The sequence below is a fragment of the Colwellia sp. SU-HH00943 genome (genome assembly GCF_057546125.1).
Genome location: NZ_BAAJLW010000001.1, coordinates 576,714 through 1,038,086 on the forward strand (window position 1 = coordinate 576,714; position 461,373 = coordinate 1,038,086).

At 38.2% G+C, this 461,373-nt stretch carries 425 protein-coding genes, 1 tRNA gene, 1 pseudogene and 2 riboswitches (2 of these 429 running past the window's edge); of the genes and pseudogenes, 186 read left to right on the forward strand and 241 right to left on the reverse strand.

Going from position 1 to position 461,373, the window contains the following annotated elements; genetic code table 11:
• The 9 genes from AC27GZ_RS02455 to AC27GZ_RS02495 form a co-directional block, all read right to left on the reverse strand.
• Positions 1-499 carry the beginning of a DUF2333 family protein gene (locus tag AC27GZ_RS02455; protein WP_487093291.1) on the reverse strand. It extends 503 nt beyond the left edge of the window, so the window shows 499 of its 1,002 coding nt (coding positions 1-499); the start codon lies at positions 497-499; the stop codon falls past the left edge of the window.
• A 20-nt stretch (positions 500-519) separates the two neighbouring features.
• Positions 520-1,014 (reverse strand): copper chaperone PCu(A)C, encoded by a 495-nt coding sequence (locus AC27GZ_RS02460; protein ID WP_487093292.1) that lies wholly within the window; start codon positions 1,012-1,014, stop codon positions 520-522.
• Positions 1,015-1,195: 181 nt separating this feature from the next.
• The gene (locus AC27GZ_RS02465) at positions 1,196-1,540 is read right to left on the reverse strand and encodes a hypothetical protein (protein ID WP_487093293.1); all 345 of its coding nucleotides are present in this window, start codon (positions 1,538-1,540) and stop codon (positions 1,196-1,198) included.
• Positions 1,541-1,573: 33 nt separating this feature from the next.
• Entirely contained in the window at positions 1,574-1,792 is a 219-nt protein-coding gene (locus AC27GZ_RS02470; RefSeq protein ID WP_487093294.1) for a PspC domain-containing protein, read from the reverse strand.
• A gap of 35 nt (positions 1,793-1,827) precedes the next feature.
• A complete protein-coding gene (gene pspA, locus AC27GZ_RS02475) occupies positions 1,828-2,502 on the reverse strand; it encodes a phage shock protein PspA (protein WP_487093295.1) in 675 nt (224 codons plus the stop codon).
• A gap of 54 nt (positions 2,503-2,556) precedes the next feature.
• The gene (locus AC27GZ_RS02480; RefSeq protein WP_487093296.1) at positions 2,557-2,859 is read right to left on the reverse strand and encodes a hypothetical protein; all 303 of its coding nucleotides are present in this window, start codon (positions 2,857-2,859) and stop codon (positions 2,557-2,559) included.
• 900 nt (positions 2,860-3,759) lie between these two features.
• On the reverse strand, positions 3,760-4,749 hold the full coding sequence (gene dusA, locus AC27GZ_RS02485; protein WP_487093297.1) for a tRNA dihydrouridine(20/20a) synthase DusA: 990 nt from the start codon (positions 4,747-4,749) through the stop codon (positions 3,760-3,762).
• A gap of 549 nt (positions 4,750-5,298) precedes the next feature.
• A complete protein-coding gene (locus AC27GZ_RS02490) occupies positions 5,299-6,978 on the reverse strand; it encodes a PepSY-associated TM helix domain-containing protein (protein WP_487093298.1) in 1,680 nt (559 codons plus the stop codon).
• 1 nt (position 6,979) lies between these two features.
• A complete protein-coding gene (locus AC27GZ_RS02495; RefSeq protein ID WP_487093299.1) occupies positions 6,980-7,279 on the reverse strand; it encodes a hypothetical protein in 300 nt (99 codons plus the stop codon).
• Between the two features lie 154 nt (positions 7,280-7,433).
• Between AC27GZ_RS02495 and AC27GZ_RS02500 the strand changes: the two genes are divergently transcribed.
• Together AC27GZ_RS02500 and AC27GZ_RS02505 are read left to right on the forward strand one after the other, a co-directional pair.
• A complete protein-coding gene (locus AC27GZ_RS02500; RefSeq protein WP_487093300.1) occupies positions 7,434-9,563 on the forward strand; it encodes a TonB-dependent siderophore receptor in 2,130 nt (709 codons plus the stop codon).
• A 73-nt stretch (positions 9,564-9,636) separates the two neighbouring features.
• Positions 9,637-10,710, forward strand: a complete 1,074-nt coding sequence (locus tag AC27GZ_RS02505; RefSeq protein ID WP_487093301.1) for a PepSY-associated TM helix domain-containing protein — start codon at positions 9,637-9,639, stop codon at positions 10,708-10,710.
• A gap of 91 nt (positions 10,711-10,801) precedes the next feature.
• On the opposite strand, the gene AC27GZ_RS02510 is transcribed toward AC27GZ_RS02505, so the two are convergent.
• Positions 10,802-11,359 (reverse strand): carboxymuconolactone decarboxylase family protein, encoded by a 558-nt coding sequence (locus tag AC27GZ_RS02510; protein ID WP_487093302.1) that lies wholly within the window; start codon positions 11,357-11,359, stop codon positions 10,802-10,804.
• 220 nt (positions 11,360-11,579) lie between these two features.
• On the opposite strand from AC27GZ_RS02510, the gene AC27GZ_RS02515 reads away from it, so the two are divergent.
• On the forward strand, positions 11,580-12,245 hold the full coding sequence (locus AC27GZ_RS02515) for a haloacid dehalogenase type II (RefSeq protein ID WP_487093823.1): 666 nt from the start codon (positions 11,580-11,582) through the stop codon (positions 12,243-12,245).
• On the opposite strand, the gene AC27GZ_RS02520 is transcribed toward AC27GZ_RS02515, so the two are convergent.
• The 5 genes from AC27GZ_RS02520 to AC27GZ_RS02540 form a co-directional block, all read right to left on the reverse strand.
• Positions 12,237-12,839: a TetR/AcrR family transcriptional regulator gene (locus tag AC27GZ_RS02520; RefSeq protein WP_487093303.1), complete on the reverse strand. Its 603-nt coding sequence runs from the start codon at positions 12,837-12,839 to the stop codon at positions 12,237-12,239. The two genes, AC27GZ_RS02515 and AC27GZ_RS02520, sit on opposite strands and share 9 nt — an antisense overlap.
• 325 nt (positions 12,840-13,164) lie before the next feature.
• Complete coding sequence (locus AC27GZ_RS02525) at positions 13,165-13,698, reverse strand: DUF6436 domain-containing protein (protein WP_487093304.1); 534 nt, start codon at positions 13,696-13,698, stop codon at positions 13,165-13,167.
• Entirely contained in the window at positions 13,682-15,148 is a 1,467-nt protein-coding gene (locus AC27GZ_RS02530; protein ID WP_487093305.1) for a methyl-accepting chemotaxis protein, read from the reverse strand. The genes AC27GZ_RS02525 and AC27GZ_RS02530 overlap by 17 nt, the downstream gene beginning before the upstream one ends.
• A gap of 244 nt (positions 15,149-15,392) precedes the next feature.
• Positions 15,393-16,769 (reverse strand): hypothetical protein, encoded by a 1,377-nt coding sequence (locus tag AC27GZ_RS02535; protein WP_487093306.1) that lies wholly within the window; start codon positions 16,767-16,769, stop codon positions 15,393-15,395.
• Between the two features lie 100 nt (positions 16,770-16,869).
• Positions 16,870-17,946: an acyltransferase family protein gene (locus AC27GZ_RS02540; protein WP_487093307.1), complete on the reverse strand. Its 1,077-nt coding sequence runs from the start codon at positions 17,944-17,946 to the stop codon at positions 16,870-16,872.
• A 193-nt stretch (positions 17,947-18,139) separates the two neighbouring features.
• Here AC27GZ_RS02540 and zur point away from each other — a divergent pair, with 193 nt between their 5' ends.
• The 5 genes from zur to AC27GZ_RS02565 all read left to right on the forward strand — a co-directional run bounded on the left by zur (position 18,140) and on the right by AC27GZ_RS02565 (position 22,737).
• Positions 18,140-18,574, forward strand: a complete 435-nt coding sequence (gene zur / locus AC27GZ_RS02545; RefSeq protein WP_487093308.1) for a zinc uptake transcriptional repressor Zur — start codon at positions 18,140-18,142, stop codon at positions 18,572-18,574.
• Between the two features lie 132 nt (positions 18,575-18,706).
• Positions 18,707-21,070: a M1 family metallopeptidase gene (locus AC27GZ_RS02550; RefSeq protein WP_487093309.1), complete on the forward strand. Its 2,364-nt coding sequence runs from the start codon at positions 18,707-18,709 to the stop codon at positions 21,068-21,070.
• The gene (locus tag AC27GZ_RS02555) at positions 21,071-21,640 is read left to right on the forward strand and encodes a DUF6702 family protein (RefSeq protein ID WP_487093310.1); all 570 of its coding nucleotides are present in this window, start codon (positions 21,071-21,073) and stop codon (positions 21,638-21,640) included.
• Between the two features lie 87 nt (positions 21,641-21,727).
• Positions 21,728-22,192, forward strand: coding sequence for a chemotaxis protein CheX (locus AC27GZ_RS02560; protein ID WP_487093311.1), 465 nt, complete (start codon positions 21,728-21,730; stop codon positions 22,190-22,192).
• Positions 22,193-22,311: 119 nt separating this feature from the next.
• On the forward strand, positions 22,312-22,737 hold the full coding sequence (locus AC27GZ_RS02565) for a secondary thiamine-phosphate synthase enzyme YjbQ (RefSeq protein ID WP_487093312.1): 426 nt from the start codon (positions 22,312-22,314) through the stop codon (positions 22,735-22,737).
• Here the strand turns inward: AC27GZ_RS02565 and dnaB are convergent.
• From dnaB to rpmE, 5 genes are all read right to left on the reverse strand, one after another.
• The gene (dnaB, locus tag AC27GZ_RS02570) at positions 22,734-24,152 is read right to left on the reverse strand and encodes a replicative DNA helicase (protein ID WP_487093313.1); all 1,419 of its coding nucleotides are present in this window, start codon (positions 24,150-24,152) and stop codon (positions 22,734-22,736) included. The two genes, AC27GZ_RS02565 and dnaB, sit on opposite strands and share 4 nt — an antisense overlap.
• A gap of 168 nt (positions 24,153-24,320) precedes the next feature.
• Positions 24,321-25,271, reverse strand: a complete 951-nt coding sequence (locus AC27GZ_RS02575) for a DUF4097 family beta strand repeat-containing protein (protein ID WP_487093314.1) — start codon at positions 25,269-25,271, stop codon at positions 24,321-24,323.
• A 37-nt stretch (positions 25,272-25,308) separates the two neighbouring features.
• Positions 25,309-25,869, reverse strand: a complete 561-nt coding sequence (locus AC27GZ_RS02580; RefSeq protein WP_487093315.1) for a hypothetical protein — start codon at positions 25,867-25,869, stop codon at positions 25,309-25,311.
• Positions 25,862-26,467 carry an RNA polymerase sigma factor gene (locus AC27GZ_RS02585; protein WP_487093316.1) on the reverse strand — a complete coding sequence of 202 codons (606 nt, stop codon included), beginning with the start codon at positions 26,465-26,467 and terminating at the stop codon, positions 25,862-25,864. The genes AC27GZ_RS02580 and AC27GZ_RS02585 overlap by 8 nt, the downstream gene beginning before the upstream one ends.
• Positions 26,468-26,611: 144 nt before the next feature.
• Positions 26,612-26,824, reverse strand: coding sequence for a 50S ribosomal protein L31 (rpmE, locus tag AC27GZ_RS02590; protein WP_487093317.1), 213 nt, complete (start codon positions 26,822-26,824; stop codon positions 26,612-26,614).
• 279 nt (positions 26,825-27,103) lie between these two features.
• Between rpmE and priA the strand changes: the two genes are divergently transcribed.
• From priA to AC27GZ_RS02615, 5 genes are all read left to right on the forward strand, one after another.
• Positions 27,104-29,308, forward strand: coding sequence for a primosomal protein N' (priA, locus tag AC27GZ_RS02595; protein WP_487093318.1), 2,205 nt, complete (start codon positions 27,104-27,106; stop codon positions 29,306-29,308).
• A gap of 43 nt (positions 29,309-29,351) precedes the next feature.
• Entirely contained in the window at positions 29,352-29,915 is a 564-nt protein-coding gene (locus AC27GZ_RS02600) for an SPOR domain-containing protein (RefSeq protein ID WP_487093319.1), read from the forward strand.
• Between the two features lie 115 nt (positions 29,916-30,030).
• Positions 30,031-30,549 carry an ATP-dependent protease subunit HslV gene (hslV, locus tag AC27GZ_RS02605; protein ID WP_487093320.1) on the forward strand — a complete coding sequence of 173 codons (519 nt, stop codon included), beginning with the start codon at positions 30,031-30,033 and terminating at the stop codon, positions 30,547-30,549.
• Between the two features lie 98 nt (positions 30,550-30,647).
• Complete coding sequence (gene hslU / locus AC27GZ_RS02610) at positions 30,648-31,991, forward strand: ATP-dependent protease ATPase subunit HslU (protein ID WP_487093321.1); 1,344 nt, start codon at positions 30,648-30,650, stop codon at positions 31,989-31,991.
• 28 nt (positions 31,992-32,019) lie between these two features.
• On the forward strand, positions 32,020-32,376 hold the full coding sequence (locus tag AC27GZ_RS02615) for a gamma-butyrobetaine hydroxylase-like domain-containing protein (protein ID WP_487093322.1): 357 nt from the start codon (positions 32,020-32,022) through the stop codon (positions 32,374-32,376).
• A gap of 59 nt (positions 32,377-32,435) precedes the next feature.
• Here the strand turns inward: AC27GZ_RS02615 and AC27GZ_RS02620 are convergent, their stop codons facing one another.
• Both AC27GZ_RS02620 and AC27GZ_RS02625 read right to left on the reverse strand, forming a co-directional pair.
• The gene (locus AC27GZ_RS02620; RefSeq protein ID WP_487093323.1) at positions 32,436-34,295 is read right to left on the reverse strand and encodes a methyl-accepting chemotaxis protein; all 1,860 of its coding nucleotides are present in this window, start codon (positions 34,293-34,295) and stop codon (positions 32,436-32,438) included.
• A 116-nt stretch (positions 34,296-34,411) separates the two neighbouring features.
• On the reverse strand, positions 34,412-36,424 hold the full coding sequence (locus tag AC27GZ_RS02625) for a putative bifunctional diguanylate cyclase/phosphodiesterase (protein WP_487093324.1): 2,013 nt from the start codon (positions 36,422-36,424) through the stop codon (positions 34,412-34,414).
• A 138-nt stretch (positions 36,425-36,562) separates the two neighbouring features.
• On the opposite strand from AC27GZ_RS02625, the gene rraA reads away from it, so the two are divergent.
• A complete protein-coding gene (rraA, locus tag AC27GZ_RS02630; RefSeq protein WP_487093325.1) occupies positions 36,563-37,048 on the forward strand; it encodes a ribonuclease E activity regulator RraA in 486 nt (161 codons plus the stop codon).
• Positions 37,049-37,099: 51 nt separating this feature from the next.
• On the opposite strand, the gene AC27GZ_RS02635 is transcribed toward rraA, so the two are convergent.
• The 5 genes from AC27GZ_RS02635 to mpl all read right to left on the reverse strand — a co-directional run bounded on the left by AC27GZ_RS02635 (position 37,100) and on the right by mpl (position 46,034).
• Positions 37,100-38,719 carry an EAL domain-containing protein gene (locus tag AC27GZ_RS02635; protein ID WP_487093326.1) on the reverse strand — a complete coding sequence of 540 codons (1,620 nt, stop codon included), beginning with the start codon at positions 38,717-38,719 and terminating at the stop codon, positions 37,100-37,102.
• A 116-nt stretch (positions 38,720-38,835) separates the two neighbouring features.
• Complete coding sequence (locus tag AC27GZ_RS02640) at positions 38,836-40,443, reverse strand: methyl-accepting chemotaxis protein (RefSeq protein WP_487093327.1); 1,608 nt, start codon at positions 40,441-40,443, stop codon at positions 38,836-38,838.
• Positions 40,444-40,556: 113 nt separating this feature from the next.
• Complete coding sequence (locus AC27GZ_RS02645; RefSeq protein WP_487093328.1) at positions 40,557-43,826, reverse strand: amidohydrolase family protein; 3,270 nt, start codon at positions 43,824-43,826, stop codon at positions 40,557-40,559.
• A 148-nt stretch (positions 43,827-43,974) separates the two neighbouring features.
• Complete coding sequence (locus tag AC27GZ_RS02650; protein WP_487093824.1) at positions 43,975-44,598, reverse strand: flavin prenyltransferase UbiX; 624 nt, start codon at positions 44,596-44,598, stop codon at positions 43,975-43,977.
• 32 nt (positions 44,599-44,630) lie between these two features.
• On the reverse strand, positions 44,631-46,034 hold the full coding sequence (gene mpl, locus AC27GZ_RS02655; protein WP_487093329.1) for a UDP-N-acetylmuramate:L-alanyl-gamma-D-glutamyl-meso-diaminopimelate ligase: 1,404 nt from the start codon (positions 46,032-46,034) through the stop codon (positions 44,631-44,633).
• Positions 46,035-46,153: 119 nt separating this feature from the next.
• Between mpl and AC27GZ_RS02660 the strand changes: the two genes are divergently transcribed.
• Complete coding sequence (locus AC27GZ_RS02660; protein ID WP_487093330.1) at positions 46,154-48,094, forward strand: MOSC N-terminal beta barrel domain-containing protein; 1,941 nt, start codon at positions 46,154-46,156, stop codon at positions 48,092-48,094.
• Here the strand turns inward: AC27GZ_RS02660 and AC27GZ_RS02665 are convergent.
• A complete protein-coding gene (locus tag AC27GZ_RS02665) occupies positions 48,091-49,188 on the reverse strand; it encodes a DUF481 domain-containing protein (RefSeq protein ID WP_487093331.1) in 1,098 nt (365 codons plus the stop codon). The two genes, AC27GZ_RS02660 and AC27GZ_RS02665, sit on opposite strands and share 4 nt — an antisense overlap.
• Positions 49,189-49,227: 39 nt before the next feature.
• On the reverse strand, positions 49,228-50,343 hold the full coding sequence (locus tag AC27GZ_RS02670; RefSeq protein ID WP_487093332.1) for a DUF481 domain-containing protein: 1,116 nt from the start codon (positions 50,341-50,343) through the stop codon (positions 49,228-49,230).
• Positions 50,344-50,595: 252 nt separating this feature from the next.
• On the opposite strand from AC27GZ_RS02670, the gene AC27GZ_RS02675 reads away from it, so the two are divergent.
• The gene (locus AC27GZ_RS02675; RefSeq protein WP_487093333.1) at positions 50,596-52,065 is read left to right on the forward strand and encodes a NarK family nitrate/nitrite MFS transporter; all 1,470 of its coding nucleotides are present in this window, start codon (positions 50,596-50,598) and stop codon (positions 52,063-52,065) included.
• Between the two features lie 14 nt (positions 52,066-52,079).
• Positions 52,080-53,861: a bifunctional protein-serine/threonine kinase/phosphatase gene (locus AC27GZ_RS02680; RefSeq protein ID WP_487093334.1), complete on the forward strand. Its 1,782-nt coding sequence runs from the start codon at positions 52,080-52,082 to the stop codon at positions 53,859-53,861.
• 21 nt (positions 53,862-53,882) lie between these two features.
• Here the strand turns inward: AC27GZ_RS02680 and AC27GZ_RS02685 are convergent, their stop codons facing one another.
• On the reverse strand, positions 53,883-54,113 hold the full coding sequence (locus AC27GZ_RS02685; RefSeq protein WP_487093335.1) for a hypothetical protein: 231 nt from the start codon (positions 54,111-54,113) through the stop codon (positions 53,883-53,885).
• Between the two features lie 338 nt (positions 54,114-54,451).
• On the opposite strand from AC27GZ_RS02685, the gene AC27GZ_RS02690 reads away from it, so the two are divergent.
• From AC27GZ_RS02690 to speD, 10 genes are all read left to right on the forward strand, one after another.
• Complete coding sequence (locus AC27GZ_RS02690; protein WP_487093336.1) at positions 54,452-55,630, forward strand: alginate export family protein; 1,179 nt, start codon at positions 54,452-54,454, stop codon at positions 55,628-55,630.
• Between the two features lie 202 nt (positions 55,631-55,832).
• A complete protein-coding gene (locus tag AC27GZ_RS02695) occupies positions 55,833-56,435 on the forward strand; it encodes an anthranilate synthase component II (protein WP_487093337.1) in 603 nt (200 codons plus the stop codon).
• A gap of 96 nt (positions 56,436-56,531) precedes the next feature.
• The gene (locus tag AC27GZ_RS02700; RefSeq protein WP_487093338.1) at positions 56,532-57,677 is read left to right on the forward strand and encodes an HDOD domain-containing protein; all 1,146 of its coding nucleotides are present in this window, start codon (positions 56,532-56,534) and stop codon (positions 57,675-57,677) included.
• A 346-nt stretch (positions 57,678-58,023) separates the two neighbouring features.
• On the forward strand, positions 58,024-59,238 hold the full coding sequence (locus tag AC27GZ_RS02705) for an aspartate aminotransferase family protein (protein ID WP_487093339.1): 1,215 nt from the start codon (positions 58,024-58,026) through the stop codon (positions 59,236-59,238).
• 39 nt (positions 59,239-59,277) lie between these two features.
• Entirely contained in the window at positions 59,278-60,303 is a 1,026-nt protein-coding gene (astA, locus tag AC27GZ_RS02710) for an arginine N-succinyltransferase (protein WP_487093340.1), read from the forward strand.
• Between the two features lie 26 nt (positions 60,304-60,329).
• Positions 60,330-61,799, forward strand: a complete 1,470-nt coding sequence (gene astD, locus AC27GZ_RS02715; RefSeq protein WP_487093341.1) for a succinylglutamate-semialdehyde dehydrogenase — start codon at positions 60,330-60,332, stop codon at positions 61,797-61,799.
• Positions 61,800-62,023: 224 nt separating this feature from the next.
• Positions 62,024-62,824: a 2-oxoadipate dioxygenase/decarboxylase family protein gene (locus tag AC27GZ_RS02720; protein WP_487093342.1), complete on the forward strand. Its 801-nt coding sequence runs from the start codon at positions 62,024-62,026 to the stop codon at positions 62,822-62,824.
• 129 nt (positions 62,825-62,953) lie between these two features.
• Positions 62,954-63,304, forward strand: a complete 351-nt coding sequence (locus tag AC27GZ_RS02725; RefSeq protein ID WP_487093343.1) for a DUF3802 family protein — start codon at positions 62,954-62,956, stop codon at positions 63,302-63,304.
• Between the two features lie 130 nt (positions 63,305-63,434).
• A complete protein-coding gene (locus AC27GZ_RS02730; RefSeq protein ID WP_487093344.1) occupies positions 63,435-63,839 on the forward strand; it encodes an OsmC family protein in 405 nt (134 codons plus the stop codon).
• A gap of 11 nt (positions 63,840-63,850) precedes the next feature.
• Positions 63,851-64,600, forward strand: coding sequence for an adenosylmethionine decarboxylase (gene speD / locus AC27GZ_RS02735; RefSeq protein WP_487093345.1), 750 nt, complete (start codon positions 63,851-63,853; stop codon positions 64,598-64,600).
• 46 nt (positions 64,601-64,646) lie between these two features.
• Here speD and AC27GZ_RS02740 read toward each other — a convergent pair whose 3' ends face one another.
• The 29 genes from AC27GZ_RS02740 to rpsJ form a co-directional block, all read right to left on the reverse strand.
• Positions 64,647-65,546 (reverse strand): phosphoribulokinase, encoded by a 900-nt coding sequence (locus AC27GZ_RS02740; RefSeq protein WP_487093346.1) that lies wholly within the window; start codon positions 65,544-65,546, stop codon positions 64,647-64,649.
• Positions 65,547-65,696: 150 nt separating this feature from the next.
• Entirely contained in the window at positions 65,697-66,107 is a 411-nt protein-coding gene (rplQ, locus tag AC27GZ_RS02745) for a 50S ribosomal protein L17 (protein ID WP_487093347.1), read from the reverse strand.
• Positions 66,108-66,151: 44 nt separating this feature from the next.
• A complete protein-coding gene (locus AC27GZ_RS02750; RefSeq protein ID WP_487093348.1) occupies positions 66,152-67,141 on the reverse strand; it encodes a DNA-directed RNA polymerase subunit alpha in 990 nt (329 codons plus the stop codon).
• Positions 67,142-67,169: 28 nt separating this feature from the next.
• Positions 67,170-67,790, reverse strand: a complete 621-nt coding sequence (gene rpsD, locus AC27GZ_RS02755) for a 30S ribosomal protein S4 (protein WP_487093349.1) — start codon at positions 67,788-67,790, stop codon at positions 67,170-67,172.
• 31 nt (positions 67,791-67,821) lie between these two features.
• Positions 67,822-68,211 (reverse strand): 30S ribosomal protein S11, encoded by a 390-nt coding sequence (rpsK, locus tag AC27GZ_RS02760; RefSeq protein WP_114325558.1) that lies wholly within the window; start codon positions 68,209-68,211, stop codon positions 67,822-67,824.
• Between the two features lie 13 nt (positions 68,212-68,224).
• Positions 68,225-68,581, reverse strand: coding sequence for a 30S ribosomal protein S13 (gene rpsM, locus AC27GZ_RS02765; RefSeq protein ID WP_159817717.1), 357 nt, complete (start codon positions 68,579-68,581; stop codon positions 68,225-68,227).
• A gap of 196 nt (positions 68,582-68,777) precedes the next feature.
• Positions 68,778-68,891 carry a 50S ribosomal protein L36 gene (rpmJ, locus tag AC27GZ_RS02770; RefSeq protein WP_130603190.1) on the reverse strand — a complete coding sequence of 38 codons (114 nt, stop codon included), beginning with the start codon at positions 68,889-68,891 and terminating at the stop codon, positions 68,778-68,780.
• Between the two features lie 30 nt (positions 68,892-68,921).
• A complete protein-coding gene (gene secY / locus AC27GZ_RS02775; protein WP_487093350.1) occupies positions 68,922-70,247 on the reverse strand; it encodes a preprotein translocase subunit SecY in 1,326 nt (441 codons plus the stop codon).
• An 8-nt stretch (positions 70,248-70,255) separates the two neighbouring features.
• On the reverse strand, positions 70,256-70,690 hold the full coding sequence (gene rplO / locus AC27GZ_RS02780; RefSeq protein WP_487051433.1) for a 50S ribosomal protein L15: 435 nt from the start codon (positions 70,688-70,690) through the stop codon (positions 70,256-70,258).
• Positions 70,691-70,692: 2 nt separating this feature from the next.
• Entirely contained in the window at positions 70,693-70,872 is a 180-nt protein-coding gene (gene rpmD, locus AC27GZ_RS02785; RefSeq protein ID WP_353537953.1) for a 50S ribosomal protein L30, read from the reverse strand.
• Between the two features lie 6 nt (positions 70,873-70,878).
• The gene (rpsE, locus tag AC27GZ_RS02790; RefSeq protein WP_487093351.1) at positions 70,879-71,388 is read right to left on the reverse strand and encodes a 30S ribosomal protein S5; all 510 of its coding nucleotides are present in this window, start codon (positions 71,386-71,388) and stop codon (positions 70,879-70,881) included.
• 9 nt (positions 71,389-71,397) lie between these two features.
• Positions 71,398-71,751: a 50S ribosomal protein L18 gene (rplR, locus tag AC27GZ_RS02795; RefSeq protein WP_487093352.1), complete on the reverse strand. Its 354-nt coding sequence runs from the start codon at positions 71,749-71,751 to the stop codon at positions 71,398-71,400.
• 9 nt (positions 71,752-71,760) lie between these two features.
• On the reverse strand, positions 71,761-72,294 hold the full coding sequence (rplF, locus tag AC27GZ_RS02800; RefSeq protein WP_487093353.1) for a 50S ribosomal protein L6: 534 nt from the start codon (positions 72,292-72,294) through the stop codon (positions 71,761-71,763).
• Positions 72,295-72,304: 10 nt separating this feature from the next.
• Complete coding sequence (gene rpsH / locus AC27GZ_RS02805; RefSeq protein WP_487093354.1) at positions 72,305-72,694, reverse strand: 30S ribosomal protein S8; 390 nt, start codon at positions 72,692-72,694, stop codon at positions 72,305-72,307.
• Positions 72,695-72,713: 19 nt separating this feature from the next.
• On the reverse strand, positions 72,714-73,019 hold the full coding sequence (gene rpsN / locus AC27GZ_RS02810; RefSeq protein ID WP_487093355.1) for a 30S ribosomal protein S14: 306 nt from the start codon (positions 73,017-73,019) through the stop codon (positions 72,714-72,716).
• Between the two features lie 4 nt (positions 73,020-73,023).
• Positions 73,024-73,569, reverse strand: a complete 546-nt coding sequence (gene rplE / locus AC27GZ_RS02815; RefSeq protein WP_487093356.1) for a 50S ribosomal protein L5 — start codon at positions 73,567-73,569, stop codon at positions 73,024-73,026.
• A 12-nt stretch (positions 73,570-73,581) separates the two neighbouring features.
• The gene (rplX, locus tag AC27GZ_RS02820) at positions 73,582-73,896 is read right to left on the reverse strand and encodes a 50S ribosomal protein L24 (RefSeq protein ID WP_487093357.1); all 315 of its coding nucleotides are present in this window, start codon (positions 73,894-73,896) and stop codon (positions 73,582-73,584) included.
• A 12-nt stretch (positions 73,897-73,908) separates the two neighbouring features.
• The gene (gene rplN, locus AC27GZ_RS02825) at positions 73,909-74,277 is read right to left on the reverse strand and encodes a 50S ribosomal protein L14 (RefSeq protein WP_159817695.1); all 369 of its coding nucleotides are present in this window, start codon (positions 74,275-74,277) and stop codon (positions 73,909-73,911) included.
• Positions 74,278-74,717: 440 nt separating this feature from the next.
• A complete protein-coding gene (rpsQ, locus tag AC27GZ_RS02830; protein WP_487093358.1) occupies positions 74,718-74,969 on the reverse strand; it encodes a 30S ribosomal protein S17 in 252 nt (83 codons plus the stop codon).
• A complete protein-coding gene (gene rpmC / locus AC27GZ_RS02835) occupies positions 74,969-75,160 on the reverse strand; it encodes a 50S ribosomal protein L29 (RefSeq protein WP_159821672.1) in 192 nt (63 codons plus the stop codon). The genes rpsQ and rpmC overlap by 1 nt, the downstream gene beginning before the upstream one ends.
• A complete protein-coding gene (rplP, locus tag AC27GZ_RS02840; protein ID WP_118958500.1) occupies positions 75,160-75,573 on the reverse strand; it encodes a 50S ribosomal protein L16 in 414 nt (137 codons plus the stop codon). The genes rpmC and rplP overlap by 1 nt, the downstream gene beginning before the upstream one ends.
• Positions 75,574-75,585: 12 nt before the next feature.
• Positions 75,586-76,284, reverse strand: coding sequence for a 30S ribosomal protein S3 (rpsC, locus tag AC27GZ_RS02845; RefSeq protein WP_487093359.1), 699 nt, complete (start codon positions 76,282-76,284; stop codon positions 75,586-75,588).
• A gap of 12 nt (positions 76,285-76,296) precedes the next feature.
• Positions 76,297-76,629 carry a 50S ribosomal protein L22 gene (gene rplV / locus AC27GZ_RS02850; RefSeq protein WP_487093360.1) on the reverse strand — a complete coding sequence of 111 codons (333 nt, stop codon included), beginning with the start codon at positions 76,627-76,629 and terminating at the stop codon, positions 76,297-76,299.
• An 11-nt stretch (positions 76,630-76,640) separates the two neighbouring features.
• Positions 76,641-76,913, reverse strand: coding sequence for a 30S ribosomal protein S19 (rpsS, locus tag AC27GZ_RS02855; protein ID WP_487093361.1), 273 nt, complete (start codon positions 76,911-76,913; stop codon positions 76,641-76,643).
• A gap of 76 nt (positions 76,914-76,989) precedes the next feature.
• Entirely contained in the window at positions 76,990-77,814 is an 825-nt protein-coding gene (rplB, locus tag AC27GZ_RS02860) for a 50S ribosomal protein L2 (RefSeq protein ID WP_487093362.1), read from the reverse strand.
• A 10-nt stretch (positions 77,815-77,824) separates the two neighbouring features.
• On the reverse strand, positions 77,825-78,127 hold the full coding sequence (gene rplW, locus AC27GZ_RS02865) for a 50S ribosomal protein L23 (RefSeq protein ID WP_487051396.1): 303 nt from the start codon (positions 78,125-78,127) through the stop codon (positions 77,825-77,827).
• Positions 78,124-78,729 carry a 50S ribosomal protein L4 gene (gene rplD, locus AC27GZ_RS02870; protein ID WP_487051394.1) on the reverse strand — a complete coding sequence of 202 codons (606 nt, stop codon included), beginning with the start codon at positions 78,727-78,729 and terminating at the stop codon, positions 78,124-78,126. Before rplD ends, rplW begins: the two co-directional genes overlap by 4 nt.
• Before the next feature lie 16 nt (positions 78,730-78,745).
• The gene (gene rplC / locus AC27GZ_RS02875; RefSeq protein WP_487093363.1) at positions 78,746-79,384 is read right to left on the reverse strand and encodes a 50S ribosomal protein L3; all 639 of its coding nucleotides are present in this window, start codon (positions 79,382-79,384) and stop codon (positions 78,746-78,748) included.
• A gap of 14 nt (positions 79,385-79,398) precedes the next feature.
• On the reverse strand, positions 79,399-79,710 hold the full coding sequence (gene rpsJ / locus AC27GZ_RS02880; RefSeq protein WP_487093364.1) for a 30S ribosomal protein S10: 312 nt from the start codon (positions 79,708-79,710) through the stop codon (positions 79,399-79,401).
• A 368-nt stretch (positions 79,711-80,078) separates the two neighbouring features.
• On the opposite strand from rpsJ, the gene AC27GZ_RS02885 reads away from it, so the two are divergent.
• On the forward strand, positions 80,079-81,707 hold the full coding sequence (locus tag AC27GZ_RS02885) for an AMP-binding protein (protein ID WP_487093365.1): 1,629 nt from the start codon (positions 80,079-80,081) through the stop codon (positions 81,705-81,707).
• 83 nt (positions 81,708-81,790) lie between these two features.
• Here the strand turns inward: AC27GZ_RS02885 and AC27GZ_RS02890 are convergent, their stop codons facing one another.
• A complete protein-coding gene (locus tag AC27GZ_RS02890) occupies positions 81,791-83,260 on the reverse strand; it encodes a carbon starvation CstA family protein (RefSeq protein WP_487093366.1) in 1,470 nt (489 codons plus the stop codon).
• Between the two features lie 479 nt (positions 83,261-83,739).
• Here AC27GZ_RS02890 and fusA point away from each other — a divergent pair, with 479 nt between their 5' ends.
• Positions 83,740-85,827 (forward strand): elongation factor G, encoded by a 2,088-nt coding sequence (gene fusA / locus AC27GZ_RS02895; protein ID WP_487093367.1) that lies wholly within the window; start codon positions 83,740-83,742, stop codon positions 85,825-85,827.
• A gap of 199 nt (positions 85,828-86,026) precedes the next feature.
• Entirely contained in the window at positions 86,027-87,286 is a 1,260-nt protein-coding gene (argJ, locus tag AC27GZ_RS02900) for a bifunctional glutamate N-acetyltransferase/amino-acid acetyltransferase ArgJ (protein ID WP_487093368.1), read from the forward strand.
• A gap of 134 nt (positions 87,287-87,420) precedes the next feature.
• Here the strand turns inward: argJ and purD are convergent, their stop codons facing one another.
• From purD to dusB, 5 genes are all read right to left on the reverse strand, one after another.
• The gene (gene purD / locus AC27GZ_RS02905) at positions 87,421-88,713 is read right to left on the reverse strand and encodes a phosphoribosylamine--glycine ligase (RefSeq protein WP_487093369.1); all 1,293 of its coding nucleotides are present in this window, start codon (positions 88,711-88,713) and stop codon (positions 87,421-87,423) included.
• Between the two features lie 45 nt (positions 88,714-88,758).
• The gene (locus tag AC27GZ_RS02910) at positions 88,759-89,598 is read right to left on the reverse strand and encodes a class I SAM-dependent methyltransferase (RefSeq protein WP_487093370.1); all 840 of its coding nucleotides are present in this window, start codon (positions 89,596-89,598) and stop codon (positions 88,759-88,761) included.
• Between the two features lie 242 nt (positions 89,599-89,840).
• Positions 89,841-91,442 (reverse strand): bifunctional phosphoribosylaminoimidazolecarboxamide formyltransferase/IMP cyclohydrolase, encoded by a 1,602-nt coding sequence (purH, locus tag AC27GZ_RS02915; protein ID WP_487093371.1) that lies wholly within the window; start codon positions 91,440-91,442, stop codon positions 89,841-89,843.
• 103 nt (positions 91,443-91,545) lie between these two features.
• Positions 91,546-91,833 (reverse strand): DNA-binding transcriptional regulator Fis, encoded by a 288-nt coding sequence (gene fis, locus AC27GZ_RS02920; RefSeq protein WP_487093372.1) that lies wholly within the window; start codon positions 91,831-91,833, stop codon positions 91,546-91,548.
• A gap of 52 nt (positions 91,834-91,885) precedes the next feature.
• A complete protein-coding gene (dusB, locus tag AC27GZ_RS02925; RefSeq protein ID WP_487093373.1) occupies positions 91,886-92,905 on the reverse strand; it encodes a tRNA dihydrouridine synthase DusB in 1,020 nt (339 codons plus the stop codon).
• Positions 92,906-93,188: 283 nt separating this feature from the next.
• On the opposite strand from dusB, the gene AC27GZ_RS02930 reads away from it, so the two are divergent.
• Positions 93,189-94,040: an MBL fold metallo-hydrolase gene (locus AC27GZ_RS02930; RefSeq protein ID WP_487093374.1), complete on the forward strand. Its 852-nt coding sequence runs from the start codon at positions 93,189-93,191 to the stop codon at positions 94,038-94,040.
• 114 nt (positions 94,041-94,154) lie between these two features.
• Here AC27GZ_RS02930 and prmA read toward each other — a convergent pair whose 3' ends face one another.
• A complete protein-coding gene (prmA, locus tag AC27GZ_RS02935; RefSeq protein WP_487093375.1) occupies positions 94,155-95,036 on the reverse strand; it encodes a 50S ribosomal protein L11 methyltransferase in 882 nt (293 codons plus the stop codon).
• A 104-nt stretch (positions 95,037-95,140) separates the two neighbouring features.
• Between prmA and AC27GZ_RS02940 the strand changes: the two genes are divergently transcribed.
• Positions 95,141-95,629, forward strand: coding sequence for a putative 4-hydroxy-4-methyl-2-oxoglutarate aldolase (locus AC27GZ_RS02940; protein WP_487093376.1), 489 nt, complete (start codon positions 95,141-95,143; stop codon positions 95,627-95,629).
• Positions 95,630-95,697: 68 nt separating this feature from the next.
• Positions 95,698-96,663, forward strand: a complete 966-nt coding sequence (locus AC27GZ_RS02945) for a precorrin-2 dehydrogenase/sirohydrochlorin ferrochelatase family protein (RefSeq protein ID WP_487093377.1) — start codon at positions 95,698-95,700, stop codon at positions 96,661-96,663.
• A 118-nt stretch (positions 96,664-96,781) separates the two neighbouring features.
• Here AC27GZ_RS02945 and AC27GZ_RS02950 read toward each other — a convergent pair whose 3' ends face one another.
• Positions 96,782-98,800 carry an amidohydrolase family protein gene (locus AC27GZ_RS02950; RefSeq protein WP_487093378.1) on the reverse strand — a complete coding sequence of 673 codons (2,019 nt, stop codon included), beginning with the start codon at positions 98,798-98,800 and terminating at the stop codon, positions 96,782-96,784.
• 362 nt (positions 98,801-99,162) lie between these two features.
• Between AC27GZ_RS02950 and AC27GZ_RS02955 the strand changes: the two genes are divergently transcribed.
• Entirely contained in the window at positions 99,163-99,723 is a 561-nt protein-coding gene (locus AC27GZ_RS02955; protein WP_487093379.1) for a PEP-CTERM sorting domain-containing protein, read from the forward strand.
• Positions 99,724-99,935: 212 nt separating this feature from the next.
• Here the strand turns inward: AC27GZ_RS02955 and AC27GZ_RS02960 are convergent, their stop codons facing one another.
• Complete coding sequence (locus AC27GZ_RS02960) at positions 99,936-101,822, reverse strand: winged helix-turn-helix domain-containing protein (RefSeq protein ID WP_487093380.1); 1,887 nt, start codon at positions 101,820-101,822, stop codon at positions 99,936-99,938.
• A gap of 156 nt (positions 101,823-101,978) precedes the next feature.
• On the opposite strand from AC27GZ_RS02960, the gene AC27GZ_RS02965 reads away from it, so the two are divergent.
• The 5 genes from AC27GZ_RS02965 to AC27GZ_RS02985 all read left to right on the forward strand — a co-directional run bounded on the left by AC27GZ_RS02965 (position 101,979) and on the right by AC27GZ_RS02985 (position 107,792).
• Positions 101,979-102,725, forward strand: coding sequence for a sterol desaturase family protein (locus AC27GZ_RS02965; protein WP_487093381.1), 747 nt, complete (start codon positions 101,979-101,981; stop codon positions 102,723-102,725).
• Positions 102,726-103,070: 345 nt separating this feature from the next.
• Positions 103,071-103,952 (forward strand): kinase, encoded by an 882-nt coding sequence (locus AC27GZ_RS02970; RefSeq protein ID WP_487093382.1) that lies wholly within the window; start codon positions 103,071-103,073, stop codon positions 103,950-103,952.
• Positions 103,949-104,797, forward strand: a complete 849-nt coding sequence (locus AC27GZ_RS02975) for an HAD-IIB family hydrolase (RefSeq protein ID WP_487093383.1) — start codon at positions 103,949-103,951, stop codon at positions 104,795-104,797. Before AC27GZ_RS02970 ends, AC27GZ_RS02975 begins: the two co-directional genes overlap by 4 nt.
• Positions 104,790-106,019, forward strand: coding sequence for a glycosyltransferase family protein (locus AC27GZ_RS02980; protein WP_487093384.1), 1,230 nt, complete (start codon positions 104,790-104,792; stop codon positions 106,017-106,019). The genes AC27GZ_RS02975 and AC27GZ_RS02980 overlap by 8 nt, the downstream gene beginning before the upstream one ends.
• 12 nt (positions 106,020-106,031) lie before the next feature.
• Positions 106,032-107,792 carry a sugar phosphorylase gene (locus AC27GZ_RS02985; protein ID WP_487093385.1) on the forward strand — a complete coding sequence of 587 codons (1,761 nt, stop codon included), beginning with the start codon at positions 106,032-106,034 and terminating at the stop codon, positions 107,790-107,792.
• A 105-nt stretch (positions 107,793-107,897) separates the two neighbouring features.
• On the opposite strand, the gene AC27GZ_RS02990 is transcribed toward AC27GZ_RS02985, so the two are convergent.
• Positions 107,898-109,451, reverse strand: coding sequence for a tetratricopeptide repeat protein (locus tag AC27GZ_RS02990; protein ID WP_487093386.1), 1,554 nt, complete (start codon positions 109,449-109,451; stop codon positions 107,898-107,900).
• Positions 109,452-109,707: 256 nt separating this feature from the next.
• Between AC27GZ_RS02990 and AC27GZ_RS02995 the strand changes: the two genes are divergently transcribed.
• On the forward strand, positions 109,708-110,709 hold the full coding sequence (locus tag AC27GZ_RS02995; RefSeq protein WP_487093387.1) for a Kelch repeat-containing protein: 1,002 nt from the start codon (positions 109,708-109,710) through the stop codon (positions 110,707-110,709).
• 63 nt (positions 110,710-110,772) lie between these two features.
• Here the strand turns inward: AC27GZ_RS02995 and AC27GZ_RS03000 are convergent, their stop codons facing one another.
• Both AC27GZ_RS03000 and AC27GZ_RS03005 read right to left on the reverse strand, forming a co-directional pair.
• On the reverse strand, positions 110,773-111,651 hold the full coding sequence (locus AC27GZ_RS03000; protein ID WP_487093388.1) for an alpha/beta hydrolase fold domain-containing protein: 879 nt from the start codon (positions 111,649-111,651) through the stop codon (positions 110,773-110,775).
• A 60-nt stretch (positions 111,652-111,711) separates the two neighbouring features.
• Positions 111,712-112,503 carry an alpha/beta hydrolase gene (locus tag AC27GZ_RS03005; protein ID WP_487093389.1) on the reverse strand — a complete coding sequence of 264 codons (792 nt, stop codon included), beginning with the start codon at positions 112,501-112,503 and terminating at the stop codon, positions 111,712-111,714.
• 578 nt (positions 112,504-113,081) lie between these two features.
• Here AC27GZ_RS03005 and AC27GZ_RS03010 point away from each other — a divergent pair.
• Both AC27GZ_RS03010 and AC27GZ_RS03015 read left to right on the forward strand, forming a co-directional pair.
• Positions 113,082-113,315 (forward strand): hypothetical protein, encoded by a 234-nt coding sequence (locus AC27GZ_RS03010; RefSeq protein WP_487093390.1) that lies wholly within the window; start codon positions 113,082-113,084, stop codon positions 113,313-113,315.
• 9 nt (positions 113,316-113,324) lie between these two features.
• Positions 113,325-113,861, forward strand: a complete 537-nt coding sequence (locus AC27GZ_RS03015) for a hypothetical protein (protein WP_487093391.1) — start codon at positions 113,325-113,327, stop codon at positions 113,859-113,861.
• A 164-nt stretch (positions 113,862-114,025) separates the two neighbouring features.
• Here AC27GZ_RS03015 and AC27GZ_RS03020 read toward each other — a convergent pair whose 3' ends face one another.
• From AC27GZ_RS03020 to AC27GZ_RS03050, 7 genes are all read right to left on the reverse strand, one after another.
• Entirely contained in the window at positions 114,026-115,012 is a 987-nt protein-coding gene (locus tag AC27GZ_RS03020) for a S41 family peptidase (protein WP_487093392.1), read from the reverse strand.
• A 75-nt stretch (positions 115,013-115,087) separates the two neighbouring features.
• Positions 115,088-115,435 (reverse strand): hypothetical protein, encoded by a 348-nt coding sequence (locus tag AC27GZ_RS03025; RefSeq protein WP_487093393.1) that lies wholly within the window; start codon positions 115,433-115,435, stop codon positions 115,088-115,090.
• An 87-nt stretch (positions 115,436-115,522) separates the two neighbouring features.
• Positions 115,523-115,933: an MmcQ/YjbR family DNA-binding protein gene (locus tag AC27GZ_RS03030; protein WP_487093394.1), complete on the reverse strand. Its 411-nt coding sequence runs from the start codon at positions 115,931-115,933 to the stop codon at positions 115,523-115,525.
• 89 nt (positions 115,934-116,022) lie between these two features.
• Positions 116,023-118,011 carry a flavohemoglobin expression-modulating QEGLA motif protein gene (locus AC27GZ_RS03035; protein ID WP_487093395.1) on the reverse strand — a complete coding sequence of 663 codons (1,989 nt, stop codon included), beginning with the start codon at positions 118,009-118,011 and terminating at the stop codon, positions 116,023-116,025.
• Entirely contained in the window at positions 117,995-119,032 is a 1,038-nt protein-coding gene (gshB, locus tag AC27GZ_RS03040; protein WP_487093396.1) for a glutathione synthase, read from the reverse strand. The genes AC27GZ_RS03035 and gshB overlap by 17 nt, the downstream gene beginning before the upstream one ends.
• A 130-nt stretch (positions 119,033-119,162) precedes the next feature.
• Positions 119,163-119,405 carry a hypothetical protein gene (locus tag AC27GZ_RS03045; RefSeq protein WP_487093397.1) on the reverse strand — a complete coding sequence of 81 codons (243 nt, stop codon included), beginning with the start codon at positions 119,403-119,405 and terminating at the stop codon, positions 119,163-119,165.
• A gap of 133 nt (positions 119,406-119,538) precedes the next feature.
• Positions 119,539-120,411 carry a LysR family transcriptional regulator gene (locus AC27GZ_RS03050; RefSeq protein ID WP_487093398.1) on the reverse strand — a complete coding sequence of 291 codons (873 nt, stop codon included), beginning with the start codon at positions 120,409-120,411 and terminating at the stop codon, positions 119,539-119,541.
• An 84-nt stretch (positions 120,412-120,495) separates the two neighbouring features.
• Between AC27GZ_RS03050 and maoP the strand changes: the two genes are divergently transcribed.
• Positions 120,496-120,831: a DUF413 domain-containing protein gene (gene maoP, locus AC27GZ_RS03055; protein WP_487093399.1), complete on the forward strand. Its 336-nt coding sequence runs from the start codon at positions 120,496-120,498 to the stop codon at positions 120,829-120,831.
• 148 nt (positions 120,832-120,979) lie between these two features.
• On the opposite strand, the gene AC27GZ_RS03060 is transcribed toward maoP, so the two are convergent.
• Complete coding sequence (locus tag AC27GZ_RS03060; RefSeq protein WP_487093400.1) at positions 120,980-123,115, reverse strand: TonB-dependent receptor; 2,136 nt, start codon at positions 123,113-123,115, stop codon at positions 120,980-120,982.
• Positions 123,116-123,262: 147 nt separating this feature from the next.
• Positions 123,263-124,087 carry a penicillin-binding transpeptidase domain-containing protein gene (locus tag AC27GZ_RS03065; protein ID WP_487093401.1) on the reverse strand — a complete coding sequence of 275 codons (825 nt, stop codon included), beginning with the start codon at positions 124,085-124,087 and terminating at the stop codon, positions 123,263-123,265.
• Between the two features lie 176 nt (positions 124,088-124,263).
• Here AC27GZ_RS03065 and AC27GZ_RS03070 point away from each other — a divergent pair, with 176 nt between their 5' ends.
• Positions 124,264-125,520 carry a S1 family peptidase gene (locus AC27GZ_RS03070; protein ID WP_487093402.1) on the forward strand — a complete coding sequence of 419 codons (1,257 nt, stop codon included), beginning with the start codon at positions 124,264-124,266 and terminating at the stop codon, positions 125,518-125,520.
• Entirely contained in the window at positions 125,511-126,563 is a 1,053-nt protein-coding gene (locus AC27GZ_RS03075; RefSeq protein WP_487093403.1) for an FHA domain-containing protein, read from the forward strand. Before AC27GZ_RS03070 ends, AC27GZ_RS03075 begins: the two co-directional genes overlap by 10 nt.
• A gap of 192 nt (positions 126,564-126,755) precedes the next feature.
• Here AC27GZ_RS03075 and trpS read toward each other — a convergent pair whose 3' ends face one another.
• Together trpS and rpe are read right to left on the reverse strand one after the other, a co-directional pair.
• Positions 126,756-127,763 carry a tryptophan--tRNA ligase gene (gene trpS, locus AC27GZ_RS03080; protein WP_487093825.1) on the reverse strand — a complete coding sequence of 336 codons (1,008 nt, stop codon included), beginning with the start codon at positions 127,761-127,763 and terminating at the stop codon, positions 126,756-126,758.
• Between the two features lie 101 nt (positions 127,764-127,864).
• Positions 127,865-128,533 carry a ribulose-phosphate 3-epimerase gene (gene rpe / locus AC27GZ_RS03085; protein WP_487093826.1) on the reverse strand — a complete coding sequence of 223 codons (669 nt, stop codon included), beginning with the start codon at positions 128,531-128,533 and terminating at the stop codon, positions 127,865-127,867.
• Between the two features lie 288 nt (positions 128,534-128,821).
• On the opposite strand from rpe, the gene AC27GZ_RS03090 reads away from it, so the two are divergent.
• The 3 genes from AC27GZ_RS03090 to AC27GZ_RS03100 all read left to right on the forward strand — a co-directional run bounded on the left by AC27GZ_RS03090 (position 128,822) and on the right by AC27GZ_RS03100 (position 130,110).
• The gene (locus AC27GZ_RS03090) at positions 128,822-129,478 is read left to right on the forward strand and encodes a TorF family putative porin (protein WP_487093404.1); all 657 of its coding nucleotides are present in this window, start codon (positions 128,822-128,824) and stop codon (positions 129,476-129,478) included.
• 108 nt (positions 129,479-129,586) lie between these two features.
• Positions 129,587-129,874, forward strand: coding sequence for a hypothetical protein (locus AC27GZ_RS03095; RefSeq protein ID WP_487093405.1), 288 nt, complete (start codon positions 129,587-129,589; stop codon positions 129,872-129,874).
• A 35-nt stretch (positions 129,875-129,909) separates the two neighbouring features.
• Positions 129,910-130,110, forward strand: a complete 201-nt coding sequence (locus AC27GZ_RS03100; RefSeq protein ID WP_487093406.1) for a DUF2970 domain-containing protein — start codon at positions 129,910-129,912, stop codon at positions 130,108-130,110.
• Between the two features lie 215 nt (positions 130,111-130,325).
• Here AC27GZ_RS03100 and AC27GZ_RS03105 read toward each other — a convergent pair whose 3' ends face one another.
• Complete coding sequence (locus AC27GZ_RS03105; RefSeq protein ID WP_487093407.1) at positions 130,326-131,855, reverse strand: response regulator; 1,530 nt, start codon at positions 131,853-131,855, stop codon at positions 130,326-130,328.
• Between the two features lie 95 nt (positions 131,856-131,950).
• On the opposite strand from AC27GZ_RS03105, the gene AC27GZ_RS03110 reads away from it, so the two are divergent.
• Together AC27GZ_RS03110 and AC27GZ_RS03115 are read left to right on the forward strand one after the other, a co-directional pair.
• Complete coding sequence (locus AC27GZ_RS03110) at positions 131,951-137,428, forward strand: response regulator (protein ID WP_487093408.1); 5,478 nt, start codon at positions 131,951-131,953, stop codon at positions 137,426-137,428.
• Positions 137,429-137,443: 15 nt separating this feature from the next.
• The gene (locus tag AC27GZ_RS03115) at positions 137,444-138,490 is read left to right on the forward strand and encodes an HD-GYP domain-containing protein (RefSeq protein WP_487093409.1); all 1,047 of its coding nucleotides are present in this window, start codon (positions 137,444-137,446) and stop codon (positions 138,488-138,490) included.
• A 37-nt stretch (positions 138,491-138,527) separates the two neighbouring features.
• On the opposite strand, the gene AC27GZ_RS03120 is transcribed toward AC27GZ_RS03115, so the two are convergent.
• The 9 genes from AC27GZ_RS03120 to AC27GZ_RS03160 form a co-directional block, all read right to left on the reverse strand.
• Positions 138,528-139,337, reverse strand: a complete 810-nt coding sequence (locus AC27GZ_RS03120; RefSeq protein WP_487093827.1) for a Dam family site-specific DNA-(adenine-N6)-methyltransferase — start codon at positions 139,335-139,337, stop codon at positions 138,528-138,530.
• 260 nt (positions 139,338-139,597) lie between these two features.
• A complete protein-coding gene (locus AC27GZ_RS03125; RefSeq protein ID WP_487093410.1) occupies positions 139,598-140,953 on the reverse strand; it encodes an SPOR domain-containing protein in 1,356 nt (451 codons plus the stop codon).
• 53 nt (positions 140,954-141,006) lie between these two features.
• Positions 141,007-142,071, reverse strand: a complete 1,065-nt coding sequence (gene aroB, locus AC27GZ_RS03130; RefSeq protein ID WP_487093411.1) for a 3-dehydroquinate synthase — start codon at positions 142,069-142,071, stop codon at positions 141,007-141,009.
• Between the two features lie 31 nt (positions 142,072-142,102).
• Positions 142,103-142,621 carry a shikimate kinase AroK gene (gene aroK, locus AC27GZ_RS03135; RefSeq protein ID WP_487093412.1) on the reverse strand — a complete coding sequence of 173 codons (519 nt, stop codon included), beginning with the start codon at positions 142,619-142,621 and terminating at the stop codon, positions 142,103-142,105.
• Positions 142,622-142,826: 205 nt separating this feature from the next.
• Positions 142,827-144,914 carry a type IV pilus secretin PilQ gene (locus AC27GZ_RS03140; RefSeq protein ID WP_487093413.1) on the reverse strand — a complete coding sequence of 696 codons (2,088 nt, stop codon included), beginning with the start codon at positions 144,912-144,914 and terminating at the stop codon, positions 142,827-142,829.
• 11 nt (positions 144,915-144,925) lie between these two features.
• On the reverse strand, positions 144,926-145,450 hold the full coding sequence (locus AC27GZ_RS03145; protein WP_487093414.1) for a pilus assembly protein PilP: 525 nt from the start codon (positions 145,448-145,450) through the stop codon (positions 144,926-144,928).
• Positions 145,447-146,043, reverse strand: coding sequence for a type IV pilus inner membrane component PilO (locus tag AC27GZ_RS03150; protein WP_487093415.1), 597 nt, complete (start codon positions 146,041-146,043; stop codon positions 145,447-145,449). Before AC27GZ_RS03150 ends, AC27GZ_RS03145 begins: the two co-directional genes overlap by 4 nt.
• Entirely contained in the window at positions 146,040-146,633 is a 594-nt protein-coding gene (locus AC27GZ_RS03155; protein WP_487093416.1) for a PilN domain-containing protein, read from the reverse strand. Before AC27GZ_RS03155 ends, AC27GZ_RS03150 begins: the two co-directional genes overlap by 4 nt.
• The gene (locus tag AC27GZ_RS03160) at positions 146,621-147,700 is read right to left on the reverse strand and encodes a pilus assembly protein PilM (RefSeq protein ID WP_487093417.1); all 1,080 of its coding nucleotides are present in this window, start codon (positions 147,698-147,700) and stop codon (positions 146,621-146,623) included. The genes AC27GZ_RS03155 and AC27GZ_RS03160 overlap by 13 nt, the downstream gene beginning before the upstream one ends.
• 127 nt (positions 147,701-147,827) lie before the next feature.
• Here AC27GZ_RS03160 and AC27GZ_RS03165 point away from each other — a divergent pair, with 127 nt between their 5' ends.
• Positions 147,828-150,422, forward strand: coding sequence for a penicillin-binding protein 1A (locus AC27GZ_RS03165; RefSeq protein WP_487093418.1), 2,595 nt, complete (start codon positions 147,828-147,830; stop codon positions 150,420-150,422).
• On the opposite strand, the gene pdxR is transcribed toward AC27GZ_RS03165, so the two are convergent.
• Positions 150,419-151,885: a MocR-like pyridoxine biosynthesis transcription factor PdxR gene (gene pdxR, locus AC27GZ_RS03170; RefSeq protein WP_487093419.1), complete on the reverse strand. Its 1,467-nt coding sequence runs from the start codon at positions 151,883-151,885 to the stop codon at positions 150,419-150,421. The two genes, AC27GZ_RS03165 and pdxR, sit on opposite strands and share 4 nt — an antisense overlap.
• Positions 151,886-151,983: 98 nt before the next feature.
• Here pdxR and AC27GZ_RS03175 point away from each other — a divergent pair, with 98 nt between their 5' ends.
• Complete coding sequence (locus tag AC27GZ_RS03175; RefSeq protein ID WP_487093420.1) at positions 151,984-152,595, forward strand: GNAT family N-acetyltransferase; 612 nt, start codon at positions 151,984-151,986, stop codon at positions 152,593-152,595.
• A complete protein-coding gene (locus tag AC27GZ_RS03180) occupies positions 152,585-153,178 on the forward strand; it encodes an FMN-binding negative transcriptional regulator (RefSeq protein ID WP_487093421.1) in 594 nt (197 codons plus the stop codon). The genes AC27GZ_RS03175 and AC27GZ_RS03180 overlap by 11 nt, the downstream gene beginning before the upstream one ends.
• Before the next feature lie 73 nt (positions 153,179-153,251).
• Here the strand turns inward: AC27GZ_RS03180 and argA are convergent, their stop codons facing one another.
• The 6 genes from argA to argC form a co-directional block, all read right to left on the reverse strand.
• Positions 153,252-154,562 (reverse strand): amino-acid N-acetyltransferase, encoded by a 1,311-nt coding sequence (gene argA / locus AC27GZ_RS03185; RefSeq protein WP_487093422.1) that lies wholly within the window; start codon positions 154,560-154,562, stop codon positions 153,252-153,254.
• 55 nt (positions 154,563-154,617) lie between these two features.
• The gene (argH, locus tag AC27GZ_RS03190; protein WP_487093423.1) at positions 154,618-156,543 is read right to left on the reverse strand and encodes an argininosuccinate lyase; all 1,926 of its coding nucleotides are present in this window, start codon (positions 156,541-156,543) and stop codon (positions 154,618-154,620) included.
• A gap of 94 nt (positions 156,544-156,637) precedes the next feature.
• A complete protein-coding gene (locus AC27GZ_RS03195; RefSeq protein ID WP_487093424.1) occupies positions 156,638-157,873 on the reverse strand; it encodes an argininosuccinate synthase in 1,236 nt (411 codons plus the stop codon).
• A 38-nt stretch (positions 157,874-157,911) separates the two neighbouring features.
• The gene (locus tag AC27GZ_RS03200) at positions 157,912-158,850 is read right to left on the reverse strand and encodes an ornithine carbamoyltransferase (protein ID WP_487093425.1); all 939 of its coding nucleotides are present in this window, start codon (positions 158,848-158,850) and stop codon (positions 157,912-157,914) included.
• Between the two features lie 66 nt (positions 158,851-158,916).
• On the reverse strand, positions 158,917-159,690 hold the full coding sequence (gene argB, locus AC27GZ_RS03205; RefSeq protein ID WP_487093426.1) for an acetylglutamate kinase: 774 nt from the start codon (positions 159,688-159,690) through the stop codon (positions 158,917-158,919).
• A gap of 9 nt (positions 159,691-159,699) precedes the next feature.
• Positions 159,700-160,740, reverse strand: coding sequence for an N-acetyl-gamma-glutamyl-phosphate reductase (gene argC / locus AC27GZ_RS03210; RefSeq protein ID WP_487093428.1), 1,041 nt, complete (start codon positions 160,738-160,740; stop codon positions 159,700-159,702).
• A 323-nt stretch (positions 160,741-161,063) separates the two neighbouring features.
• Here argC and argE point away from each other — a divergent pair, with 323 nt between their 5' ends.
• Positions 161,064-162,239, forward strand: a complete 1,176-nt coding sequence (gene argE, locus AC27GZ_RS03215; RefSeq protein ID WP_487093429.1) for an acetylornithine deacetylase — start codon at positions 161,064-161,066, stop codon at positions 162,237-162,239.
• Between the two features lie 125 nt (positions 162,240-162,364).
• Here argE and AC27GZ_RS03220 read toward each other — a convergent pair whose 3' ends face one another.
• Positions 162,365-164,548: a TonB-dependent hemoglobin/transferrin/lactoferrin family receptor gene (locus AC27GZ_RS03220; RefSeq protein WP_487093430.1), complete on the reverse strand. Its 2,184-nt coding sequence runs from the start codon at positions 164,546-164,548 to the stop codon at positions 162,365-162,367.
• A gap of 188 nt (positions 164,549-164,736) precedes the next feature.
• Here AC27GZ_RS03220 and AC27GZ_RS03225 point away from each other — a divergent pair, with 188 nt between their 5' ends.
• From AC27GZ_RS03225 to cobN, 3 genes are read left to right on the forward strand one after another with little or no spacing between them, the layout of a single operon-like run.
• A complete protein-coding gene (locus tag AC27GZ_RS03225) occupies positions 164,737-165,282 on the forward strand; it encodes a MotA/TolQ/ExbB proton channel family protein (protein WP_487093431.1) in 546 nt (181 codons plus the stop codon).
• Entirely contained in the window at positions 165,282-165,626 is a 345-nt protein-coding gene (locus AC27GZ_RS03230; protein WP_487093432.1) for a DUF2149 domain-containing protein, read from the forward strand. The genes AC27GZ_RS03225 and AC27GZ_RS03230 overlap by 1 nt, the downstream gene beginning before the upstream one ends.
• Positions 165,627-165,628: 2 nt before the next feature.
• Positions 165,629-169,591: a cobaltochelatase subunit CobN gene (cobN, locus tag AC27GZ_RS03235; RefSeq protein ID WP_487093433.1), complete on the forward strand. Its 3,963-nt coding sequence runs from the start codon at positions 165,629-165,631 to the stop codon at positions 169,589-169,591.
• Positions 169,592-169,727: 136 nt separating this feature from the next.
• On the opposite strand, the gene fghA is transcribed toward cobN, so the two are convergent.
• The 7 genes from fghA to metB all read right to left on the reverse strand — a co-directional run bounded on the left by fghA (position 169,728) and on the right by metB (position 179,106).
• Positions 169,728-170,579: an S-formylglutathione hydrolase gene (gene fghA / locus AC27GZ_RS03240; RefSeq protein WP_487093434.1), complete on the reverse strand. Its 852-nt coding sequence runs from the start codon at positions 170,577-170,579 to the stop codon at positions 169,728-169,730.
• A gap of 123 nt (positions 170,580-170,702) precedes the next feature.
• On the reverse strand, positions 170,703-171,827 hold the full coding sequence (locus AC27GZ_RS03245; protein ID WP_487093435.1) for an S-(hydroxymethyl)glutathione dehydrogenase/class III alcohol dehydrogenase: 1,125 nt from the start codon (positions 171,825-171,827) through the stop codon (positions 170,703-170,705).
• 32 nt (positions 171,828-171,859) lie between these two features.
• Positions 171,860-172,978, reverse strand: a complete 1,119-nt coding sequence (locus AC27GZ_RS03250; RefSeq protein ID WP_487093436.1) for an acetyltransferase domain-containing protein — start codon at positions 172,976-172,978, stop codon at positions 171,860-171,862.
• A gap of 20 nt (positions 172,979-172,998) precedes the next feature.
• A complete protein-coding gene (locus tag AC27GZ_RS03255) occupies positions 172,999-174,369 on the reverse strand; it encodes a hypothetical protein (protein ID WP_487093437.1) in 1,371 nt (456 codons plus the stop codon).
• Between the two features lie 124 nt (positions 174,370-174,493).
• Positions 174,494-175,384 (reverse strand): methylenetetrahydrofolate reductase, encoded by an 891-nt coding sequence (metF, locus tag AC27GZ_RS03260; RefSeq protein ID WP_487093438.1) that lies wholly within the window; start codon positions 175,382-175,384, stop codon positions 174,494-174,496.
• Entirely contained in the window at positions 175,384-177,906 is a 2,523-nt protein-coding gene (metL, locus tag AC27GZ_RS03265) for a bifunctional aspartate kinase/homoserine dehydrogenase II (protein WP_487093439.1), read from the reverse strand. The genes metF and metL overlap by 1 nt, the downstream gene beginning before the upstream one ends.
• Before the next feature lie 33 nt (positions 177,907-177,939).
• The gene (gene metB, locus AC27GZ_RS03270; RefSeq protein ID WP_487093440.1) at positions 177,940-179,106 is read right to left on the reverse strand and encodes a cystathionine gamma-synthase; all 1,167 of its coding nucleotides are present in this window, start codon (positions 179,104-179,106) and stop codon (positions 177,940-177,942) included.
• A 224-nt stretch (positions 179,107-179,330) separates the two neighbouring features.
• Here metB and metJ point away from each other — a divergent pair, with 224 nt between their 5' ends.
• Positions 179,331-179,660, forward strand: coding sequence for a met regulon transcriptional regulator MetJ (gene metJ / locus AC27GZ_RS03275; RefSeq protein ID WP_487093441.1), 330 nt, complete (start codon positions 179,331-179,333; stop codon positions 179,658-179,660).
• 172 nt (positions 179,661-179,832) lie between these two features.
• On the opposite strand, the gene hemE is transcribed toward metJ, so the two are convergent.
• From hemE to AC27GZ_RS03290, 3 genes are all read right to left on the reverse strand, one after another.
• Positions 179,833-180,900 carry a uroporphyrinogen decarboxylase gene (gene hemE, locus AC27GZ_RS03280; protein WP_487093442.1) on the reverse strand — a complete coding sequence of 356 codons (1,068 nt, stop codon included), beginning with the start codon at positions 180,898-180,900 and terminating at the stop codon, positions 179,833-179,835.
• Between the two features lie 526 nt (positions 180,901-181,426).
• Entirely contained in the window at positions 181,427-183,637 is a 2,211-nt protein-coding gene (locus AC27GZ_RS03285; RefSeq protein WP_487093443.1) for a YHYH protein, read from the reverse strand.
• Between the two features lie 86 nt (positions 183,638-183,723).
• Complete coding sequence (locus AC27GZ_RS03290; protein WP_487093444.1) at positions 183,724-184,929, reverse strand: GGDEF domain-containing protein; 1,206 nt, start codon at positions 184,927-184,929, stop codon at positions 183,724-183,726.
• Between the two features lie 207 nt (positions 184,930-185,136).
• Between AC27GZ_RS03290 and AC27GZ_RS03295 the strand changes: the two genes are divergently transcribed.
• Positions 185,137-185,613 carry an acyl-CoA thioesterase gene (locus AC27GZ_RS03295; protein WP_487093445.1) on the forward strand — a complete coding sequence of 159 codons (477 nt, stop codon included), beginning with the start codon at positions 185,137-185,139 and terminating at the stop codon, positions 185,611-185,613.
• Positions 185,614-185,623: 10 nt separating this feature from the next.
• A complete protein-coding gene (locus AC27GZ_RS03300; RefSeq protein ID WP_487093446.1) occupies positions 185,624-186,499 on the forward strand; it encodes a S1/P1 nuclease in 876 nt (291 codons plus the stop codon).
• Positions 186,500-186,548: 49 nt separating this feature from the next.
• Here AC27GZ_RS03300 and AC27GZ_RS03305 read toward each other — a convergent pair whose 3' ends face one another.
• Both AC27GZ_RS03305 and fkpA read right to left on the reverse strand, forming a co-directional pair.
• Positions 186,549-187,778, reverse strand: a complete 1,230-nt coding sequence (locus AC27GZ_RS03305; RefSeq protein ID WP_487093447.1) for a glycosyltransferase — start codon at positions 187,776-187,778, stop codon at positions 186,549-186,551.
• Between the two features lie 92 nt (positions 187,779-187,870).
• Complete coding sequence (fkpA, locus tag AC27GZ_RS03310) at positions 187,871-188,656, reverse strand: FKBP-type peptidyl-prolyl cis-trans isomerase (RefSeq protein WP_487093448.1); 786 nt, start codon at positions 188,654-188,656, stop codon at positions 187,871-187,873.
• Positions 188,657-188,803: 147 nt separating this feature from the next.
• On the opposite strand from fkpA, the gene AC27GZ_RS03315 reads away from it, so the two are divergent.
• The gene (locus AC27GZ_RS03315) at positions 188,804-189,835 is read left to right on the forward strand and encodes a WD40 repeat domain-containing protein (protein WP_487093449.1); all 1,032 of its coding nucleotides are present in this window, start codon (positions 188,804-188,806) and stop codon (positions 189,833-189,835) included.
• The gene (locus AC27GZ_RS03320; RefSeq protein ID WP_487093450.1) at positions 189,836-190,078 is read left to right on the forward strand and encodes a SlyX family protein; all 243 of its coding nucleotides are present in this window, start codon (positions 189,836-189,838) and stop codon (positions 190,076-190,078) included.
• A gap of 28 nt (positions 190,079-190,106) precedes the next feature.
• On the opposite strand, the gene AC27GZ_RS03325 is transcribed toward AC27GZ_RS03320, so the two are convergent.
• On the reverse strand, positions 190,107-190,310 hold the full coding sequence (locus AC27GZ_RS03325) for a YheV family putative zinc ribbon protein (protein WP_487093451.1): 204 nt from the start codon (positions 190,308-190,310) through the stop codon (positions 190,107-190,109).
• Positions 190,311-190,428: 118 nt separating this feature from the next.
• Between AC27GZ_RS03325 and AC27GZ_RS03330 the strand changes: the two genes are divergently transcribed.
• The 6 genes from AC27GZ_RS03330 to AC27GZ_RS03355 all read left to right on the forward strand — a co-directional run bounded on the left by AC27GZ_RS03330 (position 190,429) and on the right by AC27GZ_RS03355 (position 195,472).
• Positions 190,429-192,333, forward strand: a complete 1,905-nt coding sequence (locus AC27GZ_RS03330) for an ATP-binding cassette domain-containing protein (protein ID WP_487093452.1) — start codon at positions 190,429-190,431, stop codon at positions 192,331-192,333.
• An 86-nt stretch (positions 192,334-192,419) separates the two neighbouring features.
• Entirely contained in the window at positions 192,420-193,160 is a 741-nt protein-coding gene (locus AC27GZ_RS03335) for a tetratricopeptide repeat protein (RefSeq protein WP_487093453.1), read from the forward strand.
• A gap of 68 nt (positions 193,161-193,228) precedes the next feature.
• On the forward strand, positions 193,229-193,357 hold the full coding sequence (locus tag AC27GZ_RS03340) for a hypothetical protein (RefSeq protein ID WP_487093454.1): 129 nt from the start codon (positions 193,229-193,231) through the stop codon (positions 193,355-193,357).
• 124 nt (positions 193,358-193,481) lie between these two features.
• Positions 193,482-194,171 carry a flagellin gene (locus AC27GZ_RS03345; RefSeq protein WP_487093455.1) on the forward strand — a complete coding sequence of 230 codons (690 nt, stop codon included), beginning with the start codon at positions 193,482-193,484 and terminating at the stop codon, positions 194,169-194,171.
• Between the two features lie 75 nt (positions 194,172-194,246).
• Positions 194,247-195,236 (forward strand): hydrolase, encoded by a 990-nt coding sequence (locus AC27GZ_RS03350; protein ID WP_487093456.1) that lies wholly within the window; start codon positions 194,247-194,249, stop codon positions 195,234-195,236.
• Positions 195,233-195,472, forward strand: coding sequence for a YheU family protein (locus AC27GZ_RS03355; protein ID WP_487093457.1), 240 nt, complete (start codon positions 195,233-195,235; stop codon positions 195,470-195,472). Before AC27GZ_RS03350 ends, AC27GZ_RS03355 begins: the two co-directional genes overlap by 4 nt.
• Positions 195,473-195,500: 28 nt before the next feature.
• On the opposite strand, the gene AC27GZ_RS03360 is transcribed toward AC27GZ_RS03355, so the two are convergent.
• Positions 195,501-195,875 carry a DUF3224 domain-containing protein gene (locus tag AC27GZ_RS03360; protein ID WP_487093458.1) on the reverse strand — a complete coding sequence of 125 codons (375 nt, stop codon included), beginning with the start codon at positions 195,873-195,875 and terminating at the stop codon, positions 195,501-195,503.
• 101 nt (positions 195,876-195,976) lie between these two features.
• Here AC27GZ_RS03360 and AC27GZ_RS03365 point away from each other — a divergent pair, with 101 nt between their 5' ends.
• Positions 195,977-196,777 carry a DUF6597 domain-containing transcriptional factor gene (locus AC27GZ_RS03365; protein WP_487093459.1) on the forward strand — a complete coding sequence of 267 codons (801 nt, stop codon included), beginning with the start codon at positions 195,977-195,979 and terminating at the stop codon, positions 196,775-196,777.
• 20 nt (positions 196,778-196,797) lie between these two features.
• Here the strand turns inward: AC27GZ_RS03365 and AC27GZ_RS03370 are convergent, their stop codons facing one another.
• The 3 genes from AC27GZ_RS03370 to nudE all read right to left on the reverse strand — a co-directional run bounded on the left by AC27GZ_RS03370 (position 196,798) and on the right by nudE (position 198,671).
• Positions 196,798-197,181: an STAS/SEC14 domain-containing protein gene (locus tag AC27GZ_RS03370; protein WP_487093460.1), complete on the reverse strand. Its 384-nt coding sequence runs from the start codon at positions 197,179-197,181 to the stop codon at positions 196,798-196,800.
• 93 nt (positions 197,182-197,274) lie between these two features.
• Positions 197,275-198,111: a 3'(2'),5'-bisphosphate nucleotidase CysQ gene (cysQ, locus tag AC27GZ_RS03375; RefSeq protein ID WP_487093461.1), complete on the reverse strand. Its 837-nt coding sequence runs from the start codon at positions 198,109-198,111 to the stop codon at positions 197,275-197,277.
• Between the two features lie 8 nt (positions 198,112-198,119).
• Positions 198,120-198,671: an ADP compounds hydrolase NudE gene (gene nudE / locus AC27GZ_RS03380; RefSeq protein ID WP_487093462.1), complete on the reverse strand. Its 552-nt coding sequence runs from the start codon at positions 198,669-198,671 to the stop codon at positions 198,120-198,122.
• 67 nt (positions 198,672-198,738) lie between these two features.
• On the opposite strand from nudE, the gene yrfG reads away from it, so the two are divergent.
• Entirely contained in the window at positions 198,739-199,413 is a 675-nt protein-coding gene (yrfG, locus tag AC27GZ_RS03385; RefSeq protein WP_487093463.1) for a GMP/IMP nucleotidase, read from the forward strand.
• Between the two features lie 117 nt (positions 199,414-199,530).
• Here yrfG and AC27GZ_RS03390 read toward each other — a convergent pair whose 3' ends face one another.
• The 13 genes from AC27GZ_RS03390 to gspC all read right to left on the reverse strand — a co-directional run bounded on the left by AC27GZ_RS03390 (position 199,531) and on the right by gspC (position 212,332).
• Positions 199,531-200,121 carry a PEP-CTERM sorting domain-containing protein gene (locus AC27GZ_RS03390; RefSeq protein ID WP_487093464.1) on the reverse strand — a complete coding sequence of 197 codons (591 nt, stop codon included), beginning with the start codon at positions 200,119-200,121 and terminating at the stop codon, positions 199,531-199,533.
• A gap of 206 nt (positions 200,122-200,327) precedes the next feature.
• Positions 200,328-201,077: a type II secretion system protein N gene (locus AC27GZ_RS03395; RefSeq protein WP_487093465.1), complete on the reverse strand. Its 750-nt coding sequence runs from the start codon at positions 201,075-201,077 to the stop codon at positions 200,328-200,330.
• Positions 201,078-201,214: 137 nt separating this feature from the next.
• Positions 201,215-201,700, reverse strand: a complete 486-nt coding sequence (gspM, locus tag AC27GZ_RS03400; protein WP_487093466.1) for a type II secretion system protein GspM — start codon at positions 201,698-201,700, stop codon at positions 201,215-201,217.
• Positions 201,700-202,980, reverse strand: coding sequence for a type II secretion system protein GspL (gene gspL / locus AC27GZ_RS03405; RefSeq protein ID WP_487093467.1), 1,281 nt, complete (start codon positions 202,978-202,980; stop codon positions 201,700-201,702). Before gspL ends, gspM begins: the two co-directional genes overlap by 1 nt.
• On the reverse strand, positions 202,980-204,077 hold the full coding sequence (gspK, locus tag AC27GZ_RS03410) for a type II secretion system minor pseudopilin GspK (RefSeq protein ID WP_487093468.1): 1,098 nt from the start codon (positions 204,075-204,077) through the stop codon (positions 202,980-202,982). Before gspK ends, gspL begins: the two co-directional genes overlap by 1 nt.
• Positions 204,074-204,736 carry a type II secretion system minor pseudopilin GspJ gene (gspJ, locus tag AC27GZ_RS03415; protein ID WP_487093469.1) on the reverse strand — a complete coding sequence of 221 codons (663 nt, stop codon included), beginning with the start codon at positions 204,734-204,736 and terminating at the stop codon, positions 204,074-204,076. The genes gspK and gspJ overlap by 4 nt, the downstream gene beginning before the upstream one ends.
• On the reverse strand, positions 204,736-205,116 hold the full coding sequence (gene gspI / locus AC27GZ_RS03420) for a type II secretion system minor pseudopilin GspI (protein ID WP_487093470.1): 381 nt from the start codon (positions 205,114-205,116) through the stop codon (positions 204,736-204,738). Before gspI ends, gspJ begins: the two co-directional genes overlap by 1 nt.
• Positions 205,109-205,744: a type II secretion system minor pseudopilin GspH gene (gene gspH / locus AC27GZ_RS03425; protein ID WP_487093471.1), complete on the reverse strand. Its 636-nt coding sequence runs from the start codon at positions 205,742-205,744 to the stop codon at positions 205,109-205,111. The genes gspI and gspH overlap by 8 nt, the downstream gene beginning before the upstream one ends.
• A 113-nt stretch (positions 205,745-205,857) precedes the next feature.
• A complete protein-coding gene (gene gspG / locus AC27GZ_RS03430; protein WP_487093472.1) occupies positions 205,858-206,289 on the reverse strand; it encodes a type II secretion system major pseudopilin GspG in 432 nt (143 codons plus the stop codon).
• Positions 206,290-206,361: 72 nt separating this feature from the next.
• Positions 206,362-207,600, reverse strand: coding sequence for a type II secretion system inner membrane protein GspF (gene gspF / locus AC27GZ_RS03435; RefSeq protein ID WP_487093473.1), 1,239 nt, complete (start codon positions 207,598-207,600; stop codon positions 206,362-206,364).
• Positions 207,600-209,165: a type II secretion system ATPase GspE gene (gene gspE, locus AC27GZ_RS03440; protein ID WP_487093474.1), complete on the reverse strand. Its 1,566-nt coding sequence runs from the start codon at positions 209,163-209,165 to the stop codon at positions 207,600-207,602. Before gspE ends, gspF begins: the two co-directional genes overlap by 1 nt.
• Entirely contained in the window at positions 209,165-211,249 is a 2,085-nt protein-coding gene (gspD, locus tag AC27GZ_RS03445) for a type II secretion system secretin GspD (RefSeq protein WP_487093828.1), read from the reverse strand. Before gspD ends, gspE begins: the two co-directional genes overlap by 1 nt.
• Positions 211,250-211,363: 114 nt before the next feature.
• Positions 211,364-212,332 carry a type II secretion system protein GspC gene (gspC, locus tag AC27GZ_RS03450; RefSeq protein ID WP_487093475.1) on the reverse strand — a complete coding sequence of 323 codons (969 nt, stop codon included), beginning with the start codon at positions 212,330-212,332 and terminating at the stop codon, positions 211,364-211,366.
• A gap of 234 nt (positions 212,333-212,566) precedes the next feature.
• Between gspC and hslR the strand changes: the two genes are divergently transcribed.
• The 3 genes from hslR (at position 212,567) to pckA (ending at position 215,901) form a co-directional block, all read left to right on the forward strand.
• A complete protein-coding gene (gene hslR / locus AC27GZ_RS03455) occupies positions 212,567-212,980 on the forward strand; it encodes a ribosome-associated heat shock protein Hsp15 (protein WP_487093476.1) in 414 nt (137 codons plus the stop codon).
• A 125-nt stretch (positions 212,981-213,105) separates the two neighbouring features.
• Positions 213,106-213,981, forward strand: a complete 876-nt coding sequence (gene hslO, locus AC27GZ_RS03460) for an Hsp33 family molecular chaperone HslO (RefSeq protein WP_487093829.1) — start codon at positions 213,106-213,108, stop codon at positions 213,979-213,981.
• A gap of 309 nt (positions 213,982-214,290) precedes the next feature.
• Entirely contained in the window at positions 214,291-215,901 is a 1,611-nt protein-coding gene (gene pckA / locus AC27GZ_RS03465) for a phosphoenolpyruvate carboxykinase (ATP) (RefSeq protein WP_487093477.1), read from the forward strand.
• A gap of 111 nt (positions 215,902-216,012) precedes the next feature.
• On the opposite strand, the gene envZ is transcribed toward pckA, so the two are convergent.
• The 4 genes from envZ to AC27GZ_RS03485 form a co-directional block, all read right to left on the reverse strand.
• Positions 216,013-217,308: a two-component system sensor histidine kinase EnvZ gene (envZ, locus tag AC27GZ_RS03470; RefSeq protein WP_487093478.1), complete on the reverse strand. Its 1,296-nt coding sequence runs from the start codon at positions 217,306-217,308 to the stop codon at positions 216,013-216,015.
• Positions 217,309-217,357: 49 nt separating this feature from the next.
• Positions 217,358-218,080: an osmolarity response regulator transcription factor OmpR gene (gene ompR, locus AC27GZ_RS03475; protein ID WP_487093479.1), complete on the reverse strand. Its 723-nt coding sequence runs from the start codon at positions 218,078-218,080 to the stop codon at positions 217,358-217,360.
• Positions 218,081-218,218: 138 nt separating this feature from the next.
• Positions 218,219-218,716 (reverse strand): hypothetical protein, encoded by a 498-nt coding sequence (locus AC27GZ_RS03480; protein WP_487093480.1) that lies wholly within the window; start codon positions 218,714-218,716, stop codon positions 218,219-218,221.
• A gap of 76 nt (positions 218,717-218,792) precedes the next feature.
• Complete coding sequence (locus AC27GZ_RS03485) at positions 218,793-219,632, reverse strand: mechanosensitive ion channel family protein (protein WP_487093481.1); 840 nt, start codon at positions 219,630-219,632, stop codon at positions 218,793-218,795.
• A 348-nt stretch (positions 219,633-219,980) separates the two neighbouring features.
• Here AC27GZ_RS03485 and AC27GZ_RS03490 point away from each other — a divergent pair, with 348 nt between their 5' ends.
• The 7 genes from AC27GZ_RS03490 (at position 219,981) to ahpF (ending at position 229,677) form a co-directional block, all read left to right on the forward strand.
• Positions 219,981-221,714, forward strand: coding sequence for a DUF4856 domain-containing protein (locus AC27GZ_RS03490; RefSeq protein ID WP_487093482.1), 1,734 nt, complete (start codon positions 219,981-219,983; stop codon positions 221,712-221,714).
• A 144-nt stretch (positions 221,715-221,858) separates the two neighbouring features.
• Positions 221,859-223,040, forward strand: a complete 1,182-nt coding sequence (locus AC27GZ_RS03495) for an imelysin family protein (protein ID WP_487093483.1) — start codon at positions 221,859-221,861, stop codon at positions 223,038-223,040.
• Entirely contained in the window at positions 223,040-225,265 is a 2,226-nt protein-coding gene (locus tag AC27GZ_RS03500; RefSeq protein WP_487093484.1) for a TonB-dependent receptor family protein, read from the forward strand. The genes AC27GZ_RS03495 and AC27GZ_RS03500 overlap by 1 nt, the downstream gene beginning before the upstream one ends.
• Before the next feature lie 76 nt (positions 225,266-225,341).
• Entirely contained in the window at positions 225,342-226,319 is a 978-nt protein-coding gene (locus tag AC27GZ_RS03505; RefSeq protein ID WP_487093485.1) for a sterol desaturase family protein, read from the forward strand.
• 20 nt (positions 226,320-226,339) lie between these two features.
• On the forward strand, positions 226,340-227,242 hold the full coding sequence (gene oxyR / locus AC27GZ_RS03510; RefSeq protein ID WP_487093486.1) for a DNA-binding transcriptional regulator OxyR: 903 nt from the start codon (positions 226,340-226,342) through the stop codon (positions 227,240-227,242).
• Between the two features lie 221 nt (positions 227,243-227,463).
• On the forward strand, positions 227,464-228,033 hold the full coding sequence (gene ahpC, locus AC27GZ_RS03515) for an alkyl hydroperoxide reductase subunit C (protein ID WP_487093487.1): 570 nt from the start codon (positions 227,464-227,466) through the stop codon (positions 228,031-228,033).
• Between the two features lie 84 nt (positions 228,034-228,117).
• On the forward strand, positions 228,118-229,677 hold the full coding sequence (gene ahpF, locus AC27GZ_RS03520) for an alkyl hydroperoxide reductase subunit F (RefSeq protein ID WP_487093488.1): 1,560 nt from the start codon (positions 228,118-228,120) through the stop codon (positions 229,675-229,677).
• Positions 229,678-229,863: 186 nt separating this feature from the next.
• Here the strand turns inward: ahpF and AC27GZ_RS03525 are convergent, their stop codons facing one another.
• From AC27GZ_RS03525 to AC27GZ_RS03535, 3 genes are all read right to left on the reverse strand, one after another.
• Positions 229,864-230,400, reverse strand: a complete 537-nt coding sequence (locus tag AC27GZ_RS03525; RefSeq protein WP_487093489.1) for a peroxiredoxin family protein — start codon at positions 230,398-230,400, stop codon at positions 229,864-229,866.
• Between the two features lie 247 nt (positions 230,401-230,647).
• Positions 230,648-231,217 carry a PEP-CTERM sorting domain-containing protein gene (locus AC27GZ_RS03530; RefSeq protein ID WP_487093490.1) on the reverse strand — a complete coding sequence of 190 codons (570 nt, stop codon included), beginning with the start codon at positions 231,215-231,217 and terminating at the stop codon, positions 230,648-230,650.
• Between the two features lie 18 nt (positions 231,218-231,235).
• Positions 231,236-236,713 carry an Ig-like domain-containing protein gene (locus AC27GZ_RS03535; RefSeq protein ID WP_487093491.1) on the reverse strand — a complete coding sequence of 1,826 codons (5,478 nt, stop codon included), beginning with the start codon at positions 236,711-236,713 and terminating at the stop codon, positions 231,236-231,238.
• Positions 236,714-237,175: 462 nt separating this feature from the next.
• Here AC27GZ_RS03535 and AC27GZ_RS03540 point away from each other — a divergent pair, with 462 nt between their 5' ends.
• Positions 237,176-238,213, forward strand: coding sequence for a LacI family DNA-binding transcriptional regulator (locus AC27GZ_RS03540; protein WP_487093492.1), 1,038 nt, complete (start codon positions 237,176-237,178; stop codon positions 238,211-238,213).
• Positions 238,210-239,223 (forward strand): LacI family DNA-binding transcriptional regulator, encoded by a 1,014-nt coding sequence (locus AC27GZ_RS03545; protein WP_487093493.1) that lies wholly within the window; start codon positions 238,210-238,212, stop codon positions 239,221-239,223. Before AC27GZ_RS03540 ends, AC27GZ_RS03545 begins: the two co-directional genes overlap by 4 nt.
• Before the next feature lie 134 nt (positions 239,224-239,357).
• On the opposite strand, the gene AC27GZ_RS03550 is transcribed toward AC27GZ_RS03545, so the two are convergent.
• The 3 genes from AC27GZ_RS03550 to AC27GZ_RS03560 form a co-directional block, all read right to left on the reverse strand.
• Positions 239,358-239,906 (reverse strand): hypothetical protein, encoded by a 549-nt coding sequence (locus AC27GZ_RS03550; RefSeq protein WP_487093494.1) that lies wholly within the window; start codon positions 239,904-239,906, stop codon positions 239,358-239,360.
• Positions 239,907-240,059: 153 nt separating this feature from the next.
• Positions 240,060-240,135: transfer RNA gene (locus AC27GZ_RS03555), tRNA-His, on the reverse strand.
• Between the two features lie 245 nt (positions 240,136-240,380).
• Entirely contained in the window at positions 240,381-241,085 is a 705-nt protein-coding gene (locus AC27GZ_RS03560; RefSeq protein ID WP_487093495.1) for a PEP-CTERM sorting domain-containing protein, read from the reverse strand.
• Positions 241,086-241,344: 259 nt separating this feature from the next.
• On the opposite strand from AC27GZ_RS03560, the gene prsT reads away from it, so the two are divergent.
• Both prsT and AC27GZ_RS03570 read left to right on the forward strand, forming a co-directional pair.
• Positions 241,345-244,119 carry an XrtA/PEP-CTERM system TPR-repeat protein PrsT gene (gene prsT / locus AC27GZ_RS03565; RefSeq protein WP_487093496.1) on the forward strand — a complete coding sequence of 925 codons (2,775 nt, stop codon included), beginning with the start codon at positions 241,345-241,347 and terminating at the stop codon, positions 244,117-244,119.
• A 78-nt stretch (positions 244,120-244,197) separates the two neighbouring features.
• Entirely contained in the window at positions 244,198-244,731 is a 534-nt protein-coding gene (locus AC27GZ_RS03570) for a DUF1285 domain-containing protein (protein WP_487093497.1), read from the forward strand.
• 60 nt (positions 244,732-244,791) lie between these two features.
• On the opposite strand, the gene hemN is transcribed toward AC27GZ_RS03570, so the two are convergent.
• The 8 genes from hemN to AC27GZ_RS03610 all read right to left on the reverse strand — a co-directional run bounded on the left by hemN (position 244,792) and on the right by AC27GZ_RS03610 (position 250,744).
• Positions 244,792-246,162, reverse strand: a complete 1,371-nt coding sequence (gene hemN, locus AC27GZ_RS03575) for an oxygen-independent coproporphyrinogen III oxidase (protein ID WP_487093498.1) — start codon at positions 246,160-246,162, stop codon at positions 244,792-244,794.
• A gap of 116 nt (positions 246,163-246,278) precedes the next feature.
• Positions 246,279-246,590: a TraR/DksA family transcriptional regulator gene (locus tag AC27GZ_RS03580; RefSeq protein ID WP_487093499.1), complete on the reverse strand. Its 312-nt coding sequence runs from the start codon at positions 246,588-246,590 to the stop codon at positions 246,279-246,281.
• 54 nt (positions 246,591-246,644) lie between these two features.
• Positions 246,645-247,139, reverse strand: coding sequence for a DUF2489 domain-containing protein (locus AC27GZ_RS03585; RefSeq protein ID WP_487093500.1), 495 nt, complete (start codon positions 247,137-247,139; stop codon positions 246,645-246,647).
• 9 nt (positions 247,140-247,148) lie between these two features.
• Positions 247,149-247,748 (reverse strand): Der GTPase-activating protein YihI, encoded by a 600-nt coding sequence (gene yihI, locus AC27GZ_RS03590; RefSeq protein ID WP_487093501.1) that lies wholly within the window; start codon positions 247,746-247,748, stop codon positions 247,149-247,151.
• A gap of 91 nt (positions 247,749-247,839) precedes the next feature.
• A complete protein-coding gene (locus AC27GZ_RS03595; protein WP_487093502.1) occupies positions 247,840-248,370 on the reverse strand; it encodes a VOC family protein in 531 nt (176 codons plus the stop codon).
• A gap of 303 nt (positions 248,371-248,673) precedes the next feature.
• Positions 248,674-249,534, reverse strand: a complete 861-nt coding sequence (purU, locus tag AC27GZ_RS03600) for a formyltetrahydrofolate deformylase (protein WP_487093503.1) — start codon at positions 249,532-249,534, stop codon at positions 248,674-248,676.
• A gap of 102 nt (positions 249,535-249,636) precedes the next feature.
• On the reverse strand, positions 249,637-249,876 hold the full coding sequence (locus AC27GZ_RS03605) for a VF530 family protein (RefSeq protein ID WP_487093505.1): 240 nt from the start codon (positions 249,874-249,876) through the stop codon (positions 249,637-249,639).
• A 130-nt stretch (positions 249,877-250,006) separates the two neighbouring features.
• Positions 250,007-250,744 carry a glutathione peroxidase gene (locus AC27GZ_RS03610; protein WP_487093506.1) on the reverse strand — a complete coding sequence of 246 codons (738 nt, stop codon included), beginning with the start codon at positions 250,742-250,744 and terminating at the stop codon, positions 250,007-250,009.
• Positions 250,745-250,953: 209 nt separating this feature from the next.
• Here AC27GZ_RS03610 and AC27GZ_RS03615 point away from each other — a divergent pair, with 209 nt between their 5' ends.
• The 3 genes from AC27GZ_RS03615 to AC27GZ_RS03625 all read left to right on the forward strand — a co-directional run bounded on the left by AC27GZ_RS03615 (position 250,954) and on the right by AC27GZ_RS03625 (position 254,200).
• The gene (locus AC27GZ_RS03615) at positions 250,954-251,607 is read left to right on the forward strand and encodes a peroxiredoxin-like family protein (protein WP_487093507.1); all 654 of its coding nucleotides are present in this window, start codon (positions 250,954-250,956) and stop codon (positions 251,605-251,607) included.
• Between the two features lie 389 nt (positions 251,608-251,996).
• Positions 251,997-252,785 (forward strand): N-formylglutamate deformylase, encoded by a 789-nt coding sequence (gene hutG / locus AC27GZ_RS03620; protein ID WP_487093508.1) that lies wholly within the window; start codon positions 251,997-251,999, stop codon positions 252,783-252,785.
• A 20-nt stretch (positions 252,786-252,805) separates the two neighbouring features.
• Complete coding sequence (locus tag AC27GZ_RS03625) at positions 252,806-254,200, forward strand: formimidoylglutamate deiminase (RefSeq protein ID WP_487093509.1); 1,395 nt, start codon at positions 252,806-252,808, stop codon at positions 254,198-254,200.
• On the opposite strand, the gene AC27GZ_RS03630 is transcribed toward AC27GZ_RS03625, so the two are convergent.
• Positions 254,197-254,553 carry a hypothetical protein gene (locus AC27GZ_RS03630; protein ID WP_487093510.1) on the reverse strand — a complete coding sequence of 119 codons (357 nt, stop codon included), beginning with the start codon at positions 254,551-254,553 and terminating at the stop codon, positions 254,197-254,199. The two genes, AC27GZ_RS03625 and AC27GZ_RS03630, sit on opposite strands and share 4 nt — an antisense overlap.
• 108 nt (positions 254,554-254,661) lie before the next feature.
• On the opposite strand from AC27GZ_RS03630, the gene ccoG reads away from it, so the two are divergent.
• From ccoG to AC27GZ_RS03645, 3 genes are read left to right on the forward strand one after another with little or no spacing between them, the layout of a single operon-like run.
• Positions 254,662-256,101, forward strand: coding sequence for a cytochrome c oxidase accessory protein CcoG (gene ccoG / locus AC27GZ_RS03635; RefSeq protein WP_487093511.1), 1,440 nt, complete (start codon positions 254,662-254,664; stop codon positions 256,099-256,101).
• Positions 256,102-256,126: 25 nt separating this feature from the next.
• Positions 256,127-257,116: a serine/threonine protein kinase gene (locus AC27GZ_RS03640; protein WP_487093512.1), complete on the forward strand. Its 990-nt coding sequence runs from the start codon at positions 256,127-256,129 to the stop codon at positions 257,114-257,116.
• A 31-nt stretch (positions 257,117-257,147) separates the two neighbouring features.
• A complete protein-coding gene (locus tag AC27GZ_RS03645) occupies positions 257,148-257,795 on the forward strand; it encodes a thiol:disulfide interchange protein DsbA/DsbL (protein WP_487093513.1) in 648 nt (215 codons plus the stop codon).
• A 58-nt stretch (positions 257,796-257,853) separates the two neighbouring features.
• Here the strand turns inward: AC27GZ_RS03645 and AC27GZ_RS03650 are convergent, their stop codons facing one another.
• Both AC27GZ_RS03650 and AC27GZ_RS03655 read right to left on the reverse strand, forming a co-directional pair.
• On the reverse strand, positions 257,854-260,052 hold the full coding sequence (locus AC27GZ_RS03650) for an SHOCT domain-containing protein (protein WP_487093514.1): 2,199 nt from the start codon (positions 260,050-260,052) through the stop codon (positions 257,854-257,856).
• A 142-nt stretch (positions 260,053-260,194) separates the two neighbouring features.
• A complete protein-coding gene (locus tag AC27GZ_RS03655; protein WP_487093515.1) occupies positions 260,195-260,872 on the reverse strand; it encodes a single-stranded DNA-binding protein in 678 nt (225 codons plus the stop codon).
• 173 nt (positions 260,873-261,045) lie between these two features.
• Between AC27GZ_RS03655 and AC27GZ_RS03660 the strand changes: the two genes are divergently transcribed.
• Both AC27GZ_RS03660 and recQ read left to right on the forward strand, forming a co-directional pair.
• Positions 261,046-263,013: a YfiR/HmsC family protein gene (locus AC27GZ_RS03660; protein WP_487093516.1), complete on the forward strand. Its 1,968-nt coding sequence runs from the start codon at positions 261,046-261,048 to the stop codon at positions 263,011-263,013.
• A 178-nt stretch (positions 263,014-263,191) separates the two neighbouring features.
• Complete coding sequence (gene recQ / locus AC27GZ_RS03665; RefSeq protein ID WP_487093517.1) at positions 263,192-265,018, forward strand: DNA helicase RecQ; 1,827 nt, start codon at positions 263,192-263,194, stop codon at positions 265,016-265,018.
• A gap of 63 nt (positions 265,019-265,081) precedes the next feature.
• Here the strand turns inward: recQ and AC27GZ_RS03670 are convergent, their stop codons facing one another.
• The gene (locus AC27GZ_RS03670) at positions 265,082-265,381 is read right to left on the reverse strand and encodes a c-type cytochrome (RefSeq protein WP_487093830.1); all 300 of its coding nucleotides are present in this window, start codon (positions 265,379-265,381) and stop codon (positions 265,082-265,084) included.
• A gap of 129 nt (positions 265,382-265,510) precedes the next feature.
• On the opposite strand from AC27GZ_RS03670, the gene AC27GZ_RS03675 reads away from it, so the two are divergent.
• Together AC27GZ_RS03675 and AC27GZ_RS03680 are read left to right on the forward strand one after the other, a co-directional pair.
• Positions 265,511-265,831: a DUF3630 family protein gene (locus AC27GZ_RS03675; RefSeq protein WP_487093518.1), complete on the forward strand. Its 321-nt coding sequence runs from the start codon at positions 265,511-265,513 to the stop codon at positions 265,829-265,831.
• Entirely contained in the window at positions 265,831-266,292 is a 462-nt protein-coding gene (locus AC27GZ_RS03680) for a 2-thiouracil desulfurase family protein (protein ID WP_487093519.1), read from the forward strand. The genes AC27GZ_RS03675 and AC27GZ_RS03680 overlap by 1 nt, the downstream gene beginning before the upstream one ends.
• A gap of 9 nt (positions 266,293-266,301) precedes the next feature.
• Here AC27GZ_RS03680 and AC27GZ_RS03685 read toward each other — a convergent pair whose 3' ends face one another.
• The gene (locus tag AC27GZ_RS03685) at positions 266,302-267,285 is read right to left on the reverse strand and encodes a GGDEF domain-containing protein (RefSeq protein ID WP_487093520.1); all 984 of its coding nucleotides are present in this window, start codon (positions 267,283-267,285) and stop codon (positions 266,302-266,304) included.
• Positions 267,286-267,480: 195 nt separating this feature from the next.
• On the opposite strand from AC27GZ_RS03685, the gene AC27GZ_RS03690 reads away from it, so the two are divergent.
• The 3 genes from AC27GZ_RS03690 to AC27GZ_RS03700 all read left to right on the forward strand — a co-directional run bounded on the left by AC27GZ_RS03690 (position 267,481) and on the right by AC27GZ_RS03700 (position 272,006).
• Positions 267,481-269,271: a DUF885 domain-containing protein gene (locus AC27GZ_RS03690; RefSeq protein WP_487093521.1), complete on the forward strand. Its 1,791-nt coding sequence runs from the start codon at positions 267,481-267,483 to the stop codon at positions 269,269-269,271.
• 94 nt (positions 269,272-269,365) lie between these two features.
• Positions 269,366-269,448, reverse strand: a riboswitch (cyclic di-GMP riboswitch).
• Between the two features lie 120 nt (positions 269,449-269,568).
• On the forward strand, positions 269,569-271,455 hold the full coding sequence (locus tag AC27GZ_RS03695; RefSeq protein WP_487093522.1) for a hypothetical protein: 1,887 nt from the start codon (positions 269,569-269,571) through the stop codon (positions 271,453-271,455).
• 56 nt (positions 271,456-271,511) lie between these two features.
• Positions 271,512-272,006 carry a hypothetical protein gene (locus AC27GZ_RS03700; RefSeq protein WP_487093523.1) on the forward strand — a complete coding sequence of 165 codons (495 nt, stop codon included), beginning with the start codon at positions 271,512-271,514 and terminating at the stop codon, positions 272,004-272,006.
• Positions 272,007-272,092: 86 nt separating this feature from the next.
• On the opposite strand, the gene AC27GZ_RS03705 is transcribed toward AC27GZ_RS03700, so the two are convergent.
• A complete protein-coding gene (locus tag AC27GZ_RS03705; protein ID WP_487093524.1) occupies positions 272,093-272,347 on the reverse strand; it encodes a hypothetical protein in 255 nt (84 codons plus the stop codon).
• 233 nt (positions 272,348-272,580) lie between these two features.
• Between AC27GZ_RS03705 and tesB the strand changes: the two genes are divergently transcribed.
• Positions 272,581-273,438, forward strand: coding sequence for an acyl-CoA thioesterase II (tesB, locus tag AC27GZ_RS03710; RefSeq protein WP_487093525.1), 858 nt, complete (start codon positions 272,581-272,583; stop codon positions 273,436-273,438).
• Between the two features lie 57 nt (positions 273,439-273,495).
• Here the strand turns inward: tesB and AC27GZ_RS03715 are convergent, their stop codons facing one another.
• Together AC27GZ_RS03715 and AC27GZ_RS03720 are read right to left on the reverse strand one after the other, a co-directional pair.
• Positions 273,496-274,734, reverse strand: coding sequence for a mechanosensitive ion channel family protein (locus tag AC27GZ_RS03715; RefSeq protein ID WP_487093526.1), 1,239 nt, complete (start codon positions 274,732-274,734; stop codon positions 273,496-273,498).
• An 18-nt stretch (positions 274,735-274,752) separates the two neighbouring features.
• Positions 274,753-275,667, reverse strand: a complete 915-nt coding sequence (locus AC27GZ_RS03720; protein WP_487093527.1) for an acyltransferase — start codon at positions 275,665-275,667, stop codon at positions 274,753-274,755.
• A gap of 225 nt (positions 275,668-275,892) precedes the next feature.
• Here AC27GZ_RS03720 and proB point away from each other — a divergent pair, with 225 nt between their 5' ends.
• Together proB and AC27GZ_RS03730 are read left to right on the forward strand one after the other, a co-directional pair.
• Positions 275,893-276,990 (forward strand): glutamate 5-kinase, encoded by a 1,098-nt coding sequence (proB, locus tag AC27GZ_RS03725; RefSeq protein WP_487093528.1) that lies wholly within the window; start codon positions 275,893-275,895, stop codon positions 276,988-276,990.
• Between the two features lie 47 nt (positions 276,991-277,037).
• Positions 277,038-278,303 (forward strand): glutamate-5-semialdehyde dehydrogenase, encoded by a 1,266-nt coding sequence (locus AC27GZ_RS03730; RefSeq protein WP_487093529.1) that lies wholly within the window; start codon positions 277,038-277,040, stop codon positions 278,301-278,303.
• Positions 278,304-278,410: 107 nt separating this feature from the next.
• On the opposite strand, the gene AC27GZ_RS03735 is transcribed toward AC27GZ_RS03730, so the two are convergent.
• Genes AC27GZ_RS03735 through AC27GZ_RS03750 form a run of 4 tightly spaced genes read right to left on the reverse strand, consistent with a single transcriptional unit; the run spans position 278,411 to position 285,536 of the window.
• Positions 278,411-280,981: a glycoside hydrolase family 3 C-terminal domain-containing protein gene (locus tag AC27GZ_RS03735; RefSeq protein WP_487093530.1), complete on the reverse strand. Its 2,571-nt coding sequence runs from the start codon at positions 280,979-280,981 to the stop codon at positions 278,411-278,413.
• Positions 280,982-281,012: 31 nt separating this feature from the next.
• Positions 281,013-281,765: a sugar-binding protein gene (locus AC27GZ_RS03740; protein ID WP_487093831.1), complete on the reverse strand. Its 753-nt coding sequence runs from the start codon at positions 281,763-281,765 to the stop codon at positions 281,013-281,015.
• 5 nt (positions 281,766-281,770) lie between these two features.
• Positions 281,771-284,164, reverse strand: coding sequence for a GH36-type glycosyl hydrolase domain-containing protein (locus AC27GZ_RS03745; protein WP_487093531.1), 2,394 nt, complete (start codon positions 284,162-284,164; stop codon positions 281,771-281,773).
• Positions 284,157-285,536 (reverse strand): MFS transporter, encoded by a 1,380-nt coding sequence (locus AC27GZ_RS03750; RefSeq protein WP_487093532.1) that lies wholly within the window; start codon positions 285,534-285,536, stop codon positions 284,157-284,159. The genes AC27GZ_RS03745 and AC27GZ_RS03750 overlap by 8 nt, the downstream gene beginning before the upstream one ends.
• Positions 285,537-286,001: 465 nt before the next feature.
• Between AC27GZ_RS03750 and AC27GZ_RS03755 the strand changes: the two genes are divergently transcribed.
• The 3 genes from AC27GZ_RS03755 to AC27GZ_RS03765 all read left to right on the forward strand — a co-directional run bounded on the left by AC27GZ_RS03755 (position 286,002) and on the right by AC27GZ_RS03765 (position 292,142).
• Positions 286,002-289,019 (forward strand): TonB-dependent receptor, encoded by a 3,018-nt coding sequence (locus tag AC27GZ_RS03755; protein WP_487093533.1) that lies wholly within the window; start codon positions 286,002-286,004, stop codon positions 289,017-289,019.
• A gap of 90 nt (positions 289,020-289,109) precedes the next feature.
• Entirely contained in the window at positions 289,110-290,624 is a 1,515-nt protein-coding gene (locus AC27GZ_RS03760) for a tryptophan halogenase family protein (RefSeq protein WP_487093534.1), read from the forward strand.
• Between the two features lie 3 nt (positions 290,625-290,627).
• Positions 290,628-292,142 carry a tryptophan halogenase family protein gene (locus tag AC27GZ_RS03765; RefSeq protein ID WP_487093535.1) on the forward strand — a complete coding sequence of 505 codons (1,515 nt, stop codon included), beginning with the start codon at positions 290,628-290,630 and terminating at the stop codon, positions 292,140-292,142.
• A gap of 83 nt (positions 292,143-292,225) precedes the next feature.
• Here the strand turns inward: AC27GZ_RS03765 and AC27GZ_RS03770 are convergent, their stop codons facing one another.
• The gene (locus AC27GZ_RS03770) at positions 292,226-293,737 is read right to left on the reverse strand and encodes a tryptophan halogenase family protein (RefSeq protein ID WP_487093536.1); all 1,512 of its coding nucleotides are present in this window, start codon (positions 293,735-293,737) and stop codon (positions 292,226-292,228) included.
• Positions 293,738-293,767: 30 nt separating this feature from the next.
• Entirely contained in the window at positions 293,768-295,036 is a 1,269-nt protein-coding gene (locus AC27GZ_RS03775) for a sugar MFS transporter (protein ID WP_487093537.1), read from the reverse strand.
• Positions 295,037-295,335: 299 nt separating this feature from the next.
• Here AC27GZ_RS03775 and AC27GZ_RS03780 point away from each other — a divergent pair, with 299 nt between their 5' ends.
• The 4 genes from AC27GZ_RS03780 (at position 295,336) to AC27GZ_RS03795 (ending at position 300,421) form a co-directional block, all read left to right on the forward strand.
• Positions 295,336-296,667, forward strand: coding sequence for a GH1 family beta-glucosidase (locus AC27GZ_RS03780; RefSeq protein WP_487093538.1), 1,332 nt, complete (start codon positions 295,336-295,338; stop codon positions 296,665-296,667).
• Between the two features lie 46 nt (positions 296,668-296,713).
• A complete protein-coding gene (locus tag AC27GZ_RS03785; RefSeq protein WP_487093539.1) occupies positions 296,714-298,246 on the forward strand; it encodes an MFS transporter in 1,533 nt (510 codons plus the stop codon).
• 139 nt (positions 298,247-298,385) lie between these two features.
• Complete coding sequence (locus AC27GZ_RS03790) at positions 298,386-299,393, forward strand: LacI family DNA-binding transcriptional regulator (RefSeq protein ID WP_487093540.1); 1,008 nt, start codon at positions 298,386-298,388, stop codon at positions 299,391-299,393.
• Between the two features lie 200 nt (positions 299,394-299,593).
• The gene (locus tag AC27GZ_RS03795) at positions 299,594-300,421 is read left to right on the forward strand and encodes a hypothetical protein (RefSeq protein WP_487093541.1); all 828 of its coding nucleotides are present in this window, start codon (positions 299,594-299,596) and stop codon (positions 300,419-300,421) included.
• A 3-nt stretch (positions 300,422-300,424) separates the two neighbouring features.
• On the opposite strand, the gene AC27GZ_RS03800 is transcribed toward AC27GZ_RS03795, so the two are convergent.
• The 3 genes from AC27GZ_RS03800 to AC27GZ_RS03810 all read right to left on the reverse strand — a co-directional run bounded on the left by AC27GZ_RS03800 (position 300,425) and on the right by AC27GZ_RS03810 (position 302,763).
• A complete protein-coding gene (locus AC27GZ_RS03800; protein WP_487093542.1) occupies positions 300,425-301,186 on the reverse strand; it encodes a sulfite exporter TauE/SafE family protein in 762 nt (253 codons plus the stop codon).
• Positions 301,187-301,283: 97 nt separating this feature from the next.
• Complete coding sequence (locus tag AC27GZ_RS03805; protein WP_487093543.1) at positions 301,284-301,742, reverse strand: NfeD family protein; 459 nt, start codon at positions 301,740-301,742, stop codon at positions 301,284-301,286.
• A 52-nt stretch (positions 301,743-301,794) separates the two neighbouring features.
• On the reverse strand, positions 301,795-302,763 hold the full coding sequence (locus AC27GZ_RS03810; protein ID WP_487093544.1) for an SPFH domain-containing protein: 969 nt from the start codon (positions 302,761-302,763) through the stop codon (positions 301,795-301,797).
• 159 nt (positions 302,764-302,922) lie between these two features.
• Here AC27GZ_RS03810 and AC27GZ_RS03815 point away from each other — a divergent pair, with 159 nt between their 5' ends.
• Positions 302,923-304,044 (forward strand): PQQ-dependent sugar dehydrogenase, encoded by a 1,122-nt coding sequence (locus AC27GZ_RS03815; protein WP_487093545.1) that lies wholly within the window; start codon positions 302,923-302,925, stop codon positions 304,042-304,044.
• Positions 304,045-304,108: 64 nt separating this feature from the next.
• On the opposite strand, the gene ppnP is transcribed toward AC27GZ_RS03815, so the two are convergent.
• Together ppnP and ilvC are read right to left on the reverse strand one after the other, a co-directional pair.
• The gene (gene ppnP, locus AC27GZ_RS03820) at positions 304,109-304,423 is read right to left on the reverse strand and encodes a pyrimidine/purine nucleoside phosphorylase (protein WP_487093546.1); all 315 of its coding nucleotides are present in this window, start codon (positions 304,421-304,423) and stop codon (positions 304,109-304,111) included.
• A gap of 99 nt (positions 304,424-304,522) precedes the next feature.
• A complete protein-coding gene (ilvC, locus tag AC27GZ_RS03825) occupies positions 304,523-306,004 on the reverse strand; it encodes a ketol-acid reductoisomerase (RefSeq protein ID WP_487093547.1) in 1,482 nt (493 codons plus the stop codon).
• Between the two features lie 201 nt (positions 306,005-306,205).
• Here ilvC and ilvY point away from each other — a divergent pair, with 201 nt between their 5' ends.
• Positions 306,206-307,087, forward strand: a complete 882-nt coding sequence (ilvY, locus tag AC27GZ_RS03830; RefSeq protein ID WP_487093548.1) for an HTH-type transcriptional activator IlvY — start codon at positions 306,206-306,208, stop codon at positions 307,085-307,087.
• A gap of 12 nt (positions 307,088-307,099) precedes the next feature.
• Here ilvY and AC27GZ_RS03835 read toward each other — a convergent pair whose 3' ends face one another.
• Positions 307,100-308,623: a YifB family Mg chelatase-like AAA ATPase gene (locus tag AC27GZ_RS03835; RefSeq protein WP_487093549.1), complete on the reverse strand. Its 1,524-nt coding sequence runs from the start codon at positions 308,621-308,623 to the stop codon at positions 307,100-307,102.
• Between the two features lie 454 nt (positions 308,624-309,077).
• Between AC27GZ_RS03835 and ilvG the strand changes: the two genes are divergently transcribed.
• From ilvG to ilvA, 5 genes are all read left to right on the forward strand, one after another.
• A complete protein-coding gene (gene ilvG, locus AC27GZ_RS03840; RefSeq protein ID WP_487093550.1) occupies positions 309,078-310,742 on the forward strand; it encodes an acetolactate synthase 2 catalytic subunit in 1,665 nt (554 codons plus the stop codon).
• Position 310,743: 1 nt separating this feature from the next.
• A complete protein-coding gene (gene ilvM, locus AC27GZ_RS03845) occupies positions 310,744-311,016 on the forward strand; it encodes an acetolactate synthase 2 small subunit (RefSeq protein ID WP_487093551.1) in 273 nt (90 codons plus the stop codon).
• 100 nt (positions 311,017-311,116) lie between these two features.
• Entirely contained in the window at positions 311,117-312,043 is a 927-nt protein-coding gene (locus tag AC27GZ_RS03850; RefSeq protein ID WP_487093552.1) for a branched-chain amino acid transaminase, read from the forward strand.
• A 133-nt stretch (positions 312,044-312,176) separates the two neighbouring features.
• A complete protein-coding gene (gene ilvD / locus AC27GZ_RS03855; protein ID WP_487093553.1) occupies positions 312,177-314,039 on the forward strand; it encodes a dihydroxy-acid dehydratase in 1,863 nt (620 codons plus the stop codon).
• Positions 314,039-315,595, forward strand: a complete 1,557-nt coding sequence (gene ilvA, locus AC27GZ_RS03860; RefSeq protein WP_487093554.1) for a threonine ammonia-lyase, biosynthetic — start codon at positions 314,039-314,041, stop codon at positions 315,593-315,595. The genes ilvD and ilvA overlap by 1 nt, the downstream gene beginning before the upstream one ends.
• Before the next feature lie 56 nt (positions 315,596-315,651).
• Here ilvA and AC27GZ_RS03865 read toward each other — a convergent pair whose 3' ends face one another.
• Positions 315,652-316,347: a hypothetical protein gene (locus tag AC27GZ_RS03865; RefSeq protein WP_487093555.1), complete on the reverse strand. Its 696-nt coding sequence runs from the start codon at positions 316,345-316,347 to the stop codon at positions 315,652-315,654.
• Positions 316,348-316,489: 142 nt separating this feature from the next.
• Between AC27GZ_RS03865 and AC27GZ_RS03870 the strand changes: the two genes are divergently transcribed.
• The 3 genes from AC27GZ_RS03870 to nrdD all read left to right on the forward strand — a co-directional run bounded on the left by AC27GZ_RS03870 (position 316,490) and on the right by nrdD (position 320,313).
• Positions 316,490-317,797 carry an ATP-binding protein gene (locus AC27GZ_RS03870; RefSeq protein ID WP_487093556.1) on the forward strand — a complete coding sequence of 436 codons (1,308 nt, stop codon included), beginning with the start codon at positions 316,490-316,492 and terminating at the stop codon, positions 317,795-317,797.
• Positions 317,798-318,032: 235 nt separating this feature from the next.
• Positions 318,033-318,530, forward strand: a complete 498-nt coding sequence (nrdG, locus tag AC27GZ_RS03875; RefSeq protein WP_487093557.1) for an anaerobic ribonucleoside-triphosphate reductase activating protein — start codon at positions 318,033-318,035, stop codon at positions 318,528-318,530.
• Complete coding sequence (gene nrdD, locus AC27GZ_RS03880) at positions 318,517-320,313, forward strand: anaerobic ribonucleoside-triphosphate reductase (RefSeq protein WP_487093558.1); 1,797 nt, start codon at positions 318,517-318,519, stop codon at positions 320,311-320,313. Before nrdG ends, nrdD begins: the two co-directional genes overlap by 14 nt.
• A gap of 56 nt (positions 320,314-320,369) precedes the next feature.
• Here nrdD and AC27GZ_RS03885 read toward each other — a convergent pair whose 3' ends face one another.
• Together AC27GZ_RS03885 and AC27GZ_RS03890 are read right to left on the reverse strand one after the other, a co-directional pair.
• On the reverse strand, positions 320,370-321,932 hold the full coding sequence (locus AC27GZ_RS03885) for an FG-GAP repeat domain-containing protein (protein WP_487093559.1): 1,563 nt from the start codon (positions 321,930-321,932) through the stop codon (positions 320,370-320,372).
• A gap of 100 nt (positions 321,933-322,032) precedes the next feature.
• Positions 322,033-322,653, reverse strand: a complete 621-nt coding sequence (locus AC27GZ_RS03890; RefSeq protein ID WP_487093560.1) for a helix-turn-helix transcriptional regulator — start codon at positions 322,651-322,653, stop codon at positions 322,033-322,035.
• A 182-nt stretch (positions 322,654-322,835) separates the two neighbouring features.
• On the opposite strand from AC27GZ_RS03890, the gene AC27GZ_RS03895 reads away from it, so the two are divergent.
• The 3 genes from AC27GZ_RS03895 (at position 322,836) to AC27GZ_RS03905 (ending at position 326,458) form a co-directional block, all read left to right on the forward strand.
• Complete coding sequence (locus tag AC27GZ_RS03895) at positions 322,836-323,456, forward strand: NADPH-dependent FMN reductase (RefSeq protein ID WP_487093561.1); 621 nt, start codon at positions 322,836-322,838, stop codon at positions 323,454-323,456.
• Positions 323,457-323,482: 26 nt separating this feature from the next.
• Complete coding sequence (locus tag AC27GZ_RS03900; RefSeq protein ID WP_487093562.1) at positions 323,483-323,902, forward strand: VOC family protein; 420 nt, start codon at positions 323,483-323,485, stop codon at positions 323,900-323,902.
• 183 nt (positions 323,903-324,085) lie between these two features.
• The gene (locus AC27GZ_RS03905) at positions 324,086-326,458 is read left to right on the forward strand and encodes a fatty acid cis/trans isomerase (RefSeq protein WP_487093563.1); all 2,373 of its coding nucleotides are present in this window, start codon (positions 324,086-324,088) and stop codon (positions 326,456-326,458) included.
• A gap of 289 nt (positions 326,459-326,747) precedes the next feature.
• Here AC27GZ_RS03905 and AC27GZ_RS03910 read toward each other — a convergent pair whose 3' ends face one another.
• Together AC27GZ_RS03910 and AC27GZ_RS03915 are read right to left on the reverse strand one after the other, a co-directional pair.
• A complete protein-coding gene (locus tag AC27GZ_RS03910; protein WP_487093564.1) occupies positions 326,748-327,404 on the reverse strand; it encodes a lysoplasmalogenase in 657 nt (218 codons plus the stop codon).
• Positions 327,404-327,994 carry a HutD/Ves family protein gene (locus AC27GZ_RS03915; RefSeq protein ID WP_487093565.1) on the reverse strand — a complete coding sequence of 197 codons (591 nt, stop codon included), beginning with the start codon at positions 327,992-327,994 and terminating at the stop codon, positions 327,404-327,406. The genes AC27GZ_RS03910 and AC27GZ_RS03915 overlap by 1 nt, the downstream gene beginning before the upstream one ends.
• Positions 327,995-328,158: 164 nt before the next feature.
• A riboswitch (TPP riboswitch) is annotated at positions 328,159-328,256 on the forward strand.
• Positions 328,257-328,339: 83 nt separating this feature from the next.
• On the opposite strand from AC27GZ_RS03915, the gene thiC reads away from it, so the two are divergent.
• From thiC to thiE, 5 genes are read left to right on the forward strand one after another with little or no spacing between them, the layout of a single operon-like run.
• Complete coding sequence (thiC, locus tag AC27GZ_RS03920) at positions 328,340-330,301, forward strand: phosphomethylpyrimidine synthase ThiC (protein WP_487093566.1); 1,962 nt, start codon at positions 328,340-328,342, stop codon at positions 330,299-330,301.
• Positions 330,276-331,496 carry a glycine oxidase ThiO gene (gene thiO / locus AC27GZ_RS03925; protein ID WP_487093567.1) on the forward strand — a complete coding sequence of 407 codons (1,221 nt, stop codon included), beginning with the start codon at positions 330,276-330,278 and terminating at the stop codon, positions 331,494-331,496. The genes thiC and thiO overlap by 26 nt, the downstream gene beginning before the upstream one ends.
• A complete protein-coding gene (thiS, locus tag AC27GZ_RS03930) occupies positions 331,493-331,705 on the forward strand; it encodes a sulfur carrier protein ThiS (protein WP_487093568.1) in 213 nt (70 codons plus the stop codon). The genes thiO and thiS overlap by 4 nt, the downstream gene beginning before the upstream one ends.
• A 4-nt stretch (positions 331,706-331,709) precedes the next feature.
• Positions 331,710-332,507 (forward strand): thiazole synthase, encoded by a 798-nt coding sequence (locus AC27GZ_RS03935; RefSeq protein WP_487093569.1) that lies wholly within the window; start codon positions 331,710-331,712, stop codon positions 332,505-332,507.
• 6 nt (positions 332,508-332,513) lie between these two features.
• Complete coding sequence (thiE, locus tag AC27GZ_RS03940) at positions 332,514-334,094, forward strand: thiamine phosphate synthase (RefSeq protein WP_487093570.1); 1,581 nt, start codon at positions 332,514-332,516, stop codon at positions 334,092-334,094.
• A 30-nt stretch (positions 334,095-334,124) separates the two neighbouring features.
• Here thiE and AC27GZ_RS03945 read toward each other — a convergent pair whose 3' ends face one another.
• From AC27GZ_RS03945 to AC27GZ_RS03965, 5 genes and pseudogenes are all read right to left on the reverse strand, one after another.
• Positions 334,125-337,172: a PqiB family protein gene (locus AC27GZ_RS03945; protein ID WP_487093571.1), complete on the reverse strand. Its 3,048-nt coding sequence runs from the start codon at positions 337,170-337,172 to the stop codon at positions 334,125-334,127.
• Positions 337,173-337,185: 13 nt separating this feature from the next.
• Positions 337,186-337,800, reverse strand: coding sequence for a paraquat-inducible protein A (locus AC27GZ_RS03950; protein ID WP_487093572.1), 615 nt, complete (start codon positions 337,798-337,800; stop codon positions 337,186-337,188).
• Positions 337,797-338,387 (reverse strand): paraquat-inducible protein A, encoded by a 591-nt coding sequence (locus AC27GZ_RS03955; RefSeq protein WP_487093573.1) that lies wholly within the window; start codon positions 338,385-338,387, stop codon positions 337,797-337,799. The genes AC27GZ_RS03950 and AC27GZ_RS03955 overlap by 4 nt, the downstream gene beginning before the upstream one ends.
• 147 nt (positions 338,388-338,534) lie before the next feature.
• Positions 338,535-339,077 carry a c-type cytochrome gene (locus AC27GZ_RS03960; protein WP_487093832.1) on the reverse strand — a complete coding sequence of 181 codons (543 nt, stop codon included), beginning with the start codon at positions 339,075-339,077 and terminating at the stop codon, positions 338,535-338,537.
• Positions 339,078-339,203: 126 nt separating this feature from the next.
• Positions 339,204-339,488: pseudogene (locus AC27GZ_RS03965) on the reverse strand (c-type cytochrome); the annotation flags it as partial.
• 212 nt (positions 339,489-339,700) lie between these two features.
• On the opposite strand from AC27GZ_RS03965, the gene yihA reads away from it, so the two are divergent.
• The 4 genes from yihA to AC27GZ_RS03985 all read left to right on the forward strand — a co-directional run bounded on the left by yihA (position 339,701) and on the right by AC27GZ_RS03985 (position 342,492).
• Positions 339,701-340,327, forward strand: a complete 627-nt coding sequence (gene yihA, locus AC27GZ_RS03970) for a ribosome biogenesis GTP-binding protein YihA/YsxC (RefSeq protein ID WP_487093574.1) — start codon at positions 339,701-339,703, stop codon at positions 340,325-340,327.
• 26 nt (positions 340,328-340,353) lie between these two features.
• Complete coding sequence (locus AC27GZ_RS03975) at positions 340,354-340,632, forward strand: hypothetical protein (RefSeq protein WP_487093575.1); 279 nt, start codon at positions 340,354-340,356, stop codon at positions 340,630-340,632.
• Positions 340,633-341,141: 509 nt separating this feature from the next.
• Positions 341,142-342,029, forward strand: a complete 888-nt coding sequence (locus AC27GZ_RS03980; RefSeq protein ID WP_487093576.1) for a patatin-like phospholipase family protein — start codon at positions 341,142-341,144, stop codon at positions 342,027-342,029.
• Positions 342,030-342,216: 187 nt separating this feature from the next.
• Entirely contained in the window at positions 342,217-342,492 is a 276-nt protein-coding gene (locus AC27GZ_RS03985; RefSeq protein ID WP_487093577.1) for a hypothetical protein, read from the forward strand.
• Positions 342,493-342,607: 115 nt separating this feature from the next.
• On the opposite strand, the gene AC27GZ_RS03990 is transcribed toward AC27GZ_RS03985, so the two are convergent.
• The 5 genes from AC27GZ_RS03990 to AC27GZ_RS04010 all read right to left on the reverse strand — a co-directional run bounded on the left by AC27GZ_RS03990 (position 342,608) and on the right by AC27GZ_RS04010 (position 350,422).
• A complete protein-coding gene (locus AC27GZ_RS03990) occupies positions 342,608-343,732 on the reverse strand; it encodes a PepSY-associated TM helix domain-containing protein (protein WP_487093578.1) in 1,125 nt (374 codons plus the stop codon).
• Between the two features lie 63 nt (positions 343,733-343,795).
• The gene (locus AC27GZ_RS03995; RefSeq protein ID WP_487093579.1) at positions 343,796-345,799 is read right to left on the reverse strand and encodes a TonB-dependent receptor domain-containing protein; all 2,004 of its coding nucleotides are present in this window, start codon (positions 345,797-345,799) and stop codon (positions 343,796-343,798) included.
• Positions 345,800-345,970: 171 nt separating this feature from the next.
• Positions 345,971-347,305 carry a histidine kinase sensor domain-containing protein gene (locus tag AC27GZ_RS04000; RefSeq protein WP_487093580.1) on the reverse strand — a complete coding sequence of 445 codons (1,335 nt, stop codon included), beginning with the start codon at positions 347,303-347,305 and terminating at the stop codon, positions 345,971-345,973.
• The gene (locus tag AC27GZ_RS04005; protein WP_487093581.1) at positions 347,302-347,988 is read right to left on the reverse strand and encodes a response regulator transcription factor; all 687 of its coding nucleotides are present in this window, start codon (positions 347,986-347,988) and stop codon (positions 347,302-347,304) included. Before AC27GZ_RS04005 ends, AC27GZ_RS04000 begins: the two co-directional genes overlap by 4 nt.
• 454 nt (positions 347,989-348,442) lie before the next feature.
• Positions 348,443-350,422 carry a methyl-accepting chemotaxis protein gene (locus AC27GZ_RS04010; protein WP_487093582.1) on the reverse strand — a complete coding sequence of 660 codons (1,980 nt, stop codon included), beginning with the start codon at positions 350,420-350,422 and terminating at the stop codon, positions 348,443-348,445.
• A gap of 731 nt (positions 350,423-351,153) precedes the next feature.
• On the opposite strand from AC27GZ_RS04010, the gene ubiE reads away from it, so the two are divergent.
• The 5 genes from ubiE to AC27GZ_RS04035 all read left to right on the forward strand — a co-directional run bounded on the left by ubiE (position 351,154) and on the right by AC27GZ_RS04035 (position 356,093).
• The gene (ubiE, locus tag AC27GZ_RS04015; protein ID WP_487093583.1) at positions 351,154-351,945 is read left to right on the forward strand and encodes a bifunctional demethylmenaquinone methyltransferase/2-methoxy-6-polyprenyl-1,4-benzoquinol methylase UbiE; all 792 of its coding nucleotides are present in this window, start codon (positions 351,154-351,156) and stop codon (positions 351,943-351,945) included.
• Between the two features lie 5 nt (positions 351,946-351,950).
• The gene (locus AC27GZ_RS04020; RefSeq protein WP_487093584.1) at positions 351,951-352,613 is read left to right on the forward strand and encodes a ubiquinone biosynthesis accessory factor UbiJ; all 663 of its coding nucleotides are present in this window, start codon (positions 351,951-351,953) and stop codon (positions 352,611-352,613) included.
• Between the two features lie 11 nt (positions 352,614-352,624).
• Entirely contained in the window at positions 352,625-354,262 is a 1,638-nt protein-coding gene (gene ubiB / locus AC27GZ_RS04025) for a ubiquinone biosynthesis regulatory protein kinase UbiB (RefSeq protein WP_487093585.1), read from the forward strand.
• A gap of 261 nt (positions 354,263-354,523) precedes the next feature.
• The gene (locus AC27GZ_RS04030; RefSeq protein WP_487093586.1) at positions 354,524-355,207 is read left to right on the forward strand and encodes a 1-acyl-sn-glycerol-3-phosphate acyltransferase; all 684 of its coding nucleotides are present in this window, start codon (positions 354,524-354,526) and stop codon (positions 355,205-355,207) included.
• A gap of 37 nt (positions 355,208-355,244) precedes the next feature.
• Positions 355,245-356,093 carry a sulfurtransferase gene (locus AC27GZ_RS04035; protein WP_487093587.1) on the forward strand — a complete coding sequence of 283 codons (849 nt, stop codon included), beginning with the start codon at positions 355,245-355,247 and terminating at the stop codon, positions 356,091-356,093.
• A gap of 91 nt (positions 356,094-356,184) precedes the next feature.
• Here AC27GZ_RS04035 and AC27GZ_RS04040 read toward each other — a convergent pair whose 3' ends face one another.
• Positions 356,185-358,164, reverse strand: a complete 1,980-nt coding sequence (locus AC27GZ_RS04040) for a TonB-dependent receptor plug domain-containing protein (protein ID WP_487093588.1) — start codon at positions 358,162-358,164, stop codon at positions 356,185-356,187.
• Between the two features lie 700 nt (positions 358,165-358,864).
• Here AC27GZ_RS04040 and AC27GZ_RS04045 point away from each other — a divergent pair.
• Positions 358,865-360,169 (forward strand): DNA sulfur modification protein DndB, encoded by a 1,305-nt coding sequence (locus AC27GZ_RS04045; RefSeq protein ID WP_487093589.1) that lies wholly within the window; start codon positions 358,865-358,867, stop codon positions 360,167-360,169.
• Between the two features lie 225 nt (positions 360,170-360,394).
• Complete coding sequence (locus AC27GZ_RS04050) at positions 360,395-360,832, forward strand: ASCH domain-containing protein (protein ID WP_487093590.1); 438 nt, start codon at positions 360,395-360,397, stop codon at positions 360,830-360,832.
• Between the two features lie 316 nt (positions 360,833-361,148).
• Here the strand turns inward: AC27GZ_RS04050 and AC27GZ_RS04055 are convergent, their stop codons facing one another.
• From AC27GZ_RS04055 to AC27GZ_RS04065, 3 genes are read right to left on the reverse strand one after another with little or no spacing between them, the layout of a single operon-like run.
• Positions 361,149-361,880 (reverse strand): TdeIII family type II restriction endonuclease, encoded by a 732-nt coding sequence (locus AC27GZ_RS04055; RefSeq protein ID WP_487093591.1) that lies wholly within the window; start codon positions 361,878-361,880, stop codon positions 361,149-361,151.
• Between the two features lie 4 nt (positions 361,881-361,884).
• Positions 361,885-362,658: an Eco47II family restriction endonuclease gene (locus tag AC27GZ_RS04060; RefSeq protein ID WP_487093592.1), complete on the reverse strand. Its 774-nt coding sequence runs from the start codon at positions 362,656-362,658 to the stop codon at positions 361,885-361,887.
• Positions 362,658-363,371 (reverse strand): Eco47II family restriction endonuclease, encoded by a 714-nt coding sequence (locus AC27GZ_RS04065; protein WP_487093593.1) that lies wholly within the window; start codon positions 363,369-363,371, stop codon positions 362,658-362,660. The genes AC27GZ_RS04060 and AC27GZ_RS04065 overlap by 1 nt, the downstream gene beginning before the upstream one ends.
• Before the next feature lie 153 nt (positions 363,372-363,524).
• On the opposite strand from AC27GZ_RS04065, the gene AC27GZ_RS04070 reads away from it, so the two are divergent.
• Positions 363,525-364,790 carry a DNA cytosine methyltransferase gene (locus AC27GZ_RS04070; RefSeq protein WP_487093594.1) on the forward strand — a complete coding sequence of 422 codons (1,266 nt, stop codon included), beginning with the start codon at positions 363,525-363,527 and terminating at the stop codon, positions 364,788-364,790.
• On the opposite strand, the gene AC27GZ_RS04075 is transcribed toward AC27GZ_RS04070, so the two are convergent.
• The 6 genes from AC27GZ_RS04075 to AC27GZ_RS04100 all read right to left on the reverse strand — a co-directional run bounded on the left by AC27GZ_RS04075 (position 364,782) and on the right by AC27GZ_RS04100 (position 370,135).
• Positions 364,782-365,111 carry a hypothetical protein gene (locus AC27GZ_RS04075; RefSeq protein ID WP_487093595.1) on the reverse strand — a complete coding sequence of 110 codons (330 nt, stop codon included), beginning with the start codon at positions 365,109-365,111 and terminating at the stop codon, positions 364,782-364,784. The genes AC27GZ_RS04070 and AC27GZ_RS04075 overlap by 9 nt on opposite strands.
• A gap of 107 nt (positions 365,112-365,218) precedes the next feature.
• Positions 365,219-366,082 (reverse strand): YicC/YloC family endoribonuclease, encoded by an 864-nt coding sequence (locus tag AC27GZ_RS04080; RefSeq protein WP_487093596.1) that lies wholly within the window; start codon positions 366,080-366,082, stop codon positions 365,219-365,221.
• A 125-nt stretch (positions 366,083-366,207) separates the two neighbouring features.
• Positions 366,208-367,137 (reverse strand): DM13 domain-containing protein, encoded by a 930-nt coding sequence (locus tag AC27GZ_RS04085; RefSeq protein ID WP_487093597.1) that lies wholly within the window; start codon positions 367,135-367,137, stop codon positions 366,208-366,210.
• 26 nt (positions 367,138-367,163) lie between these two features.
• The gene (locus AC27GZ_RS04090) at positions 367,164-368,903 is read right to left on the reverse strand and encodes a GMC family oxidoreductase (protein WP_487093598.1); all 1,740 of its coding nucleotides are present in this window, start codon (positions 368,901-368,903) and stop codon (positions 367,164-367,166) included.
• A 12-nt stretch (positions 368,904-368,915) separates the two neighbouring features.
• Positions 368,916-369,614, reverse strand: a complete 699-nt coding sequence (locus AC27GZ_RS04095; RefSeq protein ID WP_487093599.1) for a gluconate 2-dehydrogenase subunit 3 family protein — start codon at positions 369,612-369,614, stop codon at positions 368,916-368,918.
• An 11-nt stretch (positions 369,615-369,625) separates the two neighbouring features.
• The gene (locus tag AC27GZ_RS04100) at positions 369,626-370,135 is read right to left on the reverse strand and encodes a thioredoxin family protein (protein WP_487093600.1); all 510 of its coding nucleotides are present in this window, start codon (positions 370,133-370,135) and stop codon (positions 369,626-369,628) included.
• Between the two features lie 144 nt (positions 370,136-370,279).
• Here AC27GZ_RS04100 and rph point away from each other — a divergent pair, with 144 nt between their 5' ends.
• Both rph and pyrE read left to right on the forward strand, forming a co-directional pair.
• Entirely contained in the window at positions 370,280-370,993 is a 714-nt protein-coding gene (gene rph / locus AC27GZ_RS04105) for a ribonuclease PH (protein ID WP_487093601.1), read from the forward strand.
• A 24-nt stretch (positions 370,994-371,017) separates the two neighbouring features.
• Positions 371,018-371,683 (forward strand): orotate phosphoribosyltransferase, encoded by a 666-nt coding sequence (gene pyrE / locus AC27GZ_RS04110; protein ID WP_487093602.1) that lies wholly within the window; start codon positions 371,018-371,020, stop codon positions 371,681-371,683.
• 82 nt (positions 371,684-371,765) lie between these two features.
• On the opposite strand, the gene AC27GZ_RS04115 is transcribed toward pyrE, so the two are convergent.
• The 4 genes from AC27GZ_RS04115 to bioH form a co-directional block, all read right to left on the reverse strand.
• A complete protein-coding gene (locus tag AC27GZ_RS04115; RefSeq protein ID WP_487093603.1) occupies positions 371,766-372,734 on the reverse strand; it encodes a putative metalloprotease CJM1_0395 family protein in 969 nt (322 codons plus the stop codon).
• A 52-nt stretch (positions 372,735-372,786) separates the two neighbouring features.
• Positions 372,787-373,056 (reverse strand): hypothetical protein, encoded by a 270-nt coding sequence (locus AC27GZ_RS04120; protein ID WP_487093604.1) that lies wholly within the window; start codon positions 373,054-373,056, stop codon positions 372,787-372,789.
• A 106-nt stretch (positions 373,057-373,162) separates the two neighbouring features.
• Positions 373,163-374,023, reverse strand: a complete 861-nt coding sequence (locus tag AC27GZ_RS04125; RefSeq protein ID WP_487093605.1) for a DMT family transporter — start codon at positions 374,021-374,023, stop codon at positions 373,163-373,165.
• Positions 374,024-374,083: 60 nt separating this feature from the next.
• On the reverse strand, positions 374,084-374,923 hold the full coding sequence (gene bioH, locus AC27GZ_RS04130) for a pimeloyl-ACP methyl ester esterase BioH (RefSeq protein ID WP_487093606.1): 840 nt from the start codon (positions 374,921-374,923) through the stop codon (positions 374,084-374,086).
• A 56-nt stretch (positions 374,924-374,979) separates the two neighbouring features.
• On the opposite strand from bioH, the gene AC27GZ_RS04135 reads away from it, so the two are divergent.
• Positions 374,980-375,702, forward strand: a complete 723-nt coding sequence (locus AC27GZ_RS04135; RefSeq protein WP_487093607.1) for a ComF family protein — start codon at positions 374,980-374,982, stop codon at positions 375,700-375,702.
• A 3-nt stretch (positions 375,703-375,705) separates the two neighbouring features.
• Here the strand turns inward: AC27GZ_RS04135 and AC27GZ_RS04140 are convergent, their stop codons facing one another.
• Positions 375,706-378,270 (reverse strand): M14 family zinc carboxypeptidase, encoded by a 2,565-nt coding sequence (locus tag AC27GZ_RS04140; RefSeq protein WP_487093608.1) that lies wholly within the window; start codon positions 378,268-378,270, stop codon positions 375,706-375,708.
• A 166-nt stretch (positions 378,271-378,436) separates the two neighbouring features.
• Here AC27GZ_RS04140 and nfuA point away from each other — a divergent pair, with 166 nt between their 5' ends.
• The 5 genes from nfuA (at position 378,437) to AC27GZ_RS04165 (ending at position 381,185) form a co-directional block, all read left to right on the forward strand.
• Positions 378,437-379,015 (forward strand): Fe-S biogenesis protein NfuA, encoded by a 579-nt coding sequence (gene nfuA / locus AC27GZ_RS04145; RefSeq protein ID WP_487093609.1) that lies wholly within the window; start codon positions 378,437-378,439, stop codon positions 379,013-379,015.
• 39 nt (positions 379,016-379,054) lie between these two features.
• Entirely contained in the window at positions 379,055-379,306 is a 252-nt protein-coding gene (locus tag AC27GZ_RS04150; protein ID WP_487093610.1) for a hypothetical protein, read from the forward strand.
• 5 nt (positions 379,307-379,311) lie between these two features.
• Positions 379,312-379,668, forward strand: a complete 357-nt coding sequence (locus AC27GZ_RS04155; protein ID WP_487093611.1) for a VanZ family protein — start codon at positions 379,312-379,314, stop codon at positions 379,666-379,668.
• 78 nt (positions 379,669-379,746) lie between these two features.
• Positions 379,747-379,986: a hypothetical protein gene (locus tag AC27GZ_RS04160; RefSeq protein ID WP_487093612.1), complete on the forward strand. Its 240-nt coding sequence runs from the start codon at positions 379,747-379,749 to the stop codon at positions 379,984-379,986.
• A gap of 134 nt (positions 379,987-380,120) precedes the next feature.
• Positions 380,121-381,185, forward strand: a complete 1,065-nt coding sequence (locus tag AC27GZ_RS04165) for a polysaccharide deacetylase family protein (protein ID WP_487093613.1) — start codon at positions 380,121-380,123, stop codon at positions 381,183-381,185.
• Between the two features lie 20 nt (positions 381,186-381,205).
• On the opposite strand, the gene AC27GZ_RS04170 is transcribed toward AC27GZ_RS04165, so the two are convergent.
• Genes AC27GZ_RS04170 through AC27GZ_RS04190 form a run of 5 tightly spaced genes read right to left on the reverse strand, consistent with a single transcriptional unit; the run spans position 381,206 to position 385,158 of the window.
• Entirely contained in the window at positions 381,206-381,826 is a 621-nt protein-coding gene (locus tag AC27GZ_RS04170; protein ID WP_487093614.1) for an SCO family protein, read from the reverse strand.
• Positions 381,827-381,836: 10 nt separating this feature from the next.
• A complete protein-coding gene (cyoE, locus tag AC27GZ_RS04175) occupies positions 381,837-382,748 on the reverse strand; it encodes a heme o synthase (protein ID WP_487093615.1) in 912 nt (303 codons plus the stop codon).
• A gap of 14 nt (positions 382,749-382,762) precedes the next feature.
• The gene (locus AC27GZ_RS04180; protein ID WP_487093616.1) at positions 382,763-383,770 is read right to left on the reverse strand and encodes a COX15/CtaA family protein; all 1,008 of its coding nucleotides are present in this window, start codon (positions 383,768-383,770) and stop codon (positions 382,763-382,765) included.
• Between the two features lies 1 nt (position 383,771).
• Entirely contained in the window at positions 383,772-384,365 is a 594-nt protein-coding gene (locus AC27GZ_RS04185) for a hypothetical protein (protein ID WP_487093617.1), read from the reverse strand.
• A gap of 1 nt (position 384,366) precedes the next feature.
• Positions 384,367-385,158: an SURF1 family protein gene (locus AC27GZ_RS04190; protein WP_487093618.1), complete on the reverse strand. Its 792-nt coding sequence runs from the start codon at positions 385,156-385,158 to the stop codon at positions 384,367-384,369.
• A gap of 47 nt (positions 385,159-385,205) precedes the next feature.
• Between AC27GZ_RS04190 and AC27GZ_RS04195 the strand changes: the two genes are divergently transcribed.
• Positions 385,206-385,418: a DUF2909 domain-containing protein gene (locus AC27GZ_RS04195; RefSeq protein WP_487093619.1), complete on the forward strand. Its 213-nt coding sequence runs from the start codon at positions 385,206-385,208 to the stop codon at positions 385,416-385,418.
• Between the two features lie 137 nt (positions 385,419-385,555).
• On the opposite strand, the gene AC27GZ_RS04200 is transcribed toward AC27GZ_RS04195, so the two are convergent.
• The 9 genes from AC27GZ_RS04200 to AC27GZ_RS04240 form a co-directional block, all read right to left on the reverse strand.
• Complete coding sequence (locus AC27GZ_RS04200; RefSeq protein WP_487093620.1) at positions 385,556-386,440, reverse strand: cytochrome c oxidase subunit 3; 885 nt, start codon at positions 386,438-386,440, stop codon at positions 385,556-385,558.
• A 49-nt stretch (positions 386,441-386,489) separates the two neighbouring features.
• Entirely contained in the window at positions 386,490-387,059 is a 570-nt protein-coding gene (locus tag AC27GZ_RS04205; RefSeq protein WP_487093621.1) for a cytochrome c oxidase assembly protein, read from the reverse strand.
• Positions 387,060-387,061: 2 nt separating this feature from the next.
• A complete protein-coding gene (gene ctaD, locus AC27GZ_RS04210) occupies positions 387,062-388,663 on the reverse strand; it encodes a cytochrome c oxidase subunit I (protein ID WP_487093622.1) in 1,602 nt (533 codons plus the stop codon).
• A gap of 3 nt (positions 388,664-388,666) precedes the next feature.
• The gene (gene coxB / locus AC27GZ_RS04215) at positions 388,667-389,830 is read right to left on the reverse strand and encodes a cytochrome c oxidase subunit II (protein ID WP_487093623.1); all 1,164 of its coding nucleotides are present in this window, start codon (positions 389,828-389,830) and stop codon (positions 388,667-388,669) included.
• Between the two features lie 593 nt (positions 389,831-390,423).
• Positions 390,424-391,038, reverse strand: a complete 615-nt coding sequence (gene lexA, locus AC27GZ_RS04220; RefSeq protein ID WP_487093833.1) for a transcriptional repressor LexA — start codon at positions 391,036-391,038, stop codon at positions 390,424-390,426.
• Between the two features lie 99 nt (positions 391,039-391,137).
• Complete coding sequence (locus AC27GZ_RS04225; RefSeq protein WP_487093624.1) at positions 391,138-391,845, reverse strand: energy transducer TonB; 708 nt, start codon at positions 391,843-391,845, stop codon at positions 391,138-391,140.
• Entirely contained in the window at positions 391,842-392,405 is a 564-nt protein-coding gene (locus AC27GZ_RS04230; RefSeq protein WP_487093625.1) for an RNA polymerase sigma factor, read from the reverse strand. The genes AC27GZ_RS04225 and AC27GZ_RS04230 overlap by 4 nt, the downstream gene beginning before the upstream one ends.
• A gap of 9 nt (positions 392,406-392,414) precedes the next feature.
• The gene (locus AC27GZ_RS04235) at positions 392,415-393,023 is read right to left on the reverse strand and encodes an energy transducer TonB (RefSeq protein ID WP_487093626.1); all 609 of its coding nucleotides are present in this window, start codon (positions 393,021-393,023) and stop codon (positions 392,415-392,417) included.
• Positions 393,024-393,246: 223 nt separating this feature from the next.
• Positions 393,247-394,431, reverse strand: a complete 1,185-nt coding sequence (locus AC27GZ_RS04240) for an acyl-CoA dehydrogenase (protein WP_487093627.1) — start codon at positions 394,429-394,431, stop codon at positions 393,247-393,249.
• Positions 394,432-394,651: 220 nt separating this feature from the next.
• Between AC27GZ_RS04240 and AC27GZ_RS04245 the strand changes: the two genes are divergently transcribed.
• Positions 394,652-395,041 carry a putative periplasmic lipoprotein gene (locus AC27GZ_RS04245; protein WP_487093628.1) on the forward strand — a complete coding sequence of 130 codons (390 nt, stop codon included), beginning with the start codon at positions 394,652-394,654 and terminating at the stop codon, positions 395,039-395,041.
• On the opposite strand, the gene AC27GZ_RS04250 is transcribed toward AC27GZ_RS04245, so the two are convergent.
• Positions 395,038-395,667, reverse strand: a complete 630-nt coding sequence (locus AC27GZ_RS04250) for a 4'-phosphopantetheinyl transferase family protein (protein WP_487093629.1) — start codon at positions 395,665-395,667, stop codon at positions 395,038-395,040. The genes AC27GZ_RS04245 and AC27GZ_RS04250 overlap by 4 nt on opposite strands.
• A gap of 102 nt (positions 395,668-395,769) precedes the next feature.
• Here AC27GZ_RS04250 and AC27GZ_RS04255 point away from each other — a divergent pair, with 102 nt between their 5' ends.
• The 20 genes from AC27GZ_RS04255 to AC27GZ_RS04350 are packed head-to-tail and all read left to right on the forward strand — an operon-like array spanning position 395,770 to position 413,516.
• Positions 395,770-396,492, forward strand: a complete 723-nt coding sequence (locus AC27GZ_RS04255) for a beta-ketoacyl synthase chain length factor (protein WP_487093630.1) — start codon at positions 395,770-395,772, stop codon at positions 396,490-396,492.
• Positions 396,492-397,262 (forward strand): lysophospholipid acyltransferase family protein, encoded by a 771-nt coding sequence (locus AC27GZ_RS04260; RefSeq protein WP_487093631.1) that lies wholly within the window; start codon positions 396,492-396,494, stop codon positions 397,260-397,262. Before AC27GZ_RS04255 ends, AC27GZ_RS04260 begins: the two co-directional genes overlap by 1 nt.
• Positions 397,255-397,506, forward strand: a complete 252-nt coding sequence (locus AC27GZ_RS04265) for a phosphopantetheine-binding protein (protein WP_487093632.1) — start codon at positions 397,255-397,257, stop codon at positions 397,504-397,506. Before AC27GZ_RS04260 ends, AC27GZ_RS04265 begins: the two co-directional genes overlap by 8 nt.
• A 13-nt stretch (positions 397,507-397,519) precedes the next feature.
• Positions 397,520-397,771, forward strand: coding sequence for an acyl carrier protein (locus AC27GZ_RS04270; RefSeq protein WP_487093633.1), 252 nt, complete (start codon positions 397,520-397,522; stop codon positions 397,769-397,771).
• Positions 397,772-397,799: 28 nt separating this feature from the next.
• Positions 397,800-398,396, forward strand: coding sequence for a COG4648 family protein (locus AC27GZ_RS04275; protein WP_487093634.1), 597 nt, complete (start codon positions 397,800-397,802; stop codon positions 398,394-398,396).
• Entirely contained in the window at positions 398,386-399,759 is a 1,374-nt protein-coding gene (locus AC27GZ_RS04280) for an AMP-binding protein (protein WP_487093635.1), read from the forward strand. The genes AC27GZ_RS04275 and AC27GZ_RS04280 overlap by 11 nt, the downstream gene beginning before the upstream one ends.
• A 13-nt stretch (positions 399,760-399,772) precedes the next feature.
• Positions 399,773-400,126 (forward strand): ApeI family dehydratase, encoded by a 354-nt coding sequence (locus AC27GZ_RS04285; protein WP_487093636.1) that lies wholly within the window; start codon positions 399,773-399,775, stop codon positions 400,124-400,126.
• Positions 400,126-400,941: a glycosyltransferase family 2 protein gene (locus AC27GZ_RS04290; protein ID WP_487093637.1), complete on the forward strand. Its 816-nt coding sequence runs from the start codon at positions 400,126-400,128 to the stop codon at positions 400,939-400,941. Before AC27GZ_RS04285 ends, AC27GZ_RS04290 begins: the two co-directional genes overlap by 1 nt.
• A complete protein-coding gene (locus AC27GZ_RS04295) occupies positions 400,928-401,884 on the forward strand; it encodes a lysophospholipid acyltransferase family protein (protein ID WP_487093638.1) in 957 nt (318 codons plus the stop codon). The genes AC27GZ_RS04290 and AC27GZ_RS04295 overlap by 14 nt, the downstream gene beginning before the upstream one ends.
• A 29-nt stretch (positions 401,885-401,913) precedes the next feature.
• On the forward strand, positions 401,914-403,461 hold the full coding sequence (locus tag AC27GZ_RS04300) for an HAL/PAL/TAL family ammonia-lyase (protein WP_487093639.1): 1,548 nt from the start codon (positions 401,914-401,916) through the stop codon (positions 403,459-403,461).
• Positions 403,454-403,894, forward strand: a complete 441-nt coding sequence (locus AC27GZ_RS04305) for an acyl-CoA thioesterase (protein WP_487093640.1) — start codon at positions 403,454-403,456, stop codon at positions 403,892-403,894. Before AC27GZ_RS04300 ends, AC27GZ_RS04305 begins: the two co-directional genes overlap by 8 nt.
• Before the next feature lie 46 nt (positions 403,895-403,940).
• Positions 403,941-404,534 carry an outer membrane lipoprotein carrier protein LolA gene (locus AC27GZ_RS04310; RefSeq protein ID WP_487093641.1) on the forward strand — a complete coding sequence of 198 codons (594 nt, stop codon included), beginning with the start codon at positions 403,941-403,943 and terminating at the stop codon, positions 404,532-404,534.
• The gene (locus AC27GZ_RS04315) at positions 404,527-406,824 is read left to right on the forward strand and encodes an MMPL family transporter (protein ID WP_487093642.1); all 2,298 of its coding nucleotides are present in this window, start codon (positions 404,527-404,529) and stop codon (positions 406,822-406,824) included. Before AC27GZ_RS04310 ends, AC27GZ_RS04315 begins: the two co-directional genes overlap by 8 nt.
• 4 nt (positions 406,825-406,828) lie before the next feature.
• Positions 406,829-407,929, forward strand: a complete 1,101-nt coding sequence (locus tag AC27GZ_RS04320; protein ID WP_487093643.1) for a methyltransferase — start codon at positions 406,829-406,831, stop codon at positions 407,927-407,929.
• Between the two features lie 5 nt (positions 407,930-407,934).
• On the forward strand, positions 407,935-408,585 hold the full coding sequence (locus AC27GZ_RS04325; RefSeq protein ID WP_487093644.1) for a DUF3261 domain-containing protein: 651 nt from the start codon (positions 407,935-407,937) through the stop codon (positions 408,583-408,585).
• Between the two features lie 2 nt (positions 408,586-408,587).
• Complete coding sequence (locus tag AC27GZ_RS04330) at positions 408,588-409,787, forward strand: beta-ketoacyl-ACP synthase (RefSeq protein WP_487093645.1); 1,200 nt, start codon at positions 408,588-408,590, stop codon at positions 409,785-409,787.
• 19 nt (positions 409,788-409,806) lie between these two features.
• Positions 409,807-410,259 (forward strand): hotdog family protein, encoded by a 453-nt coding sequence (locus tag AC27GZ_RS04335; RefSeq protein ID WP_487093646.1) that lies wholly within the window; start codon positions 409,807-409,809, stop codon positions 410,257-410,259.
• An 11-nt stretch (positions 410,260-410,270) separates the two neighbouring features.
• Positions 410,271-411,002, forward strand: coding sequence for a 3-oxoacyl-ACP reductase FabG (fabG, locus tag AC27GZ_RS04340; RefSeq protein ID WP_487093647.1), 732 nt, complete (start codon positions 410,271-410,273; stop codon positions 411,000-411,002).
• Entirely contained in the window at positions 411,002-412,225 is a 1,224-nt protein-coding gene (locus tag AC27GZ_RS04345; RefSeq protein WP_487093648.1) for a beta-ketoacyl-ACP synthase, read from the forward strand. The genes fabG and AC27GZ_RS04345 overlap by 1 nt, the downstream gene beginning before the upstream one ends.
• 46 nt (positions 412,226-412,271) lie before the next feature.
• A complete protein-coding gene (locus tag AC27GZ_RS04350; RefSeq protein ID WP_487093649.1) occupies positions 412,272-413,516 on the forward strand; it encodes an alpha/beta hydrolase in 1,245 nt (414 codons plus the stop codon).
• Positions 413,517-413,536: 20 nt separating this feature from the next.
• Here AC27GZ_RS04350 and AC27GZ_RS04355 read toward each other — a convergent pair whose 3' ends face one another.
• The 5 genes from AC27GZ_RS04355 to AC27GZ_RS04375 all read right to left on the reverse strand — a co-directional run bounded on the left by AC27GZ_RS04355 (position 413,537) and on the right by AC27GZ_RS04375 (position 420,355).
• Positions 413,537-414,589: a 2-oxoacid:ferredoxin oxidoreductase subunit beta gene (locus AC27GZ_RS04355; protein ID WP_487093650.1), complete on the reverse strand. Its 1,053-nt coding sequence runs from the start codon at positions 414,587-414,589 to the stop codon at positions 413,537-413,539.
• A gap of 13 nt (positions 414,590-414,602) precedes the next feature.
• Complete coding sequence (locus AC27GZ_RS04360) at positions 414,603-416,495, reverse strand: 2-oxoacid:acceptor oxidoreductase subunit alpha (protein WP_487093651.1); 1,893 nt, start codon at positions 416,493-416,495, stop codon at positions 414,603-414,605.
• Positions 416,496-416,520: 25 nt separating this feature from the next.
• The gene (locus tag AC27GZ_RS04365) at positions 416,521-418,329 is read right to left on the reverse strand and encodes an FAD-dependent oxidoreductase (RefSeq protein ID WP_487093652.1); all 1,809 of its coding nucleotides are present in this window, start codon (positions 418,327-418,329) and stop codon (positions 416,521-416,523) included.
• A gap of 152 nt (positions 418,330-418,481) precedes the next feature.
• Positions 418,482-419,855, reverse strand: a complete 1,374-nt coding sequence (locus tag AC27GZ_RS04370; RefSeq protein WP_487093653.1) for an alanine/glycine:cation symporter family protein — start codon at positions 419,853-419,855, stop codon at positions 418,482-418,484.
• A 20-nt stretch (positions 419,856-419,875) separates the two neighbouring features.
• Entirely contained in the window at positions 419,876-420,355 is a 480-nt protein-coding gene (locus AC27GZ_RS04375; protein WP_487093654.1) for an NYN domain-containing protein, read from the reverse strand.
• A 140-nt stretch (positions 420,356-420,495) separates the two neighbouring features.
• Between AC27GZ_RS04375 and AC27GZ_RS04380 the strand changes: the two genes are divergently transcribed.
• Complete coding sequence (locus tag AC27GZ_RS04380) at positions 420,496-421,497, forward strand: GGDEF domain-containing protein (RefSeq protein ID WP_487093656.1); 1,002 nt, start codon at positions 420,496-420,498, stop codon at positions 421,495-421,497.
• Between the two features lie 122 nt (positions 421,498-421,619).
• Positions 421,620-424,055, forward strand: a complete 2,436-nt coding sequence (gene plsB / locus AC27GZ_RS04385) for a glycerol-3-phosphate 1-O-acyltransferase PlsB (RefSeq protein WP_487093657.1) — start codon at positions 421,620-421,622, stop codon at positions 424,053-424,055.
• Here the strand turns inward: plsB and AC27GZ_RS04390 are convergent.
• The 6 genes from AC27GZ_RS04390 to AC27GZ_RS04415 form a co-directional block, all read right to left on the reverse strand.
• On the reverse strand, positions 424,035-424,379 hold the full coding sequence (locus tag AC27GZ_RS04390; protein WP_487093658.1) for a DUF1294 domain-containing protein: 345 nt from the start codon (positions 424,377-424,379) through the stop codon (positions 424,035-424,037). The two genes, plsB and AC27GZ_RS04390, sit on opposite strands and share 21 nt — an antisense overlap.
• A gap of 15 nt (positions 424,380-424,394) precedes the next feature.
• Positions 424,395-425,672: a TRAP transporter large permease gene (locus AC27GZ_RS04395; RefSeq protein ID WP_487093659.1), complete on the reverse strand. Its 1,278-nt coding sequence runs from the start codon at positions 425,670-425,672 to the stop codon at positions 424,395-424,397.
• Positions 425,672-426,190: a TRAP transporter small permease subunit gene (locus AC27GZ_RS04400; RefSeq protein ID WP_487093834.1), complete on the reverse strand. Its 519-nt coding sequence runs from the start codon at positions 426,188-426,190 to the stop codon at positions 425,672-425,674. Before AC27GZ_RS04400 ends, AC27GZ_RS04395 begins: the two co-directional genes overlap by 1 nt.
• Before the next feature lie 94 nt (positions 426,191-426,284).
• Positions 426,285-427,358: a TRAP transporter substrate-binding protein gene (locus AC27GZ_RS04405; protein ID WP_487093660.1), complete on the reverse strand. Its 1,074-nt coding sequence runs from the start codon at positions 427,356-427,358 to the stop codon at positions 426,285-426,287.
• Positions 427,359-427,485: 127 nt separating this feature from the next.
• Positions 427,486-428,349 (reverse strand): 4-hydroxybenzoate octaprenyltransferase, encoded by an 864-nt coding sequence (gene ubiA / locus AC27GZ_RS04410; RefSeq protein ID WP_487093661.1) that lies wholly within the window; start codon positions 428,347-428,349, stop codon positions 427,486-427,488.
• Between the two features lies 1 nt (position 428,350).
• Positions 428,351-428,929 carry a chorismate--pyruvate lyase family protein gene (locus tag AC27GZ_RS04415; protein WP_487093662.1) on the reverse strand — a complete coding sequence of 193 codons (579 nt, stop codon included), beginning with the start codon at positions 428,927-428,929 and terminating at the stop codon, positions 428,351-428,353.
• Positions 428,930-429,139: 210 nt separating this feature from the next.
• On the opposite strand from AC27GZ_RS04415, the gene AC27GZ_RS04420 reads away from it, so the two are divergent.
• Complete coding sequence (locus AC27GZ_RS04420; RefSeq protein WP_487093663.1) at positions 429,140-429,517, forward strand: flagellar basal body-associated protein FliL; 378 nt, start codon at positions 429,140-429,142, stop codon at positions 429,515-429,517.
• Between the two features lie 141 nt (positions 429,518-429,658).
• Here AC27GZ_RS04420 and AC27GZ_RS04425 read toward each other — a convergent pair whose 3' ends face one another.
• The 6 genes from AC27GZ_RS04425 to AC27GZ_RS04450 all read right to left on the reverse strand — a co-directional run bounded on the left by AC27GZ_RS04425 (position 429,659) and on the right by AC27GZ_RS04450 (position 435,515).
• Complete coding sequence (locus AC27GZ_RS04425) at positions 429,659-430,771, reverse strand: OmpA family protein (RefSeq protein ID WP_487093664.1); 1,113 nt, start codon at positions 430,769-430,771, stop codon at positions 429,659-429,661.
• A 316-nt stretch (positions 430,772-431,087) separates the two neighbouring features.
• On the reverse strand, positions 431,088-431,981 hold the full coding sequence (glpG, locus tag AC27GZ_RS04430; RefSeq protein ID WP_487093665.1) for a rhomboid family intramembrane serine protease GlpG: 894 nt from the start codon (positions 431,979-431,981) through the stop codon (positions 431,088-431,090).
• Between the two features lie 8 nt (positions 431,982-431,989).
• Positions 431,990-432,319: a thiosulfate sulfurtransferase GlpE gene (glpE, locus tag AC27GZ_RS04435; RefSeq protein WP_487093666.1), complete on the reverse strand. Its 330-nt coding sequence runs from the start codon at positions 432,317-432,319 to the stop codon at positions 431,990-431,992.
• Between the two features lie 8 nt (positions 432,320-432,327).
• On the reverse strand, positions 432,328-433,353 hold the full coding sequence (gene tdh, locus AC27GZ_RS04440; RefSeq protein WP_487093667.1) for an L-threonine 3-dehydrogenase: 1,026 nt from the start codon (positions 433,351-433,353) through the stop codon (positions 432,328-432,330).
• Positions 433,353-434,558, reverse strand: coding sequence for a glycine C-acetyltransferase (locus AC27GZ_RS04445; protein ID WP_487093668.1), 1,206 nt, complete (start codon positions 434,556-434,558; stop codon positions 433,353-433,355). The genes tdh and AC27GZ_RS04445 overlap by 1 nt, the downstream gene beginning before the upstream one ends.
• Positions 434,559-434,699: 141 nt before the next feature.
• Positions 434,700-435,515 (reverse strand): alpha/beta hydrolase family protein, encoded by an 816-nt coding sequence (locus AC27GZ_RS04450; RefSeq protein WP_487093669.1) that lies wholly within the window; start codon positions 435,513-435,515, stop codon positions 434,700-434,702.
• Positions 435,516-435,598: 83 nt separating this feature from the next.
• Here AC27GZ_RS04450 and waaA point away from each other — a divergent pair, with 83 nt between their 5' ends.
• Positions 435,599-436,897, forward strand: coding sequence for a lipid IV(A) 3-deoxy-D-manno-octulosonic acid transferase (gene waaA / locus AC27GZ_RS04455; protein WP_487093670.1), 1,299 nt, complete (start codon positions 435,599-435,601; stop codon positions 436,895-436,897).
• A complete protein-coding gene (locus AC27GZ_RS04460; protein WP_487093672.1) occupies positions 436,887-437,636 on the forward strand; it encodes a 3-deoxy-D-manno-octulosonic acid kinase in 750 nt (249 codons plus the stop codon). Before waaA ends, AC27GZ_RS04460 begins: the two co-directional genes overlap by 11 nt.
• 4 nt (positions 437,637-437,640) lie before the next feature.
• On the opposite strand, the gene AC27GZ_RS04465 is transcribed toward AC27GZ_RS04460, so the two are convergent.
• Entirely contained in the window at positions 437,641-438,297 is a 657-nt protein-coding gene (locus tag AC27GZ_RS04465) for a TetR/AcrR family transcriptional regulator (protein WP_487093673.1), read from the reverse strand.
• 250 nt (positions 438,298-438,547) lie between these two features.
• Here AC27GZ_RS04465 and coaD point away from each other — a divergent pair, with 250 nt between their 5' ends.
• The gene (gene coaD, locus AC27GZ_RS04470; protein ID WP_487093674.1) at positions 438,548-439,021 is read left to right on the forward strand and encodes a pantetheine-phosphate adenylyltransferase; all 474 of its coding nucleotides are present in this window, start codon (positions 438,548-438,550) and stop codon (positions 439,019-439,021) included.
• On the opposite strand, the gene mutM is transcribed toward coaD, so the two are convergent.
• From mutM to radC, 8 genes are all read right to left on the reverse strand, one after another.
• Entirely contained in the window at positions 439,018-439,833 is an 816-nt protein-coding gene (mutM, locus tag AC27GZ_RS04475; protein WP_487093675.1) for a bifunctional DNA-formamidopyrimidine glycosylase/DNA-(apurinic or apyrimidinic site) lyase, read from the reverse strand. The two genes, coaD and mutM, sit on opposite strands and share 4 nt — an antisense overlap.
• 13 nt (positions 439,834-439,846) lie before the next feature.
• Complete coding sequence (locus AC27GZ_RS04480; protein WP_487093676.1) at positions 439,847-440,338, reverse strand: hypothetical protein; 492 nt, start codon at positions 440,336-440,338, stop codon at positions 439,847-439,849.
• 105 nt (positions 440,339-440,443) lie between these two features.
• Positions 440,444-440,599 (reverse strand): 50S ribosomal protein L33, encoded by a 156-nt coding sequence (gene rpmG / locus AC27GZ_RS04485; protein WP_044834320.1) that lies wholly within the window; start codon positions 440,597-440,599, stop codon positions 440,444-440,446.
• 36 nt (positions 440,600-440,635) lie between these two features.
• The gene (gene rpmB, locus AC27GZ_RS04490; protein WP_159822134.1) at positions 440,636-440,872 is read right to left on the reverse strand and encodes a 50S ribosomal protein L28; all 237 of its coding nucleotides are present in this window, start codon (positions 440,870-440,872) and stop codon (positions 440,636-440,638) included.
• A gap of 287 nt (positions 440,873-441,159) precedes the next feature.
• Positions 441,160-441,546 carry a hypothetical protein gene (locus AC27GZ_RS04495; protein ID WP_487093677.1) on the reverse strand — a complete coding sequence of 129 codons (387 nt, stop codon included), beginning with the start codon at positions 441,544-441,546 and terminating at the stop codon, positions 441,160-441,162.
• The gene (locus tag AC27GZ_RS04500; protein WP_487093678.1) at positions 441,533-442,201 is read right to left on the reverse strand and encodes an AAA family ATPase; all 669 of its coding nucleotides are present in this window, start codon (positions 442,199-442,201) and stop codon (positions 441,533-441,535) included. The genes AC27GZ_RS04495 and AC27GZ_RS04500 overlap by 14 nt, the downstream gene beginning before the upstream one ends.
• A 102-nt stretch (positions 442,202-442,303) precedes the next feature.
• Positions 442,304-442,606: a PilZ domain-containing protein gene (locus AC27GZ_RS04505; protein ID WP_487093679.1), complete on the reverse strand. Its 303-nt coding sequence runs from the start codon at positions 442,604-442,606 to the stop codon at positions 442,304-442,306.
• Between the two features lie 109 nt (positions 442,607-442,715).
• Positions 442,716-443,438, reverse strand: a complete 723-nt coding sequence (gene radC, locus AC27GZ_RS04510; RefSeq protein WP_487093680.1) for a RadC family protein — start codon at positions 443,436-443,438, stop codon at positions 442,716-442,718.
• Between the two features lie 111 nt (positions 443,439-443,549).
• Here radC and coaBC point away from each other — a divergent pair, with 111 nt between their 5' ends.
• The 12 genes from coaBC (at position 443,550) to AC27GZ_RS04570 (ending at position 455,387) form a co-directional block, all read left to right on the forward strand.
• On the forward strand, positions 443,550-444,758 hold the full coding sequence (gene coaBC, locus AC27GZ_RS04515) for a bifunctional phosphopantothenoylcysteine decarboxylase/phosphopantothenate--cysteine ligase CoaBC (protein WP_487093681.1): 1,209 nt from the start codon (positions 443,550-443,552) through the stop codon (positions 444,756-444,758).
• 60 nt (positions 444,759-444,818) lie between these two features.
• Positions 444,819-445,415, forward strand: a complete 597-nt coding sequence (gene slmA, locus AC27GZ_RS04520; protein WP_487093682.1) for a nucleoid occlusion factor SlmA — start codon at positions 444,819-444,821, stop codon at positions 445,413-445,415.
• Positions 445,416-445,429: 14 nt separating this feature from the next.
• Positions 445,430-446,899, forward strand: coding sequence for an aminoacyl-histidine dipeptidase (locus AC27GZ_RS04525; protein WP_487093683.1), 1,470 nt, complete (start codon positions 445,430-445,432; stop codon positions 446,897-446,899).
• Between the two features lie 197 nt (positions 446,900-447,096).
• A complete protein-coding gene (locus AC27GZ_RS04530) occupies positions 447,097-448,128 on the forward strand; it encodes an extracellular solute-binding protein (RefSeq protein ID WP_487093684.1) in 1,032 nt (343 codons plus the stop codon).
• A 72-nt stretch (positions 448,129-448,200) separates the two neighbouring features.
• Positions 448,201-449,781: an ABC transporter permease gene (locus tag AC27GZ_RS04535; protein ID WP_487093685.1), complete on the forward strand. Its 1,581-nt coding sequence runs from the start codon at positions 448,201-448,203 to the stop codon at positions 449,779-449,781.
• Positions 449,778-450,845, forward strand: a complete 1,068-nt coding sequence (locus tag AC27GZ_RS04540; protein ID WP_487093686.1) for an ABC transporter ATP-binding protein — start codon at positions 449,778-449,780, stop codon at positions 450,843-450,845. Before AC27GZ_RS04535 ends, AC27GZ_RS04540 begins: the two co-directional genes overlap by 4 nt.
• Positions 450,846-450,916: 71 nt before the next feature.
• On the forward strand, positions 450,917-451,576 hold the full coding sequence (locus AC27GZ_RS04545) for a response regulator (protein WP_487093687.1): 660 nt from the start codon (positions 450,917-450,919) through the stop codon (positions 451,574-451,576).
• Between the two features lie 189 nt (positions 451,577-451,765).
• A complete protein-coding gene (locus AC27GZ_RS04550; RefSeq protein WP_487093688.1) occupies positions 451,766-453,649 on the forward strand; it encodes a DUF4382 domain-containing protein in 1,884 nt (627 codons plus the stop codon).
• Positions 453,650-453,727: 78 nt separating this feature from the next.
• The gene (locus AC27GZ_RS04555; RefSeq protein ID WP_487093689.1) at positions 453,728-454,261 is read left to right on the forward strand and encodes an RNA polymerase sigma factor; all 534 of its coding nucleotides are present in this window, start codon (positions 453,728-453,730) and stop codon (positions 454,259-454,261) included.
• Entirely contained in the window at positions 454,254-454,637 is a 384-nt protein-coding gene (locus AC27GZ_RS04560; RefSeq protein ID WP_487093690.1) for a hypothetical protein, read from the forward strand. The genes AC27GZ_RS04555 and AC27GZ_RS04560 overlap by 8 nt, the downstream gene beginning before the upstream one ends.
• A 16-nt stretch (positions 454,638-454,653) precedes the next feature.
• The gene (locus AC27GZ_RS04565; RefSeq protein ID WP_487093691.1) at positions 454,654-454,920 is read left to right on the forward strand and encodes a hypothetical protein; all 267 of its coding nucleotides are present in this window, start codon (positions 454,654-454,656) and stop codon (positions 454,918-454,920) included.
• Positions 454,920-455,387 (forward strand): DUF3106 domain-containing protein, encoded by a 468-nt coding sequence (locus AC27GZ_RS04570; RefSeq protein ID WP_487093692.1) that lies wholly within the window; start codon positions 454,920-454,922, stop codon positions 455,385-455,387. Before AC27GZ_RS04565 ends, AC27GZ_RS04570 begins: the two co-directional genes overlap by 1 nt.
• On the opposite strand, the gene AC27GZ_RS04575 is transcribed toward AC27GZ_RS04570, so the two are convergent.
• Entirely contained in the window at positions 455,384-456,310 is a 927-nt protein-coding gene (locus tag AC27GZ_RS04575; protein ID WP_487093693.1) for a hypothetical protein, read from the reverse strand. The two genes, AC27GZ_RS04570 and AC27GZ_RS04575, sit on opposite strands and share 4 nt — an antisense overlap.
• 3 nt (positions 456,311-456,313) lie before the next feature.
• The gene (locus AC27GZ_RS04580; protein WP_487093694.1) at positions 456,314-459,778 is read right to left on the reverse strand and encodes a hybrid sensor histidine kinase/response regulator; all 3,465 of its coding nucleotides are present in this window, start codon (positions 459,776-459,778) and stop codon (positions 456,314-456,316) included.
• A gap of 405 nt (positions 459,779-460,183) precedes the next feature.
• Here AC27GZ_RS04580 and AC27GZ_RS04585 point away from each other — a divergent pair, with 405 nt between their 5' ends.
• Positions 460,184-461,373: the 5' portion of a TonB-dependent receptor gene (locus tag AC27GZ_RS04585; RefSeq protein ID WP_487093695.1), read on the forward strand. The gene runs 925 nt beyond the window's last position; 1,190 of the gene's 2,115 nt are visible here — the first part of the coding sequence; its start codon is at positions 460,184-460,186; its stop codon lies beyond the right edge, outside the window.

Sequence of the window (461,373 nt, forward strand, 5' to 3'; positions counted from 1 at the left end):
TAATACCAACTAAGGCATTTCTATAGTTATAAAGGCTTTCTATAGCTTTTCTATATTCAGACTCTGCACTAGGCATGGCCCAGCTTTTGTTATCAATATTAAACTTAGGTTGGGCAATTTTAATGTGTTTATTGGCTAAAGACTGTGATTGTGAACGGCTTAAATCTTTACGCATTATTAGCGCCATATCACGCACCATTTCAAGCACACCAAACTCCCATGCTGGCATGTTATCTAAAAATACTCCTGGAGGAAGTGCGTCATTAGATAAATAGCCACCTGGCTTATCTAAAAGCGTTTCAGCCACCTTAATTAAGGTGGTAGTCGTAGTATATCCCACCACAGGTGCTACGTTTTCAGCAGTTGCCGCTTCTGTCACTTCTTTTTGAATATCAATGTCATCAGGAATAAAACTCCAGTAAACACCAACAAGATAAAAAAACAAAAATATACCGATGACTGTGTAGCTCACGGTTTTTGCAGAAAAATTAATTTTCATCGCGTTCTCCTAAAATACGTTTAATGGTGATGATGATGTTTATTTATCAACTTCTCATCAGCTTCCCGTGCTGATTTTTCCTGCATTGGACTATATACAGGCACCTGTATCGATATAGACTTTTTATTAGAAAAGCTCAACGTTAGTTCAACATTTTGCTTTGGTTGTAGGGGCTTTTTAACATCAAATAACATTAAATGTAAACCTGATGGTTGTAATACAATTTCTTCATGCGCGTTAATAATAATCTGATCAACTTTGCGCATGCGCATCATTCCTTCCACCATAGTATGGTTATGAATCTCAACGCGTGGGGAGATATTACTGCTAGCGCCGAGTAATGTCACTGTTTTTTCACTATTATTAATAATTTTCATATAGCCCGATGAAATTTCGCTACCAGGGATACTTGCGCGAACATAGCCTTTCTCAACAGTGATATCAGTTTGTGTTTGCTGAGCAAAGCTTACTTGGCTGCAAAATAATATGAGTAATAATAATGCGAAATTTTTCATCTGGTACAGAGTCCTTGTCGAGTAAATTAGAAGCTATAACCATACCATTCAATTACAAATAAAAAAATGACAGACAAAATTATTACTAAAAAATCAAGATGTTTTAGGTTAATCCATCAAAATCCACCTTAACATTCTTGCCTCTACCCCTGATAACTTTAAAGACTAAATATCCTATTGATTAGCTGTATTGTGGTGAATGATTTCTGTTTCTTGTCATTAACCATATAACACCAGCAATTAAAAATACTGGCCAGAAAACTCCAATAGCAACCATAGCTAATGCGCCTACAATTAATAATCCCATAAAAATTAATGAGCCAAATACGCTTAATACAATAGCTAACGCAATTAACACTAAAATAACTGTTGCCACAGCAGACACTCCTATTGCTTTTAATGGTTCAATTAATTCACCATCCATATATACATTAATATCCAGTAACGCTAAAAAACTCGCACCTAAAACATAGGTTAAAAATAGCGTTGCAATAATTGCTAATAATAAAGATTTAAAAAAACTCATGTTCAACTCCTCGCTATACATGCTCCCAAAACATTAACGATAGCTATTTTCGGGTAATAATAAGGTAGCCACCACATACGCAACCCCTGTTGCTACCGGCACCATAATTAATGCTGCAATGGCCGCTATGCGTACTGCCAAACGTGGAAGCTGATAATACTTAGCAATACCAGCACAAACTCCGGTTAATTTTTTATTGACACTGTCTTTGGCCAGTTTACGGCTAATTGAATACTCTTTTTCATATCTCATCTTGCTGTTCCTTTTTGCTATAAGCGCTAGTGCAATTAAGCACTAGCTACTTGTTTTTTCATTGTTTCAAGCTCTTGCTCAATAGTCTCGTTTTGCTCTAACTCTGCGAATTGAGCTTGTAAGCTCTGAGCATTACCATTGCCTTGAGTAAGGTCATAAGCTTCAACTTGCGCTTCTACATTGTCGATTTTTTGCTGATAGCGTTCAAATTTACTCATCGCTTCTTCAATGTTATAGGTAATGGCTTTTTCTCTTACTTTTAAGCGAACGTGTGCCGATTCCTGACGTAGAGTTAATGCCTCTTGACGACGCTTTGCTTCAGATAATTTTTCTTGAAGTTTTGAAGCATCTTCTTGAACCTTCTGTAAAAATTCTTCAATTTGACCAGCTTCTTCTTCAAGTACACTTAAATCATGTTGATATTTATGCTTTTGCGTTAACGCCGACTTCGCTAAGTCTTCACGGTGCTTTGCTAACGCTAATTCTGCTTTACCGTGCCAATGGTCGATACTCGATTGTGCGGCTTTCACTCGCCTTGCGTGTGTTTTTTGTTCGGCAATATTTTTCGCCGCAGTTGCTCTCACATCGACCAATGTTTCTTCCATTTCTTGAATGATCAAACGAATCATTTTCTCTGGTTGCTCGGCCTTATCTAACATGCTGTTAATATTTGCATTCACAATATCGGTAAAACGTGTAAACAATCCCATAACTTTCTCCTATTAATTTAAAATTTGACTAGTTAATTTATTACTTATTCTTAATTATTTGTTTTGCTTTACTTCTACAATTACAGGTGCTTCTTTTTCATTGGTTAACCATGCAATTGATTCATTCAATGACTCATCAAATGAAAAGTTGATGCTAAAACTACTCAGCTCTTCATCAATTGATTTTTGCACCTGTACTGATACGTCGTTCATTAGTTGCTGACTTTGTGCAATAACCATTTCTGTTAATGCATTTTCAATATTATTGGTTGACTCTGCTTGTGCATTAACACTAAAAATAGCGCCTAAAGTAATTAGTAAAGCAGCACTGATATTCTTACGGTTTAATGTGTTCATTTTGAAATTCCTTCTTTGTATATTTACTACTTGTTTAAAATAAAAATTGTTTAAATAACTAACAACATATCAGTTGTTAACATTTGTAGACTTACTATTACAAGTGGCGTGCCAAACACGAAAAAATTAATAAGCACATGATTTTAAACAAATAAATAAACATCCAGCTTTAACATCTTACCTTAGGACATAATATGTCGCACGAAAAGTTAGTCAAATAGACCTACAAAATGGTTAAATTAACCACACTAAAAACATGATGAAATTTAAAGTTCAAGTACAAACATTCGGAGGAGTAAAAAGCGCTGGTTTTTAGAGATGAATAAAGAAAACCACCTAAAATTGCTGAAAATAAATGAAGTTTGCTGAGCTATAAGAAAAATTGAACTAGAGGAAGTACTTGGCTTAAAAGTAAGAAGGATTTATATGGCGCTTAAAAGGTTTCTTTAATCTGTCTAAAGTTAGTAAAGAAGTGTTTGAAGTTCTGCTTTATAACGCAAAATCTCATGACAGTCGTAAATCATGAGATTTCGTTATAAAGATTTTTGCTCGAATATTCCTACCAATAATGATAAAGCAAGCATTGCAATGGCTGGCACTATCATCAGAGCAAATAAAAATGTAGAAGTTAACATAATTGTTCCTTTTATATTTTTATTGCTAGCGTAAATCGCTATCAATAAACATGGTCATATAAGTTAAGTCGCAATAAATGTTACAAAGGTTGTGCCAGTGTTAAATAAAAACACTAATCAATTGATTTAAAAAGAATTAAATATTATTCAATATATAAAAAGTTACAATAAGACTAAAGCCAAAGCTAAAAGTTTGGTTTAAAAAACTAAATTTTAGTAAATTTTGCAATTAGAAAGCTTTAAGCTAGTATGTGAATACCTTAACTTAACCGCCTTTCACCATAGTAAAAGCCTCTTTTAAGGTTTCACCATTAGCGCCAGCCTGCCCTGCACATTCACTCAAATATCGACGAAACTGTCTAGCTCCAGCCAAACCATTACATAGTCCCAACATATGACGTAGTACATGCCAAGCCCTGTTGTTACCGTGCTTTGGAGTTTCTTTCACATAGTCATCAATATATTCAGCCATTAAATTAACCACAGCTTGGCGTGATATCTTAGCCTTTTCTATACCGTAAATATCCTGATCAGCACTTGCTAGCATATATGGGTTATTATAAATTTCTCGGCCGATCATCACACCATCAATATGGGTTAAATGTTCTTGAGCCTCAGCAAAGGTTCTAATACCGCCATTAATGGAAATAGTTAATGGTAAGAAGTCTTGCTTGATCTGGTAAACTCGCGAGTAGTCAAGTGGTGGAATTTCACGATTTTGTTTTGGGCTTAACCCGCTAAGCCAAGCTTTACGAGCATGAATAATAAAGTGCTGGCAGCCAGCTTGAGCCACTTGCTCAATGAAAGTATGCAAAAATTCATAGGAGTCTAAATCATCAATACCAATGCGTGACTTAACCGTAACAGGTATCTTAGTCACAGCTTGCATTTCACTAACACAATCCGCAACTAATTGAGGTTCAGCCATTAAACAAGCGCCAAAGCGACCGTTTTGTACACGATCAGAAGGGCAACCAACATTTATATTAATTTCGTCATAGCCATATTGCTCTGCAATTTTAGCGCATTCCGCCATATCTTTAACATCGCTACCACCAAGCTGTAATACAACAGGGTGTTCCGCATCGTTATAAGATAAGTAATCCCCTTTCCCATACAATATTGCGCCTGTCGTCACCATTTCTGTATAAAGCACAGTGTGTGAAGACATTAACCGATAAAAATAACGACAGTGCCTATCGGTCCAATCGAGCATGGGTGCAACGCTAAGGCGGTGAGAAGTTGAAGATGACATAAAATTCGGTATAACCCTTTGATAAAATTAACTGTAAAATCATCTACAAGCTTTACCTAGGTGATTTTATTTAATCAAACCTCACTTTCTCTATTATTTGCTCTTTTCAAGGAAATAATTATTTAGAGCAAAAAGCGAGAAAATGAGTACAGATTATATCATCAGAAAACACACAAATAAAAATAGAAATACCTATCGCGATAAGTAAGTGTTAAAGGAATAGATGTGATTAGTTGTTTATAGAAATGGCCTCGCAGCCAAAAAATAATAAAAGCTATAATTAATAAAAACAAAAATTATAGCTCATTGATAATTTTACTATTTATCTAATTTATAAATGAGTAACGTAAACGCGGTTCCTATCAAGCTAATAATACCAATGACAATAAACACGCTACGTAAGATACCATAATCGATACTGCATAAAATCACACTCATGATAAGTACAGCTATACTTATCACTCTTCTATATAGGCTTTGAGAAATACTCCCTTTCTCCTGTAGCAAACAAACAGAGCAAAACGCCAAAACAATCGCTATAAAAGTCACTTAAATGCTCTCCTTTATACCACTGATAGGTAATTGTTCATCTGCTTTTTTTGATTGAATAATTTCAAACTTTTTGATGACTTTAAGTAAGTAAATACCTAATGAAAAACAGATAATATCAATACCTAAACTGACTAAATATCCATGTGTCCATTCTGTGAATAAAGCACTGCCCGATACAGCAATATCAATCGGAAAAATAATCATTAATAAAAATGCGGTTAAATATGCTGATTGTTTAGCGACAGTTTTTTCACAGGGAGCAATAGAAGCCCATATGAGTACTAAAAGCCAACTACCAAAAAAAGGCCACCAAAGTGCTTGGCCAATATTGTCTACCTGATAAATATATTTAAAAAACATTTGCGAAGGAAATAATAAAAAAGTGGCTACAACAATTCCGCCACAGCCTCCAACAATAAAGCGATTAAAGCGTTGATAAGTCTTTCTACTATATTTAGGGTTTGGCGAATTGACGCCTCGCTCCATCCATAACATCAAGCCAGTCAGCGGAAGCAATGCTGTGCCAAGACCTAAAATAGCCCAAATGCATTTAACGAAAATACCACCGAAGTTTCCAAAATGCAGTGGAAACATAACATCAAGAACAGGCCCCGTGTATCCCTCAAACCTTTCATAGGTTGCAAAACGCTCAATAAACCTTCCGCCTGCATTATAGCTTGCTGTTTGAAATCCCATTTTATCGCCACCAGACACGCCAAAATACATCATTGCACTTTCGTCTCCGTAGCCCTTTATGGTTAATGTATTGACCGCTAACCCTTCTTCTAAATTAAAAACCGAGCCAAAGGCAGAAGCTACTGATGTAGGTTTGGCAATATTTTGTATGATTGGATCAGGAACCGCTGTAAAGGTTTCTATAAGCTTTTCTTGATCGCCACCAAAGCTAACGAATGCTGCAGCTGGAACAAGTACAACAATAGCTAAGCCTAAAAAAGCACCAGTAAAAGCGATAGCCGAATTAAATAGCAACCCCCAAACGCCAATGGCTTTATGACCATCATTTAACATTAAGCTATAACTTTTTCGGGGTCTAAAAGTAAATAATTGGCTAATAATTTTACGGTGGATAAAAATGCCTGTCACAATTGACAACATCATTGTTAAGCCTAACAAGCCAGTGGTTAACAAGCCAATAGGACGACCCATATGTAAATCTGCATGAAAACCTACAATAAACTCTGACATATCATATTTGCTTGCAGCAAATAATTCTTTGACGAGGCCACGTTCTTCACCTATTAATTCGTAGGTTACAGGATCAAACTCATAGATAGCAGCCACTGGTGGACTATGACTTGGCTTGTTTTGTTTGGCTGTTCCCACTGTCGATAATTGGTTTTCTTCTATCGGTTCACCATGGTGAGATTCAAACATGATAAATAACTTGGTTGATGATCTTATTGCTGGTAAAAACACCATAATTTCTTCTTTATAGTGTTCTGGAACCTTATAAGAATACTCTTCTATAAGCTTTTCAATTTTTACAGTATCGACGGGAGCTAGTGCTCGAATTTCTGGGTTAGCCCATAACTTAATTTCTGGGCGGCCAAAAACCGATATTGCTCCTGTAAAAGCAATAACAAAAAGCAAAACGCCTGTTATAACACCAACCCAGCTATGTAAGGTATAAAGCTTTTTAATCGTTTTACTTCTCATTTTATTTCCCTAATAAAGCTAAGGCAGAAAATGCAATATGAGATGCTGCAAGCAAAGACATAACAATCCATGCATGCAAGACTTTTTCTGATAGGTAGGCATATAAACATAAACCTAACCAGATAAATGGGAATAAGAGAATAGACATTGCAATTTGATCTATTTGGCTAAAAGGTAAATAGCTAGTCATACCGGGAATCATTACCACTGAAGTAATAAACGCCATGACAATACCCGCTGCGTTCCTGCTCGCCAAAGCGGTAAAAACAGTTTTTCTTGTCTTCTCTTGATTTGTAACCATCAATATTCCTTGTCCAACACACAACCTCAACACAAAAACAAATAATAACCATTATCAATTGTATTTACAACGTAAAAGATAATAGTTATCATTTGCACATAAAAATTTAATAAATAGCTGTAATGAGCTTTTCAAATAAAAATAGGAACACAACGTGAAAGAACTAAAATTATCAACACTTGCTATCGCACTTATGCTTGCAACGAATGTAAGTGCTAATAATGAGAAGAATGAAGAAGACATTGAAGTAATTGAAGTTAAAGGCAGTTATTTGAAAGGATATAACGCCCATAGTGCTAGTGGAGCTTCTCGACTAGAGCTAGATATAATTGATATCCCTCAATCAGTTTCAGTTATTACTGATAGCCAAATGAAAGATTATCAATTAAATGATATTGATGCTGTTTTAGATACCGCAACAGGTGTTAATGTTGAACGAATTGAAACAGATCGTACTTATTACACTGCCCGTGGTTTTGATATTACCAACTTTCAAGTAGACGGTGTTGGTTTACCGTTAAGCTCAGGCAACAATCATGCAGATGAAGATACTGCAATTTATGATCGTATTGAAGTTATCCGTGGCGCAAACGGTTTAATGACGGGAGTTGGTAACCCTTCTGCAACCATTAACTTTATCCGAAAGCGCCCTGATAGTGAAAATGGACTCACCATTAATGGCACTTTAGGTAGCTGGAGCCATAAGCGATTAGAGCTTGATGGTACTTACAATTTTACAGAGAACACTGCAGTACGTGGTGTTGTTGTTGCACAAGATGCTGATTCGTATTTAGATCGTTATCAAACAGAAAAGAATATTTATTACGTATTTTTAAAGCATAAGTTTTCTGAAAATACAGAACTTTCATTAAGTCATACTATCAATGACAGTAAAGCGACTGGTAATAACTGGGGAGCAAACCCATTATTTTATACCGATGGCTCAGCAACAGATTATGACGTATCAACAAATACTTCAGCTAACTGGTCTAATTGGGACATTACCAAGCAAAATACAGTTTTAGAATTAAGTCATATTTTTGGTAATGGTTGGCAAGTTCGTGGAACCTATTCTCATAAAAGTACCGATGAAGATACCGAATTACTTTATGTTTACGGCACGCCTGATAAAACAACTGAACTTGGGCTATATGGTTGGGCAAGTGAGTATGACAATGACGACAGTCATGATTTAGTAGATTTATATCTAACGGGTGACTTTGAATTATTTGGTCGTGAACATGAATTTGTTGTTGGTGCGAACCATTCTTCAATGGAAGGTGAAGAAGTTTCATTATATGACTACTCAACGGGTAATGGTTTCCCTGTAATGCCTCCTCTAACTGAATGGGATGGTGATACTCCTAAACCAACTTTTGCTGATGGTGAAATAGGATCGGATGTTACACGTAAACAAAAAGCAGCTTATTTTACTGCACGCTTTAGTATAACTGATGAATTTCATTTAACAGCTGGTGGCCGTTATAACGATTGGCAAATAAAAGGTGATTCATACGGCGTAGCTCAAGACGCTAGTGACACACAATTTATTCCCTATATTGGTGGTGTATACCAAATAGCAGAAAACACTGTTGCTTATGCCAGTTATACAGAAACGTTTGTATCCCAAACAGAGTTAGATATTAATGATAATGTTTTAGATCCAATTACCGGTAAAAGCCAGGAAATAGGGATTAAAAGTAGCTTGTTTGACGACAAGTTCTTAGCAACAGTGACTTACTTCGAAACACAACAAGTAAATGTCGCTAGATACGACGAACGCTCAACACCGCAAGAACCTCGTCATATTGGTACTGACGGCGTTGAAAGCTCAGGTTTTGAGTTTGATTTAGCTGGTGAATTACTTCCAGGCTTACAAACTAGTATTGGTTTTACTAGTTTTGATATTGATGTGGAAGATGAAATAGATGCCAATGTTGCCGATTATACACCTGAAATGTTATTTAAACTTGCTGCCACATATAATATTCCACAAATAGAGGAATTAACTATTGGTATGAACTTGCGCTGGCAAGATGATGTTTCTCGTTTACAAGGTGTTGTCGGTGAAGGTTTCCCTAATGTTGGTGAAGAAATTATTACCAAACAAGATGCTTATGCAGTGCTAGGTTTAATGGCTAGATATGAATTCACCAAAAATTTATCACTTACCGTGAATGCCTATAATGTTACAGATGAAAAGTACTTAACTAGCTTATATTGGGCTCAGGGATACTATGCAGCTCCGGCAAGTTATTCTGCAACGCTTAGCTGGTCACTATAACGTATAAAGTATTTTCAGAAAAATGATAAAAACAAAACATTGCCTTGGCGGTGTTTTGTTTTTTTGAGATCTAATGATGAGAAAAAAACTGTTCAAATGGCATTCAATTACTGCATTAATTGCGTTAATACCTCTTATGCTGATAGCTATTACAGGAAGTATTTTAGTTTTTAAAGTAGAAATTGATACTTGGTTAATGCCAGAGCATATGGTTGTAACGCCAAAATCAGCACAAGATAGGCTAAATTTAAATACCTTAATTAGTAAAGTAGAAGAAGCGCATCCAAACTTCTTACTGGGAAGCTGGGAGCTTTTTGATGATAAACAACGTGCTGATACTGCATATATTATCGAAAAAACAACAGGCTATTGGTACAAGTTATATTTAGATCAATATTCAGGTGAACTGCTTTCTCAACCTGTGACCGTAGAACACGACATTACGGATTGGTTATTATCATTACACTACACCTTTTTACTTGACTTTACGGGCACTGTTTTAGGCTCAGTATTTGCTATCATATTATTGTTTCTTGGCATTAGTGGCATAATTTTACATCGACAATTTTGGAAAAAACTTTTTACCCTCAGGCTTCGCGCGGCAAGAAGAGTTTTCTACAGTGATGTGCATAAACTCTTTGGCATTATCTCGTCCCCAATTCTTATTATTTTAGCTGTCACTGGAGGTTATTATAATATTGCTGCTGTTGTCCATGAAGTCAGTGAGCATATAGAGCCTCACCCGTTATTAACTAAGCCTTTATATAATAAGAATATTGATTTTCAATATTTATTGGATAAATCTGATAAGGATATAGTTGACTTTACCGCCACCTATTTAACTTTCCCGTTTGAGCCTGAATTACATATTACATTTTATGGTGAAGTGCCATCTGGTAACCCCTTAACAAGCGAATATGCAAACACTGTAACTTATGATAGAAATAACGGTGAGCTAATGTCAGCGTATGATATTCGTGAAGCGTCAAGCATTAATGTGATTGTCGATACTTTTAGAAAGCTACATTTTGGCTATTTTGCAGGCTTACCTAGTAAAGTTATATGGTGTGTTTTAGGTTTAACGCCACTGTGGTTGGCACTGACAGGTTTTTACTTTTATTGGTTTAGAAAGAGAAAACGTGCATAAAACTGGAAAAGAAAGTTTATAAAAGGCAAGTACCGTAAAGTATAACCATAACAGTATGGTTATACTTTATATATTCATCTGTATACAAGATTTACTTAGCTGCCTTACTCCAAGCAAAGCTTTCAAACGGCTGGTCTACCGGTGTATTACCAATATGGTTTGTATAATTGCTAATTACTTTCTGAGCTAAACCTAAAATAATTTCTAAAACTTGCTGCTCGCTGTAACCTGCTTGATAAAAACGATCCAACTCTGCTTGAGTCACATTGCCACGATTACGAACAATGATAAGCGTTGTGTCGTATAACGCTTGTAACTTGGCATTTGGCATAGCTTCCTCATTACGAAGTGCTTCTGTCAAACTAGGATCTACTTCCATAGAATGAGCTATGGCAGAGTGAGCGGGTACACAATAATGACATTCGTGTTCTACATTGATAGCTTGCCAAACAACTGTTAGCTCTTCAGCATTAAAAGATGACTGAGAAAACAGACCATGAAGTATTTGATAGGCTTCCAGGGTTTTTGGAGAACTCGCTAAAATACCATGTAAATTAGGCACCATACCAAAAGCTTTTAATGAGCCTTCTAATAATGGCTTACTTTCTTCTGGAGCAGATTCAATTGTATGTACCGTTAATGATGTCATCTTTATTTCCTCTTAATCATTTTATAAAACTGTTGTCTATAATAAACGCTATAATTTATGGCAAAATACATCATCAAGCATAGAGACTATTTGCATATTTCCCTTAAATTTTATACCGATCAGTATAGATTCTAGATTTGCATTGTACCGTTCGGTACAGTAAAGTCAATAGTGTCTGCACGTTTGGTATTTATTAATGAATAATTTTTCAGGGGTTATGATGAACAAAGTATTAGCATTTGATGTTTACGGAACATTAATCGACACTCAAGGGGTGTTATCTCAGCTAAAGGAAGTTGTCGGAAATAACGCACTGTTATTTTCAAATACGTGGCGAGCAAAACAATTAGAATACTCATTTAGAAGGGGGTTGATGGAAAGTTATCAGCACTTTTCAGTATGTACAAAACAAGCCCTTGATTATACCTGTGATAGTTTAAATGCCCCGTTAACATCGCAACAAAAAGTAGCGTTAATGTCGAGCTACTTAACGTTACCTGCTTTTACTGATGTGACACCGACACTAGCCTCTTTAAAAGATAATTACCAACTTGTTGCTTTTTCTAATGGAGAAAAAGAATCCGTGGTTAGCTTGCTAAAAAGTGCTGGTATACTTGAGTATTTTCATGAGGTTGTTACCGCTGATGAAGTAAAAACTTTCAAGCCTAGCCCATTGATTTATCAACATTTATTAACTAGAGCAAAATCAACACCGGAAAATACTTGGCTTATATCTAGCAACCCATTTGATGTTATTGGCGCAAAAGCACAGAAACTTAATGCTGCTTGGGTGAAAAGAAGCAGCCAAACTGTTTATGATCCTTGGGAGGTCGAACCAAATATTATAGTAAGTAGCCTCAATGAGCTTGAGCATACTTTAATGTAAGCCAATACCTGTCAGTAAGCTATCTATAGAATATTCAAGCTCTGCTTTTGGTGTGCCAGCCCTAGCCATTGAAGCAGAGCCTTTCAACAAAGTATATAAACTTAACGCATTAGCTTGAGCATTTTCATTTAAGCCTAGAGAAATTGATTCTTCATCGACATTAAACAATTCAGTATAAAGCTGCTTTGGTAATAGCTCAGCCTCAGCAAGAATTTTTTCCGCCTCTTTCGGTATTTGACCACTAACAAGTTCTGATTGGCATAACACTAAATAACAACCTAAAGCATATTCACCATCACACTGCATAGCCACAATAGACATCATATGCTCTTTCAAGCGTTTTTTCAGGCTCAAATCTTTTTCATTCAATATTGCTAAGTGAGGTGTCATTTTTGTATCTAAATAGCGCTGAGTTGCCTTCACAAATAATGATTCTTTATTGCCAAAAGCACGGTACATACTGGGTTTATTGATCCCCATGTTTTCAATTAAGTCACTCATGGATGTGCCAATATACCCTTTTTGCCAAAAGGTAAGCATTGCCGCCTCTAAAGCTTCATCAAAATCAAACTCTCTTTTACGCCCACTAGTCAATTTACATCACCGCTACTGTTAAATATTTTTTATTTTACCATTCGGTATACATAATACCAAATGAAAAAGTAGTTGGCCAATTCAGTGCAGATCAGGGAAGTTAAAAAATTTAAATTGATACCGTTATAATCGTTATCCACCAATGAAATTAACGCAGTTATCATTTTCCTGCCAAGCCCATAAGGGCGAGTTCACTTACAATAACGATAAAATGTGAAGCAATATGTTACAGCAAAAAATAAAATTATTTACTAATAAATTATATAGTGAGAGGTATTTAATTATGTGGCAGTTATGATAATTGAAAAACGAACAGACAAGCTAACTAGACATTACAATAGCAGCCCTTCACATCATTAATGATTAAGTCTGAATTAAATCCTTGAGCATAATTTTGCAATACCATTTCAACATAGCCATTAGATTCAGAACAAGCTAGCCCTGCCGAATACGGACCAAAATATAATAAATCTTCTTGATGATTAACAATTAAAATCGATGGTGTAGAAGGGATAATTGTCATCAACTCAGCTGGCAAATTAACATTGATCACATCAAAATTATCCTTTGCAGCATTTTCGTTAATTATTGCTTTATGCTCTTCACTGAATTTAGTGCATGAACAACCATCACTGGTGAAGTGAATGATACTATTACTCAAATTGATATTTTGTAAGTCAGATAGTTGCCTTAATTGCTCAACAACAAACTGGCTATCTTTGCCTGTTAACTTCATTTCAGGATCAAATAAAGTTAACCGGCTTGATATAAAATAGCCTGCAGCAACAAATGTTGAGCAAATCCAGATAAAAAACACGATATATTGATATCGTGTTTTATTGTCATCTGAAGCGGGCAATGCTTTCCTCCAGAGAGACAACAGCTTCAGAGATTTGATTAGCTTCATGAGCAAGCATTTCAACTTTAACCGCATCATCTTTACTTAAAACACTCATTTTCTCTGTACTTTGTGCGATACCGTTCGTTGTTACCGATTGCTCTTCCACTGCTGCCGCAACAGAGTTGGCAATATCACTTGAAAGTGCAACCAATTTAGCAGCATTTGAAACTTCTTCATTGGCTTTTTCAGCAACAGAGATCACAGTATCAACCGCTTTTATGCAGTTTTCCATAGACTGAGTTGACGATTTTGAGTAACTAACAAGTTTAGTGAGTGTGTCACCTATCTTATCTGTACTTTCCTTAGTTCTATTCGCCAACGCCCTTACTTCATCAGCAACAACAGCAAAACCACGCCCTTGCTCCCCTGCTCGTGCAGCTTCAATAGCAGCATTAAGCGCGAGTAAATTGGTTTGATCCGCAATACTGGTAATCTCAGATAAAACATTAGTGATAACATCACTAGAACTAGCCAATGCTGCAATTTCAGCACTCGTATTATTCAAGGCGGTGGTTAACTCATTATTTTTAACATTGATTTCTTCAATATAAGTATTCGTTGTCTGAGTTGATGCACTAGCATCTTGCATCTGATCATTTAATTGAGTGGTATCTTGCGCAATAGATGATACCGTCACTGACATTTCCTCAATCGCAGAAGCAATCATTTCAGTTTCTTGCTGCCTTCCAGCAGCCGAAGCCTCAAGCTCTACTTTTGCGGACATTAGATTATTAGAATTTTCAATAAAGTCATTAGTTTGGTTCTTCACACCTAAAACAACATTATCAAGTACAGACAAGAGTTGATTAAAACCATCTAATACTGAGTTGCCATTGGCGTCTGTTCTAATTTTTAGATCTAAAGAATTTTCATCAGCGGTAAGCTCGTGAGTCACTTTAGCTAATTCTTTACCAACCTGGCTATCATCATAAAGTACTTTAGCAATATAACCAGCAATAGAAGCCTCAACAATGGCATAAACGGCGTGAATAAGTACGGTTGAAAAAAACAGCCTATCGATGTCAAATACATAAACACCCATACCACTTGATTGCATAAAGTAGAATGAAAGGTGATGAACAGCAATGACGGCGACAGCTGTAATAAATACTCTCCAGTCACTAAATATAATCAAAATGGCCATGAGAATAAATATCTCAAAATGCACTTCAATTAACCCGTTCATTTGATGAATATGCAAACCAGCAAAAATCATTGCTGCTGCTGCACAAGCATGCCTAGTTATCCCTGAATCTGGTGTAGTTTTCATCATCCATAATGGCACTAGCATAGCCGGTAATCCGATAACAAAAGCCTCTATAAAGGTGCTATAGACAAATGCTAATACTACGGACTCCACAAAAAGCAGTATGAGAACGCTTGAAAAAACCTTATTAATTTGATTCATGGTCTTCCTTCTTAAAGCTAGTTTAAATAAAAATACTTACGTTTATTTATACATAAATATAGTACAGTTAATTATAGAGTGCTAAATTCATAAAAAAAAGTCAGTAACGTCTTATAAACCTTATGTTTTATAAACAAGATGATTTTATAAATAAATATTATTTTGCTCAACAACTATAAACGCTTTTAAAGCTATATATCATGATAAAACAACCGTTTATCTTTTATCGCTCTTGTGATATTAATTATCCTTCACTCATCGCTTCTATATTAACTATTTCACTACGATTCAACGTAATTTTAAATCGTTGTAAATGTTCTCCTTTACTATCTAGATTACGTAAAATGAGGTTAACTTGATATCGGCGCTCAACCGCTTGACTTGAGATCTTTTGTCCATCTAAATTATATAAGCGCCCCGCACCTTTTTTTAAAAAGCGTACAAAAGGGGTCAAATTAAAAAATATTTGCTGTTGAATCTCATCATAACCAGGTAAATATTTTTTCACTAACACCTTGTTATCACAACGAAAGTGCAAAAGGTGAGCAGCTTGTTTGTTCTGTTGCCTTCGCTGTTGAAAGAGTTTATTCACCACAGAGGGTAAATCTTTATTGTTTATATATTCCAACCAAAGCGTTTGGCTTAAAATACGTTTTTGATTGACACTATGACGAAACAAATTTTGCCACTTGGGTCGCCCTTTTTGAATTTTACGCCAAATAAGCCCTGTAAGATCTTCCTTAAAAGTTTCCCTTAAGCCATAAATTAGACCTAAAAAAGCGATCAGTGCTAACGTAACTTCGGTGAAGCTTGAACGGGCATTAAGCACCAATAGCATCACAAAAGCCATAATCACAGCCGTAACACCTCCCCTCACCAAACGCTTCAAATTAACATCTAAATATCGAGTTTGCTTTTGAAAAACTACACCATACTCAATTAACCGCTGTAGCAAGCGCATTTTATTAGTGATTCTGTTCGGATCATCTAAGGTAACCTGTGAATTATATTTGCGAGTTAGGCGATAAGCATTTTCATCTCGACAGAAACTAAGCAAGAACTCGCGCTCTGTAGCAAAATCACTGCTTTTAGGTCCTTTTGATAATAACTTCAAAAAGGATTGCTCAACATGCCAACTTAAATAGTTATCAGCATTATCAAAAAAAGAGCTAAGTTTACTATCTGATGGAGTATAACGACGTAACTTTTTGATTAAAGTTGCAATTTGTTCTGCCAGTTCAATAGCAGCAGGATAAAACTCTTCCGCCTTTTTTAGCTTTAAGGTTTGTTTAATATCCGCATCTAAGGCAATTTTTAGTTGATAAGAAAACAAGTTCAGGTTGAGCCGATAATCACTTTGCTCGCCTTTATCATCCCCTTCAAAGCGTTGACTGATAAATCGACTTCGTACTAGTGGTAGGTGTAACTTATCTGAATAATAAGCACTATGGCTCTTTATATTACTGTAAAAGTAATCTTCAGCGTTTAATGTACTTGGGCTTATGCCCATTTCTACAGGTAACGAGAAGTATAAATCAACTCGTTGCTGTGATTGTGGTAATAATTGATGCGTTATTTTTAACGATAAATTTTCGTCTTGAGACAGCTTGAGCTTCTTCACGCTTAATCCAAACTCCTATCAAAGCATCTGGAACTAAGCATAACAGCAAAACACTGATTTTTCAGCTTTATTTTAATAATAAAGCTGAAATTAATGCTGATTAAATTTTAATAAATATTTTCCGTTGATATAGTTTCAACGATACAAACCAAAATAGCGCTACATGGCTAAAAGCAAATAAAAATGAAGCAAGGGTTGGGTTAGCTATTAAGGTAAATTGCTCATATATCCAACGATATAAACTGCTCTCACCAACAGGAATATTTAAATAAAAAGTCACAATTAAAAATGACAAAACATATACAAATAATGGGTTTGTACCGTAGACCAGTAAAGGCGACACTAATTTCTCCTGACCTTTGATATCAATTAACCAAATAAAGGCGGCCAATAAAAGACATGCAAAACCGGTAGTATAAATAACATAAGAGCTTGTCCATAAAGACTTATTTATAGGAAAAACAAGACTCCATAATGCCCCAAATCCTATTGCCAAACCACCAATTAATATTAATTTAATAACACTATCTTTTTTATCAGAAATACTGGTTAAAAAACGTGTTAATTCAAAACCAAGTAACATACTGACCACTGCAGGAATAGTACTAATTAAACCTTCAGGATCAAAACTGACACCGCGCATGGTATACATATGATTTGCCCCTAATATCGACAAATCAAATTGACGAACAATATTACCCTCAATAGTCAACGCACCATCTCCGACACTAAGTAATAGTCCCCAATATGCTAATAACACTACCGCTGAAAAAATAAAAATACCGCGTTTGTTAAGTAATAAGACTAAGCTCGCTGCCACAATATATGCCAGACCAATTCGTTGAAGTACACCTAGAATGCGCCACTCCTCTACCGGGGTATTAAAAGGGATTACATTGAGCAGAAAACCAATTACAAACATGATGAAACCCCGTTTTAAGATCCGTAAAAATTGTGCGGGGTTTGCAGCAAAGTTAGTTTTTCTAAAAGAGAAAAACATGGCTGAGCCAATAATAAACAAGAAAAAAGGAAATACTAAATCAGTAGGGGTGCAGCCATGCCAATCAGCATGAAGTAAGGGAGCATAAACATGTGACCAAGTACCTGGCGTGTTAACCAAAATCATTAAAGCGATTGTCAAACCTCTAAAGGCATCAAGAGCAAGGTAACGAGTCATAAGCTATCCAACTTTGTCTAATTCTGAAGGTATTAGTACGTGCAACCATCAATAATGATAGCGCTGTCATTTTGTAACCATAACAAAAAAAACATGTAATTAATATCCATTTAAAGCGATAAAAAAACACCACACGTGTGCATTAAATGGCAATGATGTTAAACTGGATAAAAAATTTAATTCACTAATTGCTATGTCTGCTGAAAAACTATTATCTCAAGCTCAACAAGTCTGCCAAAAAAAAGGGGCTCGTTTAACCAAAACACGGGAGCAAGTATTTCTACTACTCGCTAAGCACCAAGGTGCTGTGGGCGCTTATGATCTTTTAGATGAGTTAAAAGAACTCGATCCAGCAGCTAAACCCGCCACAATTTATCGCGCTTTAGATTTTTTATCTAAACAAGGTTTTGTACATAAAATTGAATCCATTAATGCATTTATCATGTGTCATCACTTCGGTGATTGTAATCACCCTGTACAACTGCTCATTTGCGATGAATGTAGTTATGTTGAAGAAATTCAATCAAATAATTTTGATTTAGCGTTGCGCTCTATGGCAGATGCTAATGGTTTTGAAATAACTCATCAAATTGTTGAAGCCCACGGTCTTTGCAAAAACTGTCAATAATAATCTCCATTAGTCTTAATAATTAAACAACTTATCTCAAAACTCCTTTGCGAATTACAACACTAAATAACTCTATGATATAAAGTCCGGCTTAAATACTCTTGTATATACCACTTTGTAAAATGGAATCCTATGAAACACTCTCTTTCGGCCGCGCTAATTTGTTTAACGGTTGCTTTTAGTAGTCAATTTTTCAGCACAACGGTACAAGCTAGACAAACAATAGCTGATGACAAATTCAGACAATTATCGGAGCTTTTGCCAACAGCCAATGTATACCGTACGGCCTCAGGTGCGCCAGGCCATAAATACTGGCAACAACAAGTTGACTATAAAATTGACATCAAAATTGATGACAAAAACCAACAATTATCGGGTTATGAGACATTAAATTATAAAAACAATTCTCCGGATACCTTACGTTATATTTGGTTGCAACTTGATCAAAATAAATTAAAACGTAATTCAGATGCTAAGCTGTCAAAGTCCAGTAAACAACTTGAAAAAGTAACGTACAGCAGTGCTCGCAATATGATTGAAATGCCAAAATTTAATGGTGGTTACTCTATCACCAAAGTTACCGCAAGCAATGGCAAACCATTACCATATACAATTAACGGTACTATGTTACGAATTGATTTACCTAAGCCATTAAAATCAGGTGATGATGTTGAGTTTAACGTTGCTTGGCACTACCAACTGCATGAGCAAAAAGTGTTAGGTGGTCGATCAGGTTACGAATACTTTAAAGAAGATGACAACTACTTATACGAAATTGCCAGCTGGTTCCCTCGTGCTGTTGCCTACTACGATGTTGTGGGCTGGCAGAATAAACAATTCTTAGGACGTGGGGAATTTGCCCTAGAATTTGGTGATTATGATGTAAAAATTACCGTGCCTGCTGACCATATCGTTGCTTCAACAGGGGTATTACAAAACCCTAAGAAAGTGCTCACGAAAACACAACGTATTCGCTTAGCAAAAGCTAAAACTGCAACAAAGCCAGTATTAATTGTTACTCCTGAAGAAGCATTAGCGAATGAAAAGTCACGAGCAACAACAACCAAAACTTGGCACTTTAAAGCGGAAAATGTTCGCGATTTCGCCTTTGCTTCAAGCAGGAAGTTCATTTGGGACGCGCAAGGTTATCAAGAAGGTGGCACTGACACTATGGCAATGTCTTTCTACCCAAATGAAGGTAATCCTCTTTGGGAGAAATACTCTACAGAAGCCATTATTCATACTATGGAGCAATACAACAAGTACACGTTTGACTACCCATATCCTGTTTCGATTTCAGTAAACGGTCCAGTTGGTGGCATGGAATACCCAATGATCACCTTCAATGGACCACGCCCAACTTTAAATAAAGAAACGGGTGAAAAAACCTACTCACGACGCACTAAGTACGGTTTGATCGGTGTAATCATCCATGAAGTAGGTCATAACTACTTCCCGATGATTGTAAACTCTGATGAACGTCAATGGACATGGATGGATGAAGGATTAAACACATTTGTTCAGTATGTTGCTGAACAAGCGTGGGAAGAAGGTTATCCTTCCCGCCGTGGTGATGCCGCAAACATGATCTCTTACATGAAAAGTGATAACCAAGTGCCGATCATGACTAACTCTGAGTCAATTCTACAATTTGGTAATAACGCTTACGGTAAACCTGCAACCGCTCTCAATATTTTACGTGAAACTATTATGGGTCGAGAATTATTCGACTTTGCCTTTAGAGAATATGCTCAACGTTGGAAGTTTAAACGTCCTACACCTGCTGACTTTTTCCGCACCATGGAAGATGCTTCAGCCGTTGACTTAGATTGGTTTTTCCGAGGCTGGTTCTACACCACAGATCATGTTGATATTGCTTTAGGGAATATTCATCTTTACAGCATTGATAGCCAAAATCCAGATACTGAGGAAGCTTGGTTACGTGCATTAGATAACGAAAAACCTGAATTCATCTCAGATATTTTAAACAAAGGCAACCGCGTTAGAACACAAGACAAGCCCGAGTTATTGGACTTTTATAACAAGCACGATAAGTTTACAGCAACAAATGCTGCAAGAAATAAATATAACGCTAACCAGAATAAGCTGGAACAATGGCAAAAAGAGTTATTACTCAATCAAAGCAATTTTTATGTGATTGATTTTGAGAATAAAGGCGGTTTAGTGATGCCTATTTTATTAGATATAACCTATGCTGATGGTAGTACTGAACACGTAAGAATACCTGCTGAAATTTGGCGTTTGAATACTAAAAAAACCTCAAAACTTCTTATTCGTGATAAAGAAATCACTGCTTTAGCAATAGATAAGAACTGGGAAACGGCTGATGTAGATGTTAGTAATAACTACTGGCCTGCACGTCCGATTAAATCTCGTTTTGAGCTTTATAAAAGGAACAAAGACGACATGATGCGTGACTATAATGAAGCACTAAAGCCTATTGATGAAAAAGCTACAAATGATACGAGCAATTAAATGTTTAAAAATCAGCCTTCATTATTAAAAACTTTGCTTTATAAAGCATTATTCAGTGTTTTATTCGTTGGGGTAGCGGCATCTGCTGCTGCCCACACCTACTTTTTTGGTGTCACTGACATTAATGTAAATGAGCGAACGCAACGCATTGAAATTATCCATCAATTTACCGCCCACGATATTGAAAACACTATTGCAGAAATTAAACAAGAACACTTTTCTGCTGAGCATCCAAAATATGAGCAATATATACAAGATTATTTTGAGCAGCACTTTACACTAACAAAAGAGCAGCAGTTAATCGCCCTTACTTGGGTTGGCTTAGAAGTGAAACGTGGAAAACTTTTTGCTTATCAAGAAAGTGTTAATGAAAACTTTTTAGCTAATTTAGTGGTAAAAAACACTATCCTCGTCGATACTTATGCTAAACAAATAAATACTGTGAATTATCAAGATATAACTTTTGCACCAAACGCAAAGTTGCAAGGTAGTTTAACCTTTAAGAGCAACCAGAAAGCGGCAAGAATAAGTACAGTAAATAGTACGGTTAAAGAATCTACTAAAAAATAGTAAAATAATTATCACCATTGATTTACATTTGTAATAGAAGTGTGCAAAATCAAAGTATTGCAAAATAGCTAAGGCTCGGAAGGCTTCATGAAAGTAGAGTTTATCAACCCATTTTTATCATCAATGCTCAATGTCATGTCTACTATGGCTCAAATGGAATTAGCACCTGAAAAACCCAAATTGAAGAAAGATGAACTTGCGATGGGTGACGTTTCAGGATTAATAGGCATGGTTAGCCCTGAAACTAAAGGTTCGCTGTCTATCACATTCGATGGCCCTTTAGCATTAGCAACCATGAAAGGCATGGTAGGGGAAGCTCCCGATGAAGTTAACGATGAAATTACCGATTTAGTCGGTGAAATTACCAATATGGTTACAGGTGGTGCAAAGCGCATGCTTAGTGAAAAAGGTTTTGAGTTTGATATGGCTACCCCAGTGGTAGTATCAGGCCCTAATCATACTATTCACCATAAATCTAAAGGGCCAGTTGTCATCATTGCGCTAAAAGGTGAAGCAGGAAAAGCTTATATTGAATTTAGCTTCGACGAATAGTAAAAAAATTATTCGTTTTTTAGCTAAACAGTTATAAACCCAGAAAAAGCACTATCTTAATATAGTGCTTTTTTATTACTTTTATTTTCTTTTTAGACAATCACTCATCATTAAACATTATGTGGCATCAACTCGAAATAAAATTATCCCCAAAACAACGAGGCTTTCATTTAATAACCGATGAAATTACCCGTAAACTTGGAGAAATTCATCACATTGAATGCGGTATTTTACATTTGTTTATTAAGCATTCATCAGCATCCTTAACCATCAATGAAAATGCCGACCCTACTGTTCGCAGTGATATGGAAAAGCATTTCAATGTGATAGCACCTGAGCGTGCTCCTTATTTTGAGCACACTTATGAAGGTGATGACGACATGCCTGCACATATTAAATCCAGTTTACTGGGTGCCAGTATCACAATCCCTATCTCTCAAGGGCAATTGAACCTAGGCATTTGGCAAGGCATATATTTAGGTGAACACAGAAACCATGCTGGGAGCCGCACTATTGTTGCTACCATCAATGGTGAAGAATATTAATCTTCTTCAAGTACGTGAGGGCCAGCATAATTATCAAAGCGTGAAAATTGGCCTTGGAACGTTAATGGTACACGGCCAATAGGCCCGTTACGCTGTTTACCAATTATAATTTCGGCCATCCCCTTGAACTCACTATCATCATGATAAACTTCATCGCGGTAGATAAACATAATCAAATCCGCATCTTGCTCAATAGAGCCCGATTCACGTAAATCGGAGTTAATAGGTCGTTTATCGGCACGTTGTTCCAAGCCACGGTTAAGCTGGGAAAGCGCCACTACAGGCACTTGTAATTCTTTCGCTAACGCTTTTAATGACCGGGAAATTTCGGCAATTTCCAAAGTACGGTTATCAGAAAATTGTGGGGCTCGCATCAATTGCAAGTAGTCAATCATGATCATAGAAATCCCTCCATGATCACGGTGAATACGTCGTGCACGTGAACGCACTTCTGTAGGTGTTAAACCCGCAGCATCATCAATAAACATTTTCCCGTTTTCAATCAGTAATCCCATAGTCGAAGACATACGAGCCCAATCTTCATCATCTAGCTGACCCGTACGAATTTTAGTTTGATCAATACGACCTAAGGAAGCCAGCATACGCATCATGATTTGCTCAGAAGGCATCTCTAAACTAAAAATTAATGCCGGTTTATCTTCCGTCATGGCTGCATGTTCAGCCAGGTTCATCGCAAAGGTTGTTTTACCCATTGATGGACGAGCGGCAACAATAATCAAATCTGATTTCTGTAAACCTGCTGTCATCTTATCTAAATCAGTAAAACCACTCGAAACACCCGTAACCCCACCCGATGGCGTTGAACAGAGTTTCTCAATTCTATCTACGGTTTTTTCTAATACTGAATGAATGCTTTCAGGACCTTCTGACTTATTTGCGCGTTTTTCAGCAATGGCAAAAACTTTAGTTTCAGCAAAGTCTAATAAATCAGCGCTGGTCCTTCCTTGTGTATCATACCCTGCTTCTGCAACTTCATTAGCAACACTGATCATTTCACGCGTTACTGCACGTTCACGAACGATATCAGCATATGCAGTTATGTTCGCGGCACTTGGCGTGTTTTTCATCATTTCGGCTAAATAAACAAAACCACCGGCATCATCTAGTTTTTGATCGTTTTCTAACGCTTCTGACAAGGTAATAAGATCAACTGGCTCACCCAGCTCAATTAACGCACCAATTGTTTCAAAAATAAGTCGGTGCGAACGGCTATAAAAATCTTCCGCAACAGTTTTCTCGCTAACCCTATCCCACGTTTCATTATCCAGCAATAAACCACCTAATACAGACTGTTCAGCCTCTAATGAGTGCGGCGGTATTTTTAAATCATCAATTTGCTTATCTTTGATAAATTGCTTTTCTTTGGCAAACTTACCGGGTTTTCTATCTGCCATTTACTTGGCCCTTACTTATGGAATAACACGTTGAGAAAGATGTATACATTAACACCGTATAAAGGATGATTACTGTATCAAATATTACGAGAAAAATAGAGCGTTAATAACAGAAAAAGCAGGATAAGATTATCCTGCTTTTTCTTTATACTTACGAACGATAAAAATCTATTTCACAATAACATTACCGCTAACCGTACTCACTCGTATTGAGCCATTGGCATTACCTGTTTGGAAATACAATTTGCTACTAGGGCCATATTTCGCTTCTTGAGCTTTTTGCTTCGTTATCTTATTGATCAAATCACCCCCCGCATTCGCTTTTAAACGAAAATCAGCTTCAACACCTTGTTGAAAGCCCAATTCAACATCACCACTCACGCTTGACGCTTTAACAACGCCGCCTGTTTTCAACACCATAGCCACCTCACAATCTCCACTTACCGTAGAAATTTTTAATTCATCGGTTTGGCTTAATGTTAGCTCGGTATCGCCTGAGACATTATTAACAAAAACTTCCGTTGAATGACTATTCACTTCGATTTCACCGCTCACTGATTGTACTTGTAAACGGCCAGATGAATCTTGGTCTTCTATATCACCACTCACCACAGATAAACTCACTTTTCCCTCTAAGGCACTGGTTTTAATATTGCCACTGACACTACTTAATTCGATATTCTGCGTTAATTTTTTAGCCTTAATATTACCGCTTACAGTTTTAACCGTTACGCCATGAGTAAAATTATCAAGTTCAACATCACTTGAAATACTTTCAACATTAACACGCAAACTCGATGGCATATGAATGGTAAGATACGAGCCTTTAGAATGTCTGAGCGCATGGTGGTCAATATCAACTTTAATGTTAATCGTACTGCCTACTTGCTCAAACACTAATTTCTCGGCGTGTTTATCAAGCTCACCTTTAACATGAACTGTCATTTTATCCCAGCCAATAACCTTCACCTTGCCACTAACATTTTCTATTGCTACCGAACTTGCTTCACTCACTGCTAGTGTTTCATCAACCTTTTCGCCAGCAAGAATGACTGCTGAATATAAAAATGTGCTACACAACATCATGGGAATTAGCACTAAATGCTTAATAGTCTTCATAAAAACCTCTTATCTTTTATTTCTGCTAATCTATTCATTAAATCGTTTGCCATTTAGCTGTATTATTGCCGGTATAAGGCAATATCTTTTGCAATAAATCTAGCTCTTGCTGCTGCGTAAAACGGAGTAAATTCAATAAATCAACATTGTTTTTATCGTTTGCCAGCGCTTGCTCTATGCTCAATCTTGCTTGCGCCAATTGCGTTAATTGCAGCTGAATTTTATCAGGCAATGTGTTCAAATCTGCTTGTCCATAACTGACTAACATCGCCTGTTTTTGCTGTGAAAAATTCTCTTGGATCATCGCCACTAATTGATTATTCGCTGTGAGCACGCCTTCTTCCTCATGCATTGGTGCAAATGATATCCAAGTGACTAACACCGCTGCAATTACTGAGGCAGCCCAAGCAACAGGGATAAATGGTTTATTGCTATTTTTTATCCCATTACGCTCAAAAGCATCTTGTGGTTTGTGCTGGATAGCTCGCTCAATACCTGACCACAAATCACGTTGTGGTGATAATTCAGTTGGCAAGCCACTGACTTTTTCAGCTAACACTTGATCAGAAACTTGTATCACCTTATTTGCTTTATTCATTTTCTTCTCCAATCACGACTTCTTCGCTAAGCGACGCTTTCAACAGTGATTTTGCTCTATGGTACTGTGATTTACTCGAGCCCACCGCCATATTTAACATTTGGGCAATTTCTTCATGGCGATAACCTTCAATAGCAAACAAAACAAAAACTAACCGTGCTCGCTCGGGAAGCCTTGCAATATGTTTGTCTAATTCATCCAGCCCAGATGAATCATCTAATGGCACAGACTCTTCAGCGACTTGGCTGTTTTCCCCTTGATCTTCGAGACTAAATACGCGTTGTATCCAATTTTTTTGCTTTCGTAAGTGTCCTAAAACAACATGACTAGCAACACTATGCAACCAAGTACTAAATTTGCTTTCACCTCTAAAGTTATTAATTTTTTGCCATAAAACAACGAACACTTCTTGGCATACATCTTCAGCGCTATCTTTATCCGCTAACATACGCCAACAAAGTGCGTACACTCTTCGGTGGTGTAATTGATAAAGTTGATGAAAAGCTGCCTGTGAACCTTGCTTTGCGTGAGCAATCCACTCTTCCTCTTGAGAACTGGCAAACCGCTTTTGTGCATCAATAACTTGAGCGTTATTCAAAAAAGTGTCTCGTTTAAAAATAAAGGTTAATAGTAAGTTAGATGCAGTATGACAAAAAAGGGTTTAAACGGTAGGAATATTTTTTACTAGATACAAAAAAAGCGCCAAATGGCGCTTTTTTCACGGTGTACATAAGTAGTAAACTTACTTCTTAGAAAGTGCACCAAAACGTTTGTTGAATTTGTCAACACGACCACCAGTCTCAGCAGCTTTTTGCTTACCAGTGTAGAATGGGTGACAAGCTGAACATACGTCTAAATGGATGTCTTTACCTACTGTAGAACGAGTAGTAATAACATTACCACAAGAACAATTAGCTTTAAATTCTACATAATTAGGATGAATACCGTCTTTCATGGGGACCTCTATCTCTTTCGAGAACTTGGGCGTATCGCCACTTAGCCGTTTATCTTTAAACGCCAAGCACCATACGAGTTAAAAAATAATGGGGGCGAATAATAATGCAAAGCTTATACAACTGCAAGAGAAAACCCGTCAAATTGTTTAAATAAATAGCGCTTTGTTAAGGTGAGATTGAAATCGGTAATTATTTGACAATAATGTAAGCTTGCTACTTGGCAGTAGCCTTTTCTCAGGTCAAAATAGCCAATCAATATCATTAAATAAACGCGTGTAGTGTCAACTCAATTTGTACAAGTTGCTGTACCTGTTCCAATGCGGCAATTATTCACTTATCAAGTGCCTAGCACAATGCAGTCACCTCCCATACAGGTAGGTGAGCGTATCGCTGTACCTTTTGGCGCGAGACAAGTTATCGCTATTATTATTTCGCTTAGTGATACTTGTGATATTGAGGCTAAAAAAATCAAATCAATTAGTAAAAGGCTCGATGATAGTTTTCATTTAACTGACAGTGTCGTAGATTTTTTACAATTATGCGCCAATTACTATCACCACCCTATTGGCGATGTTTTTCAGCAAGCTTTACCTAAACTCCTCAGGCAAATAAAAAAACTTGACCTACAACCACCCATGGTTTGGCATAGTCTCTCTGAGGACAATATTGAACAAGTGAGCAAACTTGCTAGCAAAGCGCCAAAGCAGCACGCACTATTTTCACTGATTGATAACCATCAAGGTATAAGCTGGCCAGAATTACGCACTTTGGGGTATAGCAAAGCCCAGCTGAATGCGCTCGTTGCAAAAGATTTAGTGGTGGAAAAAAAGCAAATACCCAAAACATATGCTTGGCACAAACGAGCTTTAAATGAAGAAAACAAACAACGTTTATCTACCGAACAAGCAGTGATTGTTGCTGCCGTTAACCAAGCAAGTGAACAATTTAGCTGCCACCTCATTGATGGCGTAACCGGAAGCGGAAAAACCGAAGTTTACTTGCAAGCAATGGAAAGAGTGCTTGAAAATAGCAAGCAAGTGCTGGTTATCGTGCCTGAAATTGGTTTAACACCGCAAACATTACTACGATTTGAGCAGCGTTTTAATGTCCCTATTTGCTTACATCATTCTAACTTAAATGATAAAGAGCGCTTAGACACTTGGCTCAATGCTCAACAAAATAGTGCAGCTATTGTAATAGGTACCCGCTCCGCTATTTTTACCCCACTTCGACGTATGGGCATGATCATTGTGGATGAAGAACATGACAGCTCGTTAAAACAACAAGACACTTTTCGTTATCATGGCAGAGATTTAGCGATATTACGCGCTAAACAACTGAATATTCCGGTGTTGTTGGGCAGCGCTACACCGAGCTTTGAATCTTTGCAAAATGCCTTATCCGGGAAGTATCAATACCATCAACTGCATAAACGCGCCGGCAAAAGTAGCCAAGCTAAAATAGCCTTAATTGATGTTGCGAAACAGCAAATGGAACATGGTATTTCTGGCACATTGAAGCAGGAAATACAACAAACTTTATCACGTGGTGAGCAAGTATTGATTTTTTTGAACCGTCGAGGTTATGCGCCTGCTATTCACTGTCAGGAGTGTCATTGGATTGCTGATTGTCAGCGCTGTGATAAACCTTATACTTTCCATCAAAAACAACAATTACTTATTTGCCACCACTGTAGTAGCCAAAAGCGTGTTCTACCACAATGCCCTAATTGTGGCAGTATTAGGATAAATCCAATTGGCCAAGGTACTGAACAATTAGAGCAACGCATAGGCGAACTATTCCCAGATGTCAGCTTAGTGAGAATAGATCGTGACAGTACCCGTAAAAAAGGTGAACTCACCAAATTACTACAAGAAATCAGTGATAAAAAACATCAATTACTCATTGGCACACAAATGCTCGCTAAAGGCCATCACTTCCCCAATGTGACTTTAGTTGCAGTACTTGATGGCGACGGTGCTTTATTTAGTTTTGATTTTCGCGCCAGTGAACAAATGGCACAGTTACTAGTACAAGTAGCAGGACGTGCTGGGCGTGCGAGTAAACCTGGCAAAGTCTTATTGCAAACTAATTACCCAGATCATCCGCTTTTACAAGAAGTACTTCATAATGGCTACCAACACTTTGCCAAACAATCATTAATAGAACGTCAACAGGCCTTGCTACCTCCGTTCAGTTATCAAGCCCTTATTCGGGCAGAATCAAATTATCCGAGTTATCCTGAAAAGTTTTTACGTGCCCTAACAGAGCACCCCATCAATCAATGTGAGTATGCGGGCCCGGTGCCAGCAGCAATGGAAAAAAAGGCCGGTAAGTTTCGATATCATTTAATCATCCAGTCAAGGTCCAGAAAGCATTTGCATCAAGCTGTATCAGAATTGTTGATAATGATTCCAAATGTCGAGTGGCAAAACAAAGTACGCTGGAGTTTAGATATAGACCCTATTGATTTAAATTGGTGAGTAGTTAGAATAAACAAAGTTTTCCGCTATTCTTTTCCCATTCATGTCAAATCAAGATTATATCGCTCGTAGCCCGGCTAAAAAAAAGAAAAATAACCCATATAAAAAAAAGCCCACTCAGCAGCAACCTAACAATAATAAAAAGAAAGCATTTGTATTAATCACACTTATTTTGCTCATTGCTGGCGTAGCTTACGGATTATGGTTTTTAAAAACTGATCCGAGTACAAAAACACCTCATGTCAGTAAAGAAGCTAAAACGATAGAAGAGAAATCAACAGCATTACCTAAACCACCTGAAGAAAAGTGGCAATATGTAGACGACTTAAAGCATAAAGAAGTTGAAGTTGGTCAGTATGAGGTTAAAGAAAGTGGCCCATATAAAATGCAATGTGGCTCTTTTAAAACTCAATCTCAAGCCGAAACATTAAAAGCAAAAATGGCTTTTGTGGGTATTGAAAGCCAAATTCAAACGGCACAAGGCAAAAATAATATGTGGTATAAAGTAGTATTAGGTCCTTATACCCGTAAGCGAGCCGCTGAAGAAGACAAACATAAATTAAGAAATAACCAAATAAATGGATGTCAAATTTGGCTGTGGCGATAAGTCACTCATTATTTATTGTCAATAAACATTAATAAAGTCAATTCTATCCTTGAAAAGTTATTAATAACCCCAATTTAATTACCATCAAAAATGTATTTATTAGATTGGGGTTTACATGACTACTATCGTTTCTGTTCGACGCAATGGCAAAGTGGCTATAGGTGGTGACGGGCAAGTTTCACTGGGCAATACTGTAATGAAAGGTAATGCTCAAAAAGTACGTCGCCTATACAATAATAAAGTACTTGCAGGTTTTGCTGGCGGTACAGCCGATGCCTTTACTTTATTCGAGCGCTTTGAAAGTAAGCTAGAGCAGCATCAAGGTCATTTAACTAAAGCCGCGGTAGAGCTTGCTAAAGACTGGCGTAGCGATCGCGCATTAAGAAAACTAGAAGCATTACTTGCTGTTGCTGATGAAACTGCTTCACTTATTATCACAGGTAATGGCGACGTTATTCAGCCTGAGCATGATCTTATTGCCATTGGTAGTGGTGGTAATTTTGCACAATCAGCCGCTACAGCATTATTAGAAAATACCGAATTATCAGCCAAAGAAATTGTTGAAAAGTCTTTAACTATTGCTGGGAATATTTGCGTATTTACCAACCAATCACAGACTATTGACGAGCTTTAAGTTTTCTTTCAAACACAAAAGCCAAAAGATTATTGCTGTTCATTTATCAATTAACACTTCTTGCCTAAAATAACACTGCAAGAAATGAGGATTTAACCATGTCAAATATGACTCCCAGAGAAATTGTTCACGAATTAGACACCCATATTGTTGGGCAAGGTGATGCTAAGCGAGCAGTGGCTATTGCCTTAAGAAACCGCTGGCGTCGTATGCAACTTGATGAAGCATTGCGTAATGAAGTAACCCCTAAGAATATTTTAATGATAGGCCCAACAGGGGTTGGTAAAACAGAAATTGCACGACGTTTAGCTAAATTAGCCCGTGCGCCTTTTATTAAAGTAGAAGCAACAAAATTTACCGAAGTAGGTTATGTCGGTAAAGAAGTTGAGACCATTATTCGTGATTTAGCTGATATGGCTATCAAGATGGTTAAAGAAGATGAAATGAATCGTGTTAAGCATTTAGCTGAAGAAGCGGCTGAAGAGCGTATTCTCGATGTACTATTACCCCCTGCGCGCGATGGCTTTGGTAATGCAGAAACTCAAACAGATGAAAGTGCCGGCAGCAGTACCCGACAAGTTTTCCGTAAAAAATTGCGTGAAGGCAAGTTAGACGATAAAGAAATTGAGCTGGACTTAGCCGCACCACAAGTGGGAGTTGAAATCATGGCTCCTCCAGGTATGGAAGACATGACCTCGCAACTTCAAAGCATGTTCCAAAATATGTCTAACGATAAAACTAAAAAGCGTAAGTTAAAAATAAAAGACGCTTTTAAAGCACTGCAAGAAGAAGAAGCTGCCAAAATAGTTAATCAAGATGATATTAAGCAAAAAGCCATTGATGCTGTTGAGCAAAATGGCATAGTGTTTATTGATGAGATAGATAAAATTTGTAAACGTGCTGACAGTAACAGTGGTGGTGATGTGTCTCGTGAAGGTGTTCAGCGAGACTTATTACCTTTAGTCGAAGGTTCGACCGTGAGCACTAAACACGGTATGGTGAAAACTGATCATATTTTGTTTGTGGCCTCAGGTGCCTTTCAAATGGCAAAACCTTCTGACTTAATTCCTGAATTACAAGGGCGTTTACCTATTCGTGTTGAGCTTAAAGCATTAACAACTGAAGACTTTGTTAGAATTCTTACTGAGCCATTTGCGTCATTAACTGAGCAATATATCGCTTTATTAGCCACTGAAGGCGTAGATATTGCCTTTAGTGATGATGGTATTCAAGCAATTGCAAATGCAGCGTGGCAAGTAAACGAAACCACTGAAAATATTGGTGCTAGACGTTTACACACTATGATGGAACGTCTAACAGAAGACTTGTCTTTCCATGCAGATCAACGCACTGGAGAAACGATTTTAATTGATAAAGCCTATGTTGAATCGACATTAAATGAAGTGGTTAAAGACGAAGATTTAAGCCGATTTATTTTATAACAACACCTATAATAAGTATGTGAGTTTTATGAAGATTGAGCGTTTTACTATAGATAAACCTGAGAAAAAGTTACTTATTACTGCGGCTAAGAAGAAAAATTTTGACCTTAGTTTTGAGTTCTTACGGGTTTTCACTCCTCAAACGACAAATAACCCGAATCAGGGCATTGAAACTCACAAAAAGGGTGTGATATTAGCGTCAATAGAAGCGGTAGGAAAACACGGCTACCGCTTTATTTTTGATGACAATCATAGTGCGATTTATTCAACTAGCTACCTTGAAATACTCATCAAAGAGCGTGACAAGCGCTGGCAAGATTACTTGAGTCAGCTCAAGTCATCTGGTCACTCAAGGGAAGCAATCATCGACATCAAACAACTTTAATAGTGCCAGTAAGGCACTATTTATTCGTCATATTTTATTCGTCATATAAGCTGTCATGGTTAAACAACAAAGCGACTAACTTCAGTATGTAATACTTTCGCTTGTTGAGATAACTCTTCACTCATTTCTTCATTTTGTTTTGCCGATGTTCCAGAGCGCTCTGCTACATCCCTGATCATCACAACATGCTGATTCACTTCTGAAGCGACAGTCGTTTGCTCTTGAATGGCCGATGCTATAGAACTGTTCATTTCTAAAATTAATGATACATCTTGATTGATTTCTTCCAGCATAGAGCCTGCTGAGCTTGCTTGATCAACACTGTCTTGCCCTTGATCTCGACAAGTCGCCATCAGCTGAACAATTTCTTGTGTGCGTGACTGTAGTAAATTAATGATGGTTTCGATTTCTTGTGTAGATTCCTGTGTTCTACTCGCCAGTGTTCTCACTTCATCTGCCACAACAGCAAAGCCCCTTCCTTGCTCTCCCGCACGTGCAGCTTCGATAGCAGCATTTAATGCAAGTAAGTTTGTTTGCTCGGCAATACCACGAATAACATCAAGTACTGAGGCTATAGTCACACTTTCTTTTTCTAACTCTTTGACAACATCTTCTGAAGCAAGTAATTTCTCCGAAAGGTTCACTATTTGACTGATTGTTTGCTCAACGCCCTGTTTACCTTGATCGGCATTATCATGGGTTGTCTCAGCCTTATGAGCAGCTTCACGCGTATTACTGGCTATTTGCTCAACGGTAGCAACCATCTCTGTCACTGCTGTTGCCACTAGATCTGTTTGCTCCATTTGGGTTTCAACACCTGAATTAGCATGGTGAATATTCTCTGCCAACATGTCAGTAGCACTATTAAGTGTTGTTACTGATTGGTTTACTTCAACAATAAGGTGACGAAAAGAGTGGAGCATTTGATTAAACACAGTCCCCATATCTGCAAGCTCATCATTACCTTTAAATTCAACCCCTTTTGTTAAGTCATTTGTTTGAGCAATGTGCTCCATAGTGCCTTTTAAGTCCATAATTCGGTTAATAATACTTGTACTGATGGTCCAAGCTAATGCTAGAGCTATCACCAAAACAACCAAAAACAAGCTGTAAGCTACGGTGTCAACAAAGCTAATATTATCTTCTACGGCCTGCTGACTCTTACTCAACAACGCTGCCAAAATATCATCAATTTGATGCACGGTTTTACGCATCAAGCCTAATATGCCCATAGTAGAGTTATAACCTAGCTCTTTTTGAGCTGATACTAAGGCTAAAAACGCCTGTTCATAGCTGTTTAGTAAAGTAATGACTTGTGCTTTTTTATCTGAGTCAAAACCACTGTTATCAACATTGCTGATCAGTATAGAAACATTATTTTTCAGGCGGGTGACGTACTTATCGTCTAGGCGTAACATAAAATCTTTTTCGTTACGTCTTAGCTGTAGCATTTCACTCAATAATTGAAAGTCATCTTTACCAATTAACTCTTCAACATTATGAACAGCTTTACGTAGCTCGCCGTATAAAGCATCTTTAGGGTTTAAACCAATTTCTTGCTGCTTCACTACTAAGCTTTTAAAGTGTTTTTCGTACTCTTTGAGAATAACCTTCATATTATTAAACTCAGCCAGCTTCAAATCATTACTAATAAAGTCTTGCTGCAAGCTTTGCACTTGCTTCTGCAGAGCTCCCATATTTTGACTAAATTTATCAGAGTATTTTAAATCCTTACGCGCAAGAAAGTCTTTTTCATTACGTCTTAATTGCAATATTGAACTTTCTATTTTACCTAATGAGGTAGCAATATTAATATCATGTTGTAATGCATTACTGGCATAACGCAATAATATTAGCATCAATAACATTGCCAAAATTAGGGTAACAGTGTTTGCAATTAACTTATGTTTAATGAGCATATGTACAAGCCTTTGACGAATATTGTATGTTTTTATTGGTAAGTGATTACAGTATAGACGTTTTTCAAAATTTTAATAAAAATTATTATGCTAATTTTTGCGCAGAAAATGCTTTATTAAGACTTACTTTTTCCTTTAGATAAAAATTGAGTAAGTGCTTCTTCTGAAAGTGGTTTGTTAATAAAGTAACCTTGCACAGCATCACAACCTAAGTTACGCAGTACATTAAGTTGTTCGACAGTTTCAACACCCTCAGCAAGTACACGTTTTCCTAAACCGTGAGAGAGCTCTATCATAGATTTCACAATCGTCATATCTGAGTCATTAGACGCAACTTCGGTAATAAAACTACGATCTATTTTAATTTTATCTATAGGTAACTTACGTAAATACGCTAAAGAAGAGTAGCCAGTTCCAAAATCATCAATAGATACTTTGATCCCCATATTTTGAAGGCTAACAATAGTATCCATAGCGCTACTAATATCAGTCATCACAACATTTTCTGTTATTTCTAACTCTAAATATTTAGGCTGAATTTTATATTCCAATAATAAGGCTTGTATATTGGCTACTATTTGAGGGTCTTGAAATTCAATGGCGGTAATATTAACAGCAATAGCCACACGTCGCTTATAGTGTTTATACCATCGAGAATTAGCTTCACATGCTTTAACTAAAATATAATTATCAAATTCACTGTTCATTTTAAGGGCATCAATATCATCTAAAAAATGCGCCGGAGACAACAAACCTTTTTCAGGGTGCTGCCAGCGAACTAAGGCTTCAACACCTTCTAACCTATTGGTTAATAAATTTAATTGTGGTTGATAATATAAAATAAACTCATCATTAACTAATGCTGATTTAAGCTCTTTTTCAACAAGTAATAATCTTCGACCCTCAGCCTGCATGCCAGATTCAAAAGCAACTGTACTAATATTATTAGTTTCAGCATGGTGCAATGCCAGGTTGGCATTATGTAATAACTCTTCCGAGTCTTTACCGTCAGCAGGGTAGGTGCAATAGCCTACGCTCGCTTGAATATGTATATCTTGGCTATCAAAGCGGAAAGGCCTATTGATGATTTGATGTAGATGCTCTGGTACACGTTCAATGGCGCCAGTCTGGTTAGATTCAACAACAAACATAAATGAATCACCACTGAGCCTACCAATAGCCTTGGGCAACATAATACTGTTATTTAATCGCTTAGCTATTCCTCCTAAAATATAATCACCCGTTTTCAAACCATAAGTGTCATTAATAAATTTAAATTGCTTAATATCTATAAGAAAAATAGCTAACTGAATATTTTTTTCGTTAGCCATAAGAACAGCTTCGGATAATTTAGCCATAACTTGTTCACGGTTTAAAGCCCCTGTTAACGAGTCATGCTTACCCAAATATTGCACTTTGCTCATGGCGTGAACTGCGATATTTCGCTCAGCTCCTTGCATCCAAATTAGCAAGATAAAACCTAAAGCACTATGGGCGCCAACATCAAAATACAATAAGAAGATTTGCAATTGATTAAACCAAGGTTCGGTTAGCGCAACAATTGAAATAAAAGAATGTAATATGTATCGAGTTCCCAACAATAAACAATACGCTAATAATATTTTGCTGGAAAAGTGAGGTTTTCTATCAATATAAAGATAAAAACTCGTGGCAAGAAAAGCACAGGCAAAAACAAAACTTTTTAAACTAACCGTCAGGTAAAAGCGGTTGAACACGTTTCCTGCATCAAAAGCATAATAAGTTGCCGCAAAAACACCTAAAACAATTGCAGCGGTATATACACTCCTTGCCACTACACGATTTATTGGCTTGTTCTTTTTAGCACTATATAACCCAGCTAATAACAACGCGAGATATAAGTACATACTAGATTGCTGTATTTGCGCATAAAATAATGGCAAATAATCAGTAAAATAATAGTTGTTATATTCTTGCAAAATTGCACTACTGGTATAAAAACAGCTTAGTGCAATTAGGCTAAGCATCCAACATCGAACGTACTCCCGACCAAAAGCCCGAAAATACATAAAAAAGACGAAAGACAGCAGAGCAAAAACGATTGCTTGGGTAGCAAATAAAAAAGCTGTGGCGTTAAGGTTTTCAAGCATTTATTTGCCGTATAATGTTGTTAATAAGTGCTATTTACTATTAAAGAGACTTTTACCTGAAAATACAAGTAGCTATTTAACTTTAGCTAAAAATCGATATACTAATATTACTCTAGCCTTTTCATAAAGAAGATGCATATGGAATACAATACTTCACAATTATGCGATACCTATGCAGGTGTCGTTGATGTCATAGATCCTATTTTTAGTAATTATGGTGGCAGAAACTCATTTGGTGGCAAAGTCGTCACAATCAAATGCTTTGAAAGTTTAGGGATAATTGAGCAAGTTGTTGCCACCGACGGAACGAGTAAAGTATTAGTAATTGACGGTGGTGGTTCTGCCAGACGAGCACTTATAGATATCAATATTGCAGAAACAGCAGCAAACAATGGCTGGGAAGGTATTATTTGCTATGGCAGTGTACGAGACGTTGATGCACTAGAAGAAATAGACATAGGCATACAAGGGATAGTATCTATTCCGGTTGGAGCAAGTGATACTGACGTTGGCGAAAGTGATATCGCCATAAACTTTGGTGGCGTCACCATATTGCCTGATGATCATATTTATGCGGATAATACCGGTATTATTCTTTCACCCGATCCATTAGACATAGAGTAATATTAGCACACTACCGATAAGCACTGTTAATCTGCGTAGCTACAATAAAGGCTAATTTGGCTTTGCATCCGGGTGTTGCGTGAACCACCTTTTCAACCAAATTTCCATCTCATCCGGAACTACACCACGGTTGATAATATCACCTTGAACAAGCTTTCCTCCCATTGCAACATAATGATTAACCGCTTCATGTTTATCAATATGAGTTCCAATCAAAGGTATTTGCATACTGCGAGTTAACGTGATTAACGCATTTATTATCGCTTTATCAGCATTATTAGCACCAGTTTTTCCTAACTGTTGGCAGTTAATTTTAACTTGATGAATAGCCATTTTTCTCAGGTAACGTAAAGATTCATAACTCCCAGAAAAGTTAAAAATAGCAATAGTGATATCTAAGGATTTGAGTTGATCAATAATACCTTTAGCCCGTTGACAGGCCGTAAGCATAATTTTTTCATCAAGCTCTATCATCAAATATTTACCCGCAATATTGAAGTTTTTCATTTGCTGCTCAATGTAATCAACTAAATCTGGTTCGAGTAAATTTTTACTGGAAAGGCTAACAGATACTTTCTGATATACACCCATTTTGTGAAGTGTAAATAAAGTCTTAAAAGCTTGTTTAAACATTTGTTTAGTTAACAAATAAACTTCACCACTATGCTCAGCAATACCGACAAATTCAGGGAGATCTTTTGGCTCTTCATCTTGGTAATACCAATGTACTTTTAATTCAAACCCAACAATAGAATTATCGTCTAAATTCACTTGTGGTTGTAAATACCAGCGCAAATTCTCAGCTAAGATATCTTTTCGCAAGCATTCCATCAAAGCGAGTTGTTGCTCGGTATAAAGTACCGCACTGTTATCAAAGTATTGAATGGGTTGCTCTTTTGATTCCGCTTTTAATAAAGCATCGGTTGCGTGCGCTACAATTTCGTTAGCACTATCACCGTGCTCTTCACTGATCGCCACGCCAAAAGCAAGCTCAAAATTTAATGAAAAACTTTTAAAACTCATTGCATCAGGTACAGCACCAGCAAGCTGCATACATAAATCGTCAATAACATGCTTAGCTTCATGTTTAGCGGTTGATAAATCAAACACCACTAAAAAGTCTAGCCCTTGCATCCGTGCTAAACGAACTGGCTCTGGGTTATTATCAAAGCTAATTAAGCTTTGATTATTCGCCACGGTTTTCTGTATGCAATACGCTAACTGCAGCAGTAAAAGATCGGAGTTATGATGGCCTAATACGGTATTAACTTGTTTAAAATTAATGGGTTTAAAAACAACAGCAGCCATTCGAGTTTGTTGCTTCGTTTTCAGTATATGCTCGAATTGCTTCAATGCATGCTGGGCAGTAGGCAAATTTGTAGTTAAATCATGGGTGTAGTTAAAAAGCTCGTCTTTTGAGATGGTATACTCTTGAGTTGATTTTGACTTTTTAATCAAAAACCGCCAAATGAAAAACAATAAAATAGGGAAAAAGCTGCCTAACCCAAACATGAATATGCTGTGATTTAATGCATTAGATTGTGATTCAGCGCTAGCAGAAAAAGAGGTAAAAATTAAACATAAAAAACTGAGAGATAGGATATTACTTCCCCATGGGTTTTGTATGTTTTTTTTAACAAACACTAAAAAAGCACTCTTATAACATTCCATATCAAACCAACGTAATTTACTAGTAAGCTGGTTAGATAATATATTGTCTTATCTAACCAGAAGTCTAACCCGAATCCTAACCTTAGCTTAATGAAAATGCTTGCTCTTGTACAGAATTACAGTTTGAATTTGTCTAATTGCTCGTTCAATTTGGTCGCTAAAGTCAGTAGATGCTCACTCACCTCTTTACCTCGAATAGCATCTTCACTTGATTTTTCCGCGACGTCACTAATTTTAACCACATTAACGTTTATTTCATCTGCAGCTAAATTTTGCTGCTTAGCTGCATCAGAAATTTGGCAGTTAAGTTGGTCTAACTCTTTTATTTCAGAAGTTATATCAACAAGTAAATTCGCAACGTTTGCCACATCGTCAGCTTTTTCATTTGCCTGCTGACTTGCATCATTCATTGACTCAACAGCACCTTTCGCATCTTGCTGTAGCGCACCAATAGTTAACTGTATTTGATCGATTGAATCTCTTGTTCGTGTAGCTAAAGACCTCACTTCATCAGCCACTACCGCAAAACCACGCCCTTGCTCACCCGCTCGAGCTGCTTCAATTGCAGCATTTAGGGCCAGTAAATTAGTTTGCTCAGCAATTGCTGTTATCACCTCAAGCACAGTGCTCACTTCATTAGTTTTATTACTCAGCTCAGTAATCATATGGGTATTATCAATAACTGTATCACGTAAGTAATCAATACCTAGTTTGGTTTCATTGGCTAGCACCAAACCTTGAGAAGCTCGTTCATTGGCTGAAACTGATTTATCTGCAGCACTTTGTGTGTTTTGCTGAACTTCATTGGCGGAGGCATCAAGTTCATTAATCGCCGCGGCTACTGAGTCTGTGCCATTTTTTTGCTCTAATACAGCCTCTCGCGTTAGTGAAGAAATTTCATCAACCGTTTGTGCTGAAGTAGTGAGATTTCCACTTGCCTCTGCAATGGATAAAAAGCTTTTTTTGAAGGTCGCCATCATTCCATTTAATGCGCTACTTACAGCACCAAGTTCATCATGGTGATTAACTTTTATTTCTTTATTTAAATCTAAATTCTGTTCAACGCTTTTAATGGTTCGAGTCAATCGCTTCAACCTAAAAAAGACCAGTTTCTTTAAGGTATAACTCAGCAAGCCAAAACTAATAATAGTAATAATGAGCTGTAATATAGCTGCTTGGGTTATTGAATCAGCAATATCTTTATCAACACGGGATAAATCATAGGTAATTTTGACTGCACCAAGAATGTCATTATTTTTCACTTGATGACAAGTTAAACAATTAGTACCACGATAATCATCACTTGCTTTAATTGGCATTATGAAGCTGATCATTCGTTTACCATTTTCATCAAATTCGTTGAAGGCTTTTGTACCCGCTAAGCCTTGTCGCTCAAAATCACTTTTAGCACTTTGGTCATCAAAACCATTGCCAAAAACTTTGGTTAATACAGGTGCTCTAATTATCCGTGCTTCAACAATGTCATCTTGGCTAACAATTTTATCTTGAATAATTTTTCGGTTACCAATAGTGCCGGTTAACATCATAGTATTAACAGAATCAAAGTAATTTAGCGCTAAGCTTTCTAGGTTTCGTTCGACAAAATGCTCAGCTAAAACTTTTTCATCTTCATAGAAAAAAAAGATGGTGGTACTTAAAAATATCAAAGCAATGACGACCAGCGCAGCATTGATTTTTTTAGCTAACGATATTTTTTCAAACATATAGTTTCCTTGCACTCACTTTCAACAATAAAAAAGCACTATACCTGCCCAGTATAGTGCTCTATCGACAAACAAATAAAAAGCTTGATAGTTATTGATTCAAATAATAAAAATTATTGCTCAAAGTAAAACTTTTCACGCTTTTTATCATAATTACCAATTTCATTCATTGTTTCAGCATCATATAAACGGCCATTAATCATAGTGAAGTCTACCTTATCGCTAACACGAATATTTTGACTTACATCACCATCAATAACAATTAAGTCTGCTAGTTTGCCCGGTTTGATTGAGCCTAACTGTTTATCTAAGCCTAATGTTTTAGCCGGAGAAATAGTTGCTGTTCGCAATGCTTCTAATGGTGTCATTCCTCCTTGCTCCATCATCCAAATTTCCCAGTGCATCGCCAAACCTTCACGTTGACCATGTCCACCAGCATTGACTTTAATCCCTATCTCTTGCAGCTCATTAGCCACTTTAGCCACCTGAATGTGATTATAATGATGCATTGGCGCTTTTGGTCTACGCATAGATTTAGGTTGTAAAACTTCCGCTGGCACATATTGACTCAAACGAGGGTGTAACCAAACATCCGTTGTATCATACCAATAGTTTTCTCCCCAGATACCACCATAAGCAACCACCAATGTCGGTGTATAAGCCATGTTTGATTGTGACCATAACTGCTTCACATCATCATAAACATTCGCCACTGGAATAGAATGTTCTAAGGTTGTGTGACCATCAACAACCATAGTTAAATTGTGCTGAAATAAAGAGCCACCTTCAGGCACTACAAGCATATCAAGCTCACGCGCTGCTTGAATAAACTGCTGGCGTTGATTTCTACGCGGCTGGTTATAACTCTTAACACTAAACGCCCCCGCCTTCTTTAAACGCTCTACATGGAATTTAGCATCATCTAAACTATCAACATGTGCGGTATAACCGGCATAACTAGCACCATAGAGTATCTTACCTGTGGAGAACAAACGCGCTGCTACGATATCACCTGCTTTTTGCATTTCACTTGCTGCAAAAAATTCCTCAGTATCATTAGATGGATCATGAATACTGGTTACACCAAGTGCAAGGCCGGCATAGTTTTTCCAATTTTGTTGTGGAATAATTTGGTTGCTACCTTGAGGGCCATGCGCATGAGCATCGATTAGACCTGGCATAATACTCTTGCCCGTGATATCGATAACTTTGGCTGAAGAAGGAATATTTACTTGATCTCTTTCCCCTATCGCTTTAATTTTATTACCTTCAACCAGTACCACGCCATTTTCAATAATTTGATCGCCTTCCATCGTGATAACTTTACCACCCACAAAAGCAATTGAGCCTGAAGGTTTATCCACTTTTCTGCTGTACCCAAGATAAGTTTGAGTCACCGCAGATTTTTCCTGTTTGGCTGCGTCTTTTTCCTGCTCAGTTAGGGAAATATCAAATAACGATTTAATACTCGCTTGGTATAAATCAGGCCCTAAACTCCAATACAGTTTGTTTGAGTCTCCATGCCAGTTAACACCTTGCCCTGCTCGTACTGATAATTGCTTAACAGGTAGGTTGCCACCTTTAGGACCAATAGAAATAACATCACCTCGTTCAACAAATGGCGTTACAAACACTTTAAAACGCTCTGCAAAAGCCAAGTATTGACCATCAGGAGAGACTTTATATTCCGTAGCAAACTTACCTTGATAAAGGGTTCTATCTTCTTTACCGTCTAAACTTACGTACGCTAATTTAGGCTTTTCACCTTTGCGTATCACATAAATATTATCGTTATTACGGCCAAAATGAGCTTGTTGACCCTGCTCTGTAATTAACACTGGTTTACTACCTTTACGCTCACCCTTTGCAGAAACGGCATAAATCCCAGTATTTAAATCCCAAGTTGGCGTTGTGATATAACCGCCAGCTACTTTGCGATAAACCACTGTTTTACCATCAGGTGAAAAAGTTGGTTCAATATATTTACCCTTTGCTTTTAATAATGGTTTGCCTTTACCGCCACGGCTGGAAACGATACGAATTTGCCCTTGTTTTTGATCATTCCAAGTTGCATAAACGATGTATTTTCCATCGCGAGAAAAGCTAGGATTTAATTCAACATGAGAGGTTTGTTTGGTTAATCGTGTCGCTTTGCCCTTCGCTTTACCATCAACAATTTTACGTGTGTAAATATGTCCCATTGACTCAAAAACAACTTTTTTACCATCAGGCGATATTTCTACATCTCTTAGCATTTTTGCTGTAAAAGTATCTTGCGGTAACTCTTGCTCAAATTGTAATGCTTGTTGAATTTTTTTAGTGGTTTTTACATGAAAATCAATTACATTTGATTTTTTAGAATCTATATCTAAGCGGTTTATTTTACCATTATCCCAAAAAACTATGCTGTCACTGTCTGGTGTCCAAGCAATATTCGGATATACGCCATGAATCGCCCATGTCTCTTGCATATCACGTTCTAAATTTTCATAAATAAGCGTTTCTTCACCGCTTTGTAAGTTGTATAAATACAAATTAGACGAGAAGTCATCACGACTAATAAAGGCTATAAATTTTCCATCCGGTGAAGGCGTTGGACGAATTGCACCTCCTTTACCACTGATAACAACCTCTATTTCACCGCTAGCCATATCAAGGCGCTTAATTTTATAAATGCCTTTAATTGAGTCTTTTGAATAATGGAATGTTTTTCCGGGTGTCGCATCTTGAGAAAAATAAACATACTTACCATCGGCAGAATAAGCTGGTTCGCCTAAATCTTTTTGCTCATTAGGTCTTTTGGTGAGCATCACGCCACTGCCACCCGTTTTATGGTAAAGCCACACTTCACCTGCCCCTAAAGATCGTGTGCCGGTATAATGTTTACGGCCGATTAAGTAATTACCATCTGGCGACCATGCTGGGCTATTTAATAAACGAAATTGCTCTTTTGAAACTGCTTTAGCATTACTGCCATCTTTGTTCATTATCCATAAATTATCGCCACCATCTTGATCCGAGGTAAAGGCAATATATTGACCATCAGGGCTGAAGCGCGGCTGCATTTGCCAAGCTATATCAGTCATTAATGGTGTAGCCGTACCACCAGTAATGGGCATGGTATAAATATCACCCAATAAATCAAAAACAATAGTTTTACCATCAGGGCTAACATCAACATTCATCCAAGTACCGGAAGTGACATCAATTACAGCATCTTTAAATTTTCCTTGTGGTGCATTGACCGACCATGAAGCGGTCTCAGATGCTTTATCAGAAGCTGCTTCTTTGCTCTCCACAGCATGACTGCTCAGGGTTGCTGGCAAAGTAAACGTGGTAAGCAGCAAAGAAATTGCGGTTATTTTTTTAGTCGCGTGGAACATATCTCAATACCTTAAAGGTGAGTTAAATACGGATTATTCATTTTATTGCATACAATATAATACAATTATATAAGCACGAAAATAGGCGACTAAAAAAACTTAGCGGTTATACGATAACTGGTGGTATATCTTCGATGAATAACTAAAACTAACGTTGATAACCCCAGCGCGGCATTATTTTTTGTTCAATACCTAAGTGATCAAGTACGCGCCCAACCATAAAGTCAATAAGATCATTAATAGATTCAGGTTGATGATAAAAACCTGGTGCAGCAGGCATAATGGTGACACCTTGCTGAGATAGGCTCAGCATATTGGTTAAATGAATAGTAGAAAATGGGGTTTCACGCACCATTAACAGTAATTGCCCACGCTCTTTAATAACTACATCAGCGGCACGTTCAATTAAGTTATCGCTCATCCCTTGGCTAATAGCCGCTAAAGTGCCTGTAGAACAGGGACAAACTACCATTTGTTTCGGCGCTGCCGATCCTGAAGCAACAGGAGAAAACCATTGCTCTTTGCCAAACACTTTTATTTGCTCAGCTTTTGCTTGAAATTTTTTCATCAAAAAGTCGCTCGCTGCATCGGGAGAAGCAGGCAACTTAACATTAAGTTCAGTGTCTAATACCACTCTGCCAGCACTTGAACATAAAAGAAACACTTGGTAATCAGCGGCAACTAAACATGCTAATAACCGTAACGCATAGGCCGAACCAGAAGCGCCGGTAATCGCGAGTGTTATTTTTTTTTCAAACTGTGCTGGGTTAATCTCTGTCACTAAAGTTTCCAATTATTTATCCGTTAAGGGGAAAATTTATCGGTTAAGGCCGTTAAAATTTTGTCATGAATGTTAGCAAAGCCACCATTGCTCATCACAACTATAGTATCACCTGGTTGAGTTTGTTGGCTAATGTTTGCAACTAAGGCGTCAATATTTTTTTCAACAAAACAAGTCGGTTTACATTGTGCCGCTAGATCATCAACAGACCATTTAATTTGCTCATCTTGAAATATAAACACTTGATCAGCCTTTGCTAACGAAAAAGGTAAAGCATTTTTATGCACACCTGATTTCATAGTATTTGAGCGAGGCTCTAATACTGCTATTACTCGCCCCTGAGTATTACTTTGGGTATTTTGATTATCAACTTGCGCCCTAACGCCAGCCAACGTTTTTTCAATAGCGGTTGGATGATGGGCAAAATCATCAAATAAACGAATATTATTCACTTCACCTTTTAGCTCTAATCGACGTTTAGTATTAATAAACTCACTTAACGCTTCGATAGCTATGTGGCTCGGAACGCCCGCATGACGTGCTGAAGCAATGGCCATTAAAGCATTATCAATATTGAAATCACCAATCAGTGACCAGTTAACTGTGCCTTGTTCCACACCATTAAATATCACTTTAAAAACGCTACCATCATTAACCAATTTTTCTGCCTGCCACCCTTGTGGACAGCGGCTATTTTCTGTGGGTGTCCAACAACCCATGGCAATTGTTTCATTCACTGCTTTTTCATTTTCAGGAGATAGAATCAAACCGTTACTCGGTACCATGCGAATAAGATGATGAAACTGACGTTGAATATCAGCTAAATTATTGAAAATATCACCATGGTCAAACTCCATATTGTTAATCACTAACGTTCGAGGGCGATAGTGAACAAACTTAGAGCGCTTATCAAAAAAAGCCGTATCGTATTCATCAGCTTCAATGACAAAAAAAGGTGCATTACCTAATCGCGCTGAGCTATCAAAATTTTGTGGTACACCGCCAATTAAAAAACCCGGTGTAAGTTGAGCATACTCTAACATCCAAGTAAGCATACTACTGGTCGTTGTTTTGCCATGTGTTCCCGATACCGCTAATACCCATCTGTCTTTAAGAACATTGTCTAACAACCACTGTGGACCTGAAGTATAAGGAATATTGCGATCTAAAACATACTCCACCATAACATTACCGCGAGACATGGCATTACCAACAATCACCAAATCTGGCTCATCCTCTAAATGCTCAATGTGATAGCCTTGCTTTAATTCAATACCAAGTTGCTCTAGCTGAGTACTCATTGGCGGATAAACATGAGCATCGCAGCCAGTTACACGAAAACCGAGCTCTTTTGCCAACGCCGCAATGCCACCCATAAAGGTGCCGCAAATTCCCAGAATATGTAGATGTTGAATTTTATTTGCCATAAATAAAAAAATATAGATTAATTAAGGTGAAAGATGATGACGGTTAATATACCTTATAAAACAAAACTTGACCGCAAAACATTTTCTCTGTGATAAAAATAAACCTCAACGGATAGACCATGTCAGAAATTAAACTCACTAGTCTTAACATTTACCCGATCAAATCCACAGCTGGCATTCATTTGTCTAGTGCAGAAGTTACAGAGCTTGGTTTAGAGGCAGATCGACGATTTGTGTTAAGGGACCCTTCTGGGCAATTCATTACCGCCAGAACTGATCCTAAATTATGTTTAGTCCGTAGTATTTTAACCGAGCAAAGACTGACGCTATCAGCTGATCGTATGCCGAATATCACCTTAGATTTCCATAGTTTCAGCAGCCAATATCAACAGGTGGAAGTATGGGGTGATGATATTGCCGGACAAGTTTGCTCTGAGAAAGCTAACAAATGGTTTAGTCAGTATTTGCAGCGCCCTTGCCAGTTATTATATTTCGGTGCTAAATCATATCGCGAGAAAAAACCAAATACCGACCAAGCAAGAAAAGTCGCATTTGCCGATGGCTACCCCTTACTGCTTATTTCTAAAGCTTCTCTGTATGATCTTAATCATCGTTTAACAGAACAGCAACTTTGTGGCGTATCAATGGCACAGTTTAGGCCAAATATTGTCGTTGATGGTTGCCTGCCTTTTGCAGAAGATACTTGGCAACATATTCGAATTGGTGAGATTGAGTTTAAGGTCAGCAAACCATGTGAGCGTTGTGTATTCACAACAGTTAACCCCCAAACAGGTGAGAAAAGCCAACAAGGTCAGCCATTAGCAACACTTAAATCATATCGACAAAGCCCTGAGGGTGAAGTATTTTTTGGTCAAAATTTAATTCCATTAAACTTACCTTTAAATAATGGCCAGCTTAAACTGGGCGATGAATTAACCGTACTGAGCAAACAACCTCCTCCGGTTTTCAAAAAATTGAAAAATAGCCCAGAAGCAACTATAACAACAAAAACAACGAATAATGCATCGAAAAAATATCCAATATTACTCACTTGCCAAGCGATTATTAATGAAACTCACGACGTAAAAACCTTTGTTTTTTCTCATTCAGCAAACAAACAAATATCACATCAGGCGGGACAACATGTTAACTTGCTTATTGATATGTTTGGTATTGAACAGCCTTGTTGCTACACAGTTTCCTCTGCGCCAAGTGATAATAATCAAATTCAATTAACCATCAAGCGCGTCCCCAATGGCAGAGTATCTAGTTTTTTCCATGACCACTTTACTGTAGGTGACACGATCAAAGCGCGTGCACCCAGCGGAAATTTTCATTTACCTGAATCAATACCGCAAAAGGTATTGTTACTCTCGGCGGGAAGTGGCATTACTCCAATGTTATCAATGCTAAGGTATATGGTTGCACAACAAGTGAACAATCAAATTATCTTTTTTCATAGTGCCCATAGTGAAAAAGATTTAATCGCCCAAGAAGAAGTTTCCGTATTAGCTGAGCAGCACGGTAATTGCCAAGTAATTTATACGCTAACTCAACAAGTAAAACCACAATGGCAAGGGTATCAAGGTCACCTTAATGAGAGCATGCTATCAAATATAGATAACTTAACTGATTATGAAGTTTATGTATGTGGCCCCGCAGGCTTTAGAGAAACAGCTCAGCAACATTTACGTTATTTAGGACTTAATAAACAACAATACCACTATGAAAGCTTTGGTGGTAAAAGTAACATCACTCCCTCCCAGTATTCGAAGGAAGATAAACCCGTGAATAAAAAGCTAACAATTAACTTTGAAAAATGGCACAAAGATTATCAAACTAAAACAGCAAAAACGCTTTTAGAGCACGGTGAAGATGCAGGTTTAATATTACCTTACTCATGTCGTGCAGGTATGTGTGGTCGCTGCAAAGCAAAATTAATCAAAGGTGAAGTGAGCCAATCAGCAACGGATGGTTTAACAGATCATGAAAAACAATCAGGCTATATTTTATGTTGTGCAAGTGTTGCCGAAACTGATGTCACGATAAAGCATGATTAAAAGGTATAACCAAAACTCACCGCTAAACGGTAGTCATTAGGCTCAGGAGTGGCTTGTTCAATAGCAGCAACAGGCTTCGAAATTCGATCGAAATAATAGAAAACATCTAACTCTAAGTCTTCAATAAATTCAAACTCAAACCCTGTTTTGAAGTGATGCGTACGCGAACCTGAGTCTTCATCAAGAAACTTCATTTGGTAGTCTACAATAAAATCTATTTTGCTCGATATTTCATAGTCGAACAAGGTACTAATGCTTAATGCAGCGCCGCCACCGGATTTATTTTCAACCTGAGACAGATACTCAGTAGATTGATAACTCGGACCTAGGGTAATATTCCATTCTATCCTTTTAGTATCCAGTGCTTGGTAACCAAAACTTGTACCAATACTATGGCGCACTTTAATATTTTGTTGAGAGTCACTGTAATTTTCATACTCAATAGCACGAAGGAATATATCTGCATTGATAAACCAATCTAAATAGGTAGTAAAGCGTCTTGAGTTTACCGAAACAATATTTTGATCGTCATTTGAAGTTTCGCTGTAGTTAAATACAAAGTCAGCTTTGAGTCGAGAAGTTGGGGTTCTACGTTGCGCTTCAGCGGTAACGATATAGTCTAATTGATTGGAGTTCCCTTGACTCAAATCAACGCCGATACTGATTTTAGCGTCCCATAAGTCCCTTCTGGTATCAGCCGCTGAAGTAATTGATAATAAATCTGTGAGTGGAAATCGCTGCTCTGTACCATCACTAATCACTTTTAAATGACCATCTTTTACAATAAGAAAGCCTTGAACAATACTACTATCGGCTAAGCGAATTTTTTGATCAAAACGGCTTCGAAGTTCACTGACATCTTCCCAGTCAAAAAACTTAACACCAAACTCATCACTATCAAACTCTAGTTCATCATCATACATAGAGATGATGTCACCTTTGAGCCATTCATCAGAAGTTAATTTCAGCCAATCAAAATCCTGAGTAAAAACAGGAGTCGGCTTTTGCCATACTGCTAGCTTATGTTCAATTGTTTGTGCAAAAACCCACTGACTCCAACAAAGTAACAGTGTAACGATGAGATATCTAACCATGAAATGACAATACTGCTCGAATTCTATTTTGATAATAAATTAAAAATCATACCCCAAACTCACCACAAACCGATAATCATTTTTCTCTGGGATCACATTGTTCTCATCTGGGTGTGGTTGTTCTGTACGGTCTACATAAAAACTTAAATCTAGATCAAAATCACTGGCTAATTCTACCTCAAGATTGGTTTTAAATTGATGCAAATATTGGCCTGAAACTTCATTAACAATTTGGATTTGATAAGAAGTTTCAAAGTCAATATCACTGGTGATTTCATAACTAAAATCAGTACCTAATACTAAACCTGGAGAGGTTTCACTAGCTTCCTCGCCAGGAGCCACATTTTTAAATTGGGTTTTTTGGTAGCTTGGACCAGCATTCACATCCCATGAAGTGCGACTTGTATCAATCAGGTGGTAACCAATACCTACACCATAACTTATTCGATAATCAACATTTAAAAATTCATCGCTAAAATATTCAAAATCCATCGCTCTTAAGAATATCTTTTGACTAAAAAACCAGTCATAAAATGAAGTTAAACGACGACTATCTGCCGAAGTAGACTCTACACCAGTATCTTGATCTTCATAGCGACTGAAATTAGCCGTGTAATCAGCTTTAAATCGACTACTAGAGCTTCGTCTTTGCACACCAGCATTTAAGGTATAATCGAATTGAACAGTATTACCACGCCTAAAATTAGCACCAAATTTAGCGTAGCCGTCCCATAAATCAATTTCATTTTTCTCAGAGGATGCAATAGAAATGAGTTGTGATAGTTGATAATTTTTTGCGTCACCATTTGCTTGTGCCAAAGTAAGTTTACCATCTTTCACCACCAAATAACCTTCAGCAATCGTACCATCAGCTAAACGAATACTGAGTACATCCTTACTTCTTAGCTCTGCAACATCTTCCCAATCAATGGTTTGTATATCGAGCTCATCACTATCAAATTCAAGCTCTTCATCGTACATAGAGACAATATCCCCTTTTAACCACTCATCAGAGCTAAGTTTGAGCCAATCAAACTTTTGTTTAAATATCGGGTTCGGCGTTGTCCAATCTGCATTGTTTTTTAGTGTTTGTGCAAATAATAAACTCGGCATTAAAGCTGTTAACAACACGATTAATCTCAATTTACGTTCCATTTATCTATTCCATCAATTGAAGTGAGTAATAATCCGCTGACTATTGTAACAAGATAAAAGTGACAGCAACAACCTTTGCACTTTCACTGTGCAATACTTTAAATTTAGTGCAAAGCTAGATCAACGGAACATTTTAAAAACATCTACACCTTTGAATAACAAGACAAAAATCACTTTTGCGCATTGGCACTTAGCTTGCTCTAGTTCTAGCAATTAAACTTTATTATTTACGATTTGCACATAGGATTTATCATGAGTACTCAAGCTGGCATCAAGCTACTGTCATTTACAGGTAAGATGAAAATTTTACATTTAAGCTGGATGGCATTTTTTATCACATTTGCTGTTTGGTTCAACTTTGCCCCATTAGTTTCTGTTGTAGCAGATAGCTTAGGGTTAACAAAAGCAGAAATAAAAACCTTAATGCTACTTAACGTAGCACTTACTATTCCCGCTCGTATTATCATAGGTATGCTAACAGACAAATATGGTCCTCGCTTAGTTTATGCTTTATTACTTGCGATATGTAGTATTCCTTGTTTCATGTTCGCTATTGCCGATTCATTTGAACAAGCGGCTCTTTCTCGTTTCTTATTAGGCTTTATCGGTGCTGGTTTTGTTATCGGTATTCGTATGGTAAGTGAATGGTTCCCTGCTAACGAGCTAGGTACTGCAGAAGGCATTTATGGTGGCTGGGGTAACTTTGGTTCAGCGGCTGCTGCAATGTCTCTACCAACTATCGCTTTATTATTCGGCGGAGAAGACGGTTGGAGATACGCAGTTGGTATCACAGGTTTACTTAGCTTAGGTTTCAGTTTTATTTGGTATGCCAATGTAAGTGATACACCTAAAGGCTCTACATACTTTAAGCCTAAACAAACAGGTGCAATGGAAATAACCAGTAAAGGTGATTTTTGGTTATTACTATTAATGAAGTTACCTATGTATGGCGCATTAGCACTTTTAACATGGAAACTTTCTCCTGCAGGCGTTAGTTTATTAACTGAACAATCTGCACTTATCGCTTATATTGCATTAATCGTTTTATATTTATTAGAAGTAAAACAAACCTACAAAGTAAATGCACACGTATTTAAAGAGCCTGTTGCTGAAATTCACCGTTACAAATTCAAGCAAGTTGCTGTGTTAAATATTCTTTATTTTGCAACCTTTGGTTCTGAATTAGCGGTAGTTTCAATGTTACCTTTATTCTTCTCTGAAACCTTTGAAATCAACATGGTTTATGCTTCTATGCTAGCTTCTACCTATGCATTCATGAACTTAATGTCTCGTCCTGGTGGCGGTTGGTTAAGTGATAAATTTGGCCGTAAGAAAACCTTATTAATTTTAACGGCTGGTTTAGCAGTTGGTTATTTTGCTATGTCATCAATCACAAGTAGCTGGCCAATCGTTATTGCGGTAATTGCTGCTATGGCATGTTCTTTCTTCGTACAAGCTGGTGAAGGTGCTGTTTTTGCTGCCGTACCATTAATCAAACGTCGCTTAACAGGACAAATTGCCGGTATGACTGGTGCTTATGGTAACGTGGGTGCTGTAGTGTACCTAACCGTATTAACCATGGTTGACTACTCAACATTCTTCTTAGTTATTGCAGCTACTGCTGTGGTTGGCTTTATCACCTTATTATTTATGGAAGAGCCTAAAGGCACCATTACTGAAGTGCGTGAAGATGGTACTGTTGAACTTATTAAGGTACATTAATCTTATAAGTAATTATGACAAATCACGGCGATACATTGCAGCAAGACAACACTAAGAGTTATGTTAATTTAGCGCTTTGCTTTGGCGGATATTCCAGCGCAGGCATCAAAGAAGAAAATCAAGATGCCTTTGCTGCACTAACGCCAAAAATTAGTGAGCTTAGCTCAAAGGGTGCAATTGCTTGTATCGCTGACGGCGTATCTAGTGCGACTAAGGCAGCCGATGCCTCACAGTTAGCAGTAACCCAATTTATCAGTGATTATTACGCCACGCCTGAAACATGGTCAACACATAAGTCTGCCGCTAAAGTGTTGACCAGTATTAACCAATGGCAATATTCTCAAAACACAAGTTTTAGTAGTCACTATGCCAATGCTGAACAGCAATGGCTCACTACTTTTTCAGCACTTATCTTAAAATCAGCCACCGGCTATATATTTCATGTCGGTGATACTCGCATTAGTAAATACCGAGACCAACAATTAGAAGCGATAACCCAAGATCATAACTGTAAACAAGGGGCTAGCTCAGTAGTCTTAACACGAGCGTTAGGTGCTGATTTACGCTTACAAGTTGATGTTCACGAAGTCGATTTAGTGGCGAAAGATGTGTACATGCTCACCTGTGATGGTATTCATGAATTCTTAACACCAAAACAGTTAAAACAAACATTAGCCAGTTTATCATCCTCACCCGACGACAAAGAGTTAGAGCAATTAAGTAAAACTATTGTTGAGCAAGCATTAGCTGCTGGAAGTGATGATAATGTCAGTTGTTTACTGGTTTATATTCACCATGTACCGAATAGACAGCTGGCCGAAATAGAAAGGGAATTAAGAGAGAAAACGATCCCTCCTGCACTCTCAGTTGGGCAATCTATTGATCATTACCAGATTAAAAAAATTATCCATGCGAGTACCCGCTCACATTTATATTTAGTGGAAGATAAAAGCACTGCCAAGCAATTTGCGCTTAAAGTCCCCTCTGAAAACTTTGTTGAAGACGCTATATATCTACAAGCTTTTATACGTGAAGCATGGTTAGGAGAGCGTATTAAGCATGAAAATATCATGGAAGTTTATGGTGTTAACAATGATAGCAATTTCTTGTATTTCACCAGTGAATATATCGAAGGTCATACCTTAGGTCAGTGGATGTATGACAACCCGAAACCTAGCATTGCGCAAGTTCGAGATATAATTAAACAAGTCATTTCAGCCTTACGTGCTTTTCAGCGTCTTGATGTTGTTCATCGGGATTTAAAACCTGATAACATCATGATAGATAAATATGGTCAGGTTAAACTCATCGATTATGGTGCTGTTTTTGTCGCTTCATTAGATGAAAATCAAGAAACTCTGAGTGAGAATATTCCCCAAGGCACCATCAATTATGTTGCGCCTGAAACACTGATCAGTATGAAAGAAAATCATCTGAGTGATTTATTTTCGCTTGGCGTTATTTGTTATGAAATGCTAAGTGGGCAATTACCTTACAAACCGCAATCTAAATCGATAAACTACACCAGTTATCAACAATGGAATTACCGCAGTATCAAGCAGTATCGTCCTGATTTACCATTATGGATTGATGTCACCCTACAACAAGTGACACAAGCAAACCCGGCACTGCGTTCGCAAGCCTTTTCAGAGTTTTATAGTAATTTAAATAAGCCTAATATTGATGCTATCAATGACTATAAAAGCCAGCCTATTTTAGAAAGGAACCCCGTACAATTTTGGAAAGGGGTTTCATTGGTGCTATTGATTAGTTTGATAGCTTCATTAATGACTTAAATAAAGCTATCAAAACATAAACTACTTACGAATTTGAATATCAGCGTTATGATCTATTTCACCTTCTTCATCAATGGTGATAGCACTATCATTCATTTGTACAACGGCTAACTTACCATCTGGCGTTTCTCTAACAAAAGAGAGTGTATAACCATAATGACTTATTTCACTTAATGAACATTGCTGAGCAACACTTAATTCCTTTAACAGTTTCTTTATTTTTGCTTCAACCTTACGCCTTTCTTCTTGCATGCTACGACTCCCTACCTATGCATAAAAAACTTTCCTTAAGCAGCACACTTAAGTAAAAGCTACAAACAAAATACACGCTTATTCTTAAAATAGCAAAGAAGTGCAATTTCACAACAGTATCAGCATTCATGAAAACTCCCCTTTTTAGACTAAAGTCGTAAAAAGGTTGACGTATATCAAGCTTCTCCCGCTATTTACGGACTTAATTTCACAACTTGATTTAAATCAAATTTTGAAATTAATCGAGGTGTAAGATTTACCCCATTCAGTACCACAACAATAAAAAATAAAGTACTACGCAAGTTTTTAATTATGAAACATAACACTAGGATAACATTATGAATAAAAATAAATTCACCCTCTCTTTGCTAGCTACAGCTATTTTATCAGCGCCAGCCGCAATTGCAGCAGATACAGCATACGGAAAAGGCATCACAGAGGCACTTGCCGATAGCCAAGCTAAATTATCTTTTCGTGCACGTTATGAGGGCGTAGATCAAGACGGCATCGATGAAAATGCTAGCGCGTTAACCGTTAAAAGTCGGTTAACAGTGACCACAGGTAATTACCAAAATTTCTCACTTGGTTTAGAAGTTGATAACGTCAGCACCTTAGTTGATGACTATAATAGTTTAACCAACGGTAATACTGACTACCCTGTTGTAGCCGACCCAAAAGGTACCGATGTAAACCAAGGTTATGTGAAATATTCAAACAGTGGCTTTAGTGCTGTAGTTGGTCGCCAACGTATATTACACAATAATCAACGTTTTGTTGGTGGTGTAGGCTGGCGTCAAAATGAGCAAACTTATGATGGCATTCGTGCGCAATATAAAGCGGGCGCGTTATCTGTAGATTACAGTTATATTCACAATGTAAATACAATTGTTGCCAAGAATGATACAGGTGATTTTCACCTCGCCAACCTAGGTTACAAAATCAATAAAGCGCATAAAGTATCGGCTTTCGCTTATCTTTTAGATTACGATGCCAGTGTTGCCAACTCAAGCAGTACTTTTGGTGCACTATACAATGGTAAGTTTGGTCCTGTTTTAGTTAATGCTAGTGCAGCAACACAAAGTGATAATGGTGATAATCCAAATAGTTATACCGCCACATATTTAAATGCTGAAGTAGGCTCTAAATTTGGCGCAATAACCGTATTAGGTGGCTATGAATTACTGGGTAGTGATAACGGTATTGGATTTAATACTCCGCTAGCGACTAAACATAAATTCCAAGGTTGGGCTGATAAGTTCTTAGGCACGCCAGGAGATGGTATTCAAGATATTTACCTAACAGTTAAAGGTGCGGTTTCAGGTATCAAACTTGCTGCTACTTACCACAACCTCACCTCAGATGTGAACAATATTGATTATGGTAATGAATTAGATCTCGTCGCTTCATATAAAGTAAACAAAAACTACGGTGTTTTAGTTAAGTTTGCTAACTACAGTGCTGATGATCATGCCACAGATACCAATAAACTTTGGTTACAGGCTACAGCCAACTTTTAAATCTTAACACTATCAATAACAAGGCGCTGAGAGCCTCTTCAGAGCCTTGTTACTTTTTACCACCTATATATCTTGCGCTATTACCCAGTGCTACTACACAGCTAAATAGTTGTATTTTCTTTCTCATCAAAAAATTCCGATTGTCCTGAGCTTGTCGAAGGATTAGAATAGCCGCGTTTTCATTTTGGTAGGCAGCTCCCCTTTGTTATTAATGATCGACAATTACGATTCATTTACTTTTAATTTAGTGCATTACTTTCAAGCATTAGAGCAAGAGGTGACTGTTTTTCGACATGATGAAATAGACTTAGCGCGTATTGAACAATTAAAACCAGATTACATCGTCATTTCACCAGGCCCAGGAAATCCTGACCAAGCAGGTATTTCCCTAGCGGTAGTGGCACAGTTTTCCGGAAAGATTCCACTACTGGGTGTATGTTTAGGTCACCAATGCATTGCACAACACTTTGGTGGCACCGTAAAGAAAGCACAAAAACTAATGCATGGAAAAACTAGCTTGATCACTCATAATCAGCAAGGTTTATTTCAACAATTAAAACAACCGTTACAAGTAGCTAGGTATCATTCGCTCATAGTTGATGAAGAAAGTTTACCCGAGTGTTTTATTGTCACAGCGTGGAGTAATGAAACACAAGATAACAAAAAAGAGATCATGGCAATGCAGCATAAAAACCTCCCTATTTATAGTGTTCAATTTCATCCTGAGGCTATTTTAACAGAGCAAGGGCATGCGTTATTGCAAAACTTTTTAAACATAAATGCCGTTAGCCATAACAAAAATTAAAATAATGCTATAAAGTTAATGCTTTATTAATATTAGACGATAAACTTAATATAATATTTACATACATAGATTCATCAATATCACTTTCGCCACACTATGCAGATTTTTGACACAAACGACATAATTTCTACCATACATCAACGCTCACTGTGTCTATGTATTAGTAAAGAATTCGCCGAGCAACAACACGGTAAAGTGAATGTAGTTCACTTTCAAGGTAGCGAGCAAGAAAACCGTCGTCGAGAATTATTAGCCGTTGAAATCAAAGCACAACAAGACAAAATTGTTGCCGCTCACGGCGAAGAGCACTTTCGCAATCAAGTGATGGACCTCTTTTATTCCCAAGTACGTAATCAAGTGAATGAAGAGTTTGATAACAAAGTTAATCTTTATACCAATGTTGTCTGCATTGAAGATGCAGCCCCAACGATTCTTGAACTACTTTCACTCAAAGCTACCTCAATTAACCGAATTAAACCACTAGCAACTTCACTGCCATGGTTATCAACCGATTTAGTAAGCTTAGTTAATAAACCTCAATATCGTAAACGAGCTGATGTTCAAGTTAATGACGCCAGTTTAGCGCTAAGTTATATAGGTCTTGATAATTTAAAACTGGTTATGCCAACCTTTATACTTAAACATTGGCTGCCAAACTCTACGGCACCATATGGCTTAATGAAGCGTAAATTATGGAATGACAGCTTATCTATAGCCCTTGCTTCCAGAGCGCTAGCCCAGGCTAAAGATATTGATACTTACACCGCCTTTACTACTGGCATGTTATCAAATATAGGCCAGTTAGCAGTCACCCGCTGCTTTTTAACTACTTATAATGACATGTACAAAGAAGAACTACGCCAAGCATTTGAGGCAAAAGATAAACGTTTACACAATGTTTTAGTGAAAGTAGACAATTCTCCTGAGTTACTGTTAGAACAACTTATAATACGCAGCAGTGTTTTGTCAGCAGATTTGATTGAGTTGATGAAATTTGACCGTTTACAAATAACCGAAGCAATGTTTGACTTAGCTTACAGTGAAACCATCACTAAAATGTCTCCAATCGCACAACTTGTCGCGAAAGCCAAAGCCTATGTTAATTATCGCAGTCTAGCCAAAGCTAATTTAATTAGCGAAGAAGAAACCGCATTATTATTTGACACGGTAAAGCTTACTAAAGCAGAAATATCTTTACTCAATAAAAGTGATATTGACCACATAAAGCTCAAATTCAATTAATTTTTCGTAAAATAATCTCATTTTCAATAAATTTTTTTTGATTATTTATTAAGTTTGTCGTTATTTCGTTAGCGACGCGCGAGCTCATATCCTTGAAGAAATATTGATAACCAGAACAATTTACCCCCTTTCTATAAATATTCACCTTTGCTGAATAAAAAAACCTAACCCTTTATTTTACAAGGCCTACAGAGTGATTAAGCAAGACAAAGCTATGCAAACATGTCATACTTACGTTCTATTTTTAAGCACTAAGTAATAATCTCAACATAATTTTTATTTACCTTATATACTAAAATTTATCATAAATGATACGAGAGCAATCACCCAATTTAAGGAGTTTATAATGTCAGAACAGTTTTCTGTAAACCGCGAGTTATTTGATGATGTAATGGTGCCTAACTACGCACCTTCAGCTGTTATTCCTGTACGCGGCCAAGGCTCTCGAGTTTGGGATCAACAAGATAATGAGTACATTGATTTTGCTGGCGGCATTGCTGTAAGTAGCTTAGGTCACTGCCATCCAGCAACTGTTGCAGCTTTAAAAACTCAAGGTGAAAAAGTTTGGCACTTATCAAATGTCATGACTAATGAGCCTGCGCTACGTTTAGCTAAAAAGTTAGTCGACAGCACCTTTGCAGAGAAAGTGTACTTTGCAAATTCAGGAGCTGAATCCAATGAAGCAGCATTAAAACTAGCTCGTCGCTGGGCATTAAATGAATATGGCGCTGATAAGTCACAAATTATCGCCTTTAAACAAGGCTTCCATGGCCGTACATTTTTTACCGTAACTGTAGGTGGTCAGGAAGCTTATTCTGCTGGTTTTGGTCCTCGCCCAGCTGATATAGAGCACGCTGAATATAATAATCTAGACAGTGTAAAAGCGCTTATCTCTGATAATACATGCGCCATTATGGTAGAGCCTTTACAAGGTGAAGGTGGCATTGTTGCTCCGACAGCTGAGTTTATACAAGGGTTACGTGATTTATGTGATCAACATAATGCACTTTTGATTTTTGATGAAGTACAAACAGGAGCTTGTCGTTTAGGTCCTCTTTATGCCTATATGGATCTGGGGGTTACTCCTGATATTTTAACTTCAGCAAAAGGTTTAGGTGGCGGTATTCCAATTGGCGCTATGTTAACAACGACCGATATTGCTAAGCATTTAGCTATCGGTACCCACGGTAGCACCTACGGCGGTAATCCATTAGCGTGTGCTGTTGCCGAGGCTGTTATTGATGTAATTAATACGCCAGAAGTACAAAACGGCGTTCAAACTAAATCACAGCTGTATGTTGATGGCTTAAATGCAATTAATGCTAAATACAATGTTTTTGAAGAAGTCCGCGGAAAAGGCTTACTCATTGGCGCAGTATTAAACGAGCAGTATCAAGGTAAAGCAAAAGACTTTTTAACAGCCGCTATGGATGAGGGTGTTATGGTTTTAGTTGCTGGTGCCAATGTTGTACGTTTTGCTCCTTCATTAGTTATTCCAGATGAAGATATTATCGAAGGTTTAGCCCGATTTGAAAAAGCTGTTGCTAAATTAGTTAGCTAATTCAAACCTTTATAAGTATCTAATCATCGAGAGCTATATATGATTATTATCCGCCCTATTAATATGACTGATTATGACGATTTGCATCGTATTGCCGTTGAATCGGGTCACGGGTTTACCTCGTTACCCGTTAATGAGCAAATATTGAGACAGCGTATAAATCACTCTGAAGAGTCTTTTAGTGACCAAGTTACAGCCCCTGGCGATCAAGGTTACTTATTTGTGATGGAAGATACTGAAACGGGTCAAGTGGTGGGTACTTCTGGCATAGAGGCTGCTGTAGGTCTTGATAATGCCTTTTACCACTATCATTTAGGCAAAGTTGTCCATAGCTCTCGTGAATTAGGCATATACAATACGGTTGAAACCTTATCTCTGTGTAATGACTATACGGGTGCAACAGAGATTTGTACCTTGTTCTTGCAGGAAAGTCACCGTAAAGATAACAATGGTAGATTTCTGTCACGTTGTCGTTTTTTGTTTATGGCTGAGCATAAAGCACGCTTTTCCAATTGTGTTATCGCTGAAATGCGTGGTGTTAGCGATGCAGAAGGAAGTTCCCCTTTTTACGACTGGTTAGAAAAACATTTTCTTTCTATTGAGTTTACAAAAGCAGATTATTTAACTGGCATTGGCAACAAAGATTTTATTGCCGATTTGATGCCTAAATATCCTATTTACGTCAGTTTATTAAGTGAAGAGGCACAGCAAGTCATCAATAAAGTTCACCATAATACTGTGCCTGCTTTACGCTTACTTGAAACAGAAGGTTTCACTCGTCGAGGTTATGTGGATATTTTTGATGCCGGGCCAACTGTTGAAGCTGAACTTAGCCATATAAGGGCTGTTAGAAATAGTGAAAAATACCAAGTATTAATCAACAATTCATGTGCACAAGAAAGTCATCAAAAATTTATCGTTTGTAATACTAAAGTTGAAAACTTTAGAGCAACACAAGTAAGACTTACCCTTAGAGAAACTGCTAATCAAGTGGTTTTAACCAGTGATGTGGCACACGCCCTACAAGTACAGCAAGGTGACTGGGTTCGTTTACTCAGCAATTAGACGCCTAAATTTCAATAGGAAAAATTATGTCAAATGTTCAATTTATTAATGGTCAATGGCTAGCGGGTCAAGGGCACGATATCACTTCGCTAAATCCTGCTCGAAATGAAGTTATCTGGCAAGGGAAAACAGCCACAGCTGAGCAAGTGGATCAAGCGATAACAAGTGCTAGAAAAGCGTTCGAATCATGGTCAACAATCAATTTTGATGAACGTGTCAGCATAGTGACAAAATTTGCTGAATTACTTGGCGAAAATAAAGATGACTTAGCGACAACTATCGCCCTTGAAACCGGTAAACCTCGTTGGGAAACCTTAGGCGAAGTAGCCGCAATGATCGGTAAAATAAACATTTCCCTCAACGCTTATCACGAGCGTACTGGTACGGTAGAAAACCCAATGCCGGGTGCAAAAGCTTATATTCGCCATAAGCCTCATGGTGTTGTTGCTGTTTTTGGCCCATATAATTTTCCTGGTCACTTACCCAATGGTCATATTGTACCAGCCCTTATTGCAGGTAATACCATAGTATTTAAACCAAGTGAATTAACGCCAAAAGTTGCCGAAGAAGTATTGAAAATTTGGCAAGCTGCAGGGCTTCCTAATGGTGTCATTAACCTTGTTCAAGGTGAAGTCGCAACAGGAAAAGCACTAGCAAGTCATAAAATGATTGATGGTTTGTTCTTTACCGGTAGCTCAACAACAGGCCACTTGCTACATGAACAATTTGGCGGCGAGCCTGGAAAAATTCTTGCGCTTGAAATGGGTGGCAATAACCCACTTATTGTAAAAGATGTAAGCGATATTAATGCTGTAGTTCACGATATAATTCAATCTGCCTTTGTAACTACTGGGCAGCGTTGTACTTGTGCTCGCCGCTTATTTATTGAAAAAGGTCAGCAAGGCGATGCTATTCTAGCGAAATTACTTGCTGCAACAGAAGCATTAGCCATTGGTTATTACGACGATGAAGAACAACCTTTCTTAGGCTCAATGATCTCTGAGAAAGCGGCTTTAGGTTTAGTCTCTGCCCAGCAAAAACTAATTGATTTAGGCGCTAATCCTCTTCTTAAATTAAAGCATTTACAAGAAAACACCGGCTTTGTTTCTCCTGGCATCATAGATGTCAGTCATATTGTTGCCAAGGTGCCTGATGAAGAATATTTTGGTCCACTATTGAAAGTGTACCGCTACACTGACTTTGATGAAGCAATCGATGAAGGTAATAATACCAGCTTTGGTTTGTCAGCAGGTTTATTAAGTGACAACAAAGCCATGTACGATCACTTTTTTACCCGTATACGTGCCGGAATTGTAAATTGGAATAAACCGATAACAGGTGCGAGCAGTGCTGCTCCTTTTGGTGGCATTGGCGCAAGTGGTAACCATAGAGCAAGTGCATTTTATGCCGCCGACTATTGTGCTTACCCTGTTGCTTCTGTTGAAGCTGAGCAAGTGAGCTTGCCTGAAAGTTTAAGCCCAGGAATAAAGTTTTAGAGATGTTTGTTAAAGATACTTATATTTTTGCACACAAAAGGGAAGAAGGTTTTCGCCCTTGTTTTTTTAAGTGTATAGATCAAATTTGATCCTTAGTGAAAACGATGGTGATTGCTGAAATACATAGTAATACATAAACTTATTACTATTTTTTCCCTACCATTCGCTATTTTTATCTTATTAATCTATGTAAGTATTTATCCATTTTACGCTAAGGATTTCTTATGACAGCGCAAGTAAAACAACTTTTTAACAATATATGGCAACACTATATTGCTGTAACACCATCAGCCAATAAAATTCATCAACTGCTGGGTAATGGTAATGATGTAATTAACGATCATGTTGCCTATCGCACTTTTAACCTCGAAAAAGTCAATTTAGCTAAGTTAGCTAGCCATTTATTAGCACTCGGTTACACTGAGTGTGGGCAATATGATTTTGCAGCCAAAAAGTTAACGGCAAAACATTTTGAGCATAGTGATAGCACTATGCCCAAGGTCTTTATCAGTGAATTACGCGTAGAAGAGTTTTCAACTGAAGTGCAGGCAATAATTCATAATCTCGTTAACTCATTACCAGATGATATCAGTCTACAAGAAAACTTTTTATATTCTGGCCGCCCATGGGATATCAGCTTTAGTGACTATCAAACACTAATCGCAGAAAGTGAATACGCTGCTTGGTTAGCCGCTTGGGGTTACCGTGCAAATCATTTTACTGTCAGTATCAATCACCTTAAAAACTATACCACTATCGAAGAAGTCAACAACACACTTAAAAATGCCGGTTTTGCGCTAAATAGTGCTGGTGGAGAAATTAAAGGAAACGAAGACGTAAAATTAGAACAATCATCAACTTTAGCTGATAAGGCCTCGGTTAAATTTAGTGACAAAACAGTAGAAATACCAAGCTGTTTTTATGAGTTTGCTAAACGATATCCACTAGCTAGCGGAGAGTTGTACACTGGTTTTGTGGCTGCTTCTGCCGATAAAATATTTGAGAGTACAAATATAGACAGCTAGCCTCATGATGTATGAAGAAGGATGTGCCACTAAATAACCTTCTTCATAATCTTTAAAAAAACTCCGCAACACTAAAAAAATATCGCTATACTGATAACAAGTTAATCTAAAAGAGCATTACTCCTTGTTATGGTTACAGATACAGAAGGTTATATTCATATCATTGAATACCTAACTGAGCACCTAAGTTTTTTTGAAAACTCAACCGCGCAAGATCCAAATGCGGACAGTATTATTGCGGTGATAGAACAAGAGCTCAGTGAACAGATCATTGCTGTGTGCAGCCAAAACGACAAGCTTACCTATAACCAACGTAACGCTATTATTAGAGAAGTTGATGCCATTGTTTACGACCTTGAGGAAATCCTCTCTGGTGTTATTAATAATCCTGCTACAGCGCAACAAAGCCGATTTATCAAAGAGTTTGCTGGTTTAATTAAAAACTTGTTTGACTCTGAGATTAATAACTTATCCGCTTAACCCTGCAAATTTCACCTTAATAGCGTAAGAGCTGATTTACATTTATGTATTTGTTTTTCGTTTCAATGTCTAGTGATAACCCCCCTATTTAGTTAAACTATTGCCTTGTTATTAATTAGAGTAAATTAAAATGAAAGCACAGGTAAAATGGTTAGGCGAAGAATTATTTCTTGGCACTTCTGAAAGCGGTCATACCCTAGTTTTAGATGCTAATGGTGGTAATTTAGCACCTAGCCCTTTAGAAACTGTTTTAATTTCGTTAGGTGGTTGTTCCTCAGTTGATGTAGTAAGTATTCTTCAAAAAGCACGTCAAGATATTAGTGACTGTACCGTTCATATCAGTGGCACTCGCGTAGATAGTGTTCCAAAACTGTTTTCAGACATTCATTTGCATTTTGTCATTACAGGTAAGAATATAAATAACAAGCACGTTGAGCGCGCTGTTTCATTGTCGGCTGATAAATATTGCTCGGTTGCCTTAATGCTAAATGGCAATGTAAATATTAGCCACGACTTTGCTATCCGCAATGAGTGATATACTAACTAATGTCTAAAATTCACTTGCATGGTTTTAATAATCTAACCAAAAATTTAAGTTTATCGTTATATAAATTGCATTACCTGCATGATGAAGCTAAATATCATGACTACAACAATTATATTAGCCAGCAATATTGTGCAAGTAACTTAACAAACCTACTTGCAGATGTTTGCCATAGTATTGGTGGAAATATTCTCAATATTGCCAAGCAAGATTATCAACCTCAGGGAGCTAGTGCGACATTAATGATCTCAGAAGAAGCTCCGAGAGCGAGCTCTGAAGCAATTGTTGCTCATTTAGATAAAAGTCATTTATGCATTCATACCTATCCAGAAGAGTCACCACACAAAAATATAGCCATTTTCAGAGCTGATATTGAATTATCGACCTGTGGCATCATTTCGCCGTTAAGGGTACTTGATTATGTGATAGAAGCCTTTGAAAGTGATGTTATTGATATAGACTTTCGAGTTCGTGGGATGACGAGAGACAGTCAAGGAAGGAAATTATTTAATATCGATATTATTGACCGGATAAGTGATTTTTTAAGCCACAAAACTAAACAAAACTTTATCATTGAAGATCACAGTTTTAGCGCTCAAAATCTTTTTCATAGCAAGTTATGTCGACACAACGTCGATTTGAAAAATCACTTATATAACTTAAGTGAAAGAGAATTATCCAAACAACAAAAAAATGATATCATTGAACAGTTAAAAATAGAGATAACACAACTAAATTCGAAGGAGTGTTAGCAACCAAGTTTCAAGGCATACAGTTGCAAGCACATAAATATAGATGCTAAAAGTCACTCATCCAATCAAGTTGCTTATTAGCCTGTGTTTTACGTTCAATTAAATCTCGGATCAACGGCGTTAATATCAGCTCCATCGCTAACCCCATTTTACCACCAGGCACTACGAGTGTGCTAACACGCGACATAAATGATCCATCAATCATGCGTAAGTAATATTGGAAATCAACATTTTTAACTTCCCTAAAGCGTATTACTACAAAGCTTTCATCTAAACTCGGTATCGCTTTTGCGCTAAATGGGTTTGAAGTATCAACGGTTGGAACACGCTGAAAATTGATATGTGTTCTAGAAAATTGTGGGGTAATAAATGAAATATAATCTTCCATGCTTCGTACAATACTGGCAGTGACCGCTTCACGGCTATGCCCGCGTTGATTGGTATCTCTTACGATTTTTTGAATCCATTCCAAGTTGACAATTGGAACCATACCAATCAATAAATCAACATGCTTAGCAACATCATTGTCTTCTGTAACGACGCCACCATGTAAACCTTCATAATAAAGTAGATCTGTCCCTTCGCCTAACTCTTCCCAAGGAGTAAATGTACCTGGCATTTGATTATATGGTACAGCCTCGTCAAAAGTATGCAAATACCTTCTCATCATCCCCTTACCGGTTTCACCATAATCACGAAATAATTTTTCTAAAGCGCCGAAATCATTAGCTAAATCGCCAAAATAACTAATATTTGTGTGTGATTCTTTCGCTTTACGCTTTTCAACATCCATCTCTTGACGTGAAAAACGATGAAAGCTGTCCCCTTCTACATTAACAGAACTGATCCCTAAACTTCTGAACATATGTTCAAATGCCGCTGTAGTAGTGGATGTACCTGCACCAGATGAACCAGTTACAGCTATGATAGGATTTCTAGATGACATAAAGCTTGCTCAAGTGATAACAGAAAATAATGGCTATTTTATACGGGGTATTGGCAGGAAGATCAAGTTTTGAACTAAACTACAAGCTGTTTATTTTAAAAACAAAAAACCCAGCCTTAGCTGGGTTTTTTAAATGAAGTTAAGCTTAAATTAAGCTTCTGCTTCTACTGACTCTTCAACTTCTTCAACAGCTTCTTCAACTGCTGGACGGTCTACTAACTCAACATAAGCCATAGGAGCTTTATCACCAGTACGGTAACCGCATTTTAAAATGCGAGTATAACCACCTGGGCGTTCTTGGTAACGTTCACCAAGTTCGCTGAATAAAATACCTACTACTTCTTTATCTTGTGTACGAGCAAATGCTAAACGGCGATTTGCAACACTGTCGGTTTTAGCCAATGTAATCAAAGGCTCTACAACGCGACGTAGTTCCTTAGCTTTAGCAACGGTTGTTTTGATAACGCCGTGCTTAACTAAAGAGCTTGCCATATTGCGGAACATCGCTTGGCGATGACTGCTATTACGGTTTAACTGGCGACCACTGTGACGATGACGCATGTGTTAATCCTTCTTAAAAAACTATTAAAAAAACGATGACCGAACTAGTCGTTGTCAACGATGCTTTCTGGTGGCCAGTTTTCTAGGCGCATACCTAGAGACAAACCACGTGACGCTAATACGTCTTTGATTTCAGTTAATGACTTCTTACCTAAGTTAGGTGTTTTAAGAAGCTCAACTTCAGCACGTTGTACTAAATCACCAATATATTGAATTGCTTCTGCTTTTAAACAGTTAGCTGAACGAACAGTTAGCTCTAGATCATCAACTGGACGAAGCAAGATTGGGTCAAACAATGGTTTTTCTTCCACTTGCTCAACTTCTTTAATATCGCGTAATTCAACAAATGCATCTAGCTGTTCAGCTAAAATAGTTGAAGCACGACGAATAGCTTCTTCCGGATCCAATGTACCATTGGTTTCCATATCTAAAACTAATTTGTCTAAATCTGTACGTTGTTCAACACGTGCAGAGTCAACATCATAAGCAATTCTTACTACTGGGCTGAATGAAGCATCAACTAACAAACGACCAATAGCACGATCTTCTTCCTCGGCATCACGGCGCGCTGAAGCAGGTACATAACCACGACCCATTTCAATTTTAATGCGCATGCTAACAGAGCCTTCACCTGTTAAGGTGCAAATAACATGATCTGGATTTGTAATAGTTACATCTCCGTCATGTTGGATATCAGCTGCCGTTACAGGGCCTTCACCTGACTTAGTTAATGTAAGAATGGCTTCATTTTTGCCTTCTAAAATAACTGCAAGCCCTTTAAGGTTTAGCAATATTTCGATGATGTCTTCTTGAACACCTTCTTTACTACTGTACTCGTGTAATACGCCATCAATTTCAACTTCTGTTACAGCACAACCTGGCATAGAAGATAAAAGAATGCGACGTAAAGCATTACCTAAAGTGTGACCAAAACCACGCTCTAATGGTTCTAAAGTTACCTTAGCACGACGAGCGCTAACGTTTTCAATACCAACCATTCGTGGTCTAAGGAATTCGGTTACAGAACCCTGCATATATGTCCTCTCTTAAAGTGCAACTTTACTACTTAGAGTAAAGTTCAACAATTAACTGTTCATTAATTTCGGCAGATAAATCAGCTCTATCAGGAATACGTTTGAATGTACCTTCTAGTTTTTTGTTATCTACTTCAACCCAAAGCGGTTTTTCACGTTGGTCTGCTAATTCTAAAGCAGCGATAATACGCGCTTGAGTTTTAGACTTCTCACGAACAGAAACCACATCTTCAGCTTTAACAGTGAAAGATGGAATATTCACTACACCGCCATTTACCACGATAGCCTTGTGGCTAACTAATTGACGAGCTTCAGCACGAGTGCTTGCATAGCCCATACGGTAAACTACGTTATCTAAGCGAGTTTCTAAAAGTTGTAACAAGTTCTCACCTGTATTACCTTTTAAACGTGCTGCTTCTTTGTAGTAATTACTGAATTGTTTTTCTAGTACGCCATAAATACGACGAACTTTTTGTTTTTCACGAAGTTGAACACCGTAGTCTGACAAACGACCGCGACGGGCGCCGTGTTGACCTGGTATTGTTTCGATTTTACATTTAGTGTCAATTGCTCTTACACCGCTTTTAAGGAACAAATCTGTACCTTCGCGACGACTAAGCTTTAACTTAGGACCTAAATATCTAGCCATTTTCTTTCTCCAACTTTCCTAAAAAGGGCGATTAAACGCGACGTTTCTTAGGAGGACGACAACCATTATGAGGAATAGGTGTAACGTCTGTAATGTTGGTGATTTTAAAACCAGCAGCATTTAAGGCACGGATAGCAGATTCACGACCTGGACCTGGACCTTTAACGAACACTTCAATATTCTTCAAGCCAAACTCTTTTGCAGTAGCGCCTGCGCGGTCTGCAGCTACTTGCGCAGCAAAAGGGGTAGATTTACGTGAACCACGGAAACCTGAACCACCTGCAGTCGCCCAAGATAATGCATTACCTTGACGGTCTGTAAGAGTCACGATTGTGTTGTTGAAAGAAGCATGGATATGAGCCATGCCATCAGCAACTTGTTTTTTTACGCGTTTACGCGAACGAACGGGTGTTTTAGCCATTGTCTAGTTCCTCTTACTTCTTAATTGGCTTACGAGGACCTTTACGTGTGCGCGCATTTGTTTTAGTGCGTTGACCACGTAGAGGAAGACTGCGACGGTGACGAATGCCACGGAAACAACCTAAATCCATAAGACGTTTAATGTTCATTGAAACTTCACGGCGCAAATCACCTTCAACGGTAAATTTGTCCACTTCAGCGCGAAGCAAGTCAATTTTTGCTTCGTCTAATTCACTGATCTTCGTTGATTCTTCGATACCAGCTGCTGCACAGATTGCTTTCGCACGTGTAGCACCAATACCGTAAATCGCAGTAATGGCGATTACTGCATGCTTACGATCAGGGATGTTAATGCCAGCGATACGGGCCACTAACACATCTCCTATAGTTATTTAAAATTACTTTGATTGGAAAGCCCGTTAGGATACCCAACCATTCTCTTTTTCGCAAATCGAAGCGGCATTATACAGAAAAATCTGCATAATGCCAGTTCAAAAAGATTTATACGTAGGCGTTAGTTTATTCGCACTTTAATGCGAAATTTAAACTTCATCTACAATAAGGTTATTAACCTTGTCTTTGTTTGTGCTTTGGTTCAGAACAAAGAACGCGAATAACGCCTTTACGCTTAACCACTTTACAATTACGACAAATCTTTTTTACGGATGCACGTACTTTCATTTTATACTCCGTTAACTAAATTAGTCCGACCTAGCGGCCGTAACCTTTTAAGTTTGCTTTTTTAAGTACATTATCATATTGATGAGACATCATATGTGTTTGTACTTGTGCCATAAAATCCATAATAACAACAACGATAATTAATAAAGATGTTCCACCGAAATAGAATTGAACATCCCACGCTATCATCATGAATTCAGGAACCAAACAGATAAAGGTAATGTATAACGCACCCGCTAGAGTTAAACGTGTCATTACTTTATCAATGTATTTGGATGTTTGTTCACCCGGACGAATCCCTGGAATGAATGCACCTGATTTTTTCAAATTATCTGCAGTTTCACGCGGATTGAAAACCAATGCCGTATAGAAAAAACAGAAGAATATAATTGCTGCTGCTAACATTAATACATACAAAGGCTGACCTGGCGACATAGCCAGAGAAACGCCTTGTAAGAAATCAGCAACCGCGCCTTCACCTTGGCCAAACCAGCTCGCAAGCGTGCCTGGGAACAAGATAATACTTGAAGCAAAAATAGGTGGGATAACACCCGCCATATTTACTTTCAATGGTAAATGCGTACTTTGAGCAGCAAACACTTTACGTCCTTGCTGACGTTTCGCATAGTTAACAACAATACGTCGTTGACCACGCTCTACAAATACCACTAAGAAAGTTACTGCAAATACCACAACGCCGATAAGCAATAATACTAATAAGTGCAATTCACCTTGACGCGCCATCTCAGCTGTTTGACCAACTGCTGATGGCATGCCAGCAACAATACCCGCAAAGATAATGATTGAGATACCATTACCTATACCACGTTCAGTAATTTGTTCACCTAACCACATTAAAAACATGGTACCAGTGACTAAACTAACTACTGCCGTGAAATAGAAACCAAAGCCAGCATTTATTACTAAGCCTTGCATCATATCCGGTAAGCTTCGAGCAATCGCTATCGATTGTACTGTTGCTAGAACTAATGTGCCGTAGCGTGTGTATTGACTGATTTTACGACGTCCAGCTTCACCTTCTTTCTTAAGCTCTGCAAATTTAGGGCTCATCACCGTAAGCAGTTGCATAATAATTGAAGCCGAAATGTACGGCATAATACCCAAAGCCAATACTGAGGCTCGCTCAAGTGCACCACCAGAGAACATGTTAAACATTTCTACGATGGTGCCCTTTTGTTGTTCAAAGAACTGAGCTAATACAGCGGCGTCAATACCAGGGATTGGTACAAATGATCCTAAACGCAACACAACTAGTGCTACGAATACAAACCATAATCTTTGCTTAAGCTCAGACAATCCGCCTGCGCCCTTATTATCCATTCCTGGTGTAGCCATAATCTGTATTATTCCTCGATGTTACCACCGGCAGCTTCAATAGCTGCACGAGCACCTTTAGTTACGCCTAAACCGCGAACAGTGATCTTGCGAGTAATTTCGCCAGACAGCATAATTTTTGCTGTTTCAATGTTACGGCTGATTAGTCCAGCATCTTTTAACGCGTGAATATCAACAACATCACCTTTGATTAGGTTTAATTCGTGTAAACGAACTTCAGCGCGAACTAAAGATTTACGTGAAGTAAAACCAAATTTAGGTAAACGTTGTTTCAATGGCATTTGACCACCTTCAAAACCTGGACGAACACTACCGCCAGAACGAGACTTCTGACCTTTGTGACCACGACCACCAGTTTTACCGATGCCTGAACCAATACCACGACCACAGCGCTTCTTAGCTTTGTGAGATCCCGGTGCAGGGGATAAAGTATTTAAATGCATAATTAATCCTCCACCTTAACCATATAGTAAACCTTGTTGATCATACCACGTACAGAAGGAGTATCTTCTAACTCAACTGTATGATTGATACGACGTAAACCAAGGCCTTTTAATGTAGCTCTATGTTTCGGTAAACGACCAATAGAACTTTTTACTTGTGTTACTTTAACTGTTTTAGACATGCTGAATTACCCCAGTATTTCATCAACGCTAAGACCACGTTTTGCTGCCATGCCTTCTGGCGAATGCATATTCGCTAGGGCAGAAACAGTAGCGCGAACTACGTTAATTGGGTTAGTAGAACCGTATGCTTTACTTAATACGTTCTGAACGCCTGCAACTTCAAGTACGGCACGCATTGCACCACCGGCAATAATACCTGTACCTTCAGAAGCTGGTTGCATGTAAACTTTAGAACCTGAATGACGACCCTTGATTGGGTGTTGAAGAGTAGTACCCTTCAAGTCAATAGTTACTATGTTACGACGTGCTTTTTCCATTGCTTTTTGGATTGCAGCAGGCACTTCACGTGCTTTACCGTAACCAAAACCAACACGACCATTACCGTCACCAACTACTGTTAATGCGGTGAAACTGAAAATACGACCACCTTTAACCACTTTTGATACGCGGTTAACGGCGATTAGCTTTTCAGCCATATCACTTTGTTGTGAGTTTTCTTGATTATGATTAGCCATTATCAACCCCTAGAATTGAAGACCAGCTTCACGAGCTGCTTCTGCTAACGCTTTTACGCGACCGTGGTAAAGGAAACCAGAGCGATCAAAAGCAACTTTTGAAACGCCTTTGGCTACAGCACGTTCAGCAATGGCTTTACCAACTGCTGTTGCTGCTGCAATGTTACCTGTTTTTTCAACTTGAGCAGCTACTTCTTTGTCTAATGTAGACGCTGAAGCAATTACTTCGCTACCATTTGGCGCGATTAGTTGAGCGTAAATGTGACGAGGAGTACGGTTTATAACTAAACGATTCGCACCCAGCTCGCTGATTTTTGCACGAGCGCGTTTAGCGCGGCGCAAACGAGATGTTTTCTTATCCATAGTATTACCCTACTTCTTCTTAGCTTCTTTACGACGAACGTATTCATCAGCATAACGTACACCTTTACCTTTATAAGGCTCTGGCTTACGGTAAGCACGAATGTTCGCAGCGGTTTGACCAACTAACTGTTTATCAGCACCTGTAAGGGTGATTTCAGTTTGGCTTGGAGTTTCACACTTTACTCCCTCAGGAATAGCGTGTTTGATTGGGTGTGAAAAACCTAAAGATAAATCAAGCGATTTACCAGCAGCTTTAGCACGGTAACCAACACCTTGTAAAACTAATTTCTTTTCAAAACCTTTGCTAACACCTTCAACCATGTTGTTGATTAAAGCGCGAGCAGTACCGGCTTGTGCCCATGCAGTTTTTTCATCACTAGCTACATTCACTTTGATTTCACTTTCTTCTTGAGAAACTGCAACCAAGCTATGAATCGTATGTGATAATTCACCTACTGGACCTTTAACTTTTATGTCTTGACCTGATAACGTAATGGTAACGCCAGCAGGAACAACGACAGGTGCTTTTGCAACACGAGACATAATATTCTCCTTACTCTACGAAACCAATAACTTCACCACCAATACCCGCAGAGCGAGCGGCGCGATCCGTCATCAAACCTTTAGAAGTAGAAACAATCGCAATACCCATACCTGCAAGAACTTTAGGAAGTTCATCACAGCTTTTGTATATACGAAGACCAGGACGTGAAACACGCTTGATCGATTCAATTACTTCTTTACCTTCAAAATACTTCAACTCAACAGAAAGCTCAGGCTTAACTTCGCCAGCCACTGAATAATCTGAAATATAACCTTCTTCTTTAAGTAAGTTAGCAATTGCAACTTTTAACTTTGAAGACGGCATTGTTACTGCAACTTTTGCTGCAGATTGACCGTTGCGGATGCGTGTAAACATGTCCGCGATAGGATCAGTCATCATAACCATTTACTCCCGTGAATTACCAACTAGCTTTCTTAAGACCTGGAACTTCACCACGCATAGTTGCTTCACGCAACTTAATACGGCTTAAGCCGAATTTACGTAAGTAACCATGTGGACGACCAGTAACATTACAGCGGTTACGCTGACGGCTACGTGATGAATCACGAGGTAAACTTTGAAGTTTCAATACCGCATCCCAACGATCTTCTTCCGAAGATTCTGGACTTGAGATGATTTCTTTTAACGCACGACGCTTTTCAGCGTACTGAGCTACTAGTTTAGTACGTTTTGCTTCACGAGCTTTCATTGACGCTTTAGCCATAACTCTACACCTTCTTCTTGAACGGGAAATTAAAGGCAGACAATAAAGCATGTCCTTCTTCGTTATTTTTCGCGCTAGTAGTAATAGTGATATCCATTCCGCGAATTTTATCGATTTTATCGTAATCGATTTCAGGGAAGATAATTTGCTCACGAACGCCCATGCTGTAGTTACCACGACCATCGAATGACTTAGGATTTAAGCCACGGAAGTCACGGATACGAGGAATTGAGATAGAGATTAAACGCTCTAAAAATTCCCACATACGCTCGCCGCGTAGAGTTACTTTTGTACCAATAGGGTAGCCTTCACGAATTTTGAAGCCCGCAACTGATTTGCGTGCTACTGTCGTGACCGGCTTTTGACCTGAGATTGCAGTAAGATCATTCGTGGCGTGCTCTAATACTTTTTTATCAGCAATAGCTTCACCAACACCCATGTTAAGGGTGATCTTTTCAATCCGAGGGACTTGCATGACACTTTTATAACCGAACTCTTTTGAAAGTTCAGCTACAACTGTATCTTTGTAAAAATCATGCAGTTTCGCCATCGTTTACTCCAATTAAATTAATTCGTTATCAGATTTGAAGAAACGAACTTTTTTGCCGTCTTCAACTCTAAAACCAACGCGGTCAGCCTTACCCGATTTAGGGTTAAGGATAGCTACGTTAGAAACATGTAAAGGTGCTTCTTTTTCAATGATGCCACCAGGCTGCTGTAACTGAGGTACAGGCTTAGTGTGTTTTTTGATTAAGTTAACGCCTTCTACGTATACTTTGCTTTCTTCAACAAGAACTTTAGTAACTTTACCAGTTTTGCCCTTGTCTTTACCTGCAAGTACGATTACTTCATCATCACGACGAATCTTAGATGCCATTATCGTGACTCCTTATAGTACTTCTGGTGCTAATGATACGATTTTCATAAATTTTTCATTACGAAGTTCACGTGTCACAGGCCCGAAAATACGAGTACCAATTGGTTGTAAGCTTGCATTAAGCATTACAGCCGCGTTTTCATCAAAACGGATGGCAGAACCATCTGTACGACGAACACCTTTCTTAGTGCGCACCACTACCGCAGTGTGAACATCACCTTTTTTTACTTTACCGCGAGGACTTGCTTCCTTGACGGCAACTTTGATGATATCTCCAATACGTGCATAGCGACGGTGCGAGCCACCAAGAACCTTTATACACTGAACACGCTTAGCGCCACTGTTATCAGCAACATTTAGCTGTGATTGCATTTGGATCATTGATTTTTGCTCCGCTTCATCTTTTTCTCAATACGACTAAAATCATATGTAAAACAAAAAGATATATTATAATTCAAGGCCAGAAATTGACCCGTCACTGCCTTTAAAAAGACCGCCCCCTTTCTTAAAACAACTGAATAAATCAGCCACTCAAAGCGAACGGGCGCGAGATTATAACACCACTAATGCTAAAGTGGTAGTTTAATCTACTAAAAAATGAACACTTCTTTTATGGTGAAACAAAACAAGTTTTATAACTGGCTTAAGCACTTTTTAATGACATTATTTTCCACATGCCAATATTTAAGATTAAGCGCAATTAATTAACATATTCTCAGCGCAATAAAAAACCCTTACCAAATAAATGATAAGGGTTTTCAAATAACATTTTTTGTTAATCGTAAACTTGAATATTTCTCGCTTACGATACTTAAATAAAATTAAGCTTTAACAACAACGTCTACTAATTTCCAGTTCTTAGACTTAGAAATTGGTGCGCATTCAGTGATAGTTACTACATCACCTTCATTACATACGTTAGTTTCATCATGTGCTTTCAACTTAGTTGAACGCGTGATGAATTTACCGTATATAGGGTGCTTAACGCGACGTTCGATCATTACAACAATAGACTTATCCATTTTGTTACTGATAACAACGCCTTGTAGTGTGCGGATTTTTGCTTCGCTCATTACTTACCTGCCTTTTCAGTGATGATAGTCTTTACACGTGCAATGTTGCGACGTACAGTTCTTAGCAAATGAGTTTGTGCTAATTGACCAGTGCTTGCTTGCATGCGGTAGTTAAACTGCTCGCGTAAAAGCTCTAGTAATTCAGCGTTTAGCTCTTCAATGCTTTTTGCTTTAAGTTCGCTAGCTTTCATTACATTACCGTCCTAGTTACGAAGGTAGTTTTAAACGGAAGTTTAGCAGCAGCTAAAGCAAATGCTTCGCGTGCTAATTCTTCAGAAACACCTTCCATTTCATAAAGAACACGACCAGGAAGAATTTGGCAAACCCAATATTCTACTGAACCTTTACCTTTACCCATACGAACCTCAAGAGGCTTCTTAGTAATTGGCTTGTCAGGGAATACACGGATCCAGATTTTACCTTGACGCTTAACGTGACGAGTCATAGCTCGACGTGCGGCTTCAATTTGGCGCGCAGTCATACGACCACGTTCAACCGATTTTAAACCGTAAGTACCGAAGCTAACTGAGCTACCTGTGTGCGATAAGCCACGGTTGCGCAGTTTCATCTGCTTGCGGAATTTAGTACGTTTTGGTTGTAACATTACTTATTCCTCTTACTTACTGTTTTTACGATTGTTTTTTCTTTTAGGCTTAGCAGCTGGTTGCTCTGCTTGCAATGGCATTTTACCAATGATTTCGCCTTTAAAGATCCAAACTTTAATACCAATAACACCATAAGTAGTGTCACCACGCGCAATTGCGTAGTCGATATCAGCACGTAATGTATGTAGAGGTACACGACCTTCACGATACCATTCTGCACGTGCAATATCAGCGCCGCCTAAACGACCACTAACTTGTACTTTGATGCCTTTGGCGCCTAAACGCATAGCGTTTTGAACGGCACGCTTCATAGCGCGACGGAACATAACACGACGCTCTAATTGACTAGCAATGCTGTCTGCAACAAGCTGCGCATCCATTTCTGGCTTACGTACTTCAGCGATGTTGATTTGAGCAGGCACACCAGCAATTTTAGAAACAGCTAAACGTAATTTTTCAACATCTTCGCCTTTCTTACCGATAACAACACCTGGACGAGCCGTGTGAATTGTTACGCGGATAGATTTAGCTGGACGCTCAATAACTACCTTAGACAATGACGCTTTCTTAAGTTTTGCTGTCAAATATTCGCGAACCTTGTGGTCCCCGTCTAAGTTGTTAGCAAAATCAGCGCTGCTTGCAAACCAAGTAGACGCATAAGGTTTTGTGATACCTAAGCGAATACCGTTTGGATGTACTTTTTGACCCATACTAATATACTCCTAGCTATCAGACACAATCACAGTAATGTGACTTGTGCGCTTTATGATGCGATCGGCACGGCCTTTCGCACGTGGTCTAATACGTTTCATTGTAGGACCATCGTCAACCATAATGGTTTTAACGAATAATTCATCAATGTCTGCACCTTCATTGTGCTCTGCATTAGCAATCGCTGAGTTAAGAACTTTTTTAACTAAGTCAGCAGCTGATTTGTTGCTGTAAGTTAAAATTTCAAGTGCTTTCTCAACGTGTACGCCGCGGATTTGATCCGCAACTAAACGTGCTTTTTGTGCAGAACCGCGGGCAAATTTATGTATAGCAATTGCTTCCATCTAATTTCCCCTTATTTCGACTTCTTATCAGCGATATGACCGCGATAAGTACGAGTTGGTGCAAATTCTCCTAATTTGTGACCGATCATTTCTTCGGTAACAAATACAGGAACGTGTTGACGGCCATTATGGACAGCTATGGTCAATCCGATCATCGTAGGGATGATCATTGAACGACGGGACCAAGTTTTAATTGGCTTTTTATTCCCGCTTTCCACCGCTTTCTCTACCTTCGTCAACAAGTGTAGGTCAATAAAAGGACCTTTCTTGAGGGAACGTGGCATGGTGATTCCTTAATTATCAGTACTCTAATTACCGAGGGCTTCTCGATAATTGAGAGTATTTAGTTTAATGCACTAATTACTTAGTACGACGACGTACGATAAACTTATCAGTACGCTTGTTCTTACGAGTCTTGTAACCCTTAGTTGGTACACCCCAAGGTGATACCGGGTGACGACCGCCAGATGTTTTACCTTCACCACCACCGTGTGGATGGTCAACTGGGTTCATAGCAACACCACGAACAGTTGGGCGAACACCGCGCCAGCGTGAAGCACCTGCTTTACCTAAAGAGCGAAGCATGTGTTCAGCATTGCCGATTTCACCTAAAGTAGCACGACAATCTGCTTCAACTTTGCGCATTTCGCCTGAACGAAGACGTAAAGTTACATAAGCACCATCTTTCGCAACTAATTGTGCGTAAGTACCAGCAGCACGTGCAATTTGCGCGCCCTTACCTGGTTTTAGTTCGATTGCGTGAACAACACTACCTAATGGTGTGTTGCGAAGTGGCATTGCATTACCCGCTTTAATAGGAGCATCTACACCAGACTGGATTGAATCACCAGCTGTCAAGCCTTTAGGGGCTAAGATGTAACGACGTTCACCATCTGCGTATAATACTAAAGCAATGTTAGCACTGCGGTTTGGATCATATTCTAAACGCTCAACTTTAGCTGGAATGCCATCTTTGTTGCGTTTAAAGTCAATGATACGATAATGATGCTTATGACCACCGCCAATATGACGAACAGTAATACGACCATTATTGTTACGACCACCAGACTTAGACTGTGTGTCTAATAGTGGTGCATAAGGCTTACCTTTATGAAGCTCTTTGTTTACCACTTTAACTAGGTGACGACGACCCGGAGAAGTAGGTTTACATTTTACTATAGCCATTTTCTCTCTCCTATTGCTCTGCGCCAACGAAGTCGATGTCACTACCTTCTGCAAGAGTTACGTAGGCTTTTTTCCAGTCGTTACGACGACCAAAACGAGCACCAGTACGTTTTGTTTTACCCTTAACATTAAGTGTGTTAACACCTACTACAGAAACTTCAAAAAGCTTCTCAACTGCCGCTTTGATTTCAGCTTTAGTTGCATCAGTAGTTACTTTGAAAACAACAGTGTTGTTTGCTTCAGCAGCTACAGTTGCTTTTTCAGAAATATTTGGTGCTAAAAGCACTTTTAACAAACGTTCTTCGTTTATCATGCTAAAATCCCCTCAATTTCTTTAACTGCATCAGCAGTAATTAAAACTTTCTCGAAACCAACTAAACTTACAGGGTCGATTGCTTGTACATCTACTGCGTCAACTTTGTATAAGTTACGCGCTGATAAGAATAAGTTCTCATCAACTTCTTTAGTTACAATCAATACGTCTTTAAGCTCTAAACCTTTTAACTTAGCAACTAAGTCTTTAGTTTTAGGTGTTTCTACCGCGAAATCATTCACTACAACTAAACGTTCTTGACGAACTAATTCAGAAAGGATGCTAGCAATAGCACCACGATACATTTTACGGTTAACTTTTTGGCTGTGATCTTGAGGTTTAGCAGCGAATGTTACGCCACCTGAACGCCAAATTGGACCACGAGTAGTACCAGCACGTGCACGGCCAGTACCTTTTTGACGCCATGGCTTCTTGCCACCGCCGCTAACTTCTGAGCGAGTTTTTTGAGCACGAGTACCTTGACGAGCACCAGCTGCATAGGCAACTACTACTTGGTGTACTAAAGCTTCATTAAACTCACGTCCAAAAGTTGCTTCAGAAACTTCAAGAGCACCTGATGCGTCTTTTAATGATAATTCCATCACAAAATCTCCTGGACTAAGCTTTAACAGCTGGTTTGATGATTACGTTGCCATTGATAGCACCCGGAACTGCACCTTTAACAAGTAGCAAGTTACGTTCTGCATCAACGCGAACCAATTCAAGGTTTTGTGTAGTAACGCGCACAGCACCCATATGACCAGACATCTTTTTGCCTTTGAAAACGCGACCTGGTGTTTGACACTGACCTAACGAACCGTTAGAGCGGTGAGAAATCGAGTTACCATGCGTTGCATCTTGCATGCTGAAATTCCAGCGCTTGATACCACCTTGGAAACCTTTACCTTTTGAGGTACCAGTTACGTCTACTAATTTAGTGTCATTGAAGATATCAACAGTGATTTCACTGCCAGCTTCAATGTCGCTGCCTTCATTTTCGTTTAAGCGGAATTCCCACAGGCCACGACCTGCTTCGATACCTGCTTTCGCGAAATGACCAGCTGCTGGTTTGTTAACACGGTTCGCTTTTTTGCTGCCCGTAGTAACTTGAAGCGCTGAATAACCATCGTTGTCTACAGTTTTAACCTGAGCAACACGGTTCGCTTCAACTTCTAGAACGGTAACAGGAGTAGAAATACCATCTTCAGTGAAGATGCGAGTCATACCCACTTTACGTCCAACTAGACCTATAGTCATTGTTAAAACTCCTCTTAGCCCAAGCTGATTTGAACATCAACACCAGCTGCAAGATCTAAACGCATAAGTGCGTCAACAGTCTTTTCAGTTGGTTCAACGATATCAATCATGCGTTTGTGAGTACGAATTTCGTACTGATCACGTGCATCTTTGTTAACGTGTGGAGAAATCAAGATTGTAAAACGCTCTTTACGTGTAGGAAGTGGAATAGGACCACGAACCTGAGCACCTGTACGCTTTGCAGTATCAACGATTTCTGCTGTAGATTGATCAATCAAACGATGATCGAACGCTTTCAAACGAATGCGAATTCTTTGATTTGTCATGAAACAAATCCCCTTTTAAAAGAACAAAAAAATACATCCCTCTGCTTCCTTATGTACCGGAAGGGGGTGTATTACTAAATAAACATTCAACGCAAAATTAGCGTTGCTGTAAAAAGAAAGTAACTATAAGTTATATTTATAAATTACCTCTTTTGTTTGCCTTATCTATTTATTAACGATAAAACAAAAACACTCAGCTACCTGAATGTGGTCGCGTATTATACATAAAATTAAGTATTGAGCAAGCACTTATTTCATCGACAATCTTAATTATTCGTTAACATTCATTAACTAAAAGATATTTTGTTTCTTAATTAAAACAGACTACACTCGACGCTATATTTTAATAATGGTAAAAGGGAAAGCAGATGGCTAAAAATTGGCTTACTAATTATCCAAGTAACGTAGCTTATGATGTTGATTTACAACGCTATGCTTCTTTAATCGACTTATTTAAAAGCACTGTGCCAAAATATAAAGACCAAGTTGCTTATAGTAATTTCGGTGCTGATCTAACCTACCAGCAAGTAGATGAATTATCGTTGCACTTTGCTGCTTATTTACAATCAAGTTTACATATCAAAAAAGGTCAACGAATTGCCTTAATGTGTCCCAACACTCTATGCTTTCCTGTTGCCATGTGGGGTATCATTCGCGTGGGCGCAGTACAAGTAAATGTTAACCCGATGTATACGCCAAGAGAGTTACAGCACCAGTTAAAAGATGCCCAAGTTGACACTATTATAATTTTTTCGCCTTCAACGAAAGTGCTAGCTGACATTATTGACAATACCGATGTGAAAAACGTCATCACAGTTAATTTAGATGACTTAGTCAATAAAGGTTTACCGTGTGCACCTGTCGATGAGCGTTTAACGAATACCATTAGCTTTACTGAAGCATTAACACAAGGCAAGTCCCTTAAGTTGACTGAACCAACATTATGCCAAGAAGATCTATTATTCTTACAGTACACTGGCGGCACTACGGGTTTATCAAAAGGCGCAATGTTAAGTCACGGCAACTTAATTGCCAATATTTTGCAATATCAAGAATTTGCTAAAAATCATATAGCCTATGGCAATGAAGTGATTATCACAGCGATCCCCATGTACCACATCTTTGCATTAACGGCGAATACCTTAGCCTATTTTTGCTTTGGTGCTAAAAATATCTTAGTCACCAACCCCCGTGATATGCCAAGTTTTGTTGAGGTTTGGAAAACTGCCAATGCCACTATGTTCACTGGCGTAAACACCCTGTTTAATGGCTTATTACATACCCCAGGTTTTGATCAAATAGACTTTTCATCACTGAAACTTTGTATTGGTGGTGGTGCAGCAGTACAGCAAGCTGTTGCGGATAAATGGCAACAGGTAACTGGTGTGCGTTTACATGAAGGCTATGGCTTATCTGAAACATCACCTATTTTGACGTTAAATTTTGGGAATAGCAATCAAACTGATTATGTCCCGGGCATTGGTGTTCCTTTACCTAATACTGATATTTCAATCCGCGATGATGATGGTAATGAGGTTTCCCAAGGGGAAGCTGGTGAGTTATGTGCTAAAGGTCCACAAGTAATGCCTGGATATTGGCAAAATGAAAAAGCTACTTCAGAATGTATGACTGACGATGGTTATTTCAAAACTGGTGATATTGCCACACTTGATGATAAAGGTTTTTTTCATATCGTAGACAGAAAAAAAGATATGATTAATGTTTCTGGCTTTAATGTCTTTCCTAATGAAATCGAAGCAGAAGTTGCCAAAATGGCGGGTATTCTAGAATCCGCTTGTATTGGTGTAAGTGATCCTAAAACAGGTGAAGCAATTCAATTATTCGTGGTCAAAGAAGATGAAGGTATCTCCGAACAAGATATTATCGACTTCTGCAAGAAAGGACTAACCGCATATAAAGTGCCGAAAAAAATCACCTTCCTTGAAGAGATCCCTAAATCTAGCGTCGGCAAGTTATTGCGAAGAGAATTGAGGTAATCTTATCTGTAAAAATATGCTTTTCAGTAAACACATTGTCATTCATCATGAGTGTGTTTACTGAAATATTTCTCTTATGCTTTTTATGCTTTTACTGGCGCTGTATGCTTAGCATGCAACCAACTTAAAACAACTAATAACAATACCGCTACACCTATGCCGATATATTGGCTATTTTGTGCCGGCAAATTAAAACCTATTGCTGCAGTCATAATATAAGAAACTGTTACACTGGTTCCGATAACGGCAGGAATACTCACTATCCAGTGAAAGGCTTTACGATCAAATAAATATTTTGTTGCCAACCAGAGTACGCTAGTTGAAAGCAGCATATTAGAAAAAGCAAAGTATCGCCAAATTAACGAAAAATCTATTTTAGTCATAAAATACGCAATCACTAGAATAGGTACAGCTAAGAAAATACGGTTTCGAATACTTTGTGAAATATTAAAAGCATCAACTATGGTTAAACGTAATGATCTAAAGGCAGTATCACCCGACGTTATTGGAAACACAGCAACAGCAATAATCGCCATAACGCCGCCTAAAACACCTAAGTAAGTCGTCGCGATATGATTTACCACTAAACCTGGACCTCCTTCTGCTAACATAGATTTAAGCCCTATGTAGCCTTCTGGAAAAGCAGCAATACCCGCCATTGCCCATACACAACCAACAATACCTTCAGACATCATGGCGCCGTAATATACTGGACGAACATATTTTTCATTCGTTAAACAACGCGCCATGATAGGCGCTTGAGTTGAATGAAAACCACTTATCGCACCACAAGTTATTGTGATAAATAATAAAGGCCAAACAGGTAAACCGTCAGGATTTGGCTCGAGGAAATCATGAGCAAAATGGTCATGATTAAAGTATCCCCAGAAATCTCCTATAACAGGTAAATGAGGTGCATTAAATAAAAGCGAAATAGCAATTAACGTTGTCATTACTATCATTAGCAAACCAAACAAGGGATAAAGCTTAGTTATAATTTTATCAATAGGTAATAAGGTAGCGAGAAAATAATAGCCTAATATCATCAACACCCAAAAAGTGTTGTTTGCGAGGAAAGTTCCTTCAAAATAACTTAAGCTACTTAATAACCCGGCAGGGCTCATAATAAAAACCACACCAACAAAAAACAGTAGCATCGCAGTAAAGATCAGCATCAGACCTTTATAGAAAATATTAAAGTAATGACCAGCTATTTCAGGAAGACTCTTACCGTCTTCTTTAATACTCATCACGCCAGAGAAATAATCGTGAACAGCACCACCAAGAATATTACCCAGCACAATCCACACCAAAGCAATTGGTCCATACAAAGCACCAAGAATAGGGCCAAAGATTGGCCCCACCCCTGCAATATTTAAAAACTGAATTAAATAAGCTTTAACAGGGTGAACAGCAACATAATCAACCCCTTCGTCAAAACGTACTTGTGGCGTCTCAATAGTTTTATCAATACCTGCCTGCTTTTCTATAAAAGGACTGTAAAATTTATATCCTAAAATAAGTAGCGTTATACATATAAAAAAGAGAATCATTTAAATTTCATCCTGTGATAAAAAGTGAAGTTACTTTATTATTCTGTCTGTTAGCGTTTGTATTTTGAGTATTCTGGTATAGGTTAAGTTAGTCATTAAATCTACTTACTCAGATTTACGTCGTATTCTTTATTACTGAAATGCTATAAAAGCAAGCAATTGTATAAGTAGCTAACGGATAAATTGACTACCATCAAAAGCTAAATAAAGATAAGCCACATTGTAGTTCAATAACTTGATTACTGCTTAGCACAACAGTTAATACTTACATCTTAAATTGTTTTTACCTATATATAAGCAACACTTTGTAATTTTTTATGCTATTTACAATTTATTTGTCAATCTTCTACCGATCTTTGTCGAGTAATGGTATACTCGCGCGCAAATTTTCAACAGTTCTGCTTTCTTATACTTATAAAGAAGTAAACCGATATAAATATAAGAAAGCAGAATAGACATTAACTAAGTAGAGTAATCTAATGGCAGATTTATCAAAATACAGAAACATTGGTATTTTCGCTCACGTTGATGCGGGTAAAACCACAACAACTGAACGTATCCTTAAACTAACCGGTATGATCCACAAAATCGGTGAAGTACATGACGGTGAGTCAACAACTGACTTCATGGAACAAGAAGCTGAGCGCGGTATTACTATCCAGTCTGCTGCGGTAACTTGTGAGTGGAAAAAACACCGTTTTAACGTAATCGACACTCCTGGTCACGTTGACTTCACAGTTGAAGTATATCGTTCACTTAAAGTTCTTGATGGTGGTATCGGTGTATTCTGTGGTTCTGGTGGTGTTGAGCCGCAATCAGAAACTAACTGGCGTTATGCGAACGAGTCAAAAGTTGCTCGTTTGATTTTCGTTAACAAACTTGACCGTTTAGGTGCAGATTTCTTCCGCGTTAAAGATCAAGTACAAAACGTACTTGGTGCTAACCCACTTGTTATGACTTTACCAATTGGTGAAGAAGATAACTTCGTAGGTGTTGTTGACGTATTAAGCCAAAAAGCTTACGTATGGGATGATTCAGGTCAACCTGAAAACTACGAAGTACAAGATATTCCTGCTGACATGGTAGAGCAAGCTGCTGAATACCGTGAAATGTTAATTGAGACTGCGTTAGAAGCTGACGAAGACTTATTAATGGAATACTTAGAAGGCGAAGTAAACCCAACAGACGAGCAAATCAAAGCATGTATCCGTAAAGGTACTAATGAATTATTGTTCTTCCCAACTTACTGTGGTTCTGCATTTAAGAACAAAGGTATGCAACTTCTTCTTGATGCTGTTGTTGATTACTTACCATCACCAACTGAAGTTCCACCTCAGCCGTTAACTGACGAAGAAGGTGAGCCTACTGGTGAATTCGCATTAGTTGATGCTGAAGAGCCTTTCCGTGCATTAGCATTCAAAATTATGGATGACCGTTTCGGTGCCCTTACTTTCGTACGTGTATACTCAGGTACGTTAAACAAAGGTGATACAGTACTTAACTCATTCACTGGTAAAACAGAACGTATCGGCCGTATGGTTGAGATGCAAGCTGAAGATCGTACTGAATTAACATCTGCTCAAGCAGGTGACATTTTAGCTATCGTTGGTATGAAGAACGTTCAAACTGGTCACACTTTATGTTCAACTAAAGAGCCATGTACTCTTGAAGCGATGGTATTCCCAGAGCCAGTAATCTCAATTGCTGTTGCACCTAAAGATAAAGGTTCTACAGAGAAAATGGGTATTGCTATCGGTAAAATGGTTGCAGAAGATCCAACTTTTAAAGTTGAAACTGACCAAGATTCAGGTGAAACCATCCTTAAAGGTATGGGTGAACTTCACTTAGATATCAAAGTAGATATCCTTAAGCGTACTTACGGCGTTGATTTAGAAGTTGGTAAACCACAAGTTGCTTACCGTGAAACTATTACTCAACCGATTGAAGATTCTTACACGCATAAGAAACAATCTGGTGGTTCTGGTCAATTCGGTAAAATTGATTACCGCATCCGTCCTGGTGAGCCAGGTTCAGGTTTCGTGTTCTCTTCAACAGTTGTTGGTGGTAACGTTCCTAAAGAATTCTTCCCTGCGATTGAAAAAGGCTTCAAGAGCATGATGGATGAAGGTACTTTAGCTGGTTTCCCTGTACTTGACGTTGAAATTGAATTATTCGACGGTGGCTTCCACGCAGTTGATTCATCAGCTGTTGCTTTCGAAATCGCTGCTAAAGGCGCATTCCGTCAATCAATTCCAAAAGCAGGTGCTCAGTTAATCGAACCTATCATGAAGGTTGATGTGTTTACGCCAGAAGATCACGTTGGTGATGTTATTGGTGATTTAAACCGTCGTCGCGGTATGATCAAAGACCAAGAAGCTGGTACTTCTGGTGTTCGCATTAAAGCTGATGTTCCTCTTTCAGAAATGTTCGGTTACATCGGATCTCTACGTACAATGACATCAGGTCGTGGTCAATTCTCTATGGAATTCTCTCACTACATGCCATGTCCACAAAACGTAGCTGAAGAAGTTATCGCTGAAGTTAAAGCAGCTAAAGAAGCTAAGTAATTGCAGTAATTAACTATTGCTAATATAAAAGCCCACTCAGGTGGGCTTTTTTGTGCCCAAAAATTAACCTAAAATAAGCACTATTCCAACTATCAAGTATTTCAACACTTCATCTATGTAAATTAGCGTGATTGCTTTTGCATAAAAATCCATAAAAGCGTAATATCTATCTAATTTTTCCGTTATAGATTGTTCCAAAATGCCTGTTAATTTACCCGAAATAAACCCTGCCTCACTTACCCCTATTAAAGGCATACGCCTAGGTTGGGCAGAATCCAATATCAAACAAGAAAATCGTAAAGACTTACTTGTTATTGAAGTTACAGAAGGTAGCGCTGTATCAGGTGTATTTACCCAAAATCGCTTTTGTGCTGCTCCAGTGACCTTATGTAAAAAGCACTTAGCTGCTGTAAACAGTGGCGAAGTAGCAAGCATTAAAGCCTTAGTAATTAATACCGGTAATGCTAATGCAGGAACAGGCGAGCAAGGCATGTTAGATGCAATAAGTACTTGCGAGCATTTAGCTGAAATTATGTCAATCCCCGTTAAGGCCATATTACCTTTTTCAACTGGGGTAATTTTAGAGCATTTACCAATGGATAAATTGCTAGCAGGCTTACCTCATGCAGTAAGTAACTTAACCAGTAATAATTGGGCTGATGCCGCTTCAGCAATTATGACCACAGACATAGCCCCCAAAGCTTACGCTACCAAAACAACAATAGGGTATGAGCAAGTTAATGTAACTGGCATATCTAAAGGTGCAGGTATGATCCATCCTAATATGGCTACCATGCTAGGGTTTATCGCAACAGACGCCAATATTGCGCAACCATTATTAGATGAAATAACGAAAGAAATTGCCGACTTATCATTTAACTGCATTTCGGTTGATGGTGACACTTCAACTAACGATTCATTTATTGTTATTGCCACAGGTAAAAGTAACACACCAACCATTAATCAACGTGAAGATGAAGGCTTTAACAACATATACCAAGCTTTGCTTGAAACAGCGCAATACCTAGCCAAAGCCATAGTACGCGATGGTGAAGGCGCAACCAAATTTTTAACGGTCACCATTAATGGCGCGCTCAGTATTGAAGAAGCTAAAACCATTGGCTTCTCCATAGGTAAAAGTCCATTAGTAAAAACGGCGATGTTCGCCTCAGATCCTAATTTAGGCAGAGTATTGGCTGCCATTGGTTATGCCTCTCGTGAATGTGAATCACTGGCAGATTTAGACACTGACCAATTAGAGCTTTATTTTGGTGACGTACTGGTGGCCGAAAAGGGTGGCCGTGCCGCAAGTTATCAAGAACAAGAAGGTCAAGCGGTAATGAATCAAGCGGAAATAGACATAACCGTACAATTACATCGAGGCAACGCCAATGCCACTATTTGGACCTGTGATTTTAGTTATGATTACGTGAGAATCAACGCAGAATATCGTACTTAAACCTGCCTTAATACTTCTATTTTTCTCAAATCACTTATTGCCTAAGTAGACATTTTGAAATAAAAAAAGGGCTGATAACATTACTTATCAGCCCTTAAGTCTCTACGCTATAGTGCTTATGCACTCAATAGTAACTAGCTTTTTTGCTCACGTTCAATTGCGCGATAAGCAATATCAGTTCTAAACTCAACACCTTGCCACGTGATTTGATGTAACAACTCATAGGCTGATTGCTGTGCTTCTGTAACTGTATTACCTAGCGCCGTTGCACAAAGTACACGTCCACCATTAGTCACCACTTCACCTTGCTCATTTAACTTAGTGCCTGCATGGAAGGTTTTAGCCGCGTCGTTAGTGTTGGTATCAAGGCCAGAAATAACATCCCCTTTCGGGTAGCTAGCAGGGTAACCATTAGCAGCTAAAACAACACCAACCGCAGCACGACTATCAAAATCAGCCGTTACTTTGTCTAATTCACCACGCGTTGCCGCTAAACATAAATCAACTAAATCAGATTGCAAACGCATCATAATTGGTTGTGTTTCAGGATCACCGAAGCGACAGTTATATTCAATAACATTTGGCGTGCCATCATTAGCAATCATTAAACCTGCGTATAAAAAGCCTAAATAAGGTGCGCCTTCTGCCGCCATACCTTCAACCGTAGGCATGATGACTTCGGCCATAATACGATCGTGTATTTCTTGTGTAACAACAGGTGCTGGAGAATATGCGCCCATACCACCGGTATTTGGCCCTAAATCGCCATTTAAAGCACGTTTGTGATCTTGGCTTGTTGCCATAGGTAATACGTTTTTACCGTCTACCATAACAATAAAACTGGCTTCTTCACCTTCAAGAAACTCTTCAATAACAACGCGATGACCTGCATCACCAAAAGCATTTCCTGCTAACATGTCTTTAATTGCATCTTCAGCTTCAGCTAAAGTAAGCGCAACAATAACACCTTTACCTGCCGCTAAACCATCCGCTTTAACAACAATGGGAGCGCCTTGCTCACGTACATAAGCTAATGCTGACTCTACTTCGGTAAAGTTTGCATAACTGCCTGTTGGAATATTATTGCGAGCTAAGAAGTCTTTGGTGAAAGATTTAGAACCTTCAAGCTGTGCTGCTTTAGCACTTGGCCCAAAAATGGTTAAGCCACTTGCTTGGAAGGCATCAACAACACCGTCAACTAATGGCTGCTCTGGGCCAACAATAGTTAAAGTAATAGCTTCTTTTTGTGCAAAAGCTACTAATGCTTGATTGTCACTTACATCTATCGCGACATTTTCTAATTTATCTTCTGTTGCTGTACCGGCATTTCCCGGAGCAACATATACTTTAGTAACTTGGCTAGACTGCGCTGCTTTCCATGCTAATGCATGCTCACGACCACCTGAGCCGATAACTAAAATTTTCATTTATTTTTCCTATTATTTGGTTTGCTTTTTAAATCGTTAAAACTGCTATTTTTCAGGTTTAACAAACTTCAAAGTCATACGATCACTTTCACCAATGGCTAAATACTTTTCTTTATCAGTGTCGCCTAAACGTAATACTGGAGGTAGTGTCCAAACTCCCTTAGGGTATTCAGTCATATCTTTTGGATTGGCGTTAACCTCACTCGCGCCAGCAAACCTAAAACCAGCCGCTTTTGCTTGATTAATCGTTTTAGTTTCTGAAACATAGCCTCTTGATTTTTCAGGATCTCCACCTGCTGGTAATCTATGTTCTACAACCCCTAAAACACCGCCTGGTTTTAAAGCATTAAAGGCATCTTTAAATACTTGCTCAACACCTTCATCACGCCAGTTATGTAAGTTTCGAAAGGTAACAACTAAATCAGCAGTACCTTGAGGTGCTAATTCACTTTGTTTACGCGGCACAAAATCCGTTAAAACCACTTCACTAAAGACAACATTGGACGCTAATTTTTTTTCTAATCTTTTACGTGAATTAGAGTAATAATTATCTTCGCCTGTATCAGGGTAATGGGCACCATAAAGCTTACCGGTACCTTTTAGCGCTGGCGCTAAAATTTCAGTATACCAACCGCCGCCTGGAGTAATTTCCACCACAGTCATGTCAGGCTTGAAACCAAAAAACTCTAGGGTTGCAACAGGATTACGGTATTTATCACGTGACTTATTTTTAGCTGATCGGTGATCACCATTAACCGCCTGCTCAAGCACATTATTCGCTGCATGGGTTTCATGAGCATGGGCATGTATTTGAGCACTAGCTAGCGCACTTAACGTAAGTGTTGTGGTAAGTAATAATGATTTTAAGCTTTTTAACTGAGTCATAATTTTTCCATTAACTGATTGTAATTAGTATTAGAACACTAGTTATAGCAGATTTTAAATAAACAAGCAGCGTTGATTTTGTTACATAAAATAAACAACCAACACTGCTTAGTTTGTAATTCATAATTAACGAAAAATCTTTAAGCTATATAATTCAAAATCAAGTAATAAGCACGGAGCGTATTACTATACGTGAGTACTTATCGCGAAGAGTTTGCTTTATATAGCAACAAGGTTATTTGTTAATGGCGGAAGTGGCGCATCCCGGTAAACACCATGGCAATGCCATGCTCATCCGCTGCGGCAATCACTTCATCATCGCGCATTGAACCGCCAGGTTGAATCACTGCCGTAATACCCGCTTCAGCGGCAGCATCTAAGCCGTCACGGAATGGGAAGAATGCATCAGACGCCATCACTGAACCTTTTACTTCAAGGTTTTCATCAGCCGCTTTAATACCGGCAACTTTAGCAGAATAAACACGACTCATTTGTCCTGCACCAACACCAATAGTAGTACTGCCTTTGGCATAAACGATGGCATTTGACTTAACAAATTTCGCTACTTTCCATACAAATTTCAAGTCACGTAGTTCATCTTCGCTAGGCTGACGTTTAGTCACAACTTTTAATTCATCGCTCGCTACTTTACCTTGATCTCTATCTTGAACCAATAAGCCACCATTAACGCGTTTGAAATCAAAACCAGACGTTGTTGTATCCCACTGACCACATGCTAATAAACGTACATTTGGTTTAGCCGCAACAATTTGTGCAGCAGCATCAGACACGCTAGGAGCGATAATTACTTCAACAAATTGACGAGACACAATCGCTTCAGCAGTATCGGCATCTAACTCACGGTTAAAGGCAATAATACCGCCAAACGCTGACGTTGGATCAGTTTTATATGCACCTTCGTATGCAGCAAGAATATTGTCACCAATAGCTACACCACATGGGTTTGCATGCTTAACAATCACACAAGCTGCTTCATCAAACTCTTTTACACACTCTAATGCTGCATCGGTATCAGCAATATTGTTGTAAGATAATGCTTTACCTTGAATTTGTGTTGCCGTTGAAATTGACGCTTCTTCTGGATTAGCTTCTTTATAAAAAGCAGCGTCTTGGTGAGAATTCTCACCGTAGCGTAAATCTTGTGTTTTAATAAACTGAGTATTGAAAGTACGAGGGAATTTCGCTTTTTCTTCAAAAGAAGGAGTGGCTTCATTATCACCGTAAGCTGGTAACATTTTACCAAAGTAGTTAGCAATCATACCGTCGTAGCTTGCGGTATGTTCGTAAGCAGCAATAGCTAAATCAAAACGTGTTTGATATGTTAATGAATCATCATTGCTATTCATTTCAGATAATACACGGTCATAGTCACTGGCATTAACAACAATAGTCACATCTTTATGGTTTTTCGCTGCAGCACGAACCATAGTTGGACCACCAATATCAATATTCTCAATAGCATTTTCTAACGTACAATTTTCATCGCTTACTGCATTAGCAAATGGGTACAGGTTAACTACAACCATATCAATCGCGCTAATGTTATTCTCGTCCATTACCGCTTCATCTGTACCACGACGCGCTAAAATACCGCCATGTACTTTAGGGTGTAAGGTTTTAACACGACCGTCCATAATTTCAGGGTGACCTGTGTAATCAGAAACCTCAGTAACCGCAATGCCATTATCAGCAAGTAATTTAGCTGTGCCACCGGTTGAAAGGAGATCAACACCTTTGTTAGCTAATTCACGAGCAAATTCAACAATACCCGTTTTATCAGAAACACTTAATAGTGCACGTTTAATAGGACGAGGAGTATCCATGATAGTTAGTAGACCTTTTAGTAAATAAATTTTAAATAGTGCTTAAAAACATAAAAGCACCCGTGGGTGCTTTTACTTGGCAGGTTGATCCCGCCTAAAAATTTTAGTTCATACCGTATTTTTTTAACTTCTTACGTAAAGTACCACGGTTAATACCAAGTAAGTTTGCAGCTCTTGTTTGATTGCCACGGGTATACATCATTACTTCTTCTAACATAGGCGCTTCAATTTCGCTTAATACAAGGTCGTACATGTCATCAACATCATTACCATTTAATTGCTTTAAGTAATTATTGATAGCTATTTTAGCTTGAGTACGTAACGGAGACGTTTTAGTTTGCGTTTGAATATCACCAGTGATGAATGGAGAAGAAATATTTTGATCGAACATAATGTACAACTCTTTCTATTAATAAATATAAAATAAAACAACCAATCACTCGTTATTGAGCGCATTGGTCAAAACAAAGATCTAACGTCTCAAGCTGTTCGCTTATTGACGATAAACCATTAAAAGTAGCCCTAAAAGCTTTGCCTTGATCACCTGCAAATTTTGCAGAAAATTCTTCACCTAATTCTTCAGCGAGTAAAGCAAGGGAATGAATATACCAAGACACATGTTTACGAGCGATTCTCACGCCCATATAGTCACCATAAAACCGATGTAATTCCTTTACATGTCCAAGCATTATTGAACGTATCTCATTCACTGAGGGGGCGGACATTTTGGTTCCTGTTTTCAAAAAATGATTAATTTCCCGAAAAATCCAAGGTCGCCCTTGGGCACCACGGCCAATCATAATTGCATCGGCTCCGGTATAGCTTAATACCTGCTCGGCTTTTTCTACCGAAGTAATATCGCCATTAGCCACAACAGGAATTGAAACAGCTTGTTTAATTGCTTTAATAGTGTCGTATTCCGCATTGCCTTTATAAAAGTCATTACGGGTTCTACCATGTACTGCTAGCGAAGCAATACCGTTATCTTGAGCAATTTTCGCAATCTCAATGCCATTGCGGCTATTTTCACACCAACCAGTGCGAATTTTTAACGTCACCGGAATATCAACAGCACTCACCACAGATTTCAGTATTTGTTCAACCTGTGCTGGTTCTCTTAATAAAGCCGAACCCGCTAATTTTTTATTTACCTTTTTCGCTGGACAACCCATATTAATATCAATAATTTGAGCGCCATTATCACGATTAACTTTTGCTGCAAAGGCCAACTCATCAGGACAGCTACCAGCAATTTGTACGCTACGAATACCCGCATCATCACTGTGAACCATCCGCAGTTTTGATTTTTCGGTTTTCCACACTTTCGGATTGGAGGATATCATTTCTGATACTGCCAAGCCTGCACCTAAACGACAGCACAACTCTCGAAAGGGTTGATCAGTAATGCCCGCCATAGGGGCCAAAAAAACATTACTATCAAATTGATATGAACCGATTACCAAACCATCACCACATGGAACACTTTAAGCTGACTATTTTTTAAGCATTACTGCAAAAGGGCGCTAAGTTTACGTGTTTTTTCGCCCCTTGAAAAGCATAGTTTTTAAACAAAATTAGCTTTTTTTTATCTTTTATATATTGACTTTTGACAAAGCTTTGATGCGAACAGATTTTGTACAATCAGTTAACAAAAATGTGATAAATATTACGTTTCAGCTTATGGCTCTTTTGAAAGGTTATAATGTGCGATAAAGTAATTGAACCTATTATTCAAAGTGAGAACTTATGAAAACTCTATTACTGGTTATTTCATTCTTTGCTCTTATGAGCAGTCAATCATATGCAAGAAATTTTGACGATGTAAACATAGAAGCGACCAAAGCATCTGGACAGGTTTATATGTTAACAGGCTCTGGTGGTAACATTGGCGTACTGGCAACCAAATCCGGCTTATTGTTAGTTGATGATCAATTTGCGCCATTGGCAGAAAAAATTGAAAAAGCTTTGGCTAATCTTAGTAACAATGAATTGAAGTACGTTGTTAATACGCATTTTCATGGAGATCACACTGGCGGTAATAGTTTTTTTTCTCATAAAGCGCCTATTTTTGCCCACCAAAATGTAAGGGAAAGGCTTAGCAACCAAAAAGAAGCAACGCAAGCTGCCTTACCTGTAGTGACATATGAAGAAGGGGTAAACATTTATTTGTCTGATGAAGTCATACAGCTTAGTCACTTTCCCGCTGCTCATACCGACGGTGACACTGCGGTATATTTTAAGAGCGCCAATGTGCTACATACAGGTGACTTGTTTTTCGAAATGGGCTTTCCCTACGTCGACATAAATAATGGCGGCAGTGTTAAAGGTTATTTAAACGCTGTAAATGCGCTAATTACCCAAATACCTGATGATGTGGTTATTATTCCTGGTCACGGTAAGTTAACAAACAAGAAGCGTTACCAAGAGTTTTCTGACATGATTAACTATAGTATTGATCGCGTAGAGCAATTTTTAAAACAAGGTAAAACCGAACAAGAAATACTTACGCTCGGCATTGGCAAAAACTATCAACAATGGTCTTGGTATTTTATAACCGAAGAAAGATGGCTTAAGACCTTGATAGCCGATTTAAAATAGGCACTCTGACAGTTAAATTAAAGTGATTAGATAAGTAAGTACTTTTTTTAGTAACCCATAAAGTTTTGCAAAAGTATCAACTATAAAATGATACTTTTGCATAGATGGAAAATACTACTTACGCTGCCCATTTAAACGCACCCACTCTTCTTGCACGCTCACGGGTTCCATATCGCACCATTGACCATAAATAGCTTGTAGTGTTTGAGCTTGTTCTTCCAATACCCCAGACAATGCCAATAAACCTTTATCACCAACAAACTCAATAATAGTAGGCGCTAACTCACGTAATGGCCCTGCTAAAATATTAGCAACCACCACATCTGCTTTTAATGTTGGCTGGTCTTTAGGTAAAAATAATTCTAACCTGTCATCAACATTATTACGTTTAGCATTTGCTAAACTGGCTTGTAATGCTTGTGGGTCAATGTCTATGCCTATGACTTTTTTAGCCCCCAGCTTTAAAGCGGCTAAAGATAAAATGCCAGAACCACAGCCAAAGTCTACTACCGTTTTATCCGTTAAATCTAAGCCATCAAGCCAAGTTAAACAAAGCGCTGTTGTTGGGTGAGTGCCTGTACCAAAAGCTAAACCTGGGTCGAGCATAACATTGACGGCTTCAGGCTCTGGTACTTCACGCCAGCTTGGGCATACCCACAAACGTTCACCAAATTTCATCGGGTGAAAGTTATCCATCCACTCTCGCTCCCAATCTTTATCTTCGAGCTGTTCAAGCTTATATTGCATTTGCGCTTTATCAGGGTGAATGCTTTGTAAATAACTCACCACTTTATCCATATCTTGGCTAGCATCAAACAGGCCCATAACAACAGTATTTGACCAATATACGACTTCATCACCCGGTAAAGGCTCATAAATAGGGGTATCTTTAGCATCAATAAAAGTCACTGCTTGTGAGCCGCAAGCCATCAACCAGTCACTGTACTTTTCAGCGGTTTCTTCATTGGCACTTAATCTCAGTTGTATCCAAGGCATGTTTTTGTTCCGATCATATATTCATCATAATATTGCGTGATACTAGTTTATCATTCATTGGTGGTAGAGTAGGAGCAAATTCACATAAATAGTGCGCAAATATCATGTTAGATCTACTTCCTGATTTATTCGACCAATATGAGCAACAGCTACAATTAGCTCAACCCATATTTAATGATTACGGTGGTAATACTATTTTTAGTGGTGAAATAGTGACGGTGTCTTGCTTTAACGATAATTCTAAAGTCAAAGAACTCGTCGCCACCAATGGCGCTGGCAAGGTAATGGTAGTTGATGGAAAAGCCAGTTTTACCAAAGCGCTACTTGGCGATATGCTGGCAGAAAAAGCTGTCAGCAATGGCTGGCAAGCTATAGTGATTAATGGTTGTATCCGAGATGCTGGCACCATAGCGACACTATCACTTGGTGTTAAAGCATTAGGTTGCAACCCCATCAAAACAGAAAAGTTAGGAATTGGCGAAATTAATGAAAACATCAGCTTCGCTGGACTGACTTTTATTGCTGGTCAGTATATATATGGTGATAAAAATGGTTTAGCTATCAGTAAAACACGCTTGCAGGTAAATATTTAAGCTAGCACAAGCTTTTCACTATTTACCTGTGATAAAGTGAAAAAAACAAGCTTATATTAATACCGAAAATGAAATACTTTCCTGTTTTCTTGGACGCAAAAAAACTGTCAGCCATGGTCATTGGTGGTGGTGAAGTAGCCACTCGCAAAATCGAATTACTATTAAAATCGACAACTAAAATTACCGTAATGAGTGAAAGTGTATGCTCAAGTGTTGAACGTTTAATCAAGCAACATCAATTAACTTGGTTAAAACACAATTACCAAGCCGGCCATTTTGACAACATCAACTTAGTTATTGCCGCAACAGATGATATGACGGTAAATAATGCTATTTATCAAGAAGCGACCCCCTTAAACATCTTGACCAATGTGGTAGATCAACCTGATTTATGTACCTATATTACACCAGCAATAATTGATAGAAGCCCAATGATAATTGCTTTATCAAGCTCAGGTAGCTCGCCTATTTTAATTCGTATGTTACGCGAGCAAATAGAAAAGACATTACCACAAGCCTATGGAAAATTAGCCGATTTTTCACATAAGTTTCGAGATCATGTAAAAGCACGAGTTAAAGGCTTACGTAATAGACGAAGTTTCTGGGAAAACACATTGAGAGGACCAATTGGGCAAGCGGTTCTGGATGGCAAACAACAACAAGCGGAACAGCAACTTATTGCCAGTATTAAACAAGAAATTGCGCCGCCGTCAGGTGAAATCATATTTATACATACCAAAGAAGGTAATCCTGACAATCTAACGTTGCGAGCACATCGTGCCATGCAATTTGCTGATGCGGTTTTTTATGATGACGAAGTAAATGTTGAACTGATTGAATATGTTCGCCGTGATGCAGAAAAGTTTTTACAGCCCATTAGTTCAAGCATACTCATTAACTTTCAACACGCCATTGAGTTAGCTAAGCAAGGCCAAAAAATTATTTATTTATTGGCCGGACATGAAGCGCTACCGCAAAATGAAGCACTGCTGTTAAGCGCTATCAGCACACAAGAAATAATTGTCGGCGATTAATCATCCCAATCAAACAGGCAGTAGTGACGAGGGATAAATGCTCCAAGCAATACTCAGCGTGGGGGCAATTATCCACCACGCTTGCTGCCTTTTTAGCTCCTAAAGTTATTTGCTATCATTAATGAAAGCGAGCAGAAACGGTAAAAGGTTTGACGCCGAGCACCTTATATAACTCATCAGGTTTATAAAAATGTTCCCCTTTGACCACTAAAGAGATTTTTCGTATATCACTCATATTCGTTAATGGATCGCCATCAACTAAAATAACATCAGCAAACTTTCCTTCACTGATTGAACCTAATTCATAAGCTGCCCCAACTATTTTAGCTGAGTTAATGGTGGCAATTTTTATCACCTCTATATTAGGAATTCCTGCTTCAGCATAAAGCTCCAATTCACGATGCAACGTAAAGCCAGCAATATTATCAGTACCCGCAACAAGCGGAATACCATGGTCATAGAGCTTTTTAATCAAATTAGACATTGCTTTTGCACCCGCTTGATAGTTATCAATTAAATCAGGTGCCACATCCATTTCTGCGCCTTTAAGTTTCCTGAGCTCATTGGGAGGCAAATGGGCTGCCACAGCAGTAAATTCTGGGTCTATTTTCTTACGCTCTTTGAGTAACAAACTTCTAAAGGTTGATACAGTTGGGTCGATGACAATTTGTTTTTCGGCCAGTAATTTTATTAAGCGATTGAATTCATCACTATCAATATCTAGCTCACCCGCATGTTCACCAATCAAAGTAAAACGTAATTGCTGACGCGTATCTAGCTCTGTTCCGGCCAAAAAGTTGAGGAACAACATATTAATATGTTGAATTTCATCATAACCTGCATCAACAGCCTGTTCCGCTGTCATAAATGCCGGTACATGACCACTTAAGCGCATCCCTCTACGGTGCGTATGCTCAGCAATTGATGGAACCCACTTAGGATCTATCGAGCTGTAGAGTTTAATTTGCAAATAACCATTATCAGCGAACCAGTCTATTTTCTCATGCGCTTCCTCTAGTGACGACACAGATAAGCCAGCCGAGTACTCACTCATTTGATCAAAAAAACCTGCACGAAACACACGGTTGCCAATTAAGGTATTACTGTTAAAAAGCTGCTCAATTTCCATAATATTTTTATGATTATTACCTATATCCCTAACGCTAGTCACACCGGCAGCAATATTAAGTAAGCCATCATTTTTACTCAAATGGCCATGCATATCCCACAGCCCAGGTAACAAGGTTTTCCCTTGACCATCAATCACAGAGGTAGATTTAGCTACCTTGATATTTTTTGCAACCTTGACAACTTTTCCTTCTTGTAACAAAACATCAACATTGTTAATCGCTTTACTTGCCAGCACATCCACTAATCGTACGTTTTTAAATAATAAGCTTTGATAACGATGACTTAGCGAGTTGTTAATGCCTTCGAGATAATCTTGTTCGGCTTTATTTTGAATGGCACGTAATTGCTTAAAGTCCTCTAAAGAATAGCCTTCTCGAATAATACTAAGAAAACCCGAGATATCTTTGGCGAAGAAATTACCATCACTATCATACCAACTAAAGTCAGGCGAAAAGCCTAAACCATTTATGGCATATAAACTCACTTTTTCTGCTTTTGAACCTTTACTCAGTGAAACCGTTTCTAATTGACTTAATTGCGCACTGCCAAGGGGTAGTAATTGCACTGAATTATCGATAGATTTAAGCATGGCTTGCACCATGAGATTATCAACAACAACAGCACTATTGGCAGGCAGATAAAAGCGCTGTTCCGTTAACTTAATTTGACCATCATCTTTATTACTTTCCCATGTAGCAATGCCATCGAGCCATTGAAAGCTTTCCTTTATTGGTGCGCCAAAAGGAGATAAGCCTGTTGATTCATAGCTGATCGGTGCGCCATGTTCATTGACTGTGATAGTTTCATCGATTTTATAGATTCGATTATTCCACCTAACATCGAGAAGTCCTTGATATTGAGTATCAGATATTTGTTTCATAACCTGTTTACCTGCCAACCCTTTTTCAGTGTAGATAAGGTTTGTCACTTCTTGCTGAGCTGCAAAAGCGTATGCTGACGTTATAAAGCTGAAAATAAAAATAACAAAAAGTGAGCTGTTTTTCATGAAGTTAATGTCCATTATTTTTTGTGATGACTTTAGTAAAGATGTAAGTGTAGTTGAATAAATCACAAACACCCATTGAGATTACAAGAAACAAATCAATCGTATATAAAATAGTAAAGCCCTGCTATTCCTTGCCCGCTCAATAAAGAATAGCGTAACTGTAACTTAGTCACCTTAAGATAGACGCCATAGAACTGATTAAAAAACAAACATTTGCTTGTCAGTAAATTTTACATGCTAGTAGACAACAAACCCAAAAACTAATTCAACAAACTGAAAGTAAAGGAGTTTTAATTTTTGGCACAGTTAGTGCTTATTCGTATATAGTTTTATATATTTTATTTAGTTTTTAAAGGACAACCATGAAATCAATTTCTAAATTACTTGTGTCAGCTTTATTATTGTTAAGCGCAAATGCAAATGCTTCATTAATGAACGTAAGCTACATTGAAATCTCAAACGAAATTAATCAGTGGTTACAAGTAGCTGAAGTCGTTGCATTAGACACTGATGGCAATGATGCAGCACTTGCAAGTGCTGGCGCTACTGCTACAGCACCTGATCAATGGAGTGCTATTTCTGGTCCTGAAAAAGCTATCGATGGCATCACAGCTGGTAACTACGGTGCAGGTCAAATTTTCCATGAAGGTAGTGACAATTCAAAGGACACATTAACGATTACTTTCCCTTCAATTTTAACCTTAGAGTCTATTCAAGTATTTGGTCGCACTGATTGTTGTGAAAGCAGAGATATCTTCCGCGTTTCATTCTTTAGCGCAACAGGTAACGAGCTTTTCACTACAGTAATTGATTCACGTGTAAGAGGTATTGACCCTGTAGTTAATGTTGTACCAGAGCCTTCAACTATCGCTATTTTTGCTTTAGGTATTTTAGGTTTAGTTGCACGTCGCACTAGAAAATAATCAAGAATTAAAAAGAGCCCCCACTCTTTTAAAAAGCACCATGTTCGCATGGTGCTTTTTTTCTATCTGAACGTTAATGATTCTGAGCCCTTTAAAGCCTAGTGTAACCAAGAAACTTACGCTGTTATCATCTTCCAATAAGCTTCGCCTCCCAATGGAGAGTTAACTCATCCTCATTGATAATAACTAAGCAAAAAATCAACCGTCATCAATTATTGCGGATAATGGTTAACTGAATCATCATCTAAACCTATACTTTTCAGAATTTTAATGTATTGAGGATCACTTCTTAACTGCTTGAATCTAGGATCATTTCGGGTAAACATCAAGCAGTTAGATTGAAAGGCCACAGCTTGCTCCAACAACGGGAATACTTTTTCTTTCTCGCCTAAAAGTGCATGAATAATAGCCGTTTCATAAGGACACATATATTGCTCAGTCATCTCAGCTTCATCAAGCAAAGGCTGAATTTTATCTAGCTGTCCAGCTGCAGCATATGCTTGTGCCAAAATAACTAAACCAAATGGGTCGCGTTCAGACATTTTTACCCCTTGCTTAGCTAAAGCAATACTATTTTGATAGTTTCCCAAGGTATATTCCGCTACTGACAGGCTTAATGGTAAATAAGGAAAATTAGGATGTTGGTGGCGCTTAGTGGTACCCCACTCTACTGCAGCTTGCACATCTCCTGCCATCATCAAAGCCCAAATACCCCACTCTGCAATTTCTGTATTTAGGGGATCAAGTAAATTAGCTTGATAAAGCGCTGTTTTCACTCCCTCAACATTGCCCATTGCAGAGTAATACAACGCAAAACCTAATTCAGTTAGGGCAATATCTGGAGCACTTTTTTTCGCTTCTGACAGCATCTTCCATGCATCATCCCAAAGCCAAGCATGTACATAAGCTAAGCCTAACGAAGATTTAATTTGTGCTGACTGCGGGTTAATCGCTAATAACTCTATCGCCGAGGAAATTACCTTAGGTAACACCTCTTTAGGTTTATCAAAGACTATCATGATCACACGATATGCATTTGATTTGGCAACATAAGCCCCTTCAAAATATGGATCGAGTTCAATTGCCTGCTCAAATAATGCGATAGAACGTAATACCGATTCATGCGTCATAAGGGAGTATTCATGCTGACCTTTAATATATAACTCATACGCTTGCAAACTTGAGGTAGGCGTTTTCGCTAACTTTTTCTTTTCATTATCAAGCATGATGACTTTCAATGAGGCTGACACTGAAGCAGCTATTTCACTTTGAATGCTAAAAAGATTCTCGTGCTCTTGTTGTATATCAAAGTCGCCATCCCAGAGTAACTTTCCTGAATGAATATCTTCTATTTCTATCGTAATCCTAAGGTTGCCCTGCGGCCCTTCACTAATGAGGCCATCTAAAACATGACTAACATTAGGTAGCTGTGTTTTTATGCCTGTACGAAACTTATTTTCTTTAAAGCTAAATGCAGATGGCGGCGGCACTACCGTTAACCCCGAGATTTTACGTAAATCCTGAATTAATTCTCTTGTCATTTGATCGGCAAATGCGTCCCAATGTTCAGCATTATTACTGGCAATGGAAAAAGGCAGCACTAATACATGGGGTATTGGCTTGTCATTCGGTTGTGTAAACCAATACGCCAATAAAGTGCAGGCCATTGCAATCAGAAAAATGAACGAAGAGATTGATTTACTCAGCTTATTTTTTGCTACATCTACAGAAGGTTTTGCGACATCCTCAATAGCTTTAGTATCTTCGGTGGTGGTGCGGCTTATGTCAGTCACTTCGTCCAGCGATGCTATAAATTGATAGCCTCGAGATCTCACTGTTTTAATAACACATTGTAAGTCACCGTTATCACCCAGCACTTTACGAGCACTCTTAATATGATTACTTAATGTCGTATCTGATACTTCCCGACCATGCCACACTTGAGTTAAAAGTTCATTTCTAGACACCAAGCGAGTTCGATGTTGAATTAAATAAGCAATAACATCAAAAACTTTCGGCTCAACAGCAATGAGTTCACCCCGGTGGCTGATGCTAAATTGGCTTAAATCAATTTCAATATCATTTAACCGGTATTGCATCGTTAATTCCTTTTCAGCAAGTATTAGGGAAGGTCAAAGACACTATATAGCAAAACGTTAGCAAATAATTAGCTAAATATTATGCAATCTTCATGTTATTTATCTGAATTGAATAACAATGAGAATGACTTTAATTATTATAAAAGGATATTTATTATGCCAACGCCAATAGAGGTCTTACTCGACCCCGTCTCATTAATATTACTGGCGATATACGCTAGTTTAATGTTGCTCGAAACTATCAAGCCCGCAGTTGAACTCAAACAAGTAAAACACTGGATACCTAACTCCCTGTTGGTCTTTATTCTCTATTTTTACCTTTCAACTTACTTGCCTATGATATGGGATCAGTATTTACTCCCTTACCAATTGTTTGACTTACAAGGCATAAGTCCACTAACTCAGACCTTTATTGCTTTGTTAATATTTGAATTGTTTATTTATATCTGGCACAGAAGCATACATAGAAATAACTTTTTGTGGCGCACTTTTCATCAAATGCACCATAGCATTGAACGAGTAGATACCTTTGGCGCATTTTATTTTAGTCCATTAGATATGATTGGTTTTACTTTTCTATCAAGCCTAGCATTAAGTGTTATGGTGGGCATATCACCACAAGCAATCACTTGGTTTTTATATATCAACATGTTCTTAGTGGTTTTTGCTCACACTAACATTAAAACACCACAGTGGCTTGGTTATATTGTTCAGCGACCCGAAAGCCACTCTATTCACCATCAACAAGGAGTTCATGCCTATAATTACTCTGACTTACCGCTGTTCGACATAATTTTTGGAACATTCAAAAATCCAAAAGACTTTATCCATGAAATTGGTTTATATGAAGGCTCTACTCATAGGGTAAAAGATTTACTGTTATGTAAAGATATTAGCAAATAACACAAACGGCGCCTCTCTTGTCAAAGGATAGTGATTTATCACGCCCCTTTGACAAGCTAATAACATCTTCTCGACATCTTGTTTATTTTTTCTACATATTAGCTATAACATTTCCTACGATATGTATTTCTATGACACACCCCAACTATTTACCCATTGCACCAATTTTAAGCAACATACTTAATTGAGTGCGACGTTATACTTTTTATGAATAACTATGCATATAAAGAGATAAACAAATTACCCTTTATTAACAGTAGGTTAATAAAAACAAAAACCAGATTTTATAGTTTGGCATAAGAGTTGAACTAAATGAGTAGTTAATATTTATCTAGGGAGAAAATTATGCTTTCAACGTTTATTGAGCAACATAAATTACCAGAAGAATTTGAGGAAACGGTTAAGCAATATTATATACCTCTTGCTGATAAAATATTCACTCAGTATAACCAAGGCAAAAAGCCATTTTTTGTCGGAATAAATGGTTGCCAAGGCAGTGGCAAATCAACGTTAACAGATTTCCTTTCTGAATATCTTATTGAAGAATACAAACTGAATGTGGCTGTTATGTCATTGGATGACTTCTATCTGACAGGTGAAAAGCGTAAAGCATTAGCAGAGAATATTCATCCTTTGCTTGCTACCAGAGGTGTTCCTGGCACTCATGACATTGAAGCACTTAGCTGTGTATTAACGCAGTTGAAGCAGCAAAAAACTGGCTTTACTATTCCTAAATTCAACAAAGCAACCGATGAGCCATTCTCACAAAGTCAATGGAGCTTCATCGAAGAACCAGTCGACATTGTTATATTAGAAGGCTGGTGCTGGGGTGTTAAACCACAAACAAATGAACAATTAAAAGATCCCATTAATGAGCTAGAGCTACAATACGATGACAAAGCTATTTGGCGTCATTATGTTAATGAGCAGCTAGCAACACAGTATCAGCCTTTATACGAGCAAATGGATTTTTGGTTAGCACTGCAAGCCCCATCGTTTGACTGTGTATATAAATGGCGATTAGAGCAAGAGCAAAAGCTAGAAGCAAGAAATGCAGACTTAGCCAACTCTAAAATCATGACACCCGCAGAAATATTAAATTTCACACAATATTTTCAAAGGTTGAGCGTGCAAGGCTGTAACACAATTTCCCACTCAGCAGATACAACTTTCTACTTAGATTATGAACGTAATATTACTGATATCCACGAGATGGAAATGGCATGAACACATTACAAACCATCATTTTCAGTGATTTAGATGGTACTTTATTGGATCATTATACCTATCAGTCTAGCGCTGCCAGTAATACGCTATCTCAACTCAAACAGGCTAATATTCCTGTTGTTTTAAATACCAGCAAAACCTTCGCCGAATTAGAAGTTGTTCTGTCTGAATTAGACTTACAAACCCCTTTCATCATTGAAAACGGTGCGGCTGTTTATATTCCTATTGGTACCTTTGCAAAACAACCAGGTGACACAGAAAAGGTTGGTAACTTTTGGGTTAAATCATTTTGTTCACCGCGCGAATATTGGCTTGCGCTACTTGAAAAGAAAACTCAAGCTTTTAAAGCCTCTTACCAAGGCTTTGCATCATTATCTAATGAAGAGCTTGCGCAGATTACTGGCTTAACTTTAGCAGGGGCGACTCGCGCAAAACAACGGCAATATGGTGAGCCAATTCAGTGGTTAGGTAGTGAAGAAGAAAAAATTAAGTTTATTGACAAACTATTAGACTTAGGTGCCAACGTTGTGCATGGAGGTCGCTTTATGCACGTTGGTGGACATTGCGATAAAGGCCAAGCACTCATCTGGTTAACAGAACAATATCGTGAACATTTTCGCCATAACTCTCTATGTACCATTGCCTTAGGCGACGGTGAGAACGATGTTGCCATGTTGGAAGCAGCAGATATTGCAGTGCAAGTTCGCTCCCCTGTACACGATTTTCCAAAATTACACCGCCAAATCAACATAACCCAAACAAAACGCTTTGGCCCTGAGGGTTGGGCTGAAGCAATAGAAAAACTCCTATCACTTTCAATTAACTCAGAGGTAAATCATGGCTGATTTTTATCAAAACGGAATCGTTACAACACTACATAATTTAGCACAACGTGAACCAGCAGACATGAAAGCTGAGTTATTAGAGTTTTCCAAAACAAGATCATTAGGGCTTATTTTACCTTCATTATTTTCAGAATTAGAAGGTAAAGCACTACCAGACATCATTAATAAAATTAAATCCGTAGAGTATTTATCTGAAATTGTTATTGGTTTAGACAGAGCAGATCTTGATCAATATAAACATGCGTTATCATTTTTTGGGCAGCTACCGCAACATCACAGAGTATTATGGAACGATGGCCCAAGACTACAAGCCATTGATGCCAAATTACAAGCACTGGGTTTAGCACCCAAAGAGCTAGGAAAAGGTCGTAATGTTTGGTATTGCATGGGTTATATATTAGCTTCAGGTAAAGCAGAGTCTATCGCCTTACATGATTGTGATATTTTAACCTATAAGCCTGAACTATTAGATAGATTACTATACCCTGTTGCTAACCCGATGTTTAACTATGAGTTTTCAAAAGGTTATTACGCTCGTGTCGCTGATGGAAAAATTAATGGCCGTGTTTCTCGATTATTGGTAACCCCTTTAATAAAAGCATTAAAGAAAACCGTAGGCCATGGAGATTATCTTGAGTACATGGATAGCTTTTTATACCCGTTAGCAGGTGAATTTTCTTTCCGTCGAGACGTATTAAGTGATATTCGTATTCCAAGTGATTGGGGATTAGAGATTGGTGTTCTGTCAGAAATGTACAGAAACTACTCTCCTAACCGTATCTGCCAAGTGGATATTGCCTCAACTTACGATCACAAGCACCAAGATTTATCACTCGATAATACCGAAGGTGGGCTATCAAAAATGTCAATTGATATTAGTAAAGCGTTTATTCGTAAACTGGCGACTCAAGGTGAAACCTTTACTGCGGAAAAGTTTAGAACATTAAAAGCAACTTACTACCGTATCGCATTAGATTATGTTGAAACGTACCGAAATGACGCCATGATGAATGGTCTTAAACTGGATATTCATAGTGAAGAAAAAGCCGTAGAAATGTTTGCGCAAAACATACTAACTGCAGGTAATACCTTCTTAGAGCAACCTATGGATACGCCTTTCATTCCTTCATGGAACCGAGTAGTAAGTGCGATACCCGACATATTAGAGCAGTTAAAAGAAGCTGTTGAGTTAGATAATAAAGAGTTTAATCAAGACATGTAATAAGGTTCGCATATGACAGTGAAGATTAGCCAACTTAAAAATAAATTAGTGCAACAACTAGATATTATCTATAGAGATGTACCTATATCATCATCTTTAGATGATATTGCACAGGCGTTGATTGACATTATGCGCATGTCGGATACTTACTCGCCACCTCAGCCCTATAGTAATCATTGGTCTGAAGAAGACGTTATCCTGATCACTTACGGTGATAGTGTTATTAATGACAAGCAACACCCATTAAAAACGTTAAAACATTTTTTAGACAACACTATTAAGGACACTATCAACAGTGTTCATATATTGCCGTTTTTTCCTTATAGCTCAGATGATGGCTTTTCGGTTATAGATTACTCGTCTGTCAATGAATCTTTAGGTTCATGGGACGATATTCAAGATATTAGTCACTCGTATCATTTAATGTCTGATTTAGTTATCAACCATTGCTCAAGTCGTAGTGTTTGGTTCGATAACTTTATTAAGGGAGAAGGGGTGGGACATGATTTCTTTTTTACCGCCCTACCCGATGATGATTTATCTGAAGTTGTAAGACCTAGAACCTCACCATTACTACAAGAAATAGAAACAGGCAATGGTAAAAAGTTTGTCTGGTGTACATTTAGTCATGATCAAGTTGATTTTGACTTTAGAAACCCTGAAGTACTTAAAGCCTTTACCTCAATAATCAGACAATACCTTGATATGGGCGTAAATATTTTCCGTTTTGATGCCATTGCCTTTTTATGGAAAATAGTCGGTACAAAAAGTATTAATTTGCCTCAAACCCATGAAATAGTAAGGCTATTGAGAACTCTCATTGAGGCCGCTCAACCTAACGCGATTATCATCACTGAAACCAATATACCAAACACGCAAAACCTAACTTACTTTGGTAATGCTAACGAAGCGCACGGTATTTATAACTTTTCACTACCGCCATTACTGTTAAACACTTTACTGACCGGCAATTGTTTATATTTAAAACGTTGGTTAATGAGTATGCCGCCATCACAAAATGGCACCATGTATTTTAACTTTATTGCCTCTCACGACGGTATTGGACTACGCCCTGCTGAAGGCTTATTGAATGATGAAGAATTAACCAACCTAGTTAAGACAGTAGAAAGTTTTGGTGGCAAAATTTCATGGCGAACCACAGACACCGGCGAGCATAAACCTTATGAAATGAATATATCCCTTTATGATGCCATGCAAGGTACAACCAAGGGTAAAGATGAGTGGAACTTTGAACGTTTCATTTGTGCTCATGCCATTATGCTAGCACTTGAAGGTATTCCAGGTCTTTATATTCATAGCCTTATCGGTACACAAAATGATTATAAAAAACTGGCTGACACCCATCATAACCGTTCGATTAACAGGCACAGATGGCATGAAGATAGACTGGAAAATGCGTTAAATGATGAAAGTCTTCATCATGGCAGGGTGCTTTCAACCCTAACGTCATTGCTCAATATTCGGATTAAGCAAGCAGCCTTTCATCCCAATGCGACTCAGTTCACTTTACATTTAGGTTTAGAGTTATTTGGTTTTTGGCGACAAAGCCAAGATAGAAAGCAAAGTATTTTTTGTATCAGTAATATCACCGATAAAACTTTATCTTTGCCTTTGAGCGAACTTAACTTAATTATTACTGAAAGCTGGGTTGAGTTAATTTCAAATACTGAAATAACAGGTTTAACCGAGGTTATTGAATTAAGCCCGTATCAAACGGTATGGATTTCAAATACTCCTACAATTCTCGATTAATCTTCTCTTCGCTACACACAAAAATTAAATGACCAGAAGGGCTACAGCTCCTTCTTGGTCATTTACACACTCCAATTCAATAATCTATTTCAACTGTATAAACTATCAATTAGTAATCATCATACTTTTAGCTGTTTTCAACCCAGTTAAACTATTTAATCTATTTGGGTTTATTTTCAAACAAGCCTGATAAGCCTCTACGGCTTTTTGAAATTGACCAAGCAACATATACATATCTCCCAACAGCTCTCTCGCAGGCAAAACCGCACCCGGTGTTACAGGGTTTTTATCAACAGAGTCTTCTATATCAGCGGCTAACTTAAGTTGCTCAAGTGCCATTTTCTTATCCCCTTCTGCATAGCTTAACCATGCAGATACAGTCAACTTCTGGGCATTAACCAACTTTGCCCAATAATCAGGGCTGCTCTTTAATGTTTGTTGATAAAGTTTCTCTAATTCGTTAACACTTGCCGCCGCTGTCTCTTTATTATTAATTCGAGCTGCACCGAGGCCACGAGAGAAATGCGTAATCGCTTCCACCTGAGGAAATTTTTCCCACGCTATATAACTAGGCTCTCTTACCGCTAGTTCACTGGCACTTTTCCAATCATGATTTTCTAATGAAATTCGAGCAGGTATCGTTGATAACGCATAAGCTGTTGGAAATACCGGTTGAATGGGGTGATGAAGGGAAATCTCTTTAAATGAATCTTGTGCTTTTAATCCTTGCTTGGATTGCATATAGCTATAGACTAGATAATCTAGTGCATGAACATAATGCAAAGAGGTTCCATTTTTTGCCGGATATTTTAATGCTGCATTTGCCGAGCGAATATTCCACTTAGCGGCATCCTCCCAAAGACCTAACCGAACAAAAATATGGCTAGGCATATGTAATGCGTGTGGCACATCTGGCGCTATTTTATCGTATGCTCTTGCAGCATCAATCGCTAATTCAGCCAAAACAGGGTTATCGTAAGCGTGAATAGTATAATGAATGGCGCCTGGGTGAGTGGGTGAAGTATCTAAAACCTTAGCTAATAATTTCCCTACTTGCTTTTGTTTAGTAAACAGAGTGTCTGATTTAGATGCAATCACTAACTGTGACAGCCCATAAAAAGCAATAGCATCAATATCATTTGGGTAAGCTTTATAAAGCTTTTCTTGAGCATTGGCCCATAAAGTAATTCGCTGCTTTTCAGGCTTATTTTGCCAATACTGATAATAAGCTAACACGGCTTTAATATAACTTTTTTCTCTGTTATCACTGGTTAATTTTAAAGCTTGATTGATACTAGCCTCACCCTTTGCTAAAGCCTTTTCAGTAATTTTATCAGGCCATAAAGGATGGAATAAGGACATTGAATAGCCCCAATAAAACATAGCGCATTGAGGTGATTTCTTTTTCCAAGCAGTAAAATGTTTTTCTGCTTGTGCGTACATCATATGGTGCAGTAATGCGACACCAATATTCATGGCTTCTTTTTGTTCATCATTACACGCGACGGGAAAGTTAACTTCGCCTAACTTGCTAAGATCAGCAAGCATAGCATCTTGTGTGTCATGACCTTCATGCGTTAAAGCTTGTTGACTAAAAACTAAGATGAATGAAAAAAGCGTTAAATGACATAACGATACTAGGTATCTTGTTAAAAACATGATCTTCTCCAAAAAGGTTGCAAATAACTGATGAAATACATTTGGAGATCGAACATATAAGGAGAACAACTTACGCGGTGAATGTAAAAGTCCTTTCAAATTTCACAGGTTGTTTTTCATCAGCCATGACAATAGCACATTTTTATTTATTGTCTTAGTTATTGATGTTTTCGAATGAAAACAAGGCCAAGATAGACAACAACCAATGTAAGCGCTTACAATGTTATTTAAGCATCAAATAATATGAATTTTACTTATGTTTAATCCTTTAATAGTTAACCTACTTTTTACTGCTACAGTTTACATAATAACAAGCTTATCGATATCTCACGCGAGTGAATGGCAGTGGCAACAAGTGGTTGTTAAAGGCCAACCTATAGCAAGGCATGAAGCAGGCCTTGTTGGACTTGGCAATAAAATATACCTAATGGGTGGAAGACGAATCAATTCAACTAGTATTTTTGATACCAAAACTAATACTTGGTCAAAAGCTTCTATGACGCCTATAGAAGTACATCATTTTCAGCCAGTAGCATATCAGAATAAAATTTACATTATCGGCGCACTCACAGGTAAATGGCCACATGAAAAGCCAATTGATAAGGTGATAATTTATACCCCTGAAACAGACAGTTACGAGTTTGGTGACCCGATTCCTAAACAAAGACGTCGAGGAGGTGCTGGTGTTTTAATACATAATAATAAGTTTTATATAGTGGGTGGCATCACCAACGGCCACATGGATGGATACGTGCCTTGGTTTGATGAATATGACCCTGCAACAGGTCAATGGAAAGTACTCGCTGATGCTCCCGATGCGAGAGATCATTTTCAATTAGCGAAAGCTCGCAATAAGCTGTATGCATTTGCAGGCAGAAAAACTTCGAAAGCAACCCAACAGGATATGTCACTAACCCTTGAATATGGAAACGTTTTCGATTTTTCTTCACAGCAATGGCAAAAAGAAAGCCCTGCGTTAAAAATCCCCACCCAGAGAGCAGGCAATAGTGCCATTGCATGGAAGAATCTAATATTAATAGGCGGTGGAGAAAGTGCTAATCAAATCCCAGCTCATAATGAAGTAGAAGCATTTAATATTAACACACAGCAATGGTCAGCATGGCCAAGCTTGATTCAAGGACGACATGGGACAGGTTTTGTCATAATCGATGATTACCTTTATACCGCCTCTGGTGCAGGAAATAGAGGTGGTGGACCAGAATTAATAACGATAGAAAAATTAAAACTACCTAAATAACAGAACTTGCGCTTCGGTAAATGCCCATGTAATTATCTTATTATTTGCTGTCTAGTTCAGTACTTACTTTGACCATTTTTCTATAAAATTCATATAAGCGGAAAATACAATTTTTGATTGCTTAGGGACAGAGCGACTAAAACTATGAGTTCCCCCATTGACTTCGTGGTATTCAAATTCATGGTTAATACTTTCAAGTTTACTGACAAATTCGCGGCTCAATTCAACAGGAACAATAGGATCTTTATCGCCATGAGATAAAAAAAATGGAGGATCCTTTTTATCAAGATAAGTTATAGGAGTCATTGCTGATAAGGTTGCTTGTTTATCAGTATAATTTTCAGGCATTAAACGTGTTATGGTTTTATGTTCAGCGTACTTAGGTTGGGTAAAATCTCCTATTGGAGCTGATTGCGCAGTAACCGCACGAACGGAAGAATCAAATTCAGGATACAGACCATAATCAGAAAATGTAGTTGAATTTCCTGTGACACCAACCATTACTGCCAAATAACTTCCTGCAGAAGAGCCGCTGACAATAATACGCTCAGGATCTAAATGATACTTTGCAGCGTTCGCTTTTAAAAACCGAACAGCAAGTTTGATATCATCAATTGCAGCTGGAAATCTATATTCGGGTGATAATCTATACATAGCACTAGCGGATACGAAACCTCTTTTTGAGAAATTTACAATTTGCTTGTTTTTAGTGCTTTTGTCTCCTGAGATAAAGCCTCCACCGTGAATTAATAACAAAACAGGTCGAGGCTCTAATGATGTTTGCTCTGGAAAGGCAATATTAATAGACAGTTCAACGCCATCAATTTTACCCATTGGAATATTCTCATAAAGCCCTTTTAAAGAAGGCGAATTTGTTTGATAGCCATGTGCCAGAGTACTTAAACACAGTAAAACAATAAGGAGGGGCTTTGAGAGGTTCATGAATCTTCCTTAACACACATAACGATTTACTAAGTGAATTGGTAAAACCTGAAGGAGCGGTTACTCTTCGACAGCTTTATCGATGGCAAAAAAGGTTTTTAAAACATCAGGCAACAGTGGCCTCCAGTTTTTCCAATTATGTCCATGGTGGTTTTGTTTGTAGGTTAAATCATAACCCTTTTCTGTTAATAATGATTTAAATGAACTCACGGCCCTTCTATTGTCGTCATGATTACCTACAGACATAAATATCTTTAGGTTTTTTTTACCTAACTTCTCATATTGTGATTGAAGGTATTTTACGAATTGGCTATGCGCTGGTGAATTCATGGCAATTCCGCCAAAAAAAGGCGTCGCCATGAGCCCGAAACAACCACTATTAAAACCACCAAAAGACACTCCCAAAATCACCCGATCAGTACGTAAAGGGCTAGTAGCATAAGTTTGGTCAATTTGGGGCAAAAGCTCATTGGTAAAGAACTCAACATAATCTTTTTTGCAAAAAAACTGTTCATTTCTGCGATTAATTTTCAAATTATCAGGATCCCGAGCATCTACAAAGATAGCGATAACAGGCTTTATTTCACCAGCAGCTATTCCTTTATCTAACGCTTTAACCATGCGGCCCTTTTTTGCGTAAGATTCACCATCCGTAATATAGATAGTTGGCAGTTTGTCCTCTGCCTTTACACCACTTGGTAGATAGACACGATATTGTAAATCATAACCCAAGGCTTTGCTTTTAATACGGATATTGTCGGATAGAGTTCCTTTGTCAGAGGCAAAAGAGAGAGACGACGCCATAAGTACACACGTCACGAAAATAGTACTGAAATAATTTTTGTTTTTCATAAAAGCTCTCAATGTAATTCCTTTTTCTATTTCTTAAGTTTCTATGTCATCTTTATAACTATCAGATTCTTTACTAATAATTAGCTTCACATTGCGCTAATAACAGTTTTTGCACTTTCTATGCGCTTTCCTCTATCAAAGTGCGCTTTGTAAATTGGATGATTCATAAAAACCTAACAGCTTATTATGAAAACTCATCAGTAATGTCAGTCCCATAATTTTTCATTAATTTGTATTAATATCTCATAATTTAAAAGCATTAGATACGAAAAATATCGTATTTCATATCTAACTGATAAATAGCAGCAACATGACAACACCTTTAAAATTAATCTACAAAAATTGTTTGTTACGATTTAACCATAACAACCACTACCGCGATTGATATCAAGTAGCAAAACAGTCGTTCTAAGAATTGCTATGTTGACTTAACATAAGATCGATTTTAGAATCTCTTTCAGGTTGCAGAGACACCTATTCCGCCAAAGATGAATTCACTCTGATATCTAATATTAAACAGTTCAATATGAACTAAGTAGGCTTTGCGGAGTGCCATTTATACTTAGAGGAATTGAATTGTGACTTCACAAGAACACCTTCAAAACAGTACTAAACTCGATATTTCTAATACCCCAATTACTATACCTGCACATAAGTTAATACAGCTTTGGCTTTGCCAAATAGCTTTGTTTTTCATGTTTTTTTCTAGCGGTAGTTCAGAAAATTTATTACCACCAGTAACTTTTACCGCAAGCAGTGATTTTACCTTTGGTGAAAGCTTTTCTTGTCATATAAACATTCAATTGAATTAGGCTGACATCATGGAACTTGCATTAAATGAAGTAAAAACACAGGCTAAAAAATTATTTAAAGCCATTAAAACGGATAGCAACTTGTTACCAAGTATGAAGCTTCCATTAACAAAGTTAGGCGTACCAACACCTGCTGAAATAAAATTAAAGCACTGCTTAGCCATAATTGCTTACCAACTAGGTTTTGAAAATTGGCATCATGCACAAGACGTTTTATCGGGCAGTAAAACAAACGTACAGGCGTTAGATATGGGCACTTTCTTTTATCCACAAGGTGCTGATGCTTTTATTAATGAGTGGTTTGTAAACTACCAAGAAGCTGAAACCGTCTTGTCTGAAAAAACAGTAGAAAAATGGCTACTTCCTTATAAAAATCAATTCATCGTTGTTAAAAAAGACTATATATCAGCATTTCGTATTAATAGTAAATTAATGCTTTTGTGGTCAGATAACCATCACAATATGGTAGATAGTTATCAAAGTGTAGCGTGGGATAAAATAGCTTGTGAAATTATTAAAAGTAGACACAAAAACTATTCATGCTAGTCAATTAAAAATGACCAAGATTAACGCTTGATCTTTCTTGGTCATTTTACTGTCCACTAACCTATATGAATTATCTATCATGAACTCAATCTCATCATATGAGATTGAGTCTTCAAGGATAACGGTATTCCACTGTGCTTTAAGCTTGTAGATATTTACGCTAGTTAAAAAATACCTAAATATTGTTTTGCCATCTTATGAGCTACATCTAAGCTTGAATTGGCAGCAACATCTATGTCTGGTATCACACCTATTCCCTCCCAATTCGATTGGGTAGTTGGGTGTGAATGAATAGCTATCGGAATAGTTAAGCTTATATGATTGTTGATTTTTTTCTTTTGGATCACATGAGCAATCCCCATAGTTTTTTCACCGACGATTATTGCTTTTTTCAAATGCTGAAGAGTGTAGCTAAAAAACTCACTTGAGCCTGAAAGGTGTGACGATGTAAGTATATAAATAGGAAAGTCATGCTTAAACCTATCATTACCACTATTTTCAAACGCTCTTAATCGCTTACGTTTTTCTTGTTTGTCATAATGAATATCACTTAATATCGTGTTTTCTTCTATAAAAAAACTCATGAAATATTGCGCTAGCGGTATCGAATCACCTTCCGTACTTCGTAAATCTATGATTAAGGCGTCCACCTTATACAACTCTTTTAATGCGCGAAAAATTTCTGTTTGTGCATTTGGGTTTTGATAAAAGTAATTCACCTTTAAATACCCTACATTACCTGCAAGAATGTCTACACTACCAACTCCATAGCTATCCTTAATGTTAAATGCACTTTTTTGAGGGGCTTTTTCAAGCATAAGTGAAGGATGGGTTTCAACAATATCAATATACATATCACCACTAACACCTCGCATAACGGTATTTAGACTGCTAATAAAAGAATACCAATCATTAATTTTATCAAACTCTTTATTGGCCAATTTACCTCTTAACTCTGATATTACTAACTGTGCTTTTTCTGGATAAATATACTCTTTGTCCAGAAGTAGTATGATGCTCGAAATCGCTTTCTCGATATTTTCTTTAGACAAAGTATCGTTTAGGCTTTCTCTTTTTAAGTCTGATGCATGTGAAAAAGCTATGCTCAACCAGAGCAGAACAGGCATCAATATAGTGTTAATTTTTTTCATTTTACTTACGCTCATGTATAACTAAATTTACCGCTAAACATTATTTAGCAGCTATTAACGAAATAGAAAATGAAACTAATATAGGTAAGTTAACTGCTCTTTATACTGCGAGTTACTGGTTTTCCAGCCTGAGAGGTTTACACGTGAACCATACCTCAAAACTATATACCAAGGTGGTGGTGATGTGGTTGGTTTAGACCATTTATAATTTACAGCACAGACCAAAAATAAAGCTAAAAAACTAACCAACAAATAATCAATAGTAATTTGATTTAAATGATTAAATTTTGCCGCTTGATTTATATTGACAAAAACGCCAAGGCTATTAACGAGGTTATCAATTTCAACTACAGAAAACTTATGATCAACTGAATGATGAACTTCACTAGAAGAGGTCATGCCACCTAGCGTTATAATTAGCAATAGAAATGCTAAAAAACAAAGTGATTTTTTAAATAAAAGCACGTATTGAATCATTTGGTTGAATTGATTTTAACAGTGTAGCATTGGTTAATTGTGAAGAGAAATCGACTGTTGCTCTTTCTTAGTCATTTTACTGACTACCAGCATAAACGAATTATCGATCATGCGTTCAATCTCACCTTGGGGAATTGAGCCATCAAGAATCACACTATTCCACTGCGATTTATTCATATGATAACCAGGGATAACCGCAGGAAAAATATCACGCAGCATTACCGCTTCATCAGGATCACACTTTAAGTTTATCCAATAATGGTTTTTAGCTTCTTCAGGTACATTGGCACTTTTTGCTTTTGAGCCATGTGAAAGCGTAGCGAACATTTTATTTTTCACTTTAAACACTTTAACATCATCACCAAAAGGATAATAAAGCGAAGTTTCAGGTTTAGATAACAGGTAGTTTTCAACTTGTTGCTCATTACAACTCTCGACCATCATATTTCCTTCCACTAAGACTATATTTACTTATTGTAACACCTCAAGATCAGCTATTAGCTATGGGTATTGAACTGAGTTAATGATAAAAGTTATTTAATTGATTTAACAATAAAGTCTAGAACATTATCACCTGACGACTTATAGGTTAAATTAAATAAAGGCTTTGGTTTAGTGATCATGCCACGCGCTACTAGTTCAGAAACAACGTTGAAATCGAGCAGCCCTGTTTTGCCAACCAATAAATTATCTATAGAGCCTTCTTTAGCAAGATTTATGATATCTCTAAAACCTTTCAAATATAAATAATCTTTTGTGAAACCACCGCCCCTATAAACTCTTGTTGTTAACGTAAAAGCAATTTCCTTATTTAAATTAAATTCATTCATCAAGGTATGATAAGTTTTAACAAAATCATTGTGTTCTAGCATGTATTTAACGGCAATAACTCTCAATGCAATTGTTTTTAAACGCCTAATAGTTAAACTTCCGGAACAATACTCACTATATAATGCAACTCCTTCTTGAGTATGTGTATTACCTGTTAAGCCTAAGCTAAAAACTTTAAGTGGGTGTTTTTTAGCATTAATTGTGGTTAACATGTGAATACCCAATTCATGGTATGCATACGCGTGCAATTCTTTTTGAGTGAAAATGGCTTCCTTATTAATGAGTAACAATGCTTTTTCGTTATTCACCATTGCTTTAGCTACGATTTTCCCTGACTTTTCTACCTTACAGTTCAGTCGCCATTCTTTTGCTTGAAACCTAAAATAATCAACGGCTTCATCGGCATTTAACAGTTTCTCATTTTGATCAAAATCATCACTTAAATGAAGAATAAACCGAGCATTGGCAATATCATTAGGGCTAGGTTCTCCATAATACTTTAATGAATTATAAATAAAGTCATCTGTTCCTATAGTGGCTAATAAGTCTATTTTACTTGCTAAGTTATCGATGACATGGCGATATAACTGCTGAATATCAGCATCACTTACATCACTGACCGGTAGCTTATACAAGTTTTCTCTAAATTTATAAGGATCAATATTAAGTGGCTTGTAATTAAAATTCGGTGATATATAGCTATTTTTTTTCAGGAACTTATTTCGTTGAGCGTTCAAATTAATCGGATTAATAAAATTTAAGGTTTCAATACTTTTGCACAATGAAAATAGCTTTTTATCTAAAGATAAAACTTCATGACTTATGGTGGAAGATAAAATATCAGCCTTTTGGGTTCTTTTTCTTTTGCCATACCTACGAACAAAAAAAGCCGCAGTTTCACTGATAGCATTTTTAAATCTAGCTTTTAAATCTTCTAATACTAGCGGATATACTTCACCCGACTCCTCATTCATAAATACTTTTTTAACTTCAGTAGGGAGCACCAAAGTGTTATCAAAATGAGCATTTATATGTGTTATTAAATAGCCTCTACCTTGAAATATTTCATCGGTTGCCGCTCTGACATGTAAATTTGGCAATTCAATTTTATTCAGCTGCTTTTCAAATTGATTTACCACATTTCCCCAACGCTCAACATCAATTTGGCCGCTACCAATATTAAATGTAGGAGAGTCTTTTTCTATACTTTTATGGTTATAGGAGTGAATATCAAAAACAATCGCATTGTTAAATTGTTTTTCAATCACAGTGACAATCACTTCAAGTACGTTATAAAACGCTTGATGTTTACTGTGGCTTTTCGCTCTCTGTCTTTGTGTTAAAGGTTTTTGCCAAACTTGTTTATTTCGTGCTGTTTTAAAGTTGGTTGATAACGCCTTTGCTCGGTTTAGGTCATACTCAAATCGTGAGTCATTAGCTATAACTTGAATAGGAAAAGAGGATATAAGTTCATCCGTGTAGGGATCCTCTTCATAAAACCGTTCTTCTTGTGACAAAAGGAAGTTTTTTTTTAAATCATCACGAAGTCGATGACCATTATGTATTGCTGTACAAATGATAGGGGCATATTCATCTATTTTGACAATAAAAGCGCCATCTTCCACTTCTGCATGAAAACATTTTCCATTTTTAATTAGAGCAATACACTCTTTCTCAGACAACATGAGCATCGTTTATTGCCTTTCTAAATTCGTTCTTACGTTGCGCTAATGCTTCCTTTGCATTAACAACGCTTTCGACAAAATCGATCACCTTTTTTTGTAGTTTAGTATTATTCAATTTATTAATACGCATAATGCCGCCAGGGCTTTGCACATTTACTTCAATCAATTTTTCATTAATCACATCAATGCCAACAAAATATAAACCGTCACGCACAAGTTTTGGTCCTATATGTTTACAAAGAGCTTTTTCATTTTTGGTTAACGTATGTTTTACTACTGTGCCGCCTGCATGAACATTTGAGCGTACTTCATGAGATGCCGGAACACGTTTCATCGCACCAATAGGCTCGCCATTTAACATTAAAATGCGAACATCTCCTGTATCAGCACCTTCGACATATTCCTGTAAAATAACGTAATTTCCGCCTTTACCGCTGTTAATATAAAACTCTAACAGTGAATGAAAGCTTTTTTGTGCGTGCTTCTCAACTAAAATAACACCTTGCCCGCCATACCCATCTAATGGTTTCATGATCATTTTTCCGGACTCAGAGTCGTTCAATACGTCAACTAAGTATTCCGGTGTTTTAGATACATGAGTCACAGGTATAAAATGATTAGCAGGATCATCAAACGATGCTGTGTATAATTTGGTATTAGCAATGCGTAAGCCATCAATATCGTTCATGATAAAAACGTCTTCACGCACTGAATCCAAAAAATTTAAAGTGATGGGATCTAGTGGTGGATTTGCTCGCATAATGATGGTGTCAAAACCAGCGAGAGGGAGTCGAGATTTTTTAAATTCAGCCTTTTTATAAAAAGACATAACATTCGCTGAAATAGTTACCCCTTTTTTGAAAACCTGACAAAAAGCACTAGATACGGAATCTCGCATTGTAAGGTTATGTGGAGTAGCAATAGCAACCGTATGGTTACGGGATACACATTCATGTATTAACCTTAATGTAGAGTCTGTTTCAGGATCAATTTTATCCCAAGGATACATTAAAAAAAGAATATTCATTGAGTAGCCTTTTGGTTATAACATCCAAAACTTTAGTCATGAATATTAAGTTAAAATAATGGAGAGAATTCTCATTTATCAAGTAGGTGATTTACATTAATTACTGATTTTCTCTAGTTCTGAAAATAAATTAATCCCAATCGCCATAATAATCTTCTTCAAATTTTTTAAGCCGCCTTTCTTCTTGAAGCTGTTCAATTCTTTTCTTAGCTAAGTACTTACGTTTATGCCTTTCCTTACTATTTCGAAGGTTATTAGCACTAGAGTTCAAATCAAGTTCAGTAATATCATTATTCAATTCACTTGAAGATTCCCCATCAACAATTTCAAGCTCTTCAGAATAATGCTCGTCGTAAGTAGGATCCATGGCCATTTTTTATCACCCAAAAAAAGTCATTTTGAAAATCGGATAATCTACGTTTTTTTCATACAAGAAAAGTAAAATATTTTTAAGCTAACGATAAAAATATTTTACTTTGAAAATGGTTGGATAATAAAAGGAGGTGCTAAGGGGTCATTATTGCAGGCGCTTCTGGATCATCTTTTCTTAATAGTTTCTTAATTTCAATAATACGCTCTTCATTTTCATTCTCTTTATGAAACGCACTAAAAATTTCCCGTTCAAATACCGGTAGGTTTTCCACATCAAATAATGTCCCTTGCTCAATAAATGGTCTAGCAAGGTTATCCGGGAGATATGCACTACCACCACATTGCAACATCAGATCTAGTGCTATTCTTGCTGTGCTTGTTCTAATTGCAGGAATAGATATGCCACTGACTTCTTTTGCATGCCAGTTGATAAAGCTAGTTCCCCAATCAATCATGATGTAACGTTGAACCTCCGAAGGGGCCGATATTTTATTTTTAAACGTTGTTACAGGAATTAATTTAAACATGTGCAAGGGTTCAATTTTGAGTTCTTCCACTTTGGGAGGATCGAACAAAATGGCAACATCTAATGTACGCTCTAGTAATTGCCTCGTGAGTTGTTCACGCGATAAAATTTCAGCAATTAAACTAACCTGAGGCTGATCGATATATATTTTTGATATTGCATCATGAATATACACATCCCAAGTATTAGGCGTGCCTGCAATAGATATTTGCGCTACTTGCTCTGACGCCAACGCTACATCTTGTTTAGCCATTCGTAATGTATTTAGCAAATTTTCAGCATGCGGAACTAATCTTTCGCCTGCTAACGTTAGTTGAATATTATTACGGGCACGATGAAACAATGGCACACCAAAGTATCTTTCTAACTGGCGAACTCTAGTGCTAATTGCTGCTTGAGTAAGGTAAAGGTTTTCAGCCGCCTTACCAAAGTGACGACAATCTTTAACCTCTAAAAATGTTTTAATTAATTCTACATCCATTATGTTATCTCTTATCGTAACGATAATTATTATTTGTTTTACAGCTAATGCAGATAGCCGCATAATCCGCCAAAAGATATAGTCATGTCAACAGAGATACCTATGAAGTTAATACACGGCTTTATTGCTGAAGCCCCCTTTTACGATGATGCTCATTTTCCGAAGGGGTTCAGTAAATCAGGAAATTTTACCATCGTTGAATCTGAATTATTAACTCAACTTGGGAAACGATTATTTATGTTGGAACAAGGTTTTAGTAAACCAGAAAATGCCGTTGAAGAGCAATTTGTTCAATTCTGTAAAGCACGAATTGATGGTGAGCTTGAAGGACAAACCAAAGTAGAGTTGCTGTGGACAAAGTATAAAAATCTAACTAAATTTAAACCATTCCATAGTCTGAATGGAAGTACAGTTAGCTAACGCTTGTTGCTTGTTACAGCGTGTAGCCATCATATTTCTCTTTTCATAAAGGCTTATTCCCTATTAAATATTGATATGGTTTAATTTCACACTTAAACGGCAAATAAAAAAAACCTGAAAATTCAGGTTTTTTTTATAAACAAATTAATTAAAAGCTGTAGGTAACTTCTGCCCAAGCACTTATCCCTTCATTAGGTAAGCGTGACATCACCGGAATATCAGTGCCTTTAACGCGGTTATAACCTCCTAAATGATTTTGATAATTTTTGTCTAAAATATTATCTACACCTAAACGGAGGGTAATATCATTATTGACAAAATATTGCGCATCAACATTAACGATGCCATAGCCAGCGGTTTTTTGTTCGGTGTTGGTTACTGAAACATCGCTTTGTTTTGCCGCCATCACTAAACTCGCTTTCACCATCCAGCTATCGGCATTGTAGTGTAAGTTCACTTGACCATTTAAAGGCGCGATACGGTATAAGTTATCATCAATATCACGACGTTCACCTTTAACATAACTCACAATTGTTGAAAGTTGTACTTCATCAGTAAGGTTGAAATAACCGTTTAGATCAAAACCATATAGCTTGGCATCAACATTGGTAAATTTAAGCGGGTTAGTATCCCCCGCCATCATATTCGCCATCATTCGTGCTGACATATCTTCCATGGCTAACGGTGTACCCTGGATGTAGTCATCAATAGATTGATAGAAGACATGTGGGGCAATCATAAAGTCTTCATCTTGATAATTTAGCCCTAAATCTAACTGATATGCTGTTTCAGACTTTAAGTTAATATCGCCAATATACGTATGACCATCAGCTAAACCGCCGGTTGCTTCCATTGGTGTCCATAAATAACGCTCTTGATAGGATGGCGCACGATTTTTTAAACCTAAGCCCGCTGAAAAAGATAAATTGGTGGTTAATGTGGTTTGGGTATTTAAGGCAATGTCTACATTATTGTCAGAAACTTTTCGGTTGGCTTTATTAAAGTCATCTTGCAAATCACCAGCAAGCATTCCCATCATATTTGCCATCATCGCCATTGATGAGCTCACTTCACCTGCATTCGCTTCAGCGCGTTTAAGTCGTACACCAAGTTGAACATTAGTATCGCTAAATTGATTCTGCCACTGAGTAAAAATACCATAACGATTATCTTCTACGTCGTTAAAATTCACTACTTCAAACATCATATTGTTTGGGTTAGTAATAACGGAATCATGAACAGCAAAATAACCGTCAATGCCAAAAGCAAGTTCGCCAAAACTAAAGTTTTTTGCCAGCTTTACTTTAAAGTCTGATGTTTCCGCAGTGGCATTATTGCGACGATATTTATCTAAATTGCTATTCTCACGCATTAAAAAATTAGTCATACCGTGATCAGCATCGATATAACCTAATTGCCACTCACCTTGCCAACCACTGATATTAAAAGCGCCATCGATGGCAATTCTATGACTTTCAATATATTCAATATCCATGGGTAAAGCAGGCGTACCTGATGCCCCAGTATCAGTGTAGTGATACGTTAATCCAATTTCGTTTTCATTACTGCTATAACGAATATCCCCGCCAAATTGTACTTTATCAAAATCTGTTGGGCTTATTACTATACCGTCACCACTTTCCATACTATCGCCGGTTTGGCTATTGCCGTAAAACAATGCTGCTACGTCACCATGAGCAATATTCGCTACGGCTGATAAAGTTTTGGCGCTATTGTTACTCCGGTATCCCGCCTGTACATCGCCATTAACCTCGGTATTTTCATTATTCATGGTTTCCGCTTTACGCATCTTAACTTCAATAGCGCCACCTATAGTATTCATGCCAGCAGAGACAGGTGCTACACCACGATACACTGTCATAGAGTCAACAATTAAAGGCGTTGAATAACTTAACGGGGTATCCATCGCATTAGGCCCAGCGCCTATGACGGGATGTCCATCAAGTGATGTTGCAACTCTGTCACCATATAAGCCACGGTATTGAGCAATACCGGTAATTGGGCCATTTCTATTGATATTCGCGCCAGGCACAGAGGCTAACCAACCCGCTAAGTCAGGCGTACTTGTTTGCCCTTCTGCATAATCTTTCATGTTTTCATGATCGTGATGACGTTGATTAGTGATGGTGATAACTTCTAAGTCATCGATAATATCAGGCGCTTCATCAGCTAATACTTGTCCAGAAAAAGCAATAGAGGATCCCATTGCTGATAATAAAACCATTTTTACAGCGATAGCTGATGGGGTAAGAAAAATGCGCATAGTTTTCACTTCTTTTGTTTTTTAAATTATAAGTATTCTGTCGACTTAACTTATTTAAAACAAAAGGAAATGTGAAATGCGCGACAATTTGTCACACCTAAAAACCAGCTTTTTTGCACTAGATCAATAAAGCTAGTTTATAGCGTGTTAATAAATTACCCCTAATCGTTTAAGGTGATTTTTCGCAATTTTCTCTCGTTTAGCTTTCATTTGCGGGTAACTTGGGCTATCAAAATTAAAGGCGAAAAAGTGCACACCTAATGGGTTCTCTACAAAACCGATATACCAACCCAGCATGTCACCACTATCTACCTTTCCTGCTCCTGTTTTAGCAAATAAACGATAGTTCTTTGTGGTCTCAACCAACATCACTTCTTTTAAGCTATTAACAGCTTCCGCCTTAAATGCCCATTGGTTGTGGTAAATTTTCTGTAATAACTCAACTTGCTCGACAGCAGAAATTTTAATACTGCCATTAAGCCAAAACTCATCTAAGCCGGAGGAAATATCCTTATTACCGTAATCCATTTTTTGCAAATAACTATGCATAGCTTCAGCACCAATATCCGTTGCTAATTGACGATAAATAGCCACCATAGAATATTTAAAAGCGGTAGTTAGTGTATAACTAGGTAACTTCCATACTGACGGCCACCAAGGTTGTACAGGGTACTTTTCCTTGTCATAGGTTAACGTTTGTTGATTACTTTTGATAATGCCTATCTCTAACCCGATTAAACTATTAACCACTTTGAAAGTTGAAAATGGAGACAGCTCTTTATTGGCACGGTTGCTATTGATTATCCGCATCTTCTGTTTAGCTTTATCACCTGCGTTACTTCGATCCGTTAATAAAACAAACGTGCATGAATCGTTACCACTTAAGCAAAACTCATTTTCATCACTTGCTAGTGCAATCTGACTGTAATAACCTAGCAAGCTTGTGGTTATTAATATTTTGATTAATTTCATAAATTCATCCCTTTGGTTTCAATGCGTAGGCAGAGTAAGTTAGAAATAATAATACACAAAATAATAAGTGACTAATACGCAAACAGTGGCACAATAGTTAATCTCAACAGCATCTTAATCAAAGTTTTTGTTATTAAGGTGATTGAGTTGATGACAATATTTTTGTAGGAACATAAATGAAAGTTTTTTTTTCCTTAGTATTAATTTTACTAAGCGCAAGCAGTTATGCTGCTGAACAGGCCGAACAGTTATTTAATCAATTAAAACCTTCCCTTTATCAAATAAAATTAATCGATAAAGCCAGTGGTGAAAAGTCGTCGATTGGCTCAGGTTTTCAAATAAGTAAAGATGGTATTATCGCCACCAACTATCATGTAATTTCAAGCTATGCGCTTCACCCTCAAAAATACTATATTGAATACCTAGACAGCGATGGAAATACTGGCCAGTTAGCCTTACAAAGTGTTGATGTCATTAATGATTTAGCGCTCGTTAAACGCGATATCAGTCAAGACATGGAGTTTTTCCAGCTTTCTACAACAACGCCTCAGAAAGGCGAGCAACTATACTCGTTAGGTAACCCCCATGATTTAGGGATGATTGTAGTTCCAGGTACTTACAATGGTTTAAAAAAAGAATCGTTTAATGAAAAAATTCATTTTACCGGTTCAATTAACTCAGGCATGAGTGGTGGTCCTGTTGTCAATAAAGACGCTGAAGTAGTCGGTATTAATGTTGCCACATCGGGGAACTCTATTGGTTTTTTAGTACCACACGATAAACTCGTTAATTTATATCAAGCATTTCAACAAGCCGCGCCTGAGTCTATTGAAGCCCAAATGGCTGAACAGCTCACCGCTAATCAAGACAAATTAATCACTGAAATATTAAATAGTCATTGGGAAGCAAAGAGCTTAGGTAAAGAAGGTATCATTCCTATTATTGATGTGCCTTTTATTCGCTGCTGGGGAGATTCTAATGCCGATAAAACTGACGCTTTGATTCTCACTGCTGTCGCTAATTGCTCATTAGATGAGAATACTTACCTATCTTCACGTTTTTTCACCGGCTCGATGGAAGTAGAATTTCGTTATATGCAAGCAAAAGATATTGGTGCCAATAAATTTTATCAGTTATATCAGCAACAAATTTCTCGCGCCGGAGCGGGCAACAGAGCTGGTAAAGATAATGTGACAGAATATCAGTGCCATCATGATCTCGTTATGCCAGACAACCAAGCAATTAATAATAAAAGTATTTTTTGTACCCGTGCTTACAAAAAGTTTCCTGACTTATATGATGTACTTTATTTAAGTGCTTCTATTGATAAAGAAAAGCAAGCCTTGGTTAGTCACTTCACTATCGCTGGAGTCAGTCAAAAAAATGCGCTCGCCTTCACTCGCAAGTTTATGGGGGCAGTATCATGGAAATAAGTAATATCGAAATGGAACATTTAGACACTGAGCAAGTAGCTACTGAGTTAACCCCTACTGAGATACCAGCTGAACTAATCATTGAAGAAGTGAGCAAGGGTCATAAACTACTTCACCGTCATAAACTGAGTAAAAATAAAGTACATATTGGCCGTGATTATCATAACGATATTATTTTATCTGATCCTCATGTTTGCCCAAGTCATATCAGTATTGAGCTTATTGATGGTCATTGGCATGTGATTGATCATCAAACCGTCAACGGCACCTTTGTCGAAAATCCAAAACAAAAAAAGCACTGTGCTAATCAACATAAAATAAATGATGGCGATATTATCAGTTTAGGTAAGAGCCAATTACGGATTTTATTTAGCGATCATAAGGTTGCTCCTACCGTTGCATTTAGTCCTTTTGAAAGCTTTATCGACTTAATGCGTCACCCGGTAATGCTTATATTAGCTGTCAGCATATTTACCTTAGCTGCAGCGGGTATTTTCTATCTAAACAAACCCATTGAAGTAAATTTCAGCCAATTATTAGTACCTGCTCTGGGCATGACACTTGGCTTTGCTTTATGGCCTGCTGGGGTTGCACTGGTATCTCATTTAACTAAGCATGACGCTAGGGTCATGGCACAGTTAGGGGTGAGCTTCGCTTTCTTTAATTTAATGTGGTTAAGCGATGGCATAGAGAATATTGCCATATTTAATAGTGCTAGTAATTCAATATTACCATTTTTTACTATGGCCATATCTATCGCCTTAACCTTTAGTTTATTTTGGTTAAATGGCTATATCGGCTTTCACATGACGGCCAAACGCCGAAATATTGTCGCCGCAAGTATTACTATATTGTTATTCGGTGGCAGTTATCTTGTTCAATATAGTAATAAGCCTGAATTCAATCCTAGACCCAAATACGATGCTACCTTAATGATGCCTAGCTTTTTAATTGCACCAAGTAGCAGCGTTGATGAGTTCATTGATGATGCAAGCAAACTTTTTGATAAGACAACTAAAGCCGCTTCAACAGAAACAGAGTAATCTGCACCGATAAAACTCGTGATTTATCATGAAGTGAGTGTGGTCGAAGGAAGAAAACTGTCCTTCGACAAGCTCAGGGCGAACAGAGCCAAACACAGTTACCCTATCGCTATCTGCTCATGCTGAGCGTGAGGCACGAGCAGTCGAAATACGATTGCTTAGTGTGCCCGAAGACTCAGTGTGACCAAAAGGTTATGGGCGAGGGATAAAGCCAATAGCGTCATAAACTGACGTTAATACTTTGCTGGCGCGTGCTGAGGCTTTTTCAGCACCACTTTTCATTACTTGCTCAAGAAACGCCTGATCTTCACGATATTGATGATACTTTGTTTGAATTGGCTCAAGCATAGCAACAACAGCATCAGCAACATCACCTTTAAGATGACCATACATTTTATCTTCATAATCAGGCACTAAGCTTTCAACTGACTTGCCTGTAGCACATGAAAGTAGTGAGAGTAGATTTGAGACACCCGGCTTCTCTTCGAGATTATAATAAATATTTGCTTGCTCATCAGAGTCCGTAACCGCACGCTTAATTTTCTTAGCGATTTTTTTAGGCTCTTCCAATAAACCGATAAAGTTACCTGGGTTAGTATCCGACTTTGACATTTTCTTGGTCGGCTCTAATAAACTCATAACACGAGCACCATGTTGGGGAATAAAAGGATCTGGTACCGTAAAAATATCACCATATAAATTATTAAAACGGGTTGCAATATCACGAGATAACTCTAAATGCTGCTTTTGATCATCCCCAACAGGCACAGTATCAGCACGATACAGTAAAATATCAGCAGCCATTAATACCGGATAAGTAAACAAGCCTGAATTCATATTAGCTTCAGATTTTTGTGATTTATCCTTATATTGAGTCATGCGATTTAACTCACCCATTTGGGTATAACAATTGAGCACCCAGCTTAACTGCGCATGCTCAGGTACATGAGATTGAATAAATATAGTACTTTGCTCAGGATCGACCCCACAAGCCAAATAGAGAGCTAATCCATCCAATGTCGCTTTACGTAAATCCGCTGCTTTAGGACGCACTGTAATAGCATGTTGATCCACCAACATGTAGTAGCATTCATGGCTAGATTGCATATTGACCCATTGCTTTAATGCGCCTAAATAATTACCAATAGTTAATTCACCTGATGGCTGACAGCCACTTAATACAATAGGTTTACTCATGATTTTCCTTTAAATCAAGCCAAGGTATTTTACCTTGGCTATGGTTTTTCTTTTAAACAGTTTATGACTGCTTAACGGTTATATTTTCTAAATAGAGGCACAATTTACAAGTTTGCTAATTCTGCCCGCATTTCATCAATAGCAACTTTGTAATCTGGCTGTGAGAAAATGGCGCTGCCTGCAACAAACATATCAGCACCCGCTGCGGCTATCTCAGCAATATTACTTGCTTTAACACCACCATCCACTTCTAGACGAATGTCACGGCCACTTTCAATAATCTTCTCTTTCACTAAACGTAATTTGTCTAACGTAGTGGGGATAAATGATTGCCCGCCAAACCCTGGGTTCACTGACATCAGTAAAATAACATCAAGCTTATCCATCACAAAATCTAAACAATGTAATGGCGTTGCGGGGTTAAGAACCAGCCCTGCTTTACAGCCATTGTCTTTAATTAGCTGTAAAGTACGATCAATATGATCACTCGCTTCTGGGTGGAATGTAATAATATCTGCACCCGCTTTGGCAAACTCAGGAATTAAGCTATCCACCGGTTTAACCATTAAATGCACATCAATAGGCGCGGTAATACCGTAATCCCTAAGTGACTGACACACCATAGGTCCAAAGGTTAAATTAGGGACAAAATGATTATCCATAACGTCAAAGTGTACTACATCTGCACCAGCAGCTAGCACCTTAGCAACATCGTCGCCCAAACGAGCGAAATCAGCAGATAAAATAGACGGTGCAATTAAAAAAGATGACATCATTTATGCTCATAAAAAAAGTATGCGCGTATTATACCCAAGCCATCATGAATTGCGAATATTGCCTAACCATTCATCAAAGCCAAACAATGCACCCATTTCGAACAATTAAAAACCAGCCGCACCAAGGTGGCGCAAAGCCCCATAAGAAATCAAATAACAAACAACAAAAGAATACAAACTAAACCATTGTTTATTATCAATAAAGTTTACATTCAACATCTTTGGGCACTATCTTTGCTAGTTATAAAGCAGTTTTAATAATTAATAAAAAATAAAGAGGGATTCATGAAAAAATCACTATTAACCATTGCACTTACCTCAGCTTTAGCAACTAGCGCTTTCGTTTCAACATCTGCTTCTGCAGTTGAAGGTCTTAGCGCCAACGCAGCCGTAACTTCTAACTACTTATGGCGTGGTATTACACAGTCTAACGACAGCGCTTCAGTATCTGGCGGTATTGATTATGAAACTGAGTCAGGTTTCTATGCTGGTACTTGGTTAGGAAGTTTAGACAGTGCTACAGAAGTTGACTTCTATGCAGGTTATGCCGGAGAAGCTGGTTCATTTACCTATGACGTAGGTTACATTTTCTATGGTTACCCTAGCACTACTGGCGCGACTAACGACTCTGACTTCTCTGAAGTTTACTTAAATGTTGGCTTCGATGCATTATCATTAGGTGTTGCCGTTTTAGCTGATGCTGATTGGGATGCTGACTTCGGTGATGATATCTATTACTCAGCTGGCTATACAATTGATGCAGACGGTATCGAAATTGGTTTAAATGCTGGTTACTATGATACTGATGACTCTGAAAGCATTTATAACGGTTATGATCTTGGTATTAGTATTTCAAAAAGTGGTTTCACATTTGGTGTGAGCGATCATGAGAACACTGATACAACAGTTTATGTTTCATATGCTGTAGATTTCGATTTATAATCGCGATTAGTTGCTCAGCATTTATTTGAGCTATTAATGACAAAAAGGTGTTAATGAGATAGCATATTTCTCATTAACACCTTTTTTTTGTCTTTAAATGGAGCTTTTATGTCAAAACGGATGATGACAAAACTAACCACCTTCTCGCTCGCATTAACGCTTACCTTAATCTTATCCATTAACTTTATCCGTACTTCAAGCGCTAACACACAAGCAAACTTATTAGCGTCATGTATGGCTGTTGAATCGAACCTACCGATGAATCATAGTCAACACCCCTGTAGTGCGACATATATGCAAAACAAAAGCTGGTTATCTTGGCTTTCCAATGACAAAAAATCAGCACACTTTCACTTCTTAGACTTAGTTGAGCTACTGCATTATAGTTTTCATTAACGCTTCACTCTATCATTCAAATTAAGTGAGTACTGATGCCCAATAAATCCTCATCTCTGATCAACACTATCAAAAGTGTTGCCGCCGCGTTTTTTGGTGTGCAAAGTAATAAGAATCGCGAAAAAGATTTCTCTCAAGGAAAGTTAAGTCAGTTTATTGTCGTCGGCATTTTAGGGGTCATCGTCTTTATTGCTTGTTTAATTGTGGTTGTTAACTTAGTTATCCCAAACCAATAAATAACTCCAAAAAACTATTTAACCTGATGTTTGTATAAGAAATTGTGCAACGCCAATTAAATCAATTACTTAGGGTTGTGAGACAATTCTAGCGAGGAATTTTTGCTGTATTCAGGACAAATTTGCGCGTCAATAGCTGGTCTATTGCAAGTAAATTTAACGAAGAAGACAGTAAAAATAACCGCTTGAAACGCTTTGCTTATGCAAATCTCAGGTTATTTACAGGGCACTTTGATATAAAACGTTGTGCCATATTTTTTGCTGGAATGAAAATAGAGCTCTCCAGCCAACCTTTCAATAATTAAATAGGCTAAATAGACGCCAATACCAGGGCTATTTTTTTCACTTGAACTTACAAACAATTGATCAAATGAATCGACTATTTCACTATCAATCTCGTTAATGTTATGTATTTTCATTAAATAAAAATCAGCATATTGATTTAATTCTACCGATACTTTTGAGCCACGTGGTGCTGCTTCTACCGCATTTCTATATAAGCACATAAACAAGGTTTCAAATAAATGAACATCACAGGTGATCATATTGTTATAAGGAATGGTTTCATAGCGCTCAATATTTTTATCCTTCATCACAAAACTGAAAATATCGATTAGTGGCGAGACAATACTACTCACCTCTTTTCTTGTTTTTCTGACGTGATAAAAATTACTTTCTAAACTTTTCAGAAGCTCTATTTCATTAAGCAAAAAATCATTGATTCCAAGACTATATTTCAATTCAGTAATAGGCATACTCACTTGTTTACTTCTTGAAACTTGTTCTATTTGAGATAAGGCATTAGCGCTTTCCTGAGAAACTTCCTGCAACTCCTTTAAGATAGCGTTTCGATACTTGTTATATGATTCATTTTGCTTAAGTAAATTGTCAACTTGAGTTTGTATTGCTCTTTGATTCAGAATAAGTTTTGTATGCACATCAAGACGTGCCAGTAAAATTGAAGGGGTTATGGGTTTAGTAATATAGTCAACAGCACCAAGCGATAACCCTTTTACCACATCACTATCTTCAGAAAGCGCTGTCAAAAAGATAACAACAATATTTTGAGTCATCGGATTTTCTTTAAGTTTTTTACATAAAGTCAATCCATCAACCTCTGGCATCATGATATCCAAAAGAATTAAATCTGGCGGTGAATCTGACAAACAAATTTTCATGGCTGTTTTGGCGTTTATGGCTGCCTTAACATGATATTTATCCTTGATCAGACTTCGAATTAATTCAATATTATCCGCCACATCATCAACAATTAGCACATCTAAATCTTGAACATTTTTTATCGTTTTGAATCGATTAGCATTGAGTTTACGAGTCACTTTGCTTGCCGATGATTTAACAGGGATTTTAAGTGCCCGATTTATTCTTTCTTCAAAAATTTGCTTATTAAACGGCGGCACTAAATACTCAGAAACGCCATTCATCACTGCATCTTTAATACTGTCTTGCTCAATTATAGAAGAGACAATAATGAAAGGAATTTTTATCGTTTTATCTGATTGTCGTAGCTTTTTCAAAATAGATAAGGCATTTAATTTTGGAGGTGCCCAGCCACTAATAATGAGGTTAATACTTTCAGTTGCCACTAAGTCCAAACATTGCTTTTCACTGTTTGCAGAAACAATATTACGTATACCCATCACTCGGAGCATAGAAACCATAATTTGTCGCATGCTACTGTTATTATCAATAACCAAGGTATTTATATTGCTAAAATCGATACTCACACTGTAATCCTTTATAGACTTAATTTTCATCTAGTTATAGTCTAGACTAAGTTAAAACGAATTATCGTTAATAATCAACTAAGTCATTAACCATTATGAAAAAAACTGCATCACTATTGGGTAAATTTTTTATACTTTTCATTATTTGGATTCAAAGCTCTTATGCCCAAGAGTTACCTGAACATATCATGAAATGGGCCCACAAGAACCCGGTAATTACCGTAGGCGTTGATTCAACCTTCCCGCCTTTTGATTATGTTGATGAAAATGGCGATCCCGCTGGTGTTGGGAAAATTATTCGACAACAGCTTTCTGATATCTTACCAATAAATTTACAAGCTACATCCATTTCTAACTTTACCAATGAATACAATAAGTTATTAGACAATAAACTTGATGCCATTGCGGTGTGCGGCAACACAGAATCAAGACAAGGTGAAGTGCTATTTTCAAAACCCTTTTTACAAATGACCCCCATACTTGTCGTCAATTCAAATAGTGATATCAAACATGAAAGTGACATTAAATCATCAAGCAGAATAGCGTCAATTAAAGGCTATGCTGATGCTGAATTTGTGAAAGAACTATCAGCCCAAAATATTGAAGTTGATAGTAATATTTCAGGCTATGAACAAGTTGAGCGAGGTGTGGTAGATGGCTTTATTACCTATTTATATTTATACAAGTATATGACCAATAAATATGATTTCCCCAACACCTCACCGGTAGCAATAAGTAGATTTAATAGTTTAAATATAGGTTTTTGTATTAACAAAAATAAGCCCGAACTTGTTGAGTTAATCAATTGGGGAATTGACAAACTTGGTAAAGATTATATGACTGAGCATCAGTCGCAATGGACTGACCCCATAAAAATCGAGAAAGATCTTTCTATTATAAAAGACAAAGCATTAGACCTAGACACCTTACTTCTTTACGCCATTATTATTGCCACTAGTGTTATTTTATTTATTATTTTTATCGCCAAGCGGTTTGATAACATTATTGCGATGAAGTTCGACACGACAAGTTTTAGGCTAAGTTTTTATACGCTATTAGTGTTAATTATTTTGGCTTTATTCAGTGTAATAAAAGTATTTTTAGACGACTTCAGAAAGCAAGTTATTCTCGATCAACAAGAAACTTTTGATATTACTCGTGATGTCACTGAAAAAGCCCTTAAAGGCTGGTACAAAGAACGTAACGAATTTGCTCGAAATATTACTAAGAATAATGAATTTATAGAATTAGCAACAACACTCACTATTGCTGATAAAAATAATGACCAAGAGCTTTTAAAACAAACTAAGCAGCAATTGCGTGATTTTTTCACAGAGCGCCCGTTCACCACCCTAAACCGAAGAGCTTATACCTTAAGTGATTTAAACGGTAAATATTTATTAAACTACATACAAGCCGCGGAAGGTCAAACATCGACAATCAAATCTCAACGACCTGAATTATTTGATAAAGTCATCAATGGCTATTCAAATTTTATCCCGCCAGTATGGGCTAATGTCGATATTGACGGAAATAAAGCGCCGAACGACAACGATGCTGAAATATTTGTCGCCAGCCCAGTAAAAGATAAACAAGGAAACGTGATTGCTGTGATGGCATTACGCTATGACCCTAATATTGAATTTTCAAAATTGTTTATAGATGGCCGCTTAGGAGAAACCTTTGAAACTTATGCTGTTGATGATCAAGGCTACATGTTATCAGAAAGCCGATTCAATGATGCTTTGCAACAAGAGGGGGTTATCCCTTTTGGGGAAAATACAATTCTAAATTTACGTCTACCTGATGTTGAAAACAACCCAATAGTACACGCAGCCAGATTTAAGTTAGATGGTCAAAACTTAGATGGCTATACCGACTACCGTGGTAATTTTGTTGTAGGGCAATGGCTGTCCTTTAATCATTTTAATTTTACTATCGTCAGTGAAATAGATTATGACGAGCTTTTTGGTGACTACTACCGATTTAGAAATATTTTATATATTGGTTTACTCATCTTAAGTACACTTATTTTTTCATTAGCTTTTTTCATGATTTCAATTTCAAGAAGAGCAAATGAAATAAGTCGTCGTTCTCGCGATGAATTAGCAGAACAAGTAAATGAAAGAACAAAAGAACTTGCCGCGTCAGAATTAAAAAGTAATTTAATTAACAGCTCAGTTGCTGATGGTATTTTAGGTGTCGATCAACAAGGTAACTTTTCATTTGCCAATGAATCAGCCACAAGAATACTCGGCTACTCTGAACAATACATAATAGAACACAGTATTATCTCCCTTTTTGCACGAGGAAAAGCTTCAGGCACACGCTTTGAAGACACAAATATTTATAAAGCCATCCAAAAGCAAGAAGTCATTAGAATTCCTCGTGATGATGTCATTATTAACGACGATAAAATCATACCGCTTGAGATTAGTATATCCCCTGTCAATGATCCTGAATCAGAATTAGCTGCGGTTATTGCCTTTCAAGATATTACACAACGAATACAAGAAAATGAACGCGTTGAAAAAATACTGGAAAACCTACCCGTTTGCATGGTGATAATGAACCGTGATAACAAAGTAGATAAAATTAATCAAACGGGTGTTGAATTACTTGGTTATGACAAAGAAGATATTATTGGAAAATCCGTTAATTTGTTTATTCCTGATGAGCAGGCTGAAAGCCATGAAAACCTGTTAGAAAAATTTTTTACTGAAGAAATAACTATTGATACTAAAACGCTAGATAGAGACTTTAGAGTAAAAAACAAAGCAGGACACTTAGTTGATATACAAGCGGTTTATACACCAGTATATTTCTATGATGGCTTATATGCCGTTGTCATGGTGCGAGATATTACAATAGAAAAACAAGCAGAAGATGCCTTGTTGTTAGCCAAAGAATTAGCTGATGAGTCTGCTTATCGTACTGAGCAATTATTAGAATCGGCTCCTACAGCATTAGTCATTTTTAATAAAGAAGAAGTGATTATTCAGGTGAACGAGGCTGCTTGTATTTTATTTAAAGCAACTAAGGAAGAATTAGTTCAACAAAACTTATCCATCATGGTGCCTGAAGATAGACTAGAGGATCATTTGAGAGAAATAAAAAACTATATTAACGATCCTTCATCAATTCCTGTTGGTGAGATTATAGAAACCACCATAGTGACAAGTGAACAAGAAACGTTAACAGCAGAAACACTATTTACGCCAATTAATATCAATAACGAAGAGCTTTTCATTCTCGGCATAAGAGACATAAGCAAAGAGAATGAAGCTAAGCTTGCCTTAATTGAAGCGAAACAATTAGCTGATGATGCCAGTAAAGCAAAGTCGGACTTTTTAGCGAATATGAGTCATGAAATTAGAACCCCAATGAATGCCATTATGGGCATGTCGCATTTAGCTTTAGGCTGTGGCTTAGACAGAAAGCCGAAAAACTATGTTTCTAAAGTTTATAACGCGGCAGAATCTTTATTAGGCATCATCAATGACATTTTAGATTTTTCTAAAATTGAAGCTGGCAAGTTAGACCTAGAGCATATCGATTTTAACCTTCACGACGTATTAGATGATTTGTCCAATATCATCGGTTTAAAAACTTATGAAAAGAATTTAGAGCTATTATTTGATATTGATAAAGATGTACCTTTAATGCTCAAAGGTGATCCGCTTAGAATGAATCAAATATTGATTAATATCGCCGGCAATGCGGTTAAATTTACCGAGCATGGCGAAATAGTGATATCAGCGAAATTAATTAAAAAACCAGAGCCTAAAAATTCCGATGACATCATTGTTCAGTTTGAAGTGAAAGATTCTGGTATAGGCATGAATGACGAACAAAAAAGCAAGTTATTCCAATCTTTCAGTCAAGCAGACAGCTCTACTACCCGAAAATATGGTGGCACAGGGTTAGGACTAACCATCTCCAAAAAACTAGTTGAACTGATGGAAGGTGAAATTTGGCTAGAAAGTGAAGAAGGTAAAGGCAGTAGCTTCTTTTTTACCGCTAAATTTAAGGCTTCAGATTTAAGTAATAGTCAGTTCATCGAAGAACAAAAATCATTCTTGAATAACAAACGGATCTTAATTGTTGACGATAATGCCATTGCACTCGATGTTTTAAAATCTATTTTAGAGTCTTTTGATTGTAAAGTAGTTAGCGCAAATAGCGGTACTCAAGCAATAGAAATAGCCAAACAAGCTACTAGTCCTTTTGATTTTATTATGGTTGATTGGAAAATGCCTGGCATAGACGGTATTGAAACTTGTAACACCATAAAAGAACAAAACAATTATACGAGTAAAAACTTTATATTAGTGACTTCAAAAGCACATGATGAAGTTGCACTCGAAGAAATAAAATCATCAATAGACAGCGTTATAGTAAAACCTGTAACTGCCTCAAGTGTATTTGATCAAATGATGCATCTTCATGGGGATATAGCGTTACGTGCCAGTAGAGAAGTCAAACGTGATGATACCCTGATTGAAAATCAACAACGCTTAGCTGGTAGCAAAATTTTATTGGTTGAAGATAATGAGCTCAATCAAGAGTTAGCACTAGAGCTACTCAATCAGGCTGGCATTATCACTGATTTAGCCGAAAATGGTGAACTGGCTGTCGAGATGGTGGCTAACCATGATTATGATGGTGTATTAATGGACCTTCAAATGCCTGTAATGGATGGATTAACGGCTACAAGTATTATTCGAAAAGATTATCCAGAACTCCCTATCATCGCCATGACCGCGAATGCTATGGCAGGTGATAAAGAACGTGTTTTAGCTGCAGGTATGAATGACCATATCACTAAACCTATAAACGTAAGCGATATGTTCAACACTATTGTTAAATGGGTTAAACCCTCATCACCCATCGTTGCGTCAACAACACCTAAGGTTGCAACCATTGAAGAAGCATTACCTGAATTTGAACATATTAATGTAGAGGCGGGTTTAGCCGTGACTAATGGTAATAGTAAACTGTACATTAAACTGCTTAATAAATTTATTATTGGTCAAGAAAACTTTAATGAAATATTTGTTCAAGCACAGCAGGAAAAAGACTTTGAATCAGCAACCCGTTTTGCTCACACACTCAAAGGCAGTGCAGGTAATATTGGCGCTAGCACATTACAAGAAATTGCCGGAAAGTTAGAGCATGCTTGTGCAGACGTTAAGGCAACTGATAGTGAAAACGCACCAGAGCACACAGAGGTTAGTGAATACCTTAAGCGAACTAATGAGCAATTAGCGTTAGTATTAACTGAGTTAAGGGCTTTCTGTCAGGAACATCAATCTCATAAAAATGAAGACAAAGACTTAACACATTTTGCTTTTGATGAAAGTATGTTTGAAAAGTTAGCACAATTACTTGAATTAGTAGAAGATTTCGAAACTGATGCTATTGAAGTTGCAGAGCAAATTTTGACGCAATTATCAGGCACTCAAGAGGAAGAAACATTCTCGACAATAATCGCTCAAATCGAAGGTTATGAGTTTAGCGAAGCAGAGCAAACGTTAACCGAGTTTATCGCTAACGTAAAAGCACAACAATAAGTTATAGGAGCATACATGGCTATATCAACAGACAATATCAACAAAGCAACAATCTTAATTGTTGATGATAATTCAGATAACTTAGATGTGTTAAGTGGTATTTTAAGACCTTTCTATAAAGTTAAAGCCGCTATTAATGGTGAGCTGGCTTTAAAAATAGTAGCAGCTAAAAACAAACCTGATATTATTCTACTTGATATTATGATGCCCGGCATGGACGGTTATGAAGTATGTCGACGTTTAAAAGCTGACCCTGTCACAGCTAATATTCCTGTCATCTTTGTCACCGCCAAAACAGAAGTCAAAGATGAGCAAGCAGGTTTTGAGCTAGGTGCAGTTGATTACATTACCAAACCCATCAGCGTACCTATTGTGTTAGCCAGAGTAAAAACACAACTCGCCCTATACAATCAGCAACGCGAACTAGAAATTCTGGTTAAAGAAAGAACAAAAGAGCTTGATGATACCCGTTTAGAAATTGTACAACGTCTAGGTTGTGCCGCGGAATATAAAGATAATGAAACAGGCTTACATGTAGTTAGAATGAGTTGGTATTCAAAGTTTCTTGCTGAAGAAATAAAGGCTAACGATACATGGGTTGAGTTAGTTTACACCGCAGCACCCATGCATGATATTGGCAAAATTGCCATTCCAGATCGCGTGTTATTAAAACCAGGTAAGCTAGATGAAGAAGAATGGGCAATAATGCAAAAGCATGTTGAATATGGTGTCGACATTCTCGGTACCCATGACTCTGATTTATTGTCAATGGCACGCGAAATCGCGTTAAATCATCATGAAAAATATGATGGTAGTGGTTACCCTAATGGTGTATCAGGAAAAGATATTCCTCTCAGTGCCCGTATTGTTGCTATTGCTGATGTATTTGATGCACTTACCTCAGAACGTCCCTATAAAAAAGCTTGGCCTGTAGAAAAAGCCATCGCCCTATTAGAAGAAGAAAGTGGTAAACACTTCGACCCTGAGTTAGTACCAGCATTTATCAACTGCTTAGATCGAGTGGTTGAAGTAAAAGATAAATTCCAAGACTCTTTTGACTAAGAGAGCCATCAAACTTTATAAGTAAACTAAACTCAGTTTACTTATAAAGCGCTAATACCTCTTTCACTTTCACTCTACCGTTACCTTTTTGGCTTATTGAACGTTGAACTTGAAAGAGCTTCTTTTTAGTCGCCCCTTGATATAAATCACGAGTAAAATCCACATAGTGATTAGATATTAAAGTAGGAATACCCTTTGATTTCGCTTGTTCAGCACAAGCAACTAAACGTTTTTGATCTTCATCAGTAAAAGAGTTTCCCGCATAAGCAGTAAAATTGGACGTTGGGTTTATGGGTGAATACGGCGGATCGCAATAAACAACATCTTGCGCATTTAATTGAGTAAATGCCGTTTCGAAGTCCCCTTGAATAAACGTTGCATTCTGAGCTTTTTCAGAAAAATATTCTAATTCTGCCTTTGGGAAGTAAGGATGTTTATATCGGCCAAAAGGCACATTATAACCACCACTTTTATTATAACGACATAAGCCATTATATCCGTGCCGATTTAAATACAGAAACAATAACGAACGCTCATACGGATCAGTAGAGTGATTGAATTGACTTCGCAAGCTATAGTATCTTTCCGCTTGGTTATTATTACTTTGGAAAAAACTTTGTGCATCGGTAATAAATGCTTGAGGCTGTTTCTTGATGATATTAAACAAAGCAATTAAGTCTTTATTCATATCAACTAACAGGTATTCATCGAAGTCTAAATTAAGAAAGACTGAGCCACCGCCTACAAAAGGCTCAACAAGCCTTTTCTTGCCTTTAACAGGTAAAAGGTTAGCAATTTCATTAACAACTTTTTTTTTCCCGCCAGCCCATTTTAAGGCAGATCTCATACCAGCTTGTGATTTAGCTTTAGTCACAAAAAGAACCTATAAGTTAATAGTAGCTATAGCTAACATAGAAAATGGACGTGGGTAAGATAATAACGCAGTTCTAAGTACTTTAAAAAGTATAAATTTACAGGGGTAAATAACCCATTTTATTAAGGCACAAAATTGCTTGTTCATACTACTGCGTTAAACCCGTGATGATTATATGGACAAATAATACTTTGTATTTGCCATTTCCTTTTCACGGGTGATTGTAGCTTGAATTAAGGTTTAACGGTATTGATTTCCTGTTTAATTGTTGAAACTGACTTTAAGAAAGCGCCAAGCCCCTGCAAGGATTCAGGTAATTCGGTGAGTGCATCTCTAGCGGCTGCTTTATCCTTATATATTTGTGTAGTCAAAACAATAAAAGCTTTATCGTTTAACAATCGTTGATAACGATAAAATTCAATTTCACTGTGCTGCTGAATAAATTGCGCTAATCTTGATGAATCAGTAAAGCCCGTTATTTGCACTACATAACCTTGTTCTGTATTCAAGTAATAGGCATTATCAATAAATGCTTCAGGAGTACTAATAAGTTCAGATTTAACTATTGGTTGTGCTTTTTCAGGTAACTGCTCGGTAACTACTGATACATTAATCGGAGTTTCTACCACCTTTGCTTGCATACTTGCCTTAGATTCGGACAAAGCTAACGCTTGTAAAATATCAGAGCTTTCAGCTGATGCTAGTTGCTTAACTTCTATACTTTCCTGCTCGAACAGTGCCAATTGAATATCGTTAATACTTGCTAACTCAACTGATTGTATCGGGGTGTTCTTAACTGGTTGAACGATTGCAACTTGCTCGGTTACGGGCTCTTTTATAAAGGGAGTTAAACTAATGTTTTTATAATCGATAAAAATTAGCGTAACAAAAACGATTGCTAATACACTGAGAAGTGAAATAACAGTTATCTTGATCCAAGGTTCATTCTTGAACATTGCCGCTTTATTTTTAAACCTAGCATGATCTATCGCTAATACCTGACCGTTATTAGCATCAACTATACTGACTTTTTTATCAAATATAGCTTTGTTTTTTGCAATGTCTTGTGCCACTTGTTCTAAACCAAAAAGTACTACATTGATATTGCTTTGAGTCTTCTTAGCAACATCTACAAGCTGGCATAATTCATACTTCATTTGTAATGATAAAGAATGGGCGTGCTCAATAATAATAGTAATGGCATCATTATTTTTACTGGCTAGACGAGAAAGGCTGACAGCTAGTGATTGTTCTGGGTCAAATAACGTATTAGCAAATAGCTGTTCAATCAAACGACAGCGCATTTGAATATCATTCAATTTGTTTGATGCTGCCAGGAAAGCTACATTTATTTCTTGTTGTTCATTTTCTTGACTAATATTCGCTAAATATTGACGAGATAATTGCGAGTAAACAGCAGGGTTGTTATCGATTACTACAGCCATATGCTGAGAGAAACGCTGAATATAATCTATGCGAGCAGTAACACTGATGGTCGTTGTAGGCTTGTCTACAGCAGAAAGTTTAACACTGCTAAAAGCTGATTGGTTATTATTTTGATTTGCTCGCGTATTGACTAATGCGGACATATTCAACCCTTTCTATAAGAATGACTTCCTAGTGAAGTTAGGAAGCCTAATGTTTATAGAATTTGTTGAAGCATCTCCACAGTGACATCATCGCGAATTTCAGATTGACCAATACTGGTAGGAACAATAAAGCGAAGTTTTCCACCAATATTTTTTTTGTCTCGCTGCATATGACGAACAAAGTCTTCTAAGCTCATATTTTCTGGCGCAACCAGAGGTAAATCAAAAGCCTTAATAAGTGACTCAATTCGACAAAGTTCTGACACTTCAAGCAAATTCATTGCTACTGCTAACTTAGCAGCAAGTACCATGCCAGTGGCAACAGCTTCGCCGTGTAACCAGTTTCCGTAGCCTTGCTCTGCTTCTATTGCATGCCCAAAAGTATGGCCTAAGTTTAATAATGCTCGAACACCTGCTTCAGTTTCATCACAAGCAACAATATCAGCTTTACATTGACAACATTTTTCAATCATCAATGATAAAGCTTGTTTGTCGCTCGCTTTTATCGCATCAATATTTTGCTCTAGCCAATCGAAAAAGTCCTTATCGCCTAGTATGCCGTACTTGATCACTTCGGCCATACCTGCATTAAATTCTCTAATAGGTAAGGTAGACAAGCTGTTGATGTCTATAACCACAGCTTTTGGCTGATAAAAAGCACCAATCATGTTCTTACCTAAGACATGATTTACTGCAGTTTTACCGCCAACAGAAGAGTCAACTTGAGAAAGTAATGTTGTTGGCACTTGAATAAAGTCAACACCACGTTGGTAACATGCTGCTGCAAATCCGGTAATATCACCAATTACACCGCCACCTAAAGCGATTAATGTACTATCACGCCCATGACCATTGGCCAATAAATGTGACATGATAACTTCAAAGTTTGCGAGGTTCTTTTCAGCTTCACCATCAGGGAGGATAACCTCATCAAGGGTAAAGTTTGTGAGCTTATTTTTGAGGCTTTCTAAATACAATGGCGCTACAACGGTATTTGTGACAATACAAACTCGTTTACTGCGAATATGCTTAGCAAATAGCTCTGCATCTTCAAATAGGCCTGTATCGATATAAATAGGGTAGCTTCGAGCGCCTAAATCAAGTTGAAGTGTTGACATAAGTGATTACTAATCGATGAGTATAGTGAGTTTAAAAGTCTAAACGTTCAATGATTTTATGTGCTACAACTTTGGCACTTTGATCATCAGTTTTTATCACTACATCAGCAATTTCTTCGTAAAGTGGATTGCGTTCTAATGCTAGATTTTCTAACACTGTGCGAGGCTCTTCTTTTGTTTGTAAAAGAGGACGACGACGATCGCGTTGAGTACGCGCAACTTGCTTGTCGATAGTCGTTTCAAGGTAAACCACGATACCACGTGCAGATAAACGGTTACGAACTTGAACACTAATAACTGACCCACCGCCAGTCGCTAAAACAATACCTTGCTTTTCGGTTAAGTCTTCAATAACAGTTTCTTCTCTCTTACGAAAACCTTCTTCACCTTCAAGATCAAAAACCCAAGCTATATCAGCTCCTGTACGGCGCTCAATTTCCTGATCAGAATCAAAAAACTCAAGATGTAGTCTGTCAGCTAACTCACGACCAATTGTGCTTTTACCTGCGCCCATAGGGCCAACTAGGAAGATATTTCTTTTTTCTGCCATTAGATTTACTTAATACTCGTTTGTTACGGATCCTATCAAAGATAGTCTATTTACAGCTGTTGCTATAATTCTTTGACGTTTTAGAGGTCTCCCTCGGGAATTTCAAGGGCGTAATTATCGCAATTGTTAGGGTAAGAATGCAAGCAACATTGTCAGTAAGTAAGGTAAAATCCTCACTTACTGACTAACATATTAATAATTAATGTTAAAAATGTTCGGTTACTACTCGAGGAGTTACGAAAATAAGTAGCTCTTTTTTCTCATTGAATTGATTTGTATTTCTAAATAACCAACCAAAATATGGAATATCGCCTAGGACAGGTACTTTCGAAACCGTACTTATGATTGATTGTTGATAAATACCACCTAAAACAATAGTTTCACCGTTATTTACCAGAACTTGAGTGCCGATACGCTGAGTATCTATCGCAGGTGCTTGACCACTTTGTACATCAGAAACAGTATCTTGTGTTACGACTAAATCTAAAATGATTTTATCATCAGGCGTAATATGTGGTGTAACAGTTAAACTTAATACCGCCTTTTTAAATTGTGTGGCGGTTGCACCACTAGAAGCTGCTTCTTGGTATGGAATTTCAACACCTTGCTCAATATAAGCTTCTTTTTGGTTAGCTGTGGTTATACGCGGACTAGCAATTATCTCACCTTTATTTTCTTTTTCCATCGCGCTTAGCTCAAGATCAAGAATGGTACCATCAGCTAAACGTGCCACCTGAAACGCTAGAGCACCAGCTGGGCTTGCTACAGGTAAATTAACATTCAAGCGATCGCTTAGTGCTGGGACAATACCTGCCGCAGCTGAATCAGCTCCTTCTAAAGAGCCTGAAGTTGCATATTCACCATTAGTATCAGTTACACCCCAACGAATGCCTAGTTCTTCGTTGATATTATCTTTTACCGTTACCATACGTGCTTCAATAACAACTTGTCGTACTGGAATATCTAAAATATTAACCATACGTTTAATATCTTCAATACTCTTGGCGGTATCGCGAATTAACAAAGTATTAGTTCGTTCATCAACAGAAACACTACCTCGTGCTGATAAAATACTGGTATCTTCATTTTTAATTAGCTCAGCAAATTCATTAGCTTTGGCATAATTAATTTGTACATATTCAGAATACAATGGTGCTAACTCTTCTACTTGTTGCTGAGCTTGTAGGTTTTTAGCTTCACGAGCAGCCAATTCATCACTTGGCGCTACCATCAAAATATTACCTTGCATGCGTTTATCAAGGCCTTTAACTTTTAAAATAATATCAAGCGCTTGGTCCCAAGGAACACCATCAAGACGCAAGGTAATATTACCAGTCACTGTATCACTGGTAATGAGGTTAAACTCATTATAATCAGCAATAATTTGTAGAACTGTTCTTACAGGAATATCTTGGAAATTTAGAGAAATGGTACGACCGGTAAAGTCATCACTGTCACCTAAATACCCCGGTGCTTGCTTCTCTTTTTCTCTAACCGTCAACACAAACAAGTTATCATGCTGTTTATGAGAAAACTCAAAATGTGAGTTAACATCAATAACTAAGCGAGCATTGCGACCCTCTTTGAAAGTTTCAATACCAGTAACAATAGTACCAAAATCAGTTACATCTAATTTATAAAGTAAGTCTTCAATTATTTCAGTGTTGTGAAACTCAACATTCACTTTTCCTAATTTATCATTTACATCAACAGCAACCATACTGTCTTCTAAATAAACTAATACTTCGGCGGCATTGCCTTCTCCTAGACGGAAGTCTAAAGATTTAACATGATTAATAAACTGCTCACCTGCAGGGCTTAATTCTTCAACAATCTGCGCTGATTGACCGTAGTTAAAGGTAATTGAAAACTGGTTTTCGTTTAGAGCAACATCAAATACAGAGAGTTTTTCAAGGTTAATTAATGCGACTACTTTTCCTGAGCTATCATCTAATACAACATTCGTTATGCCAGCATGGTTTACTAAAGTTTCTCTGATATTTTCATTGTATGAGTTAGCATCAAAACTTACTTCCACAAAAGCAGGATTCATAGATGTTTGTACAGCAGGTAATGCTGATATATCTGATGAAAACTCAAAGACTAATTCAATTTGATCATCCTGAATCGTATTGTATGAAAGACCTAATAGTTTACTATTATTAGTTTGCTCGGCTTTAGCCGTAAACGCTGTGGCAGCTAGCGCAAACATTGTTAAACATATCAACCAAAATAGTTGCCTGTGGGCAACACCAGTAAAGATTTTATAATTTTTCATTTTATTAAATAGCATTATTATTTCCTTTACCCTTGAGATTCTGTTTGAGCAATTTTCATCATGGTTTCTCGCTCCACCCAACAACCTGCACCATCAGGTGTTAATTCTATAACTTTCACGCTTTTAGCACTCACTTCCGAAATTTTTCCATTAAACAAACCCAGGTAACTGCCCTTAGACACTCTATGTAATGTAAAGTCTGAAGCTTCAACTAAGGCCCACAAAACACCATCATCTCCCATAGTGCCACGCATAGTTAAGTCACTTAAGGCAAATTTTTCTAACGGTTGCTTGCGACGACGAGGATCTGGGCTTAAACATCCTGACATTTGCTGTATCTTTTGCTGAATAACTTCTGGCTTAGGTAACACAAACGGACTACGTAAATCATGAGCAGAATAATCATAATGATTAAATGGATGAACTTCAGGCATAGGATCTATCTGACTAGTAGTAGTTGCTTTCACATTATCCATATGAGCAACAAGGTCGCTAGTATCATCAAAACAACCGCTTATAAAAAGCAGGGGCAATAAAACTAATATCCTCATTTTATTTCAGCTCCTTGATAACGGTAGGTTTTTGCTTCAAGTTTTAAATTCAACACTTCAGCACCAACATCCGTTATATTGATGGTGAAATCATGTAAGGTAACAATACGAGGTAAACCTGCGATTTTACTTACAAAATTACCAAACGAATGGTAAGAGCCATTGACTTCAATATCAATAGGCAATTCAATATATATCTCTTTGCTAATTTCGGGCTGCCATTGTAATTTTACAAAATCAAGACCACTAGTCGTACCGATAAAGGTAATATCATCAAGCAAGCCTGGTGTTTCGTGACTGTTTGGCAGGCTGCGTAATTGGTTGGCAAAAATATCCTCTGCTTCAATCATTTGCGCTCTAAATAACTCTAAATTTGCCGCAACATGATATTTAGTACGGTATGAAGACTTCAACGTAACTTCTTCTGCAGAAACACGTTCAAGTTGTTCTATTTTGCCACTCACTAAACCAACGTAACCTAACGCCATCACTACAATAGCTAAAAAGATAGTTAATACTAACTTTGCAGCAGGAGGCCACTGGCCAATATTATCTAGCTCAAGATTTTCAAATTGCGAAGCATCAAATTTCATTTTCCAGCTCCCTGAGGTACATCTGCAAGCCCTGCATCAGGGTCATTAACTAAACCTTTAATTTTTACTTTCATCCTAAAGTTACTTAGTAATTTAGGTGAACCATCATCTGAGGTAATTGATTCTGGTGTTGCATCAGTGAATAAATCTGACAACTCAATCGCACGAATCATGTTGGCTAAATGGTTATTAGATTCACTTTTACCCGTAATTTCTATGGTATTACCCTGCTTATCAAGCTGAGTAATATAAATACCATTTGGGATAATTTTCGCAATTTCATCTAATACTTGTGTACCAACATTTCGACTACGCTGGAGCTGTTCAACAACATCTATTCTTTTTTGTAATTCTTCTTTTTTCTTATTTAATGTTTTAATTTCAGCAATCTGAATATCAAGTTTTTGAATTTCATTTTTCAAAAATTGATTACGTGCAACTTGGCCATCAACACGTGCCTGAAAATATAAATTGACAGAAAAAACTAGCGCAAAAGCCAGCAAACATACAGCGATTAAAATAGTAAAAAATTCTTTTTGTTTGGCTTTTAGTGCTTCTTCGCGCCAAGGAAGCAGGTTTATATATGCCATGGCGTGAAACTCCTTAATGCTAACCCTGTTGCAACCATGAGTTGTGGAGCAACTTTCGCTAACTCCTCTTCATTTATTGTCTTTGCAACTTCCATATCATTAAATGGGTTTGCAATAACAGTATGTATACCAAGCTCGTCTGTTAAAAGTTTTTCTACTCCTTCGATAGAGGCAGAACCACCTGAAATAACTAAATAGTCTACTTTATCTATACCACTGGAAGTTAAAAACATTTGAATTGCACGACGTATTTGTTGCATTAAAATAGTATGGAAAGGGGCTAGTACTTCGAAGGTGTAATTAGGGGGCAAGTCATTCGTAATTTTAGCAACTTCGGCTTCTTCAAATGTTTTATTATAATAAGAAACAATTGAACGAGTATATTGTTCGCCACCGAACATTTGATCTCGGCTATAAATATGTTTCCCAGCTTTCGTAGCCGAAAACAAGGTCATTGTTGCGCCAATATCGACAATAGCAACAACTTTTTCCTGTGCATCTTCAGGTAGTTGAGATAAACATAAATCGTGGGAGCGACTAACGGCATACGATTCTACATCGATAACTTTAGTACTAAAATCACCGGCTTCTAATGCCGCCACTCTTGCTTCTATGGACTCTGTACGCGCGGCACTCAATAAAACATTGACCTTAGTTGGATCTGATTCATTCACATCTAATGTTTCAAAATCTAAACTTACTTCATCCAGTGGATAAGGAATCAAGCTATCTGCTTCAATTTCTATTTGGCTTGCAAGTTCATCTTCGCTAAGCGATACATCCATATAGATGATTTTGGTAATAACTGTTTGACCTGACACAGCTGCTGCGGCATCTTTAGCTTTCATAGAAATGTTTTGACGAATTTTAGCAATGACATTGCCCACAGCTTCAATATCTTGAATTTCACGATCAATAACTGCACCGCGTGTCATTGGTTCTATAGCATAGTCTTCTAAAATATAGCCATTATTACCTTGGCTGAGTAAAACCGCTTTGGCAGCGTGGGAGCCAATATCGATCCCTACCATCATGGTGGTTTTCTTTTTCCATAGATTATCTAGCATAACAACCCACTAAATTTAATTTTATAATTATTTTAGACATGTTTTTCACATAAATACATTTATTACATGGTTTTACAAGATATACTAGTATTATCTTACATATTTTTCCATAAATAGGGTTATTGTAGTGTTTTCCGTTAAAAAAGTATTCAAATTTGCCCTAGTCGCAGTTTTTTTCATCATAATTAGTACATTTGTTTTATATTTATATTTACGCGATGAATTGCCAAATATTGAATCTTTACAGGATGTAAAGTGGCAAACACCGATGCAAATATACAGTAATGATGGCTTACTCATTTCTCAATTTGGTGAAAAAAAGCGTATTCCCCTTACCTATGATGAAATTCCTCAACAATTAATAGACGCATTGCTAGCGACTGAAGATGATCGCTTTTACTTTCACTTCGGTGTTGACCCTATTGGTATGGCGCGAGCGATAATAGGGCAAATCACTGGTAACCATAGTGGTGGAGCCAGTACTATAACCATGCAAGTGGCTAGGAACTTTTTTTTAACACGAGAAGTTACTTATATTCGAAAAATTAGAGAGATTTTCTTATCTTTCCATATTGAAAGTTTGTTAACCAAAAATGAAATTTTAGCCTTATACATCAATAAAATACCGCTAGGTCATCGAGCCTTTGGGTTTGGTGCTGCAGCGCAAGTCTATTACGGTAAAAACTTAAACGAGTTAACTCTGGCTCAAATAGCCGTATTGGCAGGGTTACCTAAAGCTCCTTCTACCTATAATCCAATTAGCCGACCTGATCGCGCGCAAATACGTCGAACAACTGTTTTGCAGCGGATGTTAGTCAGTGGTTATATCACCGAGCAAGAATATCAAGCAGCTAAAAATGCCCCTATCACAGGTAAGCGTCACGGCGCTAAAATTGCCTTGGATGCACCCTATGTTGCTGAAATGGCTCATCAGAAAATGATTGAAATGTACGGCAAAGAAACCGCATACACAGGTGGTTACAAGGTTTTCACTACAGTCAAAAGTCATCTGCAAACGGCTGCACATCAGGCAGTTACGAGTAACCTACTTCGATATGATCAACGTCATGGCTATCGTGGTGCCGCATTGAATTTACGCCCAGCACAGGCAGAGTCAGAACTAGCACAAAGCTCAAGTAATATTAATAATATTGCTCCAGATAACATAGAAACCATGCCCATCACCGAGGCTGAAATAGCCTCTGCTTTAGCCAGTGTGCAATATTATCAGATGCTAGAACCAGCCGTTGTGACACAAGTTGACGAGCGTTCAGTGAACATAACTTTACGCGCTAACAAGCAATCTATCATTCCGTGGACTGGTTTAGCTTGGGCTCGTGAATATATCAATGACAGAAAACAAGGACCGGCACCTAAGCTGGCGAGTGAAATACTTAAGGTTGGCGATGTTATTCTCGTAAGCCAAACAGAAGACGGTGAATATCGCCTTAGTCAGTTACCCCTTGCAAGTGCCGCTATGATTTCAATTTCTCCTGATAATGGTGCGATTAAAGCGGCTATCGGTGGCTTTAGTTTTAAGCAAAGTCAGTTTAATCGTGTTACCCAAGCAAAACGTCAAGTTGGTTCAAATATAAAACCATTTATTTATTCTGCAGCACTAGAGCATGGATATACCTTAGCGTCACTCGTCAATGATGCTCCTATCAATCAGTGGGATAAAAGCTCTGGGCAAGTGTGGCGTCCCAAAAATTCTCCCCCTGTGTATGTAGGCCCTCTTAGAGTCCGTTTAGCCTTAGCGCAATCAAAAAATGTAATTGCTGTCAGGTTACTCAAAAGTATTGGTTTAGATAATGCGGTGAACTATTTATCCAATTTTGGTTTTGCGCCCGATGAATTACCACGCAACGAGTCCTTAGCTTTAGGCTCAGCCTCATTAACTCCCTTAGAGGTGGTTACTGGTTTCGCAGCCTTTGCTAACAGTGGCTTTTTAATAGAGCCTTATCTAATAGAGCGCATTGAAAACGCAGAAGGTGAAGTTATTTATCAAGCAAACCCAGTCTTAGCCTGCGACCCTTGTGAAGTAGCTACCAGTAATCAAAATAGTAATGAAATTGATGAGACTGAGATAGCGGGGCAAAATCAACAGCAAGTTGATGATTCAGTATCACTCCCCAAAATTGTCTCTGCACCAAGGGTAATTACCGAACAGAATGCATTTTTAATCACCCAAGCACTTAATAGTGCGATTTGGGGAGCAGACTGGTCAGCTGAAAATGGCTGGCAGGGTACAGGTTGGCGCGGTAGAACATTAAAACGTCGAGATATTGCTGGTAAAACAGGTACTACAAATGAAGCAAAAGATGCTTGGTTTTCTGGTTTTTCTAGACGCTTAGTGACTACGTCATGGATAGGGTTCGATGATCCAAGCCGAAATCTAGGTCAAACCGTTTATAATAATAATTTAGGTAGAAACCAAATCACAGGCAATGAGTTTGGTGCAAAATCAGCCCAACCTGCTTGGATAGACTTTATGAAAGTTGCTTTAGCTGATTTACCTGAAGAGCCTTTTATTCTGCCCGCAGATATAGTGTCGGTACGTATTGATAAAGCAACAGGCAAACTCAGCAGCAGCACCAATAAGAGTAGCGAATTTGAGTACTTCCAATTAGGAACAGCGCCTACTGAATACTTACGACAAGATAATAGCTCAGATATATTTCAAAGCGAAGATCAAAGTAATTCGGAAGAAGAGCTGTTTTAAAAAGCCTGTTTATTTTGTGTCAGCAAGGGTTTAAGTAATAATAACCCTTGTTTGATCTTTTCTTCACTTTGTCCTGCAAACCCCAAACGAATAAATTTATTTTGGTTACTGCTTGCTCTTAAATGAAAAGCATTTTCCGCCAATAAAAATATACCTTGTTTTTTTGCTAGCAGCGCTATTTCTTCGGCGTTACCGCCTACATTTACCCATAGCGCCATGCCACCTTTTGGCACAGTGAAAGCTATATTTACCCCTTCATCAATAAAACCATTAAGTATATTTACCATGCAAGCTCTGCGTTTTTGATAGCAACGTGTTAACTTACGTAAATGGCGCTCAAATCCCCCGTCCTTCATCCACCTTGCAACCGCATCTTGTAGTAAAACACTGGCTTTATGATTTATTAAGGTTCGATAGCTAATAATATGTGGAACTAATGTTTGATCAGCAGCAATCACCCCAAGGCGTATGCTCGGAAACATGATTTTAGAGAAGCTTGAAATGTAAATCACTAATCCTGCAGGATCATTAGCTGCCATCGGAGGCAGTGGCTGACTGTAATAATGAAATTCATGGTCGTAATCATCTTCAATAATCGGAATTTGATGTTGCCGAGCTAAGCGGTAAACATGTGTCCGATTAGCCGCCGATAACGTCGTTGTTGTTGGATACTGATGCAATGGCGTTAAATATAGCAATTTAATTTCATGCTTTTTAATCGCTGCTTCAAGATCTTCTATATCAATTCCTTGCTCTGTTTGTTTAATACCGACGAGCTTGGCACCGGCGTTTTGCATAGCTTTCCATGCAGGACTGTAACCTAATGCCTCTACAGCCACTTTGTCACCCGTTTTTAATAACACTTGCGAGAGTATATATAAGGCTTCTTGTGTGCCATTAACCACAGCAATTTCTTTATCGGTAATTGATCTTACCCTGCGTAAATACGTGGCAACTTCCTCGATAAAGCATTTAAAACCAGCATTTTCACCATAGTTTAATTCTTTAATGGCTGGACGAGTTAACGCTTCATTGATAAAGCTTCTAAATTCATTAAACGGGAATAAATCAATATCTGGATTGCCACCAGCAAAGTTATATTGATAGTCGTGAGCTGGACGAGCAAAAGCTTCTTGTTGTGGTTTTATTATTCGCCATTGATGTTTTTCACTACTCAATTCCTGCTGCGTTTGCCCATTAACAGCTGAATGTATTGGCAACATTTGTGCAACTGCATAACCTTGCCTTTGATTTGCTTCAACCCAACCCTGCGCCACCAACTCATTGTAAGCAGCCATCACTGTATGGCGGTTAACAGATAACTGTTCAGCCAAAGCCCGTGCTGAAGGTAATTTTTCAGAAGGCTTAACAGCACCATGTTCAATGGCATGACGAATTGCCACCGCAATTTTTAAATACAATTTTGTTTGTTGATTATCTAGCGCAAGGTTCAAAGTTTTCATCAATAACTATCTGGTATAGACACAAAATAAAATCTGGTTGTTTTATTTATACCATAAATACGCAAAATACTTAGAACAAATTTCAAGGAGATTGTTATATGTTTGAAACAACTGACATTACATTGAAAACCAATAAGGTAACACTGCGCCCTTTAACTATGGGACACGCTTCAGATTTTTTTAATGCTGGCGCTTTCCCGGAAATATGGACTTGGTCACTGCCCAATAAATGCACCTCAATTGAAGTGACTAAAAACTGGTTGCAATACTCAGAGCAAATGGCAAATAAAAAAGAACACATTCCTTTTGCCATTTTTGACAATGCTAGCGGTAAATTTGTGGGTAGTAGCCGTTATTGTTCAATCAATGAGGGTGATAAAAATTTAGAAATTGGTTTTACGTTTATTACCCCTGAATTTCAACGTAGCTATATTAATACCCACGCTAAATACTGTTTACTTCAATATGCTTTCGAAGTTCTTAAGGTGATACGTGTGGAGTTTAAAGTTCATGAGCAAAACCACAAGTCACGCACTGCTGTAGCGAGGTTAGGGGCCACATTTGAAGGACTATTACGCAATCATCGTATTTTATCAGATGGCAGCTATCGCAATACCGCAATTTTTTCCATCATCGATACCGATTGGCCAAGGGTGAAAAAAAACCTACAAATAAAAATGGAGCATAAAGGCGGACATAATGATGACTGAGTTAAGTGAACAAGAGAAATTGATTATTAGGCAAAATGCCTTTGCTCAGTTACAAGCGCCACAAGTATCACAAACTTATAATGGAGACTTTGCAGAAGTTGTTTATTGCCCATTACAGCTTTTAGATAATAAAACCTTATTAGGGCATTTAGCTAAAAACAATTCACTGTTTAAAGCGCTAGAGAATAATACCAAAGTGAAAGTAATATTTACGGGTCCTCATGGCTATATTTCACCTCGTTGGCATAAAGAGCAACAGGTGCCAACATGGAACTACGCTAGCGTATCTTTACAGTGTCGTTTAAACATGATTGAACATAGTGGTGAAAAATTAGCAGCAATGAAAACAATCAGTCATTACTTTGATCCCCAATGGGACTTTAATGAATTTAATCAGGATAAAAACAACAAGTTTGTACAACAAATGTTATCTGCTATCACAGTATTTACTCTGAACATTACTAACGTAGACAGTAAATTCAAACTATCACAAAATCGTTCAAACAACTGCAGAGCAGCATTTCAAGACGCTTTGAGATTAACAGGTAATAATGCGCTAGCTGAGCTTCATTACAAGAGTTGATATAAGATTTAACAGCGAGATAAAATGATAACGGCGAGTAAACGCTCGCCAATTACCACAGAAATACTAATGGTTAAATTTCTTTAACAAATACCTTAGATTTACGCTGAAAGTTATACATTTCCTGTTTACCTTCAGGTAATTTGTCCATGGGTTGTTCAATGAAGCCACGCTCTTGGAACCAATGTCCGCTGACCGTAGTCAGAACAAATATCGAAGTTAATTGTTGTTGTTTAGCTTCCTCTTCTAATGCCAACATTAAGCGTCCGCCTCGATTACCTTTGCGATAATCAGGGTGAATAGCAACACAAGCAACTTCACCCGTTTTAGCATCCGGATAAGGATAAAGTGCTGCACAGGCAATAATAACGTCTTCTTTTTTCAGCACAATAAACTGATCAATTTCAACTTCAAGCAGCTCACGTGAACGCTTTACCAGAATACCTTCAGCTTCCAGAGGCGCAAGTAACTCCAAAATACCAGCAACATCATCAATAGTCGCGGTAGACAATTCTTCTTTATGATCTTTGGCAATTAGCGTACCTGCACCATCACGAGTAAATAACTCTTGTAATAAAGCCGTTTCACTTTGATAGCTAACACAATGACAACGCTCTACGCCATTTTCACCACTTTGAATAATAGCGCGAAGCAACAACTGGCGCACGTGACAGTCTTTTTCATCGAGTAAGGTTTTTACTCTACGCACACTACAGCTTTTAATTAGCTGGCCTGACTCATCAAGTAAACCATCATCATCAGTTAAAGTGATTAACTTATCGGCCTTTAACGCGATAGCCGTTTGAGCCGCAACATCTTCAAGGGCTAAATTAAACACTTCACCTGTAGGTGAGTAACCAATTGGTGAAAGCAATACAATGGAGCCATAATCTAGCTGCATATTAATGCCGTCAGAGTCAATTCTACGTACTATACCTGTGTATTTAAAATCAACTCCATCACGCACGCCCATAGGTTTAGCAATAACAAAATTACCTGTACCTACTCTAATTTGTGAGCCGTGCATTGGAGAGTTTGCCAACCCTGTAGTTAATAACGCTTCAATATGCAAACGCAATGAGCCCGTAGCATCTTTCACCGCCACTAAAGTATCTGCATCGGTAACGCGCACGTTTTTCTCAACATTAGTGTTGATATTACGCTGAGCTATACGCTCTTCTATTTGTGGCCGTGCGCCATGCACAACAACTAGTTTTACACCTAGGCTACGCAATAAAGAAATATCATGAATAATATTGGCAAAGTTTGGGTGTAAAACCGCTTCACCACCAAACATTAACACCACAGTTTTACCTCGGTGCGCGTTGATATAAGGGGCGGCATTTCTAAACCATTTAACGTAATTTTGATCGCTATTATTCATGTTTTTTATTCTTTATTTATTACTGCTAGCGCATAATAAGGGGGGTTAACCCGGCTTACTTTTGACCCACTATATATTCCATTGCCACTTCATCAGCAGGATCTTTATGTGGGCTAGGCTCACTATCTTCAATGATATTTTCAGCTAATGAGCTTTTCTCAATCGGATTAAAACCTAGCTTAGCGAAATACTCAGGAATATAAGTTAAAACAATGATTTGTTCTAATTCCATTTGATGCGCAAACTCAAGTAAATATTGTACTAGTGCTTGTCCTTGCTCTTGACCTTGCGCCTGCTCATCAACAACCACAGAGCGAATTTCTGCCAGACCTGTTTGATAAATATAAAGTGACGCGCAACCAACCACTTTGCCATCAAGTTCAGCCACAACAAAGTTTTGTACATCGTGAATAATATTATCTAAAGTACGTGGTAATATTTCACCTTTGTCTGCTTGTACATTCACAAGTTGATGTATTTTCTCAACATCAGACATACGTGCTCTGCGTACAGACATAGCCGCTGCACGTTGCGCGTTCAAACGTTGTTTCACTTGCTTCAAGGCAACTTCTGTTTGCTGTATACCCGGCGCACCCACAACTTGTTCGTTAAGAATTTCTTCATTACCCGTCGCTAACGCTTTTTCAACTTGTGTGCGTGATGTACCGCCAAGCGCTTCACGTTTATCGAGTGTTGATTCAATCGATAAGTGTTGATAAACATCTTGCTCTATTTTGTCACTAAATTCTTGTAACTGAGAAATGGTCAAGTCTTCTAAAGGTAAACCTTTAGCGATAGCTGCAAGTACCACTTCACCGACAATATGATGTGCTTCACGGAACGGAATATCTTTACCCACTAAATAATCAGCAAGCTCAGTAGCATTAGCATAACCTTGTTGTGCCGCTGCTAAGGTACGGCTACGGTTTACTTTCAAGCCATCAGCAACTAGAACTGCCATTTCCATACACTCTTGCCATGTATCAAGGGCATCAAATAAGCCTTCTTTGTCTTCTTGCATATCTTTATTGTAAGCAAGTGCCAAAGCTTTCATAGTGGTTAACATGCCAGTTAACGAACCAAAAACACGTCCTGCTTTACCGCGAATTAACTCACAAGCGTCAGGGTTTTTCTTCTGTGGCATTAATGATGAACCTGAGCTCACTAAGTCACTCATTTCAACAAAGCCTGCTTCACCTGAATTGTAGAAGATTAAATCTTCTGCAAAACGCGATAAATGCATCATAGAAATACTCGCACTTGCCAGTAATTCAATCACATGATCTCTATCTGAAACAGCATCTAAGCTATTCATAGTGGCCGTTCTAAACCCTAAACGATTAGCCAGTGCATTTCTGTCAATCGGGTAAGCTGTACCGGCTAAAGCACCTGAGCCTAATGGTGAAACATCAAGGCGATATAAAGCGTCTTTTAAACGACCAATATCACGGTTAAACATTTCAACATACGCTAAACACCAATGCCCAAAAGTAACCGGCTGTGCACGTTGTAAATGGGTATAACCCGGTAATACGGTATCTTTCTCACGCTCAGCCAAAGCCATCATAGCTTGTTGTAAGCTAACCAAAGCGAACAAGAGTTCACCGCCCGTTTCTTTACACCAAAGTTTTAAATCAGTCGCTACTTGGTCATTACGGCTACGACCTGTATGGAGCTTCTTACCTAAGTCACCTGTTTTTTCAATCAGTTGAATTTCAACCCAGCTGTGAATATCTTCAGCATCAGATAATAATATCTGCTTTGGGTTTTCTTCTACTGACACTTTTAATTCATTTAAGGCATCTGTTAAGCGAGCTAATTCTTCATCTGTGATAACGCCCACTTCATGTATTGCTTGTGCCCAAGCAATCGAGCCAACAATGTCTTGTACCGCCATGCGATAATCAACAGGTAGCGAGTCATTGAACTTTTTAAATTGTACACTCGCTTTTTCTTTAAAGCGTCCACCCCATAAGGCCATGGCTATTTACTCCAAGTTTTTCGATATTTCTATGTTTACTTATCAGGCAAGGGAGACACTAAAAAGTCACCTTACCTGAAAAGCAAAGTCATGCTTATTTTTCAGCGTTTTCATCAAGCGCTTTTAACGCTTCAATACGACTTGAAAGGCTGAATAAACGGATAAAGCCTTCAGCATGTTTTTGGTCATAAACATCATCTGCGCCAAAGGTAGCAAATTCTTCTGAATATAAGCTATTTGGTGAACGACGCTGAGTTGCCGTTGCTTGACCTTTAAATAATTTAACAACCACATCACCTGTTACTTTTTCAGCAAGTGAAGCTGCAGCAGCTAGCTGTGCTTTAGCTAATGGTGTAAACCAACGACCATCGTAAATGACATGAGAAAACTCTAAACCAATTGACTCACGGAATTTTAGCGACTCTTTATCATGAATAAGGGTTTCTAAGCCTTTATACGCCGCCATTAATACGGTACCACCCGGCGTTTCATAACAACCACGCGACTTCATGCCCACTAAACGGTTTTCAACAATATCAATACGACCAACACCATGTGCTGCCGCTTTTTCATTTAAGTACATTAACGCTTGATAAGGTGATAATTCTTTACCATCAACAGACACTAACTCACCTTCAACAAAGCTTAATGCTACTGTTTCAGGTGCATCTGGAGCATCCATTGGGTCAACTGTCATTGTCCAAACTTCTTTAGACGGCTCACACCATGGGTCTTCTAATTCACCACCTTCGTGTGAAATATGCCAAGCATTAGCGTCACGGCTATAAATTTTAGTTAATGAAGCAGAACATGGAATGTTACGCTCTGCTAAGTAGTCTAATAAATCTTCACGAGAAACCATGTCCCACTCACGCCATGGAGCAATAACAGTAAGTTGCGGTGCAAGTGCAGCAAAACAAGCTTCAAAACGTACTTGGTCATTACCTTTACCCGTACAACCATGACAAACCGCATCAGCACCAACTTTAAGTGCTACTTCAATATGTGCCTTTGCAATAATAGGACGCGCCATTGACGTACCTAATAAATATTGACCTTCATAAACTGAACCAGTTTTTAAAATGGGGTAAATATAATCTTTAACATATTCTTCTTTTAGATCAGCAACGTAGCATTCTGAAGCGCCCGATGCGATAGCTTTTTCTTTGATACCTTCTAGCTCTTCTTCGCCCTGACCTACATCAGCACAAAAAGCAACAACTTCACAGTTATCATAGTTTTCTTTCAACCATGGAATGATAGCTGAAGTATCTAAACCACCTGAATAAGCTAATACCACTTTTTTAATTTGTTTCTTTGCAATACTCATAATCTTTCTCTAAATTTATAAATTTGGTTATTAAATCTTTACTTGAATAGGCTTACTAAAACAGCGTTTTGTGCCCACATTCTATTCTCTGCTTGTTGAAAAACAACCGACATGTCGCTATCAAAAAGCTCTGTAGTAATCTCTTCTTCCAGGTGCGCTGGCTGACAGTGCATCACCACACTAGCATCAGCATTTTGCATAATATTATGATTCACTTGATAAGGTGCAAAATGCGCTAACAAAGCTGCTTTTTTACTGTCGTCTTCATCACCCATTGAAATCCATGTATCAGTATAGATAACATCTTGGCTACCCATGGCATTAATATCCGTGGTAATCGTTAATGTTGCCCCAGATTCATTAGCTAGCACTTGCGCCTTTTCAATAATATTTTGCTCTGCTTCATACCCTGTTGGTGTTACTAAAGTGAAATCAACACCAAGTGTAGCAGCCATAATCATTAATGAATTAGAAACATTATTACCATCACCAATGTAGGCTAACTTCACTTGCGCTATATCCGTTTTATTTAACTTAGGAAGTAGCTCAGTTAAGGTGACAAAATCAGCTAAGCCTTGGCACGGGTGGTAAAGATCACACAGTGCATTAATCACAGGCACACTGGCATGCTCAGCTAAACCTTGAATCGAATCATGGCTAAAAACTCGAGCTACAATTGCATCGGCAAAACATGATAAGTTTTTGGCATAATCACTTACCCGTTCACGCTCACCTAATTTACCGTTTTGCTGCCCTAAATAAAGCGCATGACCACCTAGTTTATTAATGCCCATATCAAAACTAACATGGGTTCTAAGTGAGGGTTTTTCAAAAATCATCGCAACTGATTTACCCGCTAATACCTGATTGTATTCAGCAGGGTTGCTTTTAATGGTAATGGCGAGTTCAATTAGCGCTAAAAGTTGTTGTTTGTTTAGCTCGTCATCGGCTAAAAAATTATTTAATGATAGTGACATAAGTATCTTCTTTAAAATGCGTTTTTGTCATTACTTTAACCCAGTAATATGACAGTTTATCTGCGACTAGTCAGGTTGAATTTGTGTGCCCACACCATTCCCAGCTAGTAGCTCGGTAATTTGCTCCGGCGATTGCCAACTAGCAACCGCGATACTTCGTCGTAATTGATTTGCCGCTTGCAATGCCGCATTCACTTTCGCTGTCATACCGCCAGCAATAACACCTTGCTCGATAAGATTCTTTGCCTGCTCACTATTTAGTGCTGATAAGTATTCGCCATCAGCACCTTTTACGCCGTTAACGTCTGTTAATAGTAGTAATTCAGCATTAAGCAACTGACAAATAGCTACCGCAGCATCATCAGCATTAACATTAACTAAATCACCGTTAGACAATGCGCCTATTGATGAAATAACAGGTAAAAAGTGGCTATTGAGTAATGCATCTAACAATTGACTTGATTTTGGGCTGGGAACACCAACCTCACCTAAATCTAGATCAGATTTAACACAAGCAATCATATCACCATCAGCTAATGATAAACCAACCGCTGGCAAGTTAATGCTATTGGCAGTCGAGACAATTGACTTATTAACGGTACCTGCAAGTGCACCACTAATTAACGCAATTTGCTCTTTTGGTGTTACACGCAGACCATGTTTTTTAACCGTCGTAAAATTCGCTTGTGCTAGCATTTCATCAACAACACAACCACCACCATGCACTAAGACCACTTTCGCATCGCTTTTAAGCTCAGCAATCACCACAAGTAACTTATGTAGTGCATCTTGCTTTTCTAAAATAGCGCCGCCAATTTTTATCACTAATGGTTTTGTCATCACTAGTTCCTAATTACTTTTATTTGTTGCTAACAGGCTGTATTCACTCGGTAAACCCAGTGAAATATTAAAACACTGTAGAGCTTGTGACGAGGCACCTTTAAGTAGATTATCTATAGCACAACTAACCACAACCACTTGCTTTTCTTCATCAACTTGCCAATGAACATCAGCAAATGGCGTATGGGCTACGTTACCAATTTGTGGCCAAGCATTAACGATACGTACAAGTGGCTTGTCGTGATAGGCTTGTTCAAATGCTAAGTCAACTTGCTTAGCAGTAACGCCTGCTTTTAACTGCATAGTTACCGTGGCGAGCAAGCCTCTTTTATAGGGTGCCAAGTGAGGATTAAAAATTACTTGTGCATTAGCTTCTTGAGAAATTTCAGGCTGGTGTCTATGTTGTAAAATATTGTATGGCTTCAAGCTCACTTCATTAAAGTTTGTGGCTAATGAAGCATTTCTGCCTGCACCACTCACACCACTAATACCGTTTACAACAATTAAAGAGTTTTCAATGTGTAAGTTATTACTGGTAATAGGTTTTAATGACAATAAACTTGCGGTTGGGTAGCAACCAGGCACTGCAATTAAATCAGTATTAGCAATATCGGTTTGTTGCCATTCTGCTAAACCGTATTTAGCTTGAGTTAAGGCATCAATATTGGCGTGTTCAAAACCGTAGAATGTTGGATAATCTTCGGCATTTTTTAATCTAAAACCGCCCGAAAGATCAAACACCTTAACACCAGCGTTAACAAAAGCTTGCGCCCAGTCAGCACTGAACTCGTGTGGAGTAGCAAAGAAAACAACATCTAAATCTTTAACAGCATTGTCGAACCACTCTTGAGAAAAAGATTGCAGGGGTACATCACAAACACCCTGCCAGCGGCCATGTAATTCGCTGAAAAGTTTTCCACAGGAAGTAGAGTTTTCCGACACAACAAGATGTTGTATTGAAACTTTATCGTGTTGGCATAATAAACCAACTAATTCGGCACCGGCGTAACCACTTGCACCAATTACGGCAACTTTTTTAACTTCTGACACAACATAAACCTTATTATTCAAATTCTTAAAACGATATAACCAATCTCTTATAACTAAAGCATCCAAGAGATAAGAAAATAATTATCTATCGTCGTCGTATTCCTTGAACAATTAGCATTACAATGTCCTCACATACATAAGTCAACTCAACATGCGATAAATGAGATATAAGACATGTTGAAAAGCCTTAAGTATAAAAAAGTAGCCTTAAAAAAACAGGTTATTTACACTATTATGCGCAATTTACCAGTTAATGGGTAATTATGCAACTAATAAGCATAACTATTTAAGTTTTTGTTCGATTTCTTTTTTGGATGGTATATATGTCACAATTGCCTAACTTCTCTCAATCCTTAACGCAATTAATTGCTTGCCCTTCTATAAGTTCAACTCAATCAAGTTGGGATCAAGGGAATTTAAAAGTCATTCAATTATTAGCGACATGGTTTGAACAACTTGGCTTTAGCATTGATATTCAAAAAGTACCTTTGCCCCATAAAGGTGGTGAAAATAAATATAATTTATTAGCTAAATTGGGAAGTGGTGAAGGAGGCTTATTGCTTGCTGGTCACAGTGATACCGTGCCTTTTGACGAAAAGCGCTGGCAAAGTGATCCCTTGAAAGTAATCGATAAAGATGACAAGTTTTATGGTTTAGGCACTTGTGATATGAAAGGTTTTTTCGCGTTTATTTTACAAGCTTGTAAAAACCTTGATGCTAAAAATTTAAAGAAACCACTATACATACTAGCCACCGCAGATGAAGAAACAACCATGGCAGGTGCACGCTTTTTTGCTAAAAGCCAAGCGGTTAAACCTGATGTTGCCATCATAGGTGAGCCAACGAATTTAGTACCTGTTGTGATGCATAAAGGGCACATGTCACATCGCATAAGTGTGCAAGGGCAATCAGGTCACTCAAGTAAGCCAAGCTTAGGTGTTAATGCCATTGAAATTATGTACCAAGTCATTGGTGAATTAATTAATTTACAAGAAAAATTCAACCTCAATTACAAAAATGAAGCATTTGACGTACCTGCGCCAACATTGAATATGGGCGCCATTAAAGGCGGGGATAATGCGAATCGTATCTGTGGTTATTGCGAACTAGATCTAGACTTACGTTCACTGCCGAGTATGAGTGATGATGAATTATTGCATTGGCTAAGTGAATCTTTAAAACCCCTTGCTGAAAAATACCCCGGACGAATAAGTTTTGAAGAGTTACACCCTAGTTCACCAAGTTTTGAACAAACTAAACATGAGCATGATGAAAATTGCTTTGTCAGTATCGCCGAGGAAATTAGTGGTCATCAATGTTGTGCGGTTAATTACGCTACCGAAGCACCTTATATTCAACAACTAGGCTGTCAAACCATAGTGCTAGGGCCAGGTTCAATTAATCAAGCGCATCAACCTAATGAATTTTTAGCTCACAGTGAAATTGAAAAAACCAATACTCTATTAGTCGCTATGATCCAGCGCTATTGTTTAACTTAAACCAGCTTAGATAAACTTAGTTGTAATAATCGTTAACTGTTTCTATATCTTTAGACAAATACGAACACAAAAAAAGCAGCTCACCTTAAAAAAGGTTGAGCTGCTTTTTTGATACTTACCTTTAATTAAAAAGAGTATTTAATTGAAGCAGCAAACACTCTACCTGGTTCAGTAGAAAAATCTAATGACTCGCCTACTTCATGGCCTGCTACATTGTTATAACGAACAAACTCTTTATCCAGCAAATTAGTTACTGATAAGTTAAAGCGTAAATCGTCAGTGATTTGCATATTAAACATCCAATCAACACTGCCGTAACCGGCAACTTCTGCATCGCCGTCATTCACTTTATCCATTCTGTCAGCCCAGTTTACAATTAACTCTGTTGACCAGCTTTCACCTTCGTAATTAATACCCACATTACCTGATAATGGGCTTATGCTCTGAATATAGTCTCCGGTTTCATCATTAGTACCATCTTGATATGCCGCATTAACAAAGATGCTGGTACTGTCACCTAATAAATACTCTACCCCAATCTCTGCCCCTTTAATGGTAACAGCATCAATGTTTTGATATTGATAAAGGTAAATATCAACTTCTTGACCAGTGTATGGGTTAGTGTACTTTTCAGTGCCAATAAAAGCGGTTTCTAAGAAGTTATCGTATTGAGAATAGAAAACTGCTGCATTGTAAATGAAATCTCCTTGATGACCACGAAGACCTAACTCTAAGCTATCACTCTCTTCTGGTGCTAAATCATCACCTGCTGGAACAAGTTTATAACCATACAAAGAGTTGTCATGGTCAATATAGGCTAAATCATAAGCAGGTACTTTAAAGCCCTGACCATATTGCGCAAACACTACCGCCATATCATTAAACTTATAAAGAGCACCCAAATTTACTGAAACGTGACTTTCATCATAGCTTTTATAAAGAGAGCCATCTTCTTTTGTCGCACCGTTTGGATCCATTTCATACATATCAAAACGAGCACCCGGTGTGATGACTAAATCACCATCAAGTAGGCTAATTTCGTCATTAATAAAGAGACCTGCACGAAACACTTCAGTTTCAGGGAATTTATCATCAGATTGTGGATAACCAGGTTTAGGCGTTCCTTCAACTGAATAGAGTTTTTCTAATTGACGAGTAGAAGTAGACTTTTCGATATCTAACCCGTAGCCCAAGGTATTCATGTCATTTAATTTAATACTAGCGTTAGATAGCAAACCAATAGTATCTTGCTCATAAACGCCAGTATTCCACATATCTCTTAATTCAATCAGCGGAAAACCGAAATTGGCATTGATATCTATTTGGCCATATTCAACGTCTGTTTGTTTTGAGTTATTGGCGTAAATTGATACATTAGCCACGTCAAAAATAGCGGTACCACTACTATTGTGATAGCGAAGCTGGAAAGACTCGTTCGTTTTTTCACTCGTGCTATTTTCAGTAACTATGTCATAGCCTGGTAAGCCACGGAAATATTCCAATAAGCCATTAGCACTGTCGCCATCAACGTCTTGCTGCCATAAATCAGCACTAAAACTTAAGAAATCGTCGTCATTAATATTGTACTTAGTTTTGAATAAAACACTGGTTGAGGCTATATCAAGCGCAGGCTTAGTACCGTAGTAATTTTGTTGCTCTTCACCGTCACGTACATTGAGATTAAGCAAATGCTCAAAGTCACCTGTTTCCAGTGCTAGTGTAGCGCCAATATTTGCTTGCTCACCGTCACTGTTGAAACCTAGCTTTACATCACCAGCAAACTGCTCACCCTCTTCTAAATAGTCACTCGCATCTTTTGTAGTAAATACCACAATACCTGCTAAAGCATCTGAGCCATATAACGATGATGCGGCACCTTTAGCAATTTCTACTTGCTTTAAGGTATCAGTTTCAACAAAGCCACGACCCACAATATCGTTTTGGCCGTTAGCACCATAACCTTCATTCATACGCATGCCATCTTTGATCATTAAAACACGATCACCACCCATACCACGTACAGTAAAGTTTTGTGCGCCGCCTACTGAGCCTGTCACAGTCACGCTTGGATCATATTTAAACAGCTGATTCATATCAGTAATAACTTGCTGTTCAAGATCTTCTGAAGTCACCACTGAAATACTACCAGCAACATCTTTAAGTTGTTTTTCAGTACGAGATGAACTGATCACAATCACTTCTAAATCTTCAACAATATCATCTGGAACATCTGCGTAAACGTTATTAGGTAAGGCAATAAATGATGTCGAAATAGCAAGTGCTAATGCGGATTTTTTTATAGATTTCATGTTTTTATTCCTGTTTAGGTACTTAAATACAAATCTCAGACAAACAGGACAATTTAGACTGAGACTATTGAATGCGGCGATCATACATAACCCGTACAAATTATACAAATGATAATTATTATTATTTGCATTACTATTTAAATAATATAAAATGCGCACCATTGAAGTACTAATGAGATGTAATAAACATGAATATCCAAACCCTTGAAGGCTTAATGGCCGAAATTTCCACGTTTTTAATGGCGCCTGTCATTATTGCCATCGTATTGCTATTAATTTATGCAATTTTCATCATGGGGAGATTTGCTTCTCAATATACAGTACGTAAAAAGAATGCTTTGCGTTATACCAGACTAATAAGTCAGCAAGATGCCCGCCATTTACCGGGTTACCCTGTACATAACTATTTCATTGCTAATCCACAAGCTTGTGAAGATGAGCTTGAAGTTTTTGCACTGAAAAAGTTAGAAACATTACGTATTGTTACGCGTATTGCGCCAATGCTTGGTTTGATCGCTACTATGATCCCGATGGGACCTGCCCTACAAGCAATGGCTGATGGTAACATTCAAGGTATTAGTGAAAATCTCATTATCGCTTTTGCCGCGGTTATTTGGGGTTTAACAATTTCTACTCTAACGTTTTGGCCTGCATCAGTTAAAAAGCGCTGGTGTGCTCAAGAATTAATCAACATTCGAAAATTGAAAGGGCAACAATCTGGAGAGGCTATCTAATGCGCTTTCTTGATGAAGATGAAGATCTAAACCCAATAGTCAGTGCCGTCAACTTAGTTGATGTTTTTCTGGTCATTATTGCCGCCTTATTAATTGCCTTAGCGCAAAGCCCTATGAATATTTATTCGTCTGATGATGTCACCGTCATAAAAAATGCTGGCAAACCCAATATGGAAATGATCGTTAAAAAAGGCAAAGAAATTAAACAATATAAATCTAATGGTGCTATTGGCAGTGGCGAAGGCTCTCGAGCTGGCGTCGCTTATAAAATGGCAGACGGAAGTTTTGTTTATGTTCCTGAAGGTAACAAAGCAGCAACCAATGCTGAACAAGGAAACAATTAATCGTGCGTATTCTTATTTTACTACTATCCCTATTCACTTTTATTGCTAATGCTGCTGATAAGCCGCAAGTACTTATCATGCTGTCAAGCCATGTCTCAAAGCCTAAAGGGGATTTACTGCAAGCGTTAGCAAAAGATCAACCCTTTGAGTTAGTTAACTTTGATACTAAGGGCAAATCTGAAGAAGAAATTAACGCTAGTTGGTCTCAAGCCAGTTTGATACTACTTGATGGTATTAATCCAGCATTATCAAAATTTATGTTTGCTAAGTATCAAGGGCATCTTACCCAGTTCTCACAGGTGCCTGTTGTTTCATTAGGTGATATTGATAATCCATCAATGAACCAAGGTTTGTCAGACGATCAAAGAATCATGGTTGGAAAATATTACAACAATGCTGGTCGAAATAACTACGCTAACTTAATGAATTACATTGCCGTTGACGTGCTATCGTTAACTGATGATGTGAAAGTTGAGCCGCCCTTTATTGTGCCAACCGTCGGCTTATTTCATGATAACTTCCCGGGTGGTGTTAGTGATGACGAACAGGCATTTTTCAGCTGGCTAAGCCCAGAAAAAAATCAGCCAGTTGTGGCGGTAGGTATTCATAGAAGTACAATAGATTACGAGCAAAAACAAATCGTTAATGCCATTATTGAAGGGTTAGAAGGTAAAGGCGCTAAAGCATTTGCTTTCTTTTTTGAGGGTGAAGATCAACCTCTTGATTACACAGACTTACTACTCGACAAAGAAAATAAACCTCGTGCAGATGTGCTGATTAACTACCGTTCATTACACTATGTTAGCAAGCGTCGAGCAGAGTTTGAAAAAATCGGCGTACCTGTCATTCACGCCTTAAATTATAACGATGGCGATGAAGCCGCATTTGAACAAGATCATGCTGGCATTTCTCCCTCTTTAACGCCATTTTTCTTAGTCATGCCTGAAGATACCGGTAGTACAGATCCAACCATTATTGCCGCCAAGAAAGATGGCACAAAAGTGGTGATGTCTGCTCAACTTGACGCCTTAGTCGAACGTGCCTATAACCATGCATCCCTAGCTAAAATTGAAAACGCCAACAAAAAAGTGGCGACATTTATTTGGAACTATCCTCCAGGTGAGAAAAACATCGGAGCAGCATTTTTAGATGTACCTTCTTCTATCGAGCAAATAGTGAAAGCTATGAAAAAAGAAGGCTATAACGTTGATGTTAAAGAAGCTGAGTACCTTATAGAATCAGCGGGCAAGTTGTTACGTCCTTTTTATCGTGGTGAAGAGGTGAGTAACTTAATTGAGCAAGGTTTAGCCGATTATTTACCCCTTTCAACCTATCAGCAATGGTTTTCAAAATTACCTGAGCATGTACAAAAGCCGATTAATGAGCGCTGGGGTACACCAGAAGAAAACAACTTATTAACCGATCATAATGGTGAGCAAGCGTTTGTAATCCCTCGCATGAAATTAGGTAACTTAATTGTGCTACCGCAAGGTATGCGTGGTAAAGATGCCAAAGAACATGGCGCCCTTTATCACAGCACTAAAACCCCAATAAATCATGCCTACATGGCTTTTTATCTTTACGCTCGAGAAGTATTTGGCGCCAATGCCTTTATTCACTTAGGAACACACGGCTCGCAAGAGTGGCTAAGTGGTAAAGAGCGTGGGTTATCAGTTTATGATGCACCTAATTTAGCTATTGGGAACTTGCCAGTATTTTACCCTTACATTATTGATAATGTCGGTGAAGCAATGCAGGCAAAACGCCGTGGTCGAGCTACTATGTTAAGTCATTTAACGCCAGGTTTCGCTAAAGCAGGTTTGTATACAGAAGTAGCAAAACTGAATGAGCTAATTAGTAATTACTTAATGCTTGAACAAGGGCAAACCAAACAAAACACCCAAGACAATATTGTTACCTTAGCCGATGAATTAAACATTTTAACCGACTTACAGTTAACACAAGAGCAGTTAAGTAACGACTTTGAAAATGGCATTATTAATATTCAAGATCATCTAAATGAACTTGCGCAACAAAGCCAGCCGCTTGGTGTACATACCTTTGGCTTGTTACCTGAAACCGCGCATTTATACACAACGATTTTACAAATGTTAGGTAATGAATTTACCGACTTAGCTGGTGAATATGAACAACAGCATGGTTTATCATTACCCAGTGAAGCTCAACTTGATGAGCGTAGTGTTCGAAACCTTGAAGCTTTATCTGGTTTTCAGTTATTAAAAAGCTACTTAGCTGGAAACAATACTCTACCTGACTTATCAGAGCAGTTAACAAAAGATCTGGCGCAAGCTAAAATTTACTGGCAGAACTTTCAAAATATTGCCGAAACTCAAAACTTAATCCGTGCGCTCAATGGTGAATATATTAAAGTGAGCCACGGTGGTGATCCTATTAGAAACCCCGCAGCTGTTCCAACAGGACGTAACCTAATTGGTTTTAACCCAGCTAAAGTGCCAAGCAAAGAAGCATACCAAGCTGGCGTTACCTTAATGGATCAAACCATTGCTGATTACTTCGAAAAACACGGCCGCTATCCTGAAAAACTCTCATTCTCACTATGGTCACTTGAAACCATGCGACATCAAGGCGCTCTTGAAGCGCAAGTGTTACACGCCCTTGGTTTAAAACCTAAATGGAACCAACAAGGTAATGTCGTTGGTACTGAGGTTATTGAATATAAAGATCTTGGCAGACCAAGGATTGATGTCACCATTACTGCAACGGGTCTTTATCGTGATGCTTTCCCTAATGTGATGTTATGGTTAGCAAAAGCCATTGATAAAGTGGCGAAAATGAAAGAAGAAAACAACTTTGTTTATCGCCATGCCAATGCTTTAAAAGCAGAATTATTGGCAAAAGGTAAATCAGAAGAAGATGCTGACTATTTATCTTCTATTCGCATTTTCTCTAATGAAACTGGTAATTATGGTACGGGTTTAGCGGGTGCCAGTTTAGCTTCTGATACTTGGGAAGATGACAGCAAATTAGCTGATTTATACTTGAAACGTATGGGCTATGCCTTTGGTAGTGATGAAAAACGATGGAGTGAAAATGTTGCCGACACTGAGCTTTACTCAAAAGTGCTTTCTGGTACTGATGCGGTGATCTTTTCTCGTTCAACAAACCTTTATGCCTTAATGACCAATGATGATCCGTTTCAATACTTTGGCGGTATAGGTTTAGCTGTACGTCATTTAGATGGTAAAACGCCTGAAATGTATGTCTCTAACTTACGTAAAAAAGACAATATTAAAGCACAAACCATGGAGCACTTTTTAAATCAAGAAATGCGCAGCCGTTACTTCCACCCTCGTTGGATTCAAGCGATGCAAGATTCTGGTTATGCCGGTGCAACAGCTATTCTTGATCGTATGAATAACATGTGGGGTTGGGAAGTGATGACTCCTGAAGCCGTGCGAGATGATCAGTGGCAAGAGTTCTTTGAAGTATACGTAGAAGATAAGTATCAATTGGATATGCGTGAATTTTTTGAGCAAAGCAATGCTCATGCCCTCGCGCAAATTATTGAGCGTATGCTAGAAGCAGAGCGTAAAGGTTATTGGAAAACTGACGAGAAAACCATTGAAACCATGGTGAAAACCTACGCCGAACTTGCTAAAGAGTTCGATGTAGTTACCGACAACGAAAAGTTTAACGACAATCTTAAAGCGCAAGCAGCCGGTTTTGGTTTAACCGCGTTATTACCTGATAGTATGCAAGCTGAGCCACAAGCAGCGCCAGAGCAACCAAGTTCAGCTCAAGCACAAACTGAGCAAATATCAGGACAGAAACTGGAAGAGCAAGCCAATCAAGTTGATGAAATTGAGGAAGATTATACTTGGCTATATATCTTGCTACTGATCTTTATCGCAGGTTTTATCAGTAATTTTATAAAGCCAACGCCTAAAAAGAGCCAAGTTATAGAACTTAAAAAAGCGGCTTAGTATTTAACATGATTAGTTATTTAAGACGCTATTCTAACTAAGCTTAACTCATGAAACTGATGCCAGTAAATCGCCATTAAGCGTTTTACTGGCATATTCATACGCTAACAATCAGTATTGCCCAAACTTCCAACCATCAAAGCATATGTTGTTTATGAAACGATAAATGCTGTTCGATAAAACTGGCAATAAAATAATAACTATGATCATAACCCTGCTCTTGCACAAAATGTAGCGGGTACGCTGAACTTTCAGCAGCACTTACTAACGCACTTGGCATTAATTGCTCAGCAAGAAAATCATCATCACTGCCTTGGTGCACTAAAGCAGGTATTCTTTGTTGTGCTTTCGCCATTAATATACTGGCATCATAAGCTTGCCAACTTACTTCATTATCACCTAAATACTGACTAAAGGCTTTTTTCCCCCATGGCACATTGATTGGGTTACAGATTGGGCTAAAAGCAGAGACAGATACATATTTGTCAGGATTTCTTAGCGCTAAAACTAAGGCGCCATGTCCCCCCATAGAATGACCGCTGATTGCCTTTTTATCAGTGACCGGAAATTGCGACTCAATCAATGCCGGTAACTCAGTTAACACATAGTCATACATTTGATAATGCTTATCCCAAGGTGCTTGTGTGGCATTAAGGTAAAAGCCCGCACCATGACCAAAGTCATAAGCACTGTTTTCATCATCAGGCACATCGTCGCCTCGTGGGCTGGTATCAGGTGCAACTATCGCCATCCCCAACTCCGCTGCCATTTTTAAGGCGCCAGCTTTTTGCATAAAATTTTCATCAGTGCAGGTTAACCCAGACAACCAATACAGTACCGGCACTTTATGATTTTCATTGGCCTGTGGCGGTAAGAAAATTGCAAAACGCATTGCACAATTTGTACTACTCGCTTGATGGCTATATTGATAATGCCAACCATCAAAAGCTTTAGTTTTACTGATTAGGTTAATGGTTTTTTGATTCATAAAAATGTTTACTTACACGTTTAGGCGACAGCCGCAAGACTTTCGCCTAGTAATAAAAAGTTAAAAACTAAAAGGATTAATTAGTCATTGTTGAATGAGTAATGGCTAACTTAAAAGCGCTCACTAAAAGTGAATAACAGAGCGAATACTCTTACCTTCATGCATTAAATCAAAGGCTTCATTAATGCTTTCTAAATCCATAGTGTGAGTAATGAAGTCATTTAATTTAAATTCACCCGCCAAATAGCGTTCGACATAATCGGGGAGTTCACTGCGGCCTTTCACACCGCCAAACGCTGTGCCTCGCCATACTCGCCCAGTAACGAGTTGGAAAGGCCTTGTTGATATTTCTTGCCCTGCACCAGCAACACCAATAATAATCGACTCTCCCCAGCCTTTATGACAACATTCTAATGCTGAGCGCATCACATCAACATTACCAATACACTCAAAAGAGTAATCAACGCCACCATCGGTCATTTCAACAATCACTTCCTGAATAGGCTTATCAAAGTGCTTAGGGTTTATACAGTCTGTGGCGCCAAGCTTTTTAGCTAAGGAGAATTTAGATTCGTTAATATCAATGGCAATTATACGGCTGGCTTTCGCCATTGCTGCGCCAATAACCGCTGACAAGCCAATACCACCTAAACCGAATATAGCAACAGTATCTCCCGCATTTACTTTAGCGGTATTCATTACCGCCCCCATACCTGTAGTTACACCACAACCCAGTAGACAGACTTCTTCAAGCGGCGCTTGTGGATTCACCTTAGCTAAGGATATTTCTGGTAATACAGTATATTCAGAGAAGGTTGAGCAGCCCATATAATGATAAATAGGTTTACCATTTTGATAAAAACGTGTCGTGCCATCGGGCATTAAACCTTTACCTTGAGTTTCACGTATTTTTTGACACAGGTTAGTTTTCCCCGACAGGCAAAACTTACATTCACCACACTCAGGCGTATATAAAGGAATAACATGATCGCCAACACTGACACTCGTAACCCCTTCACCAACTTGCTCAACTATACCACCACCTTCATGCCCTAAAATAGCCGGAAAAATACCTTCAGGATCTTCACCTGACAAGGTAAAAGCATCGGTATGGCAAACCCCTGAAGCTATTATTTTAACCAATACTTCACCTGCTTTAGGGAGCATAACATCCACTTCTTCAATAGATAATGGCTTATTTGGCCCCCATGCAATGGCAGCTTTTGACTTAATAAATTGTGTGGTCATCAGAGTTCCTGTGTTAGTCGTCAATTATCGCGCTATAAATATTTTAGCCAAATTGAATCTGGGTGCTTTGCTTTAAAACCTCTATACCATAAACAAAACGGATAAAGCAGTAACAGCATAATAAAAGTAATTAAGTAGGTTGTGGGTAAATCAGTGAATTTTTTCATATCTGCAAAATTTGCAGTGCCAGTTAAAAATAAGCGATGCACTAAATAAAACATCATTGAGGTTTGGCCAAAAACTAACAACACGCCATTTGCTCGTGTGCCTATGAATTTTTCTACCTGTATCATCATCGCTAAAATAACCGCCATCAAACCGAGTTCAAGAAACATAAAACTTGCTGAAGGTGGGTACTTACTTACATGAAGCCATTGTTGCCAACTAAAGTCCCCTCGATATAAGTGCATGTTGCCATAACCATTTAAATAACGGATAACAACAAAAGCGATCAAAGCTGCACTACCGGTAATAAATAATAATTTTGCCGGTGATATTGTTGTTTTTCCTTGACCATAATCCAAAATATAGCGACCGAACACCCAGCCTATGATCATGACCGACAACCAAGGAACAAACGCATAGGAAATACTTAATTCGGATGTATAGTATTTGGCAAAAAATAACGCTGATAGTGCAGACTGACTAGCGACATCAAAATTCCAAAATAGACTAGTTACCCACTCGCCACCTAAAATCCAAGCAAAAGCTATTACTAATAAAGTTGAACTGGAAAAGCGACGAAAAAGTGCCATACACATCATAGCAATGCCTATGGCATACAGTACTTGAAAGGTGAACTTTCCACCAAAAATAGAAATTAAAGTGGGATCTAATATCGCAATAAACGCACCACGAAATAAAATATCTTTATCGATGGCCTTGCCATCAAAGCCTTTACTCACTTTTCGCTCAACACTAATGGCCAGTGCTGTACCGGCTAAAAAAACAAAAACCGGGGCACAAATATGACTTATCCAGCGGGTGAAAAACTCAAATGCGGGTAATGGCGTACCAACTACATAGTTTGCTGCAGAATCTTTCGCTAAATGATCAACATTATAGGCCATGGAAACATGGTCTAAGACCATAATAATCATCACAAATCCGCGCATCCAATCGATAGATGCAATACGTTTTGATCCTGCCATTTTATACTCCCTAATAAAATTTATTGTTCTTCTTTATTCCACAGTTTTTGGTTTGTTTTTACTGAAAAGAACTCATTAGCATGCCAACAGCGAGGTAATAGATCTAATTGTTGTCGCTCTTGATAATTAGACGATAGTAACTCAAGAATTTCATTTAAGCGCTCTTTACTTAATCTAGCGACTTTTTTAGCCATATGTGGGAAATATAAATTATTTTTCTTTTTCACTTCAATATTATGCCCATAACCAATAAAGGTTAGTTTTCTGGTAGCAATACGACACAAAGGCTGTTCAGGAACAGGTGGGTAAAGCCTATTTACAATAGCGTACTCATAACAGTCACCCTGCATGCCTGCTTCATCTTCAGGCATATAAATAACCCCGTACCCTTGAGGGAACATGCCCGTAATTTGATACAATGCATCAACAACCTTTTGGCTACAGGCGCCTAGTTCAGCATTTTTATTGACCACCTGAAAAACTTTAGGGAGTACTTTATAGTTATAGCTCTCTTTTGTTGAAAAGATAATAGAAGTGTAAATTTGAGGGACTTTTAATAAATTGCCAAGCCCTTGTTTTGGCTGAATACTCGATTTCAATAACGTTTGAGCAAACAGCAACTTAGCCCGTTCATCAATAACAAATTGATCTCTCTCTTCTCGAGAATTACCCACATACTGCATAACACCTAGGCCTTCAGTCAGGTAATTTAACGTTTGCTTATAATTTAATTGTAATAGTTTTTTACGCTGTTCAACGTCAAGGGTTCGATAGGGGTTTTGACTTTTATCTGCACCTAATAATATTGCTTGTGCTTGAGGATGATAATTACCAATATCTTGTAATAATGCAGCCATTATCAATGGAATTTTAACTTGCTCATTAAAGCGTTGTCTCGCGCCACTATCAAAGTCTGTATACGCAATATCAGGATATTCATCCAGTATACGGGCAATATTGCTATCATTGACTTCATTATCAAGCAGTAATCTATCAAGCAATCGAAGTGATAAAACGGCTTTATACAGGCTTTTACATTGTTCGTTATTATCCGCAACTTTACTGCCTTCTGTCGGACTAATAAGTTGAATAGTTCCTAATAACTGTGCTGACTTTCGATTGGTATCTTCAAAGTCATCACCTTCACAAAGCTCTAGAATTTCATAACATATTGCCTTTAAGTGACCAGTACGTTCCGTCTGTTCTAACCCCTGTAACGTCGATTTTTCTTCGCTTTCTTGCGTACTATTTTCAGTGAATTCTTGAGCATCAAAGTAAGCAATAGCGCGTTCAAGTATTGAGTCTTTTAATTTACTGCGACCGTAAATTTTAGCCAATAATACTTGGACTTGATAGGTATAGTGAGTTTGAAATGCAGAACTTTTAGCCATTAATTCGAAAAGTTATTTTAGGATAAAGGCTAATAATGCTAAAAAAAATAGCACTTGGCAACAAGGAAACTAAGGTAAGTATTAAGCAGAGAATCGTCAGCTTGATACTTACCTGTGATGGTCATTATTTTTGTGGACGAATACCTAGTGTATGACAAAGCGCATAGGTAAGCTCTGCTCTGTTTAAGGTATAAAAATGGAAGTTCTTCACCCCTTCACGGTTAAGTACTTTCACTTGCTCCATGGCAATGTTGGCACCTACCATACGACGCGTCATTTCATCATCTTCTAGGCCTTCATACATTTTTGTCATCCAGCCTGGAACATGAACATTAGTTAAACCGGCAAAACGTTCTAAGGTTTTATAGTTAGTAACCGGTAAAATGCCCGGAATAATTTCAACATCGATACCAATAGTGACACAACGATCTCTAAATCGTAAATATGATTCAATATCGAAGAAAAACTGGCTGATAGCACGGTTAGCGCCGGCATCAATTTTGCGTTTTAGGTTTAATAAATCAAACTGTGGGTTTGGCGCTTCTGGGTGCCCTTCAGGGTAAGCAGCAACAGAAATATCAAAATCAGCTACATCACGTAATAATTCCACTAAGTCAGAAGCATACATGTTTGGCTTTTCATCACTGTTAGGTAAATCACCACGTAAAGCAACAATATGACGAACACCACTAGCCCAGTAATCTTTTGCAATTTGAATTAATTCTTCACGACCCGCATCAATACAGGTTAAATGTGGCGCGGCAAGTAAAGCGGTATCTTTTTGAATACGCTTAATAATTTCATGTGTTCTATCACGTGTACCTGATCCAGCACCATAAGTAACAGAAACAAAGCTTGGCTTTAATGGCTCTAAACGTTCAATAGAATTCCATAAAGTCGTTTCCATTTCAGGAGTATTTGGCGGGAAAAACTCAAATGAAACTTGAATATCTTTACTGATTTCACTCAAACTACGGTTTAGTGACTCCACTTGTCTGGCATGACTATAACTCATTAATTTATCCCCTTTATTTTTACCTGTTGTTGCTTGTGAGCTAATTGCTGACAAATGTTGACTAAATCTGAATGTAATCCACCGGCAGTAACATCACGCCCTGCACCTGGTCCACGTATAATTAATGGGTTTTCTTGATACCACCCACTAGTTATTTGAAAAATGTTATCGCAAGGCGTCAAACTAGCAAAAGCATCATTTTTCGCTAACACCTCTAAACTGACTTTTGCGCTAATTTTTGCTGCTTCATCAACAGAAAATCGAGCGACATAACGGATACAGCAATCCTTGGCATTAGCCTCGGCTAAAGCCGTTTCAAAAAATTCATCTAACTCATTAGCTCGGGCTAAAAAGGCTTCTGTACTTAACCCTTGTAATGCTTCTGGTACCAAGTTTTTACAATCAATATCTTCTAAAGATAATTCAAAGCCAGCCATACGCGCTAAAATTAACAATTTTCGTTGTACGTCTCGTCCAGACAAATCTTCACGAGGATCAGGCTCTGTAATACCCTGCTTTAACGCATCAAGAAGTAACTCAGAGAAAGCAGTAGAGCCATCATAGGTTTCAAATAACCACGACAAAGTACCGGAGAATATACCCGCAATAGCGGTAATATTATCGCCACTATTATTCAAATCATTAATGGCGTAATTTATAGGTAAACCTGCTCCAACCGTAGTGTTACCTAGCCATAAACTCTTATTTTCATCGGCAGTATTTATTAGCTGATTATACTGTTCAGTGCTTGATGATGCAGCCCATTTGTTGGCACCTATAATATGAATTCCTTGAGCAAGGAAATCTTGATATAACAAGCTAAACTCTTCGCTTGGGGTGATATCTACCACAATTAATTCATCATAAGGGTGGTTTGTTAACCAAGACAGTAATTGTTGATAATCGTAATCTTGTGCATCTTCTGCAAATAAGTTCAAAGCCTGATTAACATCGATGCCGTCATTATTAATTAAAGCTTTTTTAGACGATAATAAGCCAACTAAATGAATATTTTCTAAGGCATAAACTCTGTTTAGCTGCGCGGGTAACAACTCAATAAAACGCTGACCTATGTTACCTAATCCCGCGACAACTACGCCTATATGACGGGCATCTTTGGTCATATCATGGTGAACATTATTTAATAATTCAGTGCTACAAGGCTGCGGTAAAATAGCAATAAAACTATGGTTATTTTCACTGGCTAAAATAGACAGCGGTTGGGCACTTTTTAATGCACGATTAAAACGAGCTTTAATATCACCACGCTGAGCGACTTTATGACCAACAGTCGCGATAATAGCTACTGGTTGAAATTTCACTTGAATATGTTGACCAGCGACATATTGTGTTAATAGCTTTTGTTGCGCTTGATGAATAACAAACTGAGCCTGTTGCTCATTCATACAAATAGGCTCAAACACTTGTTGAATTTTTTGCAGCACTTCCGCCGAGAAACTTTCCGACTCAACAAGTAATAAGTCATTTAAATAGGTAACAGACAGTTCTTGTTTTGCGATTTGACCAAACTTACCAATTTCTGTCCCAACAACCTGTGCGTCAAAGCTGCTTGCCACGTGCAAATGACAGTGATGATTAATGCTTTCATTCACTAACGGTGTCAAGGTTTTAGCATGTAAAACAGGGTTACCTAGTCTACCTAATTCTTTCGCCACACCATTGGGTAAACGATGTAATTTTCTTGCCGTTGGCACAATGCGAGGATCCGCACTGTATATGCCATCAACATCTGTCCACAAAGTGACATTTAATGCTGCTACTAAAGAAGCCATTATAGTGGCTGAATAATCACTGCCATTACGACCTAAAGTGCAGGTTCGCCCTTGAGCATCACGACAAATATAGCCCGTAATTACCGCCAGCTTACCAAATTGTAGTCGTTGCTTAAGTTGTGCAGTACTGAGTGACTGATCAACACAACAGCTTTGTTCGTTATCAATCACTAAAAAATCACGAGAGTCAATGCTATTGCTCGGGCATACTTTTTCATTCAGCAATGCTGATAGTAAACGTGCCGACCAAATTTCACCGAAACTTAAAATGTCATTATGATGACTGGCTAAATCACCCGTTAACCAAGTCGTTAAGTGTTCAAAGTCATAACTTAATGCTGAAATTAACTGTTGTGCATAACTTGGCTTTAATAGTTGAGTTATTAACTCCGTTTGTGCGGTTTTCAAATCAGCAATAGCTTGCATTAATGCTTGATTATCATTATTTGTAGCTGCGCTACTTTCTTCACTTAAAACTTCACTCGCTAATGAATATAAAGCAAACAACTGATCAGTTGTTTTACCATTAGCAGAAACCACAATAATATCGTTTAACTGACAATGCTGTTGAATAATGTCAACTACACGCACAATGCACTCAGGTGTAGCTAATGAACTACCGCCAAATTTATGTACATGAATAGCATGTTTTGCTAATTGATTTTCAGCTTGTTCATCGGCACTAAATTCAAATTGCCAATTACCCGCTTTTGTCACTATTTGGGTCATTTATTTCTCAATTAATTTATTATCTATGCAAGTCTATTGCTGACTCTTAGCTAGGCCATGTGCTAAGTCTGCCAATATATCGTTTATATCTTCGATGCCAACTGAAATTCTAACTAAAGAATTGGTAATGCCAGCGGCAAGGCGAGCGCTTTCTTCCATACCAGCATGTGTCATAGTTGGTGGATGACATATTAGACTTTCTACACCACCTAACGACTGCGCTAAGGTAAATAGTTCTAAATTAGCGAACAATTTTTTCACGGCTTCAACACCGCCTTTAAGATCAAAACTTAACATGGCACCAAAGCCCGCTTGTTGTTTTTTGGCAATCTCATGACCTGGATGATCTTCAAAGCCAGGAAAATAAACTGATTCTATAGCGCTATGGTTTTTCAAAAAACTCGCCACTTGTGCGGCATTTTCTTGATGTTGCTTTATTCTGATCGGTAATGTTTTTAAACCACGTAACGCCATAAAACTATCAAAAGGGCTACCCGTGATACCAATGCAGTTAGCCCACCAAGCCAGCTCTTCACCAAGTTCAGGATCTTTAGTCACCAGTACGCCACCCACAACGTCACTATGGCCATTAATATATTTAGTGGTAGAGTGAAAAACTATATCGGCACCTAGCGCTAATGGCTGCTGTAATGCGGGCGAGAGAAAAGTATTATCAACCGCAACCAAGGCACCTACTTCATGACTTGCTTTAGTGACTTTTTCAATATCAACCAAGCGTAATAAAGGGTTACTCGGGCTTTCTAACAATACTAATTTAGGTTTTTGTGCTAGCGCATCGCTGAGTTGCTGCTGATCATTTTGATCGACCACAATGACCTTAAATTGGCCGCGTTTAGCTAAATGGGTGAACAGACGAAAGCTGCCGCCATAACAGTCATGAGGAATGACAACCGAATCTTCTGTCGATAACAACTGACAGATTAAATGTACCGCTGACATGCCAGTACTAGTTACTATGCCAGTACTTCCCTGCTCTAAATCAGCGATTGCCTGAGCAAATGTGGCTCTGGTTGGATTACCTGTACGAGAATAATCGAACTGACGCTTTTCATTAAAACCTTTTAATGAAAACGTGCTAGATAAATGAATTGCTGGAATCACAGCACCGTGATGCTGATCAGTATTAATGCCTGCTCTTACCGCCTTGGTGGTGATATTTTTTATATTAGCATTCGACATGTTCTTCCTCGTATACATCACCGTAAGTGATCACTGTATTCAATAAAACTGTTTAGATGTTTGGACGTCTATAACTCTAAACGCTTTACCTATTTAGGTCAAGATCTTTTAGACATCTAAACTTCTACTTGACTGAATTTCAGCATCCAGTAAAATCTATTTTATAACTATATAAAATAGTACTGCATCTTTGTACGCATTAATAATTAAACAGAGGAATTTACATGGCTCAGTGGAATGACGAATACATTAATCCCTACGCCGAACACGGTAAAAAAAGTGAACAAGTAAAAAAAATCACAGTGTCAATTCCTTTGCGCGTATTAAAAGTATTAACGGATGAGCGAACAAGACGTCAAGTAAATAACTTACGCCATGCAACTAACAGTGAATTACTGTGCGAAGCTTTTTTACATGCATTTACGGGTCAGCCATTACCTAATGATGAAGACTTGGCTAAAGATAACGATGAAAAACTTCCAGCAAGCGTTCGTCGTATACTAGAAGAAAAAGGTATCACTGACTTTAGTGCTTATGAGATGGATGAAGACTAGTTAAACCATAAAAGCCAAGTATATTTAAATTATTCTGATTGATATTAATCACTACATATCAATCACAAAAAAGCCGTTAGCATATTCTTATGCTAACGGCTTTTTAGTAATTTTTATTTATTTACCTTGAATACCCATTGAATTAACTATTTAGCTCAATGGGTAACAAAGCTTACACATGGTAGGGTTTACTCAACCTATGTACCGACTCAATAAAGTGTCCAGCGTGCTCTGGATTCACATCAGGGTGAATACCATGTCCTAAGTTAAATACATGCCCAGTACCACCTTCACCAAAGCCTGCTAATATTTTTGCAACTTCTTGCTCAATACGCGGTAAAGGTGCATATAACATTGATGGATCCATATTCCCTTGTAAAGCCACCTTATCACCAACACGAGCTTTAGCATTTTCAATATCAATGGTCCAATCAAGACCAACTGCATCACAACCTGTTGCGGCAATATCTTCTAACCACATACCACCATTTTTAGTGAATAAAGTCACAGGTACCTGACGGCCATCAGCATGGCGAGTTAATCCATCAACAATTTTAGCCATATACTGTAAAGAGAATTCTTTATAATCACGCGGTGATAACACACCACCCCATGTATCGAAGACCATTACCGATTGTGCACCAGCGGCAATTTGACCATTAAGATAAGTAATCACAGACTCTGCTAATTTGTCTAACAATAAATGCAAACTTTGTGGATCTGAATACATCATCTTTTTGATTTTAGTGAACGCTTTAGAGCTTCCACCTTCCACCATGTAGGTAGCAAGTGTCCACGGGCTTCCTGAAAAACCAATTAAAGGCACTTCACCTTTTAACTCTTTACGAATAGTGCGCACGGCATTCATTACATATCCCAATTCATCTTCTGGATCAGGAATAGCAATTTTTTCAATGTCTGCTTTACAGGTAATTGGGTTAGTAAATTTAGGGCCTTCACCTGTTTCAAAATATAAGCCTAAGCCCATAGCATCAGGAATGGTTAAAATATCACTAAATAAAATAGCAGCATCTAATTTAAAGCGACGTAAGGGTTGAATAGTTACTTCACAAGCAAACTCAGCATTACGACACAGTGACATGAAATCACCTGCAGTTGCTCTTAATTCACGATATTCTGGTAAATAGCGTCCAGCTTGTCTCATCATCCACACTGGCGTGTAATCTACAGGCTGCTTCAATAACGCACGTAAATAATTATCATTTTTTAATTCTGTCACCAATAAATCCTCTAAAATAGTGGTCAGTACGATTGAAGTTTCGCCTACCTTTTATGCTGTAAGTTCGTTTCTCTAAGTTAACTTTTCGATAACGAACAAAATATGACGGCCATTCTAGCATTAGCCGTATTTTGAATCTATGCGCCAAATCAATTCAATTGACAGTATTGAGCAAGTCAATACAAAATTTGTACACAACTACAAAAAAAAATCATCGCATTACACTTCTGTAACAAAAAAGATTTTTCAGAAGGAATCAGCTACTTAGTCAAGAGATAGAGAAATAAAGGCTTTGTACGAAAAAACTCGTCGAGTTTATACTCTATTAAAGTTGTTGCAGGCGTGAAAATGCTTTGCTATAAAATAGCTGCGCTAACAAAGAAGCAACGATTAATAATAAAAATACTTCTAAAAAATAACTAATAAGAATCTTGATCAACAAGACCATAAAGCGAGCATTTCAGGCCTTTCTCATTGAGAAAGGCTTTTTTATTTCTAGAAAAACATTTATTAAACTGAGCTCAGGTTACTTATTAAAAGAAGCATCTGGCGTTCCTTTAAAGCAACTCAAAATATAAGGAAAGCCATCAGTAATATAATAACCATAGACACCATCAACAGTCATGCCATTACACTCATCTAAGTCACCTTGATTGGCAATATATTCATAATCATCGCGATAAGTACCATCATAATTTCCACCAGGGCTTGTTGAATCACTTGGTCGAGCACCATTTCTAATCGAGTAACTGGAATGTACTTTCCTTATCGTGCCATTGTCATCAATATAAGGGCCGAAAATAGGATAACCATCGGCAGCAAAGCCTACCACTGGCGATTCAGCACTATTATCACTTTCTGAATAAAAAGCATTTGGGGTTCCATGATAATGATAGCTTCCATTAGGTTGGGCATGCGCATTATGCGAATCTACACGAAAGCCATTTTCTGCAAACATAGGATCATAACGCCACGGTTGATTAATATCGTTACAGCCAACTTTACCATCACCTACACCAAAACAAGCAGCAGCTAACAAATCTACTTTCACACCATTGAGTAAAATAGCATTGTCCATGGTTAAGCTAATATCCGTAACCGAATTTGCATGAGTTGGGTTATTCGTGATTTCAACAGTCACATTTTGCGCACTCACATCATTAGGAAAAGCTTGCTCACCATCATTGAAATCGTGATTAGGGATATTATTAGTGTGGAAAATACATTTATCATTCACCAATGAAATAGATAACTCGCCACTAAACAAAGCACTATTGTTAACATCCAATACCGTAGATTGGTAATTCTCCACATATTCAGCACAGTTAGCACTTCGATTTACAAAAGTTGCATTCGTTATATCAATAGCATCACCGCTAAGTTCACCTCGAATTTCCATACCGTAAGTTAATAGCTCATTAGCTATCGATGCATTATTTACCATAAAACCATTACTTTCAGCCACTGAATTACTGATATCAAATAATGTTTGACTGCCATCATCAAGCACTATCAATTTATACTGTTCGTTTCGAACAGCCCAACCAGTCATATCATCACTAGTGTGTTCGCTATAATTGAATTGACGTAAGCCATCAACGGCACGGTCAAACAAACGTATAAAATCATAACTATCATTAAGCTGACTTAAACTGCTACCGGTAATATTCGCTATTGAAACAAAAAAATCAGTAGTATTAATCAAGGCACTTTCTCGTTCATTTTGCCGCTCAACACCATGGCCAGACGCAATCATAGGTACTCGAATGCCACCTTCATACAAACTCCCTTTGTTGTGTCCTTGTTCAAAGACTAAACGATCAATAACGGCTGCCGATGTGCCATTATCGCCAACATAAAGAATAAGGGTGTTTTCCCGTTCTTCTGCAGTCATCGAGTCGAGTAAGCGACCTATTTCAGTGTCCATCGCTTCGATCATTGCTAAAAAATACTCGCGTTTATTGGCATTAATATCTGCATCAGTCCCTGATAAGTCATCCCTAGTATGCAAATGCTCTGGTGGTAAATGATAAGGGGAATGAGGAGCAACGTAAGAAAGCCACAAAAACCAAGGATTACTTTGCTGACTTTGTTCACTTACCCAATCAACAGCTAAATCTGTAATTTTTGAGGTATGGTATTCATAACTTGTACTGTTAACCCCATTCTCTGTTAGCGTCCACTCGTTATAGTCGTCCACTGTTCCTGAGAGTGTCCCAGCAAAGTAATCAATACCACTGTCTGTTGGGTGCGTTAATTCAGCATTAGCTCCACCTAAGTGCCACTTACCTATGACCGCAGTTTGATATTCACTGCTCGTCGCTTGCTGCTTAATATATCGCTGTATTGTAAGTGTATCGTTTGACATTTTAGCGGGCACATAATCTATGCCACTGTTGACACCATGTTGACCCGTGATCATAGTGCCGCGAGTCGTAGTGCATGCAGGTGTTGCCCAGACATTATCAAAGACAATGCCTTGCTCAGCTAAGGTATTTAACCTGGGAGTATTGGGTACATCGCTTGAATAAGCATATTGTGCTGAAGCATCAACACCTTGATCGTCTGCAATAATTAACAGAATGTTAGGTTTACTTGAATCAGACTCAACAGGCACATCATCAGTTTCTGTCTCTGTCTCTGTCTCCGTAAAATCATTTGAAGTTGATTCACCAGAACCACCTCCACAAGAAATTAATATCAATGCAGAAAATACAATCGTTACAACTTTCAACATAACACCCTTCATTTTATAATTTATTTTCGGTTGATTATAAAACAAAGCTAGCAAGAGAACTGTAAAGGATAGGTAAAGATTTAAAATTAATGATGTACCTTTATGTTCGACATAGTATGCACATCCGCACTATGTAATTTAACACAATTTCGACCACTTTCTTTAGCGTGATATAACGCTTGATCAGCAAATGAAATCAAATGTTGCCAATTAATATGTTCACCTTGATTTGTCGCTACACCAAAACTTGCCGTAACAGAAAGCTCCGTATTATCAGCTAAACAAAAGACTGGCTGAGCAATTTTATCACGCAACTTTTCAGCTATCAGCAAAGCCGTGTTGGCATTCGTATCAGGTAATAATAAGGTAAATTCTTCACCGCCATAACGGGCCAAAATATCATACTCGCGTAAACAGCTTTTCAATCTTAGGGAAAACTCCTGCAATACTTTGTCACCAACTTGATGGCCAAATTTATCATTGACCTGCTTAAACAAATCAATGTCCATCATAATGACAGAAATTGGGGTTTTCTCACGTTGAGCACGCAAAACATTTTTTTTAGCAAGCTCATCAAATGCACGGCGATTATAGACGTTGGTTAACGAATCAACCGTAGCTTGTACCGCTAACTTTTTCGCTAACTGCTGACTTGCACAAACCGTAAGGGTAAAAAAGCTAGTTATAGCAACAAACTGCAATGCAATAAGTGATAAAGCATGAATTAAACCGGCATTCATAAAATCATTTAACTTAGGCTCGCCTAACGTTAAAAAAATGCGTAACGTAAAAATAAAGGCTGCATATAAAAAAGAAAAGCCTAACAAACGAGTAAGCGTTAATATCAAGCGTTCTTTGATAGCAAAAACCTTAAAACCTGAAAACACTGAAAAACCAGCAACAACAACACTAATCATCATCATTCGAGCATTAACATTTTCTTTAAAATAGGTGAAGTAAATAAAAGCTAATGTCATGGCCGATAGTAAGGCTAACGAAACCATTGCAAAGCTTTGCTTGTCTTTTTTGAAAAAAGCCAAAATGCCTATAATTAACAAACTGACGCTAGCTACAATGGCAACATTCGCCACAATGATAGATAAGAAATCAGGAATATATTGGCGTAAGGTTAATAATATAAAGCCAAACGAAAAAAGAAAGTAACTAAAGGCTAATGATTTAAAGCCCTGAAAAGACGTATGTATACGTGCAAAAATTAACGAACCTATCCCCAAAAACAAACCTAATAATAGGTTTATGAATGCTAAGGTTCTTATATCCAATCCTTCCATTTATACATCAAACTGTTAATACGAGGTATATTAACTATAGCTCATTTTATCTACAATTTAACCTATAGCTTGCAGAAGAATCATTGCTAATCCTTCTTGTTTGCATGCTATATAGCTAAAGCATGGCTCTGTTGACTTTAAATTATTTGCTAATCAAACAGCAAAGAGATAAATTCCTCTTATCTACACAAACCCGAGAAAAAAATAATGAGCAATCCTCAACGTGATATCACCCTACGATTTTTAGCAGAGCCTCAAGATGTAAACTTTGGTGGCAAAGTACACGGTGGCGCGGTAATGAAATGGATCGATTTAGCAGCATACGCCTGTGCAGCAGGTTGGAGTGGTCGCTATTGCGTGACCGCCTACGCTGGTGGTATTCGCTTCGTTGCCCCAATCCATGTAGGCAGCTTAGTTGAGGTAGAAGCAAAAGTGATTTATACCGGAAACTCATCAATGCATATTGCCCTTGAAGTAAATGCTTGCGATCCTAAATCACTGAACCGACGTACAACTACACACTGTATTGTTATCATGGTTGCCGTTGACCAAAATGGTCAGTCAGAACGTGTACCTCAGTGGGTACCAGAAACAGAAGCGGATAAAAAACAACATGAAACCGCTATAAAACTCATGGAAATGCGCAAACAAATTGGCGAAGAAATGCAAATATTTGTTGATTAAGGAACAAAAAATGAAGGCTTACTTTTTGTGTTTTACATTATTAACCAGTTTGCTTTTCATTAGCTTACCAAGCTTTGCCTTAGGCAAGCTTGGTCACCAAGTTGTTTGCCAGCTAGCGTTTGAACATTTAACCTCAACGCAACAAAATAAGCTGAAACAACTACTCTTAACCATTCCGGAAAACCATCAAGACTTAATAAATCATTACACTTACGCCAAAAAAGGTTCACCAGTTTCTTTCGCAAATGCCTGTACTTGGGCTGATGCAATAAAACGTGTTGAAGAATTTAAAAGTTTTTCTAGCTGGCATTATATGAATGTCCCTAGAAATCACGCTAGCATAGAAGCTAATGACTGTACTGAAAACTGTCTACCACAAGCTATTTTAGCCCATCAACAACAACTAAAGCTCAAGACTGATAGCTGGCAACGAGCGCAAGCGCTCATGTTTTTAAGTCATTGGCTTGGTGATATTCATCAACCCTTGCATATTAGTTTTGCCAGTGACTTAGGTGGGAATAAAGTCAAACTCAAACACTTATCAACAAAATGTAGCAACTTACATTGGTACTGGGACGATTGTATTTTATATTTGGGCAGACAAAGTAGAAGTAAATGGTTAACCTCACTTGAGCAAAAGTGGTCCCAGCAAACAGTACCAAATTGGCAGCTAGCGCAAGTATGGTTATGGGCTGATGAATCATTTCAATTAGCCAAAACGCCAAGCTTAAAGTATTGTCAAATGGATAAGAATGGTAGTTGCCAAGAGCCTGATGACAAAATCAGCCTACCTGAAGATTACATGAGCCAACACCAAGCTATCATGGAAAATCGCTTACTGCTTGCAGCTCATCGGCTTACAAAAATATTAGCGGCCTCTTTATAATTGGGTTTTCTTCGCTAGTGAATTAAGCACTTATTTCTAAACACAGATCTTAAAGCTTGTTTTTTGCTTCAATCCATTGTGCCATATATTTTGTGCTTTTATGGTGATGATGATTCAGCATAGCACCAATAAAATTTTTCTCTCTATGCTCATTTAAGTTTAATAATAATGCCGTTAATCGCGTTGAGAAAGCACTAAAATGCTGACGGGATTCAAATAATAAATGCGCGCTTTTAGGCCCTAAGTTACTCATTGTTTGCCAAGTATTTTGATCTTGATACAAACTTACCGCAGCATCAGCAATAGCTTGGCTATCATTAGCGACTAAACCCGGCCAAGGTAATTCAGTCGTCATGCCTTCAATACCAATATCAGTTGTGACAGAAGGCGTTGCACACATCATTGCTTCTGCTAGTTTACCTTTAATTCCTGCTCCAAAACGAAGTGGCGCTAAACAAACTCGCGCCGATTGCATAGCGTGTATGGCGTCATCCACCCAACCTTTAACTATAAAGCCTGATTTTTCATCATGTAAATCCGTCGCTTTAGGAGGCGGATAGGCGCCACAAATCGCTATTTCAGCCTGAGGTAATTGCTTACGAATTAATGGCCAAATTTGTTGTTTTAACCAAAGCACTGAATCCCAATTAGGTGGATGCCTAAAATTACCGATAGAAATAAAGCCTTCTCGCTGCTCAAATTGAGGCGTATTTGTCGGCAATTGTTCTGTCGTAAACGCAAAGGGTAAATACATCAATAAACTTTTATCCACGCCAAATAACTGCGTTAATATGTCTATTTCTTTCGGTGAAATCATAATGCTGATGTCACAACGGAAAATAGCCGCGACTTCCCGCTTGGCTAGATCAGAATTTAATAAATCACTCTCTGAAATAGTCACGTGCTTTTTATGGGCATCATGCCTCGCATGGCGTAAACAAAATAAATCTTCAGTATCTAAAATTCTTAAAGCTTGCGGGCATTGCTCACTGATACGCCAACCAAATTGCTCTTCCATCATAAAACGATCGAACATCACCACATCGGGATTTAATTGCACAACAAATTCATCGAAACTAGCACAATTAAGTTTGATATCAATACAGTCAACATCAAGGCCGGTTAAATCAACCATATGTTCTGTGCGTACTGCGGTGCACGCAAAGGTCACTTGATAGCCTTGCTGTTGGAAAAAACCAATTAATTGCAGCATGCGACTTCCAGCAGCCGATGAGTTTGGCTCAGGCCAAACCCAACCAATGATAAGCAATTTTTTCATGATTCAAAATATCCCATTTACAACACATAAAAAAACCATCAACAAAGTCGTTGATGGTTTTTAAAGGGCTACTAATTAAAGTAACCTAACGTTTATTTAGTAACTTCAGGCTCATCACCTACTTGTGGCGCTGGCTCAGGTTTTTGAATTTCTAACAACTCAATTTCAAACTCTAATACTGAGTTACCAGGAATGCGAGGCGGATTACCATTTGGACCATAAGCTAAATCTGATGGAATAGTAAATTTATACTTTGAACCCACAGACATAAGTTGTACGCCTTCAGTCCAACCTTTAATGACGCGATTTAATGGAAATACTGCTGGTTCTCCACGATCATATGAGCTATCAAAAGTATCCCCGTTTAAAAAAGTACCTTTATAGTGAACTTTAACAGTATCAGTCGCAACGGGTTTTTCACCTTCAGCGTCAGTTATAACAACGTATTGAATACCTGATTCGGTAACCTGAACACCTTCTTTCTTAGCATTTTCATCTAAAAACTTTTGCCCTTCCGCTAAGCTTTCTTCAGACTCTTTCACTAATGCTTCTTGCTGCTTAGTTTTCATGGTTTGCTCTAAATTCATCAGCAAGGTTTGAATTTCTTCTTGTTCAATGGCTGATTTTTCATTAATGCTATCAATAAAACCACGTACAACTAGCTCTTTATCTAAAGCAACACCCAATTTTGCTTGTTCAACTAAATTGCGTTGCATATTCATACCGATATAGGCACCTAAACCATAGGCTTGCTTTTGAATTTCGGCATCAAATACAGGTGCTTCACTGTTTGCATTCGCTGTATTTTCAGTGCTTTCTTGACAAGCTGCAACACTAAGTAAAGCAACAGCCACTAAAGTGGGTTTAAAAAACTTCATTTATATCTCCGTTAATAAATCTCAATTGGAGCCTTCCCCAATCTACTAGCTTAAACTTTGTCGAGCATAAAATTTTACTAAACAAAATAAAAAAACGCCTTATACTAACTAGAACTAACCAGAAATGCCAAGATAAAAAGTATAAATATGTTGCTGAATAATACAAACTCGAAAAAAAGCCACTTACGCGCCTTAAAGTTAACAGTAACACTACTTGTGGCTGCTTTATTTATCACGGCTTGTAGTCCAGCGTCAGAAAAACCCATCAAGCGTTTTCAACATGCTGTTGAGGGAAGTTATGCTGGCGATATTTCTCATGATGGTAAATGGAGTGTAATTTCGTCTATTCATCATGGTATTAGTGTTTGGGATCTGGAAAAGAACGCCTTAACTTTCCAATGGGCTCAAAAGCAAAACAGTAGTGACAACTTGGTGTTAGCTATCGATATTAGCAACAACAATAGCCATGCATTAACCGCTAGCCGTGAAAATTTTGCGTTATGGAATATGCAAACTGGTCAGTCAGAAGGCTATTGGAAAGTTCGTGAATCAAACATTCGAGACATTGCTGTTAGCAATAATGGCGATTATTTACTGATCGGCAAAGGTAACGGCACTGTCGTTCATGTAGCTGTAGACACAGGTCGTAGGCTAGAATTTTTGGGTCATCAAGAAAAGATTAATAGTGTTGATATGATGCCCAATGGCAGAGTTGCCATGTCTGGCGGTAATGATTTTATTGCCTACGTTTGGGACACAGTTTCTGGGCAAGTTATCTATCAATTTAATCATACTAGCCGAGTGTCAAAAGTAGCATTAGATCATTTAGGTCGTTATGCCTTTTCAGCTGATAGTATGAAATCAGCGCACATTTGGGACTTAAAAACAGGCAAGCTTATCACCACATTGAAAGGCACGAAACGACACGAAGTATTCAGTACAGCACGCTTTTCACCAGACGGTAAAATTTTAGTGACCGGGGCTGCTAGTAGCAAAGTGAGTGTATGGGATATTGCCACAGGTAAACGTATTGCCAATTGGCATGTTACTCCAAAAGAAGTTAAAAGACCCACGGGTGCTGTTGTATATAGCCTCGCATTTAGCGATAATAACACCCTGATAACTGAAAGCTCTTCTGGTTATGCTGAATTATGGCAACTACCGAGTAACAAAAATTAAATGACCGACAATAACAAAGACGTAAAATCTATCAATATCTTCGAGGAGCGTATTAATGCGCTGGAGTCGCGTAATCTTTTTCAAGATGATGTTATTGAACAACTTAGTGAAGAGCTAGCCGTACACCAAGCACAAATTGCTGAGCTAAAAGAACAAATTCAACTTGTAGCTAGTCGTTTAAAAGATGCCGGCGCGCTATCTTCAACTAAGGAAGAAGTAGAGCCACCGCCACCACATTATTAAGTAACACTTACCAGTAAACGACTAACAGCTATTGCTTAAATACGCCAATCACTTGCTCATGTTGTCTAACAACTTCTTCAACTTGAGGCTCACTTTGTGTCATTTGCTCGCCACAGCTAACACACGTTACTTTTTCTACGCCATCTTCTTTCGTTAACGCCATAGTATCTTGTGATTTACATTGCGGACATATAGCGCCGGCAATAAACCTTTTTTTCACGTTCTGTTTCACTGTTGTTGTCTCAATCAAGAAAAATAATCTATTTGTGGTATTTTACCTTGAACTCCGCCCATAGGAAAAGCGACAATACGGCGTTAATTTTTCAAACACCACTTTTAGGATAATTTTTTTGATCACTGCAACCGATTTAAGCTTAGATAGAGGCGCCAAAAACCTTATTAAAGCATCAAGCTTTACCATTCATCCTAACCATAAAGTAGGGTTAGTGGGCAGTAATGGTTGCGGGAAATCATCATTGTTCGCTGCTTTATTAGGCGACTTAAGTCCTGATGCGGGTGATTTAAACATGCCAAGTAGCTGGGCAATAGCAACAGTTAAGCAAGAAACACCATCATTAACACAATCTGCATTAGACTATGTTATGGATGGAGATAAAGAATTTCGTCAACTTGAACAACAACTTGAACAAGCCAGACTCAAGGAAGATGGTAACCAAGAAGCCATTATCATTAACAAAATAGATGCCATTCATGGCTATAGCTTGGCGGCTCGTGCCGGTGAATTACTGCATGGTTTAGGTTTTCTACAGTCTCAGCTCAACAATGCTGTCAAAGACTTCTCTGGTGGCTGGCGTATGCGTTTAAACCTTGCACAAGCGCTGATAAGCCGTGCGGATTTATTATTACTCGATGAGCCCACCAACCATTTAGATCTAGATGCGGTGATTTGGTTACAACGTTGGTTAAAGCGTTTTACCGGTACCTTGGTATTAATTTCACATGACAGAGACTTTCTCGATACCATTGTTGGGCAAATATTGCATATTGAACACCAGCGCGCCAAATTATACAGTGGCAACTACACTGCCTTTGAACGACAAAGAGCAGAGCATTTAGCGCAGCAAGAAGTACAGTACCAAAAACAACAAAAAGAAGCGGCACATTTAACCGCCTTTGTTGATAGATTTCGTGCAAAAGCGAGTAAAGCAAAACAAGCACAAAGTCGCTTAAAACGTTTAGAAAAATTACCCGATCTTGCACCAGCGCATGTTGATAGCCAATTTACTTTCAGTTTTGAAGAACCTGACAGCTTACCCTATCCATTACTTTCTTTAACTGACAGTCAATGTGGTTATGGTGCTGACACCATCATTCTTGAACAGGTTAATTTAACCCTAGTCCCTGGTAGCCGAATTGGTTTACTTGGCCGAAATGGTGCAGGTAAATCAACCTTAATTAAATCATTAGCGGGTGATATAACACTACTTAATGGTGAACGGTACTGTGCACAAGAGCTGAAGGTAGGTTACTTTTCCCAACATCAACTTGAGCAATTACACTTTGGTTCAAGCCCCGTTGAACATATTATTCGCGCCCAACCTAGCATTGGTGAACCACAAGCACGCAGCTTTTTAGGTCGATTCGGTTTTAGCGGCGATCAAGCGCTAGCTCAAGTTGATACTATGTCTGGTGGTGAAAAGGCACGTTTAGTGTTAGCGCTTATTGTGTTAGAAAAGCCTCAACTCCTACTACTTGATGAGCCAACAAACCATTTAGATTTAGAAATGCGTCAAGCTTTAGTACTCGCGCTACAAGACTTTAATGGCGCGATAATTCTCATTGCGCATGATAGGTTTTTACTTGAATCATGTGTTGATGAGTTTTACTTAGTTGCTAATGGTAAAGTAAGTGACTTTAGCGGCGATATTGATGATTACCAGCAGTGGCTAAATGATGATAAAAAGCAATCTATAAGTGGCAATAAAACAGCTACTAGCACTGATAAAGGCTTAGATAAAAAGCAGTTGCGCCAGCAACAAGCAGAACTTAGAAAAAAAGCAGCACCGCTACGTAAACAAGTGGATAAGTTAGACAAAAGCATTACGCAATGGTCAACTGAATTAAGCGAAATTGAAGCATTGCTAAGTGACAGCGACATTTATCAAAGTGATAGAAAAGTTGAGTTAACAAAGCTATTAAAACAACAAGCTAGCTTAAAAGAAAATTTAGCTGAAAGTGAGATGTTATGGCTAGAACTAGAAGAGCAAATAGAAGAAATTATGTCTTCAAGTTAAATCGCTTCACACATAACATAAAAAAAGATTTTAAAAATTTAAGCTACACTATAAAGGATGTTAATCGAAACTAAATGAGAAATATTATGCCTACAAAAATAACCCTATTAGTTTTTTTATTATTAAGTAATTTTTCATTGTTAAGTCAAGCTGCAGACTTAGAGCAAGGTATTTATGAATTAAATAGAGGCGAATTTAACGCTGCTATTGAACAATTTAGACCTTTAGTTGCCGAAGGTTATGCACCTGCTCAGTATCAAATGGCCATTGTTTATCAAAATGGCTATGGCGTTCCTAAAAACGGCATGAAAGCGCTAGAGTTGTTTGAGCTAGCAGCCGCACAAAACTACTCTGACGCCCAATTCGAATTGGCGTTAATTTACACTGAAGGCAAGCTTGTTAAACAAGACCTTAACAAGGCTTATGAGTTAACCTATAAAGCTGCTAAGAAAGGCCTAGCAAGTGCACAATTTAATTTAGCGGTAATGTTTGCCAACGGGACGGGAATCAAACAAGATTATTATAAAGCTGCTCGCTGGTATCAAACCGCTGCAGATCAAAATTATGCTTTAGCGCAATATAACTTAGCACTGCTTTATAGCGAAGGTAAAGGCATTGAAAAGAGTGTTGAGATGTCATACGTATGGAATACTATCGCGTCATGGAATGGATATCCTAATGCTGAAGCAAGCCGAATACTTGATGAACGCCAACTTTCTACAGCCGCCAAAGAAAATGGCTATGAAAAAGCCAATTCAATTTACAAAAAGATCATTGAACAAATAAAATTAAAAGCAAAAATGGCTGAAAATAAAAATTTCTATTGATCTACATCACACAAAGCCTGCCCCTAACTCCTTATAATAACTTTGTATTAAGTAATAAGGAGTTAAAAATGAACCTTTTATCAATGCTAGCTAACGATCCTGTTGTCATGTTTTCTTTTGGAGGATTAGCAATCGTTTTAGCTATTTGTGCTTACTATATTTATTATTTCGTCAAGCACATTCAAGAAGACAAATAATAACGCTAGTTTTTAAGCAAACGACAGATGCCTTTGCTATACTTTTTTATAGATTAACTTTCAATGCCAATAAGAAGAGTCTGTTGGCTGGTTAATTCTAAGTCGTGAAATAGAGGTATAGGTTATGGCTCTGTCAGTCAATCAAACATCTTCAACACTGAATTTTATTGAGCAACGTGCTCAAAAACGTGATGAGCAAGAAGAAAAGCTTGCTGCTGCCAAAAAAGTTAATAGCGCCGCCGACGATGCTGCTGGCTTACAAATTTCTAGCCGCTTAACTGCTAACATTAATCAAAACCAACAATTAAGTCTTAATAGCCAAGATCAGATAAATAGTAATAGTGAAGTCTCCGGTGGTTTATCCGCTATTAGTGACAATTTGCAACGCGCAAGCGTTTTATCTATCCAATCAGCCAATCCATTAAACGATAGTAATGCTATACAAGGTGAATTAGATCAGCTTACAGAGCAAGTAAATACCCTTGCCAAAGAAGTACTCGGACAAGATGACTTTCTTACGAATATTGATGCCAGTGATCCTGCCGCCACACAAGCTGTGCTTGAAAATGCATTTTCTCAAATAAATGAAGCTGCAGCCGCACTAGGCGCCGAATCAAATGCCCTTACTAGCCAAGTGAATACCTATGAAACCAGTGTGGTCAATGTGAGTGCTTCACGTTCTCGCATTGAAGATACTGATTTTGCGAGCACCACCGCAAAACAGCAAGAAACTGAAGTCGTATTACAAGCTGCGATTATTAGTAAAAAAGATGAAGATGCTCGCAAAGGTTTATTAATTAACGAAGTAATTTGACTATCTTCAGCGCTAGCGTATGCGCGCTCTTTATCATACAATTTAGCTTTTATGATCTAAATTCTACTGTTTTACATGTATTCCGTTAGTAAATTTAAACCTGCTTGGTGGCTAACCAATGCTCATTTTCAAACCTTAGCTGCTAAATTTTTTCGCCGTGAGCAACAGTTAATAACCAATAATGAAACCTTAGAATTGCCTGATGGTGATTTTATTGATTTAGCTTGGAGCGAGCAACCTAAAGAGAACAACACTAAACCGATTGTAGTGATGTTACACGGCCTTGAAGGCTCTATTAATAGTCACTACGTGAAAGGCATGCTTACCGCCATTAAGGAACGCGGTTGGATAGCTGTACTCATGCATTTTAGAGGCTGCAGCGGTAAACCGAATAGACAAGCTAGCTCATATCATTCCGGCGATACACGTGATATTAGCTATTTAACAGAGCATCTTATTGCAAGATATCAAGAGTGCGTGTTTTCTGTGTTAGGTTTTTCACTTGGCGGCAATGTGTTAACGCAATATCTAGCACAAGCGCCAAATAACCCCTATAAAGCTGCGGCTGTGATTTGTGCGCCATTAGATTTAGCCAGTTGTAGCGCACGTATCAATCAAGGTTTTTCTCGTATTTATCAAAAGTACTTATTACAAATGCTCAAAGACAGCACGCTAGAAAAAATAGCAAAACAATTAATTAACCATATCAAGCCTGCACAATTAAGCGAGATTAAAACTATAATAGATTTTGATGAACAAGTGACTGCGCCACTTAACGGTTTTAAAAGCGCTAAACATTACTACCAACAAGCAAGTGGTAAGCAAGTCATACAGAAGATAAAGCAGCCTTGTTTGTTTGTGCACTCGGCTGATGATCCCTTTTTAAATCATCAACGAACATTGCCAAAAGAAGCGCTTCCCGAGCATGTGACTTTTGAAGTGTCCAAGCATGGCGGCCATGTTGGTTTCATTTATGGTAAAAACCCTTTTAAACCAAAATTTTGGTTAGAAAGGCGTGTACCTGATTTTTTAGCCACTTTTTTAACTAATAAAAATAACCAATGATCATTCCTATAGAACAACTTAACAGCGAAACATTAAACACCATTATCGAAGAATTTATTTTAAGAGAAGGTACTGATTACGGCGCCATTGATGCTAGTAAAGCTGAAAAAATAGCACAGGTAAAACAACAGCTTGAGCAAGGTAGCGTAGTACTCGTTTATTCTGAACTCCATGAAAGCGTTAATATTTTACCTAAAGAGCAATTCATTCAGCAAAGTTATGAGAATCAAGACTGACCTTAATCTTGGGTGATGTTAGTTGTATTTAATCAATGATATACTTTGCTTGCCCACCTTCGGTTGATTCGAAGTAGCCCATTTTTTGTCTAAGTGCTTCATGACTTGGACTATCAATTATGCAAAAGTGACTTTTCGCAAGGCCTTTTTCAAACTTACCATCATGTTTTAAGGTAAGTTTACACGGCTCATTATCAATACTGCCTTCAATAAATTCATAACCAACAAACGACACATCACCATTAGCTTGATAATTTATTTGATAGTGCACTTTACTGCTACCGATAATGTCACCACGGTATTCTTGGCACACTTTTGCGTTTGTTAATTTACTTTTTTCATCAAATAAAGTTTCGACTGACTCTTGCCAATCAGTAATGTTAAATATTCCCTGTAATTTCATAACGAGCTCATGTTGTTAAATATCATTGAAAACTTGATGCTAGCCTATCATGGGCAGTAAACTGCGTATTGTAAAAACACGTCACTGCATTGAGTATTATATTGAAAACTAACAATAGCAAGCTAACAGGAGTTCTCCATGAGCGTCATAGTGCAATGCAGTATCAATTACGACGTTATTTCCCCAATAAGGCTTTAGAAGGACTCATTGAGCAATTTTGGCTAGTTAATTGGGAACTTGATGACAAAAAACACCATAACCAACAAAACTTACCGGATCCAAACTTTCACTTAATCATCACTAACCAAACTATTAAATTAATAGGCCCTGTTAGTAAAGTATATACCTATAAAATGTCTGGGGTTGGCAGCATTATCGGGGTAAAGTTTGCCCTTGGTGCCATAGAGAAATACTTACCAGATCCCTTATCAAGCTATGTAGATAGAGAGCTAGATATACAACAATTAATTGATTTTGATATTAAGCTTTTATTTGCCAAACTTTCGAAGCTAAATAGTGACAAAGAAGTAATTAGGCTATTACAACGCTACCTAACGCCATTGATGTTAACGCCTTCACCTGAGCTAATCAGAGTGAGAAAATTAGTCGCCTTAATCAAAAGTAATATTGATTTAAGTAAAGTAGAGCAATTATCTGACATTTCTCAGCAATCAATTCGCACTATTCAACGCGCCTTTCAGCACTATATAGGATTAAGTCCGAAATGGTTAATTAGAAAATATCGTCTGCAACAAGCACTTGAGCTACTTGAGAACCAACAGGCAAGTACATTAGATATAGCCAGCTGGCTAGGATATACAGATCAATCACATTTAATTCGTGATTTTAAGCAGATTATTGGTGCCACACTCAAACAGCACATAACCGCCTCAAATAGGTGAATTAACTAGCAAGAAATTAGTCAGGCTCCACGAGACTTTAACCAAACTATTGCATCATCAAGCGTTTGAAAATATTTACTTTCTTGTTTTGAAATAGATGGCGACAGTTTATCAATCAAGCCTTTAGCTACATCTGAGTGAGTCACTATGGCCTTGGCAATTAAATTTTGTTGCAGTAACCATTCATTATAACTTTCCAAAACGCGATATGCTTCAGGTGTGCCGCCCTCTAAATCAAGGTTATCAACTAACACAGCAAAAGCTTTCCCTTCTAGAGATTCAATTAACTTTCGTACTTTTTCAATATACTGTTTAGCGCCCTCTTCATTATATGATCCTTCAAGTTTTGCCATGATAATCCGGCCTTGTAAATAAACATGTGAATGTCCATGAAATCTATTCATATCTCCTCCAGTATTATCTGATCAATGAAAACTGCAGAATGCGCTATCACTCAAAGTAACTTTCAATAAAAGTTAAAACTCTACTACCAATAATTAATCACTATATATTTTTTTATGAGGTTTAATCACTTGCTGCCAAGGAATATTTTGATTGCCTAAGCTAACAAAATCAGGATTAAGTAAACTCTCCCGTTTATTATAGCTTAACGGGTTAAATTCGCTGTCGATAATCGTGCCACCTGCTTGCTCTAAAATACATTGGCTTGCTCCAGTATCCCACTCTCCTGTAACACCAACACGCAGATAACAATCTGCACCACCTTCAGCAATTAAACAATTTTTTAAAGAACAACTTCCTAAGGCAACATGGTCAAAATCAAAATTGTTATTTAGATACTGACCCATTAATTCTATACGCTGACGTTTACTGATCGCGACTTTAATGGGGCGCTGTTGATCATAGTCAGCAACGTAAATTTGATGACTGGAATTATTATGACTGAGTGAGCACTCCTTAAAAGCACCCAGCTGATTTTGCGCATAGTAAGTTAAATGATGGTCGGGAGCATGAATAACGCCAATACTTGGCCAGCCATTTTCCACTAAAGCAATATTTACCGCAAAATCACCACTACCAATGATAAACTCTCCTGTACCATCAATTGGATCAAGCAACCAATATTTTGACCAGCCTTGGCGTTTAGCAAGCGGTAAAGCCCCTACCTCCTCAGAAATAATAGGGATATCGGGGGTCAGTGTTTGCAAGCAATCCATTAACACATCATTAGCAGCAATGTCGGCACTCGTTACAGGACTTTCATCTTCTTTCAGTTCAGCAGTAAAACTTTTGTCTCGATAATATTTCATTACCTCAACACCCGCTTTTTTGGCACTTTCTAAAGCTATAGTTAATAACTTTTCGTCATTCATAATATTCCTTACGATCTAAAGTAATCTACAACTAACATTAAAGCAGCAATACTGCGCGCTTCTTTAAAATCACTTTTGTTCAATAACTGCTGATAATCTGCAAGTGGCCAAGCAACAACTTCTAAGGGCTCTGGCTCATCACCGACCAATGATGCTGAATATAAATTACTTGCAATAAAAATATCCATCTTAGCGTTAAAAAAGGCCGGCGCCATCATCACTTGTGAAAGGTGTTGTAATTGCTCACTCCCGTAAGATATTTCTTCCTTTAGCTCTCTGTTAGCCGCTTGTTCTGGCGTTTCACCTGGGTCAATTAATCCTTTAGGAAAACCAAGTTCATAACTATGCGTGCCTGCACAATACTCTCGAACCAATAAGAGTGTTTTTTCATCAAGCATAGGTACTATCATGACCGCGCCACGACTCGTGCCAAGCATACGCTCATATTGACGCTGCTCACCATTGCTAAAGGTTAAATCAAGTTGTTCAATGGTGAATAAGCGACTATTGGCAACTTGTTTTTGTGCATTAATTTGAGGTAATTGGTTTTTCCCTGACATAAGCTTGAGTAATTCATTCTACATAGCGTTATAATGACACGATAAATAGCTACGATGGAACCTCTAAATGCTCAATTGGTCAGAAATTTCTACTGTTTTGCTCGACATGGACGGTACAATTTTAGATTTACACTATGACAGTCATTTTTGGCTGGAGCATTTTCCTGTTCGATACGCACAGCAGCACAAAATAAGCGTAGAAGAAGCTAAAAATAAGCTTATTGGACACTACCATGAACTCAGCGGCACCATAGAATGGTATTGTTTAGATTACTGGTCTGAGTTTACCCAAATGCCCATCCCGCAAATCAAACGAGAAGTACAGCATTTGATCCAGTTGCGTGAAGATGCTGATGAATTTTTAACAACGCTAAAACAAAGTGGTCGCGAAGTGATTTTAGTGACGAATGCCCACCCTGATGCGCTGTCATTGAAAATTGAACGAACTCAACTTGATAAATACTTTGATGTACTTTATTCCACACACGAATTTGGTGCTGTAAAAGAGTCACAATTACTTTGGCAAAAGCTACAAGCCAAACAAGGATTTAAATTAAATAGCACCTTATTTGTTGATGATAGCCTGCCTGTTTTAACATCCGCTAAAAAGTACGGTATAAAACATATATTGGCCGTGGAAAATCCAGATAGTCAAAAACCTGCTAACATCATCAATGACTTCACTTCTATTTCCGATTATCGATATTTAACTAAAGATATTTTAGCTAACCCTATCGGCTAAGCCATCATCTTTTTTAAGTCATAAAAAACAAAAAAGCATCAAACGTTACGAATGATGCTTTTAGGTTCGTGCGGTTATCAGTAAATAAAACTGACACCTTACTATTATTTTATAACTTTACTTACTAGCTTTGCTTTTAACTTGGCGAGAAACTAATCCCATCATAGCTAATGCAAACATAGCCAAAGTTGATGGCTCTGGTACTTCAATAGATTCGCCAATTAGCACAACATTAAAGGTTAATTGGTAATCTTGGCTGTCTTGAAACTCTCTTAGCTCAACTCTAAACTGCTGAGTGTCCTCAGTAGCTGCAATAGGCGTAATAATATTATTACCAATATCAGCAATGCCAAAACTAATTGAATCCACTGTATCACCCGATGGTAATTCAAATAAGTTAAACCCTGTAGTATTACCTGCTGGACCATATGAATTAACAATAACAGAGGCTAAGCTTTGGTTATTGCCAAGCTCAAAAGAAAAAACATCCCAACCTAAACCACCTTGCCCAGCACCATCACCACCAATAGTACCAGTGATAGTATTGGCACCCAGTGTAAAGCTTAATGCTGTTGGCGCCTCTGCATAAGCAGATAATTCACCATCAATTGATTCATCATAAATTAATCCCGCATGAGCAAAATTAGTTAAACAACTAACAGTTAATAGTAAACATGCTACAGCAGTGCTTAAAAATTTAGTTTTCATTTCTATTCCTCTACCTGTCAAGACCAGTCAATGACAGTAAAACAGTTTTATATTGCATTATATAATACAAGAATCGAGCCACATAAATAAAACCCAATAAATTCAACAAACTAAAAGCGAACGGATGAGTTGAACTTTATGCTTTGTAAAATAAATAGACACTGATATTGGCTCTATTATTTACTCTATAATTCGCTCACACTTAATCAAAATGATAAACGATAACGACCTTGATTATCTTTCTTTCCTAAAAAGGGCAATGTGGCGTTCAATGTACTCGGAAATTTAGCCCCAGGTGTTAAGTATCCAGTCCCAGATATTGCCCCACCTTGGCGAACATAAGCACTAAAAGTTAAACCAAGATCATTTTCTGGAGAAAGTAATAGCGCTAGGGTACCATTTTCACACTGAATATCAGCATTAAACTCACCCAATTTTATATTTTGCTCAAGCGCAATAACGCCTGCCTTTAACCAGTTCACTTTACCTTGCGCGACTAGACATTTATTATTTTCCAGGCTAATACTCGCCTCTGCCACTTTAATATCAATATTTCCTTGAGCAGATAACGGTAAAGGTAAGGTAAGTTGCTGAGCAACTTCATTGGCTTTAACAAGTATAGACGCCTCGCTAATCACAAGCTTATCAGTAGCAGCAACGAGTGACAATTTACCTTCTGCGCCTGCTAATAATGGGTCGCCAAAGTTAATAGTTAATTTAGGTGTTAAGCTAAATAACGACCAAAAGCTTAAATTAGCCTCTACTTTTGATAAAGCCATTTTACCCACAATAAGCTGATCAATACGTGTTTGCCACACTGTCCCTGTAACGCCAGATAAAGCGACATATTTAGGTAATGTAATTTGTTTTAATACAACTGTACTCGGTAGCGTTGCGATTAAAAAAGCTACGTAAGTTAATAAAAAAATTGCCGCTGTAGCAAACTTCTTCTTCATTGATTTCTCTGCTTTAGTTTGTTTCGTTTAGAGTTATTTTCACTCGTCGATTGCGATCGCGCTTAGCGTTAACCAACAAATTAAATTAACCACTGCCACAATAGTGATAGACATTTACTGTTATCTACTCGATAGTATTATTGCTTGGTTAATTGTAATCTGCGTACACGCACCTCGCCCAATTTATCACCTTTAGCTAAATCTATCGCTTGTACTTGTAAGCCTTCTTTATTAGCTAAATGCTCTAACCAAAATAACAATTCAGTAAAAGGTGCAGTATCAAGCCAAACCTGTAAGTGGCCTCCTTGAGGCTGCATGCGAGTAATCGTTAACTGATATTGGTTTGCAGTGCGATTAATAATACTGGATAAACTGCCTGATGATCTTTTAGTAGCGGTATTAGGTTTTATGCTTTGATAGCGCGCAGTATTTTCATCTACCCACAATAATAGCTCTTGTCTACTTGCTAGCTTCTTTTCAGTATTTACTAGGTTTTGGTTAAGTGGTTGCCAAAGAAACGTATAAACTAGCAACACTATTACTGCTGAAGCCATGGCTAACACTAAACGCTGCTCACGTAAGTTAAGTTGCTGCCACCATTGCTTAATTGATGCTGCATTCATTATGAGCGCTCCTTACTACTTTGCGCATAACTAATACTATATGAGCCAGTTATTTTCTCACCTTGATTATTTTGCGCACCTTGTTTTACTTGAAACTTAGCAGCATTGAGAGCATTTTTAAACTGCTCAAAATGCTGATAATCATCGGCAACTGCTTGTAAACGTAATTCTTGACGTTTACCGTCAAACTTTAAAGATTCTGGTTTTAATGCCGGTACTTTAGCAAAGGCCGGTTGCACTTTAGAGAGCATTGCCAAAAAACCTTCGCTATCGCCTGTACCCCCCAATTGAATTATCTTTCTATTTAATTGAGACTTTATTGTACCAATACGTACCCTTTTAGACGCAGGAAAAGCTTCTTTATATCGAGCAATAATTTGTTCTTCAACACGCTCTTGTTGCGCTGTTAATTGCCATAATTGCGCGCTTTTATAACCAAAATTTAATAATATTGCACAGGCTGCGATACCCGCCGCCCACAGCCAATTAGTCAATTCTTTTGAATGTTGTTCTTTAACCTTGTATTGATCTTGTAATAGGTTGAATTTACTTTCATGAGCATGTTGAGCCAACAAAGCCAACGGCAATTCATCATCAATGCGTTCTACTGAAAGATTTTCGCTGTAAGGTAATTCGGAGAAACTAGCAAATGTAGGCTGCTCTACCAATTGTCCATCATCGGAATCCTGCTCACCCTCTTGCAAAGCATAAATATTCTCTGCAGCAAACTGCCAAGCATCTGCATCAACCACAAAGCCTTGCCATTGCCCTTGCCTGACGATAACTTGCGTATGGCCAGTTCTTGGATTAGCAATTGCACTCCACTTATTAGCCATTAATGGCATCGCTAAAACATCAACTTGCAAGGTTTTAGCTTTGATATCGACATCACTTAGCCAAGTTAACCACTGCTGCATTTGTGTATGGGCAACAAGAGCAACAAAACAGTTATTTCCTTCTTTATTTTCAGCAAGATCCGCATACGCAAAAAACAGCTCTTCAACATCTTGTGCTAACTCATCTTCTAGCATAAATGGTACGGCTGACCGCATCGCTCGCTGTGATTTTGTTGGCACGGTTAATTGCTTTAAAATAACATCACAGCCAGGTACAAAAACCTTTACCAAACGTTGAGCAGCTTTTTCAGTCAGCGCTGTTAATTGTTGAGCACTAGTGAGAACGCCGCTGGCAATGATTTCTTGCTCAGCAGTACTAAAGATTAGCCAAGTTATCTCATCATCTTCTTTACTACCTAGGCGTATATATAAAGTTTCGGCCATTAATTGCGTCCTATGGTGCGACTGATCACATCAATATATTTATTATTTGTTATTTTCATTACCGAGTTAAAAGCAAAATAGCTGTTATTAAAATTTGCGCTAGCTTTTAGTTTAAAGTATTCGCTATCAACTACAAACTGATCTTTTTTATCGTTACTATTTTGTAACTTTGTCACTTCAGGAAGGTTATAAAACTCTTGAATTGATTCAAAACCTTTTTCACCCCGAGCATCTAAAATATCTTGAGCTTCTTCGAGGGTTGAATCCAAAAGTGCCTTTAACAATTCCGGCTGCTCAGCACTAATAGTATTAATATTTATTCTATGCATATCCGTATCAGGAAGTACACAAACATACGGAGCTAAAGCATTAATAATTGCTGGTGTAAAGTGCTCAACGATACGCAGTTCATTAACGCTGACAAGGTAATTATTGGCAGCTAAATAAGGAAACTCACGCGAAGCATAATCACTATCTTCAGCGCCACCTGCGCTGCTAATACTATCATCTTTATCAAGCCAATCCGTTAAAGCATCAGCCATATACTCCGCTTCAAATTGTGAAATCCCTTCAATATTTAAGTTCATAATCAAAAGCTCTAACGCTTCTCTTGCTGGAACCTTTTTATTAGTGGTATTGATATTACTCGTGCCACTAGCGTTATTATCTTCATTGTTATCCGCTTCGTTTTCATCATCATCTGAATTAGTTGCTGATGAAGTATCATCTGAATTTCTCCTACCTAACGGTGCACGTAACGCATTAAGATTTAAACAGCTTTGTAAATCAGTAATTTCACCGGTAATTGAACCCAAATCTACAGGGTAGGTTGTTTCACCCTGCGCCCAAATTTGTCCTAAATGGGTGACGTTTTCATCGGTTTTAAACGCCGTAATTAATACTCTTTTTGTGAAAGCTTCTGCACCCATCGCATACCAAAATGCTTGTTGGTTAAAGTTGATATTGGCACTTCGCTGCATTTGCATTTGTAATCTACTGGTCATTTGACTTGCAATAATTACACACAAAGCAACAATGAGCATCACGGTAATCAAGGCGACACCTTGCTGTTTTTTATAGCCGAGAGTCTTCGTCATCCACTTATTCCTGAATCATTTTCATTAGTGGAGCTATCAACACCCGGCACTAAAAACTGACGACGAATAAGTCCATAATCGCTGGTTTCAATTTCAATAGCGATGGCAAGTGGTAAGTCTTTTTTAACCCATTTATCCTGCCATTTTTTGCCATCAAAATACTCAAAAGTAAGAGCTGTTACATCAGAAATAAGTGGCCTCACTTTTGGCTCTTCACCACCTACAGCATCAACAAAATTAAAATGTAATCGTTGTAATGTTTCTTCACTGACTTGATAGGCTACTGCTTGAACGTCACTTCTTGGGATCAACAAACCTGGGTTTGTCCACCCCAACTTAACAAAGCCTAATGCTTGTTCACCGTCGGCAACATTACTATCAGCTCTAATAAAGTACTCATACGGTTCCTCACCATTTAATCGTGCACTACGGCGTGCAATTTGAATAAAGTCACGCTCAATAATTAAAAAGGCGCGTTGTAATTCATTTTGGCGATGACTGCGGGTTTTTGAGGTTTCATCACCTCTAATTACCGAATCAAAGATAGAAAAGCTTGTTAAACTAATAATAGAAAAAATAGCGATAGCTATCAGTAACTCTAATAAAGTAAACCCTCTATTCGTTAGGTTACAATGGACACGTTTACAATAACAGTTCATTATTGCTCAACCTTAGAAACATAGGTGGTTAAGCTAGTTAGTGGCAGTTTTTCATCTTCATTTAACCGTACTTCTATAACGATAGCTCGCATATCTTTGTCGGTGGTTTCAATCACTTTCTGATGCCAAAACCACTGACGTCCCGCCAGTTCAACATCACCTTTATCATTATTTTTTGGTGGCCATTTTTTTGTTAAATTTGCCTCCACCAATTGATTTGAAGCAACCCAGTCAGCAAACATTTTATCTTCTAAGTAGCCCATGTTTTGCGCGTTATTACTCGCTGCAGTGAGCAAAGCTAATCCAGCGATAGCAAATACTGCCATAGCTAGCATAACCTCAATCAATGTAAAACCGCGTAAAACACTTAGCCTAATCATCCGTTAACACCGGCCCTTCAATACTGAGTGGAATAGTGTATAAACCTGTAACACGATAAGCTAAGTCGTATAAATCTTCATAAAGAGAGGCTTCATCAGAGAAATGAAAGGTTAAACTAAAGGGAGTTATATCCCCGCTAGATAAAATATAAACCTGTGGAATCAGTTGCTTTTCTTTTTCAGCTTCAATGTCATCAAAAGACAAATATTCATTAGATTGCTCTGTAAAGGCGGAGGAGTCAAAAAGCATAGGCTCTTCAATAGGAAGATCATCCAATGCTAAGGTAAGCTCAATGCCTTCTGGCATATTTTGTATAACTAGCCATTCATGCTCTGAGATCTCAACCCATTTTTCACCATCAAAACCAAGAAATTGATAGCTGTTATCTTTTACGTATAGACCTAGTTCAACATTGTTGAGTAAGCCATAATCAACAGCGCTTTCAAAAATACCTGTAAAGCGAAAACTAACTTCTTTTAGGGCATCTTCTGGTCGTTTACCACTTAAATTGAATTGAACCATGGTGGCTATAATGCCAATTAATGCAATAACCACCATCACTTCAATTAAAGTGAAACCTTTAGTTTTTGTGATGGCTTGAGAGGGTAATATATCGATATCTGGCATGGCGAATTTACGCTTACTATCAACCTAAAGTGAGCTGGAAGAAGGCATTTAATATAACGTTTAGACTATAAAACGAAAAATTCACAACACCACATTAGAGTTTTTGTAAAAGACTATTGGAAGTCACCTAAATTCCAATTGCCAATATCATCATCAGTACCTACTTCACCATCTGGCCCTGCAGAGAATACATCCATTTTGCCGTGCTCACCGGGATTCAATATGAGGTAATCACCACCCCAAGGATCTTTAGGTAAACGGTTAACATAGCCACCTTCTTGAAAACGACGCGGTAAAGGCTCTACATCAGTTTCTTCCACTAACGCTTCTAAACCTTGTTCAGTGGTTGGGTAGTCGTAATTATCTAGCTTATACATATTTAACGAGTTTTCTAACGCAGTTATATCTGACACCGCTTTTTGCATATTAGCTCGTTCTTGGCTTCCCATTAAGTTAGGGACAACCATGCTGGCTAAAATACCTAAGATAACTATAACAACCATAACTTCTAATAAGGTAAAGCCTTGAGCTTTTTTTGTATTCATTTCTTTATTCCTAATTCTCTATTTACTTAATTGCTTGTGCCAAAATTAACTAGCTATTGTGATTTAAATTGTTTAACCACTCACTAAGGTATTTAATTGTAAAATAGGCTCTAAAATTGCTACTACTATAAAGAGTACAATACAGGCCATAACAACCATTAAAGTCGGTTCAAAGGCTTTTAATGAAACATTAACAAGTGCTTCAAACTCGCGATCTTGGTTATCTGCTGAGCGGCCAAGCATATGCTCAAGTTGACCACTTTTTTCACCGCTAGCTATCATATGTATCATCATCGGAGGAAACAGTTTTGTTTGCTCAAGTGACATACGTAGGCTAGCGCCTTCCCTTACTTTATCAGCTGCAGCTTTAATTTGCTGTTTAATATAAAGGTTATCTAAAACTTCACCTGAGATTTTCATACTTTCAAGCAAAGGTACGGCGCTGGCCGTTAAAATACTTAATGTACGGGCAAAGCGTGCTGTGCTTATGCCTTTAGCTACTTTTCCTATACCCGGTAATGCAATCACCCGCTGATGGTATGCTAACTGAAATTTTGGTTTTTTCATTAACTGTGAAAAAGCCAATATAATGCCTGCTAAAACAAGCACCAACACTAAGCCATAAGCTTGTAAAAATTCACTACTCGCAATTAAAAACTGCGTGGTATTCGGTAAATTTTCGCCCATATGTTCAAACTGACCGACTATCTGCGGAACAACTTTCGTCAGCAATATTGCAATAACGCCAACCGCGACTATGGTCATAATAATCGGGTATACCATAGCCTGAATAATTTGAGAGCGCATTTGTTCACGTTGCTCAGTATAATCAGCCAAGCGGTTTAACACTTTATCTAAATGGCCAGATTTCTCACCTGCCGCAACCATAGCACGATATAAACGATTAAAAACTTTCGGGTATTCCGCCATACTTTCAGCGAGACCATAACCTTCCGTTACTTTCGTTCGAACCCCCATGATCATGCTTTTAATACGGTCTTTTTCACCTTGTTCTGCGACCGCCATTAAAGATTCTTCAAGCGGTAAACCTGATTCTACTAACGTCGCTAACTGGCGAGTAAGTAAGGCGAGTTCGCTGGCAGAAACTTTTCCTTTACTCCCTTGAGAACCCCCTTTGGCTTTTGACTTACCTGATAAAGTCTTATTATTTGACAGTGTTGCCACCACTTCAATAGGCATTAGACCTTGATCGCGTAATAAGCCACGCACTTGTCTGGGCGTATCACCTTCAATAACGCCTTTTTTGGTTTTGCCTTTACTGTCAACGGCTTGATAATCAAATGCTGCCATTAGTCTTCTCGCGTTACTCGTAAGACTTCTTCGAGGGTTGTTTGCCCTGTCATGACTTTATCAAAACCATCCTGACGAATTGAAGCGGTTGTTTGGCGAATGTATTTTTCTATCACCTGCTCGCCATGACCATTGTGAATAATTTCTCTAACTTTATCGTCAACCACTAACAGCTCATGAATACCTGTTCGACCTTTATAGCCTTTAAAATTACACTCGCTACAACCAACGGCGCGGTAAATAACACGTGTATTGTCATTTGGTAAAGCCATTAAGGCGCGCTCTTCTTCATCAGGTAAATGACTTTCACGACAATGTGGACATAAGGTGCGTACTAAACGTTGAGCCAGTACACCTAATAAACTTGACGATAATAAAAAGGGCTCAACACCCATATCTTCCATACGGGTAATCGCACCGGCAGCAGTATTAGTATGTAGCGTGGATAAGACTAAATGACCAGTTAAACTTGCTTGCACACCAATTTGTGCCGTTTCTAAATCACGAATTTCACCCACCATCACCACATCAGGATCTTGACGTAATATAGCACGTAAACCACGGGCAAAAGTCATATCAACTTTAGTGTTTACTTGCGTTTGTCCAATACCTTCGATTGCATATTCAATGGGGTCTTCTACCGTTAAAATATTGCGCTCTTTTGCATCGATTTGCGTTAAGCCTGCATACAAAGTGGTACTTTTACCTGAGCCTGTTGGTCCAGTAACTAAGATAATACCGTGCGGTTTATCGATTAGCTGGCTAAACATTTGACGATTTTTGTCTGTCATGCCGAGATCTTCTAGATCTAATCGGGCGGAGTTTTTATCTAATAAACGTAACACAACTCGCTCACCATGCCCTGTCGGCATGGTTGATACACGAACATCAACCGCACGGCCGCCAATACGTAATGAAATACGTCCATCCTGTGGTATACGTTTTTCGGCAATATCTAATTTCGCCATAACCTTGATACGTGAAACCAGTAATGAGGCTAGTTTACGGTTGGGTTTAAGAACCTCTCGTAAAACACCATCAACCCGAAATCGTATTTGTAATGCGCTCTCAAACGTTTCAATATGAATATCACTGGCACTTTCTTTAATGGCTTCACTGAGCATGGCATTAATTAATTTGATGATAGGTGCATCATCTTCATTTTCGAGTAAGTCTTCACTTTCAACCATTTCATCCGCAAGCGAGTATAAGTCAACTTCATTACCTATATCTTCCATCATTTGCTGTGCTTCTGATGAGTCTCGCTGATAAGCTTCTGTCAGCATTAACTCAAATGCTGCTGCATCTTGAACGTCTAAGCTAAAGGGCGCTTTAATAATTCGACGCACTTCCACCATAGTATCCATACTAAGCTCGTTAACACAATGTAGTACAAAGCCGCTCTCTTGTTCGGTAACTAATACGCTGTAACGTTTAGCAAAAGAAAACGGTAAACGCCAAGCGGTATTCGTCGCCTCCTGTTCGTCAACCTCTAGTGCAGGCTCAAACTCTGAGACATTCTTTTTTTCATCTGCTGTTATTTGTTCATGCTCTAACTCTGTCATTAGTTGTTCTCATCGAGCAATAACTGTTGTGATTTACTTTGTTTTTCTTTTTGAATCGACTCTTGGTATTCATCAAATGAAGGCGGTAATGATAAATCATCTTGCCACTCTGGTAAGATAGGCAACACTTCATCGCTCATTAGTGATAAACCTTCATCTTTTTTACGTAATTCATCAGCACGAATATAATTATATTTCTCTTTTGCCATGGTATTCATGACTTCAGCATCAGTGATAATAGTCGGCTTTAAAAACACCATCAGATTACGTTTTCGTGTACTACTTGAGGTTGACTTAAATAAGTGCCCTAAAATTGGAATGTCACCGAGTAGAGGCACTTTCTGTACACTCTCTTGAACGTCATCATCAATCAATCCACCTAAAATGACTGTTGCGCCATCTTCCACCATCACAGTGGTTTTAATTTCACGCTTATTAATTGAAATATCAACCCCGGTAGCACCACTTACTGAAGACACTTCTTGCTCTATGGTTAATTGAACGCCATTCCCTTCATTTATTTGTGGTGTTACTAATAATTTAATACCCACTTCTTGGCGATCAACGGTTTGAAATGGATTTGAATTGTTACTTCCAGTCGATGAGCCAGTAATAACTGGGACTTCTTGACCCACTAAGAAATACGCTTCTTCGTTATCTAAGGTTGTAATACTTGGCGTAGCAAGAATATTAGAGTTGGTATCCGTACTTACCGCATTGACTATAGCCCCCCAGTCATTCTGCATAATGCCGAACATACCACCACTAACACTCCCTAACACTTGCGCTAATAAAGTGTAATCACCATCTGTAGCAGGATTTTCGGTCACAACAGGGTTACCATTTGAATCGATAGTCGTGACTTTTGTGCCCTCTTCACCTTCTGCTGCAACTGCACCTGCAGCAACTGCAGAAATACTAGCAGAGCTATTAGTAAACTGGGTGAAGCCACCTGATTCTGTGTACCATTGCACACCTAAGCTGACCCCATCGGTTTCATACACTTCAACAATAATCGCTTCGATATGTACTTGAGCACGTGGCACATCTAACTGACGAATAACCGATTCAAGTGAGCGCAGCATATCCGGTTGACCAGTAATGACAAGAGTGTTTGTTGATTCATGAGCTTCTATGCTAGTTTCTGTTTTTGCGCGATTTGTCGTTTTCGCTTTCGCTGACTTTTCTTCTGAAGAGATGGTTTTACTTACCCCTTGCAATACGTTAACTAAATCTTCTGCTTTTGCGTATTTCAAATAATAAATACGGGTATTACCACTCGTCTCTAATTCGCTGTCTAAACGCTTAACTAGTCGACTAACACGCTCTCTTGCTTGTACTTCACCACTGACAATCACGCTATTTGAGCGTTCATCCGCAACGATTTTAGGAATAAGGAAGGTTGGCTGACCCGCTTTACCACCACTGGGTTTGTTCATTGCTTCAATAATACGGACAATTTCACCCGCCGAAGCATAACTTAATTTAATAATTTCAACATCTTGATCACCTGCTCTATCAACACGTTCAATAATTTTAACTAGTCGGTTAACTGTTGCAGCTGTGCCCGTTAACATTATCACGTTCGCAGGGTCATAGTTCGTTACGTTACCACCGCCAGCTTGATCTGATAATTGTCGTAGTAACGGTACTAATTCACGAACAGTGACATTTTTTACTTCCACAATGCGGGTAACCATTTCATCACCAAGTAGGTTACTTTCGTCGCCAACTACAGGAATAGAAGAAGTTTTAGCATCTTTGTCTCGTACTATTTTAATGACATTGTTGTCCATTTTTACTGCAGAAAAGCCATTGACTTGTAGGACATTTAAAAAGAATTGATAATATTGTTCTTCTGATAATAAGTCATAACTACGGGCATTAATTTTACCTCGTACATTAGTGTCAACTATCATGGTTTTCTTCAGGTTTTTACCAACAATATTGATAAACTCAGATATTTCAGTGTTCTTAAAATTTGGAGAAAACTGTGCAGCACTAGACTGACCTACTGCAAAAATGCCACTGAAAACAATAGCTACAGTAAGTGTCTTACAAAATTGCTTGAGTTGCTTAAACATGTGGTTAAACGGCTTAGCCACTGAAACGTTTAAGTTGGTGCCCATGAAGAATTCCTTATTGCTTTATTTAATTTTTTAACGACTTTATCGTTTTATAAGTATTTAATATGACTACTAGTTAATGCTAAATAATATTTCTACTAAATCATTATTACGATCAACTAATAATGAAATATCTTGTTCTGTTTTCAACGCCGACATGGCTTGTGCTGCTTCTAATGGTAACAACAAATCATAGCCATTCATTTGTACAGCAATATCACCCGCTTTCAAGCCTGATGATTTAAAAAACTCAGGGTTTTTGCCTGGCGATAAACGGTAACCAACAATTTGCCCACCTTTACGTGATGGCGATATGCGTAAATAGTCAGTTATTTTTCCAGGATCATCATTCAAATCTTTTCGTAATTGTAACGCGGCTTTACTTAGATCTTTATTTGAGCGCTGATCAATAACACCAACTTGTTGAGCATTCGCAGTTGCTGTTTTTTCCTTATCTTTAGCACTCGCTTTAGCCTGTTGTTGACTACGACTTTTAGTCGTAACCGCTTTTGCCGGTTGATTATAATCAGCCCCATCTAACATTAAGGTTTCTAAACGGCCTGATTGCTTGATAATAACTCTATCAATTAGCACCTTTTCAAGGCTTGCACGGGTGCCAATGATAATATCACCAATGCCGTAAGTTTCTTGTTTACCTTTATGTTCAATAATCGCAGCAGCGGTTTCAGCATTATTACTTGCAACAGCGGCAGATAAAGTTAACTTCAATCGAGTCTGTGGAGCGTTCTGCACTTGCTCAACAACTTCTTTTATTTCATCCGCTTCTTTATTGTATTGGCCAAACAAATTAAGTGATTGTAAAGCTGACAAGTTGTATTGACTCTCAGACTGTTTTTTATAAATAACCTTACTAACAACAGAGTTGACTGCATGTTGCTGCGGCACCATCAACCAAGTGATTTTTGCAGCAATAAAAGCGATATATATTAGTAGTAACAAACTCACCGCTTGCGCTATTTTTTGCTGCGGTAGTTTTGACCACAAGGTAGAAAAAAAGGTTAAATGATTAGGTAAAGCCATTAAATTTTCAGCTATTTCTGTTTAAATTATTTACTGCGACAACACGTCATAGCAAGCTAAATTTAGAGTTAAATTACTTTAACATTAAATACACAAGTGACCGATAATACTTGACCCCAAGCTTAGCAACAAGCGATAGGCTGAAATTTTACCTATTAATTACAAATTAATGGCTAAACGTAGATAGATTATGGTATTTTCATTGCTAGTTTATACTCGCTAAATTACCCTTTTATGGCAACTGAAAATAAAGAAAGTTCAACGGAGTTACTAACAACACGCCTTGATAAATGGCTATGGGCGGCGCGATTTTATAAAACCCGTGCCATTGCTAAGCAAATGATAGATGGCGGAAAAGTTTTTTATAATGGTCAACGCACTAAATCGGGTAAGGCTGTCATTGTTGGCGATGTAATAAAACTTAGACAAGGTTTTGATGAAAAAGAGGTTGAAATTATTGCTGTAGCCGATAAACGCCGCGATGCTAGTTTTGCGCAAACCTTATATAAAGAAACAAATAAGAGTGTTGAAATAAGAGAAAAAAACAGCCTAGCGCGTCAGCAAGGTATTCTACTCAGCCCTGCTTCAGCAACCAAACCCGATAAGAAGCAACGCCGAAAATTACGGGAATTTAAAGCACGTATTTAATTGCCTTTGTGCCTACATCTTCAAATAGTTTGCGTATATAATATCCCCATAAAAATTTAGCTATCATTTAGACAATAACCACTATACCCAAAATACAGGATAGAACTTTTATGTCGAACATTGACATGACCAAGATAGATCAATTAAATCGCTACTTATTTGATGACATGCATGCTCGTGGGGAATTAGTACAATTAAGTACAAGCTACCAAAGCATCATTAAAAATCATAACTACCCTTTAGCTGTTCGCACATTACTCGGGGAATTACTCGCAGCAACTTGCTTACTAACCGCCACATTAAAATTTGAAGGTGAAATTACCGTACAATTACAAGGTGACGGCCCACTTGGCTATATGTCGGTTAATGGGGATAACAATCAACAAATGCGTGGTATTGCCAAAGTAGCAACAACGATAACTAATGAAGAAAATTTACTTGAACTCATTGGTAAAGGCACTATGGTCATTACGATCAGGCCAACACAAGGTGAACCATACCAGGGTGTTGTCGCGCTAGAGCAAGAAACGCTCGCGCAATGTTTAGCTCACTACTTTGAAGTGTCTGAACAAATAGCGACTAAGATTTGGTTGTTTTGTGATGATGAAAAACAACAAGTAGCAGGCAGCCTAGTCCAATTATTGCCGGATGGTGATGGCAGTGCAGATAACAAAGCACAGCATGAAAGTGACTTTGAACATTTAGCTCAACTTACCAATACTATAAAAGCTGAAGAAATTTTTACTCTTGAAGCACAAGCTTTACTTTATCGCTTATATCATCAAGAAAAAGTCAGTATTTTTGAACCACAGCAAGTGAGTTACCATTGCGGTTGTTCAACAGATAAATGTTTAGCGGCGATTTCACAAGTTGAACCGGATGAAATTGAAGCAATACTCACTGAACACGGAAAAATTTCGATGACTTGTGAGTATTGTTTAACAAGTTATGACTTTTATCAGGAAGATTTAAAAAGTTTCATTTCGAAACAAAACCACTAATCACTAACTTTCAACTCGCTCATAAATTTTCTTTTTGGCATGCTTTTGGATGATTATTACTTAAAAGCATGCCAAACCACTCCTCCTACACAGCCCTTACCACCATTATTGTTGAAAAATTACACCACAATAATAGCCATTCAATTCCATCATTCATGTTGCTTATAATGAAAACTTTTAAATTAGCTATTTTTTTACTTTCGTTTTGCTCGTTATTACCATAGAATGGCGCCATGAAAACTTTTACACCTAGTTTCATAAAACCAAACACTATTTTAAAATTTGTCATACCTTAGGAGTGAATTTGCTATGACCGCCCAAGAAAGCTCAATTGATTTGTCACAATACGGCATTAACGATGTATCTGAAATTGTTTACAACCCATCATATGAGTTACTTTTTACTGAAGAGACTAAAGCTGGCCTTGAAGGTTTTGATAAAGGTGTAGTCACAGAGCTTGGTGCTGTTAATGTTAACACGGGTATATTTACCGGACGTTCACCTAAAGATAAGTACATTGTTCGTGATGACACTACACGTGATACTGTCTGGTGGTCTGATCAAGGTAAAAATGATAACAAACCAATGACACCAGAAACTTGGTCTGAGCTTAAAGGTTTGGTAACAACTCAGCTTTCTGGCAAACGTTTATTTGTCGTTGACACCTTTTGTGGTGCCAACGAAGACACTCGCTTAAAAGTACGCTTTATCACTGAAGTTGCTTGGCAAGCTCATTTCGTTAAAAATATGTTTATTCGTCCAAGCGATGAAGAGCTGAAAACTTACCAACCTGATTTCGTTGTAATGAATGGTGCTAAAACCACAAATCCAAATTGGCAAGAGCAAGGGTTAAATTCTGAAAACTTTGTCGCATTTAACTTAACCGAACGTATTCAGTTAATTGGTGGAACTTGGTACGGCGGCGAAATGAAAAAAGGTATGTTCTCGATGATGAACTACCTACTACCGTTAAAGGGCATAGCTTCTATGCACTGTAGTGCTAACGTTTGTAAAGACGGTAATGTAGCGGTATTTTTCGGCTTGTCTGGCACAGGAAAAACAACGCTTTCTACCGACCCGAAACGTCAATTAATAGGTGATGATGAGCACGGCTGGGATGACAACGGTGTATTTAACTTTGAAGGGGGTTGTTACGCTAAAACCATCAAGTTAAGCAAAGAGAATGAGCCTGACATTTACAATGCCATTCGACGAGATGCTTTATTAGAAAACGTGACTGTAGCAGAAGATGGTACTATAGATTTTGATGATAATTCACGTACAGAAAACACTCGTGTTTCTTACCCAATTCATCACATTGATAATATTGTTAAGCCAATTTCTCGTGCAGGCCATGCCAATAAAGTTATCTTCTTAACAGCTGATGCGTTTGGAGTACTACCACCAGTAGCGAAGTTAACACCTGAGCAAACTGAGTATTACTTCTTATCTGGGTTTACAGCAAAATTAGCAGGTACTGAGCGTGGTATTACAGAGCCAACACCTACTTTCTCAAGTTGTTTTGGTGCAGCTTTCTTAAGCTTACACCCAACACAATATGCTGAAGTATTACGTAAACGCATGACCAATGCAGGTGCTGAAGCTTACCTAGTCAATACCGGCTGGAATGGCACAGGAAAGCGAATTTCAATTAAAGCAACCCGCGCTATTATCGATGCGATTTTAGATGGTTCAATTGACGATGCAGAAACGACTGTAATACCAATGTTTAACCTTGAGGTACCTAATGCAGTTGATGGTGTTGAAGACGGTATTCTTGATCCAAGAAATACCTATCAAGATGCTAGCGAATGGCATAATAAAGCGGTTGATTTAGCGAAAAGCTTTGTAAGTAACTTTGATAAATTCACCGATACTGACAACGGTAAAGCATTAGTTGCCGCAGGCCCACAGGTTTAATAAAGCCACTAATTTTAATTAATGAAACTAAAGCCGTATGTGTTATCTACATACGGCTTTATTGCATTTAATAGTCACTCAATATTATCTGTTCGACACTAAAGCTAGCATTTAAAACTTCAATGGCAAACTCACTTTCGCTTGTAAGCCACCAGAGACTTTATTTGAAAGTTCTACACTGCCACCATGCGTATCAACAATACGCTTAATTATTGCAAGCCCTAAACCACTCCCTTCAGTACCTCGCGCTTTATCTCCTTGGGTAAAAGGTTGGAATAAACGCTCAATCTCTGCATCAGGAATACCTGAGCCATGATCACTAACAATAATATAAGCACTGTCACTTGCTTTATCGACACCCGTCAATACTTCAATATCACCGTCTGTGTAGCGGATAGCATTTTGTATTAAATTAGCTAAAGCGCGCTTAATCGCTACATGACGTAATGGAATTTTAGGGCAGTCACCAGTATTTAGCTGGATATTCCGATCACTTGGTGTTTCTACATGTATGACTTCTTCGACTAATAAATTTAAATCGCCTAATTCCGCTTTATCTTTAGAGTCATGACGAATGTAATCAATAAATTGATCAATGATATTATTCATATCATCAATATCATTCTCAATGCCTTCTTTTAAAAACTCATCTGCCTCTGACATCATTTCACTTGCCAAACGAATACGTGTTAATGGGGTGCGTAAATCATGAGAAATACCTGCCATCAATAAATTTCTATCATCCTCTAACTGTTTGATACCTTTAGACATATGATTGAAAGCTTGCGTTACCGCCATAATTTCAGAGGTGCCATGTTCGGTTAACGGATCAGGAAAGTCACCACGGCCCACATCTTCAGCTGCACGTTGTAGTGATTTTAATGGCCTATTTAATTGTCTTACAAATAACCAGCCACCAACAACACTCAGTATGCCAATAATCCCTAAAAAGAAAATAAGCGGTGAAAAGTTAGCTTCCTCTAAACCAAGTAAAGGAATTTTAACCCATAAGTTGGGTGCTTGCGGAGGGCGAATCCAAAAGAGATACTCATCTCCCTGCGATATTCTTACTTCTGCTGGCCCACCAAGTAATGCTGACATTTGCTCACTTCGATACGGGTAGTAACCCGCTGAAGCTAAACCCAGCTTTAATGCGTCTCGTTCACGATACACACCAATACCTGTTTCCCGATGAAAAGCTTCCGCCATTTTAGGGCTTAAACGAGCGTCCTTAATATCAATAAAAACAACACGTACTTGCTTTGCTAATAATTGGTTAATTTGCTGTTGATTAGGTTCAATAACATACAAGGCAAAAGAGATATACGAAACAACTTGATTCACAAATAGCAAGAAGCCAATCAGTAATACAGTTTGCCCAAAGGCACTACGGGGCACTATTTTCATATAAACAACCTAAAGTACGCGACGAAAGTCCCAGCTACAACCACGCATACTAAACTGCAGCACCGTCTGGCACAAAAACATAACCTAAGCCCCAAACTGTTTGTAAATAACGAGGCTTCGCAGGATCTTTCTCTAGCATACGGCGTAATCGTGACACTTGTACATCAATACTTCGTTCCAGCGCTGAATAATCACGACCACGGGCGAGGTTCATCAACTTATCACGAGATAATGGCTCACGAGGATGAGTCACCAAAGCCTTTAACACGGCAAATTCACCACTGGTTAATGGCATACTGATATCTCCTTTAACCATTTCACGGGTGGCAAGGTTTAATTGGTATTCACCAAAGCTGATATTATTCTCTTCTAGTGACGGTGCACCCGGAGCCTCTTGAACGCGACGACGTAGTACTGCTTTAATGCGTGCTAATAACTCTCTCGGATTAAACGGTTTTGGCATGTAATCATCGGCACCAATTTCTAAACCAATAATACGATCAACCTCATCACCTTTAGCTGTCAACATCACAATAGGTAAGTTATTATTTTGCTGACGTAAACGACGACAAATAGAAAGTCCATCTTCGCCTGGCAACATTAAATCGAGCACAAGTAAATGAAAGTTTTCACGCTCTAGTAACCTGTCCATTTGCTCTGAGTTTGCTGCGCTACGAACCGCAAACCCTTGTTCAACTAAATAACGCTCGAGTAATGAGCGTAAACGCATATCATCATCAACGACTAAGATCTTTTGTGTTTCTTGGGTCATAATAAGCCCTTAATATGTTTAGAATTTGGCTGTTAAGTTAAAACAACTATAAGCGATATCACAACACTTTAAAAAGCACGAGACGTAAATATCTCGGGCTATTTGTTACAATTTATGAATAGATACGAATTATGTTACTTATTCTAGATATTGAATAGCTTGTTCGGTGACACATTGCGTAAAACTTTTTTTGCGTTCACTGCGAGATAAAGACAAAATAGCTTTTTTAACCAAGGCCATTTTTTGTTGTTGTTCGGCTTTAGGTAAATGCGCTAATTGGTCATGAAAACAACCTAACAAACCAAAATTGAGTGCTACCTCAGATTGCATATTATCATCCCCAAGACACAGAGATAACTTCTCAGCTAACAGGTTTTTATCCATTTTTGTAATCAGATCATTGAGTTGATAGTTAACGGGATCAACTTTACGCTTTTTATTACAGGCATAGAATATATCAGCCACAGCAACAACAGGAATTAATTCCTCATGCTGATGACTAAACTTTTTCTTTAACCACGCATTATGTTCAGGTGTCGGCTGAGGCGCTTTAGCATTAGTCGAAAAGGCTGTTACGGGTAAAGAGGTTACCAGTAAAAAAAGTACGACAATGAAAGGGGTTGGAAATATTTTCATTAACAAACCTTAGCTTACTTTTCCTAAATTTAGTAATCAGTAAGCTAAGTATAACCTTTATAACTAAAGATTCTAGCTACTTGCTACTTGCTACTTGATGTAAGTGAACATCACGTTGAGGGTAAGGAATGCTAATACCCTCTTTATCAAATGCTGCTTTCACTTTTTCCATCATGCCAAAGTAATATGGCCAATAATCATCAGCATTTACCCATGGGCGTAAGTATAAATTAATAGAGCTGTCACCGTGCTCACCAAGCCAAACATCAGCAGGTTGATCAGTTAAGGTTCTTTCATCAGCTTCTACTAAAGACATTAAAATAGCTTTTGCTTTAACTACATCGTCATCGTAACCAATACCGAAAACGAAATCGACACGTCGTGTACCTTCAATATTAATGTTTTTAATACAACCATTAGATAGAGGGCCATTTGGAATAATAATACGTTGATTATCTGGCGTTTTTAAAATGGTATTAAAGATTTGAATCTCTTCAACCCCACCAAGGTAACCTTGAGCTTCAATCACATCACCCTTTTTGAAAGGGCGGAATAATAAGATTAAAACACCGCCAGCGAAATTCGCCAAGCTTCCTTGCAATGCTAAGCCAATCGCTAAACCAGCAGCACCTAACATAGCAATAAGTGATGTAGTCTCAATGCCTATCATTGACGCAAAGATGATAATTTGAATGGCTTTTAATACTGTCGTTAAAATACTCAACAAAAAGCGATGAAGGGTTACTTCAACAGCTTTCTTTTTAAGCCCTAACTCAACCAAACCAACAATTTTACCAATTAGCCACTTACCAATAAAATATACAACAACCGCTAAAATAAACTTGATACCGAACTGCAAGCTCATTTCACCAACCATTTGTGCATAACTTTCTATTTTTTCTATATCAACTTCCATATACATACCTTAAGGGTTAACATTTTTTTTACGATTGTAACGACTTTTTTTAAACCTGTAAATTTAAACTAAAAAGGTGAACACTATTATTTTTCGAAGACACCAAGCCATCATTTTCATTTCCTTAGGCTAAAAAAACCAATACAAAAACAAAATAAATAGCTACCTAAACTTCATTTTTCACATCGAAAAAAAATTTTAATCTATATTTGTTTAATCTATATCAAAAAATAATACAAATAAGAACCGATATCATTTACATTTACAATTTCTGCGTTTAAAATACCGCCATTCTATATAGACAAAAAAATAATAAAATTTTCATTTCTACAAGGTGATGGTGAAAAAATGACTTTTAAGAAAAATGCTCTAGTTCTAGCAATAATAACAACTTTAACAGCATGTGGTGGATCTGGTGGTAGTGATAAACCACCCGTAGAAGAAACGCCAAATACAGCGCCAACCGATATTAGCTTAAGCAATACAAGTGTTGACGAGAATAGTGTTGCTGCCGTAATCGGCACACTTTCTGCGACTGACGCCGATAGCGGAGATACGTTTACTTACACGGTTGATGATGAGAGATTCGTTGTATCAGGCAGTGAATTATCACTTGCTGCAGAGACGAGCCTTGATTATGAAGCCGAGCAAACAATTGATGTCAGCGTAACAGTTACAGATAGCAGCTCAAATACTTTCTCAAAAACACTAACGATTGAAGTTAATGATTTACTAGACACCTACACTTTTGCCAGCAAATTTATCGAAGGTGATTCATCTGTTTCATATACTGGTCAAACAGCGCGTCATGTACTAATCGCTGAATTAAACCACTATATTGGCAATCAATTAAAAGCCGACTTAGATGACGGCACGTTAACAACACGTGATGCTGTAATTGCTCAACTAGATAAATACTTCCGTACCACAGAGCTACAATACGATAACTTCCCAATTACCTTTATCGACGATGCTAAACAAGGTTTTATTACCGATATTTCAGGTTCTCACAAAAACCTCGTAGGCAAGTTAGCCGGTAATGATACTGGCGGTCAGGAAAAAGATTGGAATAACGGAGATTTCGCTGGTTGGGGCGCTACAGGTTCAATCACTCCTACTGAATTAGTCGACCTGTTTTTTGGTCAATTAGCTGATAATGCTGAGCAACACTTAAATGGTGTAGTACGTCAATCAGTTACCGGCGATGACATTACCGAAGTTTACCTTAATGAAGACGGTACCGATCTTAAACAATTAATCCAGAAATTCTTATTGATGGGTATTACCTACTCACAAGCAACGGCCGATTACTTAGGCGAAGATACTGACGGTAAAGGTTTAACTACCGATAACATTTCACAAAGCGGTGGTACTAATCCTTACTCAACTTTAGAACATCAATTTGATGAAGGCTTTGGTTACCTAGGTGCAACAGTCGATTACCTAGCGTATAACGACTATGAAATTGGCGCTAAAGTAACCTCTGACGAAGAAGGTCGCAGTGACTGGAACGGTATGCATGACACTGATGGTGACGGACTATATGACCTGACTTCTGAAGTGATTTTAGGTAATGCTGCTAATGCTGCAAAGCGTGACTTAAATACTGCAAGCAATACTATGCCAACAGACTTCACTACCGATATTATGGAAGCATTTTTAGCCGGCCGTAATATTATCAATGAAAATGCAGGCATGGCGTTAACTGAAGCACAAATGACTTCATTGATAGAACAACGTGATATTGCCGTAGATGCATGGGAAAGAACCATAGCATCAACTGTTATACACTATATCAATGATACGCATGCTGATTTAGATGATTTTGGTACAAGTGACTTTAACTATGTTGATTTAGCGAAACATTATTCTGAATTAAAAGGTTTTGCATTAGGGTTACAATTTAATCCTTATTCAAGCATTTCAGATGCAGACTTTGAGCAGATTCATACATTAATTGGTAATATGCCAGTACTTGATACCGCAGATAATGTCGCGGCTTATCAAGCTGATTTAATTACTGCTAGAGATATTATTCAAGCAGCTTTATCTTTTGATGCAGAGAATGTACAAAACTGGTAATGTATCAATAGCTTAAAAATATTGATACAAGTATTAAGCTTGAACTAGCAATAGTTCAAGCTTTCGTCGTCTTAAGGGTTTATTTTTGTGTTCTATTTAAGAAAAAAATTACTGTCAGTTATGACTTCAAGTTGTCTGTTGCTTATGGCTTGTAACCAAGACACTAGCTCAACAGCTGGTGATGGTTATGATCAAAAGAAAGATACAGACACAGAGTTTAACCAACTCGCTATGATCACAGCATTAACAGACAATGTTGTCACGCCAACGTTTGAGAGCTTTTCAGTACAAGCTGTACAACAGTCTAGTGCGGTTACTGATTATTGTACTGCTGAGCAAGCATTTCAAAATCTAGAAATAACACAAGCTGAATTAACACTAGCCCATGAAGCCGCCCAAACTCAATGGCGAAATACCATGGATATTTGGCAGCAAGCTGAATTAATGCTACTTGGGCCTCTACAAGACGACGATGGCTCACTGCGCAATAAAATATATTCTTGGCCAACGATTAATAACTGTGGTGTTGATTACGATGTTGTTTATTTTCGTGAAGGTATTGTTAATGGCAAACCATACGATATAACACTGAGAACGCCTTCAAGAAAAGGTTTAATCGCATTAGAATATTTATTATTTAACCCTAATCTTGCCCACAGCTGTGAAGCAAGTTCAGCGCCTCCTATCTGGGATACCCTCACTGAATCTGAACAAAAACTTGCTCGTTGTAATTTTGCTAGCGAAGTAGCCAATGACATCAGTAATAATGCTAACCACCTGCTTGACTTATGGTTAGCTGATGATGGCTATGCTGCTAAATTAAAACAAGCCGGCGGTGTTGATAGTGAATTTACCACAGAGCATGATGCGGTTAACCGTCTTAGTGATGTTATGTTTTACTTAGATTCATCCACTAAAGATGGCAAATTAGCTGAGCCATTAGGTTTAGTTGCCAATGAATGTGGCTCACAAGCCTGCCCTGATGCAGTAGAGTCCAAACATAGTAATCACTCGCTCACTAATATCCTTAACAATTTACTGGGTTTTGAGAAACTATTTACCGGTGAGACTGGGCTAGGTTTTGAAGAGTATTTAATTGATGTTGGCGATGAAGAAACCGCCAATACCATGAGTAATGATATTACTAATGCAATTGCAGATCTTAACGCCTACGAACAATCTTTAGCAGAAACCCTCGCCAATAACCCTGAGCAAGTAGAGCAAACTCACGCTGAAATAAAAAAGGTAACCGATAAACTTAAAGTAGACTTTATTAACAGCCTTGCGCTTGAACTGCCACAAACTTCAGCGGGAGACAATGACTAATGATTACTAAAAAACAATACCTTAGTGCGATCATTACCATGAGTTTGTTTCATACCGCTATTGCCAATGAATCAACATCAGATGATGAAAAAAATAATGCAGCAGCAGCTTTAACAGAAAGAATTCAAATTATTGGTCACAGCAATAAATTAAGAAAGGAATCAGGCTCAGCGACATTAATCAGTGAAGTTGAATTAGAAAAGTTTAAATTTGATGATATCAATCGGGTGCTTTATAACGTCCCCGGCGTAAATATTCGCGAAGAAGATGGCTACGGCTTACGACCCAATATAGGGTTTCGTGGCGTCACACCTGAGCGAAGCAAGAAGATTTCTGTGATGGAAGATGGTGTCTTAATTGGCCCAGCGCCTTACTCTGCACCTGCCGCCTATTACTTTCCTATGATGAGTAAAATGACTGCCATAGAAGTATTTAAAGGGCCTTCAGCGATCAAATATGGCCCTAATACGGTTGCAGGCGCATTAAACATGACAACACGGGCAATCCCTGAGTCAGGTGAAGGTGCTATCGACTTATCCGCTGGTAGTGATGGTTTTGCAAAAATCAGTGCTCATTACGGTAATACTAATGGTAATTTTGGTTATTTAATCGAAGCAAACCATTTAGAAGCTGATGGTTTTAAAGAACTTGATGGTGGTGGTAAAACCGGCTTCAACAAAGATGATGTTATGGTGAAACTACAATATGACTTGAGTAGCCAAGACGTCATGCAATTAGTGGAATTAAAATACGGTTATTCAGATGAGCTATCCGATGAAACCTATTTAGGGTTAACCGATGATGATTTTGCCAATAATCCCAACCGTCGTTATGTAGCTAGTCAAAATGATTTAATGGATTGGGAGCATCAACAATTACAATTAAGTCATTATATTAGCTTTGATAACACAGATATAACCACCCGTATTTATCGTAATGATTTTGAACGCTCATGGTATAAAATCAACGGTTTTAAAAATGGTATTGTGCACCGTGATCTACAAGAAATTTTAGCTAATCCTTATGATGAAGTTAATGCTCAGTTTTATCAGGTGCTGACAGGTCAACGTGACACTCAAAGAGAGTATGAAAAAATTATCTTAGGTGATAATCACCGAGAGTATTACTCACAAGGTATTCAAAGTGAGCTTAATACTTCATTGGCCTTATTTGGTTTGAAGCACAAATTTAATCTTGGTGTTCGTTTTCATCAAGATCAAATTCAACGTTTTCATACTGAAGATGCTTACTTAATGCAATCAGCAACGTTAGTAAGTGATGGTTCTGAAACAGTTGCCACCACAACCAACCTTGAGAAAACAGATGCGCTAGCGGTATTTTTACAAGATACCATAAGCTTAGATAAGCTCGATTTAACCTTTGGTATCCGCGGCGAATATTTTGACTCGTTATATCAAAACAAAGCACCAGATAAAAACGATGATTGGCTGAAAAAAGAAAACAGTATTTGGTTACCTAGTGTCAGTGGTTTTTATACCATCACTGATAATGCTGGCTTATTTTTTGGTATTCATGAGGGTTTTATTCCAACCAGTCCTAAAGAAAGCCCAGAAATTAAGATAGAAAATAGTATTAATTATGAACTTGGTGGTCGTTACAATAACGGCAATAGCCAACTTGAAATAGTAGGCTTTTTCAATGACATTAAAAACCTAAAAGAAAGTTGTACTTTTTCGGCAGCTGCCAGTTGCTCTGATAATTTAGATGAAGAGTTTAATGGTGGTAAAGTAGCTGTTATAGGGCTAGAGCTTAGTGCCAAGCATAATATCTCTCTGGATAATGGTTTAGAAGTGCCACTATCACTCGTTTACACCTATACAAATTCTGAATTTAAAACTAGCTTTGAATCTGACTTTCCTATGTGGGGAACAATTACCAAAGGTGATGAGTTGCCTTATTTGCCTGAAAATCAGCTAACATTTAATGCAGGTTTACTGGGTAATTCATGGGAAGTTAATCTCATTGCTCGCTACATTGATAGCATGTTAGAAGCCTCTGGCGACGATGTAGTATTATCAGGAGTAACGACTGATGCTTATATTGTGCTAGATATAGCCGCAAGTTATGACTTCAACAGCTTCGGTTTAGTCTACGTCAAAGTTGATAATGTACTTGATGAACAAGAAATTATTAGTCGTCGCCCCTATGGCGCTAGACCTAGCAAGCCTCAACAGTTACAAGTAGGATACAAATACAACTTTTAGTGTCGGTTTTATTACTTAACAATGAAGGCAGTATAATAACGTGTACTGCCTTATTATCATAAGATGAACCCCGTTTATGCTCGATTTTTTATCCATTAATCTAACCGAACTATTAAGCTACTTTACCGATGCTAATAAACGTATTTTTTGGATTTACATCGCTTCAGCTATTGTTTTAGCACTCCCCGTATATTGGCACGCATTTCCCAACCATTCAGTCGTCGGTTTTTTCGCTTACCTTTTCCCTAAAAAAGTTTATACCTCTCGCTCCGCTAGACATGACTATGCATTACTGATTATTAATAAATTAATAAAAGCAGCGCTATTCCCATTTATCATTTTAACCATGGCTCCGCTCGCACTTGGGATCACTTCTATTCTAGAATTTGCTTTTGGCCCTGCTAATTTTATTGCATTACCGGCAGCTACTATCACGATAATTTTTACGGTATTTTTATTTTTAGTTGATGATTTTACTCGTTTTGGCTTGCATTATTTACTGCATAGAATTCCTTATTTATGGGAATTTCATAAAGTGCATCACTCAGCAACAGTATTAACACCCTTTACTATTTATCGCTCTCACCCAGTAGAGAGTTATCTCTATGCTTGTCGCATGGCTTTAACGCAAGGCATAGTGGTTGGTGTGTGTTATTATTTTTTCGGACCAACCTTAAAAATGATGGATATTTTAGGGGCAAATCTCTTTGTATTTTTATTTAACTTTTTTGGCTCTAATCTAAGGCATAGTCATATTCGCTTAAGCTTTGGCGATACTATTGAGAAATGGTGGTTAAGCCCTGCACAGCACCAGCTGCACCATAGTAATCAGCCAAAATACCACCATTCAAATTTTGGTACGGCCTTAGCAATTTGGGATAGAATATTTAACTGTCATAATCTCGCATCATCGGTCAAAGAAGTTACCTTTGGTCTTAAACACCAAGATTTAGATCACTCCACATTGCGTAATATATACGTTCAACCCTTTGTGTTATGTACTAAAAGAATACGTAATAAAATGGCGAATACAATGCAAGCTAAAACTAAGTAAGTTTATGGGAAACTAAAAACATGATTAAACTCCGTGATTTAGAATACCTAGACGCTATTGATACCCACAAGCATTTTGGTAAAGCGGCCGATGCATGCTTTGTCAGCCAACCGACTTTAAGTGGCCAACTAATGAAGCTAGAAGATCAACTTGGCTTGCAACTGGTTGAGCGTCATAGAAAAAATGTCATGTTAACGCCAGCGGGCAATCAGCTAGTTAAAGATGCACGCAAGGTATTATTAGCGGCGAAAGACTTTGAATTGTCAGCCAAAGCCTTATTAGATCCCTTATCCGGTGATTTACACATTGGCTTAATCCCAACCCTAGCGCCCTATTTATTGCCTCATATCATGTCTTCATTGAATCAGGCACTACCCAATATTAATTTTTTCTTGCATGAGAACCAAACTAAGGTTTTGTTAGAAGAATTAGACGAAGGTAAGCTTGATATTCTGATACTGCCTTATCTAGAAGATATGCACAGTTTTGAAAGCTATCACTTATTTAATGAACCCTTGATATTAGCTACGCCTATGAATCACCCTTTAGCGCATAAAGAAACATTAGAGCTAGGTGACTTGCAAGGGGAAAAAATTCTTACCCTCGCTGATGGGCATTGCCTAAAAGATCAAGCTATGGGTTATTGTTTTGCTGCCGGCGCTCGTGAAGATAATAGTTTTCAAGCTACCAGTTTAGAAACTTTACGCTATATGGTTGCCAGTAATTTAGGTATCACCTTATTACCTGCATTAGCTATCGAAAACCACGCAGAAAATGACAATATTAAATACCGCACCTTTAAAGTTCCACAGCCCACTCGTGAAGTGTCTTTGCTAATTCGCCCCAATTACTCTCGCCTAGAATGCGTCAATACCATTATTAACAATATAAAAGCCTCCATCAATAAAGTTTATCCTGCATAGCTTTTATCAATGTAGTTTTATCTATTTAATTCTACCTTTTATAAGTAACTGATAAATAACGATTTATTTGTGAATGTTTAGACTGAATAGTATTACTCACACATAACGATAGAAAAAATCTATCAAAATGATAAAAACAATCGATTATACAAATCAAACTCCTCGATTTATTATTACCTCGACTTAAACAAATACACTTTAAAACTAAATAGGAGTTCATTATGAACCAATCAATTATCAACACGACAATTAAGCCTTTTAACGCAACTGCTTTTCACAATGGTGATTTCATTGACGTAAGCGAAAAAGATCTTGAAGGTAAATGGTCTGTATTTTTCTTCTACCCTGCTGACTTCACTTTCGTATGTCCAACTGAATTAGGTGACATGGCTGACCATTACGAAGAGTTACAAAAAATGGGCGTTGAAGTTTACTCAGTATCAACTGACACACACTTCACTCATAAAGCTTGGCATGATGCTTCTGACACAATTAACAAAATCAAATACCCAATGATTGGCGACCCTACAGGTGCTATTACTCGTAACTTTGGTGTAATGATTGAAGAAGACGGTTTAGCTTTACGCGGTACATTCGTTGTTAACCCAGAAGGCGAAATCAAAGTAGCTGAAGTACACGACCTAGGTATTGGCCGTAGCGCATCAGAATTACTACGCAAAATCAAAGCTGCTCAATACGTAGCTGAGCACGATGGTGAAGTATGTCCTGCTGCATGGCAGCCAGGCGCTGACACACTAGCTCCATCATTAGACTTAGTAGGTAAAATCTAAGACTAAAAATTAAGAGTACGTATTAAATGGCCACAATCAGGTGGCCATTCCACTCTCCAATTTTTTCATCGTTTAGAGGTCATTATGTTAGACACAAATTTACAAGCACAATTAAAGAACTATTTACAAAATTTAAAAACACCTGTTGAGCTAATCACCTTTACCGATGACAGCCCAAAAGGCAAAGAATTAAGCACATTAGTAGCACAAATAGCGCAATTATCTCCTCTAGTTTCAGTTGTTGAAGGTGAAGATGACAGTGAGCGTGTACCTTCAATGTTAGTACGTGGTACAGCAACGAATAGTGAAATGCGTTTTGCTGGTATTCCAATGGGACACGAATTTACCTCATTAGTAATGGCATTACTTCACAGTGGCTCTCACCCGTTAAAAATTGAGAAAGAGGTGATTGAGCAAGTTCGTAACCTTGAAGGGGAATACCTATTTGAAACTTACATCTCACTTAGCTGCCAAAACTGCCCTGAAGTAGTACAAGCGTTAAATATGATGGCGGCTATTAACCCGCAAATTAAACACGTAATGATAGACGGCTCGTTATTTCAAACTGAAGTATTTGATCGCGATATTATGGCTGTACCAACTGTATACCTTAACGGTGCACAATTCAGCCAAGGCCGTATCTCATTAACCGAAATTTTAAACAAAGTAGACAAAGGTGCTAGCCAACGTCAAGCAAACGCCATAGCTGAAAAAGATAACTTCGACTTCTTAGTCGTTGGTGGTGGCCCTGCAGGTGCCGCAGCAGCTATTTATGCAGCACGGAAAGGTATTAATACTGGCTTAGTTGCCGATAGGTTTGGCGGACAAGTCAGTGACACTATGGCCATTGAAAACTTTATATCTGTTAAAGCCACGGAAGGCCCTAAGTTAGTGGCAAGTTTAGAAGAACATGTGCGTGATTACGATGTTGATATTATGAATAACAACAAAGCGAGTAAAATCTCACGCAATGAAGAAACAGGCTTAGTTGAAATCTCGCTAGAAAATGGTGCGCTACTTAAAAGTAAATCGGTTGTATTAGCCACAGGTGCGCGCTGGCGTGAAATGAATGTACCTGGCGAGCAAGAGTATCGTGGCAAAGGTGTTGCTTACTGCCCACACTGTGATGGCCCTTTATTTAAAGGTAAACCCGTTGCCGTAATCGGTGGTGGTAACTCAGGTATTGAAGCTGCAATTGATTTAGCAGGCATTGTTGAACATGTTACTGTTTTAGAATTTGCTGACACCTTACGTGCAGACGAAGTACTAGTTAAAAAAGCACAATCATTAAGCAACATTACTATTATTACTGAAGCACAAACTACAGAGGTTGTAGGCGACAGTAAACGTGTTACTAGCTTAAGTTACCTTGACCGTAAAACAGGTGAAAACCATAGTATTTCGTTAGCTGGGATTTTCGTTCAAATTGGCCTAATGCCAAACAGTGAATTCCTACAAGGTAGCATTGAATTAACTAACAGAGGCGAGATCATCACCTCAAACAAAGGTGAAACGTCAATGGAAGGTGTATTCGCTGCAGGTGATGTTACTGACAGCCCGTATAAGCAAATTATCATTGCCATGGGCAGTGGCGCAACTTCAGCGTTAGGTGCTTTCGATTACTTGATTCGTCAAGATAGCTAAACCTTTTCAAACGGCTAAACTGGCTTTATTCCCGTAGTGCTAGTTTAGTCGCTCCCTAACTCTTTTCTTTAAAAGCTCTTTCTCCCTAATTACTGTTAAGTGGGTAATTTTCGATAACTGCTCAATTGTCATTAAATCAGCATTTCGAGCATAAATACTTTACAAATCAACCTTAAATTCAGGCTATTAATTCTTTGACGTAGCTTTCTTAACACCAAGCTGAGCTAAATTATTTGCCATATCTTCTGCCGCAGTTTTAGGTGAAATATCTTCATCAATTTTAATAATTTTACCTTCTTTAGAGATATAAAAAGTCACTCGACTGGCAACATTCATAAAATTTAAAACATCATAAGCTTTTGCTGTCTTTCTTGTGGGATCACTTAACATTGGAAAGTCGGCACCTGTTTTTTTGGCAAAGTCACGATTATCATCTAACGGATCAACACTAGCCATAAAATAGCTAACATCAAATGCTCTAATTAAATGGCCTTGTTCGACTAATGACTTACATTCAATAGTACAACCTCTAGTATTTGCCATAGGGTACCAAGCAATAACCACCGCTTGTTTATTGAGGTAATCACTAAGTTGATAAAACTCACCTGTTGTTGCTTGTAGTTTAAAGTTAGGCGCTATATCCCCTACTTTTAAATCAGTCGCGTGAGCTGAACTGGTGATAAAACAAAGTGTGCATAAAACGATTTTTAATAACTTTATCATAAAGAAATAACCTATAGTTGAGAGAATAAGGAGCTACTTATCAGTATGTGTAGTTTATACGCTCTTTTAATTAAGTGCTTTGATAATTGATACAAAAAAGTGCGAAGTAAACAGCTCAAACAGTAACAGCAAGCATACGGTCTATGGCTAAAGTATCAATCTTATTCATGACGAGTCACATTTTAAGCATAAAAAAAAGGAGCCTGAATTAAGGCTCCTTTTTATTGTCTTTTACTTAATAAACCTATTAAGCTTTTTGACGAGACCTTGCTAAGCCAGCCAAAGCTAAGCCAAATATAGCCAGTGTTGAAGGCTCAGGTATTTCAGCTTCTACAATATTAATTGAATGACTAATACCATAATCTGCATCATAAAAGCCAACATAGTCAGACAAACCAAACTCAGAAACATTAAAAGCAAAGTTACCAAGATCATTGGCAATAAAACTTAGTTTGCCTAAATCAAGTACAGTATCCGTTGCTGCAAAAGGTGCTTCAAAGCCCCAAGTGCTTAAACTGTATGTCCATTCATCAAACAACACATCATAGTCAACCAGTGTAAATGGATCTGCATTGGCGTATTGTGCAGGAAGTGATTCCATATCAAAGCTTGCTTTATCTTCTGAGAAACTAAAATAAGCATATGCATCAAAATTCATATCCAGTAAGCCACCCAAAGGTGCGCCGGCATCATAACTTAGATTGATGTTAATGGTGTCGCCAATTTCATAAGTGTTGGCATCGGCATCTATTATCAGCCCAGCATTACTTTGAAAACTCATCAGGCATAACATTGATAACATATATAATTTTTTCATTTTACTACTCCTAATCTATTATTCAGCACAACGAGTACGTGTACATAAATTTCTTAATTGACTAACATCGCTTTGGTGTACTTTACCGTCACCATTAAAATCAAATTCTGGTCTGTGCAATTCAGGGTTACGCATTGCACGAACGAAGTAAGAAATATCTTTTCTATCAACGTCATTGTCACCATCAAAATCACCTAATACGCCATATACTGGATCATTTGGAAAGTCATCAATAGCGTCATCAACACCGTCATTATCATCATCAGGGTCTAATGAATCAGCAATCCCGTCTAAGTCAAAATCACCTTCAATGCTTATTGGAGAAATGGCTTCTAGGTTTTGTACACCATTAGCTGTCGTACCAAAACGCGCTGTCAGTAGGTAATAATTACCGTTAGTAAGTTGTTCTGATGCGGTTAACCCAGCTAATGATATGACAGCTGTCGATACGCCATTTTGCAATTCAATAATGCTAATATCGTTAGCCGTTACCTCATTAACGCTCTGACCTTCTGGCGTCATTTCAACAAGCTTGTATTGCATACCTAAGAATTGATCAGTCACAAAGTTATCAGTGCCAGCTTCAAAGTAAGTGATTACTTCTATTTGACCACCAACAATGTAAGTTTCTGATGTATACAAGCTGGCATCATTAAGCGTTAATGATGGTGGAATAACCTCCACCGGCTCGTCTGCGATTAAGGCGGTGAACGTTACGGTATCACCAAACCACATCCAACCATTACCACCGGCTGAGGTTGCTTCAATACGAACTGTATGAGTACCTGCGGTTATATATGTCGCCTCCGTTAACACGAAGTTATCAAATATTCCTTGGTTACCTGTAAATACCGGCACTTCTTGAATAGCTTCACCATCAACATATAACGCTGCTTGTGAATTGGTGTTTTGACTAGAAGCCACCATTTCTATGCGATAAAACCCATCCATTGGGAAGTCGATATAATAATCAACCCAATCGCCATTTTGATTACTATCGGTTACCGTACGACGGTCAGTTGGGATACCTCTCTCGCCAATAGTAACACCGGCAACACGACCACCTGTTGCATCGAACGATTCTGCTTCAATGGTAAATGACTCACCATCAAGTAGTTCACCCGGCTCAGTAGGCTCTTCTGGTATAACTGGCTCTTCTGGTTCCGTTGGCTCTTCAGGCTCTATAGTGACTTCACCAATCATAATTGGCGAAACATTCGGTAGTATTTGTGTGCTGCCGTCTGACGATTTAAAGCGTGCGGTTAAGTTATAATAATGACCCGAATTTAATGCGTCACTGGTTGCTAGTTGCCCTTGGCTAGGGTGTACTAAAGGCAAACTAACATTCACTGTACCGTTTTGAAGATCAATAATACTCGATTCACCGACAACAACTCGCTTAACTTGCGAGCCATCAGCACGTAATTCTTGTAAAACAACAATTAAACCACTGGTTACACCGCCAAATGAACTCTGAGCGACGGTATTACCTGTACCCGCATTAAACGACACGGTTAGATCGATATCAGTACCTTTACCGTAAACGGTATTTAAATATTTACTTACGTTGTCTAAGGTAATTGATGGATCACCTGGTACTTCTGGATCTGTCGGCTCTTCCGGAGTGGCTGTGCTAACAATACTAATTGGGTGTACGCCGGCAATTTTGTAAATTTCACCGTCAGTTGAATTAAATGACGCAAATAAGAAGTAAAAATTGCCCGCAGGTAACTCTTCTGATGGTGTTAAACCAACCAGTGGGAGCGTTGCAGTTGCCGTACCTGATGTTTTACCTATGGCACTGGCATCAAACCCGATTACATCATTCACTAAGTCCCAGTTTGAGGTCATTTCGCGTAAGAAAAACTTAACGCCACCTTGTGCTGAGGTTACCGTTTGGTTATCACCGGCATCATAGTTTACAGATACGCTAATACTTTCACCAACCACATAATCTGTGGCTAAATATTGGCTGCTATTTTCTAACGTCAATGAACCTGTTGCCGGTATTTCAGGGTCAATAGGCTCTTCTGGCTCAGTTGGTTGCTCAATAACTGGCGCAAGATCTGGTGATAAACTGCTTAGTAAAATAAAACTCATTTTATCGGCATTCCACTGCCATTTAGCATCAACACCAATACTCTGAATACGAATGGTGTGAGTGCCTGGTGAAGCAATTACTAAGTTATTACTAATAACGTTACTTTGCATTACATCCCAGTCGCCGGTTGTTGCTATGTCAGCACTACCTGCTGATTGACCATTAACAAATACCTCAACACCATTGCTTGGTGCGGTTGGTGTACCAGCATCTAAGATTAAGCGATATACACCAGCATTAGTGAAATCAACTTGATATTCAGCCCAATCGCCAGATTGGTTATTGTTAATACCTACAGCGCTAACATCGAAGCCACCATAGGAACCACCCGTATTAGCCATTGATTCAGCTTCAATGATAAAACCTGATGCAGGAATTGACTGAGATTCAATAACATTAACAATGATATTACTTTGGAAACCGCCATCACTAGATGTTGCCGTGATAGTCGTGGCTCCAGCAGATACCCCTGTGATTAAACCATTATCATCCACAGTCGCAATAGTGTAGTTATCTGTTTTCCAGTTAATGTTTTTATCTGAGGCATTCGCTGGGATTAAGTTAACTTGGGCTTGAAAACTGCCAGGTAACACAATAACCGCATTGGTTGGTGTTTCAATTGACGAAACTGGAATACTAGTAACTTCAATGCTTGCTACATCGCTGATACCACCATCAACTGTGGTTACAGTAATATCAGTTACACCAGCACTAATAGCGGTAACAACACCGTTACTATTAACCGTTGCTACAGCCTCATTTGATGAAGACCAAGTAACGCTTTTAATTGTAGTATTAAGTGGTTCAATATTGACACTTAAGGCAAGTGTTTCATTAAGCGCTAACGTAGCATCGTTAATACTTAGTTCAACATGCGTTGCTTGAACGGTAGTGACATCCACAACATGAGTAGCAACTAATACCCCTTCTTGGGTACTAACACTAATTGTTGCTGTACCAGGCCCTGTACCTGTTACTAGGCCGTTTTGGTCAACTGCAGCAATTTTCACATCAGAACTAGTCCAATGTACGGCTTTATTATCGGTATCTAGTGGGAACAGATCTACGCTCAAGGCAATAGTGTTTTTATATAAAACGTTATCTTCGCCTGAGATAGAAATGTCGCTAGCCGTTATACAAGGATCACATGCTTGCGGCTGACTTCTTGATAATGCTTGCTCAGTTTCCCATGTAGATAAACTGATCGCCGTAAATGTTCGAGCCGACGCAACCGATGCGGTAATAACATTATTTTCTTGTAAAATTTCTAACGGCACAGGAATTTCAATTAAGTTTAATGAAACACTGCTCTCATCAACTTCTGGTCCCATATAATCATAATGCTCCGTCATAACGCCACTGGCATTCGGGTTAATTTGGGTTGGAACAGCTAATGTATGTCCGTTGAAAGTAAAGGTGTTGTTATTGGGTTTAGCAGCATGGAAAGGATAAAACTCAGCAGCGATTCTTAATGTCGCTTCACCATTGGTTGGTACAACAACATTATTAATTTCACCTGTCATGGTGTTACCAGTAATTCTATGTACTTGGCCTTTTGCAGCTAACCCTTTACCAGCACCAGCTAAACTTTCACCATAGTATTTTTTCTCTTGCATGGTAGAAGTGATTGAAACATCGGCATTATATTCAACATCTAAGATGATGGTAGAACCTGGCTCTAACGTTACTGACTCCGGTAAGTTTGTTAATGTTGTTTGAGCTAAAACTGGGCGACCTAAATTCGTAGGACTTAAGCCTTCAGCCAAGTATGAGTGCTTAATTTTAACACTTTTAACGGTATTACCATTAGCCCCCATAAATGCTAAATCAACAGGAATATCGTACCATTCCAAGTTATTTAGAATCAGATAAGTGTGATTACCATCAACATAAGCATCAACTTGCACATCCGGATCACTTGAATGGGTATCAATACGCGTACCTTTTACATCCGACCATAATTCATACCACTGTATTTTATCGGTTACGTACCACTGGGCATCATCATAATTGGCAGAGAGTGCTTCATCAGTGTGCATTAATGCGGCTTCATAGCGAATAGCTTCGCCATCAGGACCAGTGAGTAGACCCCATTTTCCTTTAATTGGCGCAAATGGCATTGATTTTACCACTTGAGCTGGGCGTCTTAAAATTTGCATAAACATTTGGTTAAAGGTTCTTAAATGTAACCAATCTGAATAGCGATAATCGTTTGCTAAAAATTCTAGCTTGCCATGTTTTGAGGCAATAGCACCGTATTCTGAAATAACCCATGGTTTTATATTTTCAGCACCATTGACTTGTGCATCATACCATTCAACCATATCTAAGATGGCTTCGGTTTTCATACCACGACGGAAGGTACTTCCTTGACGTGGATTGTCACCTAATTGTGCCCAGTCATATAAATGCAGAGAGTAAAAATCCATGTTTTCACCCGAAGCATCCATAAAACCTTTCCAAATAGCATCCCACTGGAAATAGGCATCATCTTGCGTTGCCCAGTATTGTGAACTGGTGATTGCTTGTAAAAAGTCTTCTAGTTCACCGGGTTCATAAGAGTAACGATTACGAACAGCTTTTTCTTGTGTTGGAAAGCGCTCTGATAGATCAGGCTTTTCTAAATCGTGTAAACCCCAAGTCATACCGCCAATTAAAGGGCGTTGATCTTCAGGGAGCTTACTTTTAATTTCGGCAGCGACTAAATTATGATATTCAAATAGCTGCTCAAAGCTTGACATAACAAAGGTTCGGCCAACGTTAATGTCCATATCAGGTTCGTTTATTACTTCCCAATATTTTGGCATTAAAACACCGCTTGTTTCGCCATCTTTGCGGAAGAATTGATCAAGATATTCACCCACCCATTCGGCGCCATCGGCAATATCGCGAAGTATATATTTTCCGGCTTCATCGTCTTTACCCGCGAGATCTTTGGGCCAATATGACTGCGTTGGAAATGGGCCATGAGGAGTAATACCCATAATCATTTCATCACTACGGGTTTCATATGCACGAACAGATTCAGCTAAATTATCGTACATGTTATCTTTGTGCCATTGACCAAAGTTAGTTAGGTCAGCAATATGAGGTTTACCCGGATTTTCAGGATCTTGTCCTGTGGCTTTAAATATCCATGAGGCCATACCGTTATCACGACCAAAATAGACATCGAGATCGTTCATTAGGTAATTCATGGTGTCAGCTTCACCATGCCAATCGGTTTCAGTAAGGGCTGAATGAACGGTGATATGTTTTTTACGATTGAAGTCAGATACACCTTTAACTTCATGTTTTGTGTCTAAGTTAATATCAACTTTTACTTGAGCTGCTATTGTCGATGTTGAGCTAATACTCAACGCGGCCAATAGTGCCACCCCTCTATATAAATTCATAACTCTACCTCTTATCTTTTTTATTACTGCGTTATGTCTGTACGTTACAACTAATAACTTTATTTTGATTACAGTTTATTGTTAACAATATAATGTAATCGTTATACACCAACAAAACAAGTCTACAGCGAAATTATTAGACTTATTTTTATACAATTTTATTTAGGAGAAACATAAACCCCTTGAAATACAATGAACTGAAACAAGACCTTTAATTGGGCATTAATACCATTTTAGAAATGCCACTTTAAAAATAACAACACCACAAGATGTAATCACAATACAGATGTAAACGGTTTACATAATTGCAGTACTATAATAAACAAGGGTTACTGTGTTGTTCTAACAGGGAAAAGGGCATTTTATTTGCCAATGAAATTGGGTAACGAGATATAGTCTTTTGCTATTTTTGATTTTTCACATAGAATAATTGCTCCTATTAAGTGATCTGAATTTTTATTCATGCCAACCATAAAAGATGTTGCCAATCTGGCTAATGTTTCTGTTGCAACAGTTTCAAGAGCATTAAACACACCTGATAAGGTCGCTATTGCTACTAAAAAACAAGTGGAAATAGCGGTCAACCAACTTGGTTTTGTGCTGAATGCAAACGCCCGCGATCTGGTCACTAACGCATCGCAAACAATAGGTGTTGTACTTCCCTATTTATCCGATCCATTTTTCGCCGTTATTGCACATACCATAGAACAAACAGCGAGTGATTTGGGGTTTAAGGTGTTAATCAATACCGGCTCACAAAATGGGGAGAAAGAGTTAGAAGCTATCAATCGGTTACGGGCAGAGCGTTGTAGTACCATCATTGTTCACAGCCGATCACTTTCAAATGAAAAGCTCATCGAATTAACCTATGCAGTTAAAGGCTTAATTTTACTTAATCGCCATATTCCAGAGATTAGCTCACACTGTGTTTGGTTTGATAACCATGCCGGTGGATATTTAATGGCAAAACATCTATTTGACTTAGGTCATCGAAATTTTGCCATGCTAGCCAGTAGCAAAGAATCAGACAATGAAGCAAAACGTCTTGCGGGTATACAACAGTTTTTATTGGAAAAGGATGTTTCGTTAGCAACAGAAAACATCATCACCACAGACAATGATTTTGACGGTGGCCAAAAAGCTATCACCGAGTTAGTGAGTCGAAAAATAGCCTGTACTGGACTATTTTGTTTTAATGATCAAATCGCCATTGGGGCTATCGCCAAGCTTAATGAATTAGGTTATCTTGTGCCTGAAGCGATATCAGTGATAGGTTTTGATGATTTACATTTTGCCCAGTTTTCTTCACCTAAACTCACCACAATAAAATATCCGATTGCGATTATGGCCGAAAAAGCCACTTTATTAGCCTTGTCGTTTAGTAAAGATCAACATTATTTTGCTAATCCAAACCGTGGTTATAAGTACCCCGCGATACTCGTAAAGCGGGATAGCACCTCAACGCCAGCAAAAATAACTAATCACATTAAAACACTATGACAACCATAAAAGATATCGCCTTAGCCGCGGGAGTATCCACCGCTTTAGTCTCAAGAGTGATCAATAATAAATCCGGGGTAAGTACTGAGAAACGAAAGAAAATTCAGCAAATTATGCTGGATATGAGCTACTTTCCCAATACTAATGCCCGCTCCATTAAGTATGTTGCTAAATCAGCTATTGGGGTGATTTTACCGGATCTGATCACGCCCTACTTTGCTTGTATGGTGCAAGGGATTGAAAAGGTCGCCTTAGCCCATGATGTGCAGCTGGTATTAAGTTCATCGTCGTTTGATCGCGATAAAGAGCTGGCAGCATTAGCAACACTCGTTGAGCACAGATATCAATCCATTGTTTTATTTAGCCCAACCATTAGTGACGATCAACTAATTTACTATGCAAAGAAAGTACCTGGCTTAACCTTAATAGATCGTTATATACCCGAAATTGCAGAGCGCTGCGTTTGGCTAGATGACTACTTCGCAGGTACCATGATGGCAAATTATTTGTTGCAACATCAGCATGAAAAAATTGCCATCATTGATTTGCCCCCCTCACGTTTAAATTCTTGTCAACGAATTAAGGGAGCGCTAGATAGCTTATCTGCCGCGAATATCATGCTCTCGCCAAGTATGGTAGAACTAAGTGATGGCTCTTTTGAAGGTGGCAAAGCGGCGGCATATAATTTATTGGCCTCTGGCCAAGAATTTACAGCGATTATCTGTCTCAATGATGCTACAGCCTATGGCGCAATAACCTTTTTACAAGAGCAAGGTATGCAGATACCTGAGGATATTTCGATTATTGGTTTTAACGGCTCTCTCTATAGTAAAATTTGCCGCCCAACCTTCGCCACGATTAATTCACCTGTAGCGAATATCGCCACAAGAGCAACAGAGTTAGCATTGTTATTAGCGAAAAAACCGCAAGCATTTATCGAGGTAGCTGAAAATAAATTTCAGCCAACATTAGTTAAAAATCAATCCGTACAGTGTGTGAAAAAACAGTAACTGCTAATATTCTCCGCAGCAATCATCAAAAAGAGCAAATTGATCAGCAAAACTCCTGCTAGCTAGCAACATACAATTATAATCAAATCACCTAAATAGCTATCTAACCTATGCCCAACTAACTGATAGTAATCTTAACTATCATTTAATTGCGACACTTTCATACCGATAAGACTATATTTGATCGTTGAAAACACATCGCTGGCATAAGCATTCGAGTAACACACTTCGTTAAATTCTCTTTCTGCCTCGCCAACATCACGAATTAAACTGTTGAGATAATCTTCTGTATTACTTACGACTTGGCGCTGACAAAACCGTTTATCTACAATTAAATATAAGGCGTTACTTACCGCAGTGGTGTTATCTTCATTTAAAGACTGTTGTTTCATCACAATATCGGTGAGTACGTCATGCAAGCTTATTGCAAATGGACTATCCGCTAGTTGATATTGTTTTTTGATTTTCTCCAAAATGACACTTCGTTGATGTAGGTGTAGGTGTTGGTGTTTTATCTCGGCTTCTCGTTGCTCGCTTTTCAACTGATGATCGTCTGAAAGTGACGAGCCTTCAGCTTCCTCCTCAACACAAGGCACCTCTACACCATCAAGACGCTTGCCGTTACATTTTACTTGCGTGCTAGGCCCTAACAATAAATTACAAACCCAATCGAACAAACTCATGTGGTATTCCCCTAAAAACAATGGCTCACCAACATAAATACAAGAAATCAGCTGAATGATTTATAAAGGTAGAACACCTTGTGCTTTATAGCAAAGCTATTAACTTACCTAGGGAGTTGATTTTAAAGGGGAGAAAATAAAAATGAAGAAAAATGGGGTGGCTAATGGGACTTGAACCCACGACAACCGGAATCACAATCCGGGGCTCTACCAACTGAGCTATAGCCACCACTGAGTATACTTAGGACGCCTGTTTATAAGGCGCGGTGAGTATATTGCATTTGAGCCTAGAATGACAAGAAAAACTTCATCTTTTGCTTAAATTTATATGTTGTACCTATCTACTGTTTTTGCGAACCAGTTTCGGTTAACTCTTCATTTAATTATGTAAGAGTATATCTTTAGAAGATAAGTAGACTTTAAAAATGTAGTTCAAGGATTGTTTATGAACTACATCTTAAAATAACAACTAAATTATGAATTGAATTGTTTACGTCGAACTAAAATCCCCATTATAGCTAAAGCAAATAATGAAATAGTTGACGGCTCCGGAATTTTAGTAGAATCACAATTCTCTCTACATTCATTTCCGTAAAAGGTTATGTGGGATAAAGCTCTTGGTGAGCCTTGATTATTACCATTAACCGTTAAAGGTGTAGTCCATGTACCCGTTGTTACGCTAACGGCCAAACTTAAACAATTAACAGAAAATTCACCCGATGATGTGCAGGTGTTTCTATTATCTGTGTTATCAGCAATCATCCAATTTAATATAAAATCATTAGAAGCTTTTGCGACCCAAAAAGAAACGCCTGGATATGTTGTTCCCGTATAATTCCAGGTTCCAGTACCATTTGTACCAGGTGTAGCATCATTTGTAACATAAAAATTCCAATCAGAGGCTAGAGAAGGCCCTGCTAACTCTATACTTCCATTGTCTTCAAACTTACTCATTACTTTGGCAAAAGACTCTGTACCACCAGAGGGTACATGTGTTATTTCACAATTATCGAATGTACCAAAATAGCCACTGCAATCATTATTATCTTCAGTAATTAATACAGAAACTTGAATCAAATCACCTACTGAAGTTAATGATGCATTAGCAAAAAAGCTACTACTACTAATAAGAGCCAGTCCAAATATTGCTGTTTTTTTAATATTTCTAAATAAAAACATTATCATCACCCAAATAATATCGTTTAACTATACTTATAGTATGTTTAATCCTAATTATAAAGCAAAAACTAAGCCTTGATTTTAAGCTATTGTTATTTTAGAAATTAAATGTAAAGTCAAAAGTTTTTGCATAAATAAAAGTAAGATGTGTAAAATTTTTGGACAGTAAATAATCATGATTGACGCAAAATTATCTTTATACGAATAATTTTGACATAATCATTTCCTCTACACTGAATAGTTAATGTTGGATAGATATTTGAGAGCTTATTTCTTATTATTTTTAATTGCTACCTCCTTTTCAATAAAAGCTTCACAAGAAGATGAGCTATATGAATTATCTCGTAGTGCATTGAATAACAACAATTATAACGAAGCACTAATTCATGTAAGAAACATTCTGAAGATATCACCGGAGCATTTAGCTTCACACATCCTGATGGCCGAAATTTTACTCGCTAATGGCAGTGCATCCATGGCAGAAGTAGCATTAACCAAAGCCGCCTCTTTAGGAGCCAATAAAAAACAATTACAGCTATTATTTGCTGAATCTTACATTATGCAAGGCATGTATAATAAAACGTTAGCCTACCTTCCTGAACATACAGATGACAATAAGTTAGCCGCTCAAATATATGTACTTCGAGGAGATGCTCATTTAGGGTTGCGACAGTTAGAACTATCACAAAAGAATTATCGAACAGCGTTGGATTTTGATGAAAATAATATCTATGCAAAATTAGGTCTAGTGCAAATATTGGTAAATTATTTCAAGTATCGTGAAGCAGACCAGCTTGTCGATGAGGTATTAGCTGGGTATATACCGCCAATAAAGGCTTGGAATTTAAAGTCGAGTATTCAGCAAAGCTTAGGAAATAACGAGCTTGCACTTAATGCGGTTAATAAAGCTTTATTAATAGATAAAAATAATATTCAATCCTTAATCTTCGCCAGTACTATTAATATAGAACTGCAACAATATGATTTAGCAGAACAGTATGCTGATAAGGTGTTAGAACAAATTCCAAACGAACCTAAAGCTGAATTTCTTAAAGCAATGGTTCAAGTTAGAAAGAATAACGATACCGAACTTGAAAGTTCAATCAAAAAAGTAACTGACGTTTTAGATCATTTAAGTGAAGAGGTACTCAGATCTAACCCTTCTTATTATTATCTCGCCAGCATTATTTTATTCCATCAACAAAATTATGAAGCTGCAAGGCAGTATATAGATTCCTATTTATTTATAGATAATAATAATATTAATGCGTTAACCTTGGCTGCCACTATTGAATTAGTAGAAGAAAAACCACTGCAAGCGAAAGTGCTATTAAGCCGAGCAAATTTTTTGGAGCCAGATAACCCCAAAATTTTATCAATGCTTGGCATGACCTACTTAAAATTACAGCAGTATGACAAAGCCCACTTTCATCTAGAACAAGTAAAAAAACTCAAACCCGATTTACCCATAGCAGATACTCAACTTGCAAAAAGCTATTTAGCAAAGGGTAACCCCGAAAAAGCAATTGAACATTTGTTAACCGCTTCTGCTTCAGACTATGATCCTACAGTAGTTGGTTTATTGTTGGTGGAGTCATACATCAGATCAGGAGAAATGGATAAAGGTATTATTGTCGCTAAAAGCTTAGCTGAAAATATAAAAACGGATGCCAATATACAACATCACCTTGGTTATATTTATCAAATATCTGGCGATATCGAAAAGGCTAAACAACAATTTCATTTGGCACTAGAATTGGAGCCAAACCATGCAAAATCTATTGTTAGTTTAGCCAACATAGAATTTGAAAATGGGCAAGTAGAAACGGCTATTAATCGTCTAAAAAAAGCCTTGATGATATCTGAAAATAATATCTATTTAATTACTACGTTAACGACAATATATAATAGGACAGATAATTCAGCTGCTAGTGTTGCTATTTTGGAAGAAAGGTTTAAGGAAAATAATGATAACGAAACGGTATTAAAAAATTTAATCATAAGCTATGTAATTAATAATCAAATACTTACTGCTATAGAAACATTAAATACTTATTTGATAAATCATACTAAAACAGTTGAGCTTTATTTATTATTGGCAAACTTACATTCCCAGAATTCAGATTTATCTTCTGCTGTTGATGCCTATAAAACCGCGATAAAACAAGGAGGGGATAAAGGCAAAATATATTTATCGATAGCTCATGTTTATCAAAAGTTTTCCAATATACCTGAAGCAATATCGGCCTACAAAAAAGCAATGGCTTGGGATGAAAACAACGAAAATGTAATTATCGGATTAGCTGGGCTATATAATGCAGAAAATGAAATTGATAGCGCGATAAAGCTGATTAAAGCTTTTGAAGTTAATCATGAGCTATCTGCACAACTTATAGAAATACTGGCTAATGTTTATTTACGTAACAAAGACTATAGTTTGGCTGAAAAGTATTATAAAAAGCGCATTAAAATAGAAACAAACGACAGTAGTATCGTTGGTTTAAGCATAGTCTATAGAGCAACCAAACGAACCAACAATGCTATAACCACTTTAAAAAAAGCAATAAAGAATAAACCCAAAAGTTTATTATTAAATTCAGCACTAGCTGAGATCTATGTGGAGCAATCACACTGGGCAAAAGCTGATGAGATATATCAAACATTAATTACACTAACCCCTAATCATCCTGCATTGTTAAATAACGCCAGTTATATCGCTTTAAACTTATCGGAATACGATCGGGCGAAAACTCTTGTTAACAAGTCATTAGAGCTTATTGATAATCAACCAGACTCATTAGATACCTTAGGGTGGATTTATTACCATACTAAAGAATTTAACAAGGCCTTACCTCTTTTTAGAAAAGCATTGGCCATCAATAATTCAAATTCAACGGTGAAATATCATTTATCGTTAACATTAAAAGCACTTAATAGAGATAAAGAGGCAATCAAATTAATGGTTGATGTGGTCAACTCTAATTTTGCACAGAAAGAAGAAGCTAGTGCACTTCTTGATCAATGGCTGAAGTAAGGTGGTTATACGAGTTAAGTCTCCCAAAATTCCGTCTCGGTTATTTTTACCACTTATCAAGAATCTTAAGGTGTTATTGTGTCTTTAGATAAAATATCCACGCAAATAAAACAGCAAGGCAATAAAATCCCGCCGGTAGAGCTGTGGGATCCGCCTTATTGTGGTGAAATGGACTTACAGATCAAAGCCAATGGTGACTGGTTTTATCAGGGCACCCCATTTAAACGTTTGTCTTTAGTGAAGTTGCTCGCCTCTGTATTAAAAAAAGAAGCGGATGAATATTTTCTAGTAACCCCTGTGGAAAAAATAAAAATCACCGTAGAAGACGCACCTTTAGTGCTTACTCAATGGCATTGGCATCAAGATAAAAACAACACTTTAGTGGTTTGTACTAATTTAGATGATGAATTTATTTTGGATGCTGATCATGCTCTACACATTAACGAGCAAGGAAACTTGTATGTGACAGTTCGTCGTAATTTATGCGCGAAGGTACATCGAAATGTTTATTATCAGTGGGTTGATCTTGCTAAAGAAGTCAAAACCCAACTAGGCACTGAATTAATATTCTCCAGCGCAGGTTGTAATTTCAGTTTAGGCGTCATCGATTAACCCTGATAAGTTAATTGCATACCAATAAATAATAGAGCTACTTTAGAACAAAAGGCGAAGTTAAATCACCCGTGAAAAGCGCTGCTGATTAATATGTTTTTTCATATAAGCATCAAAGCTCATACAAATAATACGAATTAACAAACGTGCTTTTTGATCTACCTGAATACTATCTGAGCTATTAACAACTAGACCATCTTCAATAAAGGTATCGAGTAACGGTAAATCTTCACTGAAGTATTCATCAAAGTCGATATTATATTTGTCATTAATTTTAGTTTTATCTAAATACAAATTGCACATTAACTCACGGATAACTTCACCACGAATCACATCGTCTGATGTTAAACTTACGCCACGTTCTTGCGCATGTTGCTGACTATCTATAGCCTGATAATACTCTCTCAATTCTTTAATGTTTTGGCTAAAACTATTGCCTATGGCACTTATAGAAGAAACCCCTAAACCTAATAGATCACAGCCACCTTTGGTGGTGTAGCCTTGAAAGTTTCGATGTAAGCTGCCATTGCCTTGCGCGATAGAAAGCTCATCATTTGGCTTGGCAAAATGATCCATACCAATAAAGTCGTAACCATAGCCACATAAGGTTTCTATGGCTAACTTCATCAAGGCAAATTTTTGTTTAACATCTGGGAGCCACTCGTCACGTAGCTTACGTTGCGCGGCAAAGCGGCTTGGTAAATGTGCGTAGCTAAATAATGAAATACGATCAACATCCCACTCATGAGCTTTATCTAAGGTTTTAGTAAAAGTTTCTGTGGTTTGATGCGGCAACCCATAAATCAAATCAATATTAATGGATTGAAAACCAACTTCTTTAGCATGACCAATAAAATCGCCGATAAATTGAGTTGATTGTACACGGTTAATCGCTTCTTGAACTTTCAAATCTAAATCTTGTACGCCAAGGCTTAAACGATTAAAGCCTAAAGAATATAAGTGCTCAGCTAAATCCATTTCAATTTCACGAGGATCTATTTCAATACTCATTTCTAAATCATCAGCAAAATCAAACTTCTCTTTTAATAAGCCGACTAAGGTAGTGATTTGCTTGTGCGTTAAAAAGCTGGGTGTGCCGCCGCCCCAATGTAATTGCTTTACTTTATAGTCGCTAAAATGCGGTGCTTGCAAAGAGATTTCTTGTGCTAAATAATCGAGGTAAATATCGGCTTTATGGCGATGGCGGGTGATAACTTTATTACAACCGCAGTAATAGCAAAGGGTATGACAAAAAGGAATATGTACATATAAAGACAATTCACGATTAGGTGACTTTTCTACCGCCTGTATAAAATCATGATGTTTAAAGTCGTCATGAAACTCTAATGCCGTTGGGTACGAAGTATACCTTGGGCCACTAGTATTATATTTACTGAGTAATTGAGGATCAAAAAACTGACTAACTTGCATGATGTTTACCATTAATTTAATAATTACCGATAATTATACACAATTATCTTTTATGGATATTGATCAAACTCAAGCTCGGTTAGTTTATTCAGTAATTAATTTTCTAGTGGCTAAGACTAATCAGCACATTCAATGCATTTTTCAGCAGCTGGTTGTACTTCTAACCGTTGATGGCTAATTTCTTCACCGCAAGTTTGGCATATGCCGTAATTACCATTTTCCATGCGTGTCAGGGCATTAGACAAATGTTGAATTTCAATTTTTGCTTCTGATTCAAGCGCATTGAGCACTTCATCGTTTTCACGCTCACCCGCTTGCTCTGCCCAGTCGGCATCACGACCGTTTGCAAAATCTTTGTGGATAGAACTAATGCGGTTTTGCAGCTCAACAATACGTTGGGTAAATTTTAATTTTAGTTGCTCAGTCATAGTTATTACCTCAAAAGCAGGTTGCCACCTTGAGGACATAATCGTCAAGGTGAGCTAAGAAGATGTACTCAGTATACTCATTCTTTCGGTAGTATATTGTTGAAGTAGATCAAGATCTTTGACTATTTCTTCACGCAGTTGTGATTCAGCAGTTAAACGTTGGTAATCTTCTTTCATACGCTGCTGTTTTGACAATTTTTTACGCTCATCAAGAATCGTTAAATGTCTTATTTCATCGTATAACTTAAATATAGCAGGAAATTGCTGTTCTAATTCGCTCATGGTTTTAAGAGAGCTTAACAAAACCGATAAACGCCAGCAGCCTTCACCATATTCACATTGTTCTTCTTTCATCGCCCGTGTTATTAATAACACGCTGGCTAATACTTTATGATCATGGCGTTCTAGCGCTTGCTTATGCGCCAATTCAGCTTGCTGTTGTGCTTGTTTTTGCTGAGAAAGTTGACGTAATAAACTGCCTGCATAAAAAGCAAGTGCAGCAATAATAACCACCGCGACTAGTATGGCGAAAAGCCAAGAATTACTCATTACCCTATCCTACTCAAATTGAGATAAATCATCACTCGCATTATCGAGTTTATCCCATAAATCATCTTCTGAACTTTTGGTTGTAGCAGCTAAGTTATCTTCCTCTTCATCGTCCTCTAAACCTAATTTTTCACTTAAGATTTGATGACGTTCCATCATGCTATTAAAGTAATCAACCTCTTCCTCTGATAAGGCCACTTCTTCATCTTGTTTAGCCATAATAGCCTGTAACTTTTCATCCGCTTCAATATCAGCAAGCTCTTGAGCAAAATCATGTTCAGGCTCGGCGTAACGAATAGCTGCAATAGCTGCCTGTTCAGTAGTTTTACTTTGTTTTGGTTTGGCACTTTTGTTAGCTGTATTTTGATTGTCTGCGGTACTAGCACCACCGAGTGCGATTGGCTTTTTACTGCCAATACGTGGATCTTTTTTCTGTTGATGGCTGCTGTTTTCCGATTTACTGACGAATGCTTCCTGTTGACGATTACCCGGTTTTTTTCCTGTTTTCTTACGGACACGCTTTTCAACATTCGCAAGCGCTTCTTTGCTAAGTTTTGGCTTTGCTTTAGGTGCCGAGGCCGGTTTTCTAGATTTTTTAGTGCGAGACATGAGTTTGATACTTTTTGGCGATTAATACCGCTATTTTACGCCATTAATCACCAAAAAGTAACGAAAGTTTCTCTGTTTGTTCTGAAAGGTTTTAAGCTTGCTCATGTAGCCAAGCGGCATGACGGGGTGCGCGTTTAGTTTCAGACCACTCTTCAATCATCGCCTGAGCAACGTCATTTAATTGCTTATACTGCTCAGCCGTACCTGTATTTGCAGCAAGTTCTAAACGATGTCCGTTTGGATCAAAGAAATAGATAGACTTAAAGACACCATGATTAACCGGCCCTAATACTTCTACACCTTTGCTTTCTAATGTTGCTTTAGCTGACACTAATGCTGCAACACTTTCAACGCGCAAGGCTAAGTGCTGAACCCACGCGGGTGTGTTTTCATCACGCCCCATTGCCGGAGAGTTTGGAATTTCAAAAAACGCCAACACATTTTCATTACCAGCATCGAGAAAAATATGCATGTAAGGATCTGGCGCTTTTGTCGAAGGTACTTCATTTTCAGCAATCGCTAAAACTAAAGCCATGTTGAGTTTATCTTGATACCAATCGGCAGTTTCTTTGGCGTCAATACAGCGATAGGCAACATGGTGAATTTTCTCAATATTTATCATACTCAAGTAACTCTGTGCTTAGGGAGATATGCATTAATATTACTCGTACTTTGGCACAGTTCACTAATTTTAAGCGCATTTAACCTCAAAATTAACGTCAGCAATTCACTACGCTAGATTGTATAGAAATTTATACAGGAAAATCATTCGAGGACAAAGCCCTAGCTAAGACCCTAAATGAGATACTAACTATATCCTAAGAAACTAGCGTTAAAATAAGAAGGAGTATTGAAAAAGTAGCCACCTACCGATTAACAATTGCTATAACAATAGTGCGGCTACTTTAAATGATTGTGACGTTAGTTAGGCAAGAATAACGGTTTTATCGCCATTTAAACATACGCGCTGCTCGGCATGAAAACGTACTGCGTGGCTTAATGCAGTAGCTTCTAAATCATGCCCCATATGCACCATTTGTTCGATAGTAAAAGTATGATTGATGGGCTTTACTTCTTGAACAATAATAGGTCCTTCATCAAGATCAGCCGTTACATAGTGTGCCGTCGCACCAATAACTTTTACACCTCGCGCATGTGCCTGATGGTAAGGGCGTGCGCCCTTAAAGCTTGGTAAAAATGAATGGTGAATGTTTATAGCACGGCCTGACAACTGCTTACATAAATCATCTGACAATATTTGCATATAACGGGCAAGTACTAATAAGTCAGCATCAACCTCGTCCATTAATGCGATAATTTGTGCTTCTTGCTGGCTTTTGGTTTCTGCCGTTATCGGTAAATGGTGAAATGGTACGCCATGCCAATCAGCTAAAGATTGACAGTCTTGATGATTTGAAATGACAGCAACAATATTTATAGGTAATACGCCTGACTTCCATTTTGTCAGTAAAGACACTAAGCAATGATCATCTTTAGATACCGCCACCACCACATTAGGCACATCTTCTTTATTACGTAGTTGATACTCCATATGCAAGGGTGCTGCTAGTTCATCTAATGCTTCAATAAACTCATTCGCTGATACCGTTAAGTTCCTGTCATCAAAGGCGATACGTGAAAAGAAAGTTTCAGTATAAGGATCACTATATTGTGAAGTTTCAGTGATAAAAGCGCCATGCTCAAATAAACTTTGTGACACTTTGGCTAATACGCCAGTATTGTCAGGACATTGCCAAGTAAGGATATAGTGGTTAGGTGTAGTCATTTATTACGTTCCGATAAATTTGAAACATCATCATTGGCGATATTTCCTTTTAATGCCAGTGTTTTAATAGCTTTTATGGCTATATAACAGTTATTTTTGTACTTACTCTTTTGCAGCGGTAGCAATACGATGTTTATTTTTGATATAAAACTGCTCAACTTTTTCTCTTGCCCAAGGTGTTTTCCTGAGAAATTTTAGACTTGAATTAATGCTAGGGTCTTTTTTGAAGCAATTAATATTAATTTGCTGACTTAGCGCTTCAAAACCAAAGTATGCTTCTAACTCAGTTACTATGGTTTTTAAGGTAATACCATGCAGGGGATTGTAAGGTTGGTTGTCCATCAGCTAATTTCGGTGAAAAAAATATAGCCTAATTATAACCAAAATGGCACTGCACCTTCAAAAATAAAAGGTGAGTGCCATAAATTAAAAACCATTAAAAGCATTAATGGTTCATGTCATCTAATATTTACTAAGCAAAATACTTTTCTAAATCATCTGCAGTACCAATATGTTTGCCATCAATAAACACTTGCGGAACGGTATCAGCACTAGTAATTGACCTCATAGCTGTCAACGTAATTTCATCGCCAAGCGTTAACTCTTCGTACTGCAAGCCTTGCTTAGCCAATAATGCTTTTGCGCGTGCGCAGTGTGGACAGCCTGTCTTGGTAAAAATCGACACTTTAGTTTTTTGAACTGCATCAGGATTAATATAAGACAGCATAGTATCTGCATCAGACACTTCAAAAGGGTCACCCGGCAGATCAGGCTCAATGAACATTTTGTCAATTATGCCATCTTTTACTAGCATAGAATAACGCCAGCTTCGCTTACCAAAACCTAGATCAAGCTTTTCAACTAACAGCCCCATAGCGTCGGTAAATTCACCATTACCATCTGGAATAAAGCTCACATTCTCAGTACCTTGATCCGCTGACCAAGCATTCATCACGAAAGTATCATTCACTGACATACAAATAATTTCATCTACCCCATTTTCAGCAAACTTACCTGCTAACTCGTCGTATCGAGGTAAATGTGATGATGAGCACGTTGGCGTAAAGGCGCCGGGTAAAGAAAAAACTATTACTGTTTTTCCTGAAAAGATTTCTTGGCTGTCACGCTTACTCCACTCATCATTAACACGCATAGGAAAAGTAACCGACGGTACTTTTTGACCTTCTTTATTTTTAAATGTTATAGACATAGCAAATCCTTAAAATAAACAGTTGTTGAGTCAAAATATATAGTAATAATATTAGCACTATATATTAGTAAACGATTAACCTCATCATTACACTAAAAAAATCTGAATTTACTTAATTAATTTCTTTTTGAAATTATTTTAGCCAAATCAGGTCTTTTCTATTTATTCGTTATATTCTTAATTTTATTTATCAAGGAAACCATAAATCCATGCTTACTAGAAAATTATTACTGACACTCATAGTTTTATTCACCAGCTCACAAGCACTTGCAAATAATAAAGCTTTTATGACAAAAGCTATTGCTGAGTCCGCTGAGCAAGTAACACCATTAATGAATGGGCAAAATATTCCCGCAGTTGAAGTAACCACAACCTCAGGGAAAAAATTACCCTTATCAGAAGTATTAAATAATAAAAAAACTATTTTATTTTTTTACCGTGGCGGCTGGTGTCCATTCTGTAACACACAAATGGGGCAACTAAAGAAAATTGAACCAAAATTAAAAGACTTAGGTTTTCAATTAATCGGTATTTCAACTGACAGTGTCGCAGATTTGAAAAAAAGTATCGCTAAGCAAGAATTAAGCTATCAACTACTTTCCGACTATAATTCAAAAACAAGTCAAGCGTTTGGTTTAGCCTTTTTTACTAGCCAATCGGTTACTGATAGGTATCTTGCCAGATTTAAATTACAAAACGCACTTCAAGCAAATGCAGCTGGAGAAAAGCGACTTGTAATGCCAGTGCCTGCAGTTTATGTAATTGATAGTAAAGGTCTTGTTCAATTTAACTATGTGAATCCTAACTATAAAGTGCGTTTACATGAAGATATTTTATTAACTGCAGCTCAATTAGTTAAATAGTTATACCAATTTGATTAAATTTCTTCCCTACTCAGAGCCATGCTCGATGTTCAATAACAAGGCAAATTTGTTTAGATTTAGTCATTCTAAATCAAATAAATTTAACGAAGTTAGTGGGCATCGAGCAAGCTCCCAAAGGGCGAGTTTAAAAGGCTTACATGCTGCGTTATTGATTTTGACAAGGGAATAACCATTCTCTTCAATCAATGCCTTGCCTCTAAGCCTTTTAATTCTCGCTGAGTGGGAAAGAACTTAATCAACTTGGTATTAACAGCTCAAAAATTTGCTAAACGCTAGCTTGGCGTGATAAATTAAACACTCAACTTGTATATACAATTAAAGTATCAAGTTGAGTTTCATTATTTAATTTAATCAATAAAGAGCTACCGATGGACTCGAGTTACCACTTATCTACAGGAAATATAGGTTTGCTGATCAGCATGCCTCATAATGGTCAGCATATCCCTAAAAATATTGCTAACACCATGACAGATTACGCCTTAACTATCGCTGACACTGACTGGTATATGGATCAACTGTATGATTTTGCCAGTGAGCTTGGAGCCTATATATTAACGCCAAAATACAGCAGATACGTTATTGATCTGAATAGAAACCCACACGGCGAATCATTATATGCTGGTGCCGATAATACCGAGCTTTGCCCAACAACGGCTTTTAATTCATCGCCCCTTTATCGCCCTGGGCAGCAGCCTTCAAAAGAAGAAATTCAAGGGAGAATTGAAGACTATTGGCAGCCATACCACCAAGCGATAGCAACAACATTACAACAACTCAAACGTCAATATGGTAAAGCCGTGCTACTAGATGCTCATTCTATACTGTCACAAGTACCTCGTTTTTTTAGTGGTAAATTGCCCGATTTTAATTTTGGCAGTGCTAGTGCTAGCAGTTGTGATGAACAGTTACTAGAAAATATAGCTAAGATCGACTTAACACCATATACAAGTGTTTTCGATGGTCGATTTAAGGGAGGCTATATCACTCGTGCCTATGGCGACCCTGAGAATGATATACATGCTATACAACTTGAGTTATCACAAAGCACCTATATGGATGAACCAAGTCACCATTACAACAAGCAAGAAGCTGAAAAAGTAAAACCCTACCTTAAAAAATTTGTGCAATGCTTAATTGAATTCACCCAAACAACATAAGGCAAAAATAAGTAAATATCATGAAATATTATATTAACAACATATTGCTAAGTGATGGCTGGGCAACGAATCAAACTATTACTATTGAATCTGGCATCATTACCGCTATTAACGCAGGTAAAGATAATGATGCTGAGATTATTTCTGGTACGGTAATACCAGGTATGGTTAATTGCCATTCTCACGCTTTTCAACGTGCATTTGCCGGTTTTAGTGAACAAAGCAGCGAAGGACAAGATAGCTTTTGGACATGGCGAAAAGTTATGTATCAATTCTTAGCTAAATTAACCAGTGCCGATGCACAAGTTATTGCCAAACAACTTTACATAGAAATGCTCAAAATGGGTTACACCCGTGTAGCTGAATTTCATTATTTACACCATGATATTGATGGTTCAAACTATACTCAAAATTCGCCAACAACGGCTAATAATGAAGGTTTAGCTACCATGGCACATGCTGTTTTTTCTGCTGCCAAAGAAGCTGGTATCGGTTTAACTATGCTGCCTGTTTTGTATCAATATGCTGGGTTTGGCCAACAAGCAGCTAATGAAGGGCAAAAACGCTTTATTAACTCCACAGCACAATTTAATCAATTAGTCAGTGACTGTTTCAAGTTATCAAAAGACTTTGCCAATACCAATGTAGGTATCGCACCCCATTCTCTTCGTGCCGTCGATAAAACCTCGATAGAGCAAGCCGTCACTCATGTGCGTGCATTAGACAAAAATGCACCTGTGCATATTCATATAAGTGAGCAACAGAAAGAAGTAGATGATTGCCTAGAGCACTATAACAAACGTCCAGTACAATGGCTTTTAGATAACATCAAACTAGATAAACATTGGTGTTTAATTCACGCAACTCACATTGACCAACAAGAGTTACAAGGCATTGTGGATAGTGAAGCCATTGCGGGCATATGCCCAACCACCGAAGCAAACTTAGGTGATGGTATTTTTCCAACCACAGAGTTTTTAGCATCAAATGGGACAATAGCTATCGGCTCAGACAGCCATATTTCAATTAACCCAATTGAAGAGTTACGTTGGTTAGAATACACGCAGCGATTAAGTCGTCAACAAAGGGCGGTACTTGCTTCACCTCAAACACAATCGGTTGGACAGAACCTATGGCAAAAAGCAGCGCTAGGAGGCGCACAAAGTACAAATTCCAATACAGGAAGTTTAGCTATTGGCAAGCAAGCTGATTTATTAGTACTTGATAACAAGTCGATGAGTCTATACGCAAATAATAACCAATATTTACTTGATAGTCTTATCTTTGCTAGCAGAGCAAATACCATCAAAGATGTTATGGTTAATGGTGTTTGGGTGGTTCAAGAGGGTAAACATGCACTAGAGCATGAGAGTGCCAATAATTTTGCACAGTTATTGGCAGCACTGTCGAGCTAAAGCATACTTTGATATTGACGAATAGTCTCACAAACAGCATTTTCGTTATCAGGATGAAAAATAATGCTATTTTCATTACTATTGCAATAACTTAGATAAAACTCTTTAACATTAGATCTTGAAGAAGAGATCTCTTTTAAATACTCCACTTCCTCAGCAGAGAAACTATCTAATTTCGATTCTAAATCGATAAATATTTTCTCTGCCTTTAATCTAACTTTAGTATCACTGAACTCACTAAAAGCATCCAACGCCGCTTCTTTTTGTTCTTCATAAAACTTAGTGACTTCAGGTTGAGGGTAAAAGTGTAAAAATAGTGCTATAGCCACGATTAAGATCAATAAATTTTTCATATTATGCCGTATATTAGTATGCGCTAATCTATGTTATTCTTTGCTAAAGACAATAGCATAAACCATTTTCGTATACTAATTAGATATTTTGTCTTCTAAGGATTTCTCGTGAAAGTCGATGAAAAAGCACCTGTAGCACAAAAAAGCAAAATTCCCGTAAAAAATGTAAAAATTCATCCCGCTAAAAACAAGAATGAGCGCTATAAACCAGGCGATCAAATATATGTCCGGAAAAACTCTGGTTTTTTCCAAAAACTCAGACAGCGCATGAATTTAGTTTATTTTGCCTTTTTCGCACTATTACCCTGGTTACAATACGAAGGCCACCAAGCAGTTTTATTTGATATCACTGAACAACGCTTTACCCTGTGGAGCTTAACCTTATGGCCACAAGACTTAACGTTACTGGCTTGGTTTTTTATCTTCGGTGCTTTTTTGCTGTTTTTTGTTACTACATTTTTAGGCCGTGTTTGGTGTGGTTACATGTGCCCTCAAACTGTATGGACATTTATTTTCATTTGGTTTGAAGAAAAAATTGAAGGTACGGCCAACCAACGTAGAAAATTAGATCAACAAAAAATGAATGCTAACAAGTTGTGGAAAAAAACCTTAAAGCACATGAGTTGGTTGTTATTCTCTCTCTTCACCGCAATGACCTTTGCTGGTTATTTTTCACCGATGAATGAATTATTTATTAATGTCATCACCCTAGACACAAGCGTTACAATGGCAATAGTTTTGGCTTTCTTTACTTTTGCCACCTATGGCAATGCCGGCTGGATGCGTGAAACCGTTTGTTTACACATGTGTCCTTATGCACGATTCCAATCAGCTATGTTTGATAAGGATACGTTAACCGTTGCCTACGATGCTACTCGAGGTGAAAACCGAGGTGCTCGAGGAAGAAAGCAAGACCCAAAAGCGTTAAATTTAGGCGACTGTATCGATTGCAACTTATGCGTTGAAGTCTGCCCAACAGGTATCGATATTCGTAACGGCTTGCAATATGAGTGTATTAATTGTGGCTCCTGCGTAGATGCCTGCTCAGGCGTTATGACTAAAATGAAGTATGAACAAGGTTTAATTCGCTATACCACAGAGCACGAACTTGAGGGTAAAAAAGTCCACTTAGTTCGCTCAAAATTAATTGGCTATGCCGTGGTTTTACTTATTATGAGCACCATGCTTATATTAGAAATTGTTAATCGTGTGCCATTATCATTAGATATTATTCGAGACAGAACCGAGTTAGCCAAAGAAAATTTTAATGGTGAAATTGAAAATGTTTACACCTTAAAAATATTGAACATGTCCCAAACAGATAACACCTATAAAATAGGGGTTAAAGGGATTGAAAATACGCAATGGCACGGCAAGCAAGAGATATTAGTCAAAGCCGCAACAGTGTATACTTTACCCATCAGCATTTCTGTCGATCCATACGAGCTTAAGGGTTATATGACCGACATCACCTTTAGTGTTGAGCAAATATCACCAGAGGCGGATGTGAAAATTGAGCAAGAAAGTCGATTCTTCAATAAACGCTAATGAATACAATAAAAAGTAACTATTAATGGCTAATTTTGATTTTAACGCACTCTCACCCGACACTATAATCGACGGTTTGGAGAGTGCAGGTTTTATTGTAGACAGTGGCCTATTACCACTTAACAGTTATGAGAATCGTGTTTATCAATTTCATGATGAAAGTCTCACTAAATATGTGACTAAGTTTTATAGACCACAACGCTGGCAATTGGCTCAAATTCACGAAGAACATGACTTTTCCTTTGAACTAGACGAACAAGAGTTGCCTATTGTTGCGCCATTAAAAAAAGATGGGCAAAGCTTATTCGAACATGAAGGCTATCATTTTGCTGTATTCCCTTGTCGAGGTGGTCGTATATTTGAAGTAGACAACTTAGATCAACTAGAGTGGATGGGCCGTTTTATTGGTAGAATTCATGCCGTATCAGCAACAAAGTCGTTTCAACATAGACCTAGTTTCAATGTGAATGAATTTCTCTATCAAGCGCAAGAAACCATAGCCGACAGTAATTTTGTACCGCCAACACTAAATAAAGCTTTTTTTACTATTTTAGAGCAAGTGATTGAAGTTGCCGAGCAACAGTACAATACGAACAACAAAGCTCAACAGCAAATTAGACTACACGGCGATTGCCATGCAGGTAACATATTATGGCGCGACGAAGGGCCTCATTTTGTTGACCTTGACGATTGTCGCTCTGGTCCTGCCATTCAAGATTTATGGATGATGCTCTCAGGCGACAGGCAACAACAATTGTTACAAATTGACACCCTACTAATGGGTTATGAAGAGTTCTTTTCATTTGAACCAAGTCAACTTAATTTGATAGAATCACTAAGAACCATGCGCGTAGTCAACTACATGGCTTGGTTAAGTAAGCGCTGGCAAGATCCAGCATTCCCACAAAACTTTCCGTGGTTCAATACGGAAAAATACTGGGAACAGCAAATACTGACACTTAAAGAACAAATGTCGGCCTTACAGCAACCACCGTTAAGTTTATTACCGGTTTAACCTACTACCCAAGTGAATATAGGAAAATATAATGAGAAAAATACAACAGCACTTTATGGTGTTATTTATGCTTTTAACGGCATTTTCCGCTAGCGCTTATGCTGCAAGCTATACCGAAGGAACGCATTACACCAAAGTGAGTGAAAACGTATCAAGTAAGCCAGAAGTACGTGAATACTTCTCTTTTTACTGCGGTCACTGTTTTCGTTTTGAACCTTTTATGGAAACGTTAAAAACAAGTTTACCAGAAGGTGTTAGCTTCAAACGTAATCATGTTGATTTTCTTCGTGCCGCATCACCTAAAATACAAGGAATGTTATCGAAATCAGTGGTCGTTGCAGAGCAATTAGGTATGGACAAAAAGCTGATTGGTGCTGTATTTAATTATATTCACGTTCAGCGTGCGGTTATCACTTCAGAAAAAGACATTCGTAATATTTTTGTTTTAAATGGCGCCGATGGTGAAAAGTTTGATAAGTTAATGAAAAGCTTTAGTGTAAAAAGCCAAGCTAAGTCAATGAAAAAGCACCAAGATACTATGAGCAAGAAAAGAGCTTTAACTGGTGTTCCTACTGTTATTATCAATGGTAAATATCGTATTAACAATCAGGCATTGGACGGCAAAAACTTCGAGCAAGACTATCAAAATTTAGTCGCGTATTTATTAACGTTAAAATAATAAGATTGCTAACTTATAAAAAACCGTCGTTCATCTGACGGTTTTTTTTATTTTAGAATTATGACTTATTAAATAAACTCTTCAATAGTTTAGCTTTTGCTTGTACAAACTCATCTGTAGTTAAAAAACCCTGTTGTTTCAAACTAACAAGTTTTTCTAACGCATTTACCAATTCAGTATCAATCGTGCTTTTATCACTTGCGTTATTATCAATAGTACTATCACTATCAGCTTTTGGTGGATTAACCTTAACAGAGTCATCCTCAGAGGCCTTTTCAGCTGCAGTATTTATTTCTTCAAGCTCTGGCTCCGCCACTGATTTTTTCTGAACCGCAGGGCGTATTGCTGCCGCTTGGTTATGTAGTGGCGTGACATTATTATCTTTTTCAAGCCTTTGTTTTTCATCAGTTGTGGGGGAAACAACTGGCTTTTCTTTTCTTTCACCCGTTTGTGTTGGATTAATGTGCTGACTCACCAACCAACACCAATCAAGTAAGTCATCAACCACTTTAAAGTAACTTTTCTTCGTAATTCGGTTACTGCCTTTTCGCATATATAAACAAATAATATAACTTTGCTTTTGCTTCACCGTTAACTTCAGGCTAACTTGTCTAATTTTACCATCAACCATTTTATCAACTTGCTCTTTGGTAAATATAGTTCGCAAGTCTTGTTCTTTATCATTATTAAAGCCATGCCCATAGGTGTCATTAATTACACTAATAGTATTATCATTTAACTGTACTTCACTACTCACTATATCTACCATATCTAGCACAGTTTCAGCGCTGGTAGCATGTCGGTGATATAAACCTATTTGTTGTTTTGATTGACTCACTTCTATGTGAGCATATTGTTGCCTAACCAATGCTTTAGCGGAAAACTTATTGCGTTTCATCAAAATATAAAAAGCACCGGCAATCAACGCAAAAATAAATAGCATTAAAAAACTACCGCTAGAAGAAGTCGATTCCTGCGCAGGTTCACCACTTAAAGCGCCTGAATTATCTTGCGATAATTGATAAAAAAGGTTTTTATCTTTATCTAGTATTAACACTTCTCCAGATAAACTTGTTATCAAACTAGGATCACTATGAGTAGTTAGTTGATTTGAAAATTGCCACTCCACTTGTGGCGTACTCACTTCACTATTTTTTGCTGAAACAGAACGGTTAAAGACCAGAGAAGCTAATTGCCAGCTACTTTCTTTTTGCTGCAATAATAATAACTTATTTCTCAAATAAGGCAGATTACGACCTCGATACATTAACACATCATTTATAACGGTATCACTTTGGTGGAGTACCTTTTTAGGTGCTTTTGAACGCCAATCATCTTTACCTTCAGTTAAAGAGAGTTGCTCTTTTTGGTTATATTGATGAACTAATAATAACTGTTCACTGTTTTTATCAGGCCAAATAAATTGATGAATTTCTTGTCCACCTAGCACATAGATATCATCTTTAATTTGACTGTCTTTCAAGAAAGGATTGCTGCTAGGTATTGTATAGCTACGTAAACCAAATTTGGCCGGATTAATACGTAAAACAACGCCAGAATATAGCGATTTTTGCCACTTTTTATCGCCGGGCATACTAATATAAAGCAAACCAAAATCATCATTCCACGACTTAATCGCTGGATTAAATGACATTTGAGTTATCGCAAAGCTTTCATCTGGCACCCCTATTCGTAACACCTCTCGTTTGCTGCTAGGGTCTATTTTCCTGTGGTTTACTGAATTAAATTGCCACTCTGTAATAACGGCATCAAATTCAAGTGAGAGCTCAGGAGCGCGCTCTTGTATGCGTTTAGTGCGACTTTTTTTATTAATCGCTTCTATATGAGCGGTATAAAAAGTAGCGTATCCATCTTGATCACGCAAAGAGAAGTTAGGGTGTAATGCGATTGTGGTTAACGTAATTGTTGGAGGCTTACCTTGTTGCTCTCCCTTAAACAAGACTTCGGGTAAGTCTAATAATGGTGTCGCTGAAATAGTGTCATCCAGTAAAAAAAACTGCCCTGCATCATTAATAATAAAAAATTGCTCTTTATTACTTGGGTTAGCAATGATTTGCTGCCAGTTTTTATTGTTAATTTCATGATGATCTAACTGAGAAATTTCAGCCAAGTTATAACTGTTGCTATCGGCAATTAGGTAAGCTGAAGGGAGCATCAACATCACCACTAACCAATATATAAATAGTGAGCGTTTTTGTCGTTTCTGATAGTGTTGATTAATAATAGTTGTTATCACAAGATATTTTGTCCATGAAATATGTCTAACACCTTAGTTTATAAACTAAATAATACTTTATTTACAAATATACTCAAGCGGCTTTAAATACCTTATCGCACTAACCTGAAGCGCATGAATATAAAAAAAGCATGCAAAACCACTAACTTTTTAGCAAGTGAAGAGTATTACCTTCTATAAATTGTGTTTTAGCCGCTGTAGCCATATAACTCAGTTTCCCTTCTACAACGATATTATCACCTACGACTCCCTTTTCTAGTAAAATATTAGCCTGCTTTCCCCACACATGTAACTCACGCTCTAATAAAACAGTTTGCCAATGCTGCTTTTCTGCCACAAATACCCGTTGATTAATGGTGATATTCACCTGCGCCATGTGCTTATTATTTGCTGTTGTAATTAATTTTGGTGCTGACACTATCAAACCACTACAACAAATTTGATTAATACTTTGCGTATAACCTTTAGGGTACTTTTGAATAAAATTAGCATGAACAATAGCTGGGTGCTCATTTTCAGTGCTATTACTTGGTTTAATATGACTTAAAAAACCTTGCACTAAAATAACATCCCCTTTATCAGCATGTATCAGGGCCTGTTCAACAAGTTCACCTTCCACTTTGATATGATGAAAACTTGTCCATTCTTTATATTGGTTACTTTTTTTATCTAGCCATTTGCTTGTTGTTGCCAAAACAATCTCCGTTATGGCGGATACTGGATTAGCTCGATATCGAATGTCTGGCTTAGCAACTAAGTTACCTAACAGAGTGACCGTACATAATTGTGGCGATTGCACTGGCTGACTTATTTGTTGCATAACTTAACTCTTAAATAAAATTCTAAAAAACAATCATATAAAATATATACTAATAGCAGCAATATACCCTTGAAGCTTTTAGGAGGTTTTTGGGATAATGATTGACTATTTAGCATATTGATGTTTTAAATACTAGAATATAAGGTAATTTTTGGGCAAAGGGGTAAGCGTTAATGAAGAGAGTAGGCTATAAGTTTTCAGCAATTGTGTTCTTAATATCTGCTGCATTACTTTTCATCAACTCTACTTCTGCGCAGCAATTAAGCAAAGAACAGATAAAAGCTGCCTACCTTTATAATTTTTTAAAACACATTACTTGGCCAGAAGAAGCGAATAAAAAACAATTTGTTATTGCCGTATACAAAGATACAAACTTCAATGCTCTACTCACACGAGCCTTAAATAATAAAAAAGTTAAAAACAAAGCAATAAAAACCTTATTTATTGATAACATATCTAATGGGAAAGCGGCTGACTTACTTTATATTCCAAATCAATTTAATCAAAACCTAGCACAATTAGCCACTCAAGTACGTAGCTCCGAAACACTGCTGGTTACCTATAACAGTGCCGACAAACATAATGCTATGGTCAACCTCATTGATAGTGATGATGCTAATGCCATTTCTTTTGAAATAAACAAATCTAATATTGTCTATGAAAAACTAAAAATTTCTGCACAGTTATTACTGTTAGGGGGCACTGAGTTAGATATAGCCTCATTATATAGAGAAACTGAACAGGCAATGCAACTGACCCGAGAACGAGAAGCCACGTTAAATATAGAATTAGCTAATCAACAAGAAAAAATTAACATCAGCAACCAAAAGCTCATCGAACTTAATCGTAACTTGCAAGCTAATATCAAAGATATTCAAGAACAACAGCAAGCGATAGAAGTACTAAAAGAAAATGAGAAAAAGCAAGTACAGCTTTTGAAAAGTAAAGAGCAAGCCCTACAGAAAAAAGAGCAAGAACTCAGCCATATTCTTGAACAACTTAGCGACGCCAATAAGAATTACAGTAAACAAACGCAAGCAATTTCGGAGAAAAAGCAGCAAGTTGAAGAGAAAATTCAAGAAAACCAAAAAATGGCAGACTTAATTAAGCAAAACAAATTAATACTACGGGAGCAGCAACAAAGCATCACACAGCAGCAAAAAGAGCTTAATGTTCAAGGTGATGAGCTAGCAGAGCAGCAAGAAACCATAGTGCAACAAAAAGCCACTATCACTATTACCACCATTTTAGTTGTTATTGTCGCTTTCGCCTTAATGTTAGTTGCAGGCTTATTTTTAAAAAATAGAAAAACGACCAAGAAACTCAGTATAACTTTAGCGCATTTAGAAGAAACACAAAATCAGTTAATCCATTCAGAAAAAATGGCTTCTCTGGGTAAACTCATTGCGGGTGTTGCTCACGAAATTAATACGCCGCTGGGTATAGCGGTAACATCAACCAGCCTAATTCAAGAAAATACTCAAGATATTTCTAAAAAATTGAAAGAAAAAACCTTGAGCCAAAAACAATTGCAGTCTTTTATCGATGTCATTACTGAATCGTCACATATATCGAATAAAGGGTTAGAGCGAGTTATCCAGCTAATGCATAACTTTAAAGAAGTAGCAGCCGATCAAATTATAGAAGAAGAGAGAGAAATTAATTTAGCGCACTATATTGAAGAAGTCATGACTACACTCGCAAATGAAATGAAAAAAGCGAAAGTGCAATATCAATTTAGCGGCGACAACGACATCCAAATAAAAACAATTCCAGGCGCTTTAGCCCAAGTGATTACAAACTTAGTGAACAACTCGATTCGTCATGGCTTCGATTACGATAATAACAGCCAACAAAGAAACGACACATCGAATATATTCATTAATTTAGAACAAAATAATCATGATGAAATTTGTCTTATTTATAAAGATAACGGCAAAGGTATGGATGAAAAAACCTTGGCACAAGTCTTTGATCCTTTCTTTACGACAAAACGAAACAAAGGTGGTACAGGCTTAGGCATGAATATTGTCTTTAATATTATTGAGCAAAAACTTTGTGGTCATATTGATATACAAAGTAGCATTGGAGAAGGTGTCACTTGTACTATTACCTTGCCTTTACTGATCAAAAGTGAGTAAGCGAATCAAGCAAAAGACCTAAGCAAAATCGCCTGAATATAAATTTCCATTATTTGCTACTTTTCGGATAAACGAGTCATTTAAACACTCGCTACCCATAAAATAGCACAAAAATAATAACCACTCTGTATCAAGACTAGGGTAAAATAGTCACTATTGCTCTTTATCGAAGAATACCTTGTTGAACGCGAACACCCCCTTTCCTATCTCAGAAGAAAACCGCCAGATTTTGCTAAATACCTTAAAGCACTATTTTGGCTACGATAGTTTTCGCTCAGGACAATTAGAAATTATTGATAACCTGATGCAAGGGAGAGACTCATTAGTATTAATGCCAACGGGGGGCGGTAAATCACTTTGTTATCAATTGCCCGCAATTTTACTTTCAGGTATCACTATTGTGATATCGCCTTTAATTGCATTAATGAAAGATCAGGTAGATAACTTAACCAGACAAGGTATTACTGCTGCTTTTATTAACTCTTCGTTAGAGCCAAGCGCTATCAATGATATTTTCTCCCGTTTAAATAAAGGAGAAATTAAACTGCTTTATGTGGCACCAGAACGTCTAACTAGCCGTTACTTCTTAGAAAAACTCAATGAGTTACCCTTGGGGTTATTTGCCATTGACGAAGCTCATTGTATCTCTCAATGGGGGCATGACTTTCGCCCCGCGTACACACAGTTACAATGCTTAAAGCAATATTTCCCCACTGTGCCTGTCATGGCACTTACTGCTACTGCAGATGTAACAACACGCAAAGATATATTAACTCAGCTCGCTTTACACAACCCATATATTCATTTAGATAGTTTTGACCGAGCCAATATTCGTTTTACCTTAGCGCAAAAATATGACGGGGAAAAACAGGTATTGGGCTACATCCGAAAACAAGGTGAAGATAGCGGTATCATATATTGTAATAGCCGCTGGCAAGTTGAAAAATTAAGTAAATATTTAGCGGCTTGCGGAATTAATTGCGCGGCTTATCATGCTGGTTTAGAGAATGACATTCGTGCCATGGTGCAAGAGGGGTTCACTAAAGATAATATCCAGATAGTCATCGCAACGGTCGCATTTGGTTTAGGTATCAATAAACCCAATGTGCGTTATGTTATTCATTTTGAGCCACCACGCACGCTAGAATCTTACTATCAAGAGATAGGGCGCGCCGGTCGAGACGGATTACCTGCTGAAGCATTATTCTTGGTTGCAGATAAAGATATAAGCCGTATAAAAAAACGCATCAGCGAAGGTGATAATCCAGCTAGAGTTAAAGTCGAGTTACAGCGTTTTGCTGCCATGACTGCCTTTGTTGAAGCGCAAACATGCCGTCGACAAGTAGTACTAAATTACTTTGCTGAATATACAGAACAAGGCTGCGGTAACTGTGATATTTGTCTAGATCCTCCCAGCCAATTTGACGCAACTATTCCTGCTCAAAAAGTACTTTCTTGTGTTTTTCGTATCAAAGAGCAAGGAGATATCAACCATGTAATTGATGTCCTGCGCGGCGAGAAAACCGACAAAGTTAAAGCACTTGAACATGATCAAGTATCAACCTTTGCCATAGGACAAGGAAAAACACCTGGCTATTGGTTTGCATTAATTGCTCAATTAATTCATTTAGGCTACTTACAACAAGATATTGAGCAAGAATCAAGCTTATGTTTAACGCAAGCTTCAGGAATTGTACTTAAAGCATCAGAGCCGTTAATGCTAGCAACACCTCGACTGCAAAAAGCCAGTTATTGGCAACATAAAACCCAACAAAAATCCTACGATAGACAGTTATTCATTAAGTTACGATCGTTACGCAAAAGTATTGCTGATAGTGAAGATATTGCCCCTTTCATAGTATTTAATGACGCAACCTTATCAGAGCTAGCCCGAGAACAGCCGTTAACATCAGCACAAATGTTGGCAATTAGCGGTATTGGTGATGTAAAACTTGCCCGCTATGGTCAAGCTTTTTTGGCTTTAATAAAAGAGCACAATCAATAAAAACCAAAAAAGCGCCAAAGGGCGCTTTTAATCATCAATAACTCAATTATGTTACTGCAATAATTACTTAAGGCTAGCGTAATAAGCCGCTAAGTTTTCAATATCTGCATCAGTTAATGTTGCAACCATACCCGTCATTGAAGGGTCGTTACGTTTACCTGATTTAAAGTCTCTTAATTGTTTAGCTGTATAAGCAGCTTTTTGACCAGCTAAATTAGGATACATAGGAAGAGCAGAAATACCAGCAGTGCCGTGACAAGCACCACATACACCAGCTTTAGCTTTACCAGCTTCAACATCTCCTGCAAAAGCAGGACTAGCCATCATTACGGTTGCAGTAAGTGCAAGAGTAAGTTTTTTCATCATTGTTATCTCTCTTTGTGGTTCAGAACTATATATTGTCATCCACAGTATATGTAAAATAAATATTGCTGTCGTGTTATTTTTTTTAATAGCATGATTAACATCAAGTAAACTGTCATTGGAGAGATAATGAGTTTAAAACAGCCTAGCATTCACCTTATTAACCTGGTTGAAAATCAAATTAACATTACCTTTTCTCAGCCTTGGTACCAAGAAGATATTGAGTGGCTCAGTCAAAAAATACTGTCTGTAATTTCAGATAGCACAGTGAAAGAAAAAATTATAGGCGCTGATAGAGAAAACTGGCGCTTTAGCTGGCAAACACATGAGTTCATATTAAATTTTGAATGCTACAGTCAGTCTTGTTGGTTACAGGCTAATGATGATGCAAGTCTGCAGTCTATACCCCATATTCATAAGTTATTAACAACGCTAAAAAGTCAGCAATAATGTTCGATAAAATATTAATTAGTCAGTGTTTTTTAGGAGATAAAGTTCGCTACAATGGTGAACAGAAATACTTACAACACCCGCTTATTGAATTATGGAAAAAACAGCATCGGCTAATTGCTATTTGTCCAGAAGTTGCTGGTGGGTTGCCTGTACCACGTGAGCCAGCAGAGCAAACCTCTTTACAAGGTGAAATAGTTACTCAAAGTGGTATCAATGTAACGAAGCAATTTAATGATGGTGCACAACAAAGCTTACAGTTATGCCAAAAACACAACATTCGGTTTGCATTACTTAAAGAGTCAAGCCCATCGTGTGGCAGCACATTAATTTATGATGGCTCATTTTCTAATCAAAAAGTTGCGGGGCAAGGGGTTACTTGTCGCTTGTTAACCCAAGCAGGAATTCAAGTTTTTTCAGAGAATAATCTAGAGACGTTAGTAGCATTACTTGATAAGTAGATAACAGCGTTATTTTCGACTTTCACTCATCATCGATTTTCGACTACGACTTAAGAATTGGGTTAAGCCTTCTTTTGGCTGTTTTTCACCTACACCGAAAGAAACACTCATTTTAGGTAATCGAACACCTGACTGTACACTTACAAAACGAAGCTTTTCAACTCCCTGCTTAATTTTTTCAGCAATTTCTGTGGCGATACCACCATCAACATCAGGTAATAAAACGATAAATTCATCATTAGCAGAGCGCACAGGCAAACCACTATCGTCAACGTAACTAGCTACTTTCTTAGCTATTTTCGATAAAATCACATCACCGATGAGGCCGCCAAACTTCTCACTAAATTGAGCAAAATGATCAACACTCACGACGATGGCGGCAACCGATCTATTAGCATCTGCAACCAACCATGTCTCTACATGCTTTGACATGGCTTTGCGATTATATAAGCCTGTAACTGGGTCTAAATAAACCTCTTGGCGAACCTCTTCCAGCTCATCTTCTAGCGCTTGTGTATGTTGTTGTGATTGTTGTAACTGTTCAACTAATTGTTGTTGCTGCTTTTTAAAAGACATTGAAGCTTTATGCAATTGAGCGATAGCGGCTTTAACTTCAGATTTGTCGCGGGACATTAAGGCTGGAATATTGTCGTCAATTTTCTCGATTAGGCCTTGCGCACTTGAGGTTGACTGTTGGCAACTATCTTGTACTTGGTCAAATAACTGTGCTAAATCAGAAACAATATCATGGCGAAATTTACTTTGTTCAAGGCAATGTTCTTTATAAAGTTGCTCCATAAAAAATCCATCTAATGCCTTTCCAGACAATAGTAAACGTTTAATACTGGCAACAAGTATCGGATCACTTTTTTTGCAGTACTCATAAGTTACTGCATAATTTATTGGATTCACAGCCAACTGCCACTGTTTCAGTTGTTTTACTGCCAGCGCCATTGTTTTATCAGCTTGCTTTATCGAATCGTGATATTTCACCGATTCACCTCTTACGTTGTGGCGCTCCTTGCCTTCCTTAGTACTCTTTGGTACCTCATAAGCTATATTCTCTAGTATCTAAAGATAAATATCTACAAAATTTATACTATTTATCTATTCTCTTCCTTTATAACTTTGTTAAAGTACTGAAACCTTCACTATTGAGTTATTTTAATGAGATTTATTTTCCCTTTTATGGCTATATTTTTTTTAGCTAGTTGTAACCTTTTACCAAAATCAACGGAATACTCCTCTGCAGAAGCACTCAGTAAAAGCGATCAACAATTACAACAATTAATCCATACTCATCAACAGTTTTTTCAACAATCGAGTCCTTTTAATGATCCACAAGAAGGTGGAAATAACGCTAAACTTCCAGATTTATCTCCTAAAAATCTAGCTAAACAAAATAAGAAGTTAACCAGCATTTATCAAGCCCTTATCAAAATTGAGAGCGAGAAGCTTACCAAAGAAAATCAAATCAATAGTGCTGTACTTATTTATTCCATCAAAAACACCTTAGACAGCTATAAAAACAAAGAGCATTACATGCCATTAACGGCTGAATCAGGCTTTCATGTTTGGATTACCAATATCACTCAGCAAGTTAATTTAAAGAGCGAACAAGATTATCGTGATTATTTATCCAAGCTAAATGCCCTGCCCAGGTATTTTGAACAACAAACCGCTTGGATGAAGCTAGGTATTAAAGAAGGAATCACTCAACCCAAAGTCGTATTGGAAGGTTTTGAAAATTCAATCAAAGCCTATATTGTTAACGATGTGACTGAAAGTGAATATTACCAACCTTTTAAAAACATCTCAGAGCAAGTTAGCCCTGAAACAAAAAAAACTATTCAACAAGAAGCACAAACAGCAATTCGCGAAAAAGTTATCCCTGCCTATGAAAAGTATTATGACTTTATGGTTAATCAGTACAAGCCAAATGCACGGGAAAATATAGCTGCCACCTCACTACCGCAGGGTAATTCCTATTATCAAAATAGAGTGGATTACTACACAACATTACAACTGAGTGCTGATGAAATTCATCAAATAGGCTTAACTGAAGTTCAGCGTATTCGTAAAGAAATGGACACGATTATTGAGAAAGTGGGCTTTGACGGTGACTTTGCAAACTTTATTGAATTTTTGCGTAGCGATGAACAATTTTATGCTAAAACCCCAAGGGAGTTATTAAGAGAAGCTTCCTATATCGCCAAACAAATGGATGCAAAACTTCCTGCATTATTTAAAACACTACCAAGAACGCCGTATGGTGTTGTTGAGGTACCGGCTAGTATTGCACCTAAATATACTACAGGGCGTTATTCTGGACCTGCTCGTGATGATCAAGCTGGAAATTACTGGGTAAATACTTATCGATTAGATAGACGCCCTTTATATGTGTTACCTGCACTCACATTGCATGAAGCAGTACCAGGACATCATTTGCAAGGCTCCATTGCCAAAGAAATGAAAAATGTGCCGCAATTTCGTAACCGCATATATATTTCAGCATTTGGTGAAGGCTGGGGATTATATGCGGAATATTTAGGTGTTGAAGCAGGCATATATAAAAATCCTTATCATGACTTTGGTCGCTTAACGTATGAAATGTGGCGAGCCTGTAGACTTGTGGTTGATACTGGCATGCATGCAAAAGGTTGGTCTAGACAGCAGGCCATGGATTATTTAGCAAATAATACGGCATTATCTTTACACAACGTACAAACAGAAATAGATCGTTATATTTCATGGCCAGGGCAAGCGTTATCATACAAAATTGGTGAGCTTAAAATTAAGAGCTTGCGATCAAAAGCAGAAAGCACATTAGCGAATCACTTTGACTTGCGTGACTTTCATGATCAGCTACTAAAAAACGGTGCTATGCCATTAAGCATGTTAGAAAAAGTTATTAATGAATATATTAGTGATGAAAAGAAAAAGTTAATTAAAGCGACTAAGTCTACAGATAACACATAAAAGGGATGAAGAGTTGGGCAAGGAAGCCACGCAAAGTAAACCGGGGAAACAGACAGAAAGCTGTTAAAATAGAAGAGCCCCCACTACATCTAAATTTGGCAGTCCCGCTGTCATAGGTTTCCCGTTAGACCGGTTACTTTGCGTCTCTAACTTTCGTTAGATTTGCCCTTGTCGAGCTTTAGAAGCTCAAGGGCATTATAAAACATGATTTAGAATTGTAAACAAAAAAAACTAACAACGAAGGAATAATCACGTTAATATAATAGCTACATTTAAACAGAGGCTTTGTTTTTATTGATGTTAACTATAAAAAAAATATTTTTTTTATTTGTACTTTCAACCACTTTTTCGGTTAATTTTTCCACAATAGCCAGTGAACGAAATTTAGATCCAAAAGAACGGACAATAAAAACAATAGATCATTTATTTAAACAGCCTGCTGAGAGCTTAAATAGTGACACAGTGATAGCACTCAGCAACACTGTCTTCCCTAAAAGTAATCAATTTACTAATGAAAGTATTGCCAAACTCTACTACTTACTTGCCAGCATCGCCCTGAACAAAGGAGAGATTGAAACGGCTTTACAATTTACTCAAGATGGCCTCACATACTCAAGCACTGAGCAAGCTACTTACCCTTGCTTACAAATAAAACTAGCTGAAATTTTAGCCGCAAAAAGAAACTATAGTGAGCTACTAACGGTAGCTAACAGAACCATAAAAGTACTCAAAACAGCTGAAAGTCAACGATTTTTAGTACTAGCGTTAAGTTATAGAAGTGTTGCCTTTGCCATGTTGTCACAACACGATAAAGCCTTAGAAGATCTACAACAGGTGCATACCATTATTGATGAACAACCCGCTTTTAACGAACACGTTTCATTATTATCTATTTTAGCTAATGCATATTATCACTTAGGTGAATATCAAACGGCATTAACAATACAATTAAAAATACTGAAGCTACGCTTTAATCTCAACAAACTGGCTAATGTTGATCAAACATATTACCAGTTAGGTAATGCTTATTATAATTTACAGCGTTATAACGATGCTTATAATGCTTATTGGGAAGCAAAGCAATATTCAGAAAAAAAGCAAGCACCTATTTTTACCGCTTATGCTAGACAGGGCCTAGGGCTAACATTAAAAAAGCAACAACAATATCAACAAGCAATTTCTGAAATACAACAGGCGAATACAGCTTTCTATCAGTACAACTTAACTACACCCTATTTGGAAACATTGATCACGCTCGCTCAACTTAGCGATAAAACCAAGCAAACCTCAGCAGCTATAGATTACTTAACTCAAGCTGAAAAAATCTCTGAAAATATTACGTTAAGTAAACATTACCTCATTTTTTATCAACTTTTAGCGCAAATGTATGTGGATAAAGAAGATTTTAATAAAGCATTTTTTTGGCAAAAAAAATATAGCCAACTGCTATACAAAAATGACCCTGCTGTATTAAATGCCAACCGAGACAAAACACTACAAAAAAGTATTACCGATAGTATACAAACTAAAGAGTTAACGCTGAAACTCGCTGAACAAAGTGAATTAACCAGTAGCTTTAATAAAAAATATCAGCAACAACAAGTCATTATTTTTATTTTAGCATTTATAATCGTGGCAATTTTACTCAACTACCTTGTCATCTGGTTGATGCGCAGAAGTAAGCGCACAAGAGAAGCTTATGATAAACAAGAGAGCCCTAATAATACCTTGGCAAATCCCCTTGACACAAAACAGCTTTATCAAACACATTTCAATATGGCGAAAAAATACTCCTACACATTAACATTAGGGTACATTTCAATTAGCAATTGGCAAGAGCTCAGTTTTAAATTTAATAAAAGTGTTGTTCAAGAAGTAAATGATGGAATTGCCAATTTAATCAATGAACATATTAGTGAATTTGAAAATGCAGGTTTGATTAATGATGGAGAGTATTTACTTATTTTCCCGCACCAATCTAAAGAAGAGGCCAGTGATATCTTAAAAACAATATTACGCGCCATACAATTAAGATTTTTTGCCAATTTAGGAGAGTTTTCAGTTACACTATCATATTCAGTAGAAAGCCCTGACTTTCAAGATATTGATCCTTATATATTTCTCTCACAACTCAGTAGTGCAGCGAAGTCTATAAACAATGATATACATACCCAAGCCACTTAACACAGTTAGTGCAAATAAAGGTGGCATATTTAGATAAATTAACTTGTAGGTGAAAAATGCTTGCTGTTTTACTTGTTACCGCTCTTTTCATAATCATTAGCGTCTACCTTCATTTTCGAGCAGAAAAATTACAACGAGAATTACTGTTATTAAAACGAGAAATGGTTAATACACAAAAAGACAATGCGGCCTTATCAAAATCAATTGAGTTACTCGCTAGCAGTCATGAAGGCTTTGTTAAGCATAGATTAGAGTTAATAGACACTAAAGCAGAACAGCAAACTGAACTTGATAGTGAGTTATTAAAACCGCTTATTAATAACTATGCCGCTATTTTGCGTGAATGCCTAACAAATAAGGCAAGAATGCAGGTTATTATAAAAAGGTGCTTTGATAGCCAAAACAATGCAGATTATAAAGAATTTACTAACAAGGTAATTCAAAATGATACTAAGCTTAAGCGCTTGTGGGGGAGTAATAATCTAGTAGGGTTTATTTCATTAGTAGAAACACTACTTTTGAAATTGAACACCAGCAACAAAAAAGATTAATTTTACTGTTTAAACTTTTATTTTTTACTTATGCAGCTTTACTTATACGGTTTTTCAACGAAGTATAAAACCAAAATCTGCTGAGACTAGCTTCTAATAATGATATCAGGTGAAGTGTTTATCTCACCCTCACTTGATATAGTCGCCGCATTATCATTACACAACAAAATGGCCAAGCTTCCTTCATTGCTGTTTCGGATAAAGCTCAAATCGTAACCAAATTGCGTTAAACTACTTGCTGCAAACTTTTGCGCTAAAGATAATTTATTCCACAAGGTTTCAGGCGCAGCATTTCGCTGTCGTCTTTCTAAAAGTGCTTCTCTTTCTGCTAGTGCTTGCATGATGAACCTCTGTAGTTTGAATATTATATTCCGTTTACATCTGCTTTGATTAGCTCAACTTATCAGACTAAAAACTGAACATATATTTCGCTAAATTAACGTACTTTTTTCTAGACATCAACACTTATTTTTTATAAAAACCAGTTATCATTACTGGTAATACCTGATACCCTTAAAATCTTTAATTTTGTGTTAAAAAATCGCTTAAACTTTGTAAAAAATTGAGAGTCAAGATGAGTGTCGTTTTAGATGAATTATTAGCCTTGTTAAGATTAGAAACCATAGAGCAAGGAATTTATCGAGGCCAAAGCCAAGATTTAGGTTTTAAAGCATTATTTGGCGGTCAAGTCATGGGGCAAGCGTTATCTGCCGCACAAGAAACTGTTGCCAGTGACCGTTTCGTTCACTCTTTACACTCATACTTTTTACGTGCCGGAGACGCCTCTAAACCCGTCGTTTATGAAGTAGAAAATATCCGTGACGGTAATAGCTTTAGCACCCGTAGAGTTCAAGCAATACAGAATGGCAAAGCTATTTTTTATATGACGGCTTCTTTTCAGTTACCTGAGCAAGGCTTTGAACATCAAGACACTATGCCCGAAGCACCTGATCCTGATAGTGTTCCTTCTTATGACGATTTCATTAGAAAGCATCAAGCAGTTATACCCAGTGCATTACGTGAAAAATTTCTCGCTGAAAAGCCAATTAAAATACATCCAATCCAACAATATAATTGGCTCAAACCCGAAAAAACAGATTCAAAAAGCCAAATGTGGTTAAAGACCAATGGCAATTTACCAAACGATTTACGTATTCATAGTTGCATGCTGGCTTATGCATCCGACTTTCAATTTTTGCCTACTGCACTATTACCCCACGGTGCTAGCCACTGGATGCCAAACTTTCAGATAGCCACGGTTGATCATGCCATGTGGTTTCATCAACCTTTTCGTTTTGATGATTGGTTACTTTACTGTATGGATAGCCCTTCTGCGAGTAATGGTAGAGGCTTGGTGCGTGGGCAAATATATAATCGCCAAGGTGAATTAGTTGCCTCAACCATGCAAGAAGGGGTTATCAGACAAAGGTAACTCGATCTAGCACTCAAACGAATATGTATAATTACCAAAAAGTAAGTATGTATTCACTTACTTTTGCCAATCAAACCCTGTTGGGTGTTGAAATACCCTTAAATCAAACTGAGGGGCAATGGCGAATAAGTGATCAAAAATATCCGCTTGAATGGCTTCATATTCCCCCCAAACTGTCGTATTAGCAAAACAATAAAGCTCTAAAGGTAAACCACTTGAGGTTGCTGGTAGCTGCCTTACCATACAGGTCAAGTCATTACGAATATGCGGATTTTGATGTAGATACATCTCAATATAAGCGCGAAATGTGCCGATATTGGTTAACTGGCGGGTATCTATTTTATGTAAGCTAGCTTGTTGCACTTGTGTTTTATTATCCACTTCAAGCTGCTGCTTCTTATCGGTTAAATATTCTTTCAATAAACTTGTGTTAGCTAAAAAATCTACTTTTTCTAAAGAATAAAAATCAATACTGGCAATATCGATAATCAAAGTACGCTTAATTCGCCTAGCGCCTGTATGATACATATTGCGCCAATTTTTGAATGAATCACTAATCAGTGCATACGTTGGCACAGTCGTTATTGTTTTATCAAAGTTTTCAACTTTAACGGTATTTAACCCTATTTCAATCACATCACCGTCAGCTCCATACTTGGGCAATTCAATCCAATCGCCGGCTACTACCATTTTATTAGCTGATATCTGAATACTCGCTACCAAGCCTTTAATAGTGTCTTGAAAAACTAAGATCAACACAGCCGTTAATGCACCTAAACCACTGAGTAAATAAATAGGTGATCGGTTTAAAATTAACGAAATAATTATAATGGTCGTCACTAAGTAAATAGCTAATTTAATAACTTGAATAATCGCGTTTAAAGGTAAATATTTTTGCTTTGCCGTTTCACGGTAAAGACTTTTACTGACATTAAGAACAGCACTTAGGGTTCGCGCCACTTGAATAGTTAAGGCAACTTTAGCCGATAAAATGAGTAATTCAGCTAGCCACAAATCATGTGTAAAAATTAATGGGGTTAAAAATAAAACGATGACAAAGGGCAGCAACAAGACTAATCGCGTTAAGACATTATGCTCAATTAACACATCATCCCATGTGTTCTTAGTTTTAATAATGACTTTATGCGCTATAGCAAGCAGCTGGTTTTTAGCAATATAATAACTGACAGTGGCAATGAGAAAAATAATCAATAAACCAACAGTCATAGTTACTATTTCAAGGTGTTTATTTGCTACACCTTGCGCTAACAACCAGTTTACAATTAGCTCATTCATCTTCTCTCCTATTTCTACTTAGCTTTTATCCATATTTTTCATGGCATCTTGTTTCATACTTTCTAGCCTAACATCTTTTTCACGCCAAAATTGTGTCAGCCATTTTTGAAAAGCAATTTTATGATTACGATCGTTCATGTAATCACCACTGAGCTCTTCAGTGATCTTTTGTGTATGAATTTCAATATGCACACGCTTTACTCGACCAGACAGAAAATCCACAAACGTTGGAATACCTTCAGGGTAATAAATGGTTACATCAACTAACGTGGTTAAATGCTTACCCATAGCATCAAGCACAAAAGCGATACCGCCTGCTTTAGGTTTCAATAAATGCTGATAAGATGAATTTTGTTTATCGTGCTTAGCTTGAGTAAATCGCGTACCCTCAATAAAGCTCATTACACTCACCGGCTTATATTTAAATTTATCACAAGCTTTTCGCGTGGTTTCCAAGTCTTTACCACGTAAATGAGGATTCTTTTTCAAAAAAGATTGTGTGTAGCGCTGCATGAATGGGAAATCTAATGCCCACCAAGCCAAACCTAAAATAGGAACATACAATAACTCTTTCTTTAAAAAGAATTTAAGGAAAGGTATTTCACCATGTAAAGCACGCTGTAAAACCACAATATCAACCCAGCTTTGATGGTTTGCTAAAACCAAATACCAGTCTTTCGAATTCAGCTCTTCTAAGCCCGTAATTTTTAGCTCCATTTTAGTAAAAAGTTTTTGGTTTATGGTATTAACTGCCACCCAATTACTCGCCATTAAGTCCAATAAATAACTGAATATTTTTTGAGAGAAGTTTAACGGTATTATCGCTTTCATGAACGAAAACACTAAAATAGGGATTAACCAAAACAGGGTGTTAATAGCGTAAAAACAAAAAGAAAGAATTAAAATGAGCGGCGCTGGTAGAAAATGTAACATGCGATAAATAGTTGGATAAAAGATTAATAAAATTTACTTAGTGCTATTTAACCATGCTTTGCACTGAATTTATATTGTTATTCGTAATCAATACTTATATGTATTCCTAAAAGCTATTGATGTGCATAAATTGCTCTAGCAACCAAGCTTCATATTTACTTATAACAGTTGAATGACTATTCAGTATTTAGCATACTTTAACTGTAAATTATTTTAGGAGTAATAATGGATTTTAATCGAGCTGTGATCAAAGTTGGTAGTGCTTTGGTTGCACCAACAAAAACAGGTTGCAGTGGTCAATACACGTTAGCAATTGCGCAGTTTATTACCAAATGCCAACAACAAGGCAAAGAAATTATTCTTGTATCCTCAGGAGGAGTCGCGGCTGGACGTAGCATTATTCATCATGGCAGTACCAAAGTCTCTGTCTCGGTAAAAAAGGCGATGTCTAGTGTGGGACAAATGAAGATGATGGCCAATTGGCAGCGCTTTTTTGATATTCCTTGCAGCCAAATATTAATTAACCAAAGTGACCTTGATAACAGAAGACGTTTTATCTCTATTAAAGAAACTATTCAAATTCAGCTGGAAAATGGCGTACTACCTATAGTTAATGAAAATGACACCCTAACTTCTGAAGACTTAACGGTAGGTGACAATGACAATCTAGCAGCCTTGGTTGCACAAGTATGTGAAGCGGATAGTTTATTTATTTTAAGTGATATTGATGGTGTATTTACCAAAGACCCTAAAATCAATAAAGATGCTGTGCTAATACCTGATATTGAACATATCACAGATGAAATATATGCCATGGCAGGTACTAGCCGTAATCACCTGGCAACAGGTGGTATGAAAACAAAAATTCAAGCGGCTGAAAAAGCCGTAGAACATGGCATCAATACCTATATCATCAACGGCACCAAAAGCGAGGTGTTTACGGCATTATTAGACAAGCGAAACCCAGGTACACGCTTTGCTGCCGATAAAGATATTATTACCGCCAAAAAACATTGGTTAAAACATACCTTAAAAAGTCAGGGCTCAATTTCTCTTGATAGTGGTGCCGTTAATGCCTTAGTGAATAAAGGCGCTTCCCTACTACCCGCGGGGGTGAAGTCTGTTGATAAGCAATTTAAAGCCGGTGATTGTGTCAATGTTCTCGATCACCAAAATAATACCATCATAGCCAAAGGCATTTGTTTGTTTAGCCATAGTGATTTAAAACGCATTATGGGAAAACACAGTGATGATATTAGTGAGATTTTAGGGGACAACCAAAGTAATGTCGTTGTTCACCGTGATGATATGGTTATCTTGTAGCCTTTAAATAGCAAGATAACGTTTGATAGTTAAAGGTTAAAACCAATATGAGTAACTCAACCTCCTTCTGCATGACGCAGATGGCAAGCAATGCCAAAATAGCGAGTCGCGTCGCCGCGCAATTAACTAGCGCTGAAAAGAATACCCTGTTAAATGCGATTGCCGATGCCATCGAAGCTAACAGTACAAAGATTATTAATGAAAACAGCAAAGATATCGAAGCCGGCCGAGAAAAAGGCTTAAGCCAAGCCATGCTAGACAGGTTAATACTAACAGAGCAAGGCGTTAAAGATATTAGCTCAGCTATTAGAGAAATTGTCGCATTAACCGACCCTGTTGGTGATGTCAGTAATCTCGCTTTACGTCCTAACGGTATCCAAGTGGGCAAGATGCGTATTCCTTTGGGCGTTATTGCGATGATTTATGAAGCTCGCCCAAATGTCACTGCCGAAGCGGCGGCTCTGTGCATCAAATCAGGAAATGCTGTTATTTTACGTGGTGGCTCAGAAGCCATTCATTCAAACCTAGCAATAGCCAACTGCTTGCATCATGTTTTAACAGAACATGGCTGTGATAAAAATGTGGTGAGTGTTATTCCAGATACTAGCCGTAGCGTTATTGAAGCACTATTAAAACAAAGTGACAGTATAGACTTAGTAATTCCACGCGGGGGCGAAGGTCTTATTCGTTACGTAAGTGAAAACAGCCGCATACCTGTAATTCAACACTTCAAAGGTGTTTGTCACTTATATGTTGATAAATACGCAGACCTAACAAAAGCCACTCAAATATTGGTTAACGGCAAAACCCAAAAGCCAAGTGCTTGCAACGCTTTTGAAACCTTTTTAGTGCATCAAGATATTGCTGAGACATTTTTACCTCTAGCCGCTAAAGCGCTATTTGAAGCAGCACAGGTGAAAGTTCACGCTTGTGAAAAAAGCCTAAATTACTTTTCAGATGGGCAATTAGCAACCACTGAGGATTACCACGCTGAATATTTAGCGCAAGAAATTGCTGTTAAAATGGTCAGTAGTTTTGATGAAGCCATTAGCCATATCAATGACTACACATCAGATCACACCGAAGTGATTATCAGCCAAGATATTTCACGCAGCCAAGCTTTTATTCGTCAAATTAATTCATCGGTTGTGATGGTAAATGCTTCTTCACGTTTTTCAGATGGCAACCAGTTAGGCTTAGGATCTGAAATTGGTATTTCTACTAGTAAGTTACACGCCTATGGGCCTATGGGGCTAGAAGCTTTAACGACAGAGAAATTTGTTGTTTATGGTGACGGACAAGTTAGAGAATAACTGAGAATATTGAAAGAGCTTAAGCTTCATTTAAGCTCTTTCATCAGCATTTGTTATTTTAACAGTAATAGCCCGCTCTAAAACGGGCCATTAGTTACACTACACTTTTATTTCGCTAGCAAAGTAAACTTGGCTGTTTGGCTAATATTATCCAGTGAATTACCAAGCATAACTTCAAACTCCCCGTCCTCAGCAAGCCAGTCGTTAGTCTTTTCATCCCAAAAAGAAAAGTCTCTTTGATTCAAGTTAATGGTTACCGTTTTGCTTTCTCCCGGTTGTAACATCACTTTAGCAAAGCCTTTAAGTTCTTTGTGTGGACGTTCAACACTGGCTTCTACATCATGTAAATAAAGTTGCACTACCTCTGCACCAGCGCGTTTACCTGTATTTTTCACAGTCGCTGTCACCACTAGTTCATCACCATGACTTAGTTGTGTGTTCGACAAAGCAACATTTGATATTTCAAATTGTGTGTATGAAAGGCCATGACCAAAGCTAAATAACGGCTTGATATTTTGTTGTTCAAACCAGCGATAACCTATGAAAACTCCTTCAGTGTATAAGCTCTCAACTGCATTATAATCATTTAATGCTATCGGTGCGGTATGCTCCAATTTCTCAGGTAAGGTAATTGGCATTTTACCGCTTGGGTTCACTTCACCAGTTAAAATATCAGCGAAAGCATGACCGGCTTCCATACCACCGTACCAGCCCCAAACAACGGCATTAGCTTGCTCAGCCCATGGCATTTCCACCGCAGAGCCAGCCACTAAAAAAACAATAGTTTTATTATTTGCTTGTAATAGCTTGGAAATAATTTCATCTTGCGAATTAGGCAACTTCATATCAGGGCGATCAATTGACTCTCTATCATCACCGTGACTTAAACCACCGAAATAAATAACCGCATCCGCCTGCTTAGCAGCCGTTAGGTATTCCTCTTCACTCGCAAATAAGGCGCCCGGTGCATTCCAACCTAAGGTAAAGTGAGCTTGCCCATCATATTGGATTTCAAAGCTGTACTCTTCATCTTTATTGAGATTAATACTGTGATTCATTGACGCTTGCTTTATCTCAGCATCATGAGTGTGATTAATGACAACTTCATCATTAATCTTCAGCTGAAAATCACCTAATGTTTCTACTTTTAATAAGTGTTCACCCGCGGTTAAAGGTTTGATTTTAGCCGTCATAGTAATGTATTGCGTGACTTCTGGCTTAGTTGATTTAAATTGCGAATCAACAATCCAAGACTCTTCAAGTAATGTTTTACGTGCGTTATCTGAAAAGTAAGAAATATTCCATGCAGGAGTTCCCGTCCAATGACGGCTGGCAACATAATCACTGGCTATAGGAGACAATTTGCTGCTTCTAGCGCGCATGACTTGAATATTTACCTTGTCACCAAATTTTGCCTTTAAACCAGCTAAAGGCGTAATTTCATATAGCGATTTAACCTCAGATGAACCGCCACCCGTACCATGTTTTTTATCAGCATTAGGACCCAGCACTAAAATATTTTTAATATCCGCCTGATTAAGTGGTAATACCGGTTTTGAATCTACCGCATCATTTTTCAGAAGCACTACGCCTTCTGCAGCTATTTTGCGTGCGGCAGCTTGATGTTCTTTCGTATTTCGTGAACCTGGTTTACGGTTTTCATCATACATACCTATGGTGTGTTGCACTCTTAGTATACGTCTTGCTTTATCATCAGCTACTGACTCAGGAATTTTTCCTTCTTCAATCATGGTTAAAAAAGGCTTAGCTAAAAAGTAATCTTGGTAATCATCTACTTTTGTACCCATTTCCAAATCTAAACCATTCATTGCTGCATCATAGGTATTGATATCAACATTCCAGTCAGTCAATAAAACACCCTGATAGCCCCATTCACCTTTCAGAATATCCATCACTAAATGCTTACTTTGATTCGCATTAGTACCATAGTATTCATTATAAGCGCCCATCATACCTAGTACGCCAGCTTCTTTAACCGATGCCTCAAATGCAGGTAAATATACTTCACGTAAAGTTCGTTCAGTCGGTTTGGCATTAACGCCTGTGCGGTTTAATTCTTGAGTATTCAAAGCGTAATGCTTAACTGTTGCAGCAACGTCATTTTCTTGAATGGCTTTGATCTGTGGAACCACCAATTTTGCCGCCAATATAGGATCTTCACCCATGTATTCGAAATTACGCCCATAAAGTGGCAAACGCGCTAAATTAACACCCGGCCCTAAAATAAAATCCTTTTTGCGCTCTCTTGCCTCAGCGCCTAAAACTTGGCCATGCAAATAGGCCATTTCTAAATCCCAACTAGCAGCTACCGATGTAAGGTGCGGCAAATAGGTTGCATGATCATCAGTCCAGCCCGCCGATGCCCAACTGTGCCTTTCAATTTGATGTCGAACACCATGAGGGCCGTCAGACAGCCACATTTCTGGAATTCCTAATCGTTCTATGGCATTAATGTGAAATTTACCGCTAGCATGAGCTAGTGATACTTTTTCAGGCAAGGTCATTTTCGCTAACAGCGCTTCGACATCTTTCTCTACATTGGCTAAACGATTCACTTCAGTTTTTGGTGAATCAGCTTGTACATTGGCTTGCTCATCTTTTTGGCATGCGCTCAAAGAAAGTATCATTAAGCTACTGGATAATATGGTTTTATTCATAAATAAATCTTCTATCTTGCGAGTAATTTGACTACTCTATTAATATTAATTTTTGAAATACATCAGCGGTGATATAGCCTAAGTTTTTATCGCCATTCACTGCTTTTATATCTGTTGATCCGATAAAATGTTCTCTTTCTTTAGAGCCATCGTTATCACAATAAGCCAACATAAAGCCTAGTGATTTATTTAACGTTAACTCTACGGGTTGTTGATGACTTTTTTCCAGTGAAAAACTGTCATCAAATACTGAAATCGCGACTTCCCATATCACTTTATTTGGCTTTTTATCACTGCGTTTCCAAACACTGTTAATGTGATCATTGAGTAAGACAAAATTTGTCGAGCCGTCTTGATTGTTAGGGCCAATATCTACGGCTTGGTTATCTAAGGCAACGTGATAAGCAAAGGCATTGAAATTAAACTGATGATTTCCTCCCGAGCCATCTTCATCAATAAATATTTCTAAACAATCATCATCCCAATAAAAATGTAGGGGATCTGCATGTTGATCAAACAATACATCATCGGTTATTTCCGCGAGTAAATATAAGTACTGCTTGTCCCACAGTAACTTAAATTGTCCGCTAAAATCTTCTTTGCTTGGCGCTTGTCCTAAAATCAAATGATTTAAAGGTTGCCAGCTAGCTTGCTGCCAACTACTGTCATTAGCTTTACCATCTATAGTAATTTTTGCTTGGGCTTTATGCGCCATTAAAGTGTTACTAGCTACAGCAGTGCCATGAAGTAAAAACAATAGTAATAAATAACCTTGGATTTTCATCACATTCATTCCTCACTTAAGGACTTATCAGCATGTTGTGGTATCACAATACTGAGCTGGTATTCTTGCCCTGCATTTAAGCCTGACAATTGATTATTGGCTACTCTCATTTCATTTAAGTAACTTTCAATCTTCACAACGCGTGCGGACTTTTCAATAGAGAAATGAATATTAGCTCCACGAAAAACCCGCGTACCTGAAATCTTAGTTAATTGGGTAGGTAGTTTAGGCGCAATATGTAAAACACCATTACCGCCTTTTAACCCACATAACTCCTCAACTAAACAACGATATACCCATGCTAATGTGCCGGTATTGAATAATTGGCTAGATACACCTGCTTGTTCAGGAAGTTGATGGTAAGCGCCTCGGTAATAATTAGGGATAAATACTGCTAATTGGCCCGTTTTATCAGCACGCTCTGCCATAGGTAAAATTTTATTTAATACCTCAAAGGCTAAGTCATTTTCACCTACTTGATACAGACTATAGGCATAAAAAACTGCAGCATGATTATAGACAGAGCCATTTTCAGAAACCCCAGGATGCTTTTGAGTCAACCTGCCGATATCTTCCACCATATGGGTATAGCTAGGCGCTAACATCATCACGCCATGAGGCGTCATCAAGTGCTCAGTTACCGCGTCTATCATTAACTTTTGTTGCGATGCACTTGCCGCACCACTTAACATAGCCCAACTTTGTGGGTTTAAATAAATTTTCCCTTCTTCATCTTCAGCAGTGCCAAAAACTCTATTGTCATCAGTAATGCCACGTGCAAACCAGTGGTTATGCCAGAAGTGAGTATTCACCGCTTGATTAAGCTCGTTTGCCGCATCACGATATTGATTAATTTTGTTAAGCGTCGTATTTAAGCCGTATTGCTCACATAAATCACTCCAAGTATTTAAGGCATAAGCCGTAGCAAGCGACAACCAACTAGAGACCCCTTTACCTTTATATCCCACCATATTCATGGGATCACACCAATCTCCTTGCTCAATCAAGCTTAAGCCTCGATGATCTGTAGCCTTGATTAACCATGCTAATGCCAACTCAACATGCTCAGTAAAGGTTTTGCTAGTTTTTGAATCTGCAAAGGGAATTTGCTGTGAAAACAAGTCAATATCGCCCGTTTCATTTAAATACACCGAAATACATATAGGTAACCAAACACAGTGATCAGCATGAGGAACTTGATTGATATATTTCAGCTGCGCTTGCTCATGCAATAAAATACCATCTGGCATGGCACCATTACTTTGTTGCTGAGAAAGGGCTAAAACAAATGCTTCACGTGCAATACTCGGATTGATATAGCACATGCCCATATTATCTTGAATATAATTGCGCGTTTGCGGATCAGTACTTAAGCGGTTTACATCACCATGATAGAACATTTGTCTGGGTAACCAATGATTTAAAAAATCATCAAGTTCGTTATTACCTGTTTTAACTTCTAAACACGCCTGCCCTTTGGCAATATAATCATCATAGTCTTGTTGTGCTTGTTGGGCTTTTTCCTCACCAAAATATTGGTTAGCAAGTTGTGCTATGTCAGCACTATCTTTGGCAGGGCCAAATAAAAATTGGTAATCAATACTTTCATTAGCTGCTAGTGACTCGCGATATTGTAAAACCGCTACAGGCGTTTCATACCTCGCATCTTTATTATTCAGCCCAGTTAGTTTTATTGCATCAGGACTATGTAATCCCCCCTCACCTTCAAAAGAAGCCTGTTGTGCATGCCAAGCGACGGGTTTCTTATCGGCAATAAAAAACGTCTTTTCTTTTAAATCTTTGTTTTTAAAATATTGTTCAACTTTTTGATAGGGGGTAATACTACTGGCAACTATAGCATTCAGTTGTTCATCAAAGGTTGCACTTTGATTCATCCAAGACATATAGCCAATAGTAAAATAGGGGTAAATACTAATATTTCTTTGCCTGTCGCCAAGATTGTTAATAGATAATGACCAGCGTTCTACTGCGTCTTTGGCTGTCAAACTGACTGTTATGTTAATTTCAAGATCAAGGTGCTTAATTAACCATGAGATGTCACTCGCACTTTGCTGAAAACTAAAGCTATCTAGCGCAACACGCATTGGCTCGAAAGGGACAGAAAAACATTGCTGACTATCTTCATCAGTAATGTAAAAAAAGCGCCCTGGATGATGAGCAAAATAACTATGCTCAGGTTGAATAAATGTTTTTTCTTCTAAATTGGGCGCATAAGAGTATTTACTAGGCTCGGGCTGCATAAATTGTCCATTAACATAACCACGACAATTTACTTGTAGAACCATGCTCTTATTCCATAAAAAACCGCTGGCTTTAGGTGAACAGGTGGGACTATCAAGCTTAGCCACTATCGACTTTTGCTTAGAGCAATTAATCATTGATCGCAGCCTCCTGACGAGTATTCACTTGCTGTGCATCATGCCTTTTTTGCAAATCATTTTGCACCTCAGTTAATTTTTCATTACTGAGAGGGTAAAACCAGATCAATGGTACCGCTATGCCAGCAAAAATTGCTGGAATAATACTTATTAGTAATACAATGCCTTGCTCTGAAGCCCCTGTTTGTACTTGGTTAGCAACATAACCCATTGATGCTAATAACCAACCAATCATGGCACCAGCTAAAGCTCCACCCAATTTTTGTGAAAAGGCTGCAGCAGAAAAAATCATCGCTGTTGCCCGTCTTCCCGTTTGCCATTGAGAAAAATCTGCCGTATCAGCATACATTGAAAAAACTAAAGGGGACTTAGGACCCAATGCTAAACCAATCATAATTTGGATAACAAACATCATGGTGACGTTATCACTAGGAATAAAATAAAAAAGCACAGACAGCACTGTCACTATACTCATTAAGATCATCAATAATCGACGCTTATCAATAAATCGGGTTAATAAAGGTGTTGATGCTGCCCCTATTGCCAGCGCTATCATATACACCATGGCAAAACTACCAATTAAGTCTGGTCGCTGCGCGTAATATTTAAAGTAAAAGGTACCTGAACTTGCTCTGAGGGAAATAGTCACCATGATGATCAGTGCTAAAGCAAACAGTACTAACCATGGTTTATTACTGCCCAAATCTTTTATATCTTGTAGCACAGGTGTTTTTTGTCCAGGAGGTGGAGAAATTCGCTCTTTAGTCGAGTAGAAGGTAAACGCAAATAGCAAGCCTGCGGCACAACCATATAACCCCATAGTAAGCTGCCAGCCTAGGGCTTCATTACCTTGTCCTAAATACTTCACTAATTCAGGTGTAAGATAAGCAACTAAGCTGCCCCCTGAAAAAGCACCAATAAATCTAAAACTTGTTAAGCTAGTTCGTTGTTGAGTATCACTGGTAATCACACCAAGTAATGCACCATAGGGTACATTAATGAAGGTATAAGCCAGCATCATAAAAATGTAAGTGCAATATGCCCAAATTAACTTACCGCCTTCATCTAGATCAGGCACAGTAAAAGTCAGTACGCCTGCGGCAGCAATAGGAATTATTCCCCACAGTAGATAGGGTCTAAATTTACCAAAGCGTGTTTTTGTTCTATCGGCCAAAGCCCCCATAAGAGGATCAGAAAAGGCATCAATCAAACGAGTCACCAGCATTAACGTCCCAACTGCCGCGGCAGGAATACCAAAAACATCGGTATAGAATATAAATAAAAACACATCGATTACGCGCCAATAAAAATTAGATGCCACATCACCACTGGCATAAGCTACTTTTTCTTTTAGTGATAAATTATTATTCACGTGTAAACACCTTTGTTTATGATTTATTTAGTAAATTTAGCTGTTTTTTTACTTAAAACTTGAATTCTGGTCAATTTGTTAATGCTTATTCTTTGTTCATTTTAATCAAAGCAAACCAAAAATGTAAGCGCTTACAAAATAATTCAATTTTTTTATAAAGACAATAGAAACTTCCTAAAACAAATCCAACAATCATATAACCACATGTTTTTAAACAAATAAATATTTAATTAATTCTGACTACATCGAGGATATCTAATTTTTTTTTAAATCTAAATGTAAAAAATTGTACAAAATTATTAAAAAATTTATTGACCTTGTTCACTTAATACACTAATTTAAATGTAAGCGCTTTCATTTGTTGACAGACTATCCCTTACACACGGACCTTGATAATAGGTGGAAGCGCTTATCAAAATAAAACAAGATAACTAAAAAGATGATTCAATTGGGTGGGAGATAAACATGGCTCAGAAAAAGTTCGCTAAAAGCAAAGTGGCAACAAGCCTGTCACTTATATTGGGGGCAACAACATTGCCTGCAATATCTGCAGAAGAAGTAAACAATCAAGCAGCTGAACAAGATATTGAAGTAATACAAGTCACTGGTATCAGAGGCAGCTCTAAAGCAAGCATCAACGCAAAACGTTTTGCTTCATCACAAGTAGACGGTATTGCCGCCGAAGATATTGGTAAATTACCGGATGTAACAATCACAGATTCACTACAGCGTATTTCAGGTGTTCAAGTTGAACGTGTTGCCGGTGAAGGTGGTCCAGTACAAATTCGTGGTCTACCTCAAGTTGCCACCACAATGAATGGTGAAGTATTCCTCAGTGCTACAACAATCGACTCTTCGGGTGCCGACTTAGGTGATTTACCTGCACAGTTATTCTCGGGCGTTGATGTTTATAAATCATCAACAACTAAAGATACAGCTGCCGGTATTGCTGGTGCAATCGACTTAAAAACTCGTCGTCCATTTGATATGGATGAAGGTTTTACCTTCTCAGGTGCAGCAGAAGTAACTCAAGGCTCTATCAGCCAAGAAACAGACCCAACCATTAATGGCCTAGTTAGCTATAACGCTGAAAAGTGGGGTCTTTTAGTTTCTGCGATAACCTCTGAAGTTAACCTAGCTACCGATTACAATGGTCATAATGACACCTCTGAAAATGGTGGTATTGGCTGGACTCAAAACAACCATGCATGGGGCAGTCCTGGTGACGGTTCATCGACTCACAATATTGTTCCTCACGGTCTAACCGCTTTTAATAAACAAGAAGAGCGTAAACGTGATGCATTCCAAGTATCTTTCCAAGCAGAATTAGCGGAAGGTTATGAGTTAACGGCTGATTATTTCTACACAAATCAAGAGCGTTTTAATGCCCGTCGTGGTTTTAACCACAATAACCGCTGGCAAAACTTCAACAATTACGGTTTTGCAACTAACTTTACGGGTGATACATACACCGATGCTGACGGTAATGAGTGGCGAGGTGTTAATGCCTTTAATTTAAACCCTTACCGTATGCAAACCTTTACTCAAGTTAATGTGAATGAAGAAATCTCGCATAACTTTAACCTAGAGTTAAATATTGATACCGGTGGTCCTTTAACAGGTCAAGTTCGTGCTACTTTTGCACGTGCAACTGCTAAAATGCGTCATGCTTATGGTGAAGGTGATATCTTAAGTATTGATGAAGGTACACTAGTAACAGGCCCAGGTGGCTTCTTACCTGCTGAATACTGTGATGGTGATGATGATATCGTCGGTGACTTAGGTGGTTGTTACGGCAGCTTCTCTGATGGCATTCAAGATGACTCATTCTTGATCTCTCATGATGCTTCTGGTGAGTTCCCTGTTTTTGGTGGCTTCGATCAGATGGTTGACGGCGGCAAAGGCATGATGACTGTTGCTGATTATATGGCTGATATTGATTCATACCATATTGGTGCTTTCTCATCAGAAGGTAACACTGATGATAAAGGTGAAATGAATACCTTTAGCACAAAATGGAATTATGAATTTGACGATGGTTTTATTACCAGTGTTGATTTTGGTTTAAGACTAAGTGAGCGTAAAGTAGATCATGACCAATTTACTTACACTTCTGAGTTTGGTAATGGCTGTGATATCGCACAATGGAAAGCGGTTGACCAAACATATAATGGTGCTGCAGATGGCGATCCTTGTTACGAAGTAGCTGGCACAGGTGAACATATTGGTGGTGTATGGACACCATATACATTATTACCACCAACGTCTTTAGATCAACACACTAGCGTTTCATGGCAAACTGACTTTGGTAATGTTAGTGGTATTCCAGGTGTTTGGTCTATCGACCCTGAAAACTTCCGCAATCCACGCCAATGGCATGAAGATACATTTGGTAACGTACAACGTACCGAAAATGGTGGTGCCACATACGATGTTAACTTAAATGAAACCATCTATTTCGCCCAAGCAAACTTTGAATGGGAAGCCCTAACCGGTAACTTCGGTATCAAAGTGGTTGAAACTGATCTTTATGTTAAGCAAAACTTAGTAGGCCCTAACTTACCTCACTCAGGTTTAGGTCCAGATATTGGTGACAATGTAACAGAGCGTAGTTATACCGACTATTTACCATCATTAAACCTTGCCTATGCAGTAACAGAAGATGTTGTGTTACGTGCCGCTTGGTCTAAAAACATGCAAGCTCTTGATTTAGCACAATGGGGCGCAGGTAAGCGTGTAGGTCAAACCTTCAATAATGATTGTAACTGTATGCGTGTTAACGGTGGTGATTTACTCGGTAACCCTGAATTAAATCCATGGCGCTCAGATAACTACTCACTTTCTGCTGAGTGGTATACAGGCGATGCATCAATGGTTTACTTAGCAACTTACGGTATCTCTATTGATGAGTTCACTGAATCTGCCGTTGTTATGATAGATGAGCCAGATTCAGATGGTGTACATCGTGGTCCATGGCCGTTTAATGCAACTATCCAAGGTGAAGGTGGTGAGGTTGCTGGTTATGAAATAGGTACTAAATTAGCACTTAGCGACTTCTTAGATGTAGCCGTGTTAAATAACATGGGTCTTGATGCTAACTATACCTACAGTGATAGCTCGCAAGAGAAAAAAGACGTACATGGTAAAGATTTACCTTTTGCCGGAATGTCTGAAGATACCTACAACCTTGTTGTTTGGTATGAGCAAGAAAGCTTCTCTATGCGTTTAGCCTACAATGCTCGTAGCCCACGTTTAATCACAGCAGGTAACAGTGCTACAGGTGGCCAATCACTTTATCAAGATGATTATGCCCAGTTAGATTTCAACGCAACATATAACCTAAACGAAGAGATTAGTTTTTATGTTAACGGCTCTAACATCACTGAAGAGTACCAACAAACTTACATAGAATTCCCGGATCAAAAAGCGTTCCAGAATATTTATGAAGCACGTTGGACTGTGGGTGCACGCGTAATTTTCTAAATTTGATTCATAGAAAAATTCGTGTAATCTAGAGTAACCGCCGTAGAGTCTTCTGCGGCGGATTTTTCATTTAATGGGCTGTATAATTATATGAATAACCAAAAGAAAAAAATAAAAAATATCGTCATCGTTGGTGGTGGCACATCAGGCTGGATGACAGCAGCAACACTCGGTCAGCAATTTCAGCACTCCCCTGTAAACATCACATTAATTGAATCAACAGCAATGGGCACCATTGGTGTGGGCGAAGCAACAATCCCCACCTTGCGACGCTTTTATACTAAATTAGGTTTCACTGACCAAGAGGTACTCACTGCAACTAATGCTACTTGTAAATTAGGTATAGAATTTAAAGGCTGGGCTGGTGATAACAGTTCATTTATTCATCCCTTTGGTTTATATGGCCAAGAAGTGAATCACGTTCCCTTTCATCACTACTTTAATAAACTTGCACAAAGTGGCGATGAAACAGCTTTCGCCGATTATTCACTAGGCGTTAATCTCGCTAAAGAAAATAAATTTTTCCAGCCAAGCACTAGCCCAAAAAACCAATTAGAAGTATTTGATTGGGCACTTCATTTTGATGCTAGCTTATTTGCTAAGTTGATGAGCGACTATTCCTTAAATAAAGGTGTAAAGCATATAGATGATAAAATTGAACAAGTCAGTCTCAACAGCAATTCCGGCGATATTGAAAAGCTGACATTAGCAAGTGGTCAAACAGTTTCAGGTGATTTATTTATTGATTGTTCTGGCTTTAGCGCGCTATTAATAGAAAAAGCATTGAAAACGGGCTATGAAGATTGGAGCCAATATTTAGTCTGCGATACAGCCGTAGCGGTTCAAAGCAAATTAGTTGGCGAGCCTATTGCTCGTACTATTGCTCACGCTCAAAAAGCAGGCTGGCAATGGCAAATCCCACTTCAAACACGTATGGGCAATGGTATTGTTTTTAGTAGTCAATTTATCAATAAAGATGAAGCCATTACGGCAATGTTATCTAATATACAAGGTGAAATTACTCAAGAACCTCGTTCATTTTCATTTACTCCTGGTCGACGTAAAAAAGCATGGCAGAAAAACTGTATTGCGGTTGGGTTAGCCTCTGGCTTTTTAGAACCCCTTGAAAGTACCAGTATTGCACTGGTAGAAACCGCTATTGAAAAAATTTCCGATTTTCTGAAAGAGCCTGAGTACAATCAAGAAGAAAGTGATAAGTTCAATTACGCCATGGCAGAGGAATACGAACGAGTTCGAGACTTCATTATTTTGCATTACAAATTAAATGGCCGAACTGACTCGCCAATGTGGCAACATTGCCGTGATTTAGCCATACCGCAAAAACTCGCCGATAAAATGGCGGCATTTAAAGCCAAAGGCGATGTTTTACGTTACCCATGGGAGATTTTTGGTAAAGATAGTTGGCTAGCCATATTTGATGGTCTTAACTTTCAACCACAAAGCTATGATAAAACCATAGACAAGTTTTCAAATGAATTACTTACCACTGAGCTGGCTAAAATGAGTGATGGCATTAAACAAACTGTAACCAATGCGCAAAGCCATGCGGATTTCCTAAGACAATATTGCGGATTTAAAGGATAAACCATGAAACCTCTTGAAAATGCGATAGAAAAAATAGTCATAGTAGGTGGTGGTACAGCTGGCTGGCTGGCTGCTGCAACCATGAGCAATATATTCAAAAACACTGATCTACAAATAGAGTTGGTTGAATCTGACGATATAGGTGTAATTGGCGTCGGTGAAGCAACTATTCCACCATTAATAAATATCTTAGAAAGCTTAGGCATTGATCTAGTTGATTTTATCAAAAAAACGCAAGCCAGCTTTAAGCTAGGGATAAACTTCGAAGATTGGAAAAATATCGGTGAATCTTACTTCCACCCCTTTGGAACGGTAGGCCGTAGCATTAATGGCTACAACTTTTATCAGTGTTGGTTAAAATGCCAAGCAGCAGGTGATAACACGCCATTAATGGCACATTCTCCTGAAGCCATTTTAGCTCAGAAAAATAAATTTTTCTTACCGCATAAAGCACAAAATACACCACTAGCCCGCGCATTTTATGCTTTGCATTTAGATTCAACTTTAGTAGGAAAATATTTAAGAGAGTACGCAGAAAACTTAGGCGTAACTCGCACAGAAGGTATGGTTGAAAGTGTTAATCAACATGACAATGGCAATATAGCCAGCGTGACGCTAAAAAGCGGCCAAACATTAACTGCTGATTTTTTCATTGACTGTTCAGGTTTCAAAGGCTTGCTAATTGAGCAAACTCTTAACACAGGTTATGAATCATGGGCACATTACCTGCCCTGCAACAAAGCCGTGACAGTGCAAACCAAAAACGTGGGAGATATTGCCCCTTATACGGTTTCAAAAGCTCAAGAAGCTGGCTGGATGTGGAAAATACCACTACAGCATAGAACAGGTAACGGTTATGTGTATTGCGATAAATACATTAGCGATGAGCAAGCTAAGCAAACACTCCTAGATAACATAGCCGGTGAGCCGCTGACCGAGCCTAGAGTCATTCCTTTTACAACAGGCATGCGTAATAAATCATGGGTAAACAATTGTTTGTCTTTAGGATTAGCGCAAGGTTTTATTGAACCGCTAGAATCAACAGCCATTCATTTAGTCTCAAAAACTATCGCTTTCTTTATTCGTATGTTTCCCACAAAAGAAAATAATCAAGTGCTTATCGATGAATACAATCGTGCCGTGAGAGCTGATTATGAAGAAATAAGAGATTTCCTCGTTCTGCATTATTGTAAAACTTCGCGCACAGACAGTGAATTTTGGCGTTGGTGTAAAGACATGGACATTCCAACAACACTGCAAGCGAAAATTGATTTTTTCAAAGTAGCCGGTGGTCTCACCGTAAAAGACGAAGAGCTATTTCAACCAACCAGTTGGTATGCGGTATTCGATGGTTTAGGAGTTAAACCAGACAATTATAATCCAACGTTAGATACCTGGGATGCCGATAAACTAAAAGACATATTAGCACAAGGTAAACAAGGGCTTATGGAAGTTATAGAACAGCAACCATCACATGATGAGTTTATCGCAGAGTACTGTAAGGCGCCGAAAATATAACCGTGAAAAAACAATATAATTAAGTATTTGACCATTTAGCATGTGTTGGTCAAATACTTATAATACATGGCTCATTACATTTTTTAAATATCGCACTCAGCTCGACAATGCTTTTCAATAAATTGTTGATGAGTCATCGCTTGCTCAGCTGCCGTGATCATTGACTTTTTCATTTCAGCTAAATTTCTTTCTATCACTTCTAACGGTGGGTTTTTAGCTCGGATATCAAAACGCTGTGGATTGACATCAAAACCAGTATACATACTTAACCAGCTGGCTTCTTCAAATGACTCATTGTCATACATAACCACTTGCCCCTGACTTTTAAAGACTTCAATTTTATGCTGTAAAGCATCGGTTATTGGCATTTCCTGACAATGGCGCCAAAAAGCCGTGTCATCACGTTTCGTTAATTTGTAATGTATTGCGAGGAAATCGACAATGCGATCTAATTCCGCATTATGTATTCTATTCACTTCAGCAATATCATACTGATTGAAAGATTTGTCCGGGAAAAAAGTATAAAGCTTAGATAATGCCGTTTGAATTAAGGACAAACCAAGCGACTCGAGCGGCTCAAGAAACCCTGCAGCCAAACCTAAGGCAAAACAATTCTTCTCCCAAATAACTTTTCTTTTCCCTAAAGGCAAATCAAAGTGTCTTATTTCATTAATAGCTTCACCTTGAACATTGGCTAATAGCTCTTGTTCTGCACCCTGTTTATCTAAAAATTGGCTGCTATAGATATAACCATTCCCCATTCTGTGCTGCAATGGGATACACCATTGCCAACCGGCACTATTGGCAATAGCACGTGTATAGGGTGTTGGTTCACCGGTCAGTTTTGTTTGAATTGCAACCGCTTTATCGCAAGGTAACCACTGGCTGAGATCATCAAGGCCAACATTCATCGCACCATCAATTAATAACGCTTTAAACCCTGAACAATCAATAAATAAATCACCCTCAATATGGCGACCATCTTCTAAAGCAACCGATTCAATAAAGCCAGTTTGAGCATTTAATTTCACATCACAAACATTAGCTGAAATATGCTCAACACCTTTATTTACCGAGAATTTTTGTAAAAACTTAGCATAAAGTACCGCATCAAAATGATAAGCATAGGAGTAATCTGCAAGCGGTGATTGCGGATCAGAATTAGCTTGGGCGAATTTTCCCTGCTTCGCTAAAGCTATAGCGAAGCTATAATCTTGAAGGTTGAGATCACATCCTGATAATTTTGCTCGGTTGACATAATGATGAAAATCAACATTATCTATTTTTAAGCCATAGTCCGCAAAAGGGTGGAAAAAATTCTCACCGAGCTTATGCCAGTTTTCAAATTCAATACCTAATTTGAATGTTGCCTGAGTCGCTTTAATGAGTTCAACTTCATCAATACCTAGGGCTTTATTAAAACCAACCATATTAGGAATTGTAGCTTCACCGACACCAATCGTACCTACATCAGGCGACTCGATTAAGGTCACTGACATGTCTTTATCTGCAATATAACGAGACAAGCTAGCGGCAGCCATCCAACCGGTAGTACCGCCACCAACAATAACTATTTTCTTAATGCTATCAGCCATTTAAAACTCCTAAAGGTAATATTATAATTTTTATGAATGATAGCTGCTTGGCTTGCTGCCACGTAATCCATAGTAAGCAATAAAAACATAACAAATTATAGGTAAAAAGAAAGCCATTTGTACGCCAATCGCGTCAGCCAACATCCCTTGAACTAAAGGAATGATTGCACCACCAACAATTGCTAAACACAATATCCCAGAGCCTTGACTTGTATGCTTACCTAGGCCATTTATTGCTAATGAAAAAATAGTTGGAAACATAATTGAATTAAATAAACCTACCAACAAAATAGCCCACATCGCGAGTGAGCCTGAAGTAAATATAGCGACAAAAATTAACACGATAGAAAAAGCAGCATTGAAACAAAGTGCTTTACCCGCATCAATTTTTTGTAGCGCAACTGCACCAATAAAACGACCCACCATAGCGCCGCCCCAATAATAAGCAATATACTTTGCTGCTTCCGATTCTGCTAAATTGGCTATTGTTGGCTCAGCTAAAAAATTCACTAAAAAGCTGCCGATAGATACTTCAGCACCCACATAGACGAAAATCCCTACCGCCCCTAAAACTAAATGGCGATATTCCCAAGCGCTGCCATCAAGCTGTGCTTCATTAGACTCTTCATCTGCTTCTGCCGCTGACAAGTCAGGTAACTTAATATAAGCAAATATCGCTGCAAGCCCGAGTAGCATTGCCGCTAATAATATATAAGGCATTTGTACTGATTCAGCACTTTGTTGTGCTGAAATACCATGTGCTGCTTCATTTAGAATTAACAAGGCACCAAAGAAAGGCGCGATTGTGGTACCTAAAGAATTAAATGCTTGTGTCATGGTTAAACGCGCTGATGCCGTTTTAGGATCCCCTAACATACTCACATAAGGGTTGGCTGAAACTTGCAGTAATGTAATGCCGCTAGCTAGTACGAATAACGCCATTAAAAATACGGGATAACTATGTAACGATGCGGCAGGATAAAAACATAAACAACCAAGTGCAGCAATCACTAAACCTACCACTATGCCTTTTTGATATCCTAATTTTTTTACAATCAACCCGGAAGGTAAAGACACCAAAAAATAAGCGCCAAAGAAACAAAACTGCACGAGCATTGCTTGAGTATAGGATAAATCAAAAACCGCCTTTAAGTGCGGGATTAAGATATCATTTAAGCAGGTAATAAAGCCCCACATAAAAAATAACGATGTTAAGGAGACTAACGCAAACTGATAGTTGTTGCCTTGTTGATTACCTAGTGTTTTCTCAGCAGCTACTGAGTTTAATGACATAGCCATTACCGCCCCTTAATTAGACTTTTATTATTTTAATAATCAACAACATAAACCCTATCCCAATTTACTAAAGTAAAGCTAAAACAACTATTTAAAGCCCTACTTATTAAGGTTAATAAAGATAATAATTAATAAAGATGTTGACCTGAGTAAAAGAAAGCACTAACCTAAATGTAAGCGCTTTCATTTTTAATTAAAAACCATTAGCGTTTTTTTTTCAAGTGCTTTATTTGTGCATACAGATATTAATCAATTTTTAAACGAGTTTATGTAATAAACTTGATGAACAGGTATATTGTAAAATGACAGTTAAACTTTCTCTGCCCAGTAACTCAGCTATGTTATCTAAGGATTTCCTATATGGCGTAGCAACAGCTTCATTTCAGATAGAAGGCGGAGCAAACACTCGACTACCCTGCATTTGGGATACTTTTTGTGCCACACCTGGCAAAGTAGCTGATAGCTCAGACGGTTTGACTGCCTGTGATCACTTTAACTTATGGCAACAAGATATTGACTTGATTGACTCACTAGGTGTTGATGCCTATCGTTTATCTATTTCTTGGCCGAGAGTGATGACTGAATCAGGTGAATTGAACCCTGAAGGGGTGCAATTTTATATTAATATTTTAGATGAGCTGAAACGCAAAAATATTAAGGCTTTTGTCACACTATATCATTGGGATCTTCCTCAGCACTTGGAAGATAACGGTGGTTGGTTAAATAGAGACACCGCTTATAAATTCCGTGATTATGCCAACCTAATTACTCAGGCGTTTGGCGATCGTGTTCATTCTTATGCAACACTAAATGAACCATTTTGCAGCTCATTTTTAGGCTATGAAATTGGTGTCCACGCCCCAGGCATTGTGGGTAAAGAATATGGCAGAAAAGCAGCACACCACCTACTGCTTGCCCATGGCTTAGCCATGGAAGTTATAGCAAAAAATAGTCCTAATACCTTAAATGGTATAGTGCTAAACTTTACGCCTTGTTACTCAGAGTCAGAAAGCGAAGCCGATAGAAAAGCTACCGCCTTTGCCGATGATTACTTTAACCAGTGGTATATCAAACCTATTTTTGATGCTGAATACCCAGCAATAATGGCGCAACTTCCCGCTGAACACCAACCAGATATTCAAGCTGGCGATATGGAGATTATTTCTCATCCTGTTGATTATTTAGGTATTAATTTTTATACCCGAGCAATTTATCGTGCTGATGATGAGGAGCACTTTTTCCAAATTGATCCTCCTGAGCCTAGAACCGATATTGGTTGGGAAATTTATCCACAGGCCTTTACCGAGCTACTTACCTCATTAAATGACAAATACACTTTGCCACCTGTATATATCACAGAAAATGGTGCAGCAATGGCTGACCAGCTGAGTGAAGGTAGCGTGAATGATTTAGATCGCGTAGATTACTATCAAAAACACCTCAATGCCGTCAACGACGCCATAGTGCAAGGTGTCGATATACAAGGCTACTTTGCTTGGAGCTTAATGGATAACTTTGAGTGGGCTGAGGGGTACTTGAAACGCTTTGGTATTGTTTATGTCGATTACGACACTCAAGTAAGAACCATAAAAGACAGTGGTTTAGCTTATAAGGCACTGATAACTAATAGATAATAAAAACAAACCAGTAAGCCTAAAAACAAAGTAGTTTGGAAGAAGCATGACAAAATTAGCATATTCAGAAAAAATCGGTTACGCCATGGGCGATGCTGCTGCCAACTTAGTATGGCGGGGAGCTTTGGCCTATTTAGCGGTATTTTATACTGATACTTTTGGCTTAACTGCAGCTGCGGCTGCCATGCTATTTTTAGTCGTGCGATTATCCGATGGTGTGACAGACATCATCATGGGCATGATTGGCGATAGAACCAAGACTAAATGGGGGAAATTTCGCCCATGGATTCTATGGTCAACGCCTTTCCTCGCTTTATTTATGGTGCTGTGTTTTACCACACCCGATATCAGCTATACCAATAAACTTATCTACGCTTACATCACTTATATTGGTTTAACTCTAGCTTACACCGTCAATAATGTTCCTTACTCCGCATTGATGGGTGTGATGACTCCCAGTGATACTGAGCGTACTAGTTTATCTGGTTTCCGCTTTGCCGGCGCTTTTGCTGGCGGATTACTCGTTATGGGATTTTTACCTGATTTAGTTGCTTATTTTGGTGAAGGTGATGACTCCATTGGCTATCAATACACCATGTATTTATTCGCCGCATTACTGGTTATTTTGATGCTAATCACCTTTATGACCACGAAAGAACGCATCACACCAGCCGTTGATGAATCTAGCAGTTTAAAGTCAGAACTTGGTGATTTATTTAAAAACTTACCTTTCATCATTTTGCCTTTACTTGCCATGACTTTATTTTTCTATTACCGAGAAATATACAGCGGTACTTTTTTTGTCATAGTGATGGCGGCCATGTGGTTCGCCATTAAGCGCTTAACCAGCCAAGATACGGATAAAATGAGTAGTACTCAACGAGATATGGTTGACTTATTAACCAATAAACCCTGGTTAATTTTATTAGGTATGGGCTTTTTAACTATGATGTTTAACGGCATTAAATATGGGGTGATTGCCTACTACTTTAAATATTATGTCGGTGACGAACTGTTAGCTGGTAAGTATTTTATAGCGTTATTGATTGTGTCTATTTTTGGTGCTTTATCTACCGGGTATTTATCGAAAATATTTGGTAAACAAAAATTATTTATAATTGCCCTTATCTTAAGTGGTCTGTTAACGGCAGGGTTTTATTGGGTCCCTCAAGGTAACATTAGCGCTATCTTCATCTTAGGTTGTAGTGCTGAGTTTTTTGCCGCTATCATGCCAACATTATTTTTCACTATGTTAGGTGATTCTGCGGATTATTCAGAGTGGAAAAACGGCCGTCGAGCTACTGGGCTCATCTATTCAGCGGGCACCTTTGTTCAAAAAACTGGCGGTGGTTTTGCGGGCGCTCTAGTCTTAGTGGTACTGGCCAGTTATGGCTACAATGGCATGGACAAAACCACCATTGCTTCTTCATTACCTGGCATGCAACTACTGATGAGCTGGATACCTGCCGCCTTTGCTTTTGCCGGCGCCGCTTTAATGATGCTTTATCCACTATCGAGTAAACAAAATCAGATAATTGGTGATGAATTAGTTGAAAGGCGAGGTTTAGCAAGCTCTTAGCAGCTTCAATTTAGTATTAATAAGTTTAAACACTAATTAATTCATTAATACACAGAGGTTCAGCTAGGGGCTGCAATTAAAACTATGGTAGAATTTATTTTTTAAAATTGGACGAATAGGCACGTGGCATAGGGATCACATGGCAACAATTTACGAAGTATCAAAACTAGCTGGCGTTTCACTAGCAACAGTATCACGTGTTATCAATAACAATACCCGTGTGAGTGAAAAAACTCGTCAAAAAGTTGAAGATGCCATGCGTGAGCTAGGCTATAGACCCAACTCAATCGCTCAATCGCTCGCTTCAAACTGCACCAACAGCGTTGGTATCATGGTATCTGAGCTTCATGGCCCATTCTTTGGTCAAATGATGGCAGGTATTGAAGCTGAATTAAGAGCAGCGGGTAAACATGTCATCATCACAACAGGTCACAGTGAGGAAGATAAAGAAAAAGCAGGTATTGAATTTCTTATTTCTCGAAATTGTGACGCCATAATTGTCCACGTTGAAGCCTTATCTGATGACTACTTAATAGAGTTAACCAAAGGTAAAACGCCCGTTTACTTCATGAGCCGTGTGGTTGAAGGAATTGAAGATAACTGCATACAGCTAAATAATGAGCTTGGCGGCTACTTAGCAACAAAAACTATGCTAGAACACGGTCACAAAGACATTGCCTATATTGCTGGACCACTATTTAAAGCGGATCCACTGAATAGACTCGCGGGTCACAAACGAGCACTGGCTGAATATAATATCCCTTTCAACGAAGATTTATTTTTTGTCGGTGACTTTAAGGAGTCTGGCGGTAAAGAAGGAATAAAACAATTTATTAGTTGTAAGAGCCCTTTTACGGCCTTGGTGTGCGCCAATGATGAAATGGCCTCTGGTGCCATGACTTATGCACGTGAACACAACTTTAATTTACCCGAAGATTTATCCATTATCGGCTTTGATAACATTATTTTTTCACGCCACATTTACCCAAAACTAACCACTATTGATAACCCAGTCAATAAGATGGGTCATATGGCGGCAAAGCTCGTTTTAAAAAATGTCTATCAACAAAAAGATATCACTGTTCAGCATTCATTTGAGCCCACATTAATCTCTCGTGATTCTATCGCCACCTTAACCGCTAACTAATATCCCAAACATTAGCGTTTAACGGCCAACATTAACCTAGGCGGTTAACTGGATTTTTGGGTATTAGCGTTGACTTAGCGCTAAGGTCGAGAAAATATACAAATAATTTTATTGAACTATACTTTGGGTAAATACAGCTAATAAATTTACTTTTTTCGATGACATTGTCCTTTCTTCGTTTAGTCATACTATTGTTATGCATGATCACCAACTTCACCCATGCAACTGATATTGTTCGCTATGTCGAGTCTAAGCAACATCCCGATCCTAAACAAAGCTATTTTGTTGATTTATTAACGCTTATCTTAGAAGAAACTATTGAGCAATTTGGTCCTTATCAGTTACAACCTGTCAACGTTGAAATGGCGCAGGGCAGAACATCAATGATGTTACAGCATGGTAGTTATGTTGATTTAACCTGGCGCATGACATCACAAGAATCTGAAAAGAAGTTACAAGCAATCTATTTTCCTATTTTAAAAGGGCTTATGGGTTATAGAATATTCATCATTCGTAAAAATGAACAAAACAAATTTAGCACTTCAACTTCATTAGATTATTTAAAATCAATCAGTTTGGGGCAAGGACGTAACTGGCCGGACTCGACAATACTCAAAAGCAATGGCTTTAACGTTATAGGAGGAAATGATATTTATCTTATAGAGATGTTGAAGAAAAAACGCTTTGATTATTTTCCCAGAGCATTACACGAGCCTTGGCATGAAATACTCAATGAGCCTGAATTAACCGTTGAGAAACATCTAATGCTTAAATACCCAGCTCCTATATTCTTTTTCGTCAAAAAGGAAAATATACGTTTAAGAAAAAGATTAGAGCTTGGTTTAACCAAATTACTGGCATCAGGAGAATTCGAAAAATTCTTTAATAGCCATGCAATCACTTCGGGGATATTGACCAAAGCCAACGCAAGTCAAAGAAAGGTGTTTACCTTAGAAAATCCTTTACTTACAAAAGAAACAAGAAAGCTCTTATCTGATAAACATTGGTGGATAAAACTGTCGCAATAAATGTTATTGAAGCAATGCCGCGGCACTGGCAAACACTGTCATCACTAGCACTAATATTTTTAACGTTGTTGCTTTCACTTCAATAGCAAATTTAACAGCAACTTGAGCACCAAAAATACTACCCACAGCCAATAATAATCCTGGCAGCCATGCTACTTGATCTCTAAAAACAAACACCAAAAGCGCGATACTGGTAAAAATAAGTGTAGCTACAACCTTCATTGCATTAGCGCGTAATAAATCATAATTTAATACACCAACGAAAGTGGCAATTAATACAAAGCCAACGCCGGCTTGTACAAAGCCACCATAAAACCCTGCGGCAAAGGTGGTTAAAAGCGTTAGTTTATTTTCATAACAACTTTTTACTGGCGTGTGTTCTTCTTTTTGAGTATCACTTTTAAGCACAACCCATAAAGATATAGCGACCATTGTCCCCAATAATAAAGGTTTCAATAACTCCACATCTAAATATGATGCAGTAACGGCACCAACCAAACCACCAACTAGAAGCGGAAAAAAACTATCTTTAACTGAAGTAACTTCAATTTTATCGTGCTGATAAAAAGCGCGGGTTGCAGTGATAGACTGTAACAACACACTTACTCGGTTTGTTGCATTAGCAATATCTGCTGGTAATCCATACATCATTAACGCTGGCAGTGATAGATTTGAACCACCACCAGCTAAAGTGTTCACAACGCCCGCTATCAAGCCAATGATTATCAAAACAATGGCTTGGGATACATCAATTGCATTAAACACAGAAACTCACTTTAATTCATTTAAAAACATTAATAACCTATAAGCGAGATAACTTGCTTGTATGTATCGCTAACGTATCGTGCAAGGTTGCAATTGCTTATACAGGTTTCACCAACATGGTGGTGCCCATTACACCCACTATAGTACATTGACTATCAGCACTTATGAGCTCAACGTCACAGTCTTGAGCAAGTCTCGCCTGCCAATTAATACCTGAATAACGAAGACTCCCTGACGTCGCAGTAACTTCTTCAACGATTGGGACGATTAAACCGATCATATCACTTGAATCGTCGGTCTTATTTGCTGGATTTTGAATTTGCTTTAAAGGCTTCCAAAGTAATGCTGCTATAACGGCACTACATAAGCCAACAACAAGTATTTCTATTTGCCAACCATCAATAATTCCAACGTTAACGAGAATACCTGTGATAATACTCGCTAGCGCAAAAAATAACAGTGGCCCACTTAAGCCCATTATGCCTAATTCAATCACTAAACTTAACCCTGCAATGGCATACCAAATTAGGTGGTGGTTATCTAAAAAAGTTTGCATTATTTTCCTTAAAACTTCATTGAAACGCTGTTTAATTCACACTAGATCTTCATTACAGTTTTAAACTGCTTGAAACCGCAATAGCTTGTGCAACTGTGTTAGCAATGTTGTCACCTGTTTTACCATCTGTGAGGACAACAGTACTTTCATTTGCAATAGCTTGGTGAGCATTTATAGCATCTTGTGCTAAGGTCAACGTAACCGCGGCTTGTCCTTGTTCTGTATTTGCAGCACTACCTACTACTTCTAATGCATTGGCATCCGCGTCTGCTACTAAACGTATCGCCTCAGCTTTACCCGTAGCCTCTAATATTTGTGACTCCTTAGTCGCTTCTGCCGCTAAAACTTGCTCAGCTTTCGCAGCTTCTGCATCTAAAACTCGAGCACGCTTTTGCCCTTCAGCTTCCGTAATAGCCGCAGTTTTCACCCCTTCTGCCGTTAAAATAACTGAGCGTTTTTCTCGCTCGGCGGTCATTTGTTTTTCCATATCCTCACGGATACTTTGAGGTGGTGTTATATCTCTAATTTCATAACGAGTAACCATTACCCCCCAAGGTGCAGTTGCCTCTGCCATTGCAGATAATATCTGTGCATTTATCGTATCTCGGTTTTGAAAACATTCATCTAGCTCCATAGAGCCAATGGCGTTACGCATTGTGGTCATGGCTAATTGTGTCACCGACATTTTGTAATCAGTGATATTATTGGTGGCAGCAGCGGCATCTGTGACTTTCATAAATAATATGCCATCAATTTCAAGGCTGATATTATCTTTGGTGATTGCTAATTGTGAAATAATATCTAACGATTGTTCTTTTAAATTACGATCAGCAGCAACAGACTGTACGAAAGGAATGATAAAGTTTAAACCTGCAGATAACGTTTTACTGTATTTACCTAATGTGTAAATTACGTAACCTCTATTTTGTGGCACAAAGTAAATGCCTTTTTTTAGGGTGTACAAGATAACGATGGTGATCCAAAGCGATGGGCTTGAGATAAGTTCTTCCAGTATTGGCATAGTGATTATTCCTTATTTAAATTATTTTCCTTATAGGTGATTCAAATTAAAGGGGTCATGGACGTAAAGCAAGTTTTTTCTCATTACGGAAAATATTAATGCCTAGCTTTTACTTGCTTAATATATACTGTTTTTAAGACAAATTAGGAAATAAAGCTGATGAATATTTCACAAAAAATACTTTTGATTGGCATAAGTTTTTTTAGCTTAGTAAGCGCTCATGCAAAGCACTCCATTGTTATGCATGAAGATAAAACTCATTATAAAACGCAGCTAGTATGGCCAGATATTAATATTCCTTGGGGTATGGTTCAGCTTCCTGATGGCCGTATGTTGGCAACAGAGCGATCAGGTACTTTGTGGTTACTCTCTGACAAAAAAACAGCTATTAAAATCACAAACTTGCCTGATATTCATGCCAACCGACAAGGTGGCTTGCTTGATATTGCATTACATCCAGAGTTCTCAAATAACAGGCTGCTATTCTTAACCTTTTCAAGTAAAGAGGGCAAAGGCTCTGGCAGTAACACAGCATTAATGCGCGCTGAATTAGACCTCAAAAACCTGCAACTCATTAATAAACAAATTCTCTATAAAGGGGAGAAGAACACCTCAAAAGGTAGCCATTACGGTAGTAGAATTGCTATTTCTGGTAATTATATTTATTTTTCCATTGGCGATCGTGGTAATCGTAACCGAAACCCACAAGACGTTAGTGTCGATGGCGGCAAAATTTATCGCTTACATCTTGATGGTACTTTCCCTAAAAGTAACCCCTTTTACCATGATGGCACTGCGAAAAAGGCGATATATTCATACGGACATCGAAACCCTCAAGGGCTAATTGCTTTAGAAAATGGACAAATATGGTCACATGAACATGGGCCACAAGGGGGTGATGAAGTTAATCTAATTGAGTCAGGTAAAAACTATGGCTGGCCTATTATCAGTTATGGCGTCAATTATGGTGGTAGTATATTGACCGAATTCACAGAAAAACCCGGAATGGAGCAACCTAAATTATATTGGGATCCCTCCATAGCTCCCTCAGGCATGGCCTATATCACTAGTGACAAATATCCACAGTGGCAAGGTAAAATATTGCTTGGTTCAATGAAGTTTACCCATGTTGTTGCTCTCGAACTTTATCATGAAGATGTGACCAAACAAACAAAGCTGTTAGCCGATGTTGGCGGTAGAGTCAGAAATGTTTTTCAAGGGCGAGATGGTTACATCTACCTTGGTATTGATGGTATTGGTATTTTACGCATATTACCCTAAGCCAAAACCAACAACACTAAACACAATTTAGCATCATTAAATTGTGTTTAGTCGTTAGTGTTAATTAGTCAATATAAGTACAGCAGTAATCAATAATAGTTTTCGCTTTGATATCAAAGGCGCTATTAGCTGCAACTTTAAAAGATTGGCCACCGACAATAGTTTGCCACTGGGTTTCACCAGCTAATAGTATTTCACACTCACCTGTAGTAATTTCCATTAACTCAGCGTGTGTAGTGCCAAAGTGATATTCACCTGCTTGCATAATACCCAATGTTTTGAAGCTGCCATCAGCAAAAGTAATAGTGCGACTAGTCACTTTACCATCAAAGTATACATTCGCGGCTCTGTTAATATTTACATTTTTAAAATCAGACATTTATAATTTCCTTCTAACAGTAGTAAACACCTATTTTAGGCAATAAAAAACGGCATTGAAGAATATTCGAATACCGTTTTATTTACTCAAACAAAAAGATTAAGATGCGCTAGCAATCTTCTTCATGTCTGTCATGTAGCCACGAAGCTCTTTACCTATGGTTTCAACACCATGGCTACGAATCGCTTCATTTACTTCAATTAAACGCGCGTTATCAACGTTAGTTGAGGCATTTTGTAAACCTTCACCTAATTGCTCTAATGATAAGTTTGAAGCATATTCTTCTAAAAGAGGAACGGCTGCGTGAGTGAATAAGTAGTTACCGTACTCAGCAGTATCTGAAATTACAACGTTCATTTCGTATAATTTGTTACGTGCAATACAGTTAGCAATTAACGGTGTTTCATGAAGTGACTCATAGTAAGCTGACTCTTCGATGATACCTGAATCAACCATAGCTTCAAATGCTAATTCAACACCAGCTTTGATCATAGCAACAACAAAGATACCTTTATCGTAGTACTCTTGTTCAGTGATTTCAGTGTCACAGTCTGGTGCTTTCTCGAAAGAAGTTTCAGCTGTTTCTGCACGCCACTTAAGTAAGTTTGCGTCATCATTTTTCCAGTCTTCCATCATAGTTGCAGAGAAACGACCTTCAATGATGTCATCCATATGCTTTTGGAATAAAGGACGTAAAATCTCTTTCAACTCAACAGACATATCATATGCTTTGATTTTTGCAGGGTTAGATAAACGATCCATCATGTTGGTAATACCACCATGCTTCAAACCTTCCGTTGTCGTTTCTAAACCGTATTGTAATAACTTACGTGCATAACCTGCATCAATACCTTGTGCCACTAGGCGCTTGTGACCTAATACCGCAGCAGTTTGTAACATACCACAAAGGATAGTTTGCTCACCCATAAGGTCAGACTTAACTTCAGCAATGAATGATGACTCAAGAACACCTGCTCTGTCACCACCAGTAGCACTTGCATACGCTTTAGCAATGGCTAAGCCGTTACCTTGTGGATCATTTTCTGGATGAACAGCGATAAGAGTCGGAACACCAAAACCACGCTTGTATTCTTCACGTACTTCAGTTCCAGGACACTTAGGTGCAACCATAACAACCGTGATATCTTCACGAATTTGCATGCCTTCTTCAACAATGTTGAAACCATGAGAATACGCTAATGTTGAACCTTGCTTCATGTGAGGCATTACTGCAGTAACAGCTGAAGTATGTTGCTTATCTGGTGTTAAGTTTAATACTAAATCAGCTTGTGGAATTAATTCTTCATAAGTACCAACAGTAAAACCATTTTCTGTAGCCCACTGCCATGATTGACGTTTAGAGCTGATAGCTGCTTCACGTAAAGCGTAAGAAATGTTTAAGCCAGAATCGCGCATGTTTAAACCTTGGTTTAAACCTTGTGCACCACAACCAACGATAACAATGTTCCAGTCTTTGATGAAGTTACAGCCATCGCTGAATTCTTCACGCTTCATAAAACGACATTTGCCTAATTGGCCAAGCTTCTCACGTAAGCTTAGAGTATTAAAATAATTGCTCATGTTCTTTCCTACTTTAATTTGGGTAAATAACGAAAGGTTAAATATGTCAGTCATTCTGACGATGGCAGCATAATAACCTAGCCATAACGTTGCAAAAAGTGATATATTCGCATCACTACATTGCATTTTTTGCAACAAATTGAGTTTAGCATGATGCTAATCATGCTATTTTTTCATTAACTACAGCACTTCGATGACAATATGGATCAAAAATCATTAAAGATGTTTGTACATCTTAGTCAAACATTACATTTTGGTAAAACCGCGCAAGCATTTCACATGAGCCCGTCTACCTTAAGTCGAGCTATTCAGCGAATTGAGCAAAGTGTCGGTTCTGAATTATTATTGCGCGATAACCGTAGTGTGATACTGACTGAAGCGGGTAAGAAATTTCAGCACTATGCACAACAACAAGTTGAACAGTGGCAACTATTTAAAAATTCCCTAGACGAAAACCAGCAAGTACTTACAGGTAAATTAAGCATATATTGCTCGGTAACTGCCGCCTATAGTCATTTACCTCCTTTGTTAGAACGGTTTCGCCAGCAACACCCTTTAGTTGAAATAATGCTTACCACAGGTGATGCCAGTGACGCCTTAGAGCAAGTACAAAACAAATCGGTAGATTTTGCCATAGCAGCAAACCCTGAAAGCTTACCTCGCAGTGTTTACTTTCAACACTTAGCGACCATCCCCCTTGCAGTTATAGCGCCTACCATGTCGTGTAAAGTGCAACAGCAACTACAAACAGAAGTGTTAAGCTGGGCTGAAATTCCAATCATTTTGCCTGAGCATGGTCCAGCGCGAAAACGTTTTGAGCTTTGGTACCGAAAAAAACAGCAAGGTAAACCAAATATTTATGCCACCGTTTCAGGTCACGAAGCACTAGTTAGTATGGTTGCTTTAGGGTGTGGTGTCGGCATAGTTCCACAAGTGGTGGTAGAAAATAGTCCAGTAAAAGATCGTGTCCAGTACTTAGCCGACGTTGGTGAAATTGCACCATTTGAATTAGGCGTATGTTGTTTAAATCAAAATAAAAGCCAGCCATTAATCAAAGCATTTTTTGACGCTATCGATGAATAACAAACTGACAGTCTACACAGCGACCGCTTGTGTTAAGTGACGAAGTAATCTATCCATAGCGCGATATGACAAAGCTTCAACAAGGTGTTGATGATCAATAAACTCTTCCCCTTCCATATCTGCTAATGTGCGAGCTATTTTCAAAATCTTGTGATGGGCACGCGTCGACAAACCTAGTTTCTCTACTGCCAGTTCTAAGAACTCATTATCATCAACTGATAATCGACAATAATTTTTCAACTCACTCGTGCCAAGGTGAGCATTAGCTTTTCCTTGTCGTTGTAATTGCTTCGCTCGACACAGCTGCACACGTTGTTGCACTTGTTCACTCGTTTCATTGCTTTGTGTATCAGCCGCCCATGTACCTCGTGGCAACCTTGCCACTTCAATTTGAATATCAATACGATCAAGAAAAGGCCCAGATAAACGATTTAGGTAGCGCAATACTTGCTCAGGCGTACTGCGATTATCATTGTAAAACCCTGTAGGACTAGGATTCATCGCAGCAATGAGTTGAAAGCGCGCGGGAAAACTTTGTTTGTGCATAGCACGAGAAATAGTGACCTCACCTGATTCCATCGGCTCTCTTAGCACATCCAGTACTTTGCGCTCAAACTCAGGCAGCTCATCCAAAAACAATACACCATTATGCGCTAGCGAGACTTCACCTGGCTTAGGTTGACTGCCGCCCCCCACCAAAGCAGCTGATGAAGCAGTGTGATGTGGCGCCCTAAAGGGTCGTGTTAACCATGATTTTGCATTAATATTTTGGTTGCTAATTGACTGAATGGCTGCAACATCTAAGGCTTCAGTTTCTGTCATTTGCGGTAAAATTCCCGCTAACCGACTCGCTAGCATAGTTTTTCCAGTTCCCGGCGGGCCAATAAGTAAAAGGTTATGATTGCCACTGGCAGCAATTTCCAAGGCGCGCTTTGCCAGTGGCTGACCAATCACATCACTAATATCGAGCCCGTTAACTTCAAACACCTGCTCTACTGCTTTTTCAGCGACCAAAGGCAACAGTGTTTGCCTAGCAAAATGCGGGTAAAGCTGACTTAAATGCTCAATAGCATGAATATTAGCTTGCTTCACCCAACTGGCTTGTTCACTATTTTGCGCTGGAATAACAAGGGTTCTCTGACTTTGGCTACAAGCCATTGTCATCGGTATTTCCCCAATAATACCCCTAAGCTCTCCCGATAAAGCGAGCTCTCCCGCAAACTCATATTGTGCCAAATCTACTTGAGGTAGCTGCTCTGAAGCGGCTAAGATGCCAACGGCAATGGGTAAGTCAAAACGTCCACCCTCTTTGGGCAAATCAGCAGGCGCTAAATTTATCGTGATGCGTTTTGCAGGAAATTCATAGCCACAATTGAGTATTGCACTACGAACGCGATCTTTCGACTCTTTAACAGAAGCTTCAGGCAAGCCAACAATATGAAAGGCGGGTAGACCATTAGCAAGGTGAACTTCCACCGTTACAAGCGGAGACTCTAAACCAACACGAGCACGACTAAAAACACAGGCAAGCGACATAATAATTCCATTTATTTGATTCCTATGTCCAGTGTAGGAAAAGATCTTTTATTATTCGAATTTTAAACTTAAAAAATATCCCATCGCCCAACCGTTATAACTTTTACTTTTTAGTAGTAAGCAAAAAACTCTAAATAAAAGCTTGCTCAATATATAGATGCCGTGATACTAATTAAAAAAAGGGGCTAATATTGACCATAAAATACTAATAACTAAAACAGTCAACATCAGTCAGAATAAATTTTAGAAAATGATACAAACAACAATGCAACGCTTTAACTCAATTATTATTAACATTCTCGTCGTCGTGGTTATTAAGTCACCTCGAGGGTTTTCGTTGAGCTAAAGAAAAGCAAACAGAAATACAAACCCTCGCTTCGAAAGAACCGAGGGTTTTGTTTTTTCTAAAGCGAGTTTTAAAAAAGCCAAACAACACAACTATTTTGGAATTATCATGACTGACAACAAGCCGTTAACGGGCGGCGGATTATTATTTAAAGTACTTGAACAACATGGCGTTAAACATGTTTTTGGATACCCGGGCGGTGCAATCATGCCTATTTATGATGCGCTGGTAGAGAGCAATATTCAGCACTTCCTTTGCCGACATGAACAAGGTGCTTCATTCTCTGCAGTTGGGTATGCACGTGCAGTTGGTCAAGTGGGGGTTTGTATGGCCACTTCTGGCCCAGGTGCCACCAACCTGATTACAGGCCTTGCTGATGCGTTAGCAGATTCTATTCCTGTTGTTGCAATCACAGGTCAAGTTCCAACGGCTGCTATGGGTAGTGATGCTTTCCAAGAAGTTGATATTTTTGGTTTATCTCTCGCTTGTACTAAGCACTCGTTCCAAGTGAGTCATGTTGATGAATTAGAAAAAGTTTTACATCAAGCCTTTGAAATTGCACTAGAAGGTCGTCAAGGCCCTGTGCTAGTTGATATTCCAAAAGATGTACAAATAGCCGCTGTTGAACAAACGTTTAAAGCTGCACCGCCACTGAAGAATAAAGTAAAATTACCACTTGCTGACATTAGCAAAGCCATTGAGTTAATTACTCATGCTAAACGACCTATTCTTTATGTAGGTGGTGGTGTTGGCATGGCAAATGCCATCGATGAAGTAAGAGCGTTTGCACGTGAAACAGGTATGCCATCTGTATCAACACTTAAAGGTTTAGGTGCATTAGATACAACGGATGAAAACTATTTAGGTATGCTAGGTATGCACGGCACTAAAGCCGCGAATTTAGCCGTTCACGATTGTGACTTGTTAATTGCTGTTGGTGCGCGTTTTGATGATAGAGTGACAGGCAAACTCGATCAGTTTGCCCCTGAAGCTAAGGTTATTCATTTTGATATTGATACCGCTGAAATTAATAAGCGCAGAAAGGCAGACGCTCCAATTTTAGGTGATTTAAAAGAGAACTTACCTTTACTGACAATGTCTTTAAACATTGAACAATGGCAAACAAAAATTCAACAAATGAAAGCTGATTGGGCATGGCGTTATGATCACCCAGGTGAAAATATATATGCGCCTGCTGTGCTAAAAGAAGTCAGTGATTTAATGCCAAAAAATACTTGTGTTACGACTGATGTTGGTCAGCACCAAATGTGGGCTGCACAACATATGTCTTTTGATGATCCTAGTAACTTTTTAACCAGTGGTAGTATGGGTACTATGGGCTTTGGTTTGCCTGCTGCAATTGGCGCCCAAATTAGTCGCCCTCATGATACGGTAATTACTGTCTCAGGTGACGGCTCTATCATGATGAATGTACAAGAGTTAGCGACCATCAAACGTTATCAAATTCCTGTCAAAGTATTACTAATTGATAATGCAAAATTGGGCATGGTTCGCCAATGGCAAGATTTATTTTTTGAAGGCCGTTTGAGCGAGACTGATTTAGCAGATAATCCAGATTTTTGTATGTTAGCTGAGTCATTCGATATTAAATCCAAACAAATCACTAAAAAGAGTGAAGTAACTGAGGCGATTAACGAAATGCTTGATCACAAAGGTCCTTACTTCTTACAAGTGAAAATTGATGCCAAAGACAATGTTTGGCCATTAGTTCCACCTAATAGCGCCAACAATGAAATGATGGAGAGTGCATAGTATGAATAATTACACATTAATCATCATGGCTGATGACAAACAAGTGGTACTTGAAAGAATTTTACAAGTCACTCGATATCGTGGTTTTTTGATCAACGGCATAACAGCAAAAGTAAATACCGGTAATAATATTGCCACTATAGAACTATTTGTTAGCAGTAATCGCGCTATTTCACTTTTAATTGACCAAATCAATAAACTGGTCGACATCAAGAGTGTCAAGGTAGACAATAGCGTATCACAGCAGCCTAGTGCTAAAGAGTGTAGTGCATAGTTACCATTAACCCATTACACAAAAAACAGATTTAATTATTCCGTCTTCGACTATTATTTTAAAAGATGTCAGACGGCAGCAACAAATTTAGGAAAAGAAAATGGCAAAAGTAAATGCAGATTTAATTTGGTTCAACGGAGAACTCATGCCGTGGAAAAATGCCACCGTTCATGTAATGAGTCACGCGCTTCACTACGGCTCTTCAGTTTTTGAAGGCATCCGAGCATACGAAACTCACAAAGGTACTTGTATTTTTCGTCTTGAAGAACATATTGAGCGCCTCTTTAATTCAGCAAAAATTTATCGTATGAATATTCCTTATAGCCAAGAGGAAATTATTCAAGCATGTAAAGACTCTGTTATGAAGAACAATTTAAAATCCGCTTATTTACGCCCTTTATTCTTCTTAGGTGATATCGGTATGGGTCTTCGTCCACCAACAGATGCCGTTGCAGATGCAATGATAGCCTCGTTTAGTTGGGAAGCTTATTTAGGTGCTGACGCAATTGAAAATGGTGTAGACGTAGGTGTTTCAAGTTGGAACCGTTTAGCGCCGAACACTATGCCTACTGCAGCAAAAGCGGGCGGTAATTATTTGTCATCACAATTAATTTCAACGGAAGCAGCTCGCCATGGCTACACAGAGGGTATTGCTTTAGACGTGAATAACATGGTTAGTGAAGGTGCTGGACAGAACTTATTCTTAGTGCGCAACAACATTATTTATACGCCACCTAGCACCGCATCTATTTTAACGGGCTTAACACGTGATGTAGTTATGACCTTAGCCAAAGATTTAGGTTATGAAGTACGTGAAGAACCTATTGCTCGTGATGCTCTTTATGTTGCGGATGAATTCTTCATGACAGGTACTGCTACTGAAATTGTACCGGTAAAAACTGTTGATGCATTACCAGTTGGTACAGGCACTCGAGGGCCTGTGACAAAAGCACTACAAGAAGCTTTCTTCGGCATTTTTGATGGTAGCACAGAAGATAAATGGGGTTGGTTAGAGCCGGTTGAATAACCACCAAAAAACTACCTCAGCTCAAAGTTCTTCAACCAATAGTAACTTAGGCTATAAAAAATACAGGTGAATAATAACGCGATTATTATTCACCTTTTAATATCACTCAATAGGTAAATCGGAAAATATCATCATGGCAAAACTACGTTCAGCAACCTCTACTCAAGGCCGTAATATGGCCGGTGCTCGTGCCTTATGGCGCGCAACAGGCATGACAGATGGCGACTTCGGCAAACCAATCGTTGCGGTTGTAAATTCCTTTACTCAATTTGTACCAGGACATGTTCATTTAAAAGACATGGGACAATTAGTAGCCGGGGCGATTGAAGAAGCTGGCGGCGTGGCTAAAGAATTTAATACCATTGCCGTAGATGATGGTATTGCGATGGGTCACTCAGGCATGCTTTACAGCTTACCTTCACGTGACTTAATTGCCGATTCTGTTGAGTATATGGTAAATGCTCACTGCGCAGATGCCATGGTATGTATTTCTAACTGTGACAAAATCACTCCGGGCATGTTAATGGCAGCAATGCGCTTAAACATTCCTGTTATTTTTGTCTCTGGTGGACCAATGGAAGCGGGTAAAACTAAGCTTTCCGACCAAATCATCAAGCTTGATTTAGTAGACGCCATGATCCAAGGTGCTGATCCAACAGTATCTGATGAACAAAGTGATCAAGTTGAACGCTCTGCATGTCCTACTTGTGGTTCATGTTCAGGTATGTTCACTGCTAACTCAATGAACTGTTTAGCTGAAGCATTAGGTTTAGCCTTACCGGGTAACGGCTCTATGTTAGCAACACATGCTGACCGCGAAGCGTTATTTTTAAAAGCAGGTAAGCAAATTGTTGAACTAACGAAACGTTACTACCAAGACGATGACGAAAGTGCATTACCACGTAACATTGCTAACCGCGATGCTATGCACAATGCCATGTGTTTAGACATTGCTATGGGTGGTTCAACCAACACCATTTTACATTTATTAGCCGTTGCTCAAGAAGCAGGTATTGATTACACCATGACTGACATGGATAAATTATCTCGCGAAGTACCTCAGCTTTGTAAAGTAGCACCGTCAACCCAGAAATATCACATGGAAGATGTACACCGCGCCGGTGGTGTTATCGGTATTTTAGGAGAATTAGCCCGAGCTAATTTATTAAAAACTGACGTCACCAATATTTTAGGGACGAGTCTGACCGAGCATTTAGCGAAATACGATATAACCGTGACAGAAGACGAGGACGTGAAAAAATTCTACCGCGCAGGCCCTGCTGGTATTCGCACTACCAAAGCGTTCAGCCAAGATTGTCGTTGGGATACCTTAGATGATGACCGCAGTGAAGGTTGTATTCGTTCACTTGAGAATGCTTTCTCTACTGAAGGTGGTTTAGCGGTATTAACAGGTAATATTGCTGCCGACGGTTGCGTAGTTAAAACAGCCGGTGTTAGTGATGACAACTTAACATTCACCGGCCCAGCACATATTTTTGAAAGCCAAGACGATGCCGTTGAAGGTATTTTAGCGGGTAAAGTAGTTGCAGGTGAAGTTGTGGTCATTCGCTACGAAGGCCCTAAAGGTGGTCCAGGTATGCAAGAAATGTTATACCCAACGACTTACTTAAAATCGATGGGCTTAGGTAAAGCCTGTGCGTTATTAACTGACGGTCGTTTCTCCGGTGGTACTTCAGGTTTATCTATTGGTCATGTATCACCAGAAGCTGCTAGCGGTGGTGTAATCGGTCTAGTAGAACAAGGGGATATTATCGAAATTGATATTCCAAGTCGTAGCATTAAATTAGCCATTAGTGATGAAGAGTTAGCTACTCGCCGTAGTGCCATGAATGCTAAGGGTAAAAACGCATGGCAACCAAAAGACAGAGTACGTCCAATCAGTTATGCCCTTAAAAACTATGCCTTGTTAGCAACTAGTGCTGATAAAGGTGCAGTGCGTAACCGTGATTTACTTGATGGATTAACTGACAAGTAATGACCAAGACCCAAAGCCAAGCGTTAATAGCCCAGCAGGCCGAGCAACTCGATTATTTAAGGCGCATATTACTTGCGCCTATATATGACACTGCCGTTGAAACTGAACTCACTCATTTAACCAAGCTATCCTCGCGACTAAATAATCAAATTTATTTAAAGCGTGAAGATCAACAGCCTGTGCACTCATTCAAATTGCGTGGCGCCTGTAATAAGTTAGCCAATTTAAGTGAAGCTGAATGTATTCACGGTGTGATTGCCGCTTCAGCGGGTAATCATGCTCAAGGTTTAGCATTAGCGGCTAATAAACTAGGTATTAAGGCCACAATTGTCATGCCTAAAACTACACCTGATATTAAAGTGGATAATGTTAGGCGTTTTGGTGGTGAAGTGCGCTTAGTGGGTCACAGTTTCAACGAAGCACAAGCAGCCTCAATTGAGTACGCTAAAGCCGAAAACAAAACCTTAATTCATCCATTTGACGATGAAGATGTGATTGTTGGCCAAGGTACAGTGGCAAAGGAGTTACTACAGCAACAACCCAATGCTGATGTTGTCTTTGTGCCTGTTGGCGGTGGTGGCTTATTAGCCGGTATGGCGGTGTACTTAAAGCAATTAAGCCCGAACACCAAAGTAATTGGTGTAGAAGCGGAAGACTCTGCGTGTTTAAAGGCGGCATTATCCGCTGGTAAACCTGTTGATTTACAACAAGTGGGTTTATTTGCCGATGGCGTTGCCGTTAAACGTATTGGCGAGCAAACGTTCAATTTAATTCAACGATACTGTGATGATGTGATTACCGTTAGCACGGATGAAATTTGCGCCTCAATAAAGGATATTTTTGAACAAACCCGTGTTATTGCAGAGCCTGCAGGAGCGCTTTCTTTAGCTGGCTTGCAAAAATATTGCGCCATTGAACAAATCAATGACCAATCGCTAGTGGCAATATTATCTGGTGCCAACATGAATTTTCACAGTCTACGTTATGTGTCTGAGCGCTGTGAACTTGGTGAGAAAAAAGAAGCGGTACTTGCCGTCACAATTCCTGAAGAAAAAGGTAGCTTTAAGCGCTTTTGCCAAACTATCGGTAACCGTGCGGTGACTGAATTCAACTATAGATATACTGGCGAAGAAAGCGCTAATGTCTTTGTGGGTATACGCTTAGGCGGCAGTGTTGAAGAAAGAGAGCAGCTGCTTAATGAGTTAGCCTCAGCGAATTATCAAGCCATTGATTTCACCGATAATGAGCTCGCTAAATTACATGTAAGATATATGGTTGGCGGTAAAAACAGCCTTGATAAAAAACATGAGCGTATCTTCAGCTTTGAATTTCCAGAGCACCCAGGAGCATTAGAAAAGTTCCTTGATGCTATGGGTGAGCTATTTAATATCACCCTGTTTCATTATCGAAATCATGGCGCCGCATTTGGGCAAGTTTTAGCTGGCTTTGAAGTCAGTGATACTAAAGAAAATGAATTTTTTCAGCACCTTAATGCACTGGGTTATCAGTTTCAAGAAGCGACGGAAAACCTTGCTTACCAAGCATTTTTAAATTAATTTTTCGAGAGTTAAACTAACCGCCCATAGCGATTAGCATCATTTGTTAATCGCGGTTAAAAATTTCCAAGCTCTTGAATAGCTAACTCTAGCGCTTGTGTTAATTCAGGTATCATATGCTGATGTTTTTTATTCACATAGTGATACCCTTCTGAACGCGCAACCTCAAACTTTTGAAAATGACTTTCATCAAAATCAGCCGCATGGCCCACTTGATCTGTTTTCACCACCAAAATATATTGCAAACGCTTTTTAGTGAGCATTTCTATTAATATCTCTTCACCTTTAATCGCATAAGCTGAAGCTTGTTGATTTTGCATTATGCCTGAAGCAATATTATTTCCCGTCAAAACACCAATAACATTATTGGCATCATTCAATGCCGACTTATGACAAACAACATCTTTTGCACAATATAACACCAGCGTACCCTTGGCTAACACCACTGGAACACGTAATACGTTTTGATAGGAATTTTCAATTTCTTTTTCTGCAATTAATAAACCATCAAGCCGTCCAGCGTCCACCATTTCTCTCGCTCTTGCGGCTAAAACTCTTTCAAAGATAACTCGATACCCCAATTGTCGATAAGCAAACAATAAGTGCTTTTCATAAGGCAGAGTAAATCGATCAGATAGCGGAATGGTGATATGAACAGTTTTAATACTCGTCTCTTGAGCATTAACATAGCTAATCAAAGAAATGTTGATGCTAATGAAAAGTAAAAAGTAGTATTTATGTAAATAGCTCATATTTTATTGCTTTGAATCCATTCCAGCTTAATCAAAAATTCGTTTATTTCATTAAAATAGTTTGTCTAAGTTCACAAAAATAAGCACTTGTGCCATAGTTACATTAATCAATGTGGTAATTATAGATTACTAGGAATATACCATGCAAAGTGATATTCAAAAAGTAATTGAAGCTGTATCAAATACTTATGGTGATGACTTTTTCAATGCTATAACTTTGGCACTGCATTCAATCATTAAATCAGATTACACCTTTATCGCATTACTTGATAAAGAAGCATACACATCTAAAACTATCGCTTTAGTTGCCAAAGGTCAGCTCGTCGATAATTTTACTTATTCCCTCGAAGATACCCCTTGTGCTAACGTTGCTGATAACTCTGTTTGTTATTACCCCAAAGGTGTTTGCACCAAATTTCCCAAAGATCAGTTATTAATTGATATGAAAATTGATGGTTATTTAGGCGCTCCTTTGCATGACTCCAAGCAGCATGTCATGGGGTTGATAGTCGCGCTTTACGAACACGAAACTTATAACGATGAAGATGTGATCACTTTATTCAAAATATTTTCTGGTCGTATTGCTGCAGAATTAGAACGTCGAGACTATGAAGCGAGTCTAGAAGAAAAAGTACTAAAGCGTACTTTAGAACTATCGAGTACTGTCGAAAAATTACAACAAGCACAGCAACAACTTGTTGAATCAGAAAAAATGGCGGCTTTAGGCGGCTTAGTTGCCGGCATTGCTCACGAAGTCAATACGCCACTGGGTATAGCCATAACGACACACAGCATAATTACTGACGAGCATAAGCAGCTTACTGACAAAATAGTTAATGCCAACCTTAGTATGAAGGATATGGATCATTATCGCCAAGCGGTGCATGACTCACTGACTATGCAAGGGGAGAATTTAAGACGCGCTAAAGAGTTAATCGAAAACTTCAAAAAAACTGCTGTCGATCAACACCAACTAGAAGTTGAAACCATTAATATTAAAAGTTATTACGCTAAAATTACTTCAACATTAAATTCAATATTAAAAACCAAAAGTGCCTCATTAGAGATTACAGGTGATGAGAATATAACCTTAGCAACCTACCCTGGGGTACATGCGCAAATATTAACAAACTTGATCACCAACAGTGTTCGACATGGCTTTGCTAATAATGAAAACAACAAGATTTTAATCAATATTGTCGCCAAAAAAGATTTAATAGAAGTGTATTATAAAGATAACGGCATTGGCTTATCTGATGAAGCCAAAGAGCATGTATTTGAGCCATTTTTTACTACCGCTAGACAAAGTGGTGGCGTTGGGCTTGGTATGTCGATTGTTTATAACTTAATTACCCAAAAACTCAACGGCAAAATATTTATTGATAAAAATAACGACGGTGCTTGTTTTATTTATCAGTTCAAAGCCAGCCCAGAAAGCCAAAAAGCATAAGCATCGAATAGATTCAAAACAGTAAATCCTCTTTAAAGGTAATTTCCTTTATCTACCTAAACCGCCCTGCTACTCACTCAGCAAAAAAACACTATATATGGTGTTTTTTACCACACGTAAATACCACATATAGGCACCTCTTCACTAAAAGTTGATCTCGATCAACTATTCAAAACCAAAAACTACTATATATTGTGCTTAACAAAAATAAAAAACACCATATATAGGTCAAATCATGAAATTTAACTGCCTTGCTCCTAGCATTGTTTTTCAAGAAGTACCTGGTGAAATAAGCTTATGCTTTAGTATTACCGGCTGCAAAATAGGCTGTAAAGGCTGTCATAGCACAGAGTTATGGCAGGAAAATTATGGTAGCCCTTTAACCAATGCGGTTTTTATCCATTGGCTAAAACAATATCAACACCTCATCAGTTGTGTCGTTTTTTTTGGTGGCGAATGGAACACCAGCGCCTTAATCGACAAGTTACTTATCGCTAAAAATATCGGTTTAAAAACATGCCTCTATTCTGGTGAAAAGCATATCGACATTAATATTTCTCAACATTTAACTTTTCTAAAGACAGGCTCATGGCAAGCTGAATTGGGTGGCCTAGAAAGTCCAATATCGAATCAAATTTTTCGCAACCTTGCGACAGGTGAAAAACTAAACCACTTATTCATAAAAAATCATTCAAATTATTCTTCAAAAGGAGTTAACAATGTTGCCGCTTAGTGAACAACAAATTAATAATAAAAAAGATTTCATCCAGCAATATTTTCTAGCAAAAAATGCTGCTGACGGCTCCAAAATGGATGCTAATGCCAACGTCAGTCATAAAAACATTGCCACCTTAGAAGCCGAGTTAATGAAAGATTGCTTTGTGCAAATTAACCGCGCCTTAGTTCAAGATAAAATTCGCAGCGAATTTGGTGATGAACTGGCTAGTGAGTACATACGACAAATAGAAGCTCATGAAATTTATGTGCACGATGAAACCAGTTTAAAACCCTATTGCACATCAATTAGTATGTATCCTTTTTTACTGGACGGTTTAACTAAACTCGGTGGGGAATCTAAAGCGCCTAAACATCTCGAATCTTTTTGTGGCTCGTTTGTTAATTTAATTTTTGCCATTTCAGCGCAATTTGCGGGTGCAGTAGCCACCGTTGAATTTATTACCTATTTTGACTATTTTGCCCGCCTTGAATACGGAGAAGACTATTTAACCACACACACCAAAGCAATTGAAAACCATCTGCAACATGTAGTTTATGCGATTAATCAACCGGCTGCTGCACGTGGTTACCAAAGTGTCTTTTGGAATATTTCACTGTTTGATCAGCACTATTTCTCAGCCATGTTTGAAGAGTTTGTTTTTCCAGACTTTTCCAAACCTAACTGGCAAACTGTTGACCAGCTCCAACACTTTTTTCTTACTTGGTTAAATAAAGAGCGTGAAAAGTCAGTATTAACTTTTCCTGTCGTCACGGCTGCCATGTTGACAGAAAATGGAGAATGTAAAGATAAAGCCTTTGCATTAAAACTTGCCAAGCAAAAAGCTGAGGGAAATTCATTCTTCATCTATTTATCAGACAGTGCTGATTCCCTTGCTTCCTGTTGCCGTTTACGTAACGAAATTTCTGATAATACTTTTTCTTATACCTTAGGCGCAGGAGGTGTAGCAACCGGATCTATTAACGTCATAACCTTAAATATGAATCGTCTTGTTCAAGACGGCCGTGATTTACAAGACGAGATTGAGAAAATACAAAAATACCAAGTAGCCTACCGACAATTGATGGAAGACTATAAAGCGCAAGGGGCACTATCAGTTTATGACGCCGGTTTTATCTCACTTGATAAACAGTTCCTTACTATTGGTATTAACGGCATGGCAGAAGCCGCAGAGTATTCTGGTATTAATGTTGGCAATAATCAGATTTATAAAGATTTTGTCAGCAGTAAGCTTAAAGTGATTTACCAAGCAAACCAATTGGCGAAAAAAACCTACGGTTATATGTTCAATACTGAATTTGTACCTGCTGAAAATTTAGGGGTGAAAAACGCTAAATGGGATCGTAAAGATGGTTATCATGTTCAACGCGATTGTTATAACTCGTACTTTTATTTAGTAGAGGATGAAAACACCAATCATCTAGATAAATTCATTTTACACGGGCAAGAAATCACGCAATATTTAGATGGCGGCTCAGCGCTGCACTTAAACCTTGATGAATCATTATCTAGTGACGCGTATTTAAAACTCTTTAACGTCGCAGCCAAAACAGGGTGCAATTATTTTTGTATCAACGTAAAAATCACTATTTGTAATTGCTGTGAAGCCATTGATAAACGCACATTAGATCAATGCGCCCATTGTGGTAGTTTAAATATTGATCACGGCACCCGCGTGATTGGCTATTTAAAAAGAGTGACGGCATTTAGTCAGGGCAGACAAAAAGAGCACGCCTTACGTCATTACCATAAACATAATCACACTGGTAATGCGGCTTAAGCGACCATATTACTTAACTATTGAGCTTTGAGGCATTAAGCTATTGGACGAATGTTCTATTGAACTAAGAGTATGGTGACTTTATTCGCCATACTCTTATCATCTAAACGGCCATAGCGCATTATAAAGTCTTGTTTGCCATCATTATTAATATCATGATGGGCAAATAAAGCGCCGTTTTTAGGTAGCTGTAAAGTATGTTTACTTGCTTTACGATTAAAAAGGCGTGAGCCAGGTTGGCCTAGAAAAATGTCCAACTCATCGTCATCAGACGATAACATTAGATCTTGTATTTCATCACCATTCACATCGGCTAACTGCACAATAGGCTGGCCACTTTTTCCTGAAGTTAAACTAAAACTTAATTCCACTTCTTTACTGATAACAGGATCAGCTTTATAAATATCATTGTCATCAAGCGCAAATAACAGCACATTTTGATCTATCCCGCCGGCTAGCAAGGCACCAATAATATTACTGACACTGAGCTCGAACGAAGAAAGCAACACTTCAAACTTATTGTCGTAATTGACATCAATAATTTTTAAGCCAGTTAAGGTACCATCCGCTTCAATTGATGAGTGTGGTTTGTTAGGAAAAACCAAGCGGCCTTTTTCATTAGTTTGACCTAAATAAAACTCATAATTATTTACTCTATCTAATACACCTGAGCTCTGAGTAAAGCGTACAACAACATCAGTTAAGCCGTCACCATTGATATCTTTAATCTCTTCAACAACACGATGCACCAAATTACTCTGATCTAAATTCTGACCATCAGACTCTTTTATTTGCCACCAATTTAAACCATGTATGTCGTCAGCTAAGGCTATCGATGTTAGTTCAGAGGAATACCCTCCTAGAGGAAGTTGACGATAGTAATTCACTTTACCGGTAGATATCCAAGCAACATCTTGTAAACCATCAACATCAAAATCGGCAAAAAATAATTTGGTTGATTTGAAATAAACACTACTTCTTTCTAACTCAGCTTGTGCTGCGATTGGCAGTGAAACAGGGATAAAACCTTGCTGATTTTTGTTAGCAAGCCATAAATTTGTTTGTTGAAAATCCGCTAAAATAATATCGTCGAGTTCATCATTATTAACGTCCTGAATAAAATCTTTTTCTACGATAAAACTAGAGCTTTCAAGTAAAAAAATCGAATTTATATTCTGTTGATGCTGAAAATATAAACCCGACTCAGCTTCTTCTGCATGATTTAAATGACTTTTATAGCTCAGTGAAACGACATGGTTCTTTGATAAAAAATATAAGCCTTCATTATTTTCACCGACATCAAAGGCAAAATAGTTATCTGAAATCGGTAATTTATCTAGTAAGATAAATCGATTGGTTTTTTCATGAAAAACATAAGCAGCTAACCAAATTTGATTGTGTTCATCTTCTCCGATAACCACTAACTCATCGGCAGGAAATTGCTCTGATGAAACAATATCAACAGCAATCACTGGCAAACTAACCTTAAAGGGGGCTGTAATTTCGTAAGTTTGAAAAGTAACTTTAGTGCCAACTAACTTAGCACTACTGGCAAATATTGGTGAGCTTACCGCTGTGAGTAGACATATCAAAAAACACCACAATGACCGATCCCGCATAACTATCCTTTTTTAAATAGACTAAAACTAAGCTTACCTTGTTTTAAATGATAACTAACCACCTGAAATTGTAAGTAGATATTTACATATTAAGTTTTCTTTAATGTAAAGGCATCACTTTGTAAGCACAGCGTCTTGCTCCTTCAACAATGTGTTCTTCTCGTGTAACGGTAGCCACTTCGTTTAATAACGTTTGAAACAAGTGCAATTCACTTCGACAAAAATTTCTGCATTTAGTTGCAGCAGCGCAAATTGGGCAATGATTTTCTAGCAACCAAAAAACATCCCCATCTTGTGTGATTGTAGCCATATACCCTTCATCACTACGAAGTTTTGCTAACATAATAAGCTTTTCTTCAACCCCAAATTTATCTGCTAACGCTAAACGATAGCTACGTAGTGAAGTTTCTTCTCTATTTTCTATCAATTTATCTAAACCGTCGTCACCAAATACCGCAATCACAGAATCAATTAATTGCAACGAGAGTTCATCATGACTGTCAGTAAAATAACTATTACTTTTTTCGGTGAGTGACCAATAGCGTGTTGGCCTTCCGCGCGCGGCTTTTTCATCTTTAAAAGTCACTTCTTCTGATTCTTCTAGTGCCAACATGTGCTGACGAATTCCCATGGTAGTTAAACCCAATGCTGACGCTAACACTTTTGCTGTTGATGGCCCCTGTGTCTTTAACAATTCAATAATTTTATCGTGGGTTTTCATCGTCAATCCTATTAAAAACATTTACCTATACCGCCATTATCACCTAAAACGGCCTTAAGTAAACTTTTTAATTTATTTTATATTGCCTTTATGGTTGACACGATTATATAAATAATTTACTTTACTTAATATTAAATAAACAAAAATATTTACATAATACGTATAGGAATAAGGATAAAAGAATGAAGTTAGTTATTGTCAGTGCCAGTCAAAGGCAAGAATCACAAAGTAAAAAAGTCGCCAACTATTTAGCTGAAACAGCCACAGGCTATAACAGCATTGAACATTTAGAGCTTTGCCAATTTAATTTACCCTTATGGGATGGAAATTATGATAGTAAATATTCACCATCAAGTGACTGGTTAACTATCAGTGAGCACCTACAAAGCGCCGATGCCTTCATCGTTATCACGCCTGAGTGGGGTGGTATGGCTTCACCATTATTAAAAAATTTCTTATTGATGTGCTCAAGTGAAGATACTGCACATAAACCTGTACTCATTACCGCTATTTCTAGTGGTATAAGTGGTGCTTACCCTGTTGCAGAGCTGCGAATGAATGCCTTTAAAAATAATAAGTTAGTGGCTATTCCTGATCACCTTATTATCAGAAATGTCGAAGCGGTTTTAAATCTTCATGAAAATAATGCATCAACGACTGATAAGCGCGATACACAAATACGTCACCGCATAGGCTACAGCCTTCATACATTACACAACTACGCAAAAGCGCTTAAAAGTTTACGCGCAGAGCTAAACCATCTGCCATATGAAAACCAAGCACAATATGCGTATGGCATGTAATTAACATTCAATTTTAGGAGAACAACATGATTACCTTAGAGCATATAAATTTAGTCGTCACTGATATCAAACAATCATTAGCGTTTTACCAAGCAGCTTTTCCACACTGGCATGTTCGAGGCGGTGGCGAAAGTAAATGGTATGGCAAAACGCGCCACTGGCTTCATTTTGGTGATGATTACCAATACATTGCCTTTAATGATAATGGTGAAGGTAATAACCGAGATTTAACAGGACACCAAGTTGGCCTTGCACACTTTGCTTTCGTTACCAGTGATATACAAGGTGTCATAGAACGTTTAACGCATGCTGGTTTTCCAGTTGATAAATACGGACCAGAAGATAACTACCGACGTAATGTTTACTTTATTGATCCAAGTGGTTATGAAGTGGAGTTTGTCCAATATTTTAGTGACGTGCCAGCACAGAGAAATACATACCCATAATAAGGCAATTTGCCAGTGTAGTTCACTTTATCCATTGTGGTTAAATCTTAGCTAAAGACACACTAGCTAGGTCGAGCTCAGCTTAATTTATATCACCTTTACACTAACAGCTAAGCAGATTAAAATTTGTTTAGTTACTTCAATTAGATGAATACTCTCTTCACTACCGCTTAATGGATTTATATGCGTAAATTTTATTACCTGTTATTGCTACTGCTTTTTTCTGGTTGTGCCACGTTAGGTGTTATGGAGTTTGATAAACGCTACGGCATGGCTAATGTCGAAAATCGTTTAAATGCTGACTCCATAACTCAACAGCAAAGCACCCACTTTAGTGAAGAAATTCAACCTATCATTGAAAATCGCTGTGTTGTTTGTCATGGCTGTTACGATGCACCATGCCAGTTGAAACTAGAAAGCCGAGCTGGATTAGAACGTGGTGCAAGTAAAGAAACAGTCTACAATGGTGAGCGCTTACTTACAGCAAAAAATAATAAAAGCTTAAGTGCATTAACCAAGTTAACCCATGACGATTTAACTAATTTTCGCCAAGAAGGTTTTTTCAGTGTGCTAAATGAGCGCCAGCAAAACAGCATAGCAAATAAAAATGCTGGCCTTATGTATCAAATGTTACAGTTAAAACAGCAACATCCATTACCTGAGAGTACATTACTGGATGAAAGCTTCGATGTTTCTTTAAGTCGTGATCAGCAATGCCCCACCATTGAAGAATTTGAGCGATATAAAGCCAAATACCCACTCGCGGGTATGCCGTTTGGGCTACCGGGGTTGTCTGATGAGGAATACACTAACATCACAAGCTGGATAGAAGATGGCGCAAAACTGCCTATTCCTGAGCCAGCAACTGCCAGTGAATTAGCCATTATAGAAAAGTGGGAGGCATGGCTAAACAAAGCCTCAAACAAACAACAACTCGTGTCCCGTTATTTATATGAGCACTTATATCTTGCCAATTTATATTTCGATCAAAACCAAGACCACTATTTTAGGTTAGTACGTTCAAGCACACCTCCGGGTGAAGCTGTGAGCATGATAAATAGTCGCCGTCCTTTCGATAATCCTTTTGAAAATGCATCTTCGGCCAATGAGAGCCCCCAAGTTTATTATCGATTAATGAAGAATAACGACACCATCATTGCCAAGAGACATATGCCCTACCGTTTTGATTTAGCCAAGCTGACTCATTTAGATAAGCTGTTTATGGCACCAAAATATCAAGTGGAACAACTACCCGATTATCAATTAAAAACGGCTTCTAACCCCTTTGTTACCTTTAAAGCATTGCCGGCAAAATCTCGCTACCTGTTTTTACTAGAGCAAGCGCAATTCTCTATCATGAACTTTATTAAAGGACCTGTTTGTCGAGGTCAAATTGCTCTTAATGTCATTGAAGACCATTTCTGGGTAATGTTTGTTAACCCTGATTATTTGGATAAATTCCATAGTGAAGGTTTTATTGATGATAATAGCGAATTACTACAACTACCTGCGGGCACCAGTGACAAAGCCCTATCGCTACTTTATTGGAACTCATATGCAAAACGTCAACAAAATTACCTAAAAAACAAACTGCACTTCTTAAAACAAATAGGCTTCAATCAATATGACATAGATCTAGATTTACTTTGGTCTGGCGATGGCAACCCAAATGCTACACTGACGGTATTCCGCCATTTTGACAGCGCCTCAGTAGAACAAGGCTTCGTGGGCGAAACACCTAAAACGGCTTGGGTCATTTCTTACCCACTGTTAGAGCGTATTCATTATTTATTGGTGGCGGGGTTTGATGTCTATGGCAATGTTAGTCATCAATTGAAGACACGCTTATATATGGACTTTCTCCGTATGGAAGCAGAGAGTAACTTTATTGCTTTTCTGCCCAAAGAAGATCGCCGTAGTATTCATGAATATTGGTATCGAAATACTAGCGACTCCATCAAAGACTATATTTTTTCAGATGACTTTGATCAACTGCCACAAACCAATATTCGTTATAAAACCAAACAGCCACAACAAGAATTTTTACAATTAGTTTCGCAGTATACAAACAACGAAAAAGCTAATCGCTTCAAATTGTCTCAAAGTCAACGTAATTACAAACTGCAACGCTTAACGAATAAAAAAGGGGACAGTGTTGCACTATTACCCCAAGTAAGCTATTTGATGGTTACGGGCAGTCAAGGTGACTCTGTCTACACTCTGATTAATAACAGCGCCCACACCAATGTGGCACACTTGTTTTCTGAAAATGAGCGCCGCATACCTGCTGAAGACACCTTAACTGTGGTTGCGGGCATTATTGGTACCTATCCAAATGCTTTTTTCACCGTCACAGAACAAGAACTCGGCGACTTTGTTAGCGCACTGGAGTTAGTCAAAACAGAGGACGACTATAGTGAATTAAAGGACAGATTCGCCATTCGCCGAACCAGCCCTAACTTCTGGCAGTTTGCCGATAAACTTCATGCTTGGTATCAGAAAAATCAACCTAATTCTGCCGGTTTATTAGACTTTAATCGTTTGGAGAATCGTTGATTCAACGGCTATAACAGCAAGTTTATTACTTCACTTGAGAGAAGGCTGATCTTGATCAAGTAACCGAGTAATTTACTCAGGTATTATTCTGTTAATTATTTTTATACATTATCGGAGATTTATCATGGGTTGTTGTGGCGGATGCGGTGGTGAAAACCATCAAGAGAAAAAAGAGCAAGATCAAGAGCAAGTTGTCGAAAATAAATCAGAACAAGATAAAGAATAATTTTTGAGACTTCCTTAATAAAAAACGCCAAATTTCAATTTGGCGTTTTTTTTCAGTTAACCTTTAATGATTTTGACTTTGGGTGACTAACATACCTTTTAATAAGGAAAACTGCGCAAAATAATAAGTTATCATAATGAAAAAATGGCTATGCTCCATAGGCAAATAAAACTTATCAATACCAATCAAAGAATCCGATAACACAAAACTTATTCCCCCTATGACTAACCAAAGGTTAGATTGTTGACTAATTACGGTTGCCAAGGCCATCAACAATAAAATAATCATATAAGCAACGACGGGGATAAATAACTGTTCCAAGCCATCAACGAACAGCCATAACATTGCAATGCCGAACAAAGCATACAGAGCAAAAACAATTTGATAGTTGAGTTGTTTCAGCTTTTCAAAGCGGGGCTTTAAGGCCATCAAGTAACACAAATGGGCAATAAAAAAAGCAGCTAAACCAAAAATAAACCAATTTTGCCGATCGTAATCAAGAATAAAATCACCGCAAGCAGAAAACATCAAACCTAAGACAAAATATTTACCACTTTGGCTAAAACTAACATATTTAATTGCCAACCCAATCAGTAATAACATAGGCAACAGTTTTACCCCCCAACTCAAGGGATAGGGTTTCATTAAAGTAGAGATGACAAAAATACTGGCAAACAGTAGAAAACTTAAAGAGGCCGTTTTATTGATATTTTCACTCATTATCCGATCATTTCTAGTTGGACAATTATCATGTTTTTACCTGTTAATAATTGCTTATCAGTTAATGCGTTATTTTGCGCAGATATTTTCACTAAATGACCGACAGGTACTGAAGTACTTTTTTGTTCAAAAGTTTCAACAACAATATCATCAGTTAGACTATAACCAAAACAAAGGCTGTTTTTCGATAACTTCACCATAACTTGTTGTGTTTCATCATAGCAATTCACACTAGCTGAAACTTTGCCAGTACGGGTAATAATATTAAAATCTTTGATCGACCCTTTGTTTAACTTACCATAAGTTTTACAACCACCCGAAAAGCTTGCAATACTGAGTAGTTCATCTAATTGATCTATTTTTTTATTATCATGAGTAAGACTCAGACCTGCTCCAGAAATCAACACCAGATTACGATCATAACCATCAAAATTAGAAAAAACACCATCATTAACAACGCTAGCAATACTTAAACGCCAATCAAAATTGTCCAAATCACCATTATCATTAATGGCCAATTCTGTTGTTTCTCCTTGACCATTTTTCCACGGAATAGTGTTGAACTGAGAGGGTTTAATAATTGTGAGCATAATGCAACCTAATAATAATTTTCCTTATTATCAACTTAAGATAACAATACAGGCAAGCTTTTTAAGCTAGGCTAGTGTGAAAGTACATCTCATAATAATTGCTACTTGCTAAATAGCGAATCTCTAAGTTAGAATCCCCTCGCATTTTAGTTAACTTAAAAAATGCAAACTTGTCGGAGTGCCAAAGGCTGAGATCGCGTAAGCGGGATCCGTAATACCTGAACAGATTAGTATCTGCGTAGGGAACAAGAGTAAATAGTTGCTATATAATGCTATTTTCTTCATTACTCACCTTTATTGTTGTCATTCCGCTTCTTTTTTAGTGATTTAAAATAGGTAGCGACCATGAGCGAACAACCCCAAAACAAAGCAAGCAGACGTGAAAAACGCGAAACTGCCCAAGCTTTTTTACAAAACGTATCAGATCAATCTTTCCCAAATTCCAAAAAAATCTATGTAAAAGGTAATATTCACGACATTCAAGTTGGTATGCGTGAAATCACCTTGTCTGACACTTTAGTGGGCGGCAGTAAAGAAAAGCCTATTTATGAGAAAAATGAACCACTTTGTGTTTACGACACGTCTGGCTTTTATACCGATGACAATGTTGAAATTGACGTACACAAAGGTATTCCGCGCTTACGTGAAACATGGATTGATGCCCGAGACGATGTTGACTTCTTAGCGTCAAACACCTCGCAATATGCGCAACAACGTTTAGCCGATGAAGGTATCGACCATATCCGTTTTGAGCATTTACCTAAAGTGCGTAGAGCAAAAAAAGGCAAAAATGTCTCGCAAATGCATTACGCCAAACAAGGTATTATTACCCCAGAAATGGAATACATAGCCATTCGTGAAAACTTAAAACGCCAAGAAGTTAAAGATGAGATTTTACTACAGCAGCACAAAGGTCAATCATTTGGTGCCAGCATTCCTAAGCAAATCACCCCTGAATTTGTGCGAGATGAAGTAGCTCGTGGCCGCGCCATTATTCCAGTAAACATCAATCACCCTGAGTGTGAGCCAATGATTATCGGTCGTAACTTTTTGATAAAAGTAAATGCCAATATTGGTAATTCTGCAGTAACCTCTTCAATTGAAGAAGAAGTTGAAAAATTAGTTTGGTCAGCCAAATGGGGGGCTGACACCGTTATGGATTTATCAACAGGTCGAAATATTCATGAAACACGTGAATGGATTCTACGTAACTCGCCTGTGCCTATTGGTACTGTGCCAATTTATCAAGCATTAGAAAAGGTTAATGGTGTTGCTGAAAATCTAACTTGGGAAATATTTCGCGACACGCTAATAGAACAAGCCGAACAAGGTGTTGATTACTTCACCATTCACGCTGGCGTGTTATTACGTTATGTGCCAATGACGGCTAAACGTGTTACTGGTATTGTCTCGCGTGGTGGTTCTATCATGGCTAAATGGTGTTTAGCGCATCATAAAGAAAACTTTCTATACACGCATTTTGAAGATATTTGTGAAATATTAAAACAATACGATGTTTCATTTTCATTAGGCGATGGCTTGCGCCCAGGCTCAGTTGCCGATGCCAACGATGAAGCACAATTTTCTGAATTACGCACATTAGGCGAGCTTACTAAAATCGCTTGGAAACATGACGTGCAAACCATCATTGAAGGCCCAGGTCACGTACCGCTTCACATGATCAAAGAAAACATGGAAGAGCAATTAGAGCACTGCGGTGAAGCGCCATTTTATACTTTAGGGCCATTAACCACAGATATTGCGCCGGGTTATGATCACATCACTTCAGGCATTGGTGCTGCTAATATTGGTTGGTACGGCTGTGCCATGCTTTGCTATGTAACACCAAAAGAACACTTGGGTTTACCAAACAAAGAAGACGTAAAAGAAGGTTTAATAACTTACAAAATCGCTGCTCATGCAGGCGATTTAGCGAAAGGCCATCCGGGTGCGCAAATTCGCGACAATGCAATGAGTAAAGCGCGTTTTGAGTTTCGTTGGTATGATCAATTTAATATCGGATTAGACCCTGAAACGGCTAAAGCCTACCACGATGAAACTCTGCCGCAAGAGTCAGGCAAAGTGGCACATTTTTGCTCTATGTGTGGACCAAAATTCTGTTCAATGAAAATATCCCAAGAAGTTCGTGACTATGCTGACGATCTTGAAAAAGGGGAAATTAGTATCAAACTCCTTGATGAAACGCTGACATTAAGCTCTTCAGATGCTGCTATCGAACAAGCTATGCAAGAAAAATCTGCCGAGTTTAAAGCCACTGGTAGTGAAATCTACCATACAGCCAAATAGTTACGACGGAACACTGATGAATATTGCCATTATTGGCGCAGGTTTAGTTGGGCGATTACTCGCCCTAGCTTTGCTTCGCAAAGGGGACAAAGTTACCCTGCTCGATAAAGATACTAAACAAGGGCATAACAGTGCGGCTTATGCCGCGGCTGGCTTATTGACGCCATTAGGGGAGTCACTGCATTGTGAAGACAATATTGTTGCCATGGGCTTTGAATCATTACGTTTGTGGCCACAATTACTTGCCAGTTTAGATGAGCACACTATTTTTCAGCAAACTGGCGCAATAATGGTAAGTCACGAGCAAGACAAAGGGGATTACCAACGTTTTGTTCGTCATTTACAAGATAACTATCCACAGCACAGTGCACAGCATTTATGTAGAACGGAGTTGCTGAGGCTTGAGCCAGAAATCGGCCGTAGCTTTAATCAAGGTTTATATTTACCGCAAGAAGGACAACTAGGCAATCGCCGTTTGTTAATTGCCTTACGTAAACAACTTGAAAATGAAGGTAGCAATATCTGTCAGTTTAACTGGTTAAGTGAAGCGAATGTTATTGCTATTGATCACCAAGCAAATAATAGTAAGCTCAGCTACCAACATCTAGGCTCAGTTCATCAACAAACTTTTGATTTAGTGATTGATTGCCGAGGTACAGGTGCCACCACTAAAAACAGTCATAAGTTGTGTAAACCTTTGCATGATTTACGTGCTGTACGTGGTGAGCTTTTTCAACTATTCGCCCCAGAAGTCAACATCTCTCGTCCTGTGAGACTTATGCACCCAAGGTATCAGCTTTATATCGCACCAAAAGGAAAAGGTTTTTATGTGGTTGGTGCTACTGAAATTGAAAGTGATGACAACGCCCCGATGACAGTTCGATCAGCCATGGAGTTATTAAGTGCAGCTTACAGTGTTCACCCTGGTTTTGGCGAAGCAAATATTCGCCAGCATATCAGCCAATGTCGGCCAGCGTTTAATGACAATCAGCCTAAGGTAAGTTGCCAAGGTTCACTTATTCAAGTCAATGGCTTATTCAGGCACGGTTTTTTAGTTGCCCCTGTTGTATTAGAGCAAACACTTGCGTTAATTAGTCAAATAGAAAATGATCACCAACACGCCCTCCCATATCAGCATTTATTACCGATAACTCACCTGAGCAGTGAAGCAAACATAGCAGAGTATATTTCATGAATATTCATATTAATGGTAAGCCATACACATTTACTCAAGTGCAAAAAGTCACGGTTTCAGCAGCTCTTGAACGCTACTTTATTGAGCCTCAAGAAAGCACCTTTGCTGTAGCCTTAAATGGTGATTTTGTTGGTAAAACAGATTATCAGCAAACCCTCTTAAATAATGGTGATAGCTTAGATGTGCTACAACCTATTCAAGGAGGATAATGTCATGTCATTAACAATTTATGGACAACAGCTTGATAGCCGTTTACTGATTGGTAGTGCACTTTATCCTTCGCCTGAAATCATGAAGCAGGCCATTTTAGCCAGTGGCTCACAAGTAGTGACTTTGTCATTAAAAAGGCAGAACCCTAGTGAAAAATCAGGGCAACAGATCTGGCAATATTTACAAGAGGTAGTCAAAACAGTAAACGGACATTTATTGCCAAATACAGCGGGATGTAAAACGGCAAAAGAAGCAGTCACACTCGCTAAAATGAGTCGCGAAATATTTCAAACCAACTGGTTGAAACTAGAAGTTATTGGTGATGACTACAATTTACAGCCTGATCCCATTGAGTTACTCAGTGCCACAGAGCAGTTAATCAAAGACGGTTTTAACGTACTGCCTTATTGCACTGATGACTTAGTGCTGTGCCAACGTTTATATGATTTAGGCTGTGAAGTAATTATGCCTTGGGCTTCACCTATTGGTACAGGTAAAGGCTTGATGAACCCATATAACCTTGAAACCATTCGATTACGCTTACCGCAAGCAACACTTATTTTAGATGCCGGAATAGGTAAGCCTTCAGACGCTTGTTTAGCGATGGAGATGGGCTATGACGGTATTTTACTCAATTCTGCTGTTGCCTTAGCTGATAACCCTGTGCTGATGGCAAAAGCCTTTGGGCAGGCATTACAAGCTGGTGAACAGGCTTACGTTGCAGGTACCATGGAACAAAGGCAAACTGCACACCCAAGTACGCCAACATTAGACACGCCTTTTTGGCACCAAAGTAGCTAACTCAAAATGAAAAAATTACAGCAAAAGCCAATTATTTGGAGCATATCAGGCAGTGATTGCTCAGGGGGTGCTGGTATTGCCGCTGATATAAAAACCGGTCATGCCTTAGGTGTTGAAGTGTGCCATTTAATCACCGCTAATACCGTTCAAAATTCTCAAGAGCTTATTGCCGTAAACGCCATACCGACCGAAGTTTTACAGCAACAAGTTGGAGTATTACAAGATGATAAAACGCCTAAGGTTATCAAAATTGGCTTACTCGCCAATATCGAGCAAGTTAGCTGGTTAGCCACATGCTTGTCAGAGCTAAAGCAATCGAATCCTTTATTAATCTGCGTTTATGATCCTGTTGGTCAAGCCAGTGTTGGTGGCGCATTATCGAATTTAACGATTAATGATCTAACACCACTATTAAAACAGATTGACATTATCACCCCGAATTTTCATGAAGCCCAATCTCTAGCTCAGTTATCAGATACTACTGATGCTAAGATTCTAGCAACTGCAATTCATCAAGCTTTTGCTATTGGCTCTATCATTATTAAAGGCGGGCATAATCAGCAAACAAATGATGAGCAAGAACATGAAGCGACAGTGACTGATCTCTGTTTTCATCAGCTCAATAAATTAAGGCAAGATAGCCAAGACAAAACTCAGAGCAGTATTTGTTATCAACTCAGTTCGCCACACAAAAGCACTCATTATACTCACGGTGGCGGTTGTTGCTTTACTAGCGCCATGGCTGCATTTTTAGCACAAGGTTATTTAGTACGTGATGCGTTTACTTTAACCAAAGCCTTTATCAACCAAGGGCTATCAGCAAGTTCAATATTAAGTGCTAGCAAGCATCATCAGTATTATGGCGCGTTTGAAGTATTATCTTGGCCTAATAACGCGGTACATTTCCCTGATGTTATGAGTAATAATCTATATGAGCAAGGGAAAAACACTGGTTTTCCTTCTTTAGCACTTAGTGAGGAAAAATTAGGTATTTACCCTGTTATTGATTCTCTGTACTGGCTAAAACGTTTATTACCTTTAGGTTTGAAAATCATTCAACTGAGGGTAAAAAATGTTGAGCACGAAGAGCTAGAACAAATTATTAGCGAAGCAGTTACACTAACCAAAAACTCATCTACACGCTTATTTATCAATGACTATTGGCAATTAGCTATCAAACATGGCGCCTACGGAGTGCATATTGGTCAAGAAGATTTAGCTGACGCAGACTTACTGAAAATAAAACAAGCAGGATTGCGATTAGGCATTAGTACACATGGCTGTTATGAGTTTTTGCTGGCTCAGCAGCTACAACCTTCATACTTAGCTGTTGGGGCTATTTTCCCCACTACAACCAAAGACATGACAGGGCAAATTCAAGGCATTGAAAACTTAGAGCATTTATTGACATTACGTGACAAAAATAAGGATAAGCACATCCCTGTCGTCGCCATTGGAGGCATCAATTTATCTAGAGCACCAACCGTATTACAAACGGGTGTAGAAAGTATAGCCGTCGTCACAGCAATAACACAGGCCGAGCAGCCAGAGCTAGCGTTGCAGCAACTTCAACAGCTAGTTAACTAATAACCGCTACCTAGCTGTTTAAATTATATATTATTGCTCAATGGCAATTTTCGTTTGCCATTCGAGCCAATCACTATCAACATCTTGATGAAGGATATACTCAGTTGCTGGCGTAGCGCTTTCCCCCTCTTCTAATTCAGGTGTCGCAAAAGCAACGCCGCCAGCTATTAAAGTTTCAATTGATTCTGAGTCGATATTGATCCCTGAGAAAATCCCCGCTTCAATATTAACACCACTCGTGTTCCAAAACTTACTACCGCTACTGACCAAAGGCGCATATCGCTTAGCAATATTAATGTATACATCAACGGTATCGGCATTAGCAGATAGGTCGACCCCTATCACTTTCCCCACTTTAATTTGACGATAAAGTACAGGATTACCAACTCGCACTGACCCTAAACGCTTTGTGGTTAACTTTAAGTTAAGCCCAAACGGCAGTTGTTTAACCGTAGGGGGTAACTCTAACGCTTCAAATGAGGTTTGCTGTTCATTACTGATTGCGCTAGGCAAAACCCCAATAAAAGCCCCTTCAAAAATTGAAGTCACATGTTTAGAGCCAACCAAGCCAATTTCAGGCTCAATCAACCAAAACTTACTACCTTGTGTTGCATACCTCACCCCTAAGTCATTTAATAACACTAACGCAGTAACACCAACACTGTCATCGTTAAAAATTAACTTAGTCACTGAGCCAATTTCTTGCTCTTGATAAATCACTTTGGTATTTATCTTCAATCCTGAATAGTCATTAAAGTGAATACGAATAGCTAAACCAGCATCTTTCGCGTGTTCAGCATGAGCGAATAATTCAAAATGATCGAGCTCTTTTACTTCAACCTTTGATTTTACTTGGCTGTCTGGGTTATAAAAACTGATACCACCACGCAATATCGCATCAAGTGATTCGGTTTTTACCACCAAGTCACCTAAACCACCACTGATGGTTACACCACTGGCGTTATAAAAACGAGTATCTACATTGACTAGCGATCTATGTTCTTCATCAATAGTAATATTGACATGCACTTTGTCGGTTTGTTTATCTAAAGAAACATTGTCTACTTGACCGACAACAACACCTCGATAACTAACACTGCTACCTGCAGTAGCTACATTGGCACTATCTGTAATCAAGGTTAGCTGTAAGCCTGAAGCGCTAGCATGTTTCGCCGGTGGCGAAGTAAGAAGCACAAAATCAGTTTTAGTCTTGGTATTTTCTTTACCTAGGTTAAAGGTTATATATGCCCCGCCTAATAAAGCATCGGTGTCGGTTGCACCTGATAAACTCAAATTAGGTTTAGCTAACCAAAATTTGGTTCCTTCTCTTAAAATGGTTTCATATTCCGGTAGTATGCCTAGGTATAGCTTGCTTTGCTCACCCTGCACCTCAATATGATGAATAGCGCCAATTTCCACACCGCGGTGTAAAATACGCGTATTAACATTAATTTGTTCTCTTGCTGAGATGACCAAGCTAAAGCTTGTTCGTTGTTTGGCGAGTTTTTCATTAGCGAATAAAGAGAATTTATCACCATTAACCACTACCTTTTCAGACTTTTCTTGTTCGAAGTTAACAAACGAAATACCGCCTGTTAAGATGCTTTGTAAAGACTGTGCTTCTATGTCAACACCTTGCAAATTTGCTTTTATTTTCAAGCCAGAGTTGTTGTAAAAATGACTGGTATTATTGACATAATGTTGAAACTCTTGCTCAACATGAATATGAATTAAATGCTGCTCAGCACCTACGGTTTCAACGGCTTGCACGCTACCGACAATTTGCTGCTTATAGTAAACATTACTGCCCACTTGCAGCGAGTGACGATCATTGGCTTCTATAATTAAGTGTAAGCCAGGCTCTGTATAACGATAGGGCGGCTTACTGTTATAAACCGTAAATTTATTCTGAGGTTCACCCTCTAATGAAGGGCGAATACTGATATAAGTACCTGTTAACAAGGTTTTCGCATTAGAAATTCCTGTCAAATCAATATGCGGAGAGACAATATAAAATTGAGATTGATCAGTTAAATAAGGCACAAGGCGCGGGTTAACTTTTGCTTTCGCGGTGATTTTACGTGTTTTAGGATCAATCTTACTAAAAGACTCTATCGTACCTATAGTTAAACCCTGAAATAAAATAGTTGCGTTTCGATCTATGCCTGAATTCCAATCTAAAGTGAGTTCAACTTCATGTCCCATCTCAGCAGATTGAAAATCAGGATGTAAGGCAAAGGTGTGACCATTTTTTGCTGGTGCTAACTTTTCTTGATAACTCAAAGTATCTACCGCGATACCACCGCCAATAATGGAAGCGATTGAATCAGTATTTACTTTTAAGCCTCCGGCAATAGACGCAGTGACTTGTACACCACTAGTATTCCAAAATAGTGAGTTTTCTTTAACTAAATGCGCATATTCTTGTTCAATAAAAACATTAATATCAATCCCTTGATTATCTTCAATATATTGATAACCCGTTACATGCCCAATAGGGATTTGTTTAAAAGTAATTGGTGAGTTTTCACTGATTGAGCCGAGCACATTGGTTTTCAACGTTAAGTGTAAACCTGGTGTCGACATATCAAGTTGCGGCGCTTCATTAAGCGCAATAAAGTGATCTTGGCTATCACCTTCTTTGGTTCGATCCGGCAAAATATTAATATAGCTTCCCGAAATAAGTGTATCTAGCCCCGAAACACCTTGAAGTGAAATATCTGCACTCACTAACCAGAAAAGGGTATTTTCAGTTAAGTAATCCGAAAATGTTTTTGATATTTCTACTTCTGCAATCACATGTTGTAAGTCATCAGAAGGCTCAACACTTTGAACTAAACCTGCAGTCAATCCTTTATAACGTACTTGAGTTTTTTTCGGCACAATACCCGCACCATTTTCAAACTCAATAGTTACAAAAACGCCTTGTTCTGAGATAACTTTAACCGCTAACCATAAGCCAAACACAAGGGCAATAAACGGCACAAACCAAACAATTGAAATCCCTTGTCTTGGCACAACTTCAACCGAAAAATTTTCTTCTGACGCCTTGTCATTTAATGATTTATCAGTACTCATTCTATTCCTTAAACTAACTCACTTTATCGTGTTTTTTATCCCACAAAATACGAGGGTCAAAACTGTTGGCCGCTATCATGGTAAAAATAACTGTCATTGTGAAAAAATTAATAGCAGGACCTGCTGCTACAGAGGTTACAAAGCCTAATTCCACCACGGCAATTAATAATGCGACAACAAAAACATCTAACATAGACCAAGGGCCTAAAAACTCAAGAATATGGTAAATTTTACTGTGTCTATCAGGCTTTAAACGTACACCTGTATGTGCTTTATACACTAACACAAACAAGCCGAGAATTTTAATTAAAGGTACAATAATACTGGCTGTAAATATAATCGCGGCAATAGGATACAAGCCTTCTGAGATAAATTTACCTATCCCTGACAATATGGTCGATTCATCAGGTACTTCTAACGAATAAATGATCATAATTGGATATAAATTGGCGGGAATAAACGCTAATAAAGCCGCTAAATTCCATGCCAGCGTATATTGTAAACTATTTCGATTACGTTGATAAAAGTGACCATGACAACGAATGCAGCGCATTGGCTCTTCGGTGATTTCATTGACCTTATGACATTTTGGGCAAACGCCAAGCCCCATTTGTTTCGCTGTTTTCATGTATCACCAAAACGTGCTTCTAAGGACTGCCAAATTTCATCTTGGTCTAAGTACTCTACCGCTAAGGTTGAGCAAATCAGCCAACAGATAAAAGCAACCAAACCCAAGTTGACCGACAATTCAGTGTCATCAACGAGCTTATACATAGCAACCACAATACCCAGCATGAAAACATTTAACATCGCCCAATTATCTAGATGATGAAATGCTCTAAAGAATTGTAATAATGACGAGCGCAAGCGTTTATATTTGAAGCTAGCAGCAATGTAAAAAACACCAACTAATCGAACCGTAGGAACAGCTATTGCAAATAGAAACAATAGAATAGCAATCATAAAAAAACCACGGTCTATGAGTGCAAGCACACACTCAATCAACGAAGCATTATCATATTGCCCACCTAACATTACCCCCATCATAGGCAATGTAACCGCTGGAAATAACATAAGTAAACCAGCAATTGACCAATAGAAACTTCTATTTATCCAATCAACTTTGCGCTCAATTAATGTGCTGCCACAGCGAGTGCATTTAGCATTTTGCCCTTGTTTTAATTTAGGACGATCATACAAAGCATCACATTGCATACAAGCAATTAACTGTTGGTCCTTGGTACTAATAGTGAAACCACCTTTCCTTTATTCCTGCTACTTCGTATATATTAGGGTATATAAACAAAAAAAGCAGCGATAAACGCTGCTTTCAATCAAGTTATTTGTAAAAGTTTGTCCGCATTATTTAAGCGAAGACATATACTTAACTAACTCTTCAACATCACTGTCTGATAATCTAATGGCGATATCAGTCATCATGTTATTTTTATCATTATTACGGCTACCATCACGGAAGCTAGCAAGTTGCTTTTTCAAGTAATCGGCATTTTGACCAGCAAGTGCAGGGAAGCCAGCATGTGCCATACCTTTACCTGCTACACCGTGACAAGATACACACGCAGCAATACCTTTTTTCGCATCACCACCAAAGTATAACTTCTGACCCAATTCACTTGCTTCACCTGTACCGGCGGTAGAAGTTTGAACGGCAAAGAAAGCACCTAAATCTTGCATATCTTGCTCAGATAAAGCGGCAACAATTCCTGCCATCAAAGGGTCATTACGAACACCTGATTTAAAATCGGCAAGTTGTTTAGCTATATAACTAGCACTCTGACCAGCAATCTTAGGGTACAAAGGTATTGAACTATTACCATCAGCACCATGACAAGCAATACAGCTCGCTGATTTTTCTTGTCCAGCTTTAACATCTCCCGCATAAATTGCTTTTGCCGTAGTTGAAGTAACAACTTTAACATCACCAGCGGCGGCAGCTACTGGGCTAGCACCACCTTCAGTTGCTGCGGCTGACTCGGTTTGTTCACCAGCACGTTTTTGACTTGAAAAGAAAGCAGCTAAGTCGGCCATATCTTGCTCTGATAAATTAGCCGCCATAGGCGCCATCATCACATCAGTACGATCACCTGTTTTAAAAGCAACTAATTGCTTTACAAGATAAGCGGCGTGTTGGCCGGCTAAGTCAGGGTAAGTTTCAATAGCACTAATACCTGTAGCACCATGACAAGCACTACACACGCCAGCTTTTGCTTTACCTGCTTCGGCATCACCTTCTACAGCAGCCGCTGTACTCATAGCGGTCACGGTTAACAATAGTGAAAGAATAATTTTTTTCATTAAGTTGCTCTCTGCTTGTCAAAAAATAAACTAATTCAATAAATAAGTCGGCATTTTACACTAATATCAGCAATGTGTAACAGCATGAAATAAAAAAATTCACTGAAAACGAGATAATTTCACGCAATTGTGAGTTTTTTTAAATCAATAATAGCGAGAAAACGTTATAATGCGACTTTATTTAATCTATTTACTTACATCGAGCAAAGCCCTTGTCTTCAACAATAGTACATTTAACTAAAGCCACTTTTACCATAAGTGCCCCAGATATTCGTAAACTGCCTTTAGATTCAGGTATTGAAGTTGCCTTTGCTGGCCGTTCAAATGCGGGCAAGTCAAGCGCATTAAATACATTAACTAAACAGAAAAACTTAGCCCGAACCAGTAAAACACCTGGTCGCACTCAATTAATTAACGTTTTTGAAATTGATGAAGATAAACGCTTAATTGATTTACCGGGTTACGGCTTTGCCAAAGTACCACTTGAGATGAAGAAAAAATGGCAAAAAGCACTGGGAGAATACCTAGAAAAACGTGAGAGCTTACAAGGCTTAGTCGTTTTAATGGATATTAGGCACCCTTTAAAAGATTTAGATAAAGATCTTATTGAGTGGGCGGTAGACAGTGAACTGCCCGTTTTAGCACTACTCACTAAAGCTGACAAATTATCTCAAGGTAAACGCAGTGCTGAAGTTCTGAAAGTAAAAAAGGCTTTAGCTCCTCTAAACGGTGACATAAAAGTACAAGCCTTTTCCTCATTAAAAAGAACAGGTGCTGAACAAGCAGAAGCGGTAATTTGTCATTGGTTTGGACAAACTAGTGAAGATGAAGAGCAGTAACCTAAAAACATTAGCGAGTTATTGTCATGTCTAAAAAGCTAAAGCCCAACTTCAAACTTTCTACAATATGGGGGTTAATAGGCATGATAATTGGTCTGTTAGCCTTCTTATTCAATTATTATTTTGTGCCTGTTTCTTTACCTGGTTATACTGTGCTTACTGCACCAGCCATGTTTATGCTGAGCTTTTTCAGCGAAGAAACTTACTTTACCCCCAAAATGATCCTTTTTCTTTTTGGGCAATTTATCGGTTATTTTTCTTTGGCTTGTATTATTCAGATACTGCACAGAACACGTTCATCATAAACTTACTTAATATACATGTACTGTTTTTCGGGCATAAAAAAGCCGATGACAAATAAATCACCGGCGTGTATTAGCCTATGGGGAAAGCTAGAATAAAAATTATTACAATAAGTGTTCGCTAAGAACAAAGTAATTATAGAGTAAGCACTCTAAATATGCAACAAGAAATAGTATAAAAACTCTATTAATTTTAATCTGAGTAAACTGTATAAACTCTATTAGTATCTGAAAACTTCATAAACAATATAAAATGCATCGCTTGATGGAAGATTTAACATGTGTTCTCCATTCATCGATACACATAATCACAAATTCATATAATATTTGAGGTTACCAATTAATGACTGTAAATCAGCCCACATAACATTATCTTTGGTACGAATGAGAGCGTTCATCTTCATAGTAAACAAACAGTGCTAAAATATTAATATTTCCAATAGCTTGAGTTAATTAATTCACAATAGTAGTGTATGAATTAATAATTACCTGATTTAAATTGGATAATATGCATGGAATTAGAAGGAAAATCTGTTTCTCTTGTTTTAGGGAGTGGTGGAGCTAGAGGCTTGGCTCATATTGGAGTAATTCGAGAGCTAGAAAATAGTGGATGCATTATTAAATCTATTTCAGGTTGTTCTGCTGGAGCGCTAATTGGCGCTGTGTATGCTGCAGGAAAACTAGATGCCTTTGAGAAGTGGGTTTGTGAATTAACCAAAGTTGATATTATGACTTTATTAGATATTTCTTGGCAATCAGGGGGGATTGTTAAGGGGGATAAGGTAATCAATAAACTCATTGATATTGTAGGTGATATTTTGGTTGAAGATCTGCCTATTTCTTTTACAGCTGTTGCGGCAGATGTTAACAATGAAAAAGAAGTTTGGTTAAATTCTGGCAGGCTATTTGATGCCGTAAGAGCATCAATATCTTTACCTTTATTTTTTACTCCTGTCTCTTATAAAGAGAGCTATTTAATTGATGGGGGTGTATTAAATCCTGTCCCGATTGCTCCAACTTTTAAGGATGGTACGGATCTAACCATTGCAGTAAATTTAGCTGGCAGTATTGAACACGACAATACTTACTCTCATTCAAGTGAGAGTAAGGCTAAAGTAACAAGCACAATAGAAAAAATTCGAATTGAAATTAAAAACTTCATCCGTGATTTATCTGATAACAAGACCAAACATAAATCGAAGGACTGGGGAGCTTACAATATTGCTAACCAAGCTTTTGATGCCATGCAATCAACAATCGCAAGACAAAAATTAGCCGCATATCCACCTGATATTGAAATAAAAATAGCTCGTAATGCTTGTGATACGTTAGAATTTTATCGTGCGAAAGAGATGATAGCCTTGGGGCACACAAAGGCTAAAGCCTATTTAAAAATTTAAATAATGACTTCAAGTTTAAAAACTTGTCGTCATTTACTAAAAAGCCAATATCAATCTATGTGGCTTAATCGAATACTTGAGCAAATTGTCAAAGTAAGACCAATTACAGTTAGCTTTGCGCCTGCTTCGCTTTTTTATCAAACTATCAACAGCCTCTGATTTAGGCTTTTTACTACAAGGAACTTTAATGTTATTTCTCATAATTAAACTTTTGATGTTAGCTCTTTCCTATAAATTATATTTAGTGAAAAAAGAGCCTTACTTTTCTGCTTTATTGTTTAGTATCCCACTAGCTATTTTCGGTTTAATTATGGGGCATGAATTAATAGGTGTATTCATAGGTAGTTCTATTCTATTTGCATTAGCGTTTGTTTGTTTTCTTGTTATGTCTAAAGTACCACGTGGCACACCTGAGTACAGCGTACTGGCAGTAACCGCAATTATCGTCGCATTTGTGATATAGCAAAGCAATTAAACAAAATTGATTATCGATTTTAATGTGCTATTCAACACAAACAGGGTGGGAAAGAAAGCTATGTTGCAGTTACTTAACATTGTTTACATAGCTTCCTATAGGGCTAATTTTTCCTTTTAATTAATGGTCGAATTAACCGACGCCAAGATAAAACAAAGCCTGTAAAGACTAAAAAGCAGGCCGCAAGCGATGCTAACCCGGCAATCGTTTGACCAAGGATACCGTAATACTCACCCGTGTGAAGAAATCGTGCTACACCCCAAGCCTGATCGCCTTTCGACCAATCTTCACCACGCTTTGTTTTCACAACATCCCCCGTATCATTATCGAGAAAAAGTGCGTAGGCACGCTCATAGCTATTACCAAGGCTTGGATCAATCCAAAAACGGGTATTACCCTTTTCTCGGCCAAACTCTAACCACATAGAATGCCAGTCTGCTACACCATTTTCCGCCGCATGTTGCTGGGCTTTAACAAACAAGTCTTCATATCGTTGAGAGCCATCAATCAAATCCACAGGCACTCGTTTTTGGCGTGGCCCTGGCGCCTCTTCATTATATAAACCATACAATGCCTGATTCGCCCAATGAAAATGAAAAACTGTTGCTGTGGTTGCTATTACAAACAGGGGGATCACAGCCCATGCGCTAAATACATGATGCCAATTAAAATACTTTGCGTGCGGACTTTTATATTGACCTTTAAATAATAAGTGCTGTTTAACTGATGACCAGCGAATACGGCGCGGTAGCCATAAATAGGCTCCGGTAATCATCAAGAACACAAAAACAAGATTACTATAAGCTGTGATTGCTTTACCTATTTTTTGCGCTTCGCCTTCAAAGGCTAACCAACGATGTAAATCTTCAATTACATGAATCGATTTGACTATCCAACTCGACTCTGTTTGTATGATTTCACCACTATAAGGCGATATTAAATACCCCTGTGAACCTACCCATAAAGGAATTGGTCGCCCTTCTTCATTAACCCAACGAATGTAAAAATGTTTTTCATCAGGATGTTTGCTTCTAGCAATATTGAGTACTTCATCTGTTGTGATTCTTTGCTCTCCAGGCATTGGAGTAACTGAGTGACGAGACTCATCCCAGTCAAGAATCTGTGCTTCATAAGTGAGTAATACCCCTGTCGCTGACATAATAAAGACGATAACGCCAGCAGAGATACCCAAAGATAAATGTGTCCAAAAAAGAAATTTTCTTAACATCTTTTGCTCTCATAAAAAAAACGGCAATCAACAAAGTGATTGCCGTTTTGTTAGGTGGATTGCTTAAAAGTTATAGGTAAGCGACACACGAATGTCACGACCTGCTTCATGTAACCCTGATACACCTTCCCAACCAGGAACATTGTTATAATCACCAACACTTGAGTGATCAATGTAATACTCATTGAATAAGTTAGTCACAGTTAAATTCACTAAGAAAGTTTCATTTGGCTCCCATTGCACATACACGTCATGCACGTTGTAGCCTGCTTTATCAATTTCAGTGGTTGCATCAGCCCAGCCAATATCAACCATTCGGTGGAATACTTCAATGTTATTCAAATCTTCAACATATTCTAGGTTCCAACCCATCTCAATGGTGTCACTTAGCGTGTAGTTAATATTAACACCCCATGTATCACCTCTAACATTAGCTAAACCTATATATTCATAACCTTCAACTTTATTACCATTTAACTCGGCATCGCTACTGCTATAGTTAGCGACAATTTGGAAGTCGTCAATCCAGTAACCAACTTTCAATTCAAAACCATCGGTTTCTAAAGTACCAACATTTTCATACCATGTGCCGCGGCCAAGTTGATCTAAAATGACATTGTCGATATCACTTTGATAGTATGATGCGACGATATTCCAATGATCATCATGATAAGTTACACCAATCTCAGTATTATCAACTTCTTCAGCCTTTAATTCTGGATCAACCGTTAAGTAACCTGCTTCGATAGTAAATGAGTCACCCACTTCTTTACCACGCATAGCTTCAGCATAACCTAAGTTTAATTTCCAATTGTCATTAAACATATACTCAAGACCAAGGTTTGGACTAAAACCATCACTGTCAACACTACCATCATACGTCACTAAATCTAATTCATAAGAATCGTATCTAGCACCAAAGCTTACTAATAGTGATGAGGTTAAGCTCCAATGATCTTGGAAATAAATACCTGCAACTGTGCCTTCTTCTTTAGCACCGCTTTCACCTAACGCGCCTGCTTTTACTTCATCGTCGCGATATTCAATACCATAAGTTAACGTGTGATCTGATACTTGACTGGTATTGCGAATGTCAAAGCCATTAGTTGCAACTTCACCCTTGTAAATACCCCATCTATTATAAACATCTTGCTCAACGCTTGCTTTTGTTGAGTAAATGGTAGTTTCTAAATTAAGTAATTCATTTACGGCAAGTAAGTGATTTAACACAAAGGTATCACGCTCTACGGTAATCGGATAAATTGGATTCCAGCTAGATTCAGGCCAATTAGGGCGCTGTACAAACTCCCCTTCTTCAACGCGACTTTCATAGCTGAAAGTAAGTGATTGGCTATCGCTTAGCTCACCACTGACTTTAACAAAACCTAAGCTTTGCTCAGGGTTAGTGCCAGAAATTTCATTACCTTCACCATCTTCCATGTTGTCGCGGTCGGTATAAACATAAGAAGCGAGTACGCCCCAATCATCATTAAATCGACCATAAAGCGACACATTGCCTTTATAACCGCTATTTGTAAAATAGCCGGCCTTTACCGTGCCACCAAAATCTTTATCATCTTCAAGAACATCGTTAACACTTTTGGTTTTAAAGCGAATAGCACCACCGACAGCACCAGCACCTGCAGTTGCTTCACCAGCACCCGCTTGAACATCGACTTCCTTCAACAAATCAGGGTCAATCGAAAGTCGACCAATGTGGTGGAATAATGTACTTGTTTGAGGTGCACCGTCTACAGTCACGTTTAATAAGGTATCTTCCATTCCACGAATATATACTTTTTGGGCAATACCCAGAGAGCCACCCACAGAAACAGATGGAACTAAACGGAAAATATCAGCTAAGTCATTAGCTTGATACTTCTCTAACTCTTCAGGGGTAATTAGTGTGTTAGTTGTTTGACCAACAACAACAATAGTTTCCATCGTTTCTTCTTCAACTGATTGCTCAGATGAAGCTTGCTCTGCAAATACTTGCTGACTACCCAAAGCGAAAAGAATGGCGAGTGATAGTGGTTTTATACCCTTAGTTAATTGATATGCTTTCATAAAAGGCCTTTAGTGTTTTAATAATTTTTTAGTATTTAAAAATAGAGAATAAGTTAACATTTATTAAATACGAATTATTATCATTTAACTAATGGAATGATAGCAAATTTACAATCTTTACATTTAGCAGGTAAAAATAGCGTACTGATATAAATATATGATTGCTAGTGACTAATTTTTTGGAATAGTAATAACCATAGCTAAGCCGCCATTCTCAATATTTTTGGCACTAACCTTTGCCCTAATCGTTGCTAATTGACGTTTAGCAAGAGCGAGACCTAAACCAAAACTACTACCTTTACGCTCCCGTGACTTATCAACCCGAAAGAAAGGTTTGAATATAGTGTTAAGCAAATCGTTAGGCACACCAGGGCCTTGATCTAGAATTGCAATTTGGTACATATCCTCTTTATCAGACAACTTAACCTTCACAATCTTACCTGCTGGTGTATAGCGTAAGGCATTGCGAAGAATATTTTCAATCGCCTGACCTGCAGCTCTATGGCTTGAGTTTTCAATCACTGCGCTTTCAGGCAAATCAGTAATGAGCTGTCGATCTGGAAATTCAAACTTAGCATCCGCAACCAGCACATCAATCAAGTCAATTAAATCAAGTGACTCTTGTTTTAATTGAGGCTTTTCGTTATCTAACCAAGCTAAAGACAAGGTATCTTCAACCAGCCTTCTAATATGTATGGATTCACGCTCAATACGTTCTATATTCTCGTCTTTTTGGCCTTTTAATGACGCGAGAGAAATATCAAGCCGTGTTAATGGTGTTCGTAATTCATGTGATAAATCTGCGATAAGTTGCCGTTGGCTTATTATTTGTTCACCAATACGAATTGCCATATCGTCGAAGGTTTGCGCTAAATAAGAAAACTCATCATTTCTAGTGCCCATTAACTTACTAGCTCTTACATCAAAATTCCCTGCACTGAAGTGTTTCGTTGCCGATTGCAATTGTAATAGTGGCTTCATTATGTAGCGATATAGCAAGAATGATAATAACGCAAGTAACAGAGTAGGCATCACTATTTGCATGGTGATTTGAGTATAACGCCAGTATTCACCCGGTCGCATTCTTTTTGGTAGCTGAATAAGAAAGCTAGCATTTACATCATTGAAAGGCACTTCCATAACCGGGTTATAATCGAGATATAAATGTATTTTCCAATCAACACTACGACCAAAGATTGGCTCACCGTGATAAACTTGCTCAAAAGGCTCACCTGCAACTTCTTTATAATCAAAGCTAAGCACAGATAACCAAGTGTTTTCTTGCTTTTTCAGGCTTGATATAAATTTTTCTAAACCTACTTTATCATCCGATTTATATAGCCCTTCTGCCGTTTTTCCCCATTGAGTTATTTGCTCCCTATCCTCTAGCGCTAGCATACTCATACCTTCCTCTGTGTGGGAAGTGAGTAAATTAATCACATAAAAAAGCGCCACAATACCTGTGGCCAAGATTAAGCACATTTTCCAGAATAATTGCCGACTCATGTGTAGCTATATCCTTTACCATGACTGGTTATTAATCGTTCGCCAGGGCCTGAAGCGGCATTCAATTTTTTCCTTATGCGGCTTAAATGCATATCTAAACTTCTGTCATATGCCCCCATATTGCGATTAAGTACCCTTTGATAAAGATATGCTTTACTGAGTACATCTCCCTGATTTAGCAATAGCTCCCATATAAGCTTAAACTCTACAGGCGTAAATTCTATCGGCTGTTTATCAATAGTCACCTGGGATTCTTTTGCATTAAGCAAAAGGTTGTCTGATGAAAGCGAGTGCAATTTATTATCTTGCCCCTTAGGCTGGCTTCGTCTTAACATCGCTTTAATTCGTAGCAACAGCTCCGTGATATTAAACGGCTTAGATACATAATCATCTGCACCTTCACTCAAACCAATAATCTTTTCTTGTTCGGCATCTTTTGCCGTTACCATAATTACAGGGGTTTCACAGGTTTTTCTCAAGATTTTCAATAATGAAAAGCCATCACGTTTTGGCAACATGACATCAAGTAATATTAACTGGAATTGATTACTTGTCGCTTTAATTAGCCCCAACTCACCATCAAAGCACTGCTCTATTTGATAGCCATTTTGTGCTAATAATTGGGATAGCTGATTGTTTAATTCTTTATCATCTTCAATGATAAGAATTTTGTCATCACGCATTTGTTAACTCCTTGCTGATGAAGCTGAATAAATTAAGCGATTAAAACTATGAAAAAAGTCTATTACACACTGATATTTCGACGTTAAATTTCAATGTGGCATTCATTATTTGAATAAAAAATCCGAATATTTTTTATTCAAATATCACACAGATAATGATAATCATTTTTATTTGCATTGTAAATGAAAGCTGTAATTAAGGTGTAAAGGTATACACTAATCCTCTTTGTAGAAATGATTGCGAGAGAATTAGTGTTGAAGATGAAGTTTAAGAAAAAGATGCTTATCGGAACCAAATATTGGCGAGCTTTAGCATGGTATAAAGAGTATTTAATAAGGTTAAAATCGTTACATATAATTCTCGAGATAAAAGGATAGCAGCTTTTACTTCCCTGCTACCGCTTCACCTTACCAAGTATAATCCTCTATAATTAAAGCGCTCAAGAATCTAAACTTAAACCTTAAACGTGCTAGCAATATCTTGTAATGAGCTCGCTAATTTCGCTTGTTCTTTAGCGGTTACAAAAATTTGCTCTGCGCCTGCGGTCGTTTCAATTGACTTCTCTTCAACAGAAACTACGTTTTGTGCTACATCCTGTGTCACAACCGATTGCTCTTCAATTGCAGTTGCAATTTGTTCTGTCATTGCAAAAATATCACCAACAGAAGAGGTTATTTCTTCTAAGACTACTTCGACATTCTTCGAGCTTTCTACTGCTTGTACCGCTTTTTTCTGGCTCATTTCAATAACACTGTAAGCAGCATTAGCATCCGTTTGCAGTGACAAAATGAAGTTTTCAATCTCTGAGGTTGACTCTTGAGTACGTTGAGCCAGTGTTCTGACTTCATCAGCCACAACCGCAAAGCCTCGCCCTTGTTCTCCAGCTCTAGCCGCTTCAATGGCCGCATTTAAAGCAAGTAAATTAGTTTGCTCTGCTACAGATTTGATCACATCTACAACACTGGTAATATTTTGGCTACTTTCATGCAAGCTATTAATTTGCGTAGCTAAGCCATCAATTTCCGTAGCTAGCTCTTCTATTGAGTGATATGAATTTTGTACTGTTTTCAAACCATTATTCGCTTTTTCATCAGCATCTTTGGCTGAGGTTGCAGTATTTTGTGTACTTTCAGCCACTTCTTTCACCGTTGCAGAAAGCTCTTCTATAGCCGTTGCAATTAAGCTAATACCACTTTGTTGATCAAATAATGACTTTGAGTTCAGCTCACAAGTTTGTGAAGTTTCTTCTGCGGCAGAAGCTAAGGTAATGCTCGAAGTAGATATATCTTTAATCAGATTAGAAAACTGTAACAATGTTTTATTTAATGCGGTCGATATTTGCCCAAGCTCAGAGCTTCCTTCAAAAGGGCTTTGTACAGTTAAATCATTCTCTTCCCTAACTTTTGCCATCACAGAAGTCAGACTTGAAACTCGTGAAGCCAGATCTTTGATAATATAAAAGCTAATAGCTAACGCTAAGGTAATCAGTACAATGCTACTTAGTAAGTTTATCGTTAACGTAGTCAAAGCTGATGTTTGTTTTTCATCAACCAGTGCTAGCATTGATTTACCTAAACTATTTTCTATTTTCTTTAATTGCCCTATTCGCCCAGTTGACTGAGCAAACCAATACTCTGCCTTAACATCGAAGTCTGTACTTTTACTTTGCGCAATAGCTCTTATTCTGTGAACTTCATTCACAGAGTCATTAGTTAATTGCTGCTTAAAGTATGCTTTATTTTGATCGTTGGTAAATTGATTGAAACTATCAAAGTAGCTATTTTGTTCGCTAGTCAACGTAATAAACTTCGCAAACATACCTGGACCAAATTCATTTTTCGCGAAGGTATTACTCAATACAGCTCTTTCTATACCGGCACGTTCTTTCCCTTGCAAAAAGTTGTAGTAAGCAACAGTTTCTCTAGTGATTAATGCATCGGTACTTATTTCAGCGTTTAGCGTTGCAACACTTAGTAGCTTTTTATTTATTTGTGTGTAATAAGTGAGGGCTTCTGAAAGGGGAATATTTAATGAATCAACTTGTTGGCGGATATCCGCTAGGCGCTTAAATTCAGTATTTATCGAAGTATTTAACGCTATGATTTCACTCAATTGAAAATCATTTTGCTGCCAGAAGTTTACTTGCTTTTGTCTTTTATCATCTGTGCTTTTACGTTGAGCCTGAAGCTTTTGTGCAAAATTAGCTCCTTTTGAACCAATATAACCTGCGGTCATACCTCGTTCTTTTTGTACTTCATGCACTAATTCACTGTAAATAACCGATAACTCAGTAAGAGAGGCTATAGTTGCCATCTCTTTTTTAACTTGCAAACTGCCTAAGATATTTTGAATACTGAGCCACAAAAACCCCAACATTGGTAGCGCCAACAATAATAAAATTTTCTTCCTGAATGAAAGATTAGAAAAAATCATAAATCCCCTTTATTTTTTATTATGAATTCACAACTCTGGGCTATAAATTCACTTCTTCCCATCGATAAAACTACAGTATAGTAATAAAGCTAAATTCGTCCACTTTATGTAATTAAATTATAAAAAAATTAACCCATAACGAATCAAACAAATAGTTAAACATACATTATTAGATAAATAAATTAGATATTGAGCACAATATCACCATAAACAGTTTGAAAATGGCATCTATATTAGACCATCATCTTAAGTTGTACACCTGTATAATTACAACAGATAATACAGGAGCAACTGTAAAGTTAAACGCAAAGAACAGCTATCAGGCTATAGGCGAGAGAAAATTATGTGTATCTTTATATTTCAGGCAAAAAAAAGCCGGTAGTAAAACTACCGGCACATTAGCTATGAGGAGAGCTAAAATATTCAATTATTACAACAAGTGTTCACATAAGGGGGAACAAGAGCGATTATAGAGTAGATACTCTAACAACGCAAGCACAAAATGTAATTAAATTACATTTTTGTTATTTTATTTCTTGAATGAGCTTCAAGATAACGAAACAAATAGTGTTTAGGTCTGACTTTGAAAGTTACCATCATTAATTACGTAAGTAATTCTTCAGCAATCACCTGTTTTGAATCAACAAAAAATTCGCTTATGTTTGGCGATCCTTCATACATACAGTAAACTATCGACAACTTTTACATTATTTATCATTAGCGAATTTAAGATGTCAGTTTCAGATAACAATCAAACCACAGACACAACGCAAACTTCGACCAATAACACCACCCATTTTGGTTATCAAACAATCAATAAAGAAGATAAAGTCTCTATGGTTGCTGGCGTTTTTCATTCTGTCGCTAAACAATACGATATTATGAATGACTTGATGTCATTCGGTATTCACCGTTTATGGAAACGCTTTACTATTGATGCAAGTGGTGTACGCCCAGGTAATAAAGTACTCGATTTAGCCGGTGGTACGGGTGATTTAACAGCTAAATTTTCACAACTTGTCGGTAAACAAGGTAAGGTTGTGTTGGCTGATATTAATAGTTCTATGCTAAATGTTGGTCGCGATAAGCTTCGTGATAAAGGTTTAGTACAAAATATTGAATACGTTCAAGCTAACGCACAATACTTACCTTTTGAAGATAACACCTTTGATATTGTCACCATTGCGTTTGGCTTACGCAATGTTACTGATAAAGACATGGCTTTACGCTCAATCTATCGCGTTTTAAAACCCGGTGGCCGACTATTAGTATTAGAATTCTCAAAGCCTGAGCATGAGCTGGTCAATAAAGCATACGACTTTTATTCATTTAATATTCTTCCTAAAATGGGAGAGTTAGTCGCTAAAGACGGTGAAAGTTATCAGTACCTTGCTGAATCTATTCGTATGCACCCCGATCAGGAAACATTAAAAACCATGCTAGATAATGCGGGCTTTGAGCAAACCAGCTTTAAAAACTTAACCGGTGGCGTAGTTGCCTTACATAAAGGCTATAAGTTTTAATCGCAATGACTTCCCCTTTCACTAAATTAACAGACCAATTGATGTTGCCCCAAACTCTCGCGGCAAGCATAGAAGCTATTGTTAATAAGGTTTTATCACTTGAGTCAGCGAATAACAGTTCACTCGACAAATTAGTTAATAAAACCTTAACTGTCACTCTTACTGAACTTGGCTTTCCGTTAAGCTTTACCGTTATTTCTAGTGTAGATTCTAAAGGCTCTCAACTACTGGTCACCTCTTTAATTGAAGCGGCTGATTGCACGATCAACACCAGTATACAAACCTTAAGAGAGTTAGAAGAAAATCAGCAATTAACTGAGCTGATCAAGCAAGACAAGTTAGACGTTATAGGTGATGTTAAAATTGCTCAACAGTTTGCTCACGTTGCTCAACACCTTAATATTGACTGGCAAAGTGAATTAGCCAATCACATTGGTGAAGTACCAACTTACAAACTCGCCCAACTGGGTAAAAAGCTAACAAAAAAACTCAGCTTTGCTGCAACACAAATTCAAGCTGATGCCAGTGAATACCTAGTGCATGAACAAGGTTTAGTGGTAACAAAAAGTCAGATAGATACTTTTAATCAAGATGTTAACCACATTAATGAGCAAGTTTCGGCGCTAGAAGCACGTATAACGCGACTAATTGAGCAAGCAACTACTTAAGGAATTAAAACGTGAGCAGCATTCGCTTATACCAAATAATTAAAACATTTCTTCACTATGGGCTTGATGACATTGTGCCGCCTGAAATGTTGCCTTGGTATATAAAAGCAGGGCGAAATTCACTGTTTTGGCTACGAAACAAACATAAAGATAAATCAGCAGCGTTACGCTTTCGATTAGCCATCGAATCGCTCGGACCAGTATTTATTAAATTTGGGCAAATGTTATCCACTCGTCGTGATTTACTTCCCGCTGATTTTGCGAATGAATTAGCCTTATTACAAGATCAAGTAGCGCCCTTTGATGGTGAATCAGCAAAGCAATTAATCATTGCTTCCATAGGGTTAGAAACCTTTGAGCAACACTTTAGTGATTTTGACTTAACACCACTTGCCAGTGCTTCTATCGCACAAGTACATACCGCAACTTTTGTTGCTGACGAAGCGCACAAAAATGTTGTCATTAAAGTATTACGCCCAGACATAGACAAAATTATATTAGCGGATGTCAAAGTGATGTCGCGCTTTGCCAGTATTCTTGCCCGTTGGTTACCTGATGGAAAGCGCTTAAGACCCAAAGAAGTGGTAGCAGAATACAAAAAAACCATTTTAGATGAACTTGATCTAAACCGTGAAGCCGCAAATGCCATTCAGCTTAAACGAAATTTTGAACAAGGTAGAGAATACGACAAAGTACTTTATGTGCCTGAAGTATATAGTGAATACTGCCACAAAAATGTACTCGTTATGGAGCGTATTTACGGTATTGGCGTTGCTGAAATTGATACCCTAAATGCACTAGGGGTTGATATGAAATTACTCGCAGAACGTGGCGTAGAAGTATTTTTCACGCAAGTATTTCGCGACAGTTTTTTTCATGCTGATATGCACCCTGGCAATGTGTTTGTTGACGCCAACAACCCTGCTGATCCAACGTGGATAGCCATAGACTGTGGTATTGTCGGCACACTTAATAGAGAAGATAAACGTTACTTAGCAGAAAACTTTGTCGCCTTTTTCAACCGAGATTACCGTAAAGTTGCACAGCTACATGTCGACTCTGGCTGGGTACCCGCTAATACCAGTGTTGATGAATTTGAGTTTGCTATTCGCACCGTTTGCGAACCAATTTTTAACAAGCCACTGGCAGAAATATCGTTTGGGCAAGTGTTAGTCAACCTCTTTAACACAGCACGCCGATTTAATATGGAAGTTCAGCCGCAATTAGTGCTGTTACAAAAAACGTTACTGTATATAGAAGGTTTAGGCCGCCAGCTATATCCACAACTCGACTTATGGCAAACCGCTAAACCCTTTTTAGAAAACTGGGTACAAGAGCAAATGGGCGTAAAAGCGGTCTTTACTAAAATTAAAGAAAATTTACCTTTTTGGAATGAAAAACTACCCGAAATCCCTGATCTGGTTTATGACTATTTAAAAGCAGGAAAAGAGAGCCATTATCAGCAAACTCAACTGATAGAACAATTAGCTCAACAGCAAAAAGCCAACAGCAAACAATTGATATTCAGTGTTTTAGCTGCAGGCTTTATTGTTAGCTCAGCCATATTGGCCAACCAAAACAACATGATACTCACTGCGCTATCAGCAGCGGCAGCGGTTATGTTTTGCTTGTTATCCTTTAAAAAATAACTGTTTATATCATTGTATTAGCTAGTGTGAATACGCCATACGCACGCCATACCTACACCAAAAATACTACGGGTTAAAGTTAGCCTTGAGTATAATTTTATCGCCAGCTGTAAATACAACAATAGTGATAATTAAGCACAAGTATTTGCTAGCAAAGACTACTATGGCAACATTGTAGCTGGTGCGAACCTCCTTGACACAGCTCTGAATTGGTCAAATACTTATTTCACATAGTGTAATAAACTGCTCAACAAAATTGCCATGATATTACCTTTCATAAAATTCTCTGTGCTGGTCAGCTTTAAACTCACTATCATGCTGTTTTATCGGTTTGAGCAACAATGGTTATCCACTTTTTCTAAAGAACAATGGCGGGAAATTAACTTTATTATTTTTCTCAACCATACCAGCTTATTTGAACCACTATTCATTAGATTAGCTCCCTATAAATTTTTATGGCGCATTGCCAACGACTTAGTTGTACCAGGCGCCGACATCACGATGGCTCGACCCATCACAGGTAAAATTTACAAAACCTTAGTACCTGGCTGTATTCCCATTACTCGTAAAAAAGATGAGTCATGGCAGTATTTTTTAAGCCATGTAAACCATGAAAAACTCACGGCTATTTTACCCGAAGGGAGAATGATGCGTAAAAATGGCTTAGATAAATATGGGCAACCAATGAGTATTCGCAGTGGCTTCGTTGATATTTTACAAAAATTAGATCAAGGTAAAATTCTATTTGTTTATAGCGGCGGCTTACATCACATTCAAGCCCCAGGTGATAAGTTTCCAAAACTCTTTAAAAAGATAAAAGTCAATATGGAAGTCATCGATTTAGCGAGTTACAAACAACAATTCAACACATCAGACAAAGCTCAATTCAAAGCGCAAGTAATGCATGATGTGAGTAAAAAACTGCACGATAATGTGCCAAAATAACACACGAAAACTAAAAACAGCCAAGGTACTAATAACAATGAAAACACCGATAGTAACAACCGAATGGCTTAATAATAACTTAGACAACGACAAGCTTATTATTCTCGATGCAAGCATGCAAAAAGTCGTTGGAAAAACACCGATTGAGTACGATAAAAAAAGTTATATTCCAAAAGCTAAACACTTTGATTTAGAAAAAGTATTCTGCAATTTAGCCTCTTCGCAAAGCAATGCTTTCCCAACTGAAGCGCAATTTACTCAAGCTACACAAGCGCTAGGTATAAACTCTAACAGCCTAGTGGTCATTTACGATAATCAAGGTATTTACTCATCACCAAGAGCTTGGTGGATATTTCAGGCAATGGGCTTTAAAAATGCTTTTGTACTTGATGGCGGTCTGCCTCAGTGGCTACTAGAAAATAGAGCAACTGTAGCTTCACCATCAAACCACACTAGCACGTTAGGGAACATTCAAGGGGAGTATCAAGATAAATTAGTATGCGATGCAAACTACATTCTAAACACTTACCTTGATAAACAAACCGTTATCATTGATGCTCGGTCATCCGTAAGGTTTGAGGGCATCAAAGATGAGCCAAGAGCAGGCGTTCGTAGTGGCCATATTCCAAACTCAACGAATTTACCTTTTGCCGAAATATTAGCAGGTCACTGTTTTAAAGAGCCTGCGCAATTAAATACTATATTTGCAAAGCTGTCAGCCCATAAAAATAATGAATTGATCTTTACCTGTGGCTCAGGCATTACCGCCTGCATAATTATGTTAGCCGCAACCATAGCAGGTTATGACAATACCGTTTTATATGATGGTTCATGGTCTGATTGGGGCAGTAACAAGCAACTGCCCATAGCTAAAGGGGAGAGTTAAGTACTTTGCTTGGTACTCAACACTTTACAACTTTCAAGAAAAAACAACTTAGAATCCATAACAAATCCGGTAACTTGATTTCTAAAAACCTTTAGTGACCAAACTGAACACGAATACCAGCATTAACCGTAAAGCCGTCATTGCGTGACCAGATATCTGTAGTCCAACGCCCGCTTGGAGCTTGCTCTGGTAACAATAACGACTCACCTTTGGTTTGACGTACATTGAGGAGGTTTTCTGCATTTAAGAAATAACTCACTTTACCAAAGGTAATTTGACCAAGTAAGCCTAAATGCCAATAGGCGTCACTTTTGTTACGGTATGGGTTACCTTCAAGATGTTGTGTGCCTGTATAGTAAGCTTCAAATCCAACTAAATGACTACCATGCTCTTCCCACATAATAACCGCACCAGCCGAATGCTTTGGTGTGAGCGTTAAAGGTTCTCGACCAATACCTGACTGACTTCTTTTGCTGGCATCCGTGTACAAATAACTTCCCGTGAGTTTAAGATCACGCCAGCGATAGCGAAGTAGCAATTCAGCCCCCCGAATTTCACTTTTGCCAAAGGCATTTACAATACGTACATGTTTATCAGACATTAGGTCACTTTGCGGAATCACTTCAAGTTCCGTAACATTAGCAACGTCAGATGCAAACAAGGTTACACTTGTTTCAACACTGTCAATAAGATAACTAATATCAATAGATGCCGTAGTTGCCTGCTCTTCTTCAAGGTTTTTAAGTGGTGCTAGACGTGATAAACCAGCATCTTCAATGTCTTCAATAAAGGGTGTTGGGGCAAAGAACCCTTGACCATATGAGCCACGAACAGTCCAGTTTTCAGGACTATATAACATAGAAATACGCGGACTAACTTGTGTGCCATATTCGCTGTGCCAGTCAGCACGAGCACTAAGTGACAATGAAACATCATCGCTTGCATCATAATCAACTTGTGAGAATAGCCCGGGCACTTGGTAATTGTAGTTAAACTCTGAAAAATCCTCTGAATCAAAGCGATCTGATTGATAAGCAATACCTACAAGCCAAGCTGTAGCGTCACTATAACCCGACACGCTAGATTCAATTAAGTAACTTTCATGAATATCTTTTTCTTCTACTAAGCCATACACATGGTCGTGCTCTTGGCGCATTGCAGAGCCACGCACATTGAGATTAAGCACTTCCCCTAGTGGTTGATCAAAAATAAAACCACTATCAAGCCTAAGTGAATCTTGACTTTGCTCAAATGGATTACCATCAGGAACAGTTGCCCCTGCCACTGTTCCACCTTTACGTTCTTCCATCATAGCGCCAAAAGTAAGATACAGGTTAGCACCACCTTCGCTTTCCCAATAAATACGCGGACGAATAGTAGCGCGCTGGTACTCGGCCATATCTATCCAGCCATCACTATCTAAATCTTGTTGCGCTTGATTGTGCAGGCCAGCGGTTACAGACGCACTAGCAGCGTCATTAATCGGCGAGGCAAAATATGTGGTGATGTCTTGGCCATTTTTCGATGTCGCATTCAAAAGCACTTCACCTTCCGCTTCATCTGATGGCGTTCGAGAAATTAAGTTAATCACCCCGCCAAGTGCTGAGCCACCATACAATGATGATGCTGATCCTTTAATGATTTCAACATTAGCAAGATCTGTTGGAGGAATTTGTAATAAGCCAATAGATGCAGTTTGACCGCCATATAGCGGTAAACCATCGCTGAGTAACTGCGTATATCGACCATACATACTTTGTAATCGAATATTGGCACTGCCAAGAGCAGGTGAAGTATTTTGCACCCGCACTCCACCGGTTTCAGCAACCAACATAGAAATGTTGCCGGGTCTCATTAAAGCTTTTTCTTGAATTTCTTCGCCGTTAATTATCTCTGTACGGGTTGCTGACTCAGTAACAATTCGGCCTAGTCTTGATGCCGTTACCTGAATCTTTTCAATTTTATTTTCATCGTGCTCATGATGGTCGTCATGATGCTCACCTTCACTAGCATAAGATATTAAAGGTGCTAACAGCACAACGAGTGCTATTTTAGAATATTTGATCAGCATTTTTACCTCTTACAATGCTATGAATTGAGAATATCTCAAACCTCTCAAGCTCAATACGCTACTTCTTATGATTTAGGATATCATCTAAAGTAAATCTTGAAATTAAGAGTTTAAAAAACCCTCAAATTAAGGGCTTTTGGATATATTTGAAATGCCTCTAAGATTTACTCGATATTCTGGATCTGATTATTTAAAGTGTCATTTATAACCAATAATTTCAACACTTTAACAGCAAAACCCATCACAAAACAAAACATCTGCCACCATATCTGCCACCACACATGTAACTATCTCCCCGCTAAAGACGGAGAATGCAAACACAAGTGAACGTAACAATTGCTACGTTAAAAAATCAATACCGACAACCAAGCACCAAAAATCGCTCAATAAACAAACAAAAGGTGATTTGCAACTACAATCAATAAACAACCCAAACTTGATAACGTGAAAATCACCACGTTTTTCAAGTTTCAAAGGCAAATATCGAAAAAAAAACGCAAACACCGTTGCTTTTTCAACTTAATAAACGCAAAAAAAACAAATTAAAACCAAAAAAAAGCACATTGCAACACAGGGAAATATAAATTATTATACTTCTGACTGCATTGAATGTGCGGTCCATAACTACTGTATAAATGAAAATCCGACTAGACATTTATACAGTTCAACTAAAGTACATAGAAATTATGGAACCATAATTATGACACAAATAGAAACTGAAACCAAAAATACGATTAATATCATTACGTGCTCAACTCCCGCTGAAGCTAAAGGCGCTGCTGTTGATCTAGCTGCTGATACAGCAGGTCAAGTGATTCCGATTGTATTATTCTCACAAGGTAACAGAACCTGTGCCTCAACGGCTATCAATGTTGGCCTTGCTCTAAAGTTACTAAGTTCAGATGAAACGCCTAATAAAGCATCTCTTGAATTGGTCAAAGAGTCTAGAAATAGACCCTTGGATAAGAAACATGTAAAAAGTGTTTCAAATTATATTACTAATGCCATTAAAAATAATGAGAAATACATCCTCCCTTCAATAACCGTAAACGCATTGGGAGAACAGGTTATTTTCACTTCTGATAGACCAAACAGTAAAACTAAAGTTGGCTATATAGTTCTCAGCCTTGAGGATGACTCTTTGTGTATTGCAGATGGCCAACATCGAATAGAAGGCATTAGAGATGCTACTGAAACCAATCTCACAGCAGAAGAGTTATTAAAATTAAAAGCCGATAGCTTGTCGATTATGTTTTCTTTTGAAGATGATATAAATCAAGTACATCAAGACTTTGCTGATTGTGCAAAAACCAAAGCACTTCCAAAATCCATGTTAGCGGTATATGACCGAAGGGTTCCGGCAAATGGCCTTATTTTAGATCTACTTGAAAGCTCCCAACTTTTAAATGACGGAAGAACGGATTCAACAAGCGTATCACTGAGTAAAAAATCTAACTGTTTAGTTTTAACTAACAGTGTTAGATCTATGCTAAAGGCTTTAATTAAAGGCAACCATTCTATTTCAGATTCAACTTTTGATAAATATACTAACCAACTTTTACAAAATAAAAGTGATTACGCTAAATACCTCGCCCATACAAAAAATGTTATTGATTTATTTACTGAACATAATCCAGTTTTAAATGCTATAGCTAATTTACCGCAAGGACCGCAAAGACAAAGAATTGCTGAATATCGTTCAACTTATCTTATTGCCAATCCGTTTGGGTTATCTTTAGCATGCATTGCAATTAACAGACTACAAATGCTTTACCCACAAGAATCGCTTGAGAATTTTATCATGCGACTAATGATTGAGATAGACTGGAAAAAAACAGCTTCGACTTGGGAAGGTAATGTAATTACTCGTCGCAATATGAATGGTGTTGAAACCTTAGCCATTAATAGTCAAAACAAGCCAACCGAAAATGCTGTTTTGGCTATTGGGGAGTCACTAGGCTTCGCTTTTGAAAGACATGTAATTATTGACAGCGAGGAGGGATAAGATGCCTTCTATTTTACTTTCTAAATGCCCTCAGTGTGGTGTTTCCGTTGAAGGTGATTTAAAAGCTATTGAAAGCGTTTTTGGATTTCGAAAAATGAAAAACGGTAAGACAATAAGCCAATCCTACTGTCGAAGTTGTAGGAAAAAACATCTATCCATAAGCCGTTTAGGTAAATGATTTTCTGGGCGCAACTATTGCGCCCTTATTCTTTAAAGGTAATCAAGTTGAAAAAAAACATACTTTTATCAATTCAACCACGAATTATTGAGGAAATAATAGAAGGCAGTAAAACGTTCGAGTTTAGAAAAAAACTACCTGATATAAACTCAGAACAAATTAGCTCAACGATAGTTATCTACCGTTCATCGCCTGTGATGGCGATTTTTGGAAGCTTTAAAGTAGGTAGATACTTTCATTCCGACTTTGAAACTCTGATGTCTGACGTAAAAGCCACGTCGGAATATAAGGCTAGAATTGAAAAATATTTTAAGGATAAATCTAGCTGTCACGCCATGGAAATAACGGATCTAAATATATATAAAAATCCAATTCCTTTATCAGAATTAAGAAGTAAATTTCCCGGTTTCGTGCCCGGTCAAAGTTATAGGTATCTCGATGAAAAAGTTGCCAGTTTAATCATCGAGAAAAACGGATGCCTTTAGTAGGCCGTTATAAAAAATAATTATTAACTCTGCTATAAAACACTTCCACACGTGGGGCAAATGTACTCTTCAGAATCCAATAGCTTATTTAGTCTTTCATTGAACTGACAATTATCTCCATGTGTCCAAGAGAATTTTTTGCGCAGATTCAAAGGATATTCGGCATTAATAAGCTCCGCAGAAAATTTATCTTTAATTCTTTGCAGTCTCACTTCTTCAGAAAAGTTAACTAGGCCATCTCTATTTTTAACCTCAAACGCTTTATTGTATAAACCTTTAAAATCATCGTCTTGGTTTAGTTCATCTATAGCGTCGATTATTTTTTTAGCGCATTGGAATTATCAGTTAAGAATGACCAATATTCATTACCAACAAATACATCTTTTTTAGTTAAAGGAGAAATACGCCCACCAAAATCGTTCCACCATGCAGCATCATCATTTTCATTAGCAGAATTATATGGAAAGACTAACATTGCTTTAATGTTATTAGCGTCGTAGCCATTCATGTATTTATAAAAAGCAGTCCATAAAATCACAGTTTCATTAAATGAATTGCCACTGTTAGCATTTACTTGGACAGTTTTGATATCAAAAAGGTAATATGTACCCCCTTTTTTAAGTATTACATCTGCGCCTTTTCCTTTTATCATTGCCTCTGACTTGCAGGTTTGCTTCATACCTAAACCAAACGTCTTATTTAAATCGTCCTTAAATGTATCAAGTTCGCCGCCATTACTTTCTCTATCAGCCTTTATATCATTTATTAACCTTTTTAAATTATCAGGCAAAGTAGCTGGCTTAACTAGCGAACTATTTTTGATTATTGAAATCTTATTAGCCTCTGCTAATTTTATAGACAGCTTCTCCCAGAATGTACCTAAGCTTGTTTGCAACCCAGTCATGGTAGAAGTGATACGCCTTTCCTGAGGAAAAAAACGATCTAAAACTATATGCTTAGTTTCTTTTTGAGCAGATTTAAAATAATTGTAAAAGCTCTCTTGTAAAAGTCCCTTTGTTATTTCTTTTATTTGACTATCAGTAATCATTCATTTATCCAACTAACATCTTTTCAAAAATTTGAGATTTAATTAACTCTAGTCTTGGTAATGCTACTTCCATTATTTCACTTGAAACATCTCTTAAATTCTGAGTTCCATCTGGAATATTTAAATTCTCAGTTTCTAAGTACTCATATAGTCGAGACAGGTTTTCTCGGTCGCCTGTAACTAACTTGTATACTTCTGAACCCCAAACCTTATAAAGTCTATCATGTCTTTTGGGAGCGGCTTTTCCTTGCCCACTTCGCCAAAAATCACAACCAAATTTTTGTTTTACGCCCGGAACGATATAAGCCCAATAACCTTTAGCTTCAGGGTAAGCTTCCAAAACACTAATCAGCTTTTCTTGTACTTTCTTTAATGAATCTCCGTTACATGTATTGTGTTTGTTCTTAAGTTCAATAAATATAGTGCTATCTTCATTCCTAAGGTCTATTTGTGTTTTGTCACCGATACCTAAATCAACCCACCCCTCAACAGAACCCAAAATGAGCTGATGAAATTCCCCTATTTTCTGCTCAAAAGTTTTATAGAGCTGACGACTAATTTCCGCTTCTAGCCATTTATCTTCGCCATAGAGTGACATCCCAAATTTCATTGCAAATGGATCTATAGAATTTGAAAAGAGTTTGGATCCAAAAATATCATCATTTTCAAATGATTGGATAATCGCATTCTTATCATTTTGTAAGTTACCTAATGCGCTTGTAACGTGGTTAATAGCTTTGTCTAAATTTAAATCACTTATAAAGGGCAGTTTTGACATTACTTTTCTCCATAAGCTTTTAAAAAGTTAGTATTAAATAATTGTGAATCAACAACTTTTTGTGGTTCCAGCACAACGTTAAATTTCTCTTGTATTATCTCATTTACAATCGAAGGTAGGTTTTCATATAACTCTTTCAAAGCGTTGTCTTCACCTGTTAACTTCGCATAAAACGATTTTCCGTCAATTACTCGAATATCCTCACGCTTTGGAAGCTTCTTTTTTGCTTGGTTATCTGAAGGGGTAAAAGGTGCATCATAAGACTTAGCACCTTTAGGTAGAACTTCAACGTAGTAGCCAGTATAGCCACCGCCTAGCTCATCAATTTTCTGTGCTAAATCTCGGTAAATTTGGACTTTATGATTACCTTTAGTCGTATTATGTTTATTTTTTACCTCAGCAATAATTTTTTTGTCTTCGCAAACAATATCTACAAGGTTACCAACAGGAAGGCTTTCAACCCCTTCAATAGAGCCCATAATATCTTCATGTAACGAGCCAATTGCATTTTGTTTAGTCTTTTGAACTTGCCTTTCTTTTTCCTGCTTAAGCCAATCATCCATGCTAATACCTTGCATCAATGCGTCAATTGATGCAGAAAAACAATCAAGCGTATTTCTATATAAATCTAAATCGGATGTTTGAGCTTCGTACATTCTGATAACACTATTTTCTATAGCTTGCTTTAAATTTTCTCTATTAAAAGAATCCATTTTAACTCCTTGAGATCAAAAGAAATCATTATTGATCAGGCCATACCAGATGTGAATTTATTTAAAAAATAATTAGAAAATTGCTGGACCTAGGGGAAAGTTGTCTGTATACTTGATCAGTAGTTTAGGAGTTAAATAGTTCAAGTGAATCAAATGTTAGATATTATCGAGCCAGAACAAAGACATAATTTCTTTAGCCTAGAAGTATTGGCTGATGTACTTTCTTTATCTAAGCGCTCTATTGAATCAAAGATTAAAAAGGGTGAAATCACCCCATGTTCAAAAACTGGCTTAATTGAAAAGGCTCAGGTTATTCATCACCCTGCTGTGAAAAGTATTGATGAATCAAAATGGAAAACAGAGCTTAAAATAAAGCCTAACCGCCCTTATAATTTAGTTGAGTTATTCGCTGGTGGTGGCGGATTAGCTCTAGGTATGGAAGAAGCAGGCTTTAACAGCGTACTTCTCAATGAGCTAGATAAACATGCCTGTAATACTCTTACAACAAACCGACCTGATTGGAATGTAGTGCCCGGTGATATATCTAAGATAGATTTTAAAAAGGAAGTAAAAGAAGACATTGATGTACTTACCGGTGGATTCCCATGCCAAGCATTTTCATATGCTGGGAAGAGTTTAGGTTTTGAGGACACTAGAGGGACGTTGTTTTTTGAAATGGCAAGAGCAATTAAAGAATTACAGCCTAAAGTGTTTCTTGCTGAAAATGTTCGAGCGCTTCTGACTCATGACAATGGAAAAACCCTTGAGACTATTAAAGAAATTGTTACTGAAGAACTGGGATATGTACTAATTGAACCCAAAGTATTAAAGGCTATTTTTTATAAAGTACCTCAAAAAAGAGAACGATTAATTATTGTTGGCATCCGAAAAGATCTTATAGATGGTATTGCACCAGAAGAGTTATTTAAATGGCCTTCACCATATAGTCGAGTAATGACCTTGCAAGATGCTTTCTATGAAGGTGAGTTATTTGACAATGATGTGCCTAAATCAGAAGGTCAAAAATATCCTAAGCGTAAAGCAGAAATTATGGCCGAGGTCCCTCAAGGCGGTTATTGGCGAAATCTTAGTGATGATTTGCAACGTGAGTATATGCAAGGTAGCTATTTCCTTGGTGGGGGCAAAACAGGTATGGCACGAAGATTATCTTTAAATGAACCCAGTTTAACTCTCACAACATCCCCTGCTCAAAAACAAACGGAAAGATGCCACCCTCTTGAAACTAGGCCTTTACAGATAAGGGAATATGCACGCATCCAAACATTTCCTGACAATTGGGAGTTTCAAGGACCTCAATCAGCAGTATATCGTCAAATAGGGAATGCTGTGCCTGTTAATATGGCAGCAGCATTAGGTCGCTCTTTAATTAGGCTTCTAAACAAACTAGAGTCAAGATAACTCTAGTTCACCAAGATGCCGTTCTTTAACTTTAGATAAAGCTTTCTCATCGATATATTCGACTGCTAAAGCTTTATCAGCATCTCTTTCCATTAACCTACTTAAAGCAGCGATTTTTTCTTGCTCTGATAACGTACCATTATTCTGATTCCCAATTTCAGCTTCACTAACAAATACCTTGCAATCGTCAGTATGCCTAGAACATGCAACATAACTATTGGCTCTGTCCATGCCATTGGTATAGTACACAAAAGTATCACCTTTGATAGTTAACCCTTGTGCTGAATAGACAGGCTGAACTTCCCATAGTTTACTAGACACCAAAATAAAAACCATAAATGAAGTCTAATGAATAACAATGACAACTACGATACACCTAAGTAGCTGTTAACTGCTGATTTTAATATCGAATGGTTGCGAGTAAAAACCTACTCAATATTCTGGATCTGCTCACGCATTTGCTCAATCAGTACTTTTAGCTCCACCGCGCTGGCAGTGACGTCGGTATTGATAGATTTAGAGCCTAGAGTATTCGCTTCACGGTTGAATTCTTGCATCATGAAGTCTAAGCGACGCCCTTGTGCGCCTCCTTTTTTGAGGATTTTTTTTGTTTCACTAACGTGACTATGAAGACGATCTAGCTCTTCGGCTACATCCATTTTTTGAGCTAATAATACTAACTCTTGTTCAACACGTGTTGAGTCTAAATCAATGCTTGCATCAGCGAATTTATCGACGATACGTTGTCGCTGCCATTCAATGACTTCTGGCATATACGCTTGCACTTTATCGGCTTCAAGGCTGATAGCATCTAAACGTTGTTCTATCATAGCTTTTAGGTTTTCGCCTTCGCTAGCACGTGCTTTGATAAAATCCTTTAATGCGCTATCAAAACCCGTTAATAATTGTGCTTGAATAACAGACATGTCTTCTTCTGCGGCTTCCATGACACCTGGCCAACGCATCACCTCTAATGGGTTTACTTGGCTATTGAGGGTTTGTTCATTAACCCAATTGGCATGTTTAATTAGTTGTAATGCTAATTTCTCATTGAGCGTTAAATCACTTTTTGCATTTGGGCTTGGATTAAAGCGTAAGTGACATTCAACTTTACCTCGGTTTAGTTGCTTGCGAAAACGCTCTCGTAATACAGGTTCAATACCTCGAAATTGCTCGGGTAAACGGAAATAAGTTTCTAAAAAACGTTGATTAACACTACGTATTTCCCAAACTGCATTTCCCCAGTCACCTTTTATTTCAAAACGAGAAAATGCTGTCATGCTGTGGATCATATGAGAATTCCAAAATCACTAATTAATAAATAAGTGATGATTATACCCAAGCGTGCTTTAAATGCGAAGTTGACAATCAAAAGACTTCGCATTTAGTACAAACTTTATCAACCACTACTTATGGATTAATCCGAAAAGGTCAATTCACCAAAATTTGCATCAAAGTCAACACACCAAACACTAAGCCCCGTTAAGTCATCTAATGTTTTGCCATCTGGAAGTTTTAAGCTAAGTACGCCATTGTCGTATACTTGACCATTAATTTGACCGCTGATAGCAAAGGCGTCATTACCAGCATACTGGTGATCTATAGCTGCATAGATGTGTACATCTGGGCCACCACCATCATAATAAAATTCGGTAATTTCAATGGTACAGTCATCAACAATAGTCGCTTTTCCTGAAACGTTATGGGCAATCGTACTGAAATAACCTGTTTGACCCACTTTAGCATGTGTCATTTCACAGCTACTCATTTCTTGATCTCTTAAGGTTTGTTCAAAATGATAAATAGCTTCATCAGCAGAAATAAGTTGAAGATTTAACGCGCCACTCATGGCGATTAAGTCTGCCACTTTATCTTCAAAATCTACATCAGAAAAGTCGATCGTTAATGCGCTAGCTAAATTATGCGCAGTATCAGATATCTCTATACCATTACTGGCATCTCCATCTACATCTAAGCTTTGTAATAGCCTAAGCATGTTAACCACTTCAGTGGTACTAGTGTCATCGGTATCAAAAAGCGTTAATGGCGTGATTACTAACGAGGCAGTGACGGCAGGAAATGTTATATTGCCAATAGAAAAAGTTATTTCTTCGTCTAACTGATACGTGAACTCACCTTGTTCATTAGTTACACCTGAACCACTATCAGTTGAATAATTTAGGTTTTCAACCGGTGAATCTAAAAACACGCCTGTATAGGTTTCAGGAGTTACCTCTTCTTCAGGAGAGCTGCTATCTCCCGGTGCCTCTTCACTACCTGAGCCACCACCGCCACAGGCGATCAAAAACATAGGTATTAAAATATATAATAGTTTTCTAATCTTCATAGGTACTCCTAGTGTCACTGAAGTGATTATATGTTGTTTGTTTTCCATTGTGCTTTGAGATGATCTGCCACGCGAAAAGCGTTGGCATAAATGGTGAAAGTATATGGCACACTGCCACCTGTTGGCATAAATGAGCCGTCTGTCACGTAAAGGTTATCAACCTCATGTGCCTGACAATATTTATTCAAAACGGAAGTGTTCGGATCATCACCAAACCGGCACCCTCCAGCCATTAAGTTTGTTGCTGGATAACCACTAACAGATGAGTGAATATTTTTAGCGCCTAATGCTACCATTAGCTTTTCAGCTTTTTCAGCCAAGTAAGCACCTACTTCCAAATCATGATTGTGATAACCAATACGTACTTTCGCTACAGGGTCTCCCCATTGATCTGTTACGCCCTTATCTAAAGCAACAAAACAATCATCAGTAGGAAGCCAATCATTAAATACTTCAAAGCGTAAGGTTTTATAACTGGTAAACTCTTGTTTGATACTCGCTTTTAATGCTTCGCCCCACAGTAATTTATCATTCCCCTGATCATCAATGCCCCACTGCGTACCTCTTGCTCTGGCAATAGGGTTTTGATGAAATAAAAAATCAATCGTGCCACCTTTTGCTTGCCCGTTAGAATTAGCGCCATTAAAGGTTTTATCGTCAATTTGATACCAGTCTTGTAGTGCTCTATTTACAAAGGGGCCAACCTGTTTTAAATCACTCACTTGTTGTTCAGTTAAGTCATTAAAATAAAAGTCGCCACTGCCAGTACCTCCACCACTAAATAGTAAGTTTTTACCCACTTGACCGTTATTATTTGCTAAGCCCTGTGGAAACTTTTTCCCTGTAGAGGCAAGTAAAAGTCTTGAGGTTTCTACAGCCTGACAAGCTACAACATAAATTTTGGCTGTCACTTTTTGCTTTTTGCCAATGCGGTCATAGTAGTGAATACCACTAATTTCACCTTGGTCATCGGTAGCAATTTTATATACTTTAGCATTAGCTCGAATAGTGCAATTGCCGCTGGCAACGGCGTGGTTTAATAAAGCGGCTCTACCGCTACCTTTCGCGCCAGAAGAGCAACCATAGCTACTACAGTAGCCCGAATATTCACAGCTTCGACGCCCCATGGCAGGTTGTGATAAAACCGCTCTAGGCACAGGAATGGCATGATAACCAATTTTATCTGCCGCTTTATCTATCCATGAAGATATGGGTGTTTCGGCCACAGGAGGATATGGAAAGTCACTAGATCTTGGCTCTTGATGAGGGTGATCAACTACACACCCAGACACACCTACTTCACGCTCAACCTGTGCATAATACGGTTCTAATTCATCATAGCTTATTGGCCAATCTTCAATATTAGCGCCTTCTATCTCACCAAACTCAGTTTTCAAGCGAAAGTCGACAGGTTTTAAGCGATGAAAATAACCGCTCATAAAGTTAGAAGAACCGCCTACAACCGAGCCATTCCACCACGACCAACCTGAGTCGCTGGTTTTCTCCCCTTGCCAAAAGCTATTACCATCACTATCTTCATATTCTTCTTCAATCACATGTTGTTCATCAGTCAACTTGGGGTTGTATGCATCGTGAATACTAATGGCAAGTTCATCTTTGAAGAATTCTTTTTCAGTTAGCCATGGTCCTTTTTCTAGTACTAACACTTTCGCGCCAGCTTTAGCCAAGGTATAAGCTACAGGAGAGGCGCCAGCGCCACTACCAACAATACAAATATCAAAATCCACCTTCTTTAACTCACTCATGCTTTAGGTCACTCATGCTTTTCTGCTTTTTTTGATGGTTACTTTGCTGCTTTCAACAACATTGACCGCTATATGACTGTTCGCCTGAGCTCTCGTAGGCAGTTCAAAATAACGTTGACCTTTATCTGGCAGAGGAAAACCAGCTTGATGCTCAAGCCATTGCCAACCAACCCCTTGAGGATTACCGCCATAAGCTGGTGGTGTTAACATGGCTTCAAAAATATAATGCAGTAGAGTGTTTAGCCAATTATTGCCTGCACGAGATGTACTTATTTTGCGTAATAATATTTCTTTTTCAGGTAGGGACAACTCACTGAATGTGCTTTTATACTCACTGTTGGCAAAGTTATTTAACCAACCAACACCTTTTAAAATGAAATCTTTTTCATCTTGCTCAGTCGGTTGTACTGTCATAACTTGATACAAATAAGCTAAGGCATTGATATCAACAGCGCTTGGGCTACCTTTATCTGTAGGTGATTTAGGTAATAAATGTTTTAGCGTAGCATCAAGCGTTAACCAAGGGTCTTTTTTTACCTGCTCATTAAGTACTACTTGCTGACTAGTAGACCATGAAAATGTAGAAACCAAACTTAACACGCCAGCACCCGCTGCCGATTTTAACAAACCGCGCTTAGAGATTTCAGGGTTGAGCACCTTCTCTTTTAGCCAAGTTGGCGTTTGATAATGTTTATCAAAAAAAGATTTCAATTAAAAATACCTTACAATTGTGTAAGTGGCTTTTGCTGCCACTTTTCAAGAAAAGCTAACCAGTATTCTTTTGAGTAGTTGTTGTCATCAAGCAATTCCGCGGTATCTTTAGATAACAGCATTTTGCCTGATGAAGCCGAAACATACATATGGGGATAACCAAGTACAGGAGGCAGGCCTTTCATAAAGTCCTCATTTTCGTTGCTATCACTAACATTCACTTTTAATAGCACATATTTACTGTGTAACGATTGATAAACCTCAGGGTTATTGAGTAAAAAAGCATCCATCTTATGACACCATGTGCACCAGTTACCGCCAATTTCTATCAAAACATGTCGATTGGTTTCCTTCGCTAATGCCAAAGCCGCCTTTGCATCTTGAAAAGGGTCTCGAGTATCATCGTATACTTTGCTGTATTCAGGTAACTCTTCGGGTAAATGTACTTTCAAAGCTGTGGCATTAACTTCGCCAACATATAAGAAAAAGACATTTATCATCACTATCAAAACCAATTTCATTAAAACTCTCATATGCTTTTTTACGATTAATTTTTATCTTACCGACAAGATGACCTTTATTGTGCCAACTATATTTCAAAAAAAGTGTTGAAGCATTATAATAGCGACAATTATTTTTGAGATCTCACCAAGTAGGAATACACCATGCGTCCAAGCGGCAGAACATTAGGGCAAATACGCCCAGTAACCATTACTCGTCAATTTACAGCTCATGCTGAAGGCTCTGTGCTTATTGAATTTGGTGATACTAAAGTCATTTGTACAGCGTCTGTTGAAGAAGGTGTTCCGCGCTTTTTGAAAGGCCAAGGTAAAGGTTGGGTAACAGCTGAATATGGCATGTTGCCTCGCTCTACGCATACTCGCATGCGCCGTGAAGCTGCTGCTGGCAAACAAAGCGGCAGAACTTTAGAAATTTCACGATTAATTGCACGAGCTTTACGTGCAGCTGTGGATTTGAAAGCATTAGGTGAAAATACTATTTCTGTAGATTGTGATGTCATTCAAGCCGATGGCGGTACACGTACTGCTTCAATTACTGGTGCTTGTGTCGCCTTAGTAGATGCACTTAATTACATGCGCACCAAAGAGATCATTAAAACTAACCCACTTAAGCATATGATTGCAGCGATTTCTGTGGGTGTTTATAAGGGTGAACCTGTTGCAGATTTAGATTACGCAGAAGATTCGAATGCTGAAACGGATATGAATGTTGTGATGACAGACACTGGAAAGCTCATCGAGGTACAAGGTACCGCTGAAGAAGAGCCATTTAGCTTTGAAGAGATGCAAGCCATGATGCAACTATCAAAAGATGCCATCAATGAGTTATTCGATCACCAAAAAGCAGCATTAAGCTAATCTAGTAAAAACTTGGAGAAAGAAATGAAAGATTATCAACGCGAATTCATTGAATTTGCTTTATCAAAACAAGTTTTACGCTTTGGTGAGTTTACTTTAAAGTCAGGTCGTACAAGTCCATATTTCTTTAATGCTGGATTATTCAAAACAGGTGGCGATTTAGCCCGTTTAGGGCGTTTTTACGCTGCCGCATTAGTGGATGCCAATATTGATTTTGATTTAGTGTTTGGCCCAGCTTACAAGGGTATTCCTATTGCCACCACCACAACAGTCGCACTTTTTGATCAACACCAACTTGATGTGCCCTACTGCTTTAATCGAAAAGAAGCTAAAACGCATGGTGAGGGTGGTAGCTTAGTGGGTGCAGAGCTAAGCGGAAAAGTGATGTTAGTAGATGATGTTATTACCGCTGGCACCGCAATCCGTGAGTCGATGGAAATTATTAAAGCCCATAATGCTGAACTTTCAGGGGTTTTAATCGCACTTGATCGCCAAGAAAAAGGTCAAGGTGAATTATCAGCCATTCAAGAAGTTGAGCGTGATTTTGCCACTCGAGTTATCTCTATTGTGACGTTAAAAGATGTAGTCACCTATTTAGAAGAACAAGTTGCAAACGAGCAAGGCGATGTAGCAGAGCTAAGTGCAAGCCTAGCCAGTATTAACCAATACCGACAAGACTACGGTATTTAGACAATATAATCGTTTTACGATTGTAAAAAAGCCTGCATTGTTGCAGGCTTTTTTAATGTGTATTTACCTTATAGCAATTGAATTAAGCGGTGAGTTCAAATTGATACCTGGCCGGTTTTTCATAAGCTTGGCTGATGTCGCTATAAAAACTCTCAATCCTAATTGCTCGCTGAATGACGTCATCAGAGCGACTGGGTGAAATTTCCTCTTGTGCCGCAAGGGTTTGATTAATCAAAGTATCAAAGTCTTGCTCAACCGCTACATCATTATTTTGTTCTTGCGCCAGCGTATTGTTAGGATTTACATACGATGAATTACTTGATGTTTCTCGTGCAAATTCATTACCTTGAGCAGCTAACAACTGTGATTGTGCTTGTAGAATAATTTGTGCCGCTGTGGCAGCTATACGCGTATCTTGTACTGAAGGATTTGCTGGTGCTAATGCCGCAGCATGTACTTTCTGCATTTTAGCAATTGTCGCTCTCGGATCTCCTTCCACAACAGAAAGATCAACAGACACTTCACCTTCCACTGCATACTTTTTGCCATCTGGGCCAGTTTCAAAAGAGTAACTAGGTGCACCTGTAAAAGCACCGCCCACAGAAGCATGAGCCAATTCATGAGAACGTACTTCTTGATCCCTGCGCTTTAATTCACTAATTTCTCGGGCTTGCTGAAACTCTTCAGCGTGATTATCACTGTCATCACCGTGCTGATTATTAACTGCAGAGTTTTCTTGCTCTTCAGTATCATGATCATGCTCTTGATGGGCATGATGTTCACTGTTCTGCTCTTGGTTTTGTTCTGAAATCGCATTGTTTGCCAACTCTGCTTTTTCTTTTAAGCTAGCAAAATCGATGTTTTCATTATTTTGTGCTGGCGTTCTACCACGCTCTTTATCTGAAGCAACACCTTTTTCAGCAGCCGATTGACTCATTGCCGCTGGTTGCGAGATCATTTCTCTATTGGTGTTTTCACGACGCAAGGTTTCTGTGTGCGGATTTAGCACAGTAGGGATAGAAAGGTTAGGCGCTTGCGGTGTTATATTCATGTCAGTATTACATATTGCTAATGTCTAGGCAGCTATGCCTAAGCAGTAATGCCTAAGCAGTTACATCAAGGAGTGTGCCTAAGCTCTCATCAGCACTTTGGATCACTTGTGCAGACGCTTTAGCTTGATACTCTGCAACTTTTAAATCCACTATAGACTGATTTAAATCCGGTAGCTCGTTACCCGTAGCACTGGCTTCGGTTGACGTTGACTCATCAGTTGTTAGCGTATTGGCAACAATATTTACAGCTGCTTCATTGGCTTCTTCTGTGGCTTTTTGAAAGCCTTGAACACCTGAATTAAATGCTGATTGTATTTCCATCACACATACCTCAATTTAGCCTTTACTTACTGATTAATTATTAACCAAAACAGCAAAAAAGTAAACCTTTGGGCAAACTTAAGCTGATTCAATTAATTATGCGCTGTCACTCGGCTGTATTGGCTTTCTCTACGTATTTTTTACCTAGGATAACCAATAATATACCGCTAAGAATAATGCAGGAAGAAATTAGTAAACGCATTGAAATAATTTCATGAGAAAATATCACGCCACCAACAGTTGCAATAACAGGCACAAGTAATTGCAATACAGCCGCTTGAGTGCCCGAAAGCTCTTTCAATGCGGCATACCAAATAACATAACCAATACCTGAAGTGATGCCGCCAGAAACAATGGCAAGTATGACTCCTTGTTGCGTATAAAAAGAGACATCTACACTCACCACAAGTAACGCAACTACCCAAGGTAATGTACGCAAAAAATTGAAAGCCGTGTTAGTTAAAGGATCGGTTGCCCCAGTTCCTGCTAGGGTATACATCCCCCAGGCAATACCCGCAATAGCCATCAAAATAAAACCTGTAAACGATGGGCTACTTAAGTTAGGAAATATTAAATAAACCAAGCCTAAAAAAGCAAAGAGGATACCAGTCCACTCGGTAAAATGAAGTTTATTACCAGAAAGTAGACCTTTCAAAATCATACTAATTTGCACGAAACCAAATAAGATTAACGCACCTATGCCGGTATCTAGTGAGATATATGCATATGAAAAAGCAATAGCATAAACAAAAAGGTAGAAAGATGCTGCCCAACTTCCTTTAGACGCGGCAGATTTTCCCTGATTAACCACTGACCAAATAATGAATAATACTAAGATGCCAGAAAATAAACGTATGCTAGTAAAGCTTGCTGCATCTATTGTATTTCCATCTAAGGCTAGCCGACAAAGTACTGAATTTCCTGCCAGTGCAATTAAGGCAAGCAAGGTACATAAAGTATGCTTCATAGGTTAAAGGCCTTTTTAACTTTGTGCAGGCAGGTGCGCAGGCAAATGTGTAAATTAGCTTTACACATGCAAAATTTTCTCATTTAGCCAGTTTATAAGTACCTTAGTAAATTCATCAAGGTGTGAAATAAACGGTGCGTGAGAGGCCTGCTCAAAAATATATTGCTCACTGTGTGGTGCGAGCTCTTTAATAGACTGCACCACCTTTTTCGGCACTAAGCTATCGTTATGACCATACAAACGTAAAAATGGCTGTTCAATAGTAAGCAATTGGTCTCTGTAATCGCTGCTTTCAAGTAAGGATAATGATTTATCTAAAGTATCTTTACTTGGCATAGCTTGCGATAAAACTAATTGGCTTATTTGTTTAATATCATCACGAATATGTGGGCTACCCATGGCTTGAATTTTTAAAAAGCCACTGATAGTTTTTTTAGTATCAACTTCTAATTGCTGATGAAAGCTCTTTAGCACATTTGGCTTTATACCGGGCCAAAACGCAGTTTCATCACTATCTTCTACAAAGTAAGGAGAACTCGCAACTGTGATTAAAGCAAGGACTTTTTCAGGGAAAGTCAACGCCATCTCTGTGGCAACAAGTCCTCCTAATGACCAGCCCAGAAAGATAGCTGGCTGCTCAATAACCGCATTGATTTGCTTCACAATTTCAGATATCGAATAAGGTTCAACTTCATACTGATTATTTTCACCAAACCCTGGTAAATCAAGGGTGACAAGATGAAAATCATCTGCCACAAGATCCTTTAATTGATTAATAAGTGGCTGCCATATAGCTGAATTAACGCCCCAACCATGAATCATAACAATAGCAGTACTATTTGCTTTAACGGGGTTATTTTCAGCGGAGTAATAAGTGGAAAAATGTAATGTATCTGCCATGCTTATGTCTTTAGGATTAAGTATTCAATGATTATTTTACAAAATGGATGGTAACAATGGAATGGCAAGAAAGGATTCTGCACTATTATCGGCAATTATTGCTGCGGCTCGGGCAATGTGATTTATGTGGCAATAATACTGAAAAGTACCCACTGTTGTGCTCATCATGTTTACATGATTTACCACTTTTTCAGCATGAAATAGTACAAAATGATTTACTTAATTGGCCAGCCATTAACCGAGCTTTACCGAAAGTCAGTTTCGATCGTTTATTTTGCTTAGCGCCTTATTTACCGCCCTTTAATCATTGGTTAGTTCAATTCAAATATAATAATAGGTTCGAACTCGCCAACATTTTATCAACCCTGCTTACTGAGCAATGGCAAACTGTACACCAACATCAAACACAACCAAAAGTAGATCTGGTGTTAAGTGTGCCTTTACATCATCAAAAGTGGCAAAGCAGAGGTTACAACCAAGCACATTTACTGGCGAAGTATTTTGCCAAAAATCTACAGCTACCTTATCACGCATCGGCTTTAAAACGCCTGAAGAAGAATGCTAGCCAAGTTGGGAAAACCGGTACTCAACGGCGTAAAAGTTTAGCTAACACCTTTGCATTAAACCAAGCGATGCCAGATCATGTAAAGCATGTGATTTTAATTGACGACGTAGTTACAACAGGTAGTACAGCCAGTGCAATCAGTGAGGTGTTAAAACAAACAGGTATTGAAACCGTTACTTTAGTTACGGTTTGCTTAACCTTACCTAACAGTTAATAACTAATTCGTTGGTGAAGCACTAAAAGCTTTCGCAAAAAATACACTGTTTGCTAATAACTTAACACTACCTAACCAGAAACCTCGAAATGCCAACACATCACTACTCGCGATCACTCGACCTTTTCCGTAATTATGAGCAACAATTGCAGCGTTGTGCGCTAAACGGTTCACTAAGTTTTTATCGGTATAGCCGCTTAATAAAGGCTTAGCATGATATTTAGCTAAGGTGATAAAGGGCTGCTGCTCTGTTTCCATAATTAAAGTACTATTACGAAATAACGGCAACGTATTGTTTTGATAGCCAAATGCTAACGGGTGAGAGGTATCAAGATCTGTTTTGAATATTGCTCCTGCAATACGCTTTCTAGCAGCAAAACTTTCTTTATCTTTATACGCTAATTGCTCGCTATCAAACAATTGCTCAATTTGCTCTTTACTGACAAAATTTACTGATAGAATATCTTCCTGAGAGAGCCACTTAGCCGCTCGTTTTTGCGCGATAACCACACCACCTTGCTTCACCCAAGCTTTAAATTTTTCAGTATTTTTATCACTGATATAGGTGTAATTTCCATCAACAAGTATTACATGGCTGTATTCATTTAAATCAATTTTTGCGAGACGACTATGCTCTATAACACTGATAGGGATTGACAAGGTGCCATCAAAATAATGTCTAATTTCACCTGCTTCATACTGGGAAATTCCTAAACCGCCAACCAGTAAAATTTTAGGTTGAGTTAATAATTTAAACGAACTACTCCCTAAATCAATACCTTGAGCGGTTAAACCTGTTGTTAATGGAAATAATGGCAATGCATTATTATTACTGAGCTCATACAACTTCTTTTGCCAATCTGGTTCAGTTTGAATACCAGCTGGGATCATTATAGTGCCCGCGGCAAAGGTGCGTTTTTCACCATTAACTTGCGTTACAAAGCCACCTGTTGCTACCTTGGCTTTGATATCATTGGCCAACAACTGGTTTAGCAATTTAGGCGCTAAAAAGTGATGCCATTCAAACGCATATGCATAATGCGATTGCTCTGGTTTCTTATTAACTACGCCAGTGGCTTCACTGGCAGACCATGCAATATCAGAGACTTTTAATCCCCATGAGCTATCAAGTGCTTTAAAGTGAATATTCATCGCTAGTGGCATTGTCCAGCCAGAAACATCATAAAAAGTATTATCTTTAAAATTGGTTTCTTGGTTAAACAACGCTTGGATTAACGTGTATTGTGTCTGTACTAACGGGATAAAATAGCTATGCTGCTCAGGGTAAGTCTTACCTTTAAACTTAAAGTCTTCTGTCAGTGGGTAAGCTTTAATTTGATGTTGAGATAATTTACTCAATAAGGCATTTAAACGATATTGATCTTTACGCTCAGTAATCAGGTAACCTTCAATTTTTTGTTTTTTTGCTTGTTTTAATGCCTGTTGATAAAAATCATGTCGATGGTTTTTCAACATATCTCTATTTTGCCATGCGCCTTCAATGGTAGAGAGTGAAGTAAGCACATGATTTTGAATACCAAACTCTAAGGTAATTACACCGTTAGTTGCTTTAACTTGCATCCCTCTTGAGCTAGCTTGCTCAAATAAAATGCCTACGCTGCCGTTAATATCAGGATAGGTAGATCCTTTCCCATAAAAGAAGTCATCAAAATGCTCTTGGCTGTAATACAAGCGTTGAGCCTGATCTAAAGCACTAGCATGAAACTTGGCCATCTTGTTCGTTAAGACAATATTTTGTTTCGGCGTTAACGGGTGAGTTCTGCTCGGAACACCTGGTTGGAAAAAATAACTGCTGTTAGAGCCCATCTCATGGTAATCACCTAAGATATTAGGTTGATATTGATGAAAGTAAGGTAACCTATTACGCGTTTCTTGTTGTGAAAGTAGTAGCCAATCACGATTTAAATCGAACCAATAATGGTTAGTTCTTCCCGTTACCCATGATTGATGATGTTCTATATGGTTAGGATCGATGTTGTCGGCTGCATTACGATACGTGCTAGCCCAGTTCGCAAACCTATCCATACCATCGGGGTTAATAATAGGCTCTAATACTATGATGGTATCTTCGAGCATGGTTTTAATTGCGGTTTCTTCACTCGCCGCTAAATAATAAGCGACAACCATTGCCGCATTAGCACCGGTGATTTCATCACCATGAACACTGTAACCAAGCCAAATAACTAAAGGCTCTTCCTTGCTCTTATTCGCTAATGGAATATGTCTTTTTTTCAGTAAGCTATCTAAATTAGCTAAATTGTCTGGGCTAGAAATTGTAACTAAGAATTGATCCCGTTGCTGCTCTGTTTTGCCAATAGTGGTGAGTTTAACCCGCGCAGCTTCTTGCTCTAAGCGCTTAAAATATTGCTGTAATTGGTCATAACGTATATGCCGCTGCCCTATTTCAAAGCCTAGGGTTTTTTCCGGCACAGAAATAGTTTGATCAAAACTAGCCTCCTTAGGAAGGTAATCTTGTACTGGCAGGGCTTGAATAAAAAACGAGGTAATAAAAACACAAAAAATAATTAAACTACGAATAGCAAACATGAAGCTTTCCTTATATTAAGCTTGTTTAAAATAGCAAATAAAAGCATAAAAATCATTAGCACATCGTAAGATTGCAGAGTAAAATACCCATACTTGAGTAAATCACTCAAGTATATCATGTCCTATTTCGGAAAAATGCGTTAACCAGTAAGAGAGTTTTAATATTATGATCACTATATCACCAACCGCCCAAGAACATTTTGTTAAACTCCTTTCACAGCAAGCAGAAGGCACACACATTCGTGTATTTGTCGTTAATCCTGGAACCCCTAAAGCTGAGTGCGGTGTTTCTTATTGTCCAGCCGATGCTGTAGAGCCAGGCGATATTGAATTACCTTTTGAAGGTTTTTCTGCCATGGTCGATGAAGACAGCAAAAGCTTTTTAGAAGAAGCCGAAATTGACTTTGTAACGGATCAAATGGGCTCGCAATTAACGCTAAAAGCGCCAAACGCAAAATTACGTAAAGTCGCGGATGATGCACCTTTATTTGAACGAGTGCATTACTTCTTACAAACAGAAGTGAACCCACAATTAGCAGGTCATGGTGGTGAATGTACATTGGTTGAAATTACTGACGATGGCTATGCTGTACTTCAGTTTGGTGGCGGCTGTAATGGTTGTAGTCAAATTGATGTGACCGTAAAAGACGGTATTGAAAGACAGCTAACAGAAATCATGGGTGATGAAATTAAAGGCGTGAAAGATGCTACCGAACATCAACGCGGCGAACACTCTTACTATTAAACCTAAGCTCAATAAGTATTAGCGTAGTAAATAACCGCTATGAACACATTACTTGCTAAATTAGGACAAGATCCCAAGCGTAGTTTATCTATCTTCTTACGAGGTCTTGCCCTTTTTGTATTGGGAGTAACGTTTATATGCTTAGGTTATTTTTATCATCACCTATGGCAAGTTGCTGGCTTACTCATACTTGGTGTAGGTTGTATCACGGCAGCTTGGGGTTACATAGGTATTTTTTCAAACCGCTGGTTTAATATTCTCAATAATCATAAACCGAATAACTTACCCTAAATTACATGATACTTTTCATTCAAAAATATTGGTTGCAGATCACTTTATTGATACTGTTAAGTATAGCAACATTATCGCTTTGGCCTGCTGCGCAGCTACCTAAAGTCCCTGGTACAGATAAAACTCATCACTTTATTGCATACGCTGCATTGGCACTGCCAACCGTGTTAAGAAAGCCAAAACATTACTACACAATACTTGCTGGATTTATTGTTTTTAGTGGTGCCATCGAGCTTATACAACCCTATGTCAATCGTTATGGTGAGTGGCTTGATATGGCAGCCAATATTATAGGGCTTTTATGTGGCTGGATAATTGCCGAGTTATTATTAAGGTTTAAATTAAGATTCAGAAAAAACTAAGCTAAGTTTGACACCTATCAAAGCAAACAACTTTTCAGCAGCTATACTGGTGCTACATTTTTAAAATTGGCAATTGTTATGGAAGCACCTAAACACCACCCTAAACATCGTTGGCAGAAAATTATTGCCGTATTGGCTAAATTTAGCTTCGTTTGTGCTGCAATAGGCGTAATTATTACCCTTATTTACAGTGGCGATGTCACGGAAGAATATAAAGCCGCGATGGGCGCTATTACCTTTATCTGCTTTGCAATCGGTATCGTATTGAGCACCTTAGGTAATGCAAGTATTCCTAATTTAAAGCCCGATCAAGATTAATTTTTGTGACTTTAGTTCATCAAGAACGTGAGTCATTGATCTATATCGGTTATTTTTCGTAAATTTGCTTCTTATTGCTAGGCAATTTATAAAAAAAGCGCTATTTTAAATCATTCAATTTCCAACGAGCAACCATGATGAAACAAGCTTTACTAGTTTTACTACTTTATTTCGTTCAAATAACGGGTTTTGCAGCAGTCATTCTACAGTATCATCATGTCAGTGATAGCACGCCTAAAAGCACCAGCATCACCCCAAAACAATTTGAAGTGCATTTACAGTACTTAAAAGATAATCAATTTAATGTTGTCCCGTTATCCAACATTATTGACGATATCAAATCACAGCAACCCCTCAAAAGTAAAACCGTTGCTATCACGTTTGATGACGCCTATATAGATGTGCTCACTCAAGCAAAGCCAATTCTTGATAAGTTCAACTACCCGTACACTATTTACGTTAACCCCGGAATCATTGATAGAAATGAGTCAAGAAAGAACTCCCATTACCTATCTTGGGCTCAGTTAAAAGCGATGGCAGATGAAGGGGTAATTATTGCCAATCATGGCTTTGAGCATGACTCTATGACTCGAATCACTGATGGCTTAACACAGGAACAATGGCTATCGAAACAAACCGAACTATTGTTAAAAGCTGAATCGATAATCAAAGAAAAAACTGGCCAGACTTGGCGTTATTATGCATACCCTTACGGCGAATATGATCCAAGAATACAAGAGTGGGTAAAAGCTAATAATTTTATCGGCTTTTCTCAGCAATCAGGGGCGGTTGGCCCTCAAACCGATTTAAGCAGTATTCCTCGCTTCCCAGCTTCAATGCCCTACGATAAAATTTCCAGTTTGAGAGATAAACTCAATTCGCTGCCTTTCAATATCCAATTGCATGGCGAGCAAGCCGAAACAATTTTTGAGCATAAACAAGCTAAAAAAGTGACTTTCACCGTGGAAACAGGTGACTTTTATAAATCACAACTTAACTGTTATATCTCAGGCCTTGGTAAGCAAAAAATACAATGGCAAGGAGAAGATACTTTTACAATAACCTTCAGTGATGATTTACCGTTAGGTCGTGTTCGCTGTAACTGTACCGCCGCTAGTATTAGCCAACCTGGACACTACTATTGGTACTCTAAGCCTTGGTTTATTTTAAAAGAAGGTGGAGAGTGGTATCCCTTGTAACTAAAGTTCTAAATAAAAAACTAATATAGAGCGACTATTTTTTGATAGTCGCTCACCAATTTATCACTATCAATACTAGGCACTTGACCAACTTCCTGTTCAGGTTTGAAAATAGCAGCTATATCTCCATTAGGATTAATTAAAACTAACGATGCGCTATGATCAACCAAATAGCCTTCTTCTTCTGAGCTAATGGCGTACATTAAACCTAAATTACGTGCAAAAGGAAAAAGAGCCCCATGCTCACCGCGTAAAGCAATAAACTCTTTATTAAAGTAAGCAATATACTGACTGAGCTTTTCAACACTATCTCGCTTAGGATCAACGCTCACTAACAGCACTTGGCTATTATCAGTTATATCTTTCAAGTCATCATAAATAAAGCCAAGATTTTGTAATGTAGTAGGGCAAACATCAGGACAAGAAGTGTAGCCAAAAAAGACTATTGACCACTTACCTTTAAGTTGTTGATTGGTAAATGCCTGACTGTTGTGCTGTGTTAGTTCAAACGGTTTTATCTTTCTGGGCTCTTGATAGTAAAGTGCATAGTCTGGTGTAGGCAGTTTAGTGACATGTTGAAAAGTCACCGCGCCAATGATGGCAGCAAGAGCTCCACCAATATATATAAAGTACTTCTTCATAAACTTTATTTTATCCTACAGGTAACAAGTAATGGTCGAGTAATAATATAATAAATAACAACATCAAATGGATAATTGAAAACTTAAAGGTATCCATAGCGGTATTTTCATCCGCATTAAACTTTAACTTCCACGCATAAGCAAAGAACATTAAATTCAGCGCAATAGCGCCAATTAAATAAAGCCAGTTACTCATACCTACGAGGTAAGGTAATAAGCCAACAACAAACAACAAAACTGTATACAGCAAAATTTGTGTTTTAGTAAAATTCACGCCATGAGTGACGGGCAACATAGGTATATTAACTTTGGCATAATCATTTTTACGATGGATTGCTAACGCCCAAAAATGAGGAGGAGTCCAAGTAAATATTAACAGTACCAGCAATAGCGCATGAGGGTGGATTTCATTAGTCATGGCGGTCCAGCCAAGTAACGGCGGAATAGCTCCCGCTAAGCCACCGATAGTAATATTTTGTGGCGTCGCGCGCTTCAAATATAACGTATAAATAAAGCTATAACCTACGAGACCTGACAGAGTTAAATAAGCGGTGAGTGGGTTGACTAAGGTAAATAAAATAACAAAGCCCAAAAGCGCAATAGTAGTAGCAAAAACTATGGCATTATTAGCTGAAATTCGCCCTTCTGGTAATGGCCTTTGATGAGTTCTGCCCATAATAGCGTCAATTTTTTCATCAACGATATGGTTAATGGCTGCAGCGGCCGACGATAACAAAGCAATGCCTAACATTGCTGGAATAAATACTTGCCATGGTAAGCCTCCAGGTACCGACAAACTCATACCTACCACAGCAGTAAGTACTAACAAAGCTACCACTCTTGGTTTCGTTATATCGTAATAAGCCTTCCATTTAGAAAAACTGATAGCAGACGTTTTAGTATCGACAATTACTTTACTCATATTCATTATTCCTACTAAATTTTACGACGTAGTCGGTAAGTTAGCGCAATTAACGTCAGCATTAAACAAGCTGCGACAATGTTATGCCCTACCGCAACAGACAAGGGCAGTGAAAACCAAATATTACTAATGCCTAAAATAACCTGCGTTACCAGTGCAAAAGCAACAATAAGTGCTGAGGTTCTAAAGATTTTAGTTTGTGCTTTTATATAAATCATTACCAACAGCCAGGCTAAATACAAAGTAGTAATGATGGCGCCAAATCTATGTACAACATGAATTGTCACCCTTTCATAATGGGTTAAATGACCATATTCATAGGTTTCACGTTCAGGTGGCACTAGATCAAACGATCGCTCAAAAGTTAATTGCTCTTGCCAGCCAGATTGGCAAATTGGTAACTCAACACAGCTTAACGCGGCATAATTAGCCGACGTCCAGCCACCTAGCGCGATTTGAATGCTCAATATCACAATACCAATCAAGCCATATCGACCATATTTTTTGACATGCCAATCGCCTTGATTGATTCGATGTGGTTTTAGTCGTAAATGCAATAAAAACAATAACGATAAAGTGGTAAAACCACCAATTAGGTGTGCCATAACAACAATAGGCATCAGTTTCATGGTAACAGTCCACATACCTAGTATTGCTTGAAATATTACAACCGCTAAAATCAGTAAGGGCAGTCGTAAAGGAGTCCCTTGACTACGTTGTTTAAAAGACAAAATAGCAATGGCCAAAATGAGTAAACCAAGTGCACCGGCAAAATAGCGGTGGATCATTTCATTCCACGCTTTTTCTGGCTCTACTTTACTGTCAGGGTATGCTTGCTCTGCAATCGCTATTTGCTCTGCGGTTTCAGGAACATCTATTAAACCATAACAAGTGGGCCAATCTGGGCAACCTAATCCCGCATGCGTTAACCGTGTGTAAGCCCCTAAGCTGACAACGACCAAAGCCAATAAAATACTGACAAAAACCAGTCTTCTAATGGTGTAATTACTATGCTCAATCATATTATCCCACCTTAGAGTATTTTAATAACTTCTTCATATCAGTCATAATTTGCTTACCAAAAAGCGATAGTTGCTCATTATCTTCTGGGACAGTATGACTTAAGAAAATGTTACCAAGTGGGTCAACAATATATACCTGAGAAGCTTCTAATAGTTGCGAATTAGCTAACGACATAGTCACTAACTGCCATTGGCTTTTAGCTAATTGTTGGCTTTGCTCTTCAGAAAATGGACTTTGATAGATTGCTACAGGGGTGATTCGGGGCATTTCTTTACCCAAAGCAACATAAGTATTATGCACAACCTCCATGGTCTTTTCGCACTCAAGATCACATGTTATTGGCAAGTGGTAAAGTATCAGCCACTGTTGATTAAATTCCGGTTTGTCGATCCCTAACTTAGTTAAGGTTAATTCATTGTTTAATAAGGTACCTTTGTTCGTAACGCCAGTTGCCAACCACTGTCCATCTAATGCAAATTTAGCCAACAAAATAGGTAAGGCAAAAACAATAATTATTAATAATAAACTTCGACGATTTTTTTTCTGTGTTATCGGGGGCGCTTCAATAAGATTTTCATCAGGTACTGAACTCATACTAGGTTACCTTACTTCTATTTTTATTATGTTTTAACTTTGAGCCAAACTTTGCCCAAAGCATCAGTATTAACCACGCTAACGCTAAGCTGAACCATTGAAAAGCATAGCCGCGATGTTTCTCGGGAGGCATTACTATTGGTTGCCAGTTTTTTTCAAAACCCAGTGCTTCATTTTTATCTAAATAAACAACAAAGGGCAATAGCTTGCGACCAATTAATGTTGAAAATTTATCCAATTCAATTTGCTGAACTCTTAAAGGCCAAGTTACTTGCTCAAACACTTGTTCTTGTAATAGCACGCCAGACTCAATAATACGCACATGACCATTAAATGCATTATCACCTTTTAAAGCCACTATATCGGGTAATTCCTGACGATTTACTGAGCCTTTTACCCAGCCTAGGTTAACCAAAACGGCATTACTCTCTGTTTCAGCTACCTGATAAACCCGATACCCTAAACGCCCGTTATTCACTTGGTTGTCTAATAAAAACACTTGTTCTTGGTTAAAACGACCCTTGATATAAACCGGATAGTCATTTACGGCTGCGTAGCTACTTTGTTTATTGGCCAGTGTTACCACCTGCGCTAATGATAAAGCTTGCTGTGAAGCTAATTTTTCAATTTGTAAAAGTCGCTGCTCTTTTTCTACTGCGCGAGCACTTTGCCAAAGTCCAAGCTTTACTAATGCTGAAAAAACAAGCACAGTGAGTAAAAACCAAAATATTGTGTACTTATTGAATAAACTTTTGCCCTGCTTTTGAGCAGTCGGTGATTGGCAATTTGGCATGAAGAAGAAAATCCTTACAACAAGTTAACACTTAGGATATTGAATATATGCTTTTTAAAATAGTTATTGTGACGCTACTATTCTTTATGATTTACAACCTATTTCGTGCTTTATGGCTAATGAATAAAAAGCCCGAGCCAGAGCAGCCGCCCATGAGTAAATATATTGGGCGCCGATTAATCTTCTCTGTCGCCATTGTCGTTTTATTATTAATAGGTATATTAACCGGCTTAATCACCCCAAACCCACGACCTTATTAATTTAGTTATAAATATTTCTCACTTTAATATGTTTTTGCAAAGATAAACTTACTAGAGCAAAGAGAAGGCACGGAGTTGACGCTAGTCAATGAGTACCTTCGATGAAGCTATAGTGTGTTTACCGAAGCAAGAAACTATTAAAGGATGTAGACGAAGACAAATAGTAAAACCCACACCACATCAACAAAATGCCAGTACCAACTTGCCGCTTGAAAGGCAAAGTGATTATCTGGGGTAAAATGCCCCTTCAACACCCTAAAAAACATCACAATCAGCATAATACAGCCGAGTGTTACATGCATACCGTGAAAACCCGTCAACATATAAAACGTATTACCGTAAATACCACTGGTTAAATACAGCTGCATTTCTTCAGAATAGCCATGCGCATACTCTTGTACTTGAAAGTACATAAAAGTAACACCTAGAAGTATCGTAATACCTAACCAAACTTTTAGTTGCGGTCGTTTATTTTGCTCTAACGCTACATGAGCAAAATGCGCGGTAATTGATGACGTTAATAATAAAATGGTATTAAGTAATGGTAGACCATACCAACCCATAGCAGTTGTTTCAGTTCCATCAGGTGTCTTAATCAATGGCCAACTCGCGGTAAACTCTGGCCATAAAACTGCCGCCGTTTCAGCATTATTTCCAGCACCATCTAACCAAGGCACCGCAAAAACACGCGCATAAAAAAGCGCACCAAAGAAAGCCGCAAAAAACATCACTTCAGAAAAAATAAACCAACTCATGCCTTGTCTGAATGAGTTATCCATCTGGTGGCTATACTTACCAGACATAGATTCATTGATTACATTACTAAACCAACCAACAACCATATAAATAATCAGTGCAATACCCGCCAGTAATAAATAACCACCAAAACCACTGACATTATTTTTTATATCACTAACATAGTTTGCTGCGCCAACAGCAATCATAAAGAGTGCAATGGCACCAACAATTGGCCAGTGACTTTGCGCCGGCACATAATAACTTTCGTATTCTTTTGTTGTCATTCTTGTTTCCTCTTTCTTATCAAGAGATTTATTAAGCGTTAGGCTTTAACTACGAATCAACTTTTTCGCTAATGTCATACAAAGTATATGACAAAGTTAGTGTAGTAATTTCAGGTGGTAACTCTCTGTCCACATAAAATTGCAGCCCCATTTCAACGTCTTCACCAGCTTGCAATGGTTGTTGGGTAAAACAAAAACATTCTATTTTTTGAAAATAATTTGCAGCTAACCCTGGTGACACTGATGGTACTGCTTGCCCAACAATTTCACGCTTCGATTCATTTTTTGCATAAAAATTAACAAATTTCATTTCTCCCGGATGAACCTCAATCTCATTTATTGTCGGTTCAAATTGCCAAGGAACTCCCTTAGCATTACGGGTAATAAACTGCACTTTAACGGTACGAGACATATCTATGCCATCATCATTATAAGTGGCAGCTGAAGTATTTGTTTTACCATTCAAGCCAGTAATATCACAAAACACGTCATATAAAGGTACTAAAGCAAAACCAAATCCAAACATAGCAAAGACTACAAGCACGAGTTTTTTCGTCACGCGTGTGTTGTCTTGTGCTTTCACTACTTGATTAGTCTCTTGCTCTGTACCTTTTTCCATGATTAATCAACCTTCGGTGGTGTACTAAACGTGTGATACGGTGCTGGACTTGCTACAGTCCACTCTAAACCTTCAGCACCTTCCCATGGTTTAGCAGGTGCTTTCTCTCCACCTTTAATACACTTGATAACCACCGCTAAGAAAATTAACTGTGATAAACCAAAAGCAAAACCACCAATACTGACCCATTTATTAAAGTCTGCGAACTGTAAAGCATAGTCAGGAATACGACGTGGCATACCGGCTAGCCCTAAGAAATGCATAGGGAAGAACAATAAATTCACTGAAATTAACGAACACCAAAAGTGCCATTTTGACAATGTTTCACTGTACATGTGACCTGTCCATTTTGGCAGCCAATAGTATGCACCCGCATAAATAGAGAATAGCGAGCCTGTTACCAGTACATAGTGAAAATGCGCTACAACAAAGTAAGTATCGTGATATTGAAAATCAACCGGTGTTAACGCCAACATCAATCCAGAAAAACCACCAATAGTGAATAAGATGACAAAAGCTATAGAGAACATCATCGGCATTTCAAAGGTCATTGAACCACGCCACATCGTTGCAACCCAGTTAAAAACCTTCACGCCAGTTGGCACCGCAATGAGCATAGTGCAATACATGAAGAATAACTCCCCAAATAGCGGCATACCTGTGGTAAACATATGGTGCGCCCAAACAATAAACGATAATAATGCAATAGACGCTGTGGCATACACCATCGAGCTATAACCAAATAGCTTTTTACGTGCAAATGCCGGAATGATTGTTGAAACAATGCCAAAAGCCGGCAATATCATAATGTAAACTTCGGGGTGACCAAAGAACCAAAATATATGTTGGAACATCACTGGATCACCACCACCTGCGGCATCGAAAAAGCTGGTACCGAAATAAGTATCAGTTAAAAGCATGGTGACCACACCGGCTAGCACCGGCATTACGGCAATCAATAAATAAGCTGTGATGAAAAAGGTCCACACAAACAAAGGCATCTTCATGTAGGTCATGCCAGGAGCACGTAAATTCATGATAGTAACAACAATGTTGATAGCCCCCATGATTGAAGAAATACCCATGATATGCACTGCAAAAACAAAGAATGCGGTACTACCATTAGAATAGGTGGTTGATAACGGTGCGTAAAATGTCCAACCATAGTTTGGTGCACCACTTTCCATAAAGAAAGAAGAAAGTAGGATGGCAAATGCAAACGGAAGTATCCAAAAACTCCAGTTATTCATACGTGGTAATGCCATATCTGGAGCACCTATCATCATAGGTAGCATCCAGTTTGCAAAACCAGTGAACGCTGGCATTATCGCGCCAAAGACCATGATCAAACCATGAACTGTAGTTAACTGATTAAAAAAGTCAGGCTCAACTATTTGTAAACCAGGCTGAAATAGCTCAGCACGGATCACCATAGCTAGTGCACCGCCTACTAAGAGCATAATAAAAGAGAACCATAAATATAACGTACCTATATCTTTATGGTTGGTGGTATATAACCAACGTTTTAAACCTGTCATTTTGTGGTCATGATGATCATCGTTATGCGCGTCATCAAGCGATTCATTTATCGTATCTGTTGTCATGTTTTACTCCCCGCTTGCCGCTTTAACATCTGAACTTTGAACTAAATCACCCGTATCATTTCCCCAAGCATTACGCTCGTAGGTAACAACAGCAGCGACTTCAGCTAAACTCAACTGTTTACCAAATGGTGGCATCATGCCTTTACCATCTTGTATTAACTTAATATGCTCAGCGATACTGCCTTGCGTAGCAACAGGGCTTCCTTTAAGTGCAGGGAATGTTGGTGGTAATCCTAAACCTGTCGGTTGATGACATGCCGCACAATGAGCCATATAGATTGACTCTCCAAGTTCCATCAATTCTTCTTTTGACATTGATGCGCTTAACGAGGCTTTCTCTGCATCAGCTGCTTGTGCAACTAACGCTTTTTGCTCATTAATCCATAGTGCGTAATCTTCTTCAGATTTAACTTCAACAACAATAGGCATGTAGCCGTGATCTTTACCACATAGCTCAGCACATTGACCGCGATAAATGCCTGGCACATCAACTTTAGTCCATGCTTCATTTATAAAGCCTGGGTTAGCATCTTGTTTCACTGCAAAAGCAGGAACCCACCAAGAGTGAATAACATCATCAGAAGTAATTAAAAAACGTACTTTTTTGTTCACTGGAATAACGAGCGGTTTATCTACTTCAAGTAAGTAATTTTCATTCTTACTTGAGCCCGTACCACCAAAGGTACCGTTTTGATTTTCATATTCTTCACGTGGTGTTGATAATACTGAAAAATACTCAATATCTTGATCAAAGTACTTATAATGCCACTTCCATTGAGAACCCGTTACTTGCACGGTAATATCAGAATTGTCATTATTTTCCATATCAATCAATGTACTGGTAGCCGGAACGGCCATGGCTATAAGAATAATGATAGGAATTGCGGTCCAAAGTATTTCAACTTTTGTACTTTCATGAAAATCTGCAGCTTTAGCGCCTTTTGATTTACGATGAAACACCATTGACCAGAACATGGCACCAAACACTATGACACCAATAGCAGTACAAATATAAAGTGCAAGCATGTGTAAGTCATACACTTCTTTACTAACTGCTGTAACCCCTTTAGTCAGATTTAACTGTGAATCTGCCCAAGCTGTACAAGAAAGCAGACTACCAAACCAAAGTCCCCCTCCCAACAACCAACGTTGGATACTTCTTTTCACTCAACCTCTCCTCTATTATTACCCATTCAAGGTGAAGAACAGTGTCAGGACTTTTCCTCGCTTAAAACAGGATATAAAAAATAGAAAACAGAAATGCAGTTTTGTACATCACAACTCATCAAACTGATTATCTGTTAATTTTGTTATTATATTTTTAGTAAATTAACTGACGCCGAGCTGTAATTTCTTTAGCTAAAGATAGACTTACTATGAAATTTAGTTACCGAAAGCACGCTAACGTCTTATTGTTTTTATACAGTTATTTTTTGTTCGATTACTGCTCTAGAATCACTCAAAACTTGATCTAGGTCAAACAATATTTTGCGTATAAAAAAATAAACACTAGTAATTTCAATAGAGTAAGAACTCTAAGCTTAAGCTTAAGCCCTACAGGGATAGGATGTGACAATTTGACACAGGTAAAATAATAAATTTTCACTTTTGATCAAATAACAACCAAACTATGGTTATTTGTTATACAGAGAAGAGATGAGATTTAACAAAGGAAAGTTAAGCGACGAATTATTTTATCACCGTCGCTCATTTATAGACTTGTTGTAAAAAGATAAACTTTAACGCAATATTTCTAATAATTACATCCAGCTACCGTTACGGATAATGCCAACAGCGATGCCTTCAATATTGAATTCTTGGCAAGTAAGATCAACTTTTATCGGAGAGAATGCTTCATTTTCAGCATGTAAATAAACAACATTCCCTTCACGTTTAAAACGTTTCACCGTCACATCATTTTCAACACGGGCAACCACAACTTGGCCATTTTGCACATCAGTCGTTTGGTGAACGGCTAATAAGTCACCATCTAATATACCGATATCCTGCATACTTTCACCATTAACTCGCAGTAAATAATCCGCTGCAGGATGGAATAAATTACCATCCATTTGATAATGATCTTCAACATGTTCTTCCGCTAAAATTGGCTCACCCGCAGCAACTCGACCAATCAAAGGCAAGCCCTCTTCTTCGATCAATTCCTCAGCTAATCGAATGCCTCGCGACGTGCCTGGCAGCATTTCAATATAACCTTTTTTAGCTAAAGCTTTTAAATGCTCTTCAGCAGCATTAGCTGATTTAAAACCAAAAAATTCTGCAATTTCAGCACGTGTAGGCGGCATACCCGTATCATTAATCGCTTCTTTGATCAGATCAAAAATCTGTTGTTGGCGATTCGTTAAAGGCTTCAGTTCGTTTATAGCTGACATATGCTTTTCCTTTCTCGGCAAAGTCCTGTATTTATTTACAACTGTTAGTATATACAGCCTTTTAAGAAACGCAAGAGTTTACTAGTAAGTATTAAAATCAAAAATTATTTCATAATATGCTTCATAATGATCACTTGGCGAATAACGCCATTGAGAAAGAGCTTTTACTGCCGAACTTTTCAACTCACGTCCAACGTTACTAGAAACCACATTAATTCCCTGAACTTCTCCACTAGGCGATACTCGATAACGTAATCGAATCTCACCTGCTTCATTTTCTCTCCTCGCTTTTACTGAAAACTTAGGCATAACTTTAAACATCGGTTCAAGTAATAGCTTTGGCTCTTTTATTTTAGCAATGCTAATAAACTGAATTTCCGGCCTGCTTATTTGTAATGTTGTATTCTCATTTGTAAAACTGGGTATTCGAGGAGGTGTTGCTTGAGGCGTTTCCTTGTCTAGAGGTTGAGGTGTCGGTGGTAAAGGTTTTCTTACATGGATAACTTCTTCAGTAGTTTCATCTTGTTTATCTTTCTTTACATTTACGGTATGAGTTGTGTTTACTTGATTACGGTATGACTGAGGCTCAGTTGCAAGTTGGCCGATTATAGCCAAAATACCAAAGGAAGCACTACCACCTAAAAGAATAATAGATATCCACTTTGTAAAACTAAATTTCTGATCTCGACTTTTAGTATTTAAGTGCATACTCACAGAAGGAGCACTAATTTCACTTTTTCTTTGTTGATAAAGCTGTGAAACTTCTTTATCAAACTTCTCTTCGCTCATAACTTAGATCCTAAAGCGGCTTTTATATGTTTACGTGCATAACGCAATCGGCTTTTAACCGTTTCGAAATTTTCATCCACTAATTGGCATATCTCTATTACTGAAAACCCTTCCTGCTGAAAAATAAAGGCTTCCTTTTGATAAAAAGGTAATTGTTTTATTGCCTCATTAAAACTGCTAAGTCGATCTTGCTCCGAGAGTGAATGTTCTAATTGTTCAATTTCCAACAATTCATCCGTTAACTCTTGCCATTGCCACTTCTGTTGCCGACGAAGTTCATCAATTAAGGTATTTCGCGCAATGGTAAATAGCCAACTTTTCACATTAGTATATTGACTTGCCTTATTAGCATTCATAACCTTAAGCCAAGTTGATTGCAGAACATCTTCAGCAACCTCTTTATCAGATAATGACAATAAATAATGATAAATTGATACATTAAATTGCTCTACTAGCAAGGTTAGAAAGTGGCTATTACCAGTAGAGTAATATTGACTCAATAATTTTTCAGGGCTAATAGTAGGGTTTAACCAGCCCTTAATCATTGACGGTAACTTCAAATACACACCTTAAATACTTTTCGACATATTAAAGTCTAGTTGTACGGTAAAGTTATACTGTGCTACTTGTTTACCATCAACTGATTTAGCACGATATTTCCATTTTTTTAGAGCTCGCTTTGCTTCTTTATCAAAAATACGCTTAGGTTCAGAGTCTAAAACTTTAATATTCACAACTTCACCAATGGCACTAATATCAAAAGCCAAAACCACCCAACCTTCAATTCCATTACGAACAGCGTCGATTGGATATTTTGGGTTAACCCTTACTATTGGCCTAGCTTCTCCATTAGATATATTATTCATTGGTGAAATTACAGTGTCTGTTTCTTCCATTTCAAAACCTGTAGATTGATAGTTTAAAACATTATCAAGTGTCGCCTCACTCAATTCCACCTTATTGCTAGGCATAACAGGAGGAGGTTTAGGTGGTTCTAATTGAGGCTTTGGCTTCTCTTCCACTTTTGAATCTTCTGGTGTTTGAAAAACTTCAACAACAGGAACTGCATCAGGTTCAATAAGATTTACCTGATCACTCGAAATTAAAAATGCCATAAAAGCGAATAATCCAAAAGTCGTTGTACTTGCTAACAAAATAATCGAAATTAATCTCTTCATAAATACCCCTCATTCGTAAGAATTAAACCGTACTCAAACAGCAAATTTTTAACTTGCTTATACAGTAAACGTAGACAAGATTAATTTGGGGTTAAATTTTTTATGAAATTTTTGCTTATTCAAGGCAGAAATAATAAGCCTAAAAAGTTTGAATACATTTCTAAACAATTTGAGTTATAAAAAGCACCTTAAATAAGTATTTTTTGTAGTAAGCTCTTTGCTTCTAGAAAAACGCCTGCAGTCCTGTTTGAGCACGCCCTAATATTAAGCCGTGAATATCATAAGTGCCTTCATAGGTGTTGACCGTTTCCAAATTTATCATATGTCGAATAACATGAAATTCATCCGCGATACCGTTACCACCATGCATATCACGAGACATGCGGGCAATATCTAAAGACTTGCCGCAGTTATTACGTTTTACTAATGAAATCATGGCCGGATCCCAAACACCAGTGTCAATAATACGGCCAACACGAAGTGATGCTTGTAAACCTAAAGCGATTTCAGTTTGCATATTGGCGAGTTTTGTTTGAAACAACTGTGTTTGCGCTAAAGGCCGCTTAAATTGCTTTCGATCTAAACCATACTGGCGAGCAGCATGCCAGCAGTATTCCGCAGCACCTAAAGCCCCCCAAGAGATACCATAACGTGCCATATTCAAACAACTAAATGGGCCTTTTAAGCCTCTCACATCTGGGAACATATTCTCTTCAGGCACAAAAACATTGTCCATCACTATTTCACCGGTGATCGATGAACGAAGAGACATTTTCCCTTCAATTTTAGGCGCAGTTAGCCCTGCCAAGCCTTTTTCTAAGATAAAACCACAAATTTGGTTATTTTCCGCTTCATTTTTTGCCCAAACTACAAACACATCAGCAATAGGCGAGTTGGTAATCCACATTTTAGTACCGTTTAATTGATACCCCCCCGATACTTTTTTCGCGCTTGTTTTCATACTTGCGGGATCTGAGCCTGAATCCGGCTCAGTTAAACCGAAACACCCTATGTATTCTCCTGTGGCAAGTTTGGGTAAATATTTCTCTTTTTGCTCATCAGTACCAAACTTATGAATAGGGTGCATTACTAACGAAGATTGCACACTCATGGCACTACGATAACCACTATCAACTCGCTCTACTTCACGAGCAACTAGCCCATAACTGACATAATTTATACCTGAACAATTATAACCATCAATGGTTGCGCCCAATAAGCCTACTTCACCAAACTTTCGCATAATATTGGCGTCGAAATGCTCTTCACGATTTGCCATTAGAATACCGGGCATCAGCTCTTCTTGGCAAAATGAATGCGCCATATCTTTAATCATTCGTTCATCTTCAGTTAACTGATCATGTAATAAAAGAATGTCATCCCAATTGCTTAATACTGAATTCGTCACGATTTACCCCTTATCTGCAATGTCACCTTTACTGACTTATTGAACCTAATGATAGCTCAAGCTGACATTTGACAATTTGATTGAAATTATGAAAATAGCCATTCATGAAATTATGATACTGAATACTGGTGTGCAACTAATAAAACTAGTAGTTAAATTATAAATAAGCTTATAATCCTGCCTGATTAAATTAACAATGTTTTCACAAGCAAGGATACACATGAAAAAAATATTATTTGTTTTACTTTCTATTTTTACGCTAGCAGCCTGTAAATCAACCCCAGTTTATAATGTGGAAAGTTCAACTGTTCCTGCTGGCATTTCTACAAAACAAGTAGAGAAGATAATTGTAAAAGCCCTAGTTCAAAAGGGTTGGAAAGTTCAAGATAAAAAAGAAGGTCATATTTTAGCTGAGCTAGTAATACGTACTCATACTGCAAAAATTGAGATAAATTTTGATACTAACCAGTACTCAATTCATTATATCGACAGTACAAACCTAAAATATAATATGCAAAAGAATACTATTCACAGAAACTACAATAATTGGATAATTAATATTGATAGATTAATCCAATCAGGCTTAATTGAAGAAAGTTATAAAGACTAACAATCTTTATCAGTGGCGATTGAAACCACGTAATCATCCCTGAATATAGTTTTGAGGCAATACTTCTCATGCAATCTCGCGGAAGATATAGCCAGTGAATTAAAAACTGAGGCGTTTACTAATTTAGTAACCGCCTCTTTTTCTGTCCATAACTGGTAGAAAGTTTCTTTGGGATGTTCCGCTTCATCAATGCGTAGTTGATCACTTTGACTAAAAAACGCTTCTGTTAGCCGCTTAACATTTCTTTGATTAACCAACTCTATATCAACACCAATAACTTCATCTAAGGCACAAAAACTAAACGCCACATACTGACCGCTATGGCTTAAAGAAAGTTTTTGAATAAGCTTGTTTTCTAGAAAAATGCCCGCGCTATTATGCTCTTGACAATATTTTACCGTGTAACACTTTGCTTCGTCCTCACTAAGACCTGCTACTTTCTTAATAATAAATCGAGAAAAAAAGAATTCGGCGTGTTTGTGCTTCCGCTTTGCAAATATTACGAGCTCTTCAGTACTTAAATAGTCTTCATATACAAGCTCAGCTTTATCAAGTGCGATAAGCTCAGCAACATAGAGTTGTCGATTCAACCTAGAAAATCTATTTAAATTGTACTTGATCATCATTACGCTAATCTATGGGCATTAGTTTGTAGAATAATAGGTACTTTGTTAAAGTATTGTAAAAAATAGCCTGACAAATTACGCTCCACACAATACCGAATAACAATGAAAGTTTATATAGATAATTTTAATGTCTGGCTACAAGGATTAGACACCCAACAAGAACTGACCTTATGGGCACAAGGCGATAAAAATCTGCCAGTAGAGTTTACTCCGCCAAAACCGCTATATTACCCCAAAGGTCAGCTAAGAAGACTGAGCCCATTTAGCAAAGTTGCTTTACATTGTTTGGATATCCCGCAAGCACTTACAATGAATTTACCGCTAATATTTGCATCACAGCATGGTGATTTAGCAAAAACGGTACAGCTGATAAAAGCCGCTGCCTTAGACGAAGATTTATCACCTACTCAATTTGCTTTATCTGTACACAATGCCACTTCAGGCTTATTTAGCATCAACACTGAAAATACAGCTGCTACCACTACCATTAGTGCCGGTAGCAATACCTTTTTAGAAGGCCTTGTGGAAGCCTCTATGCAATGCCAGAACAGCAACACACCTGTTATATATACCTTTTGTGACTTTGATGTTCCCAATGAATATCGTGAATTTGAACCACCTATGCCTGCGCGTTGTATCACCTTAATACTGACGAGTGAGCACACACATAATAGTTTAGCTGAAATCAACCTTTCTTTAGTGCCTTCCCAACGGACTAACAATCAACAAACCGACATTAGTGTTGAGTTTATTCGTCTACTTTATTTGCAAAATGATAGCTTGTTACAAAGTAAAAACTACCAAGTATCATTAGGCTTTAAGTAATGCACAAGATGAATTATTTATGGCGCGTGTTTGCCACAGGCCTTTGTTTTACAACATTTGGTATTGGGGCACTTGTTATTTCATCCATTATTTTTCCTTTACAAACGTTATTTATTCGCAATAAAACACAACGAAAAAAAGTCGCGAGATACACCATTCATCGTTCTTTCTTTATGTTTATTAGCTTGATGAAACTGCTTGGCGTCATGAATGTAAAGTTAAATAACATTGAAAAGCTCAAACATATACAAAGCCATATTGTCATTGCCAATCACCCTTCACTCATTGATGTAGTATTAATCATTGCCTACTTACCCAATGCTGATTGTGTAGTGAAATCTGAACTATTTAAGAACCCATTCCTAAGAGGCGTGGTAAAACGCGTAGGCTATATAGATAATACCAACGCCGAGCAATTATTTGAAGATTGCAATCAAAGCCTAGCATCTGGCTGCAACATTGTTGTTTTTCCAGAAGGAACCCGTAGTGTTGCTGGTAAACCACTCACATTTAAACGAGGTGCTGCAAATATTGCCGTACGCTGCCAAGCCAATTATCTTCCGATATTTATTTCTGTTGAACCAAGTACATTAACTAAAAAAGAATCATGGTATAATGTGCCAAATAAAAAATTTGTTATTACCCTCACACCACATGCTGAGATTGATAACAGCCACTATTTTAATCAAGCCAACCCATCATTGGCCGTGCGAGCATTAACTCGTGATACACAAGAGTATTTTAGTAAGGAACTAGGATTAAATGACTGATACAAAAACAGTGTTAAAAACGTTGATTATAGAAACACTAGATTTAGAAGATATATCTCCAGAAGATATTATTGATGACGAGCCTTTATTCGGAGAAGGCTTAGGTTTAGACTCTATAGATGCGCTAGAGCTAGGTTTGGCAATAAAGAAAACTTTCGATGTAAAAATTGAAGCAAACTCAGAAAAAACCAAAGAACACTTTTATTCTATAAACAACCTAGTTCAATTTATCGAACAACATTAGTATTGAGAACACCATGCAAAGTAAAGAAGAAATATTATCAATGTTAACCGAATTATTGGTTGATGAATTTGAAATTCCAGCGGAAGATATCACCTTAGAAGCGGAAATATATCAAGAATTAGATTTAGATAGTATTGATGCTGTTGATTTGGTCGTTCGATTACGTGAAATCACAGGTAAAAAAATAGCCCCTGAATCTTTCAAACAAGTACGTACCGTTGAAGATATTGTTAACGCGTTAGTTGCACTTTCTAAAGCAGCATAATTTAGTAAAGCTGCAATCATAATTAATAATGCGAAACGTTTTTGTTATAAAAGCCATGGTAGCGATAGTGACGCTACTCTATCCTGTTGTAGTGTTCTATGGCTTAACTGAATTTTCAGTACGTTGGGTTAGTTTCGTATTATTATTACTCTTTTCAGCGCGACTTTTCATATTGCAAAAAAGCATCTTAGTAAATGATAAGAATAAAGACTTATTAAGCTCAAGCGCGAATAAAATTATCTCTTTCATTGTAATATTACTGTTACTCTTTAGTTTTATTTTTGCTGAAAATATCGGTCTATTGTTTTACCCGGTGATCATAAATAGCGCGCTAGCGTTGATTTTTGCCTACTCATTATTTACTCCTCCTCCTGTGATAGAACGCCTTGCACGATTAACACAAGCTGAGTTACCGCCACATGCCGTGCTATATACCCGTCAAGTCACTAAAGTTTGGTTAGGATTTTTCATTATTAATGGCTTAATCTCGTGCTATACAGCGCTCTATACCAGCTTGCAAACTTGGACACTGTATAATGGTTTAATAGCGTATATGTTAATTGCAATATTATTTGTTGGGGAGTATTTGGTCAGATTGAAGGTACAAAAGCGCAATGACAATTAATGCTTACACATTTCCGATAAACAACCAAAGTGAGTTTTTGTCAGGAAATGAAAAAATTTCAGGACAAACATGGGCCAACACTTGCCTGACGTTAGCAAATGAAATCAACCAATATAGTGAAACTAACTGGCTACTTTACGAAGACGACTTTTATCAGTTTAGTATTTATTTCTTTGCCTTATTACTGGCAAACAAAAATATCGTTTTAGCACAAAGTAATCAGCATGAACGTATTCAACAAGCTGCGCATTTTGCTGATATCAGTATTGGCAGTATTGGCAGTATTGAGCAGAGTGAGCAGAGTGAGCAGACTGAACAGAAAAAAATTATTCCTCACTTTAAACAGCAGCACAGCCAAGCAAGTGATGTCGCCAATGCCCCTTTAGCCATTAACGCCGAGACCTGTATTACCTTGTTCACCTCAGGCTCAACAGGTGAAGCAAAAGCCATTAAAAAATATTGGTATCAACTTGCTAATGAAGTAGAAAGTTTGCAAGCCATGTTCCCCTTTCACCATAGCTGCATACTCTCTACAGTGACCCATAAACACATCTACGGCTTGTTGTTTAAATTGATATGGCCTGTACTGAGTAACAAAAAAATCATTTGTGAAACCATTGAATACCCAGAGCAAGTAGAGCATTACTGCCAAACTAATAGCAAACTGGTACTAGTTTCAAGCCCTAGCTATTTAGCACGCACGAGTAAACAACTTTCAAAACATGCTTCCCAAGAAATCGTAGAGATATTTTCATCCGGCGGACCTTTAGCGACTCAAATTGCCCAAGACTACGCTGATCACAATCAGCAAACCATTACTGAAATTTATGGCAGTACAGAAACAGGTGGCATTGGTTGGCGTCAACAAGTTAACAATGCACAATGGCAATTATTTCCGGGACATAATGCAAAGGTAGCGACGGACGACACCCTAGTGCTTGAATCATCTTTTCTGGCTAAAGGTGAAAACTACAAAACGGATGATAGGGTTGAGCTTAACGGGCGATTTTTCAACTTACTTGGACGTGTAGATCGCATTATTAAATTACACGAAAAACGGTTATCCTTAGATGAAATGGAAACGCTATTAATAAGCTTACCGCAAATCAGTGCTTGTCATTGTTTTACCTTAAATAAGGAAGACAAAAAGCCCGCTTTAGTGGCCGTTATCGCTTTAGCAAACCAACAGTTATTACCTACAAATGTCACAGAAAAAAAACGGTTAATACAGGAGTGTAAACAAGTATTAACAAAAACATTTGAAGCGTCATTATTTCCAAGAAAGTGGCGCTTTGAGCGACAACTTCCTTATAATAGCCAAGGTAAGTTAATAAAAGCCTCTTTAGTCAATCTTTTTAATTAGAGCAACAAATTGAATGAATAGCACAACGCTGGGGATACTCCCGCAAATAAACTCAATTGAACAAAGCAATGACGGCGTCATTTTGCATTTAACCATCAATGCTAATTTACGTTGCTTTAAAGGACATTTTGACGATACGCCTATTGCTCCAGGCGTGGTGCAATTAGATTGGGCGGTAACGTTTGCACGTGAATATTTAAACCTTCAAGGAAATGTGACTAATGTCAGCGTGTTAAAGTTTCAAAAACTACTTTTACCAGACATGAATGTGCAATTAGAAATCATCAAAAAGTCACCAGACAAGTTTACCTTTAGTTATAGCGACGCTGATGAAAAGTACTCTTCTGCAAGAGTTGAACTTGCCTAATGAAAGCAAACCAACGCACTTGTGCTGTCATTCCTAGCTACAATCATAGCGATAAAATAGCCCAAATAGTCGACAGTTTATTGGCAAAAGGGCTCAGCGTTATTTTAGTCGATGATGCAAGTACAATAACTCATCGCCAAGTATTACAGCAATTAAGTCACAGTAATGACAAAATTCACTTAGTCACTCATGATATTAACCAAGGTAAAGGTGGTGCGGTTATTTCAGGCTTATTAACCGCAGAGCAGCTTGGTTATAGTCACGCACTACAAGTAGACGCTGATGGCCAACACGATCTCAATGATATTGATGCTTTACTCCAATTATCAGCTCAACATCCCAATGCCTTAATTAGCGGTCAACCTATTTATGACGACACTATTCCTAAGGGGCGATTATGGGGTCGCTCAATCACACATTTTTGGGTGCATATTGAAACCCTATCCCTGCAAGTAAAAGACACCATGTGCGGCTTTCGTGTTTACCCATTAACAGCAACTTGCCAATTATTAACACAAGTTAATTTAGGGAAGCGTATGGACTTTGATATTGAAGTCATGGTGCGCTTATTTTGGCGTAATATTGCCATTAAATTTGTCCCTACAAAAGTTAACTACCCTGAAGATGGTCAATCTCACTTTAGAGCTTTGCACGACAATATACTTATCAGCTGGCTACATACCCGTTTAGTTTTTGGAATGTTACTACGTTCACCCTATTTACTTGCGCAACGTTTAGTGAATAAAAATGTTGATGAAGCACGAGAAAACACAACAAAACCAGCCCAGTCAGGAAATACTCATGACGACAAATAATCATTGGTCATCAATGCGTGAGCGCGGCTCCTTACTTGGCTTGAAAACGCTATTCACTTGCTATAAGTTCGGTGGGCGATACCTCGCTATTATCTTGCTGTATCCGATCATTTTTTATTTTTTTGTCACCGGAAAAACCAGTCGCTTAGCCTCACAAAAGTACCTTAATAAAATGCATCAAGCGGGTTATTTACCACAAAAACCTTCGTTATGGATGAGCTATAAACACTTTTTAATGATGGGTTTTGCCGCGTTAGACAAGGTAGATGTTTGGTTAGGAAAAATTACCATGTCATCAATTAATCATGTTAATTATGATGCTTTTGAACCGTTATTAGCGCAAAAAAAAGGCGCGCTAATCATCGGCTCTCATTTAGGTAATTTAGAAGTATGCAGAGCACTTGCCCAAGCTAACGCCGCCGCTTGCTTCAATGTTATAGTATTTACCGAACATGCTGAAAAGTTTAATGACTTTATTAACAGTTTACATAGTGATGTTAAAGTAAATTTAATTGAAGTCACTGCATTAGGACCAGATCTTGCTATTATGCTACAAGAAAAAATAGCACAAGGTGAATATGTTGTTATTGCCGGTGATAGAACCTCAACCACAGTCGCTGGCCGTGTTATTCATAGTGATTTTTTAGGCGAAAAAGCACCTTTTTCCCAAGGGCCTTTTATTTTGGCGGGCATTTTACAGTGCCCTGTTTTAATGATGTTTTGCTTAAAAACCAAAACAGCAGAAGGGCAGGCATATAACTTAATTTTTGAAGAGTTATCTGCTGGCATTAAATGGACAAGAAAATCACGTGAAGAGACTTTAAACACCTTAGTAAGTCGTTATTCAAAAACCTTAGAAAAATATTGTGCACAATACCCATTACAATGGTTTAATTTTTTTGATTTTTGGCAACAAGACAATATTAGTAGAGAAAAACACTAGCGCGCAGTCGTAATAAGTAGGATTTAAATATGTTAGAAAATAATGCCACCACTATCTTTGGTGCCTCCGCATTAACGATCGAAGATATAGTGGCCATTGCTAAAAATAAGCAGCAAGTTGCACTAAGTGATGATAAAGAATTTGTAGAAAAAATTAATGCTGGCGTTACCTTCTTAGATACATTACTAGAAGAAGATGGCGTAATTTATGGTGTTACTACAGGATACGGCGAATCTTGCACTGTAGAGATTCCTGCTAAATTAGCCAATGAGTTACCACTACATTTAACCCGATTTCATGGTTGTGGTTTGGGCGATTATTTTACCCCAGAGCAAGGGCGCGCTATTTTAGCCACCAGACTGGCGTCATTAAGCCGAGGTTATTCCGGCGTCAGTTGGCCACTACTCAAGCAAATTACCACTTTTTTGAATCGAAATATTATTCCTGTCATTCCTCAAGAAGGCTCTGTGGGTGCCAGTGGTGACTTAACACCATTATCCTACGTGGCAGCAACACTTTGTGGTGAGCGAGAGGTATATTATCAAGACCAAAAAGTCGCTGCGAACACGGCATTGACCAAAGAAAAACTTAATCCTATTTCATTACGCCCTAAAGAAGGTCTTGCCATCATGAATGGTACCGCAGTAATGACTGCCCTGGCGTGCCAAGCTTTTGATCGCGCCGCCTACCTAACGAAACTAAGCGCCCGCATAACCGCATTGAGCAGCCTAGCGCTGAAGGGGAATAGTAATCATTTTGATGATATTTTATTTTCAGTTAAACCACACCAAGGTCAAGCTGATGTAGCGGCTTGGATACAAAACGACTTACATCATCATCATCACCCAAGAAATTCTCATCGTTTACAAGACAGATATTCAATACGCTGTGCGCCACATGTGATTGGTGTACTGGCTGACTCATTACCTTGGCTTAGGCAATTTATTGAAAATGAACTCAACAGCGCCAACGACAACCCTATAATTGATGGTATTGGTGAGCATGTATTACACGGTGGCCACTTTTATGGTGGTCATATTGCGATGGCAATGGACAGCATGAAAACCGCAATAGCGAATATTTCTGATTTACTTGATCGTCAAATGGCAAGTTTAGTCGATGTTAAGTATAACAATGGTTTACCAGCTAACTTATCTGCTGCTGAGCCAGATCGTATAGCCATAAACCACGGTTTTAAAGCGGTACAAATAGGCACTTCAGCATGGACAGCAGAAGCCCTTAAACTCACCATGCCAGCCAGCGTATTTTCTCGCTCTACCGAGTGTCACAATCAAGACAAAGTTAGTATGGGTACAATCGCCGCAAGAGATTGCTTACGTGTTTTACAATTAACCGAACAAGTGGTTGCTGCAACACTACTAGCAAGCTATCAAGCGCTAACATTACGTATTAAACAAGGTGAGCTAAACCGTGATACCTTATCTAAGCCTATTATCGAAATGCTCGATGATATTGGCAGTTTTTTTGAGCTGGTTACTGAAGATAGACCACTCGAAGGCGTCTTAAGAGCAACCGTTGACTATATTCAAGAACAGCGTTGGTCACTGTATGAGTAAACAAAAACACATCACCACAGCCGTTGATATCGAAATACCGTTTCACGACTGTGATCCAATGAATATTGTCTGGCATGGCAACTACCCTAGATATTTCGAAGTAGCTCGCTGTCAATTACTGCGTTTATTCAATTATGATTACCTAGATATGGAAGAATCAGGCTATTTATGGCCTATCGTTGATATGCGCTTGAAATATGTCGGCTCAGCGAAGTTTTCACAAGTGATAACGGTTACAGCTTCGCTAGTGGAGTTTGAGCACAGAATTAAAATTAATTACCTCATTACAGACAAGGCAACAGGTGCCAAATTGACTAAAGGCTATACAGTGCAAGCCGCTGTGTGTACAACAACGGAAGAGTTACAACTGGAGTCTCCGGCTATTTTGCTTGAAAAGTTACAACCTTTACTCAATGAATTAAAAGAAGCATAAGATGAAATTAGCCGTGATAAGCCTAGCCAAAATCAAGCAAATTTTAATGAGTATCTTTACGGTGGTTTTATGCTCGACAACGTCGTTAATACACGCGGCAAATGGAGAGTTAGATACGGCTAAGGTTGTTGATTTACAACCTTTAAAAGGCGAGTTTAGCCAAAACAAAAGTATAAAGCCGTTAAAGCGCCCTTTTAACTCTGAAGGTAGCTTTGTTTATGTGCCCAATAAAGGGTTACTTTGGCACACCCAAAAGCCAGTAAACTCATTGAAATTCTTCTCACAAAACGGCGTTTATAAAATAGATGAACAGGGTACAAAACAGCAAGAAGCACAACTCGACAATGACTTCTTTTTAGCGCTATTTACTGCAGATGAACAAAAACTGGCTAGTTTTTTTATCAGTGAAAAATTAATTGCCTCGAACAATAGCAATGAAACTTGTTTAGCATTAACGCCAAAAAGCGACACTTTGGCCAGCTTGTTTAAGCAAATCAACCTTTGTACAGACACAGTGGAGCAGAAGCATAACATCCCCACCAATATCACATTAATTGAAGCAAACGGTAATAAAACTGACATCCAACTACGTTTATCCTCTGATAAAGTAAGCCCAGAGGAGTTGGCTTATTTTGACTAGAAGCCTAAGGCAGTTAAGCCCCAAAATATCCATTATGTTATGGCTATTATTAGTCGCCGTATGTATCTCAATGTTGTTGGTAAAATTCACTAATAGTGAGCAAGAATACAATGCCGGATTACTCGCGGCCCTTGAAATTAATTCTCCTAAAAATCAAGCCGCCATTGCCTTGAGCCAGCATTATCAAAACAAACTGCTTTTGCTTGTTGGTCACCAAGATATTTCACAAGCTGCCATTATAGCGAGCGATATCAGAGCACAACTAACACAGCAGCCTTGGTTGGCAAGTATGTATAGCAATCCAATACATTCAGCTCAATTACAACAGTTGATCAACTATTATGGCACCTCACCTTATAGTTACTTATCAAGCAAACAAAAAAACACTTTAGAGCAGGCCTTAACGAACAATGACTCTCAAACACTCTCTGATGAATATTTTGCTCTACTAAATCAATGGGCAGATCCTATTGTTAGCCAGTCATTACCAAAAGATACCACTTTAACTCTGGCGACTTTTTTAAAAGAGCGATTGTTAGATAAACAACAAAATACTGCTAACTGGCAGTTTAACCAGCAAGAATTCATGCTAAAAGGCGACAAACTAAGCTATATCCCGATTTTTATTAGTATTAAAGCCAGTCATCTCAATATTCGTGATTCAGTAAGTATTTACCAGCAATTGCAAACCATTAAGCTAAAATACCACGCTAGTAACAAACAGGAAAACACAAGCCAAGTGCTCATGACAGGCATGGTGTTACATTCAGCGGCGGCAAGTTTACAAGCACAATCTGAAATAAGCAGCTTTGGCTTACTTTCTTTGGTTGCGGTCATTGTCATTATTTTACTGGCATTTAGAGCAATAGCCCCCTTAATAGCTTGCTTGCTGGTTATTGGCACAGCATTACTGGTAGGTATAACAGCACTCACGTTGTGGTTTAATTCAATACATTTATTAGCATTAGTGTTTGCTGTCAGTATTTTAGGGATAGCGATAGATTACGGCTTTCATGTCTTAGTGCTCAAGCAGTACACAACAGACTCTGCAAACCATATTCGACAAAAAGTTTTCCTGCCACTCACCATAGCGTTAGTATCAAGCATTGCAGGCTATAGTCTATTTTTCACCACACCAATTAGCTTATTACATCAAGTTGTTATTTTTGTTGGCTTTGGCTTATTTGGCGCTTATTTAAGTGCCTTATTACTCTTACCCAATATTCACTGTAAACGCGAAGGAAGCTCTTTTGCTGTGTTACCTAAACAGCATTTCATCTATCTTTGCGTTGCAACCTTAGCGTTTGCCTTTAGCTTATCCGCAATCAATTTTGACGATAATATTACCCACTTGAATACCAAGTCCGCGGCCTTAATAAACGAGGAGCAAAAAGTCGCTCGCTTAACGGGTGATAATGTTTATCCGCATATGGTGCTAGTAACAGGGGAAAATCAAGAAACATTGCTGGATAATAGCCAGCAATTAACCACAGCATTGCGCTCACAAGGCGCCATCGTAAAAAGTATTGCTGACTGGCAACTGTCTCAAGCAGAGCAGCAAAAAAATATTGATTTAGTTAAAGCAAATTGGCAAACCAATAATTACCATGGTATTACTTCTTATATTGATGCTAACACCATTGAAGCATCAATAAAAAATGCTCAACCACTGACATTAATGCCTGAATTTTTACGTGAAAATACAGGCGTAGACATTCAAAAAATTAACAGCCAATACTGGAGCGCTTTACTACTGAATGCGCCTTTATCAACACAACAAAAAGACATAGTTGAACAAGATCCACATGCTGAATATATCAACTTGCCACGAGCTTTATCGAAACAGTTAAGTGAGGTCAGAGAAAATATTTTACACATAGCATTACCCGCACTGGCAATAATATTAATTGTACTAACAATGTACTTTGGTTTAGCAAGTGCAGCCGTAATGTTATTGGTTCCTACTGTATCTGCAGGGCTTGCGCTGTTTATTAGTCAATCAATGCAAGGCAGTTTGAATATTTTTAATCTACTAGCCTGCTTACTTATTATCACCTTAGCTATTGATTATGTGGTATTTTTTAAGGCACATGGTGTCAATAAAATCATCAGTCATACCATCAGTTTATCCGCACTTTCATCGGCTTTAACCTTTGGTGTTATGTCATACAGTACAACACCTGCCGTGAGTAGCTTTGGCTTAACATTATTAATTGGTATTTCTTTAGCATGGCTACTGAGCCACTTAACCCCTTTAACCTTCACAAAAATAAATCAACAACGGAAGTAATCAAATGATACAACGGCCAGAACAAGCTGAATTATCAGCAGTAGACGCTAAGTCTATGGCACAGCATATCGCTTTTTCCCCTTATATTTTCCAAGCAACGGTTGCGCTGAAAGAATTAGGCATTTTACAGTTTATTGATAAAAATAGACGTAACGGTGTATCACTAAACGCTATCGTTGAAGCGGTAAAGGTCAGCGAATATGGTGTCAGCGTTTTATTAGATTTTGCGTTAACGTGCGGTTTAGTCACTTTAACAAAGCAAGACGATAAATCAGAAGCCGCACGCTATAGCTTAACTAAAGTCGCATTTTTTCTATTACACGATGAAATGTCTATCGTTAATTTTGACTTCACTCAGCACTTTGGTTACCAGGGTTTAGCTAACCTTACTGAGTCTATTAAAACAGGTAAACCAGAAGGATTAAAAGTCTTTGGCGACTGGCCAACCCTATACCCTCACCTGCCTGAATTACCAGATAAAACTAGAGCAAGTTGGTTTGCCTTTGATCATTTCTATTCTGATCATGCTTTTGATGAAATTTTACCTTTAGTCTTTGTTAATAAGCCTAAACATATTGTTGATATCGGGGGTAATACAGGTCGATTTGCCACTAAGTGTCTACAACATGATAGTAGCGTAGAAGTGACGATTATGGACTTACCTCCACAATTAGCGAAAGCGCAAGAAAACATTACTGAAGCAGGTTTGGCGGATCGCTTTCACCCATTTCCTTGTGACATGCTAGATCCAACACAAACACTCGCTGAAAACGCGGATGTTTATTGGATGAGCCAATTTTTAGACTGTTTTTCTGAGCCTCAAATAAAGACAATTTTAACCAATGTAGCTAAGGGGATTTCCGGTGAACAACGGGTATTAATTTTAGAAACCTTTTGGGACGCACAAAAGTTTGATGCTGCTGCCTTTAGCTTAAATGCTACGTCGCTCTATTTTACCTGTTTTGCCAATGGTAACAGTCGTATGTATGCCGCTGATAAATTTATCGCTCTCGTTGAAAACAGCGGTTTACAAATAGAACAGCAAATAGATGATATTGGTTTAGGCCACAGTTTATTAGTGTGCCGCAAAGCTAATCAAGACTAATACCCATGATGGATACTATATTGTTTCATATTAAACAATTAGCTTTATTATTTTGTTTTGCATGCATACTTTCCGCCTGCGCCACTAAAACAAGTAATGTTCAACAAGTTGTGCTTGCTGAACATGTTAATTATCGCTTACAACCAATCCCTGCGAGTTTAACCCATACTGGTATCCTAGCCTTATGCAAAGTTAAAGAGCGAGATAAACAGCATGAATTTTTAATCCAAGTGGAAATGTCACCTGAAAATATACTGATTTCAGGGATGACAGTTGAAGGCTTATCCTTGTTTAACCTGAACTGGCACACTGAATTAGGTACACTCAAGAGCAGTAAAAAAATAGCCATTGAGCCAGAAAGAGTATTGGCTGAATTACAACTGGTGCTTTGGCCAACACAGCAAGCTTCTCAAGGGTTAGTTAATGCTAAGCTCAAGCAAGTAGCTGACAATAAAAAAGCCATCATTAGTGACGGTGAAGCTGTTTATCATATTAAACAACAAAACAACATCAGCGAGTTAATCAATCTTAAGCAAGATTATACTATTACCATTGAAGAACTTGAGCGCTGGCAAATAACCCAGAACGTGCCTGACAGTAGCAGTAGTAATGCAAAACCGGCACAAAATACAACACTGGACATAGTGGGACATTAGCCATGACAATTTATTTAAATGATCTCGGTATCGCCTGCTCTCTTGGCGCTGACAAAAAAACCGTGTTAGCTAATTTTCTTGCGGGCAAACAAGATATGATGCAACAAGATAATCGTTTTGGTGTCGATACTGTTATTGGTGAAGTACAACAACCAATGCCTGATTTAAGTCAATATGGCGATTTTCAAAACAGTCGCAATAATCAATTAGCCCTATTAGCGTTCGAGCAAATAGCTAAAACACTCGCTCAACTAAAATCCAGCCTTAGCAAAAAAAATGACACTATCAATATCGCTGTTGTTGTAGGTACCAGCACTTCAGGTATTGCCAGTGGCGAACAATCGATGAAAGCGTACCTGTCTAGCGAAAGGCATCATGAAGATTACCATTACAGTATGCAAGAAATGGGAGCCACAGCAGATTTTATTGCCAAATTAGCCGGTGCCAATGCCAGCGTTTATGCTATTTCTACCGCCTGTACTTCTAGCGCCAAAGCATTAATTAGTGCTCAACGATTATTGCGTAATGGCTTAGCCGATATAGTCATTGCCGGTGGTGTTGATAGTTTATGTCATATGACTATCAAGGGCTTTAATGCCTTAGAATCTATTTCTAAGTCGCCTACACAACCCTTTCAGTCACAACGTTGTGGCATCAATATCGGCGAAGGCTCTGCATTATTTATCATGAGCAAAGTAGCAAGCAATGTTGCATTAACAGGCTTCGGCGAAAGTAGTGATGCTCATCATATTTCAGCACCACACCCTGAAGGAAAAGGTGCTATACAAGCAATGAAATCGGCATTAACAAACGCAAATCTTCCTCCTAAAGCCATTAGTTATATAAATTTACATGGCACAGGTACAGTACAAAACGATGCTATGGAAGCAAAAGCTGTTGCACAAGTATTTACCAACGCAACGCCTTGTAGTGCTAGTAAACAACTACACGGCCATTGTTTGGGCGCAGCTGGTGCCATTGAAGCAGGATTGTGTTGGTTATTATTAAGTGAATATAATAGCGCCAATCGTTACCCTGAGATGACAATATCAGGTGATATAGATACAAATATTGCTAAAATAAACTTACTAGCAAGCAATAATCAACCTAGCAAAACCATCCAGCACTGCATGTCAAATTCGTATGCTTTTGGTGGCAACAATGCTAGCTTGATATTATCAAGCAGTATCGGCTTAAACTGAATTGAAAGAGTTACCATGTATGTATGATATTGAAGAAGTCATTAAGCATAGAATGCCAATGCGCTTAGTGGATAAATTAATTTCATTTGATAAGGATAGTGCCAGCGTCTTAGTAAATATTACCAAAGAGAGTGAATTTTACTGCGCTAAGCAACAAGGAGTGCCCAGCTATATTGGTATTGAGTATATGGCACAGTGCATTGCAGCAAAAGCGGGCGCAAATGAGTTAGCTGCAAATGAAGAAATCAAATTAGGCTTTTTATTGGGAACTCGAAAATACCAACCTAACCTTGCCTATTTTTCTCATGGTGACTCATTACAAGTGCATGCCACACAATTGCTACAAGATGCGGCTGGCTTATCGGTTTTTGACTGTAAAATCGTGAATATACTTCAGCCAGAGACCATTTTAGCGCAAGCAAAAATCAATGTTTATCAGCCTCAAAACGCTGCAGAATATGTTAATCAATGACAGGAATAACAATGAATAACACAGTATTAGTAACAGGCTCTAGTAAAGGTATTGGTAGAGCAATCGCCATTGAATTAGCCAAAAGCGGTTTTGATATTGTTGTCCATTATCATAGCGACAAGCAAGGGGCTGAAGAAACATTAGCACAGGTTAAGTTACACCAACAAGATGGCAATAGTCGCATTATTCAGTTCAATATTGCAGACAGCGAACAAAGTAGAAGCGTATTAACACACGATATCGACGCATTTGGCGCCTATTATGGAGTTGTGTGTAATGCTGGTGTCCACAGCGATAATGCCTTCCCAGCCATGACTGAAGAAGAATGGTATAAGGTCGTACATACCAACCTCGATGGCTTTTACCATGTTGTGCACCCATTAATCATGCCGATGATCCAATTGCGAAAAGGCGGAAGAATTGTCGCCATTTCTTCCGTCTCAGGTATTTTAGGTAACCGCGGACAAGTAAACTATAGTGCGTCAAAGGCTGGCCTTATTGGCGCCGTTAAAGCACTGGCTTTAGAATTAGCAAAACGAAAAATCACCGTTAATTGTGTTGCCCCGGGTATCATTCAAACAGACATGACAGAAGATATGCCCAAAGAAATCATTAAACAAGTAGTACCCATGCGCAGAGCGGGGAGTGATCAAGAAGTCGCTGCAACAGTCAACTTCCTTTTCTCTCAAGGAGCCAGCTATATTACTCGCCAAGTGATCAGTGTTGACGGAGGGTTGAGCTAATGCATCGCGTTGTTGTTACAGGAATGTCAGCCATTACAGCATTAGGAGATAACTGGCCTGACTTTTCAAAAAAATTGAAACAAGGTGAAAATGCGATTCAATACCATGCCCCATGGGATGGTTATGAAGAGTTAAATACCCGCTTAGCAGCACCCGTGTTAGATTTTAATAAGCCTAAACATTATACCCGAAAGCAATGCCGCTCTATGGGTCGTGTATCTCTGATGGCAACGACTGCAACCGAGCAAGCGTTAGCACAGGCAAATCTACTAGACAGTGAATTACTAACGCAAGGTGATATGGGCATTGCCTATGGTTCAAGTACGGGTTCAACGGCTCCTTTTGTGGATTTTGCTAACTTACTGAGCGAAAAAAGCATGACAGGTATCACCTCTACCAGTTATATCAAAATGATGGCACACACCACCGCCGTCAATGTCGGTGTATTTTTTGGTGTAAAAGGGCGTGTGCATACCACCAGTTCGGCCTGTACCTCTGGCTCACAAGCGCTAGGTTACGCCTACGAAGCAATAAAATACGGCAAACAAACCGCCATGATCGCAGGTGGCGCGGAAGAATTATGTGTCACTATCGCTGCCGTTTTTGATACGCTATTCGCCACCAGCACTCAAAATGAAACGCCTAAAAAGACACCAAGACCTTACGATAAAAATCGTGATGGTTTGGTGATTGGCGAAGGTGCTTGTACTTTTATCTTAGAGAGTTATGAATCAGCTAAAGCACGTGGTGCTACCATTCTTGCTGAACTTGTTGGTTATGGTACTAACTCTGACGGACAACATGTAACACAACCGTCAGCCGATACCATGCAAATAGCCATGGAAATGGCCATTGAAGATGCTGGTATTCAAGCGAGCGATATTGGCTATGTTAATGGCCATGGCACAGCAACAGATAAAGGCGATGTTGCCGAAACGCAAGCAACAGAGAAAGCCTTAGGTAAAAATATCCCTATCAGTTCACTAAAAAGTTATCTTGGTCATACTTTAGGTGCCTGTGGCAGCATTGAAGCTTGGGCGAGTATTAATATGATGAAAGATAACTGGTTTGCTCCGACAACCAATTTACAAACCCTTGATCCGCAATGTGGAGATCTTGACTACATTCAAGATGAAGGACGAAACTTAAAAACCGACTTCATCATGACAAACAACTTTGCATTTGGTGGAATTAATACCTCATTAATTTTCAAGAGATATTAATACTTTTATCCCGTACAAATGTCTTTAAAGATGGAGTTTGTAGACAATGAGAGTAATTAAGCTACTTATTTTCTTAAGTTTTATATTTTTTTCTCTGAGTTCGTGTTCGCTGTTCAAAATACAAAAACAATCAGAACAGTTAGCTGATCTAGCCTTTATTTCAGGAACAGTAAGTACGGAATATTCCGAATATCCAATCTATGTTGTGTTACTAAAAAAACATGAAAATCATCTAGAAAAACAACAACAAATTTTACTGAATAATAACAATGCCTATCAGTTTAGCGTCCTGCCTGGCAACTATATTGTCGGTGCTTATATTGATGAAAATAGAAATGAAACCAGAGAAAAAAATGAAAAGTCAGCTGTGTATAGCTCAGCCGGAAATCTATTTGATGTAATAGAAGTAAATGTAGATGAACATCGAATGCTACCTGAGATCACCATCACAGGTTTATTAGATATCAACAATAATAAAGTTAAAATGCGTATTGAGAAATCACAGCTTAATATGGGCAAAGTGACGACACTCGATGATCCGATATTTTCAGCAGAAAATGCCGACTTAGGCCTATGGCAACCTATCACGTTTATCAATGAACTTGGTAGTGGTTTGTTTATGCTACAAAATTTTCAGAAAGGCAAAATACCCGTGGTATTTGTTCATGGCATGCTAGGTAACCCAACCGAATTTAAAGGCATGATTGAGCAACTAGATAAAGACAAATTTCAACCTTGGGTACTCTATTACCCAAGTGGTGTGCAATTAGAGCTGGTTAGTCAATATTTACTCGAGGCATTAAGCCAACTAGAAGCTGAGTATAACTTCAAAGATATCTATTTAGTGACTCACAGTATGGGTGGGCTTATGTCTCGATCCTTTTTAATGAAACATCAACAGCAAAAAGCGAGTTTTAATGTTTCATTTTATATGACAATAAATAGCCCTTTATATGGCATGAATAGCGCAAAATCAGGCGTAGAAGTATCACCCGTTGTCATCGCTTCATGGCGAGATTTAGCAACCAACAGTGACTACATCAAAAAAGTCCATCAATGGCAAATCCCTAACGATACAAAATATCATTTAGTATTCTCATATTTACCAGAAGAAGAAGGTGATGGCGTTGTGCCGTTAAATAGTCAACTATCTTTATCACTTCAAGATGAAGCAACAAAAGTCTATGGTTTTAATGCTCAACATGCTGAGTTACTAAATAATGACGACTTTATCGCTCGATTCAATAAACTATTAACAACACACGCTAGAATCAATAATAAAACAGATTAACTAACCTGAGCACGGCTTAATTATCTAAAACTATCGTTAATCCCAGTTAATACTCTGTTTCCTGGGCAAAGAACATCTTGACTTAACTGGTTTAATGGCGTGTCGTTGGTATCATTAATTTCGTGAAAATCACTGGCTGTTGGCTCTAAATAGAAAAGTCCGGTTAAAATTTTCCCTGCCTGTTTATGCTTTTCTATATCCATAATGGCTTGGCTCGCATTACGACTATCGTAATTATCATCTAGTTTTTGAATGCGCATAATTGAGCCATCATGCAAACACACATCTTCACATTCCCCATTAGCACTACTACTCGTTATTTCTGTTTTAATTGGCACAAAATCTGTAACAGCACCTGTAGTGACATGATCATGAACATAATCATAAGAACGTGTTGAGCCAGCATGGTTGTTAAAGGTGACACATGGAGAAATAATATCAATAAACGCAAAGCCTTTGTGACTCATCGCCGCTTTTAATAAAGGCACCAGCTGCTGTTTATCTCCTGAAAAGCTTCGCGCAACAAAACTAGCTCCCAACTGTAACGCCATAACACATAAGTCAATATCAGAAAATAAGCTTAACTCACCGGCTTTGTTTTTCACGCCCTTATCCGCAGTCGCTGCTAACTGACCTTTTGTGAGGCCATAAACGCCATTATTTGCCACAACGTAAACCATATTCAATTGCCTGCGCACTACGTGAGCAAATTGGCCAAAGCCGATTGAAGCACTGTCACCATCGCCTGACATGGCTAGGTATAATAAATCTTGATTCGCTAAATTCGCTCCCGTAGCAACAGAAGGCATTCGTCCATGTACCGAGTTAAAGCCATGTGCTTTATTCAAATAATAGTTTGGTGCTTTTGATGAACAACCAATGCCTGACAATTTAGCCACTTCATGCGGAGGAATAGAAAGTTCATAGCATGCCTGAACTAATGCTGAAGTTATAGCATCATGGCCACAACCAGCACATAGCGTCGATAATGCCCCTTCGTAATCGCGATAGGTTAAACCTAAGTCATTAACAGGTAGACGTGGGTGGCGAAATGTTGATTTTATAAAACTCATCAGTATCTACTCCTTAACCTGTTTTTTGATTAACTTGGTTTGCTGATAGTTGCGCTAAAACCGCTTCAACGATGAAACAACTGGTTATTGGCAAGCCATCAAAATTCAAAATGCTCGCCAATTTATTTGGATCAATTTGCAGCTCATTCACTAACAAACTCTTCATCTGTGCATCCCTATTTTGTTCAATGACAAATACTTGTTTATTATTGAGGGAGTGCTCTTCAATAAAATCTTCTATGCTCTGGTGAAATGGAAAAGCTTTGATACGTAAACTGTCTGCAATTAATCCCTGTTCTTTTAATTGCTCTGTCGCTTCGACAATTGCATGGCTTGTCGTACCAAAAAAAATAAGCCCTAACTGTGCTTTTTTCTGACCTTGTTTGACTTCAGGCTCAGGAACATACTGAACAGCCGTGGCAAACTTTTTTGACAACCTTTCCATATTATCAACATAGTCAGCCGACTTTTCGGTATAACCCGCAAATTGATTTCGCGAAGTGCCACGCGTAAAGTAAGCGCCTTTATCAGGGTGAGTTCCCGGTAAAGTACGATAACAAATGCCGTCATCATCAACATCTAAATAGCGACCAAAAACTTCAACCTCATCAAGCTGCTCTGCTGATAACACCTTACCTTTTTGATAGGTTTTATCATCTTGCCAAGAAAACGCTTCCGAGAGGTGATCATTCATCCCTAAATCCAAGTCACTCATAATAATAACGGGTGTTTGTAATTGGTCTGCAATATCAAAAGCTTGTGCGCTTAACTCAAAGCATTCACTCGGGCTATCAGGAAATAACAATACTTGCTTAGTATCACCATGTGACGCATAAGCACAGGCAAGAATATCTGATTGCTGGGTTCTGGTAGGCATGCCAGTAGACGGACCCGAACGCTGAACATTGACTAAAACCATGGGTGTTTCGGTAAAATAGGCAAGGCCTAAAAATTCAGTCATTAACGACACACCAGGGCCAGAGGTGGCGGTAAAAGCTCTAGCGCCATTCCAACCTGCACCAATAGCAACACCTATTGCAGCTAATTCATCTTCAACTTGTACTATGGCGAAATTCTTTTTACCGCTCGCTGGGTCAATACGTAATCTATGACAATAACTGGCGAACTTTTCAATCACTGAGGTGGAAGGGGTGATGGGATACCAACCTGTCACCGTTGCGCCACCAAAAACAGCGCCGAGTGCTGTGGCAGTATTACCATCAACCAAAATACGATTATTGACTAAATCTCGAGTGGCAACATTGATATCAAGAGGACATATAAAATGCTCATTGGCATATTGATGCCCAAGCTCTAAGGCATAAATATTAGGCGTTATTAGCTTTTCTTTGCCTTTAAACTGATCTCTGACTAAGCCCTTTAATAAGGTAAAATCCATCGACAATAATGCTGCCAATGCCCCTACGTAAATCACATTTTTAAATAGCTGTCGCTGCCTTGGGTCGTTGTATTCTTTTAAACAGATATTCGATATGGGTATACCTAAATAATTAATATCAGCTCGAATTTGCTTATCCAATAAAGCTCGACTTGAATCATACAGTAAATAGCCACCCGATTTGACACTATCAATGTCATCATTGAGACTTTGAGCATTCATGGCAACCACCATTTCTGATTTGCCACCACGCCGGCCTAAATAATTTTTTTCAGAAATTCTGACTTCATACCAAGTAGGCATGCCTTGAATATTTGATGGAAAAATGTTCTTAGCACTAACAGGAATGCCCATTCTTAATATCGCTTTAGCAAACATATTGTTGGCACTGGCAGAGCCGGTACCATTAGTATTAGCAAAACGTACTACAAACTCGTTAAGTAAAGGACTATCAACCGAATCATTACTCGCCGCTTCTACGTCTTTATTCATTACACTATTCGTCATAAGTATTGACCTTGCTGATTAAGTACTACTTTATTGTGGCATTAACATTATTAAGCATAAGCTTTTTCATATCCCAAGCACCTGTTGGGCAGCGCTCTGCACATAGGCCGCAATGCAAACAAACATCCTCATCTTTCACCATGATGTGACCTGTTTTCAGTGGCGCTGAAACTAATAAACTTTGCTCTGTGTTTAACTCAGAAACCCGAAATTGCTTAACCATGTCGTTATCATCGGTAGTTTCTTCAACAAAGTTGATGCAATCCATCGGACAAACATCTTCACAGGCCGAGCATTCTATACAGGTATTTTCAGTAAAAACCGTATGCACATCACAATTTAAACAGCGACTAGCTTCTTGTAGAGCAAGCTTCTCGTCATAGCCTAATTCCACTTCCGTATTTAAGGTTTTAACAGCCTCTTCCCAAGAAATATGTGGCACTAAATTACGGGCTTGATGATCAATACCGCTTTGATAGCTCCACTCATGAATACCCATTTTTTGGCTGACTAAATTGAAGCTAGTGTCAGATCTATCTTCGATGGGATCGGCATTTTGACAAAATAAATCGATAGAAATTGCGGCTTGATGACCATTGGCAACAGCGGAGATAATATTTTTAGGACCAAAAGCCGCATCGCCACCAAAAAATACATTAGGCAAACTCGATTGTAGTGATTGGCTATTTACCTTGGGACTATCCCATTGATTAAATTTAATGCCGATATCACGTTCAATCCAATCAAAAGCGGTATCTTGACCAACGGCAACCAACACTTGATCACATTCAACCAACAAAGTTTCACCTGTCGCTTGTAAACTACGGTTACCTACTTTGTCGTAAACAGATTCAACCTGCTCAAATAACACAGCCACCAACTTGCCGTTTTCTATCTTATATTCCAGCGGATTATAATTTGGCTTGATGGTGATGCCTTCTGCCGCCGCATCTTCTTTTTCCCACGGAGAAGCTTTCATTGCTTCAAAGCTTGAGCGTACGAGTACAGTAACTTCTGCCGCACCTAAGCGTTTCGCTGTTCGGCAACAATCCATAGCAGTATTACCACCGCCTAATACCACAACTTTTTTCGGTGATGGGTTTTCTTCGTCATATTTCAAGTGCTCAAAAGACACTTTGGCAAGCCAATTAATACCGGTATCTATTTGTGGATGCGTTGCTTTTGGGTCAAGTTGGTCATGACCAGGTATTTTCAGCCACCTGCCATTGGGTGCGCCTGTGCCGACAAAAATAGCATCAAAGTGCGCCTGTAATAATTTATCCAATGAAGTAATTTCTTCGCCAAAATGGCATTCAAGCCCCATATTGATGATGTAGTTCAACTCTTCATCAAGTACGGTTTCAGGTAAGCGGAAAGCCGGAATTTGGCTGCGCATCATGCCACCGGCTTTCGCGTCACGCTCAAACATTACAACATCATAGCCAAGTGGCAATAAATCTCTGGCAACCGTCATAGACGCGGGTCCAGCGCCAATTAGCGCAATACGTTTGCCATTTTTTTTACGAGGAATTTTCGGTAGATAAGCACTGATATCTTCTTTATTATCCGCCGCAACGCGTTTTAATCGACAAATAGCAACGGGCGTTTCTTCAACACGACCGCGACGACAAGCAGGCTCACAAGGGCGATCACACACTCTACCTAACACACCAGGAAAGACATTAGACTCCCAATTAATCAAGTAGGCATCGGTATAGCGCTTTTCAGCAATTAATCGAATATATTCTGGAACGGGTGTATGAGCAGGGCAGGCTTGCTGACAATCAACCACTTTAAGAAAGTGTTGGTAATTACTGGTATCAGTTTTCTTCAAAGTTTACTCCTTTTACAAAAAGTACTTACTTGAAACGGTCACTGTATATTTTATAACCTAATTTTTATAGTTTAGCTTGTTAATTTTTAAATTGATTTAATACCTTAGTACCATGGTTAATTTTAAGCGCATTGTAAACCTGAGTAATTGTATTACTTTGATGGTTGCTGGTTTTTTTCGAAATACGCTTTTGCTTGTTCTGTGACTTTAGGGGCTAATAATACCGTTGAAATCATTGTGGGAATTGCCATAAGCGCATACATAATATCAATTAAATTAATGACTAACGCTAAAGACGATACGGCTCCGACAATAATTAAACATAAATAAAACCAAACATAGGCTTGCTCAAAACGCTTCCCTAATAAAAACTCCGCACATTTACTACCATAATACCAAAAGGTTAACACTGTACTGGTACTCAGAAAAAACACCACAACAGTTAGCAAGTAACCGCCAACATTAGGGAAAGCTTGTTCAAAGGCTTGCGCTGTTAAACTAACGCCCGTTAATTTTAAATCGCCAACATCGGTGACCAAAATGGCTAACGCTGTGCATGTACATACTATTAAGGTATCAACGACAGGTCCTAAGGTTGCCACTAAACCCTCTCGCGTTGGCTCATTAGTTTTTGCCGCGCCATGTGCCATTGACTCGGTACCTATACCTGCTTCATTTGAAAATGCCCCGCGTTGCACGCCCACTAATACAACCGAACCTATAAAACCTCCAGCCACAGAGCTGCCACTAAATGCACCTATAAATATCGAAGAAAAAGCGGCAGGAATAGCGGCAAAGTTTTGCAAAAGCACTCCTAAGGTTAAGAGAAAATAACAAATAACCATGATAGGAATAACACGACTGGTAATTTTCGCTAAACGCTCAAGCTTACCCATAACAATATATGTAATAAGTAAACACAATAATAAGCCAGCGATAAAATCAAAGTTAAAGTGCTCATTCGCGGTTGCTAAGCCATGAGGAATAGCAACAAAGTCCCGTAAGACTTGTACTAACTGATTAATTTGAAAAATAGGTAAAGCACCAAACATACCGCCAAGACAAAAGAGCCAAGCCAAAGGTAGCCACTTTTTACCTAACCCTTCTCGAATCACATACATAGGACCACCTTGTATGCGGCCACTACGATCTAAACCGCGGTATTTTACTGCCAAAGTTGCGGTATAAAATTTAGTGGCAATGCCTACAAGTGCTGTTATCCACATCCAAAAAATAGCCCCTGCGCCACCAATAGTTATGGCAACTGCCACGCCCGCTATATTGCCTAGCCCTAACGTACCCGATAACGCCACCATTAAAGCTTGAAAATGCGTTAAATCCCCCTGAGCTTTATCTTCTTTAGAAAACTTGCCTAATGTAATATCAACAGCATGTTTTAAATAGCGATAAGGAAGAAAACGACTGTGAAAAACGAAAAATAGCCCACCACCAACCAATAAGATAACCAGCGGTAACCCCCACATAAAACCAGCAATTTTTCCAAGAGTAGTTGTTAATTCATTCATATAAATAGTTTCTATTGCGGTTAAAGTAAAAGGCTTTGATCTATCTGATGATATTCATCAGCAGCATTGATCAGAGAATTAGCAGTTAAATTAGCAACGCCATAAACAATGGTTTTTACCTGATGCTCTGCTTTCACGTGAGTTAATAACAAGTCAAAATCACCATCTCCAGATAGTAATACTATGGTATCTATCTGCTTGCTAGCTGCGGCAGCCATCACATCAATCGTTATACCCACATCCCAGTCACCTTTAGCGGAACCATCAGCACGTTGAATAAAAGGCTTTAACTTAATATTAAAACCAATGTGCTTTAAAGCTTGCTGAAATTTGTGCTGCTGATCATCACTCCGTTGAATAGCATAGGCATTGGCTAAAACAATATCACCTTGCGCCATTAACTCTTGCCATAAAAGTCGATAATTGAATTGTCGTTGGAAACTATCTCTGGTGGTGTAATAGATATTTTGTACATCAACAAATACTGCAATTTTCTGCAAAATATTCCCTTCCTAAGATATTAGTCTAAATTGTTCGAACAATAGCCATTTTTTCTGTACAAAGCCTTGTAGCTACTGAAATAAACCGTTAAAATATTAACAAAATAATAACAAGTTAACCGTGTGCTTAGGGATAACCTATGTCTTTTGAAGATAACTATCAAGTCACTTCTAAATTCAGTGAACATACTCACGATTTTTTATCTAGTCATCATATCGCGCCAACCCCAGCAAATTATGCCGTTGTTTACTTATACATCAGTAATGAAAATGAGTTGTTAACCGCTGCAATTGACAGACAGCTACATAAAGGCGAAACCATTAACGCCGATTTTCTTGCCGATTTATTCTCACGTTATGTGTCTTTTAGTCAACAAGTAGAAAATACTGTTTTAGCGCCGTTTGAAGAGACATTAAGCAAAACTATTGCCACATTAAGCACGCAAATTACTAAAGAAAATAAAGCCGCGGATAGCTTACAAAAATTAGATAAAATTCTTACAAACACGGACCATCATGCCTCGCTAGAAAGTATCGTAACCTACTTATTTAACACCATAAGTAAAACAAAGTCTCAGCATCAAAGTTTTTCTCAAGATTTAACCTCTACACAAAAAGAAATAAATCAGCTTAAAGAACAACTGGCAGCATCTCGCGAAGAAGCCTTGGTTGACTCATTAACAGGCTTACTAAACAGACGCGGCTGCGATGAGAAATTACAAGCCTTAAGTCTTACAGATACCCACTCTTCCTTAGCCATCGACATTGATCATTTTAAAGCCATTAATGACAAGTTTGGTCACTTTATTGGTGATAAAGTCATTCAACGTATTGCCAAAACCATCAAAGATCATACTGAAGAACAAGACATTGCCGTTCGTTTTGGCGGTGAAGAGTTTGTTGTAGTTATGACCAATAAAGATTTATATGCCGCTAAAGTCGTTGCTGAAAAAATTCGTGATAGTGTTGCTAAAATGAAGTTAATTCAACGTGAAACCAACACCTATCTGCCACCAATATCTGTTTCTATTGGTGTTGCCCAAAATAATAAAGCCAAAAATTGGGTCTCTTTATTCGAACAAGCTGATACCGCTTTATACAAAGCAAAAAATACCGGTAGAAACCGCTGTATTTGTGCTTAATTTAGTAAAACACGCCACGAGTTCGTCTTATAAGATAGCTTAATCATCAGGCAATTTTGAAGTCATTCAGCGAAGATGTTAAACTTCGCGCTTTGATACATTCGAACCACTATTTTAGCCATATGATGACTTTTCTGCGCTCGTTCTTCTATTTTATTTTAAAGCTTCCTTTACGATTATTGACTCGAAGTAATATTGTTGTCGATGCTAAAACACCGGCAGAAACTTCCGAAAAACCTATTTTCTACGTCATCAGTCATCAATCTGCCAGTGACCTGCTAACTTTACAATTAGCCTGTAAAAAGCAAAACTTGCCCGATCCATTAGAGCAAGTTGTTATTAACAATCAAAGTTTTAATCGCACTTTATGTATAGCAAAGTCACCTTCTGTATTAAGTTTCAAACGCGGCGAAACCAATGCGTTAAGTCAAGGTTTAGCCATACTTAATCAACACAATACTAATAGCCAGCTAGATGCACAGTTAATACCAGTCAACCTCATTTGGGGCAGAACACCTACTCAAGAAAAAAACAATGCCAATATTGCATCACTACTTTCTGAACAAGCTTCACCAACTTGGTTAAGAAAGTTTTTCATCATCTTATTTTTAGGACGCGACAGTTTAATACGTTTTAGTGAAGCGGTGTCATTAAGGTATATGTCTGATCATCACGGCAATGACGAATCAACCGCACATAAATTATTGCGTGTTGCTCGCTTTCACTTTCACCGTCAAAATATTGCAGCGAAAGGACCTCGCTTAATTCATCGCCAGCAAATGTTTACAGCACTTTTTGCTAACCCTTCCGTTAAACGCATTATTCAAGACGAGGCCAAAAGCAAGAACATCAGCGAAGAGAAAGTTAAAAAACAAGCGCAAGCTATGATGAAAGAAATTGCCGGTGACTATAGTGTCTCGTTAATTCATCTTGGTGAGCGCGTGCTCTCTTGGCTCTGGGGGAGACTATATAGCGACATTAAGGTACACAATTCACAAGTGTTAAGAGAATTAGCGCAAGACGGCCACGAAATAATTTATGTTCCCTGTCATCGCAGCCATATGGATTACCTACTGCTTACTTACATTATTTTAAAAGAAGGCTTAGTCATCCCACGTATTGCAGCCGGCATCAACTTAAACTTCTGGCCAGCAGGTCCTATCTTCAGAAAAGCAGGGGCATTTTTTATTCGCCGAAGTTTCGCTGGCAATCGTTTGTACTCAACGATTTTTAGAGAATACTTAGGCTTATTATTTGAACGCGGTTATCCCGTTAAATATTATACTGAAGGTGGGCGTAGCCGCACAGGACGTTTACTCGCCCCTAAAACAGGCATGTTAGCCATGACCATTCAAAGTTTACTACGCGGCATAGACAGACCCCTTACGCTTGTGCCTGTTTACCTAGGCTATGAACACGTGATGGAAGTGGGCACTTACCATAAAGAATTGAGTGGCAGCGAAAAGAAAAACGAGTCAATGTTTGGCATATTAAAAGCCATTAAAAATTTACGTAACTACGGTAATGGTTATGTTAATTTTGGTCAGCCAATCAACATTAATAATTACCTCAATACACAAGTGCCAGAGTGGAAAGAGGCGATCAACCCAGTCAACCCACAAAAGCCAAATTGGTTAACACCCACAGTAAATGACATGGCGCATCAGCTTATGTTACATATAAACCAGTGTACTGCTCTCAATGGTGTAGCACTTGTGGCTTTAGCGCTTCATGCCTCTGAAAACAAAGCGTTAAGCAAAGCAGATTTAGAAAAGCAACTAGACTTTATGTTGGACATTCAGCGCCAAGCCCCGTTTAGTGAACAAATGACCATTCCAACTGACTCTGGCGCCAATATACTTGCCCATGTAATTTCACTTAATAAAGTTACAGTGTGCGATGACAGTTTTGGCACAATCATTTCACTTGATGATTCTGCTAGCCTAGAAATGCGTTATTATCGCAATAATATATTGCATACTTATGCCTTAATTGCTTTAGTCTGCAAATTATTAACACATCATGGAAAATTAGCTCACCAAGAGCTTTTAGCACAAGTGAGCAGCTTATTAGGCACGCTAAAAGATGACTTATTCTTATGGCAAGCGCCTGAACAAATTACACAACAAGCGGAGCAAGTACTAAACTTTCTTGCTGAGAGTGATATTGCCAAACAAAGCAAAGCGCAGTTTTGGTCACTCACTGACAACACAGAGCAACGCAGTAAAGTTAACTTATTAGCTGAATGTATGGATGAAAGCTTGCAACGACTCGCCATTATTAGCTTTTTAACCACACAATTAGCGCCAACATCTAAGCGTAATTTAGAAGAAAAAGTTGTTGCTATAGCCAAGCGTTTGTCGGTATTAAACAATATCACTGCACCAGAGTTTATCGACAAAAAAGCGCAAGCAACGCTTATTAATACCATGAAAGACTTAGGCTACATAGTTGTTGATGATGATGGCTTGCTCAACGCCACTGAAGCAATGGATGAATTAAAAGCGTCAGTAACGCCGCTAGTATCTATTGAGGTGCTACAAAGTATTGCTCGCTAGCCACATAAAAGCCGCCAAATTAATCATAATGGTTATCCAAAGCACTACCTTAAAAGGCTTTTTTTGGGACTTATGCCTCAACGTTTGCTGTGCGATAACTGCGCCGGGCCAGCCACCGAAAAGTGAAAACATATGCAATGTTTTCTCAGGTATTCGCCACGTTCCTTGTCGAGCTTTAGCCTTATCTAAAGCATAAAGAATAAAGGTGACAAAGCTAAGCGAAATATAAAACCAGCTAACACCTTGAGGTAGGTGACCAAGGTATATAGCAAGCACGACCGAAACTAAAAAGATCAGCGAAAAGTACATACTTGCATATTTCATTTGGAATAATTATCCCTAGAAAATTAACTGCTCAGGAAAGAAAAGCACCAAGAGCAATACCGCGACCTGTATCAATATAAAAGGAATAACGCCTTTATAAATGGTGGTGGTTTTTAAGTATGATGGCGCCACCCCTTTAAGGTAAAACAAACTAAAACCAAAAGGAGGTGTTAAAAATGAGGTTTGCAGATTCATAGAAATCAGTATTGCAAACCAAACCAGATCAATATCTAACGCAATGGCCACAGGCATTAAAATAGGTACCACCAAAAAGGCAATTTCTATAAAGTCGATAAAGAAGCCTAAAATGAGAATGGCTACCATAGCAATAATAATGAAAGTCCACTTCTCCCCAGGTAATTCCATAAAGAAGTCTTCAATAATGTATTCACTACCTGAATAGCTAAACACCATTGAAAAAGCCGTTGCTCCAATTAATACCGCAAATACCATCGAGGTAACTTTAACCGTTTCTTTAGAAATTTCATGCGTTTTAGCCAGCGAGAAATTGCCGTAAAGAATGGATAACAAGACAGCACCCACAGCACCTATAGCTGAAGACTCAGTAGGAGTTGCAACCCCTGAAAAAATAGAGCCGAGAACGGTAATAATAAGTATCAAAGGTGGCACTATATCTTTTAGTGCTTGTACTAAAAGCTCGCGCTTGTTTTCGTTAACCTTTATTGGCGGACAAAATTCAGGTTTTACCTTGCCTAAAATTAAAATATACAAGGCATAGGCAACAATCAGTAACATGCCTGGAATAACTGCAGCTTTAAACAAGTCACCAACAGGTACTCCCATTACATCGCCTAAAATTATTAAAATAATGGACGGAGGAATAATTTGCCCTAACGTGCCTGACGCACAAATAACACCGGTAGCAGTAGGTTGATGATAATTATTTTTAAGCATCACTGGCAAAGAAATAACACCCATAGCCACAACACTAGCGCCAACCACACCAGTAGATGCAGCCAATAAAGCACCCACCACAATGGTTGAAATAGCAACGCCCCCGGGCATTCCACCAAACAATTTAGCAGCTGACTCTAATAAACGCTCAGCTAAACCCGTTTTTTGTAACACTATCCCCATAAAAATAAACATGGGAACGGCCATCAAAATGGTATTTTCCATGATGCTCATTATGCGATAAGGCATAAATTCAAATAAATCAACGCCAAGGGTTAAAGCACCAACAATTAAAGAGATACCTGCAAAGGTAAAAGCAACAGAGTAGCCTAAAAATAAGCAGACTAACGCAATGGCAAAAAGTATTATGCCTGTCATTATTCAAGCCCTTCTTTGGCGGTAGAGTTTAGTAAAACCTTAATTTGTGTCAGCACCACATATACAATTGCCAACATTAAAAAGACGGAAGAAAATGGAATGACAGAGCGAACAATCCAGCGGTGAGGTAGTCCTCCAGGATCACCACTGCCTTCCCCCATGGTATAAGCTTCTAACGTGTAATCAATACTGTAATAACAAATCAGTATGGTGATAGGCAGGGCAAAAACAATCGCGCCAAAAATATTCACGCATGCTTGTATACGAGGCGACATACTTTCATAAAATATATCAACACGAACATGGCTATCTTCTTTGAGGGTATAAGCAATGCCAAACATAAACATTGCCGCAAAAAGGTGCCACTCTAGCTCTTGCATTGCGATACTCACGTCATTAAAAAAGTAACGCATGACAACATCGTAAAAAACATTAATAACCATTAATAGCATTAAAATACTGCAAAAATTGCCTAAAGCATCCAGTATTTTGGCGATTACTTTTATAGAAAAATTCATTGAGGTATCAGATCCGATTGCATTTTGCAGCATAAAAACAGCTTATGCTCAATGGTAATGAGCATAAGCTTACTTCATAGAGAAAAGATATCAATTAATGTTTATCGCTTGTGTCCAAATAAGCGCGATCAGACAAATTAGTCCATGCACGTGCTTTAGTTTGATAATCAGTAATTGAATTTAAGATTTCTGCAGTCATTGGATCTTTAGCCGCAAACTCTTTTAAAAGCGCACTATTAGTTTCTTTAATGGCTTTCATTACTGGCTCTGGGAATGAGCGCACTTTTACATTGGGGTAATCTTTCTCTAGCGCAGCTAAATTCATCGCACTTTCATGATAAGACTGTGCATACATATCATAAGCTGCAGCTTTCATCGCTACCTTCAGAATTTCTTGTAAGTCTTTAGGCAATTTATTATAGGCTTTTTCATTAATCATAAACTGCATTTCAGAAGCAGGTTCATGCCAACCTGTATAATAGTATGGCGCTATTTTATGAAAACCCATGCGTAAGTCTAATGATGGTCCCACCCACTCAAGTGCATCAATAGTATTTCTCTCTAGCGCCGTATACAGTTCGCCTGATGGAATGTTTGTCGGTTTAGCGCCTAATTTTGCAAGTACTTCGCCTGCAAAACCAGGAATTCGCATTTTTAAACCTTTTAGGTCATCAACAGAATTAATTTCTTTTTGGAACCAACCACCCATTTGGTTACCTGTATTCCCCCCTGGAAAAGATAAAATGCCATATTGACTATACACTTTTGCCATCAATTCCATGCCGCCACCATAATAGAACCAAGCGTATTGCTCAGGAGCAGTCATGCCAAAAGGAATACTGGTAAAAAATAAGGTATTGAAATTTTTACCTTTCCAATAATAAGAGCCTGAATGCCCCATTTGATAACGACCGGTTTTAACAAAATCAAAAATACCTAATGGCGATTTATGTTTATTTGAAGAGTCTATTCGAATGATCAAGCGTCCATTCGACATTTCCTTAACCATTTTAGCCATGTTCTTTGTAGCATCACCAAAAATGGGAAAGTTTGGTCCCCAAGTTTCCGCAAGCTTCCACCGATAGACCTTACCATCTGCAGCATTAGCTGCCCCCGATAAGCCAAACGACAATAACAAAGTAAGTAGTAAACCAACTGATTTTTTCATTCCTTTATCCTTGTTTTAATTTATGTTTTATTTTTAGCCATCTATCTTTAACAATAAGTTCCGTAAAAGTAAATCATACTTCTGTCGTAATTTGATCATTCAGCGAGAACACTTATAGCACTTGTTATTAAAGGTACTCGACAAAAATACCAATAAATACCACCATGCCAACCCAATGGTTATGTAAAAAAGCTTGAAAACATTTTTCACGTTCACGGTTAACGATTAACATTTGTTGATAAGCAAACATACCTCCAGCAATCACAATACTGAGTTGATAAGGCCAACCAAACGCTAAGAGATCACCCACAGTAAACAAGAGTCCAATCACCAATAACTGTAATAGCCCTATAATACGTTTATCATGATTACCAAATAAAATAGCCGTAGATTTCACCCCTATCTTTACATCATCATTTCTATCAACCATGGCATATATAGTATCGTAAGCCACAGTCCACAGTAGATTGGCGAAAAAAAGTAGCCATGCATAGGTAGGCACTTCACCCTGAGCTTCTGAAAATGCCATAATCATTCCCCAACTAAACGCAGCACCGAGTACTACCTGAGGCAATTGCGTATAACGTTTCATAAACGGGTAAGAAGCCGCTAAAAGCAGGGCAATAACGGATAAATAAATGGTTGGCCAACTAAGGGTTAACACTAACCCTAACGCAATACCAATAAGCAAACCAAAAAGATTGATAGCTTCATCTTTAGTCATGATCCCTGACACTAACGGCCTGTTTTTAGTCCGCTCAACTTTGCCATCAACTTTCATATCCGCTATGTCATTAATAACGCAACCCGCGCTGCGCATGACAAAAACACCTAAACTAAATACCAAAAATAAATGGATATTTGGCCAACCATCGCAAGCAATCCAAAGTGCCCAGTAAGTTGGCCATAACAATAAATACGTCCCTATAGGTTTATCCATACGGGTAATTAGTTTTATTGCTAACCATTTTTCCTTTAAGCTATTCATCATTTTAATACTCTATTTGATGATCTTTTTGATAGGCAAAAGCACCGGGTAAAAATACTTCGGCAACCATAAGTGGCTTGTTTTTCAAAACAAAGACTGAACGACGTCCCCATAAACTCTTACTTTCTTCTAGGTGTAATTTCTGTGCTAAGGTCGTCACTGAACTGCCTCCCTTAAACTCAGCCACTTCAATAATGCGGCGCTCAAGTGAAGGATTATTAAAGAGTACCTGCCCCAATGACTGAGTGCCTAAATGGGCTAAGGCTTGTTCTTCTCCTGTCAAACTTGATAAAGGCAATAAACTACGAGCAAAAACTTGCGGCACGTCATCACAATATAACAACACTTCTCGTACCAACACCTCTTCACCTGCGACAATGTCCGCAAACGTTTCATGACTTGAACATGGTTCAACTTGCTGGCCAAGTAACTCAACACGAAAATGCTGGCAATGCTCTTTTAACCGAGCAGTCAAAGAGTTACGGTCAAGCAACCAGGTTTGCAAATATGCTGATAATTGATAATGAGCGGCCTCTTGCCAATGGCCTGCTAAGGTAACGGGAAATAACGACTGTAAGTTCATAAATGGTTAAGGTCTATAGATCTTCACTAAATAATAGCTAGCATGAGTAAATCAACCGCTATCATAACAGGGCTACACCTAGATGCACACGTTAGCGATGTAGAGTGTCAAAAATAATTAAACTTTTTCAGGAAAAAAATTAATTTGCAGGTTATGATAAGAACAATACGCAAGCTTTGCGCCGCTGATTAAATTCAAGAAATAACACTTATGTTTAAATATTTATTAGTTTTATCGTTACTATTCATACCACTATCAAGTAAAAGTGCTGATTACGCTTATTTTGGTTTTGAGCCCGATATTGTTACTAACTATGTCGCCGTGAAAAAGAAAATGGGTTACGTACGCTTAACTGTTGAGTTAATGGTTGCCGGTGAAAATTTAGAAATTGTTGAACATCATTCGCCTTTATTGCGTGATGCCATCATTACCATTATCGGCAAACAACCTGAAGCGAAAGTAAAATCGATCAAAGGCCGCTCTGAAATTCAATTGTTATGTGAAGAACAAGTCAAAGAATTATTAACCCAAGAAACAGGTAAGCCACTGATCAAAAAATTATTATTCACACAATGGTTAGATAATTAATTAAAGTGCACCTTTAGCTTTTGCTATTCAAAGCTTGGGTTCCCAAAAGTACAGAAATACACACAAAAAAGCCAAAGAGTAAACTTTGGCTTTTTTGTATGTCAATCCATACTATGATGAGATTGACAGATAACTGAAAATTTATCGTTTTGTGGCTACGTCTTCAGTTACTTCAACTTTTGCATCAATACGACGGTTTTTAGCATGAATTTCCGCGCTATCACCATCATCTAATAAACGCTCTTCACCATAGCCAACCGCTGATAAACGCTCGCGACTAATTGAGAATTTGTTTACAAGCACATCGACAACGGCATCAGCACGTTGCTGAGAAATTTTCTTATTGTATGCTGCACTACCTGTTTTTGACGTGTGTCCTTCAATCACTAATGAGACTTGTGGGTAGGTCGTCATGAAATCAGCCATTCTTTTAATTTCAGGTAAATACTCATCTTTCACTATCGCTTTACTGGTATCAAAGTTAACTAAAAGATGCATAGTACGTTGTGCTTTGGTAAAAATAGTACAACCGTTTTCATCTACTTTATCGACAGCTGGCGTTTCAGGGCAATTGTCTTTACTATCAATCACACCATCTTTGTCTGCATCTTTTACCGCAGCAACAGGCGCTACTACAGGTACTGGCTTAGGTGCTGACTCTGCTTTTACTGGTGCTATTTGTTTCTTTTTAGCTGGCTTTGATTTACTTTCATCACCAAAAAAGTAGATAAAACCTAATTTTACACTGGCATCTTTAAAGCTATCTGAAAATTGATAGTGGCCTTTACCTTCAAAATACATTGCCGTTTTTTTGCTAAAATAATGGCGATAACCTGCGCCTAGATCTAACGATGTTTTACCATCAACAATATCTAAATAATCAACACCACCAACCACATAAAAATTTTGCTTAGTTGGGAAATATAAAGCATCAACCACAGCAGATGAGGCATCTGGCTCACTAAAGCCAACATTTTCTCTTACTAAATTAATGTGACTATAAGAGAATCTAAATTCTGTTGACTCGTTTAAACGATAGCCGACTTCACCACCAAAACCACTACCATGATCTACATTAGAGTTAGGGTTTGCCGTCATTAAACGATCATTGTCTGTATCTATATGAAGTAAATGTGCACCACCATATATTTTACCAACCAACTCTTCGGCTGTAGGTTGTTCGTTAGCAAAAGCGGGTGAGAAAAATACAGGAGCGACTACCAGTGCAGCCAGTAAATTATAAGATTTTTTCATAGGGGCTAATTCCATTTTAAAGTATTAAAGTGTCGTTATAAAATTTGCCGGCAATTTTAACAGTTTTTTTACACTTAAATAGACTTTATCGCGAATTTAGCGACATTTTTTGCAACTATCTTAACCTGAACTGGGTTTAAGAGATAATTTACCGATTGAAAGCTATGTATGAATTAAGTAAAACTCTCTAGCTTGACAGTTTTACTTAATTCAAAGCAAATTTCGCGTCAATAGCAGGCCTATTTCAAGTAAATTTAACACTGAAGTAAGAAGAATAGCTGATAGAGAAATATTTATTAAGCTGGGCTCAGGTTAACTATTTTTTGAGAGTTTTCACCATAAAAACAGCGAATAAACATCCTGAAATTAAGCCTAGCAAATGCGCTGTATTGGCCATACTCACAGGCAATAAGTCAGCATAGCCTAATAACAGCCAGAATAATAAAAAGCCGACGATAGGCTTAGACAAAGATAGACCTTTTTCGGGTGCTAAATAGCCATACCACCACACAAAGCCCATTAAGGCATAAACTACCCCAGATAAACCACCAAAGTTAGCCCCTGAAACAAGGAATTGCCCAAGATTAGAAAAAATAGCAGAGATAAGCAGCAGATTAATTAAAGTAGATTTTCCTAATACTTTTTCAATACTACCGCCGAGCTGCCACCACCACATAGTATTGAAAACAATATGTAGCCAAGAAAAGTGAAAAAATGCCGGACCGATAATACGCCATGGTTCGCTAAAAAAGGCCTCTAATGATAGACGAGAGAAAAACCTCAGCTGCGAAAAAATACTTTGCGCCCAACCTAAATCACTGGCTAAAAAGACCAGCCAACAAAAGAAAAAAACGGTGAGTGTAACAATGCCCGCATGGGCTAAAAAGTTTTCCTTAAAACTTGCCAATAAAGATAAATCGTTGCTATCAACATCTACAGTTTCACCATGCTGCCAAGCGGCTTGTTGGTATTTACTATGATAAGGTTGCTTGATAAATTGCTCAAACTCGACTTTAGCTTGTTCAAGCTGATGGGGTGAACAAAAAACAATATAAGCGTGTTCAGATTGTGCTACTAAACCTTGGCTTTCTTCCTTCTCCACTATAGCGTCAATATTTAATGTCACTAAATAATTAGCAAATAAGTGTGCAAGATTTTTTTGCTCAACTCTCACTAAAGGTGACAAATCATCCATAACGTCTTTCGTCATCCGATAAACTAGCGAGAGATATGATCAGGGTATTGCAATTGCCACTGCGTAAAGCCGCCATCTAGCGAATACACTTGGGTGAAATCTTGACTCACTAGAAACTGTGCAGCTTGCTGGCTAGAGTGACCATGGTAACAACAGACAACAACAGGCACATCAAAATCTGCTTCACGCAAGAAATCAGCTAAATTATCATTGGTTAAATGAATTGCGCCAGTAATACGGCCACTAGCAAAAGCATTAGCATCACGAATATCCACCACCACGTGGTTATCATCACCAAGTAACTTGGCCATTTCATCTACTTGCATATGCTTAAAGGTTTGCTCATTCGCCATATTACTACTTACTCCCAATCTAAAATAACTTTACCTGATAGGCCAGAGCGCATGACATCGAAGCCTTGTTGAAAATCATCAACATTATAATGATGAGTAATAATAGGCGTTAAGTCTAAACCTGACTGTATTAGGCTTGCCATTTTATACCAAGTTTCAAACATTTCGCGACCATAAATGCCTTTTATAGTTAATCCTTTAAAAATAATCTGACTCCAATCAATCGCCATATCTTTACCGGGAATACCTAGCATGGCGATTTTACCACCATTATTCATGTTATCTAGCATACTAGTAAATGCCATCGGAACCCCTGACATTTCTAGGCCAACATCAAAGCCCTCTGTCATACCCAGCTCTTGCATAACATCAGTTAAGTTTTCTTTTGAAACATCAACAGCACGAGTTGCACCCATTTTTCTTGCTAACTCAAGGCGATATTCATTAATATCCGTGATAACGACATGGCGAGCACCAACATGCTTTGCCACCGCAGCCGCCATAATACCGATGGGGCCAGCACCCGTAATGAGTACATCTTCACCCACTAGATCAAAAGACAAGGCAGTATGTACTGCATTACCAAAGGGGTCGAAAATGGCGGCTAAATCATCAGAAATTTCATCTGGCAGTTTAAAAGCATTGTAGGCAGGGATCACTAAATATTCCGCAAAGGCACCGGCACGGTTTACCCCAACACCAACAGTATTGCGACACAAGTGTGTACGTCCACCTCGACAGTTTCGACAATGGCCACATGTGATATGCCCTTCGCCTGAAACTCTATCGCCAATAGAAAATCCTTTCACTTCTTGACCAATGCCAACAACTTCGCCAGCATACTCATGGCCAACAACCATAGGAACAGGAATCGTATTTTGTGACCATTCATCCCAATTATAAATATGGATATCTGTACCACAAATCGCCGTTTTTTTAATTTTAATCAACAGATCGTTATGACCCACTTCTGGTTTATCAGTATCCGTTAACCAAATGCCTTGCTCTGGTTTTAATTTTGATAGAGATTTCATTAAATAACCCCCATCTCTTTGCCAATACTGGTAAACGCTGAAATCGCTTGGTCAAGTTGCTCTTTGGTATGAGCCGCTGATATTTGAGTACGAATTCGCGCTTGGCCTTTAGGCACAACAGGAAATGAAAAACCAATAACGTAAATACCTTTCGCCAATAGCTTATTAGCCATTTCACTTGCCACTTTCGCGTCGCCTATCATCACAGGCACAATTGCGTGGTCAGCACCTGCACAGGTAAAGCCTGCAGCTTCCATATTAGTTCGGAAATAGTTGGCATTATCTTTCAAGGTTTGACGCAAACCTCCACCATCTGCTAATAACTTCAACACCTGCAATGAGGCGTTAACAATGGCTGGCGCTAGAGAATTAGAAAATAAATAAGGACGCGAACGTTGACGAAGCCACTCAACCACTTCTTTCTTCGCTGAGGTATAACCGCCAGAAGCACCGCCCATAGCTTTACCTAAAGTACCGGTAATAATATCAACGCGCCCCATAACATCACAATATTCGTGGCTACCACGACCGTTTTCACCAACAAAGCCAACAGCATGAGAATCATCAACCATCACCATAGCATTGTATTTATCAGCTAAATCACAAACACCTTTTAGGTTAGCAATCACGCCATCCATCGAGAAAACACCATCGGTAGCTATAAGCTTAAACCTTGCTCCAGCTTCATCCGCTTCAATTAAGCACTGCTCTAATGCCGCCATATCATTATTAGCATAACGAAAACGCTTTGCTTTACATAATCGGACACCGTCAATAATTGAGGCATGATTTAATGCATCACTAATTATGGCATCTTCAGCAGTTAATAGCGTTTCAAACAAGCCTGCATTGGCATCAAAACATGATGAATACAGAATAGTATCTTCCATCCCTAAAAATTGGCTAATTTCTTGTTCAAGGCTTTTGTGAATATCTTGAGTTCCACAAATAAAGCGTACAGAGGCCATCCCAAAACCATGCTCATCTAAACCTGCTTTAGCTGCAGCTATTAACTGAGGATGATTTGCCAAACCTAAATAATTGTTGGCACAAAAATTAATGACTTGTTCACCAGTATTCACTGCTATTTCTGCCTGCTGTGCAGTCGTAATAACACGTTCAGCTTTATACAGGCCTTCACTTTTAACCTGAGCAATTTGTGTTTGAATATGGTTATAGAAATTTGTTGGCTGATTGTTTGACATATAGGAGCCTCAACGATAAAAAAACATCACTTTAATTAACGGTATTGTACCCAAAAAATTCAACGAATGCAGCACCAAACCGAATAGTATTTTGCAAAAACCTATTTTTACTCGGAATTATTCCCTTCAACAGTTTTATACTCACTTTTTAATGCCGCTGTTCATCGTAAACATAATCCATTGTGCTGCATCTTCAATTAAATGTTTCCTGCGATTAATTAGCTGATAAGCATAACTATCACCTTTAAATATCTGCATTTTTGAACGTTTGTCTCCGTTCCAAGAAAATAATTCTTGAGCTACTTGGTAGCTTTCTTGATGATGAGAAGAAGCAACAAAATAACTCGGAATATCAATCAGGTTCTTATAACGTTCTTTATCGCTATAGGTCATTTTAGGGGTAATGATAACCATAGAGTTGAGTAATATTTTCTCCGCTAGGGCAACGGCATATGTGCCACTACAGCCACTGGTGACTATAGACACAGCTTTATTGTCAGCAAGTTTAGTGCGTAAAAACTTATACGCGGCTAACAAGTCATCTTGCCAATATGTCGTTAATAAGGCCATTTCACTTTGATAGCTAACAATATCAACTGAATTTTTTTTGATATCTTCGCGTGAAAAGCCTTGCCCAACACTATCACCATAACCTCTTAAATCAACCAACAAAGTATTTAATCCTTGCGCAGCTAAACCACTGGCGACTTTCTTATATGACTGGCGATTGTTATTGCAATCATGCAACACGATCACACCGCCACTCAATGCTTCACCGGCATAATAATCTGCCGCTAATAAAAACTCATGATCAGCGCGTGCTTTAATGGTTACGGTTTCTACCGTAATCTCCCCATTATCTTGTGCTGCCTGAGCAGCTTGTGCTATCAAGCCACAGCTAAAAACAGCAGCTAACACAATCAAATGTGTCATCATAAAGTCGATTTTAGCTTTCAAGTAAAATGCTATATTCATCAGTATTTATAGGTATTTAATTAAAGTTAGGTATAATCTACCACAAACTAACTATAGAACAATTTATGTTTACTTTGTTGATATATCGCCTGTTATTATTGTTATTGCTACCCGTATTACTATTAGCTTTATTGATACGTTCTCTTAGCAATAAGCAATATAGACAAAGACTCAATGAACGTTTAGGTTTTTTTCCTAAAGCGTGCAAACAATCAGGCATCGTTGTGCATGCAGCAAGTGTAGGTGAAGTTATCGCCATTGCGCCATTTATTGAGCATCTTTTAGCGACATACCCTGACGACACCGTAACCGTAACAACTTTTACACCAACAGGTTCCGCACAAGTTAAAAAGCTTTTTCAAGATAGGGTTCAGCATGGTTTCTTGCCTTTAGACGTATTGCCCTGTACGCAGCTATTTTTGTCGCGCTTAAAGCCTCGACTGGTAATTGTTATGGAAACAGAGATATGGCCTAATTTAATTGCGCAATGTGCACAAAAAAATATAAAACTAATGCTCATTAATGGCCGGCTGTCTGAAAATTCAATGAAAAGTTATCAAAAGATTAGCAAACTGATCACGCCTGCAATTAATCACTTTGATAAAATACTCTGCCAAAGTCACGACAATTATGACAACTTCCTAAAACTAGGTGCAAATCCAAATAATTGTATGGTTTCTGGCAACTTAAAGTTCGACCTAAGCATTGATAAATCAACTACTGACAAAGCATCTCAGTTACAGCAATTATTACCTAATAATCGCCCCGTTTGGCTAGTTGCCAGTACACATGAAGGTGATGAAGAAATCACCCTCGCTGCATACAAACAAATAAAACAACAACACCCAACGTTACTATTAATACTTGTTCCAAGACACCCTGAGCGTTTCAAGCACGTGGCGAGCTTATGTTTGAAGCAGCATTTTAGCCTTGCTAAACGCAGTGAAGAAACTCAGGTGAATGACCAAGATATTTGGTTACTTGATACGTTAGGTGAACTCATGGCAGCATTTTCACTCGCCAATATTGTCACCATGGGTGGAAGTTTCAGCGCAGTTGGTGGCCATAACCCGCTTGAACCGGCGTTATTTAAAAAAGCAATTATTGTCGGTAATAATATGAGTAATTTTACTGAGATAATGCAACAGTTACAAAGCAAGAACGCGATTGTTCAATTATCAAAACCAAATAGTAATGTGGAAAATTGGCAAAGTGGTGAGTTAGCGAATGCAGTCATGACCTTGTTAACCGATCAGACACAAGCTGACAGCTTAGGTGAAAATGCACATCAAGTTGTCATGGAAAACCAAGGAGCCAGCCAGCGCACTTTAGCCGCAGTTAGAGAGTTACTTGATGACAAATAACGAACAAATAGCCACCTTTCATGATAGCAATATTTATTGCCAATATGATGATAATGAAATAACCCAATTTCAACCAAGCATGCTTGATGCACAATACTGGCAGGAGCGTGGGTTAATTACAGGCTCTGCTCAAGGTCGTGGTACAACATGGTTTGTAAAATACCCTCATGAGGCCATGATAGAGAAGCACTGGGTATTACGCCATTATTATCGAGGGGGCTTAATCGGTAAACTGATCAAAGACGGTTACTGGTTTACTTCACTACAAAATACACGTGCTGCTAAGGAGTTTGCTTTATTATCAACAATGCAAAACCTCGCATTACCTGCTCCTAAGCCAATTGCTTATCGCATCATAAGAAATAGCTTATTTTATCGAGCGGATTTACTGAGCAGTCGTATTGAAAATGCGCAAGATTTAGTAGCCTATTTATCAAGAGAGGCTTTATCAGAGGCTTTATGGGCGAAGATTGGTGCAACCATTAAACGCTTTCATGATCATAATATTTACCACCACGATTTGAATGCTCACAATATTTTAATCAACAACAATCAAGATATTTTTATTATTGATTTCGATCGTGGTGAGGTTCGGCGCAATAATAACACGCAATGGCAACAAGCCAACATAGCGAGATTAGAACGTTCTTTTCTGAAGGAGCTTACGAAATTACCGCAATTTCATTTTCAACCAAGTAATTGGCAAGCATTAATCACTGGTTATTCAAACCAACAGTAACTTATTACTTCTCTTCTAGCGCGTCTTGATAACGTTGTTCATACATATCACGAGCTTTGATTAACTCAGGTAACGCTTTCTCTGTTGTATAAGGGCGCAGTATTACTAATATTTTCAATACACCTTGATAAAACACCGAGTCATTAATTTCATTAGCGATATTTTGTGTTTGATAAAAACTCAGCCAAAAGGTGTTGATGATACGTAAAATACTGACAATATCGCTAAGCTCTTCATCTTGAAAATCAATAATTTCCGCTGCACGTAAAGAGATTAATAATTGGCTAACCCGATCAGCGATAGAGTATTGAACTTCTACATATTTTTCACGCAAGCTTGGGTTTTTATCCAATAAAACAGGTAGGTTGCTATAGAAAAAGCGAAATTTCATCATCATTTGAAAAACCGCATCCATATAAAGAATAATGGCGTCTAGTGGTTCAACTTTATTGGTCACTTGTGGAAAGGTATCTAATAGTAGATTTCGCGCATATTCTTCATAAATAGAAAGAATTATGTCTTCTTTATTGCGAAAGTGATAATACAAATTACCAGGACTAATACCTAAATGAGCTGCAATATGATTAGTGGTAACATTACGCTCTCCGTGCTCATTGAATAATGTTATGCTGGCCTGAATGATCTTATCGCGGGTCTTCATACAGTTACTTCTTTCCGTTAATTTAGTTAAACCAAAGACTAATTTAATTTTTAGTCTGCCTATCATACTACCAAATTTCAGTAGATTTAAAGGCTTTTTGAGTAAATACTTTAACATAAAATATGATTATTTATGCATTATCTCCATTGAATTAACGATTTGAACACTGCTTTTCATGTTTATGCTTGTCATAAACTGAACTAAACCATTACAATACTTTGGCCTTAACCATCAACATAAACTGCACATTATGACCATCAAAGCAATTTACCCAGGTACTTTCGATCCCGTAACAAATGGACACTCTGATTTAATATATCGAGCAAGCCATTTGTTCTCTGAAGTCATAATTGGCGTTGCCGCCAGCCCAAGTAAAAAGCCCCGTTTCTCGCTAGAGCAACGTGTTGAGATGATAGAAAAAATAACGGCTGATTTAACTAATGTCACTGTGGTGGGCTTTAGTGGTTTACTCGTTGATTTTGCCAAGGAACATCAGGCTAAAGTACTGATTCGAGGTTTACGTGCTGTTTCAGATTTTGAATACGAATTTCAATTAGCTAACATGAATAGACGCTTATCCCCTGAGCTAGAAAGTGTTTTTTTAACACCATCAGAAGGAAACTCTTTTATTTCTTCAACTTTAGTAAAAGAGGTTTCTTTGCACAAAGGTGATGTCAGCCAGTTTGTGGACCCCATTGTTAAAGCCGCATTAGAAAATAGCTAAAGCTGCTGACAAGTAGGACAATACACAGAGCTTCGATTGGACTGCCTTACTTCCAACAGAGTATCTTCACAAACAAGACAAGCTTCGCCCGCTCGACCATAAACATATAATGATTGAGCAAAATAACCAGGGCGACCATCCGTTTGGGTAAAGTCTTTTAACGTTGTGCCACCTTGCTTAATCGCTGCACTCAACACCTGCTTTATAATATCGGTTAACTTATCATAGTCATGCGCTTTAATATCGCCTGCTTTGGTAGTTGGCATAATCCCCGCCTGAAAGAGCGCTTCGTTTGCATAAATATTCCCAACCCCCACAACAACATGATTATTCATTAGAAAAGTTTTTATCGGTAATTTTTTATTTTTTGCTTTGGCAAATAAATAACCATGACAAAACTCATCACTTAATGGCTCAGGGCCCAACTTAGATAATAACCCTTGTTCATCTTGATGCTCTGGCAGCCAAAGTACAGCGCCAAAGCGGCGAGGATCATTAAGACGCAAAACCTTGCCATGGGTAAAAACTAAATCAAAATGATCATGTTTAGCAACAGGTGTTGACTCTTCAACCACGCGAATAGTACCCGACATTCCCAAGTGCAATAATAATGTACCGTTTGTAAAACGCACCAATATATACTTAGCTCGCCTGTCGACAGCCAACACTTCCTGCTCACTAAGCAATTGAACTTCATCTGGAATAGGCCACCTTAACTGAGCAACACGAACAGCAACATGCTTCACTTGCTTGCCAAGTATATGGGGCGTAATGCCTAAGCGGCATACTTCAACTTCGGGTAATTCAGGCATAATAAATTATTTTCTATATCGATGGCATGAGTTGGCGGCTTAATGCCGAAGGTAAGGATAACCATAGTTGCTTTTGATGATTAAAAAGTAATAATTGATCAGTCAGTAAATACAGAGTGAACATTTGCTCTTGCTCAATACCGGCTAGGCTTATCGCCACCCGCACGCCATTTTCCTGATCAATAATAATTTCATCAGCCTGAAGCAAGCCTTCACTTTGCTGCCAAGCAAACATCACTTGTTCTATTTGCTGATTATTTAAATCAACCAATCGACCTTGACTGGTCATTTTCCAAGCTCGGCCAACACGCTCAAATGTAAGACTAGATTGATCAGGAAAGTTAATGCCTAACGCCAAAATAACACTGTGCTCAGGTAAAACTCGACTATTGTTTTTGCTGTTATCTTCAGGAAACAAGCGATCATTAGTCGTATTAATCAATAATATAATAATCATTACTGAAAAAATAATGACATTATTCCATGCTGTTCTAGAAAGCTTCATAGTAACCTTTTATAAAATAACACTAGCCATATCATACTGAAATTTTGACATAAAAAAACCCAGCAAAAACTGGGCTTTTTATTAATATACTTAAAACAAAATTAATTACTTAATTTTAGCTTCTTTGTACATTACGTGTTTACGTGCTTTAGGATCAAATTTTTTGATTTCCATTTTTTCAGGCATAGTCTTTTTATTCTTATCAGTAGTATAAAAATGACCAGTACCAGCACTAGAAACTAAACGAATTTTATCGCGCATAATAATTCCTTACTTTTTTAAAAAGTTAACCTAAGGTTAAACTTTTTCGCCGCGGGCACGGATATCAGTTAATACTGCATCAATACCTTTTTTATCGATAATACGCATTCCTTTCGGAGTTAAACGTAATTTAACGAAACGATTTTCACTCTCAACCCAAAAACGGTGAGATTGAAGGTTTGGTAAGAAACGACGACGTGTCGCGTTTCTTGCGTGAGAACGGTTGTTCCCTACGACTGGCTTCTTGCCTGTTACTTGGCAAACTTTAGACATTTGAGTCACTCCAAAAATTAATATTAGCTCGAGCTTATTTTTCTGAGGATTCGCCCAAGACCGTCGCCTCAGGATCCTGAAAAAGGTGGCATATTATAGAGAAACTGTTTTATGAATGCCACCCCTAATAACAAAAAGCGGCAAATTTTGTTTTATTAATTGAAAATCAAAAACTTACAAGCAACCCAAAAGAAAAAATCCAGCCAAAAGGTGGATTTTAAATCAAAATTCAACGAACTCAGTAGCAAATTTACCTAAAAAAACCATCAAACTAACTTAGCACTGAGTTAACTCACCTTAGATTTGAATAACTTTTTAATTTGCTCATCTTGCTCTTTATTTGATAATTCATCAATGAGTATACGAATGATGTGTGACTTCGCTAAATCAGTACCTTCAGACAAGACCTGCAACTGTTCGATAGTGTTTTCACTTAAGGTGAAAGTAGCCCGGCGAAATGGCTTACTTTGCTCATTTGCCGCTTTCTTTTGTTGAATTAAACGCTTTGCATCATGAATTGCTTGTTTCAAATTCATTTTACCGCGTTCTTCACTACTGACTATCTGCGGCGCACCTTTGGCATAATTATCCGCATCAGCAATAAAGTCATCTACCGTAAACTGTTCCTTAGTTGCTTTACTGTCCTTGCCTTTTTTTAAATCAGTTAAACTCATGGGCATTGTCCGGTTTCATGGCTAATAACTCTTCAGCAATAGCTATCATTTCACCCGCAGCTTTACCTTCAGGATCAATTTCTATTACTGAGGAGCCTTGCTCTTCGCTGTCATCATAAACATTACGATTAAACGTAACAGCATTTAGTACGTTTATACCAAACGAACTACAAACTTCTTTAGCTTCAAGGATACGATTTGCCTGATTAGGTAATGATGGGCATTGGGTAATAACGAAAGAGGCCATCATTTTAGGGTTAACCATTTTACAGGTACTTAACATATCTTCCATATGAGGCACGGTTTTCAAATCACGGCGCTTAGGACGTAGCGGAATAATAACATGATCAGCAACAGACATAGCAGCACGTAGCGCTAAGTTATCTTGGCCACCACAGTCAACAATAACATAATCATAATGCTGCCCTAAACTGAGCAAATCGTTACGAATTTTACCATAAAGTTGAATACAATTGATTGCTGGTAGCGATGGATCACTGTTTCTTGCTTGTATCCAATCAGAGGTTGTTCTTTGAGGATCACAGTCCACCATAAGCACTATCGCTTTTTTATTTTTGGCGAAATATACTGCTAAATTCTGCGCTAAACAGCTCTTGCCGCTGCCACCTTTTTCGCCACCCACTAATATCATCATATTCTTTTCTTCCTAAACACTACCTAGTTATTAATATAACTCTAAAAACTGAGGTTCAGAGTTAATTATAGTCCAATTTGTTTATCTTGCTTATGTCGTCAATTAATCTAAAGTCAATACAACTTCAAACCAGCCATTATCTTGTTTAGTACAGCGTAACACTTTGCCGTATAACTTTTGATTGTTAGCATTCGCTGACTTAAAGCAAACAGTGACCTGTTGTTGTGTTGGCAAAGCAATATCACAATCAAGTTTTAAACCGCCTCGGGCAAAGTCTAAACAGGCGATTTTTTTCGCTCTTTCTTGCCCTTGATCATCTGTCCATAGGATATCTACTAGTTCTTTTTCCATATCAAGACGGAATGATTTACGGCGCTCCAACTCATTTGTACTACTATCGGTCATAAGAGGGTCCTTACTTATATATGCACTCGGGGGCTAATTATCTACTATATATACAAACTACCTAAAAGTAACGAGCATTGGTAGTTTTTTCAAGCTATCTTTATGGTATCTATGATATTTCCCCATTTTCAGCAAAAGAATAGCATTGATTTCCTGCCACAATCATATGATCTAACACCTTTACATCTATTAATTGCAGCGCTTGTACTAGCCTTTGGGTTATTTGTTTGTCGGCAATACTCGCTTCAGCCACACCTGATGGATGATTGTGACTCAAAATAACCGCTGCAGCGTTATGTTTCAACGCATGTTCTACTACTACCCTTGGATACACAGCGGCTGCATCAAGTGTGCCCCAAAATAATCGCTCAAACTTTACAATTTGGTGCTGGCTATCTAAAAACAATACGGCAAATACTTCTCGGTTTTCATGGCGCAACTCACTTATAAGATAGTCACGTGTAGCCTGCGAAGAAGTTAAGGCACTACCTTGCTGCACCAATTGTTCAGCCAGATATCGTTTAGACATCTCTAAACAAGCCTGCAATTGCACATATTTCGCTTGCCCTAAGCCATGTTGTAAACAAAACTCTTGCTCACTCGCCCGGTAAATATTCGCTAAACTACCAAAGTGATTTAACAAACCTCTCGATAAATCAACAACATTACACCCTTTTATTCCTGTTCTTAAAAATATAGCGAGTAATTCTGCATCACTCAAACTTTGCGCACCTAAATGCAAAAGCTTTTCTCTTGGCCTTTCCCTTTTTGGCCAACTTTTCAAAACAGTACCTTGCTGCTCTCTATTAACCAATAAACTACTTGGTAACATATCTTGCCTCCTAGCATACTTTTAAATTGAGATTTCCATTCACTATGTTTTTCAAAAATATCAATAAGTGTTATCTTACTGCCATAATTGATAGTTTAAGATTAGCAGCTTATGCAAATTCTACAGGATAAAAAAATTGTTCTTGGTATTAGTGGTGGAATCGCAGCTTACAAAGCGCCTGAATTAGTACGCCGTTTAAAAGAGCAAGGTGCTGATGTACGCGTAGTAATGACCGAGGGTGCTAAAGCCTTTATTACCCCGCTAACGTTACAAGCCGTTTCCGCGAATCCAGTTTCTGACAGCTTACTCGATACCCAAGCCGAACTTGCGATGGGACACATTGAGTTAGCTAAGTGGGCTGATATTATTGTAATTGCGCCTGCAACAGCTGATGTCATTGCGCGTATTGCCTGTGGTATGGCTAACGACTTACTATCAACCCTATGTCTAGCCACCTCAGCGCCTATTGCCATAGCGCCCGCCATGAACCAACAAATGTGGCATGCTCAAGCTACCCAAGACAATATAACCACATTAAGCAAGCGTGATTGTCATATTTGGGGGCCAGGAAGCGGTGAACAAGCCTGTGGCGATATCGGTTTAGGGCGTATGCTTGATGTCGATGATTTGGTAACCTTAAGTATTGATTTCTTTGCAGATAAATACTTGGCAGATCAACACTGGCTTATTACCGCTGGACCTACGCGTGAAGCAATTGATCCTGTGCGTTACATTTCCAATCATAGTTCAGGGAAAATGGGCTATGCAATAGCCCATGCCGCAATGCGTGCTGGTGCAAAAGTGACGTTAATTTCTGGTCCAGTTGCTATCTCACCGCCAGCAGGCTGTGAAGTAATTCAGGTGAATAGTGCTGAAGAAATGCATCAACAAGCCTTGGCACTGGCACCAAGTAGCACCACCTTTGTTGCCTGTGCCGCTGTTGCAGACTACCGTGTAGCCAATATTGCAGAACAAAAAATTAAAAAAAGTAATGAAGCGATGCAGCTTGAATTAGTAAGAAATCATGACATTGTTGCAGATATTGCTAATTTAGCAGATAAACCATTTATTGTTGGCTTTGCCGCAGAAACACAAAATGTTGAGCATTATGCTCGAGGTAAGTTAATGCGTAAAAACTTAGATCTTATAGCCGCTAATGATGTGGCAAAAGCTGGACAAGGATTTAACAGTGACAATAATGCAATTACCTTATTTAGCGCTATTGATAAAACAGATATTCCACTCGCCAGTAAGCAAATTGTCGCTAACCACCTTGTGTCACTCATCAATCAACATTACTTAGCCAAAAAAAATCACTAAACGTATCAAACTTTCAACCTTAAAAGTAAAAAGAACAATAACCAAAGAGTAAGAAAAACTATGACTACAGCTTCAAAAACTAACACTAAACCTAGTCGTAAAGAGCAAATTTTACAATGTTTAGCGTTAATGCTTCAAGACTGCCCCGGCCAACGTATAACTACCGCAAAATTAGCCGGTGAAGTGGGTGTTTCTGAAGCCGCTTTGTATCGTCACTTCCCTTCAAAAGCGCGTATGTTTGAAGGATTAATCGACTTTATTGAAGAATCCATTTTCACAAGAGTTAATCTGATTTTAAGTGATCATAAAGAAACCTTAGTCCGCTGCCATCATATTCTGCATGTATTACTGGTTTTTGCTGAGCGTAATCCGGGCATGTGCCGAATTTTATCTGGTGATGCCTTAATGGGTGAGAATGAACGTTTACGCACACGCGTGCACCAATTTTTTGAAAAGCTTGAGTCACAATTTAAACAGGTTTTGCGTGAGCGTAAATTACGTGAAGGCAAAGCATTCACTATTAGTGAACAAGCATTAGCAAATATTCTAGTCTCTTTTGCTGAAGGAAAAATTAGCCAATATGTCCGCTCTGGATTTGAGAAAAAACCTAGCGATGATTTTAACGAGCAATGGCAATTTTTAATGGCTAGCAAATAAACACAGGAAAAATCATGGGTAAATTATCACACTTAACGCCAACGAGTTTATGGCAACTATTCGAAAAAATTTGCAGCATCCCCCATCCATCAAAGCACGAACAAAAAATTTCACTTTGGATTCAATCGTGGGCAAAAGATTTAGGGTTAACCGTTAAAGAAGACGCTATCGGAAACTTAGCAATTACAAAGCCTGCAACCCAAGGTATGGAAAACAAAAAAGGCGTTATCCTACAAGCGCATATGGACATGGTTCCCCAAAAAAATAACGATACTGAGCACGACTTTTTAACCGATCCTATTCGCCCTTATATTATCACAGAAGCCGATGGCGACTGGGTAACAGCAGAAGGCACAACACTAGGTGCCGATAACGGCGTTGGCTTAGCGTCAGCTTTAGCAGTATTAGCCAGTGATGATATTGCCCATGGTCCACTGGAAGTTCTGGTGACTATTGATGAAGAAGCAGGTATGAGTGGAGCCTTTGAACTACAACCAAATTGGCTTGATGGCGATATACTCATTAATACTGACTCTGAACAAGAGGGTGAAGTATACATGGGCTGTGCGGGCGGCATTGACGGCTCGGCAACCTTCAACTTAGCCTTTGATGATGTACCTGAAAACACTCAAGCATTTAATTTGTCTATTTCTGGTTTAAAAGGCGGACATTCAGGGGTTGATATTCATACTGGCCGTGCCAATGCCAATAAATTACTGGTTCGTTTTTTACTTGATGCCAGTAATGATTTTGATATTCGTTTGACAGAATTAAATGGCGGCAGTTTACGTAACGCTATTCCTCGCGAAGCATTTGCGAGTTTTGTTGTTGCCAAGGAAAACGTAGAACCGCTTAAAGCCGCTTTAGCGTCATACTTAGCCACCATTAAAGGTAATTTAAAAGCCATTGAAACAGACATAGATATGCTACTTATCTCACCTGAAGATTTTGAGCAATGTTGGGACAGGGCTAGTCAAAGTAGAATTTTGCGTGCCTTAAACGCCTGTCCTAATGGTGTTATGCGTATGAGTGATGATATCGAAGGCATAGTTGAAACATCATTAAACTTAGGGGTTATTCAAACCCGAGGTAAAAAATTCAATGCCTTAGTGCTTATTCGCAGTTTGCATGATGATGGTCGCTTAGAAACACAGCGTTCTGTAAAGTCTGTGTTTGAATTAGCTGGTGCAGATATTAAATTCAGCGGTGCCTATCCAGGTTGGAAACCTGATACAGACTCGGCCATTATGAAAACCGTTAGTGATACCTATCAACAATTGTTTAATAAAGTACCCGCTATTATGGTTATCCACGCTGGATTAGAGTGTGGCTTATTTAAAACCGCTTACCCTCACTGGGATATGGTTTCTATAGGACCAACAATTAAATTCCCACATTCACCGGATGAAAAAATAAATATTGCCACAGTTGAACAATATTGGCAGCTACTTACTAGCGTGTTAGCAAACGTGCCAACAAAGTAATATAGGTCGCGATCACTCAGAGGTATAAATCCCTGAAGTGGTCGCTTATACTCATTGGCCAATGATTATGTATAAAACACACAAAACGCAAATAATAACTATTCTCATTATTGACAGTGGTAGTAAAATTGACTACCCTCACTGGCAATTTTAATTGATGTTGTACAATGCTTTATAGAAAGTATAGGAAGGCGCTTATGTTACAAAAACTATCTAAAATCTTCACCCAATTAACCATTACTGCGACAGTAATATGTTCAGCGTTAACTTCATTTGTAGCGAGTGCAGCAGAAGAGGTTAACGTCTATTCATACCGTCAGCCTTTTTTAGTTCAACCACTTTTTGATAAGTTTACTGAACAAACTAACATTAAAGTGAATGTTGTTTTTGCTAAAAACGGCATGGCTGAAAGAGTTGCACGTGAAGGTAAATATAGTCCTGCCGATATACTATTAACAACAGATATCAGCCGCTTAATAGAGCTTCATGACAAAGGTTTATTGCAAGCCAACAACGACAAGGCGCTTACCGACGCAATTCCAAGCCAGTACCGCGCTACAGACAACACCTGGTTTGCGTTAACCACACGCGTACGTAATATCTATTCTGCTAAACGTTTAGGTGAAGTCAATATCAGCTATGAAGACTTAGCCGATAGCAAATATAAAGGGCGTATTTGTACACGCAGCGGTAAACACCCGTACAATGTTGCTTTAGTTGCCTCTATGATTGCACACCACGGTGAAGCAGCTACGTTAACATGGCTAGAAAAAGTAAAAAGTAACTTAGCGCGTAAACCACAAGGTAATGATCGCGGCCAAGTGCAAGCTATTCACCAAAATCTTTGTGATATATCTCTTGGCAACAGCTATTACTTTGGCAAAATGTTACAAGACGAAAAACAAAAAATTTGGGCTGATGCAGTTAACATTAACTTTCCTAACCAAGATAACCGTGGTGCTCACGTGAATGTTTCTGGTGCGGCTATTGCGAAATACTCACCTAATCTTGATAACGCCAAAGCACTTATGGCTTTCTTAGTCTCTAAGCCAGCTCAACAACTTTATGCGGAAACAAATATGGAATATCCTGTTCGCACCGATGTTGCTCCTTCAAAACTTGTTGCCTCATGGGGAAGTTTTAAAGCCGATGAGCTTTCTTTAGAAACCATCGCCAAAAACAGAAACTTAGCATTGAAACTTATTGATCAAGCTCGTTTTGATCTTTAAAGGGAAACTGTGATCAACAAAACAAATAATTTATGTTGGCGCCTTAGTTGTTACTTACTAGCACTGCTGCTCATGCTACCAGTGCTAGTCATGCTAAGTGCAGGTATCAAGGCCTCTACTGATTTATTTAGCCACCTCTGGCAAACCGTACTACCAGACTATATTGCAAACACCTTAATTTTAGGTGTTTTTGTCGTTTTATTATCCCTCGTTTTTGGCGTCATTAGCGCCACCCTTATTGTGCACACTAACGTTGTTGGTAAGAAAATTCTGCGTTGGTTATTAATGCTACCGTTAGCAATGCCAGCTTACTTAGTGGCATATTTATATACAGATCTGTTCGATTATGCAGGACCTGTGCAACGATTTTTACGCGCTACTTTCAACTGGCAATCTCCAAATGACTACTGGTTTTTTGATATTCGCAGTTTAACCGGCGCCAGTATTATCATCGCCTTAGTATTGTTCCCTTATGTTTACTTATTAACGCGCACAGCCTTTGAACAGCAAGATCAAAACTTATTACGAGCCGGTAGACTATTAGGACTTTCCGCTAAACAAAGCTTTTACAAAATAGCGTTACCCTTAGCACGCCCCGCCATTGCCGTAGCCGCTAGCTTAGTGTTAATGGAAACCTTAGCTGATTTTGCTACCGTTCAATATTTTGCAGTCAATACTTTAACAACGGCCATCTACGATACTTGGCTAGGTTATAGTGATTTAGCCGCAGCGAATGCTTTAGCGAGTATCTTAATGTTATTGATATTATGTGCTGTGGTTGCCGAGCAGCGTGCCCGTGCTGGTCAGTTACATCAATCAAACCGTATCAATAAAACACAGCAACCTATTATACTTTCTAAAATGGCGCAAATAGCGGCGAGTGTTTTTTGTTGGTCACTGGCCATTGCAGGCTTTTTACTGCCGTTTTCTTTATTACTTATCATGGCGTGGCAATACAGCAGTAGTGAAGAGTTCTTTACCTTGTTACCTACAGGCTTAAACAGTATCGAAGTCGCTTTCTGGGCCGCTACGCTAGCCACGGTTTTCGCCTTAATTTTCGGCTTATTCAAACGCTTAAGTGCTGACAGAAAGAGAAACTTACCCTTACAAATTTCAGGTTTTGGTTATGCTATACCAGGTACAGTACTCGCCATGGCTATGATGTCTACGTTTGCACCTATCGATCATGCCATTAATGATGTCGCTATTTGGCTAGGTTATAACCCACCAGGGTTAATATTATCCGGTTCAATTTTTGCCGTTGTGTTTGCTTTTATTGTGCGTTTTGCGGCAATCGCTAATGGCACTATTACCAGTGGTTGTGAACAGATACCTAAATCACTCGATCTCGCTCCAGCTAGTTTAGGGGTAGGATTAGGAAAAATGTTAGCTAAAGTGCATTTACCTTTGCTAAAGCCTTCAATTTATTTAGCATGGTTACTGGTTTTTGTAGAAGCAATGAAAGAGTTACCTGCCGTTTTATTGTTAAGACCTTTTAACTTTGAAACCTTAAGCACACATATTTATCAGCTTATTTCTGATGAGATGTTAGAGCAAGGTGCAATTGGGGCTATAGTCATCGTACTGTTAGGTTTATTACCTATTATTTGGCTCAATCAAAATAAACAAGCGATCAAAAAGGACCAAACGTGAGTAACTTATTAGCCATCACCCAAATATCGGTTGAGCTTCAGAATAAAACCATTTTATCTGACGTTGATTTAACTTTAGAAGCTGGTGACATTCTCGGTCTAGTAGGCCCTAGTGGTTGTGGTAAAACAACCTTGTTAAATACACTCGCTGGCTTTATTGAACAAACACAGGGGCAAATAACCTTAGCAGATAAACCTTCAATAACGCCCAACCATCAAGTACCTCCTGAGCATCGCCATATTGGTATGATCTTCCAAGACTATGCACTTTTCCCACATTTAACGGTAGAAGAAAACATTTGTTTTGGTATTGCCACGTTAAGCAAAAACGAACAGAGTTCTCGATTACAGCAACTACTTGCGCTCTTATCATTAACTGATCTAGAAAAGCGCTTTCCACATCAATTATCTGGCGGACAACAACAGCGAGTTGCTATAGCAAGAGCCCTAGCTCCACAACCTCAACTATTATTACTCGACGAACCTTTTTCTAATATTGATGCTCGCCTGCGAAATGAGTTGATGCTAGAAATGCGTCAATTACTAAAACAATTAAACATCACAGCTATTTTTGTTACCCATAACAAAGATGAAGTGTTTACTTTTGCTGACAAAATAGCCGTCATGCACCAAGGCAAAGTATTGCAAACGGGAACACCACTACAGGTTTGCCAACAGCCAATAAGCTGGCAAGTAGCTGATTTTCTACAACTAGGAAACTGGATTAAGGTAAACATTACTCAAAAAGGTGAGCACCAAATCACCTGCACAACGCCTTTTGGCCCTATTACCCTAGCAGCGTCAACTGATACCGTTTTAGGTCAATCACAAATGTTATTAAGAAATAAACATATAACATTATGTGAACAAGGTCAGGTGAATGCTAAAGTAAGCCAAATAAGGTTAACAGAACAGGGCTTTCTCTATCATATAAACAGCCTAATTGAAAATGATGATGCTACACCTAATACCCTTAATTTTTATAGCGAAGTGCAACTAAAATTAGATCAGGAAATTTGCATTCAGTTAACCCCACATCAAGCGTTAATTTTTCCTCAACAATGACTTACGTATAAAATTTGTCATCTATGATTTTTCAGTTAGAATAGAAGGCTAATCAACTGAGGAAGTTTTCTATGATTCAGCCAGAAAAAATTATAATAGCTGATGACCACCCTTTATTTAGACAAGCATTACTAGGGACTTTAAAAGCCAAACTAAGCAGCACTACTTGGTTAGAAGCCGAAACCATTGACGAGTTAGAGCAGCAATTACAGTCACATAACAATAGTGACTTGTTGTTACTTGATTTAAACATTCCAGGTGCTCATGGTTTTAATACCTTAATCCATGTTCGAAATCACTTTCCTCAAATTCCAGTTGTGGTGGTATCAGCCCACGAAGATCACAGCACCATTAGTCAAGCAATGAGTTATGGTGCCTCTGGTTTCGTACCAAAATCCACACCGGTAGACGATATTTTCACAGCCATTATGACGGTGTTATCTGGTGATGTCTGGCTTCCTGAATCCTTTCAAGGGGTTCAAACGGAAAAAAGTCATGACGATATAGCTGAACGTGTTGCTAGTTTAACGCAACAGCAATACCGCATTTTAATGATGTTTGCGCAAGGCTTGCTAAATAAACAAATCGCTTACGACTTAAATGTATCTGAAGCAACCATAAAAGCCCATGCTACCGCTATATTTAGAAAACTCGATGTCCGTAATCGAACGCAAGCGGTAATAGTGATCAGCCAACTTGATTTAAATGAATCAGGCTTCGGCGAACAATAATCGCCCCGACAGTTTACCTAGCCTATTATCCAAAAACCTATCAAAACATCACAAAAACTTCGCTAAATGTTTTGGTAGGCCATTGAAAAATAACTCTTTTAAAATTTATTTGTTTTTGTTGTCAACCATTTGCTTGCCGAAGCGTTTTAATTACTGCATGTGAAAATTCGTAGTAATCAGGAGAACACAATGATAAATAAAAAAGTGAAAGATTATTTCAACCTTTATAAGAAAAATCTTAATAAATACTCAGAAAAACACTTATCAACCGCTACAGTAAATATTAGTTTATCAGCCATAATACTCGGACTAAGTTTAACCCTCAGTGGTTGTGGTGGTGGCAGTGATGAAACGGAAATAGTTGAAGAATTACCGGAGGCTACAGGCCAAGTAATGATTGTCATTCGTGATGATGAAGATGACTTTTTATCGTACGATGTTGATGTTACTGCTATTAATTTAGTAAAAGTAGATGGCACTCAGGTTAGCGTAACGCCTGCATCTTCACGTGTTGATTTCATTCAATATACAGATTTATCAGAATTATTTTCTATCAATACCATTCCTGCTGGCCGATATAACCAAATATCATTCACCTTAGATTATTCAAGCGCCAATATTATCATTCAAGACGAGGAAGGCGACAGTTACCAAGCCACAGTGCAGGATGTGGATGGCGAGCCTATTACCACCTTTGAGTTAACGTTAATGCTAACAGACGATTCAGAGCTTGAAATTAACCAAGGAAAGCTTGCAGCACTTACGTTAGATTTAGATCTCAGTGCAAGTAACCAAGTGCTTTCTTTTTCACCCGCCATTGTACAAGTAGAGCCTTTTATTAATGTAGCGGTATCTCTCGATGAAGAACGAGAGCATAGAGCGAGAGGTTTATTACAAGCCGTTGATTCTGATAACAATACCCTAAGCATTGCCGTCAAGCCATTTAGAAAAAAACAAGGGCAGTTTGGTGAAGTCATCATCAATGTAGATGAGCAAACCCTTTTTGAAATTGATGGTAGTGATATTGACAATAGTGATGCTCTGGCAGTGTTAGCAGGCATGACTGTAGATAGTCCAATTATAGCTTTAGGTTTCATCGATACAGAAGGGAAATTCACAGCACAAACGATTCAAGCTGGTAGCAGTGTCGCATGGTCAGGTAAAGACATCTTCAAAGGGGTTGTCACAGCACGTATTGATGATGATATTACCGTTAGCGGTGTTATATTTGCCCCTGAAAATCGCAAAGCTAGTCATGGAAAAACCATTACCTTATCATTTAATGATACCACCAGCTTCACAACTTTTGGGGAACAAGAAGCCACTGCCGATAGTTTAAGTGTTGGTCAAAAAATCAAAGCCCTAGGTTTGTTTGACGATGAACTACTATTTAACAGTAATGATGAAACCATCCACCTAAAAATGTCCAAGTTAACCGGGCAAGTAGTACAAGCATCGCCACTAACCCTTGATATCAATACATTAAATAGAAGACCTGTAGAGCAATATGACTTCACTGGTACTGGCTCTACAACAGAGCAAGATGCAGTTCCTCAAATGTATGAAGTAAGTCATGGCAATTTAGTTATTAGTGATTTAGCGACCGATGACTGGTTAACCGTTAAAGGCTATGTCACTGATTTTGGTCAAGCACCTGACGATTTTGTTGCTCAAAGTTTAATCCAACAAGATATTAGCCAGAAAAATGTTACCTTTGTTGCCAACTTCCGTGATGCAACTGCTAGTTTATTGATTGATAGTGAAACCATGCAAATTAGTTGGCAACCAGATGAAGCTAAACAAAGTATGTCGCATCGTGGTATTCGCAAAAAATTTGCGCAAGCGCAGGCTGAATCAGTTCAGGCAATCAATAGTGAAGCAGAACAAGGTCGCTTTGCCATTAAAGAACGTGGTGTAAGTATTAACTACTTTACTGATTATGCAGACTTCATTGATGCATTAAGTGCTGATTTAAATGAAGGGAAACTTGTTAATAAAATTACCAGTAAAGGTACATACTCTGAAGAGTTTCAAGGCATAAAAGCAGTAGCTGTCAGTATCATTTTACAGTAAGCTGATCAAAAGGCATTCAAGCGCCCTAACGCCTTGAATGCCATATTTTATGTCTAACCATTATCATTGGAGGTATGCTTGACCAGTTCACTTGCTCAGTTTCTGGCTAGCGTCGAAAAGAAGGCATATAAAATGGCAAATTTCGCAACCTTAAATACTCATGATGCCCTTGATATTGTGCAAGATACCATGGAGAAAATGGTGCGCAAGTATAGCGATAATCCGCATCAGGAATGGCCTGCGTTGTTTTATCGTATTTTACACAACAATATAATGGACTTTCATCGTAAGCGAAAATTTAGAAATTTATTCTTTTTTTGGCAGCAGCATGATCAAGAAGAGCAAACAGATTATAGCGCTAATGACTACTTAACAACTGATGAAGATAATCCAAAAGAGATACTGGTAAAATCTGAAAAAGTTGATCATATGCTTATCGCTATTGAGGCGTTACCCACTAAACAACAACAATGCTTTTTATTACGTTGCTGGCAAGGGCTTTCTGTAGCAAAAACTGCACAAATCATGCAGTGTAGCGAAGGAACAGTAAAAACCCATTACTCACGCGCGGTCAGTAAGCTAAAAATACACTTGGAGAATTTAGATGCCTAAATCAATCGAGACACATGCTAAAAACTCTCTTGATAATAGTATTGAGCAACTCGACAGTAGCATTACCGCAGAGTTAACGAGTATCAGACAAAAAGCGCTCAGCCAAGCTAAAACAACTAATAAACGCGCAGCTCTATTTCAACATAATGGCCTTGTTAGTGCTTTTTCTGTAGCAGCTTTCGCCTTGTTATTAAGCTTTTATTGGCTAGAAACAGACACAAGTTCACACTTACCTGCAATAATAGCTCAGCACGATGTTGATGAAGACCCAGAGCTTTTAGCTGAATTAGAATTTATTTATTGGTTATCTGAACAAGACTATGAACAAGGCAATGAACAAGGCAATGAACAAGGCAATGAACAAACTTTATTATAGTGGAGTGGCAATACTCATGTGTACTAGTACTTGGGTAAATGCAACTGAAAAAAAAGCTGAAAAAGAGCAAGCACTTACTGCTGAATTTCTGCTTTATATTGCCGAAATGGATAAAGTAGAACAGCAATGGTTAGATCCTTTAATGATGGAAAAAATTGATAGCTCGCTGATTGATAAAAAACCAATAGACACTGACACAGATACAGATACAGATACAAAAATGAAAACAACATCCCCCACACAGAAAACTGGCAATAACATAACAAAGGAAGGAGTAGAATAATGTTCAAATACTGTATTTTATATTTTACTTTGTTTGTCAGTACTCATGCTTTTAGCGCGCAAGGCAATATTGTAACTTGGCAATCACTAAACAATGAACAAAAACAAGTGCTAGCCGCTTTTGAGAATGATTGGGCGCAATTAGACACCAGCAAACAAAATAAATTAATTAGAGGCGCAAATAACTGGCTGAAAATGAGTGCTGATGAGCGCCAACAAACCTCTTCAAAATATAAAAAATGGCAACAACTCACTCCAGAAAGGCAAGCTGCATTAAGAGAGAATTATGCGGCCTTCAAAGCACTACCTGAAGCTAAGCAAAAACAACTACGCAACACTTATAAAAACTATAAGTCACTTTCGCCTGAGAAAAAGCAACAGTTAAAAAACAAATGGCAGAAGCTATCACCTGAACAGCGTCAGCAATTAAAAAATAAAATGAGACTAAAAAGAAAAATTAGAAACTAAAACTCCCAACCTAGGCCAAGAGAGAAATAATTAGCCTGCGTTGATTGAGCATAAAAACGATTAATACTAGCATCAATGGCAAGGTTGTCAGTTAAAATCATGGTGATTGTTGCACCTAAGGTTGTGACTGTATCTCCTGTCAGTGGCTCCCTGAACTGCTCATCAGTTTTTAACTCTCGGTTTGTGCGTGATGATCCTGACACTGAATTAAGCAAATAAATATCATCACCGGCAATAACATGATTTACGCTAAGTTGTAACGAGGGAATAAAAGCGAATGCTTGCCATGTCCAAATAGTTGAGTACGACATCATACTCGTTAACAGCCAACTATGACTATCTTGTATTGTGGTTTGTTTAGAATAGCGCTCGTTAATAGGGTTAACAGTAGTAATAGAGCTTTCATAACTGGCTTGTTGGCTAACACTGGCCAGCCCAAAATCAACGGTAAGCCATGAATTCTCAAAGTCAATATCTCGACCAATACTTAATGAAAAAGCATTAGAATTTATGGCTTCAGAGTAGTCAAAACTCTCAATAACCCTATTTCGTTCAGTATCTAAATTCTCTGAGCTAGCAAGTTCAAAATCAATGTACTGATAGGCAAGTGAAATTGTATATTGCTCAAAAAAATAATTAAGATTTCCGCTATATTCTTGCTGCTTTGAGTCAATGCTAAATTGCGGATCATGACTCGATTTATGTCCATCACTACCTTGCCCGCCAAAGCTAATAGACCAAGTATCATTAAACAGGTGAGAGAAATCTAAACCATACCCTGTCATTTGTATGGTTTCTTGGCTGTTATACAAAGGAGCATTATACTCCTGACTATCAAAGAGCAGCCGCACTGTCGCTGAAAAAGCAACATTAGGAATGGTAAAACTACCCAATATAAACACTAGGGTAAACAAATACTTCATTTATTAATCAACATAATCAGCTTGTAATTTTTGTGCTAGTTTAGCACTCATCATTGCCCTTAATGCTGCAGGTTTTACTAACTTACGCATATAGCCCACATCAGCAGCATGTGCTTTTTCTTCAATACCGCTTTCCGTCGTTGCTGTGATCAAAATTGCCGGTATATAGTGGTTGCACTGTTGGCGAATATCAGCGATTAAGGTTAAGCCATCAGCTTGAACACCAACAGGAAGGTCTGCTTGATAACCTAATTGATAATCAACTAATAAAATATCAATGTCACTTTCATGATTAGCAAATTCCTGTAGCGCGCTATCACGAGAATCAGCGGCAAGGATATTACACTGCCAAGCAGACAATAACTCCACCATACCACTTAAGACATCAGGGTCGTTATCAATGCATAATACCGTAATATCTTTCAAACCCATACCTTTTACGGGTGATAGTTGCTTAGGCGCTTGAGTTAACTGACTAGCTTTCTCAACCGTGATGGAAAATTTACAGCCCTGATTTTCTCGAGATTGCAAACTCAAAGAGTGCCCTAATAACTTGGTTAACGACTGAGTAATATTAAGCCCTAAACCTAGTCCTCTACCAGCTTGACTACTTGGCGTATCTAACTGGGTAAATTGCTCAAAAACCAACACCTGTTTTTCTAATGGAATACCGGGGCCGTTATCTAATACTTGAATCGTAACTTTATTATCAAACACACGTGCACCAAGGAGTACCTTGCCAGGGCTTGCATAACGAAAAGCATTTCCCACCAAGTTTTGAATAATACGCCTTAATAGGTGCTGATCTGATTTAACCCACACTTTAGTGTCAACAAGCCTGAATTCAACCCGCTGTTCAACCGCTAAAGCAGCAAATTCTTGGGCCAAATCATCAAATAAATCATTCAGGGCAAAAACTTCAATATGAGGTTTGATATTGCCACTTTCTAAGCGAGCAATTTCTGCCAAGTCGGCTAATAAATTATTTGCCGCTTTTAGCGATCTATCAATACTATCAACTTGTCGCTGCTGAGCATGCGTTAAGCTACCTTGTTCTGATAACGCCGACGTGAATAATCGAGCAGCTTCTAATGGCTGCATTAAATCATGACTACAAGCTTTTAAATACTGGCTTTTAGCAATGTTAGCTTGCTCTGCTTTTTCATGGGCTTTCGCCAATGCTTCATTGGTTTTCGCTAAAGTAAGCGTTCGCTCATAAACTCGGGTTTCTAGATCTAAATTGGCTTCTTTAAGTACCTGCTCAGCCTGTCGATAAGCAGTAATATCTGAAAACATCATTACAAAGCCGCCACCAGGCAGAGGGTTACCCTCTATGCGGATAGTTTGGCCATTAACATGCTGACGCTCAGAGCTATGCGGGCTGCCTTTTCGTAAATACTCGAGACGTCTGAATACTTGGTTATCAATATCACCTGCACCACATAAGCCACGTTTCACATTGTAGCGAATGAGCGATTCTATCGGGCTACCTACATAAATAAGATCTGCTGGGTAGCCAAATAAATCTAAATACTTTTTATTCCAAGCCACCAGTTTAAGCTCTTCATCAACGATAGAAATACCTTCACCGGCATTTTCAATTGCGCTTTGCAGTAAGTTTTGCGTGAAGGCCTGCTTTTGACTAGAAGCATCTTCCACTAATACCGCAAGCTCATCTAAAGCAATGTCTCGACCATCTAATGCTGAAGACAGTACCAAGCGTGCAGAGGAAGCGCCCATCACCATAGCTAAAGTATTTTCAGTGTGCTGTAATAACAGTTGGTTATACGTGGCATTGCCCAGCTGTTTTCTATCATTTGAAGATTGAAATAAACTAAAGCTTGATTTCGCCTTCTTCTCTCCGACAAAACGTGACGCTAACAACTCTAGCTCTTGTACGTCTAATTGGCGCTTTTTTTCAACTTTGAGTACTGAAGGAGACTGCCATTCTAAAAAGAGAGATGCTTGCACACGCTCTTGAACACTTTGGCGACTAATCTGTGAAAGTGCCCACATCACAATGATGTTTGCCACTAAACTGAATAAGGTTGATGTGGTTTTCGCCGGTAGTAAACCCTCAGCAAAAGGGGAAGGATATAAACCAAATTGCGGTAGAAAGCTTAATGTTAGCCACAAAATAAAGCCAACCAGAATTCCAGCATATACACCTACTAAACTAGCTCTACGCCAATAAAACGCAACAACCAAAGCGGGTGCTAATTGAGCAAAAGCCCCAAACGCCACCTCACCGAAGGAATATAAAGCATCAGGCGAGGCCGTAATATACACACCATAACCTGAAAGAATAATAAACAGCACTAACAACTTACGGATATTGAGTAAGCGTTGTCTAAAATTGTCATAATTATTCTGGGCCACTTTTTGTTGGCGATACAGTAGCGGAAAAACAATTTCATTGCTCAGCATAGTACTAAGGGCAATAGCTGAAATAATCACCATAGAACTAGCAGCAGAAACAGCGCCAATAAAAGCCAGCAGAGTTAACCAAGTTTGGCCGCCAACACCGGGTAAAAATAACACATAAGCATCTGATGGCACGGTATCCCCTAACAGTAATTGCCCTGCTAAGCCTAACGGTGCAGCAAAAAAAGCAAATACTAAAATATAAACAGGAAAAACGCGGCGACCTAGCCAAGTATCTTTTTGATCTTTCAGTTCTACAACCATCACTTGAAACTGTCTAGGTAGAGCTAAAAATGCTGCCATGACAATCACTAGCATAGCCAGCATGGAACTGACGTTATTGACATTCATTTGCTGTTCAAGCTTCATACTTGCACCCGATTGCTGCCAAATGTCAGCAGGCGAATCAAACAAGAAGAAGCAGACAAATAAACTCACCGCTAAAAAAGCAATTATTTTAACTAGCGATTCAAAAGCAATGGCCAACATAACACCGGGATGGCGCTCAGTAACATCAATATTTCGTATGCCAAATAACACCGTAAAACCGGCAAGAACAAGGCTCACAGCTAAGCCTATATGCCAGCTAGACATACTTTGATCTATTTGTAGCTGCTGGAAGGTATACACCATAGCTTTTAACTGTAAAGCGATATACGGCATGGTACCCACAAAGGCAACTAGGGTAACAATAATGGCGAGGTTATGAGACTTACCAAAACGTGCAGCCAATAAATCAGCAATAGACGTTAAATTAAGTTTTAAACTAATGCGGATAATACGTTGAATAAATGGCCAAGCGAAAATAAACAGAATAATCGGGCCAAGGTAAATAGGAATGTGCGACAAGAAGTTTGTGGATGCTTGCCCTGTTGTGCCTAAAAAACTCCACGAGGTACAATACACTCCCAGTGTTAAGGCATAAATAATGCCTTGGCCTTTTTTCGCTAGTTGATGACGGTATTTATCCCCTAGATAGGCAATAAGAAACAACAAGCCAATGTAAACAAAACTAATACTGACTAACTGCCAATTAGGAAACATAACAATCCTCTATTATTACCTTGTACTCAAACAAAATATAAACACATCCTTAAAGACTACCAATATATCTAATCAGTTACATCCAGATAAATACGACTTTTAGCTATTTTGTCATTAAATACATACGCAATGGTTAAATTTTTTGTTAGACTGCACCGCAAACCAAGGAGTGTGATTTTTATTTACTGTGCAACGACAACAAAGCAAGTAAATATATAGTCGCTGAGATGTTGATGTTATCAACAAACCCTTTGAACCTGGACGGGAATTTATAAGCACTTAGCTGCGAATAAATAATCGGCGTAGGAATGGTTAGTGATCACATCACAGTCTAAAAAGACAACCTCCCATTGCCGGATCCCATAAACTGCCAAACATTTTGGCTATCATATGTATGAGATCTTTATGAAATTTACTAAATCCTTGCTCACATTAGCGGTTTCTTCACTAACCCTTTCCAATGCAAACGCTGTTGATGAAGCACCGCAAGATGATAATGTTGAAGTTATTACCGTCACCAGTGATTTTCGTCAGCAAAACCTATTAAAAACACCAACATCACTTTCTGTATTAACAGAGGTAGAAATAGCACAACGTAATGCTCAGCACCTTGAAGAGTTGGTTGCTGTTAGCCCAAATGTTACCTTTGCTAGCGGCTCTCAACGTGCGCGTTATTATCAAATTCGCGGCATAGGTGAACGTAGTCAGTTTAATGAGCCTATTAACCCGTCTGTTGGTATGATTATCGATGGTGTGGATTTTACAGGTATTGGCAGTATTGCCTCACTTTTTGATGTCCAGCAAGCTGAAATTTTTCGTGGACCTCAAGGTACACGTTTTGGCGCTAATGCCTTAGCAGGTATGATTAATATTACCACTAAAGCACCTACGGATGAGTTCGAAGGGGCTATAAAACTCGATGCAGGTAACTATAACAGCTACGGTTTAGGAGTAGCACTTTCTGGTTCAGCCTCTGATCTTGTTAATTACCGTTTTGCGGGTAACCAATATAAAAGCGACGGCTTTATTGAAAACACACACTTAGAAAGAGACGACACAAACAACCGAGACGAAACAAGCCTTAGAGGAAAGTTGTCTATACAAGCCAGTAATGATCTTACTATCGATTTAGCGGGATTTTATTTTGATTTTAATAATGGCTATGATGCCTTTTCATTAGATAACACCCGCGAAACAATGTCTGATGAACCAGGTTTTGACACGCAAAAAACTTATGCTTTTTCTGCTGATTTTACTTACCAAGGTTTTGACAGCTTCACCTTAAAAGCACTGGTAAGCACAGCTGATTCTGATCTTGCTTATGGCTATGATGAAGACTGGGCGTACGTAGGCATTTCATACCCTGAAAATATTGAAAACCCTGACTTTGCCTACTGGGAGTATTCTTCAACTGACCATTACTTCCGCGATAAGTCCACTCAAACAGTTGAGCTAAGAGCGTTATCCAATAACGGCAATGAAATATTCAACGGCTCAACAGCTTGGGTTGCGGGTATTTACTTTAAACAAGATGATGAAGACTTAAATCGTCAATATACCTATCTAGATAGCGATTTCATGTCATCATTTGATAC

Excerpts from the sequence above, each read along its gene's own strand:
- AC27GZ_RS02460 (WP_487093292.1), bottom strand. The coding sequence starts at position 1,014 with ATGAAAAATTTCGCATTATTATTACTCATATTATTTTGCAGCCAAGTA.
- AC27GZ_RS02465 (WP_487093293.1), bottom strand. The coding sequence starts at position 1,540 with ATGAGTTTTTTTAAATCTTTATTATTAGCAATTATTGCAACGCTATTT.
- AC27GZ_RS02470 (WP_487093294.1), bottom strand. The coding sequence starts at position 1,792 with ATGAGATATGAAAAAGAGTATTCAATTAGCCGTAAACTGGCCAAAGAC.
- pspA (WP_487093295.1), bottom strand. The coding sequence starts at position 2,502 with ATGGGATTGTTTACACGTTTTACCGATATTGTGAATGCAAATATTAAC.
- AC27GZ_RS02480 (WP_487093296.1), bottom strand. The coding sequence starts at position 2,859 with ATGAACACATTAAACCGTAAGAATATCAGTGCTGCTTTACTAATTACT.
- dusA (WP_487093297.1), bottom strand. The coding sequence starts at position 4,749 with ATGTCATCTTCAACTTCTCACCGCCTTAGCGTTGCACCCATGCTCGAT.
- AC27GZ_RS02490 (WP_487093298.1), bottom strand. The coding sequence starts at position 6,978 with ATGAGAAGTAAAACGATTAAAAAGCTTTATACCTTACATAGCTGGGTT.
- AC27GZ_RS02495 (WP_487093299.1), bottom strand. The coding sequence starts at position 7,279 with ATGGTTACAAATCAAGAGAAGACAAGAAAAACTGTTTTTACCGCTTTG.
- AC27GZ_RS02505 (WP_487093301.1), top strand. The coding sequence starts at position 9,637 with ATGATGAGAAAAAAACTGTTCAAATGGCATTCAATTACTGCATTAATT.
- AC27GZ_RS02510 (WP_487093302.1), bottom strand. The coding sequence starts at position 11,359 with ATGACATCATTAACGGTACATACAATTGAATCTGCTCCAGAAGAAAGT.
- AC27GZ_RS02515 (WP_487093823.1), top strand. The coding sequence starts at position 11,580 with ATGAACAAAGTATTAGCATTTGATGTTTACGGAACATTAATCGACACT.
- AC27GZ_RS02530 (WP_487093305.1), bottom strand. The coding sequence starts at position 15,148 with ATGAATCAAATTAATAAGGTTTTTTCAAGCGTTCTCATACTGCTTTTT.
- AC27GZ_RS02540 (WP_487093307.1), bottom strand. The coding sequence starts at position 17,946 with ATGACTCGTTACCTTGCTCTTGATGCCTTTAGAGGTTTGACAATCGCT.
- zur (WP_487093308.1), top strand. The coding sequence starts at position 18,140 with ATGTCTGCTGAAAAACTATTATCTCAAGCTCAACAAGTCTGCCAAAAA.
- AC27GZ_RS02550 (WP_487093309.1), top strand. The coding sequence starts at position 18,707 with ATGAAACACTCTCTTTCGGCCGCGCTAATTTGTTTAACGGTTGCTTTT.
- AC27GZ_RS02555 (WP_487093310.1), top strand. The coding sequence starts at position 21,071 with ATGTTTAAAAATCAGCCTTCATTATTAAAAACTTTGCTTTATAAAGCA.
- AC27GZ_RS02560 (WP_487093311.1), top strand. The coding sequence starts at position 21,728 with ATGAAAGTAGAGTTTATCAACCCATTTTTATCATCAATGCTCAATGTC.
- AC27GZ_RS02565 (WP_487093312.1), top strand. The coding sequence starts at position 22,312 with ATGTGGCATCAACTCGAAATAAAATTATCCCCAAAACAACGAGGCTTT.
- dnaB (WP_487093313.1), bottom strand. The coding sequence starts at position 24,152 with ATGGCAGATAGAAAACCCGGTAAGTTTGCCAAAGAAAAGCAATTTATC.
- AC27GZ_RS02575 (WP_487093314.1), bottom strand. The coding sequence starts at position 25,271 with ATGAAGACTATTAAGCATTTAGTGCTAATTCCCATGATGTTGTGTAGC.
- AC27GZ_RS02580 (WP_487093315.1), bottom strand. The coding sequence starts at position 25,869 with ATGAATAAAGCAAATAAGGTGATACAAGTTTCTGATCAAGTGTTAGCT.
- rpmE (WP_487093317.1), bottom strand. The coding sequence starts at position 26,824 with ATGAAAGACGGTATTCATCCTAATTATGTAGAATTTAAAGCTAATTGT.
- AC27GZ_RS02600 (WP_487093319.1), top strand. The coding sequence starts at position 29,352 with ATGTCAAATCAAGATTATATCGCTCGTAGCCCGGCTAAAAAAAAGAAA.
- hslV (WP_487093320.1), top strand. The coding sequence starts at position 30,031 with ATGACTACTATCGTTTCTGTTCGACGCAATGGCAAAGTGGCTATAGGT.
- hslU (WP_487093321.1), top strand. The coding sequence starts at position 30,648 with ATGTCAAATATGACTCCCAGAGAAATTGTTCACGAATTAGACACCCAT.
- AC27GZ_RS02615 (WP_487093322.1), top strand. The coding sequence starts at position 32,020 with ATGAAGATTGAGCGTTTTACTATAGATAAACCTGAGAAAAAGTTACTT.
- AC27GZ_RS02620 (WP_487093323.1), bottom strand. The coding sequence starts at position 34,295 with ATGCTCATTAAACATAAGTTAATTGCAAACACTGTTACCCTAATTTTG.
- AC27GZ_RS02625 (WP_487093324.1), bottom strand. The coding sequence starts at position 36,424 with ATGCTTGAAAACCTTAACGCCACAGCTTTTTTATTTGCTACCCAAGCA.
- rraA (WP_487093325.1), top strand. The coding sequence starts at position 36,563 with ATGGAATACAATACTTCACAATTATGCGATACCTATGCAGGTGTCGTT.
- AC27GZ_RS02635 (WP_487093326.1), bottom strand. The coding sequence starts at position 38,719 with ATGGAATGTTATAAGAGTGCTTTTTTAGTGTTTGTTAAAAAAAACATA.
- AC27GZ_RS02640 (WP_487093327.1), bottom strand. The coding sequence starts at position 40,443 with ATGTTTGAAAAAATATCGTTAGCTAAAAAAATCAATGCTGCGCTGGTC.
- AC27GZ_RS02645 (WP_487093328.1), bottom strand. The coding sequence starts at position 43,826 with ATGTTCCACGCGACTAAAAAAATAACCGCAATTTCTTTGCTGCTTACC.
- mpl (WP_487093329.1), bottom strand. The coding sequence starts at position 46,034 with ATGGCAAATAAAATTCAACATCTACATATTCTGGGAATTTGCGGCACC.
- AC27GZ_RS02660 (WP_487093330.1), top strand. The coding sequence starts at position 46,154 with ATGTCAGAAATTAAACTCACTAGTCTTAACATTTACCCGATCAAATCC.
- AC27GZ_RS02665 (WP_487093331.1), bottom strand. The coding sequence starts at position 49,188 with ATGGTTAGATATCTCATCGTTACACTGTTACTTTGTTGGAGTCAGTGG.
- AC27GZ_RS02670 (WP_487093332.1), bottom strand. The coding sequence starts at position 50,343 with ATGGAACGTAAATTGAGATTAATCGTGTTGTTAACAGCTTTAATGCCG.
- AC27GZ_RS02675 (WP_487093333.1), top strand. The coding sequence starts at position 50,596 with ATGAGTACTCAAGCTGGCATCAAGCTACTGTCATTTACAGGTAAGATG.
- AC27GZ_RS02680 (WP_487093334.1), top strand. The coding sequence starts at position 52,080 with ATGACAAATCACGGCGATACATTGCAGCAAGACAACACTAAGAGTTAT.
- AC27GZ_RS02685 (WP_487093335.1), bottom strand. The coding sequence starts at position 54,113 with ATGCAAGAAGAAAGGCGTAAGGTTGAAGCAAAAATAAAGAAACTGTTA.
- AC27GZ_RS02690 (WP_487093336.1), top strand. The coding sequence starts at position 54,452 with ATGAATAAAAATAAATTCACCCTCTCTTTGCTAGCTACAGCTATTTTA.
- AC27GZ_RS02700 (WP_487093338.1), top strand. The coding sequence starts at position 56,532 with ATGCAGATTTTTGACACAAACGACATAATTTCTACCATACATCAACGC.
- AC27GZ_RS02705 (WP_487093339.1), top strand. The coding sequence starts at position 58,024 with ATGTCAGAACAGTTTTCTGTAAACCGCGAGTTATTTGATGATGTAATG.
- astA (WP_487093340.1), top strand. The coding sequence starts at position 59,278 with ATGATTATTATCCGCCCTATTAATATGACTGATTATGACGATTTGCAT.
- astD (WP_487093341.1), top strand. The coding sequence starts at position 60,330 with ATGTCAAATGTTCAATTTATTAATGGTCAATGGCTAGCGGGTCAAGGG.
- AC27GZ_RS02720 (WP_487093342.1), top strand. The coding sequence starts at position 62,024 with ATGACAGCGCAAGTAAAACAACTTTTTAACAATATATGGCAACACTAT.
- AC27GZ_RS02725 (WP_487093343.1), top strand. The coding sequence starts at position 62,954 with ATGGTTACAGATACAGAAGGTTATATTCATATCATTGAATACCTAACT.
- AC27GZ_RS02730 (WP_487093344.1), top strand. The coding sequence starts at position 63,435 with ATGAAAGCACAGGTAAAATGGTTAGGCGAAGAATTATTTCTTGGCACT.
- speD (WP_487093345.1), top strand. The coding sequence starts at position 63,851 with ATGTCTAAAATTCACTTGCATGGTTTTAATAATCTAACCAAAAATTTA.
- AC27GZ_RS02740 (WP_487093346.1), bottom strand. The coding sequence starts at position 65,546 with ATGTCATCTAGAAATCCTATCATAGCTGTAACTGGTTCATCTGGTGCA.
- rplQ (WP_487093347.1), bottom strand. The coding sequence starts at position 66,107 with ATGCGTCATCGTCACAGTGGTCGCCAGTTAAACCGTAATAGCAGTCAT.
- AC27GZ_RS02750 (WP_487093348.1), bottom strand. The coding sequence starts at position 67,141 with ATGCAGGGTTCTGTAACCGAATTCCTTAGACCACGAATGGTTGGTATT.
- rpsD (WP_487093349.1), bottom strand. The coding sequence starts at position 67,790 with ATGGCTAGATATTTAGGTCCTAAGTTAAAGCTTAGTCGTCGCGAAGGT.
- rpsK (WP_114325558.1), bottom strand. The coding sequence starts at position 68,211 with ATGGCTAAAACACCCGTTCGTTCGCGTAAACGCGTAAAAAAACAAGTT.
- rpmJ (WP_130603190.1), bottom strand. The coding sequence starts at position 68,891 with ATGAAAGTACGTGCATCCGTAAAAAAGATTTGTCGTAATTGTAAAGTG.
- secY (WP_487093350.1), bottom strand. The coding sequence starts at position 70,247 with ATGGCTACACCAGGAATGGATAATAAGGGCGCAGGCGGATTGTCTGAG.
- rplO (WP_487051433.1), bottom strand. The coding sequence starts at position 70,690 with ATGCATTTAAATACTTTATCCCCTGCACCGGGATCTCACAAAGCTAAG.
- rpmD (WP_353537953.1), bottom strand. The coding sequence starts at position 70,872 with ATGTCTAAAACAGTTAAAGTAACACAAGTAAAAAGTTCTATTGGTCGT.
- rpsE (WP_487093351.1), bottom strand. The coding sequence starts at position 71,388 with ATGGCTAATCATAATCAAGAAAACTCACAACAAAGTGATATGGCTGAA.
- rplR (WP_487093352.1), bottom strand. The coding sequence starts at position 71,751 with ATGGATAAGAAAACATCTCGTTTGCGCCGCGCTAAACGCGCTCGTGCA.
- rplF (WP_487093353.1), bottom strand. The coding sequence starts at position 72,294 with ATGTCTCGTGTTGCAAAAGCACCTGTCGTTGTTCCTGCTGGCGTTACC.
- rpsH (WP_487093354.1), bottom strand. The coding sequence starts at position 72,694 with ATGATGACTGATCCTATCGCGGACATGTTTACACGCATCCGCAACGGT.
- rpsN (WP_487093355.1), bottom strand. The coding sequence starts at position 73,019 with ATGGCTAAAGCGTCAATGAAAGCTCGTGAAGCAAAACGTACTAAACTA.
- rplE (WP_487093356.1), bottom strand. The coding sequence starts at position 73,569 with ATGGCGAAACTGCATGATTTTTACAAAGATACAGTTGTAGCTGAACTT.
- rplX (WP_487093357.1), bottom strand. The coding sequence starts at position 73,896 with ATGGCATCTAAGATTCGTCGTGATGATGAAGTAATCGTACTTGCAGGT.
- rplN (WP_159817695.1), bottom strand. The coding sequence starts at position 74,277 with ATGATCCAAATGCAATCACAGCTAAATGTTGCTGATAACAGTGGCGCT.
- rpsQ (WP_487093358.1), bottom strand. The coding sequence starts at position 74,969 with ATGAGCGAAGCAAAAATCCGCACACTACAAGGCGTTGTTATCAGTAAC.
- rpmC (WP_159821672.1), bottom strand. The coding sequence starts at position 75,160 with ATGAAAGCTAGCGAACTTAAAGCAAAAAGCATTGAAGAGCTAAACGCT.
- rplP (WP_118958500.1), bottom strand. The coding sequence starts at position 75,573 with ATGTTACAACCAAAACGTACTAAATTCCGCAAGCAGATGAAACTGCGC.
- rpsC (WP_487093359.1), bottom strand. The coding sequence starts at position 76,284 with ATGGGTCAAAAAGTACATCCAAACGGTATTCGCTTAGGTATCACAAAA.
- rplV (WP_487093360.1), bottom strand. The coding sequence starts at position 76,629 with ATGGAAGCAATTGCTATACATAAATTTGCCCGCGGTTCTGCACAAAAA.
- rpsS (WP_487093361.1), bottom strand. The coding sequence starts at position 76,913 with ATGCCACGTTCCCTCAAGAAAGGTCCTTTTATTGACCTACACTTGTTG.
- rplB (WP_487093362.1), bottom strand. The coding sequence starts at position 77,814 with ATGGCTATAGTAAAATGTAAACCTACTTCTCCGGGTCGTCGTCACCTA.
- rplW (WP_487051396.1), bottom strand. The coding sequence starts at position 78,127 with ATGATAAACGAAGAACGTTTGTTAAAAGTGCTTTTAGCACCAAATATT.
- rplD (WP_487051394.1), bottom strand. The coding sequence starts at position 78,729 with ATGGAATTATCATTAAAAGACGCATCAGGTGCTCTTGAAGTTTCTGAA.
- rplC (WP_487093363.1), bottom strand. The coding sequence starts at position 79,384 with ATGACTATAGGTCTAGTTGGACGTAAAGTGGGTATGACTCGCATCTTC.
- rpsJ (WP_487093364.1), bottom strand. The coding sequence starts at position 79,710 with ATGACAAATCAAAGAATTCGCATTCGTTTGAAAGCGTTCGATCATCGT.
- AC27GZ_RS02885 (WP_487093365.1), top strand. The coding sequence starts at position 80,079 with ATGGCTAAAAATTGGCTTACTAATTATCCAAGTAACGTAGCTTATGAT.
- AC27GZ_RS02890 (WP_487093366.1), bottom strand. The coding sequence starts at position 83,260 with ATGATTCTCTTTTTTATATGTATAACGCTACTTATTTTAGGATATAAA.
- fusA (WP_487093367.1), top strand. The coding sequence starts at position 83,740 with ATGGCAGATTTATCAAAATACAGAAACATTGGTATTTTCGCTCACGTT.
- argJ (WP_487093368.1), top strand. The coding sequence starts at position 86,027 with ATGCCTGTTAATTTACCCGAAATAAACCCTGCCTCACTTACCCCTATT.
- purD (WP_487093369.1), bottom strand. The coding sequence starts at position 88,713 with ATGAAAATTTTAGTTATCGGCTCAGGTGGTCGTGAGCATGCATTAGCA.
- AC27GZ_RS02910 (WP_487093370.1), bottom strand. The coding sequence starts at position 89,598 with ATGACTCAGTTAAAAAGCTTAAAATCATTATTACTTACCACAACACTT.
- purH (WP_487093371.1), bottom strand. The coding sequence starts at position 91,442 with ATGGATACTCCTCGTCCTATTAAACGTGCACTATTAAGTGTTTCTGAT.
- fis (WP_487093372.1), bottom strand. The coding sequence starts at position 91,833 with ATGTTCGATCAAAATATTTCTTCTCCATTCATCACTGGTGATATTCAA.
- AC27GZ_RS02930 (WP_487093374.1), top strand. The coding sequence starts at position 93,189 with ATGAAAACTCTATTACTGGTTATTTCATTCTTTGCTCTTATGAGCAGT.
- prmA (WP_487093375.1), bottom strand. The coding sequence starts at position 95,036 with ATGCCTTGGATACAACTGAGATTAAGTGCCAATGAAGAAACCGCTGAA.
- AC27GZ_RS02940 (WP_487093376.1), top strand. The coding sequence starts at position 95,141 with ATGTTAGATCTACTTCCTGATTTATTCGACCAATATGAGCAACAGCTA.
- AC27GZ_RS02945 (WP_487093377.1), top strand. The coding sequence starts at position 95,698 with ATGAAATACTTTCCTGTTTTCTTGGACGCAAAAAAACTGTCAGCCATG.
- AC27GZ_RS02950 (WP_487093378.1), bottom strand. The coding sequence starts at position 98,800 with ATGAAAAACAGCTCACTTTTTGTTATTTTTATTTTCAGCTTTATAACG.
- AC27GZ_RS02955 (WP_487093379.1), top strand. The coding sequence starts at position 99,163 with ATGAAATCAATTTCTAAATTACTTGTGTCAGCTTTATTATTGTTAAGC.
- AC27GZ_RS02960 (WP_487093380.1), bottom strand. The coding sequence starts at position 101,822 with ATGCAATACCGGTTAAATGATATTGAAATTGATTTAAGCCAATTTAGC.
- AC27GZ_RS02965 (WP_487093381.1), top strand. The coding sequence starts at position 101,979 with ATGCCAACGCCAATAGAGGTCTTACTCGACCCCGTCTCATTAATATTA.
- AC27GZ_RS02970 (WP_487093382.1), top strand. The coding sequence starts at position 103,071 with ATGCTTTCAACGTTTATTGAGCAACATAAATTACCAGAAGAATTTGAG.
- AC27GZ_RS02975 (WP_487093383.1), top strand. The coding sequence starts at position 103,949 with ATGAACACATTACAAACCATCATTTTCAGTGATTTAGATGGTACTTTA.
- AC27GZ_RS02980 (WP_487093384.1), top strand. The coding sequence starts at position 104,790 with ATGGCTGATTTTTATCAAAACGGAATCGTTACAACACTACATAATTTA.
- AC27GZ_RS02985 (WP_487093385.1), top strand. The coding sequence starts at position 106,032 with ATGACAGTGAAGATTAGCCAACTTAAAAATAAATTAGTGCAACAACTA.
- AC27GZ_RS02990 (WP_487093386.1), bottom strand. The coding sequence starts at position 109,451 with ATGTTTTTAACAAGATACCTAGTATCGTTATGTCATTTAACGCTTTTT.
- AC27GZ_RS02995 (WP_487093387.1), top strand. The coding sequence starts at position 109,708 with ATGTTTAATCCTTTAATAGTTAACCTACTTTTTACTGCTACAGTTTAC.
- AC27GZ_RS03000 (WP_487093388.1), bottom strand. The coding sequence starts at position 111,651 with ATGAACCTCTCAAAGCCCCTCCTTATTGTTTTACTGTGTTTAAGTACT.
- AC27GZ_RS03005 (WP_487093389.1), bottom strand. The coding sequence starts at position 112,503 with ATGAAAAACAAAAATTATTTCAGTACTATTTTCGTGACGTGTGTACTT.
- AC27GZ_RS03015 (WP_487093391.1), top strand. The coding sequence starts at position 113,325 with ATGGAACTTGCATTAAATGAAGTAAAAACACAGGCTAAAAAATTATTT.
- AC27GZ_RS03020 (WP_487093392.1), bottom strand. The coding sequence starts at position 115,012 with ATGAAAAAAATTAACACTATATTGATGCCTGTTCTGCTCTGGTTGAGC.
- AC27GZ_RS03030 (WP_487093394.1), bottom strand. The coding sequence starts at position 115,933 with ATGATGGTCGAGAGTTGTAATGAGCAACAAGTTGAAAACTACCTGTTA.
- AC27GZ_RS03035 (WP_487093395.1), bottom strand. The coding sequence starts at position 118,011 with ATGCTCATGTTGTCTGAGAAAGAGTGTATTGCTCTAATTAAAAATGGA.
- gshB (WP_487093396.1), bottom strand. The coding sequence starts at position 119,032 with ATGAATATTCTTTTTTTAATGTATCCTTGGGATAAAATTGATCCTGAA.
- AC27GZ_RS03045 (WP_487093397.1), bottom strand. The coding sequence starts at position 119,405 with ATGGCCATGGATCCTACTTACGACGAGCATTATTCTGAAGAGCTTGAA.
- AC27GZ_RS03050 (WP_487093398.1), bottom strand. The coding sequence starts at position 120,411 with ATGGATGTAGAATTAATTAAAACATTTTTAGAGGTTAAAGATTGTCGT.
- maoP (WP_487093399.1), top strand. The coding sequence starts at position 120,496 with ATGTCAACAGAGATACCTATGAAGTTAATACACGGCTTTATTGCTGAA.
- AC27GZ_RS03060 (WP_487093400.1), bottom strand. The coding sequence starts at position 123,115 with ATGCGCATTTTTCTTACCCCATCAGCTATCGCTGTAAAAATGGTTTTA.
- AC27GZ_RS03065 (WP_487093401.1), bottom strand. The coding sequence starts at position 124,087 with ATGAAATTAATCAAAATATTAATAACCACAAGCTTGCTAGGTTATTAC.
- AC27GZ_RS03070 (WP_487093402.1), top strand. The coding sequence starts at position 124,264 with ATGAAAGTTTTTTTTTCCTTAGTATTAATTTTACTAAGCGCAAGCAGT.
- AC27GZ_RS03075 (WP_487093403.1), top strand. The coding sequence starts at position 125,511 with ATGGAAATAAGTAATATCGAAATGGAACATTTAGACACTGAGCAAGTA.
- rpe (WP_487093826.1), bottom strand. The coding sequence starts at position 128,533 with ATGTCATCTTTTTTAATTGCACCGTCTATTTTATCTGCTGATTTCGCT.
- AC27GZ_RS03090 (WP_487093404.1), top strand. The coding sequence starts at position 128,822 with ATGAAAAAATCACTATTAACCATTGCACTTACCTCAGCTTTAGCAACT.
- AC27GZ_RS03095 (WP_487093405.1), top strand. The coding sequence starts at position 129,587 with ATGTCAAAACGGATGATGACAAAACTAACCACCTTCTCGCTCGCATTA.
- AC27GZ_RS03100 (WP_487093406.1), top strand. The coding sequence starts at position 129,910 with ATGCCCAATAAATCCTCATCTCTGATCAACACTATCAAAAGTGTTGCC.
- AC27GZ_RS03110 (WP_487093408.1), top strand. The coding sequence starts at position 131,951 with ATGAAAAAAACTGCATCACTATTGGGTAAATTTTTTATACTTTTCATT.
- AC27GZ_RS03115 (WP_487093409.1), top strand. The coding sequence starts at position 137,444 with ATGGCTATATCAACAGACAATATCAACAAAGCAACAATCTTAATTGTT.
- AC27GZ_RS03120 (WP_487093827.1), bottom strand. The coding sequence starts at position 139,337 with ATGAGATCTGCCTTAAAATGGGCTGGCGGGAAAAAAAAAGTTGTTAAT.
- AC27GZ_RS03125 (WP_487093410.1), bottom strand. The coding sequence starts at position 140,953 with ATGTCCGCATTAGTCAATACGCGAGCAAATCAAAATAATAACCAATCA.
- aroB (WP_487093411.1), bottom strand. The coding sequence starts at position 142,071 with ATGTCAACACTTCAACTTGATTTAGGCGCTCGAAGCTACCCTATTTAT.
- aroK (WP_487093412.1), bottom strand. The coding sequence starts at position 142,621 with ATGGCAGAAAAAAGAAATATCTTCCTAGTTGGCCCTATGGGCGCAGGT.
- AC27GZ_RS03140 (WP_487093413.1), bottom strand. The coding sequence starts at position 144,914 with ATGCTATTTAATAAAATGAAAAATTATAAAATCTTTACTGGTGTTGCC.
- AC27GZ_RS03145 (WP_487093414.1), bottom strand. The coding sequence starts at position 145,450 with ATGAGGATATTAGTTTTATTGCCCCTGCTTTTTATAAGCGGTTGTTTT.
- AC27GZ_RS03150 (WP_487093415.1), bottom strand. The coding sequence starts at position 146,043 with ATGAAATTTGATGCTTCGCAATTTGAAAATCTTGAGCTAGATAATATT.
- AC27GZ_RS03155 (WP_487093416.1), bottom strand. The coding sequence starts at position 146,633 with ATGGCATATATAAACCTGCTTCCTTGGCGCGAAGAAGCACTAAAAGCC.
- AC27GZ_RS03160 (WP_487093417.1), bottom strand. The coding sequence starts at position 147,700 with ATGCTAGATAATCTATGGAAAAAGAAAACCACCATGATGGTAGGGATC.
- pdxR (WP_487093419.1), bottom strand. The coding sequence starts at position 151,885 with ATGAAAACTTTGAACCTTGCGCTAGATAATCAACAAACAAAATTGTAT.
- AC27GZ_RS03175 (WP_487093420.1), top strand. The coding sequence starts at position 151,984 with ATGTTTGAAACAACTGACATTACATTGAAAACCAATAAGGTAACACTG.
- AC27GZ_RS03180 (WP_487093421.1), top strand. The coding sequence starts at position 152,585 with ATGATGACTGAGTTAAGTGAACAAGAGAAATTGATTATTAGGCAAAAT.
- argA (WP_487093422.1), bottom strand. The coding sequence starts at position 154,562 with ATGAATAATAGCGATCAAAATTACGTTAAATGGTTTAGAAATGCCGCC.
- argH (WP_487093423.1), bottom strand. The coding sequence starts at position 156,543 with ATGGCCTTATGGGGTGGACGCTTTAAAGAAAAAGCGAGTGTACAATTT.
- AC27GZ_RS03195 (WP_487093424.1), bottom strand. The coding sequence starts at position 157,873 with ATGAGTATTGCAAAGAAACAAATTAAAAAAGTGGTATTAGCTTATTCA.
- AC27GZ_RS03200 (WP_487093425.1), bottom strand. The coding sequence starts at position 158,850 with ATGTCACTATCATTAAATAATTTTTTAGCCGATGACGAGCTAAACAAA.
- argB (WP_487093426.1), bottom strand. The coding sequence starts at position 159,690 with ATGACAAAACCATTAGTGATAAAAATTGGCGGCGCTATTTTAGAAAAG.
- argE (WP_487093429.1), top strand. The coding sequence starts at position 161,064 with ATGTCACAATTGCCTAACTTCTCTCAATCCTTAACGCAATTAATTGCT.
- AC27GZ_RS03220 (WP_487093430.1), bottom strand. The coding sequence starts at position 164,548 with ATGAAATCTATAAAAAAATCCGCATTAGCACTTGCTATTTCGACATCA.
- AC27GZ_RS03225 (WP_487093431.1), top strand. The coding sequence starts at position 164,737 with ATGAATATCCAAACCCTTGAAGGCTTAATGGCCGAAATTTCCACGTTT.
- AC27GZ_RS03230 (WP_487093432.1), top strand. The coding sequence starts at position 165,282 with ATGCGCTTTCTTGATGAAGATGAAGATCTAAACCCAATAGTCAGTGCC.
- fghA (WP_487093434.1), bottom strand. The coding sequence starts at position 170,579 with ATGAATCAAAAAACCATTAACCTAATCAGTAAAACTAAAGCTTTTGAT.
- AC27GZ_RS03245 (WP_487093435.1), bottom strand. The coding sequence starts at position 171,827 with ATGACCACACAATTTATTAAGTCAAAAGCTGCCATTGCATGGGGGCCA.
- AC27GZ_RS03250 (WP_487093436.1), bottom strand. The coding sequence starts at position 172,978 with ATGGCAGGATCAAAACGTATTGCATCTATCGATTGGATGCGCGGATTT.
- AC27GZ_RS03255 (WP_487093437.1), bottom strand. The coding sequence starts at position 174,369 with ATGGCTAAAAGTTCTGCATTTCAAACTCACTATACCTATCAAGTCCAA.
- metF (WP_487093438.1), bottom strand. The coding sequence starts at position 175,384 with ATGAGTTATAGTCATGCCAGACAAGTGGAGTCACTAAACCGTAGTTTG.
- metL (WP_487093439.1), bottom strand. The coding sequence starts at position 177,906 with ATGACCCAAATAGTGACAAAAGCGGGTAATTGGCAATTTGAATTTAGT.
- metB (WP_487093440.1), bottom strand. The coding sequence starts at position 179,106 with ATGTCGAATGCTAATATAAAAAATATCACCACCAAGGCGGTAAGAGCA.
- metJ (WP_487093441.1), top strand. The coding sequence starts at position 179,331 with ATGGCTCAGTGGAATGACGAATACATTAATCCCTACGCCGAACACGGT.
- AC27GZ_RS03285 (WP_487093443.1), bottom strand. The coding sequence starts at position 183,637 with ATGTTGAAAGTTGTAACGATTGTATTTTCTGCATTGATATTAATTTCT.
- AC27GZ_RS03290 (WP_487093444.1), bottom strand. The coding sequence starts at position 184,929 with ATGGAAGGATTGGATATAAGAACCTTAGCATTCATAAACCTATTATTA.
- AC27GZ_RS03295 (WP_487093445.1), top strand. The coding sequence starts at position 185,137 with ATGAGCAATCCTCAACGTGATATCACCCTACGATTTTTAGCAGAGCCT.
- AC27GZ_RS03300 (WP_487093446.1), top strand. The coding sequence starts at position 185,624 with ATGAAGGCTTACTTTTTGTGTTTTACATTATTAACCAGTTTGCTTTTC.
- AC27GZ_RS03305 (WP_487093447.1), bottom strand. The coding sequence starts at position 187,778 with ATGAAAAAATTGCTTATCATTGGTTGGGTTTGGCCTGAGCCAAACTCA.
- fkpA (WP_487093448.1), bottom strand. The coding sequence starts at position 188,656 with ATGAAGTTTTTTAAACCCACTTTAGTGGCTGTTGCTTTACTTAGTGTT.
- AC27GZ_RS03315 (WP_487093449.1), top strand. The coding sequence starts at position 188,804 with ATGTTGCTGAATAATACAAACTCGAAAAAAAGCCACTTACGCGCCTTA.
- AC27GZ_RS03320 (WP_487093450.1), top strand. The coding sequence starts at position 189,836 with ATGACCGACAATAACAAAGACGTAAAATCTATCAATATCTTCGAGGAG.
- AC27GZ_RS03335 (WP_487093453.1), top strand. The coding sequence starts at position 192,420 with ATGCCTACAAAAATAACCCTATTAGTTTTTTTATTATTAAGTAATTTT.
- AC27GZ_RS03340 (WP_487093454.1), top strand. The coding sequence starts at position 193,229 with ATGAACCTTTTATCAATGCTAGCTAACGATCCTGTTGTCATGTTTTCT.
- AC27GZ_RS03345 (WP_487093455.1), top strand. The coding sequence starts at position 193,482 with ATGGCTCTGTCAGTCAATCAAACATCTTCAACACTGAATTTTATTGAG.
- AC27GZ_RS03350 (WP_487093456.1), top strand. The coding sequence starts at position 194,247 with ATGTATTCCGTTAGTAAATTTAAACCTGCTTGGTGGCTAACCAATGCT.
- AC27GZ_RS03355 (WP_487093457.1), top strand. The coding sequence starts at position 195,233 with ATGATCATTCCTATAGAACAACTTAACAGCGAAACATTAAACACCATT.
- AC27GZ_RS03360 (WP_487093458.1), bottom strand. The coding sequence starts at position 195,875 with ATGAAATTACAGGGAATATTTAACATTACTGATTGGCAAGAGTCAGTC.
- AC27GZ_RS03370 (WP_487093460.1), bottom strand. The coding sequence starts at position 197,181 with ATGAATAGATTTCATGGACATTCACATGTTTATTTACAAGGCCGGATT.
- cysQ (WP_487093461.1), bottom strand. The coding sequence starts at position 198,111 with ATGAATGACGAAAAGTTATTAACTATAGCTTTAGAAAGTGCCAAAAAA.
- nudE (WP_487093462.1), bottom strand. The coding sequence starts at position 198,671 with ATGTCAGGGAAAAACCAATTACCTCAAATTAATGCACAAAAACAAGTT.
- yrfG (WP_487093463.1), top strand. The coding sequence starts at position 198,739 with ATGCTCAATTGGTCAGAAATTTCTACTGTTTTGCTCGACATGGACGGT.
- AC27GZ_RS03390 (WP_487093464.1), bottom strand. The coding sequence starts at position 200,121 with ATGAAAACTAAATTTTTAAGCACTGCTGTAGCATGTTTACTATTAACT.
- AC27GZ_RS03395 (WP_487093465.1), bottom strand. The coding sequence starts at position 201,077 with ATGAAGAAGAAGTTTGCTACAGCGGCAATTTTTTTATTAACTTACGTA.
- gspM (WP_487093466.1), bottom strand. The coding sequence starts at position 201,700 with ATGAATGCAGCATCAATTAAGCAATGGTGGCAGCAACTTAACTTACGT.
- gspL (WP_487093467.1), bottom strand. The coding sequence starts at position 202,980 with ATGGCCGAAACTTTATATATACGCCTAGGTAGTAAAGAAGATGATGAG.
- gspK (WP_487093468.1), bottom strand. The coding sequence starts at position 204,077 with ATGACGAAGACTCTCGGCTATAAAAAACAGCAAGGTGTCGCCTTGATT.
- gspJ (WP_487093469.1), bottom strand. The coding sequence starts at position 204,736 with ATGAACTGTTATTGTAAACGTGTCCATTGTAACCTAACGAATAGAGGG.
- gspI (WP_487093470.1), bottom strand. The coding sequence starts at position 205,116 with ATGATTAGGCTAAGTGTTTTACGCGGTTTTACATTGATTGAGGTTATG.
- gspH (WP_487093471.1), bottom strand. The coding sequence starts at position 205,744 with ATGCCAGATATCGATATATTACCCTCTCAAGCCATCACAAAAACTAAA.
- gspG (WP_487093472.1), bottom strand. The coding sequence starts at position 206,289 with ATGAATACAAAAAAAGCTCAAGGCTTTACCTTATTAGAAGTTATGGTT.
- gspF (WP_487093473.1), bottom strand. The coding sequence starts at position 207,600 with ATGGCAGCATTTGATTATCAAGCCGTTGACAGTAAAGGCAAAACCAAA.
- gspE (WP_487093474.1), bottom strand. The coding sequence starts at position 209,165 with ATGACAGAGTTAGAGCATGAACAAATAACAGCAGATGAAAAAAAGAAT.
- gspD (WP_487093828.1), bottom strand. The coding sequence starts at position 211,249 with ATGTTTAAGCAACTCAAGCAATTTTGTAAGACACTTACTGTAGCTATT.
- gspC (WP_487093475.1), bottom strand. The coding sequence starts at position 212,332 with ATGGCTTTACCTAATCATTTAACCTTTTTTTCTACCTTGTGGTCAAAA.
- hslR (WP_487093476.1), top strand. The coding sequence starts at position 212,567 with ATGGCAACTGAAAATAAAGAAAGTTCAACGGAGTTACTAACAACACGC.
- hslO (WP_487093829.1), top strand. The coding sequence starts at position 213,106 with ATGACCAAGATAGATCAATTAAATCGCTACTTATTTGATGACATGCAT.
- pckA (WP_487093477.1), top strand. The coding sequence starts at position 214,291 with ATGACCGCCCAAGAAAGCTCAATTGATTTGTCACAATACGGCATTAAC.
- envZ (WP_487093478.1), bottom strand. The coding sequence starts at position 217,308 with ATGAAAATAGTGCCCCGTAGTGCCTTTGGGCAAACTGTATTACTGATT.
- ompR (WP_487093479.1), bottom strand. The coding sequence starts at position 218,080 with ATGACCCAAGAAACACAAAAGATCTTAGTCGTTGATGATGATATGCGT.
- AC27GZ_RS03480 (WP_487093480.1), bottom strand. The coding sequence starts at position 218,716 with ATGAAAATATTTCCAACCCCTTTCATTGTCGTACTTTTTTTACTGGTA.
- AC27GZ_RS03485 (WP_487093481.1), bottom strand. The coding sequence starts at position 219,632 with ATGGAAGTTGATATAGAAAAAATAGAAAGTTATGCACAAATGGTTGGT.
- AC27GZ_RS03490 (WP_487093482.1), top strand. The coding sequence starts at position 219,981 with ATGACTTTTAAGAAAAATGCTCTAGTTCTAGCAATAATAACAACTTTA.
- AC27GZ_RS03495 (WP_487093483.1), top strand. The coding sequence starts at position 221,859 with ATGGCTTGTAACCAAGACACTAGCTCAACAGCTGGTGATGGTTATGAT.
- AC27GZ_RS03500 (WP_487093484.1), top strand. The coding sequence starts at position 223,040 with ATGATTACTAAAAAACAATACCTTAGTGCGATCATTACCATGAGTTTG.
- AC27GZ_RS03505 (WP_487093485.1), top strand. The coding sequence starts at position 225,342 with ATGCTCGATTTTTTATCCATTAATCTAACCGAACTATTAAGCTACTTT.
- oxyR (WP_487093486.1), top strand. The coding sequence starts at position 226,340 with ATGATTAAACTCCGTGATTTAGAATACCTAGACGCTATTGATACCCAC.
- ahpC (WP_487093487.1), top strand. The coding sequence starts at position 227,464 with ATGAACCAATCAATTATCAACACGACAATTAAGCCTTTTAACGCAACT.
- ahpF (WP_487093488.1), top strand. The coding sequence starts at position 228,118 with ATGTTAGACACAAATTTACAAGCACAATTAAAGAACTATTTACAAAAT.
- AC27GZ_RS03525 (WP_487093489.1), bottom strand. The coding sequence starts at position 230,400 with ATGATAAAGTTATTAAAAATCGTTTTATGCACACTTTGTTTTATCACC.
- AC27GZ_RS03530 (WP_487093490.1), bottom strand. The coding sequence starts at position 231,217 with ATGAAAAAATTATATATGTTATCAATGTTATGCCTGATGAGTTTTCAA.
- AC27GZ_RS03535 (WP_487093491.1), bottom strand. The coding sequence starts at position 236,713 with ATGAATTTATATAGAGGGGTGGCACTATTGGCCGCGTTGAGTATTAGC.
- AC27GZ_RS03540 (WP_487093492.1), top strand. The coding sequence starts at position 237,176 with ATGCCAACCATAAAAGATGTTGCCAATCTGGCTAATGTTTCTGTTGCA.
- AC27GZ_RS03545 (WP_487093493.1), top strand. The coding sequence starts at position 238,210 with ATGACAACCATAAAAGATATCGCCTTAGCCGCGGGAGTATCCACCGCT.
- AC27GZ_RS03550 (WP_487093494.1), bottom strand. The coding sequence starts at position 239,906 with ATGAGTTTGTTCGATTGGGTTTGTAATTTATTGTTAGGGCCTAGCACG.
- AC27GZ_RS03560 (WP_487093495.1), bottom strand. The coding sequence starts at position 241,085 with ATGTTTTTATTTAGAAATATTAAAAAAACAGCAATATTTGGACTGGCT.
- hemN (WP_487093498.1), bottom strand. The coding sequence starts at position 246,162 with ATGCAAGTTAGTCAGTTTTTTGATCCTCAATTACTCAGTAAATATAAT.
- AC27GZ_RS03580 (WP_487093499.1), bottom strand. The coding sequence starts at position 246,590 with ATGACTGAGCAACTAAAATTAAAATTTACCCAACGTATTGTTGAGCTG.
- AC27GZ_RS03585 (WP_487093500.1), bottom strand. The coding sequence starts at position 247,139 with ATGAGTAATTCTTGGCTTTTCGCCATACTAGTCGCGGTGGTTATTATT.
- yihI (WP_487093501.1), bottom strand. The coding sequence starts at position 247,748 with ATGTCTCGCACTAAAAAATCTAGAAAACCGGCCTCGGCACCTAAAGCA.
- AC27GZ_RS03595 (WP_487093502.1), bottom strand. The coding sequence starts at position 248,370 with ATGATAAATATTGAGAAAATTCACCATGTTGCCTATCGCTGTATTGAC.
- purU (WP_487093503.1), bottom strand. The coding sequence starts at position 249,534 with ATGACTACACCTAACCACTATATCCTTACTTGGCAATGTCCTGACAAT.
- AC27GZ_RS03605 (WP_487093505.1), bottom strand. The coding sequence starts at position 249,876 with ATGGACAACCAACCTTACAATCCCCTGCATGGTATTACCTTAAAAACC.
- AC27GZ_RS03610 (WP_487093506.1), bottom strand. The coding sequence starts at position 250,744 with ATGTCTATAACATTTAAAAATAAAGAAGGTCAAAAAGTACCGTCGGTT.
- AC27GZ_RS03615 (WP_487093507.1), top strand. The coding sequence starts at position 250,954 with ATGCTTACTAGAAAATTATTACTGACACTCATAGTTTTATTCACCAGC.
- hutG (WP_487093508.1), top strand. The coding sequence starts at position 251,997 with ATGGACTCGAGTTACCACTTATCTACAGGAAATATAGGTTTGCTGATC.
- AC27GZ_RS03625 (WP_487093509.1), top strand. The coding sequence starts at position 252,806 with ATGAAATATTATATTAACAACATATTGCTAAGTGATGGCTGGGCAACG.
- AC27GZ_RS03630 (WP_487093510.1), bottom strand. The coding sequence starts at position 254,553 with ATGAAAAATTTATTGATCTTAATCGTGGCTATAGCACTATTTTTACAC.
- AC27GZ_RS03640 (WP_487093512.1), top strand. The coding sequence starts at position 256,127 with ATGGCTAATTTTGATTTTAACGCACTCTCACCCGACACTATAATCGAC.
- AC27GZ_RS03645 (WP_487093513.1), top strand. The coding sequence starts at position 257,148 with ATGAGAAAAATACAACAGCACTTTATGGTGTTATTTATGCTTTTAACG.
- AC27GZ_RS03655 (WP_487093515.1), bottom strand. The coding sequence starts at position 260,872 with ATGCAACAAATAAGTCAGCCAGTGCAATCGCCACAATTATGTACGGTC.
- AC27GZ_RS03660 (WP_487093516.1), top strand. The coding sequence starts at position 261,046 with ATGAAGAGAGTAGGCTATAAGTTTTCAGCAATTGTGTTCTTAATATCT.
- AC27GZ_RS03670 (WP_487093830.1), bottom strand. The coding sequence starts at position 265,381 with ATGAAAAAACTTACTCTTGCACTTACTGCAACCGTAATGATGGCTAGT.
- AC27GZ_RS03675 (WP_487093518.1), top strand. The coding sequence starts at position 265,511 with ATGAGTTTAAAACAGCCTAGCATTCACCTTATTAACCTGGTTGAAAAT.
- AC27GZ_RS03680 (WP_487093519.1), top strand. The coding sequence starts at position 265,831 with ATGTTCGATAAAATATTAATTAGTCAGTGTTTTTTAGGAGATAAAGTT.
- AC27GZ_RS03690 (WP_487093521.1), top strand. The coding sequence starts at position 267,481 with ATGGCTATATTTTTTTTAGCTAGTTGTAACCTTTTACCAAAATCAACG.
- AC27GZ_RS03695 (WP_487093522.1), top strand. The coding sequence starts at position 269,569 with ATGTTAACTATAAAAAAAATATTTTTTTTATTTGTACTTTCAACCACT.
- AC27GZ_RS03700 (WP_487093523.1), top strand. The coding sequence starts at position 271,512 with ATGCTTGCTGTTTTACTTGTTACCGCTCTTTTCATAATCATTAGCGTC.
- AC27GZ_RS03705 (WP_487093524.1), bottom strand. The coding sequence starts at position 272,347 with ATGCAAGCACTAGCAGAAAGAGAAGCACTTTTAGAAAGACGACAGCGA.
- tesB (WP_487093525.1), top strand. The coding sequence starts at position 272,581 with ATGAGTGTCGTTTTAGATGAATTATTAGCCTTGTTAAGATTAGAAACC.
- AC27GZ_RS03715 (WP_487093526.1), bottom strand. The coding sequence starts at position 274,734 with ATGAATGAGCTAATTGTAAACTGGTTGTTAGCGCAAGGTGTAGCAAAT.
- AC27GZ_RS03720 (WP_487093527.1), bottom strand. The coding sequence starts at position 275,667 with ATGTTACATTTTCTACCAGCGCCGCTCATTTTAATTCTTTCTTTTTGT.
- proB (WP_487093528.1), top strand. The coding sequence starts at position 275,893 with ATGGATTTTAATCGAGCTGTGATCAAAGTTGGTAGTGCTTTGGTTGCA.
- AC27GZ_RS03730 (WP_487093529.1), top strand. The coding sequence starts at position 277,038 with ATGAGTAACTCAACCTCCTTCTGCATGACGCAGATGGCAAGCAATGCC.
- AC27GZ_RS03735 (WP_487093530.1), bottom strand. The coding sequence starts at position 280,981 with ATGAATAAAACCATATTATCCAGTAGCTTAATGATACTTTCTTTGAGC.
- AC27GZ_RS03740 (WP_487093831.1), bottom strand. The coding sequence starts at position 281,765 with ATGAAAATCCAAGGTTATTTATTACTATTGTTTTTACTTCATGGCACT.
- AC27GZ_RS03745 (WP_487093531.1), bottom strand. The coding sequence starts at position 284,164 with ATGATTAATTGCTCTAAGCAAAAGTCGATAGTGGCTAAGCTTGATAGT.
- AC27GZ_RS03755 (WP_487093533.1), top strand. The coding sequence starts at position 286,002 with ATGGCTCAGAAAAAGTTCGCTAAAAGCAAAGTGGCAACAAGCCTGTCA.
- AC27GZ_RS03760 (WP_487093534.1), top strand. The coding sequence starts at position 289,110 with ATGAATAACCAAAAGAAAAAAATAAAAAATATCGTCATCGTTGGTGGT.
- AC27GZ_RS03765 (WP_487093535.1), top strand. The coding sequence starts at position 290,628 with ATGAAACCTCTTGAAAATGCGATAGAAAAAATAGTCATAGTAGGTGGT.
- AC27GZ_RS03770 (WP_487093536.1), bottom strand. The coding sequence starts at position 293,737 with ATGGCTGATAGCATTAAGAAAATAGTTATTGTTGGTGGCGGTACTACC.
- AC27GZ_RS03775 (WP_487093537.1), bottom strand. The coding sequence starts at position 295,036 with ATGGCTATGTCATTAAACTCAGTAGCTGCTGAGAAAACACTAGGTAAT.
- AC27GZ_RS03780 (WP_487093538.1), top strand. The coding sequence starts at position 295,336 with ATGACAGTTAAACTTTCTCTGCCCAGTAACTCAGCTATGTTATCTAAG.
- AC27GZ_RS03785 (WP_487093539.1), top strand. The coding sequence starts at position 296,714 with ATGACAAAATTAGCATATTCAGAAAAAATCGGTTACGCCATGGGCGAT.
- AC27GZ_RS03790 (WP_487093540.1), top strand. The coding sequence starts at position 298,386 with ATGGCAACAATTTACGAAGTATCAAAACTAGCTGGCGTTTCACTAGCA.
- AC27GZ_RS03795 (WP_487093541.1), top strand. The coding sequence starts at position 299,594 with ATGATCACCAACTTCACCCATGCAACTGATATTGTTCGCTATGTCGAG.
- AC27GZ_RS03805 (WP_487093543.1), bottom strand. The coding sequence starts at position 301,742 with ATGCAAACTTTTTTAGATAACCACCACCTAATTTGGTATGCCATTGCA.
- AC27GZ_RS03810 (WP_487093544.1), bottom strand. The coding sequence starts at position 302,763 with ATGCCAATACTGGAAGAACTTATCTCAAGCCCATCGCTTTGGATCACC.
- AC27GZ_RS03815 (WP_487093545.1), top strand. The coding sequence starts at position 302,923 with ATGAATATTTCACAAAAAATACTTTTGATTGGCATAAGTTTTTTTAGC.
- ppnP (WP_487093546.1), bottom strand. The coding sequence starts at position 304,423 with ATGTCTGATTTTAAAAATGTAAATATTAACAGAGCCGCGAATGTATAC.
- ilvC (WP_487093547.1), bottom strand. The coding sequence starts at position 306,004 with ATGAGCAATTATTTTAATACTCTAAGCTTACGTGAGAAGCTTGGCCAA.
- ilvY (WP_487093548.1), top strand. The coding sequence starts at position 306,206 with ATGGATCAAAAATCATTAAAGATGTTTGTACATCTTAGTCAAACATTA.
- AC27GZ_RS03835 (WP_487093549.1), bottom strand. The coding sequence starts at position 308,623 with ATGTCGCTTGCCTGTGTTTTTAGTCGTGCTCGTGTTGGTTTAGAGTCT.
- ilvG (WP_487093550.1), top strand. The coding sequence starts at position 309,078 with ATGACTGACAACAAGCCGTTAACGGGCGGCGGATTATTATTTAAAGTA.
- ilvM (WP_487093551.1), top strand. The coding sequence starts at position 310,744 with ATGAATAATTACACATTAATCATCATGGCTGATGACAAACAAGTGGTA.
- AC27GZ_RS03850 (WP_487093552.1), top strand. The coding sequence starts at position 311,117 with ATGGCAAAAGTAAATGCAGATTTAATTTGGTTCAACGGAGAACTCATG.
- ilvD (WP_487093553.1), top strand. The coding sequence starts at position 312,177 with ATGGCAAAACTACGTTCAGCAACCTCTACTCAAGGCCGTAATATGGCC.
- ilvA (WP_487093554.1), top strand. The coding sequence starts at position 314,039 with ATGACCAAGACCCAAAGCCAAGCGTTAATAGCCCAGCAGGCCGAGCAA.
- AC27GZ_RS03865 (WP_487093555.1), bottom strand. The coding sequence starts at position 316,347 with ATGAGCTATTTACATAAATACTACTTTTTACTTTTCATTAGCATCAAC.
- AC27GZ_RS03870 (WP_487093556.1), top strand. The coding sequence starts at position 316,490 with ATGCAAAGTGATATTCAAAAAGTAATTGAAGCTGTATCAAATACTTAT.
- nrdG (WP_487093557.1), top strand. The coding sequence starts at position 318,033 with ATGAAATTTAACTGCCTTGCTCCTAGCATTGTTTTTCAAGAAGTACCT.
- nrdD (WP_487093558.1), top strand. The coding sequence starts at position 318,517 with ATGTTGCCGCTTAGTGAACAACAAATTAATAATAAAAAAGATTTCATC.
- AC27GZ_RS03885 (WP_487093559.1), bottom strand. The coding sequence starts at position 321,932 with ATGCGGGATCGGTCATTGTGGTGTTTTTTGATATGTCTACTCACAGCG.
- AC27GZ_RS03890 (WP_487093560.1), bottom strand. The coding sequence starts at position 322,653 with ATGAAAACCCACGATAAAATTATTGAATTGTTAAAGACACAGGGGCCA.
- AC27GZ_RS03895 (WP_487093561.1), top strand. The coding sequence starts at position 322,836 with ATGAAGTTAGTTATTGTCAGTGCCAGTCAAAGGCAAGAATCACAAAGT.
- AC27GZ_RS03900 (WP_487093562.1), top strand. The coding sequence starts at position 323,483 with ATGATTACCTTAGAGCATATAAATTTAGTCGTCACTGATATCAAACAA.
- AC27GZ_RS03905 (WP_487093563.1), top strand. The coding sequence starts at position 324,086 with ATGCGTAAATTTTATTACCTGTTATTGCTACTGCTTTTTTCTGGTTGT.
- AC27GZ_RS03910 (WP_487093564.1), bottom strand. The coding sequence starts at position 327,404 with ATGAGTGAAAATATCAATAAAACGGCCTCTTTAAGTTTTCTACTGTTT.
- AC27GZ_RS03915 (WP_487093565.1), bottom strand. The coding sequence starts at position 327,994 with ATGCTCACAATTATTAAACCCTCTCAGTTCAACACTATTCCGTGGAAA.
- thiC (WP_487093566.1), top strand. The coding sequence starts at position 328,340 with ATGAGCGAACAACCCCAAAACAAAGCAAGCAGACGTGAAAAACGCGAA.
- thiS (WP_487093568.1), top strand. The coding sequence starts at position 331,493 with ATGAATATTCATATTAATGGTAAGCCATACACATTTACTCAAGTGCAA.
- AC27GZ_RS03935 (WP_487093569.1), top strand. The coding sequence starts at position 331,710 with ATGTCATTAACAATTTATGGACAACAGCTTGATAGCCGTTTACTGATT.
- thiE (WP_487093570.1), top strand. The coding sequence starts at position 332,514 with ATGAAAAAATTACAGCAAAAGCCAATTATTTGGAGCATATCAGGCAGT.
- AC27GZ_RS03945 (WP_487093571.1), bottom strand. The coding sequence starts at position 337,172 with ATGAGTACTGATAAATCATTAAATGACAAGGCGTCAGAAGAAAATTTT.
- AC27GZ_RS03950 (WP_487093572.1), bottom strand. The coding sequence starts at position 337,800 with ATGAAAACAGCGAAACAAATGGGGCTTGGCGTTTGCCCAAAATGTCAT.
- AC27GZ_RS03955 (WP_487093573.1), bottom strand. The coding sequence starts at position 338,387 with ATGCAATGTGATGCTTTGTATGATCGTCCTAAATTAAAACAAGGGCAA.
- AC27GZ_RS03975 (WP_487093575.1), top strand. The coding sequence starts at position 340,354 with ATGTCTAAAAAGCTAAAGCCCAACTTCAAACTTTCTACAATATGGGGG.
- AC27GZ_RS03980 (WP_487093576.1), top strand. The coding sequence starts at position 341,142 with ATGGAATTAGAAGGAAAATCTGTTTCTCTTGTTTTAGGGAGTGGTGGA.
- AC27GZ_RS03985 (WP_487093577.1), top strand. The coding sequence starts at position 342,217 with ATGTTATTTCTCATAATTAAACTTTTGATGTTAGCTCTTTCCTATAAA.
- AC27GZ_RS03990 (WP_487093578.1), bottom strand. The coding sequence starts at position 343,732 with ATGTTAAGAAAATTTCTTTTTTGGACACATTTATCTTTGGGTATCTCT.
- AC27GZ_RS03995 (WP_487093579.1), bottom strand. The coding sequence starts at position 345,799 with ATGAAAGCATATCAATTAACTAAGGGTATAAAACCACTATCACTCGCC.
- AC27GZ_RS04000 (WP_487093580.1), bottom strand. The coding sequence starts at position 347,305 with ATGAGTCGGCAATTATTCTGGAAAATGTGCTTAATCTTGGCCACAGGT.
- AC27GZ_RS04005 (WP_487093581.1), bottom strand. The coding sequence starts at position 347,988 with ATGCGTGATGACAAAATTCTTATCATTGAAGATGATAAAGAATTAAAC.
- AC27GZ_RS04010 (WP_487093582.1), bottom strand. The coding sequence starts at position 350,422 with ATGATTTTTTCTAATCTTTCATTCAGGAAGAAAATTTTATTATTGTTG.
- ubiE (WP_487093583.1), top strand. The coding sequence starts at position 351,154 with ATGTCAGTTTCAGATAACAATCAAACCACAGACACAACGCAAACTTCG.
- AC27GZ_RS04020 (WP_487093584.1), top strand. The coding sequence starts at position 351,951 with ATGACTTCCCCTTTCACTAAATTAACAGACCAATTGATGTTGCCCCAA.
- AC27GZ_RS04030 (WP_487093586.1), top strand. The coding sequence starts at position 354,524 with ATGATATTACCTTTCATAAAATTCTCTGTGCTGGTCAGCTTTAAACTC.
- AC27GZ_RS04035 (WP_487093587.1), top strand. The coding sequence starts at position 355,245 with ATGAAAACACCGATAGTAACAACCGAATGGCTTAATAATAACTTAGAC.
- AC27GZ_RS04040 (WP_487093588.1), bottom strand. The coding sequence starts at position 358,164 with ATGCTGATCAAATATTCTAAAATAGCACTCGTTGTGCTGTTAGCACCT.
- AC27GZ_RS04045 (WP_487093589.1), top strand. The coding sequence starts at position 358,865 with ATGACACAAATAGAAACTGAAACCAAAAATACGATTAATATCATTACG.
- AC27GZ_RS04055 (WP_487093591.1), bottom strand. The coding sequence starts at position 361,880 with ATGATTACTGATAGTCAAATAAAAGAAATAACAAAGGGACTTTTACAA.
- AC27GZ_RS04060 (WP_487093592.1), bottom strand. The coding sequence starts at position 362,658 with ATGTCAAAACTGCCCTTTATAAGTGATTTAAATTTAGACAAAGCTATT.
- AC27GZ_RS04065 (WP_487093593.1), bottom strand. The coding sequence starts at position 363,371 with ATGGATTCTTTTAATAGAGAAAATTTAAAGCAAGCTATAGAAAATAGT.
- AC27GZ_RS04070 (WP_487093594.1), top strand. The coding sequence starts at position 363,525 with ATGTTAGATATTATCGAGCCAGAACAAAGACATAATTTCTTTAGCCTA.
- AC27GZ_RS04080 (WP_487093596.1), bottom strand. The coding sequence starts at position 366,082 with ATGATCCACAGCATGACAGCATTTTCTCGTTTTGAAATAAAAGGTGAC.
- AC27GZ_RS04085 (WP_487093597.1), bottom strand. The coding sequence starts at position 367,137 with ATGAAGATTAGAAAACTATTATATATTTTAATACCTATGTTTTTGATC.
- AC27GZ_RS04090 (WP_487093598.1), bottom strand. The coding sequence starts at position 368,903 with ATGAGTGAGTTAAAGAAGGTGGATTTTGATATTTGTATTGTTGGTAGT.
- AC27GZ_RS04100 (WP_487093600.1), bottom strand. The coding sequence starts at position 370,135 with ATGAAATTGGTTTTGATAGTGATGATAAATGTCTTTTTCTTATATGTT.
- rph (WP_487093601.1), top strand. The coding sequence starts at position 370,280 with ATGCGTCCAAGCGGCAGAACATTAGGGCAAATACGCCCAGTAACCATT.
- pyrE (WP_487093602.1), top strand. The coding sequence starts at position 371,018 with ATGAAAGATTATCAACGCGAATTCATTGAATTTGCTTTATCAAAACAA.
- AC27GZ_RS04115 (WP_487093603.1), bottom strand. The coding sequence starts at position 372,734 with ATGAATATAACACCGCAAGCGCCTAACCTTTCTATCCCTACTGTGCTA.
- AC27GZ_RS04120 (WP_487093604.1), bottom strand. The coding sequence starts at position 373,056 with ATGGAAATACAATCAGCATTTAATTCAGGTGTTCAAGGCTTTCAAAAA.
- AC27GZ_RS04125 (WP_487093605.1), bottom strand. The coding sequence starts at position 374,023 with ATGAAGCATACTTTATGTACCTTGCTTGCCTTAATTGCACTGGCAGGA.
- bioH (WP_487093606.1), bottom strand. The coding sequence starts at position 374,923 with ATGGCAGATACATTACATTTTTCCACTTATTACTCCGCTGAAAATAAC.
- AC27GZ_RS04135 (WP_487093607.1), top strand. The coding sequence starts at position 374,980 with ATGGAATGGCAAGAAAGGATTCTGCACTATTATCGGCAATTATTGCTG.
- AC27GZ_RS04140 (WP_487093608.1), bottom strand. The coding sequence starts at position 378,270 with ATGTTTGCTATTCGTAGTTTAATTATTTTTTGTGTTTTTATTACCTCG.
- nfuA (WP_487093609.1), top strand. The coding sequence starts at position 378,437 with ATGATCACTATATCACCAACCGCCCAAGAACATTTTGTTAAACTCCTT.
- AC27GZ_RS04150 (WP_487093610.1), top strand. The coding sequence starts at position 379,055 with ATGAACACATTACTTGCTAAATTAGGACAAGATCCCAAGCGTAGTTTA.
- AC27GZ_RS04155 (WP_487093611.1), top strand. The coding sequence starts at position 379,312 with ATGATACTTTTCATTCAAAAATATTGGTTGCAGATCACTTTATTGATA.
- AC27GZ_RS04160 (WP_487093612.1), top strand. The coding sequence starts at position 379,747 with ATGGAAGCACCTAAACACCACCCTAAACATCGTTGGCAGAAAATTATT.
- AC27GZ_RS04165 (WP_487093613.1), top strand. The coding sequence starts at position 380,121 with ATGATGAAACAAGCTTTACTAGTTTTACTACTTTATTTCGTTCAAATA.
- AC27GZ_RS04170 (WP_487093614.1), bottom strand. The coding sequence starts at position 381,826 with ATGAAGAAGTACTTTATATATATTGGTGGAGCTCTTGCTGCCATCATT.
- cyoE (WP_487093615.1), bottom strand. The coding sequence starts at position 382,748 with ATGAGTAAAGTAATTGTCGATACTAAAACGTCTGCTATCAGTTTTTCT.
- AC27GZ_RS04180 (WP_487093616.1), bottom strand. The coding sequence starts at position 383,770 with ATGATTGAGCATAGTAATTACACCATTAGAAGACTGGTTTTTGTCAGT.
- AC27GZ_RS04185 (WP_487093617.1), bottom strand. The coding sequence starts at position 384,365 with ATGAGTTCAGTACCTGATGAAAATCTTATTGAAGCGCCCCCGATAACA.
- AC27GZ_RS04190 (WP_487093618.1), bottom strand. The coding sequence starts at position 385,158 with ATGCCAAATTGCCAATCACCGACTGCTCAAAAGCAGGGCAAAAGTTTA.
- AC27GZ_RS04195 (WP_487093619.1), top strand. The coding sequence starts at position 385,206 with ATGCTTTTTAAAATAGTTATTGTGACGCTACTATTCTTTATGATTTAC.
- AC27GZ_RS04200 (WP_487093620.1), bottom strand. The coding sequence starts at position 386,440 with ATGACAACAAAAGAATACGAAAGTTATTATGTGCCGGCGCAAAGTCAC.
- AC27GZ_RS04205 (WP_487093621.1), bottom strand. The coding sequence starts at position 387,059 with ATGGAAAAAGGTACAGAGCAAGAGACTAATCAAGTAGTGAAAGCACAA.
- ctaD (WP_487093622.1), bottom strand. The coding sequence starts at position 388,663 with ATGACAACAGATACGATAAATGAATCGCTTGATGACGCGCATAACGAT.
- AC27GZ_RS04225 (WP_487093624.1), bottom strand. The coding sequence starts at position 391,845 with ATGAGCGAAGAGAAGTTTGATAAAGAAGTTTCACAGCTTTATCAACAA.
- AC27GZ_RS04235 (WP_487093626.1), bottom strand. The coding sequence starts at position 393,023 with ATGAAGAGATTAATTTCGATTATTTTGTTAGCAAGTACAACGACTTTT.
- AC27GZ_RS04245 (WP_487093628.1), top strand. The coding sequence starts at position 394,652 with ATGAAAAAAATATTATTTGTTTTACTTTCTATTTTTACGCTAGCAGCC.
- AC27GZ_RS04250 (WP_487093629.1), bottom strand. The coding sequence starts at position 395,667 with ATGATGATCAAGTACAATTTAAATAGATTTTCTAGGTTGAATCGACAA.
- AC27GZ_RS04255 (WP_487093630.1), top strand. The coding sequence starts at position 395,770 with ATGAAAGTTTATATAGATAATTTTAATGTCTGGCTACAAGGATTAGAC.
- AC27GZ_RS04260 (WP_487093631.1), top strand. The coding sequence starts at position 396,492 with ATGCACAAGATGAATTATTTATGGCGCGTGTTTGCCACAGGCCTTTGT.
- AC27GZ_RS04265 (WP_487093632.1), top strand. The coding sequence starts at position 397,255 with ATGACTGATACAAAAACAGTGTTAAAAACGTTGATTATAGAAACACTA.
- AC27GZ_RS04270 (WP_487093633.1), top strand. The coding sequence starts at position 397,520 with ATGCAAAGTAAAGAAGAAATATTATCAATGTTAACCGAATTATTGGTT.
- AC27GZ_RS04275 (WP_487093634.1), top strand. The coding sequence starts at position 397,800 with ATGCGAAACGTTTTTGTTATAAAAGCCATGGTAGCGATAGTGACGCTA.
- AC27GZ_RS04280 (WP_487093635.1), top strand. The coding sequence starts at position 398,386 with ATGACAATTAATGCTTACACATTTCCGATAAACAACCAAAGTGAGTTT.
- AC27GZ_RS04285 (WP_487093636.1), top strand. The coding sequence starts at position 399,773 with ATGAATAGCACAACGCTGGGGATACTCCCGCAAATAAACTCAATTGAA.
- AC27GZ_RS04290 (WP_487093637.1), top strand. The coding sequence starts at position 400,126 with ATGAAAGCAAACCAACGCACTTGTGCTGTCATTCCTAGCTACAATCAT.
- AC27GZ_RS04295 (WP_487093638.1), top strand. The coding sequence starts at position 400,928 with ATGACGACAAATAATCATTGGTCATCAATGCGTGAGCGCGGCTCCTTA.
- AC27GZ_RS04300 (WP_487093639.1), top strand. The coding sequence starts at position 401,914 with ATGTTAGAAAATAATGCCACCACTATCTTTGGTGCCTCCGCATTAACG.
- AC27GZ_RS04305 (WP_487093640.1), top strand. The coding sequence starts at position 403,454 with ATGAGTAAACAAAAACACATCACCACAGCCGTTGATATCGAAATACCG.
- AC27GZ_RS04310 (WP_487093641.1), top strand. The coding sequence starts at position 403,941 with ATGAGTATCTTTACGGTGGTTTTATGCTCGACAACGTCGTTAATACAC.
- AC27GZ_RS04320 (WP_487093643.1), top strand. The coding sequence starts at position 406,829 with ATGATACAACGGCCAGAACAAGCTGAATTATCAGCAGTAGACGCTAAG.
- AC27GZ_RS04325 (WP_487093644.1), top strand. The coding sequence starts at position 407,935 with ATGATGGATACTATATTGTTTCATATTAAACAATTAGCTTTATTATTT.
- AC27GZ_RS04330 (WP_487093645.1), top strand. The coding sequence starts at position 408,588 with ATGACAATTTATTTAAATGATCTCGGTATCGCCTGCTCTCTTGGCGCT.
- AC27GZ_RS04335 (WP_487093646.1), top strand. The coding sequence starts at position 409,807 with ATGTATGATATTGAAGAAGTCATTAAGCATAGAATGCCAATGCGCTTA.
- fabG (WP_487093647.1), top strand. The coding sequence starts at position 410,271 with ATGAATAACACAGTATTAGTAACAGGCTCTAGTAAAGGTATTGGTAGA.
- AC27GZ_RS04345 (WP_487093648.1), top strand. The coding sequence starts at position 411,002 with ATGCATCGCGTTGTTGTTACAGGAATGTCAGCCATTACAGCATTAGGA.
- AC27GZ_RS04350 (WP_487093649.1), top strand. The coding sequence starts at position 412,272 with ATGAGAGTAATTAAGCTACTTATTTTCTTAAGTTTTATATTTTTTTCT.
- AC27GZ_RS04355 (WP_487093650.1), bottom strand. The coding sequence starts at position 414,589 with ATGAGTTTTATAAAATCAACATTTCGCCACCCACGTCTACCTGTTAAT.
- AC27GZ_RS04360 (WP_487093651.1), bottom strand. The coding sequence starts at position 416,495 with ATGACGAATAGTGTAATGAATAAAGACGTAGAAGCGGCGAGTAATGAT.
- AC27GZ_RS04370 (WP_487093653.1), bottom strand. The coding sequence starts at position 419,855 with ATGAATGAATTAACAACTACTCTTGGAAAAATTGCTGGTTTTATGTGG.
- AC27GZ_RS04380 (WP_487093656.1), top strand. The coding sequence starts at position 420,496 with ATGTCTTTTGAAGATAACTATCAAGTCACTTCTAAATTCAGTGAACAT.
- plsB (WP_487093657.1), top strand. The coding sequence starts at position 421,620 with ATGATGACTTTTCTGCGCTCGTTCTTCTATTTTATTTTAAAGCTTCCT.
- AC27GZ_RS04390 (WP_487093658.1), bottom strand. The coding sequence starts at position 424,379 with ATGAAATATGCAAGTATGTACTTTTCGCTGATCTTTTTAGTTTCGGTC.
- AC27GZ_RS04395 (WP_487093659.1), bottom strand. The coding sequence starts at position 425,672 with ATGACAGGCATAATACTTTTTGCCATTGCGTTAGTCTGCTTATTTTTA.
- AC27GZ_RS04400 (WP_487093834.1), bottom strand. The coding sequence starts at position 426,190 with ATGAATTTTTCTATAAAAGTAATCGCCAAAATACTGGATGCTTTAGGC.
- AC27GZ_RS04405 (WP_487093660.1), bottom strand. The coding sequence starts at position 427,358 with ATGAAAAAATCAGTTGGTTTACTACTTACTTTGTTATTGTCGTTTGGC.
- ubiA (WP_487093661.1), bottom strand. The coding sequence starts at position 428,349 with ATGATGAATAGCTTAAAGGAAAAATGGTTAGCAATAAAACTAATTACC.
- AC27GZ_RS04415 (WP_487093662.1), bottom strand. The coding sequence starts at position 428,929 with ATGAACTTACAGTCGTTATTTCCCGTTACCTTAGCAGGCCATTGGCAA.
- AC27GZ_RS04420 (WP_487093663.1), top strand. The coding sequence starts at position 429,140 with ATGTTTAAATATTTATTAGTTTTATCGTTACTATTCATACCACTATCA.
- AC27GZ_RS04425 (WP_487093664.1), bottom strand. The coding sequence starts at position 430,771 with ATGAAAAAATCTTATAATTTACTGGCTGCACTGGTAGTCGCTCCTGTA.
- glpG (WP_487093665.1), bottom strand. The coding sequence starts at position 431,981 with ATGACGAAAGACGTTATGGATGATTTGTCACCTTTAGTGAGAGTTGAG.
- glpE (WP_487093666.1), bottom strand. The coding sequence starts at position 432,319 with ATGGCGAATGAGCAAACCTTTAAGCATATGCAAGTAGATGAAATGGCC.
- tdh (WP_487093667.1), bottom strand. The coding sequence starts at position 433,353 with ATGAAATCTCTATCAAAATTAAAACCAGAGCAAGGCATTTGGTTAACG.
- AC27GZ_RS04445 (WP_487093668.1), bottom strand. The coding sequence starts at position 434,558 with ATGTCAAACAATCAGCCAACAAATTTCTATAACCATATTCAAACACAA.
- waaA (WP_487093670.1), top strand. The coding sequence starts at position 435,599 with ATGTTTACTTTGTTGATATATCGCCTGTTATTATTGTTATTGCTACCC.
- AC27GZ_RS04460 (WP_487093672.1), top strand. The coding sequence starts at position 436,887 with ATGACAAATAACGAACAAATAGCCACCTTTCATGATAGCAATATTTAT.
- AC27GZ_RS04465 (WP_487093673.1), bottom strand. The coding sequence starts at position 438,297 with ATGAAGACCCGCGATAAGATCATTCAGGCCAGCATAACATTATTCAAT.
- coaD (WP_487093674.1), top strand. The coding sequence starts at position 438,548 with ATGACCATCAAAGCAATTTACCCAGGTACTTTCGATCCCGTAACAAAT.
- mutM (WP_487093675.1), bottom strand. The coding sequence starts at position 439,833 with ATGCCTGAATTACCCGAAGTTGAAGTATGCCGCTTAGGCATTACGCCC.
- AC27GZ_RS04480 (WP_487093676.1), bottom strand. The coding sequence starts at position 440,338 with ATGAAGCTTTCTAGAACAGCATGGAATAATGTCATTATTTTTTCAGTA.
- rpmG (WP_044834320.1), bottom strand. The coding sequence starts at position 440,599 with ATGCGCGATAAAATTCGTTTAGTTTCTAGTGCTGGTACTGGTCATTTT.
- rpmB (WP_159822134.1), bottom strand. The coding sequence starts at position 440,872 with ATGTCTAAAGTTTGCCAAGTAACAGGCAAGAAGCCAGTCGTAGGGAAC.
- AC27GZ_RS04495 (WP_487093677.1), bottom strand. The coding sequence starts at position 441,546 with ATGAGTTTAACTGATTTAAAAAAAGGCAAGGACAGTAAAGCAACTAAG.
- AC27GZ_RS04500 (WP_487093678.1), bottom strand. The coding sequence starts at position 442,201 with ATGATGATATTAGTGGGTGGCGAAAAAGGTGGCAGCGGCAAGAGCTGT.
- AC27GZ_RS04505 (WP_487093679.1), bottom strand. The coding sequence starts at position 442,606 with ATGACCGATAGTAGTACAAATGAGTTGGAGCGCCGTAAATCATTCCGT.
- radC (WP_487093680.1), bottom strand. The coding sequence starts at position 443,438 with ATGTTACCAAGTAGTTTATTGGTTAATAGAGAGCAGCAAGGTACTGTT.
- coaBC (WP_487093681.1), top strand. The coding sequence starts at position 443,550 with ATGCAAATTCTACAGGATAAAAAAATTGTTCTTGGTATTAGTGGTGGA.
- slmA (WP_487093682.1), top strand. The coding sequence starts at position 444,819 with ATGACTACAGCTTCAAAAACTAACACTAAACCTAGTCGTAAAGAGCAA.
- AC27GZ_RS04525 (WP_487093683.1), top strand. The coding sequence starts at position 445,430 with ATGGGTAAATTATCACACTTAACGCCAACGAGTTTATGGCAACTATTC.
- AC27GZ_RS04530 (WP_487093684.1), top strand. The coding sequence starts at position 447,097 with ATGTTACAAAAACTATCTAAAATCTTCACCCAATTAACCATTACTGCG.
- AC27GZ_RS04535 (WP_487093685.1), top strand. The coding sequence starts at position 448,201 with ATGCTACCAGTGCTAGTCATGCTAAGTGCAGGTATCAAGGCCTCTACT.
- AC27GZ_RS04545 (WP_487093687.1), top strand. The coding sequence starts at position 450,917 with ATGATTCAGCCAGAAAAAATTATAATAGCTGATGACCACCCTTTATTT.
- AC27GZ_RS04550 (WP_487093688.1), top strand. The coding sequence starts at position 451,766 with ATGATAAATAAAAAAGTGAAAGATTATTTCAACCTTTATAAGAAAAAT.
- AC27GZ_RS04560 (WP_487093690.1), top strand. The coding sequence starts at position 454,254 with ATGCCTAAATCAATCGAGACACATGCTAAAAACTCTCTTGATAATAGT.
- AC27GZ_RS04565 (WP_487093691.1), top strand. The coding sequence starts at position 454,654 with ATGTGTACTAGTACTTGGGTAAATGCAACTGAAAAAAAAGCTGAAAAA.
- AC27GZ_RS04570 (WP_487093692.1), top strand. The coding sequence starts at position 454,920 with ATGTTCAAATACTGTATTTTATATTTTACTTTGTTTGTCAGTACTCAT.
- AC27GZ_RS04575 (WP_487093693.1), bottom strand. The coding sequence starts at position 456,310 with ATGAAGTATTTGTTTACCCTAGTGTTTATATTGGGTAGTTTTACCATT.
- AC27GZ_RS04580 (WP_487093694.1), bottom strand. The coding sequence starts at position 459,778 with ATGTTTCCTAATTGGCAGTTAGTCAGTATTAGTTTTGTTTACATTGGC.